The following is a 453,836-nucleotide window of genomic DNA, read 5'->3' as shown; positions in this document are numbered from 1 at the left end:
TAGACCACCGCGGTCTCGGGGGTCGGCATGTTGGGGCTGGGCGGCACCCACGGCAGCCCCGAGGCGTCGTAGAAGTCGTCCCGGCGCCACCCGGTCATGCGTACCGTCTCCAGCTCGACGGGCCGGGCCAGGAACTCCCCGTTGAAGAGCCCCGCGAGTTCGGCCACGGTCATCCCGTGCGCCTGCGCGATGGGCTCGCGTCCGACGAAGGTGGCGAACTCCTTGTGCAGCACCGGTCCGAGCGCCTCGCGGCCGGTCAGCGGGTTGGGCCGGTCCAGCACCACGAACCGCTTGCCCGCGAGCGCGGCGGCCTCCATGCAGTCGTACAGCGTCCAGATGTAGGTGTAGAAGCGGGCGCCCGCGTCCTGGATGTCGAAGACGACGGTGTCCACGCCCGACTCGGTGAAGACGTCGGCGAGCTTCTGCCCCGAGGTCTGGTACGTGTCGTAGACCGGCAGCCCCGTCACCGGGTCGTCGTAGCGGCCCTCGGAGCCGCCGGCCTGCGCGGTACCGCGGAAGCCGTGTTCGGGGCCGAAGACGGCGCGCAGGTCGACGCGGCGGTCGGCGTGCATCACGTCGACGATGTGCCGCAGCTCCCGGGTGACACCGGTCGGGTTGGTCACCACGCCGACCTTCTGCCCGGCCAGCACCCGGTAGCCGCCGTCCGCCAGCTGTTCGAAGCCGGTGCGCAGTCCACGGCCGCCCCCGCCCGGCGGACCGCCCCGGGCCAGGGCCGGGGCGGCGGCGGTGGCCGTCAGGGCCCCGGCGGCCGTGGTGGCGGCGAGCAGACTGCGTCGGGACAGGGTCATGCGCGGACCTCCGCGGTGGAGAGGGCTGTCATGTGCACGCACGCTAACGCGCCGAGCGCTCCCAGGGAACGAACCCGCGCCGGACGATCGCGTTCCGCATGATCGGCCGGCCTTCAGACGCCCCCGGCCGGTCCGCCCTCCGTGAAGGCGCCGGCGGCCCCCGCCAGCGCCGCGACCCGCGCCGCACGGCGGGGCAGGTGCGGATCGGGGGCCCCGCCGAGGAGCAGGAGCTGGTGGTACAGGGGGGCGGTGGCCGCGACGAGCAGGGGGCGCGGTGCGGTGCCCCGGGGGAGGTCGCCGCGCGCGAGGGCCCGGTCGACCACCACCTCGCAGCGCGCGTACCGCTCGTCCCAGAGGCGCCGCTGCGCCTCGGCGGCCTGCGGGGAGCGGAACGAGGCGGCGATCAGCGCCGGGACGACCGGTGGCCGCGCGGTCAGGGCGTCGTGGATCTCGTCGTTCAGTCCGGTCAGGTCGTCCTCCAGCGAGCCGGTGTCCGGTGGCGCCCAGTCGTCCGCGCCCGCCGCGTCGAGCACGTCGGCGAGCAGCCCGCCGACGTCCCGCCAGCGCCGGTACACCGTGGTGCGGTGCACACCCGCGCGGGCGGCTACGGCCTCCACCGTGAGCCCGTCGTACCCGTGCGCGCCCAGCTCGGCGAGGACCGCGTCGAGCACCTGGCGGCGCGTGCGGGCCGTGCGGCCCCCGGGGCGGGGGCGTGGCGCCGGCGGGGTCTTCGGTCCGGAGGTCGGGGGAGTCACCGTCGTGTACCGCTCCTTGTCGATATCCGTTGCGCGGGCGTCATCGCTGTGGCAGCATCTTAATGCATCAGTTGTCGCACTAGTGGAGTGGTCGATGTTCCCGCGAAGCGTTCCCCCGGCTGTCCGGCCCCTGAAGGCCGCCCCGTCCTCGAACGTTTCGGAGAACCCGTATGCCCGTACAGATCACCGCACTCGACGTCAGCAAGTCCTTCGACGGCCGTCCCGTCCTCGACTCGGTCACCTGCTCCCTCGGCGCGGGTGAGCGCACCGGGATCATCGGCGAGAACGGCTCCGGCAAGACCACCCTGCTGCGCCTGTTCGCCGGGGTGGAGCGCCCCGACCGGGGCGAGATCGTCGTCCAGGCGGCGGGCGGCGTCGGCCACCTCGCCCAGGAGGAGCGGCTGCCCGAGGCGATGACCGTCCAGCAGGTCCTCGACCGGGGCCTCGCCGAGCTGCGCGCCGTCGAACGGCGCCTGCGCCACCTGGAGGCCGCGATGGCCGGCGGCGACGAGTCCGGCATGGCCGAGTACGGCGACCTGCTGACCGTCTTCGAGCTGCGCGGCGGCTACGACGCCGACGCCCGCGCCGAGCGCGCCCTGCGCGGCCTCGGCCTGCGCCTGGCCGACCGCGCGCGCCCGGTCGGCACGCTCTCCGGCGGCGAACAGGTCAGGCTGCGGATGGCCGCCCTGCTGGCGGGTGCCCCGGAGATCCTGCTGCTGGACGAGCCCACCAACCACCTCGACGCCGCCGCCCTGCACTGGCTGGAGGACCACCTGCGCACCCGGCGCGGCACCACGGTCGCCGTCTCCCACGACCGGGACTTCCTCGAACGCGTCGCCACCGGCCTGCTGGAGGTGGACGCCGACCGGCGCCGCGTCGTCCGCTTCGGCGGCGGCTACGCGGGCCACCTCGCCGAGAAGGCCGCCGCCCGGCGGCGCTGGGCCCAGGAGTACGAACAGTGGCGCACCGAGGCCGGCCGGCTCCGCGAGGCCGCCGCGACCACCGCCCGGCAGGTCGCCCCGGGCCGCCCGATGAAGGACGGCAACAAGCTGGCCTACGACCGGGCGGGCGGGCGCGTGCAGCAGTCCCTGGCCAGCAGGGTGCGCAATGCCGAGGAACGCCTGCGCCGCCTGCTCGCCGACCCGGTCCCGCCGCCCCCCGAGCCCCTGCGCTTCACCCCGGTGCTGCGGACCGGCCGCCTTCAGGGCGCTCTCCTGGAGGCGTCCGGCGCCGAGGTCCCGGGCCGGCTCGACCGCACCGACCTGACCCTCGCGGCCGGCGAGCGCCTGCTGGTCACCGGGGCGAACGGCGCGGGCAAGTCCACTCTTCTCCAGGTCCTCGCCGGAGAGCTGACCCCCGGCTCCGGGACCGTCACGCGGCGCGGCCGGGTCGGCCACCTCGCCCAGGAGCCCCCGCCGGGCGACCCGGACCGGACCGTCCTGGCCGCCTTCGCCCGGGACCTGCCGGGCGTGCCGGGCGACCACACCGAACACCTCCTGTCCCTCGGCCTGTTCACCCGCGAGCAGCTCGCCGTGCCGGTGGGGCGCCTGTCCACCGGGCAGCGCCGGCGCCTGGCCCTCGCCCGGCTGCTCGGCAGGCCCGCTGACGTCCTGCTGCTGGACGAGCCCACCAACCACCTCTCGCCCGCCCTGGCCGAAGAGGTCGAGGCCGCACTCGACGGCTACGAGGGCGCCCTCGTCGTCGTCAGCCACGACCGCCGCCTGTGCCGCCGCTGGCGAGGCGCCCGCCTCGCCCTCGACGCCCCGGCCCCGGCAGTCGCCGCGCACGGAAACCCGTAACGCCCGCCCCGAGACCGGAAGGACGCCTCGCCCATGCCCCCGTTCCCCACTCCCGCCGACCCGACCGTGCTGCACCCGATGCCCGAACAGCCGCGCGTGGTGCTCCTGAAGCCCCTCGTCACCTCCCCGCTCATCGAGGTCGGCGAGTTCTCCTACTACGACGACCCCGACGACCCGACCGCCTTCGAGACCCGCAACGTCCTCTACCACTACGGCCCGGAGAAGCTGGTCATCGGAAAGTTCTGCGCGCTGGGGGAGGGGGTGCGCTTCCTCATGAACGGCGCCAACCACCGCATGGACGGCCCCTCCACCTTCCCGTTCCCGATCATGGGCGGCTCCTGGGCCGAGGACATGGACCTCATCACCGACCTGCCCGTCCGCAGCGACACCGTCGTCGGCCACGACGTCTGGATCGGCTACGGCGCGACGATCATGCCCGGCGTCCGCATCGGCCACGGCGCGATCATCGCCTCCGGCTCCGTGGTCACCGACGACATCCCCGACTACGCCATCGCCGGAGGCAACCCCGCCCGCGTCATCCGCCACCGCTACGACGAGCAGGACACCGCCCGCCTCCTCGCCCTCGCCTGGTGGGACTGGCCCCTCGACCACATCACCACCCACCTCCGCACCCTCATGTCCGGCACCATCGACACCCTCGAGAAGTCAGCCCCGCCCCGGCCCTGACATCCGGTCGGAGACCTACGGCCCGGCCGGTTCACGAGGCCATCGGTGACATCCGGGAGCAACCGGCTCCCACCCCTCGGCCCGAACGGCCACCCCCGTGCCCGGGCCCCCGGAAGGCCCGGGCACCCCCCTTCCCAAGGGCATACCGACTGGTTAGTCTGCCCAAGCCGGCCGTAGGCAACTCGCTGATTGGGAGCCACGTGGACACCTCCTCCGTGCAGGGAACGGGAATCGTCGTCACCGGAGCCGCAGGCGGCATCGGCGCGGCCCTCGCCGAGCGCTTCGTCCGCGAAGGCGCCCGGGTCGTCGTCAACGACGTCGACGAGCGCCGCACGAGAGAAGCGGCCGAGCGGATCGGCGCCATCCCCGTCTGGGGCGACGCCTCCGCGGTGGTGGAGGCCGCCCGCGACGCCCTCGGCGGCACCGTCGACACCTGGTGCGCCAACGCGGGCCTGACCTCGCCCGGCGCCGAGGACGCCGACGAGGAGATCTGGGCCGCCGCCTGGGACGTCAACGTCATGGCCCACGTCCGCGCCGCCCGCGCCCTGCTCCCCGCCTGGCTGGAGCGCGGCCGGGGCCGCTTCGTCTCCACGGTCTCCGCCGCGGGCCTGCTCACCATGATCGGCGCGGCCCCGTACAGCGTCTCCAAGCACGGCGCGTACGCCTTCGCCGAATGGCTCTCGCTGACCTACCGCCACCGCGGCCTCAAGGTCCATGCCATCTGCCCGCAGGGTGTGCGCACCGACATGCTCGCCGCCGCCGGGTCCGCCGGCGACCTGGTCCTCGCCCCCACGGCCATCGCCCCCGAGGCCGTCGCCGACGCCCTCCTCGCGGGCATCGCCGAGGACCGCTTCCTCATCCTTCCGCACCCCGAGGTCGCCGGGTACTACGCGGCCCGCGCCAAGGACCCCGAGCGCTGGCTCGGCTCCATGAACCACCTGCAACAGACCTGGGAGGGGACAGGCCGATGACGGCCGCCGTCCGCCACGGCCGCGACGCCGGCCCCGCCGAGCCGGTCACCCGCTGCGAGGAGCGGCTCGCGGCGTACAGGCACCCCCGCGAGGTCCGGGTCCTGCCGGAGCCGCCGAAGACGCCCAGTGGGAAGATCCTCCGGCGGGAACCGCGTTCACCCAGTGGCGCCGGTCCCGGCGTACCGTGACGGAAGGCCGCGCCCGGAGCGCGGCGACGACAAGGAAGGTGGCGGCGCAGTGCCCCAGAACACGCCCGGAAACCCGGAGGGCGACGGCACGCCCGTACCCCGGCGGCTGCTGGCCGCCGCCACCCGCCTCTTCGCCGACCAGGGCTACGACCGGACCTCCGTCCAGGAGATCGTCGAGGCCGCCGGCGTCACCAAGGGCGCCCTCTACCACTACTTCGGCTCCAAGGAGGACCTCCTCCAGGAGGTCTACGCCCGGCTGCTGAGGCTCCAGCAGGAACGCCTCGACATGTACGCCGACTCCCGGGAGCCCGTCGAGGAGCGGCTGCGTGCCGCCGCCGCCGACGTCGTCGTCACCACCATCGAGAACCTCGACGACGCCTCCATCTTCTTCCGCTCCATGCACCAGCTGAGCCCGGAGAAGAACAAGCAGGTCCGGGCGGAGCGGCGGCGCTACCACGAACGGTTCCGCGCCCTGGTCGAGGAGGGCCAGCGGACCGGGGTCTTCACCACCTCCGTCCCCGCCGACCTGGTGGTCGACTACCACTTCGGCTCCGTCCACCACCTCTCCACCTGGTACCGCCCCGACGGGCCGCTCACCCCGCGGCAGGTCGCCACCCACCTCGCCGACCTGCTCCTGCGCGCCCTCACCCACCCGGGCACCTGACCCGCGCCCCGCGCGAAGGCCCCTTGTCCCAAGCTGGGGACAAGGGGCCTTCGCCGTCGTCAGGTCAGCGGTACTTCTTCAGCTCCCGGCGGGCCAGGGAGCGCTGGTGCACCTCGTCGGGGCCGTCGGCCAGCCGCAGGGTGCGGGCCGCCGCCCACAGCTCGGCCAGCGGGAAGTCCTGGCTCACCCCGCCCGCGCCGTGCAGCTGCACCGCCCGGTCGATGATGTCGACCACCGCGCGCGGCGTCGCGATCTTGATGGCCTGGATCTCCGTGTGCGCGCCCCGGTTGCCGACGGTGTCCATCAGCCAGGCGGTCTTCAGCACCAGCAGCCGCAGCTGCTCCACGGTCACCCGGGCGTCCGCGATCCAGTTGTGCACCACGCCCTGCGCGGCCAGCGGCTTGCCGAACGCCTCCCGCTCCACCGCCCGGCGGCACATCAGCTCGATCGCCCGTTCGGCCATGCCGATCAGCCGCATGCAGTGGTGGATGCGGCCGGGCCCGAGCCGGGCCTGCGCGATGGCGAAGCCGCCGCCCTCCTCGCCGACCAGGTGGGCGGCCGGGACACGGACCTGGTCGAAGACGACCTCGGCGTGGCCGCCGTGGTAGTGGTCCTCGTAGCCGTAGACCCGCATCGCCCGCCTCACCGTGACGCCCGGGGTGTCGCGCGGGACCAGGACCATCGACTGCTGGCGGCGGATGTCCGCACCGTCCGGGTCGGTCTTGCCCATGACGATGAAGATCTTGCAGTCGGGGTTCATCGCCCCGGAGATGTACCACTTGCGGCCGGTGACCACGTACGCGTCGCCGTCCCGCTCGATCCGGGTGGTGATGTTGGTGGCGTCCGAGGAGGCCACCTCCGGCTCCGTCATCGCGAAGGCCGACCGGATCTCCCCGGTGAGCAGCGGCTCCAGCCACTCCTTGCGCTGCGCCTCGTCGGCGAACTCGGCCAGCAGCTCCATGTTGCCGGTGTCCGGCGCCGCGCAGTTCAGGGCGGTCGGGGCCAGCTGCGGGGAGCGGCCGGTGATCTCGGCGAGCGGGGCGTACTGGAGGTTGGTGAGCCCGGCGCCGTAGCGCTGGTCGGGGAGGAAGAGGTTCCACAGGCCCTGCCGCTTCGCCTCCGCCTTCAGTTCGGCGACCACCGGCGGCTCGTCCCACGCGGAGGCGAGCCGGGCCCGCTGCTCGTCGGCGACGGGCTCGGCCGGGTACACGTGCTCGTCCATGAAGGCGAGCAGCCGGGTGCGGAGTTCCTCGGTGCGCGCGTCGTAGGCGAAGTCCATGGTCAGCCTTCCTGGAGGGTGGTGAGACCGTGCTCGATGAAGACGGGGACGAGCTCCCCGATGCGGTCGAAGCCCGCGCCGACGGTCTGGCCGAGCGTCCAGCGGTAGTGGATGCCTTCGAGGATCACGGCGAGCTTGAACCAGGCGAAGGCGGTGTACCAGGAGACCGCGCCGGTGTCCCGGCCCGAGTGCTCGGCGTACCGGGCGACCAGTTCGGCGGGGGAGGGGTGCCCCGGCGCCCCGGCGGTGGTGCCGATGGGGGAGTCCGGCAGCTGGAGCGGGGTGCTGTACATGACCAGCAGGCCCAGATCGGTCAGCGGGTCGCCGAGCGTGGACATCTCCCAGTCCAGGACGGCCCGGATACGGTCGTCCGGGCCGATCAGGGCGTTGTCGAGCCGGAAGTCGCCGTGCACCACGGTGGCCGGGCCGGAGGCCGGCAGAGCCTCGCCGAGCGCGGCGTGCAGCGCGTCGATGCCGGGCAGGTCGCGGTTGCGGGAGGCGTCGAGCTGCTTGCCCCAGCGGCGCAGCTGGCGGCCGAGGAAGCCCTCGGGCCGCCCGAAGTCGGCGAGGCCCACCGTGCCCGGGTCGACGGCGTGCAGGTCGACCAGGGTGTCGACCAGACCGAGGACCGCCTCCCGGGTCCGCTGCTCGCCGAGCGCGGCCAGCTCCTCCCGGGAGCGGTACGGCGTGCCCTCGACGAACTCCATGACGTAGAACGGCGCCCCCAGCACCTCGGTGTCCTCGCAGAGCAGGACGGTGCCGGGCACCGGGACCGGGGTGTCGCGGAGCGCGCTGATCACCCGGTGCTCGCGTGCCATGTCGTGGGCGGTGGCCAGGACATGGCCCAGCGGCGGCCGGCGCACCACCCACCGGGAGGTGCCGTCGGTGACCGCGTAGGTGAGGTTGGAGCGGCCGCCCTCGATGAGTGCTCCGGTCAGCGGCCCCGCGACCAGCCCGGGCCGCTCCGCGTCCAGGTACGCGCGCAGCCGGACCAGGTCCAGGCCGCGCGGGGAGGCGGGGGCGCCGCCCTCCCGCGGTACGGGGGTCTCCGGTCGCTCTGCGCTCATCACGGCTCCTGGATGCTGCGGTACAAGGTCGACCCCCCATGATGCCGACCAGTCGGTATGCCGTCCAGGGGTGGAACAGGACGTGATCCGCATCGCCTCCCCGCGCACTCTTCCCCGGTGGCGCCCCCGCCTTCCGGCCGCCGAGTCCCGCAGGGGGAGAACTCGCCCGACCGGCCGGGGAGGCAGCCCGTGCAGGGGATCGGCTACAGCGCCGTCGGCGGACCGGAAGTGCTGGAGCACCCCGGTTCGCAGGGCAGGACGGTGATCACCGTCGACCGGGAGTGAGCGGGGATCGCGTCAGGCCGCGGAGGCCACCAGGACCCCGGCCGCCACCGCGAGCCCGGCCGCGCAGCACACCGCGCCCGCCGCGACCGGCCCCGGCAGGGCCGCGGGCCGTGCCGGGGCGAGGGCGCGGATGCGCCGGTGCGCCAGGGCCACGAAGGCGACCCACAGCAGGCAGCAGGCGGCGAGCGCCGACACACTCGCGGCGCCGCCGGACCGGTGCAGGGCGGCCCGGGCGGCGAGTACCGCGACGACCGTGCAGGAGAGCGTGGTCCGCCGCCAGGCGAGCCGGGTCCGCTCCGGCTGCAGCCCGGGGTCCCGCCCGGCGGGCGCACTCACCCGGCCCAGCCGAAGACCACGGCCACCACCATGGCCAGAGCCACCACCGCGACCAGCAGACTCAGCACCGCAGGGAAGCGGGAGACGGGCAGGTCCTCGCCGCGCCGCATGGCCCGCTCGCACCGCACCCAGTGGTGGACGGCGCGCAGCGCGCACAGCACCCCCGAGGCGAGCAGCCCGAGGGCCAGCGCGATCCGCCATCCCTCCTGGAGCCCGGGCAGGAACTGGTCCACGGCGAAGCCGCCCGCGATCAGTGCCAGGGAGGTCCGCAGCCAGGCCAGGAAGGTCCGCTCGTTGGCGAGGGAGAAGCGGTAGTCGGGGGTGTCGCCCTCCTCGGAGATCCGGGCCGGTGACCACCACAGCCTGAGGTCCTGCCGCAGGCTCACCGGTCCTCCCGCTCGCGGGCGGCCAGCAGCTTCCAGGCGGCCAGCCCGTCCGGCACCCACGGCCACGCGGACAGCCGGGCCGCCAGCTCCTCGTCGGTGAGGAAGGCGTACCAGGCCACCTCGGAGGCCTGCGGGTCCACGGGCAGCTCGCACCGCACCTCGTAGACCCGCGACCACCACGAGCCGTGGCCGTCGGGGTCCTCGTAGAGGAAGGAGAAGAGCCCGGTGGGCGCCGGCAGGCCGCTGACGCCCAGCTCCTCCTCGGCCTCCCGGAGCGCCGCCGCGTCGTACTCCTCCCCGGCACCGACGACACCGCCGACGAACAGGTCGTAGCGGGAGGGGTACAGGAGCTTGGTGGCGGTGCGGCGGTGGACGAAGGTGCGGCCCTCCGCGTCGCGGGCGCGGACGAAGACGCACCGGTGCCTGAGCCCCCGGGCGTAGACCTCACCGCGCCGGGCCGTCCCGGTGACCCGGTCCTCGGCGTCCACCACGTCCAGCAGTTCCTCGGCGGGGTCCTCGTAGGGCGCGCTCTGCATGCACCCCATGTAACACCCCGCTCACCGGCCCGGGCAGGTCAGGGGCGGGGTGTCGGCCGGGGGAGCGGTCACCGGCCTCGCCCGACGACGCCCGGCTCGCCTTCCGGGGAGGTGACGGCGCTCCGGGTGTTGACGCCCGCACCTGCGCCGCACAAGATCTGACCCACCGGTAACCGCAGGGAACGAGGACGTGGACATGGCCTACGACGCAGACGTCATCGTGATCGGCGCCGGGCTCGCCGGGCTCGCCGCCACGGCCGAACTCGTCGACGCGGGGCGCAAGGTGATCCTGCTGGACCAGGAGCCCGAGCAGTCCATCGGCGGCCAGGCCCACTGGTCCTTCGGTGGTCTCTTCCTCGTCGACTCGCCCGAACAGCGCCGCCTGCGCATCAAGGACAGCCACGCCCTCGCCCTCCAGGACTGGATGGGCACCGCCGGCTTCGACCGCGCCGAGGACCACTGGGCGCGCCGCTGGGCCGAGGCGTACGTCGACTTCGCCGCCGGCGAGAAGCGGGCCTGGCTGCGCGGTCAGGGGGTCCGGTTCTTCCCCGTCGTCGGCTGGGCCGAGCGCGGCGGCTACGGCGCGGACGGGCACGGCAACTCCGTCCCGCGCTTCCACATCACCTGGGGCACCGGGCCCGGCCTGGTCGCGCCCTTCGAACGCCGGGTCCGCGAGGGCGTCGCCCGCGGCCTGGTCGAACTGCGGTTCCGGCACCGGGTGACCGGGCTCGGCCGCAGCGCGGGCAGCGTCGACACCGTGACCGGCGAGGTGCTGGAGCCCTCCCCGGCCGACCGGGGGCGGGCCAGCGGCCGTGAGGTCGCGGGCGTCTTCGAACTGCGCGCCCAGGCCGTGGTCGTCACCTCCGGCGGCATCGGCGGCAACCACGACCTGGTCCGCCGCAACTGGCCGAAGCGGCTCGGCACCCCGCCGAAGAAGCTGCTCTCCGGCGTCCCCGCGCACGTCGACGGCCTGATGCTGGACGTGGCGGCCGCGGCCGGCGGCCACCTCGTCAACGGCGACCGCATGTGGCACTACACCGAGGGCATCGAGAACTGGAACCCCCTCTGGGCGCGGCACGGCATCCGCATCCTGCCCGGCCCCTCCTCGATCTGGCTCGACGCCACCGGCAACCGGCTGCCCGTCCCGCTCTTCCCCGGCTTCGACACCCTCGGGACCCTCGAACACATCATGCGGACCGGGTACGAGCACACCTGGTTCGTCCTCAACCAGCGGATCATCGGCAAGGAGTTCACCCTCTCCGGCTCCGAGCAGAACCCCGACCTCACCGGGCGCTCGGTGCGCGGCGTCCTCCAGCGTGCCCGCGCCGACGTGCCCGCGCCCGTCAAGGCGTTCATGGACCAGGGCGTCGACTTCGTGGTCGAGCGGGAGCTGCCCGCCCTGGTACGCGGGATGAACGCGCTCACCGACGAACCCCTGATCGACGAGGCGGCGCTGCACCGCACCCTCACCGCCCGCGACCGCGAGATCACCAACCCCTTCAGCAAGGACTCCCAGGTCACCGCCATCCGCGGCGCCCGCGCCTACCTCGGCGACCGCCTCATCCGGGCCGCCGCCCCGCACGCCGTCCTCGACCCGGCGGCCGGGCCCCTGATCGCCGTGCGCCTCAACATCCTCACCCGCAAGTCCCTCGGCGGCCTCCAGACCGACCTCTCCTCCCGCGTCCTGACCGAGGCCGGGGCGCCCCTGCCCGGGGTCTACGCGGCCGGCGAGGCCGCCGGCTTCGGCGGCGGCGGGGTCCACGGCTACCGCTCCCTGGAAGGCACCTTCCTCGGCGGCTGCCTCTTCTCCGGCCGCACCGCCGGCCGGGCGGCCGCCCGGGCGACCGCCTGACCCGGGCCCGGGCGCCGGCGCCGGCCGGACGCGAAAACGGCTGCGCTCCGCACACCGGCGGATGACATGCTGAGCCGATGGACGCCCCGATCCCCATCGACCTCGACACGTGGCCGCGCCGACAGCACTTCGCGCACTACCGCCGGCGGGTCCCGTGCACGTACGCGATCACCGTGGAGCTGGACGTCACCGCGTTCGGCGCGGCCTTGCGCCGGTCGCCGCGGAAGTCCTACCTCGCGCAGGTCTGGGCCCTGGCCACGGTCGTCAACCGCCACGACGAGTTCAGGATGTGCCTCACCGCCTCGGGCGAGCCGGCCGTCTGGCCCGTCGTGCACCCCGCCTTCACGGTGTTCAACCCCGAGCGTGAGACGTTCGCCTGCGTATGGGCGCCGTACGACTCCGACTTCGGGACGTTCCACGACGCGGCGGCCCCGCTGCTCGCGGAGCACGGCGGCGCCACCGACCTCTTCCCGCAGGGGGAGCTGCCGCCCAACGCCTTCGACGTGTCGAGCCTGCCGTGGACCTCCTTCACCGGGTTCAACCTCGACATCCGCGACGGCTGGGACCACCTCGCTCCGATCTTCACCCTGGGCCGTTACACGGAACGCGACGGCCGCCTCCTCCTCCCGCTCTCCGTGCAGATCCACCACGCCGCCGCCGACGGCTTCCACACGGCCCGCCTCGTCGACGAACTCCGGTCCCTCCTGGCCGACCCGACCTGGCTGAACGCCGACGCGCCCGCACCCGGGGCGTCCCCGGACTCCGGGCGGGCCTGACCGGTCCAGCGAGGGCGGCGCATCGAGGCCGGGCGGCGTCCGAAGGCCCAGGCCACAGGGGCGACAAGCCCAACGGCGGTTCAGCGCAAGGGGGTTGACCCCCGCTATGGGCCCGGGTGGGCCTTGACTCGGTGGGTACCGGCCCGCTTGACTGCGTGTGATCAGTCGCTCGCACGTCGTGTCGTGAAGGACCCTCGCGGTGCCCCCACCCCCGCCTCCGTTCGGCCGTGCCCGCAAGCGGGCCGCCACCCCCCTCGACCCCGCACTCGGCGACACCGAGCTGATCACCGCCCGCACGGCCCTCACCCAGGGCCGCTGGAGCGCCGTCCGCGAACTCCTGGCTCTCACGGGCACCGACTGGGACCTGCGAGGCCACCGCCTCACCGTGCTCGCCGGCACGCAGGGGGCCGCCGCCTGGGGGGAGGAGTGGCGGATCGCCGAGCCGGACAGCCCGGACGCCGCCGCCCTCATCGGCTGCGCCACCGTCGCCCGTGCCCTGGGCGACCGCCGGTACTGCCCCGAGGCCACCGACGCCTGCCACCGGGCCGCCGCCCTGGCCCCCGAGGACCCGACCCCCTGGCTGGCCCTGCTCCTGCTGGCCCGCAGGCGCGGTACCGAGGACGAAGTGGTCCGCCTCTTCGACGCGGTGCGCGTACGCCACCAGGACCACCACATGGCTCATCACCTGATGGCCGCCCGCCTCGCCGAGCGCCACCCCGAGGCGGGCCGCGACCCGCTCCACGAGGTCTACGACTTCGCCGCCTGGTCCGCCGAACAGGCCTCCCCCGACTCCCCGCTCGCCGTGCTGCCGGTGGTCGCTCATGCCGAGCGCTACCGGGTGCTGGCCGCCGCCGGCAGCGAACCCCCGGACCCCGCCGCCTCCGGCCACTGGCGCTCCCGCCGTGCCCGCCAGGTGCTGCGCACCGCCTTCGACTGGTGGCTGGAGTGGGAGGAGCGCCTGGACCGGGGCCGTCTTCGCACCGACCTCAACTACCTGGCCCACGCCAAGTTCTGCGAGGGACGTCCCGCCGAGGCGGCCGCCCTCTTCCACCGCATCGGCCCGCACGCCACCCGCGCCCCGTGGGCCTACCCGGACCGCGACCCGTACGACGCCTTCCACGCCGCCCGCAGCGCCGCCCTGGGCGCCACCTGAGCCGTCGCCGGGTCCCGCACCCCACCCCGCCCGTCCACCCCGAGAGGACTTCGAACCGATGACCGCCGAGACCCCCTCGCCCGAGGGAATCCGCACCTACAAGGGCGAAGAGCGCGCCCTGCGGGCCGACCGCCTGGGTACCACCGGGCTCCTGCTGTCCGTCCTCGCCGCCAGCGCCCCCCTCATGGTCGTCGCTGGTGTCATGCCCACGACATTCGGCGTCATGGGGATCACCGGGCAGCCCCTGCTCTTCGTGATCCTCGGCGTCGTCCTCGCCCTCTTCTCCCTGGGCTACGCCGAGATGAGCCGCCACGTCCACAACGCCGGCGCCTTCTACGCGTACATCTCGCGCGGGCTCGGCGGGACGGCCGGCGCCGGGGCGTCGCTGGTCGCGCTCGTGGCGTACAGCGCGATGCAGGTCGGCATCTACGGAATCTTCGGCTTCGAGGTGTCGGTGATCTGCTCGACCTACCTCGGGCTGGACATCGCCTGGTGGATCTTCTCCCTCGTCTCGGTGGCCGCCGTCGCCGTCCTCGCCTGGCTGAAGATCGACCTCAACGCCCGCGTCCTCGGCGTGCTGCTGCTGATCGAGTGCGTCCTCGTCGTCATCTTCGACGTCGCCGCCATCGCCGACCCCGGCCCCGAGGGCCTGTCGCTGCTCGCCTTCGACCCGAACACCCTCACCGGCGCCGGGCTCGGCACGGCGCTCTGCTTCTGCATCGCGGCCTTCGTCGGCTTCGAGCAGGCCCCCGTCTACGCCGAGGAGACCCGGCGCCCGCACGTCGTCGTGGCCCGCGTGATGTTCCTCGCCGTCGGCTTCGTCGCGCTCTTCTTCATGATCAGCTCCTGGGCGCTCACCGTGGCCTCCGGCCCCTCCGGGATCGTCGGCGACGCCCGCGAGCAGAGCGCGGGGCTCCTCTTCCACCTCACCGAGTCACGGCTCGGCACCACCTTCACCGACGTACTGCACATCCTCTTCGTCACCGGCATGTTCGCGGCGATGCTCAGCTTCCACAACGTCGTCGCCCGCTACGCCTTCGCCATGGGCCGCGAGGGCCTGCTGCCCGCCGCCTTCGGCCGCACCAACCCCGGCAGTGGCGCCCCCGGCACCGGCTCGCTCCTGCAGACCGGCGTCTCGGTCGTCCTCGTCGCCGCCTTCGCCCTCACCGACGGCAACCCGGTCGGCGACCCGACCGCGCCCGTCCTGAGGATGTTCACCTGGATGGGCAACGTCGGCGCGCTCGGCATCATCGTCCTGATGGCGTCCGCCTCGCTCGCCGTCATCGTCTTCTTCGCCCGCCGGGGCGCCGCCCGCGCCCAGCTCTGGCGGCTGCTCGCCTCCGGCATCGCCGGACTGGCCCTGCTGGCCATCGCCGGATACACCGTCAAGGACTTCTCCGTGCTGGTCGGCGCCGAGTCCGGGTCGGCGCTCAGCTGGGTGCTGCCCGGCGTGATCGCCCTCGCCGCCCTCGCCGGGATCGGCTACGGCCTGATCCTCAAGCACACCCGCCCCGAGGTGCACGCCCGCATCGGCCAGGGCAATGAGGCGTTCCAACTGGAGAAGGCGGCGGACGGGGCCGGTCGGGCGGCCGCGGACCGCACCACCACCACCGGCTGACCCGCCCCGCCGGAACGCCGCAGGGGCGGGGCACACGGTAGGAACCGTGCGCCCCGCCCCTGCGGCGTACTGCGGTGCCACCGCCAGGCGCTACAGCACCAGCGAGAGCAGCAGGACGAAGACGAGCGAGACGACGGAGATGATCGTCTCCATCACCGACCAGGTCTTGATCGTCTGGCCGACGTTCAGCCCGAAGTACTCCTTGACCAGCCAGAACCCGGCGTCGTTGACGTGGCTGAAGAAGAGCGAGCCCGCGCCGATCGCCAGTACCAGCAGCGCCGTGTGCGAGGCGGACATGTCGGCCGCCAGCGGGGCCACCAGACCGGCCGCCGAGATGGTCGCCACCGTCGCCGAACCGGTCGCCAGCCGGATCGCCACCGCGATCAACCAGGCGAGCAGCAGGGTCGGAATGGCCCAGTTCTCGGAGAAGTCCAGGATCATCCGGCCGATGCCGACGTCGATCAGGGTCTGCTTGAAACCACCACCGGCGCCGACGATCAGCAGCACGCCCGCGATCGGGGCGAGCGACTTCTCCACCGTGGTGGAGAGGCGGCCCTTGGTGAACCCGGCGGCCCGGCCGAGGGTGAACATGCCCACGATCACCGCGGCGAGCAGCGCGATCATCGGCGAGCCGATGACGTCGAAGACCCGCTGGACGCCCGCCTCGGGGTCGTCCACCACGATGTCGACCAGCGCCTTGGCGAGCATCAGCACCACCGGCAGCAGCACGGTGGCCAGCGTCGCGCCGAAGCTCGGCCGGCGGTCGGTCTCCTCGGTGGCACGCTGCGGGATCATCTTCTCGGGCGCGGCCACGTCCACCCAGCGGGCGGCGTACTTGCCGAAGACGGGGCCGGCGATGATCACCGTGGGTATCGCCACCACGACGCCGAGCGCCAGGGTGATGCCGAGGTTGGCGCCGACCGCGTCGATGGCGACGAGCGGGCCGGGGTGCGGCGGGATCAGGCCGTGCATGACCGACAGGCCGGCCAGGGCCGGGACGCCGATCTTCATCAGCGAGTAGTTGCCGCGCTTGGCCACCATCAGGACCACCGGGATCAGCAGCACGATGCCGACCTCGAAGAAGAGCGGCAGGCCGATGACGGAGGCGATGAGCACCATCGCCCACGGCATCGCCCGGCCGCCGGCCTTGGCGAGGATCGTGTCGACGATCTGGTCGGCGCCGCCCGAGTCGGCGAGGAGTTTGCCGAGGATCGCACCGAGGGCGATCAGCACACCCACGCCTGCCACGGTCGATCCGAGTCCGGCGGTGAAGCTGGTGATGGCCTTGTCCAGCGACGCCCCGGCGAAGGCGCCGAGTGCCAGCGAACCGATGGTCAGTGCCAGGAAGGCATGGACCTTGAACTTCGTGATGAGCAGGACGATGACGGCGATGCCGGCGAGAACGGCGATCCCCAGCTGGGCGTTGCCCGCGGAGGTGATCGGTTCCGCCGCGTCCGCTGCCAGCATCTCGACGCTGAGACGGGTCACGGGATTCTTCCCTCGTGTGGAGAGTGAGTGGGGAGGGGGCGAGCGGGGTGGACGCCCGCGCGGCCCCCGGTGGTGCGGGGCCCGGGCCGGTCAGGCCGGCTCGGCCCGGCCCTGGTCGTAGGCGGCCAGCGCCTCGCAGGCACGGTCGGCGATCTCCTCCGGCGTGCCCGACACGTCGACGGCGACCCCGGCCTCGTCCGCCCGGAGCGGCTGGAGCGTCGCGAACTGCGAGTCGAGCAGGGCTGTCGGCATGAAGTGCCCCTTGCGGTCGGCCATCCGCTGCTCGACCAGCTCCCGGCCCCCGGTGAGGTGGACGAAGACCACGCCCGGCCCGGAGGCGCGCAGCCGGTCCCGGTAGGAGCGCTTGAGGGCGGAGCTGCTGACGACCCCGCCCAGCTCGGCCCGGCTGTGGGCCCAGGCGCCGATGGCGTCCAGCCACGGCCAGCGGTCGTCGTCGTCCAGCGGCGTGCCGGCCGACATCTTGGCGATGTTCGCCGGGGGGTGGAAGTCGTCGCCCTCGGCGTAGGGGACGCCGAGCCGTTCGGCGAGCAGGGGACCGATCGTGGTCTTGCCGGTTCCTGCGACGCCCATGACCACGACGACGTGGGGGGTGTTCATTGCTGCCTCGCTCGCTGTCCTCTTCGACATCGTTCGCCTGCCGGACCCCGTAGGGTCACGACACTGAAACCCATTAGGTACGACTAATTCAAGAGACTGTGACGCAAAAGTCTGACTTTTTGTTCTCGATGGCGGCCTCGTAGGCTGATCGACATGACGACACAGGGCGGGGGGCTCCACGCGAGGGTGCTCGACAGGCTCGGCCCCGCGATCACCGAGGGCCAGTACCCGGCGGGCAGCGTGCTGCGCACGGACGAGCTGGCCCAGCGGTACGAGGTCTCCCGCTCGGTCATGCGTGAGGCCGTCCGCGTCCTGGAATCCATGCACCTGGTCGCCTCCCGGCGCCGGGTCGGCGTCACCGTGCTCCCCGCCGAGGAGTGGAACGTCTACGACCCGCAGGTCATCCGCTGGCGACTGGCCGGCGCCGACCGGTCCCGCCAGCTCCGCTCACTGACCGTGCTCCGCTCCGCCGTCGAGCCGGCCGCCGCCGGGCTCGCCGCCCGCAACGCGACCTCGGCGCAGTGCGCCGAGCTGACCGAGAACGCCCTCGGCATGGTCGCCCACTCCCGGGGCCACCGGCTGGAGGGGTACCTGCGCCACGACATCGCCTTCCACCGCGTCGTGCTGCGCGCCTCGGGCAACGAGATGTTCGCCCGCCTCGGCGACGTGGTCGCCGAGGTCCTCTCCGGCCGCACCCACCACCAGGTGATGTTCCACGACCCGGACCCGGCCGCCGTCACCCTCCACGTCCGCCTTGCCGAGGCCGTCCGCGAACACGACGCCGACCGCGCCGAGGCCCTCACCCGGGAGATCACCGTCGGCGCCCTCCAGGAACTCGACATCCTGGACCCGCCCCCGGCACCCGCCGGGTGCTGAGAGCGGGGCCGCCCGGCCGGTCCCGTCAGTCCCGGACGTCCCCGTCCACGTACAGCCACGCGCCGGACCCCTCGGCCCGGGTGAAGCGGCTGTGCTCCGCCATCACCCCGGACTCGCCGCCGGCCCTGTAGTGGGCGCGGAAGGTCACCGTCCCCGTGGCGTGGAACGCGCTGCCCTGTGCGGTGCCGGTGATCTCCAGCCCCGTCCACCGCGTCCCGTCGTCCAGGTCCAGTGCGGCGGGGCGGGTGCGCGGGTGCCAGGTGCGCAGCAGGTAGGCGGCGTCGCGGACGGCGAAGGCCGCGTACCGCGAGCGCATCAGCTGCTCCGCCGTCGCCGCCTCGGCGCTCCCCGCGTGAAGACGCCCGCAGCACTCGCCGTACGGACGCCCGGTGCCGCACGGGCAGGGGCCGGCGGACGCCGCCTCGTCGGCGGTGCGGCGGGGAGCGGCGGAGCGGGTGCGGGCGCGACGTGACATGGCCCCATTCTCCACGGCCTCGTCCCCCGGTCGGCGCAGACCGCCGGGCCGCCCGGCGCCCCGGGTGGTCTCATCGCGGGGTACGGACCCCGCGCCGAAGGAGATCGCCGTGACCCACGAAGCCCCCCGGGTGCGCCGGGTGTACGAGCCCGCCGGGCCCTCGGACGGCACTCGCGTCCTCGTCGACCGGCTCTGGCCCCGGGGCGTCTCCAAGGAGCGCGCCGCCGTCGACGTGTGGCTGAAGGACGTCACGCCCTCCACCGAGCTGCGCGACTGGTACCACCAGGACCCGGACAACCGGTACGACGGCTTCACCGAGCGGTATCGCACCGAGCTGGGTGACCCGGCCCACACGGCGGCGGTCGGCGAACTCCTCGACCTGATGGACCAGGGCACCGTGACGCTGGTCACCGCCGTCAAGGAGATCGACCGCAGCCAGGTCCCGGTCCTCGTCGACCACTTGCGCCACCGGTCCGGAAAACACGAGAACCCCAGCTGAGCTGGGGTTCTCTCTGGTGTCCGAGGGGGGACTTGAACCCCCACGCCCGATAAAGGGCACTAGCACCTCAAGCTAGCGCGTCTGCCATTCCGCCACCCGGACAAGGTGTCTGTCGTCCGCCGGGACCTCCCTGCGGCGACGTGGAAAACCATAGCAAACATCTGGGGGTCCTCGATCACCCCCGGGTTCCGCCCGGAGTGGACCGGCCCGAGGGAGGGGCGCCGGGTGTGACGGGCATGTGTCGGCCGGAACCCGGTCTTGGGCGCGAGGCCCGCCCGGGGCGAGGATGAGAGGACCCAACACGGCGACAAGCCAAGGAGCAGCGTGATCGAGTCGAAGACGGACCAGGGGACCGGGAGCCTTCGCGGTGAGGACGAGGTGGTCGACCTCTGCCGCGACCTCATCCGGATCGACACCAGCAACTACGGCGACCACTCCGGCCCCGGGGAGCGGCGGGCCGCCGAGTACGTCGCGGAGAAGCTCGCGGAGGTCGGGCTCGAACCGGAGATCTTCGAGTCCCACCCGGGCCGCGCCTCCACCGTGGTCCGCGTCGAGGGTGAGGACCGCTCTCGCCCCGGCCTGCTCATCCACGGCCACACCGACGTGGTGCCGGCCAACGCGGCGGACTGGACCCACGACCCGTTCTCCGGGGAGGTCGCCGACGGCTGCGTCTGGGGCCGCGGCGCCGTCGACATGAAGGACATGGACGCGATGACCCTCGCGGTCGTCCGTGACCGGATGCGTTCGGGCCGCAAGCCCCCTCGCGACCTCGTCCTCGCCTTCCTCGCCGACGAGGAGGCCGGCGGCACCTGGGGCGCCCGGCACCTCGTCGACAACCACCCCGGCCTCTTCGAAGGAGTCACCGAGGCCATCGGAGAGGTCGGCGGCTTCTCCTTCACCGTCAACGAGAAGCTCCGCCTCTACCTCGTGGAGACCGCCCAGAAGGGCATGCACTGGATGAAGCTGACCGTGGACGGCACCGCCGGGCACGGCTCGATGATCCACCGCGACAACGCCATCACCGAACTCTCCGAGGCCGTCGGGCGGCTGGGCCGTCACGAGTTCCCCATCCGCGTCACCAAGACCCTGCGGCACTTCCTCGACGAGCTCTCGGACGCGCTCGGCACCGAACTCGACCCCGAGAACATGGACGAGACGCTCGCCAAGCTCGGCGGCATCGCCAAGCTCATCGGCGCCTCCCTGAAGAACACCGCCAACCCCACCCAGCTCGGCGCCGGCTACAAGGTCAACGTCATCCCCGGCCAGGCCACCGCCCACGTCGACGGACGCTTCCTGCCCGGGTACGAGGAGGAGTTCCTCGCCGACCTCGACCGCATCCTCGGGCCGCGGGTGCGCCGCGAGGACGTGCACGCGGACAAGGCGCTGGAGACCACCTTCGACGGCGCCCTGGTCGACGCCATGCAGACGGCGCTCTCCGCCGAGGACCCCATCGCCCGCGCCGTGCCCTACATGCTCTCCGCCGGCACCGACGCCAAGTCCTTCGACGACCTCGGCATCCGCTGCTTCGGCTTCTCGCCGCTCCAGCTCCCGCCGGAGCTCGACTTCGCCGGGATGTTCCACGGCGTGGACGAACGGGTCCCGGTCGACGGACTGAAGTTCGGCGTGCGGGTACTCGACCGGTTCCTCGACGCCTCCTGACGCTCCATCGGGTGAGCTTGGCGCCGGCCGCCCGTTGGTCCGGTTGCCGCAGCCGGGGCGCGGGCAGTCTCTCCCGCGTCGCGCCCCGGCCGACCAGGCCGCGCCGTAATCGGCCGGACGTACGCCTGTGACCGGGAAGAGTGAACGTCGGATTCCGCGCGTACCCCCTCCCTGGGTCCTTCGTTACACGTGGTGCGGTCCGCGGCTGGGATCGCATTGCCAACAAGGAGGAATCATGATCAAGAAGGTCGTCGCCGCTGCGGCAGCCACGGGTGGCCTCGTTCTCGCCGGTGCGGGCATGGCCGTCGCCGACGCCGGTGCCCAGGGTGCCGCTGTCGGTTCCCCCGGCGTTCTGTCCGGCAACGTGGTCCAGGTTCCGGTCCACGTCCCGGTGAACGTCTGCGGCAACACCGTCTCCGTGATCGGTCTGCTGAACCCCGCCTTCGGCAACACCTGCGTCAACGCCTGACGTTGCGCCTCGCCCCGCCTCACGCGGGGCTGAAGTCCGCCGGCCTCGGAGCGCGCGCCATGCGCTCCGAGGCCGTCGGCATCTATGGGCGTCACCCGCTCGGGTGGCGCACACTCCGGAAGGTCGAAGGCAGGGAACAACCTATGCGACAGGTCATGCGCAAGGGCCTGATCACGGTGGCCGCGGCCACCGGCGTCATCGCCGTCACCGGCGGTTACGCACAAGCCGACGCGGGCGCGGGCAGCGCCGCCACCAACTCGCCGGGCGTGCTCTCCGGCAACTCCGTCTCCGTCCCGATCGACGTGCCGGTCAACGCCTGCGGCAACAGTGTGGACGTGGTGGGTGTCCTCAACCCCGCGTTCGGCAACAGCTGCGCGAACAGCGGGGGAAGCCAGGCCGGGCCCGCGGAGCACGCGGCCCACTCGGCGGACGACTCCGCCCGGACCGCCGACACCGGCGGCTCCTCCTCGGGCGCGGGCGCCGAGGCCGTCGCCGCCGGCTCGCCGGGGTTCCTCTCCGGCAACGTCGTCCAGGCGCCGGTCGACGTGCCGGTGAACGTCTGCGGCAACACCGTCTCCGTGGTCGGGCTGCTGAACCCCGCCTCCGGCAACACCTGCGTCAACGCGGCGCCGGAGCCGAAGAAGCCCCCGGTCACCCCGGAGAAGCCGGTGGAGCCGCCGGTCACCCCGGAGAAGCCGGTGGAGCCGCCGGTCACCCCGGAGAAGCCCGTGGAGCCCCCGGTCACCCCGGAGAAGCCGCCGGTCACCCCGGGGGCCCCCGAGGAGCTGGCCGTCACCGGCAGCTCCGTGCCCCTCGGCCTCGGCGGGGCCGCCGCCGGCGGGCTGCTGCTCGGCGGGGCGATCCTCTACCGCAAGGCACGCCAGGCCGCCTGACCCGGGCCGGGTACCCACCCGGCCGGTGCCAGGAAGGCCCGGCACACGACGGAGGGCGGCGACCGCGTGTCGCCGCCCTTCGGTGTGCCCGGGCTCATCCGCCGCTCACCAGGTGGCCCGCAGCTGGCGGATGATCCGCCGCCGCAGCCGCACCCTGCGGCTGCCGTCCGGGAGCAGCACCAGCCGGTCCAGCTCCCAGTGGCCGTACTCCGCGTGGTCGGTGAGCAGGCGGGTCGTATCGGTGCGAGTGATCCCTCGCGGGACATACACGTCAGTGAATTCGTATTCCGGCATCGCATCTATTGTGCGGGAGCGGCCCCGGTACGGATAGCGTCAGCACCATGTCTGATGCTGAGCAGCCCACGGCTGCCGAGGTACGGGCCGCCGCCGAGGCGGTCAAGACCGCGCTCGACCGCCACCTGGCCGCGGTCGAGCGCAGGGCCGGTGAGGACGATCCGGCCGTCCACGCCGCCTTCAACGACCTGGCCGCCGCCGCCGAGGAGTACGACGAACTGCTCTACGAGCGCTACGACGAGGTCACCCCCTTCGACATCCCCGATGCCGAGGAGGCCCTGCCGCCGTACGCCGGGCCCGACCAGCCCAGTGCCCTGAGCGTCCTCATCCGCCGCGACTACGCGGTCGCCGAACCCCGGCGGCTGCTCTCCCAGGCGCAGCGCATCGCCGACCACGACCGGGGCGGGGCCGCCGCTCCGCCCGGCTCCGGAGCGGGCACCCAGGGCGTGGTCGGCGACAGTGTGCACGCCGCCCTGGGCGTCCTGTTCGGCGAGTACGAGGCGGACGAGGTCGCGTCCCGGTACAAGGAGTTCGGGCTGGAGGAGGGGGACTCCACCCTGTGGGTGGTGGCCGCCGAGGAGCCCGCCGAGCCCGGGGAGTGGCTCGACGCCCCGTTCGAGGACGCCGATCCCGAACTGGTCGTCTGCCGTTTCGACATGAGTGCCGTCTTCGACGACGATCCGGACGACTCGGACGACGGGGAGCTCGACGATGTCATGGACATCGACGAGGACGCCGCCGAGGGGCTGGGTGGGTACCAGGAGCGGCGGGGGCGGATCTGACGCACCGTCGGCGGGGCCGGGCCCGGTGGGCTCGGCCCCCTTCGCGTCCCCGCTCGGGCCGCGGCCGTCGGCCGGGCTCGGCGGCGGCCGGGTTCGAACGGCGCGGGCCGGACCTCGTCGGGTCGGATCGAGCCTTGTTCCGGTCCGAGTCCGCTGGACCCAGGTCCTGTGGACCGGGCCCGGTCCCGGTCGGCCGGACCCGGGTCCTGGGCTGGACGGCGGTGCTTGCCGGTCAGGCTGTGACCGGTGTCGGGAGCTGGGGCCTGAGCAGCAGGGGGAGGCGGGTGGTGCGGGGCTTGGAGGGGCGGTCCGCGACGGCGGTGGACAGAGCGGGGCCTACTCCCTGGACGACCGAGAGGTGGCGTCCGGCGCGGGCGAAGGCGGTGTAGACCCAGTCGCGGGTCAGGCTCGCTCCCGCGTCGCCCGGGACGACCACGACGACGGCGGGGGCGCGCAGGGCCACCCCCTGGTGGGCGGTGACCGCCCAGCCGTGGCGGAGCGTGCCCGCCACCCGGTCGCGGGCGACCAGGACCTCGCCGCCCGCGCAGCGCAGCCGCAGGCCCTCCTGCTCGGCGCCGACGACCTGGCCCAGCTCGGTACGGCCCGGCGCGGGGCTGTACGCGACCCGGTCGCCGGGGTCGAAACCGGCGAAGCGGCCGGGGCCCGGGTTGCACTTCTCCTTCAGGGCGGCGTTCAGTACGCGGGTGCCCGCCGCCCCGCCGTGGCCCGGCGTCACGACCAGCGTCTGCTCCGGGGGCACCTGGAAGGCGCGCGGCACGGACTCCGTGACCAGCTGCACCGTGCGGTGCACGGCCTCGGCAGGGTCGCGCACCGGCACGATCGCCACCTCGTGACCGGGAGCGTCCACCGCCGCCAGCTCGCCGGCGCCCACGCCCGAGACCAGCTCGCCCACCGGGCCCGGGTCCGGGGTGCGGGAGACGACGACGGGGCAGGCGCGGGCGGCCAGCAGGTCGCCGAAGACCCGGCCCGGACCGGCCGACCCCAGGACTGCCGGGTCGCCGCTGAGCACCAGCCGTGCCCCGTCGGGCAGCGCCTCGACCAGCGCCGCCGCGCTCTCCACGTCCAGCTGCGGGGCGTCCAGGACGACCAGCAGGTCCAGAGCGAGTGAGCCCTCCGCGTCCCGCCCGGGGCCCTCGGCGCCGGAGAGCAGCCCCGCCACGGTGGCCGCGCCGACCTCGGCGCCGGAGAGCGCCGCCGAGAGCCGGGCCCGGCTGTCCGGGCCGTGTGCCGCACCCCAGGCCCGCAGCCCGAGGGAGGCCGCGGCGGTGAGCAGCGCGGCCGGCTCGGCGCGCGCCGCCTCGCCGCCCGAGTGCAGGACGAGGCCGTGCCCGGCGGCGGCCCGGATCAGCTCTGCCGCCGACCCGCGCCCCTCGCCGTCGGCGCCCTGCCACGGCGCGGGGCCGGGCCCGGCCGCCGGGCGGGTGTTCACCAGCCCGGCCAGGCCGTCGGCGAGGCTCTCCTCGGCCAGGGCGTACCGCTCCAGGCCGATCAGCACCCGCACCGGGGGTGCGGCCGGTTCCGCCGCCTCGTCGGCGCCGGGCCCGGCCGCCGGGGCCTGGTCTCCCGGCGCGCCGCCGTCCAGCGGGTCCTGGAAGACCAGGACGTCGCCCTCGGCGACCGCGTCCCGCAGGGCGGCCTCCGGGTCCGGGACGGCGCGCTGGGCCAGCGCCGCGCGCAGGGCGCCGGCCTCCAGGGCGGTGTGCCCGGCGAGGGCGGCCTGCTCCAGGAGCCAGCCGGTGACCGCCCGGCCGCGCCGCGCGTCGTCCGGCCTCGCCCCGGCGCCGAGCAGGGCGCGGGCGAACCCGTCGGCCTGCTCGGGGCGTACTCCCCGGGCGCTCAGCAGCCGCCACGGGTCCTCGCGCAGCACCTCGGCGGCGCCGTCCCCGAGGGCCTCGGCGGCGGCGGGGGCGAGGGCGGCCGGAGCGCCGCCGTCGGCGAGCACCGCCGCTACCTCGTCCACGGCCCGGTCGGAGGGCCCGGCCGGAGCGGCGGGTACGGGCGCGGGGCGGGCGGGCTCCGGGGCGGGTCTGCGCGGCGCGGCCGGGGCCGTCTCGGGGACGAAGACGATGGGTGTGGCCCCGCCCTCCACCGCCTTGACGGCCGCCAGCAGGTCGGCGGCGATCCCCTGGAGCTTGCCGCCCGCCTCGACCGGCACCTCGCGCCCGGCCTTGCGCTCCTCGATGCGCCGCCGCAGCTCGCGCTGGGCCGCCAGCTCGGCCTCCGCCGCGGAGGGCGCGGGGGCGGCCGCTTCCCCGCCCCCGGCGGGGACCTCGCCGCCGTCCTGGCCGGCGTCGGCTGCCCCGCCTTCGCCCTGTACGGCGGCGGCGAGGGCCTCGCCCTCGCCGGGGCCCCCGACCGGCGCCTCCTCGGGGCGGTGTTCCGGGGGCGGGGCGTCCTCGTGGGCCGCCGCCTGGGGGGCGGGCGCGTCCTCGTCGGTGGGCGCGGCGGCGGGGTCCGTACTCACAGCGTGCTCCAGTCCTGGTCGGGATAGCGGTGCACGGGCGCCGACACGTCGTCGAGCGCCTGGCAGATCTCGTCGGGAAGCGTAAGGGCTTCCGCCGACAGTGCCGCCGTGAGCTGCTCGGCGGTGCGCGGCCCGATGACGGGGGCGCAGACGCCGGGCCGGTCGCGGACCCAGGCCAGTGCCACCTGGAGCGGGGTGGCGGCCAGGCCGTCGGCGGCGGTGGTGAGGGCGTCGACGACGCGGTCGCCGGCGTCGTCCAGGTAGGGGGCGACGAACCCGGCGAGCTGTTCGCAGGCGCCGCGCGAGCCCGGCGGGCCCGGGGGAGCGGCGTGGCGGTACTTGCCGGTGAGGACGCCCCGGCCGAGCGGCGAGGAGGGCAGCAGACCGACGCCGAGGTCGAGGGCGGCGGGCAGCACCTCGCGCTCCACACCGCGCTGGAGCAGCGAGTACTCCATCTGCGTGCTGGCGAGTCTGGTGCGCCCGGCGGGGAGCGCCAGCTGCCAGGTGGCGGCCTTGGCCAGTTGCCAGCCGGAGAAGTTGGAGACCCCCGCGTACCGCGCCCGGCCGGAGGTGACCGCGATGTCGAGCGCCTGGAGGGTCTCCTCCAGCGGGGTCAGCGGGTCGAAGGCGTGCACCTGCCACAGGTCGACGTGGTCGGTGCCCAGCCGGTGCAGGGAGGCGTCGAGAGCGCCGAGCAGGTGGCCGCGCGAGCCGTCGAACCGCCGCTCGGGGTCCGGGACGCTGCCCGCCTTGGTGGCGATGACCAGGTCCTCGCGGGGGACCAGCCGGTCCACGATCCGGCCGAGAAGGTACTCCGCCTCCCCGTCCGCGTACACGTCGGCGGTGTCGACGAGGGAACCGCCCGCCTCCCAGAAGGTCTTCACCAGGTCGGCGGCGTCGTGCTCGCCGGTACCCCGGCCCCAGGTCAGGGTGCCCAGGCCGATCCGGGACACGCGCAGGCCGGTGCGGCCCAGATGCCTCTGCTCCATGGTCGCCGAGAGTACTGCCGTGCCTCTGTCCGTGGTGGCCCGCGGTCGACCACGGCGGCACGGCGCGCCGCGCCGCCGCCACGTGACAGGGGCGACGTGCCCAGGCATACCGTCCGGACGGGTGGGAGCGCTACAGTCCCCGGAACGGTTACCGATGGGTAAGGGGATTTGCGCATGCAGCTCGGTATCAACCTCGGCTACTGGGGCGCCGGTATGGACGCGGACAACCTGGCGGTCGCCAAGGAGGCCGACCGGCTGGGCTACTCGGTCTGCTGGGCCGCGGAGGCGTACGGATCGGACAGTCCGACCGTCCTCGCCTGGGTCGCCGCCCAGACCGAGCGGATCGACATCGGCTCGGCGATCATGCAGATCCCGGCGCGCCAGCCCACCATGACCGCGATGACCGCCGCCACCCTCGACTCGCTCTCCGGCGGGCGCTTCCGCCTGGGCCTCGGCGTCTCGGGCCCGCAGGTCTCCGAGGGCTGGTACGGCGTCAAGTTCGACAAGCCGCTGGCGCGCACCCGCGAGTACGTCGAGATCGTCCGCAAGGCGATGAGCCGCGAGCGGGTCTCCTTCGAGGGCGACCACTGGACGCTGCCGCTGCCCGGCGGCCCCGGCAAGCCGCTGAAGCTCACCGTCCACCCCGAGCGCGAGCGCATCCCGCTCTACATCGCGGCGATCGGCCCGAAGAACCTGGAGCAGACCGGCGAGATCGCCGACGGAGCCCTGCTGATCTTCCCCGCCGCCGAGCACCTGGAGGAGACGGCCGTCCGCCATCTGCGCGCGGGCCGCGAGAAGGCCGGTCTCACCATGGAGGGCTTCGACGTCGTCCCGACCGTCCCGATCGCCGTCGGCGACGACGTCAACGGCCTCGCCGACCTCTTCCGCCCGTACACCGCGCTGTACGTCGGCGGCATGGGCAGCCGCAAGCAGAACTTCTACAACCAGCTCGCCGGGCGCATGGGGTACGAGAAGGAGGCCGCCGAGATCCAGGACAAGTACCTCTCCGGCGACAAGGACGGGGCCGCCGCGGCCGTCCCGCACCAGCTCATCGACTCCACCACGCTGCTTGGCGGCGTCGACCGGATCGCCGACCGCATGCAGGCGTACGCCGCCGCGGGCGTCACCACCCTGACGCTCTCCCCGGCCGGCTTCACCCTCGACGAGCGGCTCGCCGCGCTGCGCGCCGGCACCGAGGCGCTGGAGCGCGCGGGCCTCGCCTGACCCCTCCCGCCGTACGGCGAAGGCCCCGCCGGTACGCGAACCGGCGGGGCCTTCCAGGTCTGCGGCCGTGGTGGGGGCTCGGGGGTCTTCCCCGCCACGGCCGTCACCAGCACAACGTCCCACCGCCCCGGGGGTTACGCCCACCGGCGCGCGACCCCGTCCCGCGCGCCCTCGCTCGTTCGGCCCAGCCCCGTCGCCGGTGGCGTTGCCGGGCCCCGAGGGCGGCCGTTGACTGGCCTTCTGCGGACGGTTGTCCCGCGACGCACGGAGGTTTGCGGATGCTCTCGGCCCGGAGTCTCTTCCAGGAGATCCTCGACAACGACGACGCCTACCGGCTCTTCTGCTCCATCGCCGCCAGCGGCGAGACGCAGGGCGGCTGGGAGAACGCCAGGATCGCCGCGCTGGTTCCCGAGTCGCAACGGGCCCTCGCCCCCAAGATCGCCCGGCACGGCGCCGACGAGGAGAAGCACGGCCGGATCTTCCGCGCCCTGCTGAGGAAGCGCGGCCTCCAGCCCTGCGAGGTCCCCGCGGACACCGACTACACGATGCTCCTGGAGCGCCGCGGCATCGGCCTCGCCCATGCCCGCCTCCAGGCCGACGCCCCGCTCAGCGAGCAGGACGTCATCACCTACCTCGCGCACAGCCGCGTCACCGAGCAGCGCGCCGGTGAGCAGATGCGGATGCTGCTGCGGTACTTCGGCGACCACCCCGACCTCGGCCGCGCGGTCCGGATGATCTCCGCCGACGAGGACAACCACCTCGCCTACTGCCACGAGGAACTGCTGCGGCTGGCCCGCGCCGGACACGGCCGCGCCATCCACCGCACCCTGCGCACCTGCGTCCGCGCCGAACTGGCCGTCCACCGCGACGTCAGCCTCGCCGTGATGGCCCGGATGGGCCAGATGCTGGGCTGGTCCAGGGCGCGGGGCGCGCTTCTCGCGGCCGGCATCCGCGCCGCGTACCGGTACGAGCGGGCCCTCGGCTGGCGGCGGATGGTCTCCCTGGCCCCGCCCGAGCGGCGCGACCCGCTGGGCGGACCGGCCCCCTCCGCGCCCGAGTACGCCTGACCCCCGGCCAGGTCACAGCCAGCCGCGCCGCTTGAACTGGCGGTGCAGGCCGAAGGCGATGCCCACCATCACCAGGATCACCACCGGGTAGCTCCCCGGCCAGTCCAGCTCCGGCATCGCCTCGAAGTTCATGCCGTAGATCCCGGCGATCATCGTCGGCACCGCCGCCATCGCCGCCCACGCGGAGATCTTCCGCATGTCGTCGTTCTGCCGGACGCCCATCTGCGCCAGGTGTGCCGAGAGGATGTCCGAGACCAGCCGGTCCAGGCTCTCCACCGACTCGTTGACCCGCAGCAGGTGGTCGCCCACGTCGCGGAAGAAGGGCTGCGAGGAGTCCCGCACGAAGGGCACGCCGTGGCCGAACGGACCGCCTCCGGTCAGCCGCCCCACCGGCGTGGCCAGCGGGCCTGTCGCCCGGCGGAACTCCACGATCTGCCGCTTGAAGGTGTAGATCCGCTCGGCGGTGTCCCGGCTGCCCGAGGAGTCGGGCGAGAAGACGTCCGTCTCCAGTTCCTCCAGGTCGGTCTGGAGTTCCGCCGCCACCACCAGGTAGTGGTCCACGACCGCGTCGGCGACGGCGTACAGCACCGCCGTCGGCCCGTGCGCCAGGATCTGCGGCTCGTGCTCCAGACGGTCCCGCACCTGGGCCAGCGGCGCCCCCTCCCCGTGCCGCACCGTCACCACGAAGCCGTCGCCGACGAAGACCATCACCTCGCCGAGGGAGACCCGGTCGCTCTCCGGCTCGTACACCACCGGCTTCAGCACCATGAACAGCGAGTCGTCGTACACCTCCAGCTTCGGCCGCTGGTGCGCCTTGAGGGCGTCCTCGGCCGCCAGCGGGTGGAACCCGAACTCCTCGCTGACCCGGCCGAACTCCTCCTCGCTCGGGTCCAGCACGCCCAGCCAGACGAAGGCGTCGTCCCAGGCGCGGGCCTTCGCCAGCGCCTCGGTCAACTCGCCGGCCCGCTCGGTGCGGCGGCCGGCCCGGTAGATGGCACAGTCCACGATCACCGGATCAGTCTTCCCCGTCCCGGCCGGTCCTCACCACCGCCCGCCGCGCCCGTCGCACAGCCTTCGCCAGCGCCTACGCTGGCACGCATGCCCACTCTGATCCTCGTCCGGCACGGACGCTCCACCGCCAACACCGCGGGAATCCTCGCCGGGCGCACCCCGGGCGTCCGCCTCGACGGTCACGGCCGCGCCCAGGCCGAGGCGCTGCCCGCCCGGCTCGGCGCCATCCCACTGGCCGCCGCCGTCAGCAGCCCGTTGGAGCGGTGCCGGGAGACCCTCGCCCCGCTGCTCGCCGCCCGGCCCGGCCTCGCGGTCCACGAGGAGGAGCGGGTCAACGAGTGCGACTACGGCGACTGGTCGGGCCGCAAACTCTCCGAACTGAGCGGCGAGCCGCTCATGGAGGTCGTCCAGCAGCACCCCTCGGCCGCCGCGTTCCCCGGCGGCGAGTCGATGCGCCACATGCACCACCGCGCCGCCGAGGCGGTCCGGGAGTGGAACGCCCGCATCGCCGACGAGCACGGTGAGGACGCCGCCTACGTCCTGTGCACCCACGGAGACATCATCAAGTCCCTGGTCGCCGACGCGCTCGGGCTGCACCTCGATCTCTTCCAGCGGATCTCGGTCCAGCCCTGCTCGGTCACCGCCATCCGCTTCACCCGGCTGCGCCCCTTCCTCGTCCGCCTCGGCGACACCGGCGAGCTGGACGGTCTGGCCCCCCGACCCGTCACCGGCGACGACGCCGGACAAGCCACGGTCGGGGGCGGTACGGGCGCACCGTGATCGCCCGCCGCAGTAGGGTGAAACCGAGCGGGCGCCGCCCCTCGTCCCACCGCCCTCCGCCACCGATCCCCTGGAGATGCAGGACGTGTCCCGTCAGGTGTTCCTCTTCGATCCGCCCGAGCGCTTCGTCGCCGGGACGGTCGGTCTGCCCGGGCGCAGGACCTTCTTCCTCCAAGCCTCCTCGCAAGGCCGGGTCACCAGTGTGGCCTTGGAGAAGACCCAGGTCGCCGCGCTCGCGGAGCGTATGAACGAACTGCTCGACGAAGTCGTCCGCCGCAGCGGCGGCAACGCCGCGGTGCCCGCCGTGGTCCCGGCCGACATCGCCGACAGCGCCCCCCTCGACAACCCGGTCGAGGAGGAGTTCCGGGTCGGCACCATGGCGCTGGCCTGGGACGGCGAGGACCAGCGGATGATCGTCGAGGCGCAGGCCCTGGTCGAGCTGGAGGGCGACTCCGACGAGGACCTCGCCGCCGCCGAGGAGCGCCTTCTCCAGGACGAGGAGAACGGCCCCCCGATGCTGCGGGTCCGCCTCTCCGGAGCCCAGGCCCGAGCCTTCGCCAAGCGCGCCCTGGACGTCGTCAACGCCGGCCGGCCGCCCTGCCCGCTGTGCAGCCTGCCGCTCGACCCGGAAGGACACGTATGCCCGCGCCAGAACGGGTACCGCCGGGACCTGTGACCACCGCGCCTGCGGACTCCGCCCCGTCCGGCTCCGTCACCGCCCTGCTCACCGAGGGCGAGCTGACCGTGCGAGGCCGCATCCCCGAGGCGTCCAACGCCGTGCTGCACTGCACCGTCGTCCACCAGGACCGCCGGGCCGCCTGTGTCTACAAGCCGGTGGCGGGGGAGCAGCCGCTCTGGGACTTCCCCGACGGGACGCTGGCCCAGCGCGAGGTCGCGGCGTACGAGGTGTGCGCCGCCCTCGGCTGGGAGCTGATCCCGCCCACCGTGGTGCGCGAGGGCCCCTACGGGCCCGGCATGGTGCAGCTCTGGATCGACCAGGCCGAGGACGCGCCCGAGGAGCCCGGCGAGGCGCAGGAGTCCGCAGCCGGGCCCGGTACCGGGGTGCCCGCCACCGACGGCCCCGGCCTGGTCCCCGTCGGGCGTCTGCTGGCCCTCGCCGACGCCGGGCGGCCCGCGCCCGACGGGTGGCGTGCGATCGGGCTGGCCGAGGTGCCCGGCGGCGGCACCGCGCTGCTCGTCCACGCCGACGATCCCCGGTTGCGCCGCCTCGCGGTGCTGGACGCCGTCATCAACAACAGCGACCGCAAGGGCGGCCACCTGCTGACCACCGCCGACGGCCGCCTCTACGGCATCGACCACGGGGTCACCTTCCACACCGACGACAAGCTGCGCACCCTGCTCTGGGGCTGGGCCGGGGAACCGCTCCCCGAGGAGGCGGTGGCAGCCCTGGGATGCCTGGCCACGGCCCTCGGCGAGGACGAGCCGCTCAGCACCCGGCTGGGCGCCCTCGTCACCCCGGTCGAACTGGCGGCGCTGCGCGGCCGGGTCGCCGCTCTGCTGGCCTCCGGCACCCACCCGGTGCCCGGCGGGGAGTGGCCCGCGATCCCCTGGCCGCCGGTCTGACGCCGCCGCGTCCGGCATCCGCACAGGAAGACCCGCGCCGCAAGAGGGCAGTCCCGGCCAATCAGCCCCGGTCCGGTTCGTATCCGGATGCCACGTCCGGTTAGGCTCGGTCCCATGCATGCCTGGCCCGCTTCCGAGGTCCCCGCCCTTCCTGGCAAGGGTCGCGACCTGAGGATTCACGACACCGTGTCCGGAGGGCCGAAGACCCTCACCCCCGGCCCCGTCGCCCGTCTCTACGTCTGCGGCATCACGCCGTACGACGCGACCCACATGGGTCACGCGGCGACCTACAACGCGTTCGACCTCGTCCAGCGCGTGTGGCTCGACACCAAGCGTCAGGTGCACTACGTCCAGAACGTCACGGACGTGGACGACCCTCTCCTGGAGCGCGCGGTGCGCGACGGGGTGGAGTGGACCGGGCTCGCCGAACGCGAGACGGCCCTCTTCCGCGAGGACATGACCGCGCTCAGGATGATCCCGCCCCGCGACTACATCGGCGCCGTCGAGGCCATACCCCGCATCATCCCGTTGGTCGAGCGGCTGCGGGAGGCGGGCGCCGCCTACGAGCTGGGAGGCGACCTGTACTTCTCCGTCGAGGCCGACCCGCACTTCGGTGAGGTCTCCCACCTCGACGCCGCCGCCATGCGCCTGCTCTCCGCCGAACGCGGCGGCGACCCCGAGCGCCCCGGCAAGAAGAACCCCCTCGACCCGATGCTGTGGATGGCGGCCCGCGAGGGCGAGCCCAGCTGGGACGGCGGCAGCCTCGGCCAGGGCCGGCCCGGCTGGCACATCGAGTGCGTCGCCATCGCCCTGGACCACCTCGGCATGGGCTTCGACCTCCAGGGCGGCGGCTCCGACCTGGTCTTCCCGCACCACGAGATGGGCGCCTCGCACGCCCACGCCGCCACCGGCGAGCACCCCTTCGCGCACTCCTACGTGCACGCCGGGATGGTCGCCCTGGACGGCGAGAAGATGTCCAAGTCCAAGGGGAACCTGGTCTTCGTCTCCGCGCTGCGCCGCGCGGGCGTCGACCCGGGGGCGATCCGCCTGGCCCTCCACGCCCACCACTACCGGGCCGACTGGGAGTGGACCGACGCCACCCTCCAGGAGGCCGTCGAGCGCCTCGCCCGCTGGCGGGCCGCCGTCTCCCGCCCCGACGGCCCGGACGCCTCCGCCGTGGTCGAACAGGTCCGCGCGGCCCTCGCCGACGACCTGGACGCCCCGGCAGCCCTGCGCGCCGTCGACGCCTGGGCCCAGCTCCAGGAGACCGAGGGCGGTACCGACGAGGGCGCCCCGGGCGTCGTCTCCCGCACGGTGGACGCCCTGCTCGGCGTGGCACTCTGAACCCACCCGGCCGTACGAGGGGCCCCGCCACGGGGAGGTGGCGGGGCCCCTCCGCGCCTACCCGGCCGCCCGTCCCCTCGCGGCGGCGACCTGCCGGGCCTGCCGGGCGCTTGCCGCCCTCCGCTCATGTTCCCCGGAACGCGGCGGTGTCGGTGGGGCTGTTGCCGGACACCGCGGACACGGCGGGCGACCCGGGGACGGCGCAGGCCCCGACCCAGGCGGGGACCCAGGCCGCCCGCCTCGCCCTCGCCCCCGTCGGCGACCGCCAGGCCGACTGGACGCTGAGCGGGGTGGGGACCCTCGCGGAGGCCGGCGGTGCGCCGCACTCGCGGCGGCCTGCGACCGGCTGACCCGGGGCACGGCCCTCCGCCGGGGAGCCGGCGAACTTCCGGCCGGGGCGGTGGGCGTCTCCCACTGAGCCGTGCGGCCTCCGGGCAGCAACGAAAGGACCCCGCCTGATCGAGGCGGGGTCCTTTCGCGTGGGTCGTGGACGGCGGCGCGGTCCGGCCCGGTCAGTCGCCGTCACCCGGGCGGGAGTCGCCGTCCGGGCCGTCGTCGCCCTTGCCCTCGCCGTCCGCCCGGCCCTCTTCGGGGCCGGTGTCCGGGCCTTCCTGCGCCGGCCGGGGCGCCTCCCGGCCCAGCGGGCCCTCGGGGGCCGTGCCCGGGAGCGGGCCGGTGCGCTTGGGGTGCGGCGGGCGCGCACGGTCGCCCTCGCGCAGGAAAGGACCGTCGCCCTCGGCCGCCCGGCCGCTGTCAGTGGCGTGGCCGCCCGCGCCGCCGCCGTCGCGGCGCCTGAGGTACCGCTCGAACTCCCGGGCGATGGCCTCGCCCGACGCCTCGGGCAGCTCCGCGGTGTCCCGCGCCTCCTCCAGCGACTGGACGTACTCGGCCACTTCGCTGTCCTCGGCGGCCAGTTGGTCCACGCCCAGCTGCCAGGCCCGGGCGTCCTCGGCCAGGTCGCCCAGCGGGATGCGCAGGTCGAGCACGTCCTCCAGGCGGTTCAGCAGGGCCAGCGTCGCCTTCGGGTTGGGCGGCTGCGACACGTAGTGCGGGACCGCCGCCCACAGGCTCACCGCCGGGACCCCGGCGTGGGTGCACGCCTCCTGGAGGATGCCGACGATGCCGGTGGGGCCCTCGTAGCGGCTCTCCTCCAGGTCCATCGTGCGGGCCAGGTCCGGGTCGGAGGTGACGCCGCTGACCGGGACCGGGCGGGTGTGCGGGGTGTCGCCCAGCAGGGCGCCGAGGACGACGACCATCTCGACGCCCAGCTCGTGGGCGAAGCCCAGGATCTCGTTGCAGAACGAGCGCCAGCGCATGCTGGGCTCGATGCCGCGTACCAGCACCAGGTCGCGCGGCTTCTCGCCGCCGATCCGGACCACCGACAGCCGGGTCGTCGGCCAGGTCACCTTGCGGACCCCGCCGTCCAGCCACACCGTGGGGCGGTTGACCTGGAAGTCGTAGTAGTCCTCGGCGTCCAGCGCCGCGAACACCTCGCCCTTCCACTCCTGCTCCAGATGCGCGACCGCGGTGGAGGCGGCGTCGCCGGCGTCGTTCCAGCCTTCGAACGCGGCCACCATGACCGGGTCGACCAGCTCGGGTACTCCCTCGAGCTCGATCACCCAGTGCCTCCTTCCGACGTGCCCTCGCGTACCGGCCCAACCTTACGGCGTCCGCGGGGCCCTCCCGCAGCCCCCTTGTGAGGCCGCGACGCTCGGAAGACTGCCCCGGCCCGGGGCCGCGCACTCCCCCCGTAAGGGTCCGGACGGTCCGTGGGCGGCCTCCTCGGGAGCAGAACGTCGTCGGTTCCTCCCGGCGCACCGTCGGCGCGGTCCTCTCCCCGCGTGAGCGGGTGCGGGCCGCGGCCGGTGAGCGGGATCACGTGCTGCCGCGGTGTGGCGGGCTGACGAAGCGCCCGCCACACCGCGTCCGCCCGCCGTCAGCCGCGGCGGTCCGCCAGCAGGCCGGCCACGTCGGCGCGGACCTCGGGGGTGTCGAGCCCGCGCACGGTGAGCGTGGTGCGGCGGCGCAGCACGTCCTCGGCGGTCTCGGCCCACTCGCGGTCGCGGGCGTAGACGATCTGCGCCCGGATCTCCGGCGCGTCCGGGTGGATGCGCTCGGCCAGCGCCGGGTCCTCGTTGGCGAGGCGGGCGATGTCGAAGGCGAGCGAGCCGTAGTGGGTCGCCAGGTGGCGGGCGGTGTCCGGGGCCATCCGCGGCCCGGGAGCGGGCCCGTCGACCAGCAGCCGGTGCGCGACCGCCTGCGGGTTGGCGATGCCCGGCAGCGGCATCCGGGGCAGGCTGCGCATCGGCTCCATGTCCTCGGTCAGCGGGCGGCCGGGGAGCTTGGACAGCTTGTCGATGACGGTGCGGCCGATGTGCCGGAAGGTGGTCCACTTGCCGCCGGCGACCGACAGCATGCCGCCGGGACCCTCGCTGACCACCGTCTCGCGCTTGGCCTTCGAGGTGTCGCCGGGCCCGCCGGGCAGCACCCGCAGACCGGCGAACGAGTACGTGATGAGGTCCCGGGAGAGCTGCTGGTCGCGGACGGAGAAGGCGGCCTCGTCGAGGATCTGCGTGACGTCCTGGTCGGTGACGGAGACGTCGCGCGGGTCGCCCTCGTACTCCTCGTCGGTGGTGCCGAGCAGGAGCATGTCCTCCCAGGGCAGCGCGAAGGTGATGCGGTACTTGTCGATCGGGGTGGCGAGCGCGGCCTTCCAGGGGGAGGTGCGGCGCAGCACCAGGTGGGCGCCCTTGGAGAGGCGGACCGAGGGGGCGGCGGCCTTGTCCTCCATGGCGCGCAGGTGGTCGGTCCACGGGCCGGTGGCGTTGAGGACGAGGCGGGCGTCGATGCCGAACTCGGTGCCGTCGAGGCGGTCCCGCAGCTCCGCGCCGGTGACCCGGCCGCGGGTGAAGCGCAGCCCGGTGACCTCGGCGTGGTTGAGCACCTCGGTGCCCGCCTCGACGGCAGCGCGGACCGTCATCAGCGCCATCCGGGAGTCGTTCATCTGGTCGTCGCCGTAGACGGCGACCGCGCGCAGCCCGTCGGTACGCAGCTCGGGCACGTCGCGGCGGGCCCGCTCGGGGCTGATCACGTGGCCGACGCCGTCGCCGAAGGCGGAGAGCGCGGAGTACGCGAAGACGCCCGCGCCGAGCTTGGCGGCTCCGTGCGGGCCGCCCTTGTAGACGGGCAGGTAGAAGGTGAGCGGCCGGGCGAGGTGCGGGGCGACCTGCTTGGAGACGGCGCGCCGCTCGAAGTGGTTCTCCGCGACCAGCTTGACCGCGCCGGTCTGCAGGTAGCGCAGACCGCCGTGGAGCAGCTTGGAGGAGGCCGACGAGGTGGCTCCCGCGAAGTCCCCCGCGTCGACCAGGGCGACCCGCAGGCCGGACTGCGCGGCGTGCCAGGCGGTGGAGATGCCCAGGATGCCGCCGCCGATGACCAGGAGGTCGTAGGTCGCCCGGGACAGCTGGTCCCGGGTCTCGGCCCGGCCCGGGTTGGGGCCGGCTGCCGGGTGGGTCCCGAGGGCCGGGACGCTGTGCGGGGTGGTCATGACGTGCTCCTCATCGGTGTGTCCGGGGGGCCGCCGCTCAGGGCGGCCCCCCGGGGTGGTGCGTCAGTTCTCTTCGTCGTCGAGCCAGTCGAAGGTGCGCTCGACGGCCTTGAGCCACTTGCGGTACTCGTGGTCGCGGACCTCCGGGTCCATGTCCGGGGTCCACTCGGCGGCCCGGCGCCAGTTGGCGCGCAGGGTGTCGGTGTCGGGCCAGAAGCCGACCGCGAGGCCGGCCGCGTAGGCGGCGCCCAGGCAGGTGGTCTCGGCCACCATCGGGCGGACCACCGGGGCGTCGACGAAGTTGGCCATCGTCTGCATCAGCAGGTTGTTGGAGGTCATGCCGCCGTCGACCTTGAGCGAGGTCAGCTCGACGCCGGAGTCCTTGGTCATGGCGTCGGTGATCTCGCGGGTCTGCCAGGCGGTCGCCTCCAGCACGGCCCGGGCGATGTGCGCCTTCGTCACGTACCGGGTCAGGCCCGCGATGACGCCGCGGGCGTCCGGCCGCCAGTAGGGGGCGAAGAGCCCGGAGAAGGCGGGGACGAAGTAGGCGCCGCCGTTGTCCTCGACCGAGGAGGCCAGCGTCTCGATCTCGGCGGCGGAGTTGATCAGGCCCATCTGGTCGCGCATCCACTGGACGAGCGAGCCGGTGACGGCGATCGACCCCTCCAGGGCGTAGACCGGGTCCTGGTCGCCGATGCGGTAGCCGACGGTGGTCAGCAGCCCCGAGTAGGAGTTGATGATCTTCCCGCCGGTGTTCATCAGCATGAAGGTGCCGGTGCCGTACGTCGACTTGGCCTCGCCCTCGGCGAAGCACGTCTGGCCGAAGAGGGCCGCCTGCTGGTCGCCGAGGGCCGAGGCGACCGGGATGCCGCCGAGCAGCTCGCCCAGGCGCCCGCCGCTGACCTCGCCGTAGACCTCGGCGGAGGAGCGGATCTCGGGCAGCACCTCGGTGGGCACGCCGATCGACGAGCAGATCCGCTCGTCCCACTCCATGGTGTGCAGGTTCATCAGCATGGTGCGCGAGGCGTTGGTGACGTCGGTGACGTGGACGCCGCCCTCGGTGCCGCCGGTGAGGTTCCAGATGACCCAGGAGTCCATGGTGCCGAAGAGGATGTCGCCCGCCTCGGCGCGCTCCCGCAGCCCCTCGACGTTGTCGAGCAGCCAGCGGGCCTTGGGCCCGGCGAAGTACGAGGCGAGCGGCAGGCCGGTCTCGCGGCGGAAGCGGTCCTTGCCGACGTTGCGGCCGAGGTCGCGGCAGAGGGCGTCGGTACGGGTGTCCTGCCAGACGATGGCGTTGTGGACCGGCTCGCCCGTGTGGCGGTCCCACAGCAGCGTGGTCTCGCGCTGGTTGGTGATGCCGACGGCCTTGATGTCGTCGCGGGTGATCCCGGCCTTGGCGACGGCACCGGCGACCACCTCCTGGACGTTGGTCCAGATCTCGGCGGCGTCGTGCTCGACCCAGCCGGGCTTGGGGAAGATCTGCTCGTGTTCCTTCTGGTCCACGGCGACGATCCGGCCGTCCCGGTCGAAGACGATGCAGCGGCTCGACGTGGTCCCCTGGTCGATCGCGGCGATGAACGGGCCTGCGGTGTGTGCGTCGGTCACGGTGTGCTCCTGCTCAGCGAAGTGCGGTGCGGGTCGGTGCGGGCGGCCCGGCGGAGTACGCCGCCGGGCCCGCGGTCAGGCGAACGCCAGTTGGTAGATGCCGCCGGCGAGGGCGCCGCCGATCAGCGGGCCCGCCACCGGAATCCAGGCATATTCCCAGGCGGAGCCGCCCTTGTTCGGTAGCGGCAGCGCCGCGTGCACCAGCCGGGGGCCGAGGTCGCGGACCGGGTTGATCGCGTATCCGGTGGGGCCACCGAGAGACAGGCCGATGCTGACCACGACCAGCGCGGTGATGAGCGCGCCGAGGGCGCCGAGGCCGTTGCCCTCGTCGTTGAGCCCCTGGGTCAGGATCGCCAGCACCAGCACGGTGGTGGCGATGATCTCGGTGCCGAGGTTCTGCACGGTGTTGCGGATCTGCGCGGTGGTGGAGAAGACGCCGAGGACCGGGCCGGGTGCGTCCTTCGGGGCGGCGGCCGCCTCCGCGAGCACGGCCTCGTCCTTGAGGTGCGCCTGGAAGTGGCCGTAGTACGCCACCCAGACCAGGGCGGCGCCGATCATCGCGCCGAGCAGCTGCGAGCCGAGGTAGAGCGGCACGTCCGACCACTCGGTGCCGCCCTGGATGGCCAGACCTATGGTCACGGCCGGGTTCAGGTGGGCGCCCGAGACGCCCGAGGCGAGGTAGGCGCCGGTGAGGACCGCGAAGCCCCAGCCGAAGGACACCGTGAGCCAGCCGGCGTCCTTCGCCTTGGAGCCCTTGAGAGTGACGGCGGCGCAGACGCCGACGCCGAGCAGGATGAGTACGGCGGTACCGATTGTCTCGCCGATGAAGATGTGGGAGCTGGACACCCGCGACTCCTTCGTCCTTCGTCCAGATGGACACCGCGCGTGCCGCTCCGCCGGGTCCCGGCCGACCGGACACGTCCGCGGTGCGGGGGGCGTGTTCTGGTCGGCGCACTCACACCGTAACGCGTATTTGCCGTTAGGCGTTCGACAATGCCGACCGTGGAACGGCAGTGTTCCGCCGCGTGCGCACGCAGTCAAGGTCCTGTGCCGCAAAGCTCCCCACGATTTGTCGCCCGGAACCGCCTTCGCGGGCGGACGGTGTGATGTGCGCCTCGCCGGGCGTGCGGCAAAAGCCCGGCCGTGGGCGAGGACGCCATGAATCGGCCGGGCGGGAGCGTGGTGCGGGGGTGGGCGCCGTCCGCCCGGGTCAGAACCGCCCGGCGCCCAGGTCCCGGGAGACGGCCCGGGCGCAGTCGCGGACGGCCGTCACCAGTTCGGTGCGCGGGGTGCCGTCCGGGCACAGCCGCTCCACGGGGCCCGTCACGCCGACGGCGCCCACCGGCATCCGGCGCCGGTCGTGGACGGGGGCCGCCAGCGAGGCCACGCCCTCCCAGGTCTCCTCCAGGTCCAGGGCCCAGCCCCGGGCCCGGGTCAGGTCCAGGACCTCCTCGACGGCGCCCGCCTCGGTCACGGTGTGGTCGGTGAGCGGCTCGCGCGCGCACTCCAGCACCTCGCTGTGGGCCACCGGGTCGAAGGCCGAGAGCACCTTGCCGAGCGCTGTGGAGTGCAGCGGGTGCATCGCGCCCACCTCCAGGACCTGCCGCGAGTCGTCCGGCCGGAAGACGTGATGGACGATCAGGACGCCCTGCTGGTGCAGGACCCCGAGGTAGGCGGCCTCGCCGCTGGAGCGCGCCAGGTCGTCCGTCCAGACCAGCGCCCGGGCCCGCAGCTCGTGCACGTCCAGGTAGCTGTTGCCCAGGCGCAGCAGTTCGGCTCCGAGCTGATAGCGGCCCGAGGCCGGTTCCTGCTCGACGAAGCCCTCCGCCTGGAGGGTGCGCAGGATGCCGTGGGCCGTGCCCTTGGCGAGGCCGAGCGTCGAGGCGATGTCGGAGAGCCCGAGCCGCCGCTCACCCCCCGCCAGCAGTCGCAGCATCGCCGCGGCCCGCTCCAGCGACTGGATGTTCCGTGCCATCCGTGGTCCCTTCCTGAGGCCGTGTGTCGATGCGGCCATTCGACAATGCTGAACACTAGCGGCCTTCGCCGACCGCTAGCCAATGTGCCGACCCCCTGTTTCCGGCGAGTTTCGGCCATGCTCCGACACGCCCGTACCCGTGTCCGCCCGCGCGGGCCAACCCGACCTCGGGGCACGTGCCGTCCCGCCACCGGCCGCGGGTCCGGACCCTGGACGCCCGTGCCGCGGGGCCGTCCCGACGGCTACGCTGACCGCGTGCGCCTTCGGCACCGGGGGCGCAAAGCCGACAGCCGTCGCACTCAGGGAGCACTCTCATGGCCTCGTCGCCGACCCATCGGACCGCACCGACCGCCGCCGCCCGCGCGGACGCCCTCCGCGAAGCACTGGCCACCCGGGTGGTGGTCGCGGACGGGGCGATGGGCACGATGCTCCAGGCGCAGGAACCGACGCTCGACGACTTCCAGCAGCTCGAAGGCTGCAACGAGATCCTCAACCTCACCCGGCCGGACATCGTCACCTCCGTCCACGACGCCTACTTCGCCGTCGGCGTCGACTGCGTGGAGACCAACACGTTCGGCGCCAACCACGCGGCACTGGGCGAGTACGACATCCCCGAGCGGGTCTTCGAGCTGTCCGAGGCCGGGGCCCGGGTCGCCCGGGAGAGCGCCGACCGCTTCACCGTGGAGACGGGCCAACAGCGCTGGGTGCTGGGCTCGATGGGCCCCGGCACCAAGCTGCCGACTCTGGGCCACGCCCCGTACGCCACCCTGCGGGACGCCTACCAGCGCAACGCCGAGGGGATGATCGCCGGCGGCGCGGACGCGCTGCTGATCGAGACCACCCAGGACCTGCTCCAGACCAAGGCATCCGTGGTCGGCGCCCGCCGCGCCCTGGAGGCGACCGGCGCCCACCTGCCCGTCATCGTCTCGGTCACCGTCGAGACCACCGGCACCATGCTGCTCGGCTCGGAGATCGGTGCGGCCCTGACCGCGCTGGAGCCGCTGGGCATCGACATGATCGGCCTGAACTGCGCGACCGGCCCCGCCGAGATGAGCGAGCACCTGCGCCACCTCGCCCGCCACTCGCGCGTCCCGATCTCCTGCATGCCCAACGCCGGCCTGCCCGTCCTCGGCAAGGACGGCGCGCACTACCCCCTGACCGCCGCCGAGCTGGCCGACGCACAGGAGGGCTTCGTCCGCGACTACGGCCTCTCCCTGGTGGGCGGCTGCTGCGGCACGACCCCGGAGCACCTGCGCCAGGTCGTGGAGCGGGTGCGGGGGGCCGTCCCCGGCGAGCGGGACCCGCGCCCGGAGCCGGGCGCCGCCTCGCTCTACCAGACGGTGCCGTTCCGTCAGGACACCTCGTACCTGGCGATCGGGGAGCGGACCAACGCCAACGGCTCCAAGAAGTTCCGTACGGCGATGCTGGAGGGCCGTTGGGACGACTGCGTGGAGATGGCCCGCGAGCAGATCCGCGAGGGGGCCCACCTGCTCGACCTCTGCGTCGACTACGTGGGCCGCGACGGCGTCGCCGACATGGCGGAGCTGGCCGGGCGGTTCGCCACCGCCTCCACCCTGCCGCTGGTGCTCGACTCCACCGAGGTCGACGTGCTCCGCGCCGGTCTGGAGAAGCTGGGCGGGCGCGCCGTCATCAACTCGGTCAACTACGAGGACGGGGACGGCCCCGACTCCCGGTTCGCCAAGGTCACGGCGCTGGCCCGGGAGCACGGCGCGGCCCTGATGGCGCTGACCATCGACGAGGAGGGCCAGGCCCGCACCACCGAGCACAAGGTGGCCGTGGCCGAGCGGCTGATCGAGGACCTGACCGGCAACTGGGGCATCCACGAGTCGGACATCCTCATCGACACCCTGACCTTCACCATCTGCACCGGCCAGGAGGAGTCCCGCAAGGACGGCCTGCACACCATCGAGGCGATCCGTGAGCTGAAGCGCCGCCACCCCGACGTGCAGACCACCCTCGGCCTGTCCAACATCTCCTTCGGCCTCAACCCGGCCGCCCGCATCGTCCTCAACTCCGTCTTCCTGGACGAGTGCGTCAAGGCCGGGCTCGACTCGGCGATCGTGCACGCCTCCAAGATCCTGCCGATCGCCCGGCTGGAGGAGGAGCACGTCGAGGTCGCACTCGACCTCATCCACGACCGCCGCGCCGAGGGCTACGACCCGCTCCAGCGGTTCCTTGAGTTGTTCGAGGGCGTCGACACCACGTCGATGAAGGCGGGCAAGGCCGAGGAACTCCTCGCCCTCCCGCTGGACGAGCGGCTCAAGCGCCGCATCATCGACGGCGAGAAGAACGGCCTGCGCGAGGACCTGGACGAGGCGTTGACCGAGCGGCCCGCCCTGGACATCGTCAACGACACCCTTCTGGACGGCATGAAGGTGGTCGGAGAGCTGTTCGGCTCCGGCCAGATGCAGCTGCCCTTCGTCCTGCAGTCCGCCGAGGTCATGAAGGAAGCGGTGGCCCATCTGGAGCCGCACATGGAGAAGGCCGAGGGCGAGGAGGGCAAGGGCACCATCGTGCTGGCCACCGTCCGCGGCGACGTCCACGACATCGGCAAGAACCTCGTCGACATCATCCTCTCCAACAACGGCTACAACGTCGTCAACCTCGGCATCAAGCAGCCTGTCTCCGCCATCGTGGAGGCCGCCGAGGAGCACCGGGCCGACGTCATCGGCATGTCCGGACTCCTCGTCAAGTCCACGGTGATCATGAAGGAGAACCTGGAGGAGCTGAACCAGCGCGGACTGGCCAGCGGCTACCCCGTCATCCTCGGCGGTGCCGCCCTCACCCGCGCCTACGTCGAGCAGGACCTCCACGAGATCTACCAGGGCGAGGTCCGCTACGCCCGCGACGCCTTCGAGGGCCTGCGCCTGATGGACGCCCTCATCGCCGTCAAGCGCGGCGTCCCCGGCGCCACGCTGCCCGAGCTGAAGCAGCGCCGGGTGCGCGCCACGGCCCCCGCCGCGGCGGCCGAGGAGCAGGAGGAGGGCCCGGTCCGCTCCGACACCGCCACCGACAACCCGGTCCCCGCCCCGCCGTTCTGGGGCACCCGCGTCGCCAAGGGCATCCCGCTCAAGGAGTACGCCTCCTGGCTCGACGAGGGCGCCCTCTTCAAGGGCCAGTGGGGCCTGAAGCAGAACCGCGCCGGCGACGGCCCCAGCTACGAGGAACTGGTCGAGACCGAGGGCCGCCCCCGGTTGCGCGGCTGGCTGGACGAGCTGCACACCAAGAACCTGCTCGAAGCCGCCGTCATCCACGGCTACTTCCCCTGCGTCGCCAAGGGCGACGACCTGATCGTGCTGGACGACGCGGGCAACGAGCGGACCCGCTTCACCTTCCCCCGCCAGCGCCGGGGCCGACGGCTCTGCCTCGCCGACTTCTTCCGCCCGGAGGAGTCCGGAGAGACCGACGTGGTCGGCTTCCAGGTCGTCACCGTCGGCTCGCGCATCGGCGAGGCCACCGCCGAGCTGTTCGCCGCCGACTCCTACCGCGACTACCTCGAACTCCACGGCCTGTCCGTGCAGCTCGCCGAGGCCCTCGCCGAGTACTGGCACGCCCGCGTCCGCGCCGAGCTGGGCTTCGGCGGCCAGGACCCGGTGGACGTCGAGGACATGTTCGCCCTGAAGTACCGCGGCGCCCGTTTCTCGCTCGGCTACGGCGCCTGCCCGAACCTGGAGGACCGCGCGAAGATCGCCGACCTGCTCCAGCCCGAGCGGATCGGCGTGCACCTCTCGGAGGAGTTCCAGCTCCACCCCGAGCAGTCCACCGACGCGATCGTCCTCCACCACCCCGAAGCCGGGTACTTCAACGCGCGCTGACTCCTCGCGGCGCGACCGGTCCTGAGGCGGCCGGGAGCCGGGAGCCGTACACTGGTCGGCCCTGTTCGGGCCGGGTGGGAGCCGCCCGCCGCGACGCCTTCGGGCGCCCGGCGGGCGGTCCCCACCCGGCCTTCGAGTCCCTTAGGAGGTACGCAGGTGACCAGCACGGTTCCCCGCAGTGGTACCCGTTCGGCCGAAGGCTCCGCGTTGCAGGCCGTCCTCCTGGACATGGACGGCACCCTCGTCGACACCGAGGGCTTCTGGTGGGAGGCCGAGGTCGAGGTCTTCGCTTCCCTCGGGCACCGGCTGGAGGAGTCCTGGCGGCACGTGGTCGTCGGTGGGCCGATGAGCCGCAGTGCCGGCTTCCTCATCGACGCCACGGGCGCCGACATCACCCTGGAGGAGGTCAGCCTGCTGCTCAACGACCGCTTCGAGCGCCGACTGGGCTCCACCCTGCCGCTCATGCCCGGAGCCGCCCGCCTGCTGAAATCCCTGGCCCACCACGGGGTCCCGGCCGCCCTGGTCTCCGCCTCGCACCGGCGCATCATCGACCGCGTCCTCACCTCGCTCGGCACCGAGCACTTCGCGCTCACCGTTGCGGGGGACGAGGTCGAACGGACCAAGCCGCACCCTGACCCGTACCTGCTCGCCGCGCGCGGCCTGGGGGTCGACCCGGCCCGCTGCGCCGTGGTGGAGGACACCGAGACCGGTGTCACCGCGGGAGAGGCGGCGGGCTGCCAGGTCATCGCCGTGCCCTCGGTCGCGCCCGTGCGGGCCGTTCCGGGCCGACGCATCGTCAGCACCCTCGAAGAGATCGACATGCCCTTTCTGCACGGCATGATGACGGGATTCCACTGACCGGAAACCGTCATCCCCGGAAAAAGGCCGACCGCCCGGGAAAGGGGCTCCGGCGTGAATTCCGCGGCCGCAAAGACGAATTCGCGCCGGTGCCACCAGAACGGTCACGCTCTGTATCCATACCGGTGAGGACGGGTATGCGTCCGGAATCCGCCCACTCCGTCAGCGCGGCCGAACTCGCCCTGCCCGGGTGACCTTTCTCACGCGTGTCGTTGTCGACGCCGTGGAAAACCTGTGTGGACGTCCGTTTTCTTCCCGGCCGCGTGATGCCCATGTGTCCCGATTGATGGACCGGTGCGGAAAAGCTTCCCCGCAGTGGGAATTCGGTGCGTCCGCACCCGGTTCCGCAGCGTGATTGTCCCCAACTCCGGCCGCATTCTCGGGTACTGGCACACGCGGTCTAATGTCTTCGCGAGAACATCGCCATACCCCTTCACGCCGCCCACGGCCCCACCCCTCAGCCGCGGACAGGCGTGAGATCGACTGCTGTGGAGAACTGCGCGCATGAACCGCAAGACATTGGTGCTGCCGGCCGTCGTCGGCCTGCTCGCCCCCGTACTCGCCGCCTGCGGCGGATCGGACGGCGCGGACCAGGGCGGCGACGCCATCGTCGTCGGCACCACCGACCGGTTCGCCGCCACCCAGGACGCTCCGGCCCCCCTCGACCCGGCCTCCGCCTACGACGCCGGCGCCTGGAACGTGCTCCGTCAGACCATCCAGACCCTGCTGACCCTGCCTCGCGGTGGCGGCGAGCCGGTGCCCGAGGCGGCCGAGACCTGCTCGTTCACCGACGCGGGGAACGAGCGGTACAGCTGCAAGCTCCGCGAGGGCCTGACCTTCTCCAACGGCGACGAGCTGAACGCCGAGGACGTCAAGTACTCGATCGACCGCATCATGCGCATCAAGGACGGAAACGGCCCGGTCGGTCTGCTGACCAACATCGACACCGTCGAGACCCGGGGAGAGCGCGAGGTCGTCTTCCACCTCCACAGCTCCGACGCGACCTTCCCCTACAAGCTCGCCACCCCCGCCGCCGGCATCGTCAACGAGGCCGAGTACCCGGCCGACAAGCTCCGCGAGGGCTTCGACGTCTCCGGCTCGGGCCCGTACAGCGTGCAGACCGAGGTCGAGGACAACCAGGTCGTCAAGCTCAACTTCAGCGCCAACTCCAGCTACAAGGGCAGCCTGAAGCGGAACAACGAGAAGGTCGTCATGCGCTCCTTCGCCGACCCCGACAGCATGGGGGCGGCGCTGGAGAAGGGCGACGCCGACCTGATGACCCGTACGATCTCGCCGCAGCAGATCAAGAAGTACACCGGCGACCAGGTCGAGAAGATCCGCCTCGTCGAGATGCCCGGCCTGGAGATCCGCTATCTCGGCTTCAACACCGAAGACCCCAAGGCCGACAAGGCGATACGCCAGGCCATGGGTTACCTCATCGACCGGGGCGCCCTCACCTCGAAGGTCTACGGCACCGCGGCGGAGCCGCTGTACTCGCTGGTGCCCACCACCATCACCGGGCACACCAACTCGTTCTTCAACCAGTACGGCGAGCAGCCCGACCCGGCCAAGGCCCGGGCCGCGCTCCAGCAGGCGGGCATCGAGGCCCCCGTCGAGCTGACGCTGCACTACACCACGGACCACTACGGCCAGGGCACCGAGGGCGAGTTCAAGGAGATCAGCCGCCAGCTCAACGCGAGCGGCCTCTTCAAGACCGACACCAAGGGCACCGGCTGGGACAAGTTCCGCGCCGCGCAGGTCAAGGGCGAGTACCCGGTCTTCGGGATGGGCTGGTTCCCCGACTTCCCCGACGCCGACAACTTCGTCGCGCCCTTCCTCGACAAGAACAACTTCCTGTCCTCGCCGTACAACAACAAGAACATCCAGAACAAGCTCATCCCCGCCTCGCGCCGGGAGGCCGACCGCTCCGCGGCCGCCGACCCGATCAAGGAGATACAGGACATCGTCGCCCAGGACGTCCCGGTCCTCCCGCTCTGGCAGGGCAAGCAGTACGTCGCTGCCCGCGACGACATCACCGGCGTCGAGTGGGCCCTCGACGCTTCCTCCAACGTCCGGCTCTGGGAGCTGGACCGCGGCGTCAGCAGCTGACCGGCGCCCCACGCGAGAAGGCGGCCGCCCATCCCTGCAGGACCGGGTGGCCGCCTTCGCGTACCACGGGGGAGGGCTACTGCCCGGCCCCGCCCGGCCGCACCAGCCCGCTCTCGTACGCGTGGACGGCCGCCTGGACGCGGTCGCGCAGGCCGAGCTTGTTCAGCACGTGCCCCACGTGGGTCTTGACCGTCGTCTCGCTGACGAACAGGTCCGCCGCGATCTCCGCGTTCGACAGCCCCCGCGCCACCAGCTTCAACACCTCGACCTCGCGGTCGGTGAGGGTGTGCAGGGTCTCCGACACCGGCTCGTCGCCCGACGGCAGGTGCTCCGCGTACTTGTCGAGCAGACGGCGCGTCACGCTCGGGGCCAGCATCGCCTCACCCGAGGCCACCACCCGGATCGCCTGCACCAGTTCGTGCGCCGGGGCGTCCTTCAGCAGGAAGCCGCTGGCCCCCGCCCGCAGCGCCTCCACCACGTACTCGTCGAGGTCGAAGGTGGTCAGCACCAGCACCTTCGCCGGACCGTCGCGCCCGGGGCCGGTGATCTGCCGGGTCGCCTCCACCCCGTCCATCCGGGGCATCCGGATGTCCATCAGCACCACGTCGGGCTGGAGCGCCCGCACCTGGTCCAGGGCCTGGAGCCCGTCACCGGCCTCGCCGACGACCGCGACATCCTGCTCGGCCTCCAGAATCATCCGGAATCCCGTACGCAGCAGCGGCTGATCGTCCACCAGCAGGACGCGAATGGCCACGTGATCTCCCCTTCGACTAGGACGCGCTCATTCTGCCCTGCTCGGGCTCCCGCGACCCGGGCAGGTGCACCGGCAAGGGATACGGCGGGGGAGTCCCCCCGAATTCGGGACAGACCGCCTGATGGTCGCACCAGCCGCACAGCTTCGAGGGCTTCGGCCGCCAGTCGCCCGTCCGGGTCGCCTCCTGGATCGCCTCCCAGAGTGCCAGCAGCTTGCGCTCCACCCGTTCCAGGTCCGCCATCACCGGGTCGTAGGTCCGCACCTCACCGCTGCCCAGGTAGACCAGCTGGAGCCGGCGCGGCAGCACACCCTTCAGCCGCCACACCACCAAGGCGTAGAACGTCATCTGGAAGAGCGCGCCCTCGGCGTACTGCGGACGCGGGGCCTTGCCCGTCTTGTAGTCCACGATGCGCACCTCGCCGGTGGGCGCCACGTCGACCCGGTCGATGATGCCGCGCAGCCGCAGCCCCGACTCCAGCTCCGCCTCGACGAACAGCTCCCGCTCGGCCGGCTCCAACCGCGTGGGGTCCTCCAGCGTGAACCACCGCTCGACCAGCCGCTCCGCCTCGCCCAGCCACCGCTGGAGCCGCTCGCCGGGCGTGCCCTCGCCCTCCTCGCCGGAGAAGAGCTCGGCCAGCTCCGGGCGGCCGGCCAGCAGCCGCTCCCACTCGCCCGGCAGCAGCCCCTTGGCGCTCGGGGCCGTCCGCTCGGCGGCCGGGGCGTCGAACAGCCGCTCCAGCACCGCGTGGACCAGGGTGCCCCGGGTCGCCGCCGGGCTGGGCTTCTCAGGCAGCCGGTCGATCACCCGGAAGCGGTACAGCAGCGGGCACTGCATGAAGTCACTGGCCCGCGAGGGCGACAGCGACACCGGCGGCCTGCTCCGCCCGCCCGGGGCCGCCCCGGGCGCTCCGCCGGCCACGGGCGCGGCCTGCTCCGCGCCGGTCGCCGGGGGCTCGGCACCCGCCCCGCCCGCCGTGTCCACCGGTTCCGCGTCCGTCCTCGTCTCCATGACCCCCGACCCTACGGCCCCGGACGGACAGCGCGGACCCGCCGCGGGCCGCCCTCCCGCGAAGGGAGCCGCAGCCCACGGCCGCCGTCCCTCCGCTTACCATCGACGCCAGACCCTCCCGCCCCGCACGACCGGAACCATCCGGCCCTCGTCCGGGGGCACACCGGGAGAGACGGATCGCACGAGGGGACTGAGGGATCACCGTGGACGAAAGCGGCGGCGGCCAGAAGCGCCGGCCCGAAGGCGAAGGCCGCCCGGGCGCCCCCGCACCCGGCAACGCCACGCCCACCCGGGCCCGCGAACCGGGCGGCGGCCTGCTCATGGGCCGCTTCTTCGGTGTACCCATCTACGTCGCCCCCAGCTGGTTCCTGGTCGCCGCCCTCATCACCTGGGTCTTCGGGGGCCAGCTCGACAGGGTCCTGCCCGAGCTGGGCGGCGCCCGCTACCTCGTCTCCCTCTTCTTCGCCGTCGCCTTCTACGCCTCGGTCCTCGTCCACGAACTGGCCCACACCGTCGTCGCCCTGCGCCAGAAGCTGCCGGTGCGCCGCATCCAGCTCCAGTTCTTCGGCGGCGTCTCCGAGATCGAGAAGGAGAGCGAGACCCCCGGCCGGGAGTTCCTCCTCGCCTTCGTCGGCCCGCTGCTCTCCCTCGTCCTCGGCGGCGCCTTCTACCTAGCCCTCGACCTGGTCGAACCCGGCACCGTGCCCGGCGTCCTGGTCGCCGGACTCACCATCTCCAACCTCCTGGTCGCCGTCTTCAACCTGCTGCCCGGCCTGCCCCTGGACGGCGGCCGGATGCTGCGTGCCGTCGTCTGGAAGATCACCGGCAGGCCGATGAGCGGCACCGTCGCCGCCGCCTGGGTCGGCCGGGCGCTCGCCGTCGCCGTCCTCATCGGCCTGCCGCTGCTCACCCACACCGGCACCCTCGGCGGAGCCGGCCAGGAGGTCGACGGCATGGACACGGTGATGGACGCGCTCCTCGCCGCCATCCTCGCCGCCATCATCTGGACCGGCGCCGGCAACAGCCTGCGCGTCGCCCGCCTCCGCGAGCACCTGCCCGACCTGCGGGCCCGCGCCCTGACCCGCCGAGCCGTCCCCGTCGAGGAGGCCACCCCGCTCTCCGAGGCGCTCCGCCGGGCCAACGAGGCGGGCGCCCGCGCCCTGGTGGTCGTCGACCCGCACGGCGACCCCGTCTCCCTGGTCCGAGAGGCCGCCATCGTGGGCGTCCCCGAGCACCGCAGGCCCTGGGTGGCGGCCGGCAGCCTCGCCCAGGAGATCACCGAGGGCATGCGGGTCCCGGCCGAACTGGCCGGCGAGGAACTGCTGGAACTGCTCCGCGCCCACCCCGCCACCGAGTACCTGGTGGTCGAGGAGGACGGCGCCGTCTACGGCGTGCTGGCCGCCTCCGACGTCGAGCGCGCCTTCGTCAGGGCGATGGCCCGGCCCAGCTGACCCCGGGGAGCAGGGGCGTGGTCCGGGACCCCGCCCCGGGCCCGGTAGGCTGGTCACATGTCCGAACCGACCGGTGCCGCCCGCCGTCGCGGGCCCTTCGAAGTCGGGGACCAGGTCCAGCTCACCGACCCCAAGGGACGCCACTACACCTTCACGCTCGAAGCAGGGAAGAACTTCCACACCCACAAGGGTTCCTTCCCCCACGACGAGCTGATCGGTGCTCCCGAGGGCAGCGTTGTCCGCACCACGGGAAACGTCGCCTACCTCGCTCTGCGCCCCCTGCTCCCCGATTACGTCCTGTCCATGCCCCGCGGCGCCGCCGTGGTCTACCCGAAGGACGCGGGCCAGATCCTCGCCTTCGCCGACATCTTCGCCGGCGCCCGCGTCGTCGAGGCCGGTGTCGGCTCCGGCTCCCTCAGCAGCTTCCTGCTGCGCGCCATCGGCGACCAGGGCATGCTGCACAGCTACGAGCGCCGTGCCGACTTCGCCGACATCGCCCGGCAGAACGTCGAGCGGTACTTCGGCGGCCCGCACCCCGCCTGGCAGCTCACCGTCGGCGACCTCCAGGACAACCTCTCCGACACCGACGTCGACCGGGTCATCCTCGACATGCTCGCCCCCTGGGAGTGCCTGGAGGCCGTCTCCAAGGCCCTGGTCCCCGGCGGCATCCTCTGCTGCTACGTGGCGACCACGACCCAGCTGGCCCGCACCGTCGAGTCCATCCGCGAGATCGGCTGCTTCAACGAGCCGACCGCCTGGGAGTCGATGATCCGCAACTGGCACATCGAGGGCCTGGCCGTCCGCCCGGACCACCGGATGATCGGCCACACCGGCTTCCTCCTCACCGCCCGCCGCCTCGCCGACGGGGTCGAGCCCCCGATGCGCCGGCGCCGCCCCGCCAAGGGCGCCTACGGCGAGGACTACTCCGGCCCCAACGCCGACGGCGGCACCCCCACCGCGCGCTGACCCGCCGCACCTCCCCGTACGCCGCCGCCCGGTACGCACCCCGCGTACCGGGCGGCGGCGTCACGCGTACGAGTGGTCCCGAGGCCGCCCCGCGCTCGCCCGGACGGCCCCGCCGGCCGACCCGAGGGGGTGTCACCCGGACGGCCCCGCCGCACCCGTCGTGACCCCGCCGTTCCCAGGACCTGTGACGTGTGGCACCATGCCGACAACCCCACCGGCACAGCCCTCACGGGAGATCCTCCTAGTGCAGTACCCCGCCGTCCCGGAACTGGCCCATACGCGCGCCCGGCCCCTCCACTGGGTCGCCACGGCCGCCGCCGTCTCCGCCGTCGTCGCCCTGACCGGCCTCCTCCAGCCCGGCCCGGCCACCGCGCAGCCCGCGGCCCGGACCGCGCCCGAGGCCCCCGGGCCCGCGGAGGAGTCCCGTCCCGCGCCGCCGCCGGTGGCCCCGGGCACCGAGGGCGCCGACTTCCCGCTCGACTGCGGCCCCGCCGACGCGGTCGTCCAGGACGAGGCCGAGGGAGACCTCGACGGCGACCGCGCCCCCGAGACCGTCGCGGTCGTGCACTGCGACGCCGGCTCGGGCACACCGCCGCGCGCCGTGTACGTCCTCACCGCCGGCCAGGACCCCGAAGCGCCGCCCCGCGTCGTCGCCACCCTCCTCGACCCCCTCGAACAGCGGAGCATAGGCTCCTTCGCCGTCCGCGACGGCGTGGTCCGCGCCACCCTGCTCGGCTACTCCTCGGTGGACATACCCCGGTGCTGTCCCGACACCGAGGAGGACGTCACCTGGCGGTGGAGCGGCAAGGCGTTCCTCCGCTCCGACCCCGCCCGCTCCGCCGGCGCCTGACCCGCCGCACACACGAAAGGGCCCGCCGGTGGAGGCGGACCCCTTCCGTACCGGAACCGGCGGCGCTACGACGCCTCGGGGCCGTAGACCTCCACCCGGTCGGCCACCCGGCGGACGTGGATGCAGTCGCCCGGGCACTCCTTGGCCGAGTCGGCCACGTCGCGCAGCAGCGGCAGCGGCACCGGGGTGGTCGCCCCGGGCTGCTGGAGCAGTTCGTCGTCGGCGCTCTTCACGTACGCCAGGCCGTCGATGTCCAGTTCGAACACCTCGGGCGCGTACTGCACACAGATGCCGTCACCGGTACAAAGGTCCTGGTCGATCCAGACCTCCAGCGCCTCCCCGGCGCCGGGCCCGGTCTCCTCCTGCACCGTCATCTCTCCTGCCGTTTCCCGGCGCCGGACCGGTCCCGGTCGGGACAAGTCGGAAGGGCGCCGACGGGTGTTGAACACTCCGACGATACAACCGGCGGCTTCCCCCGGCCCGAGGGTGGGTATGGCTTTGGCGTGAGGGAGAGCGCAAGGGTGAAGATCGGACACACCCCGCAGTCTTTGTGATCTAGGGGTTTCAACCGACACCCGCCCAGGTAGGGTCTGGAAGCGTCCAGCTCCCCTTGGAGGAGGTGAGGACCGTGGCAGCCCACGACGACGACACCAACCGCGGCATCCGCCCGGGACGCGGGTCCGACGACCCGGCCGGGCAGATCGCCTATCTTGAGCAGGAAATCGCCGTCCTGCGCCGCAAGCTCGCCGACTCTCCGCGCCAAACGAGGATTCTCGAAGAGCGGATCGTCGAGCTGCAGACCAATCTCGCCGGCGTGTCCGCGCAGAACGAGCGGCTCGCCGGGACCCTCCGCGAGGCCCGCGACCAGATCGTGGCCCTCAAGGAGGAAGTCGACCGGCTCGCGCAGCCGCCGGCCGGCTTCGGTGTCTTCCTCACGGCGAATGAGGACGGCACCGCCGACATCTTCACCGGCGGCCGCAAACTGAGGGTCAACGTCAGCCCCGGCGTCGAACTCGAGGAGTTGCGGCGCGGCCAGGAAGTGATGCTCAACGAAGCGCTCAACGTGGTCGAGGCCATGACCTTCGAGCGCGTCGGCGAGATCGTCACCCTCAAGGAGATCCTGGAGGGCGGCGACCGCGCCCTGGTCCTCGGCCACACCGACGAGGAGCGCGTGGTCCGGCTCGCCGAACCGCTCCTGGGCGTCACCATCCGCCCCGGCGACGCCCTCCTGCTCGAACCCCGCTCGGGATACGTCTACGAGGTCATCCCCAAGAGCGAGGTCGAGGAGCTGGTCCTCGAAGAGGTCCCCGACATCGACTACACCCGGATCGGCGGTCTCGGCAGCCAGATCGAGACGATCCAGGACGCGGTCGAGCTGCCGTACCTCTACCCGGACCTCTTCAAGGAGCACGAGCTGCGCCCGCCCAAGGGCGTCCTGCTCTACGGCCCGCCCGGCTGCGGCAAGACGCTCATCGCCAAGGCCGTGGCCAACTCCCTCGCCAAGAAGGTGGCGGAGGCGACAGGGCAGCCCGCGGGGAAGAGCTTCTTCCTCAACATCAAGGGCCCCGAACTCCTCAACAAGTACGTCGGCGAGACGGAGCGGCACATCCGCCTCGTCTTCCAGCGGGCCCGTGAGAAGGCCAGCGAAGGCACCCCCGTCATCGTCTTCTTCGACGAGATGGAATCGCTCTTCCGTACCCGCGGCTCCGGCGTCAGCTCCGACGTCGAGAACACCATCGTCCCCCAGCTCCTCGCCGAGATCGACGGCGTCGAGGGCCTGGAGAACGTCATCGTCATCGGCGCCTCCAACCGCGAGGACATGATCGACCCGGCGATCCTGCGCCCCGGCCGCCTCGACGTGAAGATCAAGATCGAGCGTCCGGACGCCGAGGCCGCCAAGGACATCTTCGCCAAGTACCTCAAGTCCAGCCTGCCGCTGCACACCGACGACCTCGCCGAGCACGGCAGCGACCGGGACGCCACCGTCCACGGCATGATCCAGACCGTGGTCGAGCAGATGTACGCCGAGTCCGAGGAGAACCGCTTCCTCGAAGTCACGTACGCCAACGGCGACAAGGAAGTCCTCTACTTCAAGGACTTCAACTCCGGCGCCATGATCGAGAACATCGTCGGCCGCGCCAAGAAGATGGCCATCAAGGCCTTCCTCGACCAGCAGCAGAAGGGCCTGCGCGTCTCCCACCTCATCCAGGCTTGCGTGGACGAGTTCAAGGAGAACGAGGACCTGCCGAACACCACCAACCCGGACGACTGGGCCCGCATCTCCGGCAAGAAGGGCGAGCGGATCGTCTACATCCGCACGCTCGTCACCGGCAAGCAGGGCGCGGACACCGGGCGCTCCATCGACACGGTGGCCAACACGGGTCAGTACCTGTAAGGCTCCCTGAGCACCACAGACCGGCTGCGGACGTCCCTCCGGGCGTCCGCAGTCGGCTGCTTTCCGCGCCGCCGCCGCGGCACACCCCGAGCAAACCCCGCAATCACTCCCCACCAGCGCAAAGGCGTTCTAGGCTCGTCGGTACCACCGAGGTCGCGCGGCGCGGGGACGGCACCGCACGCGCACCCGCGAGCACCCGCGGAACTGTGAGCGGCGCCCCCGCCCGGGGGCGCCGCAGGGCAAGGAGGGCCGCATGACCGTACGGCGAGTAATGGGCATCGAGACGGAGTACGGGATCTCCGTCCCCGGCCATCCCAACGCCAATGCCATGCTCACCTCGTCCCAGATCGTCAACGCCTACGCGGCGGCGATGCACCGGGCGCGCCGCGCCCGCTGGGACTTCGAGGAGGAGAACCCGTTGCGCGACGCGCGAGGCTTCGACCTCGCCCGGGACAACGCCGACGCCAGCCAGCTCACCGACGAGGACATCGGCCTGGCCAACGTCATCCTCACCAACGGCGCACGGCTCTACGTCGACCACGCGCACCCCGAGTACAGCTCGCCCGAGCTGACCAACCCGCGCGACGCCGTCCTGTGGGACAAGGCGGGCGAGCGCATCATGGCGGAGGCCGCCGAGCGCGCCGCCGTCCTGCCGGGCGCCAATCCCATCCACCTGTACAAGAACAACACCGACAACAAGGGCGCCTCGTACGGCACGCACGAGAACTACCTGATGAAGCGGGACACCCCGTTCGCGGACATCGTGCGCCACCTGACGCCCTTCTTCGTCTCGCGCCAGGTCGTCACCGGCGCCGGCCGCGTCGGGCTGGGCCAGGACGGCTCGGACCACGGCTTCCAGCTCAGCCAGCGCGCGGACTACTTCGAGGTCGAGGTCGGGCTGGAGACGACACTCAAGCGGCCCATCATCAACACCCGGGACGAGCCGCACGCCGACGCCGAGCGCTGGCGCCGCCTCCATGTGATCATCGGCGACGCCAACCTCTCGGAGATCTCCACCTACCTCAAGCTCGGCACCACCGCACTGGTCCTGTCGATGATCGAGGACGGCTTCATCGCCGTGGACCTCGCCGTCGACCAGCCGGTCCGCACCCTGCACAAGGTCTCCCACGACCCGTCCCTCAAACAGCTCGTCACCCTGCGCAGCGGCCGCACCCTCACCGCCGTCCAGCTCCAGATGGAGTACTTCGAGCTGGCCCGCAAATACGTCGAGGAGCGGTACGGCGCCGACGCCGACGAGCAGACCCGCGACGTGCTGGCCCGCTGGGAGGAGGTGCTCGGCAAGCTGGAGAGCGACCCGATGAGCCTCGCCGACCAGCTCGACTGGGTGGCCAAGCGCCAGCTCATGGAGGGGTACCGGCGCCGCGACCAGCTGGAGTGGGACGCGCCCCGGCTCCACCTGGTCGACCTCCAGTACGCGGACGTGCGCCAGGGCAAGGGCCTGTACAACCGCCTGGTCGCGCGCGGGCGGATGCAGCGGCTGCTGGACGAGCGGGATGTCACCGAGGCGCAGATCAAGCCCCCGGAGGACACCCGTGCGTACTTCCGCGGGCGCTGCCTGGAGCAGTACGCCGACGACGTCGCGGCGGCCTCCTGGGACTCGGTCATCTTCGACCTGCCGGGCCGCGACTCGCTCCAGCGGGTGCCCACCCTGGAGCCGCTGCGGGGCACCCGGGAGCACGTCGGACACCTCCTGGACCGGTGCCGTACCGCACAGGAACTGGTTCAGGCCCTCTCGGGGGGCTGAAACCGCCGCTGACCGGGAATGATCCACCCGGGGCCCGCGGGCCCCGGGCCGGCCGGACTTAAGGACGCGCCGGATCAGGGCCCGACTTGTAGGGTCTGATCAAGTACATCGAGTACATCGAACCGAGCGGGGTGAGGTACGGATGGCGGCCAAGGACAGCGACGGCGGACAGCAGAAGGCGAATCGTCCGACGGAATCGACCGAGGAGCAGACCGAGGACGCAACTGTCTCGGAGGAGCTCAAGGAGCGCCAGGAGGCGCTGAGCGACGACGTCGACTCCGTTCTCGACGAGATCGACGACGTCCTGGAGGAGAACGCCGAGGACTTCGTCCGCGGATTCGTGCAGAAGGGCGGCGAGTAGCCCCTCGGGGCCTCGGCCCCCACCGGCGCGCGGGCGGCGTCCAGGACGCCGCCCGCCGCTGCGTACGGACGGGCTCCCGCGAGGTGCCCGTCTTCTCCCGTATCCCAGGTGGATCACCGCCCCCGGGCGGGTAGGGTCCTGGCGTAACGTGCTTCACCCGCTATTCGGCCACCGGCACGTCGGGTACCGCCCGGCGCTCGGGTCAGGCCGCCGCCTATCCGGAAGGAAACGTGTGGAAGCCATCACTCGTAGCACCGGGCGTCTGCCGGCTGCCTTCCTGACGCCCGGGTCCTCGTCGTTCGTGGACTTCCTGTCGGAGCATCAGCCCGAGATGCTGCCGGGCAACCGTCAGCTCCCGCCCGTCCAGGGCGTGGTCCAGGCCCCGCACGGCACCACCATCGTCGCGACCACCTTCCCCGGCGGGGTCGTCCTCGCCGGCGACCGGCGCGCCACGATGGGGAACGTCATCGCCCAGCGCGACATCGAGAAGGTCTTCCCGGCCGACGAGCACTCGGCCGTGGGCATCGCCGGGACCGCCGGTCTCGCGGTGGAGATGGTCAAGCTCTTCCAACTGGAGCTGGAGCACTTCGAGAAGGTCGAAGGCGCCCAGCTCTCCCTGGAGGGCAAGGCCAACCGTCTCTCCACGATGATCCGCTCCAACCTCGGCATGGCCATGCAGGGCCTCGCCGTCGTCCCCCTCTTCGTCGGGTACGACGTGGACCGCGCGCGCGGCCGGATCTTCTCCTACGACGTCACCGGCGGCCGCTCGGAGGAGCACGGGTACGCGGCGACGGGCTCCGGCTCGACCTTCGCCCGCGGCTCCATGAAGAAGCTCTACCGCGACGACCTGACGGAGGAGCAGGCCACCACGCTGGTCGTCCAGGCGCTCTACGACGCCGCGGACGACGACTCGGCGACCGGCGGCCCCGACGTCGCCCGGCGGATCTACCCGATCGTCACCGTGATCACCGACGACGGCTTCCGGCGGCTGACGGAGGCGCAGATCTCCGACGTCGCGCGCGCGGTGCTGGAGCGGCGCATGGAGCAGCCGGACGGGCCCCGTGCGTCACTGCTGTAGGGCGCGGCTCGTGCCGCCTGGATTGTTTGGGTCACCGACAGAAAGGGACGGATAGCCGGTGTCGACGCCGTTCTATGTCTCACCACAGCAGGCCATGGCCGACCGGGCGGAATACGCCCGCAAGGGCATCGCCCGCGGACGGAGCCTCGTGGTGCTCCAGTACACCGACGGCATCGTGTTCGTCGGTGAGAATCCGTCCCGCGCACTGCACAAGTTCAGCGAGATCTACGACCGGATCGGATTCGCCGCCGCCGGTAAGTACAACGAATACGAGAACCTCCGGATCGGCGGCGTACGCTACGCCGATCTGCGCGGATACACCTACGACCGCGACGACGTGACGGCACGCGGCCTGGCCAACGTGTACGCGCAGACCCTCGGCACGATCTTCTCCAGCAACGGCGAGAAGCCGTACGAGGTGGAGCTGGTCGTCGCCGAGGTCGGTGAGGACGCCTCGGGCGACCAGATCTACCGCCTGCCGCACGACGGCTCGATCGTGGACGAGCACGGCTCGGTCGCGGTCGGTGGCAACGCCGAGCAGATCAGCTCCTACCTGGACCAGCGCCACGAGGACACGATGACGCTCGCCCAGGCCCTGCGCCTGGCGGTCAGCGCTCTGTCCCGCGACACCAACGGCAGCGAGCGCGAGATCCCCGCCGAGCGGCTGGAGGTCGCGGTGCTCGACCGCACCAGGCCGCAGCGGCGCAAGTTCAAGCGGATCGTCGGCACCCGGCTCGCCCGCCTCCTGGAGGAGGGCACGGGCGGCGGTTCCTCCTCGTCCACCGCTTCCCCGGCGGCGGAGGACGAGGAACTGGACCTCCCCGACCTGCCGGGCGACGACGGGTCGTCGGGCTCCGGCGCGCAGAGCTGACAGCGGGTCCCGGCGGCAGGAGCCGGGACCACGGTGGCCCGCACCCGCCCTCACCGGGGCCGGGTGCGGGCCACCGTCATGTCCGGGCGGGTGCCGGGCCGGTGGAGCCGCGGACGGTGAGGGCGACGCGCAGTTCCTCGTCGGCCGGCGTGCCGCCGTCCACGGCGGTGAGCAGCGCCGCCATGCCCCGTGCCCCGAACTCCTCGGCGGGCAGCGTGACCGTGGTCAGCTCCGGTTCGACGGCCGTGGCCAGGGTCAGGTCGTCGAACCCGGTGACGGACAGGTCCTCGGGGACCCGAGTCCCCAGCCGCCGGGCCGCCTTGCACGCCCCCGCGGCCAGGAGGTCGTCGTCGCAGACCAGCGCGGTCGGGCGAGGCCCGGGGGCGGTGAGCAGGCGGGTCACCGCGGCCTGCGCCTCGGCCACCGTGAGCGCGCACCGGTGCGTCTGAAGCCGGGCGCCGGGCACCCCGGCCACCGAGGCGGCGAGCGCGGCGGCGCGGACCTCGAAGGTCCAGGAGTCCACCTCGGCGGCGAGATGGGCGAAATGGCGGTGGCCGAGGTCCAGCAGGTGCCCGGCGGCCTGGCGCATGCCGTCGGCGATGGCGAGGTTGACGGTGGCGGTGGCCGGCCCGGTGGCGGGGTCGCTGTCGAGCATCACCAGCGGCAGGGCGCCCGCGCCGATCCCGCTGAGCGCGTGGGCCGCCATCGAGGAGGCGAGGACGCCGTCGAGGGCGGCCGGTGCGGAGGCGAACGGGTCGGTGGCCGGTCCGGTGCCCTCCGGCGAGGGGTAGAGGAGGACGCCGAAGCCGTGCGCCGCGGCGACGGAGGCGGCACCCGCGTGGACCCGGGCGAAGAACTCGTTGGTGAGGGCGGGTACCACCAGCAAAGCCGTTCGGGTCCGCCCGGTCCGGAGGTCGCGGGCGGCGAGATTCGGCCGGTACCCGAGCGTCCTGGCCGCCTCCCGGACACGTTCGGCGGTGGCCGTCGAGACCCGGCCCGGCCACTTGCCGCCGAGGACCAGGGAGACGGCGGCCTGCGACACTCCGGCGGCTCGGGCGACGTCCTTGCTGGTGGGCCGGGATACGGCGGACAAAGGGGCGGGTCCTCTCCAGAGGGCGGAATCCGGTGCGGCCGCCGCACGGACGCCGGGGCGGCGCCGACGGGTGCCCGGCGGGCGCCGGCCCGGGACCGTCCCGTCCCCGCTGAGCCGCCCCTGGACCCCGGCTGCCCGCACATGGTACGTATGACGCCGACGTTATACGTAACACTCGGGTGAGGGGCTGCCGATGGCGACGGGATACGGGGAACTGCTGCGCTCGCGGCACGCGGTGCGGCTGCTCTGCGGCACGCTGGTCGGCCGGCTCCCCAGCGCGACCGGGCACATCGCGATCGTGCTCTTCGTCCGCTCCGAGGGCGGTGGCTACGCGCTGGCCGGCGCCCTCGCGGCGGTGTACGGACTGGCCACCGCCGTGGGCCAGCCGCTGCTGGGGCGCGCCGTGGACCTGTGGGGGCAGCCGCGCGTGATGCTCCCGGCCGCCGTGCTGTCCGGGGCCGGCATGGCGGCGCTGGCCGTCGTCGGCGCCGAGTCGCTGCCGCCGGCCTGCGCGGCCGTGGTGGTGGCCGGAGTCTGCACCCCGCCGCTGGAGGGCGGGCTGCGGGCCCTGTGGCCCGCCGTGCTCGGGCGCGAGGACCGGGTGCACGCGGCGTACGCGCTCGACGCGGTGGCGCAGGAGGTCATGTTCACCGCCGGGCCGCTGCTGGTCACGCTCTTCGTCGCCTGGTGGTCGCCGGGCGCCGCGCTGCTGGTGATCAACGTCCTCGGCGTCCTCGGCGCGCTCTCGGTCGTCGTCTCCGAGCCGTCCCGGCGCTGGCGTTCCGCCCCGCGCGAGGCGCACTGGCTCGGCGCGCTGCGCTCACCCGGACTGCTGGCCCTGCTCTGCTCCTTCCTCTTCGTCGGTGTGGCCCTCGGCTCGATCACCGTGGCCGCCGTGGCCTACGCCGACGACCACGGCCGGGAGTCCGTCTACGGCTGGCTGATGGCGGCGCTCGGCCTCGGCGCCCTGATCGGCGGCGCGGTCTACGGCGCCCGGCGGTGGGCGGGGGAGCCCGAGCGGCGGCTGCGCGTCCTGGTGGGGCTGCTGGCCCTCGGCTACCTGCCGCTGTCGCTCACCCCCTCGGTGGCCGCGATGACCGGCCTCGCCGTGGTCTCCGGGCTCTTCCTTGCGCCCGCGCTCGCCTGTGCGTTCGTGGTGGTGGACCGGCACGCGCCCCCAGGGACCGTGACCGAGGCGTTCTCCTGGCTCGTCACGGTCTTCGGCGTCGGCGCGGCGCTGGGTACCGGCGCGGCGGGACCGGCCGTCGAATGGGGTGGCACCGCCCCCGGGTTCTGGGTCGCGGGGGTCGGGGGAGTGGCCGCGCTGCTGGTGCTGCTGGCCACCTCGCGGGTGCTGAACGGGCGCGGCCGGGGCGGCGATCCGGTGGTCTCTTCGGAAAATGATCGAAACGGGGCCGTCGAACCCGGTTTCAGTGCGGGGCATCAGGCGTAATGTTCAGTCATGGACCGCCGCATTTTCGGGCTGGAGAACGAGTACGGCGTCACGTGCACCTTCAGGGGACAGCGCCGTCTGTCGCCTGACGAGGTGGCGCGCTACCTCTTCCGCCGCGTTGTGTCATGGGGCCGCAGCAGCAATGTGTTTCTGCGGAACGGCGCCCGCCTGTATCTCGATGTGGGTTCGCATCCGGAATACGCCACACCGGAATGCGACGACGTCACCGAACTGGTGACCCACGACAAGTCCGGGGAACGCATTCTCGAAGGGCTGCTCGTCGACGCCGAACGCCGCCTGCACGAGGAGGGGATCGCGGGCGACGTCTACCTCTTCAAGAACAACACCGACTCCGCCGGCAACTCCTACGGCTGTCATGAGAACTACCTCGTGGCCCGCCACGGGGAGTTCTCCCGCCTCGCGGACATCCTCATCCCCTTCCTCGTGACCCGGCAGCTCCTCTGCGGGGCCGGCAAGGTGCTCCAGACCCCCCGGGGCGCGGTGTACTGCGTCAGCCAGCGTGCCGAACACATCTGGGAGGGCGTCAGCTCCGCGACGACCCGCTCCCGCCCGATCATCAACACCCGCGACGAACCGCACGCCGACGCCGAGCGCTACCGCCGCCTGCACGTCATCGTCGGCGACTCGAACATGTCCGAGACCACCATGCTCCTCAAGGTCGGCGCCACCGACCTGGTGCTCCGCATGATCGAGGCGGGCACGGTGATGCGCGACCTCACCCTGGAGAACCCGATCCGGGCCATCCGCGAGGTCAGCCACGACATCACGGGCCGCCGAAAGGTGCGCCTGGCCAGCGGCCGCGAGGCATCCGCCCTGGAGGTGCAGCGGGAGTACTACGAGAAGGCCGTGGACTTCGTGGACCGCCGCGGCATCCGCACCGGCACCGTCGAGCAGGTCCTGGAGCTCTGGGGCCGCACCCTCGACGCGATCGAGGAGGAGGACCTCGACCGGGTGGCCACCGAGATCGACTGGGTCATGAAGTACAAACTCCTGGAGCGGTACCGGGCCAAGCACGACATGACGATGTCCCACCCCCGGGTCGCCCAGATAGACCTCGCCTACCACGACATCCACCGCAGGCGCGGCCTCTACTACCTCCTGGAGAAGAACGGCCAAGCCGCCCGGATCTGCAACGACCTCAAGATCTTCGAAGGCAAGTCCGTCCCGCCGCAGACCACCCGGGCCCGGCTGCGGGGCGACTTCATCCGCAGGGCGCAGGAGCAGCGCCGCGACTTCACCGTCGACTGGGTCCACCTCAAGCTCAACGACCAGGCGCAGCGGACCGTGCTGTGCAAGGACCCCTTCCGGTCGGTGGACGACCGGGTGGAGAAGCTCATCGCCGGCATGTGACGGCGCCGGAATGTGACACACCGCTCTTCCCCGCCGTGGACCGGCGGTGACCTGGGCCCCTCGTCCGTGTGATGAGGGGCCCGTTCCATGCCGTACGGGAGCAGGGGGGCGGCTGGGCCGTAGAGTGGCGGGACCGATGTGTTTTCCCGTATCCGCCAACCCCCCGAGGTCCTCCGTGCGACGCCGATTTGCCGCCTTGTTCATCGTTCCGGCTCTGCTGCTGACCGCCTGCGGGGGTGAGGAGGCCGAGAAGAAGGACGACGCGGCGGCCTCCGAGAAGCCCGCGGCGGCCCCCAAGGCCCCCAAGCCGGTCGAGTCGGCCGACCCCATGCCGGAGGTCTCCGGCGAGCCGGGTGAAAAGGCCACCATCAAGCTCCCCAAGGGCGACCCGAGCGACAAGTTCGTGGTCCACTCCCTGTCCACCGGTGACGGCCCCGAGGTCAAGAAGGACGACCTGGTGATGGCCGACTTCACCGGCAAGGTCTGGAAGGGCGGCAAGGACCTCGGCTCCAGCCACGACAAGGGCGGCGCGCCCCAGATGATCACCGCGGGCGCGGAGAACATCATCCCGGCGTTCAGCCAGTCGGTGCTGGGCCAGAAGGTCGGCAGCCGTGTCCTGGTCGTCGCGCCGCCGGCCGCCGCCTTCGGTGAGGCCGGCCAGCAGCAGCTCGGTGTCACGGGCAAGGACACCCTGGTCTTCGCCCTGGACATCAAGGACGTCGTGCCGAACATGGTCGAGGGCGAGCAGGCGGAGATCCCCTCCGACCTCCCCCAGGTCAAGGCCGACAAGCCGGAGCCGGCCACGATCTCGGTGCCGAAGAACGACCCGCCCAAGAAGCTGACCAGCAAGGTCCTCATCCAGGGTGACGGCGACGAGATCAAGAAGGGCCAGACGGTGTACATGCAGTACAGCGGCGCGGCCTGGAAGCCGAACGAGGGCAAGGAGAAGGCCAAGCTCTTCGACTCCTCCTGGAACACCGGCGCGCCCTTCGCCACCCAGATCGGCGTCGGCCAGGTCGTCGAGGGCTGGGACAAGGGTCTCATCGGCACCCACGTCGGCGACCGCGTGATGCTGGTGATCCCGCCGGAGCAGGGCTACAAGGACCAGGACAAGGGCGAGGACCTGCCCGCCAACTCCACCATGGTCTTCGTCGTGGACGTGCTCGCCGCGATGTGAGCCCGACCCGGGGCGGGGGTGTGCGTACCGCCCGCCCCGCGGTGGCAGAATGTTCCGGTTGCCCGGCTGCCCGAAAAACACAGAAGCAGGAGCCTTACGTGAGCATCGACAAGCCCGAGGTCGACTTCCCCGGTGGCGAGCCCCCGGCGGACCTGGAGATCAAGGACATCTGGGAGGGCGACGGCCCGGTCGCCAAGGCCGGCGACACCGCCAAGGTCCACTACGTGGGCGTGGCCTTCTCCACCGGTGAGGAGTTCGACGCGAGCTGGAACCGCGGTACGCCGCTCTCCTTCCAGCTCGGTGCCGGACAGGTCATCGCCGGCTGGGACCAGGGTGTCCAGGGCATGAAGGTCGGCGGCCGCCGCCAGCTGACCATCCCCGCCCACCTCGCCTACGGCGACCGTGGTGCGGGCGGCGGGCGGATCGCCCCCGGCGAGACGCTGATCTTCGTCTGCGACCTGGTCGCGGTCTGATCCCAAGCGATCAACTCCAGGGCCCATGCCGTCAGGCATGGGCCCTCCGCTTTTGCCGCGACACCCCGGGGCGGTACGGTCGTCCGTCGAAGGACCACCAGAAAGGGCGTCGATGGCGATTGCCAAGGCCGAGCGGCTGATGAACCTGGCACTGTGTCTGCTCGGGACCCGGCGCCCGTTGTCCAAACGAGAACTCCGGGGCTCCATCGAGGCGTACCTCGAAGCGGGGAACGACGACTCCTTCAACCGCATGTTCGAGCGGGACAAGGACGACCTGCGTGAGCTAGGACTCGTCATCGAGACCGTGGACAACATCGACGGCGAGGTCGGCTACCTCGCCCGCCGCGACTCCAACCGCCTCCCGCCGCTCACCCTCGACGCCGAGGAGGCAGCCGCGCTCGGCCTCGCCGCCAGGGTGTGGCAGCAGGCCCGGCTGGCGGGCGCGGCCAGCGGCGCGCTGCACAAGCTGCGCGCGGCCGGGCTGCCCGACGACGCCGACCCGTTCGCCGGGAACTCCGCCCTCGAACCGCACATCCCGGTCCACGAGTCCGCCTTCGAACCGCTGATGCTGGCCTGCCGCGACCGCCGCCCGGTCGTCTTCGACTACCGCAAGGCCAACGCGGTGCAGCCCGCCCCCCGCCAGGTCGAGCCCTGGGCGCTGGAGTGCTGGCGCGGACACTGGTACCTGGCCGGCTTCGACCGGGACCGCGGCGCCGAGCGGGTCTTCCGGCTCTCCCGCATCACCGGCAAGGTACGCACCCGCCCGGGCGGCTTCACCGCCGACGTGCCCGATGTCGTCACGGTCCGCGAGACCGTGGCGAGCTGGGCCGGGGAGAGCGCCGAGGGCACCGCCGTCATCCGGCTGCGGACCGGTGCCGGGTACCCGCTGCGTGCCAAGGCCCGCTCGGTGCGGCCCGCCGGCGAGGGCTGGGACGAGCTGGAGATCCCGTACGGCCACGGGCTGGACGCCTCCCTCGTCGAGTACGGACCCGACGTGGTGGTGCAGGAACCGGCCGAACTGCGGGCCGACGTGATCGACCGGCTCCGTGCCGTGGCGAAGGACTGAGGGAGTAACCATGGCGGCCCAGGCCAATGCCATCGACCGGACGCGACGCATGCTGTCGCTCGTCACCTACCTGCGTGAACGCCCCGGCGCCCACGTCGTGGACGTGGCGCGAGCCTTCGGCGTCACCGAGGCGGAACTGATCTCCGACCTCGACGTGCTGCCGCTGTGCGGCACCAGCTTCCGCGGCGGCGACCTGCTCGACATCGACACCGACGGCGACCGCATCTGGTGGCACAACCCGGACGACGTCGCGGCCCCGCTCCGGCTCGCCGCCGACGAGGCGACCGCGCTGCTGGTCGCCGCGCGCGCCGTCTCCACCCTGCCGGGCCTGCGCGAGGGCGACCGGCAGGCCCTGCTGCGGGTGACCGCCAAACTGGAGGCCGCCGCCGGGGAGGCCGCCGCCTCCAGCTCCCGCCTCTCGGTCACCTTCGAGGCCGAGGGAGGCGTCTTCGCCGACGTCGACCGGGCCATCTCCGAGCGCCGCCGGCTGTGGCTGCGCTACTACTCGCCGGCCCGGGACGAGCTGACCGAGCGCGAGGTCGACCCGATCCGCCTCTTCACCGTCGGCCACACCTACATGGAGGCGTGGTGCCGCCTCTCCGAGGACCGGCGCACCTTCCGCCTCGACCGGGTCGCCGAGATCCGCGTCCTCGACGAGGCGTCCGCCCCGCCCGAGATCGAGGTCCGCGACCTCTCCGCCGGCCTGGTCCAGCCCTCCGCCGACGACCCCGAGGTCGTCATCGAGGTCGGCCCGGGCGGCCGGTGGGTCGCCGAGTACTACCCGCACGACAGCGCCGAGGAACTGCCCGACGGCGGCCTGCGCATCACCCTGCGCACCCCCGACCCGGCCTCGCTGCGCCGCCTCGCCCTGCGGCTCGGCCGCGACGGGCGGATCACCGCCCCCGCCGACCTCGCCGACAGCGCCCGCGACGCCGCGCGCGAGGCGCTCGCCGCCTACGAGGCCCAGCCGTGAGCGGGGTCCTCTTCAAGGCCGCCTGCCCGGACTGCCGCTCCCGCTTCGAACTGGCCGCCGAGGCGCTGCGGCTGGCCATCGGCGGCAGCCGCCGCACCACCTTCTACTCCTTCACCTGCCCGGCCTGCGACAGCGCCGTCCGCAAGCCGGCGGGGGAGCGGATCGTGGAGCTGCTGACCCGGGGCGGCGTGCGCACGCTGCGGCTGGCCGCCGGGGTACCGCAGCCGCCGAGCGCGGGCGGCCCCGGGACCCACTCCCGGGGCGCGGGACTGACGCCGGTGAGGAACTGACGGGGATGACGGACATGGTCTGGCCGATGGTGGCGGTGGTGCTCGGATTCGCCGGGCTCGCTGTCCTCGGGGTGCTCGCGGTACGCGTCTTCCTGGAGGTGCGACGGCTCGCCCGGCAGGTCGCGGAGACCTCCGCGCGGATCAACACGGCCGCCGAGGAGCTGGAGCGGGCCGCGACCCGCCTGCCCCCACCCCTCTGAGCAGGTTTTTCCTTTACCCCAACGCCCCCTGCTCCCGCAAGCGGGCAGGGAGTACGCTGAGATGTCGGCGGCCGGGACCGAGGCACCCGCCCGCGACCTGGTGTCTGCACGGGCATTGCGCCGCGTTTACCCACGCGGGTTACGATCGCTGCGCGCGACGGCCGGACCCCGTCCAGCCGTGTGCGGCAGCCCCACCCCCAGCCGCCTCGGTGAGAAGGAATCGCAATGATCGCCAACCTCAAGCCCCTAGAGATCGTCCTGATCATCGTCGTGATCCTGCTTCTCTTCGGTGCCAAGAAGCTTCCCGACATGGCGCGTTCCCTCGGCAAGTCCGCCCGCATCCTCAAGAGCGAGGCCAAGGCGATGAAGAAGGACGGCTCCCAGGACGCCCAGGCCGACGCCGCCGCCCCGGACGCCCAGACCGCCCAGTCGGCCACGGCCCGCACCATCCAGGCCGCGCCGGGCGACGTCTCCAGCTCGCGCCCGGTCAACGAGCAGAGCCGCACCCCGCAGAGCTGACGCCATCACCGCGGCGGGCCACCGGGTCCGCCTGTTCGTAACGAGACGAGGGACGTGGGTTGCTCGGGTCTGCCCGCAAGCCGAAGCAGGAGAAGAACACCGAGGGACGGATGCCCCTCGCCGAACACCTGCGCGAGCTGCGTAACCGTCTGCTGAAGTCCGTCCTGGCGGTCGTCGTCATCACGATCGCCGCCGCGTTCTTCTACACCGAACTGATCGAGTTCCTGCTGAGGCCGGTCCAGCAGTCGGTGGGCTGCCTCGACGGATCGCCGACCCAGGACAACGGCAATCCGTGCGCCGACATGACCTTCAACGGCCTCGTCGCGCCCTTCACGATCGCCCTGAAGGTCTCGCTGGTCGCCGGCGTGGTCCTCGCCAGCCCCTTCTGGCTCTTCCAGCTCTGGGCCTTCCTCGCCCCGGGCCTGCACCGCAAAGAGAAGAAGTACGCGCTCTCCTTCGTCGGTATCGGGGTCCCGCTCTTCGTGGGCGGTGGCGTCCTCGCCTACAAGATCCTGCCGCAGACGGCGACGATCCTCCTCGACTTCACGCCCGAGAACGTCCTCAACCTCCTCCCGGTCGACGACTACCTCGACCTGGTGATGCGGATGGTGATCGTCTTCGGCCTCGCCTTCGAGCTGCCGCTGATCCTCGTCCTGCTCAACATCACCGGCGTGCTCTCCGCCAAGCGCCTCGGCTCCTGGTGGCGCGGGATGGTCCTCGGGATCACCATCTTCTCCGCGGTCGCCACTCCCACCGGAGACCCGTCCAGCATGCTGATGCTGGCCGCGCCCATCTGCCTGCTGTACTTCCTCGCCCTCGGTATCTGCCTCCTCAACGACCGCAGGCGCCGCCGCCGTGACTCCGACGCGGAACTCGACGACGACGAGGCGTCCGACATCGACCTCACCCCCGAGCCGGTCGACGCGATCGAGCCGGTCGGCGCCCCGCCGGTCCTGCCGGAGCAGACGAACCGCGGCGAACTGGGCGGAGACGGCGGACGCAAGGAGCTCGGCGGTTACGACGACGCGACCTGACCTTGTAGGGTCCCGCCGTGACCAGCGAGATCATCCTCTTCGTCAACCCCACGGCGGGAAGCGGACGCGGTGCCCGGGCGGCCCTGCCCGCCTCCCGGGTGCTGCGGGACGCCGGGTACCGGGTCAGGACCGTCCTCGGCACGGACGCCGGCGACGCGGCCGGCCGGCTACGCGCCGCCCTCACCTCCAGGCCCGCCGCGGTGCTGGCGGTCGGCGGTGACGGGCTGGCGGGGCTCGCCCTCCAGGCGCTCGCCGGGACCGGCACCCCGCTCGGCCTGATCGCGGTCGGCACGGGGAACGACTTCGCCCGCACCCTGGGCCTGCCGGTCCGCGATCCCGAGGCAGGCGCCCGGCTCGCGGTGGACATCCTGGAAGGGCCCGGTCCGCGCGCGCTCGACCTCGGTCGGGTGGGTGACCGCTGGTTCGGCACCGTCCTCGCCGCCGGCTTCGACTCCCGGGTCAACGACCGCGGCAACCGCATGCGGCTCCCGGTGGGCCGCTTCAAGTACGACCTCGCGATCGTCGCCGAGCTGGCCGCCTTCCGGCCGGCCCCGTTCAAGCTGACCCTGGACGACGGACCGGTGCTGGATGTGGACGCCACCCTCATCGCCGTCGGCAACGGCACCTCGTACGGCGGGGGTCTGAGGGTGTGTGCCGAGGCGCGGCTCGACGACGGGCTCTTCGACGTGGTGGTGGTGGGCGAGGTGAGCCGCACCGAGTTGATGCGGGTCTTCCCCAAGGTCTACCGGGGCGCCCATCTCGGCCACCCCGCGGTCACCGTGCACCGCGCCCGCTCGGTCACCGTCGAGGCGCCGGACACCACCGGCTACGCCGACGGCGAGCCGCTGGGCGCCCTGCCGCTCACCGCCCGTTGCGTCCCGGAGGCCGTCCGGATACTCGCGCCCTGAGGCGGGGCCTGCCGAACGGATGGTGGGATTATCGATCGTCCGCTGTCGGGGGCGGCGGGTAGGCTCGTCATCACGATGACAGAGGACCTCTCCCCGGCCGAGCGGTACGCGGCGGCGCGGCGGCGCGCCGTCGAGGAGGCGACCGCGCTCGCCTCCTTCCGCGAGATGTACGACTTCGGCCTCGACCCCTTCCAGCTCGACGCCTGCCGCTCCCTGGAGAAGGGCAAGGGCGTCCTGGTGGCCGCCCCCACCGGTTCCGGCAAGACGATCGTCGGCGAGTTCGCCGTCCACCTGGCGCTCGGCCAGTCCAAGAAGTGCTTCTACACCACCCCGATCAAGGCGCTCTCCAACCAGAAGTACGCCGACCTCGCCAAGCGGTACGGCGCGGACAGGGTCGGCCTGCTCACCGGTGACAACAGCGTCAACCCGGACGCCCCCGTCGTGGTCATGACCACCGAGGTCCTGCGGAACATGCTGTACGCGGGTTCCCAGACCCTCACCGGCCTCGGGTACGTGGTCATGGACGAGGTGCACTACCTCTCCGACCGGTTCCGCGGCGCGGTCTGGGAAGAGGTGATCATCCACCTCCCCCCGTCGGTGACGCTCGTCTCCCTCTCGGCCACCGTCTCCAACGCCGAGGAGTTCGGCGACTGGCTCGACACCGTCCGCGGCGACACCGACGTGATCGTCTCCGAGCACCGCCCGGTCCCGCTCTTCCAGCACGTCCTGGCCGGACGCCGGATGTACGACCTCTTCGAGGAGGGCGAGGGCGCCAAGAAGGCGGTCAACCCGGACCTGCTCCGGATGGCCCGCCTGGAGTCCAGCCGCCCCACCGGCCCGAAGGACCGCCGACGTGGGCGGAACATGCGCGAGGCCGACCGGGAGCGCGAGCGTCGCCAGCGCTCCCGCACCTGGACGCCGAGCAGGCCCGAGGTGATCGAGCGGCTCGACGCGGAGAACCTCCTCCCCGCCATCACCTTCATCTTCAGCCGGGCCGGCTGCGAGGCCGCCGTCCAGCAGTGCCTCTACGCGGGCCTCAGACTCAATAACGACGCGGCCCGGGCGGCCGTCCGCGAGATCGTCGAGGAGCGCACCGCCGCCATCCCCGACGAGGACCTGCACGTCCTCGGCTACTTCGAGTGGCTGGAGGGGCTGGAGCGCGGCATCGCCGCCCACCACGCGGGCATGCTCCCCACCTTCAAGGAGGTGGTCGAGGAACTGTTCCTGCGCGGCCTGGTCAAGGCCGTCTTCGCCACCGAGACGCTCGCTCTCGGCATCAACATGCCGGCCCGCTCGGTCGTCCTGGAGAAGCTCGTCAAGTGGAACGGCGAACAGCACGCCGACATCACCCCCGGCGAGTACACGCAGCTCACCGGCCGGGCCGGGCGCCGCGGCATCGACGTCGAGGGCCACGCGGTGGTCCTGTGGCAGCGCGCCATGAACCCGGAGCACCTCGCCGGCCTCGCCGGGACCCGCACCTATCCGCTCCGCTCCAGCTTCAAGCCGTCGTACAACATGGCGGTCAACCTGGTGCACCAGTTCGGGCGGCACCGCTCGCGCGAACTGCTGGAGACCTCCTTCGCCCAGTTCCAGGCCGACCGCTCGGTGGTCGGCATCTCCCGCCAGGTCCAGCGGAACGAGGAGGGCCTGGAAGGGTACGCCGCCTCGATGACCTGCCACCTCGGTGACTTCGAGGAATACGGCAGGCTGCGCCGGGAACTGAAGGACCGCGAGACGGAGCTGGCCCGGCAGGGCGCCGGCCAGCGCCGCGCCGAGGCCGCCGGGGCGCTGGAGAAGCTCCGGCCCGGTGACATCATCCACGTCCCCACGGGGAAGTACGCGGGGCTCGCCCTGGTGCTGGACCCGGGCCTGCCCGCCGGCCGCAGCAACGGCCACCGCGGCTTCGATCACCACGACGGGCCCCGCCCGCTGGTGCTCACCGCCGAGCGGCAGGTCAAGCGGCTGGCCGCGATGGACTTCCCGGTCCCCGTGGAGGCCCTGGACCGGATGCGCGTCCCCAAGTCGTTCAACGCCCGCTCGCCCCAGTCCCGCCGCGACCTGGCCTCGGCCCTGCGCACCCGCGCCGGGCACCTGGAACCCAAGCGCCACCGCAAGAGCCGCGCGGCGGCCGCCGACGACCGCGAGATCGCCCGGCTGCGCACCGCCATCCGCGCCCACCCCTGCCACGGCTGCGACCAGCGGGAGGACCACGCGCGGTGGGCCGAGCGCTACCACCGCCTGAAGCGGGACACCCGGCAGCTGGAGCGCCGGATCGAGGGCCGCACCAACACCATCGCCCGCACCTTCGACCGCATCGTCACCCTCCTCACCGAACTCGGCTACCTCCGGGGCAACGAGGTCACCGAGGACGGGCAACGGCTCAGCCGCCTCTACGGCGAGCTGGACCTGCTCGCCTCGGAGTGCCTGCGCGAGGGCGTCTGGGAGGGGCTCGGCCCGGCCGAGCTGGCCGCCTGTGTCTCCGCCCTGGTCTTCGAGGCCCGGCAGGCCGACGACGCGGTGGCGCCGAAGCTGCCCTCCGGTGCGGCCAAGGCGGCGCTCGGCGAGATGGTCCGCATCTGGGGCCGGCTCGACGCCCTGGAGGAGCAGCACGGGATCAGCCAGACCGAGGGCGTCGGCCAGCGCGAGCCGGATCTCGGCTTCGCCTGGGCCGCGTACATGTGGGCCTCCGGCAAGGGGCTGGACGCGGTGTTGCGGGAGGCGGAGATGCCGGCCGGCGACTTCGTGCGCTGGTGCAAGCAGGTCATCGACGTGCTGGGCCAGATCGCGGCAGCCGCCCCCGAGGGCTCGACCGTGACGCGCAGCGCCCGCAAGGCCGTCGACGCGGTCCGCCGGGGCGTCGTCGCGTACTCCTCGGTGGGCTGAGCCCCGCCCGTCCCGCCCGCCGTGTGCCGCCGCCTCCGCTTCGGGGGCGGCGGCGTGCTGTTTCGGGGGCGCCGGTGCGGGCTGGCGCCGGCGCCCGGGCGAGCCGGACCGCTTGCTCTCGGTTCCGGTCAACTCCCTTACGTCATAAGGCGCTTGAAGATCTTCTGCAGGCTGGGCGTGGAAGAATGCGGGCGAGCCGCCGGTGTCCGGTCGGCGCGCCGCCGGGAGGGGAGGCGCCGAGGGTGACGTCGAGGCGATCGGGAGGGCGATGGACGTCGCCCAGCGGGAGATCGGGGCGGAGTTCGGCGGGATCGGCGCCGTTCTGCCGGACTGGGTGCCGACCCCGGGACGGCGCCGGGTGAGGAAGGCCGCCGCCGACATCGACCGGGAGGTGGGCCGGGTCGTCGCCGCCCACCGGGGGGACGACGAGCGGCCGGACCTGCTCAGCCGACTCCTCACCGCCCAGGGCGAGACCGGGACCCGCCTCTCCGCGGAGGAGATCCGCGACGAGACGGTCACCCTGTACATCGGCGGCCACGAGACGACCAGCAGCACCCTGGTGTGGGCCTGGTACCTGCTCGCCCGCAACCCCGGGTGCGCGCCGCGCTCGGCGAGGAACTGGAGCGGGTGCTCGGCGACCGCCGAGCCGGAGTTCGACGACTTCGCCCGGCTGGGCCGGCGCTACGACCTCGACGTCGACCCCGGCGAGATCCGGCCGCTGACCACGCTCACCCTCCAGCCCGACCGCGACATGCTCGCCACCGTCCGGGCCCGGGACGGCGGGGCCTGAGCCGCCCGGCGCCGGACCGGAGGGGCCGCATTCCTGAGGGGTGCGGCCCTTTCGCGTGCCGGGGTGGTGCCACCCGTCCGGGTGAAGTCGAAGGGCTGTGCGTCATGCGGGAGTTGAAGGAAGAGAATATTTCGCCAAGGCTCGCCGGGGTGATTCCGGCGCGGCCCCGACGGGGGAGTCGGAGCGTCCTGCGAGGTCACGGCGGCGCGTGGCGGAAGGGGTGCCTCCGGTGCGCTGCGGGGTGGGCCGTTCTCGCCCCAGAGCATCACTCTGTGTGCGCGAGTGGAGGCGTACTGTGCAAAAGGATTCGAGTGTAGGGCCTGGAAAGGGCTGATGTGCGGCCTTGAGGAATATGCCGCACGGTGGTTTCCCCCGGCACTAAGCTCGCCCGCAGCGCACCGAGTTGAGAACTTCGTGTGTGTTCATCCCCCATCTCCCCAATGGTTCGCACAACTCCCGAGCCGATTGTTCTGAGGGCATTACATGGTGAGTGTTCCATCGCCTCCCGGTGGCCGAGAGACGTCATTCGCACGGGTGCTGCTCCTGCCCGCCGTGCTGATGGCGGCCGCCACCGGAGCCGCCGCGGCCCTGGTCGCCGAGCCCGCCCGGATACCGGTCGCCGTCACCGGAGCCGCCGCCACCCTCGTGGTGATCGCCGTCGCGGCCGAGGCGGTCCGCCGGGGCCGCGCCGCAGCGGCCCTCCGGCTCCAGCACGCCCGCGAGGTCGCCCAGCTCGAGCAGCGGCTCGCCGCGCACGACGACGACATCCTGCACCTCGCCAAGGAGCTCATGCCGGCCTGTGTCCGGCGGCTCCAGGTGTACAACCAGACCCCCTCCGAGGTCATGCGCGCCATGGTCGACGGCAGCGAGGTCCACCGCGGACTGCCGCACCCCCAGCGGGTCCTGCTGCGCAACGTGCTGCGCATCGTCGACCGCGAGGAGGCCATGCGTGACTCCGCGCAGCGCGCCTTCGTCAACGTCGCGCGCCGCGTGCAGACCATCGTGCACAAGCAGTCCGCCGACCTGCGCGACATGGAAGAGGACCACGGACGCACCCCCGAGGTCTTCGACGACCTGCTGCGGATCGACCACGGCACGGCCCTCATCGGCCGCCTCGCCGACAGCATCGCCGTCCTCGGCGGCGCCCGCCCGAGCCGCAAGTGGCCCAAGCCCGTACCGCTCTTCAGCGTCCTGCGCGGCGCCATGTCGCGGATCATGGACTTCCCCCGCATCGACCTGCACTCGGTCGCCAAGGTCAACGTCGACGGCATCTCCGTCGAGCCGCTCATCCACGCCTGCGCCGAGCTGTTCGACAACGCCACCCGCTACTCGCCGCCGCACACCCGTGTCCACGTCACCGCCCACGAGGTCCAGACCGGCGTCGCCATCGAGATCGAGGACGCCGGCGTCAGCCTCAGCGACGTCGTCCGCGAACGGGTCGAGCGCAAGCTGGAGGAGGCCAAGGCCGGCATCGACGTCGACGACCTCGGCGAGACGCCCCGCCTCGGCCTCGCCGTCGTCGGCCGCCTGTCGCGGATGTACGACATGCAGGTCGCGCTCCGCCAGTCCGCCTACGGCGGCGTCCGCGCGGTCCTCGTCGTCCCCCGCGACATGCTCACCGACGAGCCCGCCCCCGCCGTCGCCCACGGCATCGGCGCCGCGGCCGTCCTGCGCATCGACGACGACGGCAACCTGATCGACGACGAGCGGCCCTACCGCAAGCGCCGGCCCACCTCCGGCCCGCCGCTGCACTCCTCCCGCTCGATGTCCCCGCCGCCCGAGGACGACGTGCCCGTCGTCACCGAGTGGACCCCCGAGGGCCTGCCGCAGCGGCGCAGCCGCGTCCGCGGAAGCTTCCCGTACACCGTCCCGGCGCCCGCACCCGCCGCCGACGACTGGCGGCAGCCCGCCGCGCCCCAGAAGAAGAAGGAGGAGCCCCAGCCCGGCATCTGGCTGGAGGCGTTCACCAAGGCGGCCAACGGTGTGGACGTCGACTCCGGTACCGCCGCCGGGGAAAGTGGCCCGCCCTCCCACGGACACCAGGACAGCGAAGGGGACCGGACGTGATCCAGCAACGTGCCAACTTTGACTGGATGCTCAAGGAACTGGACGAGGGCGTCCCCGGGGTCCAGCAGATCGTGGTGCTCTCCGCCGACGGCCTGCGGATCGCCCGGTACGGCGGCGACCCGGACGGTGCCGACCGCATCGCCGCCGCCTGCGCCGGGCTCCAGAGCCTGGCGGCGGCGGTCGCCAGCGAGATCCCCGACTCCGACGGCCGGATGAGGATGGTCGTCATCGAGATCGACGGCGGCTTCTTCTACCTGATGGCCGCGGGCGCCGGCGCCTACCTCGCGGTGCTCACCGACGAGACCGTGGACGCGGGACTCATCGGCAACCGCATGCGCGACCTGGTCATCCGCATCGGCTCCCACCTCACCAGCCCACCGCGCCACGGCGGGTCGGCCGGATGACCCCTCCCCAGCGCGAGCGCGGGAAGCAGGAGCCGGAAGGCTCCAACCCTGAGCGGCTGTACGTCCTCACCGGCTCCACCGAGGGCGCCGAACGCGCCCCGATCGACCTGGTCACGCTCATCGTGGCCAGGTCTGGGCCGCCACCCCCGACGGCCCAGCCAGAACAGGCGGCGGTCCTGCGGCTCTGCCGCCGGCCGCTCTCCGTGGCCGAACTCTCGGCCTACCTCGCCCTGCCCTTCAGTGTGGTGACGATCCTGCTCACCGATCTGCTCTCCGCCGAGCTGATCGAGTCCCGGGCGCCGATCACCCGCGCGACGCTCCCGGACCGTTCCCTTCTCGAAGCGGTGATGCATGGACTTCAAAAGCTCTGACACGATCACAGGACCCCGGAGCGAGGATGTCCTGCCCGACACGGCCACCGCCGCCGTCAAGGTCGTGATCGTCGGGGGATTCGGCGTCGGGAAGACCACCATGGTCGGCTCGGTCAGCGAGATCCGCCCGCTGACCACCGAGGAGACCATGACGCAGGCAGGCGTCGGCGTCGACGACAACCGGGGCGTCGAGTCCAAGACCGCGACCACCGTCGCGATGGACTTCGGTCGGATCTCCATCACCGACCAGCTCGTCCTCTACCTGTTCGGCACCCCCGGCCAGGAGCGGTTCTGGTTCCTGTGGAACGGCCTCTTCGAAGGCGCGCTCGGCGCCGTCGTCCTGGTCGACACCCGGCGGCTCGAAGTGAGCTTCGACGTCATCGGGCGGCTGGAGGAACGCGGCGTCCCCTTCGTCGTCGCGATCAACAGCTTCCCCGAGGCGCCCCGCCACGACGTGGACGACCTGCGCCGCGCGCTCGACCTGCCCGAGAACGTGCCGATCTTCGACTGCGACGCCCGCTACCGCGAGTCCAGCCGGGACGCGCTGATGACCCTCATGCGCTACCTGCACGAGATGACCCCGGCCATCGCCTGACCGTCCGCCGCCCGGGCCCGGGGCCCTCCGGGCCCGGGCGGCGCGGGCCTTCCGCATCCGGCCGAGGCCGCCGCCCCGCCGTGCCCGCCCCCGCACCGCCCGACCCTTCACCGGAGCATCCACCGTGACGACCCCCTCGACCCCTCCCTCCTTCCCCGGCACCCCCGCCGGGCCGCCCCCCGGCTGCCCCGCCCACGGCGCGGACGCGGTCGGACCCGGCGGGCTGCGCCGGCTCTACGGACCCGAGGCCGAGCGCGACGCCCCCGGGCTCTTCGAGAAGCTCCGCGCCGAGCACGGCCCGGTCGCCCCCGCCCTGCTCCACGACGACGTGCCGATCTGGGTGGTCCTCGGCCACAGCGAGAACCTCCACATGCTCCGCACCCACTCGGTCTACACCCGAAACTCCCGCCGCTGGCGGCTGGTCCAGGACGGCACGCTCGGCCCCGACCACCCCCTCACGCCGCTCTTCGCCTGGCAGCCCATCTGCTCCTTCGCCGAGGGCGCCGAGCGGGAGCGGCTGCGCGGGGCGGTCAGCAACGCGATGAAGCAGATCGACCACCGCGGGGTCCGCCGCGCCATCAACCGGCACAGCAACCGCCTGGTCAACGAGTTCGGGCAGGACGGCCACGCCGACCTGGTCAGCCAGTTCACCGACCACCTGCCGATGCTGGTGATGCTCGACGTCCTCGGCCTGCCCGAGGAGTACAACGAGCAGATGGTCGACGCCGCCCGCGACATGCTCCAGGGCACCGAGACCGCCAACGCCTCCAACGCCGCCATCATGGGCATCCTGGAGCGCCACGTGGCCCGCCGCCGGGCCAAGCCCGACGACGACTTCACCAGCAGCCTCCTGGAGGACGAGGCCCGCCTCACCGACGACGAGGTCGCCCAGCATCTGCGCCTGGTCCTCATCGCCGCCTACGAGGCCACCTCCAACCTCACCGCCAACGTGCTCAAGATGGTCCTCACCGACCCGCGCTTCCGCGCCCAGCTCAACGGCGGGCAGATGACGGTGCCCGAGGCGGTGGAGCAGACCCTGTGGGACCAGCCCCCGTTCAGCGCCATGCTCGGCTACTTCGCGGTCCAGGACGCCGAGTTGGGCGGCCAGCAGATCAAGAAGGGCGACGCGCTGCTGCTCAACATCGCCGCAGCCAACGTCGACCCGGTGGTCCGCCCCGACCTGGAGGCGAACATGCAGGGCAACCGGGCCCACCTCGCCTTCGGCGGCGGCGTCTACGAGTGCCCCGGCGACGACCTCGGCCGGGCCATCGCCGACACCGGGGTGGACGCGTTGCTGATGCGGCTGCCCGACGTGGAACTCGCCGTCCCCGAGAGCGAACTGCACTGGACCAACTCGCTGATCAGCAGCCACCTCCAGGAACTCCCGGTGGTCTTCAGCCCCCGTCGGCCGATGGAGATCGGCAGCAGCCCCGACCAGAGCGGAGCCTCCCGCGCCGACTGGGAGATCTCCTCACCCGCCCCGCGGGACCCGGCACCCGCCCCGCGGGAACCGGCCGCAGGCCCGGTCCCGCCGCAGGGGGCGCCCTCCGCCGCGCCTCCGGTCGAGCCGCCCGCCGCCGTGCCCGCGCAGCGCGGCGCCTGGTACCGGCTCGTGCACTGGGTGCGCGGCCGCTGACCTGACGCGGTACGACGGCGGGTGGGGGACCCGGGGCCCCCGGCCACCCACCCGCCGTCCCGTGTGCCGCGCGGGCTCAGGCCGGACCGGTCACGCCGTCTGCCCACCGGTCGTACCGCGTCCACGCGGTCAGTTCGCGGGCGCTGGTGAAGTGCCGCTCCTCGCCCGTCACCGGGTCGGTGAACTCCACCGAGCGGGCCAGTAGTTGCAAGGGGCGGCGGAAGTCGTCCGGAGCCGGGTCGGTGACTTCCGGGTAGAGGGGGTCGCCGAGGATGGGCAGGCCCAGGGAGTTCAGGTGGACCCGCAGCTGGTGGGTGCGGCCGGTGTGCGGCAGCAGGCGGTAGCGGCCGAGTGAGCCCCGGCGGGCGAGCAGTTCGACGCGGGTCTCGGCGTTGGGCTCGCCCGGGACCTCCTGGGCGGCGATCACCCCGCGTTCCTTGACGATCCGGCTGCGCACGGTGCGGGGGAGGGCCGCCGAGGGGTCGTACCCGGCCACCGCCTCGTACTCCTTGCGGACCAGACGGTCGCTGAACAGGCACTGGTAGGCGGCGCGTTCGGCGGGGCGGACGGTGAGGAGGACCAGGCCTGCGGTGAGCCGGTCCAGGCGGTGCGCGGGGCTCAGCTCCGGCAGGTCGAGGCGGGTGCGCAGCAGTGCCAGGACGGTCTGGGTGACATGGCGGCCGCGCGGGGTGGTGGCGAGGAAGTGAGGCTTGTCGACCACCACGAGGTGCTCGTCGCGGAAGAGCACCACCGGCGGGTACGGCGCCGGTACCTCCGCGGCGGGCCGGCGGTGGAACCAGACCTGTCCACCGGGGAGGTAGGGGGCGTCCGCCGCGACTTGCCGGCCGTCGCCGGTGACCACCCCGCCCTCGGCGAAGAGCGCGTCGACCTCGGCCGCCGCCACCGGCAGCCGCTCCACCAGATGGTCGCGGACCGTCGCCCACCCGCCCTCCTGCGGCAGCCGGACCCGGACGGGCCCGATGCCGTCGCGCTGCGGCAGCGGGGCGGGCGTGCGGCGGGATCTTCGGCTCATCCGGCCAGCCTACGAGAGGCCGGCCGGCGGCGGCGCGCGGAAGGGCGTAGGGCGCCCGGAGCACCCCTCCGTCCTCATCCCGCCCGGCTCAGCCGGCCTTCGGCATCAGCACGGTGTCGGTGTGGACGGTGGCGCTGGCGGTCGGCGCGTTGCCGCAGACGACCTTGGAGCTGTCGTTGACGGTGTCATCGTGCCGGGAGCCCATGGTGGTGAGCCTGCTCCCCTCCAGCGTCTCGAAGGAGCCGTCGTCCAGCTGCTTCGGGGCCGGCTTCCGGCCCACCACGTGGTAGGTGAGGACCTTGGTCAGCTGCTCCTTGTCGGCGCGCCGCCGGGCGGCTCTCGTGTATGGCGAATGCGGACGGACCCGGTCGGAACGGGTCGCTTCAGGGGTCCAGGGATGACCATCACGGTCTCGACGGGCGTGCCGACGGTCACGCCGTCGACGGAGCGGGAGACCCAACTGGTCCGCAGGCCGCCTCGGGACGGCGGACGGGGCGGGTCGATGCGGACGGTTCCTTCACGCGTACTCCTCCGCCGGGCCCAGGCGCGGCGTGGCCGCTGCTCAGGGGTATGCGCGGCGAGGTGCGGCGCGGATGGGCCGGGGCACCGGAGTTGCCGTTCCGTGGCCTTCCCCCGGGGTGCGCGCGCCGAGGGCGCGCGGGCCGGACGCGGCGGTGCCCCGGGCCGGGGCTTCCGGCGAGCCCGGCCCGGGGGAGGGGCGGCTGATGCCCGCCCCTCCCCCGGGAACTGGGGGGTCAGGCCGCGGGGGCGGTCCGCTCCTGCTCGGCCTCGACCTGGGCGTTCCAGTCGCGCTTGGACGCCTGCCAGCCGTCCTCGTCGTGGCCCAGGCGCCAGTAGCCGGAGATGGAGAGCTGTTCGCGGGCGATGCCGCGCTCCATCCGCAGGTGGCGGCGGAGTTCCTTGACGAAGCCGGCCTCGCCGTGGACGAAGGCCAGCACCTCGCCCTCGGGGAACTCCAGGGACCGCACGGCCTCGGTGAGCAGGGAGCCGACCGGTGCGTCGCCCCGGTGCAACCAGACCACGTTCTTTCCCTGCGGCCCGTCGATCTCCTGCCGCTCCTCGGGGCCGGAAAGCTCGACGAAGGCGCGGACCTCGGCGTCGGCCGGGAGGGCCTCCAGGGCGGCGGCGATGGCCGGCAGGGCGCTCTCGTCACCGGCCAGCAGGTGCCAGTCGGCCTGGTCGCCGGGGGCGTAGGCGCCGCCCGGACCGAGCAGGCGGATCTCGTCGCCGGGGGCGGCGGCCGACGCCCACGGCCCGGCCAGCCCGGTGTCGCCGTGGACGACGAAGTCCACCGTGATCTCCCGCGCCTCGGCGTCCCAGCGGCGGACCGTGTACGTACGCGTCACCGGCCACTGGTCGCGCGGCAGTTCTGCGCGGATCGCCGCGATGTCGAAGGGCTCGGGGTAGGTGACGCCCTCGGGCGCGAAGAGCACCTTCACGTAGTGATCGGTGAACTCCCCGGCCGAGAAGTGGGCCAGACCCTCGCCGCCGAGGACGATCCGCTGCATGTGGGGGGTGAGCCGCTCCGTCCGCATCACCCGCGCGAGATGGGTCTGCGGAGCCTTGCGTGCCGGACGGTCCGCCATGGAGGGCCTCCCTGATCGGGTTTGGTTAGGTGAGCCTAAGTTAACATCCGGACCGGGTCGTGTGCCGAGGGTGGCGGGCGCCCGCCCCGTGCTCAGGCGCGCAGCACCGCCAGCAGGCGTTCCAGCGAGCCCCCCAGGTTCCACCGCTTTGCCAGGGCCGCCAGCGCCTCGGGGTCGCGCGGGGTGCTCGGCAGGGAGGCGTCCAGCGGGGCCAGCTCGACGTCGGTGGCGACCCGTACCACCTTCGAGGCCGCGGCCAGGTAGGGGCGGGCTTCCAGGAGCCGCCTGCGCTGGGCGGGCGTCACCTTGGACCGGGGGTCCTCGGCGGCCGCGACGATCCCGGCCACGTCGCCGTAGGCGGCGAGCAGCTTGGCCGCGGTCTTCTCGCCGACGCCCGGGACGCCGGGCAGGCCGTCGCTGGGGTCGCCGCGCAGCAGGGCCAGCTCGGCGTAGCCCGCGCCGTCGACGCCGTACTTCTCGCGGAGCACCTCCTCGTCGGTGAGCTGGAGGGTGCCGACGCCCTTGAGGGGGTAGAGGACGCGCACGCCGCGCGCGTCGTCGACCAGCTGGTACAGGTCGCGGTCGCCGGTGACGATGTCGACCGGGCCCTTCGCCGCGGTGGCCAGGGTGCCGATGACGTCGTCCGCCTCGAAGCCGGCCGCCTCGGCGCGGGCGATGCCCAGTGCGTCGAGCACCGCCTCGATCACCGGCACCTGCGGCGAGAGGGTGTCCGGCGTCTCCTCCACGTCCGGTCCCGCGACGCTCTCCTCGGCCACCCGGTGGGCCTTGTACGTCGGGATCAGCTCGACCCGCCAGGCCGGTCGCCAGTCGGCGTCCATGCAGGCGACCAGGGCGTCCGGGCGGTGGTCCTGGACCAGCCGGGCGATGAAGTCGAGCAGGCCCCGGACGGCGTTGACCGGGGTGCCGTCGGCGGCCCGGACCGTGTCGGGGACACCGAAGTAGGCCCGGAAGTACAGGGAGGCGGTGTCCAGGAGCATGAGGCGCGGCGTTGGCTGAGTCACCCCGGCATCATCGCGCACCCCGGGGGCGGGGGCGGCGGACGGGCGTGGCGCGGCGGGTGCCGTCCGGCCGTGAGGAGAGTGGCTGAAAGAGGGGGTGGCCCACCTCCGTTCCGTCACGTAGAGTAGTCAAAGGTCGCCGTTGTGCGAGGTTCGTGTACGCATAGTGAACTGACTCACTCCTTCGTTTGAATCTTTCAGGTCAGGGCAGGCGCGCAGCCGGAGCGAACCTGGGCGGGGCGTCATCACGCCATCTTCCGGGACACGGGCGGAACCGTGCTGCTCCACGGCCCGCCGGCGGGGGAGGCGGGCCGTCGTCGTGACAAATCGAGAGGTGTATGTGTCCAGGCTGCAAGCTGAGCACTTGTACAAAGTGTTCGGAAGACGACCCGATGAAGCGGTGCAACGACTGGAGAAGGGAGCCGACCGCGACCAGCTCCGTGCCGAAGGCACCACGGCCGCGGTGATCGACGCTTCCTTCTCCGTCGAGCCTGGTCAGATCTTCGTCGTCATGGGGCTCTCCGGCTCCGGCAAGTCGACGTTGCTGCGCATGCTGAACGGGCTCCTCGAGCCCACCGCCGGGCACGTCCGCTTCGACGGCCAGGACCTGACCGAGCTGGCCCCCGCCGACCTGCGCGCCGTCCGTTCGCGGAAGATCAGCATGGTCTTCCAGCACTTCGCGCTCTTCCCGCACCGCAGCGTGCTGGAGAACGCCGGGTACGGCCTGGAGGTCCAGGGCGTGCCGCGCGCCGAGCGAGAGCGCCGCGCCCTGGAGGCGCTGGAGCTCGCCGGGCTCGCCGGCTGGGAGAAGTCCTGGCCCGACGAGCTGTCCGGCGGCATGCAGCAGCGCGTGGGCCTGGCCCGCGCGCTGGCCACCGACGCCGACCTGCTCCTGATGGACGAGTCGTTCAGCGCCCTCGACCCGCTGATCCGACGCGACATGCAGGACCAGCTCCTGGAGCTGCAGAAGCGGCTGAAGAAGACCATCGTCTTCATCACCCACGACCTCAACGAGGCGATGCGCCTCGGCGACCGCATCGCCGTCATGCGCGACGGTCGCATCGTGCAGATCGGCACCTCCGAGGACATCCTCGTCACCCCGGCCAACGACTACGTCGCCTCCTTCACCCAGGACGTCGACCGCTCCCGCGTGCTGACCGCCGGGGCGATCATGGCCGACGCCGACACCGTGACGGCCGCCCCCGCCGCCACGGAGCCCGGCGAGAAGAGCCTGGGCAGCGCCGCCCGCACCGAGCGGCAGATCCTCGACGCCGCCCCAGCAGTGGTCGGCGAGGAGACGCCCATCATCGAGCTGTTCACGCCCTGCGCCACCAGTGCCGAGCCCGTCGCCGTCACCGACGCCGCGGGCAAGCTGGTCGGCGTCGTGCCGCGCGAGCGGCTGCTCGCCGTGCTCGGCGAGCCGATGTCTCCCACGGCGCCGCGTGACGCCGCCGACGAGGACGAGGGCAAGGTGAACGCTCATGCCTAGGCTGCCCTTCGGCGAGTGGGTCGACTCCGGTGTCGACTGGCTCCAGAACAACCTCGCCTGGCTCTTCGACGCCATCAGCGCCGTCGTCAAGGGCCTGGACACCGGCATCAACACGGTCCTCACCGCGCCCGAGCCGCTGCTGCTCGCCGGCATCTTCGCCGTCATCGCCTGGTGGCTGCGCGGCCTGCTGGCCGGCGCCCTGAGCTTCGTCGGATTCGGCCTCATCGTCTCGATGGAGCTGTGGGACGACGCGATGGCCACGCTGTCGCTGGTGCTGGTCGCCACCCTGGTCGCGATCGTGCTGTCCGTGCCGCTCGGCATATGGGCGGCCCGCTCCCGCACGGTGAGCGCCGTGCTGCGCCCCGTCCTGGACTTCATGCAGACCATGCCCGGCATGGTCTACCTGCTGCCGGCCGTCATCTTCTTCGGCCTCGGCGCCGCCCCCGGCATCGTCGCCACCATCATCTTCGCGATGCCCCCGGGCGTCCGCATGACCGAGCTGGGCATCCGCCAGGTCGACGAGGAACTGGTGGAGGCGGCCGAAGCCTTCGGCACGACGCCGCGCAACACCCTGCTGCGGGTGCAGCTCCCGCTGGCTCTCTCCACGATCATGGCCGGTGTCAACCAGGTCATCATGCTGGGCCTGTCGATGGTCGTCATCGCCGGCATGGTCGGCGCCGCCGGTCTCGGCAGCTCGGTCTACGAGGGCATCAGCCAGCTGAACATCGGCCTCGGCTTCGAAGCCGGTGTCTCCATCGTGATCCTCGCCATCTACCTGGACCGTCTCACCAGCGGCCTGGGCCAGCAGGTCTCGCCGGTCGGCCGCCGCGCCATCGTCAAGGCCCGCGCCGCCGCCGGCGGCAAGAAGATCTGGAGCTACCGCCCCCAGACCGCCGTCGCCATGATCGGCGTCGTGGTTCTCGCCCTGATCGCGGGCGGCATGGGTGCCCTCGGCTCCTCCGGCGACGACGAGGCCCGGGCCGACTCGGGCAACCTGGGCCAGGGCCGCGAGATCAACATCGGCTACATCCCGTGGGACGAGGGCATCGCCTCCACCTTCCTGTGGAAGGAGATGCTGGAGCAGCGCGGTTTCAAGGTGAATGCTCAGCAGTACGAGGCGGGTGCTTTGTACACGGGTATGGCCAATGGTGAGATCGACTTCGAGACCGACTCCTGGCTGCCGACCACGCATGCGTCGTACTGGGAGAAGTACGGCGACAAGCTGGAGGACATGGGTTCGTGGTATGGCCCGACCTCTCTGGAGATTGCGGTTCCTTCGTATGTGAAGGGGATCGAGTCGATGGAGGATCTGAAGGGCCAGGGCGACAAGTTCAAGGGCCGGATCGTCGGCATCGAGCCTGGCGCCGGGGAGATGCAGCTGCTGAAGAGCAAGGTACTCAAGGAGTACGGGCTCGACGAGGAGTTCAAGGTCGTCGACGGTTCGACGCCTGCGATGCTGGCCGAGCTGAAGCGTGCGTACGCCAAGAAGGAGCCGATCGCGACGACTCTCTGGTCGCCGCACTGGGCGTACAACGAGTTCGACCTGACGAAGCTGAAGGACCCGAAGGGCGCCTGGGGCGAGGGCGACGAGGTCCATACGCTGGCGCGTAAGGGATTCTCCGAGGACTTCCCCGAGGTCGGTGAGTGGCTCAAGGACTTCAAGATGTCCGAGGAGCAGCTGACCAGCCTGGAGGCGCAGATCCAGGGCGCGGACAAGGGCAAGGAGCAGGACGCCGTCCGCGCCTGGCTGAAGGACCAGCCCAGCGGGCTCGACGAGTGGGCCCCGGTCGCCGGCGGCGACAGCGACAAGAAGAAGGACGTCGCGGCCGAGGCGAAGCGCCCCATGGAGGTCGCCTGGTTCCCGTGGGAGGAGGACATCGCCGCCACGTACCTGTGGAAGCACGTCCTCGAGGACCGCGGCTACAAGATGAACCTGCACCAGTTCGAGGTCGGCCCGATGTACGCGGCGATGTCGCGCGGCCAGATCGACGTGCAGTTCGACGCCTGGCTGCCGAACACGCAGAAGAAGTACTGGGACAAGTACCAGGACGAGCTGGTCGACCTCGGGGACTGGTACGGCCCCACCTCGCTGGAACTGGCCGTCCCCGACTACGTCAAGGACGTCAAGTCCCTCGCCGACCTCAAGGGCAAGGGCGAGCAGTTCGACGGCCGCATCGTCGGTATCGAGGCCGGTACCGAGACGATGGACATCCTGAAGAACGAGGTCGTCCCCGGCTACGGCCTGGACAGCGAGTACAAGGTCGTCGACAGTTCCACCCCGGGCATGCTCGCCGAGCTGAGGCGCGCGTACGCCAAGAAGGAGCCGATCGCGGTCATGCTCTGGACGCCGCACTGGGCGTACAACGAGTACAAGCTGAACAAGCTCCAGGACCCCAAGAAGCTCTTCGGTGAGGGCGACCGGCTGCGGACCGTGGCGCACAAGTCGTTCACCGAGAACTACCCGGTGGCCTCCGGCTGGTTCCGCGACTTCGAGCTGAGCGAGGAACAGCTCGCCGCGCTGGAGAACGAGATCCAGAAGCTCGGTACGGGCAAGGAGGAGCAGGCCGTCGACGCCTGGCTCAAGGAGAACCCGGAGATGACCGACAAGCTCGCACCCATGTGAGCCTGCCGCACCCCTCGTGCATGCGCCCCCGTGCGCCCGGCGATCCCGCCGGTCACGGCTTTCCACTCGCCAGGGGGCGGGTCCTTCGGGCAGGGTTACCGGGAGGGGTGCCTCCGGACGTCCGTCCGGCAGACCCGCCGTCCGCCGGACCTGCGTAGGGTGCCGGAACACCCACGGGAGCCGAGGAACACGAGGGGGCGCCAGCGATGGACGAGAAAGTGACCCTCCGGGTCGGACCGGCCGTCCGGCGGCGGCGCCGTGCCCTGGAGCTGACCCTCGCCGCCGTCGCGGAGCGCAGCGGGCTCTCCGTGCCCTTCCTCAGCCAGGTGGAGAACCAGCGGGCCCGCCCCAGCATGCGGTCGCTGGAGGCCGTCGCCGACGCGCTGGAGACCACCGCCGTCGAGCTGATGGACTCCGTCGACCCCGCCCACACCGTGGAAGTGGTCCGCGCCGGCCCCGAGGGGCTGGGTACCAAGGAGGTCCGGACCCTCATCCCCGGGCACCACCAGCTGGAGGCGCTGGAGTTCAGCGGCGACCACGACGAGGGCCGGGAGCAGGTCCACCGCAACGACGAACTGCTCTACGTCGTCGAGGGCTCCGCCGAGGTCGAGGCCGAGGGCCGGGCCCACCGCCTGGGCCGGGGCGACACGCTCTACCTCACCGGCGGCGTCCGCCACCGCTGGCGCGCCACCGGGCCCGACACCCGCATCCTCGTCATCACCGTCGCCGACCACGTCGGCACCGACGCGGACACCCGCGCCTGACCGGCGCGTCCCCGGCGCTCAGGCGGGCGGCGCCGGCAGCCGGCCCGTGACCAGGCGGCGCACCGTACCGGCGCACGCCACCAGCCAGGCCGCCACCAGCAGTACGTACAGTCCCGTCGACGCCAGCTCGAACAGCGGCAGGCCGGTCTGCCGACCCAGCCCCGCCAGGCCCGTCACGCAGGTGCCGACCGGGAAGGTGAACCCCCACCAGGTCAGCGAGAAGCCCATGCCGCGCCGCAGCGCGCGCACCGCCAGTGCCCCGGCCAGCCCCAGCCACAGCGCGGCGAACCCCATCACCGGCACCCCGTACAGCACCGCGAGGGCGGCGAAGCCCTCGGCGTACGGCCCGGGCACGACGTCGCGCGCAACCTCGGCGAGCTGGTGGACGGCGGTGGTGGACTGGCCGAGCGGGCCGAGCGCCAGGAAGAGCGTGGGCGTCAGGGCCAGGGCGGGCGGGCCGCCGGTCAGCAGCCGCCCCAGGACCAGCGGCAGCATCAGCAGCGCCCCGAGCAGACTCAGCCCGAAGAGCCCGTAACAGCAGTACAGCAGGGTCAAGCGGAGCTGGCCGGACGCGAGATGCGGTACCAGCAGCGGCCCGAGCGCCGCCGACACCATCGGGGCGACCACCGGCAGCAGCCACACCGGGGAAGCGGCGGTGAGCGGCGGACGCTGCCGCGTCACCATCAGGTACGGCACGGTGACCGCCGCCAGCACGCCGGTCACCGTGCCCGCCGTGAACAGCACCACGTCGACCGCGACCGCGGCCCGCACCCCGATCCAGTCGGACCCCACCACCAGCGTCGCCCCGCCCACCGCCAGCAGCGCCATCGCCAGGCAGCCGTAGAACGGGGCCATGGACGCGTCCAGGAGGTGGGCCCGCGCCTGGTCACGGTGGTGGACCCAGTGCAGCGTCCGGGCGGCGAGCAGCACCACCAGCAGGAGCGCGGAGAGCGCCCACACGACGGCGAGCACCGTCCGCAGCCCCGGCGGCTGCCACGGCAGCCCCGCCCCTGCGGTCGCCACGATGGCGGTGCCCATCACCGACGCGTACCAGTTGGGACCGAGATGGCGCAGGGCGGGCAGGCGGCGCGGCGGTGCGCCGACGGGTGAGGAGGCGGGCGGAGCGGCGGGACGCGTGGTGAGGGAAACCATCCCCGCATTCTGTCTTTCCGCAGGTAGGACCCACCAGGCACCCCCTGCGGCCATGGACTCATCACCTGGGGCCATGAGCATCGACGAGCCCCTCGCCCCGGAGCCGGTGCCCCCGTCCCCGGTCCGGCCACCGCCGTCTTCCTGCGCGCGGGCAACTCCGAGGCGGTCGCGCTGCTGCTGGACGCATCGCCGGGGCGTACGTGACCCCGCCGCGGACCCCTAGGGTGACGCCATGAACACGCCGCTCCCCCCACCCGGCTGGTACGTGGACCCCGCCGCGCCGCCACCCGCCGTCGAACGCTGGTGGGACGGCACCGGCTGGACCGCGCACACCCGAGCCCCCGCCACCGGCTCCGCCCCGGGCCCGCCCGCCCCGCCGCCCGGCTCGCCCGTGGCTCCCGACGGCGGCTTCGGCCCGCCGCCCGCCCACGTCCCCCAAGGGGCCTTCGGCCCGCCCGCACCCGCGTCCGCCCCCTCCCACCGCCGCGGCAGGACCGCCGCGCTGGTCGCCGGTGCGGTGGTGGTCGCCGCCTGCGTGGTCGGCGGGGTCGTGCTGCTGGGCGGCGGCGACACCCCGGACGACGCCCGGTCCCCGGCCACCGCGGCCTCCGAGGCAGCCGTCACCCCCACGCCCACCCCGGAGGAGGAGCCGACCCACGCCTCCGACCCCCGGGTACTCACCGACGACCTCAACGGCATCACCCTGCCGGTGCCCGAGGGCTGGACGACCGCCCACACCAGGAGCGTCGGCGACATCGCCATGGTGACCGACCCGTCCTACGACTGCCCCGGCGTCTCCGGCCTCTGCTACCGGGGACGCATCGTCTCGGCCACCCTCACCGGCAGCGACGAGAGCGCCCCCAGGGCCGTCGCCGAGGCCGACATCCCCGACGCCGTGGACGAGCTCTACGACCGCGACACCCTCGGCCGCCGCCCCTACGACGGCGTCACCGCCAGGAGGAAGGCAGCGGCCGGACAGGTCGCGGTGGCCGGACGCGCCGGCTACTACGTGCGGTGGCGGGTCGAAACCGGCGCCGGCGAGGGTGGCTGGGTGCAGTCGCTCGCCTTCCGCTCCTCGGCCGGCAGCGAGGCGATGGTCGTCGTCCGCTTCGCCTTCGACGCCGGCCCCGACGGACCCCCGCTCAGCCTCATCGACACCGTGGTCGAGGGGATCGACCCGATCGGCGCCACCGGCGGCACCGGTGGCGTCGGCGAAGGGCTCACCCCCGCGCCGGGCGGCTGACCCGGCCCGCGAGGATCAGAGGAACGTGCGACCCTCGCCCCGGTACGTCGGCACCGTGTCCACCACGGCGTCCCCGGACACCAGGTGGAGCGCGGCGAACCGCTCGCACAGCTCGCCCGCCTTCGCGTGCCGGAACCACACCTTGTCGCCGATCAGCAGATCGTCGGCGGGCGGCCCGAGCAGCGGAGTCTGCACCTCGCCCGCCCCTTCCCTCGGGTCGTACCGCAGCCCCTCGGGCAGATACGGCACCGGCGAGCGGTCCGCCCCGGCCGCCCCGGACGCCGGATAGCCGCCACCGAGCACCGTCACCACGCCCACCCCGGGCCTGCGCACCACCGGCTGCGCGAAGAGCGCCGCCGGACGCCCGGTGAACGACGTGTAGTGGTCGAACAGGCGCGGCACGAACAGGCCCGAACCGGCCGCGACCTCCGTCACCGCCTCCTCCGCCACCGTGTGCTGCACGCTGCCGGTGCCACCGCCGTTGACGAACTCCAGCTCCGGTACGGCCTCGCGCACCGCCCGCACCACCGCCACCCGGCGGGCCGCCAGCTCCCGCCGCGCCGCCCGCTGCATGAGCCGGATCGCCCGCGACCGCAGCGGACTGCCCGCCACCGCGTCGCCGACGCCCGCCACATGGCCCTCGTACGCCATCAGCCCCACCACCCGGAAACCGGGTCGGCGCGCCACCAGCCGGGCCAGCTCCGCCACCTCGGCGGGGGAGTGCAGGGGCGAGCGGCGCGCCCCCACCCGCACCCGGCCGCCCAGCAGGAGCAGGGAGGTGTCCAGTTCCAGGCAGACCCGGATCTCCTCCGTGCCCGGCCCGCGCGCCTCCTCGATCAGCCGCAGCTGCGCCGGGTCGTCGACCATGACCGTGACCGAGGCCGCCAGCTTCGGGTCGGCCGCCAGCTCCCCGTACCCGTCCCGGTCCGCCGACGGATAGGCCAGCAGTACGTCCTCGACCCCGGAGCGGGCCAGCCACAACGACTCCGCCAGCGTGTAGGCCATCACCCCGGCGAACCCGTCGCGGGCCAGCACCCGTTCCAGCAGCGCCCGGCAGCGCACCGACTTGCTCGCCACCCGGACCGGCTTGCCCGCCGCCCGGCGTACGAGATCCTCGGCGTTGGCGTCGAAGGCGTCCAGGTCCACCAGGGCCAGCGGGGCGTCGAGATGCGCCGTCGCCCGGTCGTACCGGGCGCGGGCGTTGGCGAGGGGCGTCATGCCCGCAGCCTGCCAGAGAGCCCTACCGGGGGGTAGGGGGTGACCAGGGATCTCCCGGTCCGGCCGCGCCCGCCGGGATCATCCGGGCAGAACAGACCCGTCGGCCCCAGCCGTTCCCGCCCCGGCCGCGCCAACCCGTAGAGTGACGCGCACGGAGGGCGCGCGACGGGCCCCAGCCGGGCCGCGTGAGGGAAACGGGGGGCGCATGAGTACGCAGGCACGCCGCCCGGACGTACCGCAGCCCCCGGCCCGCCGCCCGGAGAAACCCGCGTCGGCACCCGCCGGCGCCACCGACCGGACCCCGCCGCGCCCCGCCACCCCGCCCCGGCCCGCAGTCCCGCCCGCCGTACCTCCCGCGCGGCCCCCGGCGGGGGGCGGCGCGCCTGCGCCGGAGCGCCCCGCCCTCCGTACCTTCCCGGCCTTCCCCGCACCCCGTCCGGCCGGTCAGCCCCGGCCCCGCGACCGGCGGCACACCGGTGCCGTCGACCTCACGCCCCGCCCCGGCGCCGGAGCCCCGTTCGCCCCCGCCCCCAGGGGCCCCGAACACGATCAGGCCACCACGCGGCTGCGCCCGGTACCCCGCTCCCCACGCCGTACCGCGGCCGCCGCGGTCTGCCTCGTGCTGGGCCTCGGGCTGGTTGCGGGGGGTGCGGCCGGCACCTGGCTGACCGGTGACCCCGCGGGCGCCCCCGACGGCTTCACGGCGGGCGCCGCCCTGTGGCACGAAGCCCCCGTCGACCGGCTCTTCCCGCCGACGGTGAACGGGAAGAAGGCCGGACCCGGCGGCGCCGACCGCACCTGGACCCGGATCGCGCTCGCCCCCGACAGCGGCTGCGCCAAGGCCCTCGACCCGCTCCTCGCCTCCGTCCTCGAACCGGCCGGCTGCACCCGACTGCTCCGCGCCACCTACACCGACGCCACCCGCAGCGAGGTCGTCACCGTCGGCCTGCTGTTCACCCGCGCGGGCCAACAGGCCATGACCGACCTGCGGACCCGCTTCCGCACCGAGAAGCTCGACCGGCGGCGTGACCTGATGCCCCGCCCCTACGCCGCGAAGGGCACCGCCGCCGAAGGCTTCGGCGACGCCCAGCGCGCCTCGTGGTCCCTGACGGTCCTGGACGACCTGCCGGCCGTCGTCTACGCGGTCAGCGGCTTCGCCGACGGCCGGGAGGTCGCCGAACCGCAGCCGGCCGCCGCCGCCACCGCCGACGGAGCCACCACCGCCCCCGCCCAGGCGGGCCTCGGCCACACCGCGCTCGCCCACACCGAGCGCGCCGCCGCCCGCCTGCGCGCGCTCGCCCACCCCGACACCGAGGAACGGTGACCGTGCCCCGAGCCCGCCGCGCCCTCCTCGCGCCGGCCCTCGCCGTCTGCCTCGCCCTGCTGCCTGCCAGCGCGCACGCCGACGGCATCCGCGCCCAGCAGTGGGGCCTGGAGGCGCTGCACGCCGAGGACGCGTGGCGCACCACCGAGGGCAAGGGCGTCACCGTCGCCGTCCTCGACACCGGCGTCGACGCCGACCACCCCGACCTGGAGCGCAACGTCCTGCCAGGCGAGGACCTCATCGGGTTCGGCGCCGGGCCCGGCGACCGGCCCTGGGCCCGCCACGGCACCGCCATGGCCTCGGTCATCGCCGGCCACGGCCACGGGCCCGACGGCGGCGACGGCGTGATCGGCGTCGCCCCCGAGGCCAAGGTCCTGCCGGTCCGGGTGATCCTGGAGGACGGCGACCCCGCCCGCAAGAAGGCCCGCTCCACCCGGGGCGGCGCGCTCGCCGAGGGCATCCGCTGGGCCGCCGACCAGGGCGCCGACGTCATCAACCTCTCCCTCGGCGACGACAGCGAGTCCGCCCACCCCGAGGCAGCCGAGGACGCCGCCGTCCAGTACGCCCTGAGGAAGGGCGCGGTGGTCGTCGCCTCGGCGGGCAACGGCGGCGAGAAGGGCGACCACGTCTCCTACCCGGCGGCCTACCCGGGCGTCATCGCCGTCACCGCCGTCGACCGGTTCGGCGAACGCGCCGCCTTCTCCACCCGCCGCTGGTACGCCACGGTCAGCGCCCCCGGCGACGACATCGTCCTCGCCGACCCCGACCGCCGCTACTACGAGGGCTGGGGCACCAGCGCCGCCGCGGCCGCCGTCTCCGGCACCGTCGCCCTGGTCCGCGCCGCCCACCCGCACCTCACGCCCGTCCAGATCAAACGGCTCCTGGAGGACACCGCCCGGGACAGTCCCGGCGGAGGCCGCGACGACTCCCGGGGGCGGGGCCTGGTCGACGCCGCCGCGGCCGTCGAGGCCGGGGGGCGACTCGGCCCCGAGAAACGGAAGCCCGCCGCCCACTCCTCCACCCACTTCGGCCCCGGCCCGGGCCCGCACGGCGCGGGCTCCGGCGCCGGCTGGGCCGGGCCCGCCGCCGGGGGCCTCGGGGTGCTGCTGCTGGCCGCCGCCGTCCTGCTCTGGCGTGGCCGCGCGCCGCGGCGCTGAGCCGTCCGGCGCGGGCCCGCCCCCGGCCGGCCCGCCGGAGCCGGGTGGATAGGCTCACGGCGTGGCGAACAAGAACATTCCCGACTCCCCCTTCTCCGACGACGACGGCTCCGCCGACCCCGCGCTGAGCGCCGCGCTGGCCGCCTGGGCCGAGGACCGCAGCCGGCACCGGCCGGTGCTGGAGGCGCTGCGCACCACCCGGCTGCTCGTCCCGGTCGTCGCCGTCCTCGGTGAGAGCGAGGTGGACGAGAGGGGGCTGCGCCGCGAGAAGACCAGCGACATGGCCGTGCCCACCCTCAAGGCCGGCGCGCGCACCGCCCTGCCCGCCTTCACCTCCACCGAATCCCTCGCCCGCTGGGACCCCGGCGCGCGGCCCGTCGCCGTCGCCCTCCACCAGGCCCTGGAGGCGGCCGCGCAGGAGCGCGCCGACACCGTCGTCCTCGACCTCGCCGGACCCGTGCCGTACGAGCTGACCGGACCGGCACTGCGCGCCCTCGCCGAAGGGCGCACCGACCCCGACCCGCTCGCCGACCCGGCCGTCACCGGGAAGGTCCGCGAGGTGCTGGCGGCCGAGCCGGAGGTGGTCCGGGCCCATCTGGCCCGCTCCACCGGCGCCACCGACGGCGTACTGGCGGTGGTGCTGGCCCCCGGCGCCGATCCGGCCACCACTCTGAACCGGATCGCCCGGGCGCTCGCCGCCGCCGAACCGCTCCGCGCCCGCCTGGTCCGCGGCCTCGACCTGGCCGTCCTGCCCGCCACGGCCGACGGACCGGCACAGGAGCCCGTCTACCAGCGCTGACCGGGCCGCCCGCGTACCGCGCGGGCGGGGAGCGGGCTCCGGCGCCGACAGGCAGGGTGGCGGGACCAAGGGGACAATCAGCGAAGAAAACGGAACGAACCATCACGAACCGTTAATCATCGCGAGGTGTGTCCATGTCTACGCGTGCGCTCATATCGGAGTTCACCGGCACCGCGCTGCTGGTGTTCTTCGCCGTCGGGGCGGCGGTCCTCGCCGGCGACTTCATCGGCACGGTCGGTATCGCCCTGGCCTTCGGCTTCGTCCTGCTCGCCCTCTGCTACGCGCTCGGCCCCGTCTCCGGCTGCCACGTCAACCCGGCGGTCACCCTGGGCATGTACACCGCCGGCCGGATCGATCTGCGCTCGGCCGTCGGCTACTGGGTGGCGCAGGTACTGGGCTGCATCGTCGGTGCGGCCGTGCTGTTCCTGCTGGCCAAGCAGGTGCCGGGGCTCGAGACCCACGCGCAGTTCGGCACGAACGGCTTCGGCGACCGCTCGGCGGTCGAGCTGGGGACGGGCGGCGCCTTCCTCGCCGAGGTGGCGCTGACCTTCCTGCTGGTCTTCGTGGTCCTCGCGGTCACCCACCGGGTGGCGGTCATCGGCTTCGACGGCCTGCCCATCGGCCTGGCGCTCGCCGCCATCCACATCGTCGGTATCCCGCTGACCGGCACCTCGGTCAACCCGGCGCGCAGCCTCGGCCCCGCCCTCTTCGCCGGCGGCGCGGCCATCACGCAACTCTGGCTCTTCATCCTGGCGCCCCTGATCGGCGGCGCCCTCGCCGCACTGGCGCACCGCTACACCCACCCGCCGGGCGGCCGTGCGGTGGAGGCCGACGCCGTTGAGTGACCGTAAGGCGCCGCGCGGGAACGCGGAGGGGGCGGGCGCCCTGGGCGCCCGCCCCCTCTCGTGCCGTCCTGCGGCGCCCGGATCAGCCGAAGACCGGCCCGGTGTACTTCTCGCCCGGCCCCTTGCCCGGCTCGTCCGGCACCGCGGACGCCTCGCGGAAGGCGAGCTGGAGGGACTTCAGGCCGTCCCGCAGCGGCGCCGCGTGGAAGGAGCTGATCTCGGTGGCGCCGGCGTCCAGCAGCCCGGCCAGGGCGTGGATGAGCTTGCGGGCCTCGTCGAGGTCCTTGTGGTCCTCGCCGCCCTCGGCCAGCCCCAGGTTGACGGCGGCGGCGCTCATCAGGTGCACGCCCACCGTGGTGATCACCTCGACCGCGGGGACGTCGGCGATGTCGCGGGTCATCTCGTCGAAGCCGGGGGCCTCGCCCGCGGGGGTGGCGTCGCTCATGGCAGCTAGTCTTCTTCCCTTGTTTCCTGGGGGTGCCCGCCCGGCCCGTGGCCCTGCGGAGTCCTCTCCGGTGCGCTCTCGGAGGCGAGGCGCGCGGACCAGCCTAGGCGGTGGCCCGCCACCTGCGGGGGCTGCCCTCGGTCCCGCGCCGGGCCGGACGGAGGGCGGCGCCGACGCTGGTATGCTGGGGAGTCGACCGGCCGGGCACCTGTGTCCGGCCACAAGTGGAGGCTCCGATCTCCCACCTGGCCGCCCTCCGGGCGGCGGGTCACCGGTCAGGCGGCCACACCTTCGGTGCGGCAGGCCCGATGTGCGCCCCGCGTCCACGCGGCGGTGTTCCGGTAGTCCAGGAGCCCCGCGTGTGATCGTCCGGGGCATTTTTCGTGTTCCGGCTCGGTTGGTCTGACGGAAACAGACGTAACGCGGCAGCCCGCCAGGCTGTCGTGTGGTGCTACCGAGGAGGATCCATCAGCGCCGAGCCCCGCATCAACGACCGGATTCGCGTTCCCGAGGTCCGACTTGTCGGTCCCAGCGGCGAGCAGGTCGGCATTGTGCCGCTTGCCAAGGCCCTGGAGCTTGCGCAGGAGTACGACCTCGACCTCGTCGAGGTCGCGGCGACCGCCCGTCCGCCCGTGTGCAAGCTCATGGACTACGGAAAGTTCAAGTACGAGTCGGCCATGAAGGCCCGTGAGGCGCGCAAGAACCAGGCGCACACGGTCATCAAGGAGATGAAGCTCCGGCCGAAGATCGACCCGCACGACTATGACACCAAGAAGGGTCATGTCGTCCGGTTCCTCAAGCAGGGCGACAAGGTCAAGATCACGATCATGTTCCGCGGCCGTGAGCAGTCGCGGCCGGAGCTCGGCTTCCGGCTGCTCCAGCGGCTGGCGGAGGACGTCCAGGACCTCGGGTTCATCGAGTCGAACCCGAAGCAGGACGGCCGCAACATGATCATGGTTCTCGGTCCGCACAAGAAGAAGACCGAGGCGATGGCCGAGGCGCGCGAGGCGCAGGCCGCCCGCAAGGCGGAGCGTCAGGGCCGTACGGCCCAGGACGACGCCGAGGCCGATGCCGACGGCGCCGAGCAGGCCCCTGCCGAGGCATGATCCGGAACGCGAGTTCCGCGATCGCCAACCGACACATATGACGTTCCGGGCCGCCTGTTCGCGAGGACGGGCCCCAGGACGCCACTGACGAGGAGAGAACGGCGCTATGCCGAAGAACAAGTCGCACAGCGGTGCCAGCAAGCGCTTCAAGATCACCGGCTCCGGCAAGGTGCTCCGTGAGCGCGCCGGCAAGCGCCACCTGCTCGAGCACAAGTCGTCCCGTGTGACGCGTCGCCTCACCGGCAACGCCGAGATGGCCCCGGGCGACGCCAAGAAGATCAAGAAGCTTCTCGGCAAGTGACGTCGCGGCCTCCGCCACCACGGAGGCCGGACGCCGGGACCGGGACCAAGTCGAACCGGGCCGTGTGAACACCACCACGGCCCCGCTACAAGGAGTCAACAAGTGGCACGCGTCAAGCGGGCAGTCAACGCCCACAAGAAGCGCCGGGCGATCCTCGAGCAGGCCAGTGGCTACCGCGGCCAGCGGTCGCGCCTGTACCGCAAGGCGAAGGAGCAGGTCACCCACTCCCTCGTCTACAACTACAACGACCGCAAGAAGCGCAAGGGCGACTTCCGCCAGCTGTGGATCCAGCGCATCAACGCCGCTGCCCGCGCCAACGGCGTCACGTACAACCGCTTCATCCAGGGTCTGAAGGCCGCCAACATCGAGGTCGACCGCAAGATCCTCGCCGACCTCGCCGTCAACGACGCCCCGGCCTTCGCCGCGCTCGTCGAGGCCGCCCAGAAGGCGCTGCCGAGCGACGTCAACGCCCCGAAGACCGCCGCCTGATCTCCTTCCCAGGAACAGGCACACCCGTCTTCACCCGGACCCGCAGGCGCCAGCCGCCTGCGGGTCCGGTGCGTCTTTCCGTCCTGACCGCACCCACAGAAGCTGGACCCGAGCCATGGGCACCCCCGAGCTGATCTCCCCGCGTTCCACGCGGGTCACGGCCGCCAAGCGGCTGGCCCGCCGCAACGTCCGCGGCAAGGAGCGCAGATTCCTCGCCGAGGGGCCCCAGGCGGTCCGGGAGGCGCTCGGCCACCGCAGCGGGGGCGAGCCGACCCTGGTGGAACTCTTCACCACGGTGGAGGCGGCCGAGCGGTACGCGGACATCATCGGCGCCGCCCGCGGCGAGGGCGCCCGCGTCCACCTCGCCGACGAGGCCACCATCGCGGAGATCGCCACCACCGTCACCCCGCAGGGGCTGGTCGGCGTCTGCCGCTTCCTCGACACCGCCTTCGACCGGATCACCGCCGCCCGCCCCCGGCTCGTCGCGATCCTGGCCAACGTCCGCGACCCCGGCAACGCCGGAACGGTGCTGCGCTGCGCCGACGCCGCCGGGGCCGACGCCGTGGTGCTGACCGACGCCTCGGTGGACGTCTACAACCCGAAGGCCGTCCGCGCCTCCGTCGGCTCCCTCTTCCACCTGCCGGTCGCCGTCGGCGTACCGGTCGAGGCCGCCGTCGCCGGGCTCCGCGAGGCGGGGGTACGCATCCTCGCCGCCGACGGTGCGGGCGAGGACGACCTCGACACCGAGCTGGACCGCGGCACCATGGGCGGCCCGACCGCCTGGATCTTCGGCAACGAGGCGTGGGGCCTGCCCGAGGAGACCAGGGCACTCGCCGACGCCGTCGTCCGCGTCCCCATCCACGGCCGGGCCGAGTCGCTCAACCTCGCGACCGCCGCCGCCGTCTGCCTCTACGGCTCGGCGCGCGCCCAGCGCCACGGCTGACCGGCACCGGGCGGGCACTCGGGGGGAGAGGCCCATGCGCGACGCGCTGACCGAAGGCGGCTGGGCCCTGGCGGCCGGCATGCTCGTCGTCCTGCTCGCCCTGGCGCTTCAGGGCCGCGCGACCCGTCCGTGGTGGCGGGCCCGGGCTGAGCGCTCCGCGCGGGCCCGCCACCCCCGGGAACTGCGGCGCGCCGCCGACATGGCCATCGCCGCCGCCCGCCGGGCCGCGGGCCCCGGTGAGCCCGCCGTGGTGCGCGTCGCCGCCGTGTGCGAGGTGGCGGCCGGCCACTTCGGGCACCGGTACGTGAGCCACCCGGAGGCCGCCGCCGCGCTCCGCGAGCGGTACGAGCGGGCCGGCTGCGCCCGCGACTGCGTGACCGACGCCTACGACCGGCCCTGACGCGACCCCGACCATCCGCGCCCGCCGCGCGCCCTGGTGTGCGCCGATCTGCGCCCCTGGTGCGCCCCTGCGCGGAGTGGATGTCCCCGCCGGGAACAGTAGAGTGGCCAACTCGGGGGCCCGCAGCACGGGTTCGCAGCCCCGAGCAGTTCGGGAGGCCGCTGCGGTACGGGCGTCCGGGGGGGCTCCGTATGGCGCCCACGGTGCCCGGCGGGCTCTCACCGCACCGGACCCGACGGACACCGCACAGGACTTGACGGACACGCCCGAGCGGCCCGAGAGGTGGGATACGGGGATGGCAGCCGGTTCGAGTGAACCGCCAGCGCCGCGCGGTACGACGCGCGACCACGGCACCGGCGGACCGGCGCTCGCGCCCGACGACCTGCCCGACGGCCTGGTCGTGGCCGACCACCGCGGCCGCGTCGTCTGCTTCAATCGCGCCGCCGCCCGGATCTGCGTCGTCCGCGCCGACGACGTCCTCGGCCTCCCGCTGGAGAAGGCCCTGCCGCTGGAGGACCTGAAGGGCCGCCGCTGGTGGGCGCTGACCGATCCCTTCGGCGGCCTCGCCATCCGCGGCGGCCAGCCCGAGCGGAACCTCCTGCTCCCTGGAGGCCGCGAGGTGCTGGTCAGCGCCCGCTACGTGCGCGAGGAGCCGCTGGGTCCGGTCAGCCGGGTCGTCGTCAGCCTCCGCGACACCGAGGCCCGGCGGCGTACCGAGCGCAGCCACGCCGAGCTGATCGCCACCGTCGCCCACGAATTACGCTCGCCGCTGACCAGCGTCAAGGGCTTCACCGCGACCCTGCTGGCCAAATGGGACCGGTTCACCGACGACCAGAAGCGGCTCATGCTGGAGACCGTCGACGCCGACGCTGGCCGGGTCACCCGGCTCATCGCCGAACTGCTCGACATCTCCCGCATCGACTCCGGGCGCCTGGAGGTCCGCCGCCAGCCGGTCGACCTCGCCGCCGCCGTCGGCCGCCACGTGCACGCCCTGGTCGCCGCCGGCCAGCCGCCGGAGCGTTTCCTCGTCCGGCTGCACCGGCCGCTGCCCGCCCTCTGGGCCGACCCCGACAAGATCGACCAGATCCTCAGCAACCTCCTGGAAAACGCCGTGCGCCACGGGGAGGGTACTGTCACCATCGACGTGGCACCCGCGCCCCTGAAGAACGACACCGAAGGAACAGCTGTCACCGTGAGCGACGAAGGACCCGGCATCCCCGAGGAATCGGTGAACCGCGTCTTCACCCGCTTCTGGCGCGGCAGCAGGCGCGGCGGCACCGGCCTCGGCCTGTACATCGTCAAGGGCATCGTCGAGGCCCACGGCGGAACCATCAGCGTGGAGCGCGCCCGCGGCGGCGGCGCCCGGTTCCGATTTACGTTGCCCGTGGCGGCACCGGCCTACCTGGCCTGACCCCCGCCCCGGGCGCCCCGAGGCCCCGCCCCCGTACCGGCCGCGTCCCTCGGCGCAGCCCCGGGTCCGGGGGAAGGACCTCCAGCTCACCCCCGTTAGACTCGGTCTCCGGCACATTTTTGCGCCCTTGGCCTCTGCGGGGACCCACAGCCAGGCCCCACCATCCGGTACCCCGCGCCCGCGACACGTACCGGGCGCGGGGCGGAGCAATCGGAAGCACGGGAAGAGATGTCGGCACCGAACAAGTCGTACGACCCAGTAGAGGTCGAGGCACTGAAACCGGAAAACATCGAGCGCATGCGGGACGAGGCGCTCGCCGCCTTCGCCGCCGCGGCGGACCTCGACGCCCTCGCGCAGGCCAAGACCGCGCACGCCGGCGGCACCTCGCCGCTGTCGCTGGCCAACCGGGAGATCGGCGCCCTGCCCCCGCAGGCCAAGGCTGAGGCGGGCAAGCGCGTCGGCATGGCCCGCGGCCAGGTCAACAAGGCCCTCGCCGCCCGGCAGGCCGTTCTGGAGGCCGAGCGCGACGAGCGGGTCCTGGTCGAGGAGGCGGTGGACGTCACGCTGCCGTACGACCGCGTCCCGGCCGGCGCGCGCCACCCGCTGACCACGATGATGGAGCGGGTCGCCGACGTCTTCGTCGGCATGGGGTACGAGATCGCCGAAGGGCCCGAGGCCGAGGCCGAGTGGTTCAACTTCGACGCGCTCAACTTCACCCCGGACCACCCGGCCCGGCAGATGCAGGACACCTTCTTCGTCCGCGGTGAGGGCCAGAAGCCCGGCTCCCGTGAGGACGAGTCCGGCATCGTGCTGCGCACCCACACCTCGCCGGTGCAGGCCCGCACCCTGCTGGACCGCGAGCCGCCCGTGTACGTCGTCTGCCCCGGCCGGGTCTACCGGACCGACGAGCTGGACGCCACGCACACCCCGGTCTTCCACCAGATCGAGCTGCTCGCCGTCGACGAGGGCCTGACCATGGCCGACCTCAAGGGCACCCTCGACCACATGGTCCAGGCGCTCTTCGGCCCGGACATGAAGACCCGGCTGCGCCCCAACTTCTTCCCCTTCACCGAGCCGTCCGCCGAGATGGACATGGTCTGCTACGTCTGCCGCGGCGCCTCCGTCGGCAACCCGGAGCGGCCCTGCCGCACCTGCGGCAGCGAGGGCTGGATCGAGCTGGGCGGCTGCGGCATGGTCAACCCGAAGGTCCTGGTGGCCTGCGGTGTCGACCCCGAGAAGTACAGCGGATTCGCCTTCGGGTTCGGCATCGAACGAATGCTGATGTTCCGCCACAACGTCGAAGACATGCGAGACATGGTCGAGGGTGACATCCGGTTCACCCGGCCGTTCGGGATGGAGATCTGATGCGGGTCCCGCTTTCCTGGCTGCGGGAGTACGTCGACCTCCCCGCCACCGAGACCGGCCGTGACGTGCAGGCCAAGCTGGTCGCCGCCGGCCTTGAGGTCGAGACGGTCGAGCAGCTCGGCGCCGGACTCACCGGCCCCCTCGTCGTCGGCGAGGTGCTGACCATCGAGGAGCTGGAGGGGTTCAAGAAGCCCATCCGCTTCTGCACCGTCGACGTCGGCACCGCCAACGGCACCGGCGCGCCGCAGGAGATCGTCTGCGGCGCCCGGAACTTCGCCGTCGGCGACAAGGTCGTCGTCGTGCTCCCGGGCGCGGTCCTCCCCGGCGACTTCGCCATCGCCGCCCGCAAGACCTACGGCAAGGTCTCGCACGGCATGATCTGCTCCAGCGACGAGCTGGGCATGGGCGCGGACGGCGACGGCATCATCGTGCTGCCCCCGGAGTACGAGCCGGGCTCCGACGCGATCGAGCTGCTGGAGCTGGTCGACGAGGTCCTCGACATCGCCGTCACCCCCGACCGGGGCTACTGCCTGTCGATGCGCGGCGTCGCCCGCGAGACCGCCACCGCCTACGGCCTGCCGCTGCGCGACCCGGCCCTCCTCGACGTCCCCGGCCCCAACGCCGAGGGCCACCCCGTCGAGGTCGCCGACCCCTTCGGCTGCGACCGCTTCACCGCCCGCACCGTCAGCGGCCTCGACCCCGAGGCCCGCTCGCCGATCTGGCTGCGCCGCCGCCTCCAGAAGGCCGGTATGCGGCCCATCTCGCTCGCCGTCGACATCACCAACTACGTGATGCTCGAACTGGGCCAGCCGCTGCACGCCTACGACCGCTCCCGCGTCCAGGGCGCCCTCGGCGTCCGCCGTGCCGAGCCCGGCGAGAAGCTCACCACCCTCGACGGAGTCCGCCGCACCCTCGACCCCGAGGACCTCGTCATCACCGACGAGCGCGGCGTCATCGGCCTCGCCGGGGTCATGGGCGGTGCCGACACCGAGATCGCCGACGCGGTCCCGGACCCGGAGACCGGCCGCGTCTCGGGCACCACCGAGGTGGTGATCGAGGCCGCGCACTTCGAGCCGATCGCCATCGCGCGCGCCGCCCGCCGCCACAAGCTGCCCTCCGAGGCGTCCAAGCGCTTCGAGCGCGGCGTCGACCCGCTGGCGGCCTCCGCCGCCGCCCAGCGCACCGTCGACCTGCTGGTGCTGCTCGCGGGCGGCACCGCGGGCGCCGGGGTCACCGAGGTCATCGCGCCCTCCGCCCCGCACACCGTCGCGATGCCCGCCGACCACCCCGCCAAGGTGGCCGGAGTCGCCTACGACCGAGAGACCGTCGTCCGCCGCCTCCAGCAGGTCGGCTGCGACGTCCACGGCCAGGACGACCTGGTCGTCACCGTCCCCTCCTGGCGCCCCGACCTGCGCGCCCCCAACGACCTCGCCGAGGAGGTCATCCGGCTTGAGGGGTACGAGAACCTCCCCTCCACCCTGCCGAAGCCGCCCGCCGGGCGCGGCCTCACCGACCGCCAGCGGCTGCACCGCCGCATCGGCCGCGCGCTGGCCGGGGCGGGTTACACCGAGGCGCTGAACTACCCGTTCATCTCCGAGCAGGTCCTCGACCAGCTCGGCCTCGCCGCCGACGACCCGGCCCGCCGCGTCGTCACCCTGGTCAACCCGCTCTCCGACGAGGAGCCGGCGCTGCGCACCACGCTGCTGCCCGGCCTGCTCGGCGCGCTCCGCCGCAACGACGGCCGCGGCAGCCACGACCTGGCCCTCTTCGAGACCGGCCTGGTCTTCCACCCGAGCGGACATCCGGCCGTCGCCGAGCGGCTGCCGGTCGACCACCGGCCCACCGACGAGCAGCTCGCCAGGGTCACGGAGGCCCTGCCCGTCCAGCCCCGGCACGCCGCCGTCGTCCTCGCGGGCGCCCGCGAGCAGGCCGGCTGGTGGGGCGAGGGGCGCCCGGCGAACTGGGCCGACGCCGTCGAGGCGGCCCGCCTGATCGCCCGCGAGTCCGGCACCGAGCTGCTGGTCCGCGCCGGCCAGTACGGCCCGTGGCACCCCGGCCGCTGCGCCGAACTGGCCGTGGTGATCGACGGTGACGAGCGCGTCGTCGGCCACGCCGGCGAGCTGCACCCGCGCGTCCTGAAGGCGCTGGGCCTGCCCGTGCGCACCTGCGCCATGGAGATCGACCTGGACGCCGTCGAGGCGGCGGGCACCGGCACCGTCGAGGCGCCGCGCATCGCCACCTTCCCGGTCGCCACCCAGGACGTCGCCCTCGTCGTCGACGCCGGGGTCCCCGCCGCCGAGGTGGAGGCCGTGCTGCGCGAAGGCGCGGGCGAACTGCTCGAATCCATCCGCCTCTTCGACGTCTTCACCGGCGAACAGCTCGGCGAGGGCCGCAAGTCGCTCGCCTACGCGCTGCGTTTCCGCGCCGCCGACCGGACGCTGACCGTCGAGGAGGCCAGCGCCGCCCGCGACGCCGCCGTCGCCCTCGCGGCCGAGCGCACCGGCGCCGCCCTGCGCGGAGCCTGACGGAGAAGGGTGCCCCGGCAGGCCCGGGGCACCCCGCCCGGCGTACCTCCCGTCCCACCGGACGGTGGTACGCCGACGAGGAGGGACCTGCCCGGCGGTCCGGGCAGGTCCCTCACTCGTTCGAGTGGGAACCCGCGCCACCTCGGCCGCGTCGCGACCGCCGCCGGACACAATCAGTCCGGCCGAAGGGGTGGGCCCCACCGGGTACGGTGCGCGGTGCACCGGCTCTCCGACCCCCGGCCACCCCTCAGGGAGGCCGTCGGATGTTCCGTACCAAGCCTGGCAGCCGCGCCGCGCGGCCCCGAGCGGCCGGCACAGACCGGCCGGCCAGGCACCACCCCCTCACCTCCCTCGCCCCTGCCCTGCTCTGGGGCGCCGTCGTCCTCGGCTACAAGTACGCCTGCCCCTTCGCCCAGCGCGACGATCTGCCGACCCGGATCGCCACCAGCACCATCCTCTTCGTGGTCGGCGCCGTACTGATCGTCCGCATCCACCGCAGCCTGCTGCGGGACCTGCGGCGGATCGACGAGGTGGCCGGAGCCGCCCAGGGCGTCCTGCTCCGCCCGATCCCCGCCCGCCTGGACGGCCTGACCCTGGCCGCCCGCCGCTTCTCCGCCCATCCGGCCGCGACCGTCGGCGGCGACCTCTACGAGGCGGTCGCCACCGACCACGGCGTACGCGTCGTCATCGGGGACGTCCGAGGCTCCGGACTGAACGCCATCGGCACCGTCGCCACCGTCCTCGGCAGCTTCCGCGAGGCCGCCCACGACGAACCGGCCCTCGGCGGCGTGCTGCGCCGACTGGACCGTGCCCTCGCCCGCGACCTGCGCCGCCGCGCCCGCCTGGAACATCCCTCAGGTGCCCCTGCCGAGCCCGGGCACCCGCTGGCCGAGGAGTTCGTGACCCTGCTCCTGCTGGAGATCCGCCCCGACGGCACCCTCCTCACCGTCAACTGCGGCCACCCCTGGCCCCACCTGCTCTCGGCCGGTGCAGAGCCTCTCAGCGGCGCCGACCCACTGCCACCGCTGGGTCCCTTCCCGCTCCCTGCCGACCTCCCGGTCCGCCACTGCGGCCGGCTCCTCCCCGGCCAGGCCCTGGTCCTGCACACCGACGGTGTCGAGGACGCCCGCGACCCGTCGGGCCGCTTCTTCCCTCTCGTGGACACCCTCTGCTCCATCGCGAGCCGCCCGTTCACGGCGCAGACGGCGGCCACCGAGATCCGTGCGGCCCTGGTCGACCACCGTCAGGGGCCGCCCACCGACGACGCGGCCGTCCTGGTCCTGTGCTCGGAAGGGTCCCGGACGGTGCCGCCCCAGGGAAGCGGGCGCGAGCCCTGGTCGGCGGCGGAGCCGTCGGTGCAGTGAGACGGTCCCGCCGGTTCCGCAGGAAACAGGGACGGTCCCGCCCCGGCCAAGTGCGAAAAGCGGCGCCGATGAGAGGAACCGAGGAGTTCCGCTCATAGCGGCAACCGTCCACGGTGAGGCCCGGCCGAGAGAGGCGTGCCCGTGCGCACCAGAGGCATCTACTGCGACGCCGGATTCGTCCACCCCGGCAGCGACTCGCGGACGACGCCTTCCCGCGAGACGCGGTGCGGCTACGCGCTCCGGCTGACCCGCGCCTGCGAGCGCGACGAGCACGGCCAGGCGGTGTGCGTGCGCGAGCTGCTGGAGATGTTCGACAACGAGGCGTCGAAAGCGCCTTCGTCTTCCTCTTCGCTCTCGACGACCTGCCGCACCCGGCAACGTTCGCCCTCTACTGGGCTGCGGTGAAAGTCGGGTGCGAGGCGTCCTGCCCATGCGCATCATGTGGATCATGACTGTGTACGCCGACGAACCTGCCCGGCTCGGTGAGAGTCGTCTGCCTGATGGACGGTTGCTTGGCTGGGCCGAGTGGGGGCCGTCGGGCGGGGTGCCCGTTCTGCTGTGTCCGGGCGCGGCTACGAGCCGGTGGCTCGGCTTCGGCGCAGGGGTCGTTGAGGCGCTGGGAGTGCGCCTTGTCTCCGTGGACCGCCCGGGGCTTGGCGCCTCGACACCTGCGCCCGGCCGGTCCTTCTCCGATTTCGCCGGTGATGTTCGGCGACTCTGCGGGCTGCGGGGGCTGGGGCGTCCGGCTGTGGTCGGGAACTCGCAAGGCGCGCCGTTCGCTCTCGCCTGCGCCGAGAAGGGCGTGGCCTCGGTGCTGGCTGTCGTCTCCGGCGCCGACGAGGTCGCCGCGCCGGAGTTCGCTCCGGCTCTGCCAAAGGAACTGCGTGGCCTGGTCGAGCAGACCGCGTGCGACCCGGTCGGTGCCGAGGAGTTCTTCGCAGGCTTCACCGCGGACGCGATGTGGGACATGGTCGTGGAAGGGAGTCCGCGGTGCGACCTCGCCGTGTATCGGGAGCCCGGTTTCGCGGAGATCTACCGCAGGGCCATGGACGAAGCCTTTGTCCAGGGCGCTGGTGGTTACGCCCGCGACACGGTCCTGGCCATGGGGCGGTGGCCTTTCGCTCTCGACGAGATCACTGTCCCCGTCGAGATCTGGTACGGCGAACGGGACACCAGCCACTCGCCCGACAACGGAGCACTGCTCGCCACCCGTATCCCCGGCGCGATTCACCGTGTCGTACCGGGGACCGGCGGTGCGCTGCTGTGGACACATGCCGAGTCGATCCTCACTTCGCTTCTCGAGAAGGCCGCGACCGGCCGGTAGGCGACAGGCCCGTGGCAGGGTCGGGGCGTGAGGTGTGCGCTGTGCTGGAAGACTGGTCTCCGTCAAGCGCGCGGGTGGCAGGACAGGTGCGGGTGCGGGAGATCGACGGCGGCGAAGGCCGGCGGCCGTTGCGGATCATCCGCGGGGCACCGGATCAAGAAGATCCAGCACGATCGCCGCTACATCATCCGGCGAAACCGCCACGCCGACGATGTACGCCGCGGCGCGGGGGTCCGCAGGGGCAACCCTGCCTGATGCGGCTCCAGGTGGTCAGCCTCTCGCCCCTTCGCCCGTTCCCGGCGATCGGTGCGACACCGGCCTTGTGCGCGCGAAGGCCGCCCCTGCGCGATGGAAGGGGCGGCCTTGGTGTTTCGCCTGCTTTCGCACCCGTCGGGCCCGGCCTGGTGCGGGCCCGTCCGGGTCACTGATACGCGTAGAACCCCGACCCCGTCTTGCGGCCGAGCCGGCCCGCGTCGACCATGCGCTGGAGCAGCGGGGGAGCGGCGTACAGGGGCTCCTTGTACTCGGCGTACAACTGGTCGGCGCTGCTTGTAGCCCTGTGACCTGCGGTTTCGTCGGTTGTGCGGCGGCTTTGCCAGCGCCAGGGACTTCTCGGGGACTTTCGATCCTGCATCACACGAGCCACGTATCCATCGCGGCCAGCCCGCGCTTGCCCGCGCCAGGCATGAAGTGAGCGTAGTAGTCGAGCGTGACCTTCGGGGAGGAGTGTCCCAGCCAGGTCGCCACGCTCACGATGGACTCGCCGGCCTCCAGCTGCACACTCGCGAAGGTGTGGCGCAGGACGTGGAACATGTCCGGCCGTGAACGCTCGTAGACGGGGTGGAGGCGGACGCGGGAACCGTAACTCTCCGCCTTCTCGCCGACCTGGCGCAGAACCCCTGCGGCTACGAGAGCGGGCTTCCAGCTGCGCTCGTTCCAAGTCCCGGGATTGATCCGAAGCCCGTGGGAGGTGCTCAGCACGAGTCGAACGGTGATCGGCTTGCGCTGACGCTCTTCCAACTCGGTCGCCGGCGACTCAGGATTGCGCCACGGCAGGGTGCACTCGACCGGCGGGAAGAGCTGGAAGTGGAGCCGGACGCGGCGGGCGAGGTTCGGCGGAAGGGGAACATCACGGGTCTTGCGGCCCTTGGGGAGGCAGAAGTACGGCCGCCCTTTCCCGTCCCAGCGGAGTTGGCGCCGTATGTGGACCACCTCCGACCTGAAGTCGAAGTCCTCTTCCGCGAGGCCGAGCGCCTCGCCTTGGCGAACTCCGAGTGCGAGCCCGAGGTCCACGGCGATCCGGTACCGCTCCTGTAGACCCTCCCGCACCGCGTCGACTGTGGTTCGAGACCACGCCTTCGCCTTCTTGTCGACCGGCTTGGGCCGTTTGATCGATCGATGGGCAGCGATGGGACTCTTCAGCAGGCGCTTGTCATCAACAGCGGCGTTCAGGATGGTGGTGAGGTGTATCCATATGATCTCGGCGGAAGACTCCTCGACTCGAGAGAGCAAGTCGGCCCTGAACCGACGAAGGGCCGAGGCGTCGATTTCACGCAGAGGATACGAACCGAGCAGGGGAATCAGGTGGTTCCAGATCCGGCTCCGCATGGGGCCCGCAGTTGACGGCTCATCCGTTCGACTGGGCCACCAGTGGTCGACGATGTAATCGGTGAGCAAGATGGCGCCATTCCGCGGGTCGACGAAGTCGCCCCTGCTGGAGTCCGTCTGAGCCTCAGCGAGCCAGCGTTTGGCGTCCTCGCTGGTGTCGAAGGACCTGTCCTGGATACCAGGAATGCCCTTGACTCGGTACCGCTTCCCCTTCCCCCAAATGGAAGTACGCTCTCGCTTGCCGGTCGCCTTGTCCGGCCTCTTTTTGAGCCAACGATCCTCGATGTAGCCCGTCATGAGGGCCTCCTACCTGTGCGAATTATGCGTTCCGGGTGCTTGACGGTGTTGGGAACGCTTCTTCGCGACAGGTCATATCCCGCTGTGGCAGTCGGAATTGATGTCGGTTTGGAGTCGATGCTCTGTGCTGCCGTGGACGTCACGATGTGCGACGCAGCGGCTTGCGGTTCAGTGGATTCAAGGCAGGATTCGATCGAGAGTCCGCCCTTTCCTGCCGGTCCACCCACTCGTCAAGCGCGGAAATCCTGTACATCACGCGTCGGCCCATCTGGAAGCTGGGCGGCCCTTGTCGGCGATGGCGCCACACGTAAAGGGTGTTGGGAGAGATGCCGAGATAGACCGCCGCTTTGTGCAACGTGAGGAATGCCATTTCGGGCATGCAGTTCTTGCTCTCGTCCATGGTGCGCACCTGCCTGTCGAATCGACCGACTGCAAGAGTCCCTGACGAGTCGCGGTTTGGGCGTACCGTGCTTTTGTGGTAAGCGGGGGTCTCATATTTCTAGTTCGATGCGGTTCACGTGCTTCGCCCAGGCGTCGAGCGAAGTCCTGCCCAGCATCGTTACGCCTGGGCTCTGGCGAACTCAGCCGTTTTCCGCGCCTTGGATCGCCGCCGGCCGCTCGGAGGAGACCGGCGGGTCGTTCCACCTGGGCACCGACGATGTACTCGCTATATCGACGCGCACGGTCTGGTTCCCGGCGCTGCCCAGCCACAGCCCGTCCGCGCGCAGGGCAGCGAGGTTGTCGCGGACGTCGGGGTACTCGGGCTGCCCTGCCGCGGCGCGCGTCTCGCGCTCGGCGTTGAGATCGAAGCCGGGCCGGAACTCCTGGAACACCTTCCGGTAGTCCAGCCCGCGCGTGATCACCGCTGTGAACGTGTGTGCCGAGGCATCCCCGGGCGTTCCTATTTGTCGGCTGAAACCTGGCCCGACGCGCGGGCCGCCCCCGTGGGAGACGGCCGCCGGAACGAACTGGCGCTCAGGACGACATGCAGCATCGGGCCGTCTTGAAGCCAAGTCCGTTCCCGTGCCTGAGAGGGGAACACCCCGGCCCCGGCCTACCGATGCCGCCAGATCTGCCGGAGCTTCAGGACCTCCCGCGCCCAGTGGGCCGCCAGCTCCTCTTCGGGGATCCGCGGACGGTGGAGGCTGAACCGGACGTGCGGATACAGCCAGTGCTGCGAGATGTCCGCACTCGCCATCAGCGTGGTCAGCAACGGCTCATCCTGTGGCGTGTCCCGGTCGACCGCGACAAGGAGTTCACCCTGGTCATCGGGGTGTAGATGGGGCAGCGGCTCCTTCAGCCGCGCTCGCAGGTCTCCCCAGGTCAGAACCGCACCTCCTGCGCGAGCGGCGTCCATCAGGACCTCACGGGCCGGAGCGGCCAGCCGCTCGATCGCCGCGAGAGACAACCGTTCTGGCCGCGATGAAGCCTGGCCAGCGACGGCGCCGGGACGCCGTCTGGCCGTACGGTCCGGCGCGGCTTCACGAAGGGCCGTAGTTCGCTCTCTGAGCGATCGCTGCCGCAGGCGCGCTTCCCAACCCACGAGGCGCTTTTCATCCGCTGAGGGTAGGGGTGCGTCCATCTTGTGCCGCAGTTCTCGCACTGTGTCGAGTACGAGCCCGATCTCCGACACCGTCGCCGTGCTACGGGCCATGTCCAATTTCGTGAACAACTGCCTGATCGCCTTCAGCACGGGCACGGTTTCGGGGCGTGACCGGTGTGCGCCGCACCAAGCTTTGACTTCTCGCATGAACGGGGTGAACCGCTCCCGGTCCTCCGGAGCGAGGTGGCGTGCGTACAGCGGGCCAGCGAGTCTGCGCGCGGCTTCGACCGACTCGAGGTCGTCGGCCTCCCGCGCTGCCTCGATCTCGCTGACCAGCCAGATGAAATCGGCGAGTGCCGCAGTCTGATCGCTGCCGTTGTCCTTCAACCTCTCCGCTTTTACCCTCGCAGGGGCAGGTCGGGCCGATTGCTCCGCAGCCGTCTGCGCAGCGTGCAAGCGATGTTCGAGATCGCTGAAGCTGTCTGATAGGTCCTGTGTCAGCGCTTCGGAACACAGCCGGCGAAGGGCGTTCACATGCTCCAGGGCGCTCCGGAGCCGCTCCGCTTCTCTGGGATCGCCGGGGGAGGGCAAGGTCTCGAAGACTGTGCGCATGGATTCGAGCGCTTCCTCGGACTCCCGTGCCTTGATCCAGGTGCGCATCTCGTCGCTCAGGACCCGTGCCCGCAGTTTCGTCTGCGCGGACGCCTTGCTGCCGGCGAGAGCAATCGCCTCCCGCTCGAAGCGGCGTACAGAGGTGACGTCCCCGGACGCCTTGGCTGCCATGAAGGATTCGCTCATTCGTGGCAGGAGTGATGCTGCCTGATCGGTGCTGTGCCCTGCCTCGAGATGTTCGGTCGGAGGAGACTCGGGCCGCTCCGGTGGGTGAGGGGCGGCAGGCGGTGAGGGAGTAGGAGGATGAACAGCTGAAGCCTGAAGCTCAGGGACTTGGCCGACCAAGTCTTCAAGGTTGCGCAGCAACTGCCTGCTGGTCTCGCGCCATCGGCGGAGTGCGCGGGCGTCCTTGCAGGCGTCGGTGTAGTGATGGAGATGGGTCGCCCCCGCTTTGAGGGAAGTGGTGAGGCGTGCGGCCCGATCTCCTTCCCCACGAGCTGCGATTTGGCGCACCTCCTCGATCTTCTCGCGCAGGAGCCGCATCTTCTGGCTCGCGTCTTCCCGATTGGCTTCATTCGGCGGACGCGTGATCATGGGGGAGCTGGGGGGAGATTCCGCGCTCAGGGGCGAGGTGTTGCGTTGCTCGTAGAAGGTGTGGAGTCGGCGGATCGCTTCCGTACTCCATCGCTGAAGCTCGGCTTCAGACACAGGGGCATCGATACCGAGGTCCCGTAGAACCGCACTTATTGATCAGAAACTCATTGGGTTCTCGTCCAGGACGTAGCGGACGTGCGGGCCGCCGAAGTAGCCGCGGACGATGTGCGGCTGGCGCTGGCGTCGGCGGAAGAAGCGGCGGGTCTCCGCGGCGAGTTCGGCCTGGTCGCGGGCTCGGTGCTGCTTGGGCAGGCTGTGTTTGAGGTCGGCGTTGACCAGCTCGTCGGGGTTCAGCTCGGGCGAGTACGGGGGCAGGAAGTGCAGCTCGACAGCCTCGGGGTGGGCGGCGAGCCAGTCCCGGACCATCTTCGAGCGGTGCGCGGAGTGCCCGTCGACCACGAGATGGACCTTGTGGTCGAAGTGGCCGGCCAGCCGGTCCAGGAAGCGGCACATCACCTTGGCGGTGAAGGACTCGGTGAAGACCATGAAGTGCATCCGGCCCTTGGTGCTGATCGCCGACATCGCATTCACGGAGAACCGGTTCCCGCTCCGCCGCACGACGGGCGTCTTCCCTTTCTCGCCCCAGGTGCGGCCGGTGACCTGGTCGGATCGGATGCCGACCTGGTCGGCGAAGAGGATCTCACCGCCCTCCGCCTTCGCCTTCGCGTGGATCTTCGGCCAGGTCTCCTGGTGCCAGCGGCGCACGGCCTCGGGGTTCTGTTCGACGGCCCGTTTGTCCGGGCGCTGGAAGGACAGCCCCCACCGCTTCAAGTACTTGCCCACCCCCGGTTCGGTCAGCCGCACCCGGTACAGCTTCGCGATCAGGTCACCGATCAGCCGCCGCGTCCACAGCTGACCGCTCAGGCCCACGTCACAGGGCCGGTGATCGAGGACCGCCTGCCGGACAGCGCCCTGCTCGGCCTCACCAAGCACCTGATGCACCCCGACCGGCTTGCCCCTCGGCCGCATGACCAGCGCCTCACGGCCACCGGCCAGCCACTTCGCCCACCAGCCGTCCACCGCCTTCAGTGACACCCCGAAGAGCTCCGCCACATCCTCACGGTCCCGCCCCGCCACCAACGCGGCCACCGCCCGCAGCCGAAGGGCCTCCTGCGCCGACGGCGACAGATGCCGCGCGTCCCTCACCAGATCGCTCACACTCCACCAACGACCCGGAACCCAAACCGTTTCGGAACAATAGGTAAGGCAACTTCTTCTGTCCCCCGGGTGCCAAGACCAGTACGCTCAAGGGCACCGCGTTCTCGCTCACCGGGTGATCTGCTTCCACGAGCAGATTGCGCAGTGAGTTGTCAGAGAGATGACGCAGCCCAGGGTCGATCCGGTGGGCGAGTTGTTGCCACGTGGTCGTACCGCCCCTGCGTGCGACCATGACTAACCCCTTACGGAGAGCCGTCGCCTGCCGACTACGTACACCTCTTACTTGCGGTGCGGAGACGGCAGGGGGCCTCCTCTCGCTGGCTTGCCGCTGCGCGGGGGCGGGTGCAGAGACGGGCGCGTCGAGCGCGACGCTCGGGCGCCACAATCCGGTGCGCTCCGCGTCTAGGCCGTTTAGTTGCGTTACCACGTCGGCTCGGATCGCCCAGTAGGCCTGAGCGGTTCCGATGGGGTCGGTGAGCAGGAGGCGTACGGCACCGGAGAGTTGGTAGACGAAGTCGTCGGACGGCGGTGGCGTGTCGGCGGGGAGCGAGAGCAGCCCTCGGATGATCCGTTTGGCGGTGGGCTTCAAGTAACCGACGTAGAGACGGCGGCCGTTCTCCTCGAACGGTGAATCCGTCGGTTCCGCTGCCTCGCCGTCGACAGCGAAAACGATTTGAGCTCCGGTCATGGGGAGACTCGTGGGGAGCGGGGCGTTGCGCATACCGCCGACGCGTATCTTTCCGGCGGAACGCAGATTCTCCAGGGCCGGGGTCACAATGCCGTCCCTGGTCATCCGGCACGTGGCGAGAGGATCCCACACGGCCGGCCGTTCCGCGGTGATGGTTCCTATGAGAACCCGCCGGTCGGTGCCCTCTGTCTCACACCGAACCCGCAGCGCGTATCCCTGGCGCGCGACCATGTCGTGGGTGATCGTGTTCTCCGGTCCGAAGACCCACTCCACATGTCCTTCGCGGGCACCCAGGCTCTCAGCGGCCTTCCGCCAGCTTCGGTAGTCCTCGGGCCGGAGCTCGAAGCGCAGGTGTTGCTCCGTGGCCCGCAGCCAGAAGTCGACGGCATCGCCAGGTCCCGTACCGAGGGTGCGGAGAGATGCTTCGGCGGCGTGGCCCTGTCCGGTGAGCCAGTCCTTCACGTGTTGCTTGATGAACAGGTGGTCGGCACCGTCGGCACCCTCGGAGGTCCTGTGGCACTCGGCGTTGGTGCCGTACCGGTCCGGATGGTGGGCGAAGTGGCAGACCTTGGTTTCGTACCTCTTGGTCATCAGCTTCTCGCCGCAGCCGCCCAGGAGCGTGCCACACCAGAAGTTCGTCTGGCCGTACTGACGGCGGAACTCGTCAAGGTTGTGTGCCTCCTCAGGGAGGATCACGGGGCGATCCCCGTCCTTGCCGCCCATGACCGCGGTCTGTATGAGTCGGGTGTCGATCTGGGGCACCTGCGTTCCTCCGGCGGCAGCTCGTGCGGTTCGTGGAGATCAGGGCGGCCGTTGCGAGAGCACGGGCGGCACGGCGTCGGCAAGCCCGTACCACCCGGTCCCGTCGGCGGCCTCGAACATGGACGGGCGCTTCGGCCTGGACGTCAGGCGCCGGCGTTTCCGTCGGCGGCCCACTCGTTGGCGAAATGCTCCATCTGCTTCAGGACGAGGTCGATAGCCGCTGGGGCCTGGGCCGGCGGGTAGCCGTGCCTGGCCAGGAGGCGCTTGATGGTGCTGCGGAGCTTGGCGCGGACTGGCTCGCGGGCAATCCAGTCGGGCTTGAGATTCTTGCGGATCTGTACGACGAGATCGCGGGCGATGCCGGAGAGAACCTCGTCGCCCATCAGTTCACGCGCGGAGCCGAGGTCAGCAACGGCGTCGTAGAAGGCGAGTTCGTCGTTGCTCAGGCGAGGGTCGAACTGGTCGCCGCGCTTCGCGTCGTTCGCGATTTCCTTGGCCATCTCGACCAGCTTGGCGATGATTTCCGCGCTGGTGAGCTGCTGCCGCATGTACTTGACCATGAGGTCCTGGAGGCGGTCGGAGAACGCGGTCTGCCGGACGACGTTGTGCCGGGTGACCTCGCGCATCTTCTGCTCGACGAGGCGACGCAGCGCTTCGGCGGCCAGGTGCGGCGTGTCGCTCTTCTGGAGCTGGGCGACGAAGGCGTCGTTGAGGTGGGTCAGGTCGGCCGTCTCCAGGCCGGCCTCGGCGAAGAGGTCGGTCACCCCGCCGGTCTCGACGACGGCCGAGGTCAGCTGGGCGAGGTACAGGGCGACGTCGCGGGCCACCGGCAGGCCGCGTGCCTCGCGGTCCATGGCGTCGAGCTTGGCCATGTAGGCGCGGACCTCGACGAGGAACTGGATGTCTCGCTTCCACTGCGGCTGGTCCGGGAACCGGGAGCCGATGTCGGCGGAGGAGCCGGCGAGCGCGAAGAAGCGCTCCAAGCGGTGGGCGTGCTCGCGGAAGCGGCGGCTCAGGGTCTCGTTGGGGTTGTCGAGTGTCTCCGGGTTGTTGCCGGGTGTGCGCGGGTCGCGGAGGTGGTTCGCGGTGCTGAGGGCCGCTTCGATGAACGCCCGCTGGGAGGGCTTGGCGAGACGGCCACGCCAGTCCCAGCCGTGCAGGATGCCGTCGAGAATCTCGTACTCGTTGCGCAGCTCGTCCAGCGCCCGGTCGATGTCCTGACCGAGTGTCCGGTCTTCCTGGTCGGGCTCGGAGTACTCGGCGATCGCACGCTGGAGGTTCTCCGTGAGCGGGGCGTAGCCGACGAGGAGGCCGTCCTGCTTCGAGCGGAAGCGCCGGTTGACCCGGGCCAGGGCCTGCATCAGGTTGGCACCCTTGAGCGGGCGGTCCAGGTACATGGTGTGGATCGGCGGGGCGTCGAAGCCGGTCAGGAGCATGTTGTTGACGATGAGGAGTTCCAGCGCGTCGTCGGGGTCCTTGGCCCGGTTGATGACGGCCTTCCGCTGGGAGCCCCGCAGGGCGTGGGTGCGCAGGCGTTCCGGGTCCTTGCGGGAGTCCGAGGAGAAGACGATCTTCATGGAGCCCTTGTCGACCTCGTCGCTGTGCCACTCGGGACGCAGCTCGCGCAGGGCGTCGTACACGCTGACGCAGATGTCACGGGTGGCACAGACGATCATCGCCTTGCCGGCCGCGCCACCGGGCTCCTCGGATACCCCGACGAACGCCTTCATGCGCTCGCGGCGGGCCTCCCAGTGCTCGACCAGGTCGGCGGTCAGATCGCGGATACGGGCCGGCGCGCCGTACATCGCGTTCATCGTGGCGACGAGCTGCTCGACGCGCTGGCGCTCGGTGTCGTCCAGGCCGTCGGTGATGCGGTCGGCCTCGGCGTCGATGGTGGTGGGATCGACGTCCCGGTCGAGGACGAGCTGGACGACGCGGCTTTCGTGGTAGACCTTCACGGTCGCGCCATCGTCGGCCGCCCGCTTGAGGTCGTACACGTCGATGTAGTCGCCGAAGACATCGCGGGTGTCGCGGTCGGCCTCGGAGATGGGGGTGCCGGTGAAGGCGAGGAGCGTGGCGTGCGGGAGCGCGTCGCGCAGGTGGCGGGCGTAACCGTCGAGGCTGTCGTAGTGGCTGCGGTGGGCCTCGTCGACGACGACGACGATGTTCCGCCGGTCGGAGAGGAGCGGGTGGTCGGTCCCCGACTCCTTCTCCTGCTTGGTCCTGCCGAACTTCTGGAGCGTGGTGAAGAGGATGCCGCCGGTGCGCTTGGCAGCGAGTTCCTCGCGCAGCTCGGCGCGGGTGGCGATCTGCCGAGGAGCCTCGGGCAGGACCTCGCTCTCCAGGAAGGTGGAGTACAGCTGGTCGTCGAGGTCGTTCCGGTCGGTGATGACCACGACGGTGGGGTTGTGCAGGAGGGGATCCCGGCTGACGAGATTCGTCGTCAGCACCATCTCCTCGGATTTGCCCGAGCCCTGGGTGTGCCAGACCACGCCGGCCCTGCCGTCGCTGGCCGCGGCGTCGCGGACGGCGTCGGCGGCGCGGGTGACCGCGAAGTGCTGGTGGGGCTTGGCGATCCGCTTCATGCGCTTGGCGGGCACGAAGTTGATGAAAGACTTCACGACCGAGAGGAACCTGGGCTGGGCGAAGAGCCCGTGCAGCGCGAGGGATTGACCCGTCTCGGCCAGGCCGTCGCTCTCCAGCGTCTCCACGCGGGCCCCGAACTCGTCGGTGTTCCACGGAGCGAAGTGCTCGTACGGCGTGAAGGGGGTGCCGTATTTGGCGGTTATCCCGTCCGAGAGGAGGACCACTGCGTTGTACCGGAACGCGGTCGGGAACTCCTCGGCGTACCGGCTGATCTGGGCGTGCGCGGTCTCAAGGGTGGCGTCCTCGTCGCCAGCCCGTTTCAGCTCGATGACGGCGAGCGGCAGGCCGTTGACGTAGAGGACGAGGTCGAAGCGACGGTTACGCTCGCCGTCGATGACGGTGACCTGGCGGACAGCGCGATAGGTGTTGGCGTCCGCTTTGTCGAGGTCGACGATACGGATCGTCGGGTTGTGCTCGGCTCCGAGGGCGTCGACGTAGGTGACGGAGCGGATGCCGCCGATAAGGAAGCCGTGCGCGGTTCGGTTCTCCTCGTACGCGTCCTGAGAGGCCGGCGTTGCGGCGGTCGCGACGGCGTCGCGTATGGCGTCGGGGGAGAGGGCGGGGTTCAGTCGCTCGATCGCCTCGCGGAGGTCGGAGTAGAGGATCAGGTCGGCCCAGGACGCGCGGTGCCCGGAGGCCGGCGCGAGCTCATTGCCCTCGGCTGTCGGCCAGTCGAGCTCCAGCAGCTCTTCGAATGCCAGGTGCTCCCAGTCGATCTCGAGCGGGCGGAAGCCGACCGTGTCGTAGGCGCGTCTGTCGTGGTGCTCTGTCATGCGTGATCCTCAACAATCTTCTGGGCACCCTTGACGCGTAGGCGGCCGGACATGAGCTGGGGAAGGAGGCTGTCGCGGAGGGTCGCGAGGGCGCGGGACTCAGTCAGTGCCTGATCGGCTCGTTCTTCAAGTGAGTCCAGCTTGACGCGGAGCTCTCGTTGCCGAGTTGGGCTGGGCATGGTGAACTTCAAGCTGCCCACCTGGGTGCGGCGGAGCTCGGTTTGGCCAGTACTGCCCTCACCCATGGCCTCGATTTCAGGCTGCGATCGCAGCATCGCAAAACCTGCGCATACGGGATCAACTTGTTGAGCATCGAATCGCACGATGGTGATGTGAGAATCCACGGTCGCTTCGACATCTGTCGTCCAGCGGGCTACGCGGCCGAGCGTGCCAACGCCGGTTGAGTTGACCAGCACGTCATTGCGGTGCAGTATCTTCGTTGCCCTGACCTTATCGCCGAGCGTCCTCCGAGCAGGGGCAAGATTCACTCGTCCGTCGCGGATACACTTCTGATTGAGGACGATTAGTTCCTCGGGAGAATCCGAGTACTTTGGAGCGACGCCACGAGTCAGGGAAGTCGCAATAGTATTGACCTCAAAATCGACTAGGTCATCACCTTGAGCGGCCTGGGAGAACAGAGTCATACCCAGTTCGCGCGTCGTGGCCGCAATGCGCTCGTTGACGGCGATCTTGTCATCCAGCGAGCCAAGGATGTGCGCAATTTCCCGCTGTTCGGCAAGTGGCGGACAAGTGATCTCAACTTTCCGCAGCTGAGTTAGATTGAATCCCGGAACCGAGCTCCCGATTGCCTCTCCTTGGACCTGTGCTACTGCGCTTGGATTCGATAGGGCGTAATAGAGGAACAGTGAGTCCACAGTTTGCGGGTTCGGTGTGAGCTTCATCTGTTTGTTGGATACGATGTATCGATCAAATTGAGACCTCTCGTCCACCAGGCCAATTTGTCCGATTGTTCCCCAGCACGTAAAAATAAGGTCTCCCTTACGTGCAATGCTGCGCGGAAATTCTACCGCCTTGCTCTCGTCGACGAAAATGATTCCGTCATCGATCAAGCGGCTTCCGATATCGAGACTCAGATTGCTTCCTCGGATCACCGGAACTCCTGACTCCTGGAAGAAGCGAGATCCGATGGCAGATCCGAAAGGCCCTGTAGCTAGAGAATTTCTACCCGGGGCAGCTAGATCCGCTACTGAAACCTTCCGCCACTCAGACATTGACCCTCCCCAGCTGCTCGCGCACTGTCTTCGCCAGCTCGTCCGACTTGTCGAAGAGCCCGTACAGCTCCTCCGTCAGCTTCGCGATCCTCTCCGCGACCGCCTCCGCTCTCTCTTCCTCTACCTCGACCGCGCCCACGTACCGCCCCGGCGTCAGGACGTACCCGTGCTCGCGGACCGTCTCCAGCTCCGCCGAGGCGCAGAAGCCCGGCTCGTCCTCGTATGAAAGCCTTCCCTCGCGCGCCGACTGCGTCCCGCGCCATGCGTGGTACGTGTCAGCGATCTTCGCGAGGTCGGCTGCCGTTAGGTCGCGCTCCGTGCGGTCGATCATCTCGCCCAGGCCGCGTGCGTCGATGAAGAGGATCTCCCCACGACGGTCGGCCAGGCGCTTCGGGCCTTGCGGGCCCTTGTCTTTGGCCAGGAACCACAGGCAGGCCGGGATCTGGGTGGTCCGGAACAGCTGCGACGGCAGGGCCACCATGCACGCCACCTGGTCGGCGTCGACCATCGCGCGCCGAATCTCGCCCTCGCCGCTCTGATGGCTGCTCATCGAGCCGTTCGCGAGGACGACACCGCCGGTGCCTCGCTCGCCAAGCTTGCTCAGGATGTGCTGGAGCCACGCGTAGTTCGCGTTGGCTTTCGGCGGGACCCCGTACTTCCAGCGCGGGTCGTTCTCGTTCCTCGACCAGTCCTTGATGTTGAACGGGGGGTTGGCCATGACGAAGTCGGCCTTGAGGTCCGGGTGCCGGTCCTGGTCGAAGGTGTCGCCCCAGCGGGAGGACAGGTCGCCGTCGATGCCGTGGATGGCGAGGTTCATCTTGGCCAGGCGCCAGGTGCGCTCGTTGAGCTCCTGGCCGTAGACCGCGATGTCGGACTTGTGGCCGCGACCGCGGTGCGCCTCGATGAATTTGCCGGCCTGGACGAACATGCCGCCGGAGCCGCAGGCCGGGTCGTACACCCGGCCCTCGTACGGTTCCAGGATCTCGACGATGAGACGGACCACGCTGCTCGGCGTGTAGAACTCACCGCCGCGCTTGCCCTCCGCGCGGGCGAAGTTGCCGAGGAAGTACTCGTAAACCTCGCCGAGCACGTCCTGGGCCGGCTTGGCGTCGCTGCCCCCGCCGAAGCGGGCGTCGCTGATGAGGTCGACGAGCTCGGCCAGCCGCTTCTGGTCGACGTTGTCCCGGTTGAAGATCTTCGGGAGGACGGCAGTCAGTGAGGGGTTCGCCCGCATGATGACGTCCATGGCTTCGTCGAGGAGGAGGCCGACGCCCTTGCTCTTGGCGTTGGCGGCGATCCAGGACCAGCGGGCAGTCTCGGGGACCCAGAAGACGTTGTGGCCGGTGTACTCGTCCTGGTCCTCCAGGAACTCGGCGAGGCGGTCCTCGGAGATCCCGTCGTCGGCGAGCTCCTTCGCGAGCTGTTCACGGCGCTCGTCGAAGGCGTCGGAGATGTACTTGAGGAAGATCAGGCCGAGGACGAACTCCTTGTACTGGGCGGCGTCCATGGAGCCGCGCAGCTTGTCGGCGGCCTTCCAGAGGATGGCCTGGATCTCTTTCGCGGTCGAGGCGGTGAACAGTTCCACCTGGTCGACGGGCTTCTTCTGTCGGGGGGGCATGGGGGTCTCGGGTCTCCTTAAGAGAGGTCAGAAACGGAAGGATGCGGGTGGTTCGATGAGCGTGAGAGTGCCGTCGGTGAGGCCGGCGGCGGTCAGTGCGGCGAGGTCGTCCAGAGCCGCGGTCTGCTGCCGGAGCAGGGCGGTACGGCGGCCGATCTCGGCGAGGAGGGCCTCGTACCGGTCGGCTTCCTCCTGGTCTAGGTCGGGGATCGGGAGGTCCTCTATGCGACGGGCCGTCCGCACCGCCCCGCCGACCCGCGCGTACTCCGTCGCGGCGGCCCGGAGCAGCGCGGCGAGCACGCGCGGCCGTACGGGGCGTTCGGCTGCGGGTCGTACCCGCAGCACGCGCGCTGGGAAGCCGACCACCGACAGGCCCTCTTCGTCCACGCACGCGCCGAACGACGGGGTGGCTGTGACCACCACGTCGCCGGGCTGGGTGAAGTCGGCGTGCTCGTAGGCGGTGAGGAGCACCCCGCGATCGATACGGCGGGCTCCTGCGGCGCCAGAGCCGGTGATCTCGTCGGGGGTCAGCACGGGGTAGTGGCCGTCAACGGTCAGATGCTCGGGGGCGATGCGGTGACCGGGCAGGCGGCGCAGACGACGCTGTTTGATGAGGACCGACACGCTGGTGCGCCGGAAGGGACGCTCCTCGGGACGCAGGACGGCGTGCGCCCTGAGCTCGTTTGCGAGGGAGAGTTCGAGGCGCGCCTTGTCCGCGAGCTGGGCCAGGCGCAATTCCAGGTCCGAGATGCGGGCCGGACGCTCCACGACCGCGCGCGTGTAGCGACGGGCGACCGTGCGGAGCTGGGGGGCGAAGGCGGTGCCGGGCCGGTCGCGGAGTTCGGTCGCGGCGAGGATCTCGCCGTTGCGGGGCTCGTGGCGTCCGTCGGCCCTCCAGCCCGCGGTACGGAAGATATCGAGGTCCTCGACCAGGGCGTCCAGGAAGGGCGCCGTGAGCGGCTTGGAGGAGAGGTCGGCCAGCAGGATCTGACCGTGCCGCTCGTCCTTCGGTGTACGGCATAGGACCCAGATCGCGCTGCGGTAGGCGGGACGGTAGGGGACAGCGCCCTCGGGGAGGCCGACTGCGGCCTTGAGGAGGCCCTCGGTGAGGAAGGAGCGCCGCAGGCGGTCGGCCTCCTCCCGCAGGGGCAGCGCATGGACCAGGGCGTCGGAAGGGCCGAGGACGACGGCCGTGCAGTGGTCGGTCAGTAGATCGGTCAGGTCCTGGACCTGCTGGAGAACGGCGAGCGGGTCCCGCGTCTCGGCCGCCCCGTAGGGAAGGACGCAGACGATGACGCGGGGATACCCCCAGTCGTCGGTCGCCAGGTGCTGACCGTCGGCCACGTCCAGTTCGTACTCCTGGACGCCGCGGACGAGCATGCGGCGCCGCGCGAGACGGGCGAGGTCGTGGGTGGGTTCGGCGGCCAGGAAGAAGGGGCGGGCCTCGGGGTCGGTCTGCGCGTGCAGGGCTATCAGGAGGTCGCCGCTGTTCGCGTAGGGAACGGCGACGATGAAGTCCTCCGCGTCCTCGTCCAAAGTGGCGATGCCGGAGAGACGGGCCAGAGTCGTGGTGACGGCGGATGCGGGCTCGTCCATGGCGAGGTCGTGGCAGCCCAGCCGGCGGCGGGCTTCCATGACCCACTCGACGGCCTCGGCGGGGGAGTAGGCCGCTTCGATGAGCTCGTCGGCGAGGCCTGCGAGAGCCTGCCCGGCCGCGTCGTCAGCGGTGAGCGCGAATACCTCCCGGCGGATGTACGTGTCCTCGAAGTCGATCTCGTCGGCCCGTTGCAGGAGCGCGTCCCAGCCGAGATCGGCCAGGGGCTCGTCCAGTTCGTACCGCAGGTGGATCAGCGCCGTCACTCCGTCGAGCATCGTCCTGGCGGGCATTCGCCGGCACCAGGAGGACAAGGTGTGTAGAGCCAGTTCGGCCCGGAGCTGGCGAGCGTCGGATTTGCCCCGGCCGGTGGTCAGGAGCCATTCGACGACAGCACGACCGTCGAAGACCGGACTGCCGCCCTCGTTACCTACGGGCTGCGGGAAGTCGGCGTGCCGGCGGGCCCAGGTGGTGACGACGGGCCGCTTGACCTGCGCGAGTGTTGCGATTTCCGCGTAACTGATCCGCCCGGACATAACCTCCGGCAGGATGGGAGCAGCCGCTCCATGCGCACCGGTCATTTCGCTCCGCTCCCTCCTCATGGACGCTCCCGACACCCTTCGCGGATGCGGCACCTCAGAACTCTGCACACAGTACTTGCGGAATCACTCATTCAACTTCAGATGTCTGATAACCCGGGTTATCGGCCTTGTAGGACATCACCTGCCTTGAGTTCTGCCACTTTGGTCCCTGTCAGCACGACGACATCGATCGGGACACCGGCCTCATTCGAGTCCGGCGCCGAACTGGCAGACCGGAGACCGACATGACCTCCCCCCGCTACTTCAGGAGCCCGGCCCGCCCCAGGTACGCGGCTTCATGGACGAGCCGGGCGCGCCGCAGAAGGCGAGCCGTCACAAGGCGTGTCTCACATAAGGAGGCGAAGCCGAGATCATCGGCATTCCGTGAAGCAGCGCTCTCGGCCGTGCGCACAGGACGACGACGCGCCTCCGCATGACCCTCACCGAGGGATCGCCTGATCCCGCACACCGGGCCCTGCTCTTCCCTGGTAGCGGCAGCCTTCTCGAACGGCTCCTCCCGCACGCCGGACGCGTCGACGTCCGCTGGCTCAAGGGCCACATAGGCCACGAACTCAACGAGACCGCCGACACCCTCGCCAACCTCGCGCGCCGGGCGACCGGCCGCATCGCGGAGCGCACCGCCCGGCGTGCCATCGACGATGCAGGCAGGAAGCTGCCCAACGCCCCGACCGTCACCGCGGCCTGAAACCCCCGGCCGTTTCCTTCCTCCGCGTTCTTCTCGTAAGGCCCGATCTCTTGTCCACCGCATGCGTTTCACGCCCCCTCAACACTCCGGAGGCCCCTCATGGCACCCACCACCGTCTCGCGCACCCTTTACCGGCTTCACGGCGTGGCCCCCACCAGGGAAGCCATGTACGACGCCCTTGATCACGACTACCTGAGCGCACTCGGCGCGGAACTGCACACGCCTGACAGCCTCGGAGTGCCGGCGGTCTACCTCACCTGCGGCATGGAGCAGGATGAGGCCGGCTGGTGCGAGCAGATGGCCCGCACCACCGGGATCCCCGTCACCGAGGCTGTACGTCGCACCGCCGCCCTGCTGCTGCTCGCCGTCGACGGCCAGGTGTACGCCATCGGCTGTGACCAGGGGTACCGGCTCATCCCCGAGCAGCTCAAGGACAAGCGGTTCGGCCTGTCCTTCGCGATCCGGGAGATCGACCCGACCCTCGTCCGCGGTGCCGTCTCCGGAATCCTCGGTCAGGCTCGCACGGACATCTCCCTTGTTCCCAACGGTGCTCCCGTGCCCGCGCTCGGCCTCGGCGACCACACCCGGATCGTGCGCAGTCTCGGCGGCTACCTCAACGACGCCCCGCTCACGCGGACCCTCAAGGGCAGGGCCGGAGGATTCAGCGTGCTGGGCGGCTGCGGACTGCGCCTGCCCCTCGGGGTCGCGCCGACGGACCTGGTCTCCGACATCCGCCAGATCGCCCGCGCTTGCACCGAACGCCTGCCGCATCAGGACCTTGAGTTCGTCGAGCACATCGTCCCGGTCAAGGACGAGACCGTCCTCACCCAGCTCGAGCGGGCGCTGGACGACCAGCTCGGCCTGCCCGCCGACGGCCGTATCGCCGAGACCGTGCCCTTCGGCCACCTGCGCAACGACGCGGAGGCCGCCACCTACCGCACGCGGATCAACAGCGACGGGAGCTTCGAGTCGGACGCGTTCGACCTCGGTTACGTGCTCGGCCGCGTCCGGTATCTCCCCTCCGGGAGCCGCCTTGAAGCCCTCAAGTCCGGCACCGTCAAGCTCCTTCGGGAGCGCCGCAGGCGGAGCGCGCCGGACGACGTGATCGCCACCGTCGGAACCCTGCGCTGGATCGAGGCCACCGTCTCCCTCGGCTCCCACGTCTTCTGCCTGCTGGACGGCGAGTGGTACGAGTTCGGGGCCTCGTACCTCGCCTCCCTCCACACCGAGGTGCAGCGGCTGTTCGCTCCCGTTCCTTCTGTCGTCCTGCCGGCCTGGCCTCGCGGAATGTCGGAGACGCCCTACAACAAGAAGACGGCCCGGACCGTCGGTTGGGAAAACTGGGTCGTGCTCGACTGCAAGACCATTCCCAACCCGGCGAAGCCCAGCGACCAGATCGAGATCTGCGACTTCCTCACGCAGGACGACACGCTCGTCCTCGTCAAGCAGGCCCGTGGCTCCGGTGCCCTCAGCCACCTCTACAACCAGGCCCGGGTAGCCGTCGAGGTCCTGTACGACTCCGCGGTCGCCCGCGCGAACTTCGCCCAGCGCGTTCGCATCGCGAGCGACGGCCGGCGCACGCTGCCCGACGACTTCCTCCCCAAGCGCCTCGTCCTCGCCATCCACCTGAAGACCGGAGCCGAACTCACCCCTGATTCCCTCTTCGGTTTCTCCCAGATCACCCTCGCTCAGACGGCGAAGGCGCTGGCCGCGCGCGGCGTCTCGCTTGAGGTCGTGGGCATCAGCGCGGCCGGATCGGCCGCTGACGGCGGTCTTGCCGACGCCGCGTAGGCAGTGCCCCGGGGATCTACCCGACGGCAGACCGCGCCCTGGCGGAAGGTGACAGCCCGCCGCTGCAAGAACCACGGACCGGCCTCACGCAGCTCCCTGTAACAGGCCCCAGGGTCCGCAGCGGAACCGCAGCCCGGACGGTAGCCCGTACGCCCGGCGTGCCGGGCGTCGGCTCAATGAGAGGAAGAACGCCGATGAAGACCACAGACCAGCACGCAGTGGACACCGACATGGACGCGGTGCTGTTCACCGCCCGACTGGCCACTGTCGGAGTCTTGCTCCTGGCCGCGCTGTGCGCACCCCGCGAGACCAGCGAACGCGCATTCCGGCTGCTGGACTTGATGAAGGACAGCCCCGAGCCCCCGCCACCGGCGCCCGCGCCTTCGGCCCGGCGCCGCGCCCAGCAGGGAGGGCGCTGACGGACAATCCCCGCCTCTTCCAGCGCAGAGCCGGGGACCGACCTATCGCGCAACCACGACGCCCGAGTCCTGCTCGTCGCCGCTCCCACGTCTCGTTGCCCGATCTCGGTCGTTTTGCGGAAGAGCGTTGGTGGCACGCCCTATTGTCGGTCTTCCAGGCGCCACTGTGCGGGGCGTATGGGTGTGGGGTCGAGGGAATCCAAGGGGAGCGGGTACCACTGTGCAGGCCAAAGAGACGCTGTTCGCCGACCTCGTGCAGGGGCGAGCTCAACAGTTCCAGGTGCCGCTCTACCAGCGGACGTACTCCTGGACAGAGAAGCAGTTGGCTCAGCTGTGGAGCGACATCCTCGATCAGGTGGACCTGCTGGAGACCGGGGAAAAAGCGAGCGCGCACTTCCTCGGCTCCGTGGTGCTTGCCCCGTCCCCGCAAAACGAGGCGACGTTCCCTCGCTGGCTGGTGGTCGACGGCCAGCAGCGGCTGACCACGATCTCCCTCGCACTCGCCGCCATCCGGGACCACCTCGCCCAGAGCCGGCCGGACGAGGCCGAGCGGATTGACGAGGAATACCTGATCAACAAGCGGAAGAACGAGAACGACCGGTTCCGTCTCCTGCCCACCCAGGCCGACCGGCCGAACTACGCCGCGCACATCCGAGGCACCCACGAAGGGCAGGCGGCGGGGGACAACGTGTCGGTCGCCTACCGCTTCTTCCGCCGCAAGCTCGTTGAGGCGGAGGACCCCGCCGACCCGCAGGACGTCCTCCGGATCGAGCAGGCGATCACCTCCCGGCTCACCCTGGTCGCGGTGACCGCCGAGGCCGGTGACAACGTCCACCGCATCTTCGAGTCCCTCAACAACACCGGCCTCAAGCTCAGCCAGGCCGACCTGCTGCGCAACTACCTCTTCATGCGGCTGCCGACCCGTGGCGAACTGGTATACGAGACGTACTGGCTGCCGCTCCAGGCAAGCCTGAGCAACAAAGAGCTCGAACAGCTCATGTGGCTGCAGCTCGTGCTTGACGGCGACGACCGAGTCCGCCGCCAGGACCTGTACGCGGCTCAGCAGCACCGTTTCGAGCAGACCGTGGTCGGGGAAGCGGACATCGAGGCGTACGTGAAAGAACTGCACCGGCGGTCCATGCACTTCCGTAAGGTGGTCCGCCCCGACGAGGAGGGCGATCCGGCCGTCCGTGCCCACCTTCGCCGACTCGACGCCTGGGAGGCCGCGGCCACGTACCCGGCGCTGATGCTGCTGCTCGACCGCCGCGAACGTGGAGAGACCGACTCGGCGGAGACGGCCCGCGCCCTGTCGTACATCGAGAGCTTTCTGGTACGCCGCACCGTGTGTCGCGTACCGCCAAACAACCTCAACCGGATCTTCCAGTCGGTTCCCGCCCAGCTTCCGCTAGACGCCCCCGTCGCCGACGGGCTGCGTCAGCTCCTCTCCGCCAGCAACCGCTACTGGCCCGACGACGACGAACTGCGCGAGAAGTTCAGGACCGCGCCCTTCTACCTGTACGGCCGGCCGGAGCAGCGCAAACTGGTCCTCCAGCGGCTGGAGGAGAGCTACGACCACCCTGAGCCTGTGGACTTTGCCGCCGCGAAACTCACCATCGAGCACGTCCTGCCGCAGTCGGCGGGCGACGACTGGCTTCAAGTTCTCGCCGAGGACGCCATCGACGGCGAGACCCCACAGGACGTGCACGCCCGACTCCAGCACACCCTGGGCAACCTGACCCTCACCGCCCAGAACTCCGAGCTCTCCAACCATCCCTTCGACCGCAAGCAGGACCTGCTGCACAGCAGCCACCTGGAGATGAACCGCCGCATCGCCGCCACCGACCGCTGGGGCGCCCGCGAGATCGGCGCCCGCGCCGACGAGTTGGCCGAGCGGGCGCTCGCGCTGTGGCCGTCCCCGCTGCGCGGGGTGGGCCGAGCCGAGCGGAGCCGCGACTGGCAGCTCGTCCACCAGGTCCTCGCCGCCCTGCCGCACGGCACCTGGACGTCGTACGGTGACCTCGCCGCGTACATCGGCTCCGGCGCCCAGGCGGTGGGCAACCACCTTGCCCAGACCACGGGCGTCGTGCAGGCCTACCGCGTCCTCAACGCGGAGGGCCGGATCGCCGACGGCTTTCGCTGGGCCGGCCCGCAGCCGGAGGGTGAGGACGTACGGGCGCGACTGAGCGCCGACGGCATCCACTTCACCCAGACCGGGGCCGCGGACCCCGCGCAACGCTTGACCAGCACCGACCTGGCACTGCTGCTGGCCGATCCCGACCAGGAGCAGTCTTCGGAGGGCGCGGTGGCGGCGGGGCGCGATGGAGCGGAGCCAGAGGGGGAGACCCGGGCCGAGCGGTTCCTCCGCCAGCTCGCCGCGGACGACACCCCCGAGACTGTGGGCGCGGTGCGTACTCTTCTCGCCCGGTGGGAGGAACTGGGCGGCTGGGTCGGCTATGGGGCCGGCCACGTCACTACCAGTGCCTTCCTGATGCTGGGTGCGGCAGGACTCCCCGGCGCCGGGATCTGGCCGCTGGTGCTCTACCCCGGTGGTGGACGCGGTGGTTCGGCGGAGGTGGTCTTCCAGTACCTCGCCACCCGCGAGCCCTTCACCGACCGCCTGCTGCGCGCGGAGCTCCTCGGCCGCGTCAACGGTTTGGACGGCGTCGACATCCCGGAGGGGAAGCTGGACTTGCGTCCCAACTTCCGGTTGGCCTTGCTGGAGAAGGACGGGAACCGCGACGCGCTCGCTGAGACTCTGACCTGGTTCCGGGACCGCTGGATCGGCCGGGACGTGTCCTGAGCTCCGACTTCGGCACCGGGGCTGGTGGGCGCGCATGTTGATGTGCCGAGTATTCAGGCTGAGATGCGGAGCTCTATCACTGAGCCTCTTTCATCCTGAATAGTTGCAGGTCAGCAGTGTGTGGACGGCCTGGACGATAGTGCCGATACGCCGGGTGGAGCATCTGGCTCGCCGGAGGACTCGCCAGGACTTCAGCTGGGAGAAGGCTCGCTCACCCGGCGCTCTCAGCCGGGCGTGGTCGCGGTTGAACTGCTGGTAGTGCTCGGGCTGTTCGCGGTGGTGGTAGTACGGGGTTCGGAAGGTGGCGCCGGCGCCCTGGTAGGCGCGGTCGGCGAGGACGAGGATCTGTCGGGTGAGGCAGGCCTGGATGATGCCGTGGGCACGGGCCGCGGTCAGATCGTGGGTCCGGCCGGGTGTCGCGCGGGAGAACCACAGCGGTGTTCCGTCGGGGCGGGCGATGACCTGCACGTTCATACCGTGCTTGCGGTGTTTCATCGAGTAGTACGGCTCGTCCGCACCGATCCGGTCGGTGGGGATGAGGGTGCCGTCAACGATGACGTGGTCGCTTTCACCGAGGCCGGTGAGGGCTTCGTGGAGGCCGGGTGCCCAGGAAACCAGCACGTCCAAGGTCTCGTCGACATACCGCCAGGCAGTGGCCTGAGATATCCCGAACCCGGCTCCGAGCTGCGAGAACGTCTCGTTCTTCCGCAGGTGGACCAGCGCGAGCAGTGCCTGCTTGAAGCAGCCGAGCTTGCGCCAGCGGGTGTTGCGGGCCTGGCGGTGCTCGTACAGCAACCAGGCCACATGCTCAACCAGCTCGTGCGGGACGTCGAGCATGGCAGGATACGGAACCAACAGGGCCCCTTCGGTCGCCGGTGTGATGAGTGGAATCACCACGCCAACGACAAGGGGCCCTGTCTCGTCACCACTCCTACTGACCAGCCCATTTCACCCTCCAGCACAGGATGAAAGAGGCTCAATGAGTGGTTGTGGAACTCCCATAACCACGTTTTGTGGCCTAGTCGACTCATCGGCAACCACTCGGGCAAGTCGGTGGCAAGCTACCGGGCGCCCCGGCGGCAGGTCCGCCGGTGGACAGACGCCTTTGGATCGTGCATCACGGGGTGACACGGGCCAACCTGCTGCACATGCTTTGATCAGGCAAGACGTTACTGGACAGCACGACGAGGCACCAGGAAACATGGTCGCTCATGGTCTCGTAATGCGTAGGTCCCAGGTCCGAGTTGCCAGGGACTTTTCAGGGACTTTCAGCTCTGTCGGAGGGACATCCGAGGGAGTTTTCGCAGTACAAGCACGGAAGGCTGCGACAGCGCTGAAAGGCCCAGGGCTTCGGGCCCGCGCATCCGCGCCGTCGCTCCATAGCGCTCCGGCACGGCGTCGGGTCGACAGTAGGAGACGAGGCTCTTCGGGGCCGCACACGGCCCTGACCTCGGGGAACGTGCCCCCACGGGCCCGGCAGCGTGAGCGCCGGGCCCGCGGACAGGCGGTCAGCCGTACGCGTAGAACCCCGACCCCGTCTTGCGGCCGAGCCGGCCCGCGTCGACCATCCGCTGGAGCAGCGGGGGAGCGGCGTACAGGGGCTCCTTGTACTCGGCGTACATGGAGTCGGCGACCGAGGCGACGGTGTCGAGGCCGATCAGGTCGGAGAGCTTGAGGGGGCCCATGGGGTGGGCGCAGCCGAGTTCCATGCCGTTGTCGATGTCCTCGCGGCTGGCGATGCCTGACTCGAACATGCGGATGGCGGAGAGGAGGTACGGGATCAGCAGCGCGTTGACGACGAAGCCGGAGCGGTCCTGGGCGCGGATCGCGTGCTTGCCGAGGAGCTTCTCCACGACGGCCTGGGCGCGGCTGATGGTGCCCTCGGAGGTGGTCAGCGCCGGGATCAGCTCGACCAGGCTCTGAACGGGAGCCGGGTTGAAGAAGTGGATGCCGATGACCTGGTCGGGGCGGCTGGTCGCCACGGCCAGCTTGACCAGCGGGATGGAGGAGGTGTTGGAGGCCAGGATGGCGTCCTCGCGGGTCACGACCTGGTCCAAGACCTGGAAGATCTCCGTCTTGACCTGCTCGTTCTCCACCACGGCCTCGATCACGAGATCCCGGTCGGCGAACTCGCCGAGGTCGGTGGTGAAGGTCAGCCGCTCCAGGGTCTCGGTCAGCTCGTCCTCGGTGATCTTCCCGCGCGCCGCAGCCTTGGTCAGGGAGTTCTGCAGGCGGGTGCGGCCGATCTCCAGGGCCTCGCCGGTGGTCTCGGCGACCATCACGTCGAGCCCGGAACGGGCGAACACCTCGGCGATGCCCGCTCCCATCTGGCCGCAGCCGACTACGCCGACGCGTGCGATATCCGCCATCGAGTCCGTCCCTCGTGTCTCTCGCTGATCTTCGGACCGGCTACGTCCAGTTGGGCGGACGTAGCCGGAACGCTGAACGTTACTCCGGACGAGTGCTCCTGTGGCGAGGTGGGGCGCCATCTCCGGCCTGCGGGAAGCCGCATACATGGGCAAATGTCAGGAAGTGCTCAAGTGGTGTGGAACGGGGTGTGCGGGGTGGCCTGGAGCGTGCTGGCACCGGCCTCGCGCGGGGTACGTGGGTGGAGTGGTTCCGGGGTGAGGGAGGGCGGCTGTGAGTATCCGCACCCCTCCGCGTGGGGCCGGTGGGGCCTGGTGCGCCGGTGATCGGTGGCGTTCCGTGGCGGCGGCGCCGCGCAGGGTGCCGGCGGCACGCGCGCGCGGCGCCTCGGGGCGATCGGTCGCGGTCGCCCCCGGCAGACCGCACTTCTGCGCCGAGCCGCCCGCCGTCCACCGGGGCCTCGGCCGCGACGCGCCCGCCGGGACGGCCGAGATCGCCGAAGGGGCCCGCCGGCCGGGTGCGGCCTGTGCTCAGGCGTCACCCGTCGGTGCGGGCCGTCCCGGGAGGGCGGCCGGTGCCTTCGTCATCCGGCTGCGCGCGCCCCGTCCCCCCTGCGAACATCGCCGCGTGATCGACACCCGCGAACTCCTCGACGCCACCGCCCGCCACCCGCTGCCCTCGGGGTACGTCTGCTCCGCCGACCCCGGCCGCTTCGACGCGGACCTCGTCCACCGCTGGCTCTCCACCGACGCCTACTGGGCGATGGGCCGCAGCCGCGAGGCCCAGGCCCAGATGCTCGCCGGGTCCCTGGTCTACGGGGTGTACGAGGAGGAGTCCGGCGCGCAGGTGGGATGCGCGCGGGTCGTCACCGACCTGGCCGCCTTCGCCTACCTCTGCGACGTCTACGTCGCACCTGAGGCCCGGGGGCGGGGTCTCGGTACGTCGTTCGTGGCCGCCGTCCTCGACGACGTGGTCCGACGGGCTCCGCAGGGCATGCGCCGCGTCCTGCTCACCACCGACGACGCCCACGCGGTCTACGCCAGGCTGGGCTTCACCCCGCTGGCTCGTCCCGAGCAGTGGATGGTGCTCGGCGGCTGATCGCGGCGAGCGGTGGGCCGTGGCGGACGCGGCAGCGGCATTCTTCCCCAACGCTTCATGGGGCAGGCCCTCTTGACCCCGGGCGCGATGCCCTCCACGATCGCCGCATGCATGTTCGGGTGACGCTCGTCACAGCACCGCTCGGTGCCTCGCGCCTCGCCGAGCGGTTCGCCGACGACCGCCCGCTGGACCAGGCCGCCTGGCACACCGTGCAGCTCGCCGCGCACGCCCTGGTCCCGCTCGCCGCCGCCGGCCTCCGCTACTGCTCCCCGACCCACCGCAGCCGGGCCACCGGCGACGCCCTGGGCTTCGCCCCGCTCGTCCAGCCCGCCCTCAGCGACTGGGACATGGGCACCTGGCGCGGGCTGACCCTCGGCGAGGTCGCGGCGCACGACCCGCTCGCCGTCGACACCTGGCTCCGCGACCCCCGCGCCGCACCGCACGGCGGGGAGAGCCTGCTCGACCTCGTCACCCGGGCCGGCGGCTGGCTCGACACCCGCCCCTTCGAGGACGGGGGCGCCCTGGCGGCCGTCGCCGAACCCGCCGTCGTCCGCGCCCTGCTGGTCTACGCCCTCAACGCACCCCCGGCCGCCTACTGGAACGTCGACCCCGGCCCCCTGTCCGCCGTCACCCTCACCGGCCACCCCGGCCGCTGGAGCCTGCGGCTGGAAACCCCGCGCTGAGCGGACCGAACTGCTATCTTCACCGGGGTGATCATCTGGCTGAACGGCACCTACGGCGCGGGCAAGACCACCACCACCCGCGAACTGGCCGCCCTCCTGCCCGGTTCCCGGGTCTTCGACACCGAGTCGGTGGGCGCCCTGCTCGGCCCGGTCCTCGTCTCCGAACCGGTCGGGAACTTCCAGGACTGGCCGCCGTGGCGCGGCGTGGTCGTCGCCACCGCCGCCCAGGTCCTCCGGTACACCGGGGGCACCCTGCTCATCCCGCAGACCGTGCTCAGTGAGGAGTACTGGGCGGAGCTGTCGGCGGGCTTCGCCGAGCAGGACGTACCGGTCCGGCACGTCCTGCTCCACTGCGACCCCGACGCCCTCACCCACCGCATCCGCACCGACACCGCACCCGAGAGCGCCACCGCCGGGCCCTGGCGCCTGCGCCACCGCGAGCCGTACCGCGAGGCCCTGCCGTGGCTGCGCCGTAGCGCCGAGGTGATCGACACCACCCACCTCACCCCGGCTCAGGCGGCGGCGGTGATCGCGGCGGGCGGGGGCGACTGACGGTCCGTACGGGATGAGCGGGACGGCCGGGCCCAGCGTGCCGCCACCCACGGGCGGCGACGCCTGGAGGGCGCCCGCCTCGACGCCCGATGCCCTCGGGGCAGGAGGGGAGAGGACGGTTCGGGCCCACCCCCGCGGCCAGCGGAATCATCGGGCCTGGCCTCGGCGTCACCGCCGGCGTCGTGCGGGCGGGTGAGCCGGGGGCCGTCGCGGGGGTGACCGCGAGCCCGGGGACGGCGCGGGGCCGAAGGCCGAAGCCCGCCAGGAAACGGCCCGGGAGCTGGGTGCTGGCCGGCACGCCCAGCCGGCCGGCAGGATCACCGGGCCGGTGCCGAGCGGACCGAAGGCGCGACGGGGACGCTCCCCGCGCCGGATCCGCGCACCCGGCGGTGCCACCGGCGGGGCCAGCGCCGGAAAACAGCTTGGTTTCCGTGGTCGCCGGTGGTGGGGTCCAGCCATGGACACCCCGCAACGCACCGCCGCCCCCGCCACTGTGAGCCCCGAGGAACTCCGGGCGTACTACGACCTCCGCATGCGCCGCCAGCTGCGCCCCGACGGGCCCGGCGCCGTGGTCGAGCACGTCGGGGAGAGCCTGCGGCAGACCGGCGCGCCCGATGCCTGGGACGGTGTGGTCTGGTCCGGGCTGGACGCCGCCGAGGCCGACGCCGTCATCGCCGAGCACGTGGCCCACTTCGCGGCCCTCGGCCGGAGCTTCGAGTGGAAGCTGTACGGGCACGACCGGCTGCGCCCCGCCGCGGGCCGCCCCGGCGAGGACGCCGAGGGGCTCGCGGCCCGGTTGCGCGCCGCGGGCTTCGTCGCCGAGCCGACGGAGAGCCTGATGGTGGCTGAGGCCGACCGACTGCCGCACCGGGTCCCGCTGCCCGAGGGGACCCGGCTGCACCGCCTGAGGGACCCCGACGAGGCCGGCCTGGTCGCCGAGGTCCACCAGGCCGCCTTCGGCGACGACCCGGCGCGGACCCGTGCCTGGGTCCGCGCCCTGCTCACCGACCGCGCCGCCACCAGCGCCGTCCTGGTCGTCCTCGACGGCGACCGGCCGCTCAGTGCGGGCCGGCTGGAGTGGGAGGCAGGAGGGGAGTTCGCCGGACTGTGGGGCGGCGGCACCGTCCCGGCCGCCCGGGGCCTGGGCCTGTACCGGGCCCTGGTCGCCGAACGCGCGCGGATCGCCGCCGAACAGGGTGTGCGCTGGGTCCAGGTCGACGCGACCGAGCAGAGCAGGCCCATCCTGGACCGCCTGGGCTTCGGCACGCTCACCACCACGACCCCCTACGTGTGGACGCCGCCGGCCCGAGCCGTCTCCCGCTCCGGCTGACCACCGGCAGGTCGCGCGCGGTGGCGGGGGCGCGGGGCCGCGCCTAGCGTGAGGCTGCGGCGGCCCGCACCGTCCCGCGCGGCCGCCGGGGAAGAACCCGCGGCCGCCCCGGGAAAGGACACCCGATGAGCCCAGTCGCCGCCGGGCGCCGCGCGCCTGGGCGGAGCGCCCCGTGAACCTCACCGTCTTCGGCGCCACCGGCCGCGCCGGCCGCGCCCTGCTCAGCGCGGCCGGCGCCGCGGGCCTGGCCACCACCGCACACGTCCGCGACCCCGCCCGTCTCGCGGGGGCCCCCGCCGGGCGCGTCGTCACCGGGTCGGTCTTCGAACGCGACACCGTCCTGGACGCCCTCGACGGCGCCGACGCCGTGGTCGTCGCCTTCGGCCAGCGCCGCCGCGAACGCCGTACCCCGCTCTACGCCCAGGGCACCCGCAACGTCGTCGACGCCATGCACCTGCTCGGCGTACCCCGGCTGCTGGTCGTCTCCGAGGCCGCCTACGGCGACCATGTGCAGGGTGCCGTCCAGCGCGGGCTGGCCAAGCTGTACGGCACCGTGGCCGCCCCGGCCGTACGAGGCCGTCGGGAACAGGACGCCGTGGTCACCGCGAGCGGCCTCGACTGGACCGTGGTACGGCCCACCCTGCTCACCGAAGGGCCCGCCCGGGGCCACCGACCGCCCTCCCTCGCACCGCGCCGGGCCGACGCGTACCGCCTCACCTACGCCGACCTGGCCGAGCTGATCCTCCAGGCACTGCCCGACCCCGCCACGTACCGGCGCAGCCTCTACCCCTGACGAGGCGCGGAGGGCCCCTTCGAACAGAGGGGCCCGACGAGATATCTTGATGTCGAGCAATGTTGCAGACGTGGAGCGGAGCACCGGTGACTGACTCGACCATCATCTATACGCACACCGACGAGGCCCCGGCCCTGGCGACGTATTCGTTCCTGCCGGTCGTGGAGGCGTACGCCTCCACGGCGGGTGTCACGGTGGAGCGCCGTGACATCTCCCTGGCGGGACGGATCATCGCGAGCTTCCCCGAGCGTCTCGCCGAGGGGCAGCGCATCGAGGACGCCCTCGCCGAGCTCGGCGAACTCGCCAAGACGCCGCAGGCCAACATCATCAAGCTGCCGAACATCTCGGCCTCCATCCCCCAGCTCAAGGCGGCCATCGCCGAGCTCCAGGGGCAGGGTTACGCGCTTCCGGACTACCCGGACGACCCGAAGACGGACGAGGAGAAGGACGTCCGCGCCCGGTACGACAAGGTCAAGGGCAGCGCCGTCAACCCGGTCCTGCGCGAGGGCAACTCCGACCGCCGCGCCCCCGCCTCGGTGAAGAACTACGCCAAGGCCCACCCGCACCGCATGGGCGCCTGGACGGCCGACTCCAAGACCAACGTCGCCACCATGGGCGTCGACGACTTCCGGGCCACCGAGAAGTCCGCGGTGATCGCCGAGGACGGCGCCCTGCGCATCGAGCTGGTCGGCGACGACGGCTCCACCACCGTGCTGCGCGAGTCCGTCCCCGTCCTGGCCGGCGAGGTCGTCGACGCCTCCGTGCTGCGCGTCGCCGCCCTGCGCGAGTTCCTGACCGCGCAGATCGCCAAGGCCAAGGCCGAGGACGTGCTCTTCTCCGTGCACCTCAAGGCGACGATGATGAAGGTCTCCGACCCGATCATCTTCGGCCACGTGGTCCGCGCCTTCTTCCCGAAGACCTTCGCCCAGTACGGCCCGGCGCTCGCCGCCGCCGGCCTCAGCCCCAACGACGGTCTCGGCGGCATCTACAAGGGCCTGGAGAGCCTGGCCGACGGCGCCGAGATCAAGGCGTCCTTCGACGCCGAGCTGGCCGAGGGCCCGGCGCTCGCCATGGTCGACTCCGACCGCGGCATCTCCAACCTGCACGTCCCGAGCGACGTCATCGTGGACGCCTCCATGCCCGCGATGATCCGCACCTCCGGCCACATGTGGGGCCCGGACGGCGAGGAGGCCGACACCCTGGCCGTCCTCCCGGACAGCAGCTACGCCGGTGTCTACCAGGCCGTCATCGAGGACTGCCGCGCCAACGGCGCCTACGACCCCTCCACCATGGGCTCGGTGCCGAACGTCGGCCTCATGGCGCAGAAGGCCGAGGAGTACGGCAGCCACGACAAGACCTTCGAGGTGCCCGCCACCGGCACCGTCCGCGTGGTCGACACCAAGAGTGGCGAGGCCGTCCTGGAGCAGACCGTCGGCGCCGGCGACATCTTCCGGATGTGCCAGACCAAGGACGCGCCCATCAAGGACTGGGTGAAGCTCGCCGTCACCCGCGCCCGCGCCACCGGCGACCCGGCCGTCTTCTGGCTGGACGGGGACCGCGCCCACGACGCGCGCCTCATCGAGAAGGTCCAGGCGTACCTGCCGGAGCACGACACCGAGGGTCTGGAGATCAAGATCCTCTCGCCCGTCGAGGCGACCCGCTTCTCCCTGGAGCGCATCCGCCGCGGCGAGGACACCATCTCCGTCACCGGCAACGTGCTGCGCGACTACCTGACCGACCTCTTCCCCATCCTGGAGCTGGGCACCAGCGCCAAGATGCTGTCGGTCGTCCCGCTGATGAACGGCGGCGGCCTCTTCGAGACCGGCGCCGGCGGCTCCGCCCCGAAGCACGTCCAGCAGCTCGTCAAGGAGGACTACCTCCGCTGGGACAGCCTCGGTGAGTTCCTCGCCCTGGCCGTCAGCTTCGAGCACCTCGCGCAGACCACCGGCAACGCCCGCGCCCAGGTGCTGGCCGACACCCTGGACCGCGCCACCGGCACCTTCCTCAACGAGGACAGGTCGCCCAGCCGCAAGCTCGGCGGCATCGACAACCGCGGCAGCCACTTCTACCTCGCCCTGTACTGGGCGCAGGAGCTGGCCGCCCAGACCGACGACGCCCAGCTCGCCGAAGCCTTCGCGCCGCTGGCCGCGACCCTCGCCGAGCAGGAGGAGACGATCGTCGCCGAGCTGGCGGCCGTCCAGGGCAAGCCGGTCGACATCGGCGGCTACTACCAGCCCGACCCGGCCAAGGCCGAGGCCGTGATGCGCCCGTCGAAGACGCTCAACCAGGCCATCGCCACCCTGGCCTGACCCCGTACGGTCCCCGGACCGCACAGGGACGCCGCCCCGTCCCGGACCTGGAGTCCGGGGCGGGGCGGCGTCGTTCGCGGGGGCGGCGGCACGGCGAGGGCGCGGCCCGGGCGGACCGCGCCCTCGCGCCTCGCCTGCGCGCGGGTCAGTCCTCCGCGCGCGCCTGCTTCTCCGCGCGGGCCGCGTCGCGCTCCTTGATGCGGACGGCCTCCTTGCGGACCTCGGCCTGGGTGGCGCGCTCCTTCTCCAGCCACTCGGGGCGCTCGTCCTTCAGCGCGTCGATCTGCTCGGTGGTGAGCGCCTCGGTGACGCCGCCCCGGGCCAGCCCGGCGATGGAGACACCCAGTTTGGCGGCGACCACCGGACGGGGGTGGGGGCCGTCGCGCCGCAGGTCACGCAGCCACTGGGGCGGGTCGGACTGGAGGGCGTCGAGTGCGGCCCGCGAGACGGGCCCCTCCTGGAACTCACTGGGGGTGGCCGGGAGGTACACACCCAGTTTCTTCGCCGCGGTCGCGGGCTTCATGGTCTGGGTGCTCTGGTGCGAGGTCATGCCGACCAGGGTATCCAGCATGTGCGCCTGCTCCGAACCACCCGCTGACCAGCACCCGGCGCCGGGCGGCCGGCAGCGGCCGGTGACCCGTGAGTGGGACATCACTCACTTCGGGCGCACTGCCCCGGCCCTCACCGCCACGGCCTCCGCGAACTCCACGCGCCCGGCGCCCGGCCCGGGCACGGTGGCGCGGACGCCCGGAACCGGCCGGTAGCCTGGCCCGGTGACAAGCACCGAAGACCGGCCCGCCGCCGACGCGTCCCCTTCCTTCCGGCTCGCGTTCGTCCCCGGCGTGACGCCCGGCAAGTGGGTGCGGATCTGGCAGGAGCGGTTCCCCGCCATCCCGCTCACCCTGGTGCAGGTCCCGGCGCCCGACGCCGCCGCCCTGCTGCGCGACGGCGGGGCGGACGCGGCGCTGCTCCGGCTGCCGGTCGACGGCGCCGACCTCAGCGCCATTCCCCTGTACACGGAGACGACGGTGGTCGTCGTGCCGCAGGACCACCTGCTCACCGCGCTGGACGAGGTGCCCGTCGCGGAACTGGCCGAGGAACTCGTCCTCCACCCGCTCGACGACCCCCTGGAGTGGGAGCACCCGCCGGGCCTGCCCGCGGTCGAACGCCCCGCCACCACGGCCGACGCGATCGAACTGGTGGCGGCCGGGGTCGGCGTGGTGGCCGTGCCGCAGTCCCTGGCCCGCCTGCACCACCGCCGCGACCTCACCTACCGGCCGCTGCTGGACGTACCCGTCTCCCGGGTCGCCCTCTCCTGGCCGGAGGAGCACACCACGGACCTGGTCGACGCCTTCATCGGCATCGTCCGGGGCCGCACCGCCAACAGCACCCGGGGCCGCCTCCCCGCCACCCCGGCCCCGGCCAGGCCGAGGGGGAAGGGCACCGACGCCAAGTCCGCCCCGCGCAAGGGCGCGGCCAAGTCCGGTTCCGGCGGGAAGAACCCGCGCGGCACGGCGGGCGGGCCGAAGGGGGCCAAGGGCGGCAAGGCGTCCGGGGGAGCCAGGGGCGCCAAGCGGGGGAAGCCGCGCCGCAGGTCGTAGGCACGCCCGGTGGCGTCCGGGGCCTGTCGGCGTACCGCTACGGGGTGGGCGCGAGGTCGAGGCGCCAGACGACCTCGACGCCGTTCTCCCCGGGCGCCGTCGGGCCGCCTTCCGTCGGGCCGCGACTGATCTCGGTGAAGCCGAGCCGCCGGGGCACGGCCCCGCTGGCGGAGTTGGCCTCGTCGTGGCGGACGGCCAGGTGGTCCACGCCGGGCAGCGCCCGCGCCGCTGCCACCAGCGCGCCGACGGAGCGGGTGACGAGTCCCCGGCCCGTCCACGCCGGATGGAGCCAGTAGCCGATCTCCAGCCCGCCCGGCCCGATCCGCCGCATCAGCCCGCAACTGCCGAGCACCGCCCCGTCGACGGTCAGGGCGTACGAGTACGCCCGGCCGCTCTCCCACTCCTCGTCGCAGCGGCCCAGGTACTCCTCGGTCTCGCGCGGACCCTGCCCGGCCGCCCAGGGCATCCAGGGCGCCAGGTGCTCCCGCGACTTCGAGACCGCCCGGTGCAGCGCGTCGGCGTCCTCGCGGCGCCAGCGGCGCAGTTCGGCGGGGCGGGCGGAGAGGAGCTCAGGGGGTGCGGCGTCCATGCCGGGGATACTCCCGCAGCCTCCTCGCCCCGTGCAACGGGGTTTGCCCCGGCGCCGGGCCCGCACCGGTCCAGTGAGGCGACGGCGAGCCGTGACCGGCACAAAGGCGCAGAGCCGCCGGGTGAGCGGCCCGGCCGCATCCAGCGGTCGCGCGCCGGCCCGCCGAGGACGCGGCCGCCCGGCGACGCGCCGGGGGCGGGCCGGAGCCGCGCGCCCCCGGGTTCGCCTCAGCGCGTGCCTTCGCGCATCCGCAGAAGGTACGTGGCGGTCAGCGCGACGGCCCGGTCCTCGTCGTGCGACAGCTCCGCGAGGGCGCGGGTGGCCACCGGCCCCGGGATGTCCGCCAGTGCCTGCGTCAGCCGCCCACGTGCCGGGGCCCGGGTGGCGGTGTCCGCGAGGCGGGCGGTCACCGCCCCGGCCACCCGGTCCGCCGTCGCCTCGTCGGACGCCAGCACGCCCAGCGTGTCGGCCGCGTCCGTGTCCCGGTGCCCCGCCACGACCATGTCGAGCAGCGCCGGCACCGCCTCGGCCTCGCCGCGCGCCCCCAGCGCCAGCGCCGCGTACCCCCGTACCACCGCGTCCGGATGCCCCAGGGCCTCCCGGAGTCGCCCGGCGGGAGTCCGGCCCGGCAGCCCGGCGAGGGTCTCGGCGGCCCTCTCCCGCACCGCCGCCTCCGGCGAGCCGAGCGCCTGGGCCAGCAGCTCGGCCGCGCCGCCGTCCGACCGCGCCAGCGCCCAGCTCAAGGCGCCGGCGACATTCGGCTCCGGCTCGCTCAGCACCGCCTCGACCAGGGCCTCCACCGGTACCGCCACCGCCTCGCCCGAGGAGAGGGCCGCCCGCTGGCGCGCGTCGGCGCTCGTCGACCCCAGCGCCTGGAGCAGAGCGACGACCCGCAGGGCGTCCTCCCAGTCGGCCGGGTCCGCCGCGTCGATCCGCCGCAGCCGCGTCAGCAGCTCCGTCTCCGCCGCGATCCGCGCCCGGGTCTGCCGGATGAGGTCGCCGACCAGCGCCGAGGGCGTGAAGCCGGGGTCGTCGAGGGCCCGGCCGACCTCCCGCAGCGACAGCCCGAGCGAGCGCAGGCTCTCGATGTGCAGGATGCGGCGGATGTCCGCGCCGGAGTACTCCCGGTAACCGGAGCCCGTACGGCCCGAAGGACGTACCAGCCCCAGCGACTCGTAGTGCCGGAGCATGCGGGCGCTGACCCCGGAGCGCCGCGCCACCTCACCGATCAGCACGGGCCCATCATCCCTCCGGCCCGGACCCGCCGAGAGCCACGACCCGCTTGGCCTCCTCGACCGCGCCCTCGAACCCCGAGTCCGGGTCACGCAGCAGCCGCTCGGTGGCGAGCGCGTGCGCCCGCACCTCCGGGTCCGCCGCTTCCCCCGCCGCCCGCAGCGCGGGCGCGGTCACCTCGCCCAGCGCGACCAGCGCCCGGCTGAGACTGCGCCGGGTCTCCAGCGGGCCGCGCCCGAGCCGCGTCACCAGCACCGCGCCCAGCGCGGCCTCCTCCCCCTCGGGCACCAGCACGACCGCGGCCCGCCAGGCGCTCCGCGCCACCTCGTCGTCGGCGTCGGTCAGCAGGGCCCGGGTGATCGCCGGGTACGCCCGCGCGTCCCTGGTCTTGGAGAGCGTGTGCAGCGCCTGACTGCGGGCCTGCGCCCGCTCAGAGCCGAGTTCGTCCAGCAGCGCGGGGAGCGTGAGGGCGACCGGGTGGCGGGTGAGCGCCCAGGTCAGCATGTCCCGTACGGAGAAGTCCGGCTCGACGGCGCACCGCTCGACGAGCGCGCCGACGAAGCCCGGCGCGGGCGCCGAGCCGACCGCGAGAGCCGCGCGCAACCGCACCGACGCCCGCTCGTCCGCCAGCCCCCTCAGTGCCCGCGCCGTGTTCCCGTCCTGTCCCGTGGCCGTCATCGAGACCACCTCCTCGCCGGCAGTGAAGACCTTGTCACCGTGGCAAGGTCAAGCGCGGTGGGGGCGGGTCAGGCCGGTGGCCGGTCCAGCCGCGCGGCCACCGCGTCGAGCACCCACTCCAGGCCGGTCGTGAAGGAGGTCCCGGCGTCCACCTCCGTGCCCTCGTGCCAGGGCCGGGAAGCGGCCCGTGGCCAGCGTCCGCGTCACATGCGGACCCTGGGCCGGCTGCCACTCGCGGTCGGACAGGCCCGAGGCGCGCTCGGCTCGCAGGGCACCGACCTCGCGCCGGATCTCGCGCCGATGACGTACGAGCTGACGGTCTCCACGGCGCGCAGGGCGGTGTCGATGTCGGTGACGCCGGCCAGTGCGGCCAGGGTCGATTCGGTCAGCGCGAGGCCGTTCGGGCCCAGCGCCGGGCGGCCGCCGAGCAGTTCGGCCAGCCATTCGTGCCGCAGGCCCGCCTCCCGGGTGCGGTGGGCGAGGCCGCGCAGCGCTTCGCGCCAGTCGTCCGGCGGCTCAGAGGGAAGGATCTCCGCCTGGACCTCGTCCCTCATCAGCCGCCCGGGGCCGCCGCCCACTCCGTTGCATAAACGTGCACCTATGCGTATAGTCATGCCATCTAGAAGGAGGGTTCCATGACGGTACGCGCGGCAGTGGCGGGCGCGAGTGGGTACGCGGGCGGCGAGGTGCTGCGGCTGCTGCTCCAGCACCCTGAGGTCGAGATCGGCGCGCTCACCGCGGGCTCCAACGCCGGGCAGCGGCTGGGTGCGCTCCAGCCGCACCTGCTGCCGCTCGCCGACCGGGTGCTGGCGGCCACCACCGCCGAAGCGCTGGCCGGACACGACGTCGTCTTCCTGGCGCTGCCGCACGGGCAGTCGGCCGCCGTCGCCGAGCAGCTCGGCGAGAGCGTGCTGGTGGTGGACATGGGGGCCGACTTCCGACTCGCGGACGCCGCCGACTGGGAGCGGTTCTACGGCTCGCCGCACGCGGGGACCTGGCCCTACGGGCTGCCCGAACTGCCGGGGGCCCGCGCCGCGCTCAAGGGGGCCAGGCGCGTCGCCGTGCCCGGCTGCTACCCGACGGCGGTGTCACTGGCGCTCGCCCCGGCCTACGCCGCCCACCTCGCCGAGCCCGAGGCCGTGATCGTCGCCGCCTCCGGGACCTCCGGCGCGGGCAAGGCCGCCAAGCCGCACCTGCTGGGCAGCGAGGTCATGGGCTCCATGTCGCCGTACGGCGTGGGCGGGCTGCACCGGCACACCCCCGAGATGATCCAGAACCTCAGCGCCGCCGCCGGCGAGCGGGTCACCGTCTCCTTCACCCCGACCCTGGCCCCGATGCCGCGCGGCATCCTCGCCACCTCCAGCGCCAAGGCCCGCCCCGGCGTGGACGCCGCGAGCCTGCGCGCGGTCTACGAGAAGGCGTACGCCGACGAGCCCTTCGTCCACCTGCTGCCCGAGGGCCGCTGGCCCGCGACCGGCGCGGTGTACGGCTCCAACACCGCGCAGCTCCAGGTGGCGTACGACGAGGCCGCCGGGCGGATCGTGGTGATCAGCGCCATCGACAACCTGACCAAGGGCACCGCGGGCGGCGCCGTGCAGAGCATGAACCTCGCCCTCGGACTGCCCGAGACCAGCGGACTGCCCGCCACCGGTATCGCCCCCTGAGCGGGCGCGGACGGCGGAACCGGGCGCGTCCCCCGTACGGGAAGCGTCCTGACACATGCCCCGGGCCCCAGGCGGCGCCGGAGTGGAAGAGGCCGGAAGGCCGGAAGGAGAAGACCGTGAGCGTCACGGCAGCACAGGGATTCACCGCGGCGGGCATCGCGGCGGGCATCAAGGCGAACGGCAACCCGGACCTGGCCCTCGTGGTCAACACCGGCCCCCGCCGATCCGCTGCGGGCGTCTTCACCGCCAACCGTGTCAAGGCCGCGCCGGTCCTCTGGTCCGAGCAGGTCGTGAAGGACGGGCAGGTCGCCGCGGTCGTCCTCAACTCCGGCGGGGCCAACGCCTGCACCGGCCCCAAGGGCTTCCAGGACACCCACGCCACCGCCGAGAAGGTGGCCGAGGTCCTCGGCGAGAGCGCGGGCGACGTCGCGGTCGCCTCCACCGGGCTGATCGGCGAACTGCTGCCGATGGACAAGCTGCTGCCCGGCGTCGAGACGGCTGCCGCCGCGCTCAGCGCGCACGGCGGCGAGAAGGCCGCCATCGCCATCAAGACCACCGACACCGTCCACAAGACGGCCGTCGCCACCGGGGACGGCTGGACGGTCGGCGGCATGGCCAAGGGCGCGGGCATGCTCGCCCCCTCCCTCGCCACCATGCTGGTCGTGCTCACCACCGACGCCGACCTCGACAGCGCCACCCTCGACCGGGCGCTGCGCGGCGCCACCCGCACCACCTTCGACCGGATCGACTCCGACGCCTGCATGTCGACCAACGACACCGTGCTGCTGCTCGCCTCCGGCGCCTCCGGCAAGGTCCCGGGTGAGGCGGAGTTCGCCGAGGCCGTGCGCGCCGTCTGCGACGACCTGGCCCGCCAGCTCATCGGCGACGCCGAGGGCGCCAGCAAGGACATCCGCATCGAGGTGAACGGCGCCGCCAGCGAGGAGGACGCCGTGCAGGTGGGCCGCGCCATCGCCCGCAACAACCTGCTCAAGTGCGCCGTGCACGGCGAGGACCCCAACTGGGGCCGGGTGCTCTCCGCCATCGGCACCACCGACGCCGTCTTCGAGCCCGACCGGCTCGACGTCGCCATCAACGGTGTCTGGGTCTGCAAGGAAGGCGGCGTCGGCGAGGACCGCTCGCTGGTCGACATGCGCTACCGCGAGGTGGCCATCACCGCCGACCTGCACGCGGGCGACGCCTCCGCGGTCATCTGGACCAACGACCTCACCGCCGACTACGTCCACGAGAACAGCGCGTACTCCTCCTGACCCGGCCGGTGCGCGGACCGCCGGCCCGCGCACCGCCAGGAGACCGCCCGGCCCACCCGGCCGCCCAGGACCAGAAGGACGCCCGCACCCATGAGTACCCGTAAACACACCGCCCTGCCCAAGGCGCAGATCCTCGTGGAGGCGCTGCCCTGGCTCACCCGCCACCACGGCAAGACCGTCGTCGTCAAGTTCGGCGGCAACGCCATGATCAACGAGGAGCTGAAGGCCGCCTTCGCCCAGGACATCGTCTTCCTGCGCCATGCCGGGCTCAAGCCCGTCGTGGTGCATGGCGGCGGCCCGCAGATCAACGCCCAGCTCGACCGGCAGGGCCTGGTCAGCGAGTTCAAGGCCGGGCTGCGCGTCACCACGCCCGAGGCGATGGACGTCGTCCGGATGGTCCTCGCCGGGCAGGTCCAGCGGGAGCTGGTCGGCCTGCTCAACCAGCACGGCCCCCTCGCCGTCGGCCTCACCGGCGAGGACGCCCACACCATCACCGCCACCAAGCACCGGCCGCGTATCGAGGGCGAACTGGTCGACATCGGCCGGGTCGGCCAGATCACCGAGATCGACACCGGCGCCATCGAGGCCCTGCTGGAGAACGGCCGCATCCCGGTCGTCTCCTCCATCGCCCGCAGCGCCGACGACGACCACGTCTACAACGTCAACGCCGACACCGCCGCCGCCGCCCTGGCCGCCGCGCTGAACGCCGAGACGCTCATGGTCCTCACCGACGTCGAGGGACTCTACGAGGACTGGCCGCACAGCGACGAGGTGATCAGCCGCCTCAACGCCACCGAGCTGGAGAAGCTGCTGCCCGACCTGGCCAGCGGCATGGTCCCCAAGATGGAGGGCTGCCTGCACGCCGTGCGCAACGGCGTCACCACCGCCCGCGTCATCGACGGACGGGTCCAGCACGCCATCCTGCTGGAGATCTTCACCGACGAAGGCATCGGCACCATGGTCGTCCCGGACCAGGAGGAGCTCACGTGACCACCCTGCCCGCCCACCGCGCCGACTCCGGCGGCAACGCCGCGCTCACCGCCCGCTGGCAGGGCGCCCTGATGGACAACTACGGCACTCCGCGGCTGCCCCTGGTACGCGGCGAGGGCGCCGTCCTCACCGACGCCGACGGCGCCACCTACCTCGACCTGGTCGGCGGCATCGCCGTCAACGCCCTCGGCCACGGCCACCCGGCCGTCGTCGAGGCGGTCAGCCGGCAGATCGCCTCCCTCGGCCACGTCTCCAACCTCTTCACCGCCGAGCCGCCCGTCGCCCTCGCCGAGGAACTGCTCCGCCTCTTCGGCCGCCCCGGACGCGTCTTCTTCGCCAACTCCGGAGCCGAGGCCAACGAGGCCGCCTTCAAGATCGGGCGGCTCACCGGCCGCACCCACACGGTCGCCACCGCGGGCGGCTTCCACGGCCGCACCATGGGCGCCCTCGCCCTCACCGGCCAGCCCGCCAAGCAGGCCCCGTTCCTGCCGCTGCCCGGCGAGGTCACCCACGTGCCGTACGGGGACGCCGACGCGCTGCGCGCCGCCGTCACCGAGGAGACCGCCGCCGTCTTCATCGAGCCGATCCAGGGCGAGAACGGTGTGGTCGTCCCGCCTGCCGGCTACCTCAGGGCGGCCCGCGAGATCACCCGCGCCACCGGCACCCTCCTCGTCCTGGACGAGGTGCAGACCGGGATCGGCCGCACCGGCCACTGGTTCGAGCACCAGGCGCACGAAGGCGTCGACCCCGACATCGTCACCCTCGCCAAGGGGCTCGGCGGCGGCCTGCCCATCGGCGCCACCGTCGCCTTCGGCACGGCCGCAGACCTGCTGCGGCCGGGGCAGCACGGCACCACCTTCGGCGGCAACCCCGTCGCGTGTGCCGCCGGGCTCGCCGTCCTGTCGACCATCGCCGCCGACGGCCTCCTCGACCAGGTGAAGCGGGTCGGCGAGCGGCTGCGCGCCGGAATCGAGGGGCTCGGCCACCCGCTGGTCGGCCACGTCCGCGGCGCGGGTCTGCTGCTGGGTATCGTGCTCACCGAGCCGCTCGCACCCACCGTCCAGCAAGCGGCTCAGGACGCCGGCCTGTTGGTCAACGCGCCCGCCCCCGACGTCGTACGGCTGATGCCGCCGCTGGTGTTCACCGACGAGGAGGCGGACACTTTCCTGCGGGCCCTGCCCGGCGTCCTCGACACCGCGCGGGAGACCGCGGGGAAGACCGCCCAGGGGGAACGATGAGCCGCAGAACGGGACGACGACGATGAGCCAGGCGCACGAGAACGAGAGCGCCCAGGCGGTGCCGCAGACCCGTACCGCCCGCCACCGCCGGATCGTGGACATCCTCAACCGGCAACCGGTGCGCTCCCAGAGCCAGTTGGCCAAGCTCCTGGCCGACGACGGACTGAGCGTCACCCAGGCCACCCTCTCCCGGGACCTCGACGAGCTGAACGCCGTCAAGATCCGCAACGCCGAGGGCGACCTGATCTACGCCGTGCCGAGCGAGGGCGGCTTCCGCACACCGCGCGCCCCGCTCGGCGAGTCCGCCAAGGAGGAGCGGATGCGGCGGCTCTCCGGCGAACTGCTGATCTCCGCCGAGGCGTCCGCCAACCTGGTGGTGCTGCGGACCCCGCCGGGCGCCGCGCAGTTCCTCGCCTCCGCCATCGACCAGGCGGAACTCCACGACGTACTGGGCACCATCGCGGGCGACGACACGCTGATGCTGATCAGCCGCGCCCCCGAAGGCGGCAAGGCCCTCGCCGAGCACCTGCTGCGGCTCGCCCAGAACGACCACTGAGCCCCACGCGCCGGCCCGCTCCCGCACCGGGGGCGGGCCGGCGCGTACCCCGGCGGTCGACAGGGCCGTACCCCACCGGAGGTAGCGGCGGCCCGCCCCGTTCGCCCCCGCGGCCGGAGGACGGGACGGGCCGCGCGCCCTACGCTGGCCGCATGCCCTCCCCAGCCCGGAGCCGCCTCCGGCTCCCGCGAGGCCGCGCCGCCGCCGCCGCCCTGGCCGCAGGGCTCTCCCTGGTGGCCGCCGCCGGAGCGGACCGAGGCGCCGAGGCGCTCGGCGCCGTCAAGGACGCCAGCCGCGAGGCGCTGCGCGAACTGCGCGCCACCCTCGGCGTACTGCGGGACGCCGGGGAGGCGGCGCCGACCGCGCCCGCGCCCGGCCTCGACCGGATCGGCGAGCTCACCGACGCGGCCGGCGCCACCGGCCTCACCGTCACCGTCCACCGCACCGGCCGCACCGAGGGGCTGCCCGTCGAGGCCGGTCTCGCCGCGTACCGCATCGTGCAGGAGTCGCTGACCAACGTCGCCCGGCACGCCCGGGCCATCCGCGATCTTCCACCGCTACCGCACCGAACTGCTGGCCGGAGCCGACCGGCACCACGCCGCGGTACGGGCCATGGAAGTGGCCGGGCGGACCGTCCTCTTCGCCGGCTGCACCGTCATCATCGCCCTGCTCGGCCTGGTCGTCCTCGGCCTCGGCGCCCTTCAGGGCGTCGCCCTCGCGGTCGCGCTGACCGTCCTGGTGACCATGGCCGCCTCGGTCACCCTGCTGCCCGCCCTGCTCGCCCTCGCCGGAGCCCGGATCGAGCGGCAGATCCGGGCCCGGGGGTCGAGGCGGCGCGCCCAGCGCGGGGAGACCGGCGCGGACCCGGCGGACGGCGGGCGCTGGGCCGCCCTCGCCACGGCCGTCGGGCGCCGCCCGCTACCCGTACTGCTCGCCGGGGTCGCGGTGCTGGTGGCGCTCTCGGCGCCGGTGCTCGGGATGCGGCTCGGCTTCGCCGACGCCGGGAGCGACCCGGCCGGGTCGAGCAGCCGTACCGCGTACGACCTGACGGCGGAAGGGTTCGGGCCCGGCTTCAACGGGCCGCTGGTGGTCTTCGCCGTCGTCTTCGGCCTCTCCATGGACTACGAGGTCTTCCTCGTCTCCCGGATGCGCGAGGCGTGGCTACGCGCCGGCGACGCGCGGCGCGCGGTGGGGGAGGGTCTGGCCGCCACCGGCAAGGTGATCACGGCGGCCGCCGCCATCATGATCGTGGTCTTCGCCGCCTTCGTGCTGAGCCCGAGCCGGATGCTCCAGCAGTTCGGCCTCGCCCTCGCGGTGGCGGTCCTGCTGGACGCGGTGGTGATCCGCTGCCTTATCGTCCCGGCGGTGATGCGGCTGCTGGGCGCCCGTGCCTGGTGGCTGCCCGGGCCGCTCGCCCGCGTACTGCCCAGGTCAGGGGCAGGGGCCGGCTGAGCAGGACGGAGGGGCCCGCACCTCGGGAGGCGCGGGCCCCTCGTAGGTACCGCCCGGCGCTCAGGCCGCCGGTGCCGTCTCGTCCGACCCGGCCGCCGCCAGGGCGTCGGTGCGGCGGGCCCGGTGGGCCATCCAGGCGGCCACCAGGGCGCCGGAGACGTTGTGCCAGACGGAGAAGACGGCGGCGGGGAGGGCGGCCATCGGGGAGAAGTGGGCGGTGGCCAGGGAGGCGGCGAGCCCGGAGTTCTGCATGCCGACCTCGAAGGACATGGCGCGGCTGGCCGGGGCGCCGAGGCCGAAGAGGCGGCCCGCGCCGTAACCGAGGGCGAGCCCCGCGCCGTTGTGGAGGACCACCGCGAGGATCACGCTCAGTGCGGCCGACTTGATGGCGTCGGCGCTGCCGGAGACCACCGCCGCGACGATGGCGGCGATGGCGACCGAGGAGAGCCACGGCATGGCGGGCAGCACCCGGTCGACGTACCGCCCGGCGACGAGGCGGACCAGGACGCCGGCGACCACCGGCAGCAGTACGGTCTTGAGGATGTCGCCGACCATCGCGCCCGCGTCCACCGGCAGGTACGCCCCGGCCAGCAGCAGGGTCAGCGGAGGGGTGATGAGCGGCGCCAGCACGGTCGAGACGGTGGCGACCGAGACGGAGAGGGCCACGTCGCCCCGGGCGAGGTAGGTGACGACGTTGGAGGCGGTGCCGCTGGGCGCGCACCCGACCAGGATCACCCCGGCCGCCAGGGCGGGCGGCAGCGACAGCGCGTGGGCGATCAGCCAGCCGAGCCCCGGCATGATCACGTAGTGGGCGACCAGTCCGAGCGCCACTGCCCACGGCCGCTTCACCACGCCCTGGAAGTCGAGCGGCGTCATGGTCAGACCCATGCAGAACATCACGCAGCCCAGCAGGTACGGCACGCCGCCGGTCCACCCGGCGAAGAGCGACGGGGTCGCGAGCCCCAGCGCCCCGGCGGCGAGCACGAGGAGCGGGAAGAGCGTGACGGCGCGGCGGGCCGCGCGGTCCTTGGCGCCGTCGTCGGCGCCGCTGCGGGAGGTCATCTGTTCGGACTGCACGCCCGCGATGCAACGCCCGGCGGGCGGGCACCGCAAACGCGTCTCGTCATGTGGTCACTACAGCTACCCGCCCGGCCCCCACCTCGCCCCCAACCTCACGGGTCAGTACACCTAGCCCCCGGCGGCGGCCGGGCCGGTGCGTGGCGGCAGGGGCAGCGGCAGCCCGGGCAGGCCGTCCATGCTGGTGCCGATGTGCTCCTTCTGGGCGAAGTACGCGTCGAGCGAGGTGTCGTCCTCCCGGGAGAACCGCTTGGCGTGCAGGTCCCGGTCGGACTCGTACGCCATGAAGGGCACCGCGTAGCCGCAGGAGTCGCGGATCTTCTCGGCGTGCACGACGATCACGGCGCGCAGCCCGTGCGGGACGGGGTCGACGCGGGGGAAGCGGGCGACCAGTTCCTCGAAGCGCGGGTCGTCGCGGAAGACCGGTTCGCCCCTGCCGTGCACCCGCACGATGGTGGGCGGACCCTGGAAGGCGCACCACATCAGCGTGATGCGGCCGTTCTCGCGGAGGTGGGCGATGGTCTCGGAGTGGCTGCCGGCGAAGTCCAGGTACGCCAGGGTGAGCGGGTCGAGCACCGCGAAGGAGCCGGTGACGCCCTTCGGGGAGAGGTTGACCGTGCCGTCCCCGGCGAGCGGGGCGCTGGCCGTGAAGAACACCGGCTGGGCCTCGATGAAAGTGCGGAGCCGGCCTTCGATGCGTGCGTGTTCCTTACCCATGCGGGTCATTATTCGCTCCCCCGTGCGGCCGGGAACAGGGTTTCCGGGCCGGGGGAGGGTGCCGCTTTGACGAAGCATGCAGTCGGGTGCATAGTTATGCCTCATGGTGTGCACCGGAGGGGGAGTCTCGCCCGGCGGCCCGCGCCACCAGCACACCCACTCCGTCCCGTGCGAGGAAGCGAGTACAGCAGTGAGCAGCAACAACGGTGACGTCCGCCTCTGGGGCGGCCGGTTCGCGGACGGCCCCGCCGAGGCGCTGGCCAAGCTCTCCGCCTCGGTCCACTTCGACTGGCGGCTCGCCCCGTACGACATCGCGGGCTCCCGCGCCCACGCCCGGGTGCTGCACACCGCGGGACTGCTCACCGAGGACGAGCTGACCCGGATGCTGGCCGGCCTCGACCAGCTGGAGGCGGACGTCGCCGACGGTTCGTTCACCGGCACCATCGCCGACGAGGACGTGCACACCGCCCTGGAGCGCGGCCTGCTGGAGCGGCTCGGCCCCGACCTCGGTGGCAAGCTCCGCGCCGGACGCTCCCGCAACGACCAGGTCGCCACCCTCTTCCGGATGTACCTGCGCGACCACGCCCGGATCGTCGGCGGCCTGCTCGCCGAGCTCCAGGACGCGCTGGTCGGCCTCGCCGAGGCCCACCCGGACGTGGCCATGCCCGGCCGCACCCACCTCCAGCACGCCCAGCCGGTGCTCTTCGCCCACCACGTCCTCGCCCACGTCCAGGCGCTCTCCCGGGACGCCGAGCGGCTGCGCCAGTGGGACACCCGCACCGCCGTCTCGCCGTACGGCTCCGGCGCGCTGGCCGGCTCCTCGCTCGGCCTCGACCCGCAGGCGGTCGCCGAGGACCTCGGCTTCGAGCGGGGCTCCTCGGGCAACTCCATCGACGGCACCGCCTCCCGCGACTTCGTCGCCGAGTTCGCCTTCATCACCGCGATGGCGGGGGTCAACCTCTCGCGGATCGCCGAGGAGGTCATCCTCTGGAACACGAAGGAGTTCTCCTTCGTCACGCTCCATGACGCCTTCTCCACCGGCTCCTCGATCATGCCGCAGAAGAAGAACCCGGACATCGCCGAGCTGGCCCGGGGCAAGTCCGGCCGCCTCATCGGCAACCTCACCGGTCTGCTCGCCACGCTCAAGGCGCTCCCGCTGGCGTACAACCGGGACCTCCAGGAGGACAAGGAGCCGGTCTTCGACTCCGTCGACCAGCTGGAGATCCTGCTGCCCGCCTTCACCGGCATGATGGCCACGCTCACCGTCCACCGGGAGCGGATGGAGGAGCTGGCGCCCGCCGGGTTCTCCCTCGCCACCGACATCGCCGAGTGGCTGGTCCGCCAGGGCGTGCCGTTCCGGGTCGCCCACGAGGTGGCCGGCGAGTGCGTCAAGGTCTGCGAGGCTAAGGGGATCGAGCTGGACCAGCTCACCGACGAGCAGTTCGCCGAGATCTCCGGGCACCTGACCCCCGAGGTCCGCACCGTCCTGGACGTCCCCGGCGCCCTCGCCTCCCGCGACGGCCGCGGCGGCACCGCTCCCTCCGCCGTCGCCGCCCAGCTGGTCGAGGTCAAGGCCGACCTGGTCGTCCAGCACGCCTGGGCCGAGGCGAAGCGGCCCGCCGGCAGGTGACCCGCCGGGCCGTCGGCCCGTCAGTCCGCACGCGAGGACCCCGTACCGGCACCCGGTGCGGGGTCCTCGCGCGGATCGGGCGGCGGCGCGGTGCGCACGGGGTGCGGCCTACGGGCCCCGGAGTGGAGGCGGCTCGCTGCCCTGGTCCACGCGGCCGGACGCGGCCGGGGCGCCGTGGCCGCTGGCCTGTTCGAGCCGCCCTCCCGCTGTCCGAGCGGTGGCGTCAGCCGCCGTCGGCCCATCGCTCCAGCCGCTCGAAGTCGGCCTCGCGCAGGCCCACCCTCCGGTCGACCGGCAGCAGCAGGGCGGGCGCCGGGTGGTGGCGGCGGGCCCACAGCTCGTCGGCCTCCGTGATGTCGTCGTCCACCCACGCGAACCGGCGCGCGTCGGCGTAGGCGAGCAGGCGGCGCGTCTTCCAGAACGTCCCTGCGGGCCCCGGCACGGCCGGCGCCGGGAAGTCGACGTACGGCAGTGGTGGCAGTCCGAGGACCGGGGCGATCCAGGCATTGGCCTCGTCCTCCCAGGTCGTCGCCCAGACCAGCTCGTAGTGGTGCCGGAGCGCGCGCAGCCGCGTGCCGTGGTCCGGGTCGAGCAGGACCGTCAGCGGTTCGGGCCAGCTCCAGCCCGCCGGGCGCATCCGGTGCGGGTGGAAGCCGACCGGCGGCGCGGGCGCGCCGAGGGCGCCGTACGGGTTGAGGGGCCCGTCCACGTCCAGGAACAGCAGCGGCTTCATCACTCCAGGGTGCCCGTTCGGCCCGGGGAAGGCCCTGTGCGGCCCTGCTCCGTCCGCCCGGGCGGTGCGTCGTTACGGGCCTCACGAGACGCCTGAATCCCGAGTGAGACGCCGATGTCTCATTCGGGTTATGATCGTCCTATGTCAGTCGACCGTGACCAGATGTTGCACGCCGCTGCCGCGCTGCTCTCCCGAAAACCCGGCGCCACCATGGACGAGGTGGCCCGCGCCATGGGGGTCGGCCGGGCCACGCTGCACCGGCACTTCGCCGGACGCGACGCCCTCGTCCGCGCACTGGAGGAACTGGGCATCGCCGAACTCGGCGCCGCCATGGACGCGGCCCGTCTCGACGAGGACAGCTCCGAGGAGGCGCTGCGGCGGCTCATCGCCGCCCTGGAGCCCGGCGCCCAGCTGTTCGGCTTCCTGGTCAGCGAGGCCCAGCTCTTCCAGGAGGACGTCAACGAGGGCTGGGACCGGCTCGACGCCCGGATCGCCGCCTTCTTCCGGCGGGGCCAGGAGCGCGGCGAGTTCCGCATCGACCTGCCCGCCGCCTGGCTGACCGAGGCGCTCTACGGCCTCCTCGGCGCGGCGGCCTTCGCCGTCCAGCAGGGCCGCGTCGCCGCCAACGACTTCACCTACCTCATGGCCGAGCTGCTGCTCGGCGGAGCACGCCGGAGCGTGACGCGATGACCGCCCCCCTGCCCACCCCGACGCGGGACGGGGAGCTGAGCCGGGGCGGCCGGTGGACCGCGCTCGCCGTGCTGGTCCTGGCCGTCCTGCTGGTGGCCGTCGACGCCACCGTGCTCGGCCTCGCCACGCCCTTCCTCAGCGAGGACCTGAGGCCGACCGGCACCCAGCTGCTGTGGATCGGCGACGTCTACTCCTTCGTCATCGCCGGCCTGCTGGTCTCCATGGGCAGCCTCGGCGACCGCGTCGGCCGCAAGAAGCTGCTGCTCACCGGCGCCACCGCGTTCGGCCTGGTCTCGGTCCTCAACGCCTACGCCTCCTCGCCCGAGCTGATGATCCTGGCCCGCGCCCTGCTCGGTGTCGCCGGTGCCACCCTGATGCCGTCCACGCTGGCGCTGATCCGCAACATCTTCCACGACGCCCGCGAGCGCAGCGTCGCCATCGGCATCTGGGGCGCGGCCGCCTCGGCGGGCGCCGCCGTCGGCCCGGTCGTCGGCGGGTTCCTGTTGGAGCACTACTGGTGGGGCTCGGTCTTCCTCATCAACCTGCCGGTGATGGCGGTCCTGGTGGTCGTCGGCGTCAAGCTGCTGCCCGAGTCGAAGAACCCCGCACCCGGCCCCTGGGACCTGGCCAGCGTCGGCCTCTCCCTGATCGGCGTCATCGCCGTCGTCTACGCGATCAAGGAAGGCGCGGTGCACGGCGCCTCGTGGGGTGTCGGCGCGGCGCTCGCGGTGGGCGTCGCCGCCCTGGCCTGGTTCGTCCGCCGCCAGCTGACCCTCACGTCCCCGCTGCTGGACATGCACCTCTTCCGCAACCGGGGCTTCTCCGCGGCCGTCCTCGCCGACCTGCTGACCATCCTGGGCCTGGCCGGCCTGGTCTTCTTCCTCTCCCAGTACCTCCAGCTCGTCCAGGGCAGGCGGCCACTGGAGGCCGGGCTCGCCGAACTCCCCGCCGCGATCGGCGCCATCGTCGCCGGCCTCCTCGCGGGCCGGGTCGCGCGCCGCTTCTCGGTCCGGGCGGCGGTCTCCGGCGGGCTCGGTGCGATCGGCCTGGCACTGGGCGCGATCACCCTGGTCGGCCGGCACACGAGCTATCCGCTGCTCGGCGCGATCCTGCTGGTGGTCGGCGTCGGCGCGGGACTGGCCTTCACGGTGACCGCCGACGTGATCCTCTCCACCGTCCCCAAGGAACAGGCCGGTGCGGCCTCGGCCGTCTCGGAGACCGCCTACGAACTGGGCGCCGCCCTCGGCATCGCCCTGCTCGGCTCCATCGTCACCGGGGTCTACCGCGGCTTCCCGACCCCTGAGGGCACCCCCGGCCCGGTCGCCGAGGCCGCCCACGAGTCGCTCGGCGGGGCCGTCGAGGCCGCCTCGGAACTCCCCGCGCAGACGGCGGCGGAGCTGGTCGCCGCCGCCCAGCACGCTTTCGTCGACGGCCTGCATGCCGCCTCGTCGATCGGTGCGGTGGTGCTGGTCGCGACCGCCGTGGCCGCCTGGTTCCTGCTGCGCGGCCAGCGGCTGGAGGACGGGGCGGGCGCGCACCATTGACCGTCGGTCCCGAACACGTGAGAGGGGCCTCCGCCGAGCGGGGCCCCTCTCACGTGTTCGGCGGGCGGCCGGTTCCCCGGGAGCGGCCGGCCTCAGACCGCCCGAGCCTGCCGGAAGGTCAGGCAGCCTTCGCTTTGGTCGCGTACATGTCCACGTACTCCTGTCCGGAGAGCCGCATGACCTCGGTCATCACCGAGTCGGTGACGGCGCGCAGGACGTACCGGTCGCGGTCCATGCCGTCGTAGCGGGAGAACTCCATCGGCTCGCCGAAGCGGACGGTGACCTTGCCGGGGCGCGGCATGCCCTTGCCGCCCGGCTGGATCTTGTCCGTGCCGATGACGGCGAACGGCACCACGGGCGCGCCGGTCATCAGGGTGAGGCGGGCGATGCCGGTGCGGCCCCGGTAGAGCCGGCCGTCGGGGGAGCGGGTGCCCTCCGGATAGATGGAGAAGACCTTGCCCTCCTCCAGCACCCGGCGGCCGGTCATCAGCGCCGCCACCCCGCCGCGTCCTCCGTCCCGGTCCACCGGGATCATCCCCGCGCCCCGGAAGAACCAGGCCATGGCCCGGCCCTTGATCCCCTTGCCCGTCACGTACTCGTCCTTGCCGATGAAGTAGACCGGCCGCTCGCAGCAGACCGGAAGGATCAGCGAGTCGACGAAGGTGAGGTGGTTTCCGGCCAGAATGACCGGCCCGGTGCCGGGAATGTTCTCCGCCCCCTCCACCTGCGGCCGGAACATCAGGCGCAGGACGGGGCCGAGGGTGGCCCTCATGAACGCGAGGCTGGACAAGTGGCCCTCCGATGGCTCGGGTTGGCTTGGCAGGTCGGCGCGAACGCCCGCCGCCGCCCGGGGGCGGCGGGGCCCGGCGCGGCGGGCCAGGCGGTCACCCGGCACGGAACCACGCAGGTGAGGACGATACTCGCGGTCCGCCGCGGCACGCACATCGGGTTGATGAACCCGATACGCAGGGTTGACCTGTGTCGGTCCGCCGTTCGGCCCAGGGTCTCCCGCGGGCAGGCGGAGCGCCCCTACCATCGAGCCGCCTTGTCAGGTTCGGGACACCCAGTGAAACGGAGTCGCTCCATGCCGAAGTCCTCCTCCGGACAGCCCCCCGCCGCCGGCGCCCCGCGCCGCGCCCTGCTCGGCGCCACCGTCGCCTCCGCCGCGGGCCTCGCCCTCGGCCTGCCGCGGGCCGCGCAGGCGGCGGGACCCGCCGAGGCGGCCGCGGGGAGGCGCCCCGGCTCCTTCCGCGACCTGCCGTCCCCGACGGTCATCGCCCACCGCGGCGCCAGCGGCTACCGGCCCGAACACACCCTCGGCGCCTACCGGCTCGCCCTCGACCTGGGCGCCCACATCGTCGAGCAGGACCTGGTGCCCACCAAGGACGGCCACCTCGTATGCCGTCACGAGAACGACATCACCGCCACCACCGACGTCGCCGACCACCCCGAGTTCGCCGACCGCAAGGCCACCAAGTCCATCGACGGGGTGGAGCTGACCGGCTGGTTCACCGAGGACTTCACCCTCGCCGAACTGAAGACGCTGCGCGCCACCGAGCGCATCCCCGGCACCCGGCAGCACAGCACCCTCTACAACGGCCGGTGGGACGTCCCCACCTTCGAGGAGGTGCTGCGGTGGGCCGACAAGGCGGGCGAGGAGCGCGGCGCGCCCGTCTGGCTGCACGTGGAGACCAAGCACCCCACCTACTTCCGTTCGCTCGGCCTCGGCCTGGAGGAGCCGCTGGCCGAGCTGCTGCGCGAGTACCGCCGTGACCGCGCCACCTCGCCGCTGTTCGTCCAGTCCTTCGAGCCGACCAGCATCCACCGGCTCCACCGGCTCGTCGGCACCCCCGGCGTCGTCCTGCTCTCCGCCGCCGACGAACGCCCCTGGGACTTCGTCGAGTCCGGCGATCCGCGCACCGTCGCCGATCTCATCACCCCGGCCGGGCTGAAGGAGATCGCCCGGTACGCCGTGGGCATCGGCCCCACCCTCGACCTGGTCATCCCGCGCCGAGCCGACGGCAGCCTCGGCACGCCCTCGACGCTGGTCGCCGACGCGCACGCCAAGGGGCTGCTCCTGCACCCGTACACGATGCGCAACGAGAACCAGTTCCTGCCCGCGGAGTTCCGCCGAGGCACCGACCCGAACGCCTACGGCGACGCCTTCGGTGCCTTCCGCGCCTATCTCGGGACCGGGATCGACGGCATCTTCTCCGACCAGTGCGACACCGCGCTGCTCGCCGCCGCCGAGCACCGGCGGCGCTGACTGCACCGCCCGCGCCGCCCCGTAGCCGTACGCGCCCCCTGCGCGTCACTGGCGTGCGCCGGGTGTCACCAAACGGAGTGACAGGTGACCGTCCGGGGCAACTTACCGGGCGGCCGCCTCGTCACGCCGGGCATGACGAAGACCGACCCCGCCGGGTGGCTGACCCGCGACACCTACGCCGCGCTCCGGCCGCCGCTGGCCCGGGCGGCGGCCGCGGAGGCCGTGCTGACCGGGCTGGACGCCGCCGATCTCGAACAGGCCGCCTGGCTGCGGCTGCTGGAAGGGGCCCGGACCCTGGGCCCGCCCGCCGACCCCGGTCCCGGCCTGCTCGCCGCCGTGCGCAGCGAGGCGAGGGCGGCCCTGGAGGCCCTGCGGCGCGAGGCGGTCGCGCAGAGGCGGCCGAGGCCGCTGGCCACCGGCCCCGCCGGGTGCCCCGAGAGCCGGGTCCTGAGCCGGGAGGCCGCCGCCGAGTTCCGCCGGGCGGTCGACGCGCTCACCCCCCGCTGCCGTGGCCTGGTCGTCGCCCTGCTCTCCGGCCGCGACCTCACGTACCGTGAAATCGCAGGAGCGTTGGGTATCTCACAAGGCAGCGTGGGGCCGGAGCGTTCCCGTTGCCTTGGATGCCTGCGCAGAATGCTCGCGACGGAGGTTGGAGCTCCTGGCCCGGGGGGAATGGAGCGATAGACAACCGGCGGAACAGGTGAGCGAGAGGCATGCGCACATGGGCATGAGTGTGACCGTGGCTGCGGCGCGGGAGAGCGACGCCGAGCAGATCTTCCGGCTGCAGTACCTGTGCTTCCAGAGCGAGGCCGAGCGGTACGGCAACTACCGCATCGAGGCTCTGGTGGAGCCCCTCGACTCGGTCCGGGCCTCGGTGGGCCGGGACTGCGTCTTCGTGGCCCGCCTCGGCGAGGAGGTGGTCGGCGCGGTCACCGGCACCGTGGACGGCGACGGCACCGCGCGGATCGGCAAACTCTGCGTCCATCCCCGCCTCCAGCGGCACGGGCTCGGCGCGCGGCTGCTGTTCGCCGTGGAGCGCGCCCTGACCACCGAGCGGGGCGCCAGCCGCCTCAGGCTGCACACCGGTCACCGCAGCGACCTCAACCTCCGGCTCTACCGGCGCGCCGGATACGCCGCGGTGGGGGACACCACGGTCGACGGCGTCCAGCAGGTCGTACTGGAGAAGGCCGCGCGGACCGGGCAGGAGTACGCCGCCAGCGCCTGACGGCGGCCGGGGGCCGCCCCGGACACGCGGGCGGCCCGCCTCCGGCGAGGAGACGGGCCGCCCGGGGCGACACGGCGCGGCTCAGGCGCGCGGCCGCCGCAGCCACAGGATGCCGGTCACCGGCAGGATCACGGGGATGAAGAGGTAGCCCCGGCCGAACTCCGACCAGACCGTGGAGTCCGGGAAGGCCGAGGGGTCGGCCAGCGTCCAGATCCCGACCAGCACCACGCCGGCCAGCTCCACCGCGCAGCAGACCAGCGCCGCCACCCGGGCGCGCTCGCCGCCGCGGGCCAGCGTGTAGGTGATGAAGGCGTACACCACCGCCGCCGCCGCCGAGAGCGTGTACGCCAGCGGGGCCCGGTCGAACTCGGTCGCGATCTGGTAGGCCGACCGCGAGACGGCGCCGACCACCATGACGCCGTAGACCCACACCAGCAGCGTGCCGGGGCCCTCGACCAGCTTGCGGCGGGGCGGTGCGGCGGCCGGCTGCCCGGTGCCCTCCGGGACGTGTCGTGTCTCGCTCATCCTCAGCCTCCCCAGATGTCGTAGAGCCGCACCTGGAGGACGGCGAGGACCACGCCGCCGGCCAGGACCGTCATCGAGCCCCAGCGGGTCCGCTCGGCCAGTGACATGAACCCGGCGGCCGGGACGCAGGCGGCGGCACCCAGCAGGTACGAGACGAAGAGCACGGTGCCCTGCTCCGGCGACCGGCCTCGGGCCAGTTGCACCACACCGACCACCAGCTGGGCGACGGCCAGCAGCGACACCACCGCCATGCCGATGAAGTGCCAGTCCTTGGTCGGTTCGTGGCGGGCGAACGCCAGTCCGCACCAGGCGGCGAGCAGCAGCGCGCAGACCGCGGTCGCGATCGTCAGGGCATCCAGCATGCGGCGAACCCTATTACGGGCCATTTCACCCGCCGTCGGCGGCCCACCCCCGCACCCCCGCGGCCGGCCTGGAGCCGGTCGTACAGTCGGGCAGCATGAAGATCGAAGCCGACGCCCTGCTGTTCGACAACGACGGAACCCTCGTCTCCTCCGTGGACTCCGCGCTGCGGTGCTGGACCCGGTGGGCTGAGGAGGCGGGGCTGACCGCCGCCGACTTCGCCGGGGTCCCGATGCACGGCAGGCCCTCCGCCGAGATCGTCGCCGACCTCGTGCCGGCCGCCGGGGTGGCCACCGCCGTCGCCCGCATCGAGGAACTGGAGATGGCGGCCGTCGGGGAGGGCGTCGAGCCGGTGCCCGGCGCCCTCGGCCTGCTCGGCTCGCTCGCCGCCGACCGCTGGGCGGTGGTCACCTCCGCCAGCCGCCGTCTCGCCGAGGCCAGGCTCGCCGCCGTCGGCATCCGTCCGGCCACCGTGATCGCCGCCGACGACATCACCCGGGGCAAGCCCGACCCGGAGCCCTTCCTGCTGGCCGCCGCCCGCCTCGGTGTCGCACCCGAGCGGTGCGTGGTCTTCGAGGACGCCCCGGCCGGGCTCGCCTCCGGCCGGGCGGCGGGTATGCGGACCGTGGCCTTGACCACATCGCACCCGGCGGCGGAGCTGACCGCCGACGCCGTGGTGGCCGACCTGACCGCGGTGTCCGTGCAGGTCAACGGGGGGTCGCTGGAAATCCTGATAGCGGACTGACTGACTCCGCTTGGTGGTCCGGGTGTTGTCCACGGCTGTCCGGCATGTGGACAGCCGGGCCTGCGGCGGTCTGCTTGTCTGCTTTACTGGTCCGCATGACCACGACGAGCAGCCGCGTACCCGCGACCGAGGCGATCACCGCGCCCGGTGCTCGTTGTCTGCGCGACGGCCGAATGCGCGCCTTCTGAGGGCCCCTGCCGCATCTCCTCGCGCCCCGAAGCGAGACGGCTGAGACGCCACGCCCGTCCCAGGCCCCGCAGCGGGCCGGACACCGCGCGCGCCCACCCCACCGCACACGGTCCCCCACGCGGCTTGGCCGCGCCCCGGACCGTGCCGCGTTCCCCACGAATGCCCCCGCGTCCGGCGTACGCGCCGCCGCGCACACGACAGTGATGGATACCCCTGTGATCACCACATCGGGACTGACCAAGACCTACCGCACCCGGGGCCGAGAGGTCACCGCCGTCGACCACGTCGACCTCACGGTGCGCGAAGGCGAGGTGTACGGCGTCATCGGCCAGAGCGGTGCCGGCAAGTCCTCCCTGATCCGCTGCATCAACCTCCTGGAGCGCCCCACCTCCGGGACGGTCACGGTCGACGGCACCGACCTCACCGCACTCGCCGGGCGCGGCAACCGCGCCGGCCGCGACCTGCGCCGCGCCCGCAGCCGCATCGGCATGGTCTTCCAGCACTTCAACCTGCTGTCGACCCGTACCGTGCGGGACAACGTCGAGCTGCCGCTGGAGATCCTCGGCCACTGCGGTGCCGAGCGCACCCGCAAGGCGCTCGAACTCCTCGACCTGGTCGGCCTCGCCGACAAGGCCGGGGCGTACCCGGCACAGCTCTCCGGCGGCCAGAAGCAGCGGGTCGGCATCGCCCGCGCCCTCGCCGGGGACCCCAAGGTCCTCCTCTCCGACGAGGCCACCAGCGCCCTCGACCCGGAGACCACCCGCTCCATCCTCCAGCTCCTGCGCGACCTCGGGCGGCAGCTCGGCCTCACCGTGCTGCTGATCACCCACGAGATGGACGTGGTCAAGTCCATCTGCGACTCCGCCGCGCTGATGGAGCGGGGCCGGATCATCGAGTCCGGCACCGTCCCCGAACTGCTCGCCACCCCCGGCTCGCAGCTCGCCTCCGCCCTCTTCCCGGTGAGCGGCGAGACCGGCGGCGCCGAGCGGACCGTCCTCGACGTCACCTTCCTCGGTGAGTCGACCTCCCGGCCGGTCATCTCGCAGCTCTCCCGTACGTACAACATCGACATCTCGATCCTCGGCGCCGCCATGGACACCGTGGCCGGACGCCAGGTCGGCCGGATGCGGATCGAACTGCCCGGCCGCTACGAGGACAACGTCGTGCCGATCGGCTTCCTGCGCGAGCGGGGCCTGCACGTCGAGAACGCGGCCGAGGCGGCCCTGCCGGCCGCCGACGCCGCCCCCGCCCTGGTGAAGGAAGATGCCAAGTGACCTGGTCCGAGATGCGGCCCCTGCTGGAGCAGGCGAGCTGGGACACGCTGTACATGGTCGGCTGGTCCACCGTCATCGCCGTCCTGCTCGGCCTGCCGCTGGGCATCCTGCTGGTCCTCACCGACCGGGGCGGGCTGCTCCAGAACTCGGTGGCCAACAAGGTCATCGGGCAGATCGTGAACATCGCGCGTTCGATGCCGTTCATCATCCTGATGGTCGCGCTGATGGGTTTCACCCGCTGGATCACCGGCACCACCATCGGCCGTGAGGCGGCCATCGTGCCGCTGGCCATCGGCGCCATCCCGTTCTTCGCCCGGCTCGTGGAGACCTCGGTACGCGAGGTGGACTCCGGACTGGTCGAGGCGGTGCAGTCGATGGGCGGCTCGACCTGGACCGTGGTCCGCAAGGTCCTGGTCCCCGAGTCGCTGCCGTCGATGATCGCCGGTGTCACCACCACCGTCGTGACCCTCATCGGCTACTCGGCGATGGCCGGCACCGTCGGGGCCGGCGGCCTCGGCGACATCGCCATCCGCTACGGCTACCAGCGCTTCGAGTCCGGCCTGATGTGGATCACCGTCGCGATCCTGGCCGTCGTCATCTCCCTGATCCAGTTCGCGGGTGACTTCGCCGCCCGTGGCCTGCACCGCCGCGGCGGCCGTTCCGGCGCCGCCCCCCGGCTCCGGTTCCTCCGCGACCGCACCCCGGCCGCCGGCGCGCAAGCGCGGACCGGCACCGAACCGGAAGTCACCAAGGCTTCCTGACCCACCGCACCACCCCGGCCCGTGACCCCTTGTTCTAAGGGCGAGGCCGACCACCCGGAAAGAGGCACTTGTCGTGCGTAAGAACCTGAAGATCACCACCGCCTTCCTCGCCACCGGCGCGCTCGCCCTCGGCCTCTCCGCCTGCGGCGGCTCCGAGTCCGACTCCGCCTCCGGCGACAAGGACGGTCCGCTGACCGTCGCGGCCAGCCCCACGCCGCACGCCGTCATCCTCGACTACGTCAAGGAGAACCTGGCGAAGGACGCCGGGCTCGACCTGGACGTCAAGGAGTTCACGGACTACGTCCTGCCGAACACCGCCACCGAGGACGGCTCGGTCGACGCCAACTTCTTCCAGCACCAGCCCTACCTGGACGACTTCCAGAAGAAGAACGGCACCCACCTCACGTCGCTGGCCCCGGTCCACCTGGAACCGCTCGGCCTCTACTCGAACAAGATCAAGAGCGCCGGCGGCCTCAAGAAGGGCGCCACCGTCGCCCTGCCCAACGACACCACCAACGAGGCGCGCGCCCTCCAACTCCTCGCCGACGAGGGCATCATCGAACTGAAGAAGGACGCAGGCGAGGCCGCGACCCCCAAGGACATCGCGAAGAACCCGAAGGACCTCCAGTTCAAGGAACTGGAGGCCGCGCAGGTGCCGCGTTCCCTGGACGACGTGGACGCCGCGGTAGTCAACGGCAACTACGCCGTCGAGGCCGACCTCAGCCCCCAGGACGACTCCCTGGTCCTGGAGAAGGCCGAGGGCAACCCGTACACCAACCTCCTGGTGGTCAAGGAGGGCGCGGAGAAGGACCCGCGCGTCAAGAAGCTCGTCGAGCTGCTCCACTCGCCCGAGGTGAAGAAGTTCATCGAGGACGAGTTCAAGGGCTCCGTCATCCCGGCCTTCTGAGCCCCGCAGCGGTAAGCGAGAGAGCGAGACAGCACCATGCGCAAGAACCTGCTCGCCGCCGTGGCGGGCGCCCTCACCCTGGGCCTGGCCCTCACCGCGTGCGGCTCGGGCTCCGGCTCCGACGACGCGTCCGGCGCCGAAGGCCCCCTGGTCGTCGGAGCCACCCCCACCCCGGCCGGAGAGATCCTCCAGTACGTCGAGAAGAACCTGGCGAAGGACGCCGGGCTCGACCTGGACGTCAAGGAGTTCACGGACTACGTCCTGCCGAACACCGCCCTCCAGGAGGGGACCCTCGACGCCAACCTCTACCAGCACAAGCCCTACCTGGACGAGTTCAACCAGTCCAAGGGCACCGAGCTGGTCGCGCTCGACGAGATCTACCTGCCGCCGACCGGGGTCTACTCCGAGAAGGTCGAGGACCTCGCCGATCTGCCCCGGGGCGCCACCGTGGCGGTGCCCAACGACGTCACCAACGAGGGCCGCGCCCTCAACCTCCTCGCCGGGGAAGGGCTCATCGAGCTGAAGAAGGGCGCGGGCGCCGACGCCGGCCCCTCCGACATCGCGAGGAACCCCAAGAAGATCACCATCAAGGAGCTGGACCCCGCCCAGCTCCCGCGGTCCCTCAGCGACGTCGACGCCGCCGCCATCAACAACAACTTCGCCCTCGACGCGGGCCTCAGCCCCCGCGAGGACGCCATCCTCCTGGAGAGGGCCGAGGACAACCCGTACAACAACGTCCTCGCCGTCAAGAAGGGCAACGAGAACGACCCGCGGGTCAAGAAGCTCGCGGAGCTCCTCACCTCGCCCGAGGTGAAGAAGTTCATCGAGGACACGTACAAGGGCTCCGTCATCCCGGCCTCCGCCGGCTGACCCGCCCTCACCCGCCGGCCGCACCACGGCCGTCGTCCTCCCCTCGAAGGAGCGCGACCCCGTGGTGCGTCCGACGGCCTCGATGCTGCATGCTGGGCACTCGGCCAGGCCCAGAAGGTTACGGAGAGCGGCGCATGACAACCACCTTCCCGGACATCTCCCTCAGCACCGAACGGCTGGTGCTGCGCCCCCTGGAAGTGGCGGACATCCCCCCGTTCACCGAGATGATGAACGACGAACTCGTCACCGCCTGGACCACCGCCCCGCACCCCTACACCGAGGGTGACGCCCACGACTGGATCACCCGGGCCGCCCCCGCCGAGCGGCTGCGCGGGCGCGGCATCGTCCTGGCCGTCACCGAGTTCCTCACCCAGCGCCTGGTCGGCACCGTCCACCTGCGACACGTCGACCGCCGCGTCCGCTCCGCCGAACTCTCCTGCGTCGTCGCGCCCTGGGCCCGCGGCGAGGGGTACGCCTGCGAGGCCGTCGTCGCCCTGGCCCAGTGGCTCTTCGGCGACCAGCGCTTCGAACGCCTGGAGATGCGCACCGCCGCCGGGAACACCGCCGCCCAGCAGGTCGCCCAGAAGACCGGCTGCATCAGCGAGGGCGTGCTGCGCGGCGCCCGGATAGCGCGGACCCGCACCGAGGACGGCAGCTGGGCCGAGTTCCGCACCGACCTGATCGTGTGGAGCCTGCTCCCCGAGGACCTCGAAGGGGTCGGCGAACAACTCGCCGAGTCCGGCGGCTACCCGGCCTACTCCGACTGGAACTGACCCCCGCTCCCGCGCCGCAGCCCCCGCCCGGGCCGTCGTCGGCCCCCGGTACCCTGCACCCTCAGTCCGCCGGGCGGCACCACCTCCGCACGCCCCCACCAGCGCCTCGGCGCAGACCACAGGAGACAGACGACGATGGCCGACCGGGTCACGGTGATCGGCTGGGACGGCACCCCCCTGACCTCGGCGGCCCGCTCCGCGCTCGCCGCCGCCACCCTGGTGGCCGGCGCCGCTCACCACCTCGCCCTGCCCGACGTCCCCGCCCGCGCCGAACAGGTGCGCCTGGGCTCCGTCCACCTCGCCGCCCGGCGGATCGCCGCCCACCGCGGCACCGCTGTCGTCCTGGCCGACGGCGACCCCGGCTTCTTCGGCGTGGTCCGCGCCCTGCGCGCCCCCGAACACGGCCTGGAGGTCGAGGTCGTCCCCGCCGTCTCCCTGGTCGCCACCGCCTTCGCCCGCGCCGGGATGCCCTGGGACGACGCCGAGGTCGTCGTCGCCCACCGCCGCACCCTGCGCCGAGCGGTCAACGTCTGCCGCGCCCACACCAAGGTCGCCGTGCTCACCTCGCCCGGTGCCGGACCCGCCGAACTCGGCCTGCTGCTCGGCGTCATCCACCGCACCTTCGTCATCTGCGAGGAACTGGGCACCGACCGCGAGCAGGTCACCGTCGTCACCTCCGACCGGGCCGCCGACCACAGTTGGCGCGACCCCAACATCGTCCTGGTGGTCGGCGGCACCTCCGCCCAGAGCCCCGACGGCGGCTGGCGGGCCGGCCGCGACCTCACCCGCAACCGCCGCGGCTGGGCCCTGCCCGGCTCAGGGGGCCACGAGGGCGAGGGGCAGCGGCTGCGCGCCTGCCAACTGGCCCTGCTCGGGCCGCGCCCCGGCGACCTGGTCTGGGACATCGGCTGCGGGTCGGGGGCGCTCGCCGTCGACGCCGCCCTGTTCGGGGCCGCCGTCATCGCCGTCGACGCCGACCGCGCCGCCTGCGAGCGCACCGCCGAGGCCGCGCGGCGCGACGGCGTCCAGCTCCAGACGGTCCACGGCAGCGCCCCGCACGTCCTGGAGGACCTGCCCGAGCCCGACGTGGTCCGGGTCGGCGGCGGCGGACCCGAGGTGGTCTTGGCCGTCGCCGACCGGCGCCCCGCGCGCCTGGTCACCCACGCCTCCACCAGGGACGCGGCCGAACGCGTCGGCCGCGACCTGGCCGCCCACGGCTACCGGGTCTCCTGTTCCCTGCTCCAGTCGGTGGAGTTGACGACCGACACCTGGACCGAGCGCGGGCGGGCCGTGGTCTTCCTGCTCTCCGGAGAGCTCCCCGACCGCGCCCCGTGACGGGCCCCGTACGCGGCGCGCGGTAGGCTGGCGGATCGTTGTACCGCATGTGGGCCCGTGGCGCTTCCTCCGGTGATGTCCGGACAAGGGGCATCGGCCCGGGCAGGTCGCGGTAGGACAGACCGGGGGGCGCGCGACGTGGCGCACCCCGCAGCGGGCCACGGCGCCCGACCGTCGCGGCGCCGGCGGGCAGCAGCCGCTGCCCGTCCGGTACGTGCCGCGCGGCACGGCCGCTCGTTGAACGACGGGCGGACGGTGCCACGGGCCGCGTCCGCCGGGGCAGGGCCGTCAGGAGAGTTACGCACATGGGCGAGGGGTACGCATGACCGACACCGGCCAGATTCCGGGTGAGGATTTCCCGGGCAACGCGGGTGCGGTGCCGCAGCAGGGCTCCGTCTCCGGGACCACGCACGCCCCCCGGCGGGGCGAGGACGAACTCCTCATGCCCAGCGCCCAGGGAGCCTGGAGCGAGTACCCGGCATCCGAGTGGTCCACCGGCCAGGTCCCGGCCGCCGAGGGACAGCAGCACGCCACCGGGCAGTACGTCACGGGGCACGAACAGCCGTACCCCGCAGAGGGGCAGCCGTACGCCACCGGCCAGGTGCCCGCCGCCGAGCCGCAGCCGCCGTACGCCGACGTCCAGGCCCACGAGGCCGGCGCGCACGAGCGCGCGGGCCGGGACAGCGGCGCCGTCGACGTCTCCGCCGTCCGCGCCGCCGAGACCGCCTCCGTAGCGCCGCCGCGCCGCCCGCTCCACATGGGCCCGCCCGTCCCCGGCGGCACCAGCGGCAGCCAGGTGCGCTCCCTCGCCGACCGGGGGCCCGCCGCCCACCCGGCGCCCGCCCGGCACGCGGGCCCGGCCACCGCCGGCCCCGAGTACCTCGACCAGCCCGGCCCGGCCTGGACCGGCGGCCAGGACGCCTCCTGGAACTCCGGGCAGCACGCCTCGTACGGCGACGCGGCCCCCGTCGGCCCCACCTACGCCCCGGACCACTCCGGCCACACACCCCTGCCCGCGCAGCCGGAGGCCCAGCCGCCCGCGGACCCGGCCCCGCCCACCGAGGCACAGCCCTTCCCGGAGGCACCCGCGGCCTCCACCGCCACCTGCCAGGACGCCTCCGGTGTGCCGGAGCACGCGCCCACCGGCCAGCCCGGGAGCGCGACTGAGGCCCCCGCTCCGACCGAGCCGCCGCACGCCCCCGCCGAGCAGGACCCCGCCGCTCCGGTGGACCTTCCCGGGCAGCGCACCGGTGCCGTACCGGACGCCGAGGCGGGCGAGTCCGGCAGCCCGCAGGCGGCGACCGTCGAGGAGGACCCCGTGGCCGAACCCACGCAGCCCCCGGCCGCCGACGCCTCCCTGGGGCAGTTCGTCGCCGTCCCCGGTGCCGTGCCGACCGACGGCCACCTCGCGCCCGGGACCACGTCCGAGTGGGGGGCGCCTCCGGCGGGAGTGCCCGCGCAGGCGGAGGCCGAGACCGCCTCCGCCCCCGAGGAGACCGCTCCGGAGCAGGCCGTCCCCGAGGCCCACACGGTCCAGCCCACGGCGGCCGAGGAGCCCACGGAGAGCCGGGCCGCGGTGGAGACCCCCGCGGCGCCGAAGGAGACCGAGCAGGTGCCGGCGGCCGACGAGACGGCCGAGGCCGCGCCCGCCGAAGGCCGGGCCGCCGCCGGGACCGGGACACCCGCAGAAACCTTCCCCGAGGCCGCCGAGGAGCAGACCGCAGCTCCGGAGACCGAGGCCGTCGCGCCCGAGGCCGTGGCTCTCGCCGCCCCCCAGGCCGAGCACCCCGAGGAGAGCCCTCTCCCGGACGCGTCCGGCCAGGAGGCCGTGCCCGAGGAGGCGGCAGCCGAGGTGCCCGGCGAGGTCCCGCAGGAAGAAGCGCCCCGCCCCGCGGCCCCCGGGTACGCCGAGGCCGAGCGGGACGCCGTGCTGCGCGTGATGCGCGAACGGCGCGACATCCGCAACGGCTTCCGCTCGGACCCGATCCCGCACGACGTGCTGCTGCGGGTCCTGGAGGCCGCGCACACCGCGCCCAGCGTCGGCCACTCCCAGCCCTGGGACTTCGTCGTCATCCGCTCCGCCGACACCCGGCGGGCCATGCACGAACTGGCCGAGCGTCAGCGCGAGGCGTACGCCACCTCGCTGCCCAAGGGCCGTGCCAAGCAGTTCAAGGAACTGAAGATCGAGGCCATCCTCGACACGCCGGTCAACATCGTCGTCACCGCCGACCCGACCCGGGGCGGTCGCCACACCCTCGGCCGGCACACGCAGCCGCAGATGGCCCCGTACTCCTCGGCCCTCGCCGTCGAGAACCTCTGGCTCGCCGCCCGCGCCGAGGGCCTGGGCGTGGGCTGGGTCAGCTTCTTCGACGAGCGGGAGATGGTCCGCGAGCTGGGCCTCCCCGACCACCTTGAGGTCGTCGCCTACCTGTGCGTCGGCTACGTCGACGAGTTCCCCGAGGAGCCTGAACTGATGCAGGCCGGCTGGTCCAAGCGGCGCCCCCTGTCCTGGGTCGTCCACGAGGAGACGTACGGCCGCCGCGCGCTGCCCGGCGAGGAACCGCACGACCTCCTCGGGGAGACCGTCGCCAACATCCGCCCGCTGGACGCCAAGGCGCTCGGCGAGGCGTGGGAGCGGCAGAAGCGGATGACCAAGCCCGCCGGTGCCCTCGGCATGCTGGAGATCATCTCCGCCCAGCTCAGCGGACTCTCCCGGAAGTGCCCGCCGCCCGTCCCCGAGCCCGCGGCCGTCGCGGTCTTCGCCGGGGACCACGGCGTGCACGCCCAGGGCGTCACCCCCTGGCCGCAGGAGGTGACCGGGCAGATGGTCGCCAACTTCCTCGGCGGCGGCGCGGTCTGCAACGCCTTCGCCGCCCAGGTCGGCGCCGAGGTCTGCGTCATCGACGTGGGCGTCGCCACCGAACTGCCCGCCACCCCGGGCCTGCTGCCCCGCAAGGTCCGCCCCGGCACCGCCGACATGACCACCGGCCCCGCCCTCACCCGCGAGGAGGTCAAGGCGGCCATCGAGGTCGGCATCGAGACCGCCCGCGACCTGGTCGCCGCCGGGAACAAGGCACTGCTCACCGGCGAGATGGGCATCGCCAACACCACGGCGTCCGCCGCCCTCATCTCCGTCTACACCGGTGTCGACCCGGCCGAGGTCACCGGCCGCGGCACCGGCATCAACGACGAGACGCTGGCCCGCAAGACCGAAGTGGTCCGGCGCGCCCTCGAACTGCACCGCCCGGACCCGGCCGACCCGATCGGCGTGCTCGCGGCCGTCGGTGGCCTGGAGCACGCCGCCATGGCCGGGCTCCTGCTGGGCGGCGCCAGCCTGCGCACCCCCGTCATCCTCGACGGGGTCAGCGCCGGGGCCGCCGCCCTGGTCGCCCGCGCCATCGCCCCCGAGGTGCTCGCCGCCTGCATCGCCGGGCACCGCAGCGCCGAACCGGGCCACGTCGCCGCCCTCAACAAGCTGGGCCTGCGCCCGCTGGTCGACCTCGACCTGCGCCTCGGCGAGGGCACCGGCGCCCTGCTCGCCCTGCCGATCGTGCAGAGCGCCGCCCGCGCCATGCACGAGGTCGCCACCTTCGACTCGGCCGGCGTCACCGAGAAGTGAGCCACGCGGCCGCCCGCCACCGGGCAGGGCGGCCGCCGCGGCTCTCCCCACCAGGGCCGGGGCCCGCCCGCCCCGGTCCCCGCCGTATCGTGGAGGCCGACAGCGCCCCCGCGCGGGCCCCGCGCGTCGTTCGCCGCTCCGCCGTCGCAGTGGCCCTCCTCCCGCCTGCCCGTCCCCAGGAGCCGCACCGCCATGGCCCATCCCGCCGACCACCCCGCGTATCCCGTCGGACTCCGCCTGGCCGGGCGGCGCGTCGTCGTCCTCGGTGGCGGCCAGGTGGCCCAGCGGCGGCTTCCCGGGCTCGTCGCCGCCGGCGCCGACGTCCTGCTCGTCTCGCCCTCGGCCACCGCCTCCGTCGAGGCCATGGCCGACGCCGGCGAGATCATCTGGGAGCGCCGCGGCTACCGCCCCGGCGACCTCGCCGACGCCTGGTACGCCCTGATCGCCACCAGCGACCCCGAGGCCAACACCGCCGCGTCCGCCGAGGGCGAGGCACACCGCGTCTGGTGCGTACGCGCCGACGACGCCGAGGCCGCCACCGCCTGGACCCCGGCCACCGGCCGCAGCGCCGGGGTCACCGTCGCCGTCCTCACCCGCGACACCGACCGCCGCGACCCGCGCTACACCGCGGCCGTCCGTGACGCCGTGGTCGACGGGCTCAGCGACGGCACCCTGCTCGCGGCCCGCCGCACCGCCCGCGCCGAGGACACCGCGCCACGGGTCGCCCTGGTCGGCGGCGGCCCCGGCGACCCCGACCTCATCACCGTGCGCGGACGCCGTCTGCTCGCCGAGGCCGACGTGGTCATCGCCGACCGGCTCGGCCCCCGCGACCTGCTCGCCGAACTGCCCCCCCACGTCGAGGTGATCGACGCGGCGAAGATCCCCTACGGCCGGTTCATGGCGCAGGAGGCGATCAACGCGGCCCTCGTCGAGCACGCCGAGGCCGGCAAGAGGGTGGTGCGGCTCAAGGGCGGTGACCCCTTCGTCTTCGGGCGCGGCATGGAGGAGGCGCAGGCGCTGGCCGAGGCCGGCATCGCCTGCACCGTGGTGCCGGGCATCTCCAGCTCCATCAGCGTCCCCTCGGCCGCCGGGGTCCCGGTCACCCACCGGGGCGTCGCCCACGAGTTCACCGTGGTCAGTGGCCACGTCGCGCCCGGTGACCCGCGCTCGCTGGTCGACTGGGCGGCCCTCGCCCGGCTGCGCGGCACCCTCGTCGTGCTGATGGGCGTCGACAAGATAGGTGCCATCGCCGAGGCCCTCGTCGCCCACGGCCGCGACCCGCGCACCCGGGTCGCCCTCGTCCAGGAGGGCACGACGGCCGCCCAGCGGCGGGTCGACGCGACCCTCGCCACCGTCGCGGAGACCGTCCGCGCCGAGGAGGTGCGGCCGCCCGCCGTCATCGTCATCGGCGAGGTCGTGGGCGTCGGCCCGACCGCCTGACGCGACCGCCACCGAACGGGAGTCCGCACCCCATGGCCGTACCGCAGCCCGTCACCGACCCCGATGACCCGCGCCTGCACGACTACACCGACCTCACCGACGTCGCGCTGCGCCGGCGCCGCGAACCGGCGGAGGGCCTCTTCATCGCCGAGGGCGAGAAGGTCATCCGCCGTGCCGTCGAGGCCGGCTACACCATGCGCTCCCTGCTGCTCTCCGAGAAGTGGCTCGGCGTCATGGCCGACGTCGTCGAGGCCGCCGACGCCCCGGTCCACCTGGTCACCCCCGGCCTCGCGGAGCAGGTCACCGGCTACCACGTGCACCGGGGCGCCCTCGCGGCCATGGAGCGCAAGCCGCTGCCCGACCCCGCCGAGATCCTCTCCACCGCCCGCCGGGTGGCCGTTCTCGAGGACATCGTCGACCACGCCAACGTGGGTGCCGCCTTCCGCAACGCCGCCGCGCTGGGCGTGGACGCCGTCCTGCTCAGCCCCCGCTGCGCCGACCCGCTCTACCGGCGGTCGGTCAAGGTCTCGATGGGCGCCGTCCTCCGGCTGCCCTGGACCCGGCTGGCCCACTGGCCCGCCGACGCCGGGCTCTTCGGGCGCCACGGCTTCCTGACCGCCGCCTTCTGCCTCGGCGAGCGGTCCGTCACCCTGGACGAACTGGCCGCTCGTCGGCCCGAGAAGCTGGCCCTGATGTTCGGCACCGAGGGCGACGGCCTCACTCCGGGCGCCCTGGCGGCGGCCGACACCTGGGTGCGCATCCCGATGGACGCGGGGATCGACTCGCTCAACGTCGCCGCCGCCTCGGCGGTCGCCTTCTACGCGACAAGGGGCTGAGCACCGCGTTTCGGGCGGGCACCTTCGTGCCAGTCTCCTGGGGTGACCACAGGCAGAGTCCCCGTACTGATCGACGTCCGGAAGTTCGACGGCACCCTGAGCGCACGCTGGACGGCTGAACGGCTCGGCGAGGACGAGCACGGCGTGTGGCTGGGAACGCCGGAGGGCACCGTCGGCCGTTCCGTCCGGAGAGCGTGGACGAGCCGCTTCCCGTACGTGGTGCTGATCCCGCGAGGGCAGTGGTGGACGGCGACCTTCTGCGCGGCCCCCGGCCCCGAGCTGTATGCCGACGTGTGCACCGTCCCCGAGTGGAACCCCGACCGGACAGTCGTGCACATGACCGACCTCGACCTCGATGTCGTGCGGCCCCACGGCGGCGGGGCGCACGTGGAGGACGAGGAGGAGTTCGAGGAGCACCGGGTGAGGTTCGGCTACCCCGAGCAGGTCGTCACCGAGGCGCGCCGAGCCTGCGCGTGGCTGCGCGAGGCGGGCCGCCGCCACGGTGCGGGCGCGGAACCCTTCGCCTCGGCGTACGGCCTCTGGCTCGACCTCGTCGCACCCGCAACGTGACGCCGCTCCGGCCCCGCCCCGCCAAGGGCGGGAACAGCGGGACCGGAGCGGCGTGTGCCGGCGGAGGCCGGGGGCACAAGAGTGCCGGAGTCAGGAGGCGGCAGCGCTGCCGGCCAGAGCGGCGTCCTCCTGCTGCTCCTCGGCTTCGGCCTGCCTGGCCGTGCCGGGTGCCCCCGCCCGGGGCACCTCAGCCGGGATGCCCTTGCCCTGCCGGGCGCGGTGCGCCAGCCAGAGGTCGGCGAGCAGGTTGAGGACCAGGCCGGCGCCGCCCCAGGCGGCGATGGTCAGCAGGTTGCCGCCGACGCCGGTGGAGTCGAAGTAGACCAGGGAGCGGGCCAGGTCCACAGCGGCCGGCAGCGGCAGGACGTCCTGCAGGGTGCGGAAGATCTCGGGGACCATGGAGATCGGGAGTCCGCCGCCGGAGGCCGGGACGCCCAGCAGCATCAGCACGATCATGACCGGCACGACCGCCGCCAGCCCGAGGGTCCGGGTGAAGGCACCGGCGGCCAGCGCCACGCAGAAGATGGTGGCCGCGCCCGCGCCGATCAGCACGCCCGCGTGCCCGTTCACCGCGCCGATCAGCACGTCGAAGAGGAACCAGAGCCACACGGCCATGCCGACCGCCCAGCCCGCCAGCAGCGGGAGGAACTGGCGGAGCCTGCGCAGCTCGGGGGCGCCACCGCGGAGCACCGACATGATCAGGAACCCGGCCATGATCCAGGACATCGCCACGTACAGGCTGTTGGAGCCCATGGTGTCGTCCTCGGTCAGCGGCCGTACGTCCTTCGTCTCCAGCGCCATGTGCTGCTTCTCGGCGACCTGCTGGAAGACGCCCTGCAGAACGGACTGCTGGCTGGGTCCGGCGGCCGAGGCGGTGAGCAGTTGGGCGCCGCCGTCGGGAGCGGTGGGCAGCACGTACGCCCCGGCCACCTCCTGGTCGGTGAGCTGACCGGTGGCCTCCTTCACGGAGTCGACCGGCCGCAGGTCGAACATGGCACCGAGGCTCGGCTCCAGGCCCGCGACGGCCTGCCGCGCCTGCTCCTGCGTGGCACCGACCACGGCCACCGGCATGTCCCGCACCTCGGGCTTGTGCATCGAGCCGCTCATCAGCCCGACCACCGCGACCATGATCGACAGCGGGAACAGCACGGCGGCGACGTACCGCGTGCGCGGGGCCCGGACGGGGCCGCCGGCCAGCGCGGGCAGCGGCTCCTCGGGTCCGGTGACGGCGGGGGCGGCCGGGATCGTGTGCCCGGAGCGGCGTTCCTTCAGCAGGCAGAGGGCCAGCGCGGCGACCGCCCACACGGCGAGCGTCAGCAGGTGGGAACCGAGGCCCCGCCCGTCGAAGTACAGCAGCGAGCGCAGCGCCTCGCCCGCCGCCGGCAGGGGCAGCACCCCGTGCAGGAACTGGAAGAAGCCCGGCATGGTGTGGACCGACAGCGACAGCCCCGAGGCGGGCATCCCGAAGACGACCCAGAGCAGCATGCCGAACAGCACGGCCAGCGGACCGACCAGCTTGGTGAAGAGCAGCTGGGTCAGGGCGACGGCCCCGGTCGCCAGCATGCCGACGCCGAGGAACTGCAGGTAGTGCCCGTCCACGGCGCCGACCACCGGGCCCAGGATGGCCCAGATGATGGTGCTGGTCACGGCCGACCAGCCCAGCGCGAGCGGGATGAAGCGCCGCAGCCGCAGCAAGTACGGCAGGGACATCGCCATGATGCTCAGCGGGATGTACCCCGCGAGCATCATGCCCATCCCGGCGAACAGCACCGCCGTGCCGGACATGTCTCCCTCTGCGAGCGGCGCGACGTCCTCCACCGTGGTGCGCCAGTCGTTCTCCACCGCGACCGGCGCCAGCACCTGCTGGACGGTGCTCGCCTGGGAGGCCCCCGCAGCGTTGGCCGTGTAGACGGTGGCCGTGCCACCGGTCTCGGCGGGCGGCAGCAGCGCGCCGACGATCTCGCGGTCCTTCAGGAGGCCGACGGCCTCGTCCTCGGTGGCGACGAGGCGTGCGTCGACGCTCTCCCCGGGCGCGGCGTCCAGCCCCGCGACGAGCTGCTCGGCGGCGGGACCCGAGCCCACCACGGCGACGGGCAGGTCCCGCGGGGCGGGGGAGTGCATGGTGCCGACGTACGTCGCGTACATCATCGTCACCATCAGGAACGGCATGGCGAAGAGCGCGACGTACCGCGCGATCCGGGCCTTGCGGTCCTCCTGTGGTGGGCCCGGGGGTACTTCTTCGACCGCTGCTCCGCCGTCCGGCGGGGCGCTGGTGGACGGGTCCACGTACTGCTCCTAGCTGTGAGTTTCGAGGGAAGTGCGACGGACCTGTCTCGCCACGCCGCACTGAGTGGGGGGCCGCCGGACACGAACCACCATACGCCACCTGACTTAAAAGTGCGGGATGGGCTAGGTTGGCCTCCGTCCCCACGTCCGTCAAGGCGTACGCCACCTTGGAGAACGCGACCACCGATGGCCAGATCAGACAGGTCCCGCACGGCGCTGCTCGACGCGGCGGAACGGCTGTTCGCGGAGGTGGGGATCGCGCAGACCTCGGACCGCAAGATCGCCGAGGCGGCGGGCAACAGCAACCATTCGGCCGTCGGCTACTACTTCGGCGGCCGGGAGGGCCTGCTGCGGGCCCTGCTGACCCGGCACGTCACCGTCCTGGAGCCGCGCCGCCAGGAGATGTCCGCCGCCTCCGAATCACTCCTCGACGACGTCCGCGGCCTGGTCGTGCCCGCCACCGACGCGTTGGGCGAACTCGCCCGGCAGGCGGGGGAGGGGCAGCCGACCTGGCGGGCCCGCTTCGCCCGTGCCGCCGTGCATGATCCGCAGGCCGCGGAGATCCTGCGCGACCTGGGCGGCGAGGCGCCCGCCGCGGGCCGGATCATCCAGTCGATCGTCGCCCGCCTCGACCGCCTCCCCGCCAACATCGTGCGGGGGCGGGCCGCGCTCATGACCCACATCATCACCTCGGCCTGTGCGGAGATCGAGGAAGAGGCCGACCGGGAAGCCACCGCCCCCCGCTGGGAGGCCACCGGCGACTTCCTCTCGGACGCCATCACCGGCATGCTCCTGGCCCCCGTCAGCCAGGGCCGCCGCGCCCACCACTGACGCCCGGCCCCCACCTGGGCGCCCCGCGCCCACCACCTCGCAGCCGCCCCGAGAATCCCCCCGGCCCGGCCAGACTCAGCCTGGTCGGCGTTTGAGGCCGCTCAGTGACGGCCCTCACCGGAGACGGGCACGTCGAAGCTGACCGCAGGAGCCTCCTCAGCCCCGCTCACAGCAACACGCCCCCCACCGGAGCCGGCCCCGTGGGCCGGCCCCTGGCACCCCTGCGCGGCGGCGATCCCCAGCGCCACCATCAACGTGACCACCACGAACACCACCAACCGCTGCCGCAGCAACCGAGGATTGGCAGGCCGCCGCCCCGTTCCGGTACCGCGAGGCGCCGTGCCCCGCCGCCCTGTCCGCGGCCCCTGACCGGGAGGCCGCGCCGCCCCGGTCCTCGGGTTCGCCCCGGCCCGGGGACTCCCCCCGGTCCGGGGCCGGGAGACGGAGTTCGGGTTCCGGGCCGACTCGGGACCGCCCCGCCCCGCCCCGGTACGCGGTGCCTGCGCCCGCGCCCCCGAGGGATGCGGCCTCACCCCGGAGTGCTGATGGCGCTGCGTGCGCTGCCCCTCGGGAGGCATGGTCAGCCGCCCCGTCGGCCGGTCCGGTTCCCCCCGCGGCCCCGGCGCCCGGGCGTCACTGGGCCCCTGCGCCTCCCGCGCCGCGATCTCCTTGAGTCGCAGCGACAGCTCCAGCGTGCTCGGCCGCTCCTCGGGCATCTTGGCGAGGCAGGCCAGCAGCAGGGGTGCCAGCGCGTCCGGCACCCCCGCGAGGTGCGGCTCCTCGTGCACCACGCGGTACAGCATCACCTCGGAGCTGCCGTGCCCGAACGGCGAGTCGGCCGTCGCCGCGTACGCCAGCGTCGCCCCCAGCGAGAAGACGTCGGTGGCGGGGGTGACCGCGGCGCCTCGCACCTGCTCCGGCGCGAGGAAGCCCGGGGAGCCCACGGCCGTCCCCACGTGGGTCAGTGTCGAGGCCCCCGTCGCCCAGGCGATGCCGAAGTCGATGATGCGAGGGCCCTTGGGAGAGAGCAGGATGTTGGACGGCTTCAGGTCCCGGTGGACCACCCCCGCCTCGTGGACCGCGACCAGCCCCTCGGAGAGCGCCGCCCCGACCGAGGCCACGTCGGCGGCCGACAGCGGCCCCTCGTCCGCGACCTTGTCGTGCAGCGAGGGCCCCGGTACGTACTGGGTGGCGAACCACGGCCGGTCGGCTTCCAGATCGGCGGCGACCAGCCGCGCCGTGCAGCCACCCCGGATGCGCCGGGCGGCGGAGACCTCGCGAGCGAACCGCGACCGGAACTCCTGGTCCTCGGCAAGATCCGGGCGGATCACCTTCAGTGCCACCCGCTGGCCGCGCCGGTCGGAGCCCAGATAGACCACGCCCATCCCGCCCGCGCCGAGCCGCCGGTGAAGCCTGAACGAGCCGACGACACGCGGGTCCTCGCGTCGGAGCCGCATCATCGCCATGTCCATCTCCGCTGCCCGGTCCCTGTGACGAGCCACAGCTTACGGTTCCCCGGCCCCCGGCGCTCTCAGGCCGCGCCCTTGCTTGCGCATCGATTCCGCGTGCGGTAGCGGCGAACTGAACGCCGGTCACCAGGCGTTCGACCCCTACCCTGTTGACGCCCTCTCGGCTCCAACAGGCGGTGCGGCACCCCCCTCTGACGCCCCGTCGACACGACATCGCACCGAGGCGGCATCCCTTCCCGGCCGCGCACCCACCCCGGGCCGGACACCCGGACGAGCCCCGGGGCCACGCTCCGTGCTCCTGCGCCGCCTCGTACGCGTGAGCGAAGTCACCACCCGCGCCGCCGCCCTGCAACCACAGGAGTACGCCGGAGCCGGCCCCGTCATCCTGCGGGAGGCCCGTACATCGGTACGCCGGCATGACGCTCCGCCGCCGCCCCGCGCATAGATTTCTTCTCGGACAGCGGACACGCCGCGCATCACGGCCCGGGTTGCCGCCGTCCGGAACGAACAGGAGAGGACCATGGCTGAAGCGCTGCGCACCCGAGGACGCCGCACACCGGCGGCGCTCCCGGCGGTGCGCCCCTTCGGCCCGCCGCGCGGGGACCGGCGCCACCCGCTGGTCGCCACGGCGATGGTCCTTCCCCTGGCCGCCCTTCTCGTCGTCCTCTTCGGCGGCTGGGAAGCGGTGGTGGCACAGGCGTCGTCCGTAGGTGTGATGCTGGGGCGCTGAGCGCCCCGGTCCGGGAGAGCGGCCCGGGACCCCGTGGGGACGGGGGGTACGACGGACGACAGGACGCCCGCGCGGCACGCCGCGCGGGCGTCCCCGTGCACCCGGAGCCGCCGAAGGTGCGCCGCGCACCCGCTCCCCGGCGGGCGCGCCGCGCGGGCGCCAGGCAAGCTGACCCCATGCCATGCGAGGACCTGCACGCCGCCCTGGCCGACCACGCGGCCCGCCGAGCCCACCCCGTCGCCCCGTCCCGCCCCTGCACCTGCCCCGTCCGCGTCCTGGCCGACCGGCCGGACGGCACGGTGGTGCGCCACGGCCACGTCGTGGTGAAGGCGCACGCCCCGGACGCCGGCCCCGCCCTGCGCACGCGCCTCACCGCCGCGGCCTCGCCCGCCCTGGCCGGCGTCGTGCTGCGCCCGCTGCCCGGCGCCCCCGCGCGGGTGGCCGGCCGCCTGCTGACCTGCTGGCCGTACGGCACCCCGGTGGACCCCGCCGCCCCCGGCGCCGCCCCCTGGGAGGAGACCGCCGTGCTGCTGGCCCGCCTGCACCGGACGCCGCCCTCGGTCCTCGGCGCGGCGCCACCCCCGGCCCGCGGCCCCGAGAAGGTGGAGCGCGCCCTCGACCGGCTGCGGAACTCCCCGCTCCGGGGGGCTGCCCGGGACGCGGTCCTCGCGGCGGGCACCGGTGTCCCGGTGCCGACGGCGCCCGGCCCGGCCGTCTGCCACGGCGACCTCCACCTCGGGCAGTTGGTGCGCGACCCGGAACCGGGGCGAGGCTGGGTGCTGATCGACGTGGACGACATGGGGCTCGGCGACCCGTTGTGGGACCTGGCCCGCCCGGCGGCCTGGTTCGCCTGCGGCCTGATGGCCCCCGAGGACTGGGTGCGCTTCCTGGCCGCGTACCGCGAGGCGGGTGGCACGGCGGCCGGCCCCCCGGGGGAGGAGTGGCGCCAACTGGACAGCCCGGCCCGGGCCCTGACGGCCCAGATCGCGGCGCAGGCCCTGGTCAAGGCGGAGCGGGCCGCACGGCCCCTGGACGAGGACGAGTCCGCCTTCGTGGACGCCTGCGCCAGGATGGCCCCGCTCCCGCGCGGACGGGCCCTGGACGCGGCGACGTAGGGTGCCAGGGACCGCGCCGGGGCAGTATCCCCGCGCAGGTCCCGTCCACAGGCGAGGAGTTGAGCCGAACGTGAACTGTCCGAAGTGCCACGCCCCGATGCACACCTACAACCGCAACGGTGTCCAGATCGAGCAGTGCGGGGGATGCCGGGGGATATTCCTGGACTACGGGGAGCTGGAGGCGCTGACCCGCCTGGAGTCCCAGTGGTCCCAGCAGGCCCCGCCGCCCGCCGCCCCGCCCGCGCCGCAGGCGTATCCGGCGCCGCCCGCCCCGGCCTGGGGCGCCCCGCACCATGGCGGCCACCACTACGGCCACCGCCGCGGCTTCGGCCGCATGCTCTTCTCCTCCTGACCCACCGGCCCCGTCCGTGCCCGGGTCGGCCTCCACGCCGGAGAGGCCGACCCGGGCACGCGGCCGTCGGAGATCGGGGAGCGCACGACGAAGAAGCCCCCGACCGCCTGAGGCGGCCGGGGGCTCCGGATGGTGCGCGATACTGGGATTGAACCAGTGACCTCTTCCGTGTCAGGGAAGCGCTCTCCCGCTGAGCTAATCGCGCGGGACCGACCACGACCGGAGACCGGCCGGAGTTCGGGGCTGTGGTACTGCGTGCGCGATACTGGGATTGAACCAGTGACCTCTTCCGTGTCAGGGAAGCGCTCTCCCGCTGAGCTAATCGCGCGGGCGGAACCGTGAGGTTCCGAGTGGACGATACTGGGATTGAACCAGTGACCTCTTCCGTGTCAGGGAAGCGCTCTCCCGCTGAGCTAATCGTCCTTGGAGGTGGAGACGGGATTTGAACCCGTGTAGACGGCTTTGCAGGCCGTTGCCTCGCCTCTCGGCCACTCCACCACCGCAGGGGGTCGGGAAGATCCCCCACGCCGAGCGGACGACCAGGTTCGAACTGGCGACCTCAACCTTGGCAAGGTTGCGCTCTACCAACTGAGCTACGTCCGCTTGTCTTTCCCGGGGCGCTTGCGCGTCCCGGCGACGTGTTGAACTCTAGCGGATTCCTGGGCCAGCACAAAAACGCGTTTGCGCAGCGTGCTGCGGTGACCTCGGCGAGCGGCCGTGGCAGGCGGGCCGACCTGGACTCGCGAACGTGCGCCTCCCCGCTTCCCCCCTTCCCCCGCTGGCCCGTTTCGGCGAGCTCCTGGCCACCGGTCTGCGCGACGTCACCCACGATCCCGAGGCGCTCGGCTCGGCGGGCTTCTGGGCGGTCGTCGCCGACTTCGAGTCCGGCCTGACCTGCGCACGCTTCGACGAGGTGCGCAAGGCCCCCGTACCCGCACCGCGCCCCGGAGCCTGGCGCGGGCCCGCCCCCGACGCCTGGGAGTCCTCCCTCGGGCACGCCGCGTACACGGCGGGCGTACGGCGGATCAGGGCCGCCGTCGCGCGGGGGGAGGTGTACCAGGCCAACCTCTGCCGGGTGCTCTCCGCGCCGCTGCCGGACGGCCCGGCCGCCGACGTCGACGCCCTCACCGCCCTGCTGGCCCGGGGCAACCCCGCCCCCTACGCGGGAACGGTCCGCATCCCCGCCCACGGCATCGGGGTGGCCACCGCCTCCCCCGAGCTGTTCCTGCGGCGGCGGGGGCCCGTCGTGGAATCGGGCCCCATCAAGGGGACCGGCGCCACCGAGGCGGACCTGCTGGAGAAGGACTACGCCGAGAACGTCATGATCGTCGACCTGGTCCGCAACGATCTGGGCCGCGCCGCCGCCACCGGCTCCGTCGAGGTCCCGGAACTGTGCGTGGTCGAGAAGCACCCCGGCCTGGTCCACCTCGTCTCCACGGTCCGGGCCACCCTGGCGGCGGGCGCCGGCTGGCCCGAGCTGTTCGGTGCGGCCTTTCCGCCCGGCTCGGTCACCGGGGCGCCCAAGTCGAGCGCGCTGCGGATCATCCGCGCCCTGGAACCGGTACCCCGTGGCCCCTACTGCGGCGCGGTCGGCTGGGTCGACGCCGAGCGGGGTACGGCCGAACTGGCGGTGGGCATCCGCACCTTCTGGACGGAACCCGCCGACGGCGGCGGCGTGGCACTCAAGTTCGGTACCGGCGCAGGTATCACCTGGGGGTCCGACCCCGAGCGGGAGTGGCGGGAGACCGAGCTGAAGGCGTCCCGGCTGCTGGCGATAGCGTCTGCGGGACACGAGGCGAGTGGAGGAACCCTTACGTGAAGATCTGGCTCGACGGCGCCCTGCGGGACGCCGGTACCGCGCAGGTGTCCGTCCTGGACCACGGGCTGACCGTCGGCGACGGCGTCTTCGAGACGCTCAAGGCGGTCGACGGCCGCGCGTTCGCGCTCACCCGCCATCTGGACCGCCTCGCACGATCCGCACGCGGCCTCGGCCTGCCCGAACCCGACCTCGACGAGGTGCGCCGCGCCTGCGCCGCCGTGCTCGCGGCCGAACCGGTCCCACTGGGGCGGCTCCGGATCACCTACACCGGCGGCCTCTCCCCGCTCGGTTCCGACCGCGGTGACCAGCCGCCGACCCTCGTCGTAGCCGTCGGCGAGGCCCACCGGCGCCCCGAGACGACCGCCGTCGTCACCGTCGACTGGACCCGCAACGAGCGGGGCGCGCTGACCGGCCTCAAGACCACCTCGTACGCCGAGAACGTGGTCGCGCTCGCCCGCGCCCGCGAACAGGGGGCCACCGAGGCGCTGTTCGCGAACACCGTCGGCGCGCTCTGCGAGGGCACCGGCTCCAACGTCTTCGTCGTCCTCGACGGCGAGATCCACACCCCGCCGGTCTCCTCCGGCTGCCTCGCCGGGATCACCCGCGCGCTGACCGTGGAGTGGACCGGGGCGCGCGAGACCGACCTGCCGATGGACGTCCTGGAACGGGCCGACGAGATCTTCCTGACCTCCTCCCTCCGCGACGTGCAGGGCGTTCACCGGGTCGACGGCCGCACCCTGGCCGCCGCCCCCGGACCAGTCACCGCCAAGGCCATCGGGATCTTCGCGGAGCGGTCCGCCGCCGACATCGACCCCTGAGCCCGAAACCGTGGTGACAGGTGCGGTCGGCAGGGGTAGAACCGGACCGATGACCACCACCCTGCGGCCCTCCGCGCCGCTTCAGCGCGAGCCGGACGGCACCGTCCGCCTCCGGCCGTACGACATTTGCGTCAACGGCCGGCCGGCCGGGAGCCTGCACATCGGCACCGCCCCCGGCATGGGCCCCACCGTCGGCCTCCTGGACGGCCTCGCCGTGCGGGAGGCCGACCGGGGCCGGGGCAGGGCGACGGTGGCACTGCTCGCCGCCGAGGAGGTGCTGCGCGGCTGGGGCTGCACCATGGTCCGCTGCACGGTGCCCGGCGACGCCGGTCCCGCGCTGCGCCTGGCCACCGCTCTCGGATGGACCGAGCGCGGCCGGAACATGGTGAAGACCCTGCCGCCCACCCCGCCACCGCTGGCGCCCGGCGTCACCGCACGCCCCATGACCCCCGAGGAGTACACGGCCTGGGAAGCCGAATCGCGGGCCGGATACGCCCGGGAGTGGAGCTCCCGCGGCCTCACCGAGGAGCAGGCCCGCACCAAGTCCGAGGCCAGCTACCGGGACAACCTCCCCGAGGGCCTCGACACCCCGGGCGTCTCCTTCGGCGTGGTGGAGGCGGACGGCGTGGCCGCCGGACACGTCTGGGTCACCTCCAGCGAGGCGGCGCCCGGCACACCCGGCTCGTACGTCTTCGACGTGGAGGTTCGCCCGGAGTGCCGGGGCCGCGGGCTCGGGCGGGCGCTCATGCTCCTCGCCGAGCGCACCGCCCTCGCCGCGGGCGACCGGGCCATCGGGCTGCACGTCTTCGCGGACAACACCCCGGCAAGGCGGCTCTACGACTCCCTCGGCTACACCACCACCCGCCTCCACTGGTCCAAGCGGCTCTGAGGCGGCCGGGGCGCCGGCTCAGCCCGCCAGCAGCCGGTCGGCGATCTCCTCGATCCGGGCCCGCAGCCCCTCCTGGCTCTTGCCGCCGTCCAGCCGCTCCCCGCCGATCACGTAGGTCGGTGTGCCGGTGACCTTGAGCGCCTTGCCCTCGGCCTGGTCGGCGTCGACGATCAGGATGTGCCGGCCGTCGACCAGCGCGGTGTCGAACTCCTCCGCGTCCAGCTCCAGCTCACCGGCGATCTCGACCAGCAGCGGCTCGCCCGCGCGGTCCAGTTCCTCGGCGCGGTCCAGCACCGCGCGGACGTACTCCCACCCCTTGCCCTGTACCAGCGCCTCCTCGGCGGCCTGGGCGGCGGCGAAGGCGTGCCGGTGCTTCTCCAGCGGGAAGTGCCGCAGGCGGATGTCCAGACGGTTGCCGTAGCGCTCACGCAGGGCGTCGAGGTCGCCGAGGGCGGTGCGGCAGTCGGGGCACTGGAGCTCGCACCAGACGTCGAGGACGACGGGCGAGGTGGGGGAAGAGGAGTCGTTCATGGGCGACAGTCTTCCAGCCGGGCACCGGCCGGCCGAATCCGGCGGCCGACCCGCCCGTGGGGAGGAGAGCGTCCCGGAGATCTCCCGGAGATCGGGCGGCCGGCGCCACGGGGCGTGGCCATCCGCACCCCGGTCGGTGCAGGATGGAAGGAGCCGCACTCACCTGCCTGGAGGACCGGATGCTTGCCGAGACCGTGTGTTCAGCCGTGGCCGCGGCCGGCCTGGGCATCGCCGCCGTGACCGCCTACCGCAAGCGGTTCCTCACCGCGACGCGGATCGCCGCCTACGCCCTGGTCCCCGCCGGACTGGTGCTGACCGGCGCGGTCGCGTGGGTGGTCAGGACCGCTTTCAGCCCGAGCGCGTGGGCCGGGTTCGGCATCCTCGGACTCGCCTGGTTGCTCTTCATGACGACCCGGACGATCGAGCGCCGCCGGGGGAACCGCAAGGAGCGGGCGGCGGGGGCACCAGGGGCGGTCGACAGCTCCGCGCGCCCCGCCGTCGGCGGCAGTACCGGCGCCGGGTCGGCGGCCCAGGCCCCCGCCACCGGAAAGAAGCAGGCCGGCGGGGACGACGACTTCTCCGACATCGAGGCCATCCTCAAGAAGCACGGCATCTGAGGGACCCGCGCGCGAGATCGTTCCCGCCGCGCGCCCCGAGGCGGCGTACGCCCCCGGGCGCGCGGCTTCCTCGTGCGCGCCTTGGCGCGCACGTGGCGCGCTCACGGGAACCGGTGAACATGGCGCCCCGCCCCTGGCAGACGGCCTTTCAGGGCTGGTCGGGCGGGTCATGATCTCCGCGAGATGCTCGACACCACACCGCCCGAACACGCCCCCGCACGCCCCGACGCCGAGCGTCGCGGCTGCCTCTTCGCCCTCTCCCAGCCGCCGCTGATGATCTTCCTTCTGGTGATCGGCTGCCTGCTGATGCTCGGGGCGGTGCATGACCTGTTCCTGTTGTGAGGCGGGCCGCCGGCCCGCCGCTCAGCCCGCCGCCTCCCGGCGCCGCGCCCGGTACGCGGCCACGTGCAGCCGGTTGCCGCAGGTACGGCCGGAACAGTAGCGCCGCGAGCGGTTGCGGGAGAGGTCCACGAAGGCGTTGGCGCAGTCCGGCGCCTCGCACCGGCGCAGCCGCTCACGCTCCCCGGCGACCACGAAGAACGCCAGCGCCATCCCGCCGTCGGCCGCGAGGTGGTCGGCGACCGAGGCGCCCGGCGCGAAGTAGTGCACGTGCCAGTCGAAGCCGTCGTGGTCGGTGAGCCGGGGCGTGGTCCCGGCCGCCGCCACCAGTTCGTTGATCACCAGGGCCGCGTCCCCCGTCCGCTCGGCGGCGAAGACCGCCTCGAAGCGCTCCCGCACCTGGCGCACGGCGGTCAGGTCCCCGGTATCGAGCTGCCCCACGTCGCTCACCCCGTGCGCGTCGACGAAGGCACGCAACGCGGTGGCGTCGGCCAGTCCGTCCGGGCGGCCGTTGCCCTCCGCGGTGTTCAGCAGGCCGACCACGGCGTCCAGCGCACATCGGGTGTCGTGGGTGATCAGCACGGGTCGCTCCCTGGCCTGGAGGTCGGGCCGGTGCCCGCCGGTGCTGGCCGATGGTAGACGAGCCCGTCCGGCGCCCGCCGGGAGAAGGGACCACTGCGGCAGGCGCCGGACGCACGAGTGCCGCCTCCCGCGCCGGACGCGCGGTGGCGGCACTCGTACTCCGTGAGCGGTTGTCGGACCCCGGGCCGCCTCCCCGAGTCGGGCGGCCGGGCGGAGCTGGCGCGCTGGCCCGGAAGGGTCAGCTCTCCGCCAGGATGTGCGACAGTTCCGTGTCGAGATCGAAGTGACGGTGCTCGGTGCCCGGGGGCACCGCCGCGTCCGTGCGCTTCAGGAAGGATTCCAGCGCCCGCGCCGGGGCTTCGAGCAGAGCCTCACCTTCGGGGGAGCTCAGGGCGATGCAGACGACGCCCTGACCGTGGCTGCGGGACGGCCAGACTCGGACGTCGCCGGTGCCGGTGGGCCGGTGCAGGCCCTCGGCGAGGAGGTCGCGGGCGAACACCCACTCGACCGTCTCCTCGGCTCCGGTGTGGAAGGTGGCGTGCACGGCATAGGGATCGGCCGTGTCATACCGCAGTCCTGCGGGAACAGGCAGTGAGGACTCGCTCGACACAACGAGGCGCAGGTGCAGCTCGCAGCTGACCGTGGTGTTCATAAGCGCCAGGGCCTTTCGCTCAGTGTGCGCTCGGGGATTCGCACGTCGGCGAAATCGACATGCCACCTACGGTGCCGTCGTAAACCCCTCTGGGCATTTTGCGAAGCGCGAGATACCTCGTACGGCCGAGTATTCGGGGCGGGTGCGGCCATTCCGGCTGGGCGCGTGCGTCGGGTAGGTTTGTCCCCATGAATACGGGGAGTGACGACGCCGGTTCCACCGCGGTGGTGGAGGGTGGAGCGAAGAAGAAGCCCGAGCACCGGCTCGGTTCGCGGGCGCCGCGGTTCGTCCGGCGCCGCCGGGCCCTGCACCTGAGCTGGCAGGTGGGCGTGTTCGTGGTGGGTCTGGCCGTCGTGGGGGCCGGGGTGCTGATGCTGGCCCTGCCCGGGCCGGGGTGGCTGGTGATCTTCGCCGGCATGGCCGTCTGGTCCACGGAGTTCGTCTGGGCGCAACTGGTGCTGCGCTGGACGCGCCGGAAGGTCACCGAGGCGGCCCAGCGGGCGCTCGACCCGAAGGTCCGCCGCCGGAACCTCATCCTGACCTCGGTCGCCGTGGTGATCGGCGCCGCGCTCTGCGCCCTGTACCTGTGGCGCTTCGGGCTGACGATGCCCTGGAACATCACCTGGTGAGCCCGGTCGGCGCCGGCCGTCCGGCCGGTGCGCGCGGGGGTGTCGGGGGCACCCGCTGACATGCGGTAATGTTCTCTCTGCGCCCGGGCGATTAGCTCAGTGGGAGAGCGCTTCGTTCACACCGAAGAGGTCACTGGTTCGAACCCAGTATCGCCCACCCCGGGACTGCGACCCGAAGGCTTCCAGCCTTCGGGTCGCAGTCGTGTGCGGAGCCGGGTGACCCGTCCTGGGTGTGACGCCGGGTGACCGTGGGTGTAGTGCGGGCGTCTGCGGAAAAATGTCCGGAGTAAAGGTTCCGTCGCTATGTATGGCGTACGCCACGCGGATCGTCCGGGTGACGTTTCATCAGTTCTCTGCGGATGCCGGGAATTCACGTGCCGAAATGCTTTCCGCCCTTTCCTGCTTTTCGTACTCCCTGCTTTTCCGTCCTCAATGTGGAATGTTCTCCGCCGGGCCGGTTGCTGACGGCGTATTTGTCGACTTGGCGTCAGAAGGTGCGGCGGGCGTGGCCGTGTGAGTGGCGGGGCAGTCTTGCCGGCATGGATCTGAACCGCTACCGCTTCCACAGTCGCTGGGAGGTGCCCGCCGCCCCCGACGCCGTCTACCGGGTGCTGGAGGACGTTCCCGGATACCCCCGCTGGTGGCGCGAGGTGCGCGAGGTGGAACGCACCGGTGAGACGGAGGGCGTGCTCCGCTTCCGCTCGTTGCTCCCCTACGACCTGCGGGTCACAGCCCGCGTCCGCAGGCGGGACCCGGACGCCCGGCTGCTGGAGGCCGCCCTCGGCGGGGACCTGGTGGGGGCACTGGTGTGGCGGGTCGGTGCCGTCCCCAGCGGCGCGCGCGTCGACTTCGACCAGGACGTCCGGGTCGCCTCGCGGGTGATGCGCCTGCTGGCCGTGCCCGGGCGTCCTCTCTTCCGCGCCAACCACGCCCTGATGATGCGGTCCGGGCGGGCGGGGCTGGCGCGGCTGCTCGCCGCCGCGAAGCCGGTTTGAACGCCGGGCCCCGGGGCCTGTATGGTTCGGTGCGTTCCCGGGCGATTAGCTCAGTGGGAGAGCGCTTCGTTCACACCGAAGAGGTCACTGGTTCGAACCCAGTATCGCCCACCCCGGGAGAGCCGGTCCGTCGATGACGGACCGGCTCTTCGCTGTCCGGGGCCGCCTACGGGGCCGCTCAGGCGGCCGCCGCCGCCCGAGGGCGCAGCGGCCACGCCGCGCCCGTCCCCTCCGCCCGCCGCGCGGGGCCGCCTCGTACCTGTGCGGCGTGCCAGTCCTCCTGGAGCGCGTGGAGTTCGCCCGGCGTCAGCCGCCGCAACCGGGGCGCGAAGACCCGCGCCAGTGCCCGGACCACCTCGATCGCCGTCCGCGCCTGTTCCGTCGGGTCGTACGGCGGCGCCGCCGGTACGCCGTACCGGACGCAGAGGGCGTCCAGTCGCCGCGACCCCTTGCGGTACCGGTCGAGATGGGTGTCGAGGACGCGTGGGTCCAGCACGCTCAGCGGCACCCCGGCCAGATGGGCGCCGAGCGACGAGGCGCGGTGGCGCCGCAGTTCGCGGTCGAGCAGGGTCAGCGCGGCCGGCGCGTCGTCGACCACCAGCGGGCGGCCCGCCGCCGCGTGCCCGGCCAGTGCCCGGCCGACCTCCTCCATCACCGGCGCCGGCCAGCGCCCCGTACGTTCCACCTGGTCCCGCGTCAGGCCGTGGTGCGCGGCCTCCTCCTCGGTCATCGCCACCCCCGGGCTGACCAGCCAGCGCAGCACCCTCGGGCGCGTCCCCGCCAGGTCCTGGACGACGACGGCGGCCGTCACCAGCCGGTCCTTCTCGGCGTCGGGGCCGGTCGCCGAGAGGCTCAGCGCGGCCAACGGGCCCTCGTACCAGTGCGTCATGGCGAACCAGCTCCTCCCACCCGCGCGGACGGCTTCCCGCCCGGGAGGTGATACCCGTCCGTCCGGGCCGGTACGCGGCGAACCCACGTCTCGGCCGTCCTGTGGGCGGTGCGCCCGCAGGCCGCGCAGGGTGCCGCTCTCGCCGCAGTGGTGGACGGTCTCGCGGGTCATGTGCAGGACGAGCGCTCCCACGGGGGCCTTCGCGAAGGGGCCTTCGGAGGGGCCGCGGGGCTGTTCCAGCTCCTCCTGGCCGCGCACCCCGGCGACTCACTCCGCGTACCGGGTGCCGAGGAGGCCGGCGGCCGGGGGCTGGTCCCCGCCGGACGGATGTTCCAGCGCCCCTCGGCCGGCTCCCAGAAGTACTCGGCGTCGGTGCGTCCGTTGAGGCGGGGGCGGAGCGGGTGGGGCCAGTACCGGTCCGGCTTGATCGGGGAGGAGGCCGTACCGGTCCGTCGTCGTGCGGGCACGGTAGGCGGCCTTGAGGGGGTGGGCGGGCGGACGTGTCGGCGGAACCCTTTCGCGTCCGCCCCCCGTGGCTCGGTACCATCGCCCCGTGCGTGCCGCCAGGTCCGGCGCACGCTCCCCACCTCAGTCAGGAGAGACCGGTGTCAGACGTCCGTGTGATCATCCAACGCGATTCCGAGCGGGAAGAGCGCGTGGTGACGACGGGCACTACGGCCGCCGACCTCTTCGCCGGCGAGCGCACCGTGATCGCCGCCCGGGTGGACGGTGAGCTGAAGGACCTCGCGTACGCCCCGGGCGACGGCGAGAGCGTCGAGCCCGTCGACCTGTCGTCCGAGGACGGGCTGAACATCCTGCGCCACTCCACCGCGCACGTGATGGCCCAGGCCGTGCAGGAGCTCTTCCCCGAGGCGAAGCTCGGCATCGGCCCGCCGGTCAAGGGCGGCTTCTACTACGACTTCGACGTCGCCGAGCCCTTCACCCCGGAGGACCTCAAGCGCGTCGAGAAGAAGATGCAGGAGATCCAGAAGCGCGGCCAGCGCTTCTCCCGCCGGGTCGCCACCGACGAGGAGGCCCGCGTCGAGCTGGCCGACGAGCCGTACAAGCTGGAGCTGATCGGCCTCAAGGGCAACGCCGCGCAGGCCGCCGACGGTGCCGACGCGGAGGTGGGCGGCGGCGAGCTGACCATCTACGACAACCTCGACGCCAAGACCGGCGAACTGTGCTGGAAGGACCTCTGCCGAGGCCCCCACCTGCCCACCACCCGCAACATCCCGGCCTTCAAGCTGATGCGCTCGGCCGCCGCCTACTGGCGCGGCAGCGAGAAGAACCCGCAGCTCCAGCGGATCTACGGCACCGCCTGGCCCTCCAAGGAGGAGCTGAAGGCGCACCTGGAGTTCCTCGCCGAGGCCGAGAAGCGCGACCACCGCAAGCTCGGCACGGAGCTGGACCTCTTCTCCTTCCCCGACGAGCTGGGCCCCGGCCTCGCCGTCTTCCACCCCAAGGGCGGGGTGGTCCGCAAGGAGATGGAGAACTACTCCCGCAAGCGCCACGAGGACGCCGGGTACGAGTTCGTCAACACCCCGCACATCTCGAAGGAGCAGCTCTTCGAGACCTCCGGGCACCTGCCGAACTACGCCGAGGGCATGTTCCCGCCCATCGAGTTCGACGGGCAGAACTACCGCCTCAAGGCGATGAACTGCCCCATGCACAACCTGATCTTCAAGGGCCGGGGCCGCTCCTACCGCGAACTGCCTCTGCGCCTCTTCGAGTTCGGCACGGTCTACCGGTACGAGAAGTCCGGTGTGGTGCACGGCCTGACCCGCTCGCGCGGCTTCACCCAGGACGACTCGCACATCTACTGCACCAAGGAGCAGATGCCCCAGGAGCTGGACTCCCTGCTCACCTTCGTGCTGGACCTGCTGCGGGACTACGGGCTCAACCAGTTCGAGCTGGAGCTGTCCACCCGCGACCCCGAGTCGGACAAGTTCATCGGTGAGGACGCCGAGTGGGAGGAGGCCACCGAGGCGCTCCGCCAGGCGGCCGAGAAGCAGAACCTCCCGCTCGTCCCCGACCCGGGCGGCGCCGCGTACTACGGCCCGAAGATCTCCGTCCAGGCCAAGGACGCCATCGGCCGCTCCTGGCAGATGTCGACCATCCAGGTCGACTTCCAGCAGCCGAAGCGGTTCGGCCTGGAATACACCGCGGCGGACGGCTCGCGCCAGCAGCCGGTCATGATCCACCGTGCGCTCTTCGGCTCCATCGAGCGGTTCTTCGCGGTCCTCCTGGAGCACTACGCGGGCGCCTTCCCGGCGTGGCTCGCCCCCGTCCAGGCGGTCGGCATCCCGATCGGCGACGCGCACGTCTCCTACCTCCAGGAGTTCGCCGCCGATGCCAAGGCGCGCGGGCTGCGGGTGGAGGTCGACGCCTCCTCCGACCGGATGCAGAAGAAGATCCGCAACCACCAGAAGGCCAAGGTGCCGTTCATGATCATCGTCGGTGACGAGGACATGAACGCCGGCACCGTCTCCTTCCGGTACCGCGACGGCTCCCAGGAGAACGGCATCGCCCGGGGGGACGCCATCGCCAAGCTCCTCGACGTGGTGGAGCGGCGCGTCCAGGTCTGAGACCCGGTACGCACGCGAGGGCGGCCCCCGGTGAGCTCAGCTCGCCGGGGGCCGCCCCGTGTTCTCGTCCTCCTCGGCGAAGACCTGGAGCAGCCAGGAGGCGAACGAGCCGGTCACCGCGCCCAGCAGCGCGAGGCCGCCGGCCATCAGCACCACCATCACCGTCCGGCCGAGGAAGGTGACCGGCACCGCGTCGCCGTACCCGACGGTGGCCAGGGTGGCGCAGACACACCACACGGCGTCGCCGAAGGTGCGGATCGTGGAGTCCTCCGCCGAGCGTTCCGCCGCGTAGACGGCGAGCGCCCCCGCGAAGCCGAGCAGCAGCGCCGAGAGGCCCGCGTAGCTCATCACCCGGGCGTACAGGTTCAGGCGGGGGCGCCGACGCCTGCGGCGGACCGCCTCGTAGAGGGGGACCACCCGCAGGGGGCGCAGCAGCGGCAGCAGCAGGACCGCCGTGTCCAGGCCGTGGCACACCCAGAACCGCGGTCCCTCCCCGCTGAGCCGCCAGCGCACCGCGTAGTCCGCGGCGAAGAGCAGCCAGCAGCCCAGCAGCAGGGCGACGCACAGGTCATGGACCCCGGGCGGCAGCCCGGTTCCCAGCACATGCAGGGCGTAGGCGCCGAGGAACACCAGGGAGGCGGTGGCGAGCGGCAGCTCCGTGCGGTTCTCCCAGCGGTGCAGGCGCCGCTGGTCGGCGGCGGGCCGGGGCGGGCGGGTGCGCATGGGCCCCAGCATCGCGGCCCGGTCCAGGCCACCGCCCCGGCGACACGCTCCCGGCGGCGGAGGTCATATGCTGCGAGGCATGACGACTGAGCCGGAGCAGCAGTTCGGAGTGGGGACGCCCGACGCGTTCCAGCGCCTGTGGACGCCCCACCGGATGGCGTACATCCAAGGGGAGAACAAGCCGACCGGGCCCGGTGCCGAGGACGGCTGTCCGTTCTGTGTGGTCCCGGCCAAATCCGACGAGGCCGGGCTCATCGTCCGGCGCGGGTCGCACGCGTACGCGGTGCTCAACCTCTACCCGTACAACGGCGGCCACCTGCTGGTGGTGCCCTACCGGCACGTCGCCGACTACACGGAGCTGGACGCGGCGGAGACCGCGGAGGTCGCCGAGCTGACCAAGCAGGCGATGACGGCGCTGCGCTCCGCCTCCGGCGCGCACGGCTTCAACATCGGGCTCAACCAGGGGGCGGCCGCCGGCGCGGGCATCGCCGCCCACCTCCACCAGCACATCGTGCCCCGGTGGGGCGGGGACACCAACTTCATGCCGGTCATCGGCGACACCAAGGTGCTGCCGCAGCTCCTCGCCGACACCCGGGCCATGCTCGCCGCCGCCTGGCCCGAGGACGACGGCGCGGAGCTGACCGACACCGACGCGGGCTGAGGCCCCCGGCCGGGCAGCGCCTCCGGGCGGCCGCCCGGCCCGGGCCCGCTCAGGCGTCGTACAGGTCGGCCTTCTTCGGTGCCGCGTCCTGGACGGCGCCGCTCAGGCCCGCCGCGCGGCCCGCGAAGCGGCTGGTGTCCACGCCGTTCTCCTCCAGGACCCGCAGCGCCGCCTTGTGCACCACCCGCAGCACCGGCGCCGCCGTGCGCAGCGCGTCGTCGGCCATGAAGCGGTTGGCCCACGGCCTCCCCGCCCACACGTGCCGCAGACCGAACGGCTCCGGCAGTGCCAGCTTCCCGCCGAGGAAGTCGAGGACCGGCGGGTACGGGGTCAGCGGGGCGCGGACCAGCAGCCGCACCACTTCGGTCGCGTCGACCAGCGGCAGCTTGTGGGTCTTGGTCTCCCAGAACTTGATCGGCTTCGCCGTGGTCCGCTCGCGCGCCGCGGGACCGCCGCTGAACAGCCCGTGCACCGGTCCCAGCGCGTGGCCGGTGACCTCGATGCGCAGCGTGTGGTGGAGCACCGTGACCGTGATCAGCATGGTCAGCACCAGCTGGCCGTCCCACAGCACGAACTGCACGCCGAGGTAGTGCCGGTTGCCGTTGCTGAACTGCTGCTCGTTGCAGATCCGCTGGATCTCGTGCGGCTTGACCTGGTACGCCTCGACCGTCTCGCCCTCGGGGCGAGAGACGCCGCCCGCGTTCTCCCCGACCGGGGAGACGATCCAGTGCTTCACCGAAGGCTTGGGGAAGCCACCGGTGTGCAGCGGGCCGCGCTCCAGCATCTGGAGCTGGTCGTGGATGGCCCGGATCACGTCCCAGGAGCGGAACGGGTTGATCTCCTTGCCGGCCTCCGCCGGCTCCAGGTCCTCGGCCAGCTGCCAGCTGCCCCACCGGGTGCCCATGCCGAGGATGCCCTTGGGGCCCGCGTAGAAGACCGAGTTGCTCTGCTGCTCCGCGGCGAGCTTGGCGAGGCTGACCCGCAGCTGCTCGGCGGCGGCGTCGTCCGGGTTGGCCGGAACGGCCTCGGGGATCTTCGCGCCGGAACCGCCGCCCGCCAGCAGGCTGGACCAGTGGGCCCGCAGGTCCCGCGCGGTCCGTTCGGCGAGCAGTTTGGCCAGGAACCAGCCGAGCACCGGCCCGACGACGCAGCCACGGATGTACCACGGCAGGAGGCCCTCGGTCGGCAGTCCGATCAGCAGCACCACCGAGGCGACGGCGCCCACCACCATCAGCAGCGTGCCGAGCAGGTCGGCGCTCTTGGCCACCCACTTGCCCGACATCGTCCGCAGCTGGAAGGCGAGCACCCACAGGGCCGCGCCGGGCAGGAACAGCACCCCGCACACCAGCGCGATCAGCGTCAGCCGCTGGTCGCGCTGCTTGCGCAGCCGGCTCGCCGCCAGGCAGTGCTCGACCACCACCTGCGGCTCCATGCCGAACGCCTGGATCAGCGGCTTCCGCCCGGCGCCCAGCATCCGCACCACGACGGCCTGCGAGAACGCCTCACCGAGCAGCGGCGCGAAGATCTTCAGCTTGCCGGGCTTCACCGCCGTCTTGTGCCAGTCGCCGTCGGCCTCGGTGATCTTGTCCAGCGGGTCGTCGCGGTACGCCACCGAAGCCAGGGCATGGGTGGCGGCCGTGCCGCCCGCGCCCCCGGTGACGGGGATCTGCGCCCCGGGGCTGAAATCGAAGAAGTCGTCCGCCATGCCGCCCCCATCGCCGCGCTGCCGGAGCGCTGTCGTCGTGTCGTCACCATCCGGACCCGACTGCCGTGCCCGGCCTTCCTGCTGATCCGCAGTCAGGGTATCGGGGCGCGGGGGCGCGCGGCAGGGGACAGGGAAGGTCGAGGGGGAGCGCACCCGCCCGGACGCCGTCCGCGCGGGTGGGCGGGGCGCGTCGGCCCGGGTGCCCCGAGGGCGGGTCGGCCTGTGCGTGACTACGATGGGCCAGCCGATGCCCGGCCCGGACACCGGCCCCCACCGACCCTCGGGAAGGCCATGCTGAACAAGTACGCGCGAGCGTTCTTCACGCGCGTCCTCACACCGTTCGCCGCGTTTCTGCTCCGCCGCGGGGTCAGCCCCGACGCCGTCACCCTCATCGGGACGGCCGGAGTGGTGGTGGGTGCGCTGGTCTTCTTCCCTCGCGGGGAGTTCTTCTGGGGCACCATCGTCATCACCCTCTTCGTCTTCTCCGACCTGGTCGACGGCAACATGGCCCGCCAGGCCGGGATCTCCAGCCGCTGGGGCGCGTTCCTGGACTCGACCCTCGACCGGGTCGCCGACGGCGCGATCTTCGGCGGCTTCGCCCTCTGGTACGCGGGCAGCGGCGACGACAACACCCTGTGCGCGGTGGCGCTCTTCTGCCTCGCCGCCGGACAGGTCGTCTCGTACACCAAGGCCCGCGGCGAGGCCATCGGCCTGCCGGTCGCGGTCAACGGCCTGGTGGAGCGCGCCGAGCGGCTGGTCGTCTCGCTGGTCGCGGCGGGCCTCGCGGGACTGCACGCCTTCGGCGTCCCCGGCATCCAGGTGCTGCTGCCGATCGCCCTGTGGGTGGTCGCCGTCGGCAGCCTGGTCACCCTGATCCAGCGGGTCGTCACGGTCCGCCGCGAGGCGATCGAGGCGGACGGCCCGGCGGGGCAGGGAGCCGCCTCGTGAACGAGCGGCTCTCCGACGGGCTCTACGGCCTCGGCTGGAGCACCGTCAAGAGGCTGCCCGAGCCGGTCGCCGTCCGCCTCGGACGGAGCATCGCCGACGCGGCCTGGAAGCGGCGCGGCAAGGGCGTCCTCAGGCTGGAGGCCAACCTCGCCCGGGTGGTCCCGGACGCCGGCCCCGAGCGGCTCGCCGAGCTGTCCCGGGCCGGGATGCGCTCGTACCTGCGGTACTGGATGGAGTCCTTCCGGCTGCCCGCCTGGAGCGAGGAGCGGATCAGGAACGGGTTCGAGCCGGACGGCCTGCACCACCTGACCGACGGCCTCGCCGGCGGGAAGGGCGTGGTCCTGGCCCTGCCCCACCTCGGCAACTGGGACCTGGCCGGCGCCTGGGTCACCCGCAACCTCGGGGTGCCCTTCACCACCGTCGCCGAACGGCTCAAGCCCGAGACCCTCTACGACCGGTTCGTCGCCTACCGCGAAGGGCTGGGCATGGAGGTGCTGCCGCACACCGGCGGCTCCGCCTTCGGCACCCTCGCCCGCCGGCTGCGCGCCGGCGGCCTGGTCTGCCTCGTCGCCGACCGCGACCTGTCCGCCTCCGGCGTCGAGGTGAAGTTCTTCGGCGACACCGCCCGGATGCCCGCCGGGCCCGCGATACTCGCCCAGCAGACCGGCGCCCTGCTGCTCCCCGTGACCCTGTGGTTCGACGGGACCCCCGTCATGAAGGGCCGTGTCCACCCGCCCGTCGAGGTGCCGGAGACAGGTGAACGGACCGGGAAGACGTCCCTCATGACACAAGCCCTCGCGGATGCCTTCGCCGAGGGCATCGCCGGCCACCCGGAGGACTGGCACATGCTCCAGCGCCTCTGGCTGGACGACCTGGAACCACGGGAGCAGCCTTGAGGATCGGCATCGTCTGTCCGTACGCCTGGGACGTCCCCGGCGGCGTCCAGTTCCACATCCGGGACCTGGCCGAGCACCTGATCCGCCTCGGCCACGAGGTCTCCGTCCTCGCCCCGGCCGACGACGAGACGCCGCTGCCGCCGTACGTGGTCTCCGCCGGACGCGCGGTCCCCGTGCCGTACAACGGCTCCGTGGCCCGCCTGAACTTCGGCTTCCTCTCCGCCGCCCGGGTCCGCCGCTGGCTCCACGACGGCACCTTCGACGTCATCCACATCCACGAGCCCGCCTCGCCCTCGCTGGGGCTGCTGAGCTGCTGGGCCGCCTCCGGGCCGATCGTGGCCACCTTCCACACCTCCAACCCGCGCTCGCGGGCGATGATCGCCGCGTACCCGATCCTCCAGCCCGCGCTGGAGAAGATCAGCGCGCGCGTCGCGGTCAGCGAGTACGCCCGGCGCACGCTGGTGGAGCACCTGGGCGGGGACGCGGTGGTCATCCCCAACGGCGTCGACGTCGGCTTCTTCGCCCGGGCGGAGCCCCGGCCCGAGTGGCAGGGTTCCACCCTCGGCTTCATCGGCCGCATCGACGAGCCCCGCAAGGGCCTGCCCGTCCTCATGAAGGCCCTGCCCGCCGTCCTCGCCGCCCACCCCGAGGCCCGGCTGCTGGTCGCCGGACGGGGCGACGAGGAGGAGGCCGTCGCCGGGCTCCCCGCGGAGCTGCGGGCGAGGGTCGAGTTCCTCGGCATGGTCAGCGACGAGGACAAGGCGCGCCTGCTGCGCAGCGTCGACGTGTACGTGGCGCCCAACACCGGCGGCGAGAGCTTCGGCATCATCCTGGTCGAGGCGATGTCCGCGGGCGCCCCGGTCCTCGCCAGCGACCTGGACGCCTTCGCGCAGGTCCTCGACCACGGCACGGCCGGCGAGATGTTCACCAACGAGGACGCCGACGCGCTGGCCGCCGGGGCGATCCGGCTGCTCGGCGACCCCGGGCGCCGCGAACGGCTGAGCGAGCACGGCGCACGGCACGTCAAGCGCTTCGACTGGTCCACCGTCGGCGCCGACATCCTCGCCGTCTACGAGACCGTCACCGACGGCGCCGCCTCGGTCGCCACCGACGAACGCGTGGGCCTCCGCGCCCGCCTGGGCTTCGCCCGCGACTGACCGGGCCTCGACGGCGGTGCGGCGGGGGGCCACCCTGAGGGCTCCCGCCCGGGTGCGCCACCCCGTCCGCCTCCGGCCGCGTAGCCTTGCCGCCCGTGACCTCCACACTGATCTGGATCGCGGTGGCGCTGTTCGCCATCGGTGTCTACCTGAGCTGGACCGCCGGCCGCCTCGACCGGCTGCACGCCCGGATCGACGCCGCCCGCGCCGCCCTCGACGCCCAACTCCTGCGCCGCGCCTCGGTAGCCCAGGAACTCGCCACCGCCGGGGTGCTCGACCCCGCCGCCTCCATCGTGCTCTACGAGGCCGCGCACGCCGCCCGGCAGGCCGACGAGGAGGCCCGCGAGGTGGCCGAGAGCGAGCTGAGCCAGGCCCTGCGCGCCGTCTTCGGCGACTCCTCCCAGGTCGACGCGGTCCGCGGGGCGCCCGGCGGCACCGAGGCCGCCGAGGAACTGGCCGCCGCCGTACGCCGGGTGCCGATGGCCCGGCGCTTCCACAACGACGCCGTCCGCGCCGCCCGCGCGCTGCGCCGCCACCGTACGGTGCGCTGGCTGCGGCTGGCCGGGCACGCGCCGTTCCCGCTCGCCTTCGAGATGGACGACGAACCTCCGGCGGCGCTGGCCGACCGCTGAGCCGGGGCACGGGGGCGGGCCCGGGCCAGAACGATCCACCGCCTGTTCATTGGCCCTTGTCCCGAAGTGCCCCCCGGGAGTTGGCTTCACGGCGCAGCAATTCGACTCGTCCCTCGTGAGGTAGCCCGTGTCCAGCACGCCCCCCGCCACTCCCGCCGCCCCCGCCACCGGCACCGCCCGCGTCAAGCGCGGCATGGCCGAGCAGCTCAAGGGCGGCGTGATCATGGACGTGGTCACGCCCGAGCAGGCGAGGATCGCCGAGGACGCCGGCGCGGTCGCCGTCATGGCGCTGGAGCGGGTCCCCGCCGACATCCGCAAGGACGGCGGCGTGGCCCGGATGTCCGACCCGGACATGATCGAGTCCATCATCGCGGCCGTCTCGATCCCGGTGATGGCCAAGTCCCGCATCGGCCACTTCGTGGAGGCCCAGGTCCTCCAGTCGCTCGGCGTCGACTACATCGACGAGTCCGAGGTCCTCACCCCCGCCGACGAGGCCAACCACTCCGACAAGTGGTCCTTCACCACCCCCTTCGTCTGCGGCGCCACCAACCTCGGGGAGGCCCTGCGCCGCGTCGCCGAGGGTGCCGCGATGATCCGTTCCAAGGGCGAGGCGGGCACCGGGAACGTCGTCGAGGCGGTCCGTCACCTCCGCCGGATCAAGGCCGAGATCGGCCGCCTGGCCGCCTGCGACCAGCACGAGCTGTACGCCGCCGCCAAGGAACTGCGCGCCCCCTACGAGCTGGTCGCCGAGACCGCCGCCCTCGGCCGCCTGCCCGTCGTGCTCTTCTCCGCCGGCGGTGTCGCCACCCCGGCCGACGCCGCGCTGATGCGCCAGCTCGGCGCCGAGGGCGTCTTCGTCGGCTCCGGCATCTTCAAGTCCGGCGACCCGGCCGGGCGCGCCGCCGCCATCGTCCGCGCCACCACGTTCTTCGACGACCCGAAGGCCGTCGCGGACGCCTCCCGCGACCTCGGCGAGGCCATGGTCGGCATCGACTGCGACACGCTCCCCGAGGCGGAGCGCTACGCCAACCGCGGCTGGTGACCGATGGCCGCCACCCCTCTGGTCGGCGTCCTCGCCCTCCAGGGTGACGTCCCCGAGCACCTGAAGGCGCTCACCGCCTCCGGCGCCCGGGCCACCACGGTGCGGCGGCCCGGGGAACTGGCCCGCCTCGACGGACTGGTCCTGCCCGGCGGCGAGTCGACGGCCATCTCGAAGCTGGCCGCCCTCTGCGGCCTCACCGGGCCGCTGCGGACCCGGATCGCCGAGGGCCTGCCGGTCTACGGCACCTGCGCCGGAATGATCCTGCTCGCCGACGAGATCCTCGACCCGTGCGCGGGCCAGGAGACCTTCGGCGGGATCGACATGATCGTGCGCCGCAACGCCTTCGGACGGCAGAACGACTCGTTCGAGGCGTCCGTCCAGGTCACCGGCGTCGCGGGCCCGCCCGTCGACGGGGTCTTCATCCGCGCCCCGTGGGTGGAGTCCACCGGCCCCGCCACCGAGGTGCTCGCCACCTACGGCGGCCGCCCCGTGGCGGTCCGCCAGGGCAACGCGCTGGCGACCTCGTTCCACCCCGAACTGACCGGCGACCACCGGCTGCACGGCCATTTCACCGAACTGGTCCGCACCGCCGCCTGACCCCGGCGTACCGGCCGCCCCGCCCCTGCCGTACCCTCGCCACCCTGTACAGCAGGGGCAGGGTGCCCCGGTGTCCCGGTAGGATCACTCGGGTTCGTTCAGTACATGTGGTGACGCGAAGGAGACAGGCAGATGTCCGGCCACTCTAAATGGGCTACGACGAAGCACAAGAAGGCCGTGATCGACGCCAAGCGCGGCAAACTCTTCGCGAAGCTGATCAAGAACATCGAGGTCGCGGCCCGGATGGGCGGCGCCGACGTGGAAGGCAACCCGACCCTCTTCGACGCCATCCAGAAGGCCAAGAAGCAGTCGGTGCCCAACAAGAACATCGACTCGGCCGTCAAGCGCGGCGCCGGCCTCGAAGCCGGTGGCGCCGACTACGAGACGATCATGTACGAGGGTTACGGCCCCAACGGCGTCGCGGTGCTCATCGAGTGCCTCACCGACAACCGCAACCGCGCCGCCTCCGACGTGCGCGTGGCCATGACCCGCAACGGCGGCTCCATGGCCGACCCCGGTTCGGTCTCCTACCTCTTCAACCGCAAGGGCGTCGTCATCGTCCCCAAGGGCGAGCTGACCGAGGACGACGTCCTCACCGCCGTCCTGGAAGAGGGCGCCGAGGAGGTCAACGACCTCGGTGAGTCCTTCGAGGTGCTCAGCGAGGCCACCGACCTGGTCGCGGTCCGCACCGCCCTCCAGGAGGCCGGGATCGACTACGACTCGGCCGACGCCAACTTCGTCCCGACCATGCAGGTCGAGCTGGACGAGGAGGGCGCGCGCAAGATCTTCAAGCTGATCGACGCGCTGGAGGACAGCGACGACGTGCAGAACGTCTTCGCCAACTTCGACGTCTCCGACGAGGTCATGGCCTCCGTCGACGCCTGATCCACCAGCGGTCACCGCACGGCCCGGGTCCTCTCCGCACCGGAGGGGACCCGGGCCGTGCGGGCTTCCGCGCCCGCCCCGCGGCACACCGGCACCGGGGTTCGGGGATTGTCGGCGGCTGCCGATAGCCTGCCGGTGCGTGCGCGAACACCAGGTCGAAGACCGGCCGGTGGCCGCCCGCGCCGGACACGGCGGACGGAAGGGGAGGGACGATGCGGGTACTGGGCGTGGACCCGGGGCTGACCCGGTGCGGCATCGGCGTCGTCGACGGCGCCGCAGGCCGCCCCCTGACGATGGTCGGCGTCGGCGTGATCCGCACCCCCGCCGAGGCCGAGACCCCCGACCGGCTGGTCGCCGTGGAAGCCGGCATCGAAGCCTGGCTGGACGAGCACCGGCCCGAACGGGTCGCCGTCGAGCGGGTGTTCAGCCAGCACAACGTCCGCACCGTGATGGGCACCGCCCAGGCCAGCGCCGTCGCCATGCTCTGCGCCGCCCGCCGCGGCCTGCCCGTCGCCCTGCACACCCCCAGCGAGGTCAAGGCCGCCGTCACCGGGTCGGGCCGCGCCGAGAAGGACCAGGTCGGCGCCATGGTGGCCCGCCTGCTGCGGCTCGACGCGCCCCCGAAGCCCGCCGACGCCGCCGACGCCCTCGCCCTCGCCATCTGCCACATCTGGCGCGCCCCCGCGCAGAACCGCCTCCAGCAGGCCGTCGCCGCCCACCGCGCCGCCCCCGCCCCGCGCCGTACCGCTCCCGGGCGGCGCCCCCAGAAAGGCCGCCCCGCATGATCGCCTCAGTCAGCGGCACCGTCGCCGCCCTCGCCCCGGACAGCGCGGTGGTGGAGGTGGGCGGCATCGGCATGTCCGTCCAGTGCACCCCGGAGACCCTCTCGGGCCTGCGGATCGGCGAGCAGGCCCGTCTCGCCACCAGCCTGGTCGTCCGCGAGGACTCCCTGACGCTCTACGGCTTCGCCGAGGACGACGAGCGGCAGACCTTCGAACTCCTGCAGACCGCCAGCGGCGTCGGCCCCCGCCTCGCCCAGGCGATGCTCGCCGTCCACCAGCCGGACGCCCTGCGGCGCGCGGTGGCCACCGGCGACGAGAAGGCGCTCACCGCCGTCCCCGGCATCGGCAAGAAGGGCGCCCAGAAACTCCTCCTCGAACTCAAGGACCGGCTCGGCGCCCCGCGCGGCGCCACCCAGGCCGCCCGCCCCGCCGCCGCGAGCGGCCCGGCCCCCTGGTCCGAGCAGCTGCACACCGCCCTGGTCGGCCTCGGCTACGCCCCGCGCGAGGCGGACGACGCCGTCGCGGCCGTCACCCCGCAGGCCGAGGCCGCCCTCGCCGAGGGCGCGCGGCCCGCCGTACCCCAGCTCCTGCGCGCCGCCCTGCAGAGCCTCAACCGCGCCCGCTGACCCCGGGCGGCCACCGGGCCGCCCCGCACCCGACCGGCCAGGACCCCAGGAAGATCCGAGGCGAGAGCAGTGAACCCGTACGAGACCGAGCCCGCCGCCCACGGCGCCGACGAAGACGGCCACCGGCTGGTGGGCTCCGTCGCCGACGGCGAGGACACCGCCGTCGAGGCCGCCCTGCGGCCCAAGGAACTCGGCGAGTTCATCGGGCAGGAGAAGGTCCGCGCCCAGCTCGACCTGGTCCTCAAGGCCGCCCGCGCCCGTGGCGCCACCGCCGACCACGTCCTGCTCTCCGGTGCCCCCGGCCTCGGTAAGACGACGCTCTCGATGATCATCGCCGCCGAGATGGAAGCCCCCATCCGGATCACCTCCGGTCCCGCCATCCAGCACGCCGGAGACCTGGCCGCGATCCTCTCCTCGCTCCAGGAGGGCGAGGTCCTCTTCCTCGACGAGATCCACCGCATGTCCCGGCCCGCCGAGGAGATGCTGTACATGGCCATGGAGGACTTCCGGGTCGACGTCATCGTCGGCAAGGGCCCCGGAGCCACCGCCATCCCGCTGGAACTCCCCCCGTTCACCCTGGTCGGCGCCACCACCCGGGCCGGGCTGCTACCCCCGCCGCTGCGCGACCGGTTCGGCTTCACCGGCCACATGGAGTTCTACGGCCCGGGCGAACTGGAGCGCGTCGTCCACCGCTCCGCCCGCCTCCTCGACGTCGAGATCGACACCGAGGGCGCCGCCGAGATCGCCGGCCGCTCCCGCGGCACCCCGCGCATCGCCAACCGCCTGCTGCGCCGGGTCCGCGACTACGCCCAGGTCAAGGCGGACGGCGCCGTCGACCGGGAGATCGCCTCGGCGGCCCTCGCGGTCTACGAGGTCGACGCCCGCGGCCTGGACCGGCTCGACCGCTCGGTGCTGGAGGCGCTGCTGAAGCTGTTCGGCGGAGGGCCGGTCGGGCTCTCGACCCTCTCCGTCGCGGTGGGGGAGGAGCGCGAGACCGTCGAGGAGGTGGCCGAACCCTTCCTCGTCCGGGAGGGGCTGCTCGCCCGTACCCCCCGCGGCCGGGTCGCCACCCCCGCGGCCTGGGCGCACCTCGGGCTGACGCCGCCGCGGCAGGTTCCGGGCGGACCGGGGCAAGGCGGCCTCTTCGCGGGCTGACGGCGCGGGAAGATCGCCCCACCCGGAACTGGGGTGCCATGCTGAGCGTTGTTCCATCCGTGCGGACTCGCTTAGACTCCGCCGATGCCGTCCCTTGCGGGCGGCCGCCCACCCCCATCGATAGGCCGCGGCACCGCGCGGTCGTGCGAAGGACATTCCCCCGTGGACATCGTGACCCTCCTCCCCTTCGTCGTGCTCATCGGCGCCATGTTCCTGATGACGCGCTCGGCGAAGAAGAAGCAGCAGCAGGCCGTCAACATGCGGAACGCGATGACGCCCGGCAGCGGCATCCGGACGATCGGCGGCATGTACGCCACCGTCAAGGAGGTCCACGACGAGTCCGTCCTCCTTGAGGTGGCCCCCGGCGTGCACGCGATCTACGCGAAGAACGCCGTCGGCGCCGTCCTCGACGACGAGGAGTACAACCGCATCATCCACGGGGTCGAGGGTGACGAGGGCGACGCCCCGGTGGTTCCCGACGACGCCTCCTCCCTGACCAAGGACGAGGAAGACGGCGACGTCGCCCGCATCGACCTCGGCAAGAAGGCCGATGACGTCGATCAGGACGCCGCCGACGCGACGCCGAAGAAGACCGACGGCGAGTCCGACACGAAGTAGTCACACCCGGGGACCGGCCCACGGCACGCGTCGTCCGGTCCCTGGGGTGTGTCCGCTTCGCGTCGGTCCTCCACACAACTTCAGAGCCGCCCGCCGCGCTCAGCCACGCCGGGCGGTTGGACAGGGAGAGACGACAAGGTGGCATCACCTAAGAAGGGTCGAAAGCAGCCCGGCCAAGGCCGACCGGGCCGTGCCCTGGCTCTGATCCTTATCGCGTTGGTGGCGCTCACGGGAGGCATGTTCCTCTCCGGGCATTCGACCCCACGCCTCGGTATCGACCTCGCGGGCGGTACGAGCATCACGCTCCAGGCCCGCAGCGAACCGGGTCAGGAAAGTGCGGTCAACCAGACCAACATGAACACGGCCGTCGGTATCATCGAGCGCCGCGTCAACGGCCTCGGTGTCTCCGAGGCCGAGGTCCAGACCCAGGGCACCGACCACATCATCGTGAACATCCCCAAGGGGACGAACGAGAAACAGGCCCGTGAGCAGGTCGGCACCACCGCTCAGCTCTTCTTCCGCCCCGTGCTCCAGCTCGCCTCCGGCGAGCCCGCCCCCCAGGGCTCCCCGACCCCTTCGCCGAGCGGTTCGCCCGACGAGGCCGAGCAGGGCGACGGCGACAAGGCGACCGAAGGCGGGGACAAGGCCACCGACGGCAAGTCCGGTGAGCCCGAGGCCGCGCCGACCACGCAGGGCCGCGCCGCCTCCGGCGCCCTGAAGGCCGACGCCACGCCCTCCCCGTCCGCTTCGGCCGACGGCAAGGCGGACCCGACGCCCGCGCCCTCCGCCTCCGAAACGGAGCCCAGCGACGCGCTGCTCAAGAAGTTCGAGGCGCTGACCTGCACCGACACCGAGGAGCGCACGGCCGCGACGGAGGGCGCCAAGCCCAGCGAGCCGATCGTCGCCTGCGGCCGGAACGCGGCGGGCCAGTGGGAGAAGTACATCCTCGGCCCGTCCGCCGTGGCAGGTACCGAGATCGAGGGGGCCCAGGCCACCATCGACCAGCAGGGCACGGCGGGCTGGATGGTGAACATGGACTTCACCAGCAAGGGAAAGAAGCAGTTCGCCGACGTCACCACGGACATCTCGGCCAAGCCTTCCCCGCAGAACCAGTTCGCCATCGTCCTCGACGGCGACGTGGTCTCCGCCCCCTACGTCCAGCAGCCCCTGACCGACGGCAAGGCCCAGATCTCCGGCTCCTTCACCCAGGAGTCCGCCCAGGAACTGGCCAACATGCTCTCCTACGGCGCCCTTCCGCTCTCCTTCGTCGAGGAGTCCGTCACCTCGGTGACCGCCGCCCTCGGCGGTGAGCAGTTGGAGGCCGGACTCATCGCCGGCGCCATCGGCCTGGTCCTGGTCATCATCTACCTGGTGGTCTACTACCGGGGCCTGTCGCTGATCGCCATCATCAGCCTCCTGATGTCGGCGGCGCTGACGTACACGATCATGGTGCTGCTCGGCCCGGCCATCGGCTTCGCGCTCAACCTGCCGGCCGTCTGCGGTGCCATCGTCGCCATCGGCATCACCGCCGACTCGTTCATCGTCTTCTTCGAACGGGTCCGCGACGAGATCCGTGAGGGGCGCTCGCTGCAGCCCGCCGTGGCACGCGGCTGGCCCCGGGCCCGGCGCACCATCCTCGTCTCCGACTTCGTGTCGTTCCTCTCCGCGGCCGTGCTCTTCGTGGTCACCGTCGGCAAGGTGCAGGGCTTCGCGTTCACGCTGGGTCTGACCACCCTGCTCGACGTGGTCGTGGTGTTCTTCTTCACCAGGCCGCTCCTGACCATCCTGGCGCGCAAGAAGTTCTTCGCGAGCGGACACCCCTGGTCCGGCCTCGACCCGAAGCGGCTCGGCGTCAAGCCGCCGCTGCGCCGCGCCCGCCGTACCGTCCCTGCCGACCCGAAGGAGGCGTGAGATGTCCCGACTCGGAAGTCTCGGCGCCAAGCTCTACCGCGGCGAGGTCGGCTACGACTTCGTCGGCAAGCGCAAGTTCTGGTACGCGGTCTCGATCCTGATCACCATCACGGCCATCGCCGGCCTCGCGGTGCGCGGGCTCAGCATGGGCATCGAGTTCCAGGGCGGCGCGGTCTTCACCACCCCGAAGACGAGCGTCTCCGCACCGCAGGCGGAGACCATCGCGGAGAAGGCGGCCGGACACGACGCCCTCGTCCAGGAGCTCGGCAGCGGCGGCCTGCGCATCCAGATCAGCAACGTCGACACGGAGAAGTCCGACCAGATCAAGGAGACGCTCTCCCGCGAGCTGGACGTCGTCGCCGACGACATCAACGCCGACCTGGTCGGCCCCAGCTGGGGCTCCCAGATCGCCAACAAGGCGTGGACCGGACTCGGGATCTTCATGATCCTGGTCGTGATCTACCTGGCCATCGCCTTCGAATGGCGGATGGCCGTCGCCGCCCTGGTCGCGCTGGTCCACGACATCACCATCACGGTGGGTGTCTACGCCCTCGTCGGCTTCGAGGTCACGGTCGGCACGGTGATCGGTCTGCTGACCATTCTCGGCTACTCGCTGTACGACACGGTGGTGGTCTTCGACAGCCTCAAGGAGAGCTCGAAGGGCGCCACCAAGCAGACCCGCTACACCTACAGCGAGATCGCCAACCGCTCCATCAACGCCACTCTGGTGCGCTCCATCAACACCACCGCGGTCGCGCTGATGCCGGTCGGCGCCCTGCTCTTCATCGGTGGCGGCTTCCTCGGCGCGGGCATGCTCAACGACATCTCGCTGTCGCTCTTCGTCGGTCTCGCGGCCGGTGCGTACTCGTCGATCTTCATCGCCACGCCGCTCGTCGCCGACCTCAAGGAGACCGAGCCGCAGATGAAGGCCCTCAAGAGGCGTATCCTCGCCAAGCGTGCCCAGGGCGGCGACGGCGAACCGCAGCCGGCCGGGGCCACCGCAGCCGGTGCGGCCGGCGTCGACCTCGGTGACGAGGGCGACGGCGCCGAGGCGGGTTCCCTGGTGGGCCCGCGCCGCACCCAGCCCACCTCCCGCGGCCGAGGCCGCGGCCGACCCTCTGGAAAGCGCAGATGACCGACATCCAGGAGCTTCTGCTCAGCCGTATCCGGGATGTGCCGGATTACCCGAAGCCCGGCGTCGTCTTCAAGGACATCACCCCGCTGCTCGCCGATCCGGCCGCCTTCACGGCCCTCACCGAGGCGCTCGCGGAGATCGCCCTGCGCAACGGCGCGACCCGCATCGTCGGTCTGGAGGCCCGCGGCTTCATCCTGGCCGCCCCGGTCGCCATCCGCGCCGGTCTCGGCTTCATCCCCGTCCGCAAGGCCGGCAAGCTCCCCGGAGCCACCCTGCGCCAGGCGTACGAGCTGGAGTACGGCACCGCCGAGATCGAGGTGCACGCCGAGGACCTCACCGCCGAGGACCGCGTCATGGTCATCGACGACGTCCTGGCCACCGGCGGCACCGCCGCCGCCTCCCTGGAACTGGTCCGCCGGGCCGGCGCCCAGGTCGCGGGGGTGGCCGTGCTGATGGAGCTCGCCTTCCTCGACGGGCGGGCCAAGCTCACCCGGGAGCTGGGCGGGGCTCCGCTGGAGTCCCTGCTCACGGTCTGAGCCGCCACTGAGGCCGAAGGCCCCGGCAGAGCACTGCCGGGGCCTTCGCCATGTGCGGGCCCGCCACACCGGTGCGCGCAGGGGCGCACGGCCTCCGTTCGCACTCCGTACCGTCCGCCGCCGTCCGCTCCGGAGCGGAGCCGGTGGTCCGATCTCGCTACCATGGCAGTCCGGACCGTGATCGTGATCCGGAGCCCTGCCCGAGGAGCGCTCTTGCCTGACGAGGCCCAGCCACTCTCCTCCGGACCCCGTCCGGGGGACCCCGAAGCCGCCGCCCAGGGCCAGCACGCCCAGGGCCCCGCGGCTCCCCCCGGCGCGTCCGGACCCGAGAGCCCGAAGCCGGACCCGGCCCCCGCGCAGCCCCCGGCCCCCACGCCGACGGGCCGCCCCGCGGGCCAGCAGCACGCCCGCTCCGGTTCCTCCAACCGCGTACGCGCCCGTCTGGCCCGGCTCGGTGTCCAGCGTTCCCACCCGTACAACCCGGTCCTCGAACCGCTGCTGCGGATCGTGCGGAGCAACGACCCGAAGATCGAGACCGCCACGCTGCGGCAGATCGAGAAGGCGTACCAGGTCGCCGAGCGGTGGCACCGGGGGCAGAAGCGCAAGAGCGGCGACCCTTACATCACCCATCCGCTCGCGGTCACCACCATCCTCGCCGAGCTGGGCATGGACCCGGCGACGCTGATGGCGGGGTTGCTGCACGACACGGTTGAGGACACCGAGTACGGGCTCGACGCGCTGCGACGTGACTTCGGCGACCAGGTGGCGCTGCTGGTCGACGGCGTCACCAAGCTCGACAAGGTGAAGTTCGGCGAGGCCGCGCAGGCCGAGACGGTCCGCAAGATGGTCGTCGCCATGGCCAAGGACCCGCGCGTCCTGGTCATCAAGCTCGCCGACCGGCTGCACAACATGCGCACGATGCGCTACCTGAAGCGGGAGAAGCAGGAGAAGAAGGCCCGCGAGACGCTTGAGATCTACGCCCCGCTCGCCCACCGGCTGGGTATGAACACCATCAAGTGGGAACTGGAGGACCTCGCCTTCGCGATCCTCTATCCCAAGATGTACGACGAGATCGTGCGGCTGGTCGCCGAGCGGGCGCCCAAGCGGGACGAGTACCTCGCCATCGTCACCGACGAGGTCCAGGCGGACCTGAGGGCCGCCCGCATCAAGGCGACCGTCACCGGCCGCCCCAAGCACTACTACAGCGTGTACCAGAAGATGATCGTCCGCGGCCGGGACTTCGCGGAGATCTACGACCTGGTCGGCATCCGCGTCCTCGTCGACACCGTCCGCGACTGCTACGCGGCGCTCGGCACCGTCCACGCCCGGTGGAACCCGGTGCCCGGACGGTTCAAGGACTACATCGCGATGCCGAAGTTCAACATGTACCAGTCGCTGCACACGACGGTCATCGGACCCGGCGGCAAGCCCGTAGAGCTCCAGATCCGCACCTTCGACATGCACCGGCGCGCCGAGTACGGCATCGCCGCCCACTGGAAGTACAAGCAGGAGGCGGTCGCCGGCGCCTCCAAGGTGCGCACCGACGTGCCCCGCAAGACCGGCAAGGAAGACGCCGTCAACGACATGGCGTGGCTGCGCCAGCTCCTCGACTGGCAGAAGGAGACGGAGGACCCGGGCGAGTTCCTGGAGTCCCTGCGTTTCGACCTCTCGCGCAACGAGGTCTTCGTCTTCACGCCCAAGGGCGACGTCATAGCGCTACCGGCCGGCGCCACCCCGGTGGACTTCGCCTACGCCGTCCACACCGAGGTCGGCCACCGCACCATCGGCGCCCGCGTCAACGGTCGTCTGGTCCCGCTGGAGTCCACCCTGGACAACGGCGACCTGGTGGAGGTCTTCACCTCCAAGGCGTCCGGCGCCGGGCCCTCCCGGGACTGGCTGGGCTTCGTCAAGTCCCCCCGGGCCCGCAACAAGATCCGCGCCTGGTTCTCCAAGGAGCGCCGCGACGAGGCGATCGAGCAGGGCAAGGACGCCATCGTCCGCGCCATGCGCAAGCAGAACCTCCCCATCCAGCGCATCCTGACCGGCGACTCCCTGGTCACCCTCGCCCACGAGATGCGGTACACCGACATCTCCTCGCTCTACGCGGCGATCGGCGAGGGCCACGTCGCCGCCCAGGGCATCGTGCAGAAGCTGGTGCAGTCGCTCGGCGGCGAGGAGGCGGCCAGCGAGGACATCGCCGAGTCGGCGCCGCCCTCCCGCAGCCGCCGCAAGCGCCGCTCCAACGCCGACCCCGGGGTCGTCGTCAAGGGCGTGGACGACGTCTGGGTCAAGCTGGCCCGCTGCTGCACCCCCGTCCCCGGTGACCCGATCATCGGTTTCGTCACCCGGGGCAACGGCGTCTCGGTCCACCGCGCCGACTGCGTCAACGTGGACGAGCTGTCCAAGCAGCCCGAAAGGATGCTGGAGGTCGAGTGGGCGCCGACCCAGTCCTCGGTCTTCCTGGTCGCCATCCAGGTCGAGGCGCTGGACCGCTCCCGGCTGCTCTCGGACGTCACGCGAGTCCTTTCCGACCAGCATGTCAACATCCTGTCGGCCGCCGTCCAGACCTCCCGCGACCGGGTCGCTACCTCCCGCTTCACCTTCGAGATGGGCGACCCCAAGCACCTCGGCCACGTCCTCAAGGCGGTCCGTGGCGTGGAGGGCGTCTACGACGTGTACCGGGTGACCTCGGCCCGCCGGCCCTGACCCGCTCCGCCCCGCCCGTCAGCCCCCGCCGTGCGCGGGCGGCGGGGCCGGGTGGGGCTCCTCGTAGCGGGTCGCCGCGTCCGCCGCCAGCCGCTCCATCACCTCGGCCGCGTCCGCCAGCCGCCGGTCCGTCATGCCCTCCAGGGCGGCCCGGAAGCTGTCCCGCATCCCCTGGTCGATCCGGTCCACCACCTGACGGCCGTGGGCCGTCGTGGAGAGCAGATGCGCCCGGTGGTCCAGCGCGTCCGGCACCCGCCGCACCAGCCCTGCCGCCTCGAGCCGCGCCACCTGCCGGGTCACGTGCGGGGAGCGGACCAGCAGCCGGGCCGCCAGGTCGGTGACCCGCAGCGGCTTCGGCGAGGCGTACAGCACCCGTAGCAGCGCGACCTCGGGGCGCTCCACGGTCACGCCCACCGAAGCCGTCAGCTCCTCGTGGACCCGGCTGCGGCCGAGCGCGTACGACAGTGAGGTGACCGCCTTGACCAGGCGGTCCAGGGGCGCGTCGGGGGAGTGCGGCATGGCCCCATCCTGCCCCACGGATCGCCGACGGGGCGGCCCGGTGGCACGGGCGTGCCGGGGCACGGGCCGGCCGGGCGTGCGACCCTCGGCCGGTACGCGGAAGGGGCCCCACCGCACCGGTGGAGCCCCTTCCGCGGAACGTACGGACAGGCCGTCAGCCGCTGAACTCCTCCAGGCCCTTGCGTGCCTGGTCCAGCAGGGCCTGGCGGCCCTCCAGCTCACGGCGGAGCTTCTCGGCCTTGGCCGAGGAGCCGGCCGCCTCGGCCCGCGCGATCTGGCCCTGGAGCTTGTCGACCGCTTCCTGGAGGACCCCGGTCAGCCCGGCCGCGCGCGCCCGCGCCTCCGGGTTGGTGCGGCGCCACTCGGCCTCCTCGGCCTCCTGGATCGCCCGCTCGACGGCCTGCATCCGGCCCTCGACCTTCGGGCGGGCGTCGCGCGGGACGTGGCCGACCGCCTCCCAGCGCTCGTTGACCGCGCGGAAGGCGGCGCGGGCCGTCTTCAGGTCGGTCACCGGCACCAGCTTCTCGGCCTCCTCCGCGAGCCCCTCCTTGATCGTGAGGTTCTCGGCCTGTTCGGCGTCGCGCTCGGCGAAGACCTCGCTGCGGGCCGCGAAGAACACGTCCTGCGCGCCACGGAAGCGGCTCCACAGGGCGTCCTCGTGCTCGCGCTGGGCGCGGCCGGCCGCCTTCCACTGCGTCATCAGATCGCGGTAGCGGGCGGCCGTGGGACCCCAGTCGGTCGACTTCGCCAGTGACTCCGCCTCGACGGCCAGACGCTCCTTGACCTTGCGGACGTCCTCGCGCTGCGCGTCCAACTGCGCGAAGTGCGCCTTGCGGCGCTTGGAGAACGCCGAGCGGGCGTGCGAGAAGCGGTGCCACAGCTCGTCGTCGGTCTTCCGGTCCAGCCGGGGCAGCCCCTTCCAGGTGTCCACCAGCGCGCGCAGCCGCTCACCGGCGGGCCGCCACTGGTCGGACCCCGCCAGCTCCTCCGCCTCGGCGACCAGCTTCTCCTTGGCGGCCTTGGCCTCCTCGGACTGCTTCGCCTTGCGCGCCTTGCGCTCCTCGCGGCGTTCCTCGACGGCCTGCACCAGGCGGTCCAGCCGCTTCGACAGCGCCTCCAGATCCCCCACCGCGTGCGCCTCGTCCACCTGCGCCCGCAGCGTGGCGATGGCGGCCTCGGCGTCCTTGGCTGCCAGGTCGGTGGTGCGTACCCGGCGTTCGAGCAGGCCGATCTCCACGACCAGGCCCTCGTACTTGCGCTCGAAGTAGGCCAGGGCCTCCTCAGGCGATCCGGCCTGCCACGACCCGACGACTCGTTCGCCGTCCGCCGTCCGCACGTACACGGTCCCCGTCTCGTCGACGCGGCCCCACGGGTCGCTGCTCACAGCGCCTCCTCCACATGATGCCCGGACGGGCCCTCGGCGGGCCCCGGCATCGTCCACAATTTCGTCACGGCCAACATAGGCGACCGGCGGGGCGGCTGTCCGCATCCCGCACGACCGAACTTCCGGCCCCTGGCCGGTCAGCGAGGGGTCAGGACTTCGTCACCGTGGCCTTGTCGATCACGACGGTCGCGTTGGGGGCGCCGTCACCCATCCCCGTCTGCTCGCCCGCGTCGGCGATCTTCTGGAGGACCTTCATGCCCTCCTCGCCGATCGTGCCGAACGGCGTGTAGTCGGGCGGCAGCTGGCTGTCCTGGTAGACGAGGAAGAACTGGCTGCCGCCGGAGTCGCGGTTGCTGCCGTCCTGGGCGTTGTAGCGGTTGGCCATCGCCACCGTGCCTGCCGGGTAGACGCCGCCCTTGAGCTTCTTCGACTTCAGGTTCTCGTCCGGGATGGTGTAGCCCGGGTCGCCCGCGCCGGTGCCCTCCGGGTCGCCGCACTGGAGCACGTAGATGCCGGCGCTGGTCAGCCGGTGGCACTGGGTGTGGTCGAAGTAGCCCTCGCCCGCGAGGAAGCTGAAGGAGTTGACCGTGTGCGGGGCGTTCTTCGCGTCCAGCTCCAGCGGGATGTCCCCGCAGGTGGTGGCGAGGTTCATGGTGTAGCCGGCGCCGGTGTCGACGGTGAGCTTCGGCTCCTTCTCGAAGCTCATCTTCTTCACCTCGCCCGGCGCCGGCTTCTCGCAGGGGTCCGCGGCCTTGGCCGGCTCCGCGGACTCCTGGGCCTTCGCCGCCTGGTCCTTGCCGTCGCCGCCGATGCCGCCCACCGCGTACACGGCCGCACCGCCCGCGAGCACCACGGCGAGGGCCGAGGCGATGACCGCGGTACGCGTCCGCGTCCGGCGGCGGGCCGCCTCGCGCCGCTCCTGCTGGCGCAGGTACTTCTTGCGGGCGGCCTCGCGCCGCCGCTGCTCGCTGCTGACCACCGGGTTGTCTCCTCGTCACGTCGTAGGGGCCGACCGCTTCGGTGTGCCCCGTACCGTATACGGGTTGGCTGTGGAAACGGCACCGCCGGTAGGCTTCGGACCTGCTGCGATTCTCCGCGGTCCGCGCCGTGGGACGACAGAAGCGACGACAGTGAGGACGAACGTGCTGATTGCCGGGTTCCCCGCAGGCGCCTGGGGCACCAACTGTTATGTGATCGCGCCCGCCGCCGGCGAGGAGTGCGTGATCGTGGACCCCGGCCACCAGGCCGCCCAGGGCGTCGAGGACGTGCTGGCCAAGCACCGGCTCAAGCCGGTCGCGGTGCTCCTCACCCACGGCCACATCGACCACGTCGCCTCGGTCGTCCCGGTCTGCGGCGCGCACTCCGTGCCGGCCTGGGTCCACCCCGAGGACCGCTACATGATGAGCGACCCGGAGAAGGGCATCGGCCGATCCATCGGCATGCCGCTCATGGGCGAGCTGACCGTCGGCGAGCCCGACGACGTCCGCGAACTGGCCGACGGCACCCAGGTGGACCTCGCCGGGCTGTCGTTCTCCGTCGACCACGCGCCCGGGCATACCAAGGGGTCGGTGACCTTCAGGCTGCCGCAGGCGGGGGACGTGCCGCAGGTGCTCCTCTCCGGCGACCTGCTGTTCGCCGGCTCCATCGGCCGGACCGACCTCCCCGGCGGCGACCTCGACGACATGTACGCCTCACTGGCCCGGGTGTGCCTGCCGCTGGACGACTCCACCGTCGTCCTGCCCGGCCACAACGAGCACACCACCATCGGCCGGGAACGCGCCGCCAACCCGTACCTGCGGCAGGTCGCCCAGGGGCTCACCGGTGGTCCCGGCGGGCCCGCGGGCGACCGACGACGTCTGTAGACACAAAAGAGAGAACCGTGAGCACCTTCAAGGCCCCCAAGGGCACGTACGACCTGTTGCCCCCGGACTCCGCGACCTACCTCGCGGTCCGCGAGGCGATCTCGGCCCCGCTGCGCAACTCCGGCTACGGCTACATCGAGACCCCCGGCTTCGAGGACGTCGCCCTCTTCGCCCGCGGCGTCGGCGAGTCCACCGACATCGTCACCAAGGAGATGTACGCCTTCGAGACCAAGGGCGGCGACCAGCTCGCCCTGCGCCCCGAGGGCACCGCCTCCGTGCTGCGCGCCGCCCTGGAGGCCAGCCTCCACAAGGCCGGCAACCTCCCGGTCAAGCTCTGGTACTCCGGCTCGTACTACCGCTACGAGCGCCCGCAGAAGGGCCGCTACCGCCACTTCTCGCAGGTCGGCGCGGAGGCGATCGGCGCCGAGGACCCCGCGCTCGACGCCGAGCTGATCATCCTGGCCGACCAGGCGTACCGCTCGCTGGGGCTGCGCGAGTTCCGCATCCTGCTCAACTCGCTCGGCGACCAGGAGTGCCGCCCGGTCTACCGCGCCGCCCTCCAGGAGTTCCTGCGCGGCCTCGACCTCGACGAGGAGACCCGCCGGCGGATCGACATCAACCCGCTGCGCGTCCTCGACGACAAGCGGGCCGACGTCCAGAAGCAGCTCACCGACGCGCCCGTCCTGCGCGACTACCTCTGCGACGCCTGCAAGGCGTACCACGAGGAGGTGCGCGCCCTGATCACCGCCGCCGGGGTGGTCTTCGAGGACGACGAGCGGCTGGTGCGCGGCCTGGACTACTACACCCGTACCACCTTCGAGTTCGTCCACGACGGCCTCGGCTCGCAGTCGGCCGTCGGCGGTGGCGGCCGCTACGACGGGCTCTCCGAGATGATCGGAGGCCCCGCGCTGCCCTCGGTCGGCTGGGCGCTCGGCGTCGACCGCACCGTGCTGGCGCTGCGCGCCGAGGGCGTCGAGCTGGACCTCCCCTCGCCGACGAGCGTCTTCGCCGTGCCGCTCGGCGAGGAGGCCCGCCGAGCCCTGTTCGGGATCGTGACCCGGCTGCGCCAGGACGGCGTCGCCGCCGACTTCGCCTACGGCGGCAAGGGCCTCAAGGCCGCGATGAAGGCCGCCAACCGCTCCGGCGCCCGCTACACCCTGGTCGCGGGGGAGCGGGACCTCGCCGAGGGCGTCGTACAGCTCAAGGAGATGGAGTCCGGCGAGCAGACCGCCGTCCCCCTCGACTCCGTGGTCGCCGAGGTGGCCGCCCGCCTCGCCTGACCGCACCGTCCGCCGGGCCCGCGCACCTTCACCGGCGCGCGGGCCCGGCGCCGTTCGCGCCCCGCGCCGCCCGGGCCGCATCCTCCCGCCCGCTCGGGCGTTCTTCCTTATGTCCGTCCGACGGCGCCCCGCAGGGCCGTTGGGGCACAATGACCGCAGCCGCGCGGGCCCCCGGCGCCCGCCCCGCCGGGCCTACCGGCCCCTGGGCGGAGCGGAGGGCGGACGGCAGACTGGCGGCCGAGAAGACCGGCAGACCTACGACGACACTGGCGGAACGACGCGATGACCCACTCCACAGCGGCACCCGGCGGCGCCGCCCCCGGACGCGAGGACACCCTCACCACCCCGGCGCGGGCCGGCACGAGCCGCGCCTTCGCCTGGATGCTGGTGATCACCGGCGCGGCCGGACTGCTCGCGGCCTGGGTCATCACCATCGACAAGTTCAAGCTGCTGGAGGACCCGGACTTCGTCCCGGGATGCAGCCTCAACCCCGTCGTGGCCTGCGGCAACATCATGCAGAGCGAGCAGGCGTCCGCCTTCGGCTTCCCCAACCCGATGCTCGGCCTGGCCGCCTACGCCGTCGTGATCGGCGTCGGCGTGAGCCTGCTGACCGGGGCCCGCTTCCCCCGCTGGTACTGGCTGACCTTCAATGCCGGGACCCTCTTCGGCGTCGGCTTCTGCACCTGGCTCCAGTACCAGTCGCTGTACAACATCAACTCGCTCTGCCTGTGGTGCTGCCTGGCCTGGGTCGCCACGATCGTCATGTTCTGGTACGTCACGGTGCACAACGTCCGCGAGGGCTTCCTGCCCGCTTCGCGCGCGGTCCGCTCCCTGGCCGGCGAGTTCGCCTGGGTGCTGCCCGTCCTGCACGTCGGCGTCATCGGCATGCTGATCCTCACCCGCTGGTGGGACTTCTGGACCAGCTGACCGGCCCGGGAGCCTTTGCGGGCCGCCCCGGACCGGTTGTCGGTGCCGTGAATTAGGGTTCCCGTGTGGAACCCGACCTCTTCACCGCAGCAGCCGAAGACCGCCAGGAGAAGGACCCGTCCAGCAGCCCCCTGGCCGTCCGGATGCGCCCGCGCACCCTGGACGAGGTGGTCGGCCAGCAGCACCTGCTCAAGCCCGGTTCGCCGCTGCGCCGCCTCGTCGGCGAGGGCGCCGGCGGCCCGGCCGGCCCCTCCTCGGTCTTCCTCTGGGGCCCGCCGGGCATCGGCAAGACCACCCTGGCGTACGTGGTCAGCAAGGCCACCGACAAGCGGTTCGTGGAGCTTTCCGCGATCACCGCCGGGGTCAAGGAGGTGCGCGCCGTCATCGACGGCGCCCGCCGCGCCTCCGGCGGCTTCGGCAAGGAGACCGTCCTCTTCCTCGACGAGATCCACCGCTTCTCCAAGGCCCAGCAGGACTCCCTGCTGCCCGCCGTCGAGAACCGCTGGGTCACCCTCATCGCCGCCACCACCGAGAACCCGTACTTCTCGGTGATCTCCCCGCTGCTCTCCCGCTCCCTGCTGCTCACCCTGGAGCCGCTGACCGACGAGGACCTGCGCGGCCTCGTCCGCCGCGCCCTCACCGACGAGCGGGGCCTGGCCGGCTCCGTCACCCTCGCCGAGGACGCCGAGGCCCACCTGCTGCGGGTCGCCGGGGGCGACGCCCGCCGCGCGCTGACCGCCCTGGAGGCGGGCGCCGGCGCCGCGCTCGACAAGGGCGAGGCGGAGATCACGCTCACCACCCTGGAGGAGTCGGTGGACCGGGCCGCCGTGGCGTACGACCGCGCCGGTGACCAGCACTACGACGTGGCGAGCGCCCTCATCAAGTCCATCCGCGGCTCGGACGTGGACGCCGCCCTGCACTACCTCGCCCGGATGATCGACGCGGGGGAGGACCCCCGCTTCATCGCCCGCCGCCTGATGATCTCGGCCAGCGAGGACATCGGCCTCGCCGACCCGACGGCCCTGCCCACCGCGGTCGCCGCCGCCCAGGCCGTCGCCATGATCGGCTTCCCCGAGGCCGCGCTGACCCTCAGCCACGCCACCATCGCCCTGGCACTGGCCCCGAAGTCGAACGCCGCCACCACCGCCATCGGCGCCGCCCTGGAGGACGTCCGCAAGGGCCACGCCGGGCCGGTCCCCACCCACCTGCGCGACGGCCACTACAAGGGCGCGGCCAAGCTCGGACACGCCCAGGGGTACATCTACCCGCACGACGTCCCCGGCGCCATCGCCGCCCAGCAGTACGCCCCGGACGCCCTGGCGGGCAGGCGGTACTACCAGCCCACCCGGTACGGCGCCGAGGCCCGCTACGCCGACGTGGTCGAGAGGGTCCGCGAGCGCCTCGCCGAGGGCGGCCGCGGCGAGGGCTGAGCCGGCGCTCGGCCGGGTGCGGAGCACCGCCGGTGAGCCGGTACAATCGGTTCGCAGTGCTGCGTCCCACGTCCGGCCCCGGTCGGCACCACCAGAGTGGGACATGCAGCCGGAAGCCCCCACTGCCCTCGCGGTGGTGAGCGGGTCTTCCAGGAGCGTCGCGCACCGTCGAAGGTGTCGCGGGCAGCCCACCACCCCCCAGCGGCGGTCGGTGGGCCACTCGCGTGCTGCACGTTAGTGCCCAGACCAGGGAGCGGCTGCTCGGTGGAACCGTGTCACGGCGCGGGACCGCTGGGTTTCCCCGGCTGCGGATGCGACCTCCCCTAACCCTGGTGAGCCATCCACGAAAGATGAGAGAAGGTCCGGTTCATGCCGAACCAGTCCCGTCCCAAGGTCAAGAAGTCGCGTGCCCTCGGTATCGCGCTGACCCCGAAGGCTGTCAAGTACTTCGAGGCCCGCCCCTACCCGCCGGGTGAGCACGGCCGTGGCCGCAAGCAGAACTCGGACTACAAGGTCCGTCTGCTCGAGAAGCAGCGCCTGCGCGCCCAGTACGACATCAGCGAGCGTCAGATGGCCCGCGCCTACGACCGCGCTCGCAAGGCCGAGGGCAAGACCGGCGAAGCGCTGGTCATCGAGCTGGAGCGTCGCCTCGACGCCCTGGTGCTGCGTTCGGGCATCGCCCGCACCATCTACCAGGCCCGTCAGATGGTCGTCCACGGCCACATCGAGGTCAACGGCCACAAGGTCGACAAGCCGTCGTACCGCGTGCGTCCCGACGACGTCGTGATGGTCCGCGAGCGCAGCCGCGAGAAGCACCCCTTCCAGGTCGCCCGCGAGGGTGGCTACGACACGGAGGGCGAGACCCCGCGCTACCTCCAGGTCAACCTGAAGGCCCTGGCCTTCCGCCTGGACCGGGACCCGAACCGCAAGGAGATCCCGGTCATCTGCGACGAGCAGCTCGTCGTCGAGTACTACGCCCGCTGATCACCCGCTGATCCGGCAGAGCACTCAGCCCGCCTCCTCTCCCTTCCGGAGAGGGGGCGGGTTCGTCGCTTGTCGACCCTGCTCCGGGCCGCGCGCCGGGCCGGGAAACCGGTTCGGGAGGCCGGTGGCCGCGCGATAGGCTCGACAGGTGGCCGGCCGGTGCCGGACCCCCCTCGTGGGGTACGCCGGTCCAAGCCTCCCGGCGGTGCCCGTACCCCGGGGCCCGCGCCGTCGCGTGGGTGCACAACCCGACGAATCAGACCCGAGAGAGAGCGGTGCGCAGTGTCCGGTGGAGAGGTGGCCGGGGTCCTGGTGGCCGTCTTCTGGGCGATTCTGGTCTCCTTTCTCGCCGTGGCCCTGGTGAGGCTCGCCCAGACGCTCAAGGCGACGACCAAGCTGGTGGCGGACGTCACCGAGCAGGCGGTGCCCCTGCTGGCCGACGCCTCGGCGACGGTCCGCTCGGCCCAGAGCCAGCTCGACAGAGTCGACGCCATCGCCTCCGACGTCCAGGAGGTCACCTCCAACGCCTCCGCGCTCTCCACGACGGTCGCCTCCACCTTCGGCGGCCCCCTGGTCAAGGTGGCCGCCTTCGGTTACGGCGTCCGGCAGGCCATCAGCCGCAGGACCCGGGACGAGGACGACCGGCGCACGACCGCCAAGCCCTCCCGCCGCACCGTGATCGTGGGGCGCGCCGTGCCGCCCGCACCCCGGGGGCGGCGGAGGCGGAAGGACTGACCAGCGATGTTCCGCCGTACGTTCTGGTTCACCGCGGGCGCAGCCGCCGGCGTGTGGGCCAGCCACAAGGTCAACCAGAAGCTCCAGCGGCTCACCCCTGAGAGCCTCGCCGCGCAGGCGGCCGACAAGGCACTCGACGCCGGCCACCGGCTGAAGGACTTCGCCCTCGACGTCCGCGCGGGGATGCTCCAGCGCGAGGCGGAGCTGGACGACGTACTGGGGCTCGACGCACCCCCCGAGGGGCCCGAGCTGCCCGCCACGCGCCGGCCGGCGCTGGAGGGCGAGCGGTACCCCGTCACGTACCGCGCCCAGCAGAAGTACCCGAAGAAGTATCCGAAGCACCCGAACAACCGGAATGAGGACCACTGATGGAGTCGGCTGAGATCCGCCGCCGCTGGCTGCGCTTCTTCGAGGAGCGCGGGCACACCGTCGTCCCTTCGGCGTCGCTGATCGCGGACGACCCCACCCTGCTGCTCGTCCCCGCGGGCATGGTCCCCTTCAAGCCGTACTTCCTCGGCGAGGTCGCCCCGCCCGCCCCGCGCGCCACCAGCGTGCAGAAGTGCGTGCGCACCCCGGACATCGAAGAGGTCGGCAAGACCACCCGGCACGGCACGTTCTTCCAGATGTGCGGCAACTTCTCCTTCGGTGACTACTTCAAGGAAGGGGCCATCACCTACGCCTGGGAGCTGCTCACCAACTCCCAGGACCAGGGCGGGTACGGCCTCGACCCCGAGCGCCTGTGGATCACCGTCTACCTCGACGACGACGAGGCCGAGACGATCTGGCGCGAGAAGATCGGCGTCCCCGCCGAGCGCATCCAGCGGCTGGGCAAGAAGGACAACTTCTGGTCCATGGGCGTCCCCGGACCCTGCGGCCCCTGCTCCGAGATCAACTACGACCGCGGCCCCGAGTTCGGCGTCGAGGGCGGCCCGGCCGTCAACGACGAGCGGTACGTGGAGATCTGGAACCTCGTCTTCATGCAGTACGAGCGGGGCGCCGGCGAGGACAAGGAGGACTTCCCGATCCTCGGCGACCTCCCCAGCAAGAACATCGACACCGGCCTCGGCCTCGAACGTCTCGCCATGATCCTCCAGGGCGTGCGCAACCTCTACGAGATCGACACCTCCCGGATCGTCATCGACAAGGCCACCGAGCTGACCGGCGTCCGCTACGGCGCCGACCGGGCCTCGGACGTGTCGCTGCGCGTCGTCACCGACCACATGCGCACCTCCGTCATGCTCATCGGCGACGGCGTCACCCCGGGCAACGAGGGCCGCGGCTACGTGCTGCGCCGCATCATGCGCCGCGCCATCCGCAACATGCGCCTGCTCGGCGCCACCGGACCGGTCGTCGCCGAGCTGGTCGACACCGTGATCGAGTCGATGGGGCAGCAGTACCCGGAGCTGATCACCGAGCGCAAGCGCATCCTGACCGTCGCCCTCGCCGAGGAGGCCGCCTTCCTCAAGGCGCTCAAGGGCGGCACCAACATCCTGGACACGGCCGTCACCGAGACCAAGGCCGCCGGCTCCACCGTCCTCTCCGGGGACAAGGCGTTCCTCCTCCACGACACGTGGGGCTTCCCGATCGACCTGACCCTGGAGATGGCCGCCGAGCAAGGGCTGACCGTCGACGAGTCCGGTTTCCGCCGCCTGATGAAGGAGCAGCGCGAGCGCGCCAAGGCCGACGCCCGCGCCAAGAAGACCGGCCACGCCGACCTCTCCGCCTACCGCGAGGTCGCCGACGCCGCCGGCGCCACCGACTTCACCGGCTACCTGGCCACCGAGGGCGAGTCCACCGTGGTCGGCCTGCTGGTCCACGGCGTCTCCTCGCCGGCCGCCACCGAGGGCGACGAGGTCGAGATCGTCCTCGACCGCACCCCGTTCTACGCCGAGGGCGGCGGCCAGATCGCCGACACCGGCCGCATCCGCTTCGACAACGGCGCCGTCGTCGAGGTCCGCGACGTGCAGAAGCCGGTTCCCGGCGTCCACGTCCACAAGGGCGTCGTCCAGGTCGGCGAGGTGACCGTGGGCTCCCCGGCCTACGCCGCGATCGACGTCGGCCGCCGCCGGGCCATCGCCCGCGCCCACTCGGCCACCCACCTCACCCACCAGGCGCTGCGCGACGCGCTCGGCCCGACGGCCGCCCAGGCCGGCTCGGAGAACCAGCCGGGCCGCTTCCGCTTCGACTTCGGCTCCCCGGCCGCCGTGCCCGGCGCCGTCCTCACCGACGTCGAGCAGAAGATCAACGAGGTGCTCGCCCGCGACCTGGACGTCCAGGCCGAGGTCATGAGCATCGACGACGCCAAGAAGCAGGGCGCCATCGCCGAGTTCGGCGAGAAGTACGGCGAGCGGGTCCGGGTCGTCACCATCGGCGACTTCTCCAAGGAGCTGTGCGGCGGCACGCACGTCCGCAACACCGCCCAGCTCGGCCTGGTCAAGCTGCTCGGCGAGTCCTCCATCGGCTCCGGTGTGCGCCGCATCGAGGCCCTGGTCGGCGTCGACGCGTACAACTTCCTGGCCAGGGAGCACACGGTCGTCGCCCAGCTCCAGGAACTGGTCAAGGGCCGTCCCGAGGAACTGCCCGAGAAGGTCTCCGCGATGCTCGGCAAGCTCAAGGAGGCCGAGAAGGAGATCGAGCGCTTCCGCGCCGAGAAGGTCCTCCAGGCCGCTGCCGGGCTCGCCGCGGGCGCCCAGGACGTCCGGGGCACCGCCCTGGTCACCGGCCGGGTGCCGGACGGCACCGGCGCCGACGACCTGCGCAAGCTCGTCCTCGACGTGCGGGGCCGCATCCCCTCCGACCGGCCCGCCGTGGTCGCCCTGTTCACCGTGGCGGGCGACCGGCCGCTGACCGTGGTCGCCACCAACGAGGCCGCCCGCGAGCGTGGCCTCAAGGCCGGCGACCTGGTCCGCACCGCCGCCAAGACGCTCGGCGGAGGCGGCGGCGGCAAGCCCGACGTCGCCCAGGGCGGCGGGCAGAACCCGCAGGCCATCGACGAGGCCGTCAGCGCGGTCGAGCGTCAGGTCGCCGAGAGCGCCCGATGAGCGGAACGCTGCGCCGGGGCCGCCGCCTCGCCGTGGACGTCGGCGACGCCCGGATCGGAGTCGCCTCCTGCGACCCCGACGGGATTCTCGCCACGCCGGTGGAGACCGTGCCGGGACGTGACGTCCCGGCCGCCCACCGGCGGCTCGCCGCCCTCGTCGAGGAGTACGAGCCGATCGAGGTCGTCGTCGGGCTCCCGCGCTCCCTCAAGGGCGGCGAGGGCCCGGCGGCCGTCAAGGTCCGCGGCTTCGCCCAGGAACTCGCCCGGACCATCGCGCCCGTCCCGGTGCGACTGGTGGACGAGCGGATGTCCACGGTGACGGCGGCTCAGGGGATGCGGGCCTCCGGGGTCCGCTCCAAGAAGGGGCGCGCCGTCATCGACCAGGCGGCCGCCGTGGTGATCCTGCAGAGCGCGCTGGAGTCCGAACGGGCGTCAGGCGCAGCTCCCGGCGAGGGCGTCGAAGTGGTCATCTGATCGCGATACGGTAACGTGCCGCGCGATGCGCCGGTGTGTTCGAACAACTGACCCACACGGCAGAAAGACGGCGCGGAAGCCGCCGCCCAGGTGCGGCGGCTTCCCCCGTCCCGCGGCTCTAGGGGACCGATGACTGAGTATGGCCGGGGCCAAGGCTCCGATCCGTGGCAGGAGGACCCGCTCTCCTCGCCCGCCTACGGGCAGGCGGCACAGGGCGGGTACGGCGACGGATGGAGCGGACAGCAGCCTGGTGGCTACCCGCCTCCCCAGCCCGGTTACGACGGGCAGCCGTACCAGCAGTACCCGCAGGACGGGGGCCAGCAGGGCTACCCGCAGCAGCAGTACCCGCAACAGGGGTACCCGGGTCAGCAGTACGACCCGAACCAGCAGGGCTATCCCCAGCAGGCCCAGCAGGCCCAGCAGGCCCAGCAGGCCCAGCAGGCCCAGCAGGCCCAGCCCCAGCAGGGCCAGTACGGCGGCTCCGACGGTTACGGGCAGCAGTACCCCGGGGCCTGGGACACCGGGCAGGTCCCCCCGTACGACCCGGCGGTCGGCGATCCGTACCAGCAGCAGGCCCACGGCCACGAGGGCTACGGGGGCGGGCAGCACGACCCGTATCGCACCGAGGGCGCCTATCCGCCGCCCCGCCCGCCCGGTCGGCGTGAGGACCCGCAGCCGGAGGGCGAGTGGGAGGAGCCGGGGGAGGAGACCCACCCCTTCTTCACCGGCGCCGACGACACCTCCGACGCCGACGAGGGCCGCGGCGCCCGGCGCGGCCGGGGCCGCAGGAACGAGCGGGACGAACAGGACCGCGCTGGGGACCGCGACGACTACGACGACGATCATGGCGACGACCACGAGGACGAACCGGAGCCCGGCGGCCGGCGCGGACGCGGCGGCGGCAAGCAGCGCGGCCGGGGCACCAAGGGCAAGAGCCGCAACGGCATGGCCTGCCTGGTCGTCTCGCTGGTGCTGATCGGCGGCGGCGGCGCGGTCGCGTACTACGGCTACCAGTTCTACCAGGACCGTTTCGGCCCGGCCGAGGACTACGCGGGCGAGGGTTCGGGGCAGGTCGTCGTCGAGGTGCCGCAGGGCGCCGTCGGCTGGGACATCGCCAACCTGCTGAAGAAGCACGACGTCGTCAAGAGCGGCTCCGCCTTCGTCAATGCGCAGAACGCCCATCCCCAGGGCAAGTCCCTCCAGCCCGGCTTCTACACGCTGCACAAGCAGATGTCCGGCAAGGCCGCCGTCGAGCTGATGCTCAGCCCCAAGAGCCGCAACACGCTGATCATCCCCGAGGGCCGCCGCAACGCCTGGGTGTACGAGCAGATCGACAAGCGGCTCGGCGTCAAGGCCGGCACCACCGAGGAAGTGGCCCTGGAGGAGTCCAAGTCGCTCGGCCTGCCCGAATGGGCCGACAACAACAAGGACATCAAGGACCCGCTGGAAGGCTTCCTCTTCCCCTCCAGCTACCCGCTGGCCAAGTCGATGGAGCCGGCCGACGTCCTCAAGAAGATGGTGGCGCAGGCCAAGCAGGAGTACGCCCGTCACGACCTGGAGGGCTCGGCCGAGAAGCTCGGCCTCAAGGACCCGCTCCAACTGGTCACCGTCGCGAGCCTGGTCCAGGCCGAGGGCATGACCCACGACGACTTCCGGAAGATGGCCGCGGTCGTCTACAACCGGCTCCAGCCGGACAACACGGTGACCAACCAGAAGCTGGAGTTCGACTCCACGTACAACTACCTGAAGGGGGAGAGCGAGATCGACATCTCGATCGCGAAGATCCGCAACGACCCCGACCCGTACAACACCTACTACCACAAGCTCCTGCCGCCGGGACCGATCGGGAACCCGGGCGCGGACGCCATGAAGGCCGCCACCGCCCCGGACACCGGCGACTGGATGTTCTTCATCTCCATCGACGGCAAGACGACCAAGTTCACCAAGACCCTGGCCGATCACGAGGCTCTGGTGGAGGAGTTCAATGAAAGCCGCAGCAAGGGCCGGTGAGAGCCGCCGGGCCGCCGTCCTCGGCAAGCCCGTCGGCCACTCGCTCTCCCCGGCCCTGCACCGCGCCGCCTACGCGGAACTGGGCCTCGACGGCTGGTCGTACGAGCGTTACGAGACCGACGAGGACGAACTGCCCGGCTTCGTCGCCGGGCTCGGCCCCGAGTGGGCGGGGCTGTCGCTGACCATGCCGCTGAAGCGGGCCGCGCTCGCGCTCTGCGCGACGGTCACCCCCGTCGCCCGTTCGGTGGAGGCGGTCAACACGCTCGTGCGGGACGGCGACGGCGGCTGGCACGGCGACAACACCGACGTACCCGGACTGGTAGCCGCCCTGCGTGAGCGGGGGATCGAGAAGGCCCCCGAGGCCGCCGTCCTCGGCGCCGGAGCCACCGCCTCCTCCGCCCTGGCCGCCCTCGCCTCGATGGGCGCCGACCAGGTCGAGGTGTACGTCCGCAGCGAGGCGCGTGCCGAGGAGATGCGCGAGTGGGGGCGGCGGCTGGGCGTCGAGGCGCTGGCCCGGCCGTGGGAGCGGGCCGCCGAGGCGCTGCGCAGGCCGCTGGTGATCGCCACCACCCCGGCCGGGGCCGCCGACGCGCTCGCCGCGGAGGTCCCGGAACCGCCCGGCACCCTCTTCGACGTGCTCTACGAACCGTGGCCGACGCCGCTCGCCGCCCGTTGGGCCGCGCGCGGTGGCACGGTCCTCGGCGGGCTGGACCTCCTGGTCCACCAGGCCGTCCTCCAGGTCGAGCGGATGACCGGGGTGGTGCCCGCGCCCCTCGCGGCGATGCGGGCGGCGGGCAACGCCGCTCTCGCCGCCCGCTGACCGGACGCGTCCGCCCGGTCCGTGGCGGCGGACCGGGCGTTCCACCCGTTGGACCGCTTGCCGTACCGGCCCGCCCGGCGTGGGAGGATCGGACGCGGCGGGCAGGGGACGCGCCCCCCGGCCGCGCCGCAGAGACCGGGCGCGAGCAGGAGGAGCACCGTTGAGCAGGCTGCGTTGGCTGACCGCGGGGGAGTCGCACGGACCCGCACTGGTGGCCACCCTGGAGGGACTTCCCGCCGGGGTGCCGATCACCACGGAGATGGTCGCCGACCATCTGGCCCGGCGGCGGCTCGGCTACGGTCGCGGCGCCCGGATGAAGTTCGAGCGCGACGAGGTCACCTTCCTCGGCGGGGTCCGCCACGGACTGACCCTCGGCTCCCCGGTCGCCGTCATGGTCGGCAACACCGAGTGGCCCAAGTGGGAGCAGGTCATGGCGGCCGACCCGGTCGACCCCGGGGAACTGGCCACGCTCGCCCGCAACGCCCCGCTGACCCGCCCCAGGCCCGGCCACGCCGACCTCGCCGGGATGCAGAAGTACGGCTTCGACGAGGCCCGCCCGATCCTGGAGCGCGCCTCCGCGCGGGAGACCGCGGCCCGGGTGGCGCTCGGCGCCGTCGCCCGCTCGTACCTGAGGGAGACGGCCGGGATCGAGATCGTCTCGCACGTCGTGGAGCTGGCCGCCGCCAAGGCGCCGTACGGCACCCTCCCGGTCCCCGGCGACGTGGAGCGGCTCGACGCCGACCCGGTGCGCTGCCTGGACCCCGAGGCGTCCGCGGCGATGGTCGCCGAGATCGACCAGGCCCACAAGGACGGCGACACCCTCGGGGGTGTGGTCGAGGTCGTCGCCCACGGAGTGCCCGTCGGGCTCGGCTCCCACGTCCACTGGGACCGGCGGCTCGACGCGCGGCTGGCCGGCGCCCTCATGGGCATCCAGGCGATCAAGGGCGTCGAGGTCGGCGACGGCTTCGACCTGGCGCGGGTGCCCGGCTCCCGGGCGCACGACGAGATCGTCGTCACCGAGGACGGCATCCGCCGTGCCTCCGGCCGCTCCGGCGGCACCGAGGGCGGCCTGACCACCGGTGAGGTGCTGCGGGTACGGGCCGCCATGAAGCCCATCGCGACGGTGCCCCGCGCGCTCGGCACCGTCGACGTGGCCACCGGCGAGCCCGCCAAGGCCCACCACCAGCGCTCCGACGTCTGCGCCGTCCCGGCCGCGGGCATCGTCGCCGAGGCGATGGTCGCGCTCGTCCTCGCCGACGCCGTCGCGGAGAAGTTCGGCGGCGACAGTGTCGCCGAGACCCGCCGCAACGTCTCCGGCTACCTCGACCACCTCCCCGTCCGGTGAGCGCCGCCACCCCGGCCGGCCCCTGCCTGGTCCTCGTCGGACCGATGGGCGTCGGAAAGTCCACCGTCGGCGCGCTGCTCGCCGAGCGGCTCGGCCACACCTACCGTGACACCGACGCCGACATCGTCGCCGCCGAGGGCCGCGAGATCGCCGAGATCTTCGTCGACGAGGGCGAGCCGCACTTCCGCGAGCTGGAGCGCCGCGCCGTCGCCGCCGCCGTCGAGACCCACACCGGCGTCCTGGCCCTGGGCGGCGGAGCCGTCCTCGACCCGGCCACCCGGGCGCTGCTCGCCGGCCGGCCGGTCGTCTACCTGTCGATGCAGGTCGACGAGGCGGTCCGGCGCACCGGCCTGGCCACCGCCCGGCCGCTGCTCGCCGTCAACCCGCGCCGGCAGTGGCGCGAGCTGATGGAGGCCCGCCGCCACCTGTACACCGAGGTCGCCCGCGCCGAGGTCGCCACCGACCACCGCACCCCCGAAGAGGTCGCCGAAGCGGTCCTCGACGCAATGGAGTTGAAGCACGCATGACCCTGCGTATCCCCGTCGGCGCCACCGCAGGCACCGAACCGTACGAGGTACTGATCGGCCACCAGCTCCTCGGCGAGCTGCCCGGCCTCATCGGCGAGCAGGCCCGCCGGGTCGCCGTCATCCACCCCGAGGCGCTGGCCGAGACTGGCGAGGCGCTCCGCGCCGACCTCGCCGACCAGGGGTACGAGGCCATCGCCGTCCAGGTGCCCAACGCCGAGGAGGCCAAGACCGCCGAGGTCGCCGCCTACTGCTGGAAGGCGCTCGGGCAGTCCGGCTTCACCCGCACCGACGTCATCGTCGGGGTCGGCGGCGGCGCCACCACCGACCTCGCCGGGTTCGTCGCGGCGAGCTGGCTGCGCGGGGTGCGCTGGGTCGCCGTCCCCACCACCGTGCTGGCCATGGTCGACGCGGCCGTCGGCGGCAAGACCGGCATCAACACGGCCGAGGGCAAGAACCTCGTCGGCGCCTTCCACCCGCCGGCCGGGGTCCTCTGCGACCTGGCCGCGCTGGAGTCGCTGCCGGTCCACGACTACGTCAGCGGCCTCGCCGAGATCATCAAGGCCGGTTTCCTCGCCGACCCGGTCATCCTCGACCTCATCGAGGCCGACCCGGCCGCCGCCCGGACCCCCGCCGGGCCGCACACCGCCGAACTCATCGAGCGCTCCATCCGGGTCAAGGCCGAGGTGGTCTCCGAGGACCTCAAGGAGTCCGGCCGCCGCGAGATCCTCAACTACGGCCACACCCTGGGCCACGCCATCGAGAAGAACGAGCGGTACGAGTGGCGGCACGGCGCCGCCGTCGCCGTCGGGATGCTCTACGCCGCCGAGCTGGGCCGCCTCGCCGGACGGCTCGACGACGCCACCGCCGACCGGCACCGCACCGTCCTGGAGGCGGTCGGCCTGCCCCTGACCTACCGCTACGACCAGTGGCCCAAGCTGGTCGAGAACATGAAGGTGGACAAGAAGTCCCGCGGCGACACGCTGCGCTTCATCGTCCTCGACGGCCTGGCCCGCCCCACCGTCCTGGAGGGCCCCGACCCGGCCGTCATGCTCGGCGCCTACGGCGAGGTCGCGGACTGACCCCGCGGGCCCGGCGGCGGACGGAGCCCTCCGTCCGCCGCCGGGCCCGCCTTGACCTGCCCGGTCGTTCACACAACACCGGCCGGGGACGGTACCGTTCGCTAGCGCGTCGGCGGCCGGGGACTTCCCGGAAGCGCCGTGCGCCCCACGCCAGTTGCCTGATGAGACGGAGTGGCACCGGATGCAGCACGCAGGGGGGCCTCCGCTGCCGCCTTACCACCAGCAGGCCATGGCGAGCGCCGACTGGCCCCAGGGCCCGCCGCCCGCCCAGCCCCCGCACCCCGCGCCGCCGCCCCCGCCGCCCGCGCAGCCCCCGGGCTTCGTCGGGAGCGTGCCCTCCGGGCGCACCCCGCACCCCGGGCAGGGCGGCCCGGCCCGGCCCGTCCCCCCGGCCTCGGTCCCGCCCGAGGGCACCGGCCACGTGCAGCTGCCGCCCGGCGGCCCCGTGGCGATGCCGAGCCCGCCGCCCGGCGCCGGCCAGGCGGACACCGGCAGCACCACCCTCGCGGTGCTGCTCATAGGCCCGGCCGGAGCGGGGAAGACCACCGTCGCCCGGCTCTGGGCCGAACAACGCCGCGTGCCCACCGCCCACATCAGCCTGGACGACGTCCGCGAATGGGTCCGATCCGGCTTCGCCGACCCCCAGGCAGGGTGGAACGACCACTCCGAGGCCCAGTACCGCCTCGCCCGCCGCACCTGCGGCTTCTCCGCCCGCAACTTCCTTGCCAACGGCATCTCCTGCATCCTCGACGACGCCGTCTTCCCCGACCGGCCGGTGATCGGACTCGGCGGCTGGAAGCGCCACGTCGGCCCCGGCCTCCTCCCCGTGGTCCTGCTTCCCGGGCTGGAGATCGTCCTGGAGCGCAATTCCCAGCGGCACGGCAACCGCCGCCTCTCCGACGAGGAGGTGGCCCGGATACACGGACGGATGGCCGGCTGGTACGGCTCCGGGCTGCCGATCATCGACAACTCGCACCTGGACGCCGCACAGACCGCCCGGGCCCTCGACGACGTCCTCGCCCGCGCCATCGCCAGCCCGCCCCAGTGGTGAGCGCCCCCGCCCCAGGCGCCCCGGTGCCCGGTCGGACGCGCTGAACCGGCCGGTGCGCCGAGCCGCTCGTAGGCTCGGAACATGTCCGAGGCTCCGCATGCGTACGACGTGTACCAAGCCCGCAGGCAGCGGCTGCGGGAGCGCTGCGCGGCGGCCGGTGACGCCGCCGCCGTGGTCTCCCGCCCGGCCAACATCCGCTACCTGACCGGCACCGCCCCCGAACGGGCCGCCCTGCTGCTCGGCGCCCACGAACCCGGCGCCGACGTGCTGCTGTGCGCCGTCCAGCCCGGCGTGCGGCCCGAGGAGGGCAGGCCCGACGAGGCGCTCAGGCTCCAGCTCCTGGACGGACCCGGCGCCGACCCGGCGGTGGCCGCCGCCACCCTCGCGCTGCGCCGGGGCGACCGTCCCGTGGCGGTCGAGGAGCACGACCTGACGGTGGCCCGGCACCGGACGATGGCCTCCGCCGCCCCCGGTATCGTCCTCACCGACCTGGGCGGGGCCGTCGAGCAACTGCGGTACGTCAAGGACGAGGAGGAGATCTCCTGCCTGCGGATCGCCGCCGAGATCACCGACCAGGCCCTCGGTGAACTCCTGGAGTCCATCCTGGTCGGCCGCACCGAGCGCCACCTCGCCCTGGAGCTGGAGCGCCGCCTCATCGACCACGGCGCCGACGGGCCGGCCTTCGCCAGCTCGGTGGGGGCCGGGCCCAACGCGGGCCTGGCCCGCCACCGGCCCACCGACCGCCGGGTCGAGGAGGGCGACTTCCTCACCGTGGGCCTCGGCGCGGTCTACCGCGGCTACCGCTGCGCGATCGGCCGGACCTTCGTCATCGGCACCACCCCGGCGGACTGGCAGGTGGAGCTGTACGACCTGGTCTTCGCCGCCCAGCGGGCCGGCCGGGAGGCCCTCGCACCCGGCGCGGCCTGCCGCGACGTCGACCGGGCCGCCCGCCAGGTGCTCACCGGCGCGGGGTACACCGAGGGGCTCGCCCCCGTCACCGGGCACGGCGTCGGCCTGGAAAACGTGGAGGACCCGCAGATCGCCCCTGCGGCCATGGGTAAACTGGACGCTCGTGTGCCGGTCACCGTCGAACCGGGAGTCCACCTCCCGGGCCGGGGCGGAGTCCGGATCGACGACACGCTCGTCGTGCGCCCCGAGGCGGACGGCGGACCTGAGCTACTCACGATCACGACCAAGGAGCTGCTCGCGCTCTAGCCCCGGCCTGTGCGTGCACCCGAGGTCCCACCAGCTCCCCGCTGACCGACAGGTCAGGGGGGAGACACCCATTCGTCCAGGAGATACCGCAAACGTGGCTTCCACGAACGACCTCAAGAACGGCATGGTGCTCAAGCTCGACGGGGGCCAGCTCTGGTCCGTAGTCGAGTTCCAGCACGTCAAGCCCGGCAAGGGCCCTGCCTTCGTGCGCACCAAGCTGAAGAACGTGCTGTCCGGAAAGACCGTCGACAAGACCTTCAACGCCGGCGTCAAGGTCGAGACGGCCACCGTCGACAAGCGCGACATGCAGTTCTCGTACATGGACGGCGACTACTTCGTCTTCATGGACATGGAGACCTACGACCAGCTGCACGTCGACCGCAAGGCCGTCGGCGACGCCGCCAACTTCCTCATCGAGGGCTTCGAGGCGACCGTCGCCCAGCACGAGGGCGAGGTGCTCTTCGTGGAGCTGCCGGCCGCCGTCGAGCTGGTCATCAAGGAGACCGAGCCGGGCGTCCAGGGCGACCGCTCCACCGGCGGCACCAAGCCGGCGATCCTGGAGACGGGCTACCAGATCAACGTCCCGCTCTTCATCACCACCGGTGAGAAGATCAAGGTCGACACCCGCTCCAGCGACTACCTCGGCCGGGTGAACAGCTAACCGTGGCTGCTCGCAATACGGCCCGCAAGCGCGCCTTCCAGATCCTCTTCGAGGCCGATCAGCGCTCCACCGACGTGCTGACCGTCCTCGCGGACTGGATTCGGCACGCACGCTCCGACACCCGGCAGCCGCCGGTCAGCGAGTACACGATGGAACTCGTCGAGGGGTACGCCGAGCACGAGCGGCGCATCGACGAACTCATCTCGCAGTACGCCGTCGACTGGACCCTCGACCGGATGCCCGTCGTCGACCGCAACATCCTGCGGCTCGGCGCCTACGAACTGATCTGGGTCGACACCACCCCCGACGCCGTCGTGCTGGACGAGGCCGTCCAGTTGGCCAAGGAGTTCTCCACGGACGACTCCCCGGCCTTCGTCAACGGCCTGCTCGCCCGCTTCAAGGAGCTGAAGCCGGGCCTGCGCCGCGGCTGATCCCCCCCCCGCACACCGCGAGAGCCCGCAGCCGTCACGGCCGCGGGCTCCCGCCGTCCGGGAGCCGCACACCGCGGCCAGAACGCGCCTGAGGGCGGCTCCGGGAACTCCCGGAGCCGCCCTCAGGCGTATGACCTCACTGCCGCGGTGCGGTCAGCTGTCCTCGTGGGCGACCGCGCGGCGGGCGTCGGAGTCGAGGACGCCCCAGCTGATCAGCTGCTCGGTGAGGACCGAGGGGGACTGGTCGTAGATCACCGCGAGGGTGCGCAGGTCGTCCTGGCGGATGGAGAGGACCTTGCCGTTGTAGTCCCCGCGCTGCGACTGGATGGTCGCCGCGTACCGCTGGAGGGGGCCCGCCTTCTCCGGCGGGACGTTGGCCAGGCGCTCCAGCTGGAGGACGAGCTTCGGCGGGGGCTCGGCCGCGCCGCCGGGGGTCGTGCCCGGCAGCAGTTCCTGCACGGGGACGCCGTAGAAGTCCGCGAGCTCGGCGAGCCGCTGCACGGTGACGGCGCGGTCCCCGCGCTCGTACGAACCGACCACGACCGCCTTCCAGCGGCCCTGGGACTTCTCCTCGACGCCGTGGAGGGAAAGGCCCTGCTGCGTGCGGATGGCGCGGAGCTTGGCCCCGAGCTGTTTTGCGTATTCGCTGGACATGTGGCTCCCCGGACGAAGACTGGTAACTCACTGTGAGGTTACGCAGCGTTACTTGGCTGCGTCAAGCCGAACGGTGGTGCCGAGGGCTCCGAGGGCGGGTCTCGGGGCCTTCCGGCCCGTAGTGGGACGGGGACCCCAGGGTCTCCCGGACCCGGCCGTCCGCGTTGGGCCGGGGTGGTGACCAGGCGCGTTCCGGCCGCTGGTACCGTGGACGACGCACTTCCCGACGTCCTTTAAGAACCGTCCTGTGAGGCGGAGAAGGAGGTCCGTTCCCTGTGAACGCCACCACCCCCAAGAACCCCGGGCCGCACGAGGCCCGCCCCGTTCTCGAAGGCCCCGACATCGGCCGGGTCCTGACCCGCATCGCCCACGAGATCGTCGAACGCGCCAAAGGCGCCGACGACGTGGTCCTGCTCGGCATCCCCACCCGCGGCGTCCATCTCGCCGAGCGGCTGGCGGACAAGCTCGCCGAGATCACCTCGCGCCCCGTACCGGCCGGCTCGCTGGACATCACCATGTACCGCGACGACCTGCGGCTGAAGCCCGCCCGGGCCATCGGCCGCACCGAGATCCCCGCCGACGGGATCGACGGGCGCCTGGTCGTCCTCGTCGACGACGTGCTCTTCTCCGGCCGCACCATCCGTGCCGCCCTCGACGCCCTCGGCGACATCGGCCGGCCCCGTGCCGTGCAGCTCGCCGTCCTCGTCGACCGCGGCCACCGCGAGCTGCCGATCCGCGCCGACTACGTCGGCAAGAACCTCCCCACGTCGCTGCGGGAGACGGTCAAGGTCCAGCTCGCCGAGGAGGACGGCCGCGACGCGGTCCTGCTCGGTGCCGGACCCTCCGCCCCCGCCCCGGCAGGCGGCAACTAGCACCCCACCGCGGTCCCCGCCGCCGCACGCGCCCGCGCGCGGGACGGCAGCCGGACCAGGGTGTCCCCGCATGCCCGAAACCTCCCGAACGCACGGAGCCCACCGATGATGCGCCACCTCATCTCGGCCGCCGACCTCACCCGCGACGACGCCGTCCTGATCCTCGACACCGCCGAGGAGATGGCCCGGGTAGCCGACCGGCCGATCAAGAAACTGCCCACCCTGCGCGGCCGGACCGTCGTCAACCTCTTCTTCGAGGACTCGACGCGGACCAGGATCTCCTTCGAGGCCGCCGAGAAGCGCCTCTCCGCCGACGTCATCAACTTCACCGCCAAGGGGTCCTCGGTCTCCAAGGGCGAGTCGCTCAAGGACACCGCCCAGACCCTGGAAGCGATGGGCGTCGACGCCGTCGTCATCCGGCACGGCGCCTCCGGCGCGCCCTTCCGGCTCGCCACCTCCGGCTGGATCGACGCCGCCGTCGTCAACGCCGGCGACGGCACCCACCAGCACCCCACCCAGGCCCTGCTGGACGCCTTCACCCTGCGCCGCCGCCTGGTCGGGCCCGACACCGGCCTCGGCCAGGACCTGGCCGGGTGCCGGGTCACCATCGTCGGCGACATCCTGCACAGCCGCGTCGCCCGCTCCAACGTCGACCTGCTGCACACCCTCGGCGCCCACGTCACCCTCGTCGCCCCGCCCACCCTGCTGCCGGTCGGCGTCGAGAGCTGGCCCTGCGAGGTCTCGTACAGCCTCGACAAGGTGCTCGACCGGTCCGACGCCGTGATGATGCTGCGGGTGCAGCGTGAACGGATGAACGCCGCGTACTTCCCGACCGAGCGCGAGTACGCCCGCCGGTACGGGCTCGACGGGGAGCGGATGGCGAAGATGCCCGCCGAGGCCGTCGTCATGCACCCCGGCCCGATGGTCCGCGGCATGGAGATCACCGCCGAGGTCGCCGACTCACCGCGCTGCACCGCCGTCGAGCAGGTCACCAACGGCGTCTCCGTGCGGATGGCCGTGCTCTACCTGCTGCTGGGCGGGAACGAGCCCGCCATCGCCCAGAACCGCCCCGCCCCCGCCACCGAGGAGAACCCCGCATCATGACCGCCCGCACCAAGACGCTCATCCGCGGGGCGCGCCTGCTCGGCGGCGCACCCCAGGACGTCCTGATCGACGGTGAGACCATCGCCGCCGTCGGGAGCGGCCTCGACGCCGAGGGCGCCCAGGTCGTCGAGGCCGAGGGCCTGGTCCTCCTCCCCGGCCTGGTCGACCTCCACACCCACCTGCGCGAACCCGGCCGTGAGGACTCCGAGACCGTCCTCACCGGCACCCGCGCCGCCGCCGCCGGCGGCTACACCGCCGTGCACGCCATGGCCAACACCTTCCCCGTCGCCGACACCGCCGGCGTGGTCGAGCAGGTCTGGCGGCTCGGCAAGGAGTCCGGCTACTGCGACGTGCAGCCGGTCGGCGCCGTCACCGTCGGCCTGGAGGGCAAGCACCTGGCCGAACTGGGCGCCATGCACGACTCGGCCGCCGGCGTCCGGGTCTTCTCCGACGACGGCAAGTGCGTCCACGACGCGGTGATCATGCGCCGCGCCCTGGAGTACGTGAAGGCGTTCGACGGCGTCATCGCCCAGCACGCCCAGGAGCCCCGGCTCACCGAGGGCGCCCAGATGAACGAGGGCGCCGTCTCCGCCGAACTCGGCCTCGGCGGCTGGCCGGCGGTCGCCGAGGAGTCGATCATCGCCCGCGACGTGCTGCTCGCCGCCCACGTCGACTCGCGCGTGCACATCTGCCACCTCTCCACCGCCGGCTCGGTGGAGATCGTCCGCTGGGCCAAGTCCAAGGGGTGGAACGTCACCGCCGAGGTCACCCCCCACCACCTGCTCCTCACCGACGAACTGGTGCGCACCTACAACCCGGTCTACAAGGTCAACCCGCCGCTGCGCACCGAGGCCGACGTGCTGGCCCTGCGCGCCGCGCTGGCCGACGGCGCCATCGACTGCGTCGCCACCGACCACGCCCCGCACCCCCACGAGGACAAGGACTGCGAGTGGCCCGCCGCGGCCATGGGCATGGTCGGCCTGGAGACCGCCCTCTCCGTGGTCCAGCAGACGATGGTCGACACCGGGCTGCTCGACTGGGCCGGCGTCGCCGACCGGATGTCCTTCCGTCCGGCAGCCATCTCCCGCCTCGCCGGGCAGGGCCGGCCGGTCGCCGAGGGGGAGCCCGCCAACCTCACCCTGGTCGATCCGGCTTACCGTGGAGATGTGGACCCCGCGGGCTTCGCCTCCCGCAGCCGCAACACCCCCTACGAGGGCCGTGAGCTGCCGGGACGCGTCACCCACACCTTCCTGCGGGGCCGGGCAACGGTAGTGGACGGGAAGCTGGCGTGACACCTGCACTGATGACTCTGGCCGCCGAACAGAAGTCGGCGGAGGTGACGGACTGGGCCGCGCGCATCGGCTGGCTCGTCGGCCTCGCCCTCTTCGTCGCCCTCGTCTACTGGCTGATGCGCGAAGGCTGGAAGTGGCGCGGCACCCTCCAGTCCGGCCTGCCCGAGCTGCGCACCACGCCCGAGGACCTCGCTCCGGCCACCCTCACCCTGACCGGCCGCTACCACGGCTCCACCACCGCGGGGCAGTGGCTGGACCGCATCGTCGCCCGGGGCCTGGGCACCCGCAGCCGCGCCGAGCTGACCCTGCACCCCGAGGGGCTCGACGTGGTCCGCCCCGGCGCCGCGGACTTCTTCGTCCCCGCCGAGTCCATCCTCGGCGCCCGCCTCGACAAGGGCATCGCCGGCAAGGTCCTGCCCGAGGGCGGCCTGCTGGTCGTCACCTGGGCCCACGGGGACCAGGTGCTCGACTCCGGCTTCCGCTCCGACCGCGCCGCCGAGCACCCCGCCTGGGTCAAGGCCCTCGGCACCCTGGAGGCCGAGGACGCCGCCGCCGCGTCCACAGCCCCCCACCCGCACCATGACCGCACGACGGAAGGCATCGCACGATGACGACCTCCACCCGGGGAGCCGGCCAGGCTCCCGCCGTACTCGTCCTGGAGGACGGCCGCGCCTTCCGCGGCCGCGCCTACGGGGCCGTGGGGGAGACCTTCGGTGAGGCGGTGTTCTCCACCGGCATGACCGGCTACCAGGAGACTCTGACCGACCCCTCCTACCACCGCCAGGTCGTCGTCATGACGGCCCCGCACGTCGGCAACACCGGCGTCAACGACGAGGACCCCGAGTCCCGCAAGATCTGGGTCTCCGGCTACGTCGTCCGCGACCCCGCCCGCCGCGCCTCCAACTGGCGCTCCCAGCGCTCCCTCGACGAGGAGCTGGAGCGCCAGGGCGTCGTCGGCATCTGCGGCATCGACACCCGCGCCCTCACCCGCCACCTGCGCGAGCGCGGTGCCATGCGCGTCGGCATCTTCTCCGGCGAGCAGCTCGCCGACGAGGCCGCCCTGCTGGAGCGGGTCCGCGAGGCCCCCCAGATGAAGGGCGCCGACCTCGCCGCCGAGGTCGCCACCGAGCAGGCGTACGTGGTCCCGGCGATCGGCGAGAAGAAGTACACCGTCGCCGCCGTCGACCTCGGCATCAAGGGCATGACCCCGCGCCGGATGGCCGAGCGCGGCATCGAGGTGCACGTGCTGCCCGCCACCGCCACCGCCGAGGACATCTGGGCCGTCGACCCCGACGGCGTCTTCTTCTCCAACGGCCCCGGCGACCCGGCCACCGCCGACCACCCGGTCGCGCTGATGCGCGCCGTCCTGGAGCGCTCCACGCCGCTCTTCGGCATCTGCTTCGGCAACCAGATCCTCGGCCGCGCCCTCGGCTTCGGCACCTTCAAGCTGAAGTACGGCCACCGGGGCATCAACCAGCCCGTCCAGGACCGCGCCACCGGCAAGGTCGAGGTCACCGCGCACAACCACGGCTTCGCCGTCGATGCGCCTCTCGACAAGGTCTCCGAGACCCCCTACGGCCGCGCCGAGGTCTCCCACGTCTGCCTCAACGACAACGTGGTGGAGGGCCTGCGCCTGCTCGACCGGCCCGCCTTCTCCGTCCAGTACCACCCCGAAGCAGCGGCCGGCCCGCACGACGCCGCCTACCTCTTCGACCGTTTCGTCACCCTGATGGAGGGCCAGCGTGCCTAAGCGCTCCGATATCCAGTCCGTCCTGGTCATCGGCTCAGGCCCGATCGTCATCGGCCAGGCAGCCGAGTTCGACTACTCCGGAACCCAGGCGTGCCGCGTGCTCAAGGCCGAGGGCCTGCGCGTCATCCTGGTGAACTCCAACCCGGCGACGATCATGACCGACCCGGAGATCGCCGACGCCACCTACGTCGAGCCGATCACCCCCGAGTACGTCGAGAAGATCATCGCCAAGGAGCGCCCCGACGCCCTCCTGCCCACCCTCGGCGGCCAGACCGCGCTCAACACCGCGATCTCCCTGCACGGCGCCGGGGTCCTCGACACGTACGGCGTCGAGCTGATCGGCGCCAACGTCGAGGCGATCAACAAGGGCGAGGACCGCGAACTCTTCAAGGACGTGGTCGAGGCCGTCCGCGGGAAGATCGGCCACGGCGAGTCCGCCCGCTCGGTCATCTGCCACTCCATGGACGACGTCCTCGCCGGCGTCGAGGAACTGGGCGGCTACCCGGTCGTCGTCCGCCCCTCCTTCACCATGGGCGGCGCCGGCTCCGGCTTCGCCCACGACGAGGAGGAGCTGCGCCGCATCGCCGGGCAGGGCCTGACCCTCTCGCCCACCACCGAGGTGCTCCTCGAAGAATCGATCCTCGGGTGGAAGGAGTACGAGCTGGAGCTGATGCGCGACCGCAACGACAACGTCGTGGTCGTCTGCTCCATCGAGAACTTCGACCCGATGGGCGTGCACACCGGCGACTCCATCACCGTCGCCCCCGCCATGACCCTCACCGACCGCGAGTACCAGCGGCTGCGCGACATCGGCATCGCGATCATCCGCGAGGTCGGCGTCGACACCGGCGGCTGCAACATCCAGTTCGCGGTGAACCCCGAGGACGGCCGGATCATCGTCATCGAGATGAACCCGCGCGTCTCCCGCTCCTCGGCGCTCGCCTCCAAGGCGACCGGATTCCCGATCGCCAAGATCGCCGCCAAGCTCGCCGTCGGCTACACCCTCGACGAGATCCCCAACGACATCACCGAGCAGACCCCGGCCTCCTTCGAGCCGACGCTCGACTACGTCGTCGTCAAGGCCCCCCGCTTCGCCTTCGAGAAGTTCCCCTCCGCCGACGCCACCCTCACCACCACCATGAAGTCGGTGGGCGAGGCCATGGCCATCGGCCGGAACTTCACCGAGGCGCTCCAGAAGGCGCTCCGCTCACTGGAGAAGAAGGGCAGCCAGTTCGCCTTCACCGGCCCCACCGGCGACAAGCACGCGCTCCTGCGCGAGGCGGTCCGCCCCACCGACGGCCGCATCAACAGCGTCATGGAGGCCATCCGGGCCGGCGCCACCCAGGAGGAGGTCTTCGACGCGACGAAGATCGACCCCTGGTTCACCGACCAGCTCTTCCTCATCAAGGAGACCGCCGACGAACTGGCCGAGGCCCGCGAGCTCACCCCCGAGCTGCTCGCCCACGCCAAGCGCCACGGCTTCTCCGACAGCCAGATCGCCGCCCTGCGCGGCCTGCGCGAGGACGTCGTCCGCGAGGTCCGGCACGCCCTCGGCGTCCGCCCGGTCTACAAGACGGTCGACACCTGCGCCGCCGAGTTCGCCGCGAAGACGCCGTACTTCTACTCCTCCTACGACGAGGAGAGCGAGGTCGCGCCCCGCGAGAAGCCGGCCGTGATCATCCTCGGCTCCGGCCCGAACCGCATCGGCCAGGGCATCGAGTTCGACTACTCCTGCGTCCACGCCTCCTTCGCGCTCTCCGACGCCGGGTACGAGACCGTCATGGTCAACTGCAACCCGGAGACCGTCTCCACCGACTACGACACCTCCGACCGGCTCTACTTCGAGCCGCTCACCCTGGAGGACGTCCTGGAGATCGTCCACGCCGAGCAGCAGGCCGGACCCGTCGCGGGCGTCATCGTCCAGCTCGGCGGCCAGACCCCGCTCGGCCTCGCCCAGGCCCTCAAGGACAACGGCGTGCCCGTCGTCGGCACCCCGCCCGAGGCGATCCATGCCGCCGAGGACCGCGGCGCCTTCGGCCGGGTCCTCGACGAGGCCGGGCTGCCCGCCCCCAAGCACGGCACCGCCACCACCTTCGGCGAGGCCAAGGCCATCGCCGACGAGATCGGCTATCCGGTCCTGGTCCGCCCGAGCTACGTCCTGGGCGGCCGCGGCATGGAGATCGTCTACGACGAGGCCCGGCTCGCCGCGTACATCGAGGAGTCCACCGAGATCAGCCCCTCGCGGCCGGTCCTGGTCGACCGCTTCCTCGACGACGCCATCGAGATCGACGTGGACGCCCTCTACGACGGCACCGAGCTGTACCTCGGCGGCGTCATGGAGCACATCGAGGAGGCCGGCATCCACTCCGGCGACTCGGCGTGCGCCCTGCCCCCGATCACCCTCGGCGGCTACGACATCAAGCGGCTGCGCGCCTCCACCGAGGCCATCGCCAAGGGCGTCGGCGTCCGCGGACTGATCAACATCCAGTTCGCCCTCTCCGGCGACATCCTCTACGTCCTGGAGGCCAACCCGCGCGCCTCGCGGACCGTGCCCTTCACCTCGAAGGCCACCGCGGTGCCGCTCGCCAAGGCCGCGGCCCGCATCTCGCTCGGCGCCACCGTCGCCGAGCTGCGCGCCGAGGGCCTGCTCCCGGCGACCGGCGACGGCGGCACCCTGCCGGCCGAGGCGCCGATCTCCGTCAAGGAGGCCGTCCTGCCGTGGAGCCGCTTCCGCGACATCCACGGCCGGGGCGTGGACACCGTCCTCGGCCCGGAGATGCGCTCCACCGGCGAGGTCATGGGCATCGACGCGGTCTTCGGCACCGCCTACGCCAAGTCCCAGGCCGGGGCGTACGGCCCGCTGCCCACCAAGGGGCGCGCCTTCATCTCGGTCGCCAACCGGGACAAGCGGTCGATGATCTTCCCCGCCCGGGAACTGGTCGCCCACGGCTTCGAACTGCTCGCCACCTCCGGCACCGCCGAGGTGCTCGGCCGTAACGGCATCAAGGCCACCGTGGTCCGCAAGCACTCCGAGGGCGAGGGACCGAACGGCGAGAAGACCATCGTCCAGCTGATCCACGCCGGCGAGGTCGACCTCATCGTCAACACCCCGTACGGCACCGGCGGCCGGCTCGACGGCTACGACATCCGCACCGCGGCCGTCGCCCGGGCGGTGCCGTGCCTGACCACGGTCCAGGCGCTGGCCGCCGCCGTCCAGGGCATCGACGCGCTGCACCACGGCGACGTCGGCGTCTGTTCCCTCCAGGAACACGCCGAGCGGCTCACCGCCGCCCGCTGACCGCCCCGAGGGGGACACCGGAAACGGTGTCCCCCTCTTCATGAGGCCCGGCCCCGCCCCTGACGAGGACACTCCCGCATGTACCCGCTCTTCTTCCGCCTGTTCTTCCGGCGCCTGGACGCCGAGCGCGCCCACCACCTCGCCTTCCGCTGGATCCGGCTCGCCGCCCGCGTCCCGGTGCTGCGGACCTTCGCCGCCGCCTATTTCGCGCCCCGCCACCAGGAGCTGCGGACCGAGGCGCTCGGCCTGCGTATGCACGGCCCCTTCGGCCTCGCCGCCGGCTTCGACAAGAACGCGGTCGGCGTCGACGGCATGGCCATGCTCGGCTTCGACCACGTCGAGATCGGCACCGTCACCGGGCAGGCCCAGCCGGGCAACCCGCCGAAGCGCCTCTTCCGCCTGGTCGAGGACCGCGCCCTGATCAACCGCATGGGCTTCAACAACGAGGGCTCCGCGGCCGTCGCCGCCCGCCTCAGCGGACGCCGCCCCGTCTTCCGCACCACCGTCGGCGTCAACATCGGCAAGACCAAGGCCGTCCCCGAGGACGAGGCCGTCGCCGACTACGTCACCTCCACCGAGCGGCTCGCCGCCCACGCCGACTACCTCGTCGTCAACGTCTCCTCGCCCAACACCCCCGGCCTGCGCGACCTCCAGGCCGTCGGCCACCTGCGCCCGCTGCTCACCGCCGTCCGCGAGGCCGCCGACCGCTCGGTCCCCGGCCGCCGCGTCCCGCTGCTGGTCAAGATCGCCCCCGACCTCGCCGACGAGGACGTCGACGCCGTCGCCGACCTCGCCGTCGAACTCGGCCTGGACGGCATCATCGCCACCAACACCACCATCGCCCGCGAGGGCCTGGGCCTCACCGCCGGCCCCGCCCTGGTCGCGGAGACCGGCGGCCTCTCCGGCGCGCCCCTCAAGGCCCGCTCCCTCCAGGTGCTGCGCCGCCTGTACGCCCGCGTCGGCGACCGCCTCACCCTGGTCGGCGTCGGGGGCGTGGAGACGGCCGAGGACGCCTGGCAGCGCATCCTCGCCGGCGCCACCCTGGTCCAGGGCTACAGCGCCTTCATCTACACCGGCCCCGGCTACGCCCGCGCCGTCCACCGGGGCCTGGCCCGGCTCCTGGCAGCCAGCCCCCACGCCACCCTCGCCGAAGCCGTCGGCGCCGACACCCGGAAGGACGCCGCATGACGACGACCCCGCCCGCCGTCCCCGTCCCCTTCGGCACCCGGCTGCGCCGCGCCATGGACACGTACGGGCCGCTCTGCGTCGGCATCGACCCGCACCCCTCGCTCCTCGCCGACTGGGGGCTCGGGGACGATGTCGCGGGGCTGGCCGCGTTCACCCGGGCCAGCGTCGACGCGCTCGCCGGGCACGTCGCCTCGGTGAAGCCGCAGAGCGCCTTCTTCGAGCGGTTCGGCTCGCGGGGCCTGGCCGTCCTCGAAGGCGCCGTCGCCGAACTGCGGGACGCGGGGACCCTGGTGATCATGGATGCCAAGCGCGGCGACATCGGCTCCACCATGACCGCCTACGCCCAGACCTACCTGAGCCCCGGCGCCCCCCTCTTCAGCGACGCCCTCACCGTCTCGCCCTACCTCGGCTACGGCTCCCTCGCCCCCGCCGTGGAACTGGCCCGCGAGTCCGGCAGCGGCTTGTTCGTGCTCGCCCTCACCTCCAACCCGGAGGGCGCCGAGGTCCAGCACGCGGTGCGCCCCGACGGCCGCACCGTGGGCGCCACGATCCTGGCCCACCTCTCCCGCGACAACCAGGGCGGCGCCCCGATGGGCTCCTTCGGCGCGGTGGTCGGCGCGACCCTGGGCGACCTCTCCTCGTACGACCTGGAGATCGGCGGGCCCCTGCTGGCCCCCGGCATCGGGGCGCAGGGGGCGACGCCGGCCGATCTGCCGAAGGTCTTCGGCCCGGCCGCCCGCCTCGTCGTGCCCAACGTCAGCCGCGGCGTCCTGCGCCACGGGCCCGACGCCGCCGCGCTGCGCGGGGCCGCCGAGCGGTTCGCCGGCGAGATCCGGGCCGCAGTGGGGTGACCGGCACCCCGTGGGGCCGGCCGCCGGCGGTCCCACGGGGGTGCCCCGGCGTCCGGATGGGATGGCCGGTCCGCCCGGTCCGCGCCCCGCAACTGCAAAGTTCAACCAAAAAACGCGATGGGAAGACCCCTGACGGCGATTCCGCATCGCCGGGAGGCTGTTCGCCGACGCCCCGTTGACGCGTTGTCGACGCGACACGGCGCCCGTCACCCCGAAATTCTCGGCCCTTATGTCGCGAATGTCGCATACCTGGGACCGCTTGACGATCCTGACCAGGACTTTTCGACTGTTCTCGCTGACTCGGGACGCCATGGCCGCTAGTCTCCACCGAGAGCGACGGAGCAAGCGCGTTGCTCCGTTCAGCCCCGGTGGGGGACCGATCGGTCCTGCGCCGGATTCGTATCCGACAGTTCGACATCCGAGGTGACGTAGGCGTGGCTCTTCCGCCCCTTACCCCCGAACAGCGCGCAGCCGCGCTCGAAAAGGCCGCCGCGGCTCGCCGGGAGCGGGCCGAGGTCAAGAATCGACTCAAGCACTCCGGCGCCTCGCTGCACGAGGTCATCAAGCAGGGCCAGGAGAACGACGTCATCGGCAAGATGAAGGTCTCCGCCCTCCTCGAATCGCTCCCGGGCGTGGGCAAGGTCCGGGCCCGGCAGATCATGGAGCGGCTCGGTATCTCCGAGAGCCGCCGCGTGCGCGGCCTCGGCTCCAACCAGATCGCCTCCCTGGAGCGGGAGTTCGGGGGCTCCCCGGCCTGACGCGAGCCTGCTTTCCGGTCCCGGCCGGGAAGCTGGAATAATCGCCTCATGGCTGCAACACCCCGGGGGACCGCCCCCGTACCCCCGGACGCACGTCCGCGACTGACCGTGCTCTCCGGCCCCTCCGGGGTCGGCAAGAGCACGGTCGTCGCCCATATGCGCAAGGAGCACCCCGAGGTCTGGCTCTCGGTCTCCGCCACCACGCGCAAGCCCCGACCGGGCGAGGAGCACGGAGTCCAGTACTTCTTCGTCTCCGACGAGGAGTTCGACAAGCTCATCGCCAACGGCGAACTGCTCGAATGGGCCGAGTTCGCCGGGAACCGCTACGGCACCCCCCGGCGCGCCGTGCTCGACCGCCTGGAGGCCGGTGAGCCGGTCCTGCTGGAGATCGACCTCCAGGGCGCCCGGCAGGTCAAGGAGTCCATGGCCGACGCGCAGCTGGTCTTCCTCGCCCCGCCGAGCTGGGAAGAGCTGGTCCGCCGCCTCACCGGGCGCGGTACCGAGTCGGCCGAGGTGATCGAGCGCCGTCTGGCGGCCGCCAGGATCGAACTGGCCGCCGAGGCGGAGTTCGACACCACCCTGGTCAACACCTCCGTCGAGACGGTGGCCGTCGAGCTGCTAGCCTTGATGGAGATTGCCTGATCCATCGCATGATTCATGGTGATCCGCTGCCCCACCGTCCGTGCGGCACCTGACCCCGACGCCCCGCCCCGGCGGGCGACGCCGGAGACCGGACCGCGACGGGGGCAGTCCCCCAGAAGTTTCTTCGGAAGGCTAGAGAGTGTCCTCTCCCATCACCACGCCCGAGGGCATCATCAACCCGCCGATCGACGAGCTGCTTGAGGCCACGGACTCCAAGTACAGCCTCGTGATCTACGCGGCCAAGCGCGCCCGTCAGATCAACGCCTACTACTCGCAGCTCGGCGAGGGCCTGCTGGAGTACGTCGGTCCGCTGGTGGACACCCACGTGCACGAGAAGCCCCTGTCGATCGCGCTCCGCGAGATCAACGCGGGCCTGCTGACCTCCGAGGCCGTCGAGGGCCCCGCCCAGTAACACCCGTCGGCAGTACCACCGCACACGCACACCACCACGGGCCCGGCAGCACCGCTGCCGGGCCCGTGGTGTGTCATAGGGTGCCAGGCGGCCCCGCACCCGGGGCCCGGGCCCGGTGCCGGGGACACGGCACCCGGAGCCGAGACCGACAGGCGAGGAGACGTGGTGGCGGACGACGTGGCGGCAGCGGGCGGGACGCGGGACGGCGGCAAGGGCGGACTGCGGGTCGTCCTCGGGGTCACCGGCGGCATCGCCGCCTACAAGGCGTGCGAGCTGTTGCGCAGGTTCACCGAGGCCGGCCACACCGTCCGGGTGGTGCCCACCGCGTCCGCGCTCCGTTTCGTCGGCGCCCCGACCTGGTCGGCCCTCTCCGGGCAGCCCGTCTCCACCGAGGTGTGGGACGAGGTGCACGAGGTCCCGCACGTCCGCATCGGCCAGCGGGCCGACCTCGTCGTCGTCGCGCCGGCCACCGCCGACGTCCTCGCCAAGGCCGCCCACGGCCTCGCCGACGACCTCCTCACCAACACCCTGCTGACCGCCCGCTGCCCGGTGGTCTTCGCCCCCGCGATGCACACCGAGATGTGGGAGCACCCCGCGACCCGGGAGAACGTCGCCACCCTGCGCCGCCGCGGGGCCGTCGTCATCGAACCGGCCGTCGGCCGCCTCACCGGGGCCGACAGCGGCAAGGGGCGGCTGCCCGACCCCGGCGAGATCTACGAGCTCTGCCTGCGGGTGGGCGAGCGCGGCGCCGCCGACCGCGACCTGGCCGGGCGGCACGTCGTCGTCAGCGCCGGCGGCACCCGCGAGCCGCTCGACCCGGTCCGCTTCCTAGGCAACCGCTCCTCCGGCAAGCAGGGGTACGCCCTGGCCCGCACCGCCGCCGCCCGGGGCGCCCGGGTGACGCTGCTCGCGGCCAACGCCGCCCTGCCCGACCCTGCCGGGGTCGACGTCGTCCACGTCACCACCGCGATGGAGCTGCGCGACGCCGTCCGGCAGGCCGCCACCCACGCCGACGCCGTCGTGATGGCGGCGGCCGTGGCCGACTTCCGGCCCGCCGCGTACGCCGCCGGGAAGATCAAGAAGCAGGACGGCAAGGAGCCCGAGCCGGTCGCGCTCGTCCGTAATCCGGACATCCTCGCCGAGCTGGCCGCCGACCGGGCCCGCCCCGGCCAACTGATCGTCGGCTTCGCGGCCGAGACCGACGACGTCCTCGCCAACGGCCGGGCCAAGCTCCGCCGCAAGGGCTGCGATCTGCTGGTGGTCAACGAGGTCGGCGAGAACAAGACCTTCGGGGCCGAGGAGAGCGAGGCCGTGGTGCTCGCCGCGGACGGCGGTGAGACGCCCGTTCCGTACGGCCGTAAGGAGAACCTCGCCGACACGGTGTGGGACCTGGTGGCCAACCGCCTGAGGTGAGTGCCAAGATCCCCCCACCGGGTCTGCCGAACCTGGCGCAAACGGTACGAATGGCCGACCGTGAGGAGGGTATTCCGTATCGATCAAGGCCGTGCCGCTGGTCACAGAGCTCCCAAGAGGCGAGACAACTGGCCCGTCGGCGCGCTGTGACCGATAAACTGCCGTCGGACCGTGCCGGGCGCAGCTCCCGGACGGTCCGGCCATGATCAGCCAGCAGCCGCTGCAACCACAGGGAGCGATGTGTCCCGCCGTCTCTTCACCTCGGAGTCCGTGACCGAGGGTCACCCCGACAAGATCGCTGACCAGATCAGCGACACGATCCTCGACGCGCTGCTGCGGGAGGACCCCTCCTCCCGCGTCGCCGTGGAGACGTTGATCACCACCGGCCTCGTGCACGTCGCCGGTGAGGTCACGACCAAGGCGTACGCGCCGATCGCGCAGCTCGTGCGCGAGAAGATCCTGGAGATCGGCTACGACTCCTCCAAGAAGGGCTTCGACGGCGCCTCCTGCGGTGTCTCCGTCTCCATCGGCTCCCAGTCGCCCGACATCGCGCAGGGCGTCGACACCGCGTACGAGCAGCGGGTCGAGGGTGACGAGGACGAGCTGGACCGGCAGGGCGCGGGCGACCAGGGCCTGATGTTCGGCTACGCCTGCGACGAGACGCCCGAGCTGATGCCGCTGCCGATCCACCTGGCGCACCGGCTCTCGCGCCGCCTCTCCGAGGTCCGCAAGAACGGCACCATCCCGTACCTGCGCCCGGACGGAAAGACCCAGGTCACCATCGAGTACGACGGTGACAAGGCCGCCCGCCTCGACACGGTCGTCGTCTCCTCGCAGCACGCCTCCGACATCGACCTCGACTCGCTGCTGGCACCCGACATCCGCGAGTTCGTCGTGGAGCCGGAGCTGAAGGCGCTCCTGGACGACGGCATCAAGCTCGACACCGAGGGCTACCGCCTGCTGGTCAACCCGACCGGCCGCTTCGAGATCGGCGGCCCGATGGGCGACGCCGGCCTCACCGGCCGCAAGATCATCATCGACACCTACGGCGGCATGGCCCGCCACGGCGGCGGTGCCTTCTCGGGCAAGGACCCGTCCAAGGTCGACCGCTCGGCCGCCTACGCCATGCGCTGGGTCGCCAAGAACGTCGTCGCCGCCGGTCTGGCCTCGCGCTGCGAGGTCCAGGTCGCCTACGCCATCGGCAAGGCCGAGCCGGTCGGCCTCTTCGTGGAGACCTTCGGCACCGCCACCGTCGACCCCGAGAAGATCGAGAGCGCCATCAGCGAGGTCTTCGACCTCCGCCCGGCCGCGATCATCCGCGACCTCGACCTCCTCCGCCCCATCTACGCGAAGACGGCCGCCTACGGCCACTTCGGCCGCGCCCTGCCCGAGTTCACCTGGGAGCAGCCGAGCCGCGTGGAGGCCCTGCGGAAGGCCGCGGGAGTCTGACCCGCACCTGGTGATGTGACCGAGGCCCGGCTCCCTTCGGGGGGCCGGGCCTCGGCCATGCCCCGGCGGCGTGTGAGCCAGGGGTGCCCGCCCAGGCCCCCGGGCGATGTCCGGGCCGTCTGGTAGGAATGCAGGCGTGAGCAGCGAGGATGCGGGGGCCGGGGAGCGGTCCGGGAGGGAGCCGGAGCAGTTGGCGCTGGTCCGGGAGATGGCGCGGCAGGCCAAGGCGCCGAAGGCGAAGCCGCGGACCTGGCGCGGTGCCGATGTCGCGGAGCATCTGCCGGTGGCGCGCGTCGTGGTGGACAAGGGCGTGCTGCACCTCGACCGCTACTTCGACTACGCGGTGCCCAAGGAGCTGGACGCCGAGGCGCAGCCGGGGGTGCGGGTGCGCGTGCGGTTCTCCGCCGGGGCCGGCCGGGTGCACGCGGGGCGGCGCGAGGGCGGCGGGCTGATCAGCGGCTTCATCGTGGACCGGCTGGCCGAGTCGGACTACGACGGGCCGCTGGCCGCGCTCGCCCAGGTGGTCTCGCCCGAACCGGTGCTCACCCCGGAGCTGCTGGGCCTCGCCCGCGCCGTGGCCGACCGGTACGCGGGCAGCCTCGCCGACGTCCTGCAGCTCGCGGTGCCGCCGAGGAACGCCAAGGCCGAGGCGGCGGCGTCCCCGGAACCCCTGCCCCCGCCGACCGCACCGGAGGCGGGGAGCTGGGAGCGGTACGGACCGGCCGGGCCCGGGCTCCTCGCCGAGCTGGCCCGGGGCGGGGCGCCGAGGGCGGTGTGGACCGCGCTGCCCGGCCCGCAGTGGGCCGAGGAGCTGGCCAGAGCCGTGGCCGCGACGCTGGCCTCGGGCCGCGGAGCCCTCGTGGTCCTGCCCGACGGGCGGCACGCCGCGCGGGTGGACGCGGCGCTCACGGCGCTGCTCGGCAAGGGCCACCACACGCTGCTGACGGCCGACGCCGGCCCCCAGAAGCGGTACCGCCAGTGGCTCTCCGTGCACCGCGGCTCGGTACGGGCCGTGGTCGGGACCCGCGCCGCCATGTTCGCGCCCGTCCGCGACCTCGGCCTGGTCGCCCTCTGGGACGACGGCAACGAGAACCACAGCGAACAGCACGCCCCCCAGCCGCACGCCCGGGACGTGCTGATGCTGCGGGCCGCCCACGAGAACTGCGCCGTGCTGCTCGGCTCGGTGAGCTGCACCGTCGAAGCGGCCCAGCTCGTCGACAGCGGCTGGGCGGTGCCCGTCGCCGCCGACCGCGCGGTCACCCGGGCCGCCGCCCCCCGGGTGAGGACCATCGCCGACCACGACCTCGCCCGCGACGCGGCGGCCCGCACCGCCCGGCTGCCCTCCCTCGCCTGGCAGGCGCTGCGCGACGGGCTGCGCGCGGGCCCGGTTCTCGTCCAGGTGCCCCGGCGCGGTTACGTGCCTCGGCTGGCCTGCGAGCGGTGCCGGGAGCCCGCCCGCTGCCGGTACTGCGCGGGCCCGCTCCAGGCGGCCGAGTCCTCCCTGCTGCACTGCGCCTGGTGCGGGCGCCCGGAGGCCGACTGGCACTGCGAGGAGTGTGGCGGGTTCCGGCTGCGCGCCCAGGTCACCGGGGCGCGGCGGACCGCGGAGGAACTGGGCCGGGCCTTCCCGTCCGTCCCGGTGCGCACCTCCGGCCGCGAACAGGTGCTGGACACCGTGGACGCCGCCCCCGCCCTGGTCGTCTCCACCCCGGGCGCCGAACCGGTCGCCGAGGGCGGTTACGCGGCGGCGGTCCTGCTCGACGGCTGGGCTCTGCTCAACCGCCCCGACCTGCGGGCCGGCGAGACGGCCCTGTGGCGCTGGATGTCTGCCTCGGCGCTGGTGCGCGGCCAGTCGGCGGGCGGCACCGTGGTGATCGTCGCGGAGCCGACGCTCGCCCCCGTACAGGCCCTGGTCCGCTGGGACCCGGTCGGCTATGCCCTGCGCGAGTACGCCGACCGGTCCGAGCTGGGCTTCCCGCCCGTCTCCCGGATGGCGGCGGTGGCCGGGCCGCAGGCGGCGGTGGCGGAGTTCCTCGGTGCCGTCGGCCTCCCGCCGGACGCGGAGATCCTGGGCCCGGTCCCGCTGCACGAGTCCGCTGAGCCGGGGCGTGGGCGTGTGGCGGAGGGGCCGCAGGTGCGTGCGCTGGTACGGGTGCCGCCCGGGAGCGGTATGGCGCTGGCGCAGGCGCTGAAGACGGCGCAGGCGGCGCGGATGGCTCGTGGAGGAAGGGCACCGGTGCGGGTGCGGGTTGATCCACCGGATATCGGGTGAGGGCTGGTGCGTGAGGGGCCGCCGGTGCCGTGGAACCGGATCGGTGCGGGGACTTGCCGAGGGGGGAAGTGCGGGGCAGGGAGGCTGCTCCAGCCTGTCCCGGGGGTGCGCCCCGCGCCTGGCCGACGACCGGTGCGCCGCTGGACCCGCGCTCCCCTTCCGCGAGGACGAGACGGATGACGCGTGGGCGGACGGCCCAGGTCGCTCGGCCCCGGTTCGGCACGGAGGGGCCCGGGTCGGCTGTCGGGATGACGGACGCGTGGCGGCGGGTTCCGGGCGCACGCGACCGGGCCGGGCCGGGCGGGGCCCGTGCCCGGCCCGCCCCTACACACACCGCTGCCCCCGCCTGTCGGGACGGGGGCAGCGAGTCAGTGGCCGGTCAGCCGTGGCGGGGCCCGGGGAGGGCGTTGGGGCGGACCGTGGGGGCGGCGGTGGGCTGGGTGGGCATGGAGCGGGCCGCCGGGATCGTGGGGAGGCCGGTGTTGAGGGGGACCGGGCGGGTGGAGGTGGAGGTCTCGCCGGCGCGCTCCGCCTCGGCGGCGGCCTGGACGGTGGCGCGGCGGGCGCCGTAGCGGCGGTGGACCGCCTGCTTGGTCACCCCGAGGGCGGAGCCGACCGCGTCCCAGGAGAAGCCGAGGGAGCGGTCGAAGTCCACGGCGGCGGTGACCAGGGTCTCGACGCTGTCCCGCAGCTCCTGGGCCAGGCGCACGGTGGGTGCGGGGGCCCGGCCGTAGACGACGAAGCCGGTGGCGGGGCCGGTGCGGCGGGGGCGGTAGACGTTGCCCAGCTGGGCGGTGAGGGTGCGGAGCGCGTCCACCTGGCGGCGGACCCGCTCGATGTCCCGCACCAGCAGGTGCAGGCTGGCCCGTGCCTGTGCGTCGTGGGTTGCGTGGTCGGCCATGAACAAGCCTCTCGAACGGGCGGTGGGATGGAGGGAGACGGGCCACTGGCGAAGGCCCGTGGAAGTCAACTCGCCTTGACCAACGCCCGGCGCCCTGAGTGGTCACGCCCCAGGGCGTATGTGTCGAGACGCGGGGCGCACGAGGCCGCGTACGCCCCCGAGGGGCAGGGGAGTTGTGCGCGTGTCCGGGAGAGGGCGCGGAGATCGGGGAGGACGGGCACACCTGGTGGTACGGGGCCCGGCGGTGCGCCCCGGGCAAGCGTCGCCGGCGCCGTGCGGCCTAGACTGGCGCGGCTCCCCGCCAGGCGTGCCCGCCGGGAGGGGCGCCGTGGCTCCGCCCGTACGACATAGCGAGGTATCCCCACCGTGAGGCTCGTCTTCGCCGGCACCCCCGAGGTCGCCGTTCCCGCTCTGGACGCCCTGATCGCCTCGGAGCGGCACGAGGTGGTCGCCGTCGTCACCCGGCCCGACGCCCCGGCCGGGCGCGGCCGGCGGCTGGTCGCCAGCCCGGTCGCGGAGCGCGCCGAGGAGGCCGGCATCGAGGTGCTGAAGCCGAACCGGCCGAGGGACGAGGAGTTCCTGGCCCGGCTGCGGGAGATCAGCCCCGACTGCTGCCCGGTCGTCGCCTACGGCGCGCTGCTGCCCAAGGTGGCCCTGGACATCCCGGCCCGCGGCTGGGTCAACCTGCACTTCTCACTGCTCCCCGCCTGGCGCGGCGCGGCCCCCGTGCAGCACGCGGTCCTGGCCGGGGACGAGATCACCGGCGCCTCCACCTTCCTCATCGAGGAGGGTCTGGACTCCGGCCCCGTCTACGGCACCGTCACCGAGGAGGTCCGGCCCACCGACACCAGCGGCGACCTGCTCACCCGCCTGGCCTTCGCCGGGTCGGGTCTGCTCGCGGCGACCATGGACGGTATCGAGGACGGCACGTTGCAGGCCGCACCGCAGCCCGCCGACGGAGTCAGCCTCGCTCCCAAGCTCACCGTCGAGGACGCCCAGGTCGACTGGGCCGCGCCCGCGCTCCGCGTCGACCGGGTGGTGCGCGGCTGCACCCCCGCTCCCGGCGCGTGGACCGTCTTCCGGGGGGAACGGCTCAAGCTCGTCGCGGTCCGCCCGCTGCCCGGCGAGGACGGCCTCGCCCCGGGCGGCCTGGCCGTGGGCAAGAACCACGTGCACGCCGGTACCGGTTCGCACGCCGTCGAACTCCTGTGGGTCCAGCCGCAGGGCAAGAAGCCGATGCGGGCCGCCGACTGGGCGCGTGGCGTCCGGATCGCCCCGGGTGAGCGCCTCGGCGCGGCCGACGTACGCTGAGGGGGACAGGACCGCGCCCGTGGCGCCCCCGCCGGACAGGCGGACAGGCACCGCCGGGCGCGGCGGCGTGCCGGTCCGTGCGGCGGAGCGGTGAACCAGTGACCATGCGACAGCGGAGCACCTTTGACCGACCAGCCGTCCCGGCGTCCCCGTAAGACCGGCAAGCCCTACCGCCGACCCAAGAAGGACCCGGTGCGCATCCTCGCCTTCGAGGCGCTGCGCGCCGTCGACGAACGGGACGCCTACGCCAACCTGGTGCTGCCCGCCCTGCTCCGCAAGGCGCGTGAGGACCACCCCGACACCTTCGAGGCCCGGGACGCCGCCCTCGCCACCGAACTCGTCTACGGCACTCTGCGCCGCCAGGGCACCTACGACGCGATCATCGCGGCCTGCGTCGACCGGCCGCTGCGCGAGGTCGACCCGCCGGTCCTCGACGTCCTCTCACTCGGTGCCCACCAACTCCTCGGCACCCGCATCCCGAGCCACGCCGCGGTCTCCGCCACCGTGGAGCTGGCCCGCGTCGTCCTCGGCGACGGCCGCGCCAAGTTCGTCAACGCCGTGCTGCGCCGCGTCACCGCCGACGACCTCGACGGCTGGCTGGAGCGGGTCGCGCCGCCCTACGACCAGGACCCCGAGGACCACCTCGCCGTCGTCCACTCCCATCCGCGCTGGGTCGTCTCCGCGCTGTGGGACTCCCTCGGCGGCCCCCGCGCCGGCATCGAGGACCTGCTGGAGGCCGACAACGAGCGGCCCGAGGTCACCCTCGTCGCCCGCCCGGGCCGCGCCACCGCCGACTCCCTGCTCGACGGCCTCGGCCCGGACCGCGCCCTGCCGGGCCGCTGGTCGCCGTATGCCGTGCGGCTCACCGAGGGCGGCGAGCCCGGGGCCATCGACGCCGTCCGCGAGGGTGACGCCGGGGTGCAGGACGAGGGCAGCCAACTGGTGGCGCTCGCCCTCGCCGGCGCCCCGCTGGAGGGCTCGGACAGCCGCTGGCTCGACGCCTGCGCCGGCCCCGGCGGCAAGGCGGCGCTGCTCGCCGGGCTGGCCGCGCAGCGGGGCGCGACCCTGCTCGCCTCCGAGAAGCAGCCGCACCGCGCCGGGCTGGTCGCCAAGGCGCTGGCCGGCAACCCCGGCCCGTACCAGGTCATCGCCGCCGACGGGACGCGTCCGCCGTGGCGTCCCGGCTCCTTCGACCGGGTCCTGGTCGACGTGCCCTGCACCGGGCTCGGCGCGCTCCGCCGCCGCCCCGAGGCGCGCTGGCGCCGCCGCCCCGCGGACCTCGACGGGTTCGCGCCGCTCCAGCGGGCCCTGCTGCGGACCGCCCTGGAGTCGGTGCGCGTCGGCGGTGTCGTGGCGTACGCGACCTGCTCGCCGCACCTGGCCGAGACGCGTGCCGTCGTCGACGACGTCCTCAAGCGCGACGGCGGCGCCGAACTCCTGGACGCCCGCCCCCTGATGCCCGGCGTCCCCGCCCTGGGCGAGGGCCCCGACGTGCAGCTCTGGCCGCACTTGCACGGCACCGACGCGATGTACCTGGCGCTGCTGCGGCGCACCGCCTGAGGCCTCCGCCCCCGCGCGTACGCCATGGCGCGGGGGCCGACTCGCCGCAGCCGTAAGCCTGTCGGTGCTCCCGGGGCCGGCGTCGGCCGGTGGCACGCTTGCGCCCGAGAGCGGGGCGTGTGGGCGCCGGTGCCACGGGAAGGGGGTACGCGGCCCGGCCTCCTCCGGGGAGGCGGGAGCGGGCGGCCCCGACCGCGTACCGTCGCCAGAACGCTGGCGGGGCGGGGCCTCCTGATGCCAAGATCGGTGGCATGACCGCGACACCCCGCAAGCGCGCCGACATGTTCGTCCCCGCCGAGGAGGATCCCCGCGAGAACGGGCCGACCCGCGGCGACGAGGTCGCCACGCTCATGGAGTACCTGCGCTGCCAGCGGCTCACCCTGGAACTGAAGTGCGCGGGGCTCGACGCCGAACAGCTCGCCCGGCGCTCCGTCGAACCGTCCACCATGTCCCTGCTCGGGCTGGTGCGGCACATGGCCGACGTCGAGCGCGTCTGGTTCCGGGTGCGGATGGCGCGGCTCCAGGCGCCCCCGTACTTCCGGCTGCCCGAGGACCCCGACGGCGACTGGGACGGCGCGCGGCCCGACCCCGCCCTGGTCGAGGAGGCGTGGCGGCTGCTCCGCGCCGAGCAGGAGTTCACGGACGGGTTCGTGGCGCGGGCCTCCTCCCTCGACATCACCGGCGAGGTGCACGGTGAGGCGGTCTCGCTGCGCGACGTCCTGGTCCACCTCGTCGAGGAGTACGCGCGCCACAACGGGCACGCCGACTTCCTCCGCGAGCGGATCGACGGACGGGTCGGACAGTGACCGGCCCGCGGGCCGGACGGTAGGAGAGCGGCGGAAGCAGGGGTTCCGCCCTCCGGAGGCCGGAACCGGCCACGGGCATGGCAGTCTTGGGGCATGGCAGCGCAGATCAACCCCAGCATCCTCTCCGCCGACTTCGCCCGCCTCGCCGACGAGGCCCGCGCCGTCGAGGGGGCCGACTGGCTCCATGTCGACGTCATGGACAACCACTTCGTGCCCAACCTGACGCTCGGCGTACCCGTGGTCGAGTCGCTGGCCCGGGCCACCAGGACCCCGCTGGACTGCCACCTGATGATCGAGGACCCGGACCGCTGGGCGCCGCAGTACGTCGAGGCGGGCGCCGGGTCGGTCACCTTCCACGTGGAGGCGGCCGCCGCGCCGGTGCGCCTGGCCCGGGAGATCCGTGCCAAGGGTGCCCGCGCCGCCATGGCGCTCAAGCCCGCCACGGCGATCGAGCCGTACGAGGACCTGCTGCCCGAGCTGGACATGGTGCTGATCATGACGGTCGAGCCGGGCTTCGGCGGGCAGTCGTTCCTCGATCTCACGCTGCCGAAGATCCGCCGTACCCGGGAACTGATCGGTCGGCACGGCCTGGACCTCTGGCTCCAGGTGGACGGCGGCGTCTCGGCCCGCACCATCGAGCGGTGCGCCGAGGCCGGGGCCGACGTCTTCGTGGCCGGCTCGGCGGTCTACGGCGCCGAGGACCCGGCCGAGGCCGTCCGCTCGCTGCGCGACAGCGCCCGCGAGGCCACCGCCTCGGCCCCCTGGGCGTGCGGCCACTGAAGGCACCCTTACGCGGCACCCCGGGCCGAGCCCGGGGCACCGCTCGTCGAACGACCGCCCCGAAGGCCGATGGGGCACCGCCGGATCTGCGAGGATGAACGGCGGAGCCACTTGTGAACAGCAGTGAGGAGATTGCCGTGTCCGGCATGTCGGCGGGTCGTCCTGCCCTGCGGATGGGACCCGCGGAGCTGGTGCAGGCGGCCGCGATGGCCCGCCGTTTCTATCTGGAGGGCAAGTCCAAGATCCAGATCGCCGAGGAGTTCGGCGTCAGCCGCTTCAAGGTGGCCCGGGTCCTGGAGACCGCTCTCGAACGTGACCTCGTCCGCATCGAGATCCGCGTCCCGGCGGAACTCGACGCGGAACGCTCAGACGCCCTGCGGTCCCGCTTCGGGCTGCGGCACGCCGTGGTCGTGGAGTCGCCCGCCGAGGAGGAGGAGTCGCCCGACCCCGAGAACCTCGGCGAGGTCGCCGCGGACCTGCTCGGGGAACTCGTCAACGAGGGCGACGTACTCGGCCTCGCCTGGGGCCGCTCCACCATCCACATGGCCGCGGCCCTCGACAAGCTGCCGCCGTGCACCGTGGTGCAGCTGACCGGGGTGTACGACGCGGGCACCGCCGAGCGCGGATCGGTCGAGGCGGTCCGGCGGGCGGCCCAGGTCGCGGGCGGCGAGGCGCACCCGATCTACGCGCCGATGCTGCTGCCCGACCCGGCCACCGCCGCGGCGCTGCGCAACCAGACCGGGATCGCCCGGGCCTTCGAGCACTTCGACAAGGTGACGGTCGCGGCCGTCTCCATCGGCTCCTGGGAAACGGGCATCTCGACCGTGCACGACATGCTCAGCGAGGAGGAGCGGGCCCACTACGCCTCGCTCGGGGTCGCCGCCGAGATGTCGGCGCACCTCTTCGACGCCGAGGGGCGGCGGGTCGGGCGCGACCTGGGGGAGCGGTGTATCACCGTCGAGGCGGACCGGCTGCGGCGGATTCCCGAGGTGGTGGCCATCGCGGGGGGCGGGCGGAAGGCGCCGGCGATCGACGCGGTGCTGCGGTCCGGGCTGGTGACCAGTCTGGTCACCGACACCGCCGCCGCCGATCAGCTTCTGGCGGCCGCGGCTCCGCCCCGGCCCGCCCTGGACCGGGCCGACCCGGATGAGCCCGGGGACGCCTGAGCCCTGTCTCCAGGGCTCAGACGGCCCGGGGCAGGGCCCCCGGCGCCTGCCGCTCGGCGCGACTGCCACGCGCGGGACCGCAGTTCGGCGTGGCCGAGAAGGTGCCTGGCTCGGTGGCGTGCGCGAGCCGGTCAGTTCAGTGACGGTGGGGCCCAGGCGTGGTGACGCAGGAGCATGCGTGTGGCGACGCGGGAGGGTGTCAGCCGCATCGCCGAGTTCCGCAGGGCGACGGCCAGGGGGTGGGACAGTTGCCGGCCCATCCTCCCGGCCTGCCGGGCAGCCCCTGCGACAGCTTGGCTCCGCGGTCGGCGTTCGGCGTCGTAGCGAGCGAGCGCGGCCTCCACGGTGGCCTCGGAACGCAGAGCGGCGGCCAGAGTGACCGCGTCCTCCAGAGCCTGGCAGGCACCCTGTCCGAGGTTGGGGGTCATCGCGTGGGCCGCGTCGCCGAGCAGCGCGACCCGGCCGACCGCGTAGGAGGGGAGAGGCGTGCGCAGTTCGCGCACGTCGTGCTGGAGCACGGCCTCTGGCCGGGTCGCGTGGAGCAGAGCGGGGACCGGGTCGTGCCAGGTGTGGAAGCGCCGGAGCAGCTCGGCCAGCGGTTCGGTGAACCGTGTACCGGCCGGGAGGCTGAGGACGGCGTGCCATTCGGCCGTCCCGTCCAGGAGCGCGATGTGCCCGAACTCCGCGCCCCGGCCCCAGGTCAGCTCGAAGTCGCTACGCAGACCGACGGCGTGCCCGGTGATCGCGCGCAGCACCGTCGAGCCGCTGTGGACCGGGCCGGGGTGGTCCGGGAAGAGGTGACGGCGCACCGAGCTGGCGACGCCGTCGGCCGCCACCACCAGATCGGCCTCCAGGACCGTGTCAGCGCAGCCGACGTGAACCTTTCGCGGCCCGGCCTGCTCGACCGTCGCCACCTCGGAGCCGATGGCCAGTGACCCGGCGGGCAGGCCCGCGCGCAGTAGCCGGTGCAAGGCGGAACGGCGGATGCCCATGATCGGCGCGCCCACCGCCTTCTCCAGCGCCGAGCCGTCCAGCCGGGTCAACCACGCCCCCCGGGGCGTCCGGGTGCCGCCGCTGTACTGGCCCCGCGAAGCGTTTCGGACCGCCCCGCCGACGCCGAGTTCGTCCAGTGCCCGCAGTCCGTTGGCGGCCAGCGAGATGCCTGCCCCCGCGTCTTCGAGTGCGGACGCGCGCTCGAGGATCCGCACTCCCCATCCGATGCGGTGCAAGCCGATCGCGGCGGCCAGCCCGCCTATGCCTCCTCCGACCACCACTGCCGTGCCGCCCATGTCCCGACCCCCTCCTTCTACACCTGTAGAAGGAGGACTCTATCCCGGGCTTCTACGGGTGTAGAAAGGAGGCATGGCTTCGGTTCGGCGTACCTTCCTCGCAGACGCGGCTCTCGACGTCCTCGCGGATGAAGGGATGCGCGGCCTGACCCACCGTGCGGTCGACCGCAGGGCGGCCGTGCCGCCCGGCACCACCTCGGCCTACTTCCGTACCCGCGCCGCGCTGCTGACCGGACTCGTCGCCCGCCTGGTCCAGCTCGACCAGGCGGAACTCCAGGCGGCGGCCGACGGGCTGTCCCCCCTGCGTACCGTCGGGGAGCTGGTGGACGGCCTGGTGGCGCTCGCCCGGCGGCGGCTCACCGGCGAGGGGCGCCGGCGCTCGCTCGCCCGCCATGCCTGCGCCGTCGAGAGCGTGCGTGACGGCGAACTGCGCGAGATCCTCGCGCCCCGCGAGAACGGCGCCCGTGAGGCCGTGCTGCAGTTCCTCGTCAAGTCCGGCGTGGCCGACGCCCGGAGCCGCACCGACACTCTGCTGACCTGCGTCGACGGGCTCGTCTTCGACCGGTTGGTCAACGGCGGTGAGGTGCGGCGCGAGGCGCTCGACGGGCTGGTCGCCGCCGCGCTGCGGAAGGCCTCGGACGGCCGCGCCGGGATCAAGCCGGGCCGGCCTCCGCGCCGGTGATGCGGAAGACGGGGTGGTCAGGGCAGGCGGCCAGGAGTTCGCTGTCGGTCGAGTCGGCGGTGACGCCCTGGAAGTACTGGTTGACCTCCCAGCCCCAGCGGGAGAGGTAGGTGCGCAGGACCGCCGCCTTGTGGGTGCCGTCGGGGAGCTCCTCCGCCAGGAAGCTCCGGGTGCGGCGGCCCAGGCGCAGTTCGCCGCCACCCGCCGCGCGCATGTTCCGCACCCACTGGGAGTGGCCGCGTGCCGAGACGAGGTACTCGGCGCCCTCGTGGGTGTGCGGGTTGACCGGGATGCGCTGCGGGTCGCCGCTGCGGCGGCCGACGACCGTCAGCTCGGCCGAGCCGAGGAAGCTGACGCCGTACCGGGCGAGCCTGCCGACGAGTGAGTTCAGGCGGGCGGCGAGGGGCGTGGCTTTGAGGTAGTACGGAGTGGGCATGGGGACTCCCCAAGTCGGGAGAGCGGTGCTCTCGTTCGAGAGCAGTGTGCAGGGGAGAGGTGCGTCAAGGCAAGAGCAGTGCTCTCTTTGTTGAGCGCCGCACTCGCCGTCTGGCAGACTGCCCGCCATGAGCACTGTTCGAGGGGCCAGGGAGCGCGCCCGCGCCGAAGTCACCGCCGCCATCAAGGAGGAGGCGCGGCGCCAGCTCGCCACCGAGGGCGCCGCCCGGCTCTCGCTGCGCGCGGTCGCCCGCGAACTGGGCATGGTCTCCTCCGCCCTCTACCGCTACTTCCCGAGCCGGGACGACCTGCTGACGGCGCTCATCGTCGACGCCTACGACGCGGTCGGCGAGGCCGCCGAGCGGGCCGCGGCACGGACCGGTCAGGAGGCGGACTGGACCGGCCGCTGGGTCGAGACCGCCTCAGCCGTCCGCGCCTGGGCGCTGGCACACCCCCATGAGTACGCCCTGATCTACGGTTCCCCGGTGCCCGGTTACACCGCCCCCGGCGACACCGTGCCCCCGGCCGCCCGGGTCGCCTCCGTGCTGATCGGGATCGTCCGGGACGCGCACCGGGCGGGCGCCGTGACGCCGCCGCCGCTCGGCGACGAGGCGGTGGTGGAGGCCGGCCGGCTGGCGGACGGTCTGGCCGGCCTCACCGGTGACCTCCCGCCCGCCGTGGTCGCCGCCCTCGTCGCCGCCTGGGCCCAGCTTTTCGGGCTGATCTCCTTCGAACTCTTCGGCCACTTCCACCGCGTGGTGGGGGACCGGGAGCGGTTCTTCACCCACAGCCTGCGCGCGCTGGCCCGCTCGGTCGGGCTGCCAGGAGGCCCCGCGGCGGTGTGACAGCATCACCCCATGTCTGTGCGTCCCCGCCCCCGGGCGGCTCTCCGCGTCTGGCTGACGGCCCTGCTCTGCGCCCTGCTCGCCCTGCTGGCGGGCTGTTCGGCGCAGTCGGGCACGCCCTCCTCCGGCGGCGGGCCGACTCCCGCCTGGGCCGAGGGGATGGCCACGGTCCGCGAGGAGCGGCTGCCCGCCGAGGCCCGCGACACCCTGCGGCTGATCGACCGGGGCGGCCCTTACCCGTACGCCAAGGACGGCTCCGTCTTCGGCAACTACGAACGGCTGCTGCCGGAGCGCGAGCGGGGCCACTACCGCGAGTACACCGTGCCGACCCCCGGTTCGCGCGACCGGGGCGCCCGTCGCCTGGTGACCGGGCGTGAGGACGAGATCTACTGGACCGAGGACCACTACGCCTCCTTCCGCGCGGTGCTGCGATGAGCGCCGCTCGGCGGGCAGCGGCCGAGAAGAGGACCGTACGACCGTGACCGACGACGCCCGCACCGCCCCGTCCGCACGCCCCGCCGACCCGGTGACCCGTGCCGTGGCCGCCGCCCGGGAGGCCGGGCAGCCCTGCGCCGTCCTCGACCTCACCGGCGTCGGCGAGAAGGCCGGCTTCCTGGACGCCTGCGCCGAACAGCTCGGCCTGCCCGTCTGGTTCGGCCGGAACTGGGACGCGCTGGCCGACCTCCTCGGCGACCCCGGCAGCCTTCCGCTGGCCGACGGGGGGGTGCTGGTCGTCCGCGGCTGGCGGCAGCTGGCCGCGGCCAGCCCCGGCGACTGGGGGACGGCGCGCGCCGTCCTGGAGGACAGCGCGGCCGGTGCGCGCGACACCGGCCGGGGGGTCACCGCGCTGCTGGTGCTGGAGGCCGGGGGCTGACCGGCCCGCCCGCCTCAGCCGGAGCCGGCCGCCAGTTCCTCCTCCAACCAGGTGCGGCCCCGGGTACGGGCCGTCAGCCGGACGTCGCCCAGCCGTGCCGCGAGCCGCCCGGCCTCGGCGTCGACCGCCGCGCGGGCGTCCGCGCCGACATCCTCCAGGTAGCGGCAGACCAGTCCGCCGTCCCGGTCCTGTGCCCAGCCGCCGACGACCCGCCCGCACCACCACACGGAGGGGCCGATGTTGCCGTCCCGGTCGTACAGGTGGTCCCGGTGCGGCCCCAGGTACCAACCGCGCGACTGCCACCCCATCGGCGTCGGGTCGAGCGCCGGTAGCAGCGCCGCCCACGGTCCGGGGTCCGGCACGGGGTCGAGGTCGTCGGCGAGGACCAGCCCCGTCGTGCCGTCCGCCAGCTCCACCTCGGCCGGAGCCACCTCGCCCAGCGCCCGCTCGGTCTGTGTCTTCGTCCACCCGGTCCACCAGCGCAGATCCTCCGCCGTGCCCGGCCCGTACGCTCGCAGCCACAGCCGGGCCAGCTCGGTTCGGGCGCGCTCCGTCTCCCAGGGGGCGAGCCCGTCCGGCAGCCAGGTGGACAGCGGGGACCAGCGGTACTGGTGCGAGGTCCACGAGCCGCGCGGCCGGCCGCGTACCGCCTTGCCCTCGGCGGCGAGCAGGAGCAGCAGGCGGGCCGCGACGCTCTGGCCGCGCGCGTTCCGGGAGGCCCCGCCGACCTTCACCTGGGCGGCGAGCCGGGGATCGTCGGTGGCCAGGTCGGCGGCGGTCGCCTCACCCCGGGACGCCAGCGCGGCGAGCGCCGCCTCCTCGGCCCCGGCCAGCCAGGCGGCGGGGTCGGCGGCCAGCTTCGAGCCGGCGACGAACCCCTCCAGCTTGCGGCGCTCCCGGGCCGCCACGTCGCGGGAACAGGCGCTCTGGAGGACGGCGGCCGTCTCCACCGGCGCCACGAAGACGGTTCTGCGCATCGCCAGGAGCCGGATCAGCGAGCGGTCCTCGTACAGGGCGCGCTCCACCGACGCGGTGTCCGCCCGCTCGTCCCGGGTGCGGGCCCAGGCGGCGACGTGCACCGAGGAGGGGTCGGTGGAGTGCAGCGCCACCACCGCGCGCGCCGCCCCGGCCGGGTCCTCGGCCCGCGCGGACGGCGCGAGAGCGTGCCGCGCCCCGAGCCGCGCCCGCCGCTGCTCGTCCGTCATCCGATACGTCATCCGTGCCTCCAGGGGGCGGTCCGCGAGCCGGATGAGGCGGAGCATAGGTGCTCGGACCCGGGCGCACCGGGAGTCCACCGGAACCTGACGAGCGCCCCAGGTCGCCGCGGGGCGTGCGGACGGGCCGGGGAGCGTGGTGGCGGGTAAAGTGGCCGAGCAAGGCGGGTCGCCCGCCCGCACACGACGCCCCGGGGCGCTTGGGAGAAAGACACGAGCGCGGGGGCGTTTCGCTGTGCCTTTGTCGGAGTGACCTGCTCCGGTTTGCGTGGGAATGTGAGACTCATGCGTTTTCTTGAGCCCGGTACCGGTCGCCACACCTCGATACCCCCGGTCGCCTACGACCTGACCTATGACGACGTCTTCATGGTGCCGCGTCGCTCCGCCGTCGGTTCCCGCCAGGCCGTCGACCTCTCCTCACCCGACGGGACGGGGACCACCATCCCGCTCGTGGTCGCCAACATGACGGCCATCGCCGGGCGCCGCATGGCCGAGACCACCGCCCGGCGCGGCGGCCTCACCGTCATCCCGCAGGACATCCCGATCGAGGTCGTCACCGAGGTCACCCGGTGGGTGAAGCAGCGTCACCTCGTGCTGGACACGCCCATCGTGCTCGCCCCCACCCAGACCGTCGGGGACGCCCTGTCGCTGCTGCCCAAGCGTGCCCACAACGCCGGTGTCGTCGTGGACGAGAACCACCGGCCCGTCGGCGTCGTCACCGACGAGGACCTGACCGACGTCGACCGCTTCACCCAGCTCGCCGACGTGATGTCCCGCGACCTCCTCCTGCTCGACGCCGACATCGCCCCCGGCGACGCCTTCGACACCCTCGACGGCGCCAACCGCCGCTACGCCCCCGCCGTCAGCGCCGACGGCCGACTGGTCGGCATCCTCACCCGTACCGGCGCTCTGCGCGCCACGCTCTACCAGCCCAACGTCGACGCCCACGGCCGGCTGCGCATCGCCGCCGCCGTCGGCATCAACGGCGACGTGGCCGGCAAGGCCCGCCAACTGCTGGACGCGGGGGTCGACACCCTCGTCGTGGACACCGCCCACGGCCACCAGGAGTCGATGATCAAGGCGGTCCGCGCGGTCCGCGCCCTCGACCCGCGGGTGCCGATCGTGGCGGGCAACATCGTCGCCGCCGAAGGCGTCCGCGACCTCGTCGAGGCCGGGGCCGACATCATCAAGGTCGGCGTCGGTCCCGGTGCCATGTGCACCACCCGCATGATGACCGGCGTCGGCCGTCCCCAGTTCTCCGCCGTCCTGGAGTGCGCCGCCGAGGCCCGGGCCCACGGCAAGCACGTCTGGGCCGACGGCGGCGTCCGCCACCCGCGCGACGTGGCGATGGCGGTGGCCGCCGGCGCCTCCAACGTCATGATCGGCTCCTGGTTCGCCGGGACCTACGAGTCGCCCGGCGACCTCCAGCAGTCCGCCGACGGCCGTCTCTACAAGGAGTCGTACGGCATGGCCTCGGCACGCGCCGTGCGCAACCGCACCAGCGAGGAGTCGGCCTACGACCGGGCCCGCAAGGCGCTCTTCGAGGAGGGCATCTCCACCTCCCGGATGTTCCTCGACCCGCAGCGTCCCGGCGTCGAGGACCTGATCGACTCGATCATCGCGGGCGTCCGCTCCTCCTGCACCTACGCCGGTGCCGCCAGCCTCGCCGAGTTCGCCGAGCGGGCCGTCGTCGGCGTCCAGAGCGCCGCCGGCTACGCCGAGGGCAAGCCGCTGCACGCCAGCTGGAACTGACCTCGGCACCGCCGGGCGCGCGGGCCGGGCCCTCACCCCGGGGCCCGGCCCGTGGGCGTACTCCGCCGACGCGCCGCCGTGGTCTACTGCACGATGTGCGACTGAACGACCTCGACGAACGCATCGTCCACGCCCTCGCCGACGACGCCCGCCGGTCCTACGCCGACATCGGCACCCTCGTCGGCCTCTCCGCCCCCGCCGTCAAACGCCGCGTCGACCGCCTCCGCGCCGAGGGAGCCATCACCGGGTTCACCGTCCGCGTCGACCCGGCCGCCCTCGGCTGGCGCACCGAGGGGTACATCGAGATCTACTGCCGCCCGCACACCTCCCCCGACGACATCCGGCGCGGCCTGGAGCGCTATCCCGAGGTGGTCGCCGCCTCCACCGTCACCGGCGCGGCCGACGCCCTCGCGCAGATCTTCGCCGCCGACATGCGCCACTTCGAGGACGTCCTCGAACGCATCGCGGGCGAGCCCTACGTCGAGCGCACCAAGTCGGTCCTGGTCCTCTCCCCACTGCTGCGCCGCACCACTGTCACCAGCACCGTCGGGTGACCCCGGCCACCTCCTGACCAGCGAGAACGCACCCTCGGCAGACGACGGCGGGCGATGCGCAACAGATCGCCGCCAGAGCCCGCCCCCACGCAACGAATCACCGTCCGATGCGCAAGGAACGCGCCTTGTGACCGCTGGGCGCGCCCGCGTACGGTCGATCCGTTCCCCGTCGCACCACCGCCCGAGGTCAGCCATGCCGTCGTTGCGTACCGCCCTGCTCCAGAGCGCCCCGGCCCCCGCCGACGCCCTGGAACGCCTCGACGAAGCCGCCCGGCGCGCCGCGGCCGACGGCGCCCGGCTGCTGGTGACCCCGGAGCTGTACCTCACCGGCTACACCCCCGAGGCCGGGTTCGACGCCCTCGCCGAACCCGCAGAAGGCCCCTCGGCCCGCGCCGTCGCAGCCCTCGCCGCCCGCCACCGCATAGCCGTCGTCCACAGCTATGCCGAACGCGGCGCGGACGGCCGCCTCCACAACGCCGCCGCCCTCACCGGCCCGGACGGCAGCCGCCTCGCCCACTACCGCAAGACCCATCTCTACGGTGACCACGAGCGAGGCTGGTTCACCCCCGGCGACGAGCCCGTCGTCCAGGCCCGCCTCGACGGCCTCACCCTCGGCCTGCTGGTCTGCTACGACGTCGAGTTCCCCGAGACGGTCCGCGCCCACGCGCTGGCCGGCACCGACCTGCTCTGCGTCCCCACCGCCCTCGCCGAACCCTTCACCGTCGTCCCCGACACCCTCGTGCCCGCCCGCGCCGTGGAGAGCCAGCTCTACGTGGCGTACGCCAACCGCACCGGCACCGAGGGCCCGTTCACCTTCGCCGGGCGCAGCTGCCTCGCCGCCCCCGACGGCACCGTGCCGGTACGCGGCGGGCGCGGCGAGGCGCTGCTGTTCGCCGACGCCGACCCCGCGCTGCTGGCCGCCTCCCGCGCCGACAGCCCGTACCTGCGCGACCGCCGTCCCGAGCTGTACGGCTGAGCCGCCCCGCGCCACCCCTGACGCCCTTCCCGCAAGGAGCCCGCACCCCATGACGTCCACGGTGCCCCCCGCAGGCCGCCCCGCCCAACCGCCGCCGATCACCATGGTCGGCCCCGACTTCCCCTTCCCGTACGACGACTACCTCGGCCACGCCGCCGGGCTCGGCCAGGTCCCGGCCACCGCCCACGGCACCGAGGTGGCCGTGATCGGCGGCGGCCTCTCCGGCCTCGTCACCGCGTACGAGCTGATGAAGATGGGGCTCAAGCCGGTCGTCCACGAGGCCGACCGGATCGGCGGGCGGCTGCGGACCGTCGGCTTCGACGGGTGCGACCCGGGGCTGCGCGCCGAGATGGGCGCGATGCGCTTCCCGCCCTCCTCCACCTCGCTCCAGCACTACATCGACCTGGTCGGCCTGGAGACCAGGCCGTTCCCCAACCCGCTCTCCCCGGCGACCCCGTCCACTGTGGTCGACCTGAAGGGCGAGAGCCACTACGCCCGCACCCTGGAGGACCTGCCGCAGGTCTACCGCGACGTCGCCGACGCCTGGCGGCGGTGCCTGGAGGAGGGCGCCGAGTTCGGCGAGATGAACCAGGCGCTGCGCCACCGCGACATCCCCCGTATCCGGGAGATCTGGGCCCGGCTGGTGGAGCGCCTCGACGACCAGACCTTCTACGGCTTCCTCGCCGGCTCCGAGGCGTTCCGCTCCTTCGGTCACCGGGAGATCTTCGGGCAGGTCGGCTTCGGCACCGGCGGCTGGGACACCGACTTCCCCAACTCCATCCTGGAGATCCTCCGGGTCGTCTACACCGAGGCCGACGACCACCACCGCGGCATCGTCGGCGGCAGCCAGCAGCTTCCGCTGCGGCTCTGGGAGCGCGCCCCGGGCAAGCTCGTCCACTGGGCCCAGGGCACCTCGCTCGCCTCGCTGCACGAGGGCGGCGCCCCGCGCGGCGCGGTGACCCGGCTGCACCGGACGGCGGGTGGCGGCATCACCGTCACCGACGCCTCCGGCGCCATCCGCACCTACCCGGCCGCCGTCTTCACCGGCCAGTCCTGGCTGTTGCTCTCCAAGATCGCCTGCGACGAGACGCTCTTCCCCATGGACCACTGGACGGCCCTGGAGCGCACCCACTACATGGAGTCGAGCAAGCTCTTCGTCCCCGTCGACCGTCCGTTCTGGCTCGACAAGGACCCCGCCACCGGCCGCGACCGGATGTCGATGACGCTGACCGACCGTATGACCCGCGGCACCTACCTGCTGGACGACGGCCCGGACAGACCGGCCGTCATCTGCCTCTCCTACACCTGGTGCGACGACAGCCTCAAGTGGCTGCCGCTCTCCCCGGCGGAGCGCATGGAGGTCATGCTCGCCTCCCTCGGCGAGATCTACCCGGACGTCGACATCCGCCGCCACATCATCGGCAGCCCCGTCACCGTCTCCTGGGAGAACGAGCCCTGGTTCATGGGCGCGTTCAAGGCCAACCTGCCCGGCCACTACCGGTACCAGCGGCGGCTGTTCACCCACTTCATGCAGGACCGGCTGCCCGCCGGCCGACGGGGCATCTTCCTCGCCGGGGACGACATCTCCTGGACGGCGGGGTGGGCCGAGGGCGCCGTGCAGACCGCCCTCAACGCCGTCTGGGGCGTCATGCACCACTTCGGAGGCGCCACCGACCCGTCCAATCCGGGCCCGGGCGACCGGTTCGACGAACTCGCCCCGGTCCAGCTGCCCGAGGACTGAGACCCGCCGGTGGGGCTCAGGCGCGCAGCGGCGTCAGCAGCATGCGCGCCACCAGCCCCACCGAGGTGTCCAGGCGGCGGACGAACTCCCCGCCCAGTTCCTCCACCCCGCGCACCGCCCACAGGGTCCGGGCCGCCGCCCACGCCGCGTCCCGGGCCCTGTCCAGGCTCCAGGCACCGGCCAGGTGGGTGAGCGGGTCGGCCAGCTCCAGCAGGTCGGGGCCGGGCATCAGCTCCTCCCTGACCCGTTCCTCCAGCGAGCGCAGCACCTCGCCGACCGCGTCGAACTCGTCCTCCAGCGCCGCCGGACGGCAGCCCAGCGCACGGCAGGAGTCCACCACCGCCAGCGGCAGGTCGTGCCCCACGTGCGCCTGGATGCCGGCCAGCGCGAACTGGAGCGGACGCACTCCGGGGTGGCGCCGCTGGACGAAGAGGGGCCGCCAGCACGCCGGTACGCGCTCACCCGCCGCGTCCGCCGCCACCGCGTCGAGATAGCGCCCGGCGAAGAGCGCGGTGAGAGTCGACGCTGCCCGTACGTCGGGGAACTGCCCGGCGCCGATCCGCCGGGCCAGCTCCTCGGTGACCGTCAGGTAGACCGAGTTGAACACCCCGACACCGTCCCTCGGCGGGCAGCCGGCGCCGATCTCGCGCATCCGCGCCACCGTCGCGTCCACGGTGTCCACATCACCGGCCGTCCCGCTCGTCCCATTCATGACAGGCAGCGTGCCAGCCCGGGCGCGCACCCGCGGGCGGCGCGCCCCGCAAGGTCCCCGGAACGAGCGACCGCGCGGCACGGCGGACCGCCGCGCGCTTCAACTCCCGTACGGACGTGCGCTAAGTTGCCCGCCATGACCGGACCCGGACCCGTCTCCTGGCCGCCCGCCCCGACCACCACCGCGCGGCTGCGACTCCGCGCGGCCGAGGCCCGGGACCGCGCCGCGTTCATCGAACTGTTCTCCTCGCCGGAGGTGGGCGCCTTCATCGGCGGCGCCCAGCCGCGCGACACGCTGGAGCGCGCGGTCCCCGAGGTGCCCGGGCGGCGTCCGGGGCTCTTCGTGGCCGCCCTCGACGGAGCGATGATCGGGATCGTCACGCTCGACCGGCCCGCCGGGGAGCCCGCCGGCCGGGCCGAACTCGGCTACCTCTTCCTGCCCCACGCGTGGGGACACGGTTACGCCGCCGAGGCGCGCGAAGCGGCCCTCGCCTGGTTCGCCGGCGCCTGCCCCGGCGAGCCCGTCGCGCTTCGTACCCGCACCGCCAACGACCGCGCCCTGCGCCTCGCGGTTAGACTCGGGTTCACCGAGGTCAGGCGGTACCAGGAGTACGGCGCGGAGCAGTGGGCCGGGGTCCGCCCCCCGACCGCGCCGCCTCGCGCAGCGCGGTGAGCAGGCCCGTCAGGGCAGGGGTGCGCGGGGCGCCGGAGCGGGTCGCGGCGCGGATGGCGCGGGCCGGTTCCGGGCCCCGGACCGGGCGGACCACCACGCCGGGGTGGGGCACGGCCAGGCCCAGCAGCGGCAGGAGCGCCACGCCGAGGCCGGCGGCGACGAAACCCTGGGCCGTCGTGTAGTCCTGGCACTCCACCGCCACCTCGGGAGTGAACCCGGCAGCGGCGCAGCCCCGCAGGACCGCGTGGAGGCAGGGTCCGGGCGGCTCGCTGCCGATCCAGGGCTCCTTCGCGAGGTCGGCCAGCTCGACCACCTCCCGCCCGGCCAGCGGGTGGTCCGCAGGGAGCGCCACCCGGTACGGGTCGTCGAGGAGGTGGGCCAGGTCGACGCCGGGAGGCGGGGGCGCCTCGGGCCGCACCACGAGGCCGAGGTCGGCTAGGCCCCCGGCCACCTCCGCCAGCGGATCGTCTGGTTCGCTGAGGAGCAACTCCACGCCGATGCCCGGGTGTTCCTGGCGGAAGCGGGCCAGCGCAGGCGCCAGCAGCCCCGGCCCGGCGGTGGCGAAGTACCGCACGGTGAGCCGTCCGGTCCGCCCTGCCCGCAGATCGGCGAGCGCCGCCTCGGCGAGGGCGACCTGATCGCTGATCAGCCCCGCGTGCTCGGCCAGCAGGGTTCCGGCCGCGGTCGGCCGCACGCCACGCCCCACTCGTTCCAGCAGGGGGGCGCCCGCCTGCGCCTCCAGGGCCGCCACCTGCTGGCTCACCGCCGACGGGGTGTAGCCCAGCCGCTGGGCGGCCGCCGTCACCGAGCCGGTGGCCACCACGGCACGCAGCACCTGCATCCTCCGCACATCCAGCATGTAGTGCAGCTTAACGGTGGGTGCAAAACCTTTCGCTTGTCCTGTCGGATCAGGTGCGGAACCGTGGGGAGCGACCGGACGGAGGGCGCGGATCGCGCCCCGGCGAAAGGGGCAGGCGTGGTGCGGGACGGAAGCGGTGGCGGCGTGCGGGCAGGGGGCCGGGTGGCGGTGCTCGCGCTGCTCTGGGGGTCGACCTTCCTCTGGATCGACCTCGCGCTGGAGGGGTTCAGTCCCGTCCAGATCACCTTCGTCCGCTGCGCTCTCGGCGCCGCCCTGCTGCTGGTGCTGGCCCGGCGGGCAGGGGTGCGCCTGCCGCGCGGCCGCCGGGCGGCAGGGCGCCTGCTGGTCGCCGCCTTCCTCTGCAACACCCTGCCGTTCGCCCTGTTCAGCCTCGGCCAGCAGTCCGTGGACTCCGGCGTCGCGGGCGTCCTCAACGCCACCACACCGCTCTGGTCCCTGCTGGTCGGACTGGCGGCGGGGGACCGGCGGGGCCCGGGTGCCCGCCGCCTCGCCGGGCTGGCCGCCGGATTCGCCGGTACGGTCCTGATCTTCGCCCCGTGGCAGCCGGGCGCCCTCGCCGGCTGGGGAGCCCTGGCCCTGTTGGGCGCGGCCGCCAGCTACGCCCTCGCCTTCGCCTGGATGGGCCGGGCCCCGGCCGGGCAGGGGGTGCCGGCCATCGGCCTGTCGGCGGCGCAGCTCACGGTGGCCACGGTGCTCGCCGCGCTGCTGCTGCCGTGGGGCGGGCCGCCGCCGCAGGCGCCGGGCGTGGTTCCCGTCCTGGCACTGCTGGTGCTCGGGGTCTTCGCCACCGGCGTCACCTTCCATCTGACCTACCGGACGATCCTCGCGGAGGGGCCGACCCAGGCGGCGGCCGTCGGCTACCTGCTGCCGGTGGTGTCGGTGCTGCTGGGCGCCCTGGTCCTCGGCGAGCGCGTCGGCTGGCGGGTGGTCGCGGGGATGGCCGTGGTGCTGGGCGGGGTGGTCCTCACCCGATGGGGCGCGGGTGCCGGGCCGAAGGCGCCGGCCGGGGGCGCGGGGGAGTGCCCGGAGCCGCTGCCCGCGCGCTGAACGCGTCCGGGGCCCGGCGCCTGCGGGGGAGGCGTCCGGCTCGGCGCGTACGGCGGGGCGGGAAGAGCCTGGTGGCGACGCCCGAACCGTGATCGAGAGGGAGGGGTCGAGCCCTATCAGGACGGTGCCACGAATGTCGCAACCTGTTTACATCACTGAATTGGGTGTGCGAACGAGCAGCCGTACCATTGTCGACTGGAACCCGGTAGGTCCCCGGCGGAACAGGCCAGGTCACGCGGATGGCAGTCCGGCCGGGGCCCGCATCGGGTCGGTGCGAACGAATGACCACTGAGCTTGTACTTCCCGTTCGGTAAGTACACGAACGGAGAGTGCTGAATGTCGGGTTTCGGGTGGAAGCTGCATGGTGACGGTCGGCATCTGAAACCAGGTGAGGTCGTCAAGCCGAACGAGCGGCTCACCTGGACACGGACGATCGGGCTGGGTGCCCAGCACGTCGTCTCGATGATCGGCGCCTGTTTCGTCGCCCCGGTACTCATGGGGCTCAACCCGAGCCTCGGCCTCATGGCCTCCGGTGTCGCGACCCTGATGTTCCTGGTCATCACGCGCGGCCGAGTCCCCAGCTACCTGGGATCGTCACTCTCCTTCGTCGGTGTCGCCGCCGTGATCGGCAGCCAGGGCGGCGGGCCGGCGGAACTCACCGGCGCGTTGTTCGTCGTGGGCCTCGCACTGGCCGTGGTCGGAGTCGTGGTCCAGCGCCTCGGCGCCCGGGTCGTCCACGCGGTGCTGCCGCCGGCGGTGACGGGCGCCGTCGTCATGCTGATCGGCTTCAACCTCGCTCCGGTGGCTGCGGGAACCTACTGGCCGCAGGACCAGTGGACGGCGCTCGCCACGATGCTGTTCACCGGCCTCGCGCTCGTCGTCCTGCGCGGATTCTGGTCGCGTATCGCCATTTTCCTGGGCCTGGGCTTCGGTTACGTACTCTCCTGGTTCCTCGACCTCGCGCTGGGGAAGATCCACTCCGCCGACGGCAGCGGCAAGGTCGTGGACCACTGGCGTCTCGACCTGACCTCGGTCAAGGAAGCCGCCTGGGTCGGTTTCCCCGACATGCACGCGCCCTCGTTCAGCATGTCGGCGATCATCGTCGCACTCCCCGTGCTGATCGCGCTGGTCGCCGAGAACACCGGCCACATCAAGGCGGTCGGCGAAATGACCGGGGACTCCCTCGACGACCAGCTCGGCACGGCGATCGCCGCGGACGGCGCGGCTACCATGGTCTCCACGGTTGCCGGTGGCCCGGCCACGACCACGTACGCCGAGAACATCGGCGTCATGGCCGCCACCCGCGTCTACTCGACCGCCGCCTACCTGTGTGCCGCCCTCTTCGCGCTTCTCTTCGGCCTGTGCCCGAAGTTCGGCGCATTCGTCGTAGCGATCCCGGGCGGCGTGCTGGGCGGCATCACCGTCATCCTCTACGGCATGATCGGCCTGCTCGGCGCCCAGATCTGGATTCGCAACAAGGTCGACTTCGGCCAGCCGCTCAACCTGGTTCCGGCCGCCGCCGGCCTCATCGTCGGTATCGGCGGGGTCAGCCTGAAGATCACCGACAACTTCGAACTCAACGGCATCGCCCTCGGCACCCTCCTGGTGCTCACCGGCTACCACTGCCTCCGTTGGCTCTCCAAGGCCACGGGCGCGCCGCAGGCGATGACGCCGGACGCCGGTACGACGAGGAACGACGACTCCCCGGCGTAGGCGGGGAACGCCCTGACGAAGCCGGCCGGGCGAGGACGGGGCTGATTCAGGCGCCGTCCGCGCCCGGCTCGGCTTCCGCGCTCGCGTCCGGAGGTTGCCGTCCTGAGACAGCACCAGGAGGACGTGGCCTCCAGCCGGCGCCCGGCCAGGGCGCGGGCGCGGTCGTTTGGAGCACGCCCGGGCCAGGGCGCGGGCGCGGTCGTGGAGCACGCCCTCCACGCAGGGGTGTCGGCGCGGCGCTCCAGCGGGCCGCGGCCGACGTTCACCAGCGTGCCGGCGGCCGTCTCGCGGGGGGCCGCGGGACGGCCTTGTCCTCCGGGCCGGTCAGGCACCCGCGGCGAGCAGCGCGGCCAGTCCGTCCAGCCCCCGGTCGACGGTGGCCGGGTCGACCTGGCTGACGGACAGCCGCAACTGGTGCTCCCCGCCGGCCCCCGGGTAGAAGTGCGCCATCGGCGTCCAGATCACCCCGTACTTCGAGGCCGAGCGCTCCAGCAGCGCGTCGTCCACCACGCACGCCACGGTGAGCACCAGGAAGAATCCGCCGCGCGGCTCGTTCCAGGTCACCCCGCTCCCGGGCGGGAAGCGCCGGGCCAGGCCCTCCAGCACCAGCGAGAGGTTGCGCCGGTAGAGCGCGGCGACCTCGGCGTTGGCGGCCCGCAGGCTGTAGTCGTGCTCCAGCAGCGTGCCGCCGATCACCGCCTGGGCGATCGGCGAGGTGTTCACCGTGGTCATGCTTTTGATCATGCCGAGCAGGTCGGCGAAGAGCGCGGTGCCGCCCTGCCCGTCGGCCACCAGTTGGTCCGCCACCACATAGCCGACCCGGGCGCCCGGCAGGGCCGTCTTGGCGAAGGAGCCGAGGTGGACCACCCGGCGGTCGGTGTCCAGGGACTTGAGCGAGGGCAGCCGCTCCTCGCCCGCGAAGAGGCGGTACGGATTGTCCTCCAGCAGCAGGAAGTCCTCCTCGGCCGCCAGCGCCAGCAGTTCCCGGCGCAGCGCCTGCGGCAGGCTGGCCCCGCTCGGGTTGGCCACGTCCGGCACCAGGTAGAGCGCCCGCGGGCGCAGCCCCTCGGCCCGGGCGGCGGCCAGCTGCCGGCGCAGGTCGGCGAGGTCCACGCCGTCCGGGCCGTCGGCCACCGCCCGCACCGGCAGGTCGGCCAGCAGGGCCGCGCCGGTCAGTCCCACGTAGGTGGGCGAGACGGCCAGCACCACGTCCTCGGGGCCTCGGCGCAGCGCCCGCAGCACCAGGAACATCGCCTCCTGGCAGCCCACCGTCACCACGACGGACTCGGCGGGCACCTCGATGCCCTCGTCCTTCGCGAGGTGGGCCGCGACCAGGTCGTGGATGATCCCCTTGGTCCGCCCGTACTGGAGCACCTGCCGGCGGGCCTGCTCCTCGGTCAGTCCGCGCTCGGTGCGCAGGTGGTCGAGGTAGCGGTCCAGATGGCGATGGACGGCGTCCAGCTCGAAGAACTGCTCGGCCGGCCGCCCGGCCGCGAAGGAGACCGCCTGCGGGTAGCGGATGGAGATCTCGTTGAGCAGGTTCATGGAGGTCATCGCCGGGTCGGCGAGGGAAGGGTGCAGGCCCGTCAGCGGCAGGCCGTGCGGTGCGGCAAGGGTGGTCACGGACGGCTCCAGGTGGTGCGGGGCAGGGTGGTGGTGCGCAGCGCGGCGGCGGCCCCCAGGTCGGCGCAGCCGGCGAGGCCGAGCGCGTGCCGCAGTTCGGCGGCGAGCAGGTCGAGCACCTCGGTGCACCCCGCCTCGCCGCCGGCCGCCAGGCCCCAGATCAGCGGGCGTCCCAGCAGCACCCCGCGGGCGCCCAGGGCCAGCGCGATGAGCACGTCCGAGCCGCCGCGCACCCCGCTGTCCATCAGCACCTGGCAGTCCTCGCCGGCCAGCGCGTCGACGACGGCCGGCAGGACCGCCAGCGCGGGCACGGCCCGGTCGAGCTGGCGGCCGCCGTGGTTGGAGACCACCACGGCAGCGGCGCCGGTGTCGGCGGCCCGCCGGGCGTCGGCCGGGTCGAGCACGCCCTTGACCACGATCGGCAGCCCGGTCCGTCCCCGCAGCCACGCGAGGTCGGCCCAGGTGACCTTGGGGGAGAGCAGCTCGGCGGTGTGCGCGGACACCGCCGAGACGGCGGCGGTGGACTGGTGCGCCCGCCCGGCGGCGCCGCCCTCCAGCAGCGCCGCACGGACATCCGCGGGCAGCGCGAAGGCGTTCCTGGCGTCCCGCAGCCGCCGACCCATGTACGGCACGTCGACCGTGACCACCAGGGCCTCGCTGCCGGCCTCCTCGGCCGCCCGGACCAGGCCGAGCAGGCGGTCGCGGTCGCGCAGCCAGTACAGCTGGAACCAGAGGGTGGCGCCGGTCGCCGCCAGTTCCTCGAAGCCGACGCTGCTGAGCGTGCCGACGGTGAACGGCACGCCCGCGGCGGCCGCGGCGCGGGCCGAGGCCAGCTCGCCCTCGGGGTGGAACAGCCGGTGGTAGGCGACGGGCGCCACCGCCACCGGCAGGGCGGCCCGGCTGCGCACCAGGGTGGCGGTGGTGTCCCGGGTGGTGACGTCGGCCAGTATCCGGGGCACGAGCGCCACCCCGTCGAAGGCGGCGCGGTTGGCGGCGAGGGTCAGTTCGCGCTCGGCGCCGCCCTCCAGCCACTCCCAGACCTCGGGCGTGAGCGCGGCCCGCGCCCGGTCGGCGTACTCCGCGACGGACAGCGCGGGACGCCCGCCGGCCTGGTCGGCCGGCGGGACGCTCCGGACGGACGCGCTCATCCGGCCACTTCGCCGGCGTCGCGCTGGAGCTCCACGGCCTCGTAGAGGGCGCGGATGTTGTTGCTGCCGAAGTTGCGGGCGCGGATGCGCTCGATCACCTCGAAGAAATAGGTGTTCCGGGGGTGCTGGGAGCGGGTGAAGATCTGGAACAGCTGGCCGTCGTGGTCCTGGTCGACCAGCAGGTCCAGTGCGCGCAGCTGCTCGACGGAGTGCCGCAGCGGGGTGAGGCGGCCGGGCAACGCGTCGTAGTAGGTCTGCGGGGTGTGCAGGAACGGCACGCCGCGCTCGGCCATGGTGCTGACGGAGTGCACCGCGTCCTCGGCGGCGAAGGCGACGTGCTGCACCCCGGCGCCGCCGTGGTCGTTCAGGAAGGAGACGATCTGGCCGCCCGCGTCCGCGGTGAGCGGCTCGATCAGGGTGAGGGTGACGCTGCGGTCGGCACTCTGCACGACGGCCGAGTCCATGCCGAGCGTGCCGACCTCGACCCGCTCCTCGAAGATCGTCCGGAAGCCGAAGACCTCGCGGTAGCGGTGTTCGGTCTTGCGCAGCTCGCCGAACGGGACGAGGACCGCGAAGTGGTCGACGGAGCGCAGCCCGACCTCTCCCTCCCCGGTCAGCGGGGCCGGGTCCGGCAGGCCGGGGATACGGCCGGCCGGGGCCTCGGGGCCGCGCTCGACCAGGGTGTGCACCACGTCGCCGAAGGCGTCCACCACCGCGGTCACGCAGCCGTCCGCTGCCTGCGGCTCGCGCAGCGAGACGGCGCCGCGGGCGGTCAGGACGCGGAACGCGTCGGCGGCGTCCGGTACCCGCAGGCCCAGCGCGCCCACGCCGTCGCCGTGGCGCTCCAGGTAGCCGGTGGCCGGGTGGCCGGCGGCCAGCGGCTGGGTGATCAGCAGCCGGATGCCGGCCTGGCCCACCAGCGCGGACCGGCAGCGCTCGGTGTCCTCGCCGCGCTCGGCGGGCGGGACGAGCAGCTCGAAGCCGTACTCCTGGGTCAGCTTGGCGGTCTCGGCGCCCAGGTCGGCCACGTAGAACTCGACGTGGTCCAGCTCGACGGGGATCGGGGTGACGGAGGGAGAAGCACGGTCGGTCATCTGAGGAGCTCTCTCGTGAGGCGGGTGGGAGGTGCTGAGGGGTGAACGGTCGTACGGGGCGGTGCGGTCAGCTGGACTGGAGGTCCTTGGCGCCCTGCGCCTCGGCCGGGCCGTCGTCCTCGGCCCCGCCCTCGGGCGCCGGCGGCTCCATCGGGACCTCCGGCTTGCCGACCAGGTGGACCGCGGCGAGCAGCGCGCCGACCACCATCACGCCCAGCACCACCCGGAAGTCCAGGGCCGCCAGCAGGCCGGAGCCGACGCCGACGGCCAGCGCCTGCGGTGCGGTGAGCGAGAGGTTGACGGCCGCCTGGGCACGCCCCATCAGCTGTGGCGGGGTGGACGCCTGGGCGGCGGTGGCGAGCCCGACCAGGGCGGCCGGGATGCCCGCGCCGGCGATCACCAGGCCGGCCAGCACCGCGTAGAGCGACGGGGCGAGCAGCAGGGCGGTCCCGAGGCCGAACACCGCCGCGCCGGCCATGATCGTCCGACGCGGCCCGAGCCGACCGATCAGCAGGCCGCCGGCCACCGAGCCGGCCAGCGCACCGACTGCCTCGGTGGACTCCAGCACGCCGAGGAACTGCGGCGGGCGGTGCAGCCCGTGCTGGGTCAGCGCGAACAGCACCGGCTGGAGCAGGCTCAGCACGAAGGCGGAGACGGCTGCTGCCACCACCAGCGGCCGCAGCCCGACCGAGGCGCGCAGGTGCACGAAGCCGGCCAGCACCTCGGTGCGCCAGCGCAGGCCCGAGGGCTCCGGCCTGACCTCCTTCACCTTCAGGGTGAGGAAGCTCAGCACGGCCAGCAGCAGTATGCAGAGGTCGGCCACGGCCACCACGTGCCCGCCGAACCAGCCGTAGAGGCCGGCGCCGAGCAGCGGCGCCACCAGGGTGGTGCCGGCCCGGGCGCTCTGGGTCATCCCGGCCGCCGCGCCGAAGTCCTGACGATCCGCCAGGATGGTGCGCAGCAGCGCGCTCTGCGCCGGGGCCAGGACGGCCCCGCCCAGCCCGCATACCGTGGCGGTGCAGTAGATGATCCAGACCGTGTCCGGGCCGTCGACCAGCAGCAGCGGCAGCAACGAGGCCGCCACCACCAGGTTGACGCCGACCAGCAGCGGCTTGCGCCGCACCCGGTCGGCGAGCAGACCGCCGAGCGGCAGCAGCAGGAGGGGCGCGAAGAAGCAGAACAGCACCAGACCGGCGGCGGAGTCGCTGCCGGTCAGCACCTTGGCCCAGATGCCGAGGGCGATGGAGAGGGCGCTGTCACCGAGGACGGACAGGGTCTGCCCGACGATGTAGCGCCGGAACTCCGGGCGGGCCAACAGGGGGTGCATGGTGGCTCCTTCGCTGCGCCGATGGCGCTTCGGGGGGTGCGGGCGGGTGCGGCGGGGCGGGGCGGTGCGCAGGGGTAGGGAGGCCCGTGGCGCGCCCTGACCGACCGGCGGGGCCCAGGGCGCGGTGCGGTCAGGGTGCGGGCGGGGCGACGGCGCCGAAGCCCTCGATCACCGCGTCGTTGGCGTCCTTCTCGCCGACGGCGACCCGAGCGCCACCGCCGGGGTAGTAGCGCACGGCCACGCCCCGGCGTTCCAGCTCCGCACGGAGCGGGCGCTGGTCGCCGGGGACGTCGACCCACAGGAAGTTGGTGACGCTGGGTGCCACCCTCCAGCCGAGCCGCCGCAGTTCGGCCCCGGTGCGCTCGCGCTCCGCGGTGATCTCCTCGATCCGGCGCGCCATCTCGTCCCCGGCGGCGACGGCGGCCAGCAGGCCCGCCTCCTGGAGGCGGCCCAGCGCGTACGGCACCTGGTGGTCCCGCACCCGCTGGGCGAGGGACTCCTCGGCCAGCGCGTACCCGATCCGCAATGCGGCGATGCCGTGCGACTTGGACAGAGTGCGCAGCACCACCAGGTTCGGCCACTCGGCGATCCGGGCCGGCACGTCCGGGCCCTGCCAGCCCCGGGCGAAGTCGATGTACGCCTCGTCGAGCAGGATGAGGGCGGTGGACGGTACCCGGCGGAAGAACTCCGTCAGCTCGGCCCAGGAGTAGACCGTGCCGGTCGGGTTGTGCGGGTTGCACAGCACGACGATCCGGGTGCGCCCGTCCATCCGCCCGGCCATCGCCGCCAGGTCGTGCCGGGCGTCGGGGCCGAGCGGGACCGGCCGCGCCTCGGCCCGGACGATCTCGCAGAACAGCGGGTACGCGTCGAAGCAGGGCGCCGAGTGCACCACGTTGTCGCCGGGCTCGACCACGGTGTGGAAGAGGTCCAGCGCCACGCCCGCCGAGCCGTGGCCGACCACGACCTGGCCGGCCGGGACGGCTTGCCAGCCGGCGACGATCCCGGCGAACCGTTGCGGACGGAAGTCCGGGTAGCGGTGCAGGTCCGTGCCGGCCTCGGCCAGCGCGGCCAGGACCGACGGCGGCGGCGGGTACGGGTGCTCGTTCTGCGCCAGCAGGAATCTGGCGGTCGACGGCGCGGCCATCAGTCCGCCCGGAGGACGTAGAGCCAGGAGTGCGGGGTGGCGAGCGCCTCGACGCGGTCGATCCGCAGGCCGGCGTCGGTGAACAGCTCCTCGTAGGTGGCCTTGGTGTGCAGCGGGACGCCCATCATCGCGTGCGCCAGCTCGAAGCCGACCGAGAAGACCGGCTGGGCTCCGTCGGAGGTGCCCGGGTCGCGCAGCATGGTGTCGCCGAGGACGAAGGTGCGGGCCTTCGGGAACGCCTCCCGCATCCGGGTGAAGATCGACGAACGGGTGCTCGGGTCGGCCAGCAGGTCGTGCAGCAGGAAGAAGCTCATCACGGTGTCGACCTCGGCCACCTCGGCGGCCTCCGCGTCGTTGTCGATCTGGGTGCCGAGCAGGCCCAGCACGTCCGCGCGGACGGCGGTGACCCGGTCCTGCATGCCGGCCTCGATGATGTCGTGGCGGGCGATGTCGGTGGCCGGGCGGCTGATGTCGATGCCCAGGCCCCGGGCGCCCTCGCGCTGCGAGACCACGCGGCGCACCCGGGCGGAGGTGCCGGAGCCCAGGTCGGCGATGGTGCGGAAGTCGATCCCGTTCAGCACGTCGGTCAGCTGCGCGGCGAACAGCGACTGGTCGCACTGGGCGGAGCCGAGGGCGACCATCGCCTCGTCGCGGAAGACGTCCTCGTCGTAGCGGTGGGTGCCGGCGCTCAGGTGGCCGGCGCGGCCGAACACGTCGTGGTAGCCGCCTACGGCCCAGGTGAAGTAGCCGCGCGCGGCGGCGATCTCCCGGCCCGCCTCGGTGGGCAGGTAGGCGTCGCCGTCGGCCTTGAGGTAGCCGTAGTCGGCGGCGGCGCGCAGCACGGCCTCGGTACGGGCGGTGTCGCCGGACCCCGCGGTGGCCTCGGAGGCCGAGAGCGGCTCGCCGCGCCCGATCGACTCCAGCAGGCCGATCCGGTCCAGGGCGAAGACCACGTTGGCGGCGATGAAGCCGTTGAAGGCGTCGGTCGAGGTGATCGGCGCCGGGGTGATGCCACGCCAGGTGTCGGGGATGGCCGCAGGGCTCATGGTGATGTCCGTTTCTCGGTCGGTCGGTCGGTCGGGTCGGTCAGGAGGTCAGGCGGGCAGCGAGCACCGGGCCGATGACGGCGAGCGCCTCGGCGCTCGTCATCGCGCCGTGGGTGCTCGGCACCTCGTGGACGTCGAGCCGGCCGCCCAGGTACGGGCGCCAGCTCTCCGGGTCGGGGGCTTCGGCAGGCCGGTCCTTGGCGGCGGTGAAGAAGAGCGCGTCGCCGTCGTAACCGGGCAGCGGGAGCTGCTGGGACAGTCCGGCGTGGGACCGGAAGACGGAGACCACCCGGGCCACCCCGGCGCCGCTGAGCCCGGCCAGCGGACCCTCGCCGTCCCGGACCAGCGCGGCGTAGCCGTCCTCGTCGGCGGGCCAAGCGGTGACCCCCCCGGCCGGGTGGCCGAGCGAGTCGAGGATCGCCGCGAGCTGCTCGGGGTCGTCCCGCCCGTGCCCGGGCTCCGGCTCGCCGGTGCCCGGGTAGGCGTCCAGCAGGGCCAGCAGCCGCACCTCCTCGCCCTGTTCGCGCAGGAGCGCGGCGATCGCGTGGGCGACGCTGCCGCCGAACGACCAGCCGAGCAGGGCGTAGGGGCCCTCGGGGCGGACGGCGCGGACCCGCTCCAGGTAGGTGCGGGCCAACTCCTCGACCGAGGCGGGCTGCGCGTGCGGGTCGGCCAGGCCCGGGGCCTGGAGGCCGTAGACGGGCTGCTCGGCGTCGAGGTGGCGCAGCAGGCCGGTGTAGACCCAGCTGATGCCGGCGGCCGGGTGGACGCAGAACAGCGGCGGGCGTGAGCCGCGGGTGCGGATGGGCAGCAGGACGGGGAAGCTCTCGGTAGCCGGGCCCCGGTCGAGCCGCTCGGCCAGCCGGGCCACCGTGGGTGCCTCGAACACGGTGCGCACACCGACCTCCCCGCCCCCGCCGACCAGGTCGCGCAGGCCCGCGACCAGCCGGCTGGCCAGCAGCGAGTGCCCGCCCAGCTCGAAGAAGTTGTCGTCCACACCCACCTTCTCCAGCCCGAGCAGATCCGCGAACAGGCCGCAGAGCAGTTCCTCCCGGGGCGTCGAGGGCGCCCGCCCGGCGCCGAGCCAGGTGGTGTCCGGGGCGGGCAGGGCCCCGCGGTCGACCTTGCCGTTGGCGGTCAGCGGAAGGGCGTCCAGCGCGACGACCGCCGAGGGCACCATGTAGTCCGGCAGGATGGCGCCGACGTGGGCCCGCAGCGCGGCCTGGTCGACGGTGTGCCCGGGGCGGGCGACGGCGTAGCCGACCAGCCGGCGGTCGCCCGGCCGGTCCTCCCGGACCAGTACGAACGCCTGGGCCAGGGACGGGTGCCCGGCCAGCGCGGCCTCGACCTCGCCGGGCTCGATCCGGAAGCCGCGGACCTTCACCTGGTGGTCGGTGCGGCCCCGGTACTCCAGGGCGCCGTCGGCCGCCCGGCGGACCAGGTCCCCCGAGCGGTACATCCGGCTGCCGGGGGCGCCGTACGGGTCGGCGACGAAGCGCTCGGCGCTCTGGCCCGGCCGGTTGAGGTAGCCGCGGGCCAGGCCGGCGCCCGCGATGTACAGCTCTCCCTCGACCCCGGCCGGCACGGGCTGGAGCACGGCGTCCAGGACGTACAGCCGAGTGTCCGGCACGGGCCGGCCCATCGGCGGGGTGGTCCGGCCGGCGAGCGGGCCGCTCATGCTGGCGCAGACGGTGGACTCGGTCGGCCCGTAGGCGTTGACCATCCGCAGCCGGGCCGACCAGCGCTCGACCAGGTCGGGCGGGCACGCCTCGCCGGCGACCACCAGGGTGGCGCCCTCCGGGAGCGCGTCCGGGGCCAGCACGGCCAGGGCGGTCGGCGGCAGCGTCAGGTGGGTGACGCCCTGCTCGGCGACGAGCGCGGCCAGCGCGGGGCCGGGCAGCAGTTGGTCGGCGTCGCCGAGGACGGCCCGGGCGCCGGTGAGCAGCGCCATGCCCAGCTCCGAGACGGCCGCGTCGAAGGACGGCGAGGCGAAGAGCAGCACCCGGCTTTCCGGGGTGACGGTCAGGTTCCGGCGCTGGCCCTCGACCATGGCGGCGAGGCCGGTGTGGGTGACGACCACGCCCTTGGGGTGCCCGGTGGAGCCGGAAGTGTAGATGACGTACGCGGCCGAACGCGGGGTGATGGCGACGCCGGTGAGGTCGTGTGCCGGCCGGTCGCAGGCGTCCAGGTCCTCGATCAGCAGCCGCGGGACGGTGCTGCCGGAGAGCGGGCCGTCGGCCAGCGCCCGGCTGGTGAGGATGAGCGCGGGCTTCGCGTCCTCCAGCGTGTAGGCGATCCGGTCGGCCGGGTGGCGCGGGTCCAGCGGCTGGAAGACCGCGCCGGCCTTGAGCACGGCGAGCTGGGCGACGATCAGCTCGATCGAGCGTTCCAGGGCGATCGCGACGAAGCGCTCGGGGCCCGCGCCGTGCTCCACCAGCAGCCGGGCGAGGCGGTTGGCGCGCTCGTTCAGCTCGCGGTAGGTGACCCGCTCGGCGCCGAACGCGAGCGCGACGGCCTGGGGGCGGGCGGCGGCCTGCGCTTCGAAGAGCGCCGGGAAGGTGTCGGGCGAAAGGTCCTCCCGGGTGTCGTTCCAGCCGTCGAGCAGCTGCGCGCGCTCCCCGGGAGCCAGTACGTCGACCCGGCCGACAGGCTGGTCGGGGTCGGCCAGCACCGCCCGCAGGGCGCGCTCGAAGCGGGCAGCCGTCGCCTGGGCGGTGGCCCGGTCGAACAGGTCGACGGCGTACTCGACGGAAAGGCCCAGTCCGGCGGGCGCGCCGGCCTCGTCGAAGCTCTCGCTGAACGCGAAGGTCAGGTCGAACTTGGCGAGGTCCGCTTCCAGTTGCTCGACCCGGCCGGGCAGGCCGCCGAGGCTGAGCGCGTCGGCCTCGCCGCCGGAGGTGAGCATCACCTGGCAGAGCGGGTGGCGGGCGGTCGAGCGGACCGGGTTGAGTAGTTCGACCAGCCGCTCGAAGGGCACGTCCTGGTGCTCGAAGGCGTCCAGGGTGGTGACCCGTACCCGCTCCACCAGCTCCCGGAAGGTGGGGTCGCCGCTGGTGTCGGTGCGCAGGACCAGGGTGTTGACGAAGAAGCCGACCAGGTTGTCCAGGGCCTCGTCGGTGCGTCCGGCCACCACGGTGCCGATCGGCAGGTCCGTGCCGGCGCCGATCCGGCTCAGCGTGGTCGCCAGCGCGGCCTGCATCACCATGAAGACACTGGCCCTGCTCCGCTGCGCCAGGTCGGCCAGGGCGGCGTGCAGGCCGGCGTCCATCCGGAGCTCCACGCCGGCGCCGCGGCGGCTCGCGACGGCCGGGCGGCGGCGGTCGAAGGGGAGCGTCAGCTCCTCCGGGAGATCGGCCAGGGTGCGTTGCCAGTAGGCGAGTTGGTCGGCGAGCAGGGCGCTGGGGCGCTCTTCGGCGCCGAGCAGCTCGTGCTGCCAGAGGGCGTAGTCGGCGTATTGCACCGGCAGCGGTTCCCACTGCGGCGCGGTGCCGGCCAGCCGGGCCCGGTACGCCTCGGCGAGGTCGCCCAGCAGCGGGGCGACGGACCAGCCGTCGGTGGCGATGTGGTGGGTGAGCAGCAGCAGGACGTGTTCCTCGCCGCCGGGCAGCGAGAACAGGGTGGCGCGCACCGGCAGGTCGGCGGCGAGGTCGAAGACCTGCGACCCGGCCTCGGCCAGGGCTGCGGCGAGCTCCTGCTCGTCGGCCACCGCCGCGGTGCGCAGTGGCAGTCCGGGCGCCGTCAGGACCAGCTGGTGGGGTCGGCCGTCGGTGGTGGTCGGGTAGACGGTGCGCAGCACCTCGTGCCGGTTCACCACGTCGCCGAGCGCGCCCTCCAGGGCGGCGGCGTCGAGCGCGCCGGTCAGCCGGAGGGCGCACGGGGTGTTGTAGAGCGTGCTCGGCCCCTCGAACTGGTCGATGAACCAGAGGCGTTGCTGGGCGGGGGAGAGCGGGACGCGCTCGGGCCGCTCGGCCGGCCGCAGGGCCGGGCGGGCGCTCGGGCGGTCGGCGCCCGGGGCGGGCAGGGTGGCGGCGAGGGCGGCGACCGTGGGGGCGTCGAACAGGGTGCGGACGGGCAACTCGATGCCGAGGGTGGTGCGGATGCGGCTGATCAGTTTGGTGGCGAGTAGGGAGTGGCCGCCGAGGTCGAAGAAGTTGTCGTCGATGCTGATCTGGTCGAGGCCGAGGGTGTCGGCGAAGAGGGTGCAGAGTTCGTGTTCGTGTGGGGTGCGTGGTGTGCGGCCTTGGGGGGTGCGGGTGTATTGGGGTGTGGGGAGGGCTTTGCGGTCGACTTTGCCGTTGGTGGTGACGGGGAGGTTGTCGAGGATGACGATGGCGGCGGGGAGCATGTAGGTGGGGAGGTGGTGGGTGGCGAAGGTGTGGAGTTCGGTGCTGGTGGTTTTGCCGGTGGTGTAGACGACGAGGCGTTTGTCGCCGGGTTGGTCCTCGCGGACCATGGCCAGTGCTTGGCCGACGTTCTCGTGGGCGGTGAAAGCGGTTTCGATTTCGCCGAGTTCGATGCGGAAGCCGCGGATCTTGACTTGGTCGTCGGTGCGGCCGAGGAATTCCAGGGTTCCGTCGGTCTTGCGGCGGGCGAGGTCGCCGGTGCGGTACATCCGGGTGCCGGGTTCGCCGAACGGGCAGGCCACGAAGCGTTCGGCGGTCTGTGTGGGGCGGGCGACGTAGCCTCGGGCCAGGCCGGCTCCGGCGAGGTACAGTTCGCCGGCCACGCCGGTGGGGACCGGTTGCAGTTCGGTGTCGAGCACGTACGCGTGGGTGTTGTTCAGCGGACGCCCGATCGGCACCGTGCCGGGGACGGGCTCGCCCGGGGCCATGGTGAAGGTGGTCCTGATCGCGGTGGTCTCAGTGGGCGCGTACACCGAGACCACGTCGGTCTCCGGGCAGGCCCGGTGGAGCCGGCGGACGGACTCCGGCGGGACGACGTCGCCGCCGGTCCACACCTGCCGGACGTGCCGGAAGGCGGCCGGGTCCTCGTCGGCCATCAGCCGCAGCAGGCCGGACGGGGCCTGGACCAGCGTCACCCGGTGGGTGGCGATGGTCTCGGCGAGGCGGCGGATGTCCAGTTCGCCGGGCTCGGCCAGCACGATCGCACCGCCGGCGACCAGCGGTGCCCAGATCTCGGTGGTGGAGGCGTCGAAGGCGGTGGGTGAGTGCAGCAGCACGCGTTCGTGGTGGCCGGCCCGGAAGTGCGGGTTGCCCAGCAGGTCCACCACGTTGCGGTGGGTGACGGCGACGCCCTTGGGGACGCCGGTGGAGCCCGAGGTGTACATCACGTAGACCAGATGGCCGGGCCGTACGGGCACGGTCGGGTCGTCGGCCACAGGGGCCTCGGCGATCAGTTCCGGGGTGACCTCGACGGTGGCGAAGCCCTCGGTGGCGAGCACCGGGTGGCCCCGGTGGGCCGGGTCGGTGAGCAGCAGGCCGGTGCGGGTGTCGGCGAGGATGTGGCGGAGCCGGTCCAGCGGGTAGCGGTCGTCCAGCGGGACGTAGGTGCCGCCCGCCTTGGCGATCGCGAGGACGGCGGTGAGCAGCCCGGTGGAGCGCTCCATCAGCACCGCGACCGGCTGCTCGGTGGTCAGGCCGCGCTCCAGCAGCAGCGCGGTGAGCCGGTTGGCGCGGTCGTTCAGCTCGGCGTAGCTGAGGGTGCCGTCCTCGCTGATCACGGCCGGTGCGTCGGGGGTGGCGGCGGCTTGGGCCTCGAACAGTTCGGGCAGGGTCGTGTCCGGGACGGGGGTGGTCGGGCCGTTGGCGTGGGTGAGTAGGTGTGCGCGCTCGGCGGGGTCGAGGATGTCGATGGTGGTGATCGGTGCGTCCGGGGCGGCCACTGCGGCGCGAAGGACGCGGAGCAGCCGCTCGGCGAGGGAGACGGCGGTGGCGTGGTCGAACAGGTCGGCCGCGTAGTCGACGGCGCCGCGCACGCCCAGGCGGGTGCCGTCGGCCGCGAGCCGCTCGACGAAGTTGAAGTTGAGGTCGAACTGGGCCTGCGCCTCGCCGACCTCGACCGGAGTGCCCACGGCGGCGCCGAAGGCGAGGTCGCCGGCCGGCTCCGCGTTGAGCGTGACGACGGTCTGGAAGAGGGGGTGGCGGGTGGGGGTGCGGGTGGGGTTGAGGTGTTCGACCAGGCGCTCGAAGGGGATGTCCTGGTGGTCGTAGGCGTCGAGGTCGGTGCGGCGGACGCGGTCGAGTAGCTCCCGGAAGGTGGGGTCGCCGCTGGTGTCGGTGCGCAGGACCAGGGTGTTGACGAAGAAGCCGACCAGGTCGTCGAGGGCCTCGTCGGTGCGTCCGGCCACCGGGGTGCCGATCGGCAGGTCGGTGCCGGCGCCCAGGCGGGTGTACAGGGTGGCGACGGCGGCGTGCAGTGCCATGAACAGGCTGGCCTGCCGGCCGGCCGCCAACTCGGCCAGCGCCGCGTGCAGGTGGGCGTCGAGCTCGAACTCGGCGGCGCCGCCGCGGCGGCTCGGCCGGGCCGGGCGGGGGCAGTCGTAGGGGAGCGCCAGCTCCTGCGGCAGAGAGGCCAGCTCCTCGCGCCAGTGGGCGAGTTGCAGGGAGACGACGCTCTCCGGGTCGTCCTCCTCGCCGAGCAGTTCGCGCTGCCAGAGGGTGTAGTCGGCGTACTGCACCGGCAGCGGTTCCCACTGCGGCGCGGTGCCGGCCAGCCGGGCCCGGTACGCCTCGGAGAGGTCGCGGAAGAGCGGGGCGACCGACCAGCCGTCGCCGGCGATGTGGTGGGTGAGCAGCAGCAGGACGTGCTCGCCGGGTGCGGGCAGGGCGTACAGCCAGGCCCGGAGGGGCAGGTCGGCGGCGAGGTCGAAGACCTGCCCGGCGGCCTCGTGCGTCAGCGCGCGCAGCTCGGTCTCGTCGGCGGCCTCCACCCGGTGCAGCACCGGACGCCCCTCGGCCAGGACGTGTTGGTGGGGCTGGCCGTCGACGGTCGGGAAGACGGTGCGCAGCACCTCGTGCCGGTCCACCACGTCGCCGAGCGCGCCCTCCAGGGCGGCGGCGTCGAGCGCGCCGGTCAGCCGGAGGGCGAACGGCGTGTTGTAGAGCGCGCTCGGCCCCTCGAACTGGTCGATGAACCAGAGCCGCTGCTGGGCGAACGACAACGGGATCAAGGTCTGCCTCCGACTGGCGACGTACGGCTTGCTGTGGCTGTGGCTGTGGCTGTGGCTGTGGTGGGTGCGGCTGGCCGGGCGCGCGGTCAGGCCGGCGGGCGACGCATCGGCCGCAGGGCCGGGCGGGCCTTCTTCGGCGCGGGCGCCGCCTCGCCCCCGGGCAGGGTGGCGGCGAGGGCGGCGACCGTGGGGGCGTCGAACAGGGTGCGGATCGGCACTTCCGCCCCGAGGGTGGTGCGGATGCGGCTGATCAGTTTGGTGGCGAGTAGGGAGTGGCCGCCGAGGTCGAAGAAGTTGTCGTCGATGCTGATCTGGTCGAGGCCGAGGGTGTCGGCGAAGAGGGTGCAGAGTTCGTGTTCGTGTGGGGTGCGTGGTGTGCGGCCTTGGGGGGTGCGGGTGTATTGGGGTGTGGGGAGGGCTTTGCGGTCGACTTTGCCGTTGGTGGTGACGGGGAGGTTGTCGAGGATGACGATGGCGGCGGGGAGCATGTAGGTGGGGAGGTGGTGGGTGGCGAAGGTGTGGAGTTCGGTGCTGGTGGTTTTGCCGGTGGTGTAGACGACGAGGCGTTTGTCGCCGGGTTGGTCCTCGCGGACCATGGCCAGTGCTTGGCCGACGTTCTCGTGGGCGGTGAAAGCGGTTTCGATTTCGCCGAGTTCGATGCGGAAGCCGCGGATCTTGACTTGGTCGTCGGTGCGGCCGAGGAATTCCAGGGTTCCGTCGGTCTTGCGGCGGGCGAGGTCGCCGGTGCGGTACATCCGGGTGCCGGGTTCGCCGAACGGGCAGGCCACGAAGCGTTCGGCGGTCTGTGTGGGGCGGGCGACGTAGCCTCGGGCCAGGCCGGCTCCGGCGAGGTACAGTTCGCCGGCCACGCCGGTGGGGACCGGTTGCAGTGCGGTGTCGAGCACGTACGCGTGGGTGTTGTTCAGCGGACGCCCGATCGGCACCGTGCCGGGGACCGCGGAGGTGTCCGGCATCGGGTGGTGGGTGGCGCACAGGGTGGTCTCGGTCGGCCCGTAGAGCGTCCGCACCGCGATACCGGGGACGGCCTCCAGCACGCGGCGCACGGCCGGGGCGGAGACCACGTCACCGCCGGTCAGTACCTCGCGCACACCGGCGAAGACGCCCGGGTCCTCCTCCGCGACGACCCGGAACAGCCCGGCGGTGACGTGCACGTGGGTGAGCGCGTGGGCCCGCACCAGGTCGCGGATGGCGGTCGCGTCCAGGTCCCCCCGCGGCGCGACGACCACCTGGCCGCCGGAGAGCAGCGGCGCCCAGATCTCGTAGGTCGAGGCGTCGAAGGCGTGCGGCGCGTGGAACAGCACGCGCAGGCCCTCGTCGTGGTGCCAGCACGGGTCGGTGGCGAGCTGCACCACGTCCCGGTGGCTGATCGCGATGCCCTTGGGCTCCCCGGTGGAGCCGGAGGTGAACATCACGTACGCGAGCTGCTCCGGGTGGGGCGCGGTGCGGTGGACGCGCCGCTCGCGCGGGCCGTCGAACCGGTCCGTGGTGAGCGGCAGGACGGGGCAGGGGGCGTCGGCGGCCAGCGGGTGGTCGCGGTGCGCCTCGTCGACCAGGAGGAGCGCCGGGGCTGTCTCGGCGGTGATCCGCCGCAGCCGCTCGGCCGGGTGCCGGTCGTCCAGCGGGACGTAGGTGCCGCCCGCCTTGACCACCGCGAGGAGCGCCACCAGTAGCTCGGCGGAGCGGTCCAGCAGCAGGGCCACCGGCGTCTCGGCGCCGACCCCGGCGGCGGCCAGGTGGGCCCCCAGGTGCTCGGCCCGGGAGTCCAGCTCGGCGTAGCTGAGGGTGCCGTTCTCGCTGATCACGGCCGGTGCGTCGGGGGTGGCGGCGGCTTGGGCCTCGAACAGTTCGGGCAGGGTCGTGTCCGGGACGGGGGTGGTCGGGCCGTTGGCGTGGGTGAGTAGGTGTGCGCGCTCGGCGGGGTCGAGGATGTCGATGGTGGTGATCGGTGCGTCCGGGGCGGCCACTGCGGCGCGAAGGACGCGGAGCAGCCGCTCGGCGAGGGAGACGGCGGTGGCGTGGTCGAACAGGTCGGCCGCGTACTCGACCGCGACCGTCAGGCCCGCCCGCGGGTCCTGCTCGGTGAAGCGGAAGGACAGGTCGAACTTGGCCACGTCCAGTTCGAAGGGGTGCTCGGCGCAGCCCAGGTCGCCGAAGGCGGCCGGCACGCTGACCCGGCTCTCCAGGGCCACCAGGGTCTGGAAGAGGGGGTGGCGGGTGGGGGTGCGGGTGGGGTTGAGGTGTTCGACCAGGCGCTCGAAGGGGATGTCCTGGTGGTCGTAGGCGTCGAGGTCGGTGCGGCGGACGCGGTCGAGTAGCTCCCGGAAGGTGGGGTCGCCGCTGGTGTCGGTGCGCAGGACCAGGGTGTTGACGAAGAAGCCGACCAGGTCGTCGAGGGCCTCGTCGGTGCGTCCGGCCACCGGGGTGCCGATCGGCAGGTCGGTGCCGGCGCCCAGGCGGGTGTACAGGGTGGCGACCGCGGCGTGCAGTGCCATGAACAGGCTGGCCTGCCGGCCGGCCGCCAACTCGGCCAGCGCCGCGTGCAGGTGGGCGTCTACGCGGACCTCCACCAGACCGCCCCGGTGGCCCGACCGGGCCGGACGGGGACGGTCGTAGGGCAGGGCCAGCTCCTCCGGGACGTCGGCCAGGGCCTGCTGCCAGTGGGTGAGCTGGTCGGTGAGCAGAGCGCTGGGGCACGCGTCGGTGCCGAGCAGTTCGCGCTGCCAGAGGGTGTAGTCGGCGTACTGCACCGGCAGCGGTTCCCACTGCGGCGCGGTGCCGGCCAGCCGGGCGCCGTAGGCGTCGGCGAGGTCGCGGAAGAGCGGCCCCACCGACCAGCCGTCGCCGGCGATGTGGTGCATCTGCACGAGCAGGACGTGCTCGTCGTGCGGCAGCGAGACCAGGGTGGCGCGCACCGGCAGGTCGTGGGCGAGGTCGAAGACCTCCGCGCCGGCCGCGACGAGCGCCGCCCGCAGTTGCCCCTCGTCGGCCACGCGTATCCGGTGCAGCGGCAACTCGTCTGCCTCGGTGACCAGTTGGTGGGGTCGGCCGTCGACGGTCGGGAAGAGGGTGCGCAGCACCTCGTGCCGCCGCGCGACGTCCCGGACGGCCCGCTCCAGGGCGGGCAGGTCGACAGTGCCGGTGAGACGGACCGCGACCGGGGTGTTGTAGAGCGCGCTCGGGCCCTCGAACTGGTCGATGAACCACAGGCGTTGCTGGGCGGAGGAGAGCGGTACCCGCTCCGGCCGCTGGGCCGGGCGCAGGGCTGCGCGGGTCGGCGCGGAGTCCGGCAGCGCGGCGGCCAGCAGGGCCACCGTCGGGTTGTCGAAGAGCGCGCGGATCGGCAGTTCGGCGCCGAGGCCGGACCTGACGCGGCTGATCAGCTTGGTGGCGAGCAGTGAGTGGCCGCCGCGGTCGAAGAAGTCGTCGTCGATGCTGATCCGGTCCAGCCCGAGCACCTCGGCGAACAGCGTGCGCAGGTCCTGCTCGGCGGCGGTTCGCGGCTCGCGCCCGCCCTCGGCGCCGCTGTAGTCGGGCGTGGGCAGCGCCTTGCGGTCCACCTTGCCGTTGGGGTTCACCGGCAACGCGTCGAGGACGACGATCGCGGCCGGGAGCATGTAGCCGGGCAGGCGTCCGGCGACGAAGTCGCGCAGGTCCTCCGAGCGCACCGGGCCGGTGGCGTACGCGACCAGGCGCTTGTCGCCCGGCTGGTCCTGGCGGACCGCCACGCAGACCTGGCCGACCTCCGGATGGGCGGTGAACGCGGACTCCACCTCGCCGAGTTCGATCCGGAAGCCGCGCAGCTTGATCTGGTCGTCCACGCGACCGACGAACTCCAGTTCACCGGTGGGCGTCCAGCGGACCACGTCGCCGGTGCGGTACATCCGGCCGCCGGGCTCGCCGAACGGGCAGGCCACGAACCGCTCGGAGGTCAGGCCGGGGCGGCGGACGTAGCCGCGGGCCAGGCCGGAACCGCCGATGTACAGCTCGCCGGCCACACCGGCCGGCACCGGGCGCAGCCCGCGGTCCAGTACGTACAGCCGGTTGTTGGGCAGCGGCCGGCCGATGGGCACGACGTCCGGCACCTCGGCGGCCGAGGTCATCGCGAAGTGGGTCGCGAAGGTGGTGGTCTCGGTCGGACCGTAGCCGTTGACCAGCCGGAGCCCGGGGCAGGTGTCCAGCACCCGCCGCATGGCGACCGGTGAGGCCGTGTCCCCGCCCGTCCACACCTCTTGCAGCCCGGCGAATGCCTCAGGGGCCTCGGCGGCCAGTACGTTGAACAGGCCGGCGCTGATCCACGCGGAGGTGGTCCGCTCGTGGCCGATCACCGTCGCCAACTCGGCGACGCCCAGCCGGCCGGCCGGGGCGATCACCAGCTGGCCGCCGGAGAGCAGCGGGGTCCAGATCTCGTAGGTGGAGGCGTCGAAGGCGGAGGGCGAGTGCACCGGCAGCCGCTCGTGGCCCCCACCGGCGAACCGGCCACCGAGCGCGAGGTCCACCACGCCGCGGTGGGTGACGGCCACGCCCTTGGGCCCGCCGGTCGAGCCGGAGGTGTGCATCACGTACGCCAACTGGTCGGCGTGTTGCGGAAGTCCGCAGTTCTCGGGGTGTTCCTCGGCGTGCGGGTCGAGCACCGTCAGCCCGGCCAGCGCGGGGTGCCCGCGGTGCCCGGCGTCGACCAGCACCAGCGCGGCACCGGAATCCGCCAGGACCCTCCGCAGCCGGTCCGTCGGCTGGGCGTCGTCCAGTGGCACGTAGAAACCGCCGGCCTTGAGCACGGCCAGGATCGCGACCACCTGGGCGGCCGAGCGGTCGATCATCAGCGCCACCGGCGTCTCCCGGCCGACGCCGGCCTCGACCAGCCGCCGGGCCAGGCCGTTGGCCCGGGCGTTGAGCCGCGCGTAGGTCAGCTCGGCGTCCTCGGCGGTGAGCGCGACGGCGTCCGGGGTCGCGGCGGCCCGGGCCTCGAACAGTTCGGGCAGCGAGCCCTCCGGTACCGGTGCGCTGGTGCCGCTCCAGTCGGTGACCAGTCGGGACCGCTCGGCGGTGGTCAGCACCTCGACGGTACCGACGAGTTCGGACGGGTCGGCGACGATCCGGTCGAGCAGGGCGAGGAAGCGGTCCAGCAGGGCACGGGCCTCCCCGGCGGTGAAGGCGTCCGGCTGGTGGTCCAGGCGCAGCTGGAGGCCGTCGCCGGGGGTGAGGGCCAGCACCAGCGGGTAGTGGGCGCTGTCGACGTCCTCCACCAGGGTGACGCGGGTGGCGCCGCTCGGGTCCGCGTCGTCCTGCGCGGCCGGGTCCGGGTAGTTGCCGTACACCGTGACGGTGTCGAACAGGCTTCCCATCCCGGCGAGTTGCTGGATCTCGGTGAGGCTGAGGTGCTGGTGGTCCAGCAGCGCGGACTGCTCGTGCTGGAGGCGCAGCAACAGCTGGCCCCAGCTCTCCGCCTGGTCCAGGCGCACCCGTACCGGGACGGTGTTGATGAGCAGGCCCATCATCCGCTCCACGCCCGGCAGGTCGTGCGGCCGGCCGGAGACGGTGGTGCCGAACAGCACGTCCTCGCGCCCGGTGAGCCGGGCCAGCAGCACGCCCCAGGCCGCCTGGACCAGGGTGTTGAGGGTGACGCCGTAGCGCCGGGCGGTGCGGGCGAGCGCCTCGGTGGCCTCCGGGGTGAGCCCGGTGCGCAGGCGCAGCGGCAGCCGCGGGACGGCGGCCGAGCGGCCGGGGGCGAGCAGGGTGGGCTCGTCGACGCCGGCCAGGGCCTGCGCCCAGGCGGCGCGGGCGGCCTCGCCGTCGCGCCGGGTGATCCAGCGCAGGTACTCGCGGTACGGGGCCGCCGGAGCCATCGGCTGCTCGAAGTACAGCGCCCACAGCTCCTCGGCGAACAGCGGTGTGGACCAGCCGTCCAGCAGGATGTGGTGCGCGGAGACGATCAGCTGGTGGCGCTCGGCGGGCAGCCGCAGCAGGGTGCAGCGCAGCAGCGGCGGGCGGTCGAGGTCGAAGCGGCGGCCGTACTCGTCGGCGGCGATCCGGGCGGCCTCGGCCGCCGGTTCGGCGTGGGCGCTCAGGTCGAGGACGGTGAAGGGCAGCTCGACGCCGTCCGGGACGACCTGGACGGGCGGGCCGTCGTGCCGCTGGTGGAAGGCGGCCCGGAGGTTCGGCTGCCGTATCAGCAGAGCCTCTGCTGCGGCGCGCAGCCGGCCGGCGTCCACCGGACCGGTGAGGTCGAAGGTCACCACCGAGGTGTAGACGTCCGCGCCCTCGGTGTCGTACGCGGAGTGGAAGGCCATGCCCTGCTGGAGCGGCGAGGTGGGCCAGACGTCCACCAGGCGGGCCGGGGCGTGGTGGGCGGCGAGGCCGTCCAGCTCCTCCTGGGTGAGGTCGACCAGCGGGAAGTCGCCGGGGGTGTGCCCGCCCGCGTCCGGCCGCTCGGCGTGCTCGGCGAGCGCGGCCAGCGCGGTGAACCACGCCTCGGCGAAGGCCCGCACCCGCTCCTCGGAGAGCAGCCCGGTGGCGTAGGACCACTGGGCGACCAGCAGCGGGCCCTGCGGGGTGTCCACGGTGGTGGCGTCCAGGCCGAGTACCCGGCCGAGGGCCAGGCCGGCGGCGGCGCCCTCGGACATCGCCTCGGCTCCGGCCAGCACGTCTTCCGCGGTGACGCCCTCGGGGGCGAAGCGGCCCAGGTAGTTGAACTCGATCTGCGGGTCGGCACGGCTCGCGAGGACGGCGGCGGTCTCCGGGTTGAGGTGGCGCAGCAGGCCGAAGCCGATGCCGTTGTCCGGGACGGCGCGCAGCTGCTCCTTCACCCGGCCCAGGGCGCGCCCGAGCGCGGGGCCGGCGGCGGTGACCTCGGACCAGTCCAGCGCTCCGGGGGCGAGCCGGACGGGGTGGACGGAGGTGAACCAGCCGGCGGTGCGGTGCAGGTCGACGCCGTCGACGACCTCCTCGCGGCCGTGGCCCTCGACGGTGACCAGCACGGCGCCGTCCGGCCCGGTGGTGTCCCGGCCGCGCCAGTGGCCCAGGGCCAGCGCCAGCCCGGTCAACAGCACGTCGTTGACCTGGGCGTGGTAGGCGGCGGTGACCTTGGTCAGCAGCGCCCGGGTGGTCGCGGCGGGCAGCACCAGCCGCAGCCGGCCCTCGGTGGCGTAGGTGTCCCGCGCCGAGTCCAGCGGGCGCTCGCCGAGCAGCGGGTCGGGGGCGTCCAACATGGCTTGCCAGAGCGGTAGTTCGGCGGACCGACGGGGGGTGTTGGCCTCGGCGGTGAGCCGCTGGGCCCAGCGGCGGAAGGAGGTGGGCACCGGGGCGAGCTCGACGGCGCGGTCCTCGCGGAGCGCTTCCAGCGCCGCGAGGAGGTCCTCCTCGACGATGCGCCAGGTGACGCCGTCCACCACCAGGTGGTGGATCACCAGCAGCAGTTGCGGGGCCTGCTGCGGGCCGGCGTCGAAGCACACGGCCTGGACCATCCGGCCGTCCTCGGGGGACAGCCGCTCGCGGGCGGCCTCGGTCTGGACGCGCAGCGCCCCGGCGTCGGCCGGGCCCGCCACCCGGCGCAGCACCGCGGCGACGGCCACGGCGCCGGGCTCGGGCACGTGCAGCGTCCAGGGGCGCTCGGCGAGCGGGGAGGTGTGGGCGCGGAACAGGTCGTGGTGGTCGAGCAGGGCCTGGAGAGCCGTCGCCAGGTGCTCCGGGCTGGTGCCGGCGGGCAGGCTGAGCAGGGTGGACTGGTAGAAGCTCTCGACCGCGCCGTGCTGCGCGGCCAGCCAGTGCACGATGGGCGTCGGGGGCACCTCGCCGAGACCGGCCCCGGCAGGCTCGACGACGGCCGGCCCCTCCAGCGGCCGGGCGATCCGGGCCAGCGCCTCGACGGTCGGGGCGAGGAACAGCTCGCGCGGGGTGAACTGGAGGCCGGCGTGCCGTGCCCGGGAGACCAGCTGGATGGCCACGATGGAGTCGCCGCCCAGCTCGAAGAAGGAGTTGGTGACGCCGACCCTCGGCAGGCCCAGTACCTCCCCGAACAACCGGACCAGGGTGTGCTCCAGCTCGCCGGCCGGAGCGCGGCCGTCCTCCTCGCCGATGCCGAACACCGGCGCCGGCAGGGCGCGCTTGTCCACCTTGCCGTTGGCGGTGAGCGGCAGCCGGTCGAGCACCACCACGGTGGGCACCATGTGGTCGGGCAGCCGCTCGGCGCAGTACGCCCGCAGCTCGGCCGGGTCCGCGGTGCCGGCCGTGTAGGCGACCAGCCGCCGCTCGCCCGGGCGGTCCTCGCGGACCAGCGCCACGGCCTGGCGCACCCCGGGGTGTGCGGAAAGGGTCTGCTCGATCCCGCCGGGTTCGATCCGGAAGCCGCGGATCTTCACCTGGTCGTCGGCCCGGCCGAGGAAGTCCAGCTGGCCGTCCGGGCGGTAGCTGCCGAGGTCGCCGGTGCGGTACATCCGCTCGCCGGGCGCCCCGTACGGGTCGGCCACGAAGCGCTCGGCGGTCAGGCCCGGGCGGTTCAGGTAGCCGCGGGCCAGGTGCGGACCGGCCAGGTACAGCTCGCCCACGGTGCCCGGCTCGACCTGCCGCAGCCGCTCGTCCAGCACGTGGACGCGCACGTCCTGGCAGGGGCGACCGATCGGGGGCCGCTCCTCGCCGGTGAGCGGCTCGCTCATGGAGACGATGACGGTGGCCTCGGTGGGGCCGTAGCTGTTGAGCATCAGCCGGCCGCGGCCACAGCGGGCGGCCAGTTCGCGGGAGACGGCCTCGCCGCCGCCGATCAGGGTGCGCAGCGAGGGCATCGGCAGCTCGGGCAGGGTGGAGATCATCGCGGTGGCGACGTCGGCGTGGGTGACGCCGAACCGGTCGATCAGCGCCGCCAGCGACTCGCCGACCAACTCGCTCTGCTCGCGCGGCAGCACCAGGGCGGCGCCGGTGGTGAGCGCCACGGACAGGTCGGAGACCGAGACGTCGAAACTGAGCGAGGACGCCTGGAGCACCCGGCTGCCGGGGCCGACGCCGGTCGCGGCGACCTGGGTGCCGATCATGCTGGGCAGCCCGGTGTGGGTGACGGCCACGCCCTTGGGCACGCCGGTGGAGCCGGAGGTGTAGATGACGTACGCGGTGTTCAGGGCGCTCACCGGCCGCACCCTTTCGGCGGCGGTGAACGGGGCGGCGGAGCGGGCCGCGAGGCCGGCCAGGTGCTCGGCGGAGTCCAGCAGCAGGTGCGGGGCGCCGGTCGCGGGCAGCTGCCCGGAAACCTCGGCGGTGGTGAGTACCAGGGCGGCGCGGGAGTCGGTGAGCATGTGGCGCAGCAGCTCGGCCGGGTAGTCCGGGTCGGCGGGCAGCCAGGCGGCGCCGGTCTTGGCGACGGCGAGGATCGCGGCGACCGCCTCGGGGGACTTGGGCAGGGCCAGCGCGACGACGTCCTCGGCACCCAGGCCGCGGGCGGCCAGCACCCGGGCCAGCCGGTTGGCGCGGGCGTCGAGTCCGGCGTAGCTGAGCGTGGTGCCCTCGGCGTACAGCGCGGGGGCGTCCGGGGTGCGGGCGACCTGGGCGTCGACCAGCTCGGTGAGGGTCGGGGCGGCGGGTCCGGCGGCGGCCAGCCGGGCGGCCAGCGCGGTGGGGGTGGGGGCCTGCGCCAGGACGGGCGGGGCGAGGCGGACCCCGAACTCGGCGTGTACGAGGGCCAGTAGCCGCTCGGTGGCGGGCCGGTCGCCGCCCAGGTCGTAGAAGCCCGCCGCGGGGTCGACCGACTCCCGGCCGAGCACCTCCGCGAACAGTCGGCACAGGATCTCGGCCGCTTTCGGCCGCTGCTCGGATCTGTGCGTCTGCTGGACCCCGGACATGTGACTCTCTCCCTCGTGCGGCTGGCCCCCGCGGTGGCGGGAGCGGCGAGCTGGGTTGGCTCCCGGGCGGTCGGCCGGGGAGCCGGCGGAGCGATGCTGCGGTCCTGTCGCGGTGCTGGGGCGTGCTCGGATGCCGTTTGTGTGGCGGCGCGGTGTGCAGGTATGCGCTGGTGCGGCGGTGCGGCGGTGCGGCGGTGCGGCGGTGCGGCGGTGCGGCGGTGCGGCGGTGCGGCGGTGCGGCGGTGCGGCGGTGCGGCGGTGCGGCGGTGCGGCGGTGCGGCGGTGCGGCGGTGCGGCGGTGCGGCGGTGCGGCGGTGCGGCGGTGCGGCGGTGCGGCGGTGCGGCGGTGCGGCGGTGCGGCGGTGCGGCGGTGCGGCGCAAGGCGCGTTCCGGCGGTGCCGGGGGAGGGGTCGGCGGGCTCCGGTGGTGCGGTGCGGCGGCGACCTGGCGGGCGGTCCGGTGCGGGGGCCCGGCCGTGCCGGGTGAGCGGCGGGCACTTCGCGCGGGTGGTCGCTCCGCGCCCGCCGTGGAAAGGGGCGGCCGGCTGAGTGGCCCGCTCGACGGGGCCCGTCCAGGGCCGGGTGCTGCTCGGTGGTCCGGCGGGCGAGGGGGCGAGGGGGCGACGGGTGGGGCCGGCGCCCCGGGATCAGCTCTCGGACAGGTGCGCGACCAGGCTCTTCGGGCGCAGGTCCTGCCAGTTCTGCTCGACGTAGTCCAGGCACTCCTGCCGGCCGGCGACACCGAACACCTGCTGCCAGCCGGCGGGCACCGGGCTGAAGGCGGGCCACAGCGAGTGCTGCCCCTCGTCGTTCACCAGGACGAGGTAGCTGGCCTCGGCGTCCTCGAACGGGTTCGCCATCGTCGGTTCCTCTCAGAGTCGTTGCCGTGCGGAGCGGTGCGAGAAAGGGAGGCGCGGGGTGGTCCCAGCGGGGCGGTGGAACGGAATCCGGGGCTCACGGACCCCAGCCGGAGTCCGCGGGCGAGGCGCCGTGGGCGGTGAGGGCGACCACGGACACCTGCGGCTGGGAGTGGAGTTGGAGGCCCACGAAGGCGGCCAGCAGGAGGGCGAGGGTCCCGAGCGTCTTGTGGACGCGGACGGCAAGGCTTGGCATCGCGAGTTCTTCTTCCTAAGAAGGGCGGTCTGCCCTCTCGGCTCTGAAACGCATCCTGCCGAAGTCTCAAATGCACTTGGAAGCTTTCGCGTGACGTGAACACGCAATGCGGGAACCGGAAGCGCGGGCAGATCGTGCCAAAGACAGACAGTCATGATCCAAATCCCACCGGGCGCCGTCGGACCGGTGGTCGGAACTCCGATCCCGAGGCGGCCCCCCGCCCCGCTGCCCGCGCGGCCCGGTGCGGCCTGGGCGTGCGACCGCTTCAACGTGCCCCGCGCGGCCGGCGGCAGCGCCGGAACCGGAAAACGTCGCCGGACACCCGCGGGTGCTCCTGGGCGCCCTCGGTCGGTTGCTTGGCGAAAGCCTGAGAATCCCGCCGCCGTCCAGCAGCCGGAGCGTGCTGGAGCCGGCCCTCGCGGCGGCGGCCCCGCCAGCTGCCGTACCCGGTGCCGGTCCGCCAGGCCGTCGAGGGCGGGGGCGTGCCGCCGGGTCGCGATCAGCCCGCGACCGGCGGGCCTTCCGTCCGAGGGCCGTTCCGCGATCTCTTGGGCGCCGCCGCCGGGTGCGGTCGTGACCGCCGTCTTCGGACCCCGCTCGCGTGCGCGCCTGACTACCGTGAGCCGATGATTTCCGCGCCCTTTGGGCGTACACTCGCGGCTGTCGGAGCCCGGGGGGCGGCTTCCGAACGGCTGTCACCGTCCATCTTGCCGGTTCGGATGTCTGGCGGTAACCGGTACGGGCATTCGTGAAGTCGCAATGCGGAAGCCGGAAGGATGCCCAGATGTGTCCAACCCAGGACGACTGCGCGGAAACGGGAACGCCCCAGCTCTGCGACTGGGGCATCGAGTTCTACCGCACCGCGCTGGCCGAGGGGGAGGTCAGCGGCGAGGCCCCCGAGTGCCTGCTCGCGATGGGCCTGCTGCGCCCGCTGCCCGGCACCGGTGAACGGCTCGCCCCCGTCCCGCCCGACATCGCCGTCACCGGGTTGGCCTGGCCGCTGGAACTGGCCGTGCTGGCCCACCAGGAGCGGCTCGCCGCACTGCGCACCTCCTTCCACGCCGCCGAGCACGCCTACCGCGACGTCATGCGGCAGGCCGAGCTGCCGATCCGGCTGCTGACCGGGGAGGAGATCAACCCCGCACTGGAGAAGGCCGTCTCCGACTGCACCGAGGAACTGCTCACCGCACAGCCGGGCGGCGGCCGTGGGCCCGAGCAACTGGCCGAAGCGCTCCCGCGCGACCTCGCCCTGATCAGCCGCGGTGTGCGCCAGCGCACCCTCTACCAGCACACCGTGCGCGCGCACGGGCCCACGCTCGCCTACATCGAGCAGGTCATCGCCCAGGGCGCCCAGGTGCGCACCCTCAACGAGGTCTTCGACCGGGTCATCATCTGCGACCGCTCCTCCGCCTTCATCCCGGCAGGCGCCGACCGCGAGGCCGCGGCGATACTGATCCAGCATCCACCGCTGGTCGAGTACCTGCGCAAGGTCTTCGAGCTGATGTGGGAGCACGCCGAGCCCGTCACCTACCAGCACGGCCGCCACCGCCCCCAGCTGCTGACCTCCCGCACCCGCCAGAACGTGCTGCGCCTGATGGTCAACGGCTACACCGACGAGGCCATCGCCTCCCGCCTCGGCATGAGCACCCGCACCGTCTTCAGCCACATCCAGAAGGCCAGCGAACTCCTCGGCAGCCGCAGCCGTGGCCACCTCGGCTACATCATCGCCAGCCAGGGCGTCCTCGACGAGCCCCTCGACGAACTCTGACCCCCGCCGGCCGACGGACGGGCAGGCGAGGGCGGCTCCGCCCGCACCGGGCCGACCGGCCCGCCCGCGTGCCGGGGCGTTGCCCCACCCGTTCCGGTCTCCAGGAGACCGCCCCCGCCCGCCTCCGAGGCTCCCGGCCCCCTCGCCCCGTCGAGGTCCAGGTCGACGACGCGGACGCCCGCCACCCGCTCCGCTTCGAGCCTGCCCGGGCGACCCCTGGGCCGAGCGCGGCCACACCCGCGCCGGGGACCGGCACGCCGTGGGCGTCGACCGCGACGCGGTGAAGAGTCCCCCTCACCTGCGAGGCCCCGGCACCCGGACCGGGGCCCGTGCCGTCCACCTCCGGCCGGAGAGCCCGGGCCGCCCGGCCTCATCCACGGCCTGCGGCTCTGCTCCGTCGGCGGCACCGCCACGCACACCGATGCGCCCGGCGCCGCGGACCGAGGCGTTCACGGACGCGGCGCGTCCGCTGCCGCAGGCGTGGTCACGCTCTCGCCCGCAGCCGTCCTCGGCCCGGCCCGCAGCACCCCCGCGCCCACCACCAGGCCGAAGGCGAGCACCGTCACCAGCACGAAGGAGGCGACCAGCGAGGAGAGGTCGGCGACCCCGCCGATCGCCGACGGCGCGATCAGCCCCGAGGTGTACGTGATGGTGGCGACGCCCGCGATGGCCTGCGCCGGGCGCGGACCGCTGCGGGCCGCCGCCGCGAAGGCGAGCGGCACCACGACGGCCACGCCCAGGCCGATCAGCCCGAACCCGGCCAGCGCGGTCCCGGTGTCGGCCGCGGTCACCACCAGGAGCCCGCCCACGGTGGCCAGGGCGCCGCCCGCCCGTACCGTCCCGACCGCTCCGAACCGGTCCACGATGCGGTCCCCGCAGAGCCGCGCCACCGCCATGGTCAGCGCGAAGGCCGTGGTCGAGGCCGCCGCGACACCGGGCGAGCCGGCGAGTACGTCACGCAGGTAGACCCCGGACCAGTCCATCGCCGCGCCCTCCGCGAAGACCGCGCAGAAGCCGACCGCGCCGATCAGCAGCGCCGACCTCGGCGGCGGCGCGAACCGGGGCGGAGGCGTCTCGCCGGGCTCGCCGCGCACGTCCGGGACGCCCCGGCAGACCGCGACCGCGATCACCGTCAGCACCAGCGCGGCCCCGGCGTGGTGCAGCCGGGCGTCGACGTGCAGATGGGCGGCGACGGTACCGGCGGCCGAGCCCAGCAGCGCCCCCACGCTCCACATGCCGTGCAGGCTCGACATCACCGACCGGCCGATCTGGTTCTCGACCTCCACGCCCAGCGCGTTCATCGTCACGTCCGACATCCCCGCGCTCGCCCCGTAGACGAAGAGCGCCAGGCAGAGCGTGAGCAGGCCGGGGGCGAGGGAGGGCAGCGCCAGCGCGAGCGTCCACAGCGCGACCAGGCCGCGCAGTGCCGCCCGGGAGCCGAACCGGTGGCTCAGCGACCCGGCCAGCGGCATCGCCAGCGCCGCGCCGACGGCGGGAAAGGCGAGCGCCAGGCCCAGTTGGCCGGCGCTGATCTGCGCGTGCTCCTGAATCCACGGCACCCGGGTCGCGAAGCTCCCCGTCACCGTGCCGTGCGCGCAGAAGACGGCGGCCACGGCGTACCGGGCCCGCCGCACCTCGCTGCCGTCCCTCACCGGAAGTTCCGCGTCCGCTGCCATCGGTCCCCCTCCTGGAAACACCACCGGCCACCGGGACCCGTCCTCCGCCGCTTCGGGGGCGGGGCGGGCAGCGCCGACCTCGGCACGGACCTGCCCCGGGCGGACCGGCCGCCATGCCGGGCGGTAAACTATCAGGAACCCTGCCTGATAGATGTGCGGTTTCTGGAAGGATCGCGGCATGCCCGCCTCACCGCGTACCGCCCGGGTCATCAACGACCGGCTGGCCCTCGACCACCTCTTGCGCGAGGGGCCGCTCACCGCGGCCCGCCTCAAGGAACTGACCGGCCTCTCCCGGCCCACCGTGGCGGATCTGCTCGACCGGCTCACCGGCGCCGGGCTGATCCGGGTGGTGGGGGAGAGCGGCGCCGACCGGCGCGGGCCCAACGCCCGGCTCTACGGACTGGTCGCCGAGCGGGCCCACCTCGCCGCCCTCGACGTGCGCACCAGCGGCCTCGCCCTCGTCGTCACCGATCTCCTGGGCGCTCCGCTCGCCGAGGCGCGGCTGCCCATCGACGGCGGCCTCGGGACCGTGCCCGCCGCGGAGCGGGCCGTCAGCCTGCTCGACGCCGCCCTGGCCGAGGCGGGCGTGGACGAGCTGCACAGCATCTGCGTCGGCGCGCCCGGCCTGGTCGACCCCGCCACCGGCGAACTGCGCGACTCCACAGGGCTGCCGGGCTGGCACCGGCGGCTGGTCCGCGCCCTCCAGGGCCACCACTTCGCCCGCGTCCTGGTCGAGAACGAGACCAACCTGGCCGCCGTCGCCGAACGCCGCCACGGCGCGGCCCAGGACCACGACACCTTCGTGCTGCTCTGGCTCGGCCACGGCGTCGGCGCGGCCGTCGTCCTCGACGGTGCGCTGCGGCGCGGTGCCGGGGGAGGGGCGGGCGAGATCGGCTTCCTGCCCGTCCCGCTGACCTCCTCGCTGCCCTCCGCCACCGACTGCGGCGGAGGCTTCCACTCCCTGGCCGGAGCCGCCGCCGTCCACGAGCTGGCCCGCCGCCACGGCCTGCCCGTGGACGGCGCCCGCGAGGGCGGCGACGGCCCCGCGGAGCCCGCCTCCGCGACCGCCGTCCGGACCGCGCTCGACGCGGGCACGGCCGGAGAGCTCTTCCTGGACGAGCTGGCCGACCGGGTCGCCCTCGGCGCCGCCGCCGTCGCCGCCGTCCTGGACCCCGGCTGCGTAGTCCTCGCCGGCGAGACCGGCGAGGCGGGCGGCGAGGCCCTCGCCGCCCGCGTCGGCAAACGCCTGGCCACCCTCTCCCCCCTCCGCACCGACGTCCGCCCCACCCGCCTCGGCGGCGCAGCCGTCCTCGCCGGGGCCCTCCTCACGGCCCAGGAAGAGGCGAGGGAAGCGGTCTTCTCGGCCTGACGCTCAGTCCGGCCCGCGTTCAGGCCGTCTGCGAGGTGCCGTGAGGCGGCGCACAAGGCGGCTGCGGCCGTCGCGCGCAGGGCTTGTCCGGCGGATCTTCGTGGAACAGCCTGCGGCGCCCGGTGCGTGCTCCCCTCGTACGGGACGTACTCGGGTGATCCGGGAGTACGGCGAGAGTGCGTGCCAGGCGTCGCAGGCCCACGAAGATCCGCCGGACAGGCCCTGGACGCCGCCCCGGTCCGGCCGACACCGAGACCGGTCGTGGCGCCCACCGCCGGCCGACGGGTCCCCGGCCGGGCCCGGGGGGAGAGCCCTCAGGCCCCCCGCTCCGCCAGGAACTCCTCGAAGGTCACCGACCCCTTGTCCCCGTCAGGAGCCAGGTGCTTCCCGTCCCGGAACGCCCGGTAGGTACGTCCCGCCAGGGGCACCCCGACCCTTCTCCGCCCCCGGCCGGAGGCCCCGGCCCAGGCATCGGCCAGCGACTCCAGATCCCGCACCTCGGGCCCGCCCAGGTCCCTGACCCGTCCGGCGGGAGCCCCGAGCGCCAGCCCGGCGAGGCGCCCGGCCACCTCCTCGACGGCCACCGGCTGGTCCTGGAGCCCCTTCGGCAGCAGCATGACCGGCGGCCGCCCCAGCGCCCGCAGCACGGAACGCACCAGATCGTGGAACTGGGTGGCCCGCAGCACCGTCCACCCGAGGCCGGACTCCTCGACCATCCGTTCGACCTGATGCTTCACCCGGTAGTACGGGTACGGCACTTGGTCCACCCCGACGATCGAGATGTACACCAGGTGCTCCACCCCGGCCCGGTCCGCGGCGGCCAGCAGGTTCCCGGCCGCCTGCGCGTCGCCGCCCGCCGGCGAGGAGGCGCAGTGCACCACCGTCCCCACCCCGGCCAGCGCCGCGTCCAGCCCCTGGCCCCGGCGCAGATCGACCGGATGGTGCGGATCACGGCGGCTCAGCACCCGTACGTCCTGTCCTTCCTCGCGCAGCCGCGCCACCAGCGGCCGCCCCAGCCGTCCCGTCCCGCCCGTGACCAGAATCGTCGTCATGGGCGTCAGCCTGGCACCCCCGGGGCGGGCTCGCGCGCCGGTCGGGCGGCCTGTGAGTCGGGCCACAGGCGGACGACGGCCCTTGACCGGCGTGGCACACTGACGGGAGTAGTCAAGCAGCGCACTCCGGGGTCGGTGTAATTCCGAACCGGCGGTAACAGTCCGCGACCCGTCCGCATCCAGTGGGCGGTTGACCAGGTGGAACTCCTGGACCGACGGTGAAAGTCCGGATGGGAGGCAGTGCGCGGCGGGCGAGGACGTGCCGCCGTAGGCCGTTTCACGGGAGAACTCCCGGGAGACGGTTCCTTCCGGCGTCGCGCGTACCGTCGTCCGTGTCGCTGTCGTTCATGACAGGCCCCGGAGTCCGTGCCCGAAGAGGCAGGAGGACCCGGGTGGCCACCCCCCAGGCGAACGAGCGGGAACGCGCCGCGATGCGCCGCGCCCTGGAACTCGCCGCACGCGGTCTCGGCACCACCAGCCCCAACCCCGTCGTGGGCTGCGTCGTCCTCGACGCCCACGGCGAGCAGGCCGGCGAGGGCTGGCACCGGCGGGCCGGCGGCCCGCACGCCGAGATCCACGCCCTGCGCGAGGCGGGCGACCGGGCCCGCGGCGGCACCGCCGTCGTCACCCTGGAGCCCTGCAACCACACCGGACGCACCGGTCCCTGCGCCCAGGCCCTCCTCGGCGCCGGCGTGCGCCGCGTCCTGTACGCCGTCGCCGACCCGGACCCGCGGGCCGGAGGCGGCGCCGCCACCCTGCGCGCCGCGGGCGCCGAGACCGCCTCGGGGCTCCTCGCCGAGGAGGCCGAGCAGGTCAACGCCGCCTGGCTCACCTCGGTGCGGCGCGGTCGGCCGCACGTCACCTGGAAGTACGCGGCCACCCTCGACGGCCGTACCGCCGCCGCCGACTCCACCAGCCGCTGGATCACCTCCGCCGAGGCCCGCGCCGACGTGCACCGCCTGCGCGCCGAGGCCGACGCGGTCCTGGTCGGCGCCGGCACCGCCCGCGCCGACGACCCGCACCTCGCCGCCCGGCTCCCCGCCGCCGCGCCGGACGCCCCCGCGCCCGTGCAGCCCCTGCGGATCGTCCTGGACAGCGATGCCACCGCCGTACGCCCCGGCGCCCGCGTCCTCGACGACGCCGCGCCCACCCTGGTCGCGGTGGCCGTGGACGCCGACGCCCGGCACCTCGAAGCCCACCCGCACGCCGAGGTGCTGCGCCTGCCGCGTACCGCCGGCGGGCTGGACCTCGTCGCGCTCCTCGCCGCCCTCCACGCCCGTTCCGTGCGTTCCGTCCTGCTGGAGGGCGGGGCGCACCTGGCCGGGGCCTTCGTCGCCGCCGGAGCCGTCGACCGCGTCGTCGGCTACCTGGCACCCGCGCTGCTCGGTGCCGGGCCCCAGGCGCTGAGCGGCGGCGGAATCTCCACCCTCGCCGACGCGTTGCGACTCGACATCACCGACGCCCGCCGCATCGGACCCGACCTGCGGATCACCGCCGTCCCCGCCACCCCCCTCACCAAGGAGCACTGAGTGTTCACCGGAATCGTCGAAGAACTCGGGGAAGTCACCGCCGTCGAAGACCTCGGTGACGCCGCTCGCTTCCGGCTGCGCGGCCCGGTCGTCACCGAAGGCGCCCGGCACGGCGACTCCATCGCCGTCAACGGCGTCTGCCTGACCGTGGTCGACCACGACACCGACTCCTTCACCGCCGACGTCATGGCCGAGACCCTCACCCGCTCCAGCCTCGGCGCGCTCGCCCCCGGCTCCCGCGTCAACCTCGAACGCCCCACCGCCGTCGGAGGCCGCCTCGGCGGCCACCTCGTCCAGGGCCACGTGGACGGCGTCGGCACCCTCACCGCCCGCGAGCCCTCCGAGCACTGGGAACTGGTCACCGTCTCCCTCCCCGCCCACCTCGCGCGGTACGTCGTGGAGAAGGGCTCCATCACTGTGGACGGCGTCAGCCTGACCGTGGTCGAGGCGGGCGAGGAGCACTTCACGATCAGCCTCATCCCGACCACCCTCGCCCTGACCACCCTCGGCCACAAGCAGCCGGGCGACCCGGTCAACCTGGAGGTCGACGTGGTCGCCAAGTACGTCGAGCGGATGCTCGGCCACCGCGTGGCTCCCGCCACCGCGGGGGAGGAGGGCCGATGAGCGCCTTCGACTGGCTCAACACCGAGGCGTTCACCGCCTTCGGCCAGCACGTGATCTGGTCCGACATGGTCGGCAACACCGTCGGCCTGGCCGCCCTGGCCCTCGGCTGGCGGCGCTCCATATGGACCTGGCCCGCCCAGTTCCTCTCCGGCCTGATCCTGGTCGGCGCCTACGCCTCGGCCCAGCTCAGCGGTGGCGTCGGCAAGCAGCTCCTGGTCATCGGCGTCGCCCTGTGGGGCTGGCGGCAGTGGACCCGCGGCAGGCAGCACGCCCAGGACGGGTCCATCGCGGTCCGCTTCGCCACGTGGCGCGAGCGCGGCCTGCTGCTCGCCGGGACGGCCGCCGGGACCCTCGCGGTCGGCCTCCTGTTCGCCGCCGTTCCGGCCCTCTCCTGGAACCCCTGGCCGGACGCGTACATCTTCGTCGGCACCCTCGCCGCGATGGTCGCGCAGGCCCGCGGACTGGTCGAGTTCTGGTTCGCCTGGCTCCTCGTCGACCTCGTCGGCGTCCCCCTCGCCTTCAACAGCGGCCTGGCCTTCTCCGGCCTGGTCTACGTGATCTACCTCGCCCTCGTCCTGTGGGGCATGCGCGACTGGTGGCTGCGCTCCCGCGCCACCGCCGCCGCGCTGGAAGGAGCACCGGCATGAGTGCTGGCCACGACAGCTACCGCCCCGACGCGACCGGGGAGCGGCCCGTCCTCGACCCGGTCGGGCAGGCCGTCGCCGACATCGCCGCCGGCCGGCCCGTCGTCGTGGTGGACGACGAGGACCGCGAGAACGAGGGCGACCTCGTCCTCGCCGCCGAGAAAGCCACCCCCGAGGTCGTCGCCTTCATGATGAGCGAGTGCCGCGGACTGATCTGCGCCCCCCTGGAGGGCCCGGACCTGGACCGGCTCGACCTGCCCCAGATGGTCGCCACCAACACCGAGTCCATGCGGACGGCCTTCACCGTCTCGGTCGACGGCGGCGCCGCCCACGGCGTCACCACCGGCATCTGTGCCGCCGACCGCGCCACCACCCTGCGGCTGCTCGCCCACGCCGGCACCACCGCAGGCGACCTGGTCCGCCCGGGCCACGTCTTCCCGCTGCGCGCCAAGCCCGGCGGCGTCCTGGTCCGGCCCGGCCACACCGAGGCCGCCGTCGACCTCGCCCGGCTCGCCGGGCTGCGTCCCGCCGGGGCCATCGTGGAGATCGCGGGCGAGGACGGTGCCATGCTGCGCCTGCCCGAGCTGGTCCTCTTCGCCCGCAAGCACGGCCTGTCGATCATCTCCATCGAAGACCTGATCGCCTACCGCCGCGGCAGCGAGCCGACCGTCCGCCGCGAGGCCACCGTCCGCCTGCCCACCGCCTCGGGCGACTTCACCGCCTACGGCTACCGCTCGACCGTCGACGGTGTCGAGCACGTCGCCCTCGTCCACGGTGACCTCGGCGACGGCGAGGACGTCCTGGTCCGGCTCCACTCCGAGTGCCTGACCGGCGACGTCTTCCACTCGCTGCGCTGCGACTGCGGCCCCCAGCTCCAGAAGTCCATGGACCGCGTGGTCGAGGACGGCCGGGGCGTCGTCGTCTACCTCCGCGGCCACGAGGGGCGCGGCATCGGCCTGCTCTCCAAGCTCCGCGCCTACGAACTCCAGGAGCTCGGCCGCGACACCCTGGACGCCAACACCGAGCTGGGCCTGCCCGCCGACGCCCGGGACTACGCGGCCGGTGCGCAGATCCTCGCCGACCTCGGCATCCGCAGCCTGCGTCTGCTCACCAACAACCCCGACAAGTCCGCCGCCCTGACCCGGCACGGCCTGCGGGTCACCGGCCGCGAACCGCTGCCGGTCCAGGCGGGCGAGCACAACCTGCGCTACCTGCGCACCAAGCGCGACCGCATGGGCCACGACCTGCCCTGGCTGGAGGGCCGCCCACCGGCCCCCACCGGCCCCTGCGGCAGCCGGTAACCGCCGGCGGCACCCGGACGTACCCCCAGACACCCACCACGATCCATCGACTGCGAACGCGAGGAGAAGCGAGTGAGCGGCAAGGGCGCCCCCGAACTGAGTGTGAAGAACTGCCAGGACCTGCGGGTCGCGGTGATCGCCGCGCAGTGGCACGAGCAGGTCATGGACGGCCTGGTCGACGGCGCCCTGCGCGCCCTGGGCGAACTGGGGATCAGCGAGCCCACCCTGCTGCGGGTCCCGGGCAGTTTCGAACTCCCCGTCGTCGCCAAGGTGCTGGCCTCCCGCGGGTACGACGCGATCGTCGCCCTCGGCGTCGTCATCCGCGGCGGTACGCCCCACTTCGAGTACGTGTGCCAGGGGGTCACCCAGGGCCTCACCCAGGTCTCGGTGGACACCGGCGTCCCCGTCGGCTTCGGCGTCCTCACCTGCGACACCGAGGAGCAGGCGCTCGACCGGGCCGGCATCGAGGGCTCCCGCGAGGACAAGGGGCACGAAGCGGTCACCGCCGCCGTGGCCACCGCCGCCGCGCTGCGGACCGTCGCCGAACCCTGGCGCTGACCGGTGACGGGAAGCGCGTAGGGTGGGGGACACCATGTCCAAGAAGACGTTCGAGGAGCTCTTCACCGAGCTCCAGCAGAAGGCCGCGCACGGCGACCCCAGCACCTCCCGCACCGCCGAACTGGTGGACAAGGGAGTGCATGCCATCGGCAAGAAGGTCGTCGAAGAGGCCGCCGAGGTGTGGATGGCCGCCGAGTACGAGGGCAAGGAGGCCGCCGCCGAGGAGATCTCCCAGCTCTTGTACCACGTACAGGTGATGATGGTCGCCCGCGGCATCTCCCTCGACGACGTGTACGCCCATCTCTGAGCGCCCACCCGCGCCTTCCCCGCTCGTTCCTCCGCACCGCACTCTCTCCCGCACGAAGGGTCCGACCTCATGCTGCGCATCGCCGTCCCCAACAAGGGTTCTCTCTCCGGACCTGCGTCGGCGATCCTCCATGAGGCCGGATACCAGCAGCGCAAGGAGTCCAAGGAACTCGTCCTGGTCGACCCGGTCAACGAGGTCGAGTTCTTCTACCTGCGCCCGCGCGACATCGCCATCTACGTGGCCACCGGCCGCCTCGACATCGGCATCACCGGCCGCGACCTGCTGGTGGACTCCGGCGCCGACGCGGAGGAGATCCTCCCGCTCGGCTTCGCCCGCTCCACCTTCCGCTTCGCCGCCCGGCCCGGCACCGCCGAGTCCGCGGACGACCTCAAGGGCCGTACCATCGCCACCTCCTACGAGGGCATCGTCGGCCGCCACCTGGCGGAGCACGGGGTCGACGCCTCCGTCGTCCACCTCGACGGGGCGGTGGAGACCGCCATCGAACTCGGCGTGGCCCAGGTCATCGCCGACGTGGTGGAGACCGGCACCTCCCTGCGCAACGCGGGCCTGGAGGTCTTCGGCGAGCCGATCATGCACTCCGAGGCCGTCGTCATCCGCCGCACCGGAGCCGGCTCCGAGGACGCCGCCGAGCCCAAGGTGCAGCAGTTCCTCCGCCGCCTCCACGGCGTCCTGGTCGCCCGGGCCTACGTGATGATGGACTACGACTGCCGCGCCGAGCACCTGGAGCGGGCCGTCGCCCTCACCCCCGGCCTGGAGTCGCCCACCGTCTCCCCGCTGCACAACGAGGGCTGGGTCGCGGTCCGCGCCATGGTCCCCGCCAAGGACGCCCAGCGCATCATGGACGACCTCTACGCCCTGGGCGCCCGCGCCATCCTCACCACCGCCATCCACGCCTGCCGGCTCTGAGCAGCCCCCGGCACGACGGACCCCCGGAGCCAGCCATGAGCACCGAGCACGGCACCCCCGAACTCCCCGCACTGCCCGTCGTCTTCCGGCCGGCGAAGACCCGGGCGGTGCTCGTCGCCGCCGCGGTCGCCCTGTTCGTCGTGGTGAGCGCCGTCGCGCTGCTCCTGGACAGCCTCAGTCCGGCCGAGAAGAGCAGCTTCGTCTTCACCGCCGCCCTGCTCGCGGGCGTCCTGCTCCTGCTGGCCAGGCCCCGGGTGCGGGCCGACGAGGACGGGGTCACCGTCGTCAACATCACCCGGGTCCGGCACCTGGCCTGGGCGGAGATCGTCCGGGTCAACCTGCGCGCCGGCGACGCCTGGGTCTTCCTGGACCTGAGCGACGGCACCAGCATGCCGGTCCTCGGCATCCAGCCCGGCAACGGCCGCGCAGCCGCCGTCCGCGACGCCCGCGCCCTGCGGACTCTGGCCGAGCACCACTCCAGCCGGCTGCCCTCCAGCGGCTGACCAGCGCCTCCCGCCGTACGCCGGACCCGCCGTCGCCCCTACAGCGGCGGCGGGTTCTGCGGTCCACGCCCCGAGAGCACCTCGCCGTACGCCTGCATCAGGTCCGGCAGTCGAAGTGTGGCCAGGTCCTCCCGGCCCGGGGTGTGCGGGAACGCGGTCAGCCGCAGGTCCCGGTAGGCGCAGCTCTTCTCGTACAGGGTGCGCAGGAAGCGGCCGTTGCCCAGTTCGTCGATCCACCCCTGCTCGACGACGTGCCCGCTGATGGACCGCAGCTCCTCCATCGCCTCCTCGTCCCAGCCGTCGCCGTTCTCCGCCGCCAGCACCCCGCCGATCGCGGTCAGCTCGGCGGGCCGGTACGAAGGGAAGTCGACCCGGGTGGTGAAGCGCGAGCCCAGGCCCGGGTTGGCGGTCAGCAGTTGGTCCATGCCCTCCGGATAGCCGGCCAGGATCACCACCAGGCGGTCCCGGTTGTCCTCGGCCCGCTTCAGCAGCACCTGGAGCGCCTCGTCGCCGTAGGCGTCCCCGCGCCCGTAGGCGCCGCCCGCGAGGCTGTACGCCTCGTCGAGGAAGAGCACGCCGCCCAGCGCCGAGTCGATCAGCTCGTTGGCCTTCACCGCGGTCTGGCCCAGGTACTCACCGACCAGGTCCGAGCGCTGCGCCTCCACCAGGTGGTCGCCGCCGAGCAGCCCCAGCGCGTAGAAGACCCGGCCCAGGATGCGGGCCACCGTGGTCTTGCCGGTGCCGGAGGGGCCGGAGAAGACGAAATGCCGCTTCGGCGGTCGCACGGGCAGTCCCTGGCCGGCTCGCAGCCGCGCCATGTTGAGCTGCGCCGACAAGGCTTTCACCTGCCGCTTGACCGGCTCCAGCCCCACCATCCGCTCCAGTTCGGCGAGCGCCCGCTCCAGTGCCACCGGGTCGGCCGACCCGGCCGGCAGCCACCCGTCGGCCGACCGGGCCGAAGCCGCCTTCTCGCGGGCGGCGTCCGGTGGTACAGGCACGGCCACCGGGTCGGGGACGGCCTCCGTCCGCAGGTCACGCCCGCCCGGATCGGTGCCGTAGGCGGGCTCCGCCTGCTCGGGAGCCTCCGCGTTCTGCGCCACCGCCACCGAGGAGAGGTCCACCGCGTCGGCCAGGTCGGCGTATCCGTCCCCCTCGGTGATCGCCGCCAGCCGTGCCGCGGTGTCCATGAACGCGGGGTCCACCCGGTGCACCGCCCGGTACAGCGGCAGCGCCGCCGCCGACCGGCCGGTGCCCTCGTGGGCGCGGGCCAGCCAGTACCGCAGCTCCTTGCGCTGCGGCTGCTCGCTGCGGCAGCGCATCAGTGCCGCGGAGAGCAGCGGTTCGGCGTGCCCGAACATCTCCAGCCGCACTCGTGCCATACCGCCGAAGAGCCCGGCCTCGATACCCAGCAGCGGATCGTCGCGCAGCGGGTCGGTGTGGCGGACCAACTGCTCCCAGTCCTTGACCAGATAGGCCCGGCAGGCGTGCAGGAAGCGCACCTGGGGATCGGCCTCGACCGGCGGCAGGCCCGCGAGGGCCCGGTCCAGCTCCGGCACGTGGCGCCCGTCGAGCCAGTGCGAGGCGTGCGCGAGCAGTAGGTCCCGGCTGCTCTCCAGCACGGGCTGCACCCACCAGCCGAGCCAGTACCAGGAGTTGAGGGTGCGGCGGTGTCGGGCGCGCTGCTCGCCGAAGCGGTCGCGGTGCTCGTACATGTGCAGCAGCGCGGTGGTGGTGTCGATGCGCAGGGCGTGCAGCCCGAGCCAGCCGTCCGCCATCCGGGGGTCCAGCCGGACCGCTTCCCGGAACTCCTCCTCGGCCTGCGGATACGCGCCCATCGTGTAGGCGTCGACCCCTCGCAGCCAGGCGAGGTCGGCCGGGGCCCGAGAGCCCTGCGTGCCGAAGTCCATCACGTCCCCCACAAACTGCCCCCTGGTGTCCCGCCGGGCGCCGACGGACGACTGCTCTCCAGCCAACCACCCTCCCGCGCACGGCCGTTGCCCGCCGGAACGGCGAGCCGTCCGAGGTCGCACCGAGGGGCATCGTACCTGTGGGAGGGGGGTGGCCGAAGGGGATGCGGCCGCACCGCGGACGTGCGGCGGCGGGTGGGGCGCGGGGTGCGTGGTGACGTTGAGTGAACGGGCGGGTGCGCAAAGCGGTGCGAAATGGCGCTGCGGGCAGAACGAAGCCCCCGGTCACGGGGGAACAACCGGGGGCTTCGCGTCTGCGGGAGCGGCCCCGCTCGGACCGCTCCCGCAGAACGTATGACCTGCGGCGGGCCCCGGTCAAGCGGCTGCGAGCCCCCGCTGACGGGCTTTCGGCGGAGATCGGCGGAGTGCCGATGGTGCGTCACCCACCGTCACCGGCAAGGGGGTTGGGAGTGATTCGCCGAGGGCCTGAAAGAAGTGCCGGTTCACCCGTCGCACCGGGCCGTACCAGTGTGTCGGCGAAGGGCCGCGACGGGTCCCCGGCGAAGTGCCGCCGCTCGGCCCGGGCCCAGCCGCGCCAGAAGGCGGCGAGCCGCGGCCCGTCCCGCTCCTCGCCGCGCCGGCGGGCGGTCCGTACGTCGACGTCCACCCACAACAGCCGGGCCAGCACCGGCCGCACCGCGCGCCGGCCCGCGCCCACCCCTTCGATCAGGACCACCGGGGCCGCCGGCAGGGGCGTGGGCGGACCGAAGGCGCGGCGGTTCCAGTCGTAGGGCCGGTAGTGGGCCTCCTCGCCCCTGCTGAGCGGTGCGAGCACCTGCCGGCGCAGCCGCGCCGTCCAGGCGAACGGCTCGTCATGGGTGGCCAGGTCGTCCAGGTGGAGGACGGGTGCCCCGCCGAGGGCCTCGGCCAGCCGCCCGGCGAAGGTGGTCTTGCCCGATCCGGCGTGCCCGTCCACGGCGACGAGCCGGACCGGGCCGAGGGAGGGCCGGGCTTCCCGGATCTCGGCGGCGAGGCGGGGAAGGGGGCCGGGCGGGCCGGTTCGGCCGGTGGGGTCCTGTCGCACGGCGCCAGCGTACGGGGGCGCGGTGCGCCGCCGCCCGGGTGGGTGTGGTCGCGGGTCCCGCGCGGCGCGGCCGGGGTGCCAGTGGTTCAGGCCAATATTGGTCCACCCCTGGCAGCCGGGAACCCTGGCAGAAGGGCTGGGGCACCGGCCATAGTGGGCACTTGTCGTGCACCTGGCGTGCCTCTCGTGCTGATCCGACGTCGACTGGGGGACCTCCCATGACCCGATCCGAACTCCCCCGCAGGGCCCTGCTGACGGCCGCGGCCGCCGTCGCCGCCACCGCGGCCGCCGGCCCCGCCGCCGCCTCGGGCCCGCTGCCGCGTCCCCCGGCCGGCGAGCGGCGGGAGCCCGCAACCGTCGACAACCACTTCTGGAGCACCGCCTCGGACTGGCTCGGGGGCCGGGGCAGCGGCATCCGCGTCGTCGCCGGGTCCCGCCCCGGCATCCGCATCGCCGCTCCGGCGGGCGTCGCCGAGTACGCCGACCCGCACACCGGCACCACCGCCGCCTGGGAGTACGCCACCTGGACCTCCCCGCTGCACCGCAGCAAGGTCCCCGCCACCGAGCTGATCGCCTCCTGGAACGCCCGTACCCCGGCCGGGACCTGGCTCCAGGTCGAGGCGGAGGGCGTCTACGCGGACGGTGTCCGCACCCCCTGGTACGTACTGGGCCGGTGGGCCTCGGGCGACCAGGACATCCGGCGGACCTCGGTCGACGGCCAGGGCGACGACCGCAGCAGCGTCTGGACCGACACCGTCTCGGTGGACGACGCCGCCTCCGGCACCCGGATTGTCGCGTTCCGCCTGCGCCTGACGCTCTACCGCACCCCGGGCAGCGGTGCCACACCCACCGTCTGGCGGGCCGGGGCGATGACCTCCGACGTCCCCGACCGCTTCACCGTCCCCGCGAGCAGGCCGGGCCGCGCCCACGAACTGGACGTGCCCCGCTACTCGCAGAACACCCACATCGGCCAGTACCCGGAGTACGACAACGGGGGCGAGGCGTGGTGCAGCCCCACCTCCTCGCAGATGATCATCGAGTACTGGGGCCGCCGTCCCACCGCCGAGGACCTGTCCTGGGTCAACCCCGACTACGACGACCCCCAGGTGTGCCACGCGGCCCGCTTCACCTACGACCACCAGTACGAGGGATGCGGCAACTGGCCCTTCAACGCCGCCTACGCCGCCACCTACGACGACCTGCGCGCCGTCGTCACCCGGCTCGGCTCGCTGGCCGACCTGCACCGGCTGGTCACCGCCGGCATCCCGGTCATCACCTCGCAGTCCTTCCTCGCCGAGGAGCTGACCGGCGCCGGCTACGGCACCTCGGGCCACCTGATGACCGTCGTCGGCTTCACCGAGAACGGCGACATCGTCGCCAACGACCCCGCCTCGCCGAGCAACGAGGCCGTCCGCCGGATCTACGACCGCACCCAGTGGGCGAACATCTGGCTCCGCACCAAGCGCCACGCCGCCGACGGCCGGGTCCTCTCCGGCACCGGCGGCGTCTGCTACCTGTACTTCCCCGCCGAGCTTTCCCCAACTCAGAGGGCTGCGCTGGCTTCTGTCGGTGTCCGGTAGGTCGACGTAGCGAAGCCCCCTTGAGCGTCAGTTCAAGGGGGTCTTAGGGCTGAGCTGTCAAGGCTGGGGAGTGAAGGGGGAGGTCTTTCCGAAACTCCCTCGGCGAGCCACTGCTGCATCACTGCTCGCCCTCGCCCGTCCGCCTCGGGCATGAAGTGCGCATAGATCCTCAGCGTGATCGACGCATCCTTGTGCCCCATCCACGAGGATACGGAAACGACGGACTCCCTGGCGTCCAGCTGTACCGAGGCGAACGCGTGGCGTAGAGCGTGGAACCCGTCGTCGCGGGACCCTGCGTGCCGCAGGACAGTCCGCCTCTTACCGTTGGCGCGCGTCACGACCTTCGAGTCCGGGGCCGGGAGGATGCCGGCCTCCACGAGCGCGGGCTTCCAGACTCGCTGGTTGAAAGAGGTTCTGCGCATCGCAAGGCCGGACGGGGAGGTGACCAGAAGGTCGTATGTGCGAGGGGCGCGTTCCCGCCCCGCTCGGCGGCGGCGCCTCCGCCTCAAGGCCGAGGGAGCCACCGTCGTGGAGGTGGGCAGCTAGGAGAACCCGCAACCGCAACAGCAAGGGCGCCTGGGGCCCTGTGAACGGCGTGATGATCCACCACACCGTCACCTCCGGCTCCGCACGAACCGTCGACATCTGCCGCAACGGCTACTCGGCCTGCCCGGTCCCCTCTGCCACGGCGTCATCACGAAGGACGGCCGGGTCCACCTCGTCGGCTACGGCCGGGCCAACCACGCCGGGCTCGGCGACGACGACGTCCTCGCCGCAGTCATCGCGGAGAAGGACCAGCCGCGAACGAGGCCAACACCGACGGCAACGCGCGCTTCTACGGCTTCGAGTGCGAGAACCTCGGCGACGGCAAGGACCCTGGCCCGCCGCCCAGCTCGACGCGATCGAGCGCGTGTCGGCCGCCATCTGCCACGTGCACGGCTGGGGCGCCGCCTCGGTCATCGGCCACCTGGAGTGGCAGCCCGGCAAGGTCGACCCGCGCGGCTTCGCCATGTCGTCGATGCGCGACCGGATCGAGCGCCGCCTCTCCGCCCCGCCCGGCAAGGCCCCCACCCCCGAGAAGGAGAAGCCCGTGTCCTACAAGGAGACGCGGGAGCAGGACAAGGCGCCCGCCCCCGCGAAGTCCCCGACGCGCGAGAAGAATCCGACCTGGAAGCCGATCAACTTCCTGCGCGAGATCTTCGACCTCGCCTGGGAGATCCGCGACCTGGTCCGCGACATCCGCGACCAGCAGAAGGGGGGCCTGACCATGGCCTCACCCGTAGAGAAGAAGGTCACCGCCTCGTCGGTCGCCGCCTACCCGGCGAGCACCGGCCTGCTGGCGATCCTCACTACTGCGCAGGGCGACGCCCGGCTGGTGGAGTGGATGCCGGACGGCCTCGCACCGTTCGTCCTCGCGCTCATCCCCATGGCGATCACGTTCGTCGGCGGCTGGGTCGCGAAGCACACCCCGCGCCGCCTGGATCTCCCACCTGCCACCTGACCTCCGGGAGGCGCTGATGGGTGACCTCTTCGGCGTGAAGATCGCCGACCTCGGCGCGGTCACACTCCTCGCGCTCGTGGTCCTCATAGTCCTCACCGGGCGCCTCGTACCCCGCCGGACCTACGACGACCTGCGCGAGGAGCGGGACACCTGGCGGTCCGCGCACACCGTCTCGGAGGAGGCGCGCGCGGTGGAGCGCGCGCAGACCCGCGAACTGCTGGAGCTGGGACGCACCGGCACCCACGCACTCGCCGGCCTACGCGAGGCCACCATCGAGGAGGCGGGTACCGAGTGAAGTGGCCACGGCGGCGTCACACCCGAAGCCCCGGCCTGGAAGCGGCCGAGCAGGCGCTCCTCCGGGCCCGCGCTGATCGCGAGGAAGCCGAGGCCCGGAGAGCGGCCGTCTCGGAGACGGCCAGCGCCCTTCGGCAGCGACGCGAGGAACGACGCTTCACACAGCGCGCCATGATGATGATCTGCGCCCAGCACCCCGAGAGAGGCCAGCGTGCCAGCATCTGACCCTTGTCCAGCCGAAGGCCGCATCGACCTGATTGGTGGAGACGGCGCCGCGACGGCCGCCCGAGGCCTCGCCGACCCCGTACCCGTTCCGGCCGTCGCCCCGTTCCGCGAGCCGGTCTAAACCAACGGTTCGTGGTCCGGGCCCAACCAGAACGAGGACTGACAATGCCCCCGCCCCCTGCTGATGCAGGGAGCGGGGGCGCTTCGGCATAGCGAGACCGCCCTGGCCGACTTGGTCTGCCGAGGGGCCACCCCGCGCGTGCGGGGACCATCGTTCACCGTGGCGGCAGGGCGCGGCCGGGCCGCGGGCACGGAGGGCATGGGGGCAGGTTAGCGCCGCGCGCTGACAGCGCGCTCGACCTCGCCGAGAGCGTGGCGCCACGGGAACTCGCGGCCTTCGCCAGGCGGATTCGGCTGGAACCCGCCCTCCCCGTACAGCACGCTCACGCCCATGCCGCGCAGCTCCGTGACGCTCCTGTCGAGCGCTCGGTGTTGGGCGTAGGCGGCGTTCACACACGGCATGGTCACCAGGGGGATGCCCTTGCCGATGCCCTCGGCGCACACCCCGACGACGAAGGAGCTGGTGATGCCGAGGGCCCACGAGTTGATGCTGTTGAAGGTGGCGGGCGCGAACAGCACGGCGTCCGCCTGCGGCCAGGCGTCGGCGGTCCCGGGCGTCTTGTACTCGGACCGGACCGGGTGCCCGGTCAGACGCTCCAGCTCGGCCGCCTGCGGCTCCAGCCAGTGGGCGGCTGTCGGGGTGAGGCCGAGGCACACATCGAAGCCGCGCTGCTGTGCGTCCTCGATCACCGCCCCGACGCCGAGGACCGGAGGGGCAGCTGAACCGAAGAGGTACAGAGTCGTCATCGGCACATCCCATCGCGCCGACCACGACAGACGCAACCGCCCCCGATCGGTGGACGACCGGAGGCGGTTGAGGTCCCCCCGCCGGGCGGCGCGGGTATGTTCCAGATGACGAGTCAGGAACAAGGGGACCAGTATGCCCACACCGGACGATGACAGCACAGGTGGCCGCATCCGCAGAGAGCGGCGCCGGGCACGACTCAGCCAACGCCAGCTCGCGGATCGCCTGCCGTTCTCTTACAGCCTCCTGAATCAGGTGGAGTGTGGAGCGCGCGCAGCGTCGGCGGAGCTGGTTGCGGCGGTCGCCGCAGCCCTGCGCATCGACGTCTCCCTGCTCACAGGATCTGCCGTGACCGATCAACTTCCCGGCCAGCGGACCGACATCGTGTGCCCGATCCGTGAGGCCCTCGACCTGTACGACCTCGCACCGGACGCAGAGCGCCCAACCCGCCCGGTGGCGGCCATGGCGGAGGCCGCCGACCGGGTGTGCCAGCAGGTGCGGGCGACCCGCCTGCGCACTGCCGCGAGCGTGCTGCCGGACCTCATCGCCGACTTGACCCACGTGGCGCTGATCTCTCCGTCCACGGAAGGGTGGCGGGCGCTCGCTTCCGCCTACCGGTCCGCGCACGACGTGGCCCTGAAGCTGGAGCACCGGGATCTCGCCGCTCTTGCGCTGGAGAGGATGGGGTGGGCCGCGGAGCGGGCCTCCGACCCGTGCCTCGCGGCGATCCGCCAGTACAAGCGCGCCCTGTCCTGGCAGGACTCCGAGCTGGGGCTCCGCCTCGTCCAAGCCGGCCACGCCACCCTGGACGGGCAGTCGTCCCGCGAGGCCCTGGCTGTCGCCGGGCAGCTGCACCTCGGGGCGTCGGCGGTCGCCGCGCGGGCCCGGGACCGGGCGGGCGTCGCGCGGCACATCGAGGCGGCCCGCGAACTGGCCGACCGTACCGGCCCGGCCCAGTCGATCCACTGGCTCGGTTTCGGCGCGCTCAACGTCGACCTTCACGCGATGGGTGCGGCGATCACCATGCGCCAGTACGACGACGCCCTCCAGCAGGCCAGGGCTCTGCGCATCCCGCCGTCGGCGATGACGTCGCGCCGAGCCCGCTTCCTCGTCGACCGGGCCATGGCAGAGATGGAGACGGGCCTCGGCGACACGTCGCTGAAGCATCTGGTCGAGGCGCGGGCGGTCGCCCCGGAGCAGACCCGCTACCTTCCTCGGACGCGGGAGACGGTGCGCGGCCTGCTGCACACCACCCGCCGGCCGTCCGAGCGACTGACGCGCTTCGCCGCCTGGGCGGGGGTGTAACGCTCACAGATCTGTGAGCGTTCCGGTCCCGGTTGCGCGCCAACCTGCTGATCTCGATCAGACAGCAGGGGATGAATGTGACGACGACAGCGCAGGAGTTACCGCAGCCCACCACCCTGGCCAACGAGCAGCTGCGCGGGGCCGCGTGCGTCTGGTGCGGCGAGCGGCTCGACACCGCGATGGCTGTGGACCTCGGCGCCCGCCCGGACCCCGCTTACTCGGGTGTCCGCTGGTACCCCCGCGCCTGCCCTGCCTGCGCGGAGGCCCGGTCGTGAGCGGCCTGTGCGCGCCGTGCCGCGTCACCGAGCACGGCTTCTGCGCGGGGAACTACGACGTGTACATCGGCGGCTTCGGCGCGCCAGCGGTCCGGGGTCGCTGCGCCTGCCCCTGCCCCTGCTGCTCGCAGGAGGTGCGCGGCGTCTGCGACCGGTGCGGCGAGCCGTGCACCCCGGCCACCGCCGCCGCCCACCGCGCCTGCGTGCTCCGCCTCGACCCCACCCGCCCCACCCTCATGGAGGTGCCCCGATGATCTGCGCCCGCTGCGACAAGACGATCACACCCGACGAGGAGTACGAGCGGCTGACCCCGGACGCCGGGTCCGTCGGCAAGCCGGACGTGGTTCGGCACCTGGCCTGCCCCGGGCGCCGCACCTCCTGAGACCCCCCGCCGGGCGCCGGCGGGGGCCACGCCCCAGCCATGGGGCACCACCAGCGAAGAGGACACCGTGACCATCGCGTTGGAGCACGCCGGCACAACCGGCACGTCCCACCTCCTCACCTCCCAGCTCCTCGACCGACTCGCACAGCGCATCACCACCGACCACCCCGACATCGGCACACCCCTGGCCCGCCGAGCCGTCGTCCAGGCCGCAGCGTTCATCGCCGCCTCGGGCCGGGCACCCGGCCAGGCCCTCGCGCCAAGTCCGCTCGTGGACATCGCCTGGCACACGTTCATCCTTCACACGGTGGACTACGCCGCGTTCTGCGAGCGCATCGTCGGCCGGTTCATTCACCACGTCCCCACCGACGATGAAGCCACGCTCCCCGGTGGGCCTGCCGAGACACGCGCCCGCACCCTAGCTGCCATCACCATGGCCGGCTACAGCATCGACCACGAGCTGTGGCCCGAGGCCTCCGCCGAGTGCAGCCCGTGCCATGCCGGATGCTCCGACAGCCCCAACACCGGCAAGAAGTGACCTGACCCGCGCAAGACTCCAGCCGCCCGGCCCTCGCCGGGCGGCTGGCCTACGAACGGAGCCACCATGACGACCGCTCTCGCCTGGGACACCTACTCGCAGCAGCGCCCCAGCCGCCGCCCTGTCAACGGCCGCGGCGAAGCCACCTGGTTCAACTGGACGCAGCATCAGGACCACGGCCCGGGAGATGAACTGCTGCACCTGCCCGCCGGCGGCCGCGTCCTGGACATCGGCTGCGGCAAAGGCGGCAACGCTGCCCACCTCGCCGCAGCAGGGGCCCACACGGTCGGCGTCGACATCTCCCCAGCCCAGCTTGCGGCCGCGCGTCAGCGCTGGGGCCACCTGCCACGACTTGCCCTGCACCAGACGGACGCCCTCGACTATCTGGCCGACGACTGCGGGATGTTCGACGCCATCTACTCGGTGTTCGGCGTTGCCTGGTTCAGCGATCCCGCCCGTCTGCTCCCTGCCGTCCGCTCTCGGCTCACCGCCGGAGGGGTGTTCGCCTTCTCCCACCGGCCGCCGGTCGAGGGCTGCTACGGCTGCCAGGCGTCGTACATCCCGCGTGGCGCCGACGAGGACCCGCTCGTCGTGAAGCGCTGGGACTACACCCCGCAGACATGGGTCGAGAAGGTGGAGGCCGCAGGGTTCTCCGAGGTGTTCGCTCAGGTCCTTGCCGCGCCCGAAGGGGACCGGCGCGTCGGCACACTTCTGGTGACCGGGCGCGCTTGAGCGGAGTGAGCCGCTCGGGTACGCCCTCAGCCGACCAGCTTGGCGAGCGGGATGTCCAGGGCGCGGGCGATCCGCGCGAGCCGGGTCGGCTTGGCCTGCCATGAACATCGCCTCCCGGGGAGCGTCTGGGGAGTGCGTGCTGCCGGGGAGTGGCTGGGGAGTGCGCCTCGCCTTGCTCAATGCCTCCCCATCTCAATCGCGGCGATTGAATATGTGCAGGCGGGAAGCGTCTACGCTCTACCGGATGGCTGCCGCCCGGGTGCGCTTGTCACTGCATTCAGACGGCGAACATCTGGCTCCGCACCAAGCGCCACGCCGCCGACGGCCGGGTCCTCTCCGGCACCGGCGGCGTCTGCTACCTGTACTTCCCCGCCGAGCCGAGCGCCGCCCAGCGTGCCGCACTCGCCGCCGTGGGTATCCGCTGACGCGGGGCGGTACGCCGCAGGGGGCGCGGGCCAGCAGGCCCGCGCCCCCTCGGTGCCCCCGTGCGGCGGTCAGTCGATCGCGCGGATCAGCTCACCGTCGGCGGTGTCCCCGCTCAGTTCCCAGAAGAAGGTGCCCGCCAGGCCCTCGCGCTCCTTGAAGGCCATCTTCCCGGCGATGGTCGCGGGTGTGTCGTAGCTCCACCACTCACCGCCGCAGAGCGCGTACGCCGTCCCGCCGGCCTCCCCGGACGCCGGGCAGCGCTCCTTGAGCACCTTGTAGTCCTCGATGCCCTGCTCGTACTCGCCGGAGGCGGGGCCACTCGCGCTGCCGCCCGGCGCCTCGCCGGTGACCCCGGTCCAGCCGCGACCGTAGAAGCCGAGGCCCAGCAGCAGCTTGGACGCCGGGACGCCGGCCCCCTTCAGCTTGGCGATGGTCGCCTCGGTGGTGAACGAGGCGTCCGGGATGCCGTCGTACGCCGTCAGCGGCGAGTGCGGGGCGGTCGGGCCCTGGGCGTCCCACGCGCCGTAGTAGTCGTAGGTCATCGGGTTGTACCAGTCGACGTACTGCGCGGCTCCGGCGTAGTCCGCGGCGTCCAGCTTGCCGCCCTCGGAGGCGTCGGCCGGGATCGCGGCGGTGACCAGGTAGTCCTCGCCGAACTCGGCGCGCAGCGCGGAGACCACCTCGCCGAACGCCTCGGGGCCGCTCTCGTCGCAGGTGAGCCCGCAGGCGTTCGGGTACTCCCAGTCGACGTCGATACCGTCGAAGACATCGGCCCAGCGCGGGTCCTCGACCAGGTCGTGGCAGGACTCGGCGAAGGCGGCCGGGTCCTTGGCCGCCTCGGTGAACCCGCCGGACCAGCTCCAGCCGCCGAACGACCAGAGGACCTTGAGGTCGGGGTGGCGCTTCTTGAGCTTCAGCAACTGGTTGAAGTTGCCGCGCAGCGGCTGGTCCCAGGCGTCGGCCTCACCGTCGACCGACTCCTCGGCGGAGTACGCCTTCTCGGTCGCGGCGAAGCCGTCGCCCAGGGCGCACTCGCCGCCCTGGACGTCGCCGAAGGAGTAGTTGATGTGGGTGAGTCTGTCGGCGGACCCCGACGTCTCGATGTTCTTGACGTGGTAGTTCCGGTCGTACACCCCCCACTCGGTGAAGTAGCCGATCACCTTGGAGCCTGCCTGGGCCCCGGTCGCGGCGGACGCCCCGGAGGCGGGGGAGGGCGCGGGCCCGGCGGAGGCGGTTGCGGTGCCGGCCAGGAGCCCGGCACCGAGGACGGCGGAGGTGGCGGCCGCCAGCAGGGCCGCCAGGCGGGAGCGTGGACGGGTTCTGGGCATCGTGTCTCCTCGTGGGGGAGGCGGACGGGCGGCGGGGCGAGGCGCCTCGCCCGCCGTTGCCGGAACCTTAGGAGGACTAGACCAGTTGGTCAATGGTTCGTACCAATGCGCGGGGTCGTCCTCAAGGAGGGTCCCGGTCGCCAACCCGTGACGCGAGGGCCCCGATCGGGCATACTCGACGCGCCACAGCCGCTGGTCAGGCCCGGTGTACGCCCCTAGGCGGCGAGACAGGGGCCGACGGTCCGCGACCCGGACCGCCGGCCGGCTGCGGCAGCGAGACCGGCGATGGCGCCACACCCCGTGCGCGGACGCCGGCATGCCCTGACACGGAGGAGAGCGCCCGCATGAACGACCGCGCCCCGCAGGCGGTGGACCGTCAGCTGCCCACCGACGAGGCCCGGGACCTGATCTCGCTCGTCCGCGAGATCGTCCGCCGCGACATCGCACCGGCCACCGCGGAAGAGGAGGAGGCCGGCCGCTTCCCCCGCGAGACCTTCACCCGGCTCTCCGAGGCCGGACTGCTCGGACTGCCCTACCCCGTCGAGTACGGCGGAGGGGGCCAGCCCTACGAGGTCTACCTCCACGTGCTGGAGGAGCTCGCCGCCGCCCGGCTCACCGTCGGCCTCGGCGTCAGCGTGCACACCCTCGCCTGCCACGCCCTCACCGCCTTCGGCACCGACGAGCAGCGCGCCGCCCACCTGCCCGCGATGACCGGCGGCGGCCTGCTGGGTGCGTACGGCCTCTCCGAGCCGGCCGCCGGCTCCGACGCGGCCTCGCTGCGCACCCGGGCCCGCCGCGACGGGGACGACTGGGTGCTCGACGGCACCAAGGCGTGGATCACCCACGGGGGGATCGCCGACTTCTACACCGTGATGGCCCGCACCGGCGAGGAGGGCCCGCGCGGCATCACCGCCTTCCTCGTCCCGGGCGACGCCCCCGGCCTCAGTGCTGCCGCGCCCGAGCGGAAGATGGGCATGAACGGCTCGCCCACCGCCCAGATACACCTGGACGGCGTCCGGGTCGGTGACGACCGCCGCCTCGGTGCGGAGGGGCAGGGCTTCGCCGTTGCCCTGGCCGCCCTCGACTCCGGGCGCCTGGGGATCGCCGCCTGCGCGACCGGGGTGGCGCAGGCCGCGCTGGACGCCGCCCTGGAGTACGCCTCGGGCCGACGGCAGTTCGGCCGGCCGATCGCCGACTTCCAGGGGCTGCGGTTCCTCCTCGCCGACATGGCCACGCAGGTCGAGGCCGGGCGGGCGCTGTACCTCGCGGCGGCGCGGCTGCGCGACGCCGGGCTCCCCTTCTCCCGGCAGGCCGCCATGGCCAAGCTCTTCTGCACGGACGCGGCCATGAAGGTCACCACCGACGCCGTCCAGGTCCTCGGCGGGTACGGATACACGGCCGACTTCCCGGTCGAGCGGCTGATGCGCGAGGCGAAGGTGCTCCAGATCGTGGAGGGCACCAACCAGATTCAGCGCATGGTCATCGCCCGTCACCTGGCCGGGCCGGAGAGCCGCTGAACCGGAAGACCGGGGCCGCCGCCAGCCGGGACCACGCGGGGTCGCGGCGGCCCGGCAAGGTCCGTCCGTGGTGGGCCCACTGCCGGAACGGCGCCCGGCGGACGGGCGGATCGGCCACCGGGAGCGCCGACTCTTCCCGGCCGGGCGGCAGCGCGGAGAGCCCGTGCCGGAGCCGTCTGTTCGCGGAGGGTGAAGAGGTCACGCCAGGCGAACGCCGTGCACCGCCAGGGGGCCACGGGTGAGTCGCCGTTCGGGGCCCGGGTCTCCTCGCCGACTGGCGGCGCGTACGCCGCCGGCGCGGGAGCCCCGGGGGCTCAGGCGGCCTCGCCGCGCATCCGATGGAGGCCGATCGGCCGCGAGCCGGGGCCGCCCACGTGGGAGAACGGCTGCGTCCGCCAGTCCAGCGTCTGCGGCAGCGTCAGCAGCACGGCGGCGTCCTGGGTGTGGCGGTCCGTCTCCTCGCCGGCCGGCAGCGCCTCGTCGGCCGGGCGGCCGGTGCCGGAGCAGACGGTGAGCCCGAACGGGTCCCACGGGGTGGCGCACAGGGCGTGCTGGGGCAGTGTCTCCTCGTCGGCGAGGAGGGCGATGGGCTGCGCGCAGTCGGGGCACACGACACGGACCAGCCCGAAGGTCTCGTACGCGTCGAGCTCCTCCTCGGACTCCTCGACCGGGTCGGGCACCAGCTCGACGGCGGGCTGCTGCCTGCTGCGGGCAGCGCGATGGGAACGCTTGGCACTCTGCATGGGATTCTCCCCCTCGGGTGGGCCGACAAGGCGACTGCGGCCTCGGCCACAGCAAGCACTTCCCTGGGAGATCGACGGGTAATCACTTCGCAGGCGGGGACACGGCCGCATGGATGTGGCCTTGGTCACATGACCGGCGTACTTTGCCGCGAACGGCGTAACGTTCGCGCCCCTGTCCGCGCGCGAGCCCCCGTCGCGCGCCGGGACGCTGCGGCTCCGGGCCCCGGCAACGGACGGCCCGTCCACCGGTCTCGGCTGCGGTCCGGTGCGGGCGCCCTGTAGGTTCTTGCGCCATGGAGGACCTGGACCGTCAGATCGTGCAGTTGCTCGTCGCTGACGGGCGGATGAGCTACACCGACCTGGGCAAGGCCACCGGCCTGTCCACCTCCGCCGTGCACCAGCGGGTGCGCAGGCTGGAGCAGCGCGGGGTGATCCGCGGCTATGCCGCCGTGGTCGACCCCGAGGCGGTGGGACTGCCGCTGACCGCCTTCATCTCGGTCAAACCCTTCGACCCCAGCGCCCCCGACGACATCGCCGAACGCCTCGCCGGCGTCCCGGAGATCGAGGCGTGCCACAGCGTCGCCGGCGATGAGAACTACATCCTCAAGGTCCGTGTCACCGCTCCCGTCGCCCTGGAGGACCTGCTCTCCAGGGTCCGCTCCCTGGCCGGCGTCTCGACCCGCACCACCGTCGTCCTCTCCACCCCTTACGAGGCGCGCCCGCCGCAGCTCTGACCGCTCCGGCAGCCGCCTTCCGCGCCCTGGCGCACCACTCGCCGCCTCGATCCGCACCGTCCGCGCGGAGGCCGCCTCACGCGCGCCTGGCGCACCACGGCGCGCGGAGGCCGCCTCACGCGCGCCTGGCGCACCACGGCGCGCGGGAGGCGCCCCCGCGCGCCGCCCCCGCGTCCCGAGGGGCGAGACTGTTCCCCATGAGTGACAGCCCCGCCCCGCCCCGCACCGAGCCCTCCGTCAACCGCACCGTACTGCTGCGCGGCGGCGAGGTGCACAGCCCCGCGGACCCGTTCGCCACCGCGATGGTCGTCGAGCGCGGCCAGGTCGCCTGGGTGGGCTCGGAGGGCGCCGCCGACGCCTTCGCCGACGGGGTGGACGAGGTCGTGCACCTGGACGGGGCCCTGGTCACCCCCGCCTTCACCGACGCCCACGTCCACCTCACCAGCACCGGCCTGGCCCGCACCGGCCTCGACCTCTCCGGCACCCGCACCGTCGAGCAGGCCCTCGACCTGGTCCGCGCCCACGCCGAGGCCCGCCCGCACGACCGGGTGCTGCTCGGCCACGGCTGGGACGCCGCCCGCTGGCCCGGCCAGTTCCCGCCCGGCCGCGCCCAGCTCGACGAGGCGGCGGGCGGACGCCCGCTGTACCTCTCCCGGATCGACGTCCACTCGGCGGTCGTCAGCAGCGCCCTCCTGGACCTGGTGCCCGGGGTCACCGAGCGCGCCGGATACCGCCCGGACGCCCCCCTCACCGGCGACGCCCACCACGCCGTACGCGCCGCCGCGCTCGGCGCCGTGACGCCCGTTCAGCGGGCCGAGGCCCAGCGCGCCGCCCTGCGGGAGGCCGTCTCGCTGGGCGTCGGCTCCCTCCACGAGTGCGCGGGCCCCGAGATCAGCAGCGAGGACGACCTCACCGGCCTGCTGCGGCTCGCCGCTGAGGAGCCGGGACCGCGCGTCACCGGCTACTGGGGCGAACGGGTCACCGGCCCCTCGGACATCGACCGCATCCGCGACCTCGGCGCCCACGGAGCCGCCGGGGACCTCTTCGTGGACGGCGCCCTCGGCTCCCACACCGCCTGCCTGCACGCCCCCTACGCGGACGCCGGCCACACCGGTACCGCCCACCTCGACGCCGCCGCCGTCGCCGCGCACGTCGCCGCCTGCACCGAGGCCGGCCTCCAGGCCGGGTTCCACGCCATCGGGGACGCCGCGCTGACCACGGTCGTCGCGGGCGTCCGCGCCGCCGCCGAGAGGACCGGCCTCGCCCGGGTGCGGGCCGCCCGGCACCGTGTCGAGCACGCCGAGATGCTCACCGAGGAGACCCTCGCCGCCCTTGCCGAACTGGGTATGACCGCCTCCGTGCAGCCCGCCTTCGACGCCCTGTGGGGCGGCGAGGACGGCATGTACGCCCAGCGGCTCGGCGCCCCTCGCGCCCGCACCCTCAACCCGTTCGCGGCCATGCTCCGCGGCGGCATCCCGCTGGCCTTCGGCTCGGACAGCCCCGTCACCCCGGTCGCTCCCTGGGAAGCCGTCCGCGCCGCCGCCTTCCACCGCACCCCCGAGCACCGCGTCTCGGTCCGCGCCGCCTTCACCGCCCACACCCGGGGCGGCTGGCGGGCGATCGGCCGCGACGACGCCGGCGTCCTCGTCCCCGGCGCCCCCGCCGACTACGCACTGTGGCGCACCGAGGAACTCCTGGTCCAGGCCCCGGACGACCGGGTCGCCCGCTGGTCGACCGACCCGCGCTCCGGCACCCCGGGGCTGCCCGACCTCACCCCCGGCGCGGACCTTCCGGTCTGCCTGGAGACCGTGGTCGGCGGCGAGACCGTGTACGTGCGCCCACCCGAGTGATCCGGCGGCGCGGCGCTTCGGCGGCCCGGTCCCGCCCCCGCCCGGCCCCTCCGCGGGGGCCCCGCCCCTGACCTGGACATTCCCGAAGCCGCCCCAGGTGGCACGGGTGTTGACAGAACCGCGAGGCGGACGGGTAGGTTCGGCCGGGTCCACCACTGGACGCCCGACCGGGGAACCCCCGAACCGTCGCCGTACGCCACTGGGTCAGGGGCGGTACGCCACCAGGCGCACCGCCACTGGGAGCCAGGCCCAGCGCCCGCGTCGGGGACGAGGGACGTTCCGGCCGGCCGGCGGGTGCGACCCGGGTGGGGCCCGGAGGTTCAGTAGACAACGGTTCTCGGTCGACTCGCAGCCAGCGGGTCCCGGGCCGGCCCGAAGGACGCCGGGCCCCCATTCCGCGCCGTTCCCGGCACCGGGCGGCGCGCGAACCGCCCGCGCGGCACTCCCGGCGCCCGATCGGCTCGGCCCCCGGCACCGTGAGCATTATGGTGGTGGCCTGTGCACGGACAGGTAAGGGGCAAAGGTGAACGACGGCGGTGACAGGGCTTCAGAGGCCCCGTGCGGGGAGTACGGTCCGCTCGGAACCACTCTGGTGATCATTCCGACGTACAACGAGGCCGGCAACATCGCGCCCGTCGTCGCCCGGGTCCGCGAAGCCGTTCCGAAGGCCCACGTACTCGTCGCCGACGACAACAGCCCCGACGGCACCGGGAAGATCGCCGACGAACTCGCCGCCGACGACGAGCAGGTGCACGTCCTGCACCGGGCCGGCAAGGAAGGGCTCGGCGCCGCCTACCTCGCCGGGTTCCGCTGGGGACTGGAACGCGACTTCGGCGTCCTCGTCGAGATGGACGCCGACGGCTCCCACCAGCCCGAGGAACTGCCCCGCCTGCTCACCGCCCTGAAGAGCGCCGACCTGGTCCTCGGCTCCCGCTGGGTGCCCGGCGGCCGGGTGGTGAACTGGCCGCGTGGCCGCCAGCTCCTCTCCCGCGGCGGCAGCACGTACTCGCGCCTGCTGCTGGACGTTCCGCTGCGCGACATCACCGGCGGCTACCGCGCGTTCCGCCGCGAGACCCTGGAGAAGCTCGGTCTGACCGAGGTCGCCTCGCAGGGGTACTGCTTCCAGGTCGACCTGGCCCGCCGCGCCGTCCAGGCCGGCTGCACGGTGGTGGAGGTCCCCATCACCTTCGTGGAGCGCGAACACGGCGACAGCAAGATGAGCCGCGACATCGTCGTGGAAGCCCTCTGGCGCGTCACCGCCTGGGGCGTCGGCGGCCGCGTCAGCAAGGCCCTCGGGCGTACGCCCGGCTGATCCGCGCGGGCCAGGCCCCCGGCCGTGCGCCGGGGCCCGCCCGGTGATCATCCCGCCTCCACGTCCGGGGCGCCGGGCAGGCACACTGGAGGCATGACGACTGGCGCACCGCCTCCCTCCCGCAACGCTCCGCGCTCCCGCCTGAGAACCTTCCTGCCGCTCGCTCTCGTGGTGTGGCTGATCCTGGAGGTCTGGCTACTCACCCGGGTCGCCGAGGCGACGAGCGGGTTCATCGTGTTCCTGCTGCTCCTGGCCGGCGTCGTGGCCGGCTCCGCGCTGATCAAGCGGGCCGGTCGGCGCGCTCTGCGGAAGTTCCAGGAGACCGTCGCCCAGCAGCAGCGGGGCATCACCCCCGAGACCGACCGCAGCGGCGGCAACGCCTTCCTGCTGATCGCCGGGCTGCTGCTGATCCTGCCGGGGCTGGTCTCCGACCTCTTCGGCCTGGTCCTGCTGCTGCCCCCGGTCCGGACCGCCCTGGCCCGCCGTGCCGAACGTTCACTGGAACGGCGGATGGCGGCGGCCGGGCCCGGCACCTTCGGCGGCGCCTTCCAGCAGGCGCGGATGCGCGCTCCCGACGGCAAGGTCGTCCCGGGAGAGGTCGTCCGCGATGACGACGAGCCACCCCGGCGCTCCGGCCGCGACGACGGCCCCAAGCCGCCGCTCACCCCCTGAGGACGCCGAAAAGGCCCGTGGGCCGTGCCACCCGGTGAGGGGTGGCACGGCCCACGGGCCGAGAACGGTGCGTCAGGCACACCGGAAGCGCCTCAGGCGGACTTCCGGCTGTCCCGCGGGTGCACCGCGATGTTCATGGCGCCGGAACGAAGGACGGCCAGCCGCTCGGCCAGCACCTCCTCCAGCTCCTCCCGCGTGCGCCGCTCCATCAGCATGTCCCAGTGCGTACGCGCGGGCTTGCCCTTCTTCTCCTCGGGTCCGTCGCCGTCCACCAGAAGTGCCTGGGCGCCGCAGACCTTGCACTCCCACTCCGGCGGAATCTCGGCCTCAACCGAGAACGGCATCTCGAATCGATGTCCGTTCTGGCATGCGTACTCCACGGCCTGGCGCGGGGCCAGGTCGATGCCGCGGTCGGTCTCGTAGCTCGTCACCACGAGGCGCGTGCCGCGAAGAGCTCGCTCACTCATGAATCGTGCCTCCCGGGCTTGTCGCCCACAGGACAGGTGTCGCTGTCGTCGTCATCCGGTCAACGTCCGGTCGGCGGTAAAGATTCCCGTTCAGGGTCATGCGTCGCCGTCGTAGCCGCCCCTTGTTTTACCCACCATCGCCCGGTTTGTCACATCTGACAGGGGGTGTGCGACCTCACCACGCGTTTTTCACGCGCAGTAACGGTACGCCTGGCGAGCCAAACGCGTACACTACCGCCGTTTTGCCGTCCGCGCTAAATCCGACCCGGTACGGGATTGCCCGCGTCCAGGACGGCCCGGCGTACGGGTACCCGAGCCAGCAGGGCGAAACCGATCAGGAAGAAGAGGATCAGCGAGAGGATCGCGTCCCGGTAGCTGCCGGTGAACTGGTAGGTCAGGCCGAACAGCAGGGGGCCCAGCCAGCTCATGCCCCGGTCGCTCATCTCGAAGGCCGAGAAGTACTCCGCCTCCTTCCCCTCGGGCACCAGGTGGGAGAAGAGGGAGCGCGACAGGGCCTGGGTGCCGCCCAGCACCGTGCCGATGAAGGCCGCCAGCACGAAGAACCAGACCGGTGACCCGGCGGGCAGGAAGTACCCCGCCGCCAGGATCAGCGTCCAGACCACCAGCGAGCCCAGGATCGTGCGCTGCGCGCCGTACCGCCCGGCGAGCCGGCCCATGCCGAGCGCCCCGGCCACCGCGAGGACCTGTACCAGCAGCACCGCCACGATCAGCGTCGACTGGTCCAGGCCCAGCTCCTCGGAGCCGAAGACCGACGCCTGGCTTATCACCGTCTGCACGCCGTCGTTGTACATCAGGTACGCCAGCAGGAACCCCAGGGTCAGCGGATGGCGTCGCATGTCCTTGACGGTCGCCGCCAGCCGGCCCCAGCCGCCGCCGCGCCGGGCCGCCACCGCCTCGGCGGGCAGCCGTCGGTCGCGCAGCCGGCGCAGTGGGACCAGGGTGAAGGCGCCCCACCAGACGCCTGCCGAGGCGAGGCAGATCCGTACCGCCATCGCCTCGCTCAGCCCGAAGGAGTCGTGCGCGGTGTACAGCACCAGGTTGGCCACCAGGACCAGGGAGCCGGCCGCGTAGCCGAACGCCCAGCCCCGGGAGGAGACGGCGTCGCGTTCCTCGGGTCCGGCGATCTGCGGCAGATAGGAGTTGTAGAGGACCATCGAGACGGCGAGCGAGACGTTGGCGACCACCAGCAGCAGGCCGCCGAGGAGGTAGCGGTCGCCGTCGAGGAAGAACATGCCCGCCGTGGCGGCGGCGCCCAGGTAGGCGGAGAGGGCCAGCAGCGGCTTCTTGCGTCCGGTGCGGTCGGCGGCGGCGCCCGCGACCGGCATCACCACGATCGCCACGATCACCGAGACCGAGACCGCGTAGGCGAAGAAGGAGCCCGCGGCGACCGGGACGCCGAGCGGGTGCACGTACCCCTGGGCGTCGGCGGCCGACTTGGCCACGGTGGTGAGGTAGGGGCCGAGGAAGACGGTGAGGACGCTGGTGGAGTAGACCGAGCACGCCCAGTCGTAGACGTACCAGCCGCGCTGCTCGCGGCGTGCGGCGTCGGTCCGCCCGGACGCCTCGGCAGGTACGGTCCCGCTGCTCATCGTCTCCCCCTCGCTCCTGGCCGCCGCGTGGGCCGGGCGGGGGTCAGGCCCACTGCCCCCGGTCGCGCAGCACATCGCGCAGTGTGCCGATGTGATCGGTCATGATGCCATCGACGCCGAGGTCCAGGAGCGCCGCCATCCGCCGGGGATCGTTGACCGTCCAGACGTGCACCTGGAGGCCGCGCGCGTGGGCCGTGCGCAGGAAGCGGCGGTCCACCACAGGGACGCCGTACTGGGCCTCGGGGACCTGCACGCAGACCGCCGAGCCGCGCACCGGGACCGGCAGACCCCAGGAGCGCAGCCGCAGGCCGAGCACGCCCCGGACGCCGTACGAGGTGGCGAGGCGGGGGCCGCCGAGCCGCTGGGCGCGAGCCACCCGGCTCTCCGAGAAGGAGCCGACGCAGACGCGGTCCCAGGCGCCGGCGCGGTCGATCAGCTCCAGCAGTGGGACGAGGGCGGGCTCCGCCTTCACGTCGACGTTCCAGCGGGCCTCGGGGAAGCGTTCCAGCAGGTCGCCGAAGCACGGCACCGGCTCGCTGCCGGACACCCGGGCCCGGGCCACCTCGCGCCACGGCAGGTCGGCGATGCGGCCCGCGCGGTCGGTCACCCGGTCCAGAGTCGGGTCGTGGAAGGCGGCGAGCACCCCGTCGGCGGTGAGGTGGACATCGGTCTCCAGGTACCGGTAGCCGGCCGCGACGGCCTCCGCGAAGGCGGCCGCCGTGTTCTCGCGGCCGCCCGCGGCCCCGCCCCGGTGGGCGAAGGGCAGCGGACCGGGATGGTCCAGGTACGGGTGGTGGGCCGGAGGCGTGGAAGCGGTCACGGACGCAGTATGGCGGCGTCGGAGGCGGGCGGCGGGGGCGGGGCGGGGGTGGCCGGGACCGCGAAGAGCCGCAGGAACCACTGGGTGAGCGGTCCGATGGCCAGCGCGTACACCACCGTGCCGGCGCCGAAGGTGCCGCCGAGCAGGAACCCGCTCGCCACCACCAGGATCTCGATGCCGGTGCGGACCAGCCGCACCGAACGGCCGGTGATCTGGTGCAGGCCCGTCATCAGGCCGTCGCGCGGCCCCGGGCCGAACCGGGCGGCGATGTACAGGCCCGTCGCGGCGCCGTTCAGGACGACGCCCGCGAGCATCAGCGCGACCCTGGCGGGCATCGGTTCGGGGGCGGGCAGCACGGCCAGGGTCGCGTCCAGCGCGAGGCCGACCAGGAAGACGTTGCAGACCGTGCCGAGGCCCGGGCGCTGGCGCAGCGGTATCCACAGCAGCAGCACGGCCGCACCCACCACGATCGACACCGCGCCCAGCGACAGCCCGGTCAGCTCCGACAGGCCCTGCTGGAACACCCCCCAGGGCTCCAGGCCGAGCCCGCCCCGCACCAGCAGGGCGACGCTCACCCCGTACAGCGCGAGGCCGGTGAGCAACTGGCCGAGGCGGCGGGGGAGCCGGCGGCCGTGCGGGCGCGGGGCGAGGAACACCACAACCTCCAGGGTGGTGACAGTGGACTGCTGCGTGCCACTCTGTGGCGTGCTCGCCATGGCCTGACAGGGCCAATTCGGGGAAGGTGGACTGACTTCATGACCCAGTGGACCTCGGTGACCGGTGCGGCTCAACTCGCCCGTCTGCTCGCCTCGCAGTCCTGGCAGACCCGCACCGGCCCCGGCGGACGCCGCCCGCCCGCCTACCGTGCCCTCGCCGACGGCGTCCGCCTGCTCGTCCTGGAGGGCCGCGTCCCCGTCGCCGCCCGCCTTCCCGCCGAACGCGAGCTGGCCCTCGCCCTCGCCGTCAGCCGCACCACCGTCGCCGCCGCCTACGAGGCGCTGCGCGGTGAGGGGTTCCTCGCCTCCCGGCGCGGCGCCGGCAGCTGGACCGCCGTACCGGCCGGCGACCCGCTGCCCGCCCGCGGCCTCGAACCCCTGCCCCCCGAAGCCCTCGGCGCCCTGATCGACCTCGGCTGCGCCTCGCTGCCCGCCCCCGAACCGTGGCTGACCCGCGCTGTCACCGGCGCCCTGGAGTGCCTGCCGCCGTACGCCATGACCCACGGGGACTACCCGGCGGGCCTGCCCGACCTGCGGGCCACGCTCGCCGAGCGGTACACGCGGCTGGGCGTGCCGACCATGCCCGAGCAGATCATGGTGACCACCGGGGCGATGGGCGCCATCGACGCGATCTGCCACCTCTTCGCCCCGCAGGGCGAGCGCATCGCGGTCGAGTCGCCCAGCTACGCCAACATCCTCCAGCTCATGCGGGAGGCCGGCGCCCGGCTGGTCCCGGTCGCCATGGCGGACCGGCTGCGCGGCTGGGACCTGGACCGCTGGCGCCAGGTGCTGCGGGACGCCGCGCCCCGGCTCGCCTACGTCGTCGCCGACTTCCACAACCCGACCGGCGCCCTCGCCGACGAGGAGCAGCGCCGCGCGCTGGTGGAGTCGGCCCGGTCGGCGGGGACCGTGCTGGTCGTCGACGAGACCATGACCGAACTGGGCCTCGACCCGGAGCTGGCCCCCGCCTCCGACGGCACCTCCGCACTGCCCCGCCGGGTGTGCGCCTTCGACCCGGCGGGCTCGACCGTGATCACCGTCGGCTCCGCCAGCAAGGCGTTCTGGGCCGGGATGCGGATCGGCTGGGTCCGGGCCGCCCCGGACGTCATCCGCCGCCTGGTCTCCGCCCGTGCCTACGCCGACCTCGGCACTCCCGTCCTGGAACAGCTCGCCGTGCACTGGCTGCTCTCCGGCGGCGGCTGGGAGGAGGCGGTGCGGCTCCGCCGCGACCAGGCGCGCGAGAACCGCGACGCCCTGGTCGCCGCCGTCCGCCGGGAACTGCCCGACTGGAGTTTCGAGGTCCCGCGTGGCGGGCTCACCCTCTGGGTGCGCACCGGTGGTCTCTCCGGCTCGCGGATCGCCGCCCTCGGCGAACAGGTCGGCATCCGCGTGCCCTCCGGCCCGCGCTTCGGCGTCGACGGCGCCTTCGAGGGGTACGTACGGCTGCCGTTCACCGTCGGGGGAGCGGTGGCCGACGAGGCGGCGGTTCGGCTCGCGGCGGCGGCCCGGCTGGTCCGGGACGGGGCCCGTGGCGGCGCGGAGTCCCCGCGCAGCGTCGTCGCTTGAGACGCGGGCCCACCCCACGACCCGGCTGGGCTCGCGGGGCGCGGGGATCAGAGGTCGGCGCCGGCCGGGACCACGGGCGGCTCCGTGGGGGCGGCGGGGACCGTGAGCGGCTGGGGGCGCGGCGGGAGCAGCTCCAGCACGGCGCGCCGGTCGGCCTCGGCCGTCCCCTCGTCGTACGGGTCGGGCGCGGCCGGCACCTGGAGGCGTTGGACGGGGCCGTCGCCGAGCCGCACCCAACCCCGGCCGGGCGGGGCCGCGACGGGGGTGGAGGTGTTCGGCGGGGCACCGAGGACCAGGGCGACCTGGGCGGCGGAGGCGCGGCCCAGCACGACGCGGGCCCGGGTGTGGCGGCGTACCGGCTCGATCAGGGCCTCGGTGGAATCGAACTGCTCGGCCACCACCACGGTGACCTGGGCGGCTCGCCCGTGCCGCAGCGGGGCCTGGAGCAGGCTCTGCGGGTCGGGTCTGCCCTCGGCCTCGGCCAGGTGGGCGAGGGCGGCCGGGCGGTCGAGCAGAATCCACAGCGGGCGCCGGGTGTCCGGGGGCGGCGGATGGCCTTCCTGGCGGGCGCGGCCCGCCGCGATGAGGCGGCGCTCGGTCTCGTGGCAGGCCCACTCCAGACCGGTGAGCGCGCCGTCGAGGTCGCACTCGACGGCGAGGACGCCCTCGCGGCCGGCCAGGCACGCGTACTCCCCGGTGCCGCCGCCGTCGACCACCAGGACGTCGCCGTGGCGCAGCGCCTGCAGGGCGAGGGAGCGCAGCAGCGAGGTGGTGCCGCTGCCGGGGTGGCCGACGGCCAGCAGATGCGGCTCGGTGGCGCGGGCGCCGGTGCGCCACAGGACGGGGGGCTCGTCCCTCGGGTCGCCGTCGGGACCGGTGACCGGCAGGGTGCGGGCGGTGTCGGCGGCGTCGGTGAAGCCGAGCAGGTGCTCGCCGGGAGTGGTGGCGAACGGTTGCGCGGTGAGGTCGCAGGGGAGCGGGGCGACGGCGGTGACGGTCAGCTCGTTGGCCTGCTCGTCCCAGTCGAAGCGGTGCTCGCGGACGCGTCCGAGTCTGGCGGCCAGGACCTGCTCGACGCGGAGCCGGGACTCGGGTTCGGCGTCGGTGAAGTAGCCGGGGTAGCGCAGCACCAGGCGGTCGGGGTGGCCGCTCTCGTCGAAGCTGTGCGTGGCGACCGCCTTCTCCCAGTCGCCGCCGTAGGTGTAGAGGGGCGCGGGGTCGTCCGGGACCGAGAAGTAGGGGACGAGCGACTCGTAGAGCGAGGTGAGCCGCTGGGTCCGGGTGTCGTCCCGGCCCTTCGGCGGGGCGGGTCTGCGGTCCCGGCCCGTCCAGGCGGCCACCGCGAGCAGGGCGGCCAGCGCCAGCGGCAGGCCGTACCGGACCAGGGAGAGGACCAGCAGGACGGCGGCGACCAGGAAGAGCAGGGGGCCGCGCCGGTCCTTGGGGGTGTCGGTCCACTTGCGCCGTCCGGCGGCTGCCAGGCGGCGCAGGCCGCGGCCGATCGTGAGCAGCGGATGGAGGACGTCCGTGGCGTTGTCCGCCGCCGACCGGGCCAGCTCACGGCTCCGGGCGATCGGGGCGGTGCCGCCGCGCAGAATGCTGGGGAGTGGGCGCCGGGCCACGTCTTGCTCCTGGGGGTGCGGGGTGCGGACGGTCAGAACTTGATCCCGCCGAGCAGCCCGGCGAGGCTCGCGCCGCCCGCCGTGATGCTCGGGGCGATGGCGGTGCCCGCCAGGTAGAAGCCGAAGAGCGCGCAGACCACGGCGTGGGACGCCTTCAGGCCGTCCTTCCGGAAGAACAGGAAGACGATGATGCCGAGGAGGACGACGCCGGACATGGACAGGATCATGAGAGTTCTCCTGGTGGGTGGGGACAATCACCATCAGTTGTTCCAGGCTCACAGCATGTATCTGTACGACAAAAGGTGCAAACGGGGTAAGTGGTGATGTTTTCACCCGGCTGGTACGTCCCGGGAGGCCCCGGCCAGCGGCAGCCTCTGTCCGGTGCGCCCGCCCAGCCCCGCCCCCGCTCCCGGGGTGCGCCCACCCGCCCCGGCGGGGGCAGTACCCTGGCGATTCACCCGGACGGCCCCACTGCCGTCCCGCCGGCCGGGCGCCCGCCCGGTCCGCTCAGTCCCCCCACGAGAACGCAAAGGGCGTACCGCCGATGAGTGAGGCACCCGACCCCGAGGTCGTCGAGCTGGCCACCAAGATCTTCGACCTGGCGCGTGAGGGGCAGGTCGCCCGACTGGCCGCCTACGTCGACGCCGGGGTGCCGGTCAACCTCACCAACGACCAGGGCCACACCCTCGTCATGCTCGCCGCCTACCACGGCCACGCCGACGCCGTCCGCGCCCTGCTGGAACGCGGCGCCGACCCCGACCGCGCCAACGACCGGGGCCAGACCCCGCTCGCCGGAGCCGTCTTCAAGGGTGAGGACGAGGTCGTCACCGCCCTCCTCGACGGCGGCGCCGACCCGGCCGCCGGAACCCCCTCCGCGCTGGACACGGCCCGCATGTTCGGCAAGGACGACCTGCTCGCCCGGTTCACCGCCGTCCAGGACGGTCCTGGCGCGGCCTGAACCGCGCCGACCGGGGACGCCCGTTAAATCTGGTCGCGGCGCCGCGAGCCGCTGAGCCATCATGACGTCGTGATTCACGAGCGCGCGAGCTGGGCAGGAGCCGCATCATCGCGCGCACCGTGAACCGGCCCTCCCCGCGCCCCGTGGCCCGGGGGCACCCTTGGGGCCACGGACGAGAGGCAGAGACGATGGACATCAGCACCCGACAGCGGACGAGCGTGAAGAACGTCAAGACCTGTTGCCGCGCGGCCAGGTAGTGCGCCATCCCCGGTTGCGTCGACAGCTTGATGTGAGGCTCTTCCATGTGTGATTCCGTCGATCCGGTCATAGCGCCCAGCGGTACTCTCCTCGGCCTGCTCCAGCGGGGCAGGGGAGACGGCACGCTGCACGCCCTGACCGCCCCTCGTTCCGAGGCGCTCGCCGCCCTCGACCAGTGCGTCCTGCGCGACCCGCGCCACGACTGGCAGGTGGAGAACCGCTCCCTCTACTACGCCCGGCTCTACCTCGACCTGGACGGCTCCCTGGAAGCCGTCGAGGCGCACCTCTTCGCGCCCGAGGACCACACCGCCCCCGGCGAGGAACGCACCGGCCTGGCCGTCAGCGTCCTCGGCCACCTCGCCTCCTACGGGCGCGACGACGCCCTGGCGCTGCTGCGCCGGTACGCCGCGCGCGGGGCCAACTGGCCCTGGGCCCTGGACGAACTGGCCGTACGCGACGACGACGCGGCGCTCGCCGCGCTGGCCCTCCCCGTCCTCGCCCGGTTCGCCGCCACCCCGGAGGGAGAGGCGGAACTCGCCGCCGCAGCCGCCGGCAGCTACGAACCGAGGCCCTGGCACTTGTGGGCCGAGGACCGGGACCCGGCGATCGGCCCGCGTGTCAGGGCAGCCCTGGAGCGGACCTCCTTCGGCCTGTGGGAGCGCCAACTCACTCCCCCCGACCGCCCCCAGTGGAGCGTGGAGGGGGTCCTGACCTGGGCCCAGGAGGGCCACGACCGGGGCAAGGACCGCCATGCGCCGGCCGGCCGGTGCCTGGCCTCCGTCGCCACCGCCGCCGACCGCCCGGCGCTGCTGGCCGCCGCCCGCGGCGGCCTGGACGGCGCCCGGGCCGCCGCACTCAGCCACCTCGCCCGCACCGGCGACCCGGCGGCGCTCGACCTCGTCGAGGCGGCGGTCGCCGACGGCGTGCCCGTGGTCCGCGAGGCGGCCGTCGAGTCGCTGGGGCGGATGGCGGGCGCCACCGTCCTCGCCCGCGCCCGCCGCTGGGTCCACCGCCCCGACGCCCTGGGCGCCGCCGCCGGGCAACTGCTCGCCTGCCGGGGCTCGGCCGACGACGGCCCCCTGGTCCTCGCCGCCCTCCGCGAGACGGTGCGCGGCAACGGCCCCGACGGGGCAGCCCTGTGGAGTCTGGTGGACGGCGCGGGACGCCTCGGCATCACGCAGGCCGCACCCGTCCTGCGCCACCTCTACCGCGAGACGGCCTCCTCCCACCTGCGCGGCCGCACCGCCCAGGCCCTTGCCGCCACCGACGCCGCCTTCGCCAGCGGCTTCGCCGTCGAATGCCTCTGGGACTGCGAGGAGACCACCCGCGAGGTCGGTGCGCGCCACGCCGCCACCGGCGACCAGCGCGTCGTCGGCCGCCTCCGCCGCCTCGCCGCCGACCCGGCCGAGGAGGCCGAGGTCCAGACGGCGGTCCGCAGCCGCATCGGGCCGGACACGGCGGCGATCTGACGGGGAGCGGACCGGAGGGCCCGACGCCCGCCGTGGTGCGCCCCAGCCGGAAGCGGAGCCACAGGGCGGGCCCGCGAGCGTCGAGGGACCGGACGGCCGGCTCCGGTCCCTCGACGCTCGCGGGCTCGCCCGGAACGCGGTACCTGTCCCGGCTCCGCCGCCCGCCGCGTCCGTCCTGGACGTCACCGGGGAGGGGCGTACGGCCCCGGGCCACGGGATGGTCCGGCTCGGCAAGCGCCTGCGCGGGGACGCCAGTTGCCCCCTGCCCGCACGGGAACGCTGCGGCATGACGTGCGACGCCGTCACGCCGCACCCGCCCGGACCGCGCCTCGTCCAGCCCGCCGCCCCCGCCGTACCGGAGCCGACAGGCGCGGTCCACCCCGGTCCCGGCGGCCCGGGCCGCCCACTTCCCCCTCGGTGCGTTTCGCCCGATGTCGGAGCGAGGATCTAGGCTGTCCCCCGTGACTTCGCCCGCCTCCACGGAACCCGCTCCGCCCCAGCTCAGCGCGGGGCCGCGCCCGGCGCCGGGCCCGGCCGCCGACGAGGGCCTGGCGCGGCGGCTGCGGGCCCTGGCCTGCACCGCGCCGCTCCACGACCTGGACACCCGCAAGGCCAATCTGGCGGGGGAGTACGCGGGATACGCGATGGCCGAGGTGGCCCTGGCCGCCATCGACCTCATCACGCTCCACATGGACTTCGACACCGGCGCGGACCACGAGCAGATAGTGGCCAGACTGCTGCCCCGCGTCGCCGCCCAGGCCCCCGGCCGCCCCGCCGCCGAGCACGAGCGCGTCGCCCGCTGGGTCCTGGAGAACCTCATCAACGTCGGCAGCGTCGACCGCGGCTTCCGCGCCGTCTACGGCACCTTCGCGCCCGACGGGAGTTACGTCCGCCGCGACTACGACTTCAAGCTGATCGAGGAGGTGCCCGGCCGCGGCGGCAGCGTCTACCTCCGCACCACCGACGAGGCGGTCAACGTCCTGGTCGGCGCCCTCGACACGGACGTCACCAGCGCCCAGATCGCCGCCGAGGTCAAGCTGGAGGTGCTCATCAACCGTGGCCGCCTCGCCGACGCCCAGCTCGCCGCAGAACAGGCCCGGTACCGCACCGTCCAGTACTCCGAGACGCTGCGGCGCGCCCTCGACGCCACCCGGCGCAACGTCCGCGCCGTCGACTGGCTCGGCGCCGTCCCCGACATGATCGCCGAGGCGCTCGACCACGTGGCCGACCGCTACCGCCACGAGAACGCCATTCTCACCAACATCCGCAAGGCCCGCGACGAGTCCGAGGACCCCGAGCAGAAGCGGCGCGCCGCCGAACTGGTCGACATCGTCAAGGACTGCATCCGCCGCCACACCCAGCTCCAGGCCAGGCTGCTGGAGGCGGGCCCGCTCTTCCGCGCCGAGCAGGACCGCCAGGCGTTCGCCGCCCCCGCCGCCCGGACCGGTGTCGACCTCTACGGCCAGCTCCTCGCCCCCCTGCTGCCGCTCCCCGTCGAGCAGGCGCTGCGCGCCACCGACGCCTGGTTCGCCCAGGGCACCGGAGTGCGCACCCCGACCTCGGTCCGCGTCGGCGACCTGGTCGACCTGCTGCTCACCCCGCCCGTCGAACGCGCCCACCTCGGCGCCGAGATGCCCGAGCCCGACCTGATCGCCACCCCCGACGACAGCCGCTTCAGTGAGGAGCAGCTCGCCGCCGCCCGCGACCTCCTCGACCTCGAGTGGGACGCGCCCCGCCGCCTCTCCGGCCTGCTCGCCGAGGCCCGCCGCCGCGACGACGACCCGTACGGCCTGCCGTACCTGCTGGCCCTCATCGCCGTGCACGCCGCCTCCCCGCCGGTCGGCACCGCCTACCGCCAGGGCGAGCGGCGCCTGCTGTTCGCCGTGGACGACGGCACCGAACTCGACGACCCCCACTTCGGCGGCGCCGACCTGATCGTCGGCAGCGCCCTGCTCGACGCCGAGGGCATGGCCGCCGACCGCACGGAGTCCGCGTGACGGCCGGCCGCACCCCGACTCCCCGCATCCCCGCCCCGCACCGCGGCCCGGGCACGTCCCACCACCAGGAGCACCACCCGTGACCGAGCAGAGCACCGAGCCCGTACGGGAGACCGGCACCGCCCCGGCGCCGCACATCCCGGTCGTCACCCCGGCCGACACCGCCGACGCCGCCCGGCTGGTCTCCTTCGGCCTCCAGCCCCGGCTCCAGCCCGCCCGGGACGCCGAGTACGGCGAACTCCTGCGCCGCTACCGCGAGGACCCGCCCTTCGCCCGGCTCGCCGACGCCGTCGCCACCGGCCTCGGGCTGATCGTCCTGGAGGTCTCCGACCGGGCCGGGATGGCCGTCACCGCCGCCGAGGACTCCGTCTTCGCCGTCCGCATGGGCGACTACGCCCGGCGCGCCGCCACCGACTCCGCCGACCGCTTCCTGCACGGACTGGCCCATCTCGCGCTGGCCGCCATGGCGTTCCCCCGCCCCGAGGACCTCGCCGACGACGCCTACATCGGCCGCGTCACCGTCAACGGCGTGGACGCCTTCGTCCGCCAGGCGTGCCGCAGACTGGAGGAGCGCGCCGAGGAGCAGGGCGACAACACCGATCCCGCCTCCGACGCCCCCGGCCTGGAGGCCGCCTGGCGCGTCTGGGCCCGGCGCAGTTCCACCGGCGCCACCAAGGACGCCCGCCGGCTGGCCGGTTCCACCACCGGCATCGTCGGCAAGGCCGCCGCCTTCCTCACCGAGTCCGGCTTCCTCCAGCGCACCGGCGACGAGGCCGGCGGGACGTACCGCACCACCCCCCGCTACCAGCTCCAGGTCCGCGACCTCGCGGGCGGCGCCGCCATGAGTGAACTCCTCGCCCTCGGCATCGTCCCCGTCAGCGACGGCACCGCCACCCTGCTGCCGCCCGACGAGGGCGACGACCTCGACCTGGTCGCCGACGCCGGACTGCCCTTCTCCTGACCGGCCGCCCGCCGCCCCACCGCATTCCCCCGCCCTCCGGCCGCCGCCGGACCGCAACCGATCGCAACGAGAGTCCGCCGCCATGTACGAGCTGTCCCGGGTCCGCCTCTACTCCATCGGACCCGCAGGCGCCCGGTACGCCGACACCGTCCTGGACCTGCGCGGAGTCGGCAGGCCCGTGCCCAAGCCCGCCCCCGCGCAGGCGGAGTTCTTCGAGGAGGAGCCGGCCGGCCCGCCCCGCAGGCCCGCCCCCGCCGGTGTCCTCTTCCTGGAGAACGGCGGCGGCAAGTCCGTCCTGCTCAAGCTGATCTTCTCGGTGATGCTGCCCGGCCACCGCAACACGCTCGGCGGCGCCAGTTCCGGCGTGCTCCGCAAGTTCCTGCTCGCCGACGACTGCGGCCACGTGGCCCTGGAGTGGCAGCACACCCTCACCGGCGAGACCGTCGTCGTCGGCAAGGTCAGCGAATGGCGCGGCCGCCAGGTCTCCAACGACCCACGCAAGTTCGCCGAGGCGTGGTACTCCTTCCGCCCCGGGCCCGGCCTCAGCCTCGACTCACTGCCCGTCGCCGAGTCCACCACCGTCCCCGCACCCGTCGAGGGCGCCTCCGGGGCACGCGGCAGGCGCCGCACCATGAAGGGGTTCCGCGACGCCCTCACCGACGCCGGGAAGTTCTACCTCCACCTCGACGTGCACTGGGAGGAGACCCACGAACGCTGGACCGAGCACCTCGGCGAACTCGGACTCGACCCCGAACTCTTCCGCTACCAGCGGGAGATGAACGCCGACGAGGGCGAGGCCGCCGGCCTCTTCGCGGTCAAGAAGGACTCCGACTTCACCGACCTGCTGCTGCGCGCCGTCACCGACACCCGCGACACCGACGGACTCGCCGACCTCGTCCACGGCTTCGGCCACAAGCTCGGCCGCCGCGCCGAACTCATCGCCGAACGCGACTTCACCGCCGGCTCCGTGGACCTCCTCGGCCGCATCGTCGAGACCGCCGGCGAACGCGACCGCAGCCGCGACATCCACGCCGCCGCCGAACGACGTACCCGCGCTCTCGCCCGCAGCCTCTCCCTGCGAGCCCGCCACGAACGCGCCCGCACCGGCGACCTCGCCCAGCAGGTCACCACCGCCGCCCACCACGTCACCGAGGCCGAGGACGCCCGCTCCCACCGCGCCCTGATCGCCGCCGAACTCGCCTACCGGCACGCCTCGCTCGCCCTCACCGTCGCCGAGAAGGCCGCCGCCGCCCAGCGCCGCGAACTCGCCGACGCCCGCACCCTGCACTCCGCCTGGCAGGCGGCCGAGGCCGTCCTGCGCCACCGCGCCGCCGCCGACCGCTCCACCCGCGTCGCCGACGCCATCCGCGAGGCCGAACGCGACGCCGCCCCCGCCCTCGCCGCCCGCTCCCAGGCCGCCACCGCCCTGGTCCGCGCCCTCGACGCCGCCGCCCGCGACGGCGAGAGGGTCGCCACTGAACTGGAGGAGCGCGCCACCCACCTCCAGGACGAGGGCGAGGCCGCCCACCGCGACGCCACCGCCGCCGCCACCGAGGCCCAGCGCGCCCGCAGCGAGACCGGCCACCTGCGCCAGCGCCTCGCCGAAGTCGAGCAGGAGACCGAGGAGGCCGTACGGGCCGGCTGGCTGGAGGCCGGCGCCGCCGACGCCGACCCCGCGCGGGCCGCCCTCGCCGCCACCGACGCCGAGCAGGAGGCGACGGCCGCCTGGGACAGTGCCCGCGAACGCGCCCACCGCGCCGCCGACCACGCCAAGGAGTGCGCCGCCGACGAGGCCCGCGCCGACCTCGCCGCCGCCCGCGCCCACGACGCCGCCGACGCCGCGGTCCGCGCCCACGACGCCGAGCAGCGCACCGCCGCCACCCTCGCCGCCGAACCCCGGCTCGCCGAACTGCTCGGCCTGCCCGCGCCCGACGGCGACGAGGGCCCGCTCACCGCCGACGAACTCGACCGCTCCGCCGGCCGCCTCGCCGCCCTCCTGGAGGAGGGCGTCACCGCCGCCGAACGCCGGCTCTTCGACCTCAGGACCGCCGCCGCCGACGACACCCGCATCCTCGGCGCCCTCGGCGACGGCGGCCTGCTGCCGCCCGGCCCCGACGTCCTGGCCACCGTCGAGTACCTCGGCGAACAGGGCATCCCCGCCCTGCCCGGCTGGCGCTACCTCGCCCAGGCCGTCGACCCGGCCGAGCACGCAGCCGTCCTCGCCGCCCGGCCCGAACTGGTCGACGGCGTCGTCATCACCGACCCCGACACCCACAGCCGGGCCCGCGCCGTCCTCGCCGACGCAGCCCTGCTGCCCCGCTCCGCCGTCGCCGTCGGCACCTCCGCCGCCCTGCTCGCCCCCGCGCGTACGGCCGGCTCCGGTGCCGAGGAGCAGAACGTCTTCCTCGTCCCGCCGAACCCGGCCATGCACGACGAGTACGCCGCCGACGAGGAACGCCAAGCCCTGCGCGCCCGCGTCGCCGCCCGCGACGAGGAGATCCGCGCGCTCGCCGCCCGCCTCGCCAAGGACCGCGAACTGGCCGCCCGGCTCACCTCCTGGCGCGCCGGCTGCCCGGCGGGCCACCTCGCCCAGCTCCGCACCACCGCCGACCAGGCCCAGGAGCACGCCGACACCGCCGCCCACACCCTCCAGCAGGCCCGCACCGCCCGCGCCGGGGCAGACGAGACCGCCACCGAGGCCGCCCGGGTCCGCGACGACAGCCAGGAACGCGCCCAGCGTGCCCGTCGCGCCGCCGACGCTCTCGCCGGCCTCGCCCACCGCCTGCGTGAGCGCCCCCGCTGGCAGGCCGCCCTGCGCGAACTGGCCGAGACCGCCGCCACCAGCGAGGAGCGCGCCCAGACCTGCCTGGAGGGGGCCCGCGCCGCCGACGAGGACCGCCGCGCCGCCCAGCGCGCCGCCGACGACGCCCGCCGTACCGCCCGCGCCCTGCGCGCCGAGCGCGCCGAGATCGCCGGCGTTCCCGACGACGCCGAACTCCCCGCCTCCCCCGACACCCCGCGCGTCTCGCTGCCCGCACTGCGCGAGGCGTACCGCTCCGCCTCCCAGCTGTACGAGAAGGTCGGCGTCGGCGCCGACCTCCGGGCCGAGCAGGCGCGCGCGGAGAGCGACGAGTCGGCGGCCCGCGCCGAACTCGACCGGCTCAGCAACAAGGTCCGCAACCGCGCAGCCCAGCTCCTGGAGGACCCCGACGGCGCCGACGGCCCCTCCCGCCAGGCCGCCGCCGCCCGCGCCGAGGCCCTCGTCCAGATGCTGGAGACCCGCTCGGCCGCCGCCAGCGAACAGCTGGGCCGGCTGCGGGGCGAGGCCGAGAGGCACGCCCCCGAGGAGGGCGAGGCCCACACCGAACTGCCACCCGAGCAGGTACCGGCCGACGTCGAGGCCGCCCAGCGGCTGCTGCGCGCCGCCACCGCCGAACTCGCCGAGCGCACCCACCAACTGGCCGCCGCCCGCGAGGCACACGGCGAACTTCTGCACGCCCACCGCGCCGCCGAGGAGGCCACCGCCGGTTTCGAGGAGACCGCCTCCCTCCTGCGCGACCTGCTCCGCGACCCGCTGGACGCCCGCGACACCGACGAGGACGGCGGCGTCCAGAACCCGGAGCAGTACACGGGCAGCCTGGAGGAGGCCCGCCGCGCCGCCGCCGAGGCCCGCCGTTCGCTGCGCGGCTGCGCCGCGGACCTCTCCGCCGCCGAGTCGGCGCTGCGCGAGACCAGCGACATCCTGGTCCGGCACGCCAACTCCAGCCGGTACGAGCAGGTCCGCACCCCTGCCCGCGCCCAGATCCGCGAACTCCCCGCCGCCGCGCTGCCCGAACACGCCGCCAAGTGGGCCGAGGCGTTCGCGCCGAGGCTGCGCGTCCTCACCGACGAACTCGACCAGCTGGAACGCAACCGCGACTCGATCGTGGACCGGCTGCGCGGCCTGGTCGAGTCCTCCCTCGCCACCCTCCGCTCCGCCCAGCGGCTCTCCCGGCTGCCCGAGGGACTGGGGGAGTGGTCGGGCCAGGAGTTCCTGCGCATCCGCTTCGAGGAGCCCGACCAGACCACTCTGGTCGAGCGACTCGGCGAGGTCATCGACGAGGCCACCAGCACTGCCGTCCGCAAGAACGCCGACCTGCGCCGCGACGGCATGTCCCTGCTGCTGCGCGGCGTGCACGCCGCTCTCCAGCCGCGCGGCGTCTCGGTGGAGATCCTCAAGCCGGACGCCGTGCTGCGCGCCGAGCGCGTCCCCGTCGGCCAGATGGGCGACGTCTTCTCCGGCGGCCAGCTCCTCACCGCCGCCATCGCGCTCTACTGCACGATGGCCGCCCTCCGCAGCAACGACCGGGGCCGGGACAAGCACCGCCACGCCGGAACGCTCTTCCTCGACAACCCCATCGGCCGCGCCAACGCCACCTACCTGCTGGAGCTCCAGCGGGCCGTCGCCGACGCCCTGGGTGTCCAACTCCTCTACACCACCGGCCTCTTCGACACCACGGCGCTCGCCGAGTTCCCCCTCGTCATCCGCCTGCGCAACGACGCCGACCTCCGCGCCGGCCTGAAGTACATCAGCGTCGAGGAACACCTGCGCCCGGGCCTGCCCCAGCAGGACCCGCAGGAGGAGACGGTCCACGGGGAGATCACGGCGACCCGGATGTACGTCAAGCCGCGGGAGGACGAGGGGTGAGCGCCGGCAGTGGGCGGGACGGGGGCCGGGCCGCAGCGGTGAGCCGCAACGAGACGTAGGCGTTCTCCAAGCCCACCAGGGAGTCGGCCAGGGCGTCGGTCACCAGCTCCGCGCGCATGTGGTCGGCGATCGCCCAGCCGGCCAGACGGCGCGAGGCGAGGTCGATGACGGTCGCCAGACAGCAGAACGTCCCGGCCTCGATGGGCAGGTGGGTGATGACGCCGACGTACTTCGTGTTCGGCTTGTCCGCGGGAAGTCGCGGCCGGTCAGGTCCGGGGCCTCGGCCGCTCGCGGACCTTCTGCCGCAAGGCGGCGTTCTCCGCCTCCAGCGGCGCCGGCGGCGGAGACGGTTCCTATGCCCGCCGTCCCCGGGGACGGCTCACCCCGGCTGCCCGGACCCAGTTCCGCAGGGTCTCCGGGTTGATCCCCAGATCGGCGGCGACCGACCTGATCGTCGCGTTGGGCCGCGACTCGTACAGTGCGACCGCGTCCGCCCTGAACTGCGGCGGATAGTTCTTCATCGCCACGAGATGCCCGTTCTCAGATCCTCAGGATCCAGTGTCTCGTGTGTTCAACATCAGGGGTCAAGGCCCCTCGGCGCCCTTTGCTCGTCCTCCTGGTCAGGAAGGAGCGCCGTTCAGGGAGAACGCGTGCGGAAAGCCTCAGGGCGAACTCGGCGGAGGAAGCCCAACTGGAGAGGTTGCCAGAGGGGTGGTGGTACGGAAACGGGCCCGGTAGACGGTGGGGGAGACACCGAGGGTCTGCTGGAGCACGCGCCGCATGGTCTCCGAGGACCCGAAGCCCGCCCGTTGCGCGACCTCCTCGACCGAGGCCGTGCTGGAGGACAACAGCGCCTGAGCTGCCTCCACGCGGACCGCGTCGGCATACTGCCCGGGCGTCATGCCGATCTCCTGGCGGAACAGGCGTGTCAGGTGCCTGGTGCTGATCCCGAGCAGTCCGCTGAACGCCTCGATGCCGCGTGGGAGGGAGGGATCAGCGGTGATCTCATCCATTGCCTGACGTACGAGTGGGTGCTGCGGCGGCTGCGGGGCCAAGCGGACACTGAACTGGGACTGGCCCCCGGGTCGTGCCATGAAGACAACGAGCTGGCGAGCCGTCTCCCTGGCCAGATCCGCCCCGTGATCTTCCTCGACCAGCGCGAGGGCAAGGTCGATTCCCGCGGTGACTCCCGCAGAGGTGACGACATGGCCGTCGCGTACGAACACCGGGTCCGCTGCCACGCATACCTGCGGGTAGGCGGCAGCGAGTTGCGGGGCCAGTTCCCAGTGGGTCGTCGCGCTCCGTCGGTCGAGGATTCCGGCCTGGGCCAGGACGAACGCGCCGGCGCAGACCGAAGTCACCCGCCGCGCCCGTGCCGCGAGACCTTCCACGAGTGCGACCAGCGCATCGTCGGCGACTGCTTGCCGCCAGTCCCTGCGGCCGGGGACCAGCAGCGTGTTCAGGTACTGCGGTATCTCCTCCAGGCGGGCGTCCACCCCCATGCGCAACCCGCACGAGGTCAGCACGTCGAGACCGTCGGGAGACACCACGTGTACCTCGTAGCGGGCACCGTAGCGATTGGCCGTGGTGAACACCTCCAGCGGCCCGCTCACGTCCAGCAACTGGACCTGGTCGAAGGCCACGATCGCGATGACCCTGCTGCCACCGGGGGCAGAGGCGGCTACTCCGCCCATGGCGAGTCCAGGATGGTGCGTACAAAGTCTCCCCGCTTGAATCCCGGCACGTAGTGCTGCAGCACGTCAGCCTTGACGTTGCCGAAGGTCGTCTCCGGCTTGTGCCGGATCCCGTCGGTGAACGCCGCGAGGATGCGCTTCTTGAAGTCGGGGCGCGGATGCAGGGCCACGATCTTCTCGCGCTCGGCGGAGGGGATGTCCGCGTAGCCGATGCCCAGCACGTCGTATTCCACGCCGGCGGTCACCAGGGCGACCTCCGGCTCCATGAATTCGGGAATTCCCGGTGTGGTGTGCAGGGCGATGGCCGTCCATACCCGGCGCACACTGTCCTCGGGCACGCTGTGCGCCTGCAGGAAGCGGCGTGCCTCGTCAGCGCTGTCGATCTCGAAGCGGCGCCCGCTCGCGTGGAACCGCTCGCTCAACCCGAGGTCGTGGAACATCGCGCCGATGTAGAGCAGTTCAGGGTCGAAGCTGAGGTCGCGATTGCGTCCCTGGAGGCTGCCGAAGAAGTACACCCGCCGGGAGTGGTGGTAGACCAGTTCGCCGACGGTCTCCCGGACCAACTCGGTCGCCTCGCGCGCCAGCCTGGTGTCCGGCACGCGCACGGCGCCCCTGTTGTTCGAGTCTGTCGTCATGATGCTCACCTGTTCTCTCTTCGCGGACCGTGCCGCCGTGACGGGCGGGTCCCAGTCTTCCCGCCCTCTCGGCGGGCGGCCATGTCCACAGGGACACATACCCCACAGATTCGGACATCCGCTGTGGTGGTCGCCAGACCACTCCGATGGTTGTCCGAGCCAGCTCTCGGTGCGCGACAGGAGCAGGGTGAGCACCGGCTTTGCCACGGACAGCGGGCGGACGATCACCCTCACCAGCACTGCCGACCGCCTGAGGCCCGGCGTCGACCACTGCGCCCGGACCACACTCGCGGACGCCGGCGATGCGATCGGACGACCTGACCGCCGCGGACGCCGGACGGCGGTGCCCATGCGACGGGCCGGACCTTCGCCCGGTGCAGATCGTCGAGCCGAGCCTTCAGCGCCTCGGCCTCGACGGGATCGGCCCAGAGGGCGTGCGGCGACTTCATGTCGCAGGCCCGGGTCGACGACGACGGTCCTTCCGGCCGTGGTCTCCCGCAGACCAGTCTCGTTCATCTCCGTCATGAAGCGGGTGGACCGCAGATCACGACGATGAGCGGGAGACTCGACCGCCTGTTCGCGTCGGCGTGCTTCTGTTCGGGGTGGGCTGCGACGGGTACGACACCGGTTCCTCCTGGTGAGGGGTCCAAGAGTCATGCCGACCGGCACCCTGGCGTCCGCCGACTCCGACCCGGCAGAACGAGGCCCCGGCCTACGATCGGCTCATGACCGCCGAACTGCAGTGCGTGGTGCTGGACTGTGCCGAGCCGCTGGAACTCGCCGGGTTCTACCGGTCCCTGCTCGGTGGGGCCGTGAACCAGGAGGACCGGCGCTGGGCGGTCGGCGAGGACTGGGCGACGCTGCACACTCCGTCCGGGCTCGTACTCGCCTTCCAGCGTGTGACGCCCTACCAGCCGCCCCGGTGGCCCGGCCCGTCCCGGCCCCAGCAGTTCCACCTCGACTTCGGTGTGCCTGACCCGGCCCAGGCCCGGGAACAGGCGCTGGCCTCGGGAGCGACCGTGCTGGACGACGGTTCCGGTGAACGGAGCTGGTGTGTCCTCGCCGACCCGGCCGGGCACCCGTTCTGCCTGGTCCGGCACTGAGGGCGGATCCGTCGGTCCGGCGGCGGTACGGCGAACCTGACGGAGCCGCCGTACCACCGCCCGTTCAGGACGAGTGGGTCAACTCCCGCTCCGGGGCCTTCACCCCGGACGGCTCGGAACCGGACCGGTCGCGCCAGGCGGGCCGTACGCCGGAGCCGCTCCCCTTCGGGCCGACCTCCGGGGTGGCGTCGCCACCGGGCGCCGTGCCGGTCGCCCGCGCCTTCCCTCCCCCGTCGGAGGCGGTGGCCGGCGCCCCGCCCGACGGGTCGGATATCCGCACTCCGGCCTTGGCCGCCCGCCGGGCGGTGCGACGCGCCCGGCGGCGTTCGCGGCGGCGCTCCCGGGCGGTGCTGCCCGGGGTCGAGACCACGCCGTGCCGCTGGTTCCACACCTGCCGGGTGACCCAGACGTCCAGCACCGCCCAGGTGGCCGCGATGGTGCTCGCCACGCTGCTGAGCACCATCGGGAAGGCCAGCCAGGACTCCGCCAGCGTCGCCAGGAAGGCGACCATCGCCTGTATCAGCGTCAGCGCCACGATCAGCACCGCCCGCACCGCCGCCGTCCGCACCGGATCAGGCATCCGGGGACGCGCCGCGGGCTCCTCCACCCACAGCGGTGCCCGTTCCGGCTCCCCGCTCCACTCCGCCCGGCGCGGGCCGGGCACCCGCCCGCCCGGCTCGCCCCGCTCCGCCGAGGTCTTCCGCCGCTCCGCCGTCGCCATCAGTCCGTCACTCCCCACCGCCTTGCCGTCAGCCGACCGGTGCCGTGTGGAACCGGCACCGTCTCCAGTCTGGCTGCCCGCCTTCGTCCGCTTTACGCCGCCCCCGTCGAGATCCGGCGGTCGCCGGTCCACGCCGGCGCACCCCTCCCGTACCAACTCCGCACACCTCGTACACGACTTGTACAGAAGGACGCGCGGAGCCCCCGGATGATTCCCGTCCGGGCGGGCGAGATGCCGGGACCGGCCGGGGAGATGTCCGGATTCGGCCGGTCCGGGCCGGGGCCGCCCCGCCCGAGGGAGAACCACGGGGCCGCCCCGCCGGTCACGCGATCGTCGCGGAACGGCGGGAACCGGCCTCCGGTGTCCCGCTCCGGGCCGAAAACCTTCCGGACGTCTCTTCGGCCGACCTTGTGTCAGTAGTAGGCTCGCGCCGTTTATTGACGCACGGATGTGCACCCCGGACACCATCGGGGGACGGACTGGGGGAGGCCATGCGCTTTCGCGGCAGGACGATCCGGCGGAAGATCGTGGCGTTGCTGCTCGTGCCGCTGGTCTCCCTCACCGCGATCTGGGGCTTCGCCACCGTACTGACAGGGCGTGAGGCCGCCGAGATCCTGGAGATCAGCGAGGCCAACGACCAGGTCGGCCGGCCCGTCGAGGAAGCGGCCCGGGTCCTCCAGGACGAACGGCGCAGCACCCTCGTCCACCTCGCCGACCCGCGCGCCTCGGCCGCCCTCGGCGAACTGCGCCGCGCCCGGACCGCCACCGACCGGGCGCTGGCCCGCGTCCGGGCCGGCGCCGGGGACCCCGACGCCACCGAAGGGCTCGGCGCCGACTCCCGGCGGCGGCTCACCGCGCTCCTCGAATCCTTCGAGGGGATCGCCACCCTGCGCCGCTCCGTCGAGGAGAACACGGTCACCCGCACCGCCGCCCTCGACCTGTACAACCGCCTCGTCGACCCCTGCTTCGTCTTCCTGACCCATCTGCACGCCCTCAAGGACGTCGAACTCGACAAGCAGAACCGCGCCCTCGTCTCCATCGCCCGCGCCCGCGACCTGCTCTCCCGCGAGGACGCCCTGGTCGCCTCCGCACTCGTCGGCGAACGCCTCGACAAGGCAGACCTCCGCCAGGTCTCCGACCTCCTGGCCCAGCGCACCCTCCTCCACGAGACCAACCTCCCGCTCCTGCCCGACGACGAGCGCGCCCGCTACGAGCGGTACTGGCAGGGCCCCGAGACCGCGCCGCTGCGCGACCTGGAGACCTCGGTCGCCGCCTCCCCGCCGGGACGGCCGCGCGGCGTCACCGCCAAGAGCTGGGACACGGCCGCGGTCAAGGTCCTCGACAGCCTCGACGAGCGCGGCGACGCCGCCGCCGACCGCTACCAGGAACGCGTCCGGCCCGTCGCCGTCGGCATCCTGGTCCGCGCCGGCGTCACCGGCGTCCTCGGCTTCGCCGCCCTCCTCCTCTCGCTCTACCTCTCGGTGCGGATCGGCCGGAGCCTCATCCGCGACCTCTCCCGGCTGCGCCAACAGGCCCACGAGGCGTCCGGCATACGCCTGCCGTCGGTCCAGCGCCGCCTGGCCGCGGGCGAACAGGTGGACGTGGACACCGAGGCTCCCCGGCTGGAGTACGCGAAGAACGAGATCGGCCAGGTCGGCCAGGCCCTCAACACCCTGCAACGGGCCGCCGTCGAAGGCGCCGTCAAACAGGCCCAGATGCGGCGCGGGGTCTCGGAGGTCTTCGTCAACCTCGCCCGCCGCAGCCAGGTCCTCCTGCACAAGCAGCTCACCCTCCTGGACACCATGGAGCGGCGCACCGAGGACTCCGAGGAACTGGCCGACCTCTTCCGCCTGGACCACCTCACGACCCGTATGCGCCGCCACGCCGAGGGCCTGGTGATCCTCTCCGGCGCCGCACCCTCCCGGCAGTGGCGGCGCCCGGTGCAGCTCATGGACGTGGTCCGCGCCTCGGTCGCCGAGGTGGAGGACTACGAGCGGATCGAGGTCCGCCGACTGCCGAGGCTCGCGGTGACCGGCCCCGCCGTCGCCGACCTCACCCACCTCACGGCGGAACTCCTGGAGAACGCCACGGTCTTCTCGCCTCCGCACACCGCCGTCCAGGTGCACGGCGAGGCGGTCGCCAACGGCTTCACCCTGGAGATCCACGACCGGGGCCTGGGCATGGCCCCCGACGTCCTCCTCGACGCCAACCTCCGCCTCGCCGAGACGCCCGACTTCGAACTCTCCGACACCGACCGGCTCGGCCTGTTCGTGGTGAGCCGCCTCGCGCAGCGCCAGAACATCCGGGTCTCCCTGCAGAAGTCACCGTACGGAGGCACCACGGCGGTCGTCTTCATCCCGGACGCCCTGCTCATCGAGTCCGACGAGCCCACCGGCTCCACCAACGGCCGCGGCCTGACCCTCGACGGCAGCGGCGCACGGGGCCCCGGCCGCCCCGCCCTGACCCGCATCCCGACCTCCCGTACGCCCATGAGCCCGCCCCTGCCCGACGGGCCGGTAGAGCTGGAGGCACCGCCGGGCACACCCGGCCTGGACGACGCCGCCTTCCCCGGCGCCCTGGCCGACGACGACGGCGAGCCGGGCGTCGTTCTCCGGCCCAGGCGGCCGCTGGCCCCGGCAGCCGCTCCCCGAGACCAGCACCAGCAGGCCCACGACGACCCTGCCGCCGGAGCCAGGCCCGGCGAGCCGTCACCTGCCGGCGGCCAGGGCCCGGCGCCGCTGCCCCGCCGCCGCACCCCCAAGCTCGTCAGCTCGCACGGCCGCACCGTCGCCCACAGCAGGCCCGACGAGCCGGCCGGGGACCAGGAGGACCCGAACGGCCACGAAGGGGCCGCCTCCCCGGCGCCCGCGACCGGGTCCGCCGCCCTGCCGCGCAGGGTCCGGCAGGCCAGCCTCGCCCCGCAGTTGAAGGCCGCCCGCCGGGGCGCTCCGGACGACCGCGACCAGGACACCGTCCACGACACCGACCGCGACGCCGACGAGGTCCGCAGCCGTATGGCCTCGCTCCAGCGGGGCTGGCAGCGTGGCCGCGACGAGAACGCGGGCACCACGGCACCACGAACGACACCCGAGGGAGACGGTCGATGACCGCATCGAAGACCGCCACGCACACCACCGGTTCCGTGGAGCTGAACTGGCTCCTCGACGACCTCGTCAACAGGGTCGCCGGCATCCGCAAGGTCCTGGTCCTGTCCGGCGACGGGCTGCCCACCGGGGTCTCCGAGGACCTCACCCGCGAGGACGGCGAACACCTGGCGGCCGTGGCCTCCGGCTTCCACAGCCTCGCCAAGGGCGTCGGCCGCCACTTCGACGCCGGCCGCGTCCGGCAGACGGTCGTCGAGCTGGACGAGGCGTTCCTCTTCGTCACCGCCGCCGGCGACGGCAGCTGCCTCGCCGTCCTCGCCGACTCCGACTCCGACGTGGGCCTCGTGGCGTACGAGATGACGCTGCTGGTCAAGCGGGTCGGTGCGCATCTGGGCAGCGCGCCGCGCACGGATCTGCCCGCGGGCGGGTAGTGAACCAGGCATGAGCGAAGACGGGAACGGGGCGCAGCGCTGGTTCGACGACGACGCCGGACCGGTGGTCCGCCCGTACGCCATGACGCGGGGCCGGACCACCGGCGCGGGTCAGCACCGCCTGGACCTCATCGCGGTCGTCGTCGCCGAGCGGCGCGCCGACGATCCGGAGGAGGACCACACGCTCGCGCCCGAGCACGTCGACATCGTCGCGCTCTGCCGCGAGGCACCCCAGTCGGTGGCGGAGCTCGCCGCCGAGCTGGACCTGCCGGTCGGGGTCGTCCGGGTCCTGGTGGGCGACCTCGTGGAGGAGGAGTTCGTGCACGTCAACCGTCCGGTGCCGCCGGCGGAGCTGCCCGACGAAAGCATTCTGCGCGAGGTGATCAGCGGGCTGCGCGCCCTCTGACCACCCGTCGGCATCCCCTTTGAGAGACCAGCGAAGCAGGAGACGAGACTCCATGAAGTTCGGGCGCCCATCGCGGGAGCAGGCCCCCGTCGAGCCGGTCACCCTGAAGATCCTGGTGGCCGGGGGGTTCGGCGTCGGCAAGACCACGCTGGTGGCCGCGGTCAGTGAGATCAAACCGCTCAGGACCGAGGAGACCCTGAGCGAGGCCGGCCGCCCCGTGGACGACACCGGCGGCGTGGAGGCCAAGCACACCACCACCGTCGCCATGGACTTCGGTCGCATCACGCTCCGCGAGGACCTCGTCCTCTATCTCTTCGGCACCCCCGGCCAGGACCGGTTCTGGTTCCTCTGGGACGAACTGGCCCAGGGCGCCCTCGGCGCCGTGGTCCTGGCCGACACCCGCCGCCTGGAGGACTGCTTCGCCGCCGTCGACTACTTCGAGCGCCGCGGCATTCCCTTCGTGGTCGGCGTCAACCGCTTCGACGACGCCGACCACCATCCGCCCGAGGACATCCGCACCGCCCTCGACCTGGACCCGGGCGTACCGGTGGTCCTGTGCGACGCCCGCGAGCGCGCCTCCGCCAAGGAGGTCCTCATCGAGCTCGTCGAACACGCCATGGCCCGCGCCGCCGCACCCCGAGAGAGCACCTCGCGCTGACCGGGGTGCGGGCCGCGTGCCGGGCGAGTGGTCTCCGGCCCCGGCGAACCGTCAGGGGCACTGAGGGGCCCCGTTTCACCAGGGCGCCGGTCAGCTGTTCTCCGCGAGCCACTTCCGCGCGGTCTCGGCCAGCTCGTGGTCCCGCCCCGCCAGCATCATCCGGATCATCCGCGCGTCGCCCCGCAGCGACCAGGCGGGGTGCCCGAAGGTGGCCGGGTTGTTCTTCTCCACGAGGAAGTGCGCGGGCCAGGCCGTCCCGTACCCGATCAGCGGCAGCGCCGCCAGGTACCGCTGACGCCCCCGTGCCAGCCCGTAGACGCTGATCGCCAGCCCGGTCAGCGTCCCGGTCAGGTGGACCCAGCGCGTCGCAGCCTTGGAGTGCATCGCCACGTAGTAGGGCCAGAACTCCTCGTACGAGTCAAAGGTCCGTCGCTCCATGCGGGCACCGTAGCCGCCGCCGTGCCGCCCGGACCAGGCCCGCGACCGGGCCGGGCGGCGCGGCGGCCCGCCTCAGCGGCGGTGGCCGCCAGGCAGCGAGCGGCGCTCCACGGGGAAGTCGAAGGAGGTGTCGGGGAAGAGTTCCGGCTTGTGGGTGAAGTGCCACCACTCCTCGGGCAGATTGGTGAACCCCTCCGCGGCCAGCGCCGACCGCAGCAGGTCGCGGTGGGCCCGCTGGGCACCGGTGATCCGGGGGTCGTCGGTGTGCGAGAGCGTGTCGAAGCAGTCGAACCCGGTGCCCATGTCCACCGAGTTGTCCGGGAACCGCTGGTCGCGCGGGGCGTGGCAGGGCTCCAGCGGCTCGCCGGGGACGTACGGCCGGGTCGGCTTCGCCGGCAGCTTCACCAGCGTCAGGTCCACCGTCGAGCCGCGGCTGTGGCCGGACTTCTCCGCGATGTAGCCGTCCTCGAAGAGGCGCGACTTGTCCACCCGGGGGTAGAACTCCGCCTTCATCCGCTCGTCCGCCACGTCCTCGGCCCACCGCACGAAGTGGTCGACGGCCCGCTGCGGCCGGTAGCAGTCGTAGACCTTGAGGGAGTAGCCCTGGCGCAGCAGCGCGCGCTGCGCCCGCTTCAGGGCCTCGGCCGTCGGCCTGGTGACCACGCACATCGGCGCCCGGTAGCCGTCGACCGGCTCGCCGACGAAGTTGTGCGGCGTAGTGTAGCGGATCTCCTGGAGAATCGTCGGCGCCACGTCGGAGAGGGCCACGAAGCCGCGCGGGGCCTTGGGGCCGCCGGAGCGCGCGGCGTCCGCGGCGGGCGCCGCGGTGGCGGGGGAGGCGGTGACGCCGGCGGTCAGCGCCAGAGCGGCGGCCGCCAGCCCCGCGCCGAGCGCGCGCACCGTACGGGAGGAGAACCGCGAGGAGGCCGAGGAGGGACGGGCGGAAGAATGTGTTCCTGTCATGCGCCCTTCATCTATCAGTCCCGCCCGCCCCGAGGGAAGGGCAACCCGCCGGGCCCGCACCCCGCTTCACCACCGCGTGCCCCGCTCCCTCCGCTACTGTCCCCGCGTGCCCGACACCACGCCCAGCCCCACGCCCACCCCCGTCCCGACCTCCCAGCCGCCCGTCCCCGGCTCGTACTGCTCGGCCTGCGGCGCCCCCTACCCCGCCCCCCGGGCCGACCGCCGCGTCTGCCCCGCCTGCGGGACGACCGCCTACCGCAACCCGCTGCCGGTCGCCGTCGCCCTCCTGCCCGTACGCGACGAGCGGGGCCCGGCGCTGCTCACCGTCGTCCGCGCCATCGCACCGGCGCGCGGTACGGCCGCTCTGCCCGGCGGCTTCATCGACGGTGCCGAGGGCTGGCGCCACGCCGTCGTCCGCGAACTGGGCGAGGAGACCGGCGTCGTCGCCGCCCCCGCCGAGGTCACCCTCGCCGACGCCATGAGCTCCGGCGACGGGCACCTCCTCCTCTTCGGCCTCCTCCCCGAACGCCCCGCCGCCGCCCTGCCCGCCTTCACGCCCACCGCCGAGACCACCGCCACCCGCCTCCTGCGCGCCCCCGTCGAACTCGGCTTCCCCCTGCACACCCGGGCGGCGGCGAACTGGTTCGCCGGACTGTACGGGTGAGTTCCACCGCCCCCGCGCCGAAACCCGCTTGCCCGAGCCGCCCCGGCTGCCGGCAGTGAGCCCATGACGCGGCCCGAGCCGGTTCCGCCGAACCGGGAGGCGCCTCCACCCCTCGGGCCCCGCGCCTTACGGAACTCCGGCAGATCCGGCCCCGGTCGGCGCCACACACACCGAGCGCCCGACCCGGGCCGGCGCCGCCCGCAGCGCCGAACAGCCGTCATCGGCCGCCGCCCCCTGCCGAGGCACCCGCGCACACGACCGCGCGGCCCGATCCATCGCCGCTCCCGCCCGCTCCGGTCACGGAGACCGCCGCGGCCTCGGCGTCCCCGCCACCGCCGCCCACGAGGCGAGCGCCCGCGCCGGCGCCCCCACCGCCATCCAGTGGCGCGGCGGCCCACCGGCCCCACGCAACTCGGCCCGCCCCGGGCGGTCGTGCCCCGACCCGGCACCCTCGGCCCCCTCCGACAGGCGCACCGTCCCCGACTCGGTCCCGTCGAGGACGACCAGATGCGTACCCGCGTCCGCGAGCACCCACTGCACCGGGGCCACCCCCGGCCCACCCGGTACCGGATACGTCCCCTCGCCCAGCCGCAGCCCGGTCCCGTCCCCGCCCGGCCCGAAGAAGCGTGCGTCCGCCCCGACCTCCGAGCGCCGCGCCCACCGCGCGGCCCCGCCACCGTCCCGCTCCCACCAGCGCGGGGGAAGGTCCCGGCGGAGCAACACCCCGCCCGGCGTGCACAGCTCCACCGTCCCGGTCGGGGAGACGGCCAGCGTCAGCCGTTCGGACACCAGCCGCCAGCCGCCCGCCGTGTGCGGTTCCAGGCGGGCCCGCGCGTCCGGCTCGACCAGCTCCGCGCGGACCAGGGGAGAGGGCGTCGGCTCCGCCCCGTCCCAGCCGCAGAACACCGCACCGGCCGTCGTCACCAGCACCCGCAGCGCCGACCGCTCGAACCGCACCACCCCGCCCCCAGGACCGGGCTCGGCCCCCAGCACGCGCCCGGGCACCCGGGCCCGCTCCACCGCTGCCGGGGCGCCGCGCCCGGGCCACCGGGAGAGCACCCGCCCGAGCCCTGCCACCGATGCCACCGAACGTACGAGGCCACGACCGTCCATGCCGGCCAGCCTGCCATCCGCGCACGCCCAGGTGGACATCGTTCAGACGCCGTTCATCCAGCGATCAGCCACACCGCCGGCCGAGCAGGTGTGTGGCCGCCACCCTGGTGCCGGTATCGATCACATGGCATCGTCGGCCCCACCGCACCGCCCCCGCGCTCCGTCGGCCGCCCACCCGGCGGCGCGGGCGCGGACACCGAGTACGCACCGCACGGGAGCCGCCCCATGACGACCGCCGAACCGCAGCCCCAGCCGCTCTGGCAGCCCACCGAGGAGCGCGTCGCGCACGCCGCGGTGACCCGTTTCCAGAGCTGGGCGGCCGAGCACCACGGCGCCCCCGCCGACGGCGGCTACCCGGCGCTGCACCGCTGGTCCGTCGAGGAGCTCGACACCTTCTGGCAGGCCGTCACCGAGTGGTTCGACGTCCGCTTCGACACCCCGGCCGAGCGGGTCCTGGGGAAGCGCTCCATGCCGGGCGCCCAGTGGTTCCCGGGCGCCACCCTGAACTACGCCGAACACGCCCTGCGTGCTGCCGCCGACCGGCCCGACGCCCCCGCGCTCCTGCACGTCGACGAGACCGGCACCGTCGGCCCCACCTCCTGGGCAGAGCTGCGCCGCCAGGTCGGCTCGCTCGCCGCCGAACTCCGCGCCCTCGGCGTCCGCCCCGGCGACCGGGTCAGCGGCTACCTGCCGAACATCCCGCAGGCCGTCGTCGCCCTGCTCGCCTCCGCGGCCGTGGGCGCCGTCTGGACCTCCTGCGCCCCCGACTTCGGCGCCCGCAGCGTCCTCGACCGCTTCCAGCAGGTCGAACCCGTGGTCCTGTTCACCGTCGACGGCTACCGCTACGGCGGCAAGGAGCACGACCGGCGCGACACCGTCGCCGAACTCCGCGCGGCCCTGCCCTCCCTGCGCGCCGTCGTCCACGTCCCGCTGCTCGGCACCCCCGCCCCCCGGGGCGCCCGCGACTGGGCCGACCTGGTCGCCGCCGACACCGAGCCGGACTTCACCCCCGTCCCCTTCGACCACCCGCTGTGGGTCCTCTACTCCTCCGGTACGACCGGCCTGCCCAAGGCCATCGTCCAGTCGCAGGGCGGCATCCTCCTCGAACACCTCAAGCAACTCGGCCTCCACTGCGACCTGGGCCCCGAGGACCGCTTCTTCTGGTACACCTCCACCGGCTGGATGATGTGGAACTTCCTCGTCTCCGGCCTCCTCACCGGCACCACCGTCGTCCTCTACGACGGCAGCCCCGGCTACCCGGACACCGGCGCCCAGTGGCGCGTCGCCGAACGCACCGGCGCCACCCTCTACGGCACCTCCGCCGCGTACGTCATGGCCTGCCGGAAGGCGGGCGTCCACCCGGCCCGCGACCACGACCTCTCCCGTGTCCAGTGCGTCGCCACCACCGGCTCCCCACTGCCCCCCGACGGATTCCGCTGGCTCCACGACGAGTTCGCCGAGGCCGGCTCCGACCTGTGGATCGCCTCCGTCAGCGGCGGCACCGACGTGTGCAGCTGCTTCGCCGGCGCCGTCCCCACCCTCCCCGTGCACATCGGCGAACTCCAGGCCCCCTGCCTCGGCACCGACCTCCAGGCATGGGACCCCGCCGGCCGGCCGCTGACCGAGGAGGTCGGCGAACTGGTCGTCACCGACCCCATGCCGTCCATGCCCGTCAGCTTCTGGAACGACCCCGACGGCAGCCGCTACCACGACAGCTACTTCGACACCTACGAGGGCGTCTGGCGGCACGGTGACTGGATCACCGTCACCGACCGCGGCTCCGTCGTCATCCACGGCCGCTCCGACTCCACCCTCAACCGCCAGGGCGTCCGCATGGGTTCGGCCGACATCTACGAGGTCGTGGAGCGGCTCCCGGAGATCCGCGAATCCCTGGTCATCGGCGTCGAGCAGCCCGACGGCGGCTACTGGATGCCGCTCTTCGTCCACCTCGCCGACGGCGCCGTCCTCGACGACGCCCTGCGCGAGGCGATCAAGAAGGCGATCCGCCACAGCCTCTCCCCGCGCCACGTCCCGGACGAGGTCATCGAGGTCCCCGGCGTCCCGCACACCCTCACCGGCAAACGCATCGAGGTCCCCGTCAAGCGCCTCCTGCAGGGCACCCCGCTGGAGAAGGCGGTCAACCCCGGCTCCGTCGACCGCCTGGACCTCCTCCAGCACTACGCCGACCTGGCCCGTGACCGCCGCTGACCGCACCCCCACCCCCCGACAGTGCGTCACTGTCAGTGATGATGATTACGGTGAGTGAGCAAGTTGGGTTCTGCTCACTCACCAGGGGGACACGTATGACCACCACCCACCCGACCCCGCGCCAGCTGCTGCGCCGCGAGATCGCCGGCACCCTCGGCCTGCTCGCCTCCGCCGCCGACTTCGCGGCCATGCGCCGCTACCGCACCTTCCTCTTCGACGACCACCACAGCTACCTCCAGCAGGCCGAGGCCCTGCTGCGCTCCCTCGCCGCCCAGGGCCGCACCACCTCCGTCGTCCTCTTCGACCCGGCCGAGTTCGCCCGCTTCTGCGCCCAGGAGGGCCTGGACCCCGACACGACCGACAGCCGGACGCGGTACACAGCGGAGGCAGCGGCCCTCGGCCCCTGCGTCCTGCACGAGGGCGAACCTCTGCCCGAGCTGCTCCGCACCCTCGTCGCGGAATCCCTCCGCCAGGCCACCTGGGAGTACGCGAGCGAGCTCCTGGAAGAACTCGGCGACTGCGCGCGCTGCGCCGTTCCGCTCGCCCACCACGCCCATCGCCGGGCGGGACACCTCCTGAGGGCCGCCCTCGACACCACCGACCCCGGCCACCACCAGCTCGTCTGCTCCCTGACCACGGCCGGCCGCACCCTGCTCGCCGCGCTGCACGCCGACACCCGCACCTCCGGCGAAGCCCTGCTCGACCACGGGGAATCGGCCGACTTCACCACCCTGCTCGCCTGTGCCCTCGCCCTGCCCGCTCCGGCCGGGCTCGTCATGCGCAGCCGGGTCGAGGGGCGGCCCGAGGAGGTCCGAGGCTGGCGCCTGCGGGAGGGCCGCGCCCAGCCGCTGACCGCCGCGGAGGTCTTCGACGCCTACTGCACCGACCCCGTCTCCGGCGATCCGGTCGCCCCTGAACCGGGTGTCGAGTACTGCGCGGGCACCCCAGTCGACGACGACCACGGCCCGAGCCCCTGCCACTGACCGCGAGAGGGGCGTCCTCCCGGCGGAGGGCGCCCCACAGGCGACGGCGGGGCCGGTGACCGCCGGGATCACTCCCCGGACAGCACCGCCCGCGCCGCTGCCCGCGCCTCGTCCGCCGACTCGGAGGCCCGTGCCGCCGCTGCGGCCCGCTCACACTGCGCCAGCGTGTACTTGGCCAGCGCCGCCCGCACGTACGGGATCGAGGCCGCGCCCATCGACAAGGAGGTGACCCCCAGACCGGTCAGCACGCAGGCCAGCAGCGGATCTGCCGCCGCCTCGCCGCACACCCCGCAGCTCTTCCCCTCGGCCCGCCCCGCCTCGGCCGCCAGCGCGACCAGGTCCAGCAGCGCCGGCTGCCACGGGTCCTGGAGCCGCGACACCGCGCCCACCTGCCGGTCGGCGGCGAAGGTGTACTGCGCCAGATCGTTGGTGCCCAGGGACAGGAACTCGACCTCCTGGAGCACCGAGCGCGCCCGCAGAGCCGCCGAGGGGATCTCCACCATCGCCCCGAACTTGGCGTGCAGCCCCGCCGCCCGGCAGGCGTCAGCGAAAGCCTTGGCGTCCGCGCGATCGGCCACCATCGGCGCCATGACCTCCAGATGCACCGGCAGCCCCTCCGCGGCCCGGGCCAGCGCGGTCAGCTGGGTCCGCAGCACGTCCGGGTGGTCCAGCAGGCTGCGCAGTCCGCGCACACCGAGCGCCGGGTTGGGCTCTTCGGCAGGCGTGAGGAAGTCCAGTGGCTTGTCCGCCCCTGCGTCCAGCACCCGCACCACGACCCGCCCCTGCGGGAACGCCTCCAGCACCTGCCGGTACGCGGCCGTCTGCTTCTCCTCGGAGGGCGCCCGGGCACTGTCGTCCAGGAAGAGGAACTCGGTCCGGAACAGCCCGACCCCTTCCGCCCCCGCCTCGACCGCCGCCGCCACGTCGTCTGGCCCGCCGATGTTGGCCAGCAGCGGCACCGTGTGCCCGTCCGAGGTGGCACCGGGGCCGCTCGACGCCGACAGCGCCGCCCTGCGCGCCGCCGCGTCGGCCTCCAGAGCCGCCCGCTTCTCGGCACTGGGGTCCACGAAGACCTCGCCGGAACTGCCGTCGATCGCGATCTCGGTGCCCTCGCCCAGTTCCCCGGCCCCGGGCAGGGCGACGACCGCCGGGACCCCGAGCGCCCGCGCCAGGATCGCGCTGTGACTGGTCGGCCCGCCCTCCTCGGTCACGAAGCCCAGGACGAGTGTCGGGTCGAGCAGCGCGGTGTCCGCCGGCGCCAGGTCCCGCGCGATCAGAATGTACGGCTCGTCGCTGTCCGGCACCCCCGGCATCGGCACGCCCAGCAGCCGTGCCACGATCCGGTTCCGCACGTCGTCCAGATCGGCGACCCGGCCCGCCAGGTACTCACCGGCCCCCGCCAGGAGCGCCCGGTACGAGGCGAGGGCGTCGTAGACGGCACGCTCGGCGGTGCTGCCCACCGCGATCCGCCGCTCCACGTCGGCGATCAACTCCGGGTCCTGCGCCATCATGGCCTGGGCCTCCAGCACGCCTTGGGCCTCGCCGCCCGCGAGGTTCCCGCGCGCCGTCAGGTCGGCGGCGACCGCCTCCATGGCCCGCCGCGCCCTGGCCTGCTCGTGCTCCGCCTCCTCGGCCGGGATCTGCTTGGCCGGCGGCTCCAGCACCGCCGTCCCCATGTGCCGTACCTCGCCGATCGCCACTCCGTGACTGACGCCGACGCCTCGCAGCGTTGTCTCCATCTGACTGTCTCCGCTCGTGCGGCGTGCCCGCCGCGTTGGATGTGGCAGCCCGCCGGACACGGGCGCCGGGAGCGTTCAGTGCCAGCTGAACAGCGACTGGCCTGCCCGCACGTCCCCATCCTCACGAACACCGGACAACTGGTCGGCGACAGCCTCCAGCGCCACCACCGGACAGGCGGGCGACTTGCCGGCGGTCTCGACCGCCGAGGGATCCCAGCGCACCACGGGCTGTCCCAGGGCCACGGTGTCCCCCTTGCGCACCAGTAGTTCGAACCCCTCACCGTTGAGCTGCACGGTGTCGATACCGAGGTGGGTGAGGACCGCGCGCCCCGCCTCGTCCACCACGACGAACGCGTGCGGGTGCAGGGAGACCACGACACCGGCGACCGGGGAGAGCGCCTCCGAGGGCTCGCGCACGGGGTCGATCGCGGTACCCGGTCCCACCATCGCGCCAGAGAAGACCGGGTCGGGCACCGAGGCCAGCCCGATGGCCTTACCGGTCAGCGGGGACATCACTTCGGTCATGGCGGAACCTCCGAGAGGCTGAGCAGGTTTCGGGAGTGCGGGAGAACCCCCGGGCGGACCTGGACGGCACGTTGCCGAGTAGCGTAAGTCATACGAAGTCATGATTCCGCCCAAGACGTCCCCTTGGAGGCGTGGGCCGATCGCGAGCAGAAGCGATTTGCCTCGCGGCTCGGCTCCTGGGTACAGTCGACTCCTGCCCAGCGCCGAGCACGACATTCGAGCGTGGCGACGGGGCGAACCAAACTCGGCAGATTCCCTGAATCCACTGCATATCCGCATGCCTGCGGACGGTGGTCGGAGGCAGGAAAAAGAACTGATAGAGTCTGGAACACGAAATGCCGAAGGGAAGCGCCCGGAGGAAAGCCCGAGAGGGTGAGTACAAAGGAAGCGTCCGTTCCTTGAGAACTCAACAGCGTGCTAAAAGTCAACGCCAGATATGTTGATACCCCGACCGGCCAGGTTTCTGGCAGGTTGAGGTTCCTTTGAAATGCAACAGCGAGGACGCTGTGTACGACAGGGACTATTCCTCCTTGTCGTACCGCTCTTGTGTCTGTTGCACCCGCAGTCCTTAACCGGACGCAGTCGGGTACACATTCACGGAGAGTTTGATCCTGGCTCAGGACGAACGCTGGCGGCGTGCTTAACACATGCAAGTCGAACGATGAAGCCCTTCGGGGTGGATTAGTGGCGAACGGGTGAGTAACACGTGGGCAATCTGCCCTGCACTCTGGGACAAGCCCTGGAAACGGGGTCTAATACCGGATATGACCGTCCAACGCATGTTGGATGGTGTAAAGCTCCGGCGGTGCAGGATGAGCCCGCGGCCTATCAGCTTGTTGGTGAGGTAGTGGCTCACCAAGGCGACGACGGGTAGCCGGCCTGAGAGGGCGACCGGCCACACTGGGACTGAGACACGGCCCAGACTCCTACGGGAGGCAGCAGTGGGGAATATTGCACAATGGGCGAAAGCCTGATGCAGCGACGCCGCGTGAGGGATGACGGCCTTCGGGTTGTAAACCTCTTTCAGCAGGGAAGAAGCGAAAGTGACGGTACCTGCAGAAGAAGCGCCGGCTAACTACGTGCCAGCAGCCGCGGTAATACGTAGGGCGCAAGCGTTGTCCGGAATTATTGGGCGTAAAGAGCTCGTAGGCGGCTTGTCACGTCGGTTGTGAAAGCCCGGGGCTTAACCCCGGGTCTGCAGTCGATACGGGCAGGCTAGAGTTCGGTAGGGGAGATCGGAATTCCTGGTGTAGCGGTGAAATGCGCAGATATCAGGAGGAACACCGGTGGCGAAGGCGGATCTCTGGGCCGATACTGACGCTGAGGAGCGAAAGCGTGGGGAGCGAACAGGATTAGATACCCTGGTAGTCCACGCCGTAAACGGTGGGCACTAGGTGTGGGCAACATTCCACGTTGTCCGTGCCGCAGCTAACGCATTAAGTGCCCCGCCTGGGGAGTACGGCCGCAAGGCTAAAACTCAAAGGAATTGACGGGGGCCCGCACAAGCGGCGGAGCATGTGGCTTAATTCGACGCAACGCGAAGAACCTTACCAAGGCTTGACATACACCGGAAACGTCCAGAGATGGGCGCCCCCTTGTGGTCGGTGTACAGGTGGTGCATGGCTGTCGTCAGCTCGTGTCGTGAGATGTTGGGTTAAGTCCCGCAACGAGCGCAACCCTTGTCCCGTGTTGCCAGCAGGCCCTTGTGGTGCTGGGGACTCACGGGAGACCGCCGGGGTCAACTCGGAGGAAGGTGGGGACGACGTCAAGTCATCATGCCCCTTATGTCTTGGGCTGCACACGTGCTACAATGGCCGGTACAATGAGCTGCGATACCGTGAGGTGGAGCGAATCTCAAAAAGCCGGTCTCAGTTCGGATTGGGGTCTGCAACTCGACCCCATGAAGTCGGAGTCGCTAGTAATCGCAGATCAGCATTGCTGCGGTGAATACGTTCCCGGGCCTTGTACACACCGCCCGTCACGTCACGAAAGTCGGTAACACCCGAAGCCGGTGGCCCAACCCCTTGTGGGAGGGAGCTGTCGAAGGTGGGACTGGCGATTGGGACGAAGTCGTAACAAGGTAGCCGTACCGGAAGGTGCGGCTGGATCACCTCCTTTCTAAGGAGCACTTCTTACCAGGTTTGCCTGGTCAGAGGCCAGTTCATCAGCGAATGTCTGGTGCTGGTTGCTCATGGGTGGAACGTTGACTATTCGGCACTGTCAATCTGCTTGAGATGTGAGTACTGCTTCGGCGTGGAAAACGGATCTTGGGGTTGGGGGTGTCGGGCACGCTGTTGGGTGTCTGAGGGAGCGGCCATGTTGTGGCTGTTTCTTCGGTGCCGGCCCCAGTGAACTCGGGATGTATGTCTCGGGGTGGTGGGTGGTTGGTCGTTGTTTGAGAACTGCACAGTGGACGCGAGCATCTGTGGCCAAGTTTTTAAGGGCGCACGGTGGATGCCTTGGCACCAGGAACCGATGAAGGACGTGGGAGGCCACGATAGTCCCCGGGGAGTCGTCAACCAGGCTTTGATCCGGGGGTTTCCGAATGGGGAAACCCGGCAGTCGTCATGGGCTGTCACCCGCTGCTGAACTCATAGGCAGTGTGGAGGGAACGCGGGGAAGTGAAACATCTCAGTACCCGCAGGAAGAGAAAACAACCGTGATTCCGGGAGTAGTGGCGAGCGAAACTGGATGAGGCCAAACCGTATGTGTGTGATACCCGGCAGGGGTTGCGCATGCGGGGTTGTGGGATCTCTCTTCTACGGTCTGCCGGCCGTGGGACGAGTCAGAAACCGTTGATGTAGGCGAAGGACATGCGAAAGGTCCGGCGTAGAGGGTAAGACCCCCGTAGTCGAAACATCAGCGGCTCGTTTGAGAGACACCCAAGTAGCACGGGGCCCGAGAAATCCCGTGTGAATCTGGCGGGACCACCCGCTAAGCCTAAATATTCCCTGGTGACCGATAGCGGATAGTACCGTGAGGGAATGGTGAAAAGTACCGCGGGAGCGGAGTGAAATAGTACCTGAAACCGTGTGCCTACAAGCCGTGGGAGCGTCGCGCATCGAGTTTTCTCGGTGCGTCGTGACTGCGTGCCTTTTGAAGAATGAGCCTGCGAGTTAGCGGTGTGTAGCGAGGTTAACCCGTGTGGGGAAGCCGTAGCGAAAGCGAGTCCGAATAGGGCGTTTGAGTTGCACGCTCTAGACCCGAAGCGGAGTGATCTAGCCATGGGCAGGTTGAAGCGGCTGTAAGAGGTCGTGGAGGACCGAACCCACCAGGGTTGAAAACCTGGGGGATGACCTGTGGTTAGGGGTGAAAGGCCAATCAAACTCCGTGATAGCTGGTTCTCCCCGAAATGCATTTAGGTGCAGCGTCGTGTGTTTCTTGCCGGAGGTAGAGCACTGGATAGGCGATGGGCCCTACCGGGTTACTGACCTTAGCCAAACTCCGAATGCCGGTAAGTGAGAGCGCGGCAGTGAGACTGTGGGGGATAAGCTCCATGGTCGAGAGGGAAACAGCCCAGAGCATCGACTAAGGCCCCTAAGCGTACGCTAAGTGGGAAAGGATGTGGAGTCGCAGAGACAACCAGGAGGTTGGCTTAGAAGCAGCCACCCTTGAAAGAGTGCGTAATAGCTCACTGGTCTAGTGATTCCGCGCCGACAATGTAGCGGGGCTCAAGCGTACCGCCGAAGTCGTGTCATTGCAGCAATACTCCCAACGGAGGCTGTGATGGGTAGGGGAGCGTCGTGTGCCGGGTGAAGCAGCCGTGGAAGCGAGTTGTGGACGGTTCACGAGTGAGAATGCAGGCATGAGTAGCGATTCACACGTGAGAAACGTGTGCGCCGATTGACTAAGGGTTCCTGGGTCAAGCTGATCTGCCCAGGGTAAGTCGGGACCTAAGGCGAGGCCGACAGGCGTAGTCGATGGATAACCGGTTGATATTCCGGTACCCGCTGTGAAGCGTCAAACATTGAATCCAGTGATGCTAAGCCCGTGAAGCCGTTCCGGACCCTTCGGGGGATGGAAAGTGGTGGAGCCGGTGACCCGAGCTGGTAGTAGGTGAGTGATGGGGTGACGCAGGAAGGTAGTCCATCCCGGGCGGTGGTTGTCCCGGGGTAAGGGTGTAGGACGTCAGGTAGGTAAATCCGCCTGGCTTGTGTCTGAGACCTGATGCCGAGCCGATTGTGGTGAAGTGGATGATCCTATGCTGTCGAGAAAAGCCTCTAGCGAGTTTCATGGCGGCCCGTACCCTAAACCGACTCAGGTGGTCAGGTAGAGAATACCGAGGCGTTCGGGTGAACTATGGTTAAGGAACTCGGCAAAATGCCCCCGTAACTTCGGGAGAAGGGGGGCCATGTCTGGTGATCCGATTTTCTCGGTGAGCTGGGTGTGGCCGCAGAGACCAGCGAGAAGCGACTGTTTACTAAAAACACAGGTCCGTGCGAAGCCGTAAGGCGATGTATACGGACTGACGCCTGCCCGGTGCTGGAACGTTAAGGGGACCGGTTAGTCACATTTCGGTGTGGCGAAGCTGAGAACTTAAGCGCCAGTAAACGGCGGTGGTAACTATAACCATCCTAAGGTAGCGAAATTCCTTGTCGGGTAAGTTCCGACCTGCACGAATGGCGTAACGACTTCTCGACTGTCTCAACCATAGGCCCGGTGAAATTGCATTACGAGTAAAGATGCTCGTTTCGCGCAGCAGGACGGAAAGACCCCGGGACCTTTACTACAGTTTGATATTGGTGTTCGGTTCGGCTTGTGTAGGATAGGTGGGAGACTGTGAAGCATGCACGCCAGTGTGTGTGGAGTCGTCGTTGAAATACCACTCTGGTCGTGCTGGATGTCTAACCTGGGTCCGTGATCCGGATCAGGGACAGTGTCTGATGGGTAGTTTAACTGGGGCGGTTGCCTCCTAAAGAGTAACGGAGGCGCCCAAAGGTTCCCTCAGCCTGGTTGGTAATCAGGTGTTGAGTGTAAGTGCACAAGGGAGCTTGACTGTGAGACCGACGGGTCGAGCAGGGACGAAAGTCGGGACTAGTGATCCGGCGGTGGCTTGTGGAAGCGCCGTCGCTCAACGGATAAAAGGTACCCCGGGGATAACAGGCTGATCTTCCCCAAGAGTCCATATCGACGGGATGGTTTGGCACCTCGATGTCGGCTCGTCGCATCCTGGGGCTGGAGTCGGTCCCAAGGGTTGGGCTGTTCGCCCATTAAAGCGGTACGCGAGCTGGGTTTAGAACGTCGTGAGACAGTTCGGTCCCTATCCGCTGTGCGCGTAGGAATATTGAGAAGGGCTGTCCCTAGTACGAGAGGACCGGGACGGACGAACCTCTGGTGTGCCAGTTGTTCTGCCAAGGGCATGGCTGGTTGGCTACGTTCGGGAGGGATAACCGCTGAAAGCATCTAAGCGGGAAGCCTGCTTCGAGATGAGTATTCCCACCTCCTTGAGAGGGTAAGGCTCCCAGTAGACGACTGGGTTGATAGGCCGGATATGGAAGCCCTGTAAGGGGTGGAGTTGACCGGTACTAATAGGCCGAGGGCTTGTCCTCAGTTGCTCGCGTCCACTGTGTTGGTTCTGAAACCACGAACACCAACCATAGGCCCCCCTGTTTGGGTGGGTGTGGTTGCTGGTGTGTTTCGTAGTGTTTCGGTGGTCATAGCGTGAGGGAAACGCCCGGTTACATTCCGAACCCGGAAGCTAAGCCTCACAGCGCCGATGGTACTGCAGGGGGGACCCTGTGGGAGAGTAGGACGCCGCCGAACTATTTGTGGCCTCGGGCCCTGGAAATCTTGTGAAAACAGGTTTCCGGGGTCCGAGGCATTTTTGCGTTCAGAGGCCCCTAAGGTCGTTAAAGGGGGACTTGCGCCCCCTCTGTGAAGGGGCAGCGGGCCGAAGGGTAAGCTCGGTGAGCAACATTGGCGCGTCACATCACAGGAGGCCCCCGGGTGGAGGTCCAGGAGACTCGGGTCCAGACGGACCGGGTCCTCACCATCCCCAACATCCTCAGCATGGCCCGGCTGGTCGGCGTACCGCTGTTCCTGTGGCTCATCCTCCGGCCCGTCTTCGGCGGTCCGAACAGTGATGGCTGGGCTCTGCTGGTCCTCGCGTTGAGCGGAGTCAGTGACTACCTGGACGGCAAGCTGGCCAGGCGCTGGAACCAGATCAGCCGCCTGGGTCGGCTGCTGGACCCGGCCGCGGACCGGCTGTACATCCTGTCGACGCTGGTCGGACTCACCTGGCGGGAGATCCTCCCCTGGTGGCTCACCGGCCTCCTCCTCGCCCGCGAACTGATGCTGCTGGTCATGGTCGGCATCCTCCGACGCCACGGTTATCCGCCTCCCCAGGTGAACTTTCTGGGGAAGGCGGCTACCTTCAACTTGATGTACGCGTTTCCGTTGCTGCTCCTCAGCGAGGGCGGCAGCTGGCTCGCGTCCCTCGCAGCTGTTTTCGGATGGGCGTTCGCAGGATGGGGTACAACCCTCTACTGGTGGGCAGGGATTCTCTACGTGGTCCAGGTCCGCCGGCTTGTCAGGGCGGACGCCACGGCCGATTGAGCCCCGCCCATGGGCGGCCGTAAGGCTGATGGTCCGCGCCGTACCTAGTCGCGGGCCGGACCGGCCGGGTGCAGTCGGCAAGACCGTCGTCTCTTCAAGGAGGACGCTTCCGACATGAAGGCCGTCGTAATGGCCGGAGGCGAAGGCACGCGCCTGCGCCCCATGACCTCAAGCATGCCCAAGCCGCTCCTGCCGGTGGTAAACCGCCCCATCATGGAGCACGTGCTCAGGCTGCTCAAACGGCACGGGCTCTCCGAGACCGTGGTCACCGTCCAGTTCCTGGCCTCGCTCGTCAGGAACTACTTCGGTGACGGCGAAGAACTCGGGATGGAACTCACCTATGCCAATGAGGAGAAGCCACTCGGGACAGCCGGCAGCGTCAAGAACGCGGAGGAAGCCCTCAAGGACGACGCCTTCCTCGTCATCTCCGGCGACGCACTCACCGATTTCGACCTCACCGACCTCATCGCCTTCCACAAGGAGAAGGGCGCCCTGGTCACGGTCTGTCTGACCCGCGTCCCCAACCCGCTGGAATTCGGCATCACCATCGTCGACGACGACGGCAAGGTGGAGCGTTTCCTGGAGAAGCCGACCTGGGGCCAGGTCTTCTCCGACACGGTCAACACGGGCATCTACGTCATGGAGCCGGAGGTCTTCGACTACGTCGAGGCCGACACCTCCGTCGACTGGTCCGGCGACGTCTTCCCGCAGCTGATGAAGGAAGGCAAGCCCGTCTACGGCTACGTCGCCGAGGGCTACTGGGAGGACGTCGGCACCCACGAGAGCTATGTGAAGGCCCAGGCCGACGTCCTGGAGGGCAAGGTCGACGTCGAGCTCGACGGATTCGAGATCTCCCCCGGTGTCTGGGTGGCCGAGGGCGCAGACGTCCACCCGGACGCGGTGCTGCGCGGACCGCTGTACATCGGCGACTACGCCAAGGTCGAGGCCGGGGCCGAGATCCGCGAGCACACCGTCGTCGGCTCCAACGTCGTCGTCAAGACTGGCTCCTTCCTCCACAAGACGGTCGTGCACGACAACGTCTACATCGGGCAGCAGAGCAACCTGCGCGGCTGCGTGATCGGCAAGAACACCGACGTGATGCGGGCCGCCCGGATCGAGGACGGCGCCGTCATCGGTGACGAGTGCTTCATCGGCGAAGAGTCGATCATCCAGGGCAACGTCCGCGTCTACCCCTTCAAGACCATCGAGGCCGGCGCCTTCGTCAACACCTCGGTCATCTGGGAGTCGCGCGGGCAGGCGCACCTCTTCGGCGCCCGCGGTGTCTCCGGCATCCTCAACGTCGAGATCACCCCCGAACTCGCCGTCCGCCTGGCCGGCGCGTACGCCACCACCCTCAAGAAGGGCTCGACGGTCACCACGGCCCGGGACCACTCGCGGGGCGCCCGTGCCCTCAAGCGCGCGGTGATCTCGGCCCTCCAGGCCAGTGCCATCGACGTACGCGACCTGGAGAACGTCCCCCTGCCCGTCGCCCGCCAGCAGACGGCGCGCGGCAGCGCCGGCGGCATCATGATCCGCACCACCCCGGGCGTCCCCGACTCCGTCGACATCATGTTCTTCGACGGGCGAGGCGGTGACCTCTCCCAGGGCAGCCAGCGCAAACTCGACCGGGTCTACGCCCGCCAGGAGTACCGGCGTGCCTTCCCCGGGGAGATCGGCGATCTGCACTTCCCCTCCAGCGTCTTCGACTCGTACACCGGGTCGCTGCTGCGCAACGTCGACACCACGGGGATCGCCGACTCCGGGCTCAAGGTCGTCGTGGACGCCTCCAACGGCAGCGCGGGTCTGGTCCTGCCCAGTCTGCTGGGACGGCTCGGCGTCGATGCGCTCACCATCAACCCGGGGCTGGACGAGTCCCGGCCGACCGAGACGTCGGAGACCCGCCGCGCCGGGCTGGTGCGGCTCGGCGAGATAGTGGCCTCCGCGCGTGCGGCGTTCGGTGTCCGGTTCGATCCCGTCGGCGAGCGCCTCTCGCTCGTGGACGAGCAGGGCCGGATCGTGGAGGATGACCGGGCCCTGCTGGTCATGCTCGACCTGGTCGCGGCCGACCGGCGCAGCGGGCGGGTGGCGCTGCCCGTCACCACCACACGTATCGCCGAGCAGGTCGCCGCGTACCACGGTACGCAGGTCGAGTGGACGACGACCTCGCCCGACGACCTCACCCGGGTCGGCCGCGAGGAGGCGACGATCTTCGGCGGCGACGGCCGGGGCGGCTTCATCGTCCCCGAGTTCAGCAGCGTCTTCGACGGCACCGCGGCGTTCGTACGGCTCATCGGTCTGGTGGCGAGGACGCAGCTCACCCTCAGCCAGATCGACGCCCGCATCCCGCGCGCCCACGTCCTCAAGCGCGACCTCGCCACCCCGTGGGCCGTCAAGGGCCTGGTGATGCGGCGGGTGGTCGAGGCGGCCGGCGACCGTTACGTGGACACCACGGACGGCGTCCGGGTCGTCGAGGCCGACGGGCGCTGGGTGATGGTCCTTCCCGACCGGGCCGAGGCCGTCACCCACCTGTGGGCCGAGGGGCCGGACGACGAGTCGGCCGAGGCCCTGCTGGACGAGTGGGCGGCCGTGGTGGACAGCGCCGGGCGCTGACACCGGACCACCGGCACCGGGCGGCCGCGGGCAGTACGCCCGCGGCCGCCCGAGCGCATTCGGAGGTGGGGCCCCGGCCGTGCGACGATGAGCGGCATGTCGCAGCAGCCCACCGAACGGAGCACCGTCCCGCGCCGCCCGCGCCCCGACGCCTCCATGTCGCTGCTCACCAACGTGATGGACCACAGCCTGGACGACGGCTACGCCGAGGCGGCGGCCCGCCGGGCCGCCGACGGCACCGCCGGCGTCCCGCGCACCCTCAAAGCGAAGTTGGGGCTGGCGGCCGGGCTGGTCCTCGCCGCCCTCGTCGTCACTGTGGGGGCCGCCCAGGCCCGTGAGGACGCACCGGTCGTCGCCAAGGAGCGCGAGGAACTCATCGACCGGATCGAGAGCGGCTCGGCCACCGCCGACGGTCTCGAGGAGGACGTCGAGAGGCTCCGGGCCGAGGTCGGCATGCGCCAGCGCGAAGCCCTCCAGAAGCACGGCGGCGACCAGGGCGCGCTGGTCGGCCTGGTCGCCGGGGCCACCGCTGTCCACGGACCCGGAGTCAAACTGGTGGTGGACGACGCCAAGGGCTCCGACACCGGGGGCGGCGGACCACGGGAGAGCGCCGGATTCTCCGACACCGGGCGGCTGCGCGACCGGGACATGCAACGCATCGTCAACGGGCTCTGGCAGTCCGGCGCCGAGGCCGTGTCGATCAACGGCCAGCGCCTCACCGCCCTTTCGGCGATCAGAGCCGCGGGGGACGCCATACTGGTCGACAACAAGCCGCTGGGCCCGCCGTACACGGTGCTCGCGGTGGGCGACGGGCAGCGCCTCGCCGACCGCTTCCAAGGCAGCTCGGACGGGCAGTACCTGGCGGCACTGCGCGAGAACTTCGGCATCCGCACGAAGATCACCGCGGAGGGCGAGGTCCGCCTGCCCGCCGCACCGAGCGTGAGCGTACGAATCGCGGAGCCGACCGCGGGAAAGGGCACATCTTGATCGCCGTACTGGGGCTCCTCGTGGGAGTCGTGGCCGGACTGCTGGTCCGGCCCGAGGTACCCGCCGTCGTCGAGCCATATCTGCCGATCGCGGTGGTGGCGGCGCTCGACGCCGTGTTCGGCGGGCTGCGCGCCATGCTCGACGGCATCTTCGACGACAAGGTCTTCGTCGTGTCGTTCCTGTCGAACGTCGTCGTCGCTGCCCTCATCGTGTTCCTGGGCGACCAGCTCGGCGTGGGGGCCCAGCTCTCCACCGGCGTCGTCGTGGTCCTCGGCATCCGGATCTTCTCCAACGCCGCGGCCATCCGCCGGCACGTGTTCAGGGCGTGAGGCCGATGAGTGACGACGAGCCCGGCGCCGAGGGCCCCGAGTCCGGCAGTGCCCCCCGTCCCTCCGGCCCGCCCCGGCGCCAGCCGCTGCCCGAGGCGGCCCCCGAGCCCGCCGCCGGGCTTCGCCCGGAGGCTGAGCAGCCCCCCGCCGAACTGACCGGGCGCCAGCGCCTGGTGAAGGGCCTGTGGCCTCCGCGCGTGACGCGCGCGCAGCTCACCGTCGCGCTGCTGCTCTTCGTCCTCGGCCTCGGCCTGGCCATCCAGGTGCGGTCCACCAACGACACGGGGGCGCTGCGCGGCGCCCGTCAGGACGATCTCGTCCGCATCCTCGATGAACTCGACGACCGCACCGAGCGTCTGGAAGACGAGAAGCAGCGTCTGGAGGAGCAGCGGACCGAACTGGAGAACAGCTCGGACCAGGCGGAGGAGGCGCGCCGCCAGACCGTCGAGAAGGAGCGTCAGTTGGGCATCCTCGCGGGGAACGTCGCGGCGACCGGCCCGGGCATCACCGTCACCGTCCAGGACCCCGGCGGCACTGTTCGCGCCGACATGCTCCTGGACGCCGTCCAGGAGCTGCGGGCGGCGGGCGCGGAGGCGATCCAGGTGAACGACGTACGGGTGGTCGCGGGGACCTACCTGAGCGATGGGGCGGGTGGCGTCAACGTGGACGGGAACAAGATCACCCGTCCCTATCGTTTCAAGGTCATCGGTAATCCGCAGGACCTCGAACCGGCCCTCAACATCCCTGGTGGTGTGGTTCAGACACTGGAGAAGGAGCAGGCCACGGTGGTGGTGACACGTGAGGAGAAGATCGTGGTGGACGCCTTGCGGCCGGCGGAGCAGCCTGACTACGCTCGGTCGTCGAACGAGTGAGGCCCGAGCGTATGCACAGTGCCCGAGCGGGGCATGAGGTTGCGGGGGGTCGGCGCACGGTGGAGGCGGTGCGTGGTGGAAACTGTGCGGTGGAGACGGACGCGGTGAAGGCGTCCGGATCGGCCGTCGTGTGCAATCAGGGTTCGTCCTGCCCCACGGGCGGGTCTGTTTCGGTCAAGGGGAATCGCCCGTGAAGTTGTTTGCGAAGTTGTTCGGCAAGAGTGGGCGCGAGGATGGCGGCAAGGCCGCCCGGCACCGCGCCCCGCGCCAGGGAGAAGAGGAGCAGGGCGAGCGTCCCCTGTTCCGTGACGAGGTGGCCGGTGGTGACAATTCGGGCGCGTCGTCCGTTGACCGTTCCGGTGCCGGCGGCATAGGTTTCGGTGAACCATCAACCTCAAGTACGGGTGGAGACTTCGGTCCCGGCCCGTACGGAACCGAAGCCCCCGCAGGGCAGCCGCGGCAGGAGGGTCCGTCCATGGTGTGCAGCAGGTGCGGGCACCGCAACGCCGAGGCCAGCCGCTTCTGTTCCAACTGCGGAGCGCCCCTGACCGCCCGCGCGGCCCAGGAGCGTCCGTCGGAGACCACCTCGACGATCTCGATCTCCGGACTGGAGGCGTACGAGGCGGAGGTGACCGGGCAGAACCCGGCGCCGACGCTCTCCCCGGAGGCCCAGGCCGCCGTGGACGCCCTCCCGGCCGGGTCGGCGCTGCTGGTGGTGCGCCGCGGACCCAACGCCGGCAGCCGGTTCCTGCTCGACGGGGACCTGACGACGGCGGGGCGCCACCCGCAGGGTGACATCTTCCTGGACGACGTGACGGTCTCGCGCCGCCATGTCGAGTTCCGCCGCCAGGAGGACGGGGCCTTCACCGTCGCCGACGTGGGCAGCCTCAACGGCACCTACGTCAACCGCGAGCGCATCGACTCCGTCGCGCTCGCCAACGGCGACGAGGTGCAGATCGGCAAGTACCGGCTGGTCTTCTACGCCAGCCAGCGGGGCATCTGACCGTCAGGAAGGTCTATGCGTCAATCAGCGAGGGGCGGTGCCGGAAACGGCACCGCCGCCGCGGACAGTCGGCCGGTGAGTATCGGCACGGTGCTCAGCACGCTCCGTGACGAGTTCCCCGAAGTGACCATCTCCAAGATCCGTTTCCTGGAGTCCGAGGGGCTCATCGAGCCGCAGCGGACCCCGTCGGGGTACCGCAAGTTCAGCCCGCAGGACATCGAGCGGCTCGCGCAGGTCCTGCGCATGCAGCGCGACCACTACCTCCCTCTCAAGGTCATCAAGGAGCACCTCGACGCCGTCGAGCGTGGTGAGGAGCATCCGCTCCCCGGCGTCGGCCGGCAGCGCGAGGCCGGGGACGCCGAACCCGGCACCCCCACCGTCCGCCGCATCGGCCGTGCGGAGCTCCTGGCCGCGGTCGAGGTCGGCGAGGAGGAACTCGCCGAATGGGAGTCGTACGGGCTGATCGGCTCGTTGTCCGAGGGGGGCTACGACGCCCAGGCGGTACGCGTCGCCGCTCTGGTGGCCGAACTGGGCCGCTCGGGAATCGAGCCGCGCCATCTGCGGGCCATGAAAGCCGCCGCCGACCGGGAGGCTTCCCTGGTCGAGCAGATCGTCGCGCCCTTGCGCCTGCACCGGAATCCGCAGACCAGAGCCCACGCCCAGGAGCGGACCAAGGAGCTGGCCGAGCTCACCACGAGCCTGCACTCGGCGCTCTTCCAGACCGCTCTCGGAGTACGTCTGCCCTGATCCGGAGTGATCCAGAGGGAGCCCGACTACCCAAACCCGCCGGGCACGTCCTAGGGTTGCTGTGTGAACGAGCTCGACGTCGTAGGTGTCCGGGTCGAAATGCCCTCCAACCAGCCGATCGTGCTCCTGCGCGAAGTGGGAGGCGACCGCTACCTCCCCATCTGGATCGGACCGGGTGAGGCGACCGCCATCGCGTTTGCCCAGCAGGGGATGGCCCCTGCCAGGCCGCTGACGCACGACCTTTTCAAGGACGTCCTGGAGGCTGTTGGGCAGGAGCTGACCGAAGTGCGCATCACCGACCTGCGCGAAGGGGTCTTCTACGCGGAGCTGGTCTTCGCCAGCGGCGTCGAGGTGAGTGCCCGTCCGTCCGACGCCATAGCGCTCGCGCTGCGCACCGGCACGCCGATCTACGGCAGTGACGGGGTACTCGACGACGCGGGGGTCGCCATCCCGGACGAGCAGGAGGACGAGGTGGAGAAGTTCCGCGAGTTCCTCGACCAGATCTCGCCGGAGGACTTCGGCACCAACAACAGCCAGTAGCGTCGGCCGGTTCGGCGCCCGGTTCCCGGAAGTGGGACACGGTAAACCACCCTTGGGGGGAATATCACCCGGCGTGGCGAGCGCGGCGATCGTTGACGCACCCCGGGCGACTGCCTACCGTCGACAAGCAGGTCAAGGACGGAGGGTCGGCGTGAGCATGAGCGGCGACGGTACGACGGGGGGTGCTCCGGGGCTCAGCCCCCGCGAGCACGGTCTGTACCCGCTTCACGGCAGGTCGGCGACACGGCAGGGGCGGCCGGTCGAGGCCGTCGCCGGCAGCGTGGAGAGGGCCGGGGACGACATCGGATACCGGGGTCCCACCGCCTGCGCCGCGGCCGGGATCACCTACCGCCAGTTGGACTACTGGGCCCGCACCGGCCTGGTCGAGCCGAGCGTGCGGCCGCCGCACGGGGGCGGGGCGCAGCGGCTCTACAGCTTCCGCGACGTGGTCGTTCTCAAGATCGTCAAGCGGTTCCTCGACACCGGGGTCTCCCTCCAGAACATCCGCACCACCATCCAGCACCTGCGGGACGGCGGCTTCCGCGACCTGGAGCGGATGACGCTGATGAGCGACGGCGCCACCGTCTACCAGTGCACCTCGCCCGACGAGGTCGTCGACCTCCTCCAGGGCGGCCAGGGCATCTTCGGCATCGCCGTGGGCGTGGTCTGGGCGGACGTGGAGAGCGCCCTCGCCCAGCTCCACGGGGAGCGGGTGGACACCGGGGAGACGGTGCTCCGCCACCACCCCGCCGACGAGCTGGCCCGGCGGCGCAACCGGGCGGTGTGAACCGTTCCGCGGGCCGCCCCGCCGCCGTTGTCGGTGGCGTAGGGCAGCATCAAGGACGTGAGATCCGCGCCCACGATCCTCCATCTCGACATGGATGCCTTCTACGCCTCGGCGGAGCAGGCCGCCAAGCCGAGTCTGCGCGGAAAGGCGGTGGTGGTCGGCGGGCTCGGGCCGCGCGGGGTGGTGGCGACCGCCTCGTACGAGGCGCGGCGGTTCGGCGTCCACTCGGCGATGCCCACCGCGCAGGCGCGTCGGCTCGCCCCGCACGCCGCTTACCTCACCCCCCGCTTCACCCTCTACCGCGACGTCAGCAACCAGGTCATGGGGCTGCTGCGCCAGCTCTCCCCGCTGGTGGAGCCCCTCAGCCTCGACGAGGCATTCGTCGACCTGGAGGCGGGCGGGGCCGCCTTCGGCAGTTCCTCGGCCCGCGAGGTGGGGGAGCGGTTGCGGGCGGACATCAGGAGGGTCACCGGACTGAGCGGTTCGGTCGGGCTCGCCGTGTCGAAGATGCTCGCCAAGATCGGCTCCGAGCGCGCCAAACCGGACGGTCTGGTCCTCATCGAACCGGGAACGGAGCGCGAACTGCTGGCGCCGCTCCCGGTCCGGGTGCTGCCCGGGGTCGGCCCCGCCACCGGTGACCACCTGCGCCGCGCGGGCATCACCACCGTCGACGAGATCGCCCAGGCCGGCCAGGACGAACTGGTCCGGCTGCTCGGCCGAGCGCACGGCACCGGGCTGTACGCCATGGCCCTCGCCCTCGACGAGCGGCCCGTGGTCTCGGAGCGGGAGGGCAAGTCCGTCTCCGTGGAGGACACCTACGACCTGGACATCCACGACCGGGTCCGGGTGCGGGGCGAGGTCGCGCGGCTGGCGGAGCGGTGCACGAGGCGGTTGCGCGAGGCGGGCCGTTCCGGGCGCACGGTGGTCCTCAAGGTCCGCCGGTACGACTTCTCGACGCTGACCCGCTCGGAGACCCTGCGCGGCCCCACCGACGACCCCGCTGTCGTCCGGGAGGCCGCCGCGCGGCTCCTGGAGGGGGTGGACACCACCGGCGGGGTCCGGCTCCTCGGCGTCGGTGTGAGCGGCCTCGCCGACTACACGCAGGAGGACCTGTTCGCCCAGGCCGCGGCGGTTTCCGGGGAGCAGGGGGAGGCCCCCGAGGGGGCCGAGGCCGAGCCCGTGCTTCCGGTCGCGCCGACCGTGCCGCAGGAGCGGCGCTGGCCCGCCGGCCATGACGTCGTCCACACCACGTACGGCCACGGCTGGGTCCAGGGGAGCGGCGTGGGGCGTGTGACGGTCCGGTTCGAGACCCCGACCTCGGCCCCGGGCCGGGTCCGTACGTTCCGCACGGACGACCCGGAGCTCAGCCCCTCGGCCCCGCTGCCCTTGGTGGAGGAGGCCGGCGAGGAGTGAGCGGTCAGCTGTCCTCCGTGCCCGCGATGCGGCCGAAGTCGCGGTCCGGGGGCGGTTCGGGGGCGCCGACGTCCAGGCCGTAGTGGTGGTAGAGCTGGAGCTCCTGCTCCGGGGAGAGGTGGCGGCCCACGCCGAAGTCGGGGGCCTCGCGGATGAGGGCGCGTTCGAAGGGGATGCGCAGCCCGCCGTCGACCAGCTCGCTCGGTTCCAGGGGGACGAAGGCGTCGCGGCTGAAGAGGCCGGTGCGGACGGCGGCCCACTCGGGGACGCCGGTCGCGTCGTCCAGATAGACCTCGTCGACCGTGCCTACTTTGGTGCCGTGGCGGTCGAACGCCTTGCGTCCGATCAGGCTGCGGGGATCGATATCGCTCTGCACGGAACCCTCCCGGGGGCATCGCAGCACATCCGTCCCTCCTACGAAAGGGCACATCCTGCCGCTCGGCCACTCGGGGGACCCGGCATGGTTCCCGCTGGTAGGCTGACCATGGCTGTCGACCCCGTGCGGGAGAGTCCTCCGGCGATCAACGCGGAGGCGCCGAAGGAGCAAATCCTCCCCGGAATCTCTCAGGCCCCCGTACCGCACGGACGAGGTCACTCTGGAAAGCAGGACGGGAGGCGGACGCTCTGTGCGCGCCCCGGCCTCACCGACGGTGAAAACCGGTGCCCGCGCCGGTGAAGCTCTCAGGTCCGGATGACAGAGGGGGAGGCCGTAAGGGCACCCGCGGCGGGTGCCCCTCGCAGGTCGCGTCGACCAGGAGGCCTCCGCATGACCGCCAACCGCATCCCGCTCTCCCGCCTCGAACAGGGCGTCCCGTTCGAACAGCGGCACATCGGGCCCGACGCCGGTGACCGCGCCAAGATGCTCGCGCAGGTGGGGTACGGCTCGCTGGACGAACTCACCGCCGCCGCCGTCCCCGACGTGATCAAGAGCGCCGAGGCGCTGGACCTGCCCGAGGGCCGCTCCGAGGCGGAGGTCCTCGCCGAACTGCGCGGTCTGGCCGACCGCAACCAGGTCGTCGACTCCATGATCGGCCTCGGCTACTACGGCACCTTCACCCCGCCGGTCATCCTGCGCAACGTCATGGAGAACCCGGCCTGGTACACGGCGTACACGCCCTACCAGCCGGAGATCTCGCAGGGCCGGCTGGAGGCGCTGCTGAACTTCCAGACCACGGTCGCCGACCTCACCGGTCTGCCCACCTCCGGTGCCTCCCTGCTCGACGAGGGCACCGCCGCCGCCGAGGCGATGGCGCTCTCGCGCCGGGTCGGCAAGGTCAAGCAGGGCGTCTTCCTCATCGACGCCGACACCTTCCCCCAGACCATCGCGGTGATCGAGACGCGCGCCGAGCCGACCGGCGTCGAGGTGGTCGTCGCCGACCTTGCCGGAGGCATCCCCGCCGAGGTGGCCGAGCGCGGCGTCTTCGGCGTCCTCCTCCAGTACCCCGGTGCCTCCGGGGCCGTCCGCGACCTCAAGCCGGTGATCGACGCCGCGCACGAACTGGGCGCCGTCGTCACCGTCGCCGCCGACCTGCTCGCCCTGACTCTGCTGACCCCGCCCGGACAGCTCGGCGCGGACATCGCCGTCGGCACCACTCAGCGCTTCGGCGTCCCGATGGGTTTCGGCGGCCCGCACGCCGGATACATGGCGGTCCGCGAGAAGTTCGCCCGCAGCCTCCCCGGCCGCCTGGTCGGCGTCTCGGTCGACGCCGACGGCGACCGTGCCTACCGGCTCGCCCTCCAGACCCGCGAGCAGCACATCCGCCGGGAGAAGGCCACCAGCAACATCTGCACCGCGCAGGTGCTGCTCGCCGTGATGGCCGGGATGTACGCGGTCTACCACGGGCCCGACGGGCTGCGCGGCATCGCCGGGCGCACCCACCGCTTCGCGGCGCTCCTCGCCGAGGGGCTGCGCCGGGGCGGGGTCGAGGTCACCGAGGACTCCTTCTTCGACACCGTGACGGCGCGGGTGCCCGGCCGCGCCGCCGAGGTCGCGTCCGCCGCCCGCGAGCGGGGCATCAACCTCCGCCAGGTCGATGCCGACCACGTCTCGGTCGCCTGCGACGAGACCACCACCCGCGTCCAGCTCGCCGCGGTCTGGGAGTCCTTCGGCGTCAGCGCCGACCTTGAGCAGCTGGACGCGTCCGCACCGGACGCGCTGCCCGGGGCGCTGCTCCGCGAGGACGCGTACCTGACCCACCCGGTCTTCCACCAGTACCGCTCCGAGACCGCCATGCTGCGCTACCTGCGGCGGCTGGCCGACCGGGACTACGCGCTGGACCGGGGCATGATCCCGCTCGGCTCGTGCACGATGAAGCTGAACGCGACCACCGAGATGGAGCCGGTCACCTGGCCGGAGTTCGGCGCGCTGCACCCCTTCGCCCCCGCCGGACAGGCGCAGGGCTACCTCACGCTCATCCGCGAGCTGGAGGAGCGCCTGGCCGAGGTCACCGGGTACGACAAGGTCTCCCTCCAGCCCAACGCCGGCTCGCAGGGCGAGCTGGCCGGGCTGCTCGCCGTCCGCGGCTACCACCGGGCCAACGGCGACCTGGACCGCACCGTCTGCCTGATCCCCTCCTCGGCCCACGGCACCAACGCCGCCAGCGCCGTGATGGCCGGCATGAAGGTCGTCGTCGTCAAGACCTCCGACGACGGCGAGATCGAGATCGAGGACCTGCGGGCCAAGATCGAGCAGCACCGCGACCAGCTCGCCGTGCTCATGATCACCTACCCGTCGACTCACGGTGTCTTCGAGGAGCACGTCGCCGACATCTGCGCCGCGGTCCACGACGCCGGCGGCCAGGTGTACGTCGACGGCGCCAACCTCAACGCGCTGGTCGGCCTCGCCAAGCCCGGTCGGTTCGGCGGCGACGTCTCCCACCTCAACCTGCACAAGACCTTCTGCATCCCGCACGGCGGCGGCGGCCCCGGCGTGGGCCCGGTCGGTGTCCGCGAGCACCTGGCGCCCCACCTGCCCAACCACCCGCTCCAGCCCGCCGCCGGACCCGCCACCGGTGTCGGGCCGGTCTCGGCCGCCCCGTGGGGCTCTGCGGGCATACTCCCGATCTCCTGGTCGTACGTCCGGCTGATGGGCGGCGAGGGGCTCAAGCGCGCCACCCAGGTCGCGGTCCTCGGCGCCAACTACATCGCCAAGCGGCTGGAGCCGCACTTCCCGGTGCTCTACACCGGCCCCGGCGGACTCGTCGCCCACGAGTGCATCATCGACCTGCGCCCGCTCACCAAGGCGACCGGCGTCAGCGTCGACGACGTCGCCAAGCGGCTGGTCGACTACGGCTTCCACGCGCCGACCATGTCGTTCCCGGTCGCCGGGACGCTGATGATCGAGCCGACCGAGAGTGAGAACCTCGCCGAACTCGACCGTTTCTGCGAGGCGATGATCGCCATCCGTGCCGAGATCGAGCAGGTGGCCACCGGCGTCTGGCCCGCCGAGGACAACCCGCTGCGCAACGCCCCGCACACCGCCCGCACCCTCACCGGCGACTGGGACCACCCCTACACCCGTGAGGAGGCCGTCTTCCCGTCCGGTGTCCGCGCGGCCGACAAGTACTGGCCGCCGGTTCGCCGAATCGACCAGGCGTACGGCGACCGCAACCTGGTCTGCTCCTGCCCGCCGCTGGACGCGTACGAGGACTGAGCCGCGAGCCTTGCCCGCGGGGAGGGCGCAGACATGTGAGGGCCGGTTCGGATGCGTCTCCGAGCCGGCCCTGCCGTTTCCCCTCGCGCGGCGCCTGGCCGCCGCGCGCCCTCGCTCACGCCGCCGTGGCCACCCGGCCCGGGAGCAGCGGCCGGTGGGGTGCGACGATCTGCCCGTCGGGCAGCAGCTCGCCGGTGTCCTCGAAGAGGACGACGCCGTTGCACAGCAGGCTCCAGCCCTGTTCGGGGCGGTGCGCCACGAGGCGGGCGGCCTCCCGGTCGGCGGAGTCGGCGGTGGGGCAGAGAGGCTGGTGCTGGCACATGGGTGGGTTCTTTCCCTGCGATGTGGTTGCTGTCCTGCGGCTCGACGTGTTCTTCATGACCGCCCCCGTCTGATCGGTCGTCCCAGTGTTGCCCCGTGGCGCTGAATCCGCAGGCATTTCGCGGCAGCGCTCCTCACTGGGGGAGGACGCGTCACCCGTGCGGGCGGTTCATGTCAACTGCCCTGTCGATTCGGGTGGTTGGAAGTGGTCACATCGGACTAGCCCACAAGAGGGTGGTGCGCCCCGGGCGCGAGGAGGGGGCGTGCGACGTCCCCGCGCCCCGGGCGGTCAGGCCGGCAGCAGCGGGCCGGGCAACTGGCCGGGGGAGAGACGGCGGGTCAGCACCGGCAGCAGCTCGGACGCCGGGTAGGGCCGGTGGGCGGCGATGCCGGGCGGGGCCGGAGCGATCGGGACCAGCAGGTCGGTGGCGAGCGGGCCACCCCGGCCGGCGTCGGCCGCCGGGTCGCCGTGCAGCCAGAGCGTCAGCATGTACAGCCCCGGGACCGACAGCAGGCGCGGCTGGTGCGGGGCGGCGAGGTCGTCGGCCTGGCGCAAAGCCGCCTCGGTGGCGGTGACGTACGGGCCCTCGAAGAAGTGCGAGAAGGCCCAGCCGTCCGGAGTGAGGCGGGTGTCGGCGGCGGCCACGGCCCGCTCGCCGCTGCGGATCAGGAACCGCCAGCCGGCCAGCCGGGTCGGTGAGTCGCTCTCCAAGGTGGAGCGGTCCATGACGTGGACCGGCAGCGGGAGCTCCGGGCTGGTGGGGCCGGTCGCCGCGCGGAGCGCGGAGGTGCGGGCCTCGCGGACGGCCGTCGGGGAACCGAGGGCGGCGAGGACGCTGCGCTCGGCGGGCGCGGGAGCCGGGGAGAAGTGCAGCGGCATGATGGGTCGCCTCTCGTCGGGCAGGCAGGGGACATCAGGGCAGGCGCGGACGACGCTGTCAGCTCAGAGCGAAGGGGCGGGGCAGGGACCTTCGGTCCCCTCCGGTAGACCGGTGCGTGAGGCCGCGATGATCCGCCGGACAGGTCCTGGCGGTCACCAATTCACTGCCTCGTTCGCGGAGTTTATACGACGTGTGTTCCATCGGCGCTTCGCCTACCGGTGCTCAGAATTGCGGGCAAGGCGGTATTCGGTCGCCATAATGAGGGGTTCATCCGGATTTTCTCGGGACGGCACGCCTGTGACCTGGATATTCATCCCGCAGGCGGTCGGCCTGTTCCCGCCGGGGATTTCACCGCGCGCTCGCGGACCTGCGGGCCGAGTGGGCGGCGGGCCAGGGCCGAACAGGTGTCGCGATGCTGGAGGGCATTCGCCCGCAGCTTGCCGCGTGAATGTGCCCAGTGCCTCGGTCGGGATCGAGCCTAGCGCGCGGCGGGCTGCCGCGGGGCGTTATGGATCGCATTGCCTGGGCATCATCTTTCGTGGACCAGCCCTGGGCGGCAGCCGGGGACCAGTACCCCGGGGAGGGCGACGATGGGTGAGAAGGTCGAGGCGGGATCGTTCGATCTGGCGGATCGGCATGCGTTCCGGCGCAAACTTCAGCAGTGTCAGCGGGTGCTGGAGCGGATGCTGGACGAGAAGCGCTTCGACCGCCCGAAGAACCTCCTGGGTCTGGAGATCGAACTCAATCTCGCGGGCTCCGACGGCCTCCCGCGAATGCTGAACCAGCAAGTTCTGGAGCGGATCGCCAGCCGCGATTTTCAGACCGAGCTGGGAATGTTCAATCTCGAAGTGAATATCGCCCCCCACCGATTGGGTGATCGTGTACTGGACCGGCTGGCCGAGGAGTTGCGCATCGGCCTCGGGTATGCAGACCGTAAAGCCGGGGAGCTGGGCGCCGGGATCGTCATGATCGGAATTCTGCCGACCCTCACCCGCGACGATCTGGTCTCCGCCAATCTCACCGACGTCGACCGCTACCGCCTTCTCAACGATGAGATCATCGCCGCCCGGGGCGAGGAATTCCCGCTCGACATCGAGGGGGTCGAGCGGCTGCGCTACACCGCCTCGTCGATCGCCCCGGAGGCCGCCTGCACCTCCGTGCAGCTCCACCTCCAGGTGACCCCCGACCGGTTCGCCGCCGTGTGGAACGCCGCGCAGGCCGTCGCCGCCGTGCAGATCGCGCTCGGCGCCAACTCACCGTTCCTCTTCGGCAAGGAGCTGTGGCGCGAGTCGCGGGTGCCCCTGTTCCTCCAGGCGATCGACACCCGTCCGGTGGAACTGCAGGTCCAGGGCGTACGTCCGCGCACCTGGTTCGGTGAGCGGTGGATCTCCAGCGCCCGCGAACTCTTCGAGGAGAACCTGCGCTACTTCCCCGGACTGCTGCCGATCTGCGCCGACGAGGACCCCGAGGCCGCCCTGGAGGCGGGCCGGGCCCCCGCCCTCGCGGAGATGATCCTGCACAACGGCACCGTCTACCGCTGGAACCGGCCCGTCTACGGTGTCGCTGACGGCGTGCCCCACCTGCGGGTCGAGAACCGCGTTCTGCCCGCCGGCCCCACCGTCGTCGACGTGGTGGCCAACGCCGCCTTCTACTACGGGCTGGTCCGCGCCCTCGCCGAGAGCCGCACCCCGGTCTGGACGAAGCTCCCCTTCGAGGCGGCCGAGGCCAACTTCGACGCCGCCTGCCGGTACGGGATGGACGCCCGGCTCACCTGGCCCCGGCGCGGCAAGTACACCGGCACGGCCGAGACCGACGCGGCCACCCTCGTCCTGGAGGAGCTGCTGCCGCTCGCCTCCGCCGGGCTGGACGCCTGGGGCGTCGACCCGGCCGACCGTGACCGCTACCTCGGTGTCATCGAGGCGCGCTGCCGCCGGCGGACCAACGGCGCCGTCTGGCAGGCGGCCACGTACCACCGGGCACGGGAGAGCGGGATGGAGCGGCACCCGGCGCTCGCCGCGATGGTGCGCCGCTACAGCGACCTGATGCACGCCGGAGAGCCGGTGCACACCTGGCCGGTCGGGGTCACCGACGCGACCGCCCGGCCGGTCTGAGTCCGGCCGGGCGGGACAGGACGGGGCACGGGGTCGGGCGGCGACGGTCAGACGGCGCTGCCCGACCCCATGATCGCCTTGAGGATCACGGCGTGGATCTGCGCCGGGTCGTCGACCTGGTGGCCGGAGCCGCCGGTGGTCTCGGCGATCTCCTTGACCTCCTCCTCGTCGGCGGCCGGGCCGACCGCGAGCGCGATCACCGGGACGAGCCGGTCCGGATCGCGCAGCTCCTCCAGCTCGGCGACGAGGGAGCTGCGGGAAATCGACCCCGGGTCCTCGTCGACCCCGTCGGTGAGGATCACCAGGGCGTTGAACTTCCCGCTGACATGGCTGTCCTGCGCCGCGCGGTAGGTGGCGAGCGTGGTGTCGTGGAGCCCCGTCGCGCCGTCCGGGACGGGTGTGAGGGCGCCGAAGGCGGCGGTGAGGCGTTCGCGGTGGGCCTTGCCCTCCTCGTTCCGGTCGCCGAGTCGGCGGGTCTCGACCAGCTTGCGGTAGTCCTTGTCGCCGTCGAGGCGGGTGGCGAACTCCCACAGGCCGATCTCGTCGTCCGGGGTGAACTGGGAGAGCGCCTGGAGCAGCGACGCCTTGGTGACGTCCATCCGGGACCGGTCGCGGCCCGGCACCGGCTGCGCCATCGAATCCGAGGAGTCCACGACCGTGGTCAGCCGGGCGCTCTGCACCGTGATGGTCCACAGGCCGAGCGTCTCCTGCACCGCCTCCGGCTCCGGCGGCTCGAACTCCTCCTGGTCGTACGGCTGCGGAGTGCGGCCGCCCGCCGCGGTGACCACGGCCTCGCCGGCAGCGCCGGATTCCGGTCGGAAGCCGTGGCGGGTCAGGATGCGGCTGCCCTCCGGCTCACCGAAGAAGTTCATGAGGCGGACCGCCGCCCGGCTCTCGTCGGTGTTCTGCCCGCGCTCGTCGACCAGAGCGAAGGGGTGGTCGAGCAGCGGCGTGCCGTCCTTCGGGTAGAAGAGGTCGAGCCCCTCGTCGTCCTGGACACCGGCGTTGAGGACGGTGGCGATGGCGACGGCACGGCCCCAAGGCCGGGGGCGGGCGCAGCGGCCCCGTACTCATCGGGCAAGCTGTGTCGTCCCATTGCGGTGGTGCCGCTCCTTGAGCGATGAAGCAAGGAGAGGGGGACAGGCACGCCGTCGAGGACGCCCGTCCCCCTCGGCCTGTCGCGCACGATCTTCGGATCTGTTTTCGGGACCCTAGCGGGGTGTGCGGGCGGACGGGACGGGATTGCACAACTGGAGGCGGAGTGCGGACGGAGGCAGGGCTGGTGGTTGGTTCTCTGCGGGTGGAAGACCCCGCTCGGAGGGTGTTCCGGGACGAGACGCTGATCGTGCTGGCGCTGTCGCTGGGGGCGAGCGCCGTCTCCTCCCTGATCAGTTTCGTCGGCTCGGTCACCCGGCCGGGCGGCCTGAAGGATCAGGCGGCCAATCTCAACTCCTCGGCGGCGCCCGGGCGCCCGTGGCTGGATCTGGCCTGGCAGCTCTTCGGTATCGCGACCGCGCTGGTGCCGGTGCTGCTCGTCCTCCACCTGCTGACACGGGAGGGAGCCGGGCCCCGTTCGATCGGCTTCGATCTGAGGCGGCCGCGCTTCGACCTGAGCCGGGGCGCGGTCCTGGCGGCCTGTATCGGCAGCGCGGGGCTCGCCTTCTACCTGGCGTCCCGCGCCGTCGGCATGAACCTCACCGTCGTTCCGGAGTCGCTGCCGGGGGAGTGGTGGAAGTTCCCCGTGCTGATCCTCTCGGCGGCCGAGAACTCGGTCCTGGAGGAGGTGATCGTGGTCGGTTACCTGCTGCGGCGGCTGGAGCAGCTCGGCTGGAGCCCGGTCGCCGTCCTGCTGGCCAGCTCGGTACTGCGCGGCTCGTACCACCTCTACCAGGGCATCGGCGGCTTCCTCGGCAACTTGGTGATGGGCGTCGTCTTCGCCTTCCTCTACCAGCGGTGGCGCCGGGTCGGGCCGCTGGTGGTCGCCCACACCCTCCTCGACGTCGGAGCCTTCGTCGGGTACGCGCTGCTGGCGGGGAAGGTCGGCTGGCTGCCTACGGCCTGATCGGGCGTAGCCGGCCGCTTCGGCCGCTCACACCAGCAGTTCGCCGTCGAACACGGTGACGGCGTCGCCGGTCAGGAAGGTGCGGTCGCCGCGCAGTTCGGTACGGACGATTCCGGTACGCCCCCCGCCCTGGAACCCGGTCAGCCGGTCGCGGCCCAGGCGAGCCGACCAGAACGGGGCGAGGGCGGTGTGGGCACTGCCCGTGACCGGGTCCTCGTCGATGCCGGCCCGGGGGAAGGAACCGCGTGAGACGAAGTCGTAGCCCACGGCGGGATCGTCGGCCCGGGCGGTGGCGATGATCCCGCGCCGACTGTGGCGGACCAGCCCGCGGTGGTCGGGCGCCAGCTCCCGCACGGCTTTCTCGTCGGACAGCTCCAGGAGCAGGTCGCCGCAGTGCGGGCCGGTGTCGTGGACGCTCACCGGAACCGCGCCCAGCGCCTCGGCGAGCCCCTCCGGCAGGGACTCCTCGGTCAGCGACGCGGTCGGGAAGTCCAGGGTGTGCCCGCCGTCGGCGCCGGGCGAGGCGGTGAGGACGCCGCTGCGGGTGGCGAAGCGCACCGGCCCCGCGTCCGGCGCGAGCCGCCCGTCGGCGGTGAGGGCGTGGGCGGTGGCGAGGGTGGCGTGGCCGCAGAGGTCGACCTCGCAGAGCGGGGTGAACCAGCGCAGAGCCCAGTCGGCCTCGCCGCCCGGTTCCAGCGGGTGGGCGAACGCCGTCTCGGAGAGGTTCACCTCGGCGGCGATCAGCTGGAGCCGCTCGTCGTCGGGGAAGGCGTCGAGGAGCATGACCCCGGCCGGGTTGCCGGAGAAGGGGCGGTCGGTGAAGGCATCGATGATTCGCAGGCGCATGTGAGGAGCGTGCCGCCTTCCTGCCTGGGCTGGCAAAGGCCAATCGGGGGCCGGTGGACCGGCTCTGCGGTGCCGCCCGGCTCACCGGTGCCCGTGGCCACCATGCGCCCGCCCCGCCGGAGGCACGTCCCCGGGAGGTCAGGGCCCAGCGCTCGTGGTCCCGCCACTCGCCGTCGATCGCCTGGAAGGCGGGCGAGAACCCCTCGCGTCGGAAGCCCAGGCGCCGGACGAGGGCGAGGTCAGGGACGCTCGGTGAACGCGGCGGCGTGGTCGGCGGCCCATCGGCGAAAGGTCCGCGGCGCCGTCCCGAGGATGTCGGCCACCGCGGAGGTGACGTAGGCGGGCTGTCCGACGGCAGCGTTCCACGCGGAGAGCAGCATGTCGGCGGCCGAGCGGGGCGCCGCACTCTCCCACCGGCGCCGGAACTCCTCCGGTGTCGTCTCCTCGAACGCGATCCGGCGACCCAGGACGTCCCCGATGACCTTCACCTGGGCGGCCTGGGTCAGTGATTCGGGGCCCGTCAGGACGTAGTCGCCGACCGCGTGGCCGTCCTGACCGAGAATCCGCGCGGCGACAGCCGCCACGTCGCGGTCGTCGACCGGGGCCGACTCGGCGGCACCGTGGGGCCACCGGACGGGCTCGCCGGCCCGGATCGCAGGTGCCCACCAGCCCGCCGCGTTCGACGCGAGCATCCCCGGCCGGATGAGCGTCGGCTCAAGTCCGGTGGCGGCGATGAGCCGCTCGATGTCGGCGTGCAGCACCGCCACGGGGTTGGGTTGCTGGAAGAAGGGGTGCGGGGTCCGGTGCGGGGAGGAGAGGAAGACGACCCTCCGCACGTGGGACGCCAGCCGCTCGACGACCGCCTCGGCGGTCTCGGGTGGGGCGGTCCAGACGAGGAAGACGGCACCGGCGCCCTCCAGCGCCGGGTCGAGCGACTCGGGCATGGTGAGGTCGCCGACGACGACCTCGGCCTTCGCCGGCGTCGGGGCTCTGGTGTGAGGGGCCGTGGGGCGAGGCCCCTGGCCTTGGTGATGGTTCTCGTGAGGCATCTCGGCGGCGGTGGCCGCGGAGCGTCACGGACTCCACGCGGGTTTCCGAAGCCCGATCGCCGGTACCGGAAGTCATATTCGGTGCGGTCCGGCTCCGTCCTGCCAGCGGTAGAGGTCGCGCAGCAGGGAAATCTCGGCGCCGTGATGGATCAGCTCCCTGTTGACGTGCAGGACCCTGTTCTCCATGGGATACGGCTCGGGGCCCACCGTGGGCGGATCGTCCAGGTCGGCGTCCGAGAGCTCGCGGACCCCCGCGTTCCATCTTCCGTACATCTCATCGAGCTGGTCCAGCGCCTCGGCGGCGGTCCCCGCATAGGCGAATGTCCGGGAGTCGACGTCCGGGCCGCCGAAGTACCAAGCGACCCGATAGCCCAGACACGAGACGACGATGTGCGCCAGCCGCCAGGCGATCGTGGTCACAGGCGCGGGCACCGGGGCGGGGGACGCGGAGTCCAGCGCCCATACTCCCGAGCCTTCCAGCGTCGGTGCGGCCGACGCGGCGCGTGGGCGGATGCTCCAGCAGCCGCGCACCGGCTCCCAGAAGTACTCCTCGTCGGTAAGGCCGTCCAGTCGTGGCCGCAGGTTCTTGTGCCAGTACCAGTCCACCTGCTCCGCGAGCCGCTCGCTTCTTGTCATGGCCGCACACTACAGACCCGTCGGGCAGGGCGATTGTCACCGCCTGCGGCCATCCTCCCCTGTCGCAAGCCCCGCAGACGGTCAGCCGATGAAGGCTGCCTCCCCTCGCGGCGCGCCTCGGGAGCGCGCGGGCCGCGCCGCGCGCCCCTCGCCCGCGCCGAGCCGCCCCTCCTCCGCAGGGAGGAGGGGCGGCTCCGTCATGCCCACCCTGTGTCGGACGCCCGAATGCGTCCCCCCGGGGATGTGGACGAAGCGCCCGAATGGTGAGGTGGTGGGTGTGCACCACCCTCTCCACATGCCGCCCCCCGGACTCGCTCCGGCCGGCGGTTCCCCGCGGCCCGAGCTGGCCAACGCCCTGGCGGGAGCGCGCCGCCGTGCCCAGCGGGACGGCGACGGCCAGGCCGACACCGCGCACCTGCTCCACGCGCTGCTGGAGCACGACCCCGCCAGCCGGGAGGCCGTCGACGCCTGTGAACAGGGCGGCGAACAACTGGTGAAGCTCCTCGGCCTGCTCGTCCAGCGGAACATCGGCTACGGGCTCAAGTGGCACGGCTCCGTCGAGGACTCCGGCGCCGTGCCGATGGCCCGGTCAGACGGCTGGTCGCCCGCCGCTGCCGAGGCGCTGGACGCCGCCCGGCGCCGAGCGGACGGCCGGGGCGGACGCGCGGCCGGATCGGATCTGCTGGCCGGTCTGGTCGCCGACCCCGGGTGCCGGGCCGTCCAGGTGATGGAACGGGCCGGCGTCGACCGGGAGTTGCTGCGCCGCCGCCTCGACGCGGAGCCGGGCTCTCCGGCGGAGGGCCTGCCCTCGCGCGTCGGCGAACGGGCCGGTCCGATAGACGTGTCCGTGCTACGGCGGGAACTCGGTTCGCCGCAGGACCGCCCGAGCGCGCGGCGGTAAGGAGCGCCACGGGGTGACGCCCCTGATCTCGGCTGCCATGATGTGCCCGTGTCAGCCTCCTCCGCTTCGCCCGCACCCACGGCCCACACCTCCCCGTCCTCCTCTCGGCCCTTCGGTGGCCGCGGCGCGGGACTCGGCCTCGCCCTCGTCTCCGCGCTGGCCTTCGGAGGCTCCGGTGTCGCCGCCAAACCGCTCATCGAGGCGGGGCTGGACCCGCTCCACGTCGTCTGGCTGAGGGTGGCCGGCGCCGCCCTGGTCATGCTGCCGCTCGCCTGGACCCACCGTGATCTGCCGCGCAGGCGGCCGGCGTTGCTGCTCGGCTTCGGCCTGCTGGCCGTGGCGGGCGTCCAGGCGTGCTACTTCGCCGCCATCGCCCGCATCCCCGTAGGCGTCGCGCTGCTGGTCGAGTACCTGGCGCCGGCACTCGTCCTCGGCTGGGTGCGGTTCGTGCAGCGGCGTCCGGTGACCCGGGCCGCCGCCCTCGGCGTGGTCCTCGCCGTCGGCGGGCTCGCCTGCGTGGTCGAGGTGTGGGCCGGGCTGCGCTTCGACCTGATCGGCCTCCTGCTGGCGCTCGGCGCCGCCTGCTGCCAAGTCGGCTACTTCGTCCTCTCCGACCGGGGCGGCGACGCCGGCGACGAGGCCCCCCACCCTCTTGGTGTCATCGCGTACGGCCTGCTCGTGGGGACCGCGGTGCTCACCGTGATCGCCCGGCCCTGGTCGATGGAGTGGAGCGTGCTGGCCGGTACGGGGCGGATGGACGGGACGCCCGTCGCCGCCTTCCTGCTGCTCGGCTGGATCGTGCTGCTCGCCACCGTGCTCGCCTACGTGACCGGGGTGCTGTCGGTGCGCAGGCTGTCGCCCGCCGTCGCGGGGGTCGTAGCGTGCCTGGAAGCCGTGGTGGCCACGGTCCTCGCCTGGGTGCTGCTCGGCGAACACCTCTCCCCGCCGCAGATCGCCGGGGGCGCGGTGGTCCTGCTCGGCGCGTTCATCGCCCAGTCCTCCACCCAGGCCGCTCCGTCGGCGGGGCCGGTCGCGGCGTCCCGGCCGGCCGGGACGCCGACGGTGGTGGAGGAGTTGTCCGCCTCCCGCGACCGTGCCTAGCGTGCGACCCACGCTCCGTGCACTCGTCCTTCCGCCCTGCTGCCTGAGGCGGTCCCCGTACGTCGTGGCCCGGCACTCGCCGGGCGGCGAGTGCCGCCCGCAGGCGTGAACCGTTCGCTGCACCCCATCTGCGGAGAACACCATGTCCCACCCGTCCGCCGTCGGCGCCGTACTCCTCCTGCCGTTCGGCCTGTGGGAGGGGCTGGTGCCGCAGAGCGCCGACCCGCTGCGCGTGGTCTGGCTCCTGGGGTACGTCGCCGCCGTCCCGAGTGCCCTCGCCTACGCCCTGTACTTCGCCGGGGCGGCCGTGGTCCGGTCGGCGACCGTCTCCGTGATCATGCTGCTGGAGCCGGTCAGCGCGGCCGTCATCGCGGTGGTCATGCTCGGGGAGGAACTGACGGTGCCGACGGTGGCCGGGACGCTCCTCATGCTGGTGTCCGTGGTCGGACTGGCGGTGGCCGAGACGCGCGGCGTCTCCGCCGCCCGGCGGGTGGCCGCCGAGGCCGCCAGCTGACGTGGCCCGCGGGCGGCGCCTGATCCGGTGCCGCCCCGGTACCTGCCTCAGCCCGCGGGCGTGAGGTACCCGGGCAGCGGGACGCCGGCGCCCAGGCCGGCGGCGGGCACCGGGGTGCCGTACCGGGTCTCGACCGGGACCAGCCCGGCCCAGTACGGCAGCGCCAGGTCCTCGGGGTCGTCGCCGGGCTCGCCGGTGCGCGACTTGGCGGAGACCTCGGCCAGTTCGAGGCGGAGCACGGCGGTGGCGGCCAGTTCCCGGGCGTCGGCGGGGCGGCAGTCGGCCGAGCGGCCCGGCAGTACCTGCTCGACCAGTGCGTCCAGGGCGGCGGCCTTCTCGGCGGGGTCGGTCACCTGGTGGGCGGTGCCGTGGGCCACCACCGAGCGGTAGTTGAGGGAGTGGTGGAAGGCGGACCGGGCCAGCACCAGGGCGTCGACGTGGGTGACGGTCACGCAGACCGGCAGCCCGGCCTCGTCCCCGGCGGAGCGCAGGGGACGCGAGCCCGTGGAGCCGTGGACGTACAGGTGCTCGCCGATCCGGGTGTACAGGGTCGGCAGGACCACCGGGGCGCCGTCGCGCACGAAACCGAGGTGGCAGACGGTGCCCTCGTCGAGGATCGCGTGGACCGTCTCCCGGTCGTAGGAGGCGCGGTCGCGTGAGCGGGTGGGGACGGTGCGCGAGGTGGGGACGTACGCGCCCTGGTCCGGGGTCTCCTGCGGCGTGGCCATGGCGAACTCCATTTGCACTAGTGCATAATGTGGTTTGTGCTAGGAGAGTATCGGATCGTCGGGCGGCGTGCCGCCGAGATTTCCGCCAGTGTGGAACGGGGCGTCGCCACCGGCGCGCTCCCGCCGGGGCACGCGCTGCCGCCCCTGCGGGAGCTGGCGGAACGGCTCGGCGTCGACCCGAACACCGTCGCGGCCGCGTACCGCCTGCTGAGGGAGCGCGGGGTGATCGAGACGGCCGGGCGGCGCGGCAGTCGCGTCCGGGCCCGGCCGGTCTCCACGCCGCGCGACCAGATCCGGGTGGAGGTGCCCGACGGCGCCCGCGACCTGTCGACCGGTGACCCCGATCCCCGGTTGCTGCCCGCCCTCGCACCCGCCTTCGCCGAGGCCGCCCGCGCCGCCGACGCCCGGCCGGTCCTCTACGGGCAGGAGCCGCTGGACGCCGGGTTCGCCCGGCTCGTACGCGGTGCCTTCGAGGCCGACGGGGTCCCGGTCGGCCCGCTCGCCGCCACCTCCGGCTCCCTCGACGCCATCGAGCGCGTCCTCGCCGCCCACCTGCGGCCCGGTGACGCCCTCGCGGTCGAGGACCCCGGCTGGGGCAGCCTCCTCGACCTCGTCCCGGCGCTCGGGCTGCGGCCGTTGCCGGTCGCGGTCGACGACGAGGGGCCGCTGCCCGAGGAGGTCCGGCGGGCGCTGGCGGAAGGCGCGCGCGCCGTGGTGCTCACCTGCCGCGCCCAGAACCCGACCGGCGCGGCCGTCTCCGCCGCCCGGGCCCGGGAGTTGCGCGAGGTGCTCGTCGCCCACCCCGAGGTGCTGCTCGTCGAGGACGACCACGGCCACGGCATCGTCGCCCCGCCGCCGCACCCGCTGGCCGGCACCACCACGCACTGGGCCTTCGTCCGCTCGGTCGCCAAGGTGTACGGCCCCGATCTGCGGGTCGCCGCCGTGACCGGGGACCCGGTCACACTCGACCGGCTCCGGGGCCGCCAGCGGCTCGGGCCCGGCTGGGTGAGCCTGCTGCTCCAGCGGGCCGTCGCCGCCCTCTGGCGGGCCGGCGCCCCCGACCTCGCCGAGGTGGCCCGCGCCTACGACGAGCGGCGCGAGGCGCTGGTCCGGGCGCTGGCGGGGCGCGGGGTCCAGGCGCGCGGGGCAGGCGGCCTCAACGTCTGGGTGCCCGTCGCCGACGAGACCCGCGCGGTCTCCGCCCTGCTCCACGCCGGCTGGGGGACGGCCCCCGGGGCGCGGTTCCGCCTCGGTGCGCCGCCCGGCGTCCGCATCACCGTCTCCCCGCTGTCCCCGGACGACATCGAGCCCCTGGCCGACGCCGTGGCCGACGCCGTGCGGCCGCCGCGCGGGGTGCGTTACGCCTGAGGCCGGGAGCGAGTCGGCCGGGCGCGGCGCCAGGGTCGCGCCGACCAGGGCCGACACGGCATCCAGCGGTGTCGACCGGGCAGGGGGCCTCGCCGAGCGGGGCGACGGCCGGGGCGGCGAAGCGGCTGCCGTGGCAGACGCGGGTGATGCGGGCGTCCCGAACGCCCGGGACCAGGCAGCCCGCGTGGGCGCAGACCGCGCCGAACGCCTGGAGTTCACCCTTCTCCGGCTTCCCCCATGACACCCCGTCGCCCCCGACCGCCCCGGTCGGCGCACGCGCGGGACCCGGTCGCCGGACCGGCTCCGGTGGAGCGCCCGTTGTCCCGGAGCCGGGTTCCGGTGCGGGGGGCGCGGTGAGGTGCCGCCGGTCCCATGGCCCGGCGGGGGCCGTCCGGGGCGCACGTAGTGTGGGCGCATGCTCACCGAAGTCTCCGTGACCCGCTACATCACGCCGCTGCGTGAGGGCGGGTCCCTCCCCGGTCTGGTCGAGGCGGAAGGGGACGGCCACCGCGCCCCCTACGTCCTCAAGTTCAGCGGCGCGGGACAGGGCCGCAAGACCCTGGTCGCCGAGGTGGTCTGCGGGCAGCTCGCCCGCGCCCTCGGCCTGCGCGTCCCCGAACTGGCGGCGGTCCGGCTCGATCCCGTCCTCGGCCTCGGTGAGCCCGACGAGCAGGTGCAGGCCCTGCTCAAGTCCAGCGGCGGCCTCAACCTCGGCATGGCCTACCTCAGCGGCGCCCTCGGCCACGACCCGCTCTCCTACACCGTGCGCGCCGACGAGGCGGCCCGCGTCCTGTGGTTCGACGCGCTGGTGGGCAACGTCGACCGCTCCTGGCGCAACCCCAACCTGCTCGTCTGGCACGGCGACCTCTGGCTCGTCGACCACGGCGCCACGATGATCTGGCACCACAACTGGCCCACCGCGGCCAAGTCCGCGCTGCGCCCCTACGACGGCGCCGACCACGTCCTGGCCCCCTTCACCTCCGCCCCCGAGGTCGCCGCCGCCGACGCCGAGCTGCGCCCGTGGATCACCCCGGAACTGCTGGCCGCGGTCACCGCCGACATCCCGGACGTCTGGCTCGCCGACGAGCCGGGGTTCGAGACGCCGGACGCCGTCCGCCGCGCGTACGCCGAGACCCTGCTGACCCGCGCCGAGGGGCTTCTCGGCCGGCTCACCCTCCCCTCCGGCCTCGCCCCGGCCGGACCGCCCTACGGCTGGCGTGCCCCCGCCGCCGGTGAGGAGCCCCGCCCGTGACCACCGGCCAGGACGTCTTCGAGTACGCGACACTGCGCGTCGTGCCCCGCGTCGAGCGCGGCGAGCTGATCAACGCCGGAGTGGTCGTCTACTGCCGCGCCCGGGGCGTGGTCGCCGCCCGCACCCATCTCGACGAGGCCCGGCTCGCCGCCCTCGACCCCGCCGCCGACACCACCGGCGTACGGGCCGCCCTCGGCGCCGTCGAGCGGTTCTGCGCGGGCGGCGACGCGGCCGGTGAGGCCGCGGGTGACGACGCCGGGAGGCGGTTCCGCTGGCTCATCGCGCCGCGCTCCACCGTCGTGCAGCCGGGGCCCGTGCACACCGGGCTCACCGACGACCCGGAGGCGGAGGCGGACCGGCTGCTGGAGCAGCTCGTGCTGTGATCCTCGTCCGGCTCTCCGCGTGCCGTTGACACCGGGTGCCAGGGCTTCTAGCGTCACGCCAGGAGAAGGTACTAAGCGGTCGCTCACCCGTGAGGCGGGCCGTCGCCCGGGGCCGCGTCCCGCGGCTTCGCGGGCGTTCCAGGATTTCCAGGACGAGGAGAACAGCATGTCCACCACCGAGCAGCGCGTCGCCGTCGTGACCGGGGCCGCCCGGGGCATCGGAGCCGCCACCGCCGTCCGGCTGGCCGCCGAGGGCCGTGCCGTCGCCGTCATCGACCTCGACGAGGCCGCCTGCGCGGGCACCGTCGAGCGGATCACCGCCGCCGGAGGCCGCGCGCTGGCCGTCGGCTGCGACGTCTCCGACGAGGCCCAGGTGCAGGCGGCGATCGACCGCGTCGCCGCCGAGCTGGGCGCGCCGACCATCCTGGTCAACAACGCCGGCGTCCTGCGCGACAACCTCCTCTTCAAGATGAGCGCGTCCGACTGGGACACCGTCATGAACGTGCACCTGCGGGGCGCCTTCCTGATGAGCCGTGCCGTGCAGAAGCACATGGTCGACGCCGGGTTCGGCCGGATCGTCAACCTCTCCAGCTCCTCTGCCCTCGGCAACCGCGGCCAGGTCAACTACGCCGCCGCCAAGGCCGGCCTCCAGGGGCTGACCAAGACCCTCGCCAAGGAACTGGGCAAGTTCGGCGTCACCGCCAACTCGGTCGCCCCCGGCTTCATCGCCACCGACATGACCGCCGCCACGGCCGAGCGCGTCGGCATGGGCTTCGAGGACTTCCAGGCCGCCGCCGCCACCCAGATCCCCGTCCAGCGCGTCGGCACCCCCGACGACATCGCCAACGCCATCGCCTTCTTCACCGGCGACGCGGCCGGCTTCGTCTCCGGCCAAGTCCTGTACGTGGCCGGCGGCCCGCTCAACTGACCCCCGCCGCAGAGAACGGACGACAACCATGACTGTGCAGGACAGCGGCAAGGTCGCCCTCATCACCGGCGCCAGCCGGGGCATCGGCTACGGCGTCGCCGAGGCACTGGTCGCCCGCGGCGACCGGGTCTGCATCACCGGCCGTACCGAGGAGACCCTCAAGGAGGCCGTGGAGCGGCTCGGCGCCGACCGGGTCATCGGGGTGGCGGGCAAGGCCCACGACACCGGCCACCAGGCCGAGGCGGTGGCGCGGACCATGGAGGCGTTCGGCCGCGTCGACTTCCTGGTCAACAACGCCGGCACCAACCCGGTCTTCGGCCCCATCGCCGACCTCGACCTGAACGTGGCCCGCAAGGTCTTCGAGACCAACGTGATCTCGGCGCTCGGTTTCGCCCAGCAGACGTTCAAGGCGTGGCAGGCGGAGAACGGCGGCGCCATCGTCAACATCGCCTCGGTCGCCGGGGTCTCGGCCTCTCCCTTCATCGGCGCGTACGGCATGAGCAAGGCCGCCATGGTCAACCTCAGCCTCCAGCTCGCCCACGAGTTCGCGCCCAAGGTGCGGGTCAACTCCATCGCCCCGGCCGTGGTGAAGACCAAGTTCGCCCAGGCCCTCTACGCAGGGCGCGAGGAGGAGGCCGCGGCCGCCTACCCGCTGGGCCGGCTCGGGGTTCCCTCGGACATCGCCGGAGCCGCCGCCTTCCTCACCTCCGAGCAGTCCGCCTGGGTCACCGGGCAGACGCTCGTGATCGACGGAGGCATCTTCCTGAATGCGGGCGTCGGCTGACGAAGCCGCGCGCACGGGACGTTCGACGCTTCAAGTCCCTGATGGACCAAGGCACTTGGGCCATCAGGGGCCTGCGGTAGGGTGCGCCAACCCCCTTGGCACGGCCGATCGAGGAGTGAGCGCGTGTTCAACCGGAATCGACGTCTGCGTGTGGTGGCGGCCGCAGCATCCACCTCCCTGCTGGCTGGTTGCGGCCTGGTGCCGTTCAGCAGCGAGGAAGAGAAGCAGGAGATCGTGGTCGGCACCATGAGCGCCCCCACCACCCTCGACCCGGCCGCCGCTTGGGACGGCTCCTGGGAGCTGTACCGGAACATCTTCCAGACCCTGGTGAACTTCCCGCCCGGAGCCACCGAACCGCAACCGGACGCCGCCGAGAGCTGCCGGTTCATCGACACCCAGAACAAGGCGTACGAGTGCGTCCTCCGCGAGGGCCTCACCTTCTCGGACGGCGCCGGGCTGGACGCCGACGCGGTCAAGCACTCGGTGGACCGCATCGTCGCCATCAACGACAAGCGCGGCCCCGCCGGCCTGCTCGGCAGCCTCGACCGGGTCGAGGCCAAGGACGAGCGCACCGTCACGTTCCACCTGAACAAGTCGGACGCCACCTTCCCGTTCGTGCTCTCCGCCCCGGCCCTCTCGCTCGTCTCCCCGGACGCCTACCCGGCCGACAAGCTGCGCGAGGGCGACGACGTGGTCGGCTCGGGGCCGTACACGCTGGAGGACTACAAGCCGGAGGACCACGCCGACCTGGCCAGGAACGCCGGCTACAAGGGCCCGGCGAAGGTCGGCAACGACGCCGTCTCCATCCGGTACTTCAAGGAGTCCGGCACCATGGTGGGGGCGCTGAAGAAGGGGGAGATCGACATCACCTTCCGCGGCCTCGCCGCCGAGGACGTCGTCGCCCTCGACGGGAAGAGCCGCAAGGCGGGCATCCAACTGGTCGAGACGGCCGGCACCGAGATCCGCTACCTCGTCTTCAACCCCGAGGACCCCTGGGCCAGGAACCCGGCCGTCCGCAAGGCCGTCGCCCAGACGGTCGACCGCGGCGCGATAGCCCACAAGGTCTACCGAAACACCGTGGAGCCGCTCTACTCGATGGTCCCCCGGGGGCTGACCGGCCACGCGACCAGCTACTTCGACCGCTTCGGCAAACCGGACGAGAACAAGGCCGCGCAGATCCTCTCCGACGCCGGGATCAACGAGCCCGTCCCGTTGACGCTCTGGTACACCACCGACCGGTACGGCTCGGCCACCGAGAAGGAGTTCCAGGAACTGAAGCGGCAGCTGGACGGCTCCGGACTCTTCGACGTGACGATCAAGGGCCGCCCGTGGAAGACCTTCGAACCGGGCTACCGCAAGGGCGAGTACCCCGTCTTCGGCCGCGGCTGGTTCCCCGACTTCCCCGACGCGGAGAACTTCATCGCCCCGTTCGTCGGTGAGAACAACGCGCTGAGCACGCCGTACGTCTCCAAGGAGATCACCGACGAGCTGCTGCCGCAGTCGCGCCGGGAGAGCGACCGGGGCGCGGTCGCCGCGCAGTTCGAGAAGGCCCAGGCGATCCTTCTGGAGGACACCCGGCTGCTGCCGCTGTGGCAGGGCAAGCAGTACCTCGCCGCCAGCGAGGAGATCGCCGGCGCCGAACGCGCCCTCGACCCCTCGGCGATCATGATGATGTGGGAGCTGAGCCGCAAGCAGAGCTGGTAGCCGGGCGACGCCCCTCCCCGACGACCGGGGAGGGGCCGGGCGGCGGGCACGGCTGTCGGTGGGCGCCGGTAGGTTCTCCGGTGATACGTGACCGCACCACCGGAGGGTTGTCCACGTGACCGACACCGCCCAGCTGCCCGAGTCATGGCGAGAGGTCCTCGGCGAGGAACCGCAGAAGCCCTACTTCCAGCAGCTGATGGAGTTCGTGGCGCAGGAGCGCGCCCGCGGGCCGGTCTACCCGCCGCGCGACCAGGTCTTCGCCGCCCTGGAGGCCACCCCCTTCGACCAGGTCAAGGTCCTCGTCCTCGGCCAGGACCCGTACCACGGCGAGGGCCAGGGCCACGGCCTGTGCTTCTCGGTGCGCCCGGGCGTGAAGACCCCGCCCTCCCTGCGCAACATCTACAAGGAGATGCACGCGGAGCTGGGCCACCCCGTCCCGGACAACGGCTACCTGATGCCCTGGGCCCGCCAGGGCGTCCTCCTGCTCAACGCGGTGCTCACCGTCCGCGCCTCCGAGGCCAACTCCCACAAGGGCAAGGGATGGGAGAAGTTCACCGACGCGGTCATCCGCGCCGTCTCCGACCGCCCCGACCCGGTCGTCTTCGTCCTGTGGGGGAACTACGCCCAGAAGAAGCTGCCGCTGATCGACACCGAGCGGCACGCCGTGGTCAAGGGCGCCCACCCCTCCCCGCTGTCGGCGAAGAAGTTCTTCGGCTCCCAGCCCTTCACCCAGATCGACAAGGCCGTCGCCGAGCAGGGCCACGAGCCGATCGACTGGCGCATCCCGGATCTCGGACCGAACTGACCGGCGGGCCCGGCACGGGCGCCGCCGTCCACCCGGGCGGTGCGCCCGACACCGCTGTGCGGACGAGCCCGCCCGGTGGCGCGCCGGGAATGTCGGTGGGGGCGGCTAGCGTCGAGGGCGGTCGCCGGGTGCCGGGCGGCCGTCCGACGACACGACGGAGGAACGGTGGCGGAACAGCAGGGGCAGGCGGCCGAGGACCCGGTGATGACCCGGATCGGGCAGATCGCCATGCTGCAGCACGCGGGGGACCGGGAAGAGGCCGGGCAGCGGTTCGCCGCCCTCTGGGAGGAGATCGGCCCCGACGCGGACCCCCTCCACCGCTGCACCCTCGCCCACTACATGGCCGACACCCAGCAGGACCCGGCCGAGGAGCTGCGCTGGGACCTGCTGGCGCTGGAGGCCGCCGACGGGCTCACCGACGACCGGGTCGCCGCCCACCACGCCTCGCTCGCGGTCCGCGGCTTCTACCCCTCCCTCCATCTCAACCTCGCCGCCGACTACGCCGGGCTCGGTCGTCCCGACGCGGCCCGGGACCACCTTCGCCAGGCCCGCGCCCGGGTCGACGCCCTGGCCGACGACGCATACGGGCGACTGGTGCTCGGCGGCATCGAGCGGCTGGAGCGCGAGTTGGGGGTGGGTGACGGGCCCGCCGGCGGGGCCGCGGGGTCGGTGGGGCGCCCCCGAGCCGAGGGAGAGGCGGGCGGCGCCTGAACTCCGGGCCGGCTCGCGGCCCGTATCCGACAGCGGATCAGCCTCCGTAGGTGTCGTCGCAGATCCGCGACGGGGGGCTGCCCGGCGGCCACGTGCCGTACTGCCGTCCCAGGGCGCAGACGTCCGCGTCCGCCGGGGGAGGCGGGGCCGGCGGTTCGGCTCGGGGGACGGGCGGGGCGGCGGGCGCCGGAGCCGGGCCAGGCCGCCTCGGCGCGGGGCGCGGGGCCGCCGGTCGGGGCGGGGGAGCCGCCTTCGAGGGCTGGGGACGCGGCGGACGCGCCGCCGCGGCGGTGGGGTCCTCCCCGGTCCTGCGCAGGGCCTCGCGGGCCGGGGACCGTTCGATCTGCGGTTCGGCGTGCTCCTCGGCGGCGGTCGGCGCGGTGGCGGGGGAGCGGCCGGGAGGCGACCCCGCCCCGGGCGGCCGGTCCACGGTGACGCAGCCGGCGACGGCGGTCACCGCGACGGTGGCCAGGAGCGCGGCGGCGGTTCTGGTTCGGTGCACGCGCGCCACTCTGGCCCATCGAGGCCGGTCCCCGCGCCGCCCGGCCGCAGGATGGCCCGCACGGGTGACGCCCGGCGCGCGAGGCTGCCGTGCGCAGGGGCTGCGGCCAACCTCGGCCAGGGCGGCAACCAGGCGATCGAGAACGGTGTGGTCCTCGCCCACCACCTCGCCCCGGGCACCCCGCCAGGGGCCGACCTCGCCGCGTACAGCGCCGAACGGCTGCCGCGCACCAGCGCCGTCGTCGCGCGGGCCGCGAAGGCCGGGGCGCTCACCCTGCTGCGTCCCGCACTCGCGGTGCGGGCGCGCGACACGCTGGTCGCCACGGCCGGCCGGCTCGGACCCGACCTCGTACTGCGCTCCTTCGCCGGGATCACCGACTGGCGGCCGCCGGAGCGCACGTATGCTTCCCCCGCGCGCGGCGCCCGTCCGGAGGGCCGCCGCCAGGACGCGGGGAGCGGCACATGAGGGTCGGCTGCATCGGACTCGGGGACATCGCGCAGAAGGCGTACCTGCCGGTGCTGACCGCCCAGCCCGGCGTCGAACTCCACCTGCAGACCCGCACCCCGGCCACGCTGGCCCGAACGGCGGCCGTGTACCACCTGCCCGAAGAGCGGTGCCACCGGGATCTCGACTCCCTGCTGGCCGCCCGCCCGGACGCCGCCTTCGTGCACGCCCCGACCGAGGTCCACGAGTCGCTGGTCGGCCGGCTGATCGAGGCCGGGGTGCCCACCTACGTCGACAAACCGCTCGCCTACGACTACGCCGCCTCCGAGCGGCTCGTCGCCCGGGCCGAGGAGCGCGGCGTCCCGCTGGCCGTCGGCTTCAATCGACGGTACGCGCCCGCCTACCTCCAGTGCCTGGAGCACCCCCGCGACCTGATCGTCCTCCAGAAGAACCGGGTCGGGCTCCCCGAGCGGCCGCGCGGCTTCGTCTTCGACGACTTCATCCACGTGATCGACACCCTGCGCTTCCTGGTCCCCGGCCCCGTCGACCACGTGGGCATCCGGGTCCGGGCCGAGGCCGGGCTCCTGCACCACGCGGTGCTCCAGCTCGGTGGTGACGGCTTCACCGCGCTCGGTGTGATGAACCGGCTCAGCGGCTCCACCGAGGAGATCCTGGAGGTCTCCGGCCAGGACAGCAAGCGCCAGGTCCTCAACATCTCCGACATCGTCGACCACAAGGGCCAGCCCAGCGTGCGCCGCCGGGGCGACTGGGTGCCCGTCCCGCGCCAGCGCGGCATCGAGCAGGCCGCCCTCGCCTTCCTCGACGCCGTCCGCGCCGGGGAGACGCTCGACGCCCGGGACGCGCTGGAGACCCACGAACTGTGCGAGCGCGTGGTGCGCGAGGCGGAGACGGCGGGGTAGGACCGCCATCGGCCTTACACGGCCGCGCGCTTCCCTTTCCGCGGTCCACGCGACCGTGCCGCCCGCCACCACCAGCCACGCCACCGCCGCGTGGACCGCCCGGTCCCCGAACCGCACATGGGCGGCGGACCGGAAGCGGGCTGGACCCGGCACGCCTCGTCGGTGCTGCAGCCGATGCCGAGGCGGCGGGCGGCCCGGCGGCGTCGAAGACGGCGCTCACCCCGGTGAGTGCCGCGTGGGCGGCGGGGCGGCCCGATCCCGTCGCCCGCACCGCTCGCCGCGTAGGCGTGCTGCGCCGGCGAGTGGGGCGTCGGCCGGCAGCCCCACGGCCCCAGGCCAGCCCGGCGGCGCGGCGAGCGCCAGGGTGAAGACCTGCGGGCCGGCCTCACCCGGTGTGTACCGCCGGCAGGAAGCCGAGCCCGCTCAGCCAGCCCACCAGAGCGGCCCGCCGCGCGGTCGGCGCGCAGCCGCCGGCTGGGAGCGGGATGACCGGTGCGGGCAGCGCTCCGGCGAGAGCGCGGCGGGCGCGCGCCGCCAGCGTGAACAGGGGCCGGACGGCGCTCTCTCCACCATCTGGCTCACCCCTTGAGGCCGCAGCTCGGAGCGGCAGTTCCCGGCCTGCGGCCCGGGCTCGACGCCGCCAGGTCAACTCCGGTCCGCCGACGGCGCCCCGCCCTGCCACATCGCCTCGGCCACCACCTCGCTGAGCCGCCAGCCCCCGGCGGTGCGCACACCCCGCATGCGGTACCTGCCGCCCCGCACGGTGTCGGCGCTGCGGCCAGGCCCGTGGCCCCGCATGGGGGTCACGAAGTCGGCGTCCACCACGGCGAGGTCGCCCACCTCGCCGTCGCGGCGCTCGAAGGTCACCCTGCGGTTCACGATCAGGTGCTGGTACGGCCGGGGGACCTCGCCCCGGGTCCGCTGCCGGGGCGCGGCACACCCCTGGGGCTCCTCCCGTCCGTCGAGCACCGGATCGTCGAGGACCGCCCCCGGCACGCAGAGCGGACGGCACGCCTCCAGGTCCCCGGCCACGACGGCGCGGGCGTACTCGGTCACCAGGGTGTCCACGGCGAGACGGTCCAGAACGGTCGCGAGCTCCACGCGCTGCGTCATCACCCCAGTGTCGGCCATTCGCGCGCCGGGGCCTAGGGAGTGTCCGGCGGGTCTTCGTGGGCCTGCGACGCCCGGCACGCCCTCTCGCCGTACGCCCGGATCACCCGAGTACGTCCCGTACGAGGGAGATCCGGGCGCACGCCCAGAGCACGCACCGGACGCCGCAGGCTGTTCCACGAAGGTCCGCCGGACAGGCCCCAGACGTGTGCACGGCGCTCCGGCGGGCCCGCGGCGGCACGCTTCGGCCGAGCGAGGGAACCGGAGCGCGCCGCACCGCACACTCCCCGGCCCAGAGTGGCAGGCCGATTAGCGTACGTGACGCTCAGTACACCCCTTACGTAGAAGTGGAGCGTTCCATGATCCGTCGTATGGCGATCACCCTGGCCGGCGTCGGTGCCGCCGCCCTCCTCGCCGCCTCCCCCGCCGCTGCCCAGGGCGGCGGCAGCGCCGAGTTCGAGGTGGAGGGCTGGAAGGCCGCCGGCACCGTGGTCAAGGTCGGCGACATCGTCGTCAAGGACTTCAAGGCCGCGGGCTTCGAGGCCGAGGCGGAGTTCACCCAGCGCTGACCGCCCCGTCAGGGGCTCCCGCACACCGGTACCCCGGCCGCCCGGCCGGGGTACCGGTGCGTCCGCCCTTCCCCTTGCACACCCAACCAGCGGTCGCACCACCGCCTCGGGCGGTAGCCCGGCCGCTCTTGGTGACGGGCGGGGACACGGCCGGAGCGGCAGGTTCCGCCTCGCGCCCCGCCCCGAAGGCGTACCCCGTTGACCCGTCCGGTCCTCACGGGAACGCCGGCCGTTTTCCCGTCGGCCCGAACCGGGAATCCGCGCTCCATGGACCATGAGCAAGTACCCGTACTCGACGCCCTCGCCGCCTACCACGCCGAGCGGCAGCTCCCCTTCGCCCCGCCCGGCCACAAGCAGGGCAAAGGCGCCGACCCCCGGGTGCGGGGCGTCCTCGGCGACGCCGTCTTCCGCGGTGATCTCCTCGCCATGAACGGCCTGGAGGACCGCACCTCCTCCCGGCGCGTCCTCCAGCGCGCACAGGAGCTGATGGCCGACGCGGTGGGGGCTGAGCACACCTTCTTCTCCACCTGCGGCAGCTCCCTCTCCGTCAAGGCCGCCATGCTCTCCGTCGCCGGCCCCCACGAGTCCCTGCTGATCGGCCGCGACGCCCACAAGTCGGTCGTCTCCGGCCTCGTCCTCGCCGGCATCCGCCCCGTCTGGGTCGACCCGCAGTGGGACCCCGGCCTGCACCTCGCGCACCCCCCGGCCGCCGAGACGTACGCGGAAGCCTTCGCCCGCCACCCCGAGGCGCGCGGCGCGCTCGTCACCACGCCGACGCCCTACGGCACCTGCTCCGACCTCGCCGCCATCGCCGAGGTCTGCCACCGCCACGGGGTGCCCCTGGTCGTGGACGAGGCGTGGGGTGCGCACCTGCCCTTCCATCCCGACCTGCCCACCTGGGCCATGGATGCGGGCGCCGACGTCTGCGTGACCTCGGTCCACAAGATGGGCTCGGGACTGGAACAGGGCTCCGTCTTCCACCTCCAGGGCGACCTGGTCGACCCGGCCACCCTGCGCAGCCGCGAGGACCTCCTCGGCACCACCAGCTCCTCGGTGCTGCTCTACGCCGCGCTCGACGGCTGGCGCCGCCAGATGGTTCAGCACGGCCGGGCCCTCTACGACGACGCGCTGGAACTGGCCGCCTCGGTGCGGGCGCGGGTGGCGCAGACCGACGGCCTCCACGTACACGGCCGGGACGACTTCTGCGGGCCGGGCCGGGCCGTGGACCTCGACCCCCTTCAGCTGATCATCGACGTGAGCGGGCTCGGCATCAGCGGCTACCGCGCCGTGGACGCCCTGCGGACGCAGGGTCTCTCCCTGCACTTCGGGGACCACCGCAGGATCAACGCACAGCTCACCCACGCCGACGACGAGGAGAGCGCCGACGCCCTGCTCGCCGGGTTGCGCCGGCTCGCTGCCGAGGCGGCCGGACTGCCCCGTGACCGGCCGGTCGAAGTGCCTGGTCCGGACGGACTGAGGCTGGAGCAGGTCATGCTGCCCAGGGACGCCTTCTTCGGAGCCGTGGCGGACGTCCCCTGGCGCGAGGCCGAAGGGCGGGTGGCCGCCGAGATGCTCACGCCGTACCCGCCCGGAATCCCCGCGGCGCTGCCCGGGGAGCGGCTGGGCCGCGCGGTGCTGAGCTACCTGCGGACCGGGGTCGAGGCGGGCATGGTCGTGCCGGACGCGGCGGACCCGGGGCTGGACACCGTACGGGTGGTCGCCGAGGCGTGAGCGGGCGTCAGCGGCCGGCCGAGCCGGGCGCCAGCGAGAAGACCGCGCCGTCCGGGTCGCGCAGGACCGCGCCCTCGTCGGCCACCGGCGTGGTCTCCGCCAGCCGCACCGCGCCCAGCTCCACCGCCCGGCGTGCCGCCGCGGCCACGTCCGGGACCGGGAAGATCAGGTTCCAGCGCGGGTGGAGCGCGGGGTTCCGCGGGTCGCGGTGGCGGAGCCGGGCCGCCACATGGCCGTGGTCGCGCAGCACGATCTCGTCGTCCTCGTACCCCACCGCGTCCTCGCCCTCGCGGTACTCCCAGTCCAGGACCGCGCCGTAGAAGAGGGCGGCGGCGAGCGGGTCCGCGCTCTCCAGGACCAGCCACCACGGGCGGCGCAGCCGCCAGTGCTGCCAGTCGTCGACCATCCGGCCCTCCCAGAGGCCGAAGGTCGGGCCCGTCGGGTCGGCGGCCAGGGTGGCGCGGCCGGAGGGGGTGTCGACCGGGCCGATGGCCACCGTCCCGCCGCGCTCCCGCACCCGTCCGGCCGCCTCGTTCGAGTCGGCCACCGCGAAGTACGCCAGCCAGTCGACGGCGACGGGCAGCGAGGGGTCGACCGCACCGAGACTGGCCACCGGGATGCCGTCGGCGGTCGCGGTGGACCAGTCCTCGCCCATCGGTGAGGGCGCGAACTCCCAGCCCAGCACCTGCCCGTAGAAGTCGCGGGCGGCGGTGATGTCGTGGGTCAGCAAGGTCGCCCAGCAGGGCGCGCCGGTCAGGGCGTTGCCGGTGATCTCCATACGCGAGGTGCCGGTGGTGGTCATCGGGTCCCCCCGTGCGCTGTCTGGATCATGTCGTACTCGCCGCCTCACCGTGTGCGGACGGGAGGGCGCCGCCGGGCGGAGCGGGCGCTCCGCGAGGGCGGGACCGGCCGGGCCGGACGTGCCCACTCCCGTCTGCGAGTGTGACAGCACACCGCCCGATAAGCCAACGAAACGGGCGAAAGGGTCTCAGGTCGCCGACTCGCCCGCGTGCGGGCTCAGCGCCCCGGCCGCCACCAGGATGAAGATCAGCACGCCCAGCGCCACCCGGTAGTAGACGAACGGCATGAAGCTGCGGGTGGTGATGAACCTCATGAACCAGGCGATCACCGCGTACCCGACGGCGAAGGCGACCAGGGTGGCGAAGACGGTCTGGCCCCATGCGACGTGCCCCTCGCCCGCGTCGCGCAGTTCGTAGAAGCCCGAGGCCAGGACGGCCGGCACCGCCAGCAGGAACGAGTAGCGCGCCGCGGCCTCGCGGGTGTAGCCCATCAGTAGGCCGCCGCTGATGGTGGCGCCGGAGCGGGAGACACCGGGGACCAGGGCCAGCGCCTGGCAGCAGCCGTAGATCAGGCCGTCGCGGACGCCCAGGTCGCGCAGGGTCTTGCCGCCGCCTGCCCGGTGCCGGCCGCCGCCGGCCTCGGCGCGGGCCGCCAGCCGGTCGGCGAGGCCCAGCGCCAGGCCCATCACGATGAGGGTGGTGGCGATCAGTCGCAGGTCCCGGAACGGCCCCTCAATCTGGTCCTTGAGCGTGATCCCCAGTACGCCGATCGGGATCGAGCCGATGATGACCAGCCAGCCGAGCTGGGCGTCATGGTTCCCCCGCGTCGAGCCGTCGCGACGGACCAGCGCGACGACCGAGCGGCACCAGGCGCCGACGATGTTCGCGATGTCCCTGCGGAAGTAGATGAGGACGGCCGCCTCGGTGCCGATCTGGGTGATCGCGGTGAACGCCGCGCCTGGGTCGTGCCAGCCCGCGAAGGCCGCGGTCAGCCGCAGGTGGGCGCTGGAGGAGATCGGCAGGAACTCGGTGAGTCCCTGGACCAGCCCGAGGATGAAGGATTCGAACCAGGACATGGAAGGCAGGCCGTCCGGGGAGCGTCGTGCGCGGCGGCCGGTGCTCCCGGGGCGCCGTCGCGGTGCGGGCAGGACCGCCCGGGCCGCGTGGCCGCCGGGGCGCGACCCGTGGCCCGGGCCGCTCGCGGCGCCCGACGCGGCGTCAGGCGTGCGCCGGTCGGTGCGAAAGGTGCGGTATGCCCCGGATCGCTCCCCCCGGCCCGGGCAGCGTAACGCCGTCAAGTGGCCGGGGAGCGTCGCCCGCCCAGGCGGGTCGTGGGCCGGAAGGCGTACGGAAAGTGACGCGCCGGCAGGCGGGGTCCGGCTTCCGGCCGCCGGGGCGGCGCACCGGCCTCACCCGCCGCCGTGGACGACGGTGGCCTCCTCGAAGCCCGGCGAGGTGGGCAGTCCCTCCAGCGTGCCGGTGGTGTTCCACTCGGCCGGGGCGGTCGGGCCGCTCTCCTTCGCGGTGTCGCCGATGTGCCGTACGGCCAGCTTGTTGACGGTCTGTTCGCTGCCCGCGTTGTCGGGGACGAGGCCGCCCAGCCTGTCGAGCAGGCCCCGCTGCCCGACAGGCGGTGCAGCAGCGGTCCGCTTCGAGCGCGGGCGTGCCGGGCTCCGCGTGCGGCAGCCGGATCTCGGCCCGGGCCCGCTCCTCGTCACCTTCACCGTCGTCCTTGGACGGCACGGCTGCCGTGCGACCCGAACCGCCGCTTCGAATCAGGCAGTTCGCCCCCGTCACCGTCCCCGTCCCCGTCCCCGCCGTCGCCGGGCGGGGGTGGACGTACCCGGACTACGCCGCCGGGCGCCGGGCCCGCAGCGCGAAGAGCAGCGGAATCTGCGGCGCCGCGTCCGGCAGCCGCCACCGTCCCGACTCCGTGCGCACCATTTCCGGCCAGCGCGGGAAGGGCAGCTCCTCGTCCTCCCGGAGCAACTCGATCACCAGCCCCGCACCGGTCAGCGCGGTCACCACCTCGCCGAGCCCGTGCATCCACTCCACACTCTCGGTCGCCCCCTCCACAGGCGGCCCGTCGGTGTACGTGTACGCGGAGTCCCGGCGGATCGCGCCCCGTCCGGCCAGGTAGTCGTGGCGCAGCACCAGCGGAGCGTCGGCCTCGGCGGTCGGCGTCGGCCCGAAGGAGTTGAGCAGCGGATGGAACTCCGCGAGGTAGAGCATTCCGCCCGGGCGCAGCAGACCGGCCACCACCGCCGCCCAGCGGTCCAGGTCGGGCAGGTAGCACAGGGCGCCCTTGCCCGTGTAGACCACGTCGAAGCGGGCCTCGCCGAGTGCTTCGACGGCGTCGTAGACATTGGCCTGAACGTAACGGGTCCCGGCCGTCGGCCCGGCCTCCTGGCGTGCCGCCAGCTCCCTCGCGGCCGCCACCGAGGCACCGGACAGGTCGAGACCGGTCGCCCGTGCGCCCTTCCCCGCCAGCACCAGCGTCTCGGTGCCCAGGTGGCACTGGAGGTGGACCAGGTCCCGCCCGGCCAGCTCCCCGAGGTCGTCCCACTCGTAGGGGGCGAACCACCGTGCCGGGTCGAGTGCCTGCGCCTCGTCGGCCAGGCCGTAGAAGTCGCTCGCCGTGTGGACGGGGGTCCGGGCGTCCCAGTTCGCCTCGTTGACCGCCATCAGCCGCCGGTCGGCGGAGTCGGTCCGCCGCTTGTCGTCCGTCACCAGGTCATCCATACGGCCCATCCAACCCGGCCGTCCCGCTCCCGTCCCGTCCCGCCGGGAAGATCGAGCCAGCCCGTGGCGGGGTCAGTTCCCGCCGAGCCGGTGCCGTCCGCGCCACGCGAAGACCGAGGCGGCCAGAGCGGAGAGGGCGATGAACCCGGCCGAGGCGAGGAAGACCGGGGAGGTCGGCGAGGCCGCCGTCGACCCGGCCAGCACGTACGCCGCCGTGTTCGGCACCGAACCCACCGCCGTCGCCAGCAGGAACGACGTCCAGCCCATCCGGGAGACGGCGGCGCAGTAGTTGGCCGCGGCGAACGGGACGCCGGGGAAGAGCCGCACCGCCAGCATCGAGCGGAATCCGTGCCGGCTCAGCTGCCCGTCGGCCGCCTTCAGCCACGTGCCGCGCAACAGCGGGCGCAGCGCCTCCTGGCCCAGCAGCCGCCCGAGCCCGAAGGCGATCCCGGCGCCGATCACGGTCCCCGCGACCGCCGCGACCAGGCCGGTGGCGGAGCCGAACAGGGCGCCCGCCGCCAGGTTCAGCAGCGGCCTGGGCACGAACGCGGCCGTGCACAGTCCGTACCCGGCGGCGAAGAGCAGGGCCGAAAGCCCCGTGCCGAAGGCCGCCGGAACCCCCGTGGTGAGCACCTGCTGGGGTTCGAGGACCAGCACCGCCGTCCCGGCCGAGACCAGCACCAGGACCAGCAGGGAGAGCCGGGACCACGGCGCCGTCAGCAGCCGTGCGAGGCGTACCGCCGCAGAACGCGCGGGGGCCACCGGTGCGGTGGTGGGGGACGACATCCGGGGAGCGTAACCGACACGACGGGGTGATCGCCCCGCGGGACGCCGCGCTCCGCCACGCCCCCCGCCGTCGGCCACCGGCACGCCCGGCGCACCCCTTAGGGGGAGGGCCGGCCGGAGCGCCGGGGACCTGGATCGTTCTCGGTGCCGGCCCCCGCCCCGAAGCCGGATCAGGCCGTACGCAGCAGCAGCATCGCGCCCATCGCCAGCATCGTGACGGCCACCAGGGAGTCGACCACGCGCCAGGCGGTCGGGCGGGCCAGCACCCCGCTGAGCAGGCGGGCGCCGTAGCCGAGGGCGGCGAACCACACCAGGCTCGCCAGCATCGCCCCGGCGCCGAAGACCCAGCGCAGCGAGCCGCGGTCTGCGGCGATCGAGCCCAGCATCAGCACGGTGTCCAGGTACACGTGCGGGTTGAGCCAGGTCAGGGCCAGGCAGGTGAGGACCGCCGCCCGTACGGAGCCCGCGGCGGAGCCCCGGGTGGACAGGCCCTGTCCGTCGGCCGGACGCAGGGCGCGGACGGCGGCCAGGGCGCCGTAGCAGAGCAGGAAGCAGCCGCCGGCCAGGCCGACGACGGTCAGTGCGGGCGGCCAGGCGGTGACCACGGCTCCCAGGCCCGCCACGCCGAGGGAGATCAGGACCGCGTCGGACAGGGCGCAGATGACGACCACCGCGAGCACGGCCTCGCGTCGCACCCCCTGACGCAGGACGAAGGCGTTCTGGGCGCCGATCGCGACGATCAGGGACAGGCTGGTGCCGAATCCGGCGGCGGCCGCGGGGAGGAAGCTGCTGGTCATACCGACGACGTTAGGCACCGGCCGGACATCAGTCGAGCTAAAGTTTCTTACGTACCATGAGCATTCCTGAAGAGGGACGAGGAGCGAGAAGGGTGGGAGGAGCCCGATGGCCATGACGGATCTGCCGTCCGAGCAGGTGCGTACGTTGCTCGCCGTCGTGGACGAGGGCACGTTCGACGCCGCCGCGGGGGCCCTGCACGTGACGCCCTCCGCGGTCAGCCAGCGGATCAAGGCGTTGGAACAGCGCACCGGACGGGTGCTCCTGATGCGGACGAAACCGGCCCGGCCCACCGAGTCCGGGCAGGCGGTCGTCCGGTACGCGCGGCAGCTGGCGGCGCTGGAGCGAGAGGTGCGTGCCGACCTCGGGACGGCCGACGACGGGTCCCCGGCCCGGCTGCCCATCGCGGTGAACGCCGACTCGCTGGCCACCTGGTTCCTGCCCGCGCTGATCCGGGTGCCCCAGGAACTGCCCGTCTGCTTCGAACTGCACCGCGAGGACGAGGCGCACACCGCGACCCTGCTGCGGGAGGGGCGGGTGATGGCGGCGGTGACCTCCTCCACGGAGCCGGTGGCGGGGTGCACGGTGCGCCCGCTGGGCCTGGCCAGGTACCTGCCCTCCGCCCAGCCGGAGTTCGCCGCACGCCGGCTCGCCTCGGGCCCGCTGGAGGAGAGCCTGCCCGAGGCCCCGGTGGTCGTCTTCGACCGCCGGGACGAACTGCAGGACGCCTTCGTCCGGGAACTGACCGGCGGCGCGCGGGGCGCGAGCGGCGTCCGGCACTACGTCCCGACGCCGGAGGGCTTCTGCGACGCGGTGGCCGCCGGGCTCGGCTGGGGGCTGGTGCCCGAACAGCAGGCGCTGCCCCGGTACCGGTCGGGCGCTCTCGTCCGCTTCGCTCCCGAGCGCCGGCTCGACGTCCCGCTCCACTGGCAGCAGTGGAAGCTGGACGTGCCGGCCCTGGCACTGGTCGCCGAGGCGGTGGCCGAGGCCGCCGCGGTGGCCCTGCACCGGCCGGAGTGAGGCCCCCCGGCCGCGGGCTCGCGGGAGAGGGGGCGCGTGGGCGGCGGGTGGCCGGCCGGCCACCGACTCCGCGCTGTCCTTGGGCTGTTGCGGCTGCCGCCGGGTGACACGGGACCAGCTCCAGAGGGCACAATGCCGCAGTGAACGACTCCCTCCCCGTGATCCGCGCCGTCCACGGCGGCACCGCCCGCCTGCTCCCCGACGTCGACCGCCCCCGCGCCTGGCTCCTGACGGTGGACGACGCGCCGCAGTCCTACGTGGACCTCGACGACCCCGCGTACCTGGAGTTCGAGTACCAGTGCCGGATCGCCCACGTCCTGGACACGCTGGCGGTCGACGCCCTCGACCTCGTCCACCTGGGCGGCGGCGCCCTCACCCTGCCCCGCCGGATGGCCGCCGCCCGCCCCGGTGTCCGCCAGCAGGTGGTGGAGTACGACCGTGCCCTGAGCAGCCTGGTCCGCGAGCACCTGCCCTACGGTGGTGACGCCTCGGGGATCACGGTGCACGGCGCCGACGCCCGCCGCTGGCTGGCCGAGGCGCCCGGCGGCAGCGCGGACGCCGTCGTCGGGGACGTCTTCGGCGGCTCCCGGGTGCCCGCCGAGCTGACCACGCTGGGCTGCGCCCGGGAGGTGGCCCGGGTGCTGCGGCCGGGCGGGGTGTTCGCCGCCAACCTGGCCGACGGCGCGCCGTTCGCCTTCCTGCGCTCGCAACTGGCCACGTTCCAGGTGGCCTTCGCCCACCTGGCACTCGTCGCCGAACCGGGCGTGCTGCGCGGGCGGCGGTTCGGCAACGCCGTCCTGGTCGCCTCCGACCACCCGCTCGACACGGCGGAACTGGCCCGCAGGACGGCGGCCGACCCGTTCCCCGCACGGGTGGTGGACGGCGGGGAACTGCGCAAGTTCACCGGTTCCGCCCGGCCGGTCGACGAGGACGAGGCGGTGGGCTCACCCGTACCGCCGGGCGGCACCTTCCGCGTCGGCGGCGTCTGAGTCGGAGTCGGTTGCCGGCGCCGGTTCGGAGGCGGCCGTCGCCACGGCCGCCCCAGGCACCGCCCCGCCTTCGTCGACGGCTGCGGAGGCGTCCGCCCGCTCCGGCCGGCGCGTCATGGTGCGCACCTGCGGCACGAAGAGCACGGCGGCGGTGACCAGCACGATGAGGACGGCCCCGCCCCACAGCGCGTTGCTCCGGCCGAAGGCCGACTCGGCGGGGCCCGCGAGCGCCGTCGCCAGGGGGACCATGCCTATCGAGCCCAACCAGTCGTAGGCGGACATCCGGGAGAACTTCTCCTCCGGGATCTCCTGGTGCATCGTGGTGATCCAGGCGACGCCGAACACCTCGACGGCGACGCCGCTGACGAACATCACGCCCACCAGGCCCGGCACCGGGAGGGGTACGGCGAGCCCGGCCGAGGGCAGGGCCAGCGTGAAGACGCAGAGCGTGCCGGCCAGCAGCGGCCTCCTGGGTTGCCAGCGCATCATCACCACCGCCCCCACCACGGTGCCCACCCCGAAGGCCGCCAGGGCGAATCCCCAGGGCGCGGGTCCGCCGAGGTGGTCCCGGGCGACCAGCGGCCCGTACACCGACTCGGCGGCGCCGATCACGGCGACCACCACGGAGAACTGGGCGACGATGCTCCAGAACCACGGCCGGGCCAGCGCCTCGTGCCAGCCGTCCCGCAGGTCGGCGAGGAGGTTGCCGCCCTGCGCCCGGCGCGGCGTGCCGCTGAGGTCGAGCAGGGCCCGCAGCCCGGCCGAGGCGGCGAAAGCGGCGGCGTCCACCGCGAGGACCCAGCCGGGCCCGACCACGGCGACCATCGCGCCGCCGAGCGCGGCCCCGCCGATGGTGGCGCCGTTCATCGTCAGCCGGAACACGGCGAACGCCTTCGAGGCGTTCTTCCGGTCCACGGTGGCCATCAGCATGCCCTCGGCGGCCGGGGAGAAGAACGCCTGCCCGGTGCCGCCGAGCGCGGCGAGCAGCATCATCTGCCACAGCAGCGGCGAACCGGCCAGGACCAGCGCGGCGAAGGCGGCCTGCGAGAGGCAGTTGAGCAGGTTGGCGGTGACCATCACCCGGTGGCGCGGCAGCCGGTCCGCGACCGCCCCGCCGATCAGCAGGAACAGGATCAGCGGGACGGTCCTGGCGGCGGCCACCAGGCCGACGTCCCCCGCGTCACCGCCCTGCTCCAGGACCGCGAAGGCGGCGGCGATCAGCGCCCCGTGGCTGCCGAGCGAGGTGATGAAGGCGGCCGAGGTCAGCAGCGTGAAGTTGCGGCTCGCCCAGTCGGGCATCCGGGGCAGCAGGCGCGACGGAGCAGGGGGTGGGGTACTCACCGCTCGACTCTGCCCTCCGGCCCCCGACGTGGGCAAACGGTTATCCGGGCGGGCCCGGATAACCGTTCGGGCAGTGCCGGCCACCCGGGCGCCCGGAAGGTGCGGGGCTCAGCCCGTCGGCTCCTCCTTGGTGAGCCGTACGGTGCTCAGGATCTTCTGGATGGTGTCCTCGGCGAGTTCGTCCTTGACGCCCTTGGCGCCGTAGAGGTTCCAGGTGACGTAGTCGCCGGCGCCGTTCTGGAAGGCGAAGGTGATGGCCTTGCCGTCGCTCGCGCACTTGCCCTTCTGCGGGGTGTTCTCCGAGTGCGCGGTGATCACGCTGCCCTTGAGTCCGGATTCGGTGGTGTACGGCTTGGGCTTGCCCTGCTTGACGCTCTTCTTGTCGGGCTCGGTGTAGCCGCCGAAGATCCACCACGGGACCCGGGTCACGGCGGCATCGTCGACATCCTTGGCACCGTTCTCACCACGGGTGCCGACGGCCGCCAGCGAGGTGTCGCTGGTGGAGCCGTCCTTGTCCGCGTCGTCCGTGCACCACTTGGGTTTCAGCACGGCGGGAGCGGTGATCGTGGTGCGGTCCAGCTCGCCGTCCTCGTTCTCCCACTCGAAGCCCAGGCTGGTGTCGGTGGACTCCAGTTCCCAGCCCTGGGGCACGTCGAAGACGGTGCCGAAGCGCGGGTTGATCACGGCCGTCCACCCGGCGATGGTGGGCCGCTCGACGTTGCTGCCGTCGCGCGGGTTCCCCGGCTTCTCGCTCGGTTCCTGCCCGGTCGGCTCGCCGGACTCCCCGGCGGAGGCGGCCGGCGAGGGCTTGCCGTCGGCGGTGCCCTTCTCGCCGTCGTCCCCGCCGAACACCAGGAAGCCGGTGGCGGCCGTCGCCACCACGACCGCCGTCGCCGCGACGATGGCCACGACGGTGGTCTTCTTCCGGTCGTTCCCGGGCGGCTGGGGGCCCACGGTGACGGTCGGCGCGGCCCACTGGCCGGACTGGCCCGGCTGGGGCGGGTACGGCGTCTGCTGGTATCCCGGCTGCTGATAGGGGTTGGGTTGCTGGTACCCCGGCTGCTGGTACGGGTTGGGTTCCGGCGGGGGCGTGCTGCCCGGCACGGGTGGATTCTGACCCTGCTGCGCAGTTCCTCCCGCATTCGGATTCTGGTTCTGGTCCTGCGGGTTCTGCTCGCCCCCGGGCGGCTGCTGTCCTGGCCACATGGCCAGTAACCATAGAGGCCGCGGGAGGGCCGCTGCCACGCCCGCGCTGTCCCGACTCCGTCACGACCGCTGCCGGGAAACCATGGCCAACTCTCGCTACCCGTGGGTAACATCCGGTTCATGAGCGCAGCGCAGATGTCCATCGGCGAGCTGCTCGCCGCCGCGGTGCCCATGGTGCGCACCCTCGACCTCGCCTTCGGCGAGATCACCCCCGAGCGGGCGGTGGCCCACCTTCCCGACCAGGCCGCCTACCACAACCACGTCGGCGGCCCGCACGCCGGAGCGATGTTCGCGCTCGCCGAGTCGGTCAGCGGAGCCGTCGTGCTCGCCGCCTTCGGCGACCAGCTGACCCGCGCCGTCCCGCTCGCAGCCAGCGCCGGCATCCGCTACCGCAAGCTCGCCCTCGGCCAGGTCACCGCCACCGCCGTCCTCGGCCGCCCCGCCGCCGAGGTCGTCGCCGAACTCGACGCGGGGGCCCGCCCGGAGTTCCCCGTCCACGTCGAGATCGCTCGCGAGGACGGCGCCGTCACCGGCGAGATGACCGTGGTCTGGACCCTGCGTCCCGACGGCTGACCGGTCCGGCGTTCGCCGACTCCCCGGCAGGGGCGCCGGGGGAGCCTCTCCCGCGGGCCCGGACGTACCCGGCCGGCGCGGCGGCCCGCCTCGTCGCGGTCCAGTACGCGGCGCGCGTCCGTGCCCGGAATCCACCGGGTCCAGCGCGATGCGGGAGCAACCGGCTGCGCAGGTGCGGGAGCGGACGGTGACCGCCCCGGCCCGCAGCTCCACGCCCTCGCCGGCGCGGTCATCGGCCTGGAGAGCCCCGGCATCCCGCTGCCCGGCGGGATCGTCCTGGTCTCCCCGGCCCGCCCCCGCGCACGCGGGGGCGGGCGACCGCCGGCTGACGCGACGTCGCGTACGGTGCTTTCCGGCGCGGCCACGCGCCCGGCGGAGCGGCAGGAGGCGGCATGGCGAACGGCACCACGATCCTCGCGATCGGCGGCAGGGAACCGGAGATCGACCCGGGGGCCTTCACGGCGCCCGGCTCCGTCGTCATCGGGGACGTCGTCATGGCCGAAGGCTCCAGCCTCTGGTACAACGCCGTGCTGCGCGCCGACTGCGGCCCCGTCCGGCTGGGTGCCGGCAGCAACATCCAGGACAACGCCACCGTCCATGTCGACCCCGGCTTCGAGGTCACCATCGGCACCGGGGTCTCCGTCGGCCACAACGCCGTGCTGCACGGCTGCGTCATCGAGGACGACGTCCTCGTCGGCATGGGTGCCACCGTGCTCAACGGCGCCCGCATCGGGGCCGGTTCTCTCGTCGCCGCCCAGGCTCTGGTCCCGCAGGGGATGCGGGTGCCGCCCGGCTCGCTGGTCGCCGGGGTGCCCGCCAAGGTCCGCCGCGAACTGACCGAGGAGGAGCGTGAGGGCATCCGCTTCAACGCCGACGGCTACCGCGCGCTCGCCGAGGCCCACAGCGGGGCCGTCGCCGAGGGGTGACGCCCCGGCCGCAGCGCGGGACGCACCGCCTCCCTGGGGCGAAGATCACAGCTCCGGGCGGGTCCCGGCCGCTCTACCGGTGAGTAGGGTGACCGGGTGCCGAAGAACCCCCTGACCCCGCTGGCCCGCACCGGCGCCCGCCTCGCGCACGCCGCCGTGCAGTCCGGCCGCCGCTGGGTACGGCAGGCGGGCACGGTCACCGCCGAGCATCCGGGGCGGCTGCGGTTCGGCGCGCTCGGCGACGGCACCCGCATCGCCTACCCGCAGGGCACCATCTTCGGCGAGCCCTGGATACGCGTCGGCGCCTTCTGCATCATCGCCGAACAGGTCACCCTCACCGCCGGGCTCATGCCCGACCTCGACCTCGGCCCCGACCCGATCCTGCACATCGGCGACGGCGTCGTCCTCGGCCGGGGCAGCCACGTCATCGCCGACACCACGGTCACCATCGGCGACAACTGCTACTTCGGCCCGTACGTCTACGTGACCTCCACCAACCACAGCTACGACGACCCGCACGAGCCCATCGGCCGCCAGTGGCCCCGCACCGACCCGGTGTCGATAGGCCCCGGCTGCTGGATAGGGACCGGCGCCGTGATCCTGCCGGGCGCCCGGATCGGCCGGAACGTCGTCGTCGGCGCGGGCTCCGTGGTGCGCGGCACCGTCCCCGACCACGCGGTGGTCGCCGGCGCTCCCGCCCGGGTGGTCCGCCGCTGGACCCGGGAGGAGGGCTGGCAGCCCCCGCTGCGCACTCCGCCGCCGGTGCCCCTGCCCGACGACGTGACCCCCGCTCAACTGCGGGCGCTGGCCACCTGGGAGGCGGAGAGCGGCGGCTGAGGGGGCGTGAGCTGTTGCGCGGGTGCCGCGCCGCGCCCCCCAGGGCGTCCGGGAGGTCCCTCACCTCACCGCGGCACCCCTCACCCTGACCGCAGGCGAGACCGCCCGCCGGACCTGGCGGGCTCCAGAGCCGCCCTCGCGCCCGACGCCTTGAGGTGGACCGCGCCGAGCGCGACGAGTCGGCGGGTTCACCGTGGCGGGGCCGGTGCCTCCGGTCCGCCGGACGTCACCCCAGCGCGGGGATCTCAATCGCCGGGCAGCGGTCCATGACCATGTCCAGACCCGCCGCCCGGGTCCGCTCCCAGGCGGCCTCGTCGACGACGCCGAGCTGGAACCAGACCGCCTTCGCGCCGATGGCCACCGCCTGGTCGACGACCTCCCCGGCGAGGGCGGAGTTGACGAACACGTCCACCACGTCGACCGGGAAGGGCACCGCCTCCAGCGACGGGTACCCCCGCTCCCCGTGGACGGTGTCCGCCTTCGGGTGCACCGGCACGATCCGCTTGCCGTACCGCTGCAGCACCCGGGCCACTCCGTACGCGGCCCGCTCCTGGTTGGCGGAGAGACCGACGACCGCCCAGGTGCCGCCGCTCTCCCGCAGGATGCGGCGGACGGTCTCGCTGTCTCCGTAAGGCTCCGGCATGACGCTCTCCTCGTTCGCGCGACGGCCGCCGCGTTCGCGACCCCTCCGGGCGAACCCCGCGCGCGCCGGTCCCATTCCCCGCCCCACGGCCCGCCCCCGGCGCCGCATAGGCTGGCCGGATGCAGGACGAGTACCGCACCGTGGCCCGTGAGGGCGTGCACGAGACCGAGATCAACCGTTCGCGTTTCCTGTGCACCCTGGCCCCGGCGGCCACCGAGGAAGAGGCCCGGGCGGTGATCGCCCGCGTCCGCCGCGCCCACGCCGACGCCACCCACAACTGCTACGCCTACGTCATCGGCGCCGACGCCTCCGTGCAGAAGGCCGCCGACGACGGCGAACCCGGCGGCACGGCCGGCGTACCCATGCTCCAGATGCTGCTGCGCCGCGACATCCGGTACGCCGTCGCCGTCGTCACCCGCTACTACGGCGGAGTCAAGCTCGGCGCGGGCGGCCTCATCCGCGCCTACGGCGGCAGCGTCGGCGAGGCTCTCGACGCGCTCGGCACCCGCACCCGGCGCCGGTTCCGGCTCGCCTCGGTCACCGTCGGCCACGAGCGCGCCGGACGCCTCCAGAACGACCTGCGGGCCGCCGGACGCACCATCCGCGACGTCCACTACGGCGAACGCGTCACCCTCGACATCGGGCTGCCCGACGCCGACGTCGAGTCCTTCCGGAGCTGGCTGGCGGACGCCACCGCCGGCGAGGCGGAGTTCCTGCCCGGCGGAGAGGCGTACGGCGACGCCTGACCGGGCCCCGGCGCCCCTCACGCCCGGGGCAGCTCGGCGAGGAACGCCTCCGGGCTGACGGCGTACCCCATCGGATTGATGACCGGTAGCGGGGTGCCGTCGAGCAGCACCGTCGGGGTGCCCCGCACGCCGCTGGTCCCGAAGGCCGCCGAGACCTCCCGGGCCCACGGCAGGTACGTGCCCTCGTGGACCTTGCGGTCGAACCCCTCGCCGCGCAGCCCGTCGACCTCCCCGGCGAGGGTGACCAGCGTGCCGGTGTCGGCGAAGGCGTCGACCTCCTCGGCCGGCTGCTCGGCGAAGAGCACGTGAAGGTACTGGGCGAACTGCCGCTGCCCCTCGTCGGCGGCCGCCCCGAGCGCGCTCAGCCCGGTCAGCGAGCCGCTGCCGCCCGCCGCGTCGTCGATGATCGTCGCGAAACGGTAGTGCAGGGTGAACCGCCCCTGGTCGGCGGCGTCCGTCATGACCGTGCCCAGCCCGTTCTCCATCCGCTTGCAGAAGGGGCAGCGCAAATCGAGGTGGACCGTGAGCCGGTGCCGGTGGTCCGGCTCCCCGTAGACGACGACGGTGCTGCCCGGACCGGTGGTGTGCGAAGGGACCATGGCCTCAGGCTGGGCAGCCGCCGCGGGGCGCGCAACGCGGGGGACGGGCCGATCGGGTGAGGCCGCGCGCCCGGCCGCCCACCGCCGGACCGGAAGGCGACCGCGAAGAGGGCCCCCGGCGGTCCGGCCGGGCACAGGGTACGGGCGGTGTCCGACAGCACCAGGCACCCTTCGAACGCGGCGGACATAAGCGGTCGTATCCGTACGTGACCTCGCATTCTTCCCGGGTGCGGGCCGGAGCTGTCGGTGGTCGGCGTTAGCGTGGTCGGCGCCGGTGGTCGGGCCGGTGCGGGCGGCGTCGGTTCGGGAGGCACAGTGCGGGTGGAGACGTGGGGCGGTGGGGTGCGGTGAGGATTCTGCACACCTCGGACTGGCACCTCGGGCGTTCCTTCCACCGGGTGAGCATGCTCGGCGCACAGGCCGACTTCATCACCCACCTCGTCGCGACCGCCCAGGCGCGGGAGGCCGACGTGGTGGTGGTCGCCGGGGACGTCTACGACCGGGCGGTCCCGCCGCTCGCCGCCGTCGAACTCTTCGACACCGCCCTCCACCAGCTCGCCGAGGCCGGCATCCCCACCGTGATGATCTCCGGCAACCACGACTCCGCCCGCCGCCTCGGCGTCGGCGCAGGGCTCATCGACCGCGCCGGAATCCACCTGCGGACCTCGCCCGCCGCCTGCGGCGATCCGGTCGTGCTGGCCGACCGCCACGGCGACGTCGCCTTCTACGGCCTGCCGTACCTCGAACCGGCCCTGGTCAAGGACGTGCTCGGGGTCGGCCGGGCCGGCCATGAGGCCGTGCTGCGGGCCGCCATGGACCAGGTCCGCGCCGACCTCGCCGGTCGCACCCCGGGCACCCGCTCCGTCGTCCTCGCCCACGCCTTCGTGACCGGTGCCGCCGTCAGTGACAGCGAGCGCGACATCACCGTCGGCGGCGTCGCCGCCGTCCCCCTGGACGTCTTCGACGGCGTCGACTACGCCGCCCTCGGCCACCTGCACGGCTGCCAGACCCTCACCCCGCGTGTCCGCTACGCAGGGTCCCCGCTGCCGTACTCCTTCTCCGAGGCCGACCACCGCAAGAGCATGTGGCTCGTAGACCTGGACGCGGACGGCGAGGTGAGCGCCGAGCGGCTGGACTGCCCGGTGCCACGCCCGCTCGCCCGGCTGAGGGGCACCCTGGAGGACCTGCTCGCCGACGCGAGCCTCGCCGCGCACGAGGACGCCTGGATCGAGGTGACGCTCACCGACGCCGTGCGGCCCGCCGACCCGATGGCCCGCCTCCAGGAGCGGTTCCCGCACACCCTCAGCCTCGTCTTCGCCCCCGACCGGAGCGAGGAGGCGGCCCTCGACTCGTACGCGCGGCGGCTCAGCGGCCGCGACGACCGGCAGATCGCCGAGGACTTCGTCGGCCACGTGCGCGGCGGCGCGGGCCCCGACCCCGCCGAGCGCGCGCTGCTGCACGAGGCTCTGGACGCCGTCCGCACCGCCGACCACCTGGGCGAGGTCCACCGATGAGGCTGCACCGGCTGGGCATCACCGCCTTCGGCCCCTTCGGCGAGGCCCACGAGGTCGACTTCGACGCGCTCAGCGCCGCCGGGCTCTTCCTCCTCCACGGCCCGACCGGCGCCGGCAAGACCTCCGTCCTCGATGCCGTCTGCTACGCCCTCTACGGCTCCCTGCCCGGCGAACGCGCCGTTGGCGCCCAGGGCACCGGGCTGCGCAGCGACCACGCCGCGCCCGACATCCGCGCCGAGGTCGTCCTCGACCTCACCGTCGCCGGGCGGCGCCTGGAGGTCACCCGCCAGCCGGCCTGGGAGCGCCCCAAGAAGCGCGGCAGCGGCACCACCCTCGACAAGGCGCAGACCTGGCTGCGCGAGCACGACCCGGCCACCGGCACCTGGCGCGACCTCAGCCGCTCCCACCAGGAGACCGGCGAGGAGATCAGCCAGCTGCTCGGCATGAGCAAGGAGCAGTTCTGCCAGGTGGTCCTGTTGCCGCAGGGCGACTTCGCCCGGTTCCTGCGGGCCGACGCCGAAGCCCGGGGGCGGCTGCTGGGCCGGCTCTTCGACACCCGCCGGTTCGCCGCCGTCGAGCAGCACCTCGCCGAGCTGCGGCGGGCCGCCGCCGACCGTGTCCAGGAGGGCGACCGCGTCCTGCTCGCCGCCCTCCAGCGGATGCGGCAGGTCGCGGGCGACCGCACCGGCGGGCCCGTCCCGCAGGCGGAACCGGGCGAGCCGGGCCTCGCCGCCGAGGTGCTCGGCTGGGCCGCCACCGCCCGCTCCACCCTGCGTGAACGCCGCACCATCGCCCGGCTCGCCCTCACCGCCGCCGAACAGGAACAGACAGCCGCCCGGCGCGCCCTGGACGAGGCCCGCGAACTCCACCGCCTCCAGCAGCACGCCGAGCGGCTGCACCGGCGTCGCGAGCGGCTGGCCGCCACCGCCGACGCCCACCAGGAGCGGCTCACCCGGCTCACCCGCGCCCGCAAGGCCGCCGCCGTGCAAGGAGCGCTCGACCTCAGGACCGCCGCCGGCCGGGCCCACGCCCGCGCCCGCCGGGCCGAGGAACAGGCCCGCGCCGCGCTCCCCGCCGAACACGCCGCCACCGCCGCCCGGCTGGCCGCGCTCGCCCGCACCGCCGTCGAGGAACTGGGCGCGCTCGCCTCCGCCCGCCGCGCCGAGCGGCGCCACGCCGAGCTGTCCGGGGAGCTGGCCCGCGCCGACCGCGACGAGCAGGCCGACGAGGCGCTGCTGACCGACACCGCCGACTGGCTGGACCGCTGGGACGACGCCCGCGCCGCGCTCCAGCACGAGGAGGACGAAGCCCGGGAGGCCGCCGCCCGCGCCGAACGGCTCGCCGCCCTGCTCGGCCCCGCCCGCGACCGGCTCGACGCCGCCCGCCGCCGCGACACGCTGTCCGCCGACGCCGGCCGGGCCCGCGCCGCCGCACTCACCGCCGCCGAGGCGGCCGCCGCCGCCCAGCGGCACTGGCTGGCACTGAAGGAGAGCCGCCTCGCCCACATCGCCGCCGAACTCGCCGCCCGCCTCACCGACGGCGAGCCCTGCGAGGTCTGCGGCGCCACCAGCCACCCCCGCCCGGCCGCCCGCGGCGAGGGCCATGTCGACCAGCGGGCCGAGGACGCGGCGCACGCCGCCTACCGCCGCTGCGACGCCGAGCGGGCCGAGGCCGAACGAGCCCTGGGTGCCGTACGAGAGGAGCTGGCCGCCGCGACGGCCGCCGCCACCACCGCCGAGGTCGCCGGGCTGGAGGCGCAGGCACACCGGCTCACCGCCGAGCACGCCGGGGCGATGGCCGCCGCCGAAGGGCTGCATGCCGTCCGGCACCGCCTCGACGCCGCCGAGCGGGAACACGAGCGCCGCCTCGCCGAGCGTCACGCGGCCGAGCGCCGGGCCGCCGCCCGCGCCACACTCCGCGACGGCCTGGTACGGGAACAGGCCGCCCTCGGCGCGGAGTTGGACCAGGCGCGTGGGGGTGCGGCGGGCGTCGCCGAACGCGCCCGTCAGTTGGAGGAGCGGGCCGCACTGCTCACCGAGGCCGCCGAGGCGGTCCGTGTGGCCGAGGAGAGCGCCACCCGGCTCAAGGAGGCCGACGCGCGCCTCGCCGACGCCGCCTACCGGGCCGGTTTCGACAGGCCGGAGCAGGCGGCCGCCGCCCTCCTGGACGACGCGGGCCACCGCGAACTCCAGCACCTCGTCGACGCCCGCCAGCTGCAGGAGGCCGAGCTGCGCTCCGCCCTCGCCGACCCGGCCACCGCCGACGCCGCCGACCTGCCACCCGCCGACCCGGACGCCGCCGCCGACCGGGCCCGCCGCGCCGACCTGCGACTGCGCGCCGCCGCCGCCACCGACGAGGCGGCCGACCGCGACGCCGCCGCGCTCGACACCCTCTCCCGCCAGGCCACGGCGGAGGCCCGGCGGCTGGGCCCGCTGCGGGCGGAGCACGAGCGGGTGACCCGGCTGGCCCAGCTGACCGCCGGGACCTCGGCGGAGAACGAACGCCGGATGCGGCTGGAGTCGTACGTGCTGGCCGCCCGGCTCGAACAGGTGGCGGCGGCCGCCACCGTGCGCCTGCACCGCATGTCCGGTGGCCGCTACACCCTCGTGCACACCGCCGACCGCTCCGGACGCGGCCGTTCCGGGCTGGGGCTGCGCGTGGTGGACGCCTGGACCGGGAGGGAGCGGGACACCGCCACGCTCTCCGGCGGCGAGTCGTTCTTCGCCTCCCTCGCGCTCGCCCTCGGCCTCGCCGACGTGGTCACCGACGAGGCGGGCGGGGTGCGGCTGGACACCCTCTTCATCGACGAGGGCTTCGGCAGCCTGGACGACCAGACCCTCGACGACGTCCTCGACGTCCTGGACGCCCTGCGCGAACGGGACCGCAGCGTCGGCATCGTCAGCCACGTCGCCGACCTGCGCCGCCGCGTCCACACCCAACTGGAGGTCGTGAAGGGGCGGGACGGCTCGCGGCTGCGGGTCCACGGCACCGGCGGCTGACCGCCGGGCCGGGCCGTCCGCCGTACCGTCAGGGGCCGATCGCCCGCCGGGCCAGCGGGGAGGAGTACACGACGCTGGTCGTCACCGAACCGAGTCCGGCGATCCGGCCCGTCACCTCCTCCAGGTGGCGCATCGAGCGGGCCGCGACCTTGATCATGAAGCAGTCGTCCCCGGCCACGTGGTGCGCCTCCAGGATCTGCGGGGTGGTCGCCACCAGGTCGTGGAAGGGCTTGCAGGTGCCCTGCGGGCAGCGCAGACGGACGAAGGCGAGGATGGCGTACCCGAGCCGCTCCGGATCGACCACCGCGGTGTAGCCGCGCACGATCCCGGCCTCCTCCAGCCGCCGCACCCGCTCGGTCACCGCGCTCGCCGACATCGACACGGCCCGCGCCAGCTCGGCGAAACTGGCCCGCCCGTCCCGCTGGAGGGCCTCCAGGATGCGCCAGTCGGTGGCGTCCGGGGAAGACTCGGTCATGGGGTATCTCTAGCAGGGGCATCCTCGGCTCATCAGCCAGTTCGCCGGGGGTCACTCCTTCAGGGAGCGGTGGCCCGAATCCTGGTTCGGGCCCATGGGACAGCAGCTCAGCGCCGATACGCAGCCCCTCTCCGGCGGCCACCGGGAAGTCCCCGTCGGCGGTCCGCTCCGTCCCGCCCCGCCCCCCCGCCAGGGCGGCGGCACTCCCGCTCGACGCCCTCGCCGTCGCACCGACGTCGCCGCAGTCGCCGCCGGCCTCGCCCTGGCCGGCTCCCGTTCCACCATCGCCCCGGACCAGGGCCACGTCCCCCGGCGCCCTGGCCTCCGCCACCCGCTCCCTCGCCACCACGCTCGCCCCGCCCGGCACCACCGTCAACACGGTCAACCCCGGCCCCGTCGACACCGGTTACCTCACCGGTGAGGCGTACGACCACATCGCCGGGCTCTTCCCCGCCGGGCGCTGGGGCATGCCCGACGACCCGGCGCGGCTGCTCTCCTGGCTCGCCACCGACGAGGCGGGGTGGATCACTGGCCAGGTCGTCGACTCCGAGGGCGGCTTCCGGCACTGACCGGGGGCCGGGGCGCCGCCCGGGGGCCGGGCGAAGGAGCCCGCCCCCGGGCGGCGTACCCGTCAGAGCTTCGACAACTCGTCCACCAGGTCGTCCAGGCCCAGCGAACCCAGCGACAGCGCCGCCATGTGCCACGCCTTGGCGTCGAAGGCGTCGCCGTGCGCCGCGCGGGCGTTGGCGCGGCCCAGCAGCCAGGCGCGCTCACCCAGCTTGTAGCCGATCGCCTGGCCGGGCATGGAGAGGTAGCGGGTCAGCTCGCTCTCCACGAACTCCGCCGGACGCCCGCTGTGCAGCCCGAAGAACTCCTGCGCCAGCTCCGGCGTCCACCGCTCGCCCGGGTGGAACGGCGAGTCGTCCGGAATGGCCAGCTCCAGGTGCATGCCGATGTCGACGATGACCCGCGTCGCCCGCATCATCTGCGCGTCCAGGTATCCGAGCCGGCGCTCCGCGTCGGTCAGGAAGCCCAGCTCGTCCATGAGCCGCTCCGCGTAGAGCGCCCAGCCCTCGCAGTTGGCGCTGACCATGCCGACCGTCGCCTGGTAGCGCGAGAGGCTCTCCGCCACGTGGGTCCACTGCGCCAGCTGGAGGTGGTGGCCCGGGACACCCTCGTGGTACCAGGTCGACACCAGGTCGTAGACGGGGAAGCGGGTCTCACCCATGGTCGGCAGCCAGGTGCGTCCCGGCCGCGAGAAGTCCTCCGAGGGGGCGGTGTAGTACGGGGCGGCGGCCCCGCCGGGCGGGGCGATCCGCGACTCCACCCGGCGCACCCGCTCCGCCAGCTCGAAGTGGGTCCCGTCCAGCGCCTCGATGGCCTCGTCCATCACGCTCTGGAGCCAGTCGCGGACCTCGTCCACGCCCTCGATGTGCGCGCCGTGCTCGTCCAGGTGCTTCAGCGCCTCCCACGGCGTGGCCGCGCCCGGCAGCACCTTCTCCGCCTCGGTGCGCATCTCGCCGAGCAGCCGGTGGTACTCCGCCCAGCCGTACGCGTACGCCTCGTCCAGGTCCAGGTCGGTGCCGTTGAAGTAGCGGGACCAGCGCCGGTACCGCTCGCGGCCCACCGTGTCCGGCTGCCCCTCGACCGCCGGCGCGTACACGTCGCGCATCCAGTCCCGCAGCGCCGCCACCGCCGCGCTCGCCCCGGCCCCCGCCTGGTCCAGCTCCGCGCGGAGCGCCTCGGGGCCGTCCGCCGCGAAGGTCTCGAACCAGCCCGGCCGGCCCTCCTCGCCCGCCCACTCGGTGAGCTGCCCGACGAAGGTCGCCGTCGGCCGCGGGCCGCCGTACAGCTTGCGCTCCAGGCCCAGTTCCAGCGACTGCCGGTACCCCTCCAGCGTCGCGGGCACGGCACGCAGCCGCTCCACCACGGCCGCCCACTCCTCGTCGGTGCCGGTCGGGGTCACGGTGAAGACCTCGCGCACCGAGTGCGCGGGGGAGTGGATGTTGCTGACGGCCCGCAGGTCCTCGTCGGCCTGGTGCACCGCCAGTTCGGCGGTGAGCCGCTCGCGCAGCAGCCGGGCGCAGCGCCGCTCCTCCTCGCTGTCCCCGCCGGGGCGCCGCTCCGCCTCCTCCAGCGCGGCCAGCGTCGCGGTCGCCAGGTCGGCCGCGGCCTGCCGCCCGGCCGGGGAGAAATCGGGCAGCTTCCCGGAGCTCTCCGCCACTCCGAGATACGTACCGGTGATCGGGTCGAGGGCGATGAGCTCGTCGACGTAGGCGTCGGCGACCTCACGGGGCAACGGGTTCTTCAACTCTGACATGGGGCCATCCTCGTACGGCCGGGCCCTCTGCGTCACTACCTTCCGGTTTCGGCTGTCCCCGGCGGCAGCATCGGCCCGCACTCCCACTGCTGGAAGATCAGCCGCGTCTCCACCCGTGCCACCTCCCGCCGGGACGTGAACTCGTCCAGCACCAGCCGCTGGAGATCGGCCATGTCCGCCACCGCGACATGGACCAGGTAGTCGTCCGGGCCCGTCAGGTGGAAGACCGCCCGCGACTCCGGCAGCGCCCGGATGCGGTCCACGAACGGCCCGACCAGCTCCCGCCGGTGCGGCCGTACCTGCACCGACAGCAGCGCCTGGAGCCCGCGCCCCAGCTTCGCCGGGTCCAGCTCCAGCCGGTGCCCGAGGATCACCCCGGACCGGCGCAGCCGCGCCACCCGGTCCAGGCAGGTGGAGGCGGCCACCCCGGTCGCCTCGGCCAGCTCGCGGTAGGTCGCCCGGGCGTCGTTCTGCAACAGCCGCAGAATCCGCAGATCCACCGTGTCCAGTACGACAGAATCGGTCATCCGGCGAACGTAGCACGGGACTTGGCCGCTTCCGCCGGACGGACCGGCACCCTCGGCCCATGACCACCGACGCCGCGCACACCCCCGCCACGCCGCCGCCCGCACCCCGGGCCCTGGCCACGGAAGCCGTCCACGCGGGCCGTGACGACCTCGCCGCCCTCGGCCTGCACGCGCCGCCGCTCGACCTCTCCACCACCTACCCCTCGTACGACAGCCGCGCCGAGGCCGCCCGGCTCGACGACTTCGCCGCCACCGGCGCCGAACTGGACGGCCCGCCGGTCTACGCCCGCCTCGGCAACCCCACGGTCGGCCGCTTCGAGACCGCCCTCGCCAGGCTGGAGGGGGCCGAGGCCGCCGTCGCCTTCGCCAGCGGCATGGCCGCCCTCACCGCCGTCCTGCTGGCCCGCGCCTCGCTCGGCCTGCGGCACGTCGTCGCCGTCCGCCCGCTGTACGGGTGCAGCGACCACCTGCTGAACACCGGGCTGCTCGGCACCGAGGTCACCTGGGTCGACCCGGCCGGCATCGCCGACGCCATCCGCCCCGACACCGGCCTGGTCCTCGTCGAGACCCCCGCCAACCCCACCCTCGCCGAGATCGACCTGCGCGCCGTCGCCCACGCCTGCGGCACGGTGCCGCTGCTGGCCGACAACACCTTCGCCACCCCCGTCCTCCAGCGGCCCGCCGAGTCCGGCGCCCGGATCGTGCTGCACAGCGCCACCAAGTACCTCGGCGGCCACGGCGACGTGCTCGGCGGCGTCGTCGCCTGCGACGAGGAGTTCGCCCGCACCCTGCGCCAGGTCCGCTTCACCACCGGCGGAGTCCTGCACCCGCTCGCCGGCTACCTGCTGCTGCGGGGTCTGTCCACGCTGCCGGTCCGGATGCGCGCCGCCTCCGCCACCGCCGCAGAGCTGGTCGAACGGCTCCGTGCCGACCCGCGCGTCGCCCGCGTCCACTATCCGGCCGTCGGCGGCGCCATGATCGCCTTCGAGACGGCGGGCGACCCGCACCAGGTCATCGCCGGTGTACGGCTCATCACCCCGGCCGTCAGCCTCGGCAGCGTCGACACCCTCATCCAGCACCCCGCCTCCATCAGCCACCGCGTGGTCGACGCCCACGACCGGCACGCCCACGGCGTCAGCGACCGGCTGCTGCGCCTCTCCGTCGGCCTGGAGGACGCCGACGACCTCTGGAACGACCTCGACTCCGCCCTCGGCAGGGAGACCGGGAACGGAGCCGCCGGGAGCGGGCGGGTCAGCGCCCCGGACGCGCGTTCCCGGGACGCGGGTCGACCGCGGGCCGCAAGCACACCGGAGTGACGTCCAGGCGAGCGGTGATCACCAGGGTGCCCTCCTCGATCTGGTAGTCGAGGGGGAGCCCGAGTCCGCGCATGGCGGCGACCATCGCGGTGTTCGACGCCTGCGTCACCGCGTAGACGCTCTCCCCGCCCGCCTCCACGGCCATCGCGACCAGCCGGCCGAGGAGTTCGCCGCCGATGCCCCGGCGCTGCCAGGCGTCCTCCACCAGCAGCGCGATCTCCGTCTCGTCGCCGTCCCACAGCAGGTGCCCGAGGGCCACGACGCGGCCCTCGGCGTCCCGCGCGGCCAGTGTCCGGCCGAACCGCGGGCTCAGCAGGTGGTCCAGGTAGCGGTCGGCGTCGCGGACCGGGCCGTGGTACCGCTTGGCCAGCGTCTCGGGCGAGCAGCGCTCGTGCAGGGCGCGGGCCTCGGGCAGGTCATCGGCGTCCGCGCGCTGCACCGTGACCGCCTCGCCCCGGTCCAGCGTCATCACGTGAGGGGTCCGAGGCAGTCGCGCCCCCAGCCGGTTGTCCAGCTCCACCAGCGCCCGCGCCCGCGCGAACTCGGTGGGCGTGAACGGCAGGTGAGGCCGCTCGATGGTGATCATTCCGTCGTCCGGGGCGCGCAGCCGCAGCACCGTTCCGTCCAGCACGCCCTCCACCGGCACCACCTGTCCGTCCGCCGCCCGGGCCGCGGGTACCGAGCGGATCGTGCAGCGTCCCAGCAGCTGGCGCAGGGCCAGCGGCAGTTCGGCCGGGTCCAGGGCGGTGCGGGTGGCCAGGCCCAGGACCCGCGCCGGAGCGTCGACCAGGTCGTGGGCGTCGGCCCGCTCGATCCAGGTACCACTGCCGCCCGCCCCGGCGACCGCACGGGGCAGCGTGGTGGCGGCCAGCCCTTCGGGGGCCCGCAGCAGGAACTCGTCGACGGTTCCGTCCGCCAGCGGATGCGTCTGCAGGCTCAGGATGTCGACCTTGCGCCGGGCCAGGGCCGCGCACAGCTGTGCCAGCGAGCCCGGCTCGTCGCGCACGGTGGTCCGCATCCGCCACAGGGCCGTGGCGCCCGGGGCCCCCTCGGGAGTCTCCGCCAGGCCGCCCGCGGTGTCCGGTGCGGGCCCGGTGTCCGCCGGGGGCGGGGCGTGCGGATGGCGCCGCGCCCACCAGCGGTGCACCGCGGCCGTGACGAGTAGCGCCACCGCGGTGACGAGCAGCGCCCCGGGCCCCCGGGGCCCGTTCGCCGCAGTCCTGGCGAGGGCGTCCGCCACCGCGACCGCAGCGAACAGGCCCGCCAGCTCCACCAGGCCGCGCCGCCGGTGGTGGGCCCCGGACCCCGGCGCGCGGCGCCGGCAGCGCCTGGCCCGGCGGGAGAGGACCCGCGCCGCGCTCCTCGCGCCCGCCGCCGGGTCCTCTCCCGTCCCGGTGGCGGGCGTCGTGTCAGTCGTCTCCGTCGTCATGCCCCCACGGTGCAGGAGCGGTGTTGCCTGATCGCGAACGTGTTGTGACCGACCGGTTAAGCGTGCTCAGGCCCCTTTCGCCAGGTTCACGCCGGTCGTTCGTGCCCGCTCACTGGCCGACCAGACCCGGCTGGAGCGTCTTGCGGAACAGCGTCCGGCCGCCCTCTGCGCGCAGCCGCACCGTCAGCTCCCCGCTCCCGGCGTCGATGTCGACCGCGCCGAAGTACTGGGGCGACTCGGCCGGGGAGACGTTGGCCCGGCCGGGCGCCCGGACGAAGACCTGGTCGGGCCCGAACGTCCCGTCCAGCCCGGCCGCCGGGAAGCCGCCGGCCGCCAGCGGGCCCGTGACGAACTCCCAGAACGGCGCGAAGTCCCCGAAGGCCGCCCGCTCGGGCAGGTAGTGCTGGGCGGAGGTGTAGTGCACGTCGGCGGTGAGCCAGAGGGTGCCGGTGATCCGCCGGTGCTTGATGTGCCGCAGCAGCTCCGCGATCTGGAGTTCGCGGCCCAGCGGCGCTCCCGGGTCCCCCTGCGCCACGGCCTCCACGTGCCGGTCGGCGTCGAGGACGACCAGGCCCAGCGGCATGTCGGAGGCGATCACCTTCCACACCGCGCGTGAGCGGGACAGCTCCCGCTTGAGCCAGGCCAGCTGCTCGGCCCCGAGGATGCCCACCGCGTCGTCGGCCTCCCGGCCGGGCGAGTTGGGCCGCCGGTGGCTGCGCATGTCCAGCACGAAGACGTCGAGCAGCGGCCCCTGCCGCAGCACCCGGTACACCCGGCCCGCCCGGTCGGCGGTGCGCGTGGGAAGCGTGGAGAGGGGGAAGTACTCGCCGAACGCCCTGAGCGCCCGTGCGGCGAGCACGTCGGCGCGCTTCTCGGTGTAGCGGTCGTCGTCCAGGAGCTGGCCCGGGTACCAGTTGTTGTGCACCTCGTGGTCGTCCCACTGCACGATCCACGGCACCCGCGCGTTGAACCGCCGCAGCGGTTCGTCCAGCAGGTTGTAGCGGAAGTTGCCCCGGAACTCCTCCAGCGTCTCGGCGACCTTCGCCTTCTCCTCGGTGGTGGTGTTCCGCCAGATCCGGCCGTCCGGGAGGGTCACCGCCGGTTCGATCGGGCTGTCGGCGTAGATGGTGTCGCCGCTGCACAGGAAGAAGTCCGGGTCGAGCGCCCCCATCTCGTCGAAGACCCGGTAGCCGCCCCGGTCCGGATTGATGCCCCAGCCCTGTCCGGCGATGTCCCCGGACCAGGTGAACCGCACGTCGCGCCTTGTCGGCGAGGTGGTGCGGAAGGTGCCGGTGACCGGTTCGCCGCCGCGCCGCGGGTCGTCGGGGTCGGTGAGCAGGACGCGGTAGTGGATCTGCTGACCGGGGGGCAGGCCGCGCAGGCGGGTGGTGCCGGTGAAGTCGGTGTCCGGGCCGAGCAGCGGGCCCTGGAAGCGTCGGGGGCGGCGGAACGACTCGGTGGCCGAGGTCTCGACCACCATGCGGGCCCGGCGGTCGGACCGCACCCAGACCAGACCGCCGTCCGCGCCCACGTCACCGGCCTGGACGCCCCAGCGTGCGGCCGGACGCCCCGAGCGGGCGAAGGCGGGGGCCGCACCGGCGGCGGGCAGGGCGAAGGCGGCGGTGGCCGCCAGCGACCCGGTGAGCAGCCGCCGCCGGTTGACGCCGGAAGGGCCCGCGGGGCCGGGGGAGTGGTGGTCGGGGGCGGGCGTCATGGGGTGCCTCCTGCTCGTCGGCGGTGCCGGGCCTGGGTGTCCGGGCGCCACTGTGCTGGCCGGCGGGCCTGGGCGTGCGGCGCCGGAGCCAACTTTCAGTGAACATCCGCCGTTCGGTGGGGGCTGCCCCGAGGACCGAACGGGCTGGATCTGGTCCCTCACCGGGGAGCCGAGGCTCGGCGAATCCAGTCTGTCCACCCGCGGGACGCCCTAGGAGGGCTTTGTCAGGTGGTGTCGTAGGGCTGCCCCGGGGTGGGTTGTCGGCAGGTGGGGCAGGCGGCGGGCCAGGTGGCCAACAGGTGGTGGAGGAGGGCCGGGACCTGGTAGGGCGTCAGGCCCTGGCAGGGACTTTCGGGCAGGACCGCTGTTCGGTCAGGAGGAGGAGGGCGGCGGTGGCGAGGGTGACGTGTCGGTGCCGGCCGGTGAACGGTCGCCCCTCGAAGTGGTCGAGGCCGAGCGTCGTCTTCCGCTCGCGGTCGCCGTGCTCGATGCGCCACCGTGGCGGAGCGAGCCGGACCAGATCCCGGGCCGGGAGGTCGGCCGGCAGGTTGGAGATCCAGTACGGTATGGGCCGTCGTTTCACCCTTGACCTGCAGCGCACAGGCCAGTCCGCGGTCTTCCAGGCCGTGGCGGAAGTCGGCGTCCGCTCCGTGGCCGGTGTCCGCGACCAGCACCGCGGGCCGCAGCCCGACCGTGGCCAGTTCGTCGAACATGCCCAGCGCGAGCCGCCACTTCGGACCACCGAGGCGACCACTTGCCCAGAGACGAGACAAAGCCCTACCAGCCCCTTGCGGCGGCTGGTGGACGAGCAGGGCGGGCTGGATGTCCTCGACGGCCGGGACGCGACGCGCGCCCGGTCCGCCGCCGACTGCCTTCGCGGCCTGGCCCCTGCGGGGAGTGACACGGCACCGCCGAGGACGTCCACCCAGCCCCATCACGTTCCGCGCCATGCCGGGTAGCGGCAGCTGTACGAGAACACGGCCTACCCCGTCTCCTCCGGGGCGCCCCGGACGCCGCCCTGGGCCGGGAGGTCCGCCTGGGTGTCCCCCTTGTCCAGTGAGGGCCGGGCGTCGTCCGCGAGCGCGGCCTGCCCGTGCAGGCCGCGCATCTTGTCCAGCAGTTCCTCCAGCCGCGCGATCGGCTGCGTCTCCAGGTAGGCGGAGAGGTCGCCACCACCGATGAACTGGGGCACGGGTGCCTTGGTGATCTCCGTGAGCATCTCCAGCACCATGACGTTGTTGAGCCCCAGCGCGTCGATGCGGGCCTTGAGCTCCAGCTCCACGCGCCGGCTCTCGCGCTGCACCCGGATCGCGTCGATGGCGTCCTCGCGCTCCGCGTTGGCCAGCTCCACGTCGAGCAGTTCACGCCGCATCTGCTCATGGGCCGGCCTCTTGAGGATTTCGTTGAGCATCGGGTCCTCGGCCCTGAACTCGCCCAGGGTGGTGTTCCGGGACTCCACGCCCCACGCCTGTAGCGCGTTGCGCACCTGGGAGGCCAGGTCCGTCCGGGTCTCGGCGTACGCCTCCAGGAACTCCTTGACGGTGGCCGCGGCGGCGATCTCGTTGAAGTAGGAGGCGACGATGGCGCCCAACACCCGTTCGACGAAGCGCTGGACGGGGAGCGGGTCCCGGTCGAGGCCGCCGAGGGCCGTCAGCTGGCTGCCGCCGTTCTTGCTGACCAGCACGGGCGCGGACTCCGGCGGGATCTGGAGCGTCTGGCTGACCTCGACGAACAGCCGGTGGCCTTGGACGGTGACCGCGATGCGCGCCAGATGGGCGTCGTAGTTCCGGGACTTGGCGGGGGTCTTGTCGTTCCACTCCAGGAAGAGAAGACGCGTCGGAATCAGCACCACACGGACGAAGTACGGGTTGAGGGCGCAGACCGTGCCCTCGCGGAGGGTCTCCTCCTGCACCCCGCGGGTCCCGCCGTTCCGGAGGAACACCCACGGCAGCCGGAAGCCCTCGTGCCCGGGAACGCGGGGCCCGAGTTGGTCGGACGACTCTGGCTCGGCGCCGTCGAGCGTGATCACGACGCCGGTGTAGCCGATGGGGATGGAGATCTCCCGCAGGTGCTCGGCGGTCAGCTCCCCGCCGCTCTCCCCGACGGTGTCCATGGTGACGACGTCGAACAGCGCCGGGTTGATGTTGTAGTAGGCGCCTCCCTGCAGGATGGCCAGCTGCCTGCCCTGCTCACCGCCACCGCTGAGGAACCGGCCGCCGTCCTGGAAGTCGTCGCACTCCACGTGCGGTCCGAAGTGGCGGCCGGGCGGCCGGATCGCGCCTGCCTTCGCGTTCACCAGGCCGAGCGTGCCCGGGGGGACGTGGACCCGGGCCACCTGTTCGACCTCGAAGAGTTCCGGGTTGATGTCGTAGGTCTGGCCGTTGGCCAGCGTGTCGACCTGCTTGCCCTGCTCGCCTCCGTTGAGCAGGAAGGCCTGGCCGTCCTGGAAGTGGTCGCACGACACGGGCAGCCCCACGGAGCGGTTGGCCGGGCGGGCCTTCCCCGCCTTGGCCGTGACGATGCCGATCCTGTCCTCGGCCACCCGCGTCCGCGGTACGAGTTCGACCTCGTAGACGAGCGGCATGAGCCAGCTGGGGCGGTCGGGCAGCAGCGTGCGCGCCAGGACGCCCCGGGTGTCGTACGGGGTGACGTGCCGGAACTCCGGATCGCTCGACCCCTGCACCCGGCGCACGACGCCGACGTGCCCGGCGGGGACGGAGCGGTAGCCGCGCCACGCGACGAAGGCGGCGAACAGTAGCGCGACGGCGAGAAGCCCCAGGGCGATGACGGTGAAAGGCAATTCCTTCAACTCCTCGTAGGTCAGGGGGAGAAGAGCCATGATGAGTCCGGCCTCCGCGAACCCGTTGTTCTTCCAGCTCTCGTCCTGCTCTTTGCGCAGGCGGTGCAGGTGGATCGAGCGGCGCACCAGTACGGCGATGCCGAATATGCCCACGGGGGCGAACCGCCCTGGCGTGTCGAGGCTCGCGGCCACACAGAACGCGATCAGGAAGACAATCAGATTCACCTGTGGTTCCTCTCGTCCCATGGGTGCAGGTGGACGGCCAGGACCGTGGCGGTCCACTGGTCGTACCAGTCGAGGAAGAGTTCGTTCTGGGGATTGCGCAGCGTGGGGAAGAAGCCGGTGCGCGGACCGGGTCCCGCCAGGTCGGTGAAGTCGCGGTAGCGGAGCGGTACGGCGGCCTCCGCCGCGCTCCGCCAGCCGCAGGCCAGGGAGAGCGCGAGGAAGTCCGCGTGGCGCGCGCGGCGCACCCGGGCGAGGGCGGCCTGGGCGCGCAGGCCCTGCCTCCCGTGTGAGTGGTCCGCCCACACGGCGTCGATCCCGGCGAGCACAGAGGAGGGGACGGCACGCAGGTGCCGTGCCCCAGCCCACCCCTCGTCGAGCCGGTCCGCCGCCTCCAGGACGGCGGCCGTGGTCTGGAGGTCGGCGTGGGCCAGTTCCCCGGCTCCCAGGTAGGCGTCGAGGCGTTCGAGGGAGGAGGCCGGCGGCACCCGTACCGCCCCCACCGTGGGGTGGGCCGAAGGGCTCGGGAAAGCCGGGGAGGGGGTGCCCGGCAGGCCGGGGTCCCGCGCGGCGTCCAGCTCCCGCAGCAGGTCGAGTTCGGCGGGGCGCAGCAGCCGCCCGTCGCGCGCGTCGACGTACCAGGTGTGCGCGAGGTGGTAGTTGCGCCGCCCTTCCAGCAGGACGGGGAAGAAGGGGCGCTGGTGGAGGATTCCTTCGAGGATCATGCTGGTGATGTCGTCGGAGTCCTGCGAGTGGGGTGACATCAGTACGACGACGGCCGCGGCGAAGGAGAGTTCCCTCCGGATCGTCCAGAACTGGGAATCGCCGGGCCGGAGGTCGGCGGCCGACCAGACGGTCAGCCCGGCGGTACGCAACTGCTCGGCGAGGGCGGCGCCGTAGGCGGCGTCGGCCGGGGCGTAGCAGAGCACGAAGGCGGGCCGGTCCGGGGCGGTGAGCGGACGGGGCGGTGACGGCAGCGCCGCCGCCAGGTTCTCCTCGGGCGGCGTACCGGAGCCCCCCGGCAGGGCCGCGACCGGCTCGCCCCGGATGACGGTGGAGAGCTCCTCGACCTTGGCCTCGTACTCCCACCCGTCGACGTTCGTGAAGTCGCGCCAGACGCGGTTGGCGGCGAAGGGCGGAAGGGCGGCGTCGCCGATCAGTACGGGGATGAACCGCAGGTCCCGCGTGGCTCCGGCCGTGGCCAGGGCCGCGTACTCCTCAAGCGCCCGCGGTGACACCGCCGAAGCGGGACTGAGGACCACGACGGCGCACGCCGCGTCGCCGATCGCCGCGTCGGTACGGTGCACGACCACGTCTCCGGGGAGCACGTCCCATTCGTCGAAGAAGACCCTGAGACCGCGCCGGGAGAGACCGCCGGCGAGTCTTCTCACCCACGCGGCGTCCTCGTGGGCGTAGGAGAGGAAGACGTCGATCAGGGCGCATCGCTCCGGGGCCGCACGGCTCGCACCAGCAGGGCGAGGCTCCGGTCGAACTGGGCGCTGCCCGGGTCCCGCAGATCCACCGGCCTGCGGATGCGGGCGAAGGGCGGCAGCTCCACGTCCTCGACCAGCGCGGGGACGAACAGCCGGCCGCCGGTGTGGGCGCGGCCGAGCAGGGCGGCGTACTCGTCGCGGATGGCGGGGTCGTTCATGGTCGCGGCGCTGAAGAGTAGGACGCCGTTGACCGAGGAGCTCAGAGCCGCTTCCTTCTCCAGGCTCTCCACGAGGCCGGGGCCGATCCACTCGGCCAGAAACGTGCGCAGCCCCTCGGCACGCAGCCGGTCGGCCAGTCTTCTCGCGGATTCGCTGTCCGACTCGGCGTAGGAGACGAACACGTCATAGCTCCCGCCCCCGTCGACCGGGGGCGGGGCGAGGGCGGGAGCCCGTCTGCGGACTCTTCGGCCGCGCACCTCGATGCCGGTCGAGACGACCGCGGCGATCGTACCGACCACGCCCACCACCAACCCCCATGCCTCAAGACCCATACCGGAACAGTAGTGGCGGATCCATGGATTTCGCAGCCCTTCGGTCGGCCAATCGAACTCATGGAGTGGAATGCGTGGGCAGTTCTTCCACGGGTATCGAAAGGGGCTCCTCTTTCCGGCTCGAACCTGGCGTCTGCCCGGTCGGCCGCATCCGGGCCCGCCCCGTGACCCGACCGGTCCCCGTGGCTCGCCGGCCCCCTCCGGCGGCGGAGGGTGGAACCGCCCCGGGCCATCGGGGGGTGTCGCCGTGGAGGGCCGGAGCATGGGCAGGGGAGCGAGGGCGCGGGCGGGATTCGCCGTGTTGGTGACGGGGTGCCAGGAGGCCGGGGAGGAGAAGGAGCCCAGGCGGTCGGAGAGCGCGGGGGCGGGGCGTCCGGGACCGAGGCGCCGGCGACGCCGCCGAGGCCGATCCGTCGGTGCGGAAGGCCCGAAGGTTGCGGATCTGGTCGGCTCGCACGGATGTCCGCCGGTCCGCGTCTTCGGCGAGCTGAGCGCCGGAGCCCTGGCGCCGCTCCTCGCCCTGCCGGTCAACTGGTTCGAGCGTGAGGTGGGCGGCGGGGGCCGGGTGGCGCCTGGCCCGGCCCCCGCCGACGGCGTCAGCGGGTGGCATCCAGGATGACGCGGGAGACCAGCGCCGGGTCGTCGTTCATCGGGACGTGCCCGCAGCCGGGCAGGCGGATCAGCCGGGCCTCGGGGATGACGCGCTTGGCCCGCACGCCCTGGCGGCGTGGCAGCAGTCGGTCGCGGCTTCCCCAGGCCACGGTCACGGGGACGTCCGGCACGTCGTGGGTGAACAGGGCGTCGCGCCCGGTCGCCAGGGTCGGCTCGAAACCGGTGCACTCGCGCAGCGCCAGCGTCTCGGCGACCACCGCCGCCGCCGGACGGCGCGTCGGACGGGCGTAGATGGCGCTGAGGAGGGCGGCGCGCCCGACGGCGGTGCGGGCCGCCCGCTCGACCACCGGCAGCGGCATGGCCAGGGCCGCCTGCCGCATCGCGCGCAGCGTGCCGAAGGCGAACCGGCGCTCGCCCTCGGTCCAGAATCCGGCCGGGGAGAGGGCCGTGACCGTCCGCGCGAGCCCCTGGCGGCCCAGTTCCAGGGCGAGCAGCCCGCCCAGGGAGTTGCCCACCACGTGCGGACGGTCCAGCCCCAGGGTCTCGCAGAGCTTGCCGAGGGCCCGGGCGACGGTCGGCAGGTCGTACGGGACGCCGTCCGGCAGCCCGGGGGAGGCGCCGAACCCCGGCAGGTCCACGGCGATCACCTCGCGTTCGGCGGCGAGGATGCCGGTGACCGGCTCCCACGCCCGGAGGTGGTGCCCTATGCCGTGCAGCAGCACCACCGGCTCGCCGGAGCCGAGACGTTCGTGAACGGCGCTCACCTCGCGAGAACCGGCGGGGGTGTCGATACGGAAGGAGACGGTGGCGGTCATGCAGCTCCTCGACGTGAACGCGCGGGACCCGCGCAGGACTTGGCGTGTGCTGCCGGACAGCTTGTCAGTAAGCCCTACCGGCCGGTAGCCCCCGGTGCCCCCGAGCGCCCTCCCGGCCGGCCGTCACGGGAGCGGCGCGGTGCGGCGTTCGCCCCCCTGTGCGGCACGTACGAACGATGCGTGAACGCTGTGCGGCACCGCGCCGGGGCGCCCCGGGTTCGCCGCAGGATTGGTCTTGACCAAGTCCCAGGCGCGCCCTATCGTCGCTGGGGTTAGTGAAGGAACCTTTAATAAACAAGGGCACGGAAAACACCGCCGGACAAGGCGATTGCGGAGGATCAGGGTGGGGACCACGCAGCTGGAATCGGTGCCGGAGCCGAAGTACTGGCAGCTCAGGACCGTCCTCAGTGAGGCACTGGACTCCGAGTTCGCCGTCGGCCAGGTGCTGCCGAACGAGCGCGACCTCGCCGCCCGCTTCGGCGTCGCGCGCGCCACGCTCCGCCAGGCGCTGGAGCAACTGGAGCTCGAAGGGCGCCTCCAGCGCCGCAGGGGCGTCGGCACCACCGTCGCGCCGCCGCGCGTCGGCGTGGCCGTCGGCTCGGCCCGGCTCGGCTGGCCGGGCGCGCCCGGTGACGCCTGGCAGGCCGAGGAGTGCGACCGGGCCCCGGCGCCCGCCGCCGTCGCAGAGATGCTCGGCGTCGCCAGGGACGAGCCGGTCCACATCGTCCGCCGGACCCGGGTGACCGAGGGCCAGCCCGTCGCCGCCGAACTGGTCCACATCCCGGCCTCCTCGGTGCCGGAACTCACCGCCATTGACGCTCCGGCCGGCCCCGCCCGGGCCCGCGCCGTCCTGCGCGAACTGCGCAGGACGGAGTTCGGGGGCCAGGACCGCTCCGTCGAACTGGGCTCCGCCCGGGCCGACGACGCGCGCGCCCTCGACCGGCTGCCCGGTGCCCCGGTCCTCGTCGTCACCACCCGCTACTTCGGTGGCGGCGCCACCGCGGCCGTCTCGCTGGCCACCTACCGGGCCGACACCTGCCGCCTGACCTTCGGCGCGGACGGTGTGGAGATCCACCACTCTCCGGACCGTCAGGCGTCCTGACCCGCCGTTCGCCTTCCCACCGACGGCCGCCCGGACTCGTCCCGGCGGCCGTGCGCGGCTTCGCGGGTGTTCCGGTCAGCGCCGGGCGGTCACCGTGGTCTCCACCGCGAACAACTGCTGCTCGACGTGGTCCAGGGCGAGGCGCAGCGCCCCGGTGGCCACCGCGGCCTCCCCGAGGAGGGAGAGCGCGACCCGGGGCGTCCGCAGGCAGTACCGCGCCAACTCCTCGCGCAGCGGCTCCAGTACGCCGTCCAGTCCGGCCGCCCAGCCCCCGATCACCACCACCTCCGGATCGAGCGCCAGCACCAGGGCGGCCACGTCGTGCACCAGCCGCCGCACGAACCGGTCCAGGGCCGCCCGGGCCTGGGCGTCGCCGTCGCGAGCGTCGGCGAAGACCGCGGTCACCGCCTGCTCGTCCAGCGGATGCAGCGGCTCGCCGTTGGTCGACAGCAGGGTCTCCGGGGTCTCCCCGCGGCCCAGCAGGTGCAGGGCGCCGATCTCCCCGGCCGCCCCGCCGGACCCCCGGTGCAGCCGGCCGCCGATCAGTGAGCCCGCGCCCGGGCTCAGCCCCGCCATCACGTAGACGACGTCGTCAGAGCCGGCCGCGGCGCCCCTCCAGTGCTCCGCCACCGCGGCCGTGTTGGCGTCGTTCTCGACCAGCACCGGGCAGCGGAACGACCGGCGCAGCCGCTCACCCAGCTCAAGACCGGTCCACTCGGGCAGCGCCGTGCCCAGCCGGACCGTCCCGTCGGCCTCCACGATGCCGGGGCTGCCCACCCCGACCGCCCTGACCGCCTGCCGCGACACCCCCGTCCGGCGCAGCAGGTCCGCGACGGTGGCGCGCAGCCGCTCCAGCCGCTCGTCGGCCGGGGCCGAGGCGAGGACGGCCTTCTGGGCGGTGCCGAGAATCCGGCCGTCGAGATCGGAGAGGACGGCCGACACGCGGTGCGAACCGATCCCCAGCCCCAGCAGGTACCCGGCCTCCGCGCGGAACCGGAACCTCCGCGCGGGCCTGCCCTGCCGTCGCGCGGCCCCCTCCTCGGCCGCCACCTCCACGACCAGCCCCGCCTCGATCTGCCCCTCGACGACCCCTTCGACGGTCGGCCGGGACAGGCCGGTGACCCGGGTGATCTCGGTCAGCGTGGCGCGCTCCGTACCGCGCAGCGCGTGCAGCACCACGGCGGAGTTGATGCGCCGCAGCAGTGAGGGGTCTCCGCCGGTCATGCGTCCCAACGTTGGTCCTCCCTCGCGTGCGCGTGTTGGCCGGATCGTACTGTGCCGGGCTCGGCGCTGCGAGGCCCGGTGCGCGCCGTCCTGGTGGAAGCGGAGCCTGACACCATGCCACCTTCCCGTCCCCGGCTCGCCCGCCGGGCCGCGCCGCCGCGGGAGCCGGTGGGCCGGCTGTCGGCGGCGACCGGTTTACTGGACCGTATGAGTACCGCTCGGCACCTGGCGACCCTGGAGCAGTTGTGCGCGCGGCCCTTCCCGGACGAGGGCTCCGTCCGCAGCGCCCCCGAGGGGAGTACGGGGCCCGGCTTCCACCTGGCCCTGCTGGCGAGCGCGGGTGCTCCCACCGGGGAACGGGCCGCCGTGGCCGAGGAGTTCGCCGCGCTGCGGGAAGCGCTCGCCGTGGTGCTGGAGGCGCGCTGGGGGCCCGCCGAGCACATCAGCCTCTGGAGCGCCTTCGTCCGGGCCGAGGAGGCGCGGATCGCCGGCGCCGGGGAGGCGGTGCGGGAGCCCTGGCGGACGCTGAGCGCCTCCGTGCCGGACGCCCTCATCTGGCGTCGCGCCGACCGCTGGATAGCCCTCGGCACCGCCGAGCGGGAGACCGAGCAGCCGGTGCGCCTGGTGGCACTCGCCACCGCCGTCGACCCGCCCTGACGGCGGCCGTAGCACGCGCGCCGACCTTGCGGTACGACGCGACGGTGCGACACGACCGTAGGGGGAGACCACGAGCGGCACCGCCACCCGGCCCGACCTCACCCACGGCGGCCTGGCCGCCGTGACCGGCCCCGTCAGCCCGCTCGGCGTCGCCCTCGGCGTGGCCCGGGTGGTCCCCCTCGCGATGGTCCTCGGCCTGACCGGCGGCGCCATCGCGGTGGTGGACGGCGTCCTCGGCCTGACCCGCTGGGAGCGGGGCACCCGGGGGCGCTGCCTGGCCGGCCTGACGACCGGTGCCGTCGCCTTCCTGGTGCCCACGGTCGCGCTCTTGGTCCTGACGACCTCGTCGTGAGCGGGCCGGCGGGGTCAGCGGGGCGCCGCCTCGTCCACGGCCTCCCGCAGCCGTCCGTACTCCGCGGCCATCGCCTCCACCGACCAGTGGGCATTGAGCCCGCTCGGATTCGGCAGCACCCAGACCCGGGCGCCCCCGACGGTCCGCTCCTGCGGGCCCACCACGGCCCGGCGCTCGGCGAACGCCGCCCGGTACGCCGTGATTCCGACGACCGCCAGCCAACGCGGCTCCAGCCGGGCCACCTTGGCGGTCAGCAGGGTGCCGCCCTCGCGGAACTCCTCGGGGGTCAGCTCGTCGGCCCGGGCGCTGGGGCGCGCGACCACGTTGGTGATGCCGAGGCCCAGCTCCGGCAGGAGGTGCTGCTCGGCCGGGGCGAAGCGGCGCGGGGTGAAGCCCGAGCGGTGCAGGACCGGCCAGAAGCGGTTGCCCGGGCGGGCGAAGTGGTGGCCCGTCTCGGCGGTCAGCAGGCCCGGGTTGATGCCGCAGAACAGCACCCGCAGCCCCGGGCCCACCACGTCAGGGACGCGGACGCGGGCCAGTTCCGCGGGGGTGGGGCGGGCGCCCGCCGGTCCGCCTGGTGCGCGGGCACCGGCCGGACCGGCGGGCGCGCGGGTCACAGGATCGCGCCGGGCGTGTAGCCGGCCGCCTCCGGGTGGCGCCGGGTGACCTTCTCGACGGCGGTCAGCACCGCGTTCACCTGGTCGGCCGCCGCGCCCGTGAAGGAGAGCTTGTCGGCCATCAGGGCGGCCAGCTGCTCGCGGCCGAGCGGTAGCCGGGGGTCGTCGGCGAGCTTGTCCAGCAGCTCGTTGCGCGCGGCGCCCTGCTCGCGCATGGCCAGCGCCGAGGCCACCGCGTTCTCCTTGATCGCCTCGTGTGCGATCTCCCGGCCGACGCCCGCGCGGACGGCGCCCATGAGGACCTTGGTGGTGGCGAGGAAGGGCAGGTAGCGGTCGAGCTCGCGGGCGACCACGGCCGGGAAGGCGCCGAACTCGTCCAGCACCGTCAGGAAGGTCTCCAGAAGGCCGTCCAGCGCGAAGAAGGCGTCGGGCAGGGCGACCCGGCGGACCACGGAGCAGGAGACGTCGCCCTCGTTCCACTGGTCGCCGGCCAGCTCGCCGGTCATCGAGGCGTAGCCGCGCAGGATGACCATGAGGCCGTTGACGCGCTCGCAGGAGCGGGTGTTCATCTTGTGCGGCATCGCCGAGGAGCCGACCTGGCCCGGCTTGAAGCCTTCGGTGACCAGCTCGTGGCCGGCCATCAGCCGGATGGTCTTCGCCAGCGACGAGGGAGCGGCGGCGAGCTGCACCAGCGCGGTGACGACCTCGTAGTCCAGCGAGCGCGGGTAGACCTGGCCCACCGAGGTGAACGCCTGGCCGAAGCCGAGGTGGCCGGCGATCCGGCTCTCCAGCTCGGCGAGCTTGGCCGCGTCCCCGCCGAGCAGGTCCAGCATGTCCTGGGCGGTGCCGACCGGGCCCTTGACACCGCGCAGCGGGTATCGCGCCAGCAGCTCCTCGACCCGGCCGTACGCCACCAGCAGCTCGTCGGCGGCGGTGGCGAAGCGCTTGCCGAGGGTGGTCGCCTGGGCGGCGACGTTGTGCGAACGGCCCGCCATGACCAGCTCGCCGTACTCGCCGGCCAGCTTGCCGAGCCGCGCCAGGACGGCGACCGTGCGGTCCCGGACCAGTTCGAGGGAGAGGCGGACCTGGAGCTGCTCGACGTTCTCGGTGAGGTCGCGCGAGGTCATGCCCTTGTGGACCTGCTCGTGCCCGGCGAGGGCGTTGAACTCCTCGATGCGGGCCTTCACGTCGTGCCGGGTGATCTTCTCGCGCTCGGCGATCGAGGCGAGGTCGACCTGGTCGAGGACCCGCTCGTAGTCCTCGATCGCGCCCTCGGGCACCTCCACACCCAGGTCCCGCTGGGCGCGGAGCACCGCGAGCCAGAGCTGCCGCTCCAGCTTCACCTTCTGCTCGGGGGACCAGAGGGAGGCCAGTTCGGCGGAGGCGTAGCGGCCGGCCAGGACGTTCGGGATGCGGGGCTTTGCAGTCACGCCCGTCATCCTACTGGCGCAAAGTGTGAGGCTCGTGCCCGGCCGTTCTCGTAGGAACGCCCAACGGACGGGCGCGAGAGGCGGCGCCGCGCCCGTCCGGAGGGGGCCTTGCGCTCAGTCGTGCCGGGCGTCGGCCGGGTCCAGGCGGCGCCAGTGCTGCACCGGACCGGGCATCCCGCTGTCGGCGGGGGTGGCCCAGAAGGCGGTGGCCGTGGCCGGGTCCATGTGGGCGCCGTGGCGGCCGTCGCCGGAGGAGCGGCCGGTGAGGCGACGGCCGATCCAGGGGGCCAGGTGGCGGCGGGTGAACATCACGTCCGCGCCCCGGCGGCGCAGCCACCCCGGGGGAGCGGCCGGGGGCAACGCCGCCGCCCAGTCACTGGCGGGCTCCAGGTCCAGGCCCTGCCAGACCGCCTCGGCGACCCGGCGGTGGCCCTCCTCGGTCAGGTGCAGCCGGTCCACGTCCCACAGCCGGGGGTCGCTCAGCGACGGGGCGCTGTACAGGTCGACCAGCCGCGCCCCGTGCTTATCGGCCAGGTCGTCCAGGTGGGCGAAGAGCGCCTCCATGCGGGGGCGGAAGCGTTCCAGGACGGGGCCGTTGCGGGCCGGGCTGCGCATCAGCACCAGGGTGCCGCAGTTGGGGGCGAGTCGTTCGACGGCCTCGGTCAGCAGTCCGCAGACCCGGCCCGTGTCGCAGGAGGGGCGCAGGGTGTCGTTGAGTCCGCCGACCAAGGTCACCACATCGGCGTTCAGCGCGGCGGCGGCCTCCACCTGGTCCTCGACGATCTGGCCGATGAGCTTCCCGCGCACGGCGAGATTGGCGTAGCGGAATCCGGGGGTCCGCTCGGCGAGGCGGGCGGCGAGGAAGTCCGCCCAGCCCCGGTAGGAGCCGTCCGGCAGCCGGTCGGACATGCCCTCGGTGAAGGAGTCGCCGATCGCGACCAGGCTGGTGTAAGTGGCATTCGTCTGCATGGCGCCAGCGATCGTACTGCGCGGCCCCCGGTGGCGCGCCACCGGCATACCCCACGGTATGCGCCGGACGCCGAGAAGCCGGTGCCGGGGCCATGGAGAGCCCCGGCACCGGCGTGCCGGTCAGGCCGGTGCCCGGCCGAACAGCTCCTGGAGGACGTCCTCCATGGTGACCAGTCCGGCCAGCCGCCCGTCCGCGCCGAGGATCGCGGCCAGGTGGGTGCGGCTGCCGCGCATCGCGGTCAGCACGTCGTCCATCGGGGTGGCCTCGCGCACTCGGGGGATGGGACGCATGTCCGGCACCCGGAACGGCAGGTCGCGCGGCGTGACGTCCAGCGCGTCCTTGACATGCAGGTAGCCGACGATGCGGCGGCCGTCGTCCACCACCGGGAACCGCGAGAAGCCCGACTCGGCCGCCAGCCGCTCCAGCCCCTCGGGGGTGACCCCGATGTGCGCGTAGACGATCCGCTCCAGCGGCAGCACCACGTCCTTCACCGGGCGGCGGCCCAGCTCCAATGCGTCGTGCAGCCGCTCGGTGGCCCGGTCGTCGAGCAGCCCGGCGTCCCCCGAGTCCTTCACCATGCGGGCCAGGTCGTCGTCGGAGAAGCTCGCCGACACCTCGTCCTTGGTCTCCACCCGCAGCAGGCTCAGCAGCAGGTTGGCGAAGGCGTTGATGGCGAAGATCACCGGACGCAGCGTCCGGGCGAGAGCCACCAGCGGCGGACCGAGCAGCAGCGCGCTGCGCACCGGCTCCGCCAGCGAGACGTTCTTCGGGATCATCTCGCCGAGCAGCATGTGGAGGTAGGTCGCGGCCGCCAGCGCGATGGCGAACGACAGGGTGTGGCCGAGCGCGACCGGCACGCCGACCGCGTCGAACAGCGGCTCCAGCAGATGGGCGATGGCCGGCTCCGCCACCACGCCCAGCACCAGGGTGCACAGGGTGATGCCGAGCTGGGCCGCGGCCAGCAGCTGCGAGACGTGCTCCAGCCCCCACAGCACGGCGCGGGCCCGCTTGTTCCCCGCCTCGGCGTGCGGTTCGATCTGGCTGCGGCGGACCGAGATCAGGGCGAACTCGGCGCCCACGAAGAAGGCGTTCACGACGAGCGTCGCGAGGCCGATCAGCAACTGTACGGCGATCATCGCGCGTCCTCCTCGGCGGACCCGGCGTCGGCGGGCACGTGCAGCAGCACCCGCGCGGCGCGGCGCCCGGAGGCGTCCACCACGTCCAGGTTCCAGCCCTTGACGGTGAGGTGGTCGCCGACGGCCGGGATGCGCCCCAGCTCGGTGGCGACCAGCCCGGCCAGCGTCTCGTACGGGCCCTCCGGGACCTTCAGGCCGATCCGCGCCAGGTGGTCGGTACGGGCGGCGCCGTCGGCCGAGTAGAGCGCGCGACCCTCCTCGTCCTCGCCGGCCGGGGCGAGGCCCGGGGTCTCGTGCGGGTCGTGCTCGTCACGGACCTCGCCGACGACCTCCTCGACGATGTCCTCCAGGGTGGCGACGCCGGCGGTCCCGCCGTACTCGTCGATGACCACGGCCATCGTGCGACGGCCCGAGAGCCGGTCCAGCAGCCGGTCGACGGTGAGCGACTCGGGGACGAGCAGCGGCTCGCGCATCAGCTCCGTCACCGGCCGTCGGGCGCGCTGCTCGGCGGGGACGGTGAGGACGTCCTTGATGTGCGCCACGCCCACCACCGTGTCCAGGCTGCCCCGGTAGACGGGGAAGCGGGAGAGACCGGTGGCGCGGGTGGCGTTGGCCACGTCCTCGCAGGTGGCCTGGGCGTCCAGGGCCATCACCTGGACGCGCGGGGTCATGACGTTCTCCGCGGTCAGGTCGGCGAGGTTCAGGGTCCGCACGAACAGCTCGGCGGTGTCCGCCTCCAGCGACCCGGCCTTGGCCGAGTGGCGGGCCAGCGCCACCAGCTCCTGCGGGCCGCGCGCCGAGGCCAGCTCCTCGGCCGGCTCGATGCCCATCCGGCGGACCGCCCGGTTGGCCATGTTGTTCAGGTGGGTGATGAACGGCCGGAAGAGCGTGCTGAAGATCCGCTGCGGCGTGGCGACCTTCTTGGCCACGGCCAGCGGCTCGGAGATCGCCCAGTTCTTCGGGACCAGCTCGCCCACGACCATCAGGACCACGGTCGACAGGGCGGTGCCGATGACCAGGGCGATCGAGGAGGCGGCCCCGGAGGAGACGCCCATGTCGCGGAGCGGCCCCGCGAGCAGCGCCGCGATGGACGGCTCCGAGAGCATGCCGACGACCAGGTTGGTCACGGTGATGCCGAGCTGGGCGCCGGAGAGCTGGAAGGTGAGGTGGCGTACGGCCTTGAGCGCACCGGCCGCGCCGCGCTCCCCGCGGTCCACGGCTTCTTCGAGGGTGCTGCGCTCGACGGTCGTCAGGGAGAACTCGGCGGCGACGAAGGCGCCGCAGGCGAGGGCCAGCGCGATGGCGAGCAACAGGAGGAGCACTTCGGTCATCGGGTCACCACCGTCCCATGATCAGGCAGACAGGCGGCAGGCGCGCGACGGGGAATGCGGAGGTACGGGGTACTGGGAGGCTCGCCCATGGGCGGACGCTCACACACCTTTCTTGAGGATGAACCCATGATGCCCCGCGGCAGCGCTCCTGAGGGGTGCCGGGGGCATCGAACAACGCTACCCATAGTAAAGCCCCAGCAAAAGCCACCGGAATGCCGCGGACGGCGGCACGCCGCGCTCCGTCGTCCGGCGACACGCTTCCCCCGGCGGGCCGACCCCATGGTGCTCGACGTCAACGACCAGGCGCAGAAGGCATGGGAGGCGTCCGGGTACCACTGCGAGGACCACGGGAGGCGATGGGTGAAGGCCCTCTGCCCCGGGTCGCCGGAGCCCGGAGCCCGGCGCGCGGACGGCGGTCGTCCCGCACTGATCGCCGGGCCCGGGCTGTTGCGGTGGACGGGACTTTCCTCAGAGGCGCCACGCCACAGGTGGCGGCCCCCGCACCTCGGGGAGACCAGACACGGCGGGTGACGACGCCAGCTCCGGGTGGTACCCGGAGCTGGCGGCCACCGGCGGGCGCCCAGCGCCGTACCGCCGCGGTGGCCCTGCCGTCGATCCCTCTTCTCCGATCTCCGCGGGGCAGCGCCTTCGCGTACCCGCGTCACATCCTTGAGGTCCGCCACATGTCCGACGTCATCGTCACCGTTTCCCAGCTCTCCTTCACCTGGCCGGACCAGACCCCCGACCTCGACGACTCTCCTTCACCGTCGGCGCCGGACGCACCGGCCTCGTCGCCCCGAACGGTGCGGGCGAGAGCACCCTGCTCAAGCTGGACGAGCCAGGCCGGCCACCTTTCGCCACGCCTGTGCGACGAACCGGAGGCGGCGCCGGCCCGGGTGCCGTGGCGCCCGCCGGCTACGACGTGGCCGCGCGGGTGGTGGCGCAGGCGCGAGACCCGGCCGAGGAACCGGCGGCGCTGTCCGGGTTCAGGGCCGGGCAGCGCAGATGACGGTAAGACGCGGGCCTGTTCAGCCCGCCGCCCACGTCTCCCGGAACCCCGCCGCGTCCCACCGCCCGTACAGCGCGGGCGCCAGCCATTTCGGGGCCGCCGCCCGGAACGCCTCCGGGCTGAGGCCCCCGGCCCCCCACGGGACCGCCCCCAGCAGCGGGGCGCCCGCCGCCTTCGCCAGGTCCTCGGTGTTGCAGCGTTCGGCGAGCCCCGGCCGCTCGGGCCAGCCCCCGATGACGGTGCCGGTGACCTCCAGGCCCCGGGCGCGGGCGGCCTCGGCGGTCAGAGCCGTCGCGTTGAGAGCGCCGAGCGCCGCCGGGACCACCACGAGGAGCGGTGCGGCGAGCAACCGGGCCGCCTCGGCGAGGGTGCCGCCCCGCTCGTCGAAGCGGACCAGCAGCCCGCCGGCACCCTCGACCAGGACCAGGTCGTGCTCGGTCGCCAGCTTGGCGGCGGCCTCCGCGACGTCCTCGGGGGACACCGGCGCCGCTCCCGCCCGGCGGGCTGCCGTCGCGGGAGCCAACGGGTCCGGGAAACGGGCCAGTTCGGCGGCGGTGACCGGGCCGGCGAGGCGGGCCACCTCGGCGGCGTCCCCGCGCTCGCCGGGCGACAGGCCCGTCTGGGCCGGTTTGAGGACGGCGACGGACCGTCCTGACGCGAGGGCGGTCGCGGCGAGCGCCGCCGTCACCACCGTCTTGCCGATCTCCGTGCCGGTCCCCGTGACCACCTGTACCGTCATCGCTCCGCTTCCCGGCGGCACCCGGCGCCGCCTTCTCCTGGCCTCGTCCCCACCACGTCTACCGCACCCCGCCCGGACGCCTCACCCCGCCCCGGCCGCCGCACAGACCGCCCGGCCGATCCGGGCGAGATCCGCTTCCCCGGTCACGTACGGCGGCATGGTGTACACCAGGTCGCGGAAGGGCCGCAGCCACACGCCCTCGCGCACCGCCGCGCGGCTCGCCGCCGCGACGTCCACCGGGTGGTCGAGCTGGACCACGCCGATCGCGCCCAGCACCCGTACGCCGGCGACCCCCGGCAGGCCGGCCGCGGGCGCCAGCCCGGCGCGCAGCCCGGCCGAGACCCGGGCCACCTCGCCCTGCCAGTCGTGGCCGGTGAGCAGGTCGAGCGAGGCGTTGGCCGCGGCGCAGGCCAGTGGGTTGCCCATGAAGGTCGGGCCGTGCGCGAGCACCGGGACCTCGCCCCGGGCGATCCCCGCCGCGACCCGGCCGGTGCACAGCGTCGCCGCCAGCGTCAGGTATCCGCCCGTCAGGGCCTTGCCCACGCACATCACGTCGGGAGAGACCCCGGCGTGCCCGGCCGCGAAGAGGGCGCCGGTGCGGCCGAAACCGGTGGCGATCTCGTCGAAGACCAGCAGCACCCCGTGGGCGTCGCACGCCTCGCGCAGCACCCGCAGCAGCGCCGGGGAGTGGAAGCGCATGCCCCCGGCCCCCTGCACCACCGGCTCCACGACCACCGCCGCCAGCTCGTGGGCGTGCCGCTCGACCGTCTCCCACAGGTGCGCCGTGTACGCCTCGGGGACGGGGGCGTCGAAGCCGTCCGGAGGCGCGTCGGCGAAGACCTGCCGGGGCAGCACCCCGGACCACAGGTCGTGCATGCCGCCCTCGGGGTCGCAGACCGACATGGGCTGCCAGGTGTCACCGTGGTAGCCGCCCCGCCAGGTCATCAGCCGGTGCTTCTCCGGCCGCCCCAGCGAACGCCAGTACTGCAGGCACATCTTGGCCGCCACCTCGACCGACACCGATCCGGAGTCGGCGAGGAAGACGTGCTCCAGACCCTCCGGCGCCAGCTCCACCAGCCGGGTCGCCAGCCGCACGGCGGGCTCGTGGGTGAGCCCGCCGAACATGACGTGGCTCATCCGCCCCAACTGGTCGCGGACCGCCTCGTCCAGCACCGGGTGCCGGTAGCCGTGCACCGCCGCCCACCAGGACGACATGCCGTCGACCAGCTCCGCCACCCCCTCGACGGGCTCCGCCAGCCGCAGCCGCACCCCGGAGGCCGACTCCACCACCAGCGGGTCGGAGCTTCCGGGCATCGGGCCGTACGGGTGCCAGACGTGCCGCCGGTCCAGGGCGAGCAGCCCCGCCGGGTCCGCCGGGAAGGACCCGGCGGGCGACAGCAGGGCCTGGGTGGGCTCAGGCATTGGGGGCGACGTCCGTTCCCGCACCTCGGCGCCGCACTGCCACCAGGTCGGTGCGGGCCTCGCCCGCCTCCCGCGCGGCCGGAACCTCGGGCTCCGCGTGCGCGCCGCCGCACGGGCCGCAGCCGCCGGAGGCCCCGGAGCCGCAGGCGTGCGCCGGTGCGCCGGCGTCCTCGGCCGCCCCGTGGCCGCCGCAGCCCCCCGGCAGCACGTCGGCGCGGTGCGCGGGCAGCGTCGTGGTCCCCGCGCCCTCCACCTCGAACCCGGCGTCCGCGATCATCTCCAGGTCCGCCTGGCCGGCCTGGCCCTCACTGGTCAGGTAGTCGCCCAGGAAGATGGAGTTGACCAGGTGCAGGGCGAGCGGCTGGAGGGTGCGCAGGTGCACCTCGCGGCCCCCGGCGAGCCGCACCTCCACGTCCGGGCAGACGAACCGCACCATGGCGAGGATGCGCAGCGCCCGCTGCGGGGTGAGGTTCCACTCGCGGGCCAGCGGCGTCCCCTCGAAGGGGATCAGGAAGTTCACCGGCACCGAGTCCGGGTCCAGTTCGCGCAGCGAGAAGACCACATCGACCAGGTCCTCGTCGCTCTCGCCCATCCCCGCGATCAGCCCCGAGCAGGCCGACAGGCCCGCGCCCTGCGCCCGCTGGACGGTCTCCACCCGGTCCGCGTACGTGTGGGTGGTGGTGATCTCCCCGTAGGTCGCCTCGGAGGTGTTCAGATTGTGGTTGTACGCGTCGGCGCCCGCCGCGCGCAGCCGCTCCGCCTGACCCTCCGACAACAGCCCGAGGCAGGCGCAGACCTCGACGTCCTCGTGGTCCGCCTTGATCGCCTCGATGGTCTTCGAGACCCGGTCGACGTCCCGGTCGGTCGGGCCCCGGCCGCTCGCCACCAGGCAGACCCGCTTCGCACCGCCGGTGAGCCCCGCGGCAGCCGCTTTCGACGCCTCCTCGGCGCCCAGCCAGGTGTACTTGAGGATGCCCGCCTGCGAGCCGAGCCGCTGCGAGCAGTATGAGCAGTCCTCGGGGCAGAGCCCGGACTTGAGGTTGACCAGGTAGTTCAGCTTCACCCGGCGGCCGAACCACTCACGGCGCACCCGGCCCGCCGCGGCCACCACGTCCAGCAGGTCGTCGTCGGAGGTGGCGAGCACCGCGAGCGCCTCGTCACGGGTCGGCAGCTCACGCCGAAGTCCCTTGTCCACCAGCGTCTTCAGGAGATCCATGCGGCTGATCCTGACGCACGGAGCCGCCCCGGGCCAAGGAGACTTCCTACAACGCCCCCGGTGAGTGCTGTGGGTATTACCACATCCTGCCCCGGCTTCCGACCGGCTAGTGTCTGTGCACTGCTCACAAACGGCGGCCCGGCCGCCCTGCCCCGGCGAAGCTGAGGACGGCCCATGCCCCACTCCACCCCCGGACCCGTCGGGCCGTTCGCCTGGACCAGCCGGGCGGCTGCCCGCCGCGCGGAGGCCGGGCTGACCCGCGCCCTGCGCCCGAGGCCCGCCGCCTGGGGCACGCTGGACCTCGCCGGCAACGACTACCTCGGCCTCGCCCGCCACCCGGAGGTCACCGAGGCCGCAGCCGGCGCCGCCCGCCGCTGGGGTGCCGGCGCCACCGGCTCCCGACTGGTCAGCGGCAGCACCGCGCTCCACGCCGAACTGGAGCGGGAACTCGCGGGCTTCTGCGGCGCCGAGGCCGCCCTCGTCCTCGCCTCGGGGTACGCGGCCAACCTCGCGGCGGTCACCGCGCTCGCCCCCGCCGGGACCCTGCTGGTCTCCGACACCGCCAACCACGCCTCGCTCATCGACGGCTGCCGGCTGGCCCGGGGCGCCACCGAGGTGGTCGCGCACGCCGATCCCGACGCGGTCCGCAAGGCACTCGCCGCCCACCGGGGCCCGGCCCTCGGCGTCTTCGACGCGGTCTTCTCCGTCGACGGCGACGCCGCCCCGCTCCCGGCGCTCGCCGCCGCCTGCCGGGAACACGGCGCGGGCATCCTCGTCGACGACGCCCACGGCCTCGGGGTCCTCGGCGAGGGCGGCCGGGGCAGCGCCCACGCCGCCGGGCTGGCCGGCGCGCCCGACACCGTCGTCACCCTGACCCTCTCCAAGGCGCTGGGCAGCCAGGGCGGCGCTGTCCTCGGCCCGGCCGTGGTGATCGACCACCTCGTCAACACCGCCCGCACCTTCATCTTCGACACCGGCCTCGCCCCGGCCGCCGCCGGCGCCGCGCTCGCCGCCCTGCGCCTGCTGCGCGCCGAACCGGAGCGCGCCGCCCGGGTCCGCCGTACCGCCCGCGACCTGCACGGTGCCCTCACCGCCGCCGGGTTCCAGGCCGCCCGGCCGGACGCGGCGGTCGTCTCGGTGCGCGCGCCCTCGGCCCAGGAGGCGGCCGACTGGGCCGCGCGCTGCCGCGAACAGGGTGTGGCGGTGGGCTGCTTCCGGCCGCCGTCCGTACCCGACGGCATCTCGCGGCTGCGGCTGACGGCCAGCGCCGACCTCACCCCGGCCGACCTGGACCGGGCTCTGGACGTCCTCACGCGGACGGCCCCGCCGACCGCCCGCTGAGCGGGGGAGGGCGGGGCCGCCTGAGCCGCTGTCAGGCCGTGGTGCCAGGGCCCTGCGCGGTGACGAAGCCCCGCCATGCGGCGGGGGAGAAGAGCAGTGCGGGGCCGAGGGCGTTCTTGGAGTCCCGCACGGCGAGCAGACCCGCGTGCGGGCCCGAGGTGAGTTCGGCGGTCTCCACGCAGTTGTTCATCCCGGTGCTGCGGCTGCTGCGCCGCCACCGGACGCCTTGCAGTGAGCTGCTGACCGGGACGTACCGAGGCTGTGCGGTCACGGCGCCTCCTTACGGGCCGTCGTCGTGCTTCTCGGCGAGGAGAAGCAGCGAGTCCTCTGCTGACAGCGCCCGCGCCTGAAGGGAGGCGAAGGC

Annotated in this window: 392 protein-coding genes, 8 tRNA genes, 3 rRNA genes, 18 pseudogenes and 2 riboswitches (2 of these 423 running past the window's edge); of the genes and pseudogenes, 267 read left to right on the top strand and 154 right to left on the bottom strand. The window is 73.1% G+C overall.

The window, feature by feature from the left end; genetic code table 11:
- Nucleotides 1-809 carry the 5' portion of an exo-beta-N-acetylmuramidase NamZ family protein gene (locus ACSLIC_RS03650; protein ID WP_436736216.1) on the bottom strand. The gene continues 451 nt to the left of window position 1, outside the view, so the window shows 809 of its 1,260 coding nt (coding positions 1-809); its start codon is at nt 807-809; its stop codon lies off the left edge, out of view.
- Between the two features lie 113 nt (nt 810-922).
- Nucleotides 923-1,564 carry a TetR/AcrR family transcriptional regulator gene (locus ACSLIC_RS03645; RefSeq protein ID WP_436736215.1) on the bottom strand — a complete coding sequence of 214 codons (642 nt, stop codon included), beginning with the start codon at nt 1,562-1,564 and terminating at the stop codon, nt 923-925.
- Nucleotides 1,565-1,734: 170 nt separating this feature from the next.
- On the opposite strand from ACSLIC_RS03645, the gene abc-f reads away from it, so the two are divergent.
- From abc-f to ACSLIC_RS03625, 4 genes are all read left to right on the top strand, one after another.
- Nucleotides 1,735-3,363, top strand: coding sequence for a ribosomal protection-like ABC-F family protein (gene abc-f, locus ACSLIC_RS03640; RefSeq protein WP_436736214.1), 1,629 nt, complete (start codon nt 1,735-1,737; stop codon nt 3,361-3,363).
- 33 nt (nt 3,364-3,396) lie between these two features.
- Nucleotides 3,397-4,050 carry a CatB-related O-acetyltransferase gene (locus ACSLIC_RS03635; RefSeq protein ID WP_436736213.1) on the top strand — a complete coding sequence of 218 codons (654 nt, stop codon included), beginning with the start codon at nt 3,397-3,399 and terminating at the stop codon, nt 4,048-4,050.
- Between the two features lie 200 nt (nt 4,051-4,250).
- On the top strand, nt 4,251-5,021 hold the full coding sequence (locus tag ACSLIC_RS03630; RefSeq protein ID WP_436736212.1) for an SDR family oxidoreductase: 771 nt from the start codon (nt 4,251-4,253) through the stop codon (nt 5,019-5,021).
- Between the two features lie 237 nt (nt 5,022-5,258).
- Entirely contained in the window at nt 5,259-5,873 is a 615-nt protein-coding gene (locus ACSLIC_RS03625; protein WP_436736211.1) for a TetR/AcrR family transcriptional regulator, read from the top strand.
- Between the two features lie 64 nt (nt 5,874-5,937).
- On the opposite strand, the gene ACSLIC_RS03620 is transcribed toward ACSLIC_RS03625, so the two are convergent.
- The 5 genes from ACSLIC_RS03620 to ACSLIC_RS03600 all read right to left on the bottom strand — a co-directional run bounded on the left by ACSLIC_RS03620 (nt 5,938) and on the right by ACSLIC_RS03600 (nt 9,762).
- Nucleotides 5,938-7,152, bottom strand: a complete 1,215-nt coding sequence (locus tag ACSLIC_RS03620; protein WP_436736210.1) for an acyl-CoA dehydrogenase family protein — start codon at nt 7,150-7,152, stop codon at nt 5,938-5,940.
- 2 nt (nt 7,153-7,154) lie between these two features.
- Complete coding sequence (locus tag ACSLIC_RS03615; protein WP_436736209.1) at nt 7,155-8,219, bottom strand: phosphotransferase family protein; 1,065 nt, start codon at nt 8,217-8,219, stop codon at nt 7,155-7,157.
- A 297-nt stretch (nt 8,220-8,516) separates the two neighbouring features.
- Nucleotides 8,517-8,840 (bottom strand): DUF202 domain-containing protein, encoded by a 324-nt coding sequence (locus tag ACSLIC_RS03610; protein ID WP_436736208.1) that lies wholly within the window; start codon nt 8,838-8,840, stop codon nt 8,517-8,519.
- Nucleotides 8,837-9,226: a YidH family protein gene (locus tag ACSLIC_RS03605; protein ID WP_436736207.1), complete on the bottom strand. Its 390-nt coding sequence runs from the start codon at nt 9,224-9,226 to the stop codon at nt 8,837-8,839. The genes ACSLIC_RS03610 and ACSLIC_RS03605 overlap by 4 nt, the downstream gene beginning before the upstream one ends.
- Entirely contained in the window at nt 9,223-9,762 is a 540-nt protein-coding gene (locus ACSLIC_RS03600; RefSeq protein WP_436736206.1) for an NUDIX domain-containing protein, read from the bottom strand. The genes ACSLIC_RS03605 and ACSLIC_RS03600 overlap by 4 nt, the downstream gene beginning before the upstream one ends.
- 196 nt (nt 9,763-9,958) lie before the next feature.
- Here ACSLIC_RS03600 and ACSLIC_RS03595 point away from each other — a divergent pair, with 196 nt between their 5' ends.
- The 4 genes from ACSLIC_RS03595 to ACSLIC_RS03580 all read left to right on the top strand — a co-directional run bounded on the left by ACSLIC_RS03595 (nt 9,959) and on the right by ACSLIC_RS03580 (nt 15,161).
- Nucleotides 9,959-11,614, top strand: coding sequence for an FAD-binding dehydrogenase (locus ACSLIC_RS03595; RefSeq protein WP_436736205.1), 1,656 nt, complete (start codon nt 9,959-9,961; stop codon nt 11,612-11,614).
- A gap of 77 nt (nt 11,615-11,691) precedes the next feature.
- A complete protein-coding gene (catA, locus tag ACSLIC_RS03590) occupies nt 11,692-12,390 on the top strand; it encodes a type A chloramphenicol O-acetyltransferase (protein ID WP_436736204.1) in 699 nt (232 codons plus the stop codon).
- 199 nt (nt 12,391-12,589) lie between these two features.
- The gene (locus ACSLIC_RS03585) at nt 12,590-13,543 is read left to right on the top strand and encodes a hypothetical protein (RefSeq protein ID WP_436736203.1); all 954 of its coding nucleotides are present in this window, start codon (nt 12,590-12,592) and stop codon (nt 13,541-13,543) included.
- Between the two features lie 58 nt (nt 13,544-13,601).
- Complete coding sequence (locus ACSLIC_RS03580; RefSeq protein WP_436736202.1) at nt 13,602-15,161, top strand: APC family permease; 1,560 nt, start codon at nt 13,602-13,604, stop codon at nt 15,159-15,161.
- Nucleotides 15,162-15,251: 90 nt separating this feature from the next.
- Here ACSLIC_RS03580 and ACSLIC_RS03575 read toward each other — a convergent pair whose 3' ends face one another.
- Both ACSLIC_RS03575 and ACSLIC_RS03570 read right to left on the bottom strand, forming a co-directional pair.
- Nucleotides 15,252-16,649 carry a gluconate:H+ symporter gene (locus ACSLIC_RS03575; protein WP_436736201.1) on the bottom strand — a complete coding sequence of 466 codons (1,398 nt, stop codon included), beginning with the start codon at nt 16,647-16,649 and terminating at the stop codon, nt 15,252-15,254.
- A 90-nt stretch (nt 16,650-16,739) separates the two neighbouring features.
- Nucleotides 16,740-17,267 carry a gluconokinase gene (locus tag ACSLIC_RS03570; RefSeq protein WP_436736200.1) on the bottom strand — a complete coding sequence of 176 codons (528 nt, stop codon included), beginning with the start codon at nt 17,265-17,267 and terminating at the stop codon, nt 16,740-16,742.
- A gap of 153 nt (nt 17,268-17,420) precedes the next feature.
- On the opposite strand from ACSLIC_RS03570, the gene ACSLIC_RS03565 reads away from it, so the two are divergent.
- Nucleotides 17,421-18,143, top strand: coding sequence for a FadR/GntR family transcriptional regulator (locus ACSLIC_RS03565; RefSeq protein ID WP_436736199.1), 723 nt, complete (start codon nt 17,421-17,423; stop codon nt 18,141-18,143).
- A 25-nt stretch (nt 18,144-18,168) separates the two neighbouring features.
- Here ACSLIC_RS03565 and ACSLIC_RS03560 read toward each other — a convergent pair whose 3' ends face one another.
- On the bottom strand, nt 18,169-18,618 hold the full coding sequence (locus ACSLIC_RS03560) for a YchJ family protein (protein WP_436736198.1): 450 nt from the start codon (nt 18,616-18,618) through the stop codon (nt 18,169-18,171).
- Nucleotides 18,619-18,727: 109 nt separating this feature from the next.
- Here ACSLIC_RS03560 and ACSLIC_RS03555 point away from each other — a divergent pair, with 109 nt between their 5' ends.
- Nucleotides 18,728-19,117: a DUF488 domain-containing protein gene (locus ACSLIC_RS03555; RefSeq protein WP_436736197.1), complete on the top strand. Its 390-nt coding sequence runs from the start codon at nt 18,728-18,730 to the stop codon at nt 19,115-19,117.
- Between the two features lie 14 nt (nt 19,118-19,131).
- Here ACSLIC_RS03555 and ACSLIC_RS03550 read toward each other — a convergent pair.
- Nucleotides 19,132-19,219, bottom strand: a tRNA-Leu gene (locus ACSLIC_RS03550).
- A 222-nt stretch (nt 19,220-19,441) separates the two neighbouring features.
- On the opposite strand from ACSLIC_RS03550, the gene ACSLIC_RS03545 reads away from it, so the two are divergent.
- The 3 genes from ACSLIC_RS03545 (at nt 19,442) to ACSLIC_RS03535 (ending at nt 22,138) form a co-directional block, all read left to right on the top strand.
- A complete protein-coding gene (locus ACSLIC_RS03545) occupies nt 19,442-20,776 on the top strand; it encodes a M20/M25/M40 family metallo-hydrolase (protein WP_436736196.1) in 1,335 nt (444 codons plus the stop codon).
- 235 nt (nt 20,777-21,011) lie between these two features.
- Entirely contained in the window at nt 21,012-21,245 is a 234-nt protein-coding gene (chpH, locus tag ACSLIC_RS03540; RefSeq protein WP_030696532.1) for a chaplin ChpH, read from the top strand.
- 143 nt (nt 21,246-21,388) lie between these two features.
- Nucleotides 21,389-22,138, top strand: coding sequence for a chaplin family protein (locus ACSLIC_RS03535; protein WP_436736195.1), 750 nt, complete (start codon nt 21,389-21,391; stop codon nt 22,136-22,138).
- Nucleotides 22,139-22,243: 105 nt separating this feature from the next.
- On the opposite strand, the gene ACSLIC_RS03530 is transcribed toward ACSLIC_RS03535, so the two are convergent.
- On the bottom strand, nt 22,244-22,432 hold the full coding sequence (locus tag ACSLIC_RS03530; protein WP_003947232.1) for a DUF5703 family protein: 189 nt from the start codon (nt 22,430-22,432) through the stop codon (nt 22,244-22,246).
- Nucleotides 22,433-22,479: 47 nt separating this feature from the next.
- Here ACSLIC_RS03530 and ACSLIC_RS03525 point away from each other — a divergent pair, with 47 nt between their 5' ends.
- Nucleotides 22,480-23,214 carry a hypothetical protein gene (locus tag ACSLIC_RS03525; protein WP_436736194.1) on the top strand — a complete coding sequence of 245 codons (735 nt, stop codon included), beginning with the start codon at nt 22,480-22,482 and terminating at the stop codon, nt 23,212-23,214.
- Between the two features lie 232 nt (nt 23,215-23,446).
- Here the strand turns inward: ACSLIC_RS03525 and ACSLIC_RS03520 are convergent, their stop codons facing one another.
- Nucleotides 23,447-25,699: a helix-hairpin-helix domain-containing protein gene (locus ACSLIC_RS03520; protein ID WP_436736193.1), complete on the bottom strand. Its 2,253-nt coding sequence runs from the start codon at nt 25,697-25,699 to the stop codon at nt 23,447-23,449.
- Nucleotides 25,696-26,688 carry an aldo/keto reductase gene (locus ACSLIC_RS03515; protein ID WP_436736192.1) on the bottom strand — a complete coding sequence of 331 codons (993 nt, stop codon included), beginning with the start codon at nt 26,686-26,688 and terminating at the stop codon, nt 25,696-25,698. The genes ACSLIC_RS03520 and ACSLIC_RS03515 overlap by 4 nt, the downstream gene beginning before the upstream one ends.
- A gap of 174 nt (nt 26,689-26,862) precedes the next feature.
- Between ACSLIC_RS03515 and ACSLIC_RS03510 the strand changes: the two genes are divergently transcribed.
- Both ACSLIC_RS03510 and ACSLIC_RS03505 read left to right on the top strand, forming a co-directional pair.
- Nucleotides 26,863-27,912 carry an LLM class F420-dependent oxidoreductase gene (locus ACSLIC_RS03510; RefSeq protein ID WP_436736191.1) on the top strand — a complete coding sequence of 350 codons (1,050 nt, stop codon included), beginning with the start codon at nt 26,863-26,865 and terminating at the stop codon, nt 27,910-27,912.
- Nucleotides 27,913-28,190: 278 nt separating this feature from the next.
- Nucleotides 28,191-28,979, top strand: a complete 789-nt coding sequence (locus ACSLIC_RS03505; protein WP_436736190.1) for a ferritin-like domain-containing protein — start codon at nt 28,191-28,193, stop codon at nt 28,977-28,979.
- A 12-nt stretch (nt 28,980-28,991) separates the two neighbouring features.
- On the opposite strand, the gene ACSLIC_RS03500 is transcribed toward ACSLIC_RS03505, so the two are convergent.
- Nucleotides 28,992-29,990 carry a magnesium and cobalt transport protein CorA gene (locus ACSLIC_RS03500; RefSeq protein ID WP_436736189.1) on the bottom strand — a complete coding sequence of 333 codons (999 nt, stop codon included), beginning with the start codon at nt 29,988-29,990 and terminating at the stop codon, nt 28,992-28,994.
- 87 nt (nt 29,991-30,077) lie between these two features.
- Here ACSLIC_RS03500 and ACSLIC_RS03495 point away from each other — a divergent pair, with 87 nt between their 5' ends.
- The 5 genes from ACSLIC_RS03495 (at nt 30,078) to ACSLIC_RS03475 (ending at nt 34,048) form a co-directional block, all read left to right on the top strand.
- Nucleotides 30,078-30,770 carry a histidine phosphatase family protein gene (locus tag ACSLIC_RS03495; RefSeq protein WP_436736188.1) on the top strand — a complete coding sequence of 231 codons (693 nt, stop codon included), beginning with the start codon at nt 30,078-30,080 and terminating at the stop codon, nt 30,768-30,770.
- Nucleotides 30,771-30,855: 85 nt separating this feature from the next.
- On the top strand, nt 30,856-31,446 hold the full coding sequence (locus ACSLIC_RS03490; RefSeq protein ID WP_436736187.1) for a DUF3090 domain-containing protein: 591 nt from the start codon (nt 30,856-30,858) through the stop codon (nt 31,444-31,446).
- Complete coding sequence (locus ACSLIC_RS03485) at nt 31,410-32,354, top strand: SCO1664 family protein (protein ID WP_436736186.1); 945 nt, start codon at nt 31,410-31,412, stop codon at nt 32,352-32,354. Before ACSLIC_RS03490 ends, ACSLIC_RS03485 begins: the two co-directional genes overlap by 37 nt.
- Before the next feature lie 114 nt (nt 32,355-32,468).
- A complete protein-coding gene (gene mshC / locus ACSLIC_RS03480; protein WP_436736185.1) occupies nt 32,469-33,698 on the top strand; it encodes a cysteine--1-D-myo-inosityl 2-amino-2-deoxy-alpha-D-glucopyranoside ligase in 1,230 nt (409 codons plus the stop codon).
- A 161-nt stretch (nt 33,699-33,859) separates the two neighbouring features.
- Entirely contained in the window at nt 33,860-34,048 is a 189-nt protein-coding gene (locus tag ACSLIC_RS03475; protein WP_436736184.1) for a hypothetical protein, read from the top strand.
- 162 nt (nt 34,049-34,210) lie between these two features.
- Here the strand turns inward: ACSLIC_RS03475 and ACSLIC_RS03470 are convergent, their stop codons facing one another.
- From ACSLIC_RS03470 to ACSLIC_RS03450, 5 genes are all read right to left on the bottom strand, one after another.
- Nucleotides 34,211-35,317 (bottom strand): PAC2 family protein, encoded by a 1,107-nt coding sequence (locus tag ACSLIC_RS03470; protein ID WP_436736183.1) that lies wholly within the window; start codon nt 35,315-35,317, stop codon nt 34,211-34,213.
- Between the two features lie 317 nt (nt 35,318-35,634).
- Entirely contained in the window at nt 35,635-37,245 is a 1,611-nt protein-coding gene (locus ACSLIC_RS03465) for an FAD-dependent oxidoreductase (RefSeq protein ID WP_436736182.1), read from the bottom strand.
- Nucleotides 37,246-37,308: 63 nt separating this feature from the next.
- Nucleotides 37,309-38,850: a glycerol kinase GlpK gene (gene glpK / locus ACSLIC_RS03460; protein WP_436736181.1), complete on the bottom strand. Its 1,542-nt coding sequence runs from the start codon at nt 38,848-38,850 to the stop codon at nt 37,309-37,311.
- Nucleotides 38,851-38,925: 75 nt separating this feature from the next.
- Nucleotides 38,926-39,696, bottom strand: coding sequence for an MIP/aquaporin family protein (locus tag ACSLIC_RS03455; protein ID WP_436736180.1), 771 nt, complete (start codon nt 39,694-39,696; stop codon nt 38,926-38,928).
- 364 nt (nt 39,697-40,060) lie between these two features.
- Nucleotides 40,061-40,825 (bottom strand): IclR family transcriptional regulator, encoded by a 765-nt coding sequence (locus ACSLIC_RS03450; RefSeq protein ID WP_436736179.1) that lies wholly within the window; start codon nt 40,823-40,825, stop codon nt 40,061-40,063.
- 314 nt (nt 40,826-41,139) lie between these two features.
- Here ACSLIC_RS03450 and metH point away from each other — a divergent pair, with 314 nt between their 5' ends.
- From metH to ACSLIC_RS03435, 3 genes are all read left to right on the top strand, one after another.
- Nucleotides 41,140-44,661 (top strand): methionine synthase, encoded by a 3,522-nt coding sequence (gene metH / locus ACSLIC_RS03445; protein WP_436736178.1) that lies wholly within the window; start codon nt 41,140-41,142, stop codon nt 44,659-44,661.
- 156 nt (nt 44,662-44,817) lie between these two features.
- On the top strand, nt 44,818-45,519 hold the full coding sequence (locus ACSLIC_RS03440) for an HAD family hydrolase (protein WP_436736177.1): 702 nt from the start codon (nt 44,818-44,820) through the stop codon (nt 45,517-45,519).
- A 504-nt stretch (nt 45,520-46,023) separates the two neighbouring features.
- On the top strand, nt 46,024-47,628 hold the full coding sequence (locus ACSLIC_RS03435; protein ID WP_436736176.1) for an ABC transporter substrate-binding protein: 1,605 nt from the start codon (nt 46,024-46,026) through the stop codon (nt 47,626-47,628).
- Nucleotides 47,629-47,704: 76 nt separating this feature from the next.
- Here ACSLIC_RS03435 and ACSLIC_RS03430 read toward each other — a convergent pair whose 3' ends face one another.
- Nucleotides 47,705-48,382, bottom strand: coding sequence for a response regulator (locus ACSLIC_RS03430; protein ID WP_436736175.1), 678 nt, complete (start codon nt 48,380-48,382; stop codon nt 47,705-47,707).
- Nucleotides 48,383-48,398: 16 nt separating this feature from the next.
- The gene (locus tag ACSLIC_RS03425; protein ID WP_436736174.1) at nt 48,399-49,391 is read right to left on the bottom strand and encodes a RecB family exonuclease; all 993 of its coding nucleotides are present in this window, start codon (nt 49,389-49,391) and stop codon (nt 48,399-48,401) included.
- Between the two features lie 203 nt (nt 49,392-49,594).
- Between ACSLIC_RS03425 and ACSLIC_RS03420 the strand changes: the two genes are divergently transcribed.
- The 3 genes from ACSLIC_RS03420 to ACSLIC_RS03410 all read left to right on the top strand — a co-directional run bounded on the left by ACSLIC_RS03420 (nt 49,595) and on the right by ACSLIC_RS03410 (nt 52,658).
- A complete protein-coding gene (locus tag ACSLIC_RS03420) occupies nt 49,595-50,842 on the top strand; it encodes a site-2 protease family protein (protein WP_436736173.1) in 1,248 nt (415 codons plus the stop codon).
- A gap of 57 nt (nt 50,843-50,899) precedes the next feature.
- Nucleotides 50,900-51,808 carry a tRNA (adenine-N1)-methyltransferase gene (locus tag ACSLIC_RS03415; protein ID WP_436736172.1) on the top strand — a complete coding sequence of 303 codons (909 nt, stop codon included), beginning with the start codon at nt 50,900-50,902 and terminating at the stop codon, nt 51,806-51,808.
- Nucleotides 51,809-52,052: 244 nt separating this feature from the next.
- On the top strand, nt 52,053-52,658 hold the full coding sequence (locus ACSLIC_RS03410; RefSeq protein WP_436736171.1) for a hypothetical protein: 606 nt from the start codon (nt 52,053-52,055) through the stop codon (nt 52,656-52,658).
- 65 nt (nt 52,659-52,723) lie between these two features.
- Here the strand turns inward: ACSLIC_RS03410 and ACSLIC_RS03405 are convergent, their stop codons facing one another.
- Complete coding sequence (locus ACSLIC_RS03405; protein WP_436736170.1) at nt 52,724-53,032, bottom strand: ferredoxin; 309 nt, start codon at nt 53,030-53,032, stop codon at nt 52,724-52,726.
- 254 nt (nt 53,033-53,286) lie between these two features.
- Between ACSLIC_RS03405 and arc the strand changes: the two genes are divergently transcribed.
- From arc to prcA, 5 genes are all read left to right on the top strand, one after another.
- Entirely contained in the window at nt 53,287-55,053 is a 1,767-nt protein-coding gene (gene arc, locus ACSLIC_RS03400; RefSeq protein ID WP_436736169.1) for a proteasome ATPase, read from the top strand.
- Between the two features lie 253 nt (nt 55,054-55,306).
- On the top strand, nt 55,307-56,818 hold the full coding sequence (dop, locus tag ACSLIC_RS03395; RefSeq protein WP_436736168.1) for a depupylase/deamidase Dop: 1,512 nt from the start codon (nt 55,307-55,309) through the stop codon (nt 56,816-56,818).
- Nucleotides 56,819-56,960: 142 nt separating this feature from the next.
- A complete protein-coding gene (locus ACSLIC_RS03390) occupies nt 56,961-57,179 on the top strand; it encodes a ubiquitin-like protein Pup (RefSeq protein WP_436736167.1) in 219 nt (72 codons plus the stop codon).
- Nucleotides 57,180-57,411: 232 nt separating this feature from the next.
- Entirely contained in the window at nt 57,412-58,257 is an 846-nt protein-coding gene (gene prcB / locus ACSLIC_RS03385) for a proteasome subunit beta (RefSeq protein WP_436736166.1), read from the top strand.
- A 58-nt stretch (nt 58,258-58,315) separates the two neighbouring features.
- Nucleotides 58,316-59,128: a proteasome subunit alpha gene (gene prcA / locus ACSLIC_RS03380; RefSeq protein WP_436736165.1), complete on the top strand. Its 813-nt coding sequence runs from the start codon at nt 58,316-58,318 to the stop codon at nt 59,126-59,128.
- Between the two features lie 76 nt (nt 59,129-59,204).
- On the opposite strand, the gene ACSLIC_RS03375 is transcribed toward prcA, so the two are convergent.
- A complete protein-coding gene (locus tag ACSLIC_RS03375) occupies nt 59,205-60,221 on the bottom strand; it encodes a LacI family DNA-binding transcriptional regulator (RefSeq protein WP_436736164.1) in 1,017 nt (338 codons plus the stop codon).
- 193 nt (nt 60,222-60,414) lie between these two features.
- On the opposite strand from ACSLIC_RS03375, the gene ACSLIC_RS03370 reads away from it, so the two are divergent.
- The 18 genes and pseudogenes from ACSLIC_RS03370 to ACSLIC_RS03285 all read left to right on the top strand — a co-directional run bounded on the left by ACSLIC_RS03370 (nt 60,415) and on the right by ACSLIC_RS03285 (nt 78,431).
- Entirely contained in the window at nt 60,415-61,674 is a 1,260-nt protein-coding gene (locus ACSLIC_RS03370) for an MFS transporter (protein ID WP_436736163.1), read from the top strand.
- A gap of 9 nt (nt 61,675-61,683) precedes the next feature.
- Entirely contained in the window at nt 61,684-63,045 is a 1,362-nt protein-coding gene (gene pafA, locus ACSLIC_RS03365; RefSeq protein ID WP_436736162.1) for a Pup--protein ligase, read from the top strand.
- 175 nt (nt 63,046-63,220) lie between these two features.
- Nucleotides 63,221-64,222 carry an FKBP-type peptidyl-prolyl cis-trans isomerase gene (locus tag ACSLIC_RS03360; protein WP_436736161.1) on the top strand — a complete coding sequence of 334 codons (1,002 nt, stop codon included), beginning with the start codon at nt 63,221-63,223 and terminating at the stop codon, nt 64,220-64,222.
- Between the two features lie 98 nt (nt 64,223-64,320).
- The gene (locus ACSLIC_RS03355) at nt 64,321-64,695 is read left to right on the top strand and encodes an FKBP-type peptidyl-prolyl cis-trans isomerase (protein ID WP_436736160.1); all 375 of its coding nucleotides are present in this window, start codon (nt 64,321-64,323) and stop codon (nt 64,693-64,695) included.
- 112 nt (nt 64,696-64,807) lie between these two features.
- Complete coding sequence (locus ACSLIC_RS03350; protein WP_436736159.1) at nt 64,808-65,761, top strand: helix-turn-helix transcriptional regulator; 954 nt, start codon at nt 64,808-64,810, stop codon at nt 65,759-65,761.
- Between the two features lie 10 nt (nt 65,762-65,771).
- Nucleotides 65,772-66,734, top strand: a complete 963-nt coding sequence (locus ACSLIC_RS03345; protein ID WP_436736158.1) for a helix-turn-helix transcriptional regulator — start codon at nt 65,772-65,774, stop codon at nt 66,732-66,734.
- Nucleotides 66,731-66,949 (top strand): annotated as a pseudogene (locus tag ACSLIC_RS03340) (hypothetical protein); the annotation flags it as partial. The gene ACSLIC_RS03345 and the pseudogene ACSLIC_RS03340, both read left to right, overlap by 4 nt.
- 89 nt (nt 66,950-67,038) lie before the next feature.
- Nucleotides 67,039-67,224: a hypothetical protein gene (locus tag ACSLIC_RS03335; protein ID WP_436740263.1), complete on the top strand. Its 186-nt coding sequence runs from the start codon at nt 67,039-67,041 to the stop codon at nt 67,222-67,224.
- A gap of 225 nt (nt 67,225-67,449) precedes the next feature.
- Nucleotides 67,450-67,743, top strand: coding sequence for a Sec-independent protein translocase subunit TatA (gene tatA, locus ACSLIC_RS03330; protein WP_436736157.1), 294 nt, complete (start codon nt 67,450-67,452; stop codon nt 67,741-67,743).
- 59 nt (nt 67,744-67,802) lie between these two features.
- Nucleotides 67,803-68,777, top strand: coding sequence for a twin-arginine translocase subunit TatC (gene tatC, locus ACSLIC_RS03325; protein ID WP_436736156.1), 975 nt, complete (start codon nt 67,803-67,805; stop codon nt 68,775-68,777).
- Between the two features lie 17 nt (nt 68,778-68,794).
- Nucleotides 68,795-69,685, top strand: a complete 891-nt coding sequence (locus ACSLIC_RS03320; protein WP_436736155.1) for a YegS/Rv2252/BmrU family lipid kinase — start codon at nt 68,795-68,797, stop codon at nt 69,683-69,685.
- 75 nt (nt 69,686-69,760) lie between these two features.
- Entirely contained in the window at nt 69,761-72,568 is a 2,808-nt protein-coding gene (locus ACSLIC_RS03315; RefSeq protein ID WP_436736154.1) for a DEAD/DEAH box helicase, read from the top strand.
- Between the two features lie 244 nt (nt 72,569-72,812).
- Nucleotides 72,813-73,358: pseudogene (locus ACSLIC_RS03310) on the top strand (cytochrome P450); the annotation flags it as partial.
- A 483-nt stretch (nt 73,359-73,841) separates the two neighbouring features.
- Nucleotides 73,842-75,425, top strand: a complete 1,584-nt coding sequence (locus ACSLIC_RS03305; RefSeq protein ID WP_436736153.1) for a sensor histidine kinase — start codon at nt 73,842-73,844, stop codon at nt 75,423-75,425.
- Nucleotides 75,422-75,829, top strand: a complete 408-nt coding sequence (locus ACSLIC_RS03300; protein ID WP_003947186.1) for a roadblock/LC7 domain-containing protein — start codon at nt 75,422-75,424, stop codon at nt 75,827-75,829. Before ACSLIC_RS03305 ends, ACSLIC_RS03300 begins: the two co-directional genes overlap by 4 nt.
- On the top strand, nt 75,826-76,200 hold the full coding sequence (locus ACSLIC_RS03295; protein ID WP_436736152.1) for a DUF742 domain-containing protein: 375 nt from the start codon (nt 75,826-75,828) through the stop codon (nt 76,198-76,200). The genes ACSLIC_RS03300 and ACSLIC_RS03295 overlap by 4 nt, the downstream gene beginning before the upstream one ends.
- The gene (locus tag ACSLIC_RS03290) at nt 76,181-76,795 is read left to right on the top strand and encodes a GTP-binding protein (RefSeq protein ID WP_436736151.1); all 615 of its coding nucleotides are present in this window, start codon (nt 76,181-76,183) and stop codon (nt 76,793-76,795) included. The genes ACSLIC_RS03295 and ACSLIC_RS03290 overlap by 20 nt, the downstream gene beginning before the upstream one ends.
- 124 nt (nt 76,796-76,919) lie before the next feature.
- The gene (locus ACSLIC_RS03285; RefSeq protein ID WP_436736150.1) at nt 76,920-78,431 is read left to right on the top strand and encodes a cytochrome P450; all 1,512 of its coding nucleotides are present in this window, start codon (nt 76,920-76,922) and stop codon (nt 78,429-78,431) included.
- 76 nt (nt 78,432-78,507) lie between these two features.
- Here ACSLIC_RS03285 and ACSLIC_RS03280 read toward each other — a convergent pair whose 3' ends face one another.
- The 4 genes and pseudogenes from ACSLIC_RS03280 to ACSLIC_RS03265 all read right to left on the bottom strand — a co-directional run bounded on the left by ACSLIC_RS03280 (nt 78,508) and on the right by ACSLIC_RS03265 (nt 82,069).
- A complete protein-coding gene (locus ACSLIC_RS03280; RefSeq protein WP_436736149.1) occupies nt 78,508-79,464 on the bottom strand; it encodes an RluA family pseudouridine synthase in 957 nt (318 codons plus the stop codon).
- Nucleotides 79,465-79,552: 88 nt separating this feature from the next.
- Nucleotides 79,553-79,786, bottom strand: a pseudogene (locus ACSLIC_RS03275) (fasciclin domain-containing protein); the annotation flags it as partial.
- 433 nt (nt 79,787-80,219) lie between these two features.
- Nucleotides 80,220-81,071 (bottom strand): siderophore-interacting protein, encoded by an 852-nt coding sequence (locus ACSLIC_RS03270; protein ID WP_436736148.1) that lies wholly within the window; start codon nt 81,069-81,071, stop codon nt 80,220-80,222.
- 92 nt (nt 81,072-81,163) lie between these two features.
- Entirely contained in the window at nt 81,164-82,069 is a 906-nt protein-coding gene (locus ACSLIC_RS03265) for a 5'-3' exonuclease (protein ID WP_436740262.1), read from the bottom strand.
- A gap of 361 nt (nt 82,070-82,430) precedes the next feature.
- Between ACSLIC_RS03265 and ACSLIC_RS03260 the strand changes: the two genes are divergently transcribed.
- The 3 genes from ACSLIC_RS03260 to ACSLIC_RS03250 all read left to right on the top strand — a co-directional run bounded on the left by ACSLIC_RS03260 (nt 82,431) and on the right by ACSLIC_RS03250 (nt 86,966).
- Nucleotides 82,431-83,579 carry a quaternary amine ABC transporter ATP-binding protein gene (locus ACSLIC_RS03260; RefSeq protein ID WP_436736147.1) on the top strand — a complete coding sequence of 383 codons (1,149 nt, stop codon included), beginning with the start codon at nt 82,431-82,433 and terminating at the stop codon, nt 83,577-83,579.
- Nucleotides 83,572-86,202 carry an ABC transporter permease/substrate binding protein gene (locus ACSLIC_RS03255; RefSeq protein ID WP_436736146.1) on the top strand — a complete coding sequence of 877 codons (2,631 nt, stop codon included), beginning with the start codon at nt 83,572-83,574 and terminating at the stop codon, nt 86,200-86,202. Before ACSLIC_RS03260 ends, ACSLIC_RS03255 begins: the two co-directional genes overlap by 8 nt.
- A 206-nt stretch (nt 86,203-86,408) precedes the next feature.
- Nucleotides 86,409-86,966 carry a helix-turn-helix domain-containing protein gene (locus ACSLIC_RS03250; protein ID WP_436736145.1) on the top strand — a complete coding sequence of 186 codons (558 nt, stop codon included), beginning with the start codon at nt 86,409-86,411 and terminating at the stop codon, nt 86,964-86,966.
- Between the two features lie 18 nt (nt 86,967-86,984).
- Here the strand turns inward: ACSLIC_RS03250 and ACSLIC_RS03245 are convergent, their stop codons facing one another.
- Nucleotides 86,985-88,118 (bottom strand): TDT family transporter, encoded by a 1,134-nt coding sequence (locus ACSLIC_RS03245; protein WP_436736144.1) that lies wholly within the window; start codon nt 88,116-88,118, stop codon nt 86,985-86,987.
- Nucleotides 88,119-88,350: 232 nt separating this feature from the next.
- On the opposite strand from ACSLIC_RS03245, the gene ACSLIC_RS03240 reads away from it, so the two are divergent.
- Nucleotides 88,351-89,361: a DUF2510 domain-containing protein gene (locus ACSLIC_RS03240; protein WP_436736143.1), complete on the top strand. Its 1,011-nt coding sequence runs from the start codon at nt 88,351-88,353 to the stop codon at nt 89,359-89,361.
- Nucleotides 89,362-89,376: 15 nt separating this feature from the next.
- Here the strand turns inward: ACSLIC_RS03240 and ACSLIC_RS03235 are convergent, their stop codons facing one another.
- Nucleotides 89,377-90,579 (bottom strand): alanine racemase, encoded by a 1,203-nt coding sequence (locus ACSLIC_RS03235; protein WP_436736142.1) that lies wholly within the window; start codon nt 90,577-90,579, stop codon nt 89,377-89,379.
- 205 nt (nt 90,580-90,784) lie between these two features.
- Between ACSLIC_RS03235 and ACSLIC_RS03230 the strand changes: the two genes are divergently transcribed.
- The 4 genes from ACSLIC_RS03230 (at nt 90,785) to ACSLIC_RS03215 (ending at nt 94,704) form a co-directional block, all read left to right on the top strand.
- The gene (locus tag ACSLIC_RS03230; protein WP_436736141.1) at nt 90,785-91,903 is read left to right on the top strand and encodes a hypothetical protein; all 1,119 of its coding nucleotides are present in this window, start codon (nt 90,785-90,787) and stop codon (nt 91,901-91,903) included.
- Complete coding sequence (gene mycP / locus ACSLIC_RS03225) at nt 91,900-93,060, top strand: type VII secretion-associated serine protease mycosin (protein ID WP_436736140.1); 1,161 nt, start codon at nt 91,900-91,902, stop codon at nt 93,058-93,060. The genes ACSLIC_RS03230 and mycP overlap by 4 nt, the downstream gene beginning before the upstream one ends.
- A gap of 61 nt (nt 93,061-93,121) precedes the next feature.
- Complete coding sequence (locus ACSLIC_RS03220) at nt 93,122-93,859, top strand: SseB family protein (protein WP_436736139.1); 738 nt, start codon at nt 93,122-93,124, stop codon at nt 93,857-93,859.
- Nucleotides 93,860-93,993: 134 nt separating this feature from the next.
- Nucleotides 93,994-94,704: an MIP family channel protein gene (locus tag ACSLIC_RS03215; RefSeq protein WP_436736138.1), complete on the top strand. Its 711-nt coding sequence runs from the start codon at nt 93,994-93,996 to the stop codon at nt 94,702-94,704.
- 82 nt (nt 94,705-94,786) lie between these two features.
- On the opposite strand, the gene ACSLIC_RS03210 is transcribed toward ACSLIC_RS03215, so the two are convergent.
- Complete coding sequence (locus ACSLIC_RS03210) at nt 94,787-95,149, bottom strand: DUF1844 domain-containing protein (RefSeq protein WP_383180481.1); 363 nt, start codon at nt 95,147-95,149, stop codon at nt 94,787-94,789.
- Nucleotides 95,150-95,592: 443 nt separating this feature from the next.
- Here ACSLIC_RS03210 and infC point away from each other — a divergent pair, with 443 nt between their 5' ends.
- From infC to ACSLIC_RS03155, 11 genes are all read left to right on the top strand, one after another.
- The gene (gene infC, locus ACSLIC_RS03205; protein ID WP_436736137.1) at nt 95,593-96,255 is read left to right on the top strand and encodes a translation initiation factor IF-3; all 663 of its coding nucleotides are present in this window, start codon (nt 95,593-95,595) and stop codon (nt 96,253-96,255) included.
- A gap of 106 nt (nt 96,256-96,361) precedes the next feature.
- A complete protein-coding gene (gene rpmI, locus ACSLIC_RS03200; RefSeq protein ID WP_019065473.1) occupies nt 96,362-96,556 on the top strand; it encodes a 50S ribosomal protein L35 in 195 nt (64 codons plus the stop codon).
- A gap of 102 nt (nt 96,557-96,658) precedes the next feature.
- The gene (rplT, locus tag ACSLIC_RS03195) at nt 96,659-97,045 is read left to right on the top strand and encodes a 50S ribosomal protein L20 (protein ID WP_003947155.1); all 387 of its coding nucleotides are present in this window, start codon (nt 96,659-96,661) and stop codon (nt 97,043-97,045) included.
- 115 nt (nt 97,046-97,160) lie between these two features.
- Nucleotides 97,161-97,988, top strand: a complete 828-nt coding sequence (locus ACSLIC_RS03190) for a TrmH family RNA methyltransferase (RefSeq protein ID WP_436736136.1) — start codon at nt 97,161-97,163, stop codon at nt 97,986-97,988.
- A 34-nt stretch (nt 97,989-98,022) separates the two neighbouring features.
- Complete coding sequence (locus tag ACSLIC_RS03185) at nt 98,023-98,388, top strand: hypothetical protein (RefSeq protein ID WP_436736135.1); 366 nt, start codon at nt 98,023-98,025, stop codon at nt 98,386-98,388.
- Nucleotides 98,389-98,683: 295 nt separating this feature from the next.
- Entirely contained in the window at nt 98,684-99,799 is a 1,116-nt protein-coding gene (locus tag ACSLIC_RS03180; RefSeq protein ID WP_436736134.1) for an ATP-binding protein, read from the top strand.
- Nucleotides 99,800-100,027: 228 nt separating this feature from the next.
- Nucleotides 100,028-101,164, top strand: a complete 1,137-nt coding sequence (gene pheS / locus ACSLIC_RS03175; protein ID WP_353774123.1) for a phenylalanine--tRNA ligase subunit alpha — start codon at nt 100,028-100,030, stop codon at nt 101,162-101,164.
- Entirely contained in the window at nt 101,164-103,689 is a 2,526-nt protein-coding gene (gene pheT / locus ACSLIC_RS03170; protein ID WP_436736133.1) for a phenylalanine--tRNA ligase subunit beta, read from the top strand. The genes pheS and pheT overlap by 1 nt, the downstream gene beginning before the upstream one ends.
- A gap of 263 nt (nt 103,690-103,952) precedes the next feature.
- Nucleotides 103,953-105,053 (top strand): PP2C family protein-serine/threonine phosphatase, encoded by a 1,101-nt coding sequence (locus ACSLIC_RS03165; protein ID WP_436736132.1) that lies wholly within the window; start codon nt 103,953-103,955, stop codon nt 105,051-105,053.
- A 141-nt stretch (nt 105,054-105,194) separates the two neighbouring features.
- Entirely contained in the window at nt 105,195-105,458 is a 264-nt protein-coding gene (locus ACSLIC_RS03160; protein WP_436736131.1) for a hypothetical protein, read from the top strand.
- Nucleotides 105,459-105,501: 43 nt separating this feature from the next.
- Nucleotides 105,502-106,377, top strand: a complete 876-nt coding sequence (locus tag ACSLIC_RS03155) for an alpha/beta fold hydrolase (RefSeq protein ID WP_436740261.1) — start codon at nt 105,502-105,504, stop codon at nt 106,375-106,377.
- 421 nt (nt 106,378-106,798) lie between these two features.
- On the opposite strand, the pseudogene ACSLIC_RS03150 reads toward ACSLIC_RS03155, so the two are convergent.
- The 11 genes and pseudogenes from ACSLIC_RS03150 to ACSLIC_RS03100 all read right to left on the bottom strand — a co-directional run.
- Nucleotides 106,799-106,927, bottom strand: a pseudogene (locus ACSLIC_RS03150) (3-hydroxyacyl-CoA dehydrogenase family protein); the annotation flags it as partial.
- Between the two features lie 83 nt (nt 106,928-107,010).
- A complete protein-coding gene (locus ACSLIC_RS03145) occupies nt 107,011-108,282 on the bottom strand; it encodes a tyrosine-type recombinase/integrase (protein WP_436736130.1) in 1,272 nt (423 codons plus the stop codon).
- Nucleotides 108,283-108,421: 139 nt separating this feature from the next.
- On the bottom strand, nt 108,422-108,682 hold the full coding sequence (locus ACSLIC_RS03140) for a helix-turn-helix transcriptional regulator (protein WP_107049075.1): 261 nt from the start codon (nt 108,680-108,682) through the stop codon (nt 108,422-108,424).
- A gap of 277 nt (nt 108,683-108,959) precedes the next feature.
- Nucleotides 108,960-109,157, bottom strand: a pseudogene (locus ACSLIC_RS03135) (haloacid dehalogenase); the annotation flags it as partial.
- Between the two features lie 179 nt (nt 109,158-109,336).
- A complete protein-coding gene (locus ACSLIC_RS03130) occupies nt 109,337-111,145 on the bottom strand; it encodes a hypothetical protein (RefSeq protein ID WP_436736129.1) in 1,809 nt (602 codons plus the stop codon).
- Nucleotides 111,146-111,187: 42 nt separating this feature from the next.
- On the bottom strand, nt 111,188-112,144 hold the full coding sequence (locus ACSLIC_RS03125; RefSeq protein WP_436736128.1) for an IS630 family transposase: 957 nt from the start codon (nt 112,142-112,144) through the stop codon (nt 111,188-111,190).
- Between the two features lie 4 nt (nt 112,145-112,148).
- Nucleotides 112,149-113,699, bottom strand: coding sequence for a hypothetical protein (locus tag ACSLIC_RS03120; protein WP_436736127.1), 1,551 nt, complete (start codon nt 113,697-113,699; stop codon nt 112,149-112,151).
- Nucleotides 113,700-113,842: 143 nt separating this feature from the next.
- Nucleotides 113,843-117,118 (bottom strand): type I restriction endonuclease subunit R, encoded by a 3,276-nt coding sequence (locus ACSLIC_RS03115; RefSeq protein WP_436736126.1) that lies wholly within the window; start codon nt 117,116-117,118, stop codon nt 113,843-113,845.
- Nucleotides 117,115-118,230, bottom strand: coding sequence for a restriction endonuclease subunit S (locus ACSLIC_RS03110; protein ID WP_436736125.1), 1,116 nt, complete (start codon nt 118,228-118,230; stop codon nt 117,115-117,117). Before ACSLIC_RS03110 ends, ACSLIC_RS03115 begins: the two co-directional genes overlap by 4 nt.
- A 112-nt stretch (nt 118,231-118,342) precedes the next feature.
- A complete protein-coding gene (locus tag ACSLIC_RS03105; RefSeq protein ID WP_436736124.1) occupies nt 118,343-119,968 on the bottom strand; it encodes a type I restriction-modification system subunit M in 1,626 nt (541 codons plus the stop codon).
- Between the two features lie 27 nt (nt 119,969-119,995).
- Complete coding sequence (locus ACSLIC_RS03100) at nt 119,996-122,098, bottom strand: hypothetical protein (RefSeq protein WP_436736123.1); 2,103 nt, start codon at nt 122,096-122,098, stop codon at nt 119,996-119,998.
- A gap of 478 nt (nt 122,099-122,576) precedes the next feature.
- Between ACSLIC_RS03100 and ACSLIC_RS03095 the strand changes: the two genes are divergently transcribed.
- The 4 genes from ACSLIC_RS03095 (at nt 122,577) to ACSLIC_RS03080 (ending at nt 127,859) form a co-directional block, all read left to right on the top strand.
- Nucleotides 122,577-122,849, top strand: coding sequence for a hypothetical protein (locus ACSLIC_RS03095; protein WP_436736122.1), 273 nt, complete (start codon nt 122,577-122,579; stop codon nt 122,847-122,849).
- A 99-nt stretch (nt 122,850-122,948) separates the two neighbouring features.
- Nucleotides 122,949-124,640, top strand: coding sequence for a TIGR04141 family sporadically distributed protein (locus ACSLIC_RS03090; protein ID WP_436736121.1), 1,692 nt, complete (start codon nt 122,949-122,951; stop codon nt 124,638-124,640).
- 194 nt (nt 124,641-124,834) lie between these two features.
- Nucleotides 124,835-125,059, top strand: coding sequence for a hypothetical protein (locus tag ACSLIC_RS03085; RefSeq protein WP_376082615.1), 225 nt, complete (start codon nt 124,835-124,837; stop codon nt 125,057-125,059).
- Nucleotides 125,060-125,279: 220 nt separating this feature from the next.
- On the top strand, nt 125,280-127,859 hold the full coding sequence (locus ACSLIC_RS03080; protein ID WP_436736120.1) for a GmrSD restriction endonuclease domain-containing protein: 2,580 nt from the start codon (nt 125,280-125,282) through the stop codon (nt 127,857-127,859).
- 90 nt (nt 127,860-127,949) lie between these two features.
- Here the strand turns inward: ACSLIC_RS03080 and ACSLIC_RS03075 are convergent, their stop codons facing one another.
- Nucleotides 127,950-128,756, bottom strand: a complete 807-nt coding sequence (locus ACSLIC_RS03075) for an IS5 family transposase (RefSeq protein WP_436736119.1) — start codon at nt 128,754-128,756, stop codon at nt 127,950-127,952.
- 611 nt (nt 128,757-129,367) lie between these two features.
- A complete protein-coding gene (locus ACSLIC_RS03070; protein WP_436736118.1) occupies nt 129,368-130,228 on the bottom strand; it encodes a 3-hydroxybutyryl-CoA dehydrogenase in 861 nt (286 codons plus the stop codon).
- 625 nt (nt 130,229-130,853) lie between these two features.
- Between ACSLIC_RS03070 and ACSLIC_RS03065 the strand changes: the two genes are divergently transcribed.
- From ACSLIC_RS03065 to ACSLIC_RS03040, 6 genes are all read left to right on the top strand, one after another.
- Nucleotides 130,854-131,324, top strand: a complete 471-nt coding sequence (locus ACSLIC_RS03065; protein WP_436736117.1) for a GNAT family N-acetyltransferase — start codon at nt 130,854-130,856, stop codon at nt 131,322-131,324.
- A gap of 107 nt (nt 131,325-131,431) precedes the next feature.
- Nucleotides 131,432-132,007, top strand: coding sequence for a histidine phosphatase family protein (locus ACSLIC_RS03060; protein WP_436736116.1), 576 nt, complete (start codon nt 131,432-131,434; stop codon nt 132,005-132,007).
- A 27-nt stretch (nt 132,008-132,034) separates the two neighbouring features.
- The gene (locus ACSLIC_RS03055; RefSeq protein ID WP_436736115.1) at nt 132,035-132,559 is read left to right on the top strand and encodes an AAA family ATPase; all 525 of its coding nucleotides are present in this window, start codon (nt 132,035-132,037) and stop codon (nt 132,557-132,559) included.
- Between the two features lie 457 nt (nt 132,560-133,016).
- Entirely contained in the window at nt 133,017-133,889 is an 873-nt protein-coding gene (locus ACSLIC_RS03050) for a GNAT family N-acetyltransferase (protein WP_436736114.1), read from the top strand.
- 172 nt (nt 133,890-134,061) lie between these two features.
- Nucleotides 134,062-134,682, top strand: coding sequence for an NAD(P)-dependent oxidoreductase (locus ACSLIC_RS03045; RefSeq protein ID WP_436736113.1), 621 nt, complete (start codon nt 134,062-134,064; stop codon nt 134,680-134,682).
- An 86-nt stretch (nt 134,683-134,768) separates the two neighbouring features.
- On the top strand, nt 134,769-136,991 hold the full coding sequence (locus ACSLIC_RS03040) for an NADP-dependent isocitrate dehydrogenase (RefSeq protein WP_436736112.1): 2,223 nt from the start codon (nt 134,769-134,771) through the stop codon (nt 136,989-136,991).
- A gap of 145 nt (nt 136,992-137,136) precedes the next feature.
- On the opposite strand, the gene ACSLIC_RS03035 is transcribed toward ACSLIC_RS03040, so the two are convergent.
- A complete protein-coding gene (locus ACSLIC_RS03035) occupies nt 137,137-137,562 on the bottom strand; it encodes a DUF5997 family protein (RefSeq protein ID WP_436736111.1) in 426 nt (141 codons plus the stop codon).
- 202 nt (nt 137,563-137,764) lie between these two features.
- Here ACSLIC_RS03035 and ACSLIC_RS03030 point away from each other — a divergent pair, with 202 nt between their 5' ends.
- Nucleotides 137,765-138,592, top strand: a complete 828-nt coding sequence (locus ACSLIC_RS03030) for a LysR substrate-binding domain-containing protein (protein ID WP_436736110.1) — start codon at nt 137,765-137,767, stop codon at nt 138,590-138,592.
- A gap of 37 nt (nt 138,593-138,629) precedes the next feature.
- Here the strand turns inward: ACSLIC_RS03030 and ACSLIC_RS03025 are convergent, their stop codons facing one another.
- The 4 genes and pseudogenes from ACSLIC_RS03025 to ACSLIC_RS03010 form a co-directional block, all read right to left on the bottom strand.
- The gene (locus tag ACSLIC_RS03025; RefSeq protein WP_436736109.1) at nt 138,630-139,181 is read right to left on the bottom strand and encodes a GNAT family N-acetyltransferase; all 552 of its coding nucleotides are present in this window, start codon (nt 139,179-139,181) and stop codon (nt 138,630-138,632) included.
- A gap of 227 nt (nt 139,182-139,408) precedes the next feature.
- Nucleotides 139,409-140,416, bottom strand: a complete 1,008-nt coding sequence (locus tag ACSLIC_RS03020; RefSeq protein ID WP_436736108.1) for a MerR family transcriptional regulator — start codon at nt 140,414-140,416, stop codon at nt 139,409-139,411.
- Between the two features lie 7 nt (nt 140,417-140,423).
- A complete protein-coding gene (locus ACSLIC_RS03015; protein ID WP_436736107.1) occupies nt 140,424-141,092 on the bottom strand; it encodes a HEAT repeat domain-containing protein in 669 nt (222 codons plus the stop codon).
- Between the two features lie 68 nt (nt 141,093-141,160).
- Nucleotides 141,161-141,649 (bottom strand): annotated as a pseudogene (locus ACSLIC_RS03010) (TetR/AcrR family transcriptional regulator C-terminal domain-containing protein); the annotation flags it as partial.
- Between the two features lie 78 nt (nt 141,650-141,727).
- Here ACSLIC_RS03010 and argC point away from each other — a divergent pair.
- The 7 genes and pseudogenes from argC to ACSLIC_RS02975 form a co-directional block, all read left to right on the top strand.
- Entirely contained in the window at nt 141,728-142,756 is a 1,029-nt protein-coding gene (argC, locus tag ACSLIC_RS03005) for an N-acetyl-gamma-glutamyl-phosphate reductase (RefSeq protein WP_436736106.1), read from the top strand.
- A 116-nt stretch (nt 142,757-142,872) separates the two neighbouring features.
- Nucleotides 142,873-144,024: a bifunctional glutamate N-acetyltransferase/amino-acid acetyltransferase ArgJ gene (gene argJ / locus ACSLIC_RS03000; protein WP_436736105.1), complete on the top strand. Its 1,152-nt coding sequence runs from the start codon at nt 142,873-142,875 to the stop codon at nt 144,022-144,024.
- A gap of 90 nt (nt 144,025-144,114) precedes the next feature.
- Complete coding sequence (gene argB / locus ACSLIC_RS02995; protein ID WP_436736104.1) at nt 144,115-145,014, top strand: acetylglutamate kinase; 900 nt, start codon at nt 144,115-144,117, stop codon at nt 145,012-145,014.
- Between the two features lie 71 nt (nt 145,015-145,085).
- Nucleotides 145,086-146,252, top strand: coding sequence for an acetylornithine transaminase (locus tag ACSLIC_RS02990; RefSeq protein ID WP_436740260.1), 1,167 nt, complete (start codon nt 145,086-145,088; stop codon nt 146,250-146,252).
- A gap of 22 nt (nt 146,253-146,274) precedes the next feature.
- Nucleotides 146,275-146,808: an arginine repressor gene (locus tag ACSLIC_RS02985; RefSeq protein ID WP_436736103.1), complete on the top strand. Its 534-nt coding sequence runs from the start codon at nt 146,275-146,277 to the stop codon at nt 146,806-146,808.
- A 239-nt stretch (nt 146,809-147,047) separates the two neighbouring features.
- Nucleotides 147,048-147,353: pseudogene (locus ACSLIC_RS02980) on the top strand (sensor histidine kinase); the annotation flags it as partial.
- Between the two features lies 1 nt (nt 147,354).
- Nucleotides 147,355-148,260, top strand: a pseudogene (locus tag ACSLIC_RS02975) (MMPL family transporter); the annotation flags it as partial.
- Between the two features lie 60 nt (nt 148,261-148,320).
- On the opposite strand, the gene ACSLIC_RS02970 reads toward ACSLIC_RS02975, so the two are convergent.
- On the bottom strand, nt 148,321-149,322 hold the full coding sequence (locus ACSLIC_RS02970) for a bile acid:sodium symporter family protein (protein WP_436740259.1): 1,002 nt from the start codon (nt 149,320-149,322) through the stop codon (nt 148,321-148,323).
- A gap of 126 nt (nt 149,323-149,448) precedes the next feature.
- Nucleotides 149,449-150,063: a pyridoxamine 5'-phosphate oxidase family protein gene (locus tag ACSLIC_RS02965; protein WP_436736102.1), complete on the bottom strand. Its 615-nt coding sequence runs from the start codon at nt 150,061-150,063 to the stop codon at nt 149,449-149,451.
- Between the two features lie 181 nt (nt 150,064-150,244).
- Here ACSLIC_RS02965 and argH point away from each other — a divergent pair, with 181 nt between their 5' ends.
- Nucleotides 150,245-151,684 (top strand): argininosuccinate lyase, encoded by a 1,440-nt coding sequence (argH, locus tag ACSLIC_RS02960; protein ID WP_436736101.1) that lies wholly within the window; start codon nt 150,245-150,247, stop codon nt 151,682-151,684.
- A gap of 223 nt (nt 151,685-151,907) precedes the next feature.
- Here the strand turns inward: argH and ACSLIC_RS02955 are convergent, their stop codons facing one another.
- Nucleotides 151,908-152,417 (bottom strand): HAD domain-containing protein, encoded by a 510-nt coding sequence (locus ACSLIC_RS02955; RefSeq protein ID WP_436736100.1) that lies wholly within the window; start codon nt 152,415-152,417, stop codon nt 151,908-151,910.
- Nucleotides 152,418-152,558: 141 nt separating this feature from the next.
- Between ACSLIC_RS02955 and ACSLIC_RS02950 the strand changes: the two genes are divergently transcribed.
- Nucleotides 152,559-153,107 (top strand): TetR/AcrR family transcriptional regulator, encoded by a 549-nt coding sequence (locus tag ACSLIC_RS02950; RefSeq protein ID WP_436736099.1) that lies wholly within the window; start codon nt 152,559-152,561, stop codon nt 153,105-153,107.
- The gene (locus tag ACSLIC_RS02945) at nt 153,104-154,651 is read left to right on the top strand and encodes an MFS transporter (protein WP_436736098.1); all 1,548 of its coding nucleotides are present in this window, start codon (nt 153,104-153,106) and stop codon (nt 154,649-154,651) included. Before ACSLIC_RS02950 ends, ACSLIC_RS02945 begins: the two co-directional genes overlap by 4 nt.
- A 118-nt stretch (nt 154,652-154,769) precedes the next feature.
- On the opposite strand, the gene ACSLIC_RS02940 is transcribed toward ACSLIC_RS02945, so the two are convergent.
- A complete protein-coding gene (locus ACSLIC_RS02940) occupies nt 154,770-155,423 on the bottom strand; it encodes a lysophospholipid acyltransferase family protein (RefSeq protein ID WP_436736097.1) in 654 nt (217 codons plus the stop codon).
- Nucleotides 155,424-155,735: 312 nt separating this feature from the next.
- On the opposite strand from ACSLIC_RS02940, the gene ACSLIC_RS02935 reads away from it, so the two are divergent.
- The 3 genes from ACSLIC_RS02935 (at nt 155,736) to ACSLIC_RS02925 (ending at nt 158,142) form a co-directional block, all read left to right on the top strand.
- Complete coding sequence (locus tag ACSLIC_RS02935; RefSeq protein ID WP_436736096.1) at nt 155,736-156,917, top strand: glycerophosphodiester phosphodiesterase; 1,182 nt, start codon at nt 155,736-155,738, stop codon at nt 156,915-156,917.
- Between the two features lie 132 nt (nt 156,918-157,049).
- Nucleotides 157,050-157,601 carry an RNA polymerase sigma factor gene (locus ACSLIC_RS02930; protein WP_436736095.1) on the top strand — a complete coding sequence of 184 codons (552 nt, stop codon included), beginning with the start codon at nt 157,050-157,052 and terminating at the stop codon, nt 157,599-157,601.
- 37 nt (nt 157,602-157,638) lie between these two features.
- The gene (locus tag ACSLIC_RS02925) at nt 157,639-158,142 is read left to right on the top strand and encodes a GNAT family N-acetyltransferase (protein ID WP_436740258.1); all 504 of its coding nucleotides are present in this window, start codon (nt 157,639-157,641) and stop codon (nt 158,140-158,142) included.
- Nucleotides 158,143-158,223: 81 nt separating this feature from the next.
- On the opposite strand, the gene ACSLIC_RS02920 is transcribed toward ACSLIC_RS02925, so the two are convergent.
- Nucleotides 158,224-158,667: a hypothetical protein gene (locus ACSLIC_RS02920; protein ID WP_436736094.1), complete on the bottom strand. Its 444-nt coding sequence runs from the start codon at nt 158,665-158,667 to the stop codon at nt 158,224-158,226.
- A gap of 2 nt (nt 158,668-158,669) precedes the next feature.
- Complete coding sequence (locus tag ACSLIC_RS02915) at nt 158,670-159,029, bottom strand: hypothetical protein (RefSeq protein ID WP_359717338.1); 360 nt, start codon at nt 159,027-159,029, stop codon at nt 158,670-158,672.
- 95 nt (nt 159,030-159,124) lie between these two features.
- On the opposite strand from ACSLIC_RS02915, the gene ACSLIC_RS02910 reads away from it, so the two are divergent.
- From ACSLIC_RS02910 to ACSLIC_RS02860, 11 genes are all read left to right on the top strand, one after another.
- Nucleotides 159,125-159,772 (top strand): HAD-IA family hydrolase, encoded by a 648-nt coding sequence (locus ACSLIC_RS02910; protein ID WP_436736093.1) that lies wholly within the window; start codon nt 159,125-159,127, stop codon nt 159,770-159,772.
- Between the two features lie 404 nt (nt 159,773-160,176).
- Nucleotides 160,177-161,235: a methionine ABC transporter ATP-binding protein gene (locus ACSLIC_RS02905; protein WP_436736092.1), complete on the top strand. Its 1,059-nt coding sequence runs from the start codon at nt 160,177-160,179 to the stop codon at nt 161,233-161,235.
- The gene (locus tag ACSLIC_RS02900; protein ID WP_436736091.1) at nt 161,232-161,996 is read left to right on the top strand and encodes a methionine ABC transporter permease; all 765 of its coding nucleotides are present in this window, start codon (nt 161,232-161,234) and stop codon (nt 161,994-161,996) included. Before ACSLIC_RS02905 ends, ACSLIC_RS02900 begins: the two co-directional genes overlap by 4 nt.
- 73 nt (nt 161,997-162,069) lie before the next feature.
- The gene (locus ACSLIC_RS02895; protein ID WP_436736090.1) at nt 162,070-162,903 is read left to right on the top strand and encodes a MetQ/NlpA family ABC transporter substrate-binding protein; all 834 of its coding nucleotides are present in this window, start codon (nt 162,070-162,072) and stop codon (nt 162,901-162,903) included.
- 36 nt (nt 162,904-162,939) lie between these two features.
- Entirely contained in the window at nt 162,940-163,773 is an 834-nt protein-coding gene (locus ACSLIC_RS02890; RefSeq protein ID WP_436736089.1) for a MetQ/NlpA family ABC transporter substrate-binding protein, read from the top strand.
- Nucleotides 163,774-163,907: 134 nt separating this feature from the next.
- Nucleotides 163,908-164,546, top strand: a complete 639-nt coding sequence (locus tag ACSLIC_RS02885) for a GNAT family N-acetyltransferase (RefSeq protein ID WP_008412485.1) — start codon at nt 163,908-163,910, stop codon at nt 164,544-164,546.
- 135 nt (nt 164,547-164,681) lie between these two features.
- The gene (cbiE, locus tag ACSLIC_RS02880) at nt 164,682-165,881 is read left to right on the top strand and encodes a precorrin-6y C5,15-methyltransferase (decarboxylating) subunit CbiE (RefSeq protein WP_436736088.1); all 1,200 of its coding nucleotides are present in this window, start codon (nt 164,682-164,684) and stop codon (nt 165,879-165,881) included.
- A gap of 322 nt (nt 165,882-166,203) precedes the next feature.
- The gene (cobT, locus tag ACSLIC_RS02875) at nt 166,204-169,500 is read left to right on the top strand and encodes a nicotinate-nucleotide--dimethylbenzimidazole phosphoribosyltransferase (RefSeq protein WP_436736087.1); all 3,297 of its coding nucleotides are present in this window, start codon (nt 166,204-166,206) and stop codon (nt 169,498-169,500) included.
- Nucleotides 169,501-169,692: 192 nt separating this feature from the next.
- Nucleotides 169,693-170,940 (top strand): uroporphyrinogen-III C-methyltransferase, encoded by a 1,248-nt coding sequence (gene cobA, locus ACSLIC_RS02870; protein ID WP_436736086.1) that lies wholly within the window; start codon nt 169,693-169,695, stop codon nt 170,938-170,940.
- A gap of 32 nt (nt 170,941-170,972) precedes the next feature.
- The gene (locus tag ACSLIC_RS02865) at nt 170,973-171,776 is read left to right on the top strand and encodes a TrmH family RNA methyltransferase (protein WP_436736085.1); all 804 of its coding nucleotides are present in this window, start codon (nt 170,973-170,975) and stop codon (nt 171,774-171,776) included.
- Between the two features lie 42 nt (nt 171,777-171,818).
- Entirely contained in the window at nt 171,819-172,346 is a 528-nt protein-coding gene (locus tag ACSLIC_RS02860) for a DUF402 domain-containing protein (RefSeq protein ID WP_436736084.1), read from the top strand.
- 90 nt (nt 172,347-172,436) lie between these two features.
- Here ACSLIC_RS02860 and ACSLIC_RS02855 read toward each other — a convergent pair whose 3' ends face one another.
- The gene (locus ACSLIC_RS02855; RefSeq protein ID WP_436736083.1) at nt 172,437-174,632 is read right to left on the bottom strand and encodes an ABC transporter permease; all 2,196 of its coding nucleotides are present in this window, start codon (nt 174,630-174,632) and stop codon (nt 172,437-172,439) included.
- A gap of 186 nt (nt 174,633-174,818) precedes the next feature.
- On the opposite strand from ACSLIC_RS02855, the gene ACSLIC_RS02850 reads away from it, so the two are divergent.
- On the top strand, nt 174,819-175,463 hold the full coding sequence (locus ACSLIC_RS02850; RefSeq protein WP_436736082.1) for a TetR/AcrR family transcriptional regulator: 645 nt from the start codon (nt 174,819-174,821) through the stop codon (nt 175,461-175,463).
- 101 nt (nt 175,464-175,564) lie between these two features.
- On the opposite strand, the gene ACSLIC_RS02845 is transcribed toward ACSLIC_RS02850, so the two are convergent.
- Nucleotides 175,565-176,935 carry a protein kinase domain-containing protein gene (locus ACSLIC_RS02845; RefSeq protein WP_436740257.1) on the bottom strand — a complete coding sequence of 457 codons (1,371 nt, stop codon included), beginning with the start codon at nt 176,933-176,935 and terminating at the stop codon, nt 175,565-175,567.
- A 517-nt stretch (nt 176,936-177,452) separates the two neighbouring features.
- Here ACSLIC_RS02845 and ACSLIC_RS02840 point away from each other — a divergent pair.
- The 3 genes from ACSLIC_RS02840 to ACSLIC_RS02830 all read left to right on the top strand — a co-directional run bounded on the left by ACSLIC_RS02840 (nt 177,453) and on the right by ACSLIC_RS02830 (nt 179,129).
- Nucleotides 177,453-177,662: a hypothetical protein gene (locus ACSLIC_RS02840; protein WP_436736081.1), complete on the top strand. Its 210-nt coding sequence runs from the start codon at nt 177,453-177,455 to the stop codon at nt 177,660-177,662.
- Between the two features lie 176 nt (nt 177,663-177,838).
- Nucleotides 177,839-178,777: a phosphotransferase family protein gene (locus ACSLIC_RS02835; RefSeq protein ID WP_436736080.1), complete on the top strand. Its 939-nt coding sequence runs from the start codon at nt 177,839-177,841 to the stop codon at nt 178,775-178,777.
- Between the two features lie 70 nt (nt 178,778-178,847).
- Nucleotides 178,848-179,129, top strand: coding sequence for a zf-TFIIB domain-containing protein (locus tag ACSLIC_RS02830; RefSeq protein ID WP_436736079.1), 282 nt, complete (start codon nt 178,848-178,850; stop codon nt 179,127-179,129).
- Between the two features lie 130 nt (nt 179,130-179,259).
- Here ACSLIC_RS02830 and ACSLIC_RS02825 read toward each other — a convergent pair.
- From ACSLIC_RS02825 to ACSLIC_RS02805, 5 genes are all read right to left on the bottom strand, one after another.
- A tRNA-Val gene (locus ACSLIC_RS02825) sits at nt 179,260-179,334 on the bottom strand.
- 51 nt (nt 179,335-179,385) lie between these two features.
- Nucleotides 179,386-179,457: transfer RNA gene (locus ACSLIC_RS02820), tRNA-Val, on the bottom strand.
- A 23-nt stretch (nt 179,458-179,480) separates the two neighbouring features.
- Nucleotides 179,481-179,552, bottom strand: a tRNA-Val gene (locus ACSLIC_RS02815).
- 1 nt (nt 179,553) lies between these two features.
- Nucleotides 179,554-179,627: transfer RNA gene (locus ACSLIC_RS02810), tRNA-Cys, on the bottom strand.
- Nucleotides 179,628-179,659: 32 nt separating this feature from the next.
- Nucleotides 179,660-179,732 (bottom strand) — tRNA-Gly (locus ACSLIC_RS02805).
- Between the two features lie 145 nt (nt 179,733-179,877).
- Between ACSLIC_RS02805 and ACSLIC_RS02800 the strand changes: the two genes are divergently transcribed.
- Genes ACSLIC_RS02800 through ACSLIC_RS02790 form a run of 3 tightly spaced genes read left to right on the top strand, consistent with a single transcriptional unit; the run spans nt 179,878 to nt 182,655 of the window.
- Nucleotides 179,878-180,948, top strand: a complete 1,071-nt coding sequence (locus tag ACSLIC_RS02800) for a chorismate-binding protein (RefSeq protein WP_436736078.1) — start codon at nt 179,878-179,880, stop codon at nt 180,946-180,948.
- Nucleotides 180,945-181,766, top strand: a complete 822-nt coding sequence (locus tag ACSLIC_RS02795) for an aminotransferase class IV (protein ID WP_436736077.1) — start codon at nt 180,945-180,947, stop codon at nt 181,764-181,766. The genes ACSLIC_RS02800 and ACSLIC_RS02795 overlap by 4 nt, the downstream gene beginning before the upstream one ends.
- Before the next feature lie 49 nt (nt 181,767-181,815).
- The gene (locus ACSLIC_RS02790) at nt 181,816-182,655 is read left to right on the top strand and encodes a GNAT family N-acetyltransferase (RefSeq protein WP_436736076.1); all 840 of its coding nucleotides are present in this window, start codon (nt 181,816-181,818) and stop codon (nt 182,653-182,655) included.
- Between the two features lie 18 nt (nt 182,656-182,673).
- On the opposite strand, the gene ACSLIC_RS02785 is transcribed toward ACSLIC_RS02790, so the two are convergent.
- Nucleotides 182,674-183,186 carry a DsbA family protein gene (locus tag ACSLIC_RS02785; RefSeq protein WP_436736075.1) on the bottom strand — a complete coding sequence of 171 codons (513 nt, stop codon included), beginning with the start codon at nt 183,184-183,186 and terminating at the stop codon, nt 182,674-182,676.
- Between the two features lie 179 nt (nt 183,187-183,365).
- On the opposite strand from ACSLIC_RS02785, the gene ACSLIC_RS02780 reads away from it, so the two are divergent.
- Together ACSLIC_RS02780 and ACSLIC_RS02775 are read left to right on the top strand one after the other, a co-directional pair.
- Entirely contained in the window at nt 183,366-183,803 is a 438-nt protein-coding gene (locus ACSLIC_RS02780) for a hypothetical protein (RefSeq protein ID WP_436736074.1), read from the top strand.
- Nucleotides 183,804-183,986: 183 nt separating this feature from the next.
- Nucleotides 183,987-184,145 (top strand): hypothetical protein, encoded by a 159-nt coding sequence (locus tag ACSLIC_RS02775; protein WP_023420323.1) that lies wholly within the window; start codon nt 183,987-183,989, stop codon nt 184,143-184,145.
- Between the two features lie 21 nt (nt 184,146-184,166).
- Here ACSLIC_RS02775 and ACSLIC_RS02770 read toward each other — a convergent pair whose 3' ends face one another.
- Nucleotides 184,167-184,724, bottom strand: a complete 558-nt coding sequence (locus ACSLIC_RS02770; RefSeq protein ID WP_436736073.1) for a CGNR zinc finger domain-containing protein — start codon at nt 184,722-184,724, stop codon at nt 184,167-184,169.
- A gap of 238 nt (nt 184,725-184,962) precedes the next feature.
- Nucleotides 184,963-185,376, bottom strand: coding sequence for an SsgA family sporulation/cell division regulator (locus tag ACSLIC_RS02765; RefSeq protein WP_003959770.1), 414 nt, complete (start codon nt 185,374-185,376; stop codon nt 184,963-184,965).
- Between the two features lie 188 nt (nt 185,377-185,564).
- Between ACSLIC_RS02765 and ACSLIC_RS02760 the strand changes: the two genes are divergently transcribed.
- From ACSLIC_RS02760 to ACSLIC_RS02745, 4 genes are all read left to right on the top strand, one after another.
- On the top strand, nt 185,565-186,005 hold the full coding sequence (locus ACSLIC_RS02760; protein WP_436736072.1) for a TIGR02611 family protein: 441 nt from the start codon (nt 185,565-185,567) through the stop codon (nt 186,003-186,005).
- An 85-nt stretch (nt 186,006-186,090) separates the two neighbouring features.
- Nucleotides 186,091-186,162, top strand: a tRNA-Val gene (locus ACSLIC_RS02755).
- Between the two features lie 382 nt (nt 186,163-186,544).
- A complete protein-coding gene (locus ACSLIC_RS02750; protein WP_436736071.1) occupies nt 186,545-187,000 on the top strand; it encodes an SRPBCC family protein in 456 nt (151 codons plus the stop codon).
- A gap of 39 nt (nt 187,001-187,039) precedes the next feature.
- A tRNA-Val gene (locus ACSLIC_RS02745) sits at nt 187,040-187,111 on the top strand.
- Between the two features lie 67 nt (nt 187,112-187,178).
- Here ACSLIC_RS02745 and ACSLIC_RS02740 read toward each other — a convergent pair.
- Complete coding sequence (locus ACSLIC_RS02740) at nt 187,179-187,889, bottom strand: 3'-5' exonuclease (protein WP_436740256.1); 711 nt, start codon at nt 187,887-187,889, stop codon at nt 187,179-187,181.
- Nucleotides 187,890-188,494: 605 nt separating this feature from the next.
- On the opposite strand from ACSLIC_RS02740, the gene thrS reads away from it, so the two are divergent.
- Nucleotides 188,495-190,477 carry a threonine--tRNA ligase gene (thrS, locus tag ACSLIC_RS02735; protein ID WP_436736070.1) on the top strand — a complete coding sequence of 661 codons (1,983 nt, stop codon included), beginning with the start codon at nt 188,495-188,497 and terminating at the stop codon, nt 190,475-190,477.
- A gap of 36 nt (nt 190,478-190,513) precedes the next feature.
- On the opposite strand, the gene ACSLIC_RS02730 is transcribed toward thrS, so the two are convergent.
- A complete protein-coding gene (locus tag ACSLIC_RS02730) occupies nt 190,514-191,200 on the bottom strand; it encodes a potassium channel family protein (RefSeq protein WP_436736069.1) in 687 nt (228 codons plus the stop codon).
- 67 nt (nt 191,201-191,267) lie between these two features.
- On the opposite strand from ACSLIC_RS02730, the gene ACSLIC_RS02725 reads away from it, so the two are divergent.
- Complete coding sequence (locus tag ACSLIC_RS02725) at nt 191,268-191,861, top strand: HIT family protein (protein WP_436736068.1); 594 nt, start codon at nt 191,268-191,270, stop codon at nt 191,859-191,861.
- 49 nt (nt 191,862-191,910) lie between these two features.
- Here the strand turns inward: ACSLIC_RS02725 and ACSLIC_RS02720 are convergent, their stop codons facing one another.
- Nucleotides 191,911-193,566: a hypothetical protein gene (locus ACSLIC_RS02720; protein ID WP_436736067.1), complete on the bottom strand. Its 1,656-nt coding sequence runs from the start codon at nt 193,564-193,566 to the stop codon at nt 191,911-191,913.
- A 291-nt stretch (nt 193,567-193,857) separates the two neighbouring features.
- On the opposite strand from ACSLIC_RS02720, the gene pgsA reads away from it, so the two are divergent.
- From pgsA to ACSLIC_RS02645, 15 genes are all read left to right on the top strand, one after another.
- A complete protein-coding gene (pgsA, locus tag ACSLIC_RS02715) occupies nt 193,858-194,514 on the top strand; it encodes a phosphatidylinositol phosphate synthase (RefSeq protein WP_436736066.1) in 657 nt (218 codons plus the stop codon).
- Complete coding sequence (locus ACSLIC_RS02710; protein WP_436736065.1) at nt 194,511-195,410, top strand: phosphatidylinositol mannoside acyltransferase; 900 nt, start codon at nt 194,511-194,513, stop codon at nt 195,408-195,410. Before pgsA ends, ACSLIC_RS02710 begins: the two co-directional genes overlap by 4 nt.
- Nucleotides 195,407-196,567: a glycosyltransferase family 4 protein gene (locus tag ACSLIC_RS02705; RefSeq protein WP_436736064.1), complete on the top strand. Its 1,161-nt coding sequence runs from the start codon at nt 195,407-195,409 to the stop codon at nt 196,565-196,567. The genes ACSLIC_RS02710 and ACSLIC_RS02705 overlap by 4 nt, the downstream gene beginning before the upstream one ends.
- A 95-nt stretch (nt 196,568-196,662) precedes the next feature.
- Nucleotides 196,663-197,199 (top strand): hypothetical protein, encoded by a 537-nt coding sequence (locus ACSLIC_RS02700; protein ID WP_436736063.1) that lies wholly within the window; start codon nt 196,663-196,665, stop codon nt 197,197-197,199.
- Nucleotides 197,200-197,326: 127 nt separating this feature from the next.
- Complete coding sequence (pdxS, locus tag ACSLIC_RS02695) at nt 197,327-198,241, top strand: pyridoxal 5'-phosphate synthase lyase subunit PdxS (RefSeq protein ID WP_436736062.1); 915 nt, start codon at nt 197,327-197,329, stop codon at nt 198,239-198,241.
- Between the two features lie 3 nt (nt 198,242-198,244).
- Nucleotides 198,245-198,838 carry a pyridoxal 5'-phosphate synthase glutaminase subunit PdxT gene (pdxT, locus tag ACSLIC_RS02690; RefSeq protein WP_436736061.1) on the top strand — a complete coding sequence of 198 codons (594 nt, stop codon included), beginning with the start codon at nt 198,245-198,247 and terminating at the stop codon, nt 198,836-198,838.
- 132 nt (nt 198,839-198,970) lie between these two features.
- Nucleotides 198,971-199,723, top strand: coding sequence for a YebC/PmpR family DNA-binding transcriptional regulator (locus ACSLIC_RS02685; protein WP_436736060.1), 753 nt, complete (start codon nt 198,971-198,973; stop codon nt 199,721-199,723).
- A gap of 212 nt (nt 199,724-199,935) precedes the next feature.
- Nucleotides 199,936-200,508 carry a crossover junction endodeoxyribonuclease RuvC gene (ruvC, locus tag ACSLIC_RS02680; RefSeq protein WP_436736059.1) on the top strand — a complete coding sequence of 191 codons (573 nt, stop codon included), beginning with the start codon at nt 199,936-199,938 and terminating at the stop codon, nt 200,506-200,508.
- A complete protein-coding gene (ruvA, locus tag ACSLIC_RS02675) occupies nt 200,505-201,131 on the top strand; it encodes a Holliday junction branch migration protein RuvA (RefSeq protein WP_436736058.1) in 627 nt (208 codons plus the stop codon). The genes ruvC and ruvA overlap by 4 nt, the downstream gene beginning before the upstream one ends.
- Nucleotides 201,132-201,200: 69 nt before the next feature.
- Nucleotides 201,201-202,286: a Holliday junction branch migration DNA helicase RuvB gene (gene ruvB, locus ACSLIC_RS02670; protein ID WP_436736057.1), complete on the top strand. Its 1,086-nt coding sequence runs from the start codon at nt 201,201-201,203 to the stop codon at nt 202,284-202,286.
- A 162-nt stretch (nt 202,287-202,448) separates the two neighbouring features.
- Nucleotides 202,449-202,904 carry a preprotein translocase subunit YajC gene (yajC, locus tag ACSLIC_RS02665; RefSeq protein ID WP_436736056.1) on the top strand — a complete coding sequence of 152 codons (456 nt, stop codon included), beginning with the start codon at nt 202,449-202,451 and terminating at the stop codon, nt 202,902-202,904.
- A 138-nt stretch (nt 202,905-203,042) separates the two neighbouring features.
- The gene (secD, locus tag ACSLIC_RS02660) at nt 203,043-204,815 is read left to right on the top strand and encodes a protein translocase subunit SecD (RefSeq protein ID WP_436736055.1); all 1,773 of its coding nucleotides are present in this window, start codon (nt 203,043-203,045) and stop codon (nt 204,813-204,815) included.
- A gap of 1 nt (nt 204,816) precedes the next feature.
- Nucleotides 204,817-205,950, top strand: a complete 1,134-nt coding sequence (gene secF / locus ACSLIC_RS02655) for a protein translocase subunit SecF (RefSeq protein ID WP_436736054.1) — start codon at nt 204,817-204,819, stop codon at nt 205,948-205,950.
- On the top strand, nt 205,947-206,486 hold the full coding sequence (locus ACSLIC_RS02650; protein WP_436736053.1) for an adenine phosphoribosyltransferase: 540 nt from the start codon (nt 205,947-205,949) through the stop codon (nt 206,484-206,486). Before secF ends, ACSLIC_RS02650 begins: the two co-directional genes overlap by 4 nt.
- 213 nt (nt 206,487-206,699) lie before the next feature.
- Entirely contained in the window at nt 206,700-209,192 is a 2,493-nt protein-coding gene (locus ACSLIC_RS02645) for a RelA/SpoT family protein (RefSeq protein WP_436736052.1), read from the top strand.
- Between the two features lie 18 nt (nt 209,193-209,210).
- On the opposite strand, the gene ACSLIC_RS02640 is transcribed toward ACSLIC_RS02645, so the two are convergent.
- From ACSLIC_RS02640 to ACSLIC_RS02630, 3 genes are all read right to left on the bottom strand, one after another.
- Nucleotides 209,211-209,711 carry a MarR family winged helix-turn-helix transcriptional regulator gene (locus ACSLIC_RS02640; protein ID WP_436736051.1) on the bottom strand — a complete coding sequence of 167 codons (501 nt, stop codon included), beginning with the start codon at nt 209,709-209,711 and terminating at the stop codon, nt 209,211-209,213.
- Nucleotides 209,712-209,865: 154 nt separating this feature from the next.
- Nucleotides 209,866-211,095: a DUF349 domain-containing protein gene (locus tag ACSLIC_RS02635; RefSeq protein WP_436736050.1), complete on the bottom strand. Its 1,230-nt coding sequence runs from the start codon at nt 211,093-211,095 to the stop codon at nt 209,866-209,868.
- A gap of 148 nt (nt 211,096-211,243) precedes the next feature.
- Nucleotides 211,244-212,074 (bottom strand): peptidylprolyl isomerase, encoded by an 831-nt coding sequence (locus ACSLIC_RS02630; RefSeq protein ID WP_436736049.1) that lies wholly within the window; start codon nt 212,072-212,074, stop codon nt 211,244-211,246.
- Nucleotides 212,075-212,237: 163 nt separating this feature from the next.
- Here ACSLIC_RS02630 and ACSLIC_RS02625 point away from each other — a divergent pair, with 163 nt between their 5' ends.
- The 18 genes from ACSLIC_RS02625 (at nt 212,238) to nusB (ending at nt 230,966) form a co-directional block, all read left to right on the top strand.
- Nucleotides 212,238-212,957 carry an MBL fold metallo-hydrolase gene (locus tag ACSLIC_RS02625; RefSeq protein ID WP_436736048.1) on the top strand — a complete coding sequence of 240 codons (720 nt, stop codon included), beginning with the start codon at nt 212,238-212,240 and terminating at the stop codon, nt 212,955-212,957.
- A 17-nt stretch (nt 212,958-212,974) separates the two neighbouring features.
- Nucleotides 212,975-214,237 carry a histidine--tRNA ligase gene (hisS, locus tag ACSLIC_RS02620; protein WP_030695450.1) on the top strand — a complete coding sequence of 421 codons (1,263 nt, stop codon included), beginning with the start codon at nt 212,975-212,977 and terminating at the stop codon, nt 214,235-214,237.
- 282 nt (nt 214,238-214,519) lie between these two features.
- Nucleotides 214,520-215,164, top strand: coding sequence for a vitamin K epoxide reductase family protein (locus tag ACSLIC_RS02615; protein WP_436736047.1), 645 nt, complete (start codon nt 214,520-214,522; stop codon nt 215,162-215,164).
- 65 nt (nt 215,165-215,229) lie between these two features.
- Complete coding sequence (locus ACSLIC_RS02610; RefSeq protein WP_436736046.1) at nt 215,230-216,594, top strand: replication-associated recombination protein A; 1,365 nt, start codon at nt 215,230-215,232, stop codon at nt 216,592-216,594.
- A 369-nt stretch (nt 216,595-216,963) separates the two neighbouring features.
- Entirely contained in the window at nt 216,964-217,578 is a 615-nt protein-coding gene (gene rpsD / locus ACSLIC_RS02605; RefSeq protein ID WP_003947046.1) for a 30S ribosomal protein S4, read from the top strand.
- Nucleotides 217,579-217,860: 282 nt separating this feature from the next.
- The gene (locus ACSLIC_RS02600; protein ID WP_436736045.1) at nt 217,861-218,313 is read left to right on the top strand and encodes a DUF948 domain-containing protein; all 453 of its coding nucleotides are present in this window, start codon (nt 217,861-217,863) and stop codon (nt 218,311-218,313) included.
- Between the two features lie 6 nt (nt 218,314-218,319).
- The gene (locus tag ACSLIC_RS02595; RefSeq protein WP_436736044.1) at nt 218,320-218,682 is read left to right on the top strand and encodes a hypothetical protein; all 363 of its coding nucleotides are present in this window, start codon (nt 218,320-218,322) and stop codon (nt 218,680-218,682) included.
- Complete coding sequence (alaS, locus tag ACSLIC_RS02590) at nt 218,682-221,354, top strand: alanine--tRNA ligase (protein WP_436736043.1); 2,673 nt, start codon at nt 218,682-218,684, stop codon at nt 221,352-221,354. The genes ACSLIC_RS02595 and alaS overlap by 1 nt, the downstream gene beginning before the upstream one ends.
- A gap of 8 nt (nt 221,355-221,362) precedes the next feature.
- Nucleotides 221,363-221,827 (top strand): Holliday junction resolvase RuvX, encoded by a 465-nt coding sequence (ruvX, locus tag ACSLIC_RS02585; protein WP_436740255.1) that lies wholly within the window; start codon nt 221,363-221,365, stop codon nt 221,825-221,827.
- A 129-nt stretch (nt 221,828-221,956) separates the two neighbouring features.
- On the top strand, nt 221,957-223,837 hold the full coding sequence (gene mltG / locus ACSLIC_RS02580) for an endolytic transglycosylase MltG (protein ID WP_436736042.1): 1,881 nt from the start codon (nt 221,957-221,959) through the stop codon (nt 223,835-223,837).
- Nucleotides 223,812-224,657, top strand: coding sequence for a shikimate dehydrogenase (locus ACSLIC_RS02575; protein ID WP_436736041.1), 846 nt, complete (start codon nt 223,812-223,814; stop codon nt 224,655-224,657). The genes mltG and ACSLIC_RS02575 overlap by 26 nt, the downstream gene beginning before the upstream one ends.
- 160 nt (nt 224,658-224,817) lie before the next feature.
- A complete protein-coding gene (gene aroC / locus ACSLIC_RS02570) occupies nt 224,818-226,002 on the top strand; it encodes a chorismate synthase (RefSeq protein WP_436736040.1) in 1,185 nt (394 codons plus the stop codon).
- A gap of 44 nt (nt 226,003-226,046) precedes the next feature.
- Nucleotides 226,047-226,529 carry a shikimate kinase gene (locus tag ACSLIC_RS02565; RefSeq protein WP_436740254.1) on the top strand — a complete coding sequence of 161 codons (483 nt, stop codon included), beginning with the start codon at nt 226,047-226,049 and terminating at the stop codon, nt 226,527-226,529.
- A complete protein-coding gene (gene aroB / locus ACSLIC_RS02560; RefSeq protein WP_436736039.1) occupies nt 226,526-227,608 on the top strand; it encodes a 3-dehydroquinate synthase in 1,083 nt (360 codons plus the stop codon). Before ACSLIC_RS02565 ends, aroB begins: the two co-directional genes overlap by 4 nt.
- 181 nt (nt 227,609-227,789) lie before the next feature.
- The gene (locus ACSLIC_RS02555) at nt 227,790-228,659 is read left to right on the top strand and encodes an AAA family ATPase (protein ID WP_436736038.1); all 870 of its coding nucleotides are present in this window, start codon (nt 227,790-227,792) and stop codon (nt 228,657-228,659) included.
- A gap of 81 nt (nt 228,660-228,740) precedes the next feature.
- Nucleotides 228,741-229,874, top strand: a complete 1,134-nt coding sequence (locus ACSLIC_RS02550; RefSeq protein WP_436736037.1) for an aminopeptidase P family protein — start codon at nt 228,741-228,743, stop codon at nt 229,872-229,874.
- 94 nt (nt 229,875-229,968) lie between these two features.
- The gene (gene efp / locus ACSLIC_RS02545; RefSeq protein ID WP_436736036.1) at nt 229,969-230,535 is read left to right on the top strand and encodes an elongation factor P; all 567 of its coding nucleotides are present in this window, start codon (nt 229,969-229,971) and stop codon (nt 230,533-230,535) included.
- A 2-nt stretch (nt 230,536-230,537) separates the two neighbouring features.
- Entirely contained in the window at nt 230,538-230,966 is a 429-nt protein-coding gene (gene nusB / locus ACSLIC_RS02540; RefSeq protein WP_436736035.1) for a transcription antitermination factor NusB, read from the top strand.
- 153 nt (nt 230,967-231,119) lie between these two features.
- Here nusB and bldD read toward each other — a convergent pair whose 3' ends face one another.
- Complete coding sequence (gene bldD, locus ACSLIC_RS02535; protein WP_003947032.1) at nt 231,120-231,620, bottom strand: transcriptional regulator BldD; 501 nt, start codon at nt 231,618-231,620, stop codon at nt 231,120-231,122.
- A gap of 275 nt (nt 231,621-231,895) precedes the next feature.
- Between bldD and pyrR the strand changes: the two genes are divergently transcribed.
- The 14 genes from pyrR (at nt 231,896) to ACSLIC_RS02465 (ending at nt 248,921) form a co-directional block, all read left to right on the top strand.
- Entirely contained in the window at nt 231,896-232,492 is a 597-nt protein-coding gene (gene pyrR / locus ACSLIC_RS02530; protein WP_436736034.1) for a bifunctional pyr operon transcriptional regulator/uracil phosphoribosyltransferase PyrR, read from the top strand.
- Between the two features lie 105 nt (nt 232,493-232,597).
- A complete protein-coding gene (locus ACSLIC_RS02525) occupies nt 232,598-233,596 on the top strand; it encodes an aspartate carbamoyltransferase catalytic subunit (RefSeq protein WP_436736033.1) in 999 nt (332 codons plus the stop codon).
- Nucleotides 233,593-234,888 carry a dihydroorotase gene (locus tag ACSLIC_RS02520; protein WP_436736032.1) on the top strand — a complete coding sequence of 432 codons (1,296 nt, stop codon included), beginning with the start codon at nt 233,593-233,595 and terminating at the stop codon, nt 234,886-234,888. The genes ACSLIC_RS02525 and ACSLIC_RS02520 overlap by 4 nt, the downstream gene beginning before the upstream one ends.
- 11 nt (nt 234,889-234,899) lie before the next feature.
- Complete coding sequence (locus tag ACSLIC_RS02515; protein ID WP_436740253.1) at nt 234,900-235,499, top strand: hypothetical protein; 600 nt, start codon at nt 234,900-234,902, stop codon at nt 235,497-235,499.
- Nucleotides 235,496-236,638, top strand: coding sequence for a glutamine-hydrolyzing carbamoyl-phosphate synthase small subunit (carA, locus tag ACSLIC_RS02510; protein WP_436736031.1), 1,143 nt, complete (start codon nt 235,496-235,498; stop codon nt 236,636-236,638). Before ACSLIC_RS02515 ends, carA begins: the two co-directional genes overlap by 4 nt.
- Nucleotides 236,631-239,936, top strand: coding sequence for a carbamoyl-phosphate synthase large subunit (gene carB / locus ACSLIC_RS02505; protein WP_436736030.1), 3,306 nt, complete (start codon nt 236,631-236,633; stop codon nt 239,934-239,936). Before carA ends, carB begins: the two co-directional genes overlap by 8 nt.
- 78 nt (nt 239,937-240,014) lie before the next feature.
- Nucleotides 240,015-241,124, top strand: coding sequence for a quinone-dependent dihydroorotate dehydrogenase (locus ACSLIC_RS02500; protein ID WP_436736029.1), 1,110 nt, complete (start codon nt 240,015-240,017; stop codon nt 241,122-241,124).
- Nucleotides 241,121-241,975: an orotidine-5'-phosphate decarboxylase gene (gene pyrF, locus ACSLIC_RS02495; protein ID WP_436736028.1), complete on the top strand. Its 855-nt coding sequence runs from the start codon at nt 241,121-241,123 to the stop codon at nt 241,973-241,975. The genes ACSLIC_RS02500 and pyrF overlap by 4 nt, the downstream gene beginning before the upstream one ends.
- 434 nt (nt 241,976-242,409) lie before the next feature.
- Nucleotides 242,410-242,733 (top strand): integration host factor, encoded by a 324-nt coding sequence (locus ACSLIC_RS02490; protein WP_436736027.1) that lies wholly within the window; start codon nt 242,410-242,412, stop codon nt 242,731-242,733.
- A 48-nt stretch (nt 242,734-242,781) separates the two neighbouring features.
- Nucleotides 242,782-243,375 carry a guanylate kinase gene (gene gmk / locus ACSLIC_RS02485; protein ID WP_436736026.1) on the top strand — a complete coding sequence of 198 codons (594 nt, stop codon included), beginning with the start codon at nt 242,782-242,784 and terminating at the stop codon, nt 243,373-243,375.
- Between the two features lie 139 nt (nt 243,376-243,514).
- Nucleotides 243,515-243,787, top strand: coding sequence for a DNA-directed RNA polymerase subunit omega (rpoZ, locus tag ACSLIC_RS02480; protein ID WP_023420371.1), 273 nt, complete (start codon nt 243,515-243,517; stop codon nt 243,785-243,787).
- 165 nt (nt 243,788-243,952) lie between these two features.
- Nucleotides 243,953-245,200 (top strand): bifunctional phosphopantothenoylcysteine decarboxylase/phosphopantothenate--cysteine ligase CoaBC, encoded by a 1,248-nt coding sequence (gene coaBC / locus ACSLIC_RS02475; protein WP_436736025.1) that lies wholly within the window; start codon nt 243,953-243,955, stop codon nt 245,198-245,200.
- Between the two features lie 240 nt (nt 245,201-245,440).
- Nucleotides 245,441-246,649 carry a methionine adenosyltransferase gene (gene metK, locus ACSLIC_RS02470; RefSeq protein ID WP_436736024.1) on the top strand — a complete coding sequence of 403 codons (1,209 nt, stop codon included), beginning with the start codon at nt 245,441-245,443 and terminating at the stop codon, nt 246,647-246,649.
- A gap of 136 nt (nt 246,650-246,785) precedes the next feature.
- Nucleotides 246,786-248,921 carry a primosomal protein N' gene (locus ACSLIC_RS02465; protein WP_436736023.1) on the top strand — a complete coding sequence of 712 codons (2,136 nt, stop codon included), beginning with the start codon at nt 246,786-246,788 and terminating at the stop codon, nt 248,919-248,921.
- Nucleotides 248,922-249,300: 379 nt separating this feature from the next.
- Here ACSLIC_RS02465 and ACSLIC_RS02460 read toward each other — a convergent pair whose 3' ends face one another.
- The gene (locus ACSLIC_RS02460) at nt 249,301-249,822 is read right to left on the bottom strand and encodes a hypothetical protein (RefSeq protein ID WP_436736022.1); all 522 of its coding nucleotides are present in this window, start codon (nt 249,820-249,822) and stop codon (nt 249,301-249,303) included.
- A gap of 366 nt (nt 249,823-250,188) precedes the next feature.
- Here ACSLIC_RS02460 and fmt point away from each other — a divergent pair, with 366 nt between their 5' ends.
- The 5 genes from fmt (at nt 250,189) to ACSLIC_RS02435 (ending at nt 255,445) form a co-directional block, all read left to right on the top strand.
- Nucleotides 250,189-251,133, top strand: a complete 945-nt coding sequence (gene fmt / locus ACSLIC_RS02455; protein WP_436736021.1) for a methionyl-tRNA formyltransferase — start codon at nt 250,189-250,191, stop codon at nt 251,131-251,133.
- Between the two features lie 123 nt (nt 251,134-251,256).
- Entirely contained in the window at nt 251,257-252,693 is a 1,437-nt protein-coding gene (locus ACSLIC_RS02450) for an RsmB/NOP family class I SAM-dependent RNA methyltransferase (RefSeq protein ID WP_436736020.1), read from the top strand.
- Between the two features lie 251 nt (nt 252,694-252,944).
- Nucleotides 252,945-253,499, top strand: coding sequence for a DinB family protein (locus tag ACSLIC_RS02445; RefSeq protein ID WP_436736019.1), 555 nt, complete (start codon nt 252,945-252,947; stop codon nt 253,497-253,499).
- Nucleotides 253,500-253,592: 93 nt separating this feature from the next.
- Nucleotides 253,593-254,279: a ribulose-phosphate 3-epimerase gene (gene rpe, locus ACSLIC_RS02440; RefSeq protein WP_436736018.1), complete on the top strand. Its 687-nt coding sequence runs from the start codon at nt 253,593-253,595 to the stop codon at nt 254,277-254,279.
- Between the two features lie 113 nt (nt 254,280-254,392).
- Nucleotides 254,393-255,445 carry a sugar-binding transcriptional regulator gene (locus ACSLIC_RS02435; RefSeq protein WP_436736017.1) on the top strand — a complete coding sequence of 351 codons (1,053 nt, stop codon included), beginning with the start codon at nt 254,393-254,395 and terminating at the stop codon, nt 255,443-255,445.
- 131 nt (nt 255,446-255,576) lie between these two features.
- On the opposite strand, the gene ACSLIC_RS02430 is transcribed toward ACSLIC_RS02435, so the two are convergent.
- Nucleotides 255,577-256,734, bottom strand: coding sequence for an FAD-dependent monooxygenase (locus ACSLIC_RS02430; protein WP_436736016.1), 1,158 nt, complete (start codon nt 256,732-256,734; stop codon nt 255,577-255,579).
- Between the two features lie 73 nt (nt 256,735-256,807).
- Here ACSLIC_RS02430 and ACSLIC_RS02425 point away from each other — a divergent pair, with 73 nt between their 5' ends.
- Nucleotides 256,808-257,416, top strand: a complete 609-nt coding sequence (locus ACSLIC_RS02425) for a TetR/AcrR family transcriptional regulator (protein WP_436736015.1) — start codon at nt 256,808-256,810, stop codon at nt 257,414-257,416.
- On the opposite strand, the gene ACSLIC_RS02420 is transcribed toward ACSLIC_RS02425, so the two are convergent.
- Entirely contained in the window at nt 257,388-257,852 is a 465-nt protein-coding gene (locus ACSLIC_RS02420; RefSeq protein ID WP_436736014.1) for a nitroreductase family deazaflavin-dependent oxidoreductase, read from the bottom strand. The genes ACSLIC_RS02425 and ACSLIC_RS02420 overlap by 29 nt on opposite strands.
- A gap of 127 nt (nt 257,853-257,979) precedes the next feature.
- Between ACSLIC_RS02420 and ACSLIC_RS02415 the strand changes: the two genes are divergently transcribed.
- The 3 genes from ACSLIC_RS02415 to ACSLIC_RS02405 are packed head-to-tail and all read left to right on the top strand — an operon-like array spanning nt 257,980 to nt 259,570.
- Nucleotides 257,980-258,696, top strand: a complete 717-nt coding sequence (locus ACSLIC_RS02415) for a TetR/AcrR family transcriptional regulator (protein ID WP_436736013.1) — start codon at nt 257,980-257,982, stop codon at nt 258,694-258,696.
- Between the two features lie 12 nt (nt 258,697-258,708).
- Nucleotides 258,709-259,131, top strand: a complete 423-nt coding sequence (locus tag ACSLIC_RS02410; RefSeq protein ID WP_436736012.1) for a ribonuclease domain-containing protein — start codon at nt 258,709-258,711, stop codon at nt 259,129-259,131.
- A 43-nt stretch (nt 259,132-259,174) separates the two neighbouring features.
- Nucleotides 259,175-259,570, top strand: a complete 396-nt coding sequence (locus ACSLIC_RS02405; RefSeq protein ID WP_436736011.1) for a barstar family protein — start codon at nt 259,175-259,177, stop codon at nt 259,568-259,570.
- Nucleotides 259,571-259,584: 14 nt separating this feature from the next.
- Here ACSLIC_RS02405 and ACSLIC_RS02400 read toward each other — a convergent pair whose 3' ends face one another.
- Nucleotides 259,585-260,775: a winged helix DNA-binding domain-containing protein gene (locus ACSLIC_RS02400; protein WP_436740252.1), complete on the bottom strand. Its 1,191-nt coding sequence runs from the start codon at nt 260,773-260,775 to the stop codon at nt 259,585-259,587.
- A gap of 294 nt (nt 260,776-261,069) precedes the next feature.
- On the opposite strand from ACSLIC_RS02400, the gene ACSLIC_RS02395 reads away from it, so the two are divergent.
- The 4 genes from ACSLIC_RS02395 (at nt 261,070) to ACSLIC_RS02380 (ending at nt 265,807) form a co-directional block, all read left to right on the top strand.
- Nucleotides 261,070-262,536 (top strand): GuaB1 family IMP dehydrogenase-related protein, encoded by a 1,467-nt coding sequence (locus ACSLIC_RS02395; protein WP_436736010.1) that lies wholly within the window; start codon nt 261,070-261,072, stop codon nt 262,534-262,536.
- Between the two features lie 95 nt (nt 262,537-262,631).
- A complete protein-coding gene (locus tag ACSLIC_RS02390; protein ID WP_436736009.1) occupies nt 262,632-263,090 on the top strand; it encodes an Lrp/AsnC family transcriptional regulator in 459 nt (152 codons plus the stop codon).
- 193 nt (nt 263,091-263,283) lie between these two features.
- On the top strand, nt 263,284-264,066 hold the full coding sequence (locus ACSLIC_RS02385) for a carbon-nitrogen hydrolase family protein (RefSeq protein ID WP_436736008.1): 783 nt from the start codon (nt 263,284-263,286) through the stop codon (nt 264,064-264,066).
- Between the two features lie 49 nt (nt 264,067-264,115).
- A complete protein-coding gene (locus tag ACSLIC_RS02380) occupies nt 264,116-265,807 on the top strand; it encodes a flavin monoamine oxidase family protein (protein ID WP_436736007.1) in 1,692 nt (563 codons plus the stop codon).
- A 16-nt stretch (nt 265,808-265,823) separates the two neighbouring features.
- Here the strand turns inward: ACSLIC_RS02380 and ACSLIC_RS02375 are convergent, their stop codons facing one another.
- Nucleotides 265,824-266,519: a DUF5995 family protein gene (locus ACSLIC_RS02375; protein WP_436736006.1), complete on the bottom strand. Its 696-nt coding sequence runs from the start codon at nt 266,517-266,519 to the stop codon at nt 265,824-265,826.
- Between the two features lie 135 nt (nt 266,520-266,654).
- Here ACSLIC_RS02375 and ACSLIC_RS02370 point away from each other — a divergent pair, with 135 nt between their 5' ends.
- Nucleotides 266,655-267,191, top strand: a complete 537-nt coding sequence (locus ACSLIC_RS02370) for a GNAT family N-acetyltransferase (RefSeq protein WP_436736005.1) — start codon at nt 266,655-266,657, stop codon at nt 267,189-267,191.
- Here ACSLIC_RS02370 and ACSLIC_RS02365 read toward each other — a convergent pair.
- Entirely contained in the window at nt 267,112-268,032 is a 921-nt protein-coding gene (locus ACSLIC_RS02365; protein ID WP_436740251.1) for a LysR family transcriptional regulator, read from the bottom strand. The genes ACSLIC_RS02370 and ACSLIC_RS02365 overlap by 80 nt on opposite strands.
- A gap of 138 nt (nt 268,033-268,170) precedes the next feature.
- Here ACSLIC_RS02365 and ACSLIC_RS02360 point away from each other — a divergent pair, with 138 nt between their 5' ends.
- Nucleotides 268,171-269,118, top strand: a complete 948-nt coding sequence (locus ACSLIC_RS02360) for a DMT family transporter (RefSeq protein ID WP_436736004.1) — start codon at nt 268,171-268,173, stop codon at nt 269,116-269,118.
- A gap of 336 nt (nt 269,119-269,454) precedes the next feature.
- Nucleotides 269,455-270,831 carry a uracil-xanthine permease family protein gene (locus tag ACSLIC_RS02355; protein WP_436736003.1) on the top strand — a complete coding sequence of 459 codons (1,377 nt, stop codon included), beginning with the start codon at nt 269,455-269,457 and terminating at the stop codon, nt 270,829-270,831.
- Nucleotides 270,832-271,155: 324 nt separating this feature from the next.
- Here the strand turns inward: ACSLIC_RS02355 and ACSLIC_RS02350 are convergent, their stop codons facing one another.
- From ACSLIC_RS02350 to ACSLIC_RS02305, 10 genes and pseudogenes are all read right to left on the bottom strand, one after another.
- Complete coding sequence (locus ACSLIC_RS02350; RefSeq protein WP_436740250.1) at nt 271,156-272,385, bottom strand: PLP-dependent aminotransferase family protein; 1,230 nt, start codon at nt 272,383-272,385, stop codon at nt 271,156-271,158.
- Between the two features lie 65 nt (nt 272,386-272,450).
- Nucleotides 272,451-273,602, bottom strand: coding sequence for an alpha-hydroxy acid oxidase (locus ACSLIC_RS02345; RefSeq protein WP_436736002.1), 1,152 nt, complete (start codon nt 273,600-273,602; stop codon nt 272,451-272,453).
- A complete protein-coding gene (gene hppD / locus ACSLIC_RS02340; RefSeq protein WP_436736001.1) occupies nt 273,599-274,696 on the bottom strand; it encodes a 4-hydroxyphenylpyruvate dioxygenase in 1,098 nt (365 codons plus the stop codon). The genes ACSLIC_RS02345 and hppD overlap by 4 nt, the downstream gene beginning before the upstream one ends.
- 67 nt (nt 274,697-274,763) lie before the next feature.
- A complete protein-coding gene (locus ACSLIC_RS02335) occupies nt 274,764-276,023 on the bottom strand; it encodes an MFS transporter (protein ID WP_436736000.1) in 1,260 nt (419 codons plus the stop codon).
- Between the two features lie 130 nt (nt 276,024-276,153).
- On the bottom strand, nt 276,154-277,167 hold the full coding sequence (locus ACSLIC_RS02330) for a pyridoxal phosphate-dependent aminotransferase (RefSeq protein WP_436735999.1): 1,014 nt from the start codon (nt 277,165-277,167) through the stop codon (nt 276,154-276,156).
- Nucleotides 277,167-278,213: an SAM-dependent methyltransferase gene (locus tag ACSLIC_RS02325; RefSeq protein WP_436735998.1), complete on the bottom strand. Its 1,047-nt coding sequence runs from the start codon at nt 278,211-278,213 to the stop codon at nt 277,167-277,169. The genes ACSLIC_RS02330 and ACSLIC_RS02325 overlap by 1 nt, the downstream gene beginning before the upstream one ends.
- A 40-nt stretch (nt 278,214-278,253) precedes the next feature.
- Nucleotides 278,254-285,342 (bottom strand): annotated as a pseudogene (locus tag ACSLIC_RS02320) (amino acid adenylation domain-containing protein); the annotation flags it as partial.
- Nucleotides 285,343-285,428: 86 nt separating this feature from the next.
- The gene (locus ACSLIC_RS02315; RefSeq protein WP_436735997.1) at nt 285,429-295,184 is read right to left on the bottom strand and encodes an amino acid adenylation domain-containing protein; all 9,756 of its coding nucleotides are present in this window, start codon (nt 295,182-295,184) and stop codon (nt 285,429-285,431) included.
- Nucleotides 295,185-295,830: 646 nt separating this feature from the next.
- Nucleotides 295,831-296,043, bottom strand: coding sequence for an MbtH family protein (locus tag ACSLIC_RS02310; RefSeq protein WP_436735996.1), 213 nt, complete (start codon nt 296,041-296,043; stop codon nt 295,831-295,833).
- A 94-nt stretch (nt 296,044-296,137) separates the two neighbouring features.
- Nucleotides 296,138-296,296 carry a hypothetical protein gene (locus tag ACSLIC_RS02305; RefSeq protein ID WP_436735995.1) on the bottom strand — a complete coding sequence of 53 codons (159 nt, stop codon included), beginning with the start codon at nt 296,294-296,296 and terminating at the stop codon, nt 296,138-296,140.
- 784 nt (nt 296,297-297,080) lie between these two features.
- Between ACSLIC_RS02305 and ACSLIC_RS02300 the strand changes: the two genes are divergently transcribed.
- Nucleotides 297,081-298,064: a LuxR C-terminal-related transcriptional regulator gene (locus ACSLIC_RS02300; RefSeq protein ID WP_436735994.1), complete on the top strand. Its 984-nt coding sequence runs from the start codon at nt 297,081-297,083 to the stop codon at nt 298,062-298,064.
- A gap of 449 nt (nt 298,065-298,513) precedes the next feature.
- Here the strand turns inward: ACSLIC_RS02300 and ACSLIC_RS02295 are convergent, their stop codons facing one another.
- Complete coding sequence (locus tag ACSLIC_RS02295) at nt 298,514-299,740, bottom strand: MFS transporter (protein ID WP_436735993.1); 1,227 nt, start codon at nt 299,738-299,740, stop codon at nt 298,514-298,516.
- A 178-nt stretch (nt 299,741-299,918) separates the two neighbouring features.
- Here ACSLIC_RS02295 and ACSLIC_RS02290 point away from each other — a divergent pair, with 178 nt between their 5' ends.
- The gene (locus tag ACSLIC_RS02290; RefSeq protein ID WP_436735992.1) at nt 299,919-301,109 is read left to right on the top strand and encodes an ROK family transcriptional regulator; all 1,191 of its coding nucleotides are present in this window, start codon (nt 299,919-299,921) and stop codon (nt 301,107-301,109) included.
- Nucleotides 301,110-301,423: 314 nt separating this feature from the next.
- On the opposite strand, the gene ACSLIC_RS02285 is transcribed toward ACSLIC_RS02290, so the two are convergent.
- Nucleotides 301,424-302,161 carry an SDR family oxidoreductase gene (locus ACSLIC_RS02285; protein WP_436735991.1) on the bottom strand — a complete coding sequence of 246 codons (738 nt, stop codon included), beginning with the start codon at nt 302,159-302,161 and terminating at the stop codon, nt 301,424-301,426.
- Nucleotides 302,162-302,278: 117 nt separating this feature from the next.
- Nucleotides 302,279-302,409: riboswitch (FMN riboswitch) on the top strand.
- Nucleotides 302,410-302,553: 144 nt separating this feature from the next.
- On the opposite strand from ACSLIC_RS02285, the gene ribD reads away from it, so the two are divergent.
- The 8 genes from ribD to ACSLIC_RS02245 all read left to right on the top strand — a co-directional run bounded on the left by ribD (nt 302,554) and on the right by ACSLIC_RS02245 (nt 308,554).
- On the top strand, nt 302,554-303,690 hold the full coding sequence (ribD, locus tag ACSLIC_RS02280) for a bifunctional diaminohydroxyphosphoribosylaminopyrimidine deaminase/5-amino-6-(5-phosphoribosylamino)uracil reductase RibD (protein ID WP_436735990.1): 1,137 nt from the start codon (nt 302,554-302,556) through the stop codon (nt 303,688-303,690).
- Nucleotides 303,691-304,314 carry a riboflavin synthase gene (locus ACSLIC_RS02275; RefSeq protein ID WP_436735989.1) on the top strand — a complete coding sequence of 208 codons (624 nt, stop codon included), beginning with the start codon at nt 303,691-303,693 and terminating at the stop codon, nt 304,312-304,314. It begins immediately after the preceding gene.
- Nucleotides 304,311-304,961 carry a nicotinamide mononucleotide transporter family protein gene (locus ACSLIC_RS02270; protein ID WP_436735988.1) on the top strand — a complete coding sequence of 217 codons (651 nt, stop codon included), beginning with the start codon at nt 304,311-304,313 and terminating at the stop codon, nt 304,959-304,961. Before ACSLIC_RS02275 ends, ACSLIC_RS02270 begins: the two co-directional genes overlap by 4 nt.
- Nucleotides 304,958-306,259, top strand: a complete 1,302-nt coding sequence (locus ACSLIC_RS02265; protein ID WP_436735987.1) for a bifunctional 3,4-dihydroxy-2-butanone-4-phosphate synthase/GTP cyclohydrolase II — start codon at nt 304,958-304,960, stop codon at nt 306,257-306,259. Before ACSLIC_RS02270 ends, ACSLIC_RS02265 begins: the two co-directional genes overlap by 4 nt.
- 72 nt (nt 306,260-306,331) lie before the next feature.
- Nucleotides 306,332-306,817: a 6,7-dimethyl-8-ribityllumazine synthase gene (gene ribH / locus ACSLIC_RS02260; protein WP_436735986.1), complete on the top strand. Its 486-nt coding sequence runs from the start codon at nt 306,332-306,334 to the stop codon at nt 306,815-306,817.
- Between the two features lie 34 nt (nt 306,818-306,851).
- Nucleotides 306,852-307,124, top strand: a complete 273-nt coding sequence (locus tag ACSLIC_RS02255; protein ID WP_383175221.1) for a phosphoribosyl-ATP diphosphatase — start codon at nt 306,852-306,854, stop codon at nt 307,122-307,124.
- Nucleotides 307,125-307,193: 69 nt separating this feature from the next.
- On the top strand, nt 307,194-308,051 hold the full coding sequence (hisG, locus tag ACSLIC_RS02250) for an ATP phosphoribosyltransferase (protein WP_436735985.1): 858 nt from the start codon (nt 307,194-307,196) through the stop codon (nt 308,049-308,051).
- 35 nt (nt 308,052-308,086) lie between these two features.
- The gene (locus ACSLIC_RS02245) at nt 308,087-308,554 is read left to right on the top strand and encodes a PH domain-containing protein (RefSeq protein ID WP_436735984.1); all 468 of its coding nucleotides are present in this window, start codon (nt 308,087-308,089) and stop codon (nt 308,552-308,554) included.
- Nucleotides 308,555-308,592: 38 nt separating this feature from the next.
- On the opposite strand, the gene ACSLIC_RS02240 is transcribed toward ACSLIC_RS02245, so the two are convergent.
- Nucleotides 308,593-310,461 carry an AAA family ATPase gene (locus ACSLIC_RS02240; RefSeq protein WP_436740249.1) on the bottom strand — a complete coding sequence of 623 codons (1,869 nt, stop codon included), beginning with the start codon at nt 310,459-310,461 and terminating at the stop codon, nt 308,593-308,595.
- 439 nt (nt 310,462-310,900) lie between these two features.
- Entirely contained in the window at nt 310,901-311,545 is a 645-nt protein-coding gene (locus ACSLIC_RS02235) for a uridine kinase family protein (RefSeq protein ID WP_436735983.1), read from the bottom strand.
- Nucleotides 311,546-311,763: 218 nt separating this feature from the next.
- Here ACSLIC_RS02235 and ACSLIC_RS02230 point away from each other — a divergent pair, with 218 nt between their 5' ends.
- From ACSLIC_RS02230 to ACSLIC_RS02220, 3 genes and pseudogenes are all read left to right on the top strand, one after another.
- Nucleotides 311,764-313,125 (top strand): peptidase C39 family protein, encoded by a 1,362-nt coding sequence (locus ACSLIC_RS02230; RefSeq protein WP_436735982.1) that lies wholly within the window; start codon nt 311,764-311,766, stop codon nt 313,123-313,125.
- A 459-nt stretch (nt 313,126-313,584) separates the two neighbouring features.
- Nucleotides 313,585-314,170: pseudogene (locus ACSLIC_RS02225) on the top strand (N-acetylmuramoyl-L-alanine amidase); the annotation flags it as partial.
- Between the two features lie 472 nt (nt 314,171-314,642).
- The gene (locus ACSLIC_RS02220; RefSeq protein ID WP_436735981.1) at nt 314,643-314,921 is read left to right on the top strand and encodes a hypothetical protein; all 279 of its coding nucleotides are present in this window, start codon (nt 314,643-314,645) and stop codon (nt 314,919-314,921) included.
- A gap of 554 nt (nt 314,922-315,475) precedes the next feature.
- On the opposite strand, the gene ACSLIC_RS02215 is transcribed toward ACSLIC_RS02220, so the two are convergent.
- A complete protein-coding gene (locus ACSLIC_RS02215) occupies nt 315,476-316,012 on the bottom strand; it encodes a flavoprotein (RefSeq protein ID WP_436735980.1) in 537 nt (178 codons plus the stop codon).
- A gap of 133 nt (nt 316,013-316,145) precedes the next feature.
- Here ACSLIC_RS02215 and ACSLIC_RS02210 point away from each other — a divergent pair, with 133 nt between their 5' ends.
- The 7 genes and pseudogenes from ACSLIC_RS02210 to ACSLIC_RS02180 form a co-directional block, all read left to right on the top strand.
- Nucleotides 316,146-317,315, top strand: a complete 1,170-nt coding sequence (locus ACSLIC_RS02210; protein ID WP_436735979.1) for a helix-turn-helix domain-containing protein — start codon at nt 316,146-316,148, stop codon at nt 317,313-317,315.
- Between the two features lie 71 nt (nt 317,316-317,386).
- Nucleotides 317,387-317,590: a hypothetical protein gene (locus ACSLIC_RS02205; RefSeq protein ID WP_436735978.1), complete on the top strand. Its 204-nt coding sequence runs from the start codon at nt 317,387-317,389 to the stop codon at nt 317,588-317,590.
- Nucleotides 317,587-317,844, top strand: a complete 258-nt coding sequence (locus ACSLIC_RS02200) for a hypothetical protein (RefSeq protein ID WP_436735977.1) — start codon at nt 317,587-317,589, stop codon at nt 317,842-317,844. Before ACSLIC_RS02205 ends, ACSLIC_RS02200 begins: the two co-directional genes overlap by 4 nt.
- Entirely contained in the window at nt 317,841-317,972 is a 132-nt protein-coding gene (locus ACSLIC_RS02195) for a hypothetical protein (protein ID WP_436735976.1), read from the top strand. Before ACSLIC_RS02200 ends, ACSLIC_RS02195 begins: the two co-directional genes overlap by 4 nt.
- A 67-nt stretch (nt 317,973-318,039) precedes the next feature.
- On the top strand, nt 318,040-318,510 hold the full coding sequence (locus ACSLIC_RS02190; RefSeq protein ID WP_436735975.1) for a hypothetical protein: 471 nt from the start codon (nt 318,040-318,042) through the stop codon (nt 318,508-318,510).
- 66 nt (nt 318,511-318,576) lie between these two features.
- Nucleotides 318,577-319,242, top strand: a complete 666-nt coding sequence (locus ACSLIC_RS02185; RefSeq protein ID WP_436735974.1) for a class I SAM-dependent methyltransferase — start codon at nt 318,577-318,579, stop codon at nt 319,240-319,242.
- A gap of 284 nt (nt 319,243-319,526) precedes the next feature.
- Nucleotides 319,527-319,667 (top strand): annotated as a pseudogene (locus ACSLIC_RS02180) (peptidase C39 family protein); the annotation flags it as partial.
- Nucleotides 319,668-319,736: 69 nt separating this feature from the next.
- Here ACSLIC_RS02180 and ACSLIC_RS02175 read toward each other — a convergent pair.
- Entirely contained in the window at nt 319,737-320,996 is a 1,260-nt protein-coding gene (locus ACSLIC_RS02175; protein ID WP_436735973.1) for a glycoside hydrolase family 18 protein, read from the bottom strand.
- A 344-nt stretch (nt 320,997-321,340) separates the two neighbouring features.
- Between ACSLIC_RS02175 and ACSLIC_RS02170 the strand changes: the two genes are divergently transcribed.
- On the top strand, nt 321,341-322,513 hold the full coding sequence (locus ACSLIC_RS02170) for an acyl-CoA dehydrogenase family protein (protein WP_436735972.1): 1,173 nt from the start codon (nt 321,341-321,343) through the stop codon (nt 322,511-322,513).
- A 314-nt stretch (nt 322,514-322,827) separates the two neighbouring features.
- Here the strand turns inward: ACSLIC_RS02170 and ACSLIC_RS02165 are convergent, their stop codons facing one another.
- Nucleotides 322,828-323,256, bottom strand: coding sequence for a hypothetical protein (locus ACSLIC_RS02165; protein WP_436735971.1), 429 nt, complete (start codon nt 323,254-323,256; stop codon nt 322,828-322,830).
- A 293-nt stretch (nt 323,257-323,549) separates the two neighbouring features.
- Between ACSLIC_RS02165 and ACSLIC_RS02160 the strand changes: the two genes are divergently transcribed.
- From ACSLIC_RS02160 to fxsA, 4 genes are all read left to right on the top strand, one after another.
- Nucleotides 323,550-323,990 (top strand): Lrp/AsnC family transcriptional regulator, encoded by a 441-nt coding sequence (locus ACSLIC_RS02160; RefSeq protein WP_008407389.1) that lies wholly within the window; start codon nt 323,550-323,552, stop codon nt 323,988-323,990.
- A 197-nt stretch (nt 323,991-324,187) separates the two neighbouring features.
- The gene (locus ACSLIC_RS02155; protein WP_436735970.1) at nt 324,188-325,840 is read left to right on the top strand and encodes an amidohydrolase; all 1,653 of its coding nucleotides are present in this window, start codon (nt 324,188-324,190) and stop codon (nt 325,838-325,840) included.
- A 523-nt stretch (nt 325,841-326,363) separates the two neighbouring features.
- Nucleotides 326,364-327,152: a polyprenol monophosphomannose synthase gene (locus tag ACSLIC_RS02150; RefSeq protein WP_436735969.1), complete on the top strand. Its 789-nt coding sequence runs from the start codon at nt 326,364-326,366 to the stop codon at nt 327,150-327,152.
- A 93-nt stretch (nt 327,153-327,245) separates the two neighbouring features.
- Nucleotides 327,246-327,824 carry an FxsA family membrane protein gene (gene fxsA, locus ACSLIC_RS02145; RefSeq protein ID WP_436735968.1) on the top strand — a complete coding sequence of 193 codons (579 nt, stop codon included), beginning with the start codon at nt 327,246-327,248 and terminating at the stop codon, nt 327,822-327,824.
- 92 nt (nt 327,825-327,916) lie between these two features.
- On the opposite strand, the gene ACSLIC_RS02140 is transcribed toward fxsA, so the two are convergent.
- The 4 genes from ACSLIC_RS02140 to ACSLIC_RS02125 all read right to left on the bottom strand — a co-directional run bounded on the left by ACSLIC_RS02140 (nt 327,917) and on the right by ACSLIC_RS02125 (nt 331,377).
- A complete protein-coding gene (locus tag ACSLIC_RS02140; RefSeq protein ID WP_003946969.1) occupies nt 327,917-328,291 on the bottom strand; it encodes an RNA polymerase-binding protein RbpA in 375 nt (124 codons plus the stop codon).
- A 254-nt stretch (nt 328,292-328,545) separates the two neighbouring features.
- On the bottom strand, nt 328,546-329,901 hold the full coding sequence (locus ACSLIC_RS02135) for an MFS transporter (protein ID WP_436735967.1): 1,356 nt from the start codon (nt 329,899-329,901) through the stop codon (nt 328,546-328,548).
- A 43-nt stretch (nt 329,902-329,944) separates the two neighbouring features.
- A complete protein-coding gene (locus tag ACSLIC_RS02130) occupies nt 329,945-330,721 on the bottom strand; it encodes a glycerophosphodiester phosphodiesterase (RefSeq protein ID WP_436735966.1) in 777 nt (258 codons plus the stop codon).
- A complete protein-coding gene (locus ACSLIC_RS02125) occupies nt 330,718-331,377 on the bottom strand; it encodes a YczE/YyaS/YitT family protein (RefSeq protein WP_436740248.1) in 660 nt (219 codons plus the stop codon). Before ACSLIC_RS02125 ends, ACSLIC_RS02130 begins: the two co-directional genes overlap by 4 nt.
- 99 nt (nt 331,378-331,476) lie before the next feature.
- Between ACSLIC_RS02125 and ACSLIC_RS02120 the strand changes: the two genes are divergently transcribed.
- A complete protein-coding gene (locus ACSLIC_RS02120; RefSeq protein WP_436735965.1) occupies nt 331,477-333,003 on the top strand; it encodes a PLP-dependent aminotransferase family protein in 1,527 nt (508 codons plus the stop codon).
- Nucleotides 333,004-333,050: 47 nt separating this feature from the next.
- On the opposite strand, the gene ACSLIC_RS02115 is transcribed toward ACSLIC_RS02120, so the two are convergent.
- Both ACSLIC_RS02115 and ACSLIC_RS02110 read right to left on the bottom strand, forming a co-directional pair.
- A complete protein-coding gene (locus tag ACSLIC_RS02115) occupies nt 333,051-334,625 on the bottom strand; it encodes a hypothetical protein (protein WP_436735964.1) in 1,575 nt (524 codons plus the stop codon).
- A 32-nt stretch (nt 334,626-334,657) separates the two neighbouring features.
- Nucleotides 334,658-334,852, bottom strand: coding sequence for a hypothetical protein (locus ACSLIC_RS02110; protein ID WP_003946963.1), 195 nt, complete (start codon nt 334,850-334,852; stop codon nt 334,658-334,660).
- A gap of 317 nt (nt 334,853-335,169) precedes the next feature.
- On the opposite strand from ACSLIC_RS02110, the gene ACSLIC_RS02105 reads away from it, so the two are divergent.
- The 5 genes from ACSLIC_RS02105 (at nt 335,170) to ACSLIC_RS02085 (ending at nt 344,955) form a co-directional block, all read left to right on the top strand.
- A complete protein-coding gene (locus tag ACSLIC_RS02105) occupies nt 335,170-335,583 on the top strand; it encodes an ankyrin repeat domain-containing protein (RefSeq protein ID WP_436735963.1) in 414 nt (137 codons plus the stop codon).
- Nucleotides 335,584-335,885: 302 nt separating this feature from the next.
- Complete coding sequence (locus tag ACSLIC_RS02100; RefSeq protein WP_436735962.1) at nt 335,886-337,310, top strand: HEAT repeat domain-containing protein; 1,425 nt, start codon at nt 335,886-335,888, stop codon at nt 337,308-337,310.
- Between the two features lie 461 nt (nt 337,311-337,771).
- Nucleotides 337,772-339,307, top strand: a complete 1,536-nt coding sequence (locus tag ACSLIC_RS02095; protein WP_436735961.1) for a hypothetical protein — start codon at nt 337,772-337,774, stop codon at nt 339,305-339,307.
- Nucleotides 339,308-339,386: 79 nt separating this feature from the next.
- Entirely contained in the window at nt 339,387-340,268 is an 882-nt protein-coding gene (locus ACSLIC_RS02090; protein ID WP_436735960.1) for a hypothetical protein, read from the top strand.
- An 82-nt stretch (nt 340,269-340,350) separates the two neighbouring features.
- Entirely contained in the window at nt 340,351-344,955 is a 4,605-nt protein-coding gene (locus ACSLIC_RS02085; protein ID WP_436735959.1) for a hypothetical protein, read from the top strand.
- An 88-nt stretch (nt 344,956-345,043) separates the two neighbouring features.
- Here ACSLIC_RS02085 and ACSLIC_RS02080 read toward each other — a convergent pair.
- From ACSLIC_RS02080 to ACSLIC_RS02060, 5 genes and pseudogenes are all read right to left on the bottom strand, one after another.
- Nucleotides 345,044-345,234: pseudogene (locus ACSLIC_RS02080) on the bottom strand (DDE-type integrase/transposase/recombinase); the annotation flags it as partial.
- A 74-nt stretch (nt 345,235-345,308) separates the two neighbouring features.
- A complete protein-coding gene (locus ACSLIC_RS02075) occupies nt 345,309-345,476 on the bottom strand; it encodes a transposase (RefSeq protein ID WP_436735958.1) in 168 nt (55 codons plus the stop codon).
- Between the two features lie 141 nt (nt 345,477-345,617).
- Entirely contained in the window at nt 345,618-346,598 is a 981-nt protein-coding gene (locus ACSLIC_RS02070) for a GlxA family transcriptional regulator (RefSeq protein WP_436735957.1), read from the bottom strand.
- 38 nt (nt 346,599-346,636) lie between these two features.
- Nucleotides 346,637-347,284, bottom strand: coding sequence for an HD domain-containing protein (locus ACSLIC_RS02065; protein ID WP_436735956.1), 648 nt, complete (start codon nt 347,282-347,284; stop codon nt 346,637-346,639).
- 359 nt (nt 347,285-347,643) lie between these two features.
- A pseudogene (locus tag ACSLIC_RS02060) lies at nt 347,644-347,909 on the bottom strand (hypothetical protein); the annotation flags it as partial.
- Between the two features lie 100 nt (nt 347,910-348,009).
- Here ACSLIC_RS02060 and ACSLIC_RS02055 point away from each other — a divergent pair.
- Entirely contained in the window at nt 348,010-348,387 is a 378-nt protein-coding gene (locus ACSLIC_RS02055) for a VOC family protein (protein ID WP_436735955.1), read from the top strand.
- 64 nt (nt 348,388-348,451) lie between these two features.
- Here ACSLIC_RS02055 and ACSLIC_RS02050 read toward each other — a convergent pair whose 3' ends face one another.
- The gene (locus ACSLIC_RS02050; RefSeq protein WP_436735954.1) at nt 348,452-349,108 is read right to left on the bottom strand and encodes a hypothetical protein; all 657 of its coding nucleotides are present in this window, start codon (nt 349,106-349,108) and stop codon (nt 348,452-348,454) included.
- A 491-nt stretch (nt 349,109-349,599) separates the two neighbouring features.
- Between ACSLIC_RS02050 and ACSLIC_RS02045 the strand changes: the two genes are divergently transcribed.
- The 4 genes from ACSLIC_RS02045 to ACSLIC_RS02030 are packed head-to-tail and all read left to right on the top strand — an operon-like array spanning nt 349,600 to nt 353,707.
- Complete coding sequence (locus tag ACSLIC_RS02045) at nt 349,600-352,215, top strand: nitrate- and nitrite sensing domain-containing protein (protein ID WP_436735953.1); 2,616 nt, start codon at nt 349,600-349,602, stop codon at nt 352,213-352,215.
- The gene (locus ACSLIC_RS02040) at nt 352,212-352,643 is read left to right on the top strand and encodes a roadblock/LC7 domain-containing protein (protein ID WP_436735952.1); all 432 of its coding nucleotides are present in this window, start codon (nt 352,212-352,214) and stop codon (nt 352,641-352,643) included. Before ACSLIC_RS02045 ends, ACSLIC_RS02040 begins: the two co-directional genes overlap by 4 nt.
- A gap of 10 nt (nt 352,644-352,653) precedes the next feature.
- Nucleotides 352,654-353,049 (top strand): DUF742 domain-containing protein, encoded by a 396-nt coding sequence (locus ACSLIC_RS02035; RefSeq protein ID WP_436735951.1) that lies wholly within the window; start codon nt 352,654-352,656, stop codon nt 353,047-353,049.
- A gap of 52 nt (nt 353,050-353,101) precedes the next feature.
- The gene (locus ACSLIC_RS02030) at nt 353,102-353,707 is read left to right on the top strand and encodes a GTP-binding protein (RefSeq protein ID WP_436735950.1); all 606 of its coding nucleotides are present in this window, start codon (nt 353,102-353,104) and stop codon (nt 353,705-353,707) included.
- Between the two features lie 90 nt (nt 353,708-353,797).
- Here ACSLIC_RS02030 and ACSLIC_RS02025 read toward each other — a convergent pair whose 3' ends face one another.
- Both ACSLIC_RS02025 and ACSLIC_RS02020 read right to left on the bottom strand, forming a co-directional pair.
- Entirely contained in the window at nt 353,798-354,145 is a 348-nt protein-coding gene (locus tag ACSLIC_RS02025) for an Mpo1-like protein (protein ID WP_436735949.1), read from the bottom strand.
- Between the two features lie 72 nt (nt 354,146-354,217).
- On the bottom strand, nt 354,218-355,045 hold the full coding sequence (locus tag ACSLIC_RS02020; RefSeq protein WP_436740247.1) for a M15 family metallopeptidase: 828 nt from the start codon (nt 355,043-355,045) through the stop codon (nt 354,218-354,220).
- Nucleotides 355,046-355,214: 169 nt separating this feature from the next.
- Here ACSLIC_RS02020 and ACSLIC_RS02015 point away from each other — a divergent pair, with 169 nt between their 5' ends.
- The gene (locus tag ACSLIC_RS02015) at nt 355,215-355,772 is read left to right on the top strand and encodes an NUDIX hydrolase (RefSeq protein WP_436735948.1); all 558 of its coding nucleotides are present in this window, start codon (nt 355,215-355,217) and stop codon (nt 355,770-355,772) included.
- 297 nt (nt 355,773-356,069) lie between these two features.
- Here the strand turns inward: ACSLIC_RS02015 and ACSLIC_RS02010 are convergent, their stop codons facing one another.
- Complete coding sequence (locus tag ACSLIC_RS02010) at nt 356,070-356,885, bottom strand: hypothetical protein (RefSeq protein WP_436735947.1); 816 nt, start codon at nt 356,883-356,885, stop codon at nt 356,070-356,072.
- A 225-nt stretch (nt 356,886-357,110) separates the two neighbouring features.
- Here ACSLIC_RS02010 and ACSLIC_RS02005 point away from each other — a divergent pair, with 225 nt between their 5' ends.
- Together ACSLIC_RS02005 and ACSLIC_RS02000 are read left to right on the top strand one after the other, a co-directional pair.
- A complete protein-coding gene (locus tag ACSLIC_RS02005; protein WP_436735946.1) occupies nt 357,111-359,093 on the top strand; it encodes an acetoacetate--CoA ligase in 1,983 nt (660 codons plus the stop codon).
- A 95-nt stretch (nt 359,094-359,188) separates the two neighbouring features.
- Nucleotides 359,189-360,076: a hypothetical protein gene (locus tag ACSLIC_RS02000; protein ID WP_436735945.1), complete on the top strand. Its 888-nt coding sequence runs from the start codon at nt 359,189-359,191 to the stop codon at nt 360,074-360,076.
- 68 nt (nt 360,077-360,144) lie between these two features.
- Here the strand turns inward: ACSLIC_RS02000 and ptsP are convergent, their stop codons facing one another.
- Together ptsP and ACSLIC_RS01990 are read right to left on the bottom strand one after the other, a co-directional pair.
- Nucleotides 360,145-361,815, bottom strand: a complete 1,671-nt coding sequence (ptsP, locus tag ACSLIC_RS01995; RefSeq protein ID WP_436735944.1) for a phosphoenolpyruvate--protein phosphotransferase — start codon at nt 361,813-361,815, stop codon at nt 360,145-360,147.
- A gap of 75 nt (nt 361,816-361,890) precedes the next feature.
- Entirely contained in the window at nt 361,891-362,340 is a 450-nt protein-coding gene (locus ACSLIC_RS01990; RefSeq protein ID WP_436735943.1) for a PTS sugar transporter subunit IIA, read from the bottom strand.
- A 593-nt stretch (nt 362,341-362,933) separates the two neighbouring features.
- On the opposite strand from ACSLIC_RS01990, the gene ACSLIC_RS01985 reads away from it, so the two are divergent.
- From ACSLIC_RS01985 to ACSLIC_RS01925, 13 genes are all read left to right on the top strand, one after another.
- Nucleotides 362,934-364,458, top strand: a 16S ribosomal RNA gene (locus tag ACSLIC_RS01985).
- Nucleotides 364,459-364,767: 309 nt separating this feature from the next.
- A 23S ribosomal RNA gene (locus tag ACSLIC_RS01980) occupies nt 364,768-367,889 on the top strand.
- 97 nt (nt 367,890-367,986) lie between these two features.
- A 5S ribosomal RNA gene (rrf, locus tag ACSLIC_RS01975) occupies nt 367,987-368,103 on the top strand.
- Together the 16S, 23S and 5S rRNA genes form the textbook arrangement of a ribosomal RNA operon.
- Before the next feature lie 183 nt (nt 368,104-368,286).
- Nucleotides 368,287-368,895 carry a CDP-alcohol phosphatidyltransferase family protein gene (locus ACSLIC_RS01970; RefSeq protein WP_047141855.1) on the top strand — a complete coding sequence of 203 codons (609 nt, stop codon included), beginning with the start codon at nt 368,287-368,289 and terminating at the stop codon, nt 368,893-368,895.
- Nucleotides 368,896-369,009: 114 nt separating this feature from the next.
- Nucleotides 369,010-371,505, top strand: coding sequence for a sugar phosphate nucleotidyltransferase (locus tag ACSLIC_RS01965; protein ID WP_436735942.1), 2,496 nt, complete (start codon nt 369,010-369,012; stop codon nt 371,503-371,505).
- 87 nt (nt 371,506-371,592) lie between these two features.
- Nucleotides 371,593-372,492: a DUF881 domain-containing protein gene (locus tag ACSLIC_RS01960; RefSeq protein ID WP_436735941.1), complete on the top strand. Its 900-nt coding sequence runs from the start codon at nt 371,593-371,595 to the stop codon at nt 372,490-372,492.
- The gene (locus ACSLIC_RS01955; protein WP_003946928.1) at nt 372,489-372,821 is read left to right on the top strand and encodes a small basic family protein; all 333 of its coding nucleotides are present in this window, start codon (nt 372,489-372,491) and stop codon (nt 372,819-372,821) included. The genes ACSLIC_RS01960 and ACSLIC_RS01955 overlap by 4 nt, the downstream gene beginning before the upstream one ends.
- 5 nt (nt 372,822-372,826) lie before the next feature.
- Nucleotides 372,827-373,693, top strand: a complete 867-nt coding sequence (locus ACSLIC_RS01950) for a DUF881 domain-containing protein (RefSeq protein WP_436735940.1) — start codon at nt 372,827-372,829, stop codon at nt 373,691-373,693.
- An 82-nt stretch (nt 373,694-373,775) separates the two neighbouring features.
- On the top strand, nt 373,776-374,696 hold the full coding sequence (locus ACSLIC_RS01945; protein ID WP_436740246.1) for an FHA domain-containing protein: 921 nt from the start codon (nt 373,776-373,778) through the stop codon (nt 374,694-374,696).
- 15 nt (nt 374,697-374,711) lie between these two features.
- Nucleotides 374,712-375,443 carry a transcriptional regulator FtsR gene (ftsR, locus tag ACSLIC_RS01940; protein ID WP_436735939.1) on the top strand — a complete coding sequence of 244 codons (732 nt, stop codon included), beginning with the start codon at nt 374,712-374,714 and terminating at the stop codon, nt 375,441-375,443.
- A gap of 63 nt (nt 375,444-375,506) precedes the next feature.
- Nucleotides 375,507-375,983, top strand: coding sequence for a bifunctional nuclease family protein (locus tag ACSLIC_RS01935; protein WP_436735938.1), 477 nt, complete (start codon nt 375,507-375,509; stop codon nt 375,981-375,983).
- A gap of 151 nt (nt 375,984-376,134) precedes the next feature.
- Entirely contained in the window at nt 376,135-376,770 is a 636-nt protein-coding gene (locus tag ACSLIC_RS01930; protein WP_436735937.1) for a MerR family transcriptional regulator, read from the top strand.
- A gap of 57 nt (nt 376,771-376,827) precedes the next feature.
- The gene (locus tag ACSLIC_RS01925; protein ID WP_436735936.1) at nt 376,828-378,183 is read left to right on the top strand and encodes a DNA polymerase IV; all 1,356 of its coding nucleotides are present in this window, start codon (nt 376,828-376,830) and stop codon (nt 378,181-378,183) included.
- A 4-nt stretch (nt 378,184-378,187) separates the two neighbouring features.
- Here the strand turns inward: ACSLIC_RS01925 and ACSLIC_RS01920 are convergent, their stop codons facing one another.
- Nucleotides 378,188-378,559 (bottom strand): PRC-barrel domain-containing protein, encoded by a 372-nt coding sequence (locus ACSLIC_RS01920; RefSeq protein ID WP_436735935.1) that lies wholly within the window; start codon nt 378,557-378,559, stop codon nt 378,188-378,190.
- 116 nt (nt 378,560-378,675) lie between these two features.
- Nucleotides 378,676-378,773, top strand: a riboswitch (glycine riboswitch).
- Nucleotides 378,774-378,949: 176 nt separating this feature from the next.
- On the opposite strand from ACSLIC_RS01920, the gene gcvP reads away from it, so the two are divergent.
- A complete protein-coding gene (gene gcvP, locus ACSLIC_RS01915; protein ID WP_436735934.1) occupies nt 378,950-381,835 on the top strand; it encodes an aminomethyl-transferring glycine dehydrogenase in 2,886 nt (961 codons plus the stop codon).
- A 115-nt stretch (nt 381,836-381,950) separates the two neighbouring features.
- Here gcvP and ACSLIC_RS01910 read toward each other — a convergent pair whose 3' ends face one another.
- Both ACSLIC_RS01910 and ACSLIC_RS01905 read right to left on the bottom strand, forming a co-directional pair.
- Nucleotides 381,951-382,157 carry a DUF5999 family protein gene (locus ACSLIC_RS01910; protein ID WP_436735933.1) on the bottom strand — a complete coding sequence of 69 codons (207 nt, stop codon included), beginning with the start codon at nt 382,155-382,157 and terminating at the stop codon, nt 381,951-381,953.
- Nucleotides 382,158-382,445: 288 nt separating this feature from the next.
- The gene (locus tag ACSLIC_RS01905) at nt 382,446-383,036 is read right to left on the bottom strand and encodes a hypothetical protein (RefSeq protein WP_436735932.1); all 591 of its coding nucleotides are present in this window, start codon (nt 383,034-383,036) and stop codon (nt 382,446-382,448) included.
- A 591-nt stretch (nt 383,037-383,627) separates the two neighbouring features.
- On the opposite strand from ACSLIC_RS01905, the gene ACSLIC_RS01900 reads away from it, so the two are divergent.
- Nucleotides 383,628-385,148, top strand: coding sequence for a glutamate-cysteine ligase family protein (locus ACSLIC_RS01900; RefSeq protein ID WP_436735931.1), 1,521 nt, complete (start codon nt 383,628-383,630; stop codon nt 385,146-385,148).
- Between the two features lie 47 nt (nt 385,149-385,195).
- Here the strand turns inward: ACSLIC_RS01900 and ACSLIC_RS01895 are convergent.
- Nucleotides 385,196-386,155, bottom strand: a pseudogene (locus ACSLIC_RS01895) (VWA domain-containing protein); the annotation flags it as partial.
- Nucleotides 386,156-386,409: 254 nt separating this feature from the next.
- On the opposite strand from ACSLIC_RS01895, the gene ACSLIC_RS01890 reads away from it, so the two are divergent.
- Nucleotides 386,410-387,210 carry a CPBP family intramembrane glutamic endopeptidase gene (locus ACSLIC_RS01890; RefSeq protein WP_436735930.1) on the top strand — a complete coding sequence of 267 codons (801 nt, stop codon included), beginning with the start codon at nt 386,410-386,412 and terminating at the stop codon, nt 387,208-387,210.
- A gap of 27 nt (nt 387,211-387,237) precedes the next feature.
- Here ACSLIC_RS01890 and ACSLIC_RS01885 read toward each other — a convergent pair whose 3' ends face one another.
- The 3 genes from ACSLIC_RS01885 to ACSLIC_RS01875 form a co-directional block, all read right to left on the bottom strand.
- Complete coding sequence (locus tag ACSLIC_RS01885; protein ID WP_436735929.1) at nt 387,238-388,056, bottom strand: PhzF family phenazine biosynthesis protein; 819 nt, start codon at nt 388,054-388,056, stop codon at nt 387,238-387,240.
- A gap of 239 nt (nt 388,057-388,295) precedes the next feature.
- Nucleotides 388,296-389,105 (bottom strand): NAD(P)H-binding protein, encoded by an 810-nt coding sequence (locus ACSLIC_RS01880; RefSeq protein WP_436735928.1) that lies wholly within the window; start codon nt 389,103-389,105, stop codon nt 388,296-388,298.
- Between the two features lie 72 nt (nt 389,106-389,177).
- On the bottom strand, nt 389,178-389,741 hold the full coding sequence (locus tag ACSLIC_RS01875; protein ID WP_436735927.1) for a DinB family protein: 564 nt from the start codon (nt 389,739-389,741) through the stop codon (nt 389,178-389,180).
- Nucleotides 389,742-390,018: 277 nt separating this feature from the next.
- On the opposite strand from ACSLIC_RS01875, the gene ACSLIC_RS01870 reads away from it, so the two are divergent.
- The 3 genes and pseudogenes from ACSLIC_RS01870 to ACSLIC_RS01860 form a co-directional block, all read left to right on the top strand.
- Complete coding sequence (locus ACSLIC_RS01870) at nt 390,019-390,642, top strand: Clp protease N-terminal domain-containing protein (RefSeq protein ID WP_436735926.1); 624 nt, start codon at nt 390,019-390,021, stop codon at nt 390,640-390,642.
- 48 nt (nt 390,643-390,690) lie between these two features.
- On the top strand, nt 390,691-391,743 hold the full coding sequence (locus tag ACSLIC_RS01865; protein ID WP_436735925.1) for an EamA family transporter: 1,053 nt from the start codon (nt 390,691-390,693) through the stop codon (nt 391,741-391,743).
- A gap of 154 nt (nt 391,744-391,897) precedes the next feature.
- A pseudogene (locus tag ACSLIC_RS01860) lies at nt 391,898-392,257 on the top strand (EamA family transporter); the annotation flags it as partial.
- Between the two features lie 47 nt (nt 392,258-392,304).
- Here ACSLIC_RS01860 and ACSLIC_RS01855 read toward each other — a convergent pair.
- Entirely contained in the window at nt 392,305-392,985 is a 681-nt protein-coding gene (locus ACSLIC_RS01855; protein WP_436735924.1) for a pyridoxamine 5'-phosphate oxidase family protein, read from the bottom strand.
- A 36-nt stretch (nt 392,986-393,021) separates the two neighbouring features.
- Between ACSLIC_RS01855 and ACSLIC_RS01850 the strand changes: the two genes are divergently transcribed.
- From ACSLIC_RS01850 to ACSLIC_RS01815, 8 genes are all read left to right on the top strand, one after another.
- Complete coding sequence (locus ACSLIC_RS01850) at nt 393,022-394,353, top strand: aminotransferase class I/II-fold pyridoxal phosphate-dependent enzyme (protein ID WP_436735923.1); 1,332 nt, start codon at nt 393,022-393,024, stop codon at nt 394,351-394,353.
- A 415-nt stretch (nt 394,354-394,768) separates the two neighbouring features.
- Nucleotides 394,769-395,605 carry a HipA family kinase gene (locus ACSLIC_RS01845; RefSeq protein WP_436735922.1) on the top strand — a complete coding sequence of 279 codons (837 nt, stop codon included), beginning with the start codon at nt 394,769-394,771 and terminating at the stop codon, nt 395,603-395,605.
- Nucleotides 395,602-395,988: a DUF3037 domain-containing protein gene (locus ACSLIC_RS01840; protein ID WP_436735921.1), complete on the top strand. Its 387-nt coding sequence runs from the start codon at nt 395,602-395,604 to the stop codon at nt 395,986-395,988. Before ACSLIC_RS01845 ends, ACSLIC_RS01840 begins: the two co-directional genes overlap by 4 nt.
- A gap of 166 nt (nt 395,989-396,154) precedes the next feature.
- The gene (gene fabG / locus ACSLIC_RS01835; protein ID WP_436735920.1) at nt 396,155-396,916 is read left to right on the top strand and encodes a 3-oxoacyl-ACP reductase FabG; all 762 of its coding nucleotides are present in this window, start codon (nt 396,155-396,157) and stop codon (nt 396,914-396,916) included.
- Between the two features lie 28 nt (nt 396,917-396,944).
- On the top strand, nt 396,945-397,700 hold the full coding sequence (locus tag ACSLIC_RS01830; RefSeq protein WP_436735919.1) for an SDR family oxidoreductase: 756 nt from the start codon (nt 396,945-396,947) through the stop codon (nt 397,698-397,700).
- Nucleotides 397,701-397,823: 123 nt separating this feature from the next.
- The gene (locus ACSLIC_RS01825) at nt 397,824-399,404 is read left to right on the top strand and encodes an ABC transporter substrate-binding protein (RefSeq protein WP_436735918.1); all 1,581 of its coding nucleotides are present in this window, start codon (nt 397,824-397,826) and stop codon (nt 399,402-399,404) included.
- A gap of 115 nt (nt 399,405-399,519) precedes the next feature.
- Nucleotides 399,520-400,209, top strand: coding sequence for a uracil-DNA glycosylase (ung, locus tag ACSLIC_RS01820; protein ID WP_436735917.1), 690 nt, complete (start codon nt 399,520-399,522; stop codon nt 400,207-400,209).
- Between the two features lie 165 nt (nt 400,210-400,374).
- Nucleotides 400,375-400,920: a hypothetical protein gene (locus ACSLIC_RS01815; protein WP_436735916.1), complete on the top strand. Its 546-nt coding sequence runs from the start codon at nt 400,375-400,377 to the stop codon at nt 400,918-400,920.
- Between the two features lie 37 nt (nt 400,921-400,957).
- Here ACSLIC_RS01815 and ACSLIC_RS01810 read toward each other — a convergent pair whose 3' ends face one another.
- The gene (locus ACSLIC_RS01810) at nt 400,958-401,422 is read right to left on the bottom strand and encodes a hypothetical protein (RefSeq protein ID WP_436735915.1); all 465 of its coding nucleotides are present in this window, start codon (nt 401,420-401,422) and stop codon (nt 400,958-400,960) included.
- Between the two features lie 51 nt (nt 401,423-401,473).
- Here ACSLIC_RS01810 and ACSLIC_RS01805 point away from each other — a divergent pair, with 51 nt between their 5' ends.
- Both ACSLIC_RS01805 and ACSLIC_RS01800 read left to right on the top strand, forming a co-directional pair.
- Complete coding sequence (locus ACSLIC_RS01805; RefSeq protein ID WP_436735914.1) at nt 401,474-401,887, top strand: hypothetical protein; 414 nt, start codon at nt 401,474-401,476, stop codon at nt 401,885-401,887.
- A complete protein-coding gene (locus ACSLIC_RS01800) occupies nt 401,884-402,786 on the top strand; it encodes a Gfo/Idh/MocA family protein (protein ID WP_436735913.1) in 903 nt (300 codons plus the stop codon). Before ACSLIC_RS01805 ends, ACSLIC_RS01800 begins: the two co-directional genes overlap by 4 nt.
- 645 nt (nt 402,787-403,431) lie before the next feature.
- Here ACSLIC_RS01800 and ACSLIC_RS01795 read toward each other — a convergent pair.
- On the bottom strand, nt 403,432-403,887 hold the full coding sequence (locus tag ACSLIC_RS01795; protein WP_436740245.1) for a nuclear transport factor 2 family protein: 456 nt from the start codon (nt 403,885-403,887) through the stop codon (nt 403,432-403,434).
- Between the two features lie 368 nt (nt 403,888-404,255).
- On the opposite strand from ACSLIC_RS01795, the gene ACSLIC_RS01790 reads away from it, so the two are divergent.
- Nucleotides 404,256-404,465 (top strand): hypothetical protein, encoded by a 210-nt coding sequence (locus ACSLIC_RS01790; protein ID WP_436735912.1) that lies wholly within the window; start codon nt 404,256-404,258, stop codon nt 404,463-404,465.
- 267 nt (nt 404,466-404,732) lie between these two features.
- Nucleotides 404,733-406,196 (top strand): aminotransferase class I/II-fold pyridoxal phosphate-dependent enzyme, encoded by a 1,464-nt coding sequence (locus ACSLIC_RS01785; protein WP_436735911.1) that lies wholly within the window; start codon nt 404,733-404,735, stop codon nt 406,194-406,196.
- A gap of 7 nt (nt 406,197-406,203) precedes the next feature.
- Here the strand turns inward: ACSLIC_RS01785 and ACSLIC_RS01780 are convergent, their stop codons facing one another.
- The 6 genes from ACSLIC_RS01780 to ACSLIC_RS01755 form a co-directional block, all read right to left on the bottom strand.
- Nucleotides 406,204-406,998, bottom strand: coding sequence for a VOC family protein (locus tag ACSLIC_RS01780; RefSeq protein WP_436735910.1), 795 nt, complete (start codon nt 406,996-406,998; stop codon nt 406,204-406,206).
- A gap of 186 nt (nt 406,999-407,184) precedes the next feature.
- On the bottom strand, nt 407,185-408,072 hold the full coding sequence (locus ACSLIC_RS01775) for an undecaprenyl-diphosphate phosphatase (protein ID WP_436735909.1): 888 nt from the start codon (nt 408,070-408,072) through the stop codon (nt 407,185-407,187).
- A gap of 333 nt (nt 408,073-408,405) precedes the next feature.
- Nucleotides 408,406-408,714 (bottom strand): hypothetical protein, encoded by a 309-nt coding sequence (locus ACSLIC_RS01770; RefSeq protein WP_436735908.1) that lies wholly within the window; start codon nt 408,712-408,714, stop codon nt 408,406-408,408.
- Nucleotides 408,715-408,844: 130 nt separating this feature from the next.
- Nucleotides 408,845-409,738, bottom strand: coding sequence for a class I SAM-dependent methyltransferase (locus ACSLIC_RS01765; RefSeq protein WP_436735907.1), 894 nt, complete (start codon nt 409,736-409,738; stop codon nt 408,845-408,847).
- Between the two features lie 72 nt (nt 409,739-409,810).
- Nucleotides 409,811-410,524, bottom strand: a complete 714-nt coding sequence (locus ACSLIC_RS01760) for a TVP38/TMEM64 family protein (protein WP_436735906.1) — start codon at nt 410,522-410,524, stop codon at nt 409,811-409,813.
- 170 nt (nt 410,525-410,694) lie between these two features.
- Nucleotides 410,695-411,321 carry a LysE/ArgO family amino acid transporter gene (locus tag ACSLIC_RS01755; protein WP_436735905.1) on the bottom strand — a complete coding sequence of 209 codons (627 nt, stop codon included), beginning with the start codon at nt 411,319-411,321 and terminating at the stop codon, nt 410,695-410,697.
- A 106-nt stretch (nt 411,322-411,427) separates the two neighbouring features.
- On the opposite strand from ACSLIC_RS01755, the gene ACSLIC_RS01750 reads away from it, so the two are divergent.
- Nucleotides 411,428-412,339: a LysR family transcriptional regulator ArgP gene (locus ACSLIC_RS01750; protein ID WP_436735904.1), complete on the top strand. Its 912-nt coding sequence runs from the start codon at nt 411,428-411,430 to the stop codon at nt 412,337-412,339.
- Between the two features lie 140 nt (nt 412,340-412,479).
- Nucleotides 412,480-413,328 carry a spermidine synthase gene (locus ACSLIC_RS01745; protein ID WP_436735903.1) on the top strand — a complete coding sequence of 283 codons (849 nt, stop codon included), beginning with the start codon at nt 412,480-412,482 and terminating at the stop codon, nt 413,326-413,328.
- On the opposite strand, the gene ACSLIC_RS01740 is transcribed toward ACSLIC_RS01745, so the two are convergent.
- Both ACSLIC_RS01740 and ACSLIC_RS01735 read right to left on the bottom strand, forming a co-directional pair.
- Entirely contained in the window at nt 413,284-414,627 is a 1,344-nt protein-coding gene (locus ACSLIC_RS01740; RefSeq protein ID WP_436740244.1) for an MFS transporter, read from the bottom strand. The genes ACSLIC_RS01745 and ACSLIC_RS01740 overlap by 45 nt on opposite strands.
- Before the next feature lie 150 nt (nt 414,628-414,777).
- Nucleotides 414,778-415,875, bottom strand: a complete 1,098-nt coding sequence (locus ACSLIC_RS01735) for a hypothetical protein (RefSeq protein WP_436735902.1) — start codon at nt 415,873-415,875, stop codon at nt 414,778-414,780.
- Between the two features lie 135 nt (nt 415,876-416,010).
- Between ACSLIC_RS01735 and ACSLIC_RS01730 the strand changes: the two genes are divergently transcribed.
- The 3 genes from ACSLIC_RS01730 (at nt 416,011) to ACSLIC_RS01720 (ending at nt 418,211) form a co-directional block, all read left to right on the top strand.
- Entirely contained in the window at nt 416,011-416,448 is a 438-nt protein-coding gene (locus ACSLIC_RS01730; RefSeq protein ID WP_436740243.1) for a DUF4442 domain-containing protein, read from the top strand.
- A 392-nt stretch (nt 416,449-416,840) separates the two neighbouring features.
- Complete coding sequence (locus ACSLIC_RS01725; protein ID WP_436735901.1) at nt 416,841-417,374, top strand: gamma carbonic anhydrase family protein; 534 nt, start codon at nt 416,841-416,843, stop codon at nt 417,372-417,374.
- Nucleotides 417,375-417,470: 96 nt separating this feature from the next.
- Entirely contained in the window at nt 417,471-418,211 is a 741-nt protein-coding gene (locus ACSLIC_RS01720) for an acyltransferase (RefSeq protein ID WP_436735900.1), read from the top strand.
- A 226-nt stretch (nt 418,212-418,437) separates the two neighbouring features.
- Here ACSLIC_RS01720 and ACSLIC_RS01715 read toward each other — a convergent pair whose 3' ends face one another.
- Nucleotides 418,438-418,854, bottom strand: a complete 417-nt coding sequence (locus ACSLIC_RS01715; protein WP_436735899.1) for a CoA-binding protein — start codon at nt 418,852-418,854, stop codon at nt 418,438-418,440.
- Between the two features lie 119 nt (nt 418,855-418,973).
- Here ACSLIC_RS01715 and ACSLIC_RS01710 point away from each other — a divergent pair, with 119 nt between their 5' ends.
- A complete protein-coding gene (locus ACSLIC_RS01710; protein ID WP_436735898.1) occupies nt 418,974-419,600 on the top strand; it encodes a YigZ family protein in 627 nt (208 codons plus the stop codon).
- A 17-nt stretch (nt 419,601-419,617) separates the two neighbouring features.
- Here the strand turns inward: ACSLIC_RS01710 and ACSLIC_RS01705 are convergent, their stop codons facing one another.
- Complete coding sequence (locus tag ACSLIC_RS01705) at nt 419,618-420,199, bottom strand: DsbA family protein (RefSeq protein ID WP_436735897.1); 582 nt, start codon at nt 420,197-420,199, stop codon at nt 419,618-419,620.
- Between the two features lie 347 nt (nt 420,200-420,546).
- On the opposite strand from ACSLIC_RS01705, the gene ACSLIC_RS01700 reads away from it, so the two are divergent.
- Both ACSLIC_RS01700 and ACSLIC_RS01695 read left to right on the top strand, forming a co-directional pair.
- Nucleotides 420,547-421,713 carry an exonuclease SbcCD subunit D gene (locus tag ACSLIC_RS01700; RefSeq protein WP_436735896.1) on the top strand — a complete coding sequence of 389 codons (1,167 nt, stop codon included), beginning with the start codon at nt 420,547-420,549 and terminating at the stop codon, nt 421,711-421,713.
- Entirely contained in the window at nt 421,710-424,712 is a 3,003-nt protein-coding gene (locus ACSLIC_RS01695; protein ID WP_436735895.1) for an AAA family ATPase, read from the top strand. The genes ACSLIC_RS01700 and ACSLIC_RS01695 overlap by 4 nt, the downstream gene beginning before the upstream one ends.
- Nucleotides 424,713-424,740: 28 nt before the next feature.
- Here ACSLIC_RS01695 and ACSLIC_RS01690 read toward each other — a convergent pair whose 3' ends face one another.
- Nucleotides 424,741-425,187 carry an Lrp/AsnC family transcriptional regulator gene (locus tag ACSLIC_RS01690; RefSeq protein ID WP_436735894.1) on the bottom strand — a complete coding sequence of 149 codons (447 nt, stop codon included), beginning with the start codon at nt 425,185-425,187 and terminating at the stop codon, nt 424,741-424,743.
- A gap of 305 nt (nt 425,188-425,492) precedes the next feature.
- Here ACSLIC_RS01690 and ACSLIC_RS01685 point away from each other — a divergent pair.
- Nucleotides 425,493-425,756 (top strand): annotated as a pseudogene (locus ACSLIC_RS01685) (SDR family oxidoreductase); the annotation flags it as partial.
- Between the two features lie 62 nt (nt 425,757-425,818).
- Here the strand turns inward: ACSLIC_RS01685 and ACSLIC_RS01680 are convergent.
- Nucleotides 425,819-427,507: a DUF885 domain-containing protein gene (locus ACSLIC_RS01680; RefSeq protein ID WP_436735893.1), complete on the bottom strand. Its 1,689-nt coding sequence runs from the start codon at nt 427,505-427,507 to the stop codon at nt 425,819-425,821.
- Nucleotides 427,508-427,542: 35 nt separating this feature from the next.
- A complete protein-coding gene (locus ACSLIC_RS01675; RefSeq protein WP_436735892.1) occupies nt 427,543-428,034 on the bottom strand; it encodes an Lrp/AsnC family transcriptional regulator in 492 nt (163 codons plus the stop codon).
- 59 nt (nt 428,035-428,093) lie between these two features.
- On the opposite strand from ACSLIC_RS01675, the gene ACSLIC_RS01670 reads away from it, so the two are divergent.
- Entirely contained in the window at nt 428,094-429,350 is a 1,257-nt protein-coding gene (locus tag ACSLIC_RS01670; protein ID WP_436735891.1) for a trans-sulfuration enzyme family protein, read from the top strand.
- On the opposite strand, the gene ACSLIC_RS01665 is transcribed toward ACSLIC_RS01670, so the two are convergent.
- The 8 genes and pseudogenes from ACSLIC_RS01665 to ACSLIC_RS01630 all read right to left on the bottom strand — a co-directional run bounded on the left by ACSLIC_RS01665 (nt 429,286) and on the right by ACSLIC_RS01630 (nt 438,926).
- The gene (locus ACSLIC_RS01665; RefSeq protein WP_436735890.1) at nt 429,286-430,779 is read right to left on the bottom strand and encodes a GNAT family N-acetyltransferase; all 1,494 of its coding nucleotides are present in this window, start codon (nt 430,777-430,779) and stop codon (nt 429,286-429,288) included. The genes ACSLIC_RS01670 and ACSLIC_RS01665 overlap by 65 nt on opposite strands.
- A gap of 109 nt (nt 430,780-430,888) precedes the next feature.
- Nucleotides 430,889-432,493 (bottom strand): alkaline phosphatase D family protein, encoded by a 1,605-nt coding sequence (locus tag ACSLIC_RS01660; protein WP_436735889.1) that lies wholly within the window; start codon nt 432,491-432,493, stop codon nt 430,889-430,891.
- Nucleotides 432,494-432,824: 331 nt separating this feature from the next.
- A complete protein-coding gene (locus tag ACSLIC_RS01655; protein WP_436735888.1) occupies nt 432,825-433,076 on the bottom strand; it encodes a transposase in 252 nt (83 codons plus the stop codon).
- Nucleotides 433,036-433,206: pseudogene (locus tag ACSLIC_RS01650) on the bottom strand (transposase); the annotation flags it as partial. The pseudogene ACSLIC_RS01650 and the gene ACSLIC_RS01655, both read right to left, overlap by 41 nt.
- Before the next feature lie 269 nt (nt 433,207-433,475).
- A complete protein-coding gene (locus ACSLIC_RS01645) occupies nt 433,476-435,518 on the bottom strand; it encodes an SPFH domain-containing protein (RefSeq protein ID WP_436735887.1) in 2,043 nt (680 codons plus the stop codon).
- Nucleotides 435,515-436,948 (bottom strand): toll/interleukin-1 receptor domain-containing protein, encoded by a 1,434-nt coding sequence (locus tag ACSLIC_RS01640; RefSeq protein ID WP_436740242.1) that lies wholly within the window; start codon nt 436,946-436,948, stop codon nt 435,515-435,517. Before ACSLIC_RS01640 ends, ACSLIC_RS01645 begins: the two co-directional genes overlap by 4 nt.
- A complete protein-coding gene (locus ACSLIC_RS01635) occupies nt 436,948-437,499 on the bottom strand; it encodes a toll/interleukin-1 receptor domain-containing protein (protein ID WP_436735886.1) in 552 nt (183 codons plus the stop codon). The genes ACSLIC_RS01640 and ACSLIC_RS01635 overlap by 1 nt, the downstream gene beginning before the upstream one ends.
- A gap of 596 nt (nt 437,500-438,095) precedes the next feature.
- Nucleotides 438,096-438,926 (bottom strand): alpha/beta fold hydrolase, encoded by an 831-nt coding sequence (locus ACSLIC_RS01630; protein ID WP_436735885.1) that lies wholly within the window; start codon nt 438,924-438,926, stop codon nt 438,096-438,098.
- Nucleotides 438,927-439,269: 343 nt separating this feature from the next.
- On the opposite strand from ACSLIC_RS01630, the gene ACSLIC_RS01625 reads away from it, so the two are divergent.
- The gene (locus ACSLIC_RS01625) at nt 439,270-440,028 is read left to right on the top strand and encodes a GntR family transcriptional regulator (RefSeq protein ID WP_436735884.1); all 759 of its coding nucleotides are present in this window, start codon (nt 439,270-439,272) and stop codon (nt 440,026-440,028) included.
- A gap of 75 nt (nt 440,029-440,103) precedes the next feature.
- Here the strand turns inward: ACSLIC_RS01625 and ACSLIC_RS01620 are convergent, their stop codons facing one another.
- Entirely contained in the window at nt 440,104-441,252 is a 1,149-nt protein-coding gene (locus tag ACSLIC_RS01620) for an ROK family protein (RefSeq protein ID WP_436735883.1), read from the bottom strand.
- A 207-nt stretch (nt 441,253-441,459) separates the two neighbouring features.
- On the opposite strand from ACSLIC_RS01620, the gene ACSLIC_RS01615 reads away from it, so the two are divergent.
- Both ACSLIC_RS01615 and ACSLIC_RS01610 read left to right on the top strand, forming a co-directional pair.
- Nucleotides 441,460-441,909, top strand: a complete 450-nt coding sequence (locus tag ACSLIC_RS01615; protein ID WP_436735882.1) for a hypothetical protein — start codon at nt 441,460-441,462, stop codon at nt 441,907-441,909.
- Between the two features lie 121 nt (nt 441,910-442,030).
- The gene (locus tag ACSLIC_RS01610; RefSeq protein ID WP_436735881.1) at nt 442,031-442,261 is read left to right on the top strand and encodes a hypothetical protein; all 231 of its coding nucleotides are present in this window, start codon (nt 442,031-442,033) and stop codon (nt 442,259-442,261) included.
- A 14-nt stretch (nt 442,262-442,275) separates the two neighbouring features.
- Here ACSLIC_RS01610 and mug read toward each other — a convergent pair whose 3' ends face one another.
- From mug to ACSLIC_RS01585, 5 genes are all read right to left on the bottom strand, one after another.
- Complete coding sequence (gene mug, locus ACSLIC_RS01605; protein WP_436735880.1) at nt 442,276-442,878, bottom strand: G/U mismatch-specific DNA glycosylase; 603 nt, start codon at nt 442,876-442,878, stop codon at nt 442,276-442,278.
- Nucleotides 442,875-444,317 (bottom strand): adenylosuccinate lyase, encoded by a 1,443-nt coding sequence (gene purB, locus ACSLIC_RS01600; protein WP_436735879.1) that lies wholly within the window; start codon nt 444,315-444,317, stop codon nt 442,875-442,877. Before purB ends, mug begins: the two co-directional genes overlap by 4 nt.
- A 105-nt stretch (nt 444,318-444,422) precedes the next feature.
- Nucleotides 444,423-445,277, bottom strand: coding sequence for an SGNH/GDSL hydrolase family protein (locus ACSLIC_RS01595; protein ID WP_436735878.1), 855 nt, complete (start codon nt 445,275-445,277; stop codon nt 444,423-444,425).
- Nucleotides 445,278-445,397: 120 nt separating this feature from the next.
- On the bottom strand, nt 445,398-446,414 hold the full coding sequence (locus ACSLIC_RS01590) for a hemolysin family protein (RefSeq protein WP_436735877.1): 1,017 nt from the start codon (nt 446,412-446,414) through the stop codon (nt 445,398-445,400).
- On the bottom strand, nt 446,411-447,745 hold the full coding sequence (locus ACSLIC_RS01585; protein ID WP_436735876.1) for a hemolysin family protein: 1,335 nt from the start codon (nt 447,743-447,745) through the stop codon (nt 446,411-446,413). Before ACSLIC_RS01585 ends, ACSLIC_RS01590 begins: the two co-directional genes overlap by 4 nt.
- A gap of 683 nt (nt 447,746-448,428) precedes the next feature.
- Between ACSLIC_RS01585 and ACSLIC_RS01580 the strand changes: the two are divergent.
- Nucleotides 448,429-448,577, top strand: a pseudogene (locus ACSLIC_RS01580) (zinc ABC transporter ATP-binding protein); the annotation flags it as partial.
- A 196-nt stretch (nt 448,578-448,773) separates the two neighbouring features.
- Here the strand turns inward: ACSLIC_RS01580 and bioD are convergent.
- From bioD to bioB, 3 genes are all read right to left on the bottom strand, one after another.
- Nucleotides 448,774-449,493 carry a dethiobiotin synthase gene (bioD, locus tag ACSLIC_RS01575; RefSeq protein ID WP_436735875.1) on the bottom strand — a complete coding sequence of 240 codons (720 nt, stop codon included), beginning with the start codon at nt 449,491-449,493 and terminating at the stop codon, nt 448,774-448,776.
- Nucleotides 449,494-449,574: 81 nt separating this feature from the next.
- Complete coding sequence (locus ACSLIC_RS01570) at nt 449,575-450,915, bottom strand: adenosylmethionine--8-amino-7-oxononanoate transaminase (protein ID WP_436735874.1); 1,341 nt, start codon at nt 450,913-450,915, stop codon at nt 449,575-449,577.
- Entirely contained in the window at nt 450,908-452,131 is a 1,224-nt protein-coding gene (gene bioB, locus ACSLIC_RS01565) for a biotin synthase BioB (protein ID WP_436735873.1), read from the bottom strand. Before bioB ends, ACSLIC_RS01570 begins: the two co-directional genes overlap by 8 nt.
- Nucleotides 452,132-452,305: 174 nt before the next feature.
- On the opposite strand from bioB, the gene ACSLIC_RS01560 reads away from it, so the two are divergent.
- On the top strand, nt 452,306-453,472 hold the full coding sequence (locus ACSLIC_RS01560) for an 8-amino-7-oxononanoate synthase (protein ID WP_436735872.1): 1,167 nt from the start codon (nt 452,306-452,308) through the stop codon (nt 453,470-453,472).
- 31 nt (nt 453,473-453,503) lie between these two features.
- Here the strand turns inward: ACSLIC_RS01560 and ACSLIC_RS01555 are convergent, their stop codons facing one another.
- Nucleotides 453,504-453,743 (bottom strand): DUF397 domain-containing protein, encoded by a 240-nt coding sequence (locus ACSLIC_RS01555; protein WP_436735871.1) that lies wholly within the window; start codon nt 453,741-453,743, stop codon nt 453,504-453,506.
- A 9-nt stretch (nt 453,744-453,752) separates the two neighbouring features.
- Nucleotides 453,753-453,836 carry the final stretch of a helix-turn-helix domain-containing protein gene (locus ACSLIC_RS01550; protein WP_436735870.1) on the bottom strand. 780 nt of this gene lie beyond the right edge of the window, so the window shows 84 of its 864 coding nt (coding positions 781-864); its start codon lies beyond the right edge, outside the window; its stop codon occupies nt 453,753-453,755.

Source organism: Streptomyces sp. BBFR102 (assembly GCF_051397025.1).
Taxonomy (GTDB): Bacteria; Actinomycetota; Actinomycetes; order Streptomycetales; family Streptomycetaceae; genus Streptomyces.
Note: the sequence above shows the minus strand (reverse complement) of the source record. Positions and strands in the feature narration are given on the sequence as shown.

Excerpts from the sequence above, each read along its gene's own strand:
- abc-f (WP_436736214.1), top strand. The coding sequence starts at position 1,735 with ATGCCCGTACAGATCACCGCACTCGACGTCAGCAAGTCCTTCGACGGC.
- ACSLIC_RS03635 (WP_436736213.1), top strand. The coding sequence starts at position 3,397 with ATGCCCCCGTTCCCCACTCCCGCCGACCCGACCGTGCTGCACCCGATG.
- ACSLIC_RS03620 (WP_436736210.1), bottom strand. The coding sequence starts at position 7,152 with ATGGACTTCGCCTACGACGCGCGCACCGAGGAACTCCGCACCCGGCTG.
- ACSLIC_RS03615 (WP_436736209.1), bottom strand. The coding sequence starts at position 8,219 with ATGAGCGCAGAGCGACCGGAGACCCCCGTACCGCGGGAGGGCGGCGCC.
- ACSLIC_RS03600 (WP_436736206.1), bottom strand. The coding sequence starts at position 9,762 with ATGCAGAGCGCGCCCTACGAGGACCCCGCCGAGGAACTGCTGGACGTG.
- ACSLIC_RS03595 (WP_436736205.1), top strand. The coding sequence starts at position 9,959 with ATGGCCTACGACGCAGACGTCATCGTGATCGGCGCCGGGCTCGCCGGG.
- catA (WP_436736204.1), top strand. The coding sequence starts at position 11,692 with ATGGACGCCCCGATCCCCATCGACCTCGACACGTGGCCGCGCCGACAG.
- ACSLIC_RS03580 (WP_436736202.1), top strand. The coding sequence starts at position 13,602 with ATGACCGCCGAGACCCCCTCGCCCGAGGGAATCCGCACCTACAAGGGC.
- ACSLIC_RS03570 (WP_436736200.1), bottom strand. The coding sequence starts at position 17,267 with ATGAACACCCCCCACGTCGTCGTGGTCATGGGCGTCGCAGGAACCGGC.
- ACSLIC_RS03565 (WP_436736199.1), top strand. The coding sequence starts at position 17,421 with ATGACGACACAGGGCGGGGGGCTCCACGCGAGGGTGCTCGACAGGCTC.
- ACSLIC_RS03560 (WP_436736198.1), bottom strand. The coding sequence starts at position 18,618 with ATGTCACGTCGCGCCCGCACCCGCTCCGCCGCTCCCCGCCGCACCGCC.
- chpH (WP_030696532.1), top strand. The coding sequence starts at position 21,012 with ATGATCAAGAAGGTCGTCGCCGCTGCGGCAGCCACGGGTGGCCTCGTT.
- ACSLIC_RS03535 (WP_436736195.1), top strand. The coding sequence starts at position 21,389 with ATGCGACAGGTCATGCGCAAGGGCCTGATCACGGTGGCCGCGGCCACC.
- ACSLIC_RS03530 (WP_003947232.1), bottom strand. The coding sequence starts at position 22,432 with ATGCCGGAATACGAATTCACTGACGTGTATGTCCCGCGAGGGATCACT.
- ACSLIC_RS03525 (WP_436736194.1), top strand. The coding sequence starts at position 22,480 with ATGTCTGATGCTGAGCAGCCCACGGCTGCCGAGGTACGGGCCGCCGCC.
- ACSLIC_RS03515 (WP_436736192.1), bottom strand. The coding sequence starts at position 26,688 with ATGGAGCAGAGGCATCTGGGCCGCACCGGCCTGCGCGTGTCCCGGATC.
- ACSLIC_RS03510 (WP_436736191.1), top strand. The coding sequence starts at position 26,863 with ATGCAGCTCGGTATCAACCTCGGCTACTGGGGCGCCGGTATGGACGCG.
- ACSLIC_RS03505 (WP_436736190.1), top strand. The coding sequence starts at position 28,191 with ATGCTCTCGGCCCGGAGTCTCTTCCAGGAGATCCTCGACAACGACGAC.
- ACSLIC_RS03495 (WP_436736188.1), top strand. The coding sequence starts at position 30,078 with ATGCCCACTCTGATCCTCGTCCGGCACGGACGCTCCACCGCCAACACC.
- ACSLIC_RS03485 (WP_436736186.1), top strand. The coding sequence starts at position 31,410 with ATGCCCGCGCCAGAACGGGTACCGCCGGGACCTGTGACCACCGCGCCT.
- mshC (WP_436736185.1), top strand. The coding sequence starts at position 32,469 with ATGCATGCCTGGCCCGCTTCCGAGGTCCCCGCCCTTCCTGGCAAGGGT.
- ACSLIC_RS03465 (WP_436736182.1), bottom strand. The coding sequence starts at position 37,245 with ATGACCACCCCGCACAGCGTCCCGGCCCTCGGGACCCACCCGGCAGCC.
- ACSLIC_RS03450 (WP_436736179.1), bottom strand. The coding sequence starts at position 40,825 with ATGGCACGGAACATCCAGTCGCTGGAGCGGGCCGCGGCGATGCTGCGA.
- metH (WP_436736178.1), top strand. The coding sequence starts at position 41,140 with ATGGCCTCGTCGCCGACCCATCGGACCGCACCGACCGCCGCCGCCCGC.
- ACSLIC_RS03435 (WP_436736176.1), top strand. The coding sequence starts at position 46,024 with ATGAACCGCAAGACATTGGTGCTGCCGGCCGTCGTCGGCCTGCTCGCC.
- ACSLIC_RS03425 (WP_436736174.1), bottom strand. The coding sequence starts at position 49,391 with ATGGAGACGAGGACGGACGCGGAACCGGTGGACACGGCGGGCGGGGCG.
- ACSLIC_RS03415 (WP_436736172.1), top strand. The coding sequence starts at position 50,900 with ATGTCCGAACCGACCGGTGCCGCCCGCCGTCGCGGGCCCTTCGAAGTC.
- ACSLIC_RS03405 (WP_436736170.1), bottom strand. The coding sequence starts at position 53,032 with ATGACGGTGCAGGAGGAGACCGGGCCCGGCGCCGGGGAGGCGCTGGAG.
- dop (WP_436736168.1), top strand. The coding sequence starts at position 55,307 with ATGACCGTACGGCGAGTAATGGGCATCGAGACGGAGTACGGGATCTCC.
- ACSLIC_RS03390 (WP_436736167.1), top strand. The coding sequence starts at position 56,961 with ATGGCGGCCAAGGACAGCGACGGCGGACAGCAGAAGGCGAATCGTCCG.
- ACSLIC_RS03370 (WP_436736163.1), top strand. The coding sequence starts at position 60,415 with ATGGCGACGGGATACGGGGAACTGCTGCGCTCGCGGCACGCGGTGCGG.
- pafA (WP_436736162.1), top strand. The coding sequence starts at position 61,684 with ATGGACCGCCGCATTTTCGGGCTGGAGAACGAGTACGGCGTCACGTGC.
- ACSLIC_RS03350 (WP_436736159.1), top strand. The coding sequence starts at position 64,808 with ATGGCGATTGCCAAGGCCGAGCGGCTGATGAACCTGGCACTGTGTCTG.
- ACSLIC_RS03345 (WP_436736158.1), top strand. The coding sequence starts at position 65,772 with ATGGCGGCCCAGGCCAATGCCATCGACCGGACGCGACGCATGCTGTCG.
- ACSLIC_RS03335 (WP_436740263.1), top strand. The coding sequence starts at position 67,039 with ATGGTCTGGCCGATGGTGGCGGTGGTGCTCGGATTCGCCGGGCTCGCT.
- tatA (WP_436736157.1), top strand. The coding sequence starts at position 67,450 with ATGATCGCCAACCTCAAGCCCCTAGAGATCGTCCTGATCATCGTCGTG.
- ACSLIC_RS03315 (WP_436736154.1), top strand. The coding sequence starts at position 69,761 with ATGACAGAGGACCTCTCCCCGGCCGAGCGGTACGCGGCGGCGCGGCGG.
- ACSLIC_RS03305 (WP_436736153.1), top strand. The coding sequence starts at position 73,842 with ATGGTGAGTGTTCCATCGCCTCCCGGTGGCCGAGAGACGTCATTCGCA.
- ACSLIC_RS03295 (WP_436736152.1), top strand. The coding sequence starts at position 75,826 with ATGACCCCTCCCCAGCGCGAGCGCGGGAAGCAGGAGCCGGAAGGCTCC.
- ACSLIC_RS03290 (WP_436736151.1), top strand. The coding sequence starts at position 76,181 with ATGGACTTCAAAAGCTCTGACACGATCACAGGACCCCGGAGCGAGGAT.
- ACSLIC_RS03280 (WP_436736149.1), bottom strand. The coding sequence starts at position 79,464 with ATGAGCCGAAGATCCCGCCGCACGCCCGCCCCGCTGCCGCAGCGCGAC.
- ACSLIC_RS03270 (WP_436736148.1), bottom strand. The coding sequence starts at position 81,071 with ATGGCGGACCGTCCGGCACGCAAGGCTCCGCAGACCCATCTCGCGCGG.
- ACSLIC_RS03265 (WP_436740262.1), bottom strand. The coding sequence starts at position 82,069 with ATGCTCCTGGACACCGCCTCCCTGTACTTCCGGGCCTACTTCGGTGTC.
- ACSLIC_RS03255 (WP_436736146.1), top strand. The coding sequence starts at position 83,572 with ATGCCTAGGCTGCCCTTCGGCGAGTGGGTCGACTCCGGTGTCGACTGG.
- ACSLIC_RS03250 (WP_436736145.1), top strand. The coding sequence starts at position 86,409 with ATGGACGAGAAAGTGACCCTCCGGGTCGGACCGGCCGTCCGGCGGCGG.
- ACSLIC_RS03245 (WP_436736144.1), bottom strand. The coding sequence starts at position 88,118 with ATGGTTTCCCTCACCACGCGTCCCGCCGCTCCGCCCGCCTCCTCACCC.
- ACSLIC_RS03240 (WP_436736143.1), top strand. The coding sequence starts at position 88,351 with ATGAACACGCCGCTCCCCCCACCCGGCTGGTACGTGGACCCCGCCGCG.
- ACSLIC_RS03235 (WP_436736142.1), bottom strand. The coding sequence starts at position 90,579 with ATGACGCCCCTCGCCAACGCCCGCGCCCGGTACGACCGGGCGACGGCG.
- ACSLIC_RS03230 (WP_436736141.1), top strand. The coding sequence starts at position 90,785 with ATGAGTACGCAGGCACGCCGCCCGGACGTACCGCAGCCCCCGGCCCGC.
- ACSLIC_RS03215 (WP_436736138.1), top strand. The coding sequence starts at position 93,994 with ATGTCTACGCGTGCGCTCATATCGGAGTTCACCGGCACCGCGCTGCTG.
- ACSLIC_RS03210 (WP_383180481.1), bottom strand. The coding sequence starts at position 95,149 with ATGAGCGACGCCACCCCCGCGGGCGAGGCCCCCGGCTTCGACGAGATG.
- rpmI (WP_019065473.1), top strand. The coding sequence starts at position 96,362 with ATGCCGAAGAACAAGTCGCACAGCGGTGCCAGCAAGCGCTTCAAGATC.
- ACSLIC_RS03190 (WP_436736136.1), top strand. The coding sequence starts at position 97,161 with ATGGGCACCCCCGAGCTGATCTCCCCGCGTTCCACGCGGGTCACGGCC.
- ACSLIC_RS03185 (WP_436736135.1), top strand. The coding sequence starts at position 98,023 with ATGCGCGACGCGCTGACCGAAGGCGGCTGGGCCCTGGCGGCCGGCATG.
- ACSLIC_RS03180 (WP_436736134.1), top strand. The coding sequence starts at position 98,684 with ATGGCAGCCGGTTCGAGTGAACCGCCAGCGCCGCGCGGTACGACGCGC.
- pheS (WP_353774123.1), top strand. The coding sequence starts at position 100,028 with ATGTCGGCACCGAACAAGTCGTACGACCCAGTAGAGGTCGAGGCACTG.
- pheT (WP_436736133.1), top strand. The coding sequence starts at position 101,164 with ATGCGGGTCCCGCTTTCCTGGCTGCGGGAGTACGTCGACCTCCCCGCC.
- ACSLIC_RS03165 (WP_436736132.1), top strand. The coding sequence starts at position 103,953 with ATGTTCCGTACCAAGCCTGGCAGCCGCGCCGCGCGGCCCCGAGCGGCC.
- ACSLIC_RS03155 (WP_436740261.1), top strand. The coding sequence starts at position 105,502 with ATGACTGTGTACGCCGACGAACCTGCCCGGCTCGGTGAGAGTCGTCTG.
- ACSLIC_RS03145 (WP_436736130.1), bottom strand. The coding sequence starts at position 108,282 with ATGACGGGCTACATCGAGGATCGTTGGCTCAAAAAGAGGCCGGACAAG.
- ACSLIC_RS03140 (WP_107049075.1), bottom strand. The coding sequence starts at position 108,682 with ATGGACGAGAGCAAGAACTGCATGCCCGAAATGGCATTCCTCACGTTG.
- ACSLIC_RS03115 (WP_436736126.1), bottom strand. The coding sequence starts at position 117,118 with ATGACAGAGCACCACGACAGACGCGCCTACGACACGGTCGGCTTCCGC.
- ACSLIC_RS03105 (WP_436736124.1), bottom strand. The coding sequence starts at position 119,968 with ATGCCCCCCCGACAGAAGAAGCCCGTCGACCAGGTGGAACTGTTCACC.
- ACSLIC_RS03100 (WP_436736123.1), bottom strand. The coding sequence starts at position 122,098 with ATGTCCGGGCGGATCAGTTACGCGGAAATCGCAACACTCGCGCAGGTC.
- ACSLIC_RS03095 (WP_436736122.1), top strand. The coding sequence starts at position 122,577 with ATGACCCTCACCGAGGGATCGCCTGATCCCGCACACCGGGCCCTGCTC.
- ACSLIC_RS03090 (WP_436736121.1), top strand. The coding sequence starts at position 122,949 with ATGGCACCCACCACCGTCTCGCGCACCCTTTACCGGCTTCACGGCGTG.
- ACSLIC_RS03085 (WP_376082615.1), top strand. The coding sequence starts at position 124,835 with ATGAAGACCACAGACCAGCACGCAGTGGACACCGACATGGACGCGGTG.
- ACSLIC_RS03070 (WP_436736118.1), bottom strand. The coding sequence starts at position 130,228 with ATGGCGGATATCGCACGCGTCGGCGTAGTCGGCTGCGGCCAGATGGGA.
- ACSLIC_RS03060 (WP_436736116.1), top strand. The coding sequence starts at position 131,432 with ATGCATGTTCGGGTGACGCTCGTCACAGCACCGCTCGGTGCCTCGCGC.
- ACSLIC_RS03050 (WP_436736114.1), top strand. The coding sequence starts at position 133,017 with ATGGACACCCCGCAACGCACCGCCGCCCCCGCCACTGTGAGCCCCGAG.
- ACSLIC_RS03035 (WP_436736111.1), bottom strand. The coding sequence starts at position 137,562 with ATGCTGGATACCCTGGTCGGCATGACCTCGCACCAGAGCACCCAGACC.
- ACSLIC_RS03025 (WP_436736109.1), bottom strand. The coding sequence starts at position 139,181 with ATGGACGCCGCACCCCCTGAGCTCCTCTCCGCCCGCCCCGCCGAACTG.
- ACSLIC_RS03015 (WP_436736107.1), bottom strand. The coding sequence starts at position 141,092 with ATGACGGCCACGGGACAGGACGGGAACACGGCGCGGGCACTGAGGGGG.
- argC (WP_436736106.1), top strand. The coding sequence starts at position 141,728 with ATGACGGTACGCGCGGCAGTGGCGGGCGCGAGTGGGTACGCGGGCGGC.
- argB (WP_436736104.1), top strand. The coding sequence starts at position 144,115 with ATGAGTACCCGTAAACACACCGCCCTGCCCAAGGCGCAGATCCTCGTG.
- ACSLIC_RS02990 (WP_436740260.1), top strand. The coding sequence starts at position 145,086 with ATGGACAACTACGGCACTCCGCGGCTGCCCCTGGTACGCGGCGAGGGC.
- ACSLIC_RS02985 (WP_436736103.1), top strand. The coding sequence starts at position 146,275 with ATGAGCCAGGCGCACGAGAACGAGAGCGCCCAGGCGGTGCCGCAGACC.
- ACSLIC_RS02970 (WP_436740259.1), bottom strand. The coding sequence starts at position 149,322 with ATGACCTCCCGCAGCGGCGCCGACGACGGCGCCAAGGACCGCGCGGCC.
- ACSLIC_RS02965 (WP_436736102.1), bottom strand. The coding sequence starts at position 150,063 with ATGACCCGCATGGGTAAGGAACACGCACGCATCGAAGGCCGGCTCCGC.
- ACSLIC_RS02955 (WP_436736100.1), bottom strand. The coding sequence starts at position 152,417 with ATGAAGCCGCTGCTGTTCCTGGACGTGGACGGGCCCCTCAACCCGTAC.
- ACSLIC_RS02950 (WP_436736099.1), top strand. The coding sequence starts at position 152,559 with ATGTCAGTCGACCGTGACCAGATGTTGCACGCCGCTGCCGCGCTGCTC.
- ACSLIC_RS02945 (WP_436736098.1), top strand. The coding sequence starts at position 153,104 with ATGACCGCCCCCCTGCCCACCCCGACGCGGGACGGGGAGCTGAGCCGG.
- ACSLIC_RS02940 (WP_436736097.1), bottom strand. The coding sequence starts at position 155,423 with ATGAGGGCCACCCTCGGCCCCGTCCTGCGCCTGATGTTCCGGCCGCAG.
- ACSLIC_RS02935 (WP_436736096.1), top strand. The coding sequence starts at position 155,736 with ATGCCGAAGTCCTCCTCCGGACAGCCCCCCGCCGCCGGCGCCCCGCGC.
- ACSLIC_RS02930 (WP_436736095.1), top strand. The coding sequence starts at position 157,050 with ATGACGAAGACCGACCCCGCCGGGTGGCTGACCCGCGACACCTACGCC.
- ACSLIC_RS02925 (WP_436740258.1), top strand. The coding sequence starts at position 157,639 with ATGGGCATGAGTGTGACCGTGGCTGCGGCGCGGGAGAGCGACGCCGAG.
- ACSLIC_RS02920 (WP_436736094.1), bottom strand. The coding sequence starts at position 158,667 with ATGAGCGAGACACGACACGTCCCGGAGGGCACCGGGCAGCCGGCCGCC.
- ACSLIC_RS02915 (WP_359717338.1), bottom strand. The coding sequence starts at position 159,029 with ATGCTGGATGCCCTGACGATCGCGACCGCGGTCTGCGCGCTGCTGCTC.
- ACSLIC_RS02910 (WP_436736093.1), top strand. The coding sequence starts at position 159,125 with ATGAAGATCGAAGCCGACGCCCTGCTGTTCGACAACGACGGAACCCTC.
- ACSLIC_RS02890 (WP_436736089.1), top strand. The coding sequence starts at position 162,940 with ATGCGCAAGAACCTGCTCGCCGCCGTGGCGGGCGCCCTCACCCTGGGC.
- ACSLIC_RS02885 (WP_008412485.1), top strand. The coding sequence starts at position 163,908 with ATGACAACCACCTTCCCGGACATCTCCCTCAGCACCGAACGGCTGGTG.
- cbiE (WP_436736088.1), top strand. The coding sequence starts at position 164,682 with ATGGCCGACCGGGTCACGGTGATCGGCTGGGACGGCACCCCCCTGACC.
- cobT (WP_436736087.1), top strand. The coding sequence starts at position 166,204 with ATGACCGACACCGGCCAGATTCCGGGTGAGGATTTCCCGGGCAACGCG.
- cobA (WP_436736086.1), top strand. The coding sequence starts at position 169,693 with ATGGCCCATCCCGCCGACCACCCCGCGTATCCCGTCGGACTCCGCCTG.
- ACSLIC_RS02865 (WP_436736085.1), top strand. The coding sequence starts at position 170,973 with ATGGCCGTACCGCAGCCCGTCACCGACCCCGATGACCCGCGCCTGCAC.
- ACSLIC_RS02850 (WP_436736082.1), top strand. The coding sequence starts at position 174,819 with ATGGCCAGATCAGACAGGTCCCGCACGGCGCTGCTCGACGCGGCGGAA.
- ACSLIC_RS02845 (WP_436740257.1), bottom strand. The coding sequence starts at position 176,935 with ATGGACATGGCGATGATGCGGCTCCGACGCGAGGACCCGCGTGTCGTC.
- ACSLIC_RS02840 (WP_436736081.1), top strand. The coding sequence starts at position 177,453 with ATGGCTGAAGCGCTGCGCACCCGAGGACGCCGCACACCGGCGGCGCTC.
- ACSLIC_RS02835 (WP_436736080.1), top strand. The coding sequence starts at position 177,839 with ATGCCATGCGAGGACCTGCACGCCGCCCTGGCCGACCACGCGGCCCGC.
- ACSLIC_RS02790 (WP_436736076.1), top strand. The coding sequence starts at position 181,816 with ATGACCACCACCCTGCGGCCCTCCGCGCCGCTTCAGCGCGAGCCGGAC.
- ACSLIC_RS02785 (WP_436736075.1), bottom strand. The coding sequence starts at position 183,186 with ATGAACGACTCCTCTTCCCCCACCTCGCCCGTCGTCCTCGACGTCTGG.
- ACSLIC_RS02780 (WP_436736074.1), top strand. The coding sequence starts at position 183,366 with ATGCTTGCCGAGACCGTGTGTTCAGCCGTGGCCGCGGCCGGCCTGGGC.
- ACSLIC_RS02775 (WP_023420323.1), top strand. The coding sequence starts at position 183,987 with ATGCTCGACACCACACCGCCCGAACACGCCCCCGCACGCCCCGACGCC.
- ACSLIC_RS02765 (WP_003959770.1), bottom strand. The coding sequence starts at position 185,376 with ATGAACACCACGGTCAGCTGCGAGCTGCACCTGCGCCTCGTTGTGTCG.
- ACSLIC_RS02760 (WP_436736072.1), top strand. The coding sequence starts at position 185,565 with ATGAATACGGGGAGTGACGACGCCGGTTCCACCGCGGTGGTGGAGGGT.
- ACSLIC_RS02750 (WP_436736071.1), top strand. The coding sequence starts at position 186,545 with ATGGATCTGAACCGCTACCGCTTCCACAGTCGCTGGGAGGTGCCCGCC.
- ACSLIC_RS02740 (WP_436740256.1), bottom strand. The coding sequence starts at position 187,889 with ATGACGCACTGGTACGAGGGCCCGTTGGCCGCGCTGAGCCTCTCGGCG.
- ACSLIC_RS02730 (WP_436736069.1), bottom strand. The coding sequence starts at position 191,200 with ATGCGCACCCGCCCGCCCCGGCCCGCCGCCGACCAGCGGCGCCTGCAC.
- ACSLIC_RS02725 (WP_436736068.1), top strand. The coding sequence starts at position 191,268 with ATGCTGCGAGGCATGACGACTGAGCCGGAGCAGCAGTTCGGAGTGGGG.
- ACSLIC_RS02720 (WP_436736067.1), bottom strand. The coding sequence starts at position 193,566 with ATGGCGGACGACTTCTTCGATTTCAGCCCCGGGGCGCAGATCCCCGTC.
- pgsA (WP_436736066.1), top strand. The coding sequence starts at position 193,858 with ATGCTGAACAAGTACGCGCGAGCGTTCTTCACGCGCGTCCTCACACCG.
- pdxT (WP_436736061.1), top strand. The coding sequence starts at position 198,245 with ATGGCCGCCACCCCTCTGGTCGGCGTCCTCGCCCTCCAGGGTGACGTC.
- ACSLIC_RS02685 (WP_436736060.1), top strand. The coding sequence starts at position 198,971 with ATGTCCGGCCACTCTAAATGGGCTACGACGAAGCACAAGAAGGCCGTG.
- ruvC (WP_436736059.1), top strand. The coding sequence starts at position 199,936 with ATGCGGGTACTGGGCGTGGACCCGGGGCTGACCCGGTGCGGCATCGGC.
- ruvA (WP_436736058.1), top strand. The coding sequence starts at position 200,505 with ATGATCGCCTCAGTCAGCGGCACCGTCGCCGCCCTCGCCCCGGACAGC.
- secF (WP_436736054.1), top strand. The coding sequence starts at position 204,817 with ATGTCCCGACTCGGAAGTCTCGGCGCCAAGCTCTACCGCGGCGAGGTC.
- ACSLIC_RS02650 (WP_436736053.1), top strand. The coding sequence starts at position 205,947 with ATGACCGACATCCAGGAGCTTCTGCTCAGCCGTATCCGGGATGTGCCG.
- ACSLIC_RS02640 (WP_436736051.1), bottom strand. The coding sequence starts at position 209,711 with ATGCCGCACTCCCCCGACGCGCCCCTGGACCGCCTGGTCAAGGCGGTC.
- ACSLIC_RS02615 (WP_436736047.1), top strand. The coding sequence starts at position 214,520 with ATGACCCACTCCACAGCGGCACCCGGCGGCGCCGCCCCCGGACGCGAG.
- rpsD (WP_003947046.1), top strand. The coding sequence starts at position 216,964 with ATGCCGAACCAGTCCCGTCCCAAGGTCAAGAAGTCGCGTGCCCTCGGT.
- ACSLIC_RS02595 (WP_436736044.1), top strand. The coding sequence starts at position 218,320 with ATGTTCCGCCGTACGTTCTGGTTCACCGCGGGCGCAGCCGCCGGCGTG.
- alaS (WP_436736043.1), top strand. The coding sequence starts at position 218,682 with ATGGAGTCGGCTGAGATCCGCCGCCGCTGGCTGCGCTTCTTCGAGGAG.
- mltG (WP_436736042.1), top strand. The coding sequence starts at position 221,957 with ATGACTGAGTATGGCCGGGGCCAAGGCTCCGATCCGTGGCAGGAGGAC.
- ACSLIC_RS02575 (WP_436736041.1), top strand. The coding sequence starts at position 223,812 with ATGAAAGCCGCAGCAAGGGCCGGTGAGAGCCGCCGGGCCGCCGTCCTC.
- ACSLIC_RS02565 (WP_436740254.1), top strand. The coding sequence starts at position 226,047 with ATGGGCGTCGGAAAGTCCACCGTCGGCGCGCTGCTCGCCGAGCGGCTC.
- aroB (WP_436736039.1), top strand. The coding sequence starts at position 226,526 with ATGACCCTGCGTATCCCCGTCGGCGCCACCGCAGGCACCGAACCGTAC.
- ACSLIC_RS02555 (WP_436736038.1), top strand. The coding sequence starts at position 227,790 with ATGCAGCACGCAGGGGGGCCTCCGCTGCCGCCTTACCACCAGCAGGCC.
- ACSLIC_RS02550 (WP_436736037.1), top strand. The coding sequence starts at position 228,741 with ATGTCCGAGGCTCCGCATGCGTACGACGTGTACCAAGCCCGCAGGCAG.
- bldD (WP_003947032.1), bottom strand. The coding sequence starts at position 231,620 with ATGTCCAGCGAATACGCAAAACAGCTCGGGGCCAAGCTCCGCGCCATC.
- ACSLIC_RS02525 (WP_436736033.1), top strand. The coding sequence starts at position 232,598 with ATGATGCGCCACCTCATCTCGGCCGCCGACCTCACCCGCGACGACGCC.
- ACSLIC_RS02520 (WP_436736032.1), top strand. The coding sequence starts at position 233,593 with ATGACCGCCCGCACCAAGACGCTCATCCGCGGGGCGCGCCTGCTCGGC.
- ACSLIC_RS02515 (WP_436740253.1), top strand. The coding sequence starts at position 234,900 with ATGACTCTGGCCGCCGAACAGAAGTCGGCGGAGGTGACGGACTGGGCC.
- carA (WP_436736031.1), top strand. The coding sequence starts at position 235,496 with ATGACGACCTCCACCCGGGGAGCCGGCCAGGCTCCCGCCGTACTCGTC.
- ACSLIC_RS02500 (WP_436736029.1), top strand. The coding sequence starts at position 240,015 with ATGTACCCGCTCTTCTTCCGCCTGTTCTTCCGGCGCCTGGACGCCGAG.
- pyrF (WP_436736028.1), top strand. The coding sequence starts at position 241,121 with ATGACGACGACCCCGCCCGCCGTCCCCGTCCCCTTCGGCACCCGGCTG.
- gmk (WP_436736026.1), top strand. The coding sequence starts at position 242,782 with ATGGCTGCAACACCCCGGGGGACCGCCCCCGTACCCCCGGACGCACGT.
- ACSLIC_RS02460 (WP_436736022.1), bottom strand. The coding sequence starts at position 249,822 with ATGGCCGACCACGCAACCCACGACGCACAGGCACGGGCCAGCCTGCAC.
- ACSLIC_RS02445 (WP_436736019.1), top strand. The coding sequence starts at position 252,945 with ATGACCGCGACACCCCGCAAGCGCGCCGACATGTTCGTCCCCGCCGAG.
- rpe (WP_436736018.1), top strand. The coding sequence starts at position 253,593 with ATGGCAGCGCAGATCAACCCCAGCATCCTCTCCGCCGACTTCGCCCGC.
- ACSLIC_RS02430 (WP_436736016.1), bottom strand. The coding sequence starts at position 256,734 with ATGGGCGGCACGGCAGTGGTGGTCGGAGGAGGCATAGGCGGGCTGGCC.
- ACSLIC_RS02425 (WP_436736015.1), top strand. The coding sequence starts at position 256,808 with ATGGCTTCGGTTCGGCGTACCTTCCTCGCAGACGCGGCTCTCGACGTC.
- ACSLIC_RS02420 (WP_436736014.1), bottom strand. The coding sequence starts at position 257,852 with ATGCCCACTCCGTACTACCTCAAAGCCACGCCCCTCGCCGCCCGCCTG.
- ACSLIC_RS02415 (WP_436736013.1), top strand. The coding sequence starts at position 257,980 with ATGAGCACTGTTCGAGGGGCCAGGGAGCGCGCCCGCGCCGAAGTCACC.
- ACSLIC_RS02410 (WP_436736012.1), top strand. The coding sequence starts at position 258,709 with ATGTCTGTGCGTCCCCGCCCCCGGGCGGCTCTCCGCGTCTGGCTGACG.
- ACSLIC_RS02400 (WP_436740252.1), bottom strand. The coding sequence starts at position 260,775 with ATGACGGACGAGCAGCGGCGGGCGCGGCTCGGGGCGCGGCACGCTCTC.
- ACSLIC_RS02395 (WP_436736010.1), top strand. The coding sequence starts at position 261,070 with ATGCGTTTTCTTGAGCCCGGTACCGGTCGCCACACCTCGATACCCCCG.
- ACSLIC_RS02385 (WP_436736008.1), top strand. The coding sequence starts at position 263,284 with ATGCCGTCGTTGCGTACCGCCCTGCTCCAGAGCGCCCCGGCCCCCGCC.
- ACSLIC_RS02380 (WP_436736007.1), top strand. The coding sequence starts at position 264,116 with ATGACGTCCACGGTGCCCCCCGCAGGCCGCCCCGCCCAACCGCCGCCG.
- ACSLIC_RS02375 (WP_436736006.1), bottom strand. The coding sequence starts at position 266,519 with ATGAATGGGACGAGCGGGACGGCCGGTGATGTGGACACCGTGGACGCG.
- ACSLIC_RS02370 (WP_436736005.1), top strand. The coding sequence starts at position 266,655 with ATGACCGGACCCGGACCCGTCTCCTGGCCGCCCGCCCCGACCACCACC.
- ACSLIC_RS02365 (WP_436740251.1), bottom strand. The coding sequence starts at position 268,032 with ATGCAGGTGCTGCGTGCCGTGGTGGCCACCGGCTCGGTGACGGCGGCC.
- ACSLIC_RS02355 (WP_436736003.1), top strand. The coding sequence starts at position 269,455 with ATGTCGGGTTTCGGGTGGAAGCTGCATGGTGACGGTCGGCATCTGAAA.
- ACSLIC_RS02350 (WP_436740250.1), bottom strand. The coding sequence starts at position 272,385 with ATGACCTCCATGAACCTGCTCAACGAGATCTCCATCCGCTACCCGCAG.
- ACSLIC_RS02345 (WP_436736002.1), bottom strand. The coding sequence starts at position 273,602 with ATGAGCGCGTCCGTCCGGAGCGTCCCGCCGGCCGACCAGGCCGGCGGG.
- hppD (WP_436736001.1), bottom strand. The coding sequence starts at position 274,696 with ATGACCGACCGTGCTTCTCCCTCCGTCACCCCGATCCCCGTCGAGCTG.
- ACSLIC_RS02335 (WP_436736000.1), bottom strand. The coding sequence starts at position 276,023 with ATGCACCCCCTGTTGGCCCGCCCGGAGTTCCGGCGCTACATCGTCGGG.
- ACSLIC_RS02330 (WP_436735999.1), bottom strand. The coding sequence starts at position 277,167 with ATGGCCGCGCCGTCGACCGCCAGATTCCTGCTGGCGCAGAACGAGCAC.
- ACSLIC_RS02325 (WP_436735998.1), bottom strand. The coding sequence starts at position 278,213 with ATGAGCCCTGCGGCCATCCCCGACACCTGGCGTGGCATCACCCCGGCG.
- ACSLIC_RS02315 (WP_436735997.1), bottom strand. The coding sequence starts at position 295,184 with ATGTCCGGGGTCCAGCAGACGCACAGATCCGAGCAGCGGCCGAAAGCG.
- ACSLIC_RS02310 (WP_436735996.1), bottom strand. The coding sequence starts at position 296,043 with ATGGCGAACCCGTTCGAGGACGCCGAGGCCAGCTACCTCGTCCTGGTG.
- ACSLIC_RS02305 (WP_436735995.1), bottom strand. The coding sequence starts at position 296,296 with ATGCCAAGCCTTGCCGTCCGCGTCCACAAGACGCTCGGGACCCTCGCC.
- ACSLIC_RS02300 (WP_436735994.1), top strand. The coding sequence starts at position 297,081 with ATGTGTCCAACCCAGGACGACTGCGCGGAAACGGGAACGCCCCAGCTC.
- ACSLIC_RS02295 (WP_436735993.1), bottom strand. The coding sequence starts at position 299,740 with ATGGCAGCGGACGCGGAACTTCCGGTGAGGGACGGCAGCGAGGTGCGG.
- ACSLIC_RS02290 (WP_436735992.1), top strand. The coding sequence starts at position 299,919 with ATGCCCGCCTCACCGCGTACCGCCCGGGTCATCAACGACCGGCTGGCC.
- ACSLIC_RS02285 (WP_436735991.1), bottom strand. The coding sequence starts at position 302,161 with ATGACGACGATTCTGGTCACGGGCGGGACGGGACGGCTGGGGCGGCCG.
- ACSLIC_RS02270 (WP_436735988.1), top strand. The coding sequence starts at position 304,311 with ATGAGCGCCTTCGACTGGCTCAACACCGAGGCGTTCACCGCCTTCGGC.
- ACSLIC_RS02265 (WP_436735987.1), top strand. The coding sequence starts at position 304,958 with ATGAGTGCTGGCCACGACAGCTACCGCCCCGACGCGACCGGGGAGCGG.
- ACSLIC_RS02255 (WP_383175221.1), top strand. The coding sequence starts at position 306,852 with ATGTCCAAGAAGACGTTCGAGGAGCTCTTCACCGAGCTCCAGCAGAAG.
- hisG (WP_436735985.1), top strand. The coding sequence starts at position 307,194 with ATGCTGCGCATCGCCGTCCCCAACAAGGGTTCTCTCTCCGGACCTGCG.
- ACSLIC_RS02245 (WP_436735984.1), top strand. The coding sequence starts at position 308,087 with ATGAGCACCGAGCACGGCACCCCCGAACTCCCCGCACTGCCCGTCGTC.
- ACSLIC_RS02240 (WP_436740249.1), bottom strand. The coding sequence starts at position 310,461 with ATGGACTTCGGCACGCAGGGCTCTCGGGCCCCGGCCGACCTCGCCTGG.
- ACSLIC_RS02230 (WP_436735982.1), top strand. The coding sequence starts at position 311,764 with ATGACCCGATCCGAACTCCCCCGCAGGGCCCTGCTGACGGCCGCGGCC.
- ACSLIC_RS02220 (WP_436735981.1), top strand. The coding sequence starts at position 314,643 with ATGGGTGACCTCTTCGGCGTGAAGATCGCCGACCTCGGCGCGGTCACA.
- ACSLIC_RS02215 (WP_436735980.1), bottom strand. The coding sequence starts at position 316,012 with ATGACGACTCTGTACCTCTTCGGTTCAGCTGCCCCTCCGGTCCTCGGC.
- ACSLIC_RS02210 (WP_436735979.1), top strand. The coding sequence starts at position 316,146 with ATGCCCACACCGGACGATGACAGCACAGGTGGCCGCATCCGCAGAGAG.
- ACSLIC_RS02205 (WP_436735978.1), top strand. The coding sequence starts at position 317,387 with ATGAATGTGACGACGACAGCGCAGGAGTTACCGCAGCCCACCACCCTG.
- ACSLIC_RS02195 (WP_436735976.1), top strand. The coding sequence starts at position 317,841 with ATGATCTGCGCCCGCTGCGACAAGACGATCACACCCGACGAGGAGTAC.
- ACSLIC_RS02185 (WP_436735974.1), top strand. The coding sequence starts at position 318,577 with ATGACGACCGCTCTCGCCTGGGACACCTACTCGCAGCAGCGCCCCAGC.
- ACSLIC_RS02175 (WP_436735973.1), bottom strand. The coding sequence starts at position 320,996 with ATGCCCAGAACCCGTCCACGCTCCCGCCTGGCGGCCCTGCTGGCGGCC.
- ACSLIC_RS02170 (WP_436735972.1), top strand. The coding sequence starts at position 321,341 with ATGAACGACCGCGCCCCGCAGGCGGTGGACCGTCAGCTGCCCACCGAC.
- ACSLIC_RS02165 (WP_436735971.1), bottom strand. The coding sequence starts at position 323,256 with ATGCAGAGTGCCAAGCGTTCCCATCGCGCTGCCCGCAGCAGGCAGCAG.
- ACSLIC_RS02160 (WP_008407389.1), top strand. The coding sequence starts at position 323,550 with ATGGAGGACCTGGACCGTCAGATCGTGCAGTTGCTCGTCGCTGACGGG.
- ACSLIC_RS02155 (WP_436735970.1), top strand. The coding sequence starts at position 324,188 with ATGAGTGACAGCCCCGCCCCGCCCCGCACCGAGCCCTCCGTCAACCGC.
- fxsA (WP_436735968.1), top strand. The coding sequence starts at position 327,246 with ATGACGACTGGCGCACCGCCTCCCTCCCGCAACGCTCCGCGCTCCCGC.
- ACSLIC_RS02140 (WP_003946969.1), bottom strand. The coding sequence starts at position 328,291 with ATGAGTGAGCGAGCTCTTCGCGGCACGCGCCTCGTGGTGACGAGCTAC.
- ACSLIC_RS02135 (WP_436735967.1), bottom strand. The coding sequence starts at position 329,901 with ATGAGCAGCGGGACCGTACCTGCCGAGGCGTCCGGGCGGACCGACGCC.
- ACSLIC_RS02120 (WP_436735965.1), top strand. The coding sequence starts at position 331,477 with ATGACCCAGTGGACCTCGGTGACCGGTGCGGCTCAACTCGCCCGTCTG.
- ACSLIC_RS02110 (WP_003946963.1), bottom strand. The coding sequence starts at position 334,852 with ATGATCCTGTCCATGTCCGGCGTCGTCCTCCTCGGCATCATCGTCTTC.
- ACSLIC_RS02105 (WP_436735963.1), top strand. The coding sequence starts at position 335,170 with ATGAGTGAGGCACCCGACCCCGAGGTCGTCGAGCTGGCCACCAAGATC.
- ACSLIC_RS02100 (WP_436735962.1), top strand. The coding sequence starts at position 335,886 with ATGTGTGATTCCGTCGATCCGGTCATAGCGCCCAGCGGTACTCTCCTC.
- ACSLIC_RS02085 (WP_436735959.1), top strand. The coding sequence starts at position 340,351 with ATGTACGAGCTGTCCCGGGTCCGCCTCTACTCCATCGGACCCGCAGGC.
- ACSLIC_RS02075 (WP_436735958.1), bottom strand. The coding sequence starts at position 345,476 with ATGAAGAACTATCCGCCGCAGTTCAGGGCGGACGCGGTCGCACTGTAC.
- ACSLIC_RS02065 (WP_436735956.1), bottom strand. The coding sequence starts at position 347,284 with ATGACGACAGACTCGAACAACAGGGGCGCCGTGCGCGTGCCGGACACC.
- ACSLIC_RS02055 (WP_436735955.1), top strand. The coding sequence starts at position 348,010 with ATGACCGCCGAACTGCAGTGCGTGGTGCTGGACTGTGCCGAGCCGCTG.
- ACSLIC_RS02050 (WP_436735954.1), bottom strand. The coding sequence starts at position 349,108 with ATGGCGACGGCGGAGCGGCGGAAGACCTCGGCGGAGCGGGGCGAGCCG.
- ACSLIC_RS02045 (WP_436735953.1), top strand. The coding sequence starts at position 349,600 with ATGCGCTTTCGCGGCAGGACGATCCGGCGGAAGATCGTGGCGTTGCTG.
- ACSLIC_RS02040 (WP_436735952.1), top strand. The coding sequence starts at position 352,212 with ATGACCGCATCGAAGACCGCCACGCACACCACCGGTTCCGTGGAGCTG.
- ACSLIC_RS02035 (WP_436735951.1), top strand. The coding sequence starts at position 352,654 with ATGAGCGAAGACGGGAACGGGGCGCAGCGCTGGTTCGACGACGACGCC.
- ACSLIC_RS02030 (WP_436735950.1), top strand. The coding sequence starts at position 353,102 with ATGAAGTTCGGGCGCCCATCGCGGGAGCAGGCCCCCGTCGAGCCGGTC.
- ACSLIC_RS02025 (WP_436735949.1), bottom strand. The coding sequence starts at position 354,145 with ATGGAGCGACGGACCTTTGACTCGTACGAGGAGTTCTGGCCCTACTAC.
- ACSLIC_RS02010 (WP_436735947.1), bottom strand. The coding sequence starts at position 356,885 with ATGGACGGTCGTGGCCTCGTACGTTCGGTGGCATCGGTGGCAGGGCTC.
- ACSLIC_RS02005 (WP_436735946.1), top strand. The coding sequence starts at position 357,111 with ATGACGACCGCCGAACCGCAGCCCCAGCCGCTCTGGCAGCCCACCGAG.
- ACSLIC_RS02000 (WP_436735945.1), top strand. The coding sequence starts at position 359,189 with ATGACCACCACCCACCCGACCCCGCGCCAGCTGCTGCGCCGCGAGATC.
- ptsP (WP_436735944.1), bottom strand. The coding sequence starts at position 361,815 with ATGGAGACAACGCTGCGAGGCGTCGGCGTCAGTCACGGAGTGGCGATC.
- ACSLIC_RS01990 (WP_436735943.1), bottom strand. The coding sequence starts at position 362,340 with ATGACCGAAGTGATGTCCCCGCTGACCGGTAAGGCCATCGGGCTGGCC.
- ACSLIC_RS01965 (WP_436735942.1), top strand. The coding sequence starts at position 369,010 with ATGAAGGCCGTCGTAATGGCCGGAGGCGAAGGCACGCGCCTGCGCCCC.
- ACSLIC_RS01960 (WP_436735941.1), top strand. The coding sequence starts at position 371,593 with ATGAGCGGCATGTCGCAGCAGCCCACCGAACGGAGCACCGTCCCGCGC.
- ACSLIC_RS01950 (WP_436735940.1), top strand. The coding sequence starts at position 372,827 with ATGAGTGACGACGAGCCCGGCGCCGAGGGCCCCGAGTCCGGCAGTGCC.
- ftsR (WP_436735939.1), top strand. The coding sequence starts at position 374,712 with ATGCGTCAATCAGCGAGGGGCGGTGCCGGAAACGGCACCGCCGCCGCG.
- gcvP (WP_436735934.1), top strand. The coding sequence starts at position 378,950 with ATGACCGCCAACCGCATCCCGCTCTCCCGCCTCGAACAGGGCGTCCCG.
- ACSLIC_RS01910 (WP_436735933.1), bottom strand. The coding sequence starts at position 382,157 with ATGTGCCAGCACCAGCCTCTCTGCCCCACCGCCGACTCCGCCGACCGG.
- ACSLIC_RS01905 (WP_436735932.1), bottom strand. The coding sequence starts at position 383,036 with ATGCCGCTGCACTTCTCCCCGGCTCCCGCGCCCGCCGAGCGCAGCGTC.
- ACSLIC_RS01900 (WP_436735931.1), top strand. The coding sequence starts at position 383,628 with ATGGGTGAGAAGGTCGAGGCGGGATCGTTCGATCTGGCGGATCGGCAT.
- ACSLIC_RS01885 (WP_436735929.1), bottom strand. The coding sequence starts at position 388,056 with ATGCGCCTGCGAATCATCGATGCCTTCACCGACCGCCCCTTCTCCGGC.
- ACSLIC_RS01880 (WP_436735928.1), bottom strand. The coding sequence starts at position 389,105 with ATGCCTCACGAGAACCATCACCAAGGCCAGGGGCCTCGCCCCACGGCC.
- ACSLIC_RS01875 (WP_436735927.1), bottom strand. The coding sequence starts at position 389,741 with ATGACAAGAAGCGAGCGGCTCGCGGAGCAGGTGGACTGGTACTGGCAC.
- ACSLIC_RS01855 (WP_436735924.1), bottom strand. The coding sequence starts at position 392,985 with ATGGCCACGCCGCAGGAGACCCCGGACCAGGGCGCGTACGTCCCCACC.
- ACSLIC_RS01845 (WP_436735922.1), top strand. The coding sequence starts at position 394,769 with ATGCTCACCGAAGTCTCCGTGACCCGCTACATCACGCCGCTGCGTGAG.
- fabG (WP_436735920.1), top strand. The coding sequence starts at position 396,155 with ATGTCCACCACCGAGCAGCGCGTCGCCGTCGTGACCGGGGCCGCCCGG.
- ACSLIC_RS01830 (WP_436735919.1), top strand. The coding sequence starts at position 396,945 with ATGACTGTGCAGGACAGCGGCAAGGTCGCCCTCATCACCGGCGCCAGC.
- ACSLIC_RS01805 (WP_436735914.1), top strand. The coding sequence starts at position 401,474 with ATGGCCCGCACGGGTGACGCCCGGCGCGCGAGGCTGCCGTGCGCAGGG.
- ACSLIC_RS01800 (WP_436735913.1), top strand. The coding sequence starts at position 401,884 with ATGAGGGTCGGCTGCATCGGACTCGGGGACATCGCGCAGAAGGCGTAC.
- ACSLIC_RS01790 (WP_436735912.1), top strand. The coding sequence starts at position 404,256 with ATGATCCGTCGTATGGCGATCACCCTGGCCGGCGTCGGTGCCGCCGCC.
- ACSLIC_RS01785 (WP_436735911.1), top strand. The coding sequence starts at position 404,733 with ATGGACCATGAGCAAGTACCCGTACTCGACGCCCTCGCCGCCTACCAC.
- ACSLIC_RS01780 (WP_436735910.1), bottom strand. The coding sequence starts at position 406,998 with ATGACCACCACCGGCACCTCGCGTATGGAGATCACCGGCAACGCCCTG.
- ACSLIC_RS01775 (WP_436735909.1), bottom strand. The coding sequence starts at position 408,072 with ATGTCCTGGTTCGAATCCTTCATCCTCGGGCTGGTCCAGGGACTCACC.
- ACSLIC_RS01765 (WP_436735907.1), bottom strand. The coding sequence starts at position 409,738 with ATGGATGACCTGGTGACGGACGACAAGCGGCGGACCGACTCCGCCGAC.
- ACSLIC_RS01760 (WP_436735906.1), bottom strand. The coding sequence starts at position 410,524 with ATGTCGTCCCCCACCACCGCACCGGTGGCCCCCGCGCGTTCTGCGGCG.
- ACSLIC_RS01755 (WP_436735905.1), bottom strand. The coding sequence starts at position 411,321 with ATGACCAGCAGCTTCCTCCCCGCGGCCGCCGCCGGATTCGGCACCAGC.
- ACSLIC_RS01750 (WP_436735904.1), top strand. The coding sequence starts at position 411,428 with ATGGCCATGACGGATCTGCCGTCCGAGCAGGTGCGTACGTTGCTCGCC.
- ACSLIC_RS01740 (WP_436740244.1), bottom strand. The coding sequence starts at position 414,627 with ATGCCCGACTGGGCGAGCCGCAACTTCACGCTGCTGACCTCGGCCGCC.
- ACSLIC_RS01735 (WP_436735902.1), bottom strand. The coding sequence starts at position 415,875 with ATGTGGCCAGGACAGCAGCCGCCCGGGGGCGAGCAGAACCCGCAGGAC.
- ACSLIC_RS01730 (WP_436740243.1), top strand. The coding sequence starts at position 416,011 with ATGTCCATCGGCGAGCTGCTCGCCGCCGCGGTGCCCATGGTGCGCACC.
- ACSLIC_RS01725 (WP_436735901.1), top strand. The coding sequence starts at position 416,841 with ATGGCGAACGGCACCACGATCCTCGCGATCGGCGGCAGGGAACCGGAG.
- ACSLIC_RS01715 (WP_436735899.1), bottom strand. The coding sequence starts at position 418,854 with ATGCCGGAGCCTTACGGAGACAGCGAGACCGTCCGCCGCATCCTGCGG.
- ACSLIC_RS01710 (WP_436735898.1), top strand. The coding sequence starts at position 418,974 with ATGCAGGACGAGTACCGCACCGTGGCCCGTGAGGGCGTGCACGAGACC.
- ACSLIC_RS01705 (WP_436735897.1), bottom strand. The coding sequence starts at position 420,199 with ATGGTCCCTTCGCACACCACCGGTCCGGGCAGCACCGTCGTCGTCTAC.
- ACSLIC_RS01695 (WP_436735895.1), top strand. The coding sequence starts at position 421,710 with ATGAGGCTGCACCGGCTGGGCATCACCGCCTTCGGCCCCTTCGGCGAG.
- ACSLIC_RS01690 (WP_436735894.1), bottom strand. The coding sequence starts at position 425,187 with ATGACCGAGTCTTCCCCGGACGCCACCGACTGGCGCATCCTGGAGGCC.
- ACSLIC_RS01680 (WP_436735893.1), bottom strand. The coding sequence starts at position 427,507 with ATGTCAGAGTTGAAGAACCCGTTGCCCCGTGAGGTCGCCGACGCCTAC.
- ACSLIC_RS01675 (WP_436735892.1), bottom strand. The coding sequence starts at position 428,034 with ATGACCGATTCTGTCGTACTGGACACGGTGGATCTGCGGATTCTGCGG.
- ACSLIC_RS01670 (WP_436735891.1), top strand. The coding sequence starts at position 428,094 with ATGACCACCGACGCCGCGCACACCCCCGCCACGCCGCCGCCCGCACCC.
- ACSLIC_RS01665 (WP_436735890.1), bottom strand. The coding sequence starts at position 430,779 with ATGACGACGGAGACGACTGACACGACGCCCGCCACCGGGACGGGAGAG.
- ACSLIC_RS01660 (WP_436735889.1), bottom strand. The coding sequence starts at position 432,493 with ATGACGCCCGCCCCCGACCACCACTCCCCCGGCCCCGCGGGCCCTTCC.
- ACSLIC_RS01635 (WP_436735886.1), bottom strand. The coding sequence starts at position 437,499 with ATGGGTCTTGAGGCATGGGGGTTGGTGGTGGGCGTGGTCGGTACGATC.
- ACSLIC_RS01630 (WP_436735885.1), bottom strand. The coding sequence starts at position 438,926 with ATGACCGCCACCGTCTCCTTCCGTATCGACACCCCCGCCGGTTCTCGC.
- ACSLIC_RS01620 (WP_436735883.1), bottom strand. The coding sequence starts at position 441,252 with ATGACCGGCGGAGACCCCTCACTGCTGCGGCGCATCAACTCCGCCGTG.
- ACSLIC_RS01615 (WP_436735882.1), top strand. The coding sequence starts at position 441,460 with ATGAGTACCGCTCGGCACCTGGCGACCCTGGAGCAGTTGTGCGCGCGG.
- purB (WP_436735879.1), bottom strand. The coding sequence starts at position 444,317 with ATGACGGGCGTGACTGCAAAGCCCCGCATCCCGAACGTCCTGGCCGGC.
- ACSLIC_RS01595 (WP_436735878.1), bottom strand. The coding sequence starts at position 445,277 with ATGCAGACGAATGCCACTTACACCAGCCTGGTCGCGATCGGCGACTCC.
- ACSLIC_RS01590 (WP_436735877.1), bottom strand. The coding sequence starts at position 446,414 with ATGATCGCCGTACAGTTGCTGATCGGCCTCGCGACGCTCGTCGTGAAC.
- ACSLIC_RS01585 (WP_436735876.1), bottom strand. The coding sequence starts at position 447,745 with ATGACCGAAGTGCTCCTCCTGTTGCTCGCCATCGCGCTGGCCCTCGCC.
- bioD (WP_436735875.1), bottom strand. The coding sequence starts at position 449,493 with ATGACGGTACAGGTGGTCACGGGGACCGGCACGGAGATCGGCAAGACG.
- ACSLIC_RS01570 (WP_436735874.1), bottom strand. The coding sequence starts at position 450,915 with ATGCCTGAGCCCACCCAGGCCCTGCTGTCGCCCGCCGGGTCCTTCCCG.
- bioB (WP_436735873.1), bottom strand. The coding sequence starts at position 452,131 with ATGGATCTCCTGAAGACGCTGGTGGACAAGGGACTTCGGCGTGAGCTG.
- ACSLIC_RS01560 (WP_436735872.1), top strand. The coding sequence starts at position 452,306 with ATGCCCCACTCCACCCCCGGACCCGTCGGGCCGTTCGCCTGGACCAGC.